A 461373-nucleotide genomic window follows, 5' to 3' on the forward strand; every position below is an offset into this window, starting at 1 on the left:
GCGTTGGTCGCAAGCGGAATGTAGGCTGCTTTGCCTGTCGGATTGTAATGGATCGCGCAGCTGTCGCCTGCGGCGAAAACGTCTTTGTGGCTGGTTTGCATGTATTTGTTCACGATGATTGCTCCGTTCGGAAGCATGTCGACTTGACCTTTCAGCAGTCCCGTATTTGGACGGAAGCCGATGCACAGAATGACCAGATCGGTTTCGATCTCTCCTTTGGACGTGATGACTTTGGTTACTTTGCCATTCTCGCCTTCAAATTTCTGTACCGTTTGGCCAAGAGCAAGCTTGATGCCGCGTCCAGTCAGCGTATCTTCGATGGCATCCGTGAATTCACGATCCAGGTATTTGTTCAGGATGCGGTCCACGCTGTCGATCAGTGTGACTTCTTTGCCGTTCATTTGGAAGGCCTCGACAAGCTCCACCCCGATGTAGCCTGCACCAACCACGGTAATGCGTTTGGCCTCTTTTGCCTTTTCAATGATCGTGTTCGAGTGGTTGTAGTTTTTGCAGAGCAGGATGTTATCCATCTCGATGCCGTCCAGCTTCGGAATGACTGGCCAAGAACCGGTCGTTACGATCAATTTATCGAACGTGTCTTCGAACTCTTCGCCGGTTTTCAGGTTTTTCGCCCGCAGCGTATGGTTGTCGGCATCCACCGCAGTCACTTCGTGCAACATTTTGGTGACCACGCCAAGGTCGGCCAGTTGGTCGGGCGAGGAATAGAACAAGCCGTCGGGATCTTTGACTACGCCGCCCACGTAAAGGGCAATGCCGCAGGATAAGAAAGAGATGTTGTCATTGCGTTCGTAAACCGTGATGGTAGCTTCCGGATACAATTTGGCTGTGTTGACGATGGCTGCGGTTCCTGCATGTGTACATCCGATGACTGCGATTTTCATGATGAATTCCTCCTTGAGAGTTGGGCATATGATTAAAAACAGCGGATAAATAAACGATAATTAGATATGTGAAATCATTCACTTTGTAGCGTACGTCCTTTTGTGATTAATTTCACTTTATGCCCTTATTATAATGTGACATTTTTCACATTGCAATAGGTTCTACAAAAAAATTGTACAAATTTAAAGTTTCCTCTCTCGGCTGTGGTTCGCCTTCCCCTTTACTGACATTACATTTTCCCCTGCTTTAAGACAATTTATGCTTTGCCACGCTTGGGTTTGAGACAGGTTTCTTTTCCGCAGATTTTTCTTTCGAACGCCCCCTTCGAGGCATTTGAAAAATTGTCACAAATTTATAACAGGGTGTCATTTTTATGATGGCAAACGCTTACAATCATTAATATAGATGATCCTTATAATGGATTAACTATAATTAAACTCCCAATATTCCCAACAAGGAGGCTTATCTTTTGAAAAAAAGTTCACGGTCCGCCCTGCTTCGATTCATCCCGGCTGCCACCTCCATTGCCATGGTCACTGCAAGTGCTCTGGCCGTTTCGCCGGTTAACGCCGACTCTGCACCGGTTACGATTAAGACCGAGATCATCTCCGCCACTGCGCCTGTGGGGGCGGATGTATCCTCCATTTTGCAGAGGTTCAGGGATTACAGCGCTTTTGCAACGGGAGATCTGGCTAAGGACACGGCCTATGCGCTCAATATCGTTTCGTGGCAGATGCCTCATGGCGGCTTTTTCAAAGCGATGGAAGAAAAATACAAAGCCCGTTGGGATGGCAAAACCGCGCGCTCGGATTGGAAGGACCCGAATGGCGTTGAGCTGGGCACGTTCGATAATGATGCAACCGTCACGGAAATCCGTTTCCTGGCCCATATGTACGATCAAACGGGCAATCCGGTCTTCAAGGACAGTATCCGCAAAGCCGTCCATTTCATTCTGGTTTCGCAATATCCATCAGGAGGCTGGCCGCAAGTGTACCCCAAACGCGGAAACTACTCGGATGCCGTTACATACAACGACAACGCGATGGTGCGCACCATGGTCCTTATTGACGATATGATTGAACGGCGCGAAGGCTTCAATAACGACATTCTGAATGAACAGGATCGTGCACGATTGAAAAAGGCCCTGAACAAAGGCATCGACTACACGCTGAAAGCGCAAATCGTCAACAACGGCGTGCCTACCGTCTGGTGCGCCCAACACGATCCGGTAACCTTCGCCCCGCTGCCGGGGAGGGCTTATGAACTGGCCTCCAAATCGGGATCGGAATCGGTAGGTATTACCGCCTTCCTCATGTCCAGGCCGCAAACGCCCGAGATTAAAAAGGCCGCGCAAAGCGCGCTTCGTTGGTTCGATACCGTTCGGGAAAATGGAACCAAATACAACCGCCAGGGACCGGTGTATTTCGAGCCTGATCCGGGCAGCGTCATCTGGTACCGTTTCTATAACGTGGATGAGGATGTTCCTTTTTTTGCCGACCGGGACGGGTTGAAATACATGGACATTCTGGAGATCAGCGAGGAGCGCAGGCACGGCTATTCCTGGGCCGGAAACTATGCTCGCAATCTGCTTAAACTGGCCTCCGAGCAAGGATATTATACATTGAGGCAGCCGCTCCCCTAGGTCTGCTGCGGCATGACCCAATCCGCTTTGGTACGGCAATTTTGCCGAAAACTGCGAACCATTCCGCCACGTTCACAAAAAAACCTGTCACCGGGCACGTCCGGGGACAGGTTTTTGCGTAATATTCAGGTTTAACCCTTAACCGAGCAATTGCTCAATTTCGGCTGTCATCGCCTCAGGCGATTCCTTCGGCTCGTAACGTGCCACCACTTCACCGCTTCGATTCACGAGAAACTTTGTGAAGTTCCACTGAATCTCATTGCTCTCGCCCTCACCCGGCTGCTGCTTGCGAAGATATTGGAACAACGGGTCCGCGCCTTCGCCGTTCACTTCCACTTTAGCGAATACCGGGAAATTCACGCCGTAGTTCAGCTGGCAGAACGATGCTGCCTCCTCGCTGCTCCCCGGTTCTTGGCCACCGAACTGATTGCAGGGAAACCCGAGCACGACAAGGCCCTGATCGCGGTAACGATCATATAGCTTTTGCAATTCGCCGTATTGCGGCGTCAGCCCGCATTGGCTGGCCGTGTTGGCGATGAGCAGCACTTTGCCTTTATATTGATCGAGCGACACGTCTTGATTGGCGGTAGTTACCGCTTTGTACGAATATACGGACATGACCGATTCCTCCCATGCTTTTGTAGGTTTCAAAGGCTGTGCCTCCCGCAAGGTTCACGAACGATGCGCTGGCGATACAGCCGATATTTCCATTATAAACCTGTCCCTGCCCAATACCAAATCTGCGAAAACGGTACCCTTATTACTTATTCGCCGCGAGGATCGCTTCGTAACGTTCCTGCCGCTCCGCCTTGCTCAGCTTCGGACAGGTGTAGCAATAATCCTGTCCGTCATAGACGACATGATGCAAACAGCAGGCGGGCTTCATCAGCAGGGTCTGCCCGGGCTGGTAGGGATTCGCAACCTCCACCGGCTTGAAGGACAGGAGGTTTCTTTTCAGCCCCAACACGTCCGGAGGCATGCTGATCACATGCTCGTATCCTTCGATGACCGCTTCGCGTTCCGCCTGTTCAATGGGCATCTGCTGCACCGCCGTTGTGAACCATCTCAGAATGCCCGCCAGCTGCGACCACATTTGGCCCGGTTTGGCCCCTCCGGCTGCTGCCACTCCCTCAATCATCGGACGCAGCTGCTCGCCGTAGTATGCCGTAAGCACCTCGTTTCGCCATGAGGACTGGGCACATGCTCGATTCCGGGGTTCATCTCCCTCGGCTGCCTGTTGAACATGCGGACGCTCTGTCGCATCCCTAAGGAGGAAACTTGCTGCCACACGGTCGTTCTTCACTTCAAGCTGCAATTCGATATTGTCCAGCGAAATGTCGAGCCGCGCATCGCATACGGCTGTCATGTAGTGGATCCCAAGCACAAGCCCCCGCAGCGAATGCGTGAAATAAACGGCCGCCGAACGCAGCGAGTCGGCACGAAGGTGTTTGTTGAACTCGGCCAGCATTTGCCTGGCTTGAACAGGATCTTTCAACGCGGCCAGGGGCATGCTCCAGACTGGCTGCTCCAACGATGTCACTGCAATTTGGCCATACTGCTGCAGCCAATCGTAATTGATCGCTCCCATGATCGAAAACCCTCCCATACGAAATTATGTATCGCTGTAGATCCAGAATTAACAAGTTACTTGTTTCAAACGTACATATCCGACATACCCTGATGCCAGCTCTCTAGAAATGTACGCTGGCGAACCCTAATCCTGTATAACGCGAAAATGAGCCGTGTGCATGCAGCACAACGGCCCTTATTATGATTCGCCCATTACAGGCGTTGAAATGTCTAACTTCCCGCAGCGGTGCGAATGCGCTGTTCCGTTCTTCCTGCTACATGCAGCATCGATTCATTCGCAACCGGCTGTTCGAATACTTGTTGACGTGCTCCGGCAAGCGCGTACGGCAAGCACAACGGAACGCCCGAGCGCGGGTCTATAACGATATCTGCTTCAATGTTGAACACTTCGCGCAGCACGTCGGGGTTCATGACTTCAACAGGCGAGCCTGTAGCCACCGCTTTGCCTTTCTTGATGCCAATCATGTGATGGGCATAACGGGAGGCATGGTTCAGATCATGTACGACCATGACGATGGTACGATTGGCGGTCGTATTCAGCATCTCCAGCAATTGAAGCACCTCCAGCTGGTGGGCCATATCAAGGAATGTCGTCGGTTCGTCAAGGAACAGGATATCCGTTTCCTGAGCAAGAGCCATCGCAATCCATGCACGTTGGCGCTGTCCTCCGGACAACTGATCGATCGGGCGATCATGAAATTCGTTCATGCCCGTCACTTCGATGGCCCATTCGATCATGCGCTTGTCCTCGGGACGCATCGATCCGAAACCTTTTTGATACGGGAAGCGGCCATAAGAAACAAGCTCGGTTACGGTCAGCCCTTCCGGTGCAGTAGGGTTTTGCGGCAAGATCGCAAGCTGTTTGGCTACCTCGCGCGTAGATTGCTTATGAATGGACTTTCCGTCGAGCAGCACCTGTCCGCCCTTGGGATTCATGATGCGTGCCATCGTTTTCAGGATTGTCGATTTCCCCGAGCCGTTGGCTCCGACAAGGGCCGTGATCTGGCCTTGGGGGATTTGAATATTCAGGTCCTCAACAATCAGTCTTTCTTCATAAGCGATATCCAGCTTGGACGTCTCCAGACGAAACATGCGATCATCCCTCTCTCATTTATCCGGGTATGTACTTCCGGTTATGGCAACAATAACGTATTGGTTGTATGAAAAGATTACCGACTCAGCAAGTTCAAAAAGTTCCTATATCTAAAGATACTGATAATCATTATCATTTGTCAACACCATTTCGCAAATTCATTGGGTATGGAATGCAGTATTTTGCAAGATGGACATATTTCGAAAGGAAATACATCGCATTGGAAGACCGTATTTCAGTAAATTGCACAAGAGATGCCTGCTGATGAATGCTGCTGCGCCAGCTTCCCAAGACCGTACCGCGCCGGATACATCTCCAATCAGATCGCTGCAACGACATTATATATGCTTCTCAGGCCATTACGAATTCATGGAATTTCGGCCAAACCTACGAAAAAAAAGGCGAGAGTCCATACACTGGCTTCTCTCACCCTTGTTTTGTTGATATGCTTTTCCCTGAAATGGGTCTGTTACCGAGCTACAACTTAGGTTCAGGGATCAGGTTAATCACAAGCGCGCCGCTTTGCACGCTGGCAATGTTCGCTGCCTCGATTCCCTCGGGAATGCGCACCTTCTGGCCGAACGGATAAAGCCGATCCATGTCCGCTTCCGTCAGGTTCTCCAAAGAGGGGGCACTCGATCCCGTTGAACCGTCTATTGCCGACTGCTGATCTGACGTGCCATTCGTTGAACCTGTGCCAGCACTCGTTCCGTTTTCTCCAGCCTGTCCGTCTGTCCCACGCGACGATGCGTCAGGAGACTGGGTTGAAGACGAATCGGGCGATGAGGCACCATTCTCTTCTCCTTGACTCAGATCTGGTGCAGAGCTCTCACTCTGTACACCGCTGCCTTCATTGGTCGATCCTTCGGAACTGTCATGGGTATCGTCATTCCCGGATGGGTCAACTGAAGAACCAGCCGCACCGTCGCCTGCAGTTGAACCCTCTGGCTGCCCTTCCGTGGTTAGGCTCTCCCACGCTCCGGCAGCATCAAGTTCCTCTACGCTGCCATCCTTCATGTTCAACTCCAGCGAATCGGACTGCAGCGTATCCCCGCCTGTCTCCGTGCGGAAACGGATCACCAATTGCGACGAGGCTTCCGCACTCCCGCCGGAGCCGCCCGGAATAACATAGGCCACCTGCTCGGGCAGCTGCACTTCCGGCTCGCTCGTAACATCGGGCTCCTGCACGGACGGCGGAGAAGCCGCCGGCGCTTCCGAATCTTTGCCCATCCATGCCAAGGCTGCTCCCGCAATGCCGGCAACCAGAATGACGATGAACGATGCCAGGAACAGGTTCTTTCTCTTGCCTGTCAGTATGCGAACCAGCGGTGAGGCGAGCTCCGATTTGGCCCGGTCATACGTGGGTTTCATGGTCCTGTCTGCCCTTGCATAATACGGCTTGAAGGCAGATTTCGATTTGAAGGCATCCCGATCATGGGTTTTGAAATAATCCACGACCGCATCCGAGTAGGCCTTGGCTGCTTGCTGCCCTCGCATGAAGAGCCGCTGGCGTCCCGACCATTCCATGAATTGGTATAACACGTCCTTGCTGCCGACATGGCTGCGGACGAAATCCAGCAGTCCGGCATAGTCCAGCCTGCTTCCGTTCCCTCCCCGATAAAAGGCAAGGGGCAGCGCCTCAAAGGACTTGCTTCCCGGCTGCTGCCGCATTTCGGCGGCCAACCAGCCGCGCGTCCAACGCTGCATTTCGTTCCGCTCCGCCAAAGAGAGGGACTCCAGCCTCGCCTCGTCCTGATCCTCTCCGCTTAGCCAAGCTCTCGCGGCCAGCATGACATTGATGCGGGCCGTTACGTCGGCTCCCTGTCTCGCAGCCCAATCCCGCACTTCGTTCTCGTGCAGCAGAATATCAATGCTCAGCAGCTGCTCCCTGGCGACCCGGCCCAAATCGAGATCCTGAATGAGGAAAAGATTAATGACATAAGCCAGCTTATCTGCCAACCGGGTCAATTGCTCCTGATAATCGGGCGGCGCTGCTCGTTCGGACAAGCTGCCCCGACTTGCAAATCCTTGGGTCCGCGCCTCGGATTGACCGATTTTGGCGGTGATGGCTGAACCGGCTGCGGCCTTTGGCATGCGGTCCAGCAAACTGACCTGCTTCAGCGCTTCATTTGCAGCCTCGACCGGATCAGGTGCCGAAAACAGACGCTCACGCAGTTCCTCGGCAGTCCGCTCCAGCAAGAAGCCGTCGTGAACGGCTGCAGGGTGCTCTGTTACCCAGCGCTGGAAGACCTTTGTAGTATCTGCAGCCGTCTCGGCCCGTTTCAACTGTTGTTCCAAATAGGGCTCGAACAACAGCTTCGATAGCGACGGATTACCCAGCACCTTCCCGAAAAAAGCCATATGCAGACCCGGTTCACGATCCAGCAAGGCATATAGCTCTTGGACGGCGCGCATACGTTTGCGCCCACGGGCGTTGTTGATGCCGTATACGAAATAGTCGACGATGCGCGACTGGACCGCTTGAGAAGCAATGCTGAAATATTCGCCGATCCCCGCAGCGACCGCTTCCTCGGGAACCTGTTCCCGTTTGACGCCGTCCAGCTCGCGGCCGAGAAGCGCCAGAAACAGTTCATTGAGCCGCGCACGCTGCAACGTCCCGCCTTCAGGTTTCAGATACGTGAGCAACCCGCCCAGCACGCCGCTCTTGTTATCCAGCACATCCAGGGAATCGATGCCCTGTTCAAGCCGGTAAAATTGCGCTAATTCGCCATAAGCCTCAATCGACAGCTCGCGGCCAGGCTCCATGTTGGCGAGCATTTCGTCCGCGAACGTATAAAAGCCTTCCGCGGCTGCTCTCCCTTCCGGCTGGAGCAATGACCAAGCATAGGTCATGTACGGCAGTTGGGCTGTCGACAGGTCGGCATGGGTCACCCTGCCGGACATCAAATCGAACGTAAAGTCCTTCTCCGTATTGCGATCCTTCGGACGAAGCGTGCCCCGTTCCACGAACTGCAGATGGATGCCTTTCTTCGCCTGTGGTTCCTTCGCGTACGTCATGAATCCCAGCTGCCTGCGGTAAGCATACGGCAAAGCGGCATACAGCAAACGCAGCAGCTTCCGGGCGCCGTCCGTTATCTCTTCGGCAGGCAAATCCAGTGCTACGTATACTTTGCGGCGCGTCGCCACCGCCTGCATGACGGCGTACAGCATACGCTTGAACAGCGCTTCGCTCATCTTGAGCGACTCCAGAACCGCTTCAGGAGACGGAGAGCCCTCTTCGGCAGACAATGACGGGGCTGCAGGCAAAGCGTCCAGCGAAGGCAATATTGTGCCTTGCTCGATGTCATATGACGTGGCGAAGGCAGTGTCCAGCCAACCGCCCTGTTTCATCTGCTGCTCCGCGCGGACGGCAGGCAGGACATAGTTATGGGCAAAAAAAGCGCTGCGCAGGCCGGTAAAATCGGCAGCCTGGTAGACGTTCTGCCCGAGGAGCGTCTCACCGTTCTCCAGGCGGACCAGGTGGATGGACGGCGGAAACTTGCTGCCGTCCTTCTCTCCCCGGCCCGTCAGTTCAGCGGGAGCATCGTAGACGCAGTAAGGATGAAGCACTTTTTTGATGTAAGCAGGGTCCAATCCCGGCGATGCCGCAACCGTATCGAATCCTTCCGTGGTGCGAAACACCCCTCTCCGCTCCCTCGTGTACATCTGCTGTTCGATCGGCGGGGTTTGGGAAGAAGGCATCATTCCACTCTCCCCTCAATATACTTCAGCTTGTACAACAGCCACAGGAACGGCTCGTCCACGCGGATCGGACTGACGACGCCCTGCAGTTTCATGTTGACCGGATTGCTGCCCAATGCGGAAACGGCGAAATAGGCTGTATTTTTGAAATACACGTCCATCGTGCCTTTGAACGGCCGGTCCACCTTCTCCACGAAGCGGCGGATCTCTCCGTCGATGTTCTCGAACTCGGTCAGGTTGAAATAGTCGCGGTGCACCATGTTGCGGAACACGTTGCTGTTCGATTTGATATAATCGCCATCCTCGTCCTTGAGGGAATGCAGCATATCGCTTTTGGTCAACACGACGGCCGTCGGGATATCGGTTTTGGCCTTGTCCTGGTACGCGATGAAATCACCGAACAGCGTCAGCACCACGTCGCGCGGCTCGTCGTATCTTGGCGTCCATTCGCCCGGCTCGTTGCCGAGATTAATGCGGATTTTGTCCCGGATGGAACGAATCTGAAGCGGATCTACCATGAACAGGATGCCAGCGGAATTTTTGATGTGCTGCCCGTGCAAACCGAGATAGTCCTGCTCCACCATGCCTTCGCCAGCCACGTCGAAGAATACCAGCGTCAGCGGAGCCTTGTCCTCGTCCTTGAAGACGAATTGGAAAATGAACGGCTCCTGCAGCTTCTCCTTCTGCGTCGAATCAAGCAGGTCCCCGCGTTCAAACAACGGCTCTTCGTAGTCGGCGCGGAACCTGCGGCTGATCTCCGCATTCAGCGGCATGCACGCGGCATCGAAATGGTCTGCCGTGTAGTGCTGGAGCGTATGGATCAGTGACGTCATGTAGACCGACTTGCCGACCTGCGACGCGCCGATAATGGAAATAATGTTGCTTGGCGCTTTGCCTGCCGTCACCGGCAGCTCATTGTGACACTGCGGGCATAGCCTGCGTCTCGTTACCACGCCGTAACGATCATTCAAGCCCATGATGATGTTGTCCGAGTAAATGCGATGCTCTTCCGGCACGTCATGGGGGGCCAATACGGCCTCCATTTCGAATACGGTATCCAATCCAAAACGTTCGCGGTAGCGATTCAGCTTGGCGTCTTCCCCAAGCGCATAATCTTCATCGTCGTCGCGATGATGCGCGGCCCGGAACACGACCTCTTCCGGCGAAAATTTGCTGAAGCAATACGGACAGACGATATCGTAAAACAACGGACGTTCCTCCGGCTGCTGCCTTTTCAAAAACCGGCTAAAAAAACTCATAGTCTCTCCCCCTTCCCTGATCAGCGCAAAAAGATGATGCCTATTGCTTGAAACGTCAAAATGGTAAAAATTCATTCCGATGTATATAAGTTCGGCCGAAAGTGCTGATTACATCAACCTCGAATGCGTCCCAAACCGCTCTCTTCTTCGAAACATGCAATGCTAATCGGATATAAGCCGGTACACCGCACCGTACTTCGGACCGTCCGTAAAAAACAAGCGGACGTAATCGTCCTTGGCCACCTCGACGGCCGGCAATTCGGTTCGTCCCGGCGCAAAGTCGCTGAGGAACGGGTACACCGTCCCGTCCTCCTTGTTCAACGGCACGCCGCCTGGCTTTCGCACATAGCAGAGCGCCTCCTTCGGCACGGGGACCTCGGCCGTAACGGTCATCCACACGCTTTTCCGTTTCTGGAACAAGCCTTTTTTATATCGGATCGAAAAGCGGATATCCGCCTTGCGGCTGCTTGCGAGCACGGTATTGTCTCCATCCTGCTGACGGAGCAGCACCGGGCCGTCCTCGTCCATGCCGCAGGCATGGACCGTGTAGCGAATAGCGCCGAACCCCGTGATCCGATCCACGTATCCGTTGCTTGCTTTATATTCCTCTCTTGTGTACAGCTTGAGCTTACCCTGCGTCGTTTCACCCCCGACATGGTCTTTGCTGACCAGCTCCAGCTCCGATCTTTCAACATACACGGCTTCGATGCCTTCCGGCCACAACCAGCGAAGCGTGCAATGGTCTTCGTCCATCGCAAGGGTCAACTTGCGAATGGCCGGTCCCGATGCGTCCGTATCCATAACTCGCATGATCCGATGACCTCCCGATGTTTAAAATCCCTTGCTGCGCGTATCTCGCGGTCTTTGCGCGAAGCCCTCTGCGGCGTTGTTTCGCCCGCCGCCGTCCGAACGGCCGCGCGTCTTGCGCACCGTGTTCTCCCTGACCGGAATGATCCAGGTAAACAAGGTGAGCACGCCGGACAGGATGAGCAGCGCCGCAAAACGCGTAAGCGGATCGCCAATGGCCGAACCGTCGATGCCCCATTCCAGCAGCAGGCCGGCAAGCAGGCCGGACACGGCCCCGCCAATCCCGAAATTCATGGCCAGGTGGCGGTTATCGAACACAAGCCCGAGCGAAACGCCCAGCGCTGCCCCGATCAGCAGCAATGCCGCCACGCGGAAAATGGCCAAATACGTGCTATGCTGCATCATGCCCGTTCGCTCTGTTACCAGCGTCCGTTCGTCGATCGTATCGTAGATCTGCTGGAATGCCAGCTGCAATCCGCCCGCATCTGGAACATCGTAGTACAAGCCGCCAGTCTGCTGAGCGATGCTCCTCAGAAGATCGGTCCCTGACGGGTCGACCAGGCTCAGTCCGACCGTATTCACGGCAATCTGCTCCTGCACGTAGTCCGCCAGAACGCCTGACTGATTTACTTCGCTGAAACCGTCGGACAACAGGATGGCTACCGTTCCCCGGCTTGGGTCCTGCTTGCTGCGCACTTGCTCCATCGCCTCGGTTAACGCCGCCTCGAAGTTGGTCCCGCCCGAGGTGGTCACGATGCCATCGATCTTGTCGTACACTTCGTTTTTGGCGGCTTCGCTATCCATCTGAATGAAAGGCTGCAGTAACTGAGGCTCGTCGTCGAACGTGATGACGGCAACCTGTTTGTCGCTGTCCATCTGCGCAATCAACGTTTTCGCCGCTTCGAAACGCCCGTTGTTCGGGTCCGTGTCCGACATGCTGCCCGAGTTGTCGATCATCAGCACGATATCCTTGACTTGCTTGGCCCCGCCCGGATTGATCTGGTACAGCAATTGCAGTACCAGGCCGACGACGAACAGCAGAGCCAGCGTAGCCGGAACGAGCAATTTCCAGGACAGGCTCATGTATCTCAGTTTCCACGATGCTCCGTTCAGCCTTGGCGAGATCATCTCGGCCAGCAGGCAGAACAGCCCAACGCTGAGCGCCAGTACGCCAAAGTACAGACCCATCAGCAGCAGGCGGGGCATCTCCCCAAGCCACTCGTGAAGCATGAGTTCCCCTGCCGCAAATCCGACAGCCCCGCCAATGAGGCTGAACAGAACCAGGAGAAGATTGATTTTTCGCTGCATGTTCACATGCATCCTTTCCGATACCGGCCCTGAGGACCGGAAAATTGACGATGGCCGCTTGAACCGGCTGTGTGCATGTTTCCGCGCGATCCGTTCTGCTCACCATCGATGACGGCTGCGGACAGGCAAGCCGAAGGCTTCAATGAAGAGGCTCCAACTTATCGGCCAAACCGTCCGGATGAAGCTCGTACCCGTTTGCTGCATAGGAATCGTAGTAGACCCTCGCATTGCGGTAGACCATCAGGTCCTCCAAATGAAATCCGCCCATCAGGTTCAGCTTTTCCACGCCGCTGCTGCGTTCTTCATACACCACGCCCAGCTTGTAAATGCGGGACGTTTCTTCGGCATGAGCCGCGTAGTCCATAAAGGCGCTGTTCGAATCACCGAAGAAATACTTCTCTTCGTACCGATGCTCCTGCGTGTAATCGAACACGCGCACCCGGATCACGGCCTGATCCTCCAGCGTGCGATACAACTTGAGGAACAAGTCGTCGCGGGTCAGCACGTTTTTGTCCCCGTAGGCAATCGTGACGTTGGCCCGCTGCAGCAGCTCCTCTTCGAACGGCATGCGCAAAGGCTCTGCCGCAAGCAGCAGCGTACGGCATACCGCCATCAGCCGCTCCAAAACCGCTTCATTGCCTTCCGCAGCAAGTTTGTTCATGTCGCCCATATAGCGATCTTCAAACCAAATGTCCCGCCCCCGGCTTGCTTCCAGCTCGGCGACGAGGGCTTCCGTTACTTTGCCGTAGTATTCCATAACGTTCTGGCCGATGTAATCGTCGGCCGCGGCTGCACTTTCCTCGGCTGCATCCCGCAGCCCTGCTTCCAGCTGCGCCAGTCGTTCCGTCACGCTGCGGCTGAACGCATGCAGATGCTCCATCTCCGCGTCGTACATCCGCAAAAGCTGCAGCTCGCTTTCCAGCCGCAGAAGCTCGATCTTGGGAAGATACACCTTCTCCAGCAAGCAATCGATCAGATTGCGGACATTCTGCTTGTCGCGGAAAAGAGCCCGTTTGAACGGCTGATCTTCGACGCGCTCCTGTTGTCGCTGCTCCAGCAAGGCTCTGGCCGCATCCAATTGCAGCGACTTGTCCCGGATCAGCGCCAGCAGCGCTTCGCGAACGCTGCCTTCGCCGCTTCCGCTCCAGGACGCCCACTGGAAGTACCCGATGTCCGGATGTTCGGACCGGGACGCTTCGGCCTGGCGAAGCAGGGAGCCTTCCTTGCCCCGCTGCCGCACCCGTTCCTCGGCGGGCCTCTCCACGTTTTCCCGGAAGTACGCCTCCGCTCCCTGACCATAAAGCGCCTTTTCCGCCTCGCGGAGGGAGAGCGGCTTCAGGTCCGAGAAACCGACATTATGGGTCATGATGCCGCTCATGCCTTCGATCAGGTCTTCCCCCGGCAGCATGCCGAGCGTTTTGCGTTCCAGCGCCGCCGCATCCGCGCCGAAGAAAGCCAGCTTTTCCTTCATGCTCCAATCCGGCTCCTGCCGCATACGGCCGAGCAGATAGCGGTACAAGTGATACAGCACCGCTAAAGCAATCGGTTTGTTCGGCCGCCGCACTTCGGCGAAACCCGCGCTCGCATAGCCGTGGCGGGCGGTCGCGGTGCGGATGTTGTTTTTGAAAGACGTGTTATTGTAAGCATTCTTTCCGCCAGGGTTGTCTGCATCCTGCTTCCGGTTTTTCAACAGGCAGATGCGGCAGATCATCTCTGCGTTGTCGATCCACCCGCCCGGCACGCCGGTGCCGCGCTCGTTTTTGTCCGACAGCACATACACCAGGTCGAATAACGGCGAAGCGGGATGAACGACTGGTATCGATATGCCGTCCTCCGTGACCAGAAGGTTGCCGCTGTACGCAAATTCGGACGACTGCATGTAATCCAGTTCACGCAAAAAGGCGAGGCTTGCCGCGCTGGCGTAGCCGTAGGATTCGACCTGTTCCATTTCGCTCACCAACACGTGCAGATCGGTCTGCACGGACTTGAACGACTGGCCCAGAATCGTCTCCGTCAGCTTCACCAACTCGGGCAGCAGCACGTTCAGCGGGTCGTCCGCCCGCGTAATGACCGTCACGTAGATCCGATCGAACGAAGAGTACAGCCTGCCGAACTCGGCAATCCGGTTGCTAACCTTTCGCAGCGTCCGGTTAAGCCCGGCGAGCGCCCCGTTCGATGCATGGAACGCGCGATGCACATCCCGGCGCAGCGTTTTGGAGGATTGCCCGGTATTCACGTTCAAAGGCAGAGCATAACGGATGACCTGGCCATCCTCGAAGACTTCGGACTTGCCCAACTCTCCGAAACCAGCACCACCGGCATCATACCGCTCATGGGCCCCATATACCCCAGGTTCATGTTCCTCTTGCTTGCCGCCAGCATCCGTCCCGCCCTGATGGTCTGTACCGACCTGCAAATACGCAACGCCGTCGCCGTTGTCCCATTTGACGCGATTGATGGCTCTCACCGCAGGCAACGCAGGTGAAACGGAATCGCCCACGAACAGGAACAGGGCCGGGTAATGAATGCTGCTGCGGCCATCGGCCAGACTGCCCTGCCGCTCCTGCTCCGCTGCATATGAAGCAGCGAATTGTTCAAGCTTGCGTTTGATCACGGCCGCCATCTTACTTCAGCCTTCTGCGGATGTCGTTCAGCTTGGACGACATCGTTCTGTAGAATTGGTAGAGTTCCTCCCCGTTGGCCAGCTCCACCCGCTCGTACTCGAGCTGATCGCGGGCTTCCATATACAATGTGGCCAGATCGTCCAACTTCGCAAGCAATGGGGCGATGTCTTCGGACGCGGTCAATTCGTTGTCGCGGCGGGACGCTTTGCGCAGCAGCGTGTTCCGGTCCTTCTCCGACAAGGCGCGGAAGTTGCCGAACACCTCGTATTCCGCATAGTTGCGGCTCTTCATCAGGTTGGCGAACGGCTCCCACGCATCTTCCTCGGGATCGCGGTCGTATACGTACAGCGCGCCTTTTTTGACGATCGTATCCGTGTAGAGCGCCTCAATGAAGCGGTCATACCACTGTTCCTCGTCCTGATGCTGGGAAAGGATGCTTTCCAGTTCGGCGACTTTGGCCGAGATGGCCTCCATCTTCGCCAGCTCCTCGCGCACGCGAACAATGAGCTGCGGCGAGCGGACCAGATTTTCTTTCGCCATCTCTTCGTTGATGCTGCCGAAAATGTCCTTCGTGCCAACGCGCGGCAATCCTTCTGCAAGCAGGCGCTTCAGATCGGTCGAAGCCCGCTTTACCTCGCCCAGATTTGGCGCAGAGGACGTCAAACGCATGTCGTAACCGGCCAGCTTCGCATTCAAGTCGAACGGTTCTGTGGTCACCACGGCATAACGGCTGCTGGTGTTCTCATCTTGCGTTTTGGCCGTGATGATCCGGTACCCGAGCGCTTGGTCGAACTCGGCGCGAACGCGGGCGTTGTACTGTTTAACGCGGGCATTCTCATACACATCGCCCCACGATTTCTCCGGAATCGGCGATGGCAGGTAGGTCCAGTTGTTTTTCTCGGTCTGCACCAGATGGCGACCGATTCCCTCTTTGTCCAGAATCGTGCGCTCGTAGCTCTCTTCGTAAACTTTCAATGGCGTGTAGACGAAGAGCGGTACCCCGTTCCGGGTGTTGAGCCAGAAGATCCGGTTACGTACCTCGCTCTCCTTGACGGTAAAGTGGGATTTGCCGACCGCGTTGTTCTGATAGTTGCGAATCCCTTTGAGAATACCGGGCGCCTGCGCAGGCACCGACACGAAGCCCCAGGATGGGAAATGCAGGCTGCCCGTGCTGTTGCTCAGATTGAATACCGGCACGGCCTCATCATCCAGCTTGCCTGCGATGTGGCGTTCCACAAACTTCTCGACCGACTCGTCCTTGCCGTATTTGATGACCAGGAAGTCTTCCATGGAACGGGTGATCAGGTCGCCGAATTTCTCGGTCAGGAAGTCGGAGATGGAGCTGACGATGTCGATTTCGTTCTCCTGCACCCACTGGCTTGAATTGTCCAGCAGCTCGCGCGAGAAGTCGCGGATCAGGTCATCGGTATCGCGCTTGTCCAGCATGCTGTCCACGAGGCTCACGATATCCGGCACGCTAACAACGTTCCAATAATACGTTTTGTTGCCTTTGTGGTCGATCTGTTCCTCGCCGCGCGTGAGAATATCGCCGTTCTTGGCAAAGATCGAACTGAGGGCATTGAGCGTTTCGGTGAACACGTTGTAAATCCGGGAGTTCTCGCGGTTCAGCAATTCGTACAGATCTTCGTAGAATTCGATCAACTGATCGTTGCGCTCCACATCGGCGTGCAGCCAGTACTCATGGATTTTTGCTTCGATATACGCATTCTTTTTCTTTTCTTTCGATACAAAAGCGCTCTTGGCGTCACCCAGCTTCTCTTCGCATTGCTCCTGCGCCGCCTCGATATCGCGCGGGATGCGGAAGGCATTCTCGCGCAGCGTTTCGATGTAGGACTGGATCATCTTCAGCACGCAGAAACCTTTCTCGGTATAGATCAGGCGGGATACATAGAAAGGCCCCTGTTCCGGATGCAAAAACATGCGGCGGATCTGGTCGGTAAATTGTCCCACGATTTCGCCGGGCAGCTGCTTCTTCGCTTTGATGTATTCCTCGCGTGCACGCGACAGGAAGTTCTGCTCCAGCTCGGTGTCCATGTTGACCACCTGATGTTTGATTACATTGTTATAGGACAGGCGCTCGCTGTTCTGATACCCCGGCAGCGGTTCGGGCACGCGCGATTCAAATGCTTTAACGACGCTTTCGAGATCGATGCCCAGCTTGCGGGCAAACTTCTCGGTATCCTCCTGGTTCGGAGCCTTCGAGAACATGGTGCTCATTTTATCGAACATGCGATAGGCCAGATACGTCGTCATCTCTTCGATCGGCAATACGGCCGAAGAAGCGCCGATGATGTTGTAATCATAGTTGGCCGGGTACACTTTGTTCATCTGCGCGATGTTGGTGCGAATGTTGCTGATATAGTCATGGATCGCGAATTCTTCCCCAGACTGTTTCTCCTCGCTCGCCATGAAGTTGGTGATGTTCTCTGCGGTCACGTTCATGCAGTAGTCGTACGCGTTTTCCAGCAGCTTGCCCTCCGTGTTCGTAGCCGAGATCAGATGGCATAGATTAAAAGGCGGAAGCGGCGAATTGACCGTCAAAATGTTGCCGTACTTTTGCGTGAACCGCTCGCCGCGGCTGTCCACGTTCATCCAGTAATCCAGTTCCTTCAGCGCAGCGTAGCCGTTCTTGCGGATATACTCTCTCGTATGTTCGCTGAGGCTTTTGTTGGACAAGTTCACGTCAGGGGTGAACAGGTAGCCCAGCGTATTGACGCGGTCGATGCCCGCCGAACCGTGGTCGCGCTCGATAATGCCGCGCACGATGTAGGAGATGTCCAGAAAACATCCGCTGCCTGTTCCGCCAGACAGCCCTGTCAGCAGAAACACCATCAGCTTTTTGTTCGTGCCCACGGACAACGTTTTGATTTTTTTGTCGATCGCCTGCACGACCTGGTTGATCTTGGTGAACAGCAGCAGCCGGCCGGCCTGGCGAACGCCTGCGGCCCCGTTCATGCCGTCCGTAATGCTGAGCTCCGGCGACAACCAGTCCGTAATGTACGGCTCCAGCACGCTGCGGTTCTGCAGCAATCCGCCGATCTCGGCATTGGACAGCAGCACGAATTCGTTGATCGGGTCCAGCCCGATTCCTTTGTACCGTTTGGCGCGGTCCTGCTCGTTCGTTTCAAAAGCCAAAAATTCAACATTGGCCGGCTTTTCCATTTTCTTTTTGGATACCGGGTCCTGCGGCAGCTTGAACCTGCGGTTAATCTGATATTTCAAACGCAGCAGCGCATCGATTCCCGTACCGCCAAGACCGATGATCAGAATCGGGTTGTCGATCGTATCGACCCTGATCTTTTCGCTGACGATTCCCCCGCCAAGCGATACGTCCAATTGCTGGATATGCTCTCTCACGATTGGTTTCATTTCATGTCCTCCCTATGCATGGGCATCATGGATGCCGGATGATGGATGATGATCACACCAAATATTCGATCAAAATCGTTTTGTCCGCCTGTTGCAGCGGGATGCTCAGCCGGTCGCCGTTCTTCAGTTCAACGCCTGAGCTTGCATCGACGGCGCGTCCGGATTTCTCCAGCGTGCCTCCTGCCGTATTGCGCAAAATGATGCGGTCCCCGTTGCCAGGGGTGAATATATATTTCTCCGTTTCTTTCAATTCGGGGTCGAGCTGCAGCAGTTGATGCAGGTGGAACCGCCCCCGGAAAGTCATCAGCTTTTTGTATTGCGGGTAAGATTTGTCCCCGGTGTTCTCATCGCGGATCTCGATGACCATCTGGCCGACGAAGCCGCGGTTTTTGCGTTTCAGCCAGCCCATCAGGAACCAGCCCCCGACCGCAACGGCAATCAGCGCCAATGCACCGATGATAACGGGTATCCATGGAAAAGGCTTGTCTGTTTCGGGACTCGAAGTCGTCGGCTGTTTTCCCCCGCTTGCGCCCGTTCCCCCGGCATTGATAACGATCGGGTCACTTTCCCGATAGAAGCTGTCTTCTTCGGCACGGATCACCAGCTCATAATTATGGTTGTCCGGCACTTCGAATGTCCCGGCGAACCCGCTGCCCGTATTTTCAAGCGGCTGCTCTGTCGTTTTCCCCGTATTCGTATCCTTGACGACCAACGTCGCCGTCATGTCGGCATAAAGATCGTTGTCCTGCAAAGGCTGTCCGCCGTTTTCCAATCTAGCAGCCAATTCGACGGTGTCGCCCTTGGCATAGGACTTGGTCTTAATCGGGTCCGCGACGAGCTGCAGATCGTAGTTGAACAGCAGGTTGATGTCGATGCTGTCCTTCGGCGCGCCTTTGACGCGCAGCTTCCAGTCTCCTTCCTGCGGTTTGAGCAGTTTCAACAAAGAATAACTCTTCGACGTGGACATCTTGGCTTCATCTGAATTCAAATCCACGGCTTTGCCCGAAGGATCGGCCAATTGAATTTCGACAGGCTTGGACGACATGATGGAAACGTTGGCCTCCAGCACGCTGTCATTCGGGACGTTAACGGTAACATCCTGATAACTGCCGTTTCCCGTCACCGATGGCAGCTTGACCACGTTCAGCTTGGCATGGTCCGCAAAAATTTCGCTTAAAATCTGCGGCAGATCATCCGGCGTATCGGTAATGAACGACTTGCCTCCGGTCTGCTTGGCCAAATCGGCGAGAGCTGCCCGGTTGAGCTTGCCGTCGGCATTCAGTCCGATCGTGTAAACCGGAATGCCTTTGTTCTGCGCTTCCTTAACGGCAGCGGCCAGGTCGGCATCCGACTGCGACTGCGTGCGGCTGCCGGATTTGTTGAAATCGTTGTTGCCATCGGCCAGCAATACGATCATCGGCGAGTGGCTCGCATCCGCGCCATGTTCCAGAATGTTGACGGCTTCGCCCATGCCGACGGAAATATCCGTGTAAGGCCCTCGTCCCAGCTGGTCGATGAACGTTTTCAGGCTGTCTTTGTCCGCATCGGACTGAATTTCAAGCAAGGCTTTCTCCCGCTCGATCTGATCCGTATATGCAACAATTCCTACCTTGTCTCCCTGAGCCGGGAGCATATCGATAAACATTTTCATGGCTTCATTGCTGATTTTGTCGCGATCGCTCGTATTCATCGAGTTGCTTACGTCGGCTACAAGCACCGCGTCGATTCCGCTCGTCTGCGCCTGGGCAGCGGCCGCTTGGGGCAGCAGTGCCTGAGGCAGCAGCAGCGTGATGATGACCAGCAGGGCAACTGCTCCGCCGAGCCAACGCATTTTGCTTTTCTGCACCATGGGTGTACTCCTTCACGTTTGAGATTGAAATGGGAATAGTTTATTATAGGCCTCAAGCCTTAAGGAAATCTTAACAGCATGCTAATAAATTCTGAAAAGCCCCCCTATACTGAGTTACAATTTTGTCATGATTGGCAAAAATCGACAAGAACAAGCACTTTTTTTCGGGAAGTAAAGCCCAACTATGGAAATATGATATAGTTATTCCCGTCGGTTCGCAATGATTGCTGTGCTTGTTATAATCACATCAAACCTTGAAAGGGACGGATTATGGTTACATACGTATGCCTCGCCATATTGTTTCTTTTTGTCCTGATCCGCTGGGTCAAGCTGTTGGTGCATCGCCGCAAACCGGTGACCCGGGAAGATTCGGACCGCACTCTTTATACTATTTTGAACGGTGAGCGTGATTGAGCATGGGTACCAAACAAGTGGTTTCGATCAGACCTTTTATACGAACGACGTATGCCTTTGAAAAGTTGCGCGTATGCAAGCGCTGCGGGACGTATACCTGCCTCTGGGAAAACGAATGCTCCTCCTGCGGACGCAGTGCACTCGTATCCGTACAGCAGCGGGCCGCTTCCAAAGTGAAACGCCGCATCGCTCGCGACATCGTGCTTGTAGCGTTGCTCGGCGCCGCCGCCGTTTATTTGGGCGAATCGTTGGATCAATCGATGCTCGCAGCCTCGGTAACGCTGCTGCTGCTCGGCTTGCTCGCTTTTATGCATAAACGCTCGTTCCTTACGGAGCAATTGCGCCAAATGAAACGAACGCTGCAGGGGGATCGCGAAGCGATCCGCCAAGGCATCAACCGCAATTGGGCGCTCGTGGCCGAAGCGCGCAAGGAGGACGAAGTCCTCGCATACGAAATGCTGCGCGAGATCGGCTCGCTCGTCTACAATGACCGCATTCGCCTGCAGCAGGTGGCGCTCCTGCAATCGTTCGTGCTGCGCAGCGACATGGACCTGCAGCTGCGGCCGCTGCTGCTCGGCAGCTTCGAGCGCCTGCTCGCCGAATACATCGGCGAGATTGCCAGGCTGAAGCCGGAGCTGATCCGGGAAGACGCCATTCGTTATGTCGCGAACTACGAGGTCCAAATTTTGCAGCTGCACAACGGCATCCAAATATTGACCGCCGTCGTTGCCGCTGCCGTGCGCAAAAGCAAATACATCGAGCTGTTCCCAAGCCTCATTACCCGCTATGCCCGCTTCATTCCCAAGGATCGGTTCATGAGGCTGTACCAAACTCTCGAACGTTATCCCGGGAAAGCGCGCGGGGGCTTGGCCGAGTCTGTAGCCCGGGTCTATAACGAGAGATACCGTGAGCAGCCTGTCGATGCCTGGAGCTGATGGACTGATGGAGGCGCGACTGAGAGATAAGAGAATGAGGGATTGCTAGAATTCGACAAATAAAGTACTAGTAATTCTCCCTTGAGGCTCCCAAACATGATACAAATTGAAATCATTCAACCTTATATAGACGATGAAATGAATGTCTGCCCCTGCAACTGAGGCCGGAGACATCGTTTTCGTTTTGTGCGACTCAATTCATTTGGTTGTCAGCCTGCCATTTGTTAGCTGATTAAGCCATCCAAAAAGGCGCTCCTGGTCACGAGATGACCGAGAACGCCTTTTTTTCGTTTGATGCGGCATGGTTACATGCTGTTTATGCGAATGAGGGATAAGGATATAACAACGTTTGTTTGCCATATTATCCGCGGGAAGGCCGCGAGCGCCTCACTTGCCATTGCTTCTAACATAACTCTACTTATACTTTGCGACATATACTTTGCGCTCCACCCATCTTACTTTGGCCTCTGCGCTTGCTAGCCGCAACTATACTGATTCCGCACACCGCCTACATGAGAAGTTCTAACGAACATCGGACGCGTTATTGGGCCTCTTTTGAGTCCAGGGAAATTGTTACGAACTTCAGGCACGCTATTTGGCCTCCAAAGGCTCGTGCACCTACTTTTTCGATCAAATAACGTGGCTCATGTTCGTTAGAATTTGATGACCACGATTTAGGGCGATATAAGGCGTGTGAGGTTCGTTAGCGCGCGTGAACGCGAAAAACCGCAGCCCGGAAAGAGAGACCTCTCTACTCTTCCGGAATACGGTCTATATTCGTGCACGGTATATATCTGCGGACTGTTACCAGTTCGAGGCTTGTTCACGTGCTCTTCTGTAATTATGCCAGTAGGCTGGCATGACGTCTCCCTGTGTCCTGCGTCTTGGCGGAACCGGGGCTTTAACGCCCCCGGCGTCCCCCGCTACGACCGCCACGCGAGTCGCCGCGGGAGCCTTGGCCCGCACCGCGGCCGCTGCCACCGCGAGCATCGCTGCTGCGTCCGCCGCCATTGCGGCCGCCCGAACGGCCGTTCTCGCCACGGCCGCCTTGGCCCTGGCTCGCGCCACCGCCGCCGCTGCGGGCAGACCCGCGGCTTCCGCCACGCTCGTCGCGACGGCCGCCGCTGCGCCCGCTCTCGCCGCGGGAGCCGCGTCCGCGACCGCCTTCGGCACGGTCGCCCCGGCCCGAGCCGCGACGCGCGCTGCCCGTCCCGGCAGAACGTCCGCCTGAGCGCTCTTCCTCGCCCAGGCTGTGAACCGTGCGTCTCGCCGCGCCGGTGGACTCGACAGGCCCTTCGCTGGTCCAGATGATCCGGGACAGCTTCTGGCCGATGCCTTGCTCGATCCGGGCAAGCTCCGGCTTGTCGTGCTGCGCCGCAAACGTCACGGCGAGACCTTTGCCGCCCGCGCGTCCCGTACGGCCGATGCGGTGGATGTAACTCTCCGCATCATGCGGAATGTCGTAGTTGAAGACGTGGGTCACGCCTTCAACGTCCAAGCCGCGCGCTGCCACGTCGGTCGCGACCAGCAGCTGCAGCTTCGCGTCGCGGAACGCTTTCATGACGTTCTCGCGCTTCGCTTGCGACAGGTCGCCATGCAGCTCGTCGCTCATGTACCCTGCCTCGCGCAGCTCGGCGTTCAGCTTCGACGCGCGGCGCTTCGTGCGGCAGAAAATGATCGCCAAATACGGGCGATACGTATCGATCATGCCGCGAAGCGCGTTCAGTTTGCCCCGATCCGTGCATTCCAGCACCTGCTGGCGAATCTGCTTGATCGGGATGACGGACTGGGACGATACCTTGACGTCCACAGGGTCCTTCATGTAGTTTTTGCCCAAATGGCGAACGCCTTTCGGCATCGTGGCCGAAAACAGCATCGTTTGGCGTTTGTACGGCAGCGCTTTGATCAGTGTTTCCACTTCGTCCAGGAAGCCCATGTGCAGCATTTGGTCGGCCTCGTCCAGCACCAGCTTGCGCACGTTGTCCAGCTTCAGCGTGCCGCGGCGCAAGTGATCCAGCAGCCGCCCCGGCGTGCCGATCACGATCTGCGTGCCGTTCTCCAGTTTGCGCAGCTGTTTCTCCACATCCTGTCCGCCATATACGGCAAGCACATGAAGTTTATCGTCATTGGCGGTAAGCTTCTTCGCTTCCTCCGTAATTTGCAGCGCAAGCTCACGCGTCGGCGCGATGATCAGTGCCTGCGGCGAGCGGTCCGATACGTTGATTTTCTGAATAATCGGCAGCAGGAAAGCCAGCGTTTTGCCCGTGCCCGTCTGCGCCTCGGCAATGATATCGTTTCCGCCCAGCAATACCGGAATGGAGCGCTCCTGTACCGGCGTCGGCACAGTGATTCCCTGATGCTTCAGAATCTCGCACCATTCGGGCCTGATGCCCAGTTGTTCAAAATTAGCCAATCGTTACACCTCTGTCAGTTCATTTAGATTAAAAGCAATTTAGTCCGTCTGCTCTTCTCATCCATACCGTGTAGTTTACACGTTTGTCCAGCAAAACAAAAGGGTACCGCGCACTGGCGGCACCCTTTGCACTTATTTTACCATTCCACGTCGCGCGGATGGATATACTAATGGCCCTGAGAAAGGGCGAATCCGCTCTTTTCGAGCAAACGGCTGCTTTCCTCGTTCAGCCCGCGCAAATGCACGGTTTTGCCCAGCTTGGCGTATTTGAACTTCACCTTGCCAATCGCCACGACGGCCGTGTTATCCCAAATATGAGAACCGCTGAAATCGATCGTGATTTCATCCGGGTCAGCCTCGGCATGGAATTCATCCACGAACCGGGAGGAAGAACCGAAGAAAAACGGCCCATGCACGCGGTACACCTTGCGTCCTTGCTCTTCGCTCGATTGCACCCGAATCTTGGCTTGCTTCCAGCCGAAATGCAGCACGCTGAGCACAACGCCGACGAGCACACCGATCGACAAGTCGCTGGTAATGACTACGATCACCACGGTCACGACCATAACGAAGGCCTCTGCCCGCGGCACGCGGCCGATGTTTTTGAGCGAGCTCCAATCGAACGTGCCGATGCATACCATAAACATGACGCCGACCAGTGCACCGATCGGCACCTGCTTCACGACATCGCTGAGCAAGAGCAGCAAAATCGCCAGAAATGCACCTGCGGTAAAGGTCGACAAACGGCCGCGGCCGCCGGATTTCACGTTGATGACGGACTGGCCGATCATCGCGCATCCGCCCATGCCGCCAAAGAAACCATTCACGAAATTGGCGATCCCTTGGCCGCGAACCTCGCGGTTTTTGCTGCTGCGCGTCTCGGTCATTTCATCCACGATCGTCGCGGTCAGCAGCGATTCCAACAGACCAACAAGTGCCATCGTAAAGGAATACGGCAGCAGAATCATCAGTGTGTGGAAGGACCACTCAATGTTCGGCAGATGGAACATCGGCAGCGTGCTTGTCAGATTGCCCATCTGTCCGACCGTTTTGACGTCCAGATGAAAGACGAACGTGATGATCGTCATCACGATAATGGCAACGAGCGGCGCAGGAGCAGCCTTGAAAAAGCGCGGCAAAATGTAAATGATCGCCAGCGTGCCCGCTACCATTGCGTACATGATCCAGTTTGCACCCGTAAAATGCGTCAGCTGTGCCATGAAAATCAAAATCGCCAAGGCGTTCACGAATCCGGTCAATACCGAATGGGGCACAAACGTGATGAAACGCCCTACTTTGAAAATGCCCAAAATAAACTGGATGATGCCCGTCAGAATCGTTGCGGCGAACAAATACTCCACGCCGTAATCCTTGACGAGCCCAACCATCAGCACGGCCATCGCTCCGGTCGCCGCAGAGATCATGCCCGGCCTGCCGCCCGCAATCGAGATGACGATCGCGATCGTAATCGAAGCATAAAGCCCCACCATCGGGTCCACGCCCGCGATAATGGAGAAGGCAATGGCTTCCGGAATAAGCGCCAGCGCCACCGTAATGCCTGCGAGCACATCGCCGCGGATGTTGCCGAACCACTGTTGTTTTAACGTATTCATATGTCTAGTGCCGCTCCTCCTAATCCAACAAACCTTAATTCGTCTCTAGCCAAATGTGGCGGAACGGCGCACTCCGCTTCCAATCGGACGGCATGCCGAAACGAAACTACGGATTTGATCCGTAACCTAGCTTCTGACTGGACCTTGTAAAATTATGCATGCAAAATAACGGATGCACGCCCTTGCCCGCCATCGTGTTCATTGATTCGAATTTCCGTTTCCGTGTGCGTCCATGACTTATTCCGCGATCGGCTTAGACGTTGCTGCTTAAAACATGAACGGTCATCGCCCGTTCTGGCTTTCCCCTCTCAGAAAAACCGGGTCCGTTGTGTACTGACCTACTATTATAGAGAATAAGTTAAAGATGCACGAACGTTGATACAGGGCTTTAATCGCTTGTATTCATCCATTATCTTTTATTTTCACGCCAAATCCTTTGATTATCTCTTGATTTATTGAGCATAAATAGGGAACACAAATAACCCCTACTACTTGCGTAAGGGTTATTTGCCGTAAGTATAATGATCGCTTCCGCAGAATGCTCAGAACCTGCCTGACTTGAATATCGAATAGAGTAGAAACGCCACCATGAGAATCGCGACCAGAAATCCGATCTCGATCACAGGAATGTCCCATAACATCGTGGATTGGTGACTGATGGAAGAACCGATGATCAATCCGACCATAATGATGCAAAAGGCCAACAACACAATGCTGAACGATAGACGGTTGCTGATCTGGTCCAGCCTGCGAAGCAGCGTTTCCAGTTCAGGGACGCTGACTTCCAGGCGCAGCTTGCCCTTGCTGATGATGGATGAGAGCTGTCGCAGCTGCCCCGGCAATCCCATGACGCTTTCCGCCATGTCGGCCGCGCTGCGGAACAGCCTGTTTTTGATTTTCCCCGGGTTAAAACGATCCTTGAGCAGCTTGCGGCCAAAAGGCTCGGCCATGTCCACGATGCTCACGGTAGGGTCGAGATGTTCGATTACGCCTTCCAGCGTCAGCAGTGACTTGCCCATCAGAAGGATGTCCGGCGGCATAATGATCCTGTGACGCTGAGCAACGCCGAACAGATCATTCAATGCTTGACCTACGCTGATTTTCGAAAAAGAAATATCGTAATATTTGGCCCGCAGTTTGTCCAAATCGTTGTGGACCCCACGCTCGTCGATATCATCCGGCATCATGCCCAGCTTCTCGATGGCCCGGATCATGGCCTCGGTATCCTTGCGCATGAGCCCAATGACCAGCGACGCCAGATGCTTCCTCATTTCCTCGCTCAGGCTGCCCACCATGCCGAAGTCAATGAAGGCGATCCGCCCATCCTTAAGCACCATCAAGTTCCCCGGATGTGGATCGGCATGAAAAAAACCGTGCAGAAATATTTGGTTCAAGATCGCATCAACCAACCGCTGTGCGATATCCTTCACGTCATACCCGCGTTTCGCCAGTTCATCGGGGTCGTTCAGCTTGATGCCCTCAATATACTCCATCGTCAGGATGCGAGATGACGTTTGATCCCAATAAATTTCCGGAATCTTCGCCTGGCCGTCCCCTTCATACTGCAGCGCGATCTTTTCCGTATTGCGGCCTTCCACAGTGTAGTCCAGCTCGGCCAGCAAGGCCGCAGCGTACTCCTCGACCATTTGCGGAATTTGATACTGTCGGACCCAGTCCCACCGCTTCTCGGCCATGGCCGTCAACTCGCGCAGAATGTCCAGGTCTCGCTGCACGATGCGCGCAATGCCGGGCCTCTGGACCTTGATAGCCACGGCTTCCCCGCTCCGCAGCTTGCCCAAATGCACCTGACCGATGCTGGCCGCTGCTACGGGAGTATCCTCGAACCGGGAAAAGATCTCCTCGAGCGGCATATCCAATTCCTGTTCCAAAATCCCCCGCGCCGTGTCCGAAGAAAACGGCGGCACCTGATCCTGCAGTTTCACCAATTCCCGGATCACCGGATCGGGCAGCAAATCCGCCCGCGTGCTTGCCAGCTGCCCCAGTTTCACGAAAGCCGGTCCCAATTCCTGCAGCACCAGCCGAATCCGCTCGCTCAACGTTTTGCTTGCATGCTCCTCACGGGACATCCAACGCCGGGGCAGGGCCAGCAGCTGGAAAAGTCCCAGCTCCTCCACCATATACCCGAAGCCATGGCGCACCAGCGCCATGGCGATTTCGCGGTATCTGCCGACATGTTTGATGCGCACGGCCATCTACTCGTTCTCTTTAAGAGGAGGGACTTCGAGCGGCGCAGGTGCGGCAACCGGTTCAGCTTGCGGGGAGTGACCCAGTTCGGCCAGCTTGGCTTCAAGTGCTTCAATGCGTTGTTCCAGCCGAGCCACTTCGCCTTTGGTCGGCACGCCGACGTCCACAAGCGCACGCTGGACCTGTTCGTTGATCCATTTCTTGATCTGGCCTTGCTCTTCATTGCCGCGTTCCATCAACTTGTCGACCAAGTCCCTGGATTCTCCGGGCGCAAGCTTGCCCCGTTTGACCAGGTCGTCCACGGTTTTTTCGATTTTTTCCTTGCTTACAACGGTAAGACCGAGCCCTAACGAAATTGCCTTTTTGAACAAATCGCTCATTCCTGTCATCCTCCTCTTTGTTGATTTCTATATTATACCCCTAATGGACGGCAACCAAAAGAAACCCCAAATCGACGGACTGACCGTGGCCATCTTGCAAAAGGCAACCCCCGTACCTGATCTTGTCTGCGCCTAACCGTTACACGTAACGGGCAGCCCATTTCCCTGCTTGCAGCACCAGCTGACGATAGGTTTCATGGGCAAAAGAAGGCACGTGATGTCCGGGCATCAGATACACGATCCGTCCAAGACCGTATGTATGCGCCCACGCGGCCGGCTTCGGTCCTTCCTCGGACTGATACTCCAGAAGCACCGTCGTTTCGGTAAATGTGCCGAACTCAAACAGGTAGGCTTCCTCTTCCATTGCAAAATCAGAAATGCCTTCGGTTACGGGATGATTCGTCGCCGTGACCTTGAACTCCAGCGGAGCATAGGCCGGATGGTGCAAAAATTTTGCGCCCATCATCTGCGCCAGCTCATAGCGGTTTTGCAGGGAGATGCCGTTGTGGATGATGACGAGCCCTCCCCCATTGCTGACGTAAGACAGCAACCCCGCTGTCTGCTGCGGCGAAGCTTTGCCTCTCCAGTCGTCGAAATACGAGATGCACACATCGAATCCCGATATATTTTCCTGAAGCAGCATGTTGCGATTTTCGCTGCACTGTACGGTCATGATATCGTGGAAGATTCGACTGATCTCCACGTCCACGCCTTGCATCGGATGCCAGTCGGGATGAGTGTAATCGCCGAGCAGCAGTGCCTTTTTACGATGATCCATTATTCATAACTCCTTTCGGATTCAACTTCAGTCAGACGATTTGCATGAAAACAACCGGCACCTCATTCTTCGGATATGCTCGTGCAGCCATGTCCCCGCCGGCCAGACCGACCGGAAACGATATATCTTCTAGTATAGCCGCTTTGTTCGCAGGCATATCCGGGAAATGCTGAACGGGGTGTCCAATTATACTTCATTCCACGCTTCTCGGCAAAAACCTTTTCCCAATCCGCCGGAAAACCAACTTCGCGACCAAAGTCTCAGAAGCCGGTTATTTCGCAAGGTGATCATTTCGACTAAGACAAAATACCTTGCCAAACATGGGTTCAAGATTCTTTATGACCAGTTTGGCCTTTCAGCTTGTAATGGAGGCAGTGGGTTACCCATCTTTGCGCCGCAGCCGGATTCGATCCGAAGTGAACGTGCGTATAACCGGCCATCACGCTCCCTGCAGCATACCCCTCCTTCTTCATCCCTCGCAGTCCCTTGGTTTCATAGGCAAACGGAGTCTCGAAGCCTTCCTTATAAGTCATGGTGGAGTAATGGAACTCATGCCCTCTCACTCCTTCTCCTTGTTCCAACAAAAAAGTGCTCTTAACCGCATGGGCTTCACGGTAGCCCAGAGCGGCCCGCTTGGTCTGCATCTGCACATCGGCAGGCACGATGCCTGCCATCGCATGCGTTTCTCCCTGGCGATCGGTCAGCGTCTCGGCCAGTACCATATAACCCCCGCACTCGGCAAAGAGAGGCATGTCCTTCCGAACCGCCTCTCTCAAACCTGCAAGAAAACTGCGATTCGCGGCAATGTCGGCGGCAAACTCCTCGGGGAATCCACCTCCCAGATAGATGCCGTCCGCATCATCCGGAATGCCATCACCCGCCAGCGGACTGAAATATATCAGCCTGGCACCGGCTTTCTCTAATAGCTCCAGATTGTCGGGATAATAAAAATTGAATGCTGCATCTCGTGCTACCGCAATCGTAGGCCGCTGTTCAGCGGTCTGCTGAGTCTTCTGGTGTTCGGATGGGCGCGAAAATTCAGATGTATCTATACTCTCCCAAGCATCAAGCGGCGGCGCGCCAGCAGCAATCGCCATAATCGCATCCAGGTCGGTGCCTTCGAGCAGCACATCGGCTGCACGCTGGAACAATGGCTCCAGCTCGCCGCGTTCAATGGCCGGCACCAATCCCAAATGGCGCTCCGGTATCGAAAGCTCCTCATCGCGCTTCAGCCAGCCAACGACAGGAATGCCGCACATTTGCTCAATCGCTTTTTTGACGATACCGTAATGTCCGGCACTGCCGCAGCGGTTCACGATCACGCCCGCAATGTTCAGCTCGGGCTCCAGCTGTTGGAAGCCAAGCACGATGGCAGCCGCACTGCGGGCCATGCTGCGCACGTCCACGACCAGCAGGACGGGCGTTTGCGTCACGAGTGCAATTTCCGCCGTAGATCCCGTGTTGCTGAGCGGGTCCTTCCCATCGTAGAGACCCATGACGCCCTCAATGATGGAGATATCCTGCCCGACCGAGGCCTTGGCAAAAGCAGTGCGCACGTATTCCGGCGATGTCATCCATGCATCGAGATTGCGGGAAGCTCTGCCCGTAACGGCCGTATGATACGTCGGGTCAATGTAATCGGGTCCGCATTTAAAGCCCTGTACACGCAAGCCGCGGCCGGCAAGGGCCTTCATCAGGCCAAGGGTTACGGTCGTTTTGCCCGCGCCGCTGCCCGTGCCCGCGATAATCAATCGGGGCCTGTTCAAGTCTGTAAAATTCACTTCTTGATTCGAGGCCATGTTCGAATTCGTCATTCGTCGCTCCACCTTTCAAAAAAACCGCACCGAAAAATCGATGCGGTTCAATCCTGTTCGTTTAGATGCTGCGGGGAAATCAGGTTTACTTTAATTTCGTCGCAGTCTCTCATTCCTGCATTTTGCAAAATGATCAATCAAAATGGGATGCGGGCAACCGACAGCGTCAAATTGCCGCTTTTTTTCTTCTCCAGTAACCAGTGGTCCGCACCGGAAGAAAGCAGTGCCGCCGGTTCGCACACGCCGTAAGCTCCTGTGTACTTGAACACCGTTTCCGACGGGTTTGGCAGCTCGACCGCGTTCAACTCCGCCGGCGTATACGTGACCAGCTCCCAGCCGTACTTGGCGCAAAGCGCAAGCAGGCCCTCTTCGTCTTTTTTCAAGTCAATGGTAGCTACGTTGCGCACGCTTTTGACCGATAGGGACAGCTCCTCCAATGTGGCGAGCATTTCCCGCTCCAGCTCCTCCATGGCCGTACCGCGATTGCAGCCCATGCCAAGCACCAGGCTCTTCGGACGGTAGAGCACCCCGTTGCTGAGGAAACGCTCCTGCTCGGCCTTTGTCAGCAGGCGATCGCTGACGACCAATGCGGCATTGAAGTCGAACGATGCTGCGTCCTCCAGACGATCGAACACGCGAATGTGATCCGGGACGGGTTTGTCGTACTTCCACCAGTTCCGCTCCCCGGTTTCCCGGATCAAAGCCACAGGCTCCTCGTTCACGACGGCGGCGCTGACGGGCGTGGCCTTGTCGAAGCTGTCCACCGTCCAGCCCAGCTCGCGGCCGAACAGGTCAACAGGGATCGTGCCCTGCACGTCGGAAGCCGTCGTAATGACGGCGTGCGAACCAAGCACACTCGCCACTTGCCGGGTCAGCTCGTTTGCGCCGCCCAGATGCCCGGACAGCACGCTGATGACGTTCTCGCCGCGGTCATCGATGACGAGCACGGCCGGGTCCACTTTTTTGTCGACCAACAGCGGCGCGATCATACGCACCACCGCTCCGAGCGAAATGATGAGAATGATGCCGTTGTACTGTTTGAACAGGTCCGGCAAAATCAGCTTCACGGAACCCTCGAACATGCGATAGCCGAGTTCTTCTTCGTCTCCCCGCGCAAACTTGGTCATATAGTATACGTCGGTACCGGGGAATTGCCCGGCCAGCTCGCGTGCCATTTGCACGCCATGCTTTGTGATCGCCACGACCGCAAACGGGTTACTCACCGGCCTTCACCCCTTTGCGATAGCCGTGCGTGAAGGTTTTGTCGTACAGCTTGGAACGGTGGGCATCCCGGTTCACGAGGTCGGGGTCGAGCGCCCATCCGGCCAAAATCATCGCATGCATCGTAATGCCTGCGGCACGCAGGTCGGCTGGGAGGTTTGCCAGCGTCGTGCGCACGATCTTCTGATCAGGCCATGTCGCCCGCTGAACGACGGCCACCGGCGTATCCTCGCTCCAACCGGCCGCAAGGAATTCGTTTACGACCTTTTTCGCCAGCGTTGCGCTCAAGAATAATGCCACCGTGCAGTGATGCGAAGCCAGATCGCGCAGCTTCTCCCGCTCCGGCACGGGCGTACGGCCCTCGGCACGGGTCAAGATGACCGTCTGCGTCAGGTCCGGCACGGTCAATTCGGCGCCGAGCACTGCCGCCGAGGCAAATACCGAGCTGACGCCCGGAATGATCTCGTAAGCAACGCCCTGCTGCTTGAGCAGCACCATCTGTTCCAAAATGGCGCCGTACACGGCCGGATCGCCCGTATGTACGCGAGCTACGCTCCGCCCTGCGCGCACGGCCTCGCCCATCAGCTCGACCTGCCGCTCCAGGTCCATGCCCGAGCTTTGCAGCACTTCGGCTTCCGGCTTCGCCGTCGCGATCAATTCGTCATTGACGAGCGAATCGGTGTACAGCACCAGGTCGGCGCTGCGCAAAATGTTCGAACCTTTGACCGTGATCAGCTCGGGATCGCCGGGTCCGGCGCCGACGATGTATACTTTCGGTTCCAATGTTTTCATTTGCTCACCACCATCAGGGTCAAATATTCCAGCTCCTGCCCTTTCAGCTCGCGTGCGTCGCGCCAAACCAGCTCATACGGAGAAGTCACTTTCGTGACCACCGAAGCTTTGCCGCCGAGTCCCATTTCGTCCAGCAGCTCCAGCATCAGGTCAAGCACCTTGGCCACCTTGATGAACACGATCGTATCGTGGTTCTCGATCGCTTTCCGCATCGCCTCCTTGTCGGAAGTCGCCGGAACGATGCCCACCTGCTCATCGCCGTCCGCCAAATGCATGTCCAGCGCCGCCGCCGCACCCAGCACGGACGAAATGCCCGGAATCGATGAGATCGGCACTTCCGGATGAAGCTCGCGCATCAAACGCGCAAGGTGAATGAACGTGCTGTACAGGTTCGGATCGCCCTCGGTCACGAAAGCCACGTCCTTGCCTTCCTTCAGCGCCCCCCAGCATGCTTCCACCGTTTTGTTCCACTCGCGTTCCAGCACGACCGGGTCTTTCGTCATCGGAAAGATCAGGCCAAGCATTTCCTTTTCTTCGGGGTTCACGTACAGCTCCACGATTTCGTGGGCATACGATTTGCCGCCCTTCCGCTTCTTCGGATACGCAACGACCGGGCATTCCCGGATCATGCGATACGCTTTGACCGTAATCAGTTCCGGGTCTCCCGGACCGACGCCTACGCCATACAGCGTGCCTACTGCTGCCGTGCTCATGTTGTTTGCCCCTTTCTCTCTTCCGCTCCGCTCTCGCCGGCTAGCTCTTCCGTCTTGTGCCGACCTGTGATCACGTAGATCGGGTTCAGTCCGTCGAAACGCGTCATGTTCAGGATCGGTTTGCTGCGCGCCGTCTGCAGCAGCGTCACCGATGCATCCAGGCCTGCACCCTGCATGGCCTTCATGCTGTCATGCAGCGTTTCGATCGTCGCTGCATTGACCACGATGCGTCCCTCCGGACGCAGCCGGGACGCGCAGAGCGCGATCAGCTCGGCGAGCTCGCCGCCGCTGCCGCCGATGAAGACGGCGTCCGGGTCGGGCCAGCCGTCCAGCCCCGCAGGGGCCTTGGCATGCAGGACGGTGAAGTCCGTCCGGAATTTGATGCGATTGGCCTCGATGTTCGCGAGGTCGCCTTCATTTTTTTCGACGGCGAAGACTTGGCCCTTCGACGCAAGCCGCGTGCACTCCACGGCCACCGAGCCGGAGCCCGCTCCGATGTCCCACACGACGCTGTCTTCCCGCAAGCACAGCTCGGACAGGCTGAACACGCGCACTTCGCGCTTCGTGATCAAGCCCTTCTCCGGCTTCCGCTGGTGGAACTCCTCATCCGCAAAGCCGAACCCTCGGCGCGCCGGCGGCGCATCCTTGCGGCGCAGCAAAATGACGACGTTCAGCGGACTGCATTCCGTCTCTGCCAGCTCGTCCAGCGTGTAACGTCTTGTACGCTCATCCTTGCTGCCAAGGTTTTCGGCCACAAACGCATCGTATTCGGTCATTCCGAAATGCTGCAAATATGCGGCAATGGCGGCGGGGCTGTTTTTGTCGTCGGTCAGCAGCGCGATTTTGGCCTTACCGTCGATGCGCTGCGCCAGCCCTTGCAAGGGCCGACCGTGCACGCTCTCCAGCACGGCGTCCTGCCAGCTCTCGCCCAGCCGGGCAAATGCCAGCTGCAGCGAGCTGAGATTCGGCCGGATGTCCAGCACATCCGGGCCTAGCTTACGCGCCATGTACCCGGCTATGCCGTAAAACAGCGGGTCCCCTGAGGCAAGCACGACCACGTTTTGCGTGGCATGAAGCTCCTTTATTTTTGCGACCAGTTCGCCCAGTCCGCTTCGAATCGTTAATTTCTCGCCTGCAAACGCAGGAAAGAACTGCAGCAGCCTCTCGCCGCCAACCAGCACGTCCGCCTGCTCGATGCAAGCGAGGCTGTCCGCAGTCAAGCCTGCTGCACCCTCCTCGCCAATGCCGATCATGCGGATCTTTCGATCATTCGTTTCCGTTGATGCCGTCCAGTTCACTTACTTCCGCCCTCCCCAGTTCCATTCCTTTCATCGTGACAAGCACGACCTCTACCGTTAAACCGCCCCCGGCATGTTCCAGACAGTGCCTGCAGGCATATGTACACAATTTGTCGAAATATGGCAAAAATCCGGCCTCCGTCATCATATCTGCCACCTGCGTCGCCGTGTTGGCTTCCTCGATCGCCTGGGCCAATTCTTCTCCCGCCCCGGTTTCCCGAGCCACGGACGCAAGAAATCCAAAATCCACCGGCGCGCTCTTGGAATGGACCATCATGACGCCTTGAGCCACTTTGGCAAACTTGCCTGGCATACCCACCAGGCTGATGCGTTTCATGCCAAGACGTTTGCCGTGTTTAATGGCAAAGCCAACGAAGTCGCCCATCTGAATAAAGGCTTCCTCCGGCAGCTCGGGCATCATCTTCATGGCGTATTTCTCGCTGCTGCCCCCGGTCGTCAGCACGATGTGCTCGCAGCCCGAAGCCTGTGCGACCGATATGGCCTGCACCACGCTGGCCTTGTAGGCCGACGTGGAGAACGGCACGACCACACCCCGCGTGCCCAGGATGGAGATGCCGCCTATGATACCCAAGCGGGAATTCAGTGTTTTCTTGGCGATTTCCTCGCCGTCGGGCACACTGATGACTACCCGTACGCCGCGTGCCGCACCATGCTCGGCGAGCACCTGCGTGACCGCTTCGGTGATCATGCGCCGCGGCACGGGATTGATTGCCGCCTCGCCGACCGGCACCGGAAGCCCCGGTTTGGTCACCCGGCCGACGCCAATGCCTCCGTCCAGCTCGACGCCCGGCTCGTCCCGCCACGTGACGTGCGCGATGATCTTCGCCAGATGCGTGGCATCGGGATCGTCGCCGGCATCTTTGATCGTGGAGCAAGTCGCCACGCCTTCTTTCAATTCCTGCTCCTGCAGCTCGAACGAGTGGTCAAAACCTGCCGGCAGCGCTACGACGGCCCGATCCGGCACAATGCCGGTCAGAAGCAGCTGCGCGGCCCCTTTCGCCACGGCCGTTGCGCACGCCCCTGTCGTAAAGCCGGAACGCATCGGTTTATCCGGATCCGGGGCCTCTCCGCTTTTCATGCGTTTTTTTTCCATCATGGTCGTTGACCTCCCGTTCGTACTTGTTGCTTCGATATAGATTGCAATTATATAGGTTGAACAAATGATTATTACACGGGGCCACTACGTGGTCAGAACCATCTTCCGATCGCTCTTATCCCCGGATTTTTTTGATCCTTTTTTCAAGGGGAAAATTCGGGGATAAATACGAACGCTTCGCTTCTCCAGATTTTTTCTGCCCTCTCCGTTATCGTGTAAGTATGCAGTTCAACCTATATAACATAAGATTCTTTTATATCAACCCAGTTCCTCAGCTCCTGGGCGTACTTATAGAATGCTATAGCCATTAGGCTTTGGCCGCCATCAGGGAGATCGCGTTCAATGCAGCGACCACGATGGTGCTGCCGCCCTTGCGGCCGATGTTGGTGATAAACGGAATGTCGAGTTTGCGCAGCTCGTCCTTCGATTCCGCCGCAGACACAAAGCCGACCGGCATACCGATAATCAGGCCCGGCTTGGCTTCGCCTTCTTTGACCAGACGAATCAGCTCCAGCAAAGCGGTAGGCGCGTTCCCGATGGCATAAATGCCGCCCTCGTACGTTTTTACCGCTTTGCGCGTGGAAATGATCGCACGGGTTGTGTTCAGGCGTTTCGCCTCTTCAATGACGTCCGCATCGGAAATATGCACATGCACGTCCCCGCCGAAGCCGCGAATGCGGTCTTTGCTCACGCCGGCCTGGATCATCTGCACGTCCGCGATGACGGACTGGCCGGCACGAAGCGCTGCGATGCCTGCCGCAATCGCGTCCGGATGGAACACCATGCTGCGTCCGAGCTCAAAATCCGCGGAAGCGTGAATGACGCGTTGCACCACAGGATATTGTTCAGCCGTGAATGGATGCTCGCCGAGTTCCTCGGTAATCATTTCGAAGCTTTTTCCTTCAATTTCCTGCGGCTGTACGGTGAGCGGTTTAAATTCCGTTTTGAAATCCATGTGCCTGCACTCCTTCATTATTGAAAATGGTATTAACGGTCATGGCGTTCCCTGTTCTCGGCTTCTTTCTCACGAACCTGAGACACCTTATTCGGGTGTTTTCACACACTTCTTTAGGCTAACGAACATCAGCATCGTTATTGGCGGGAATCCGGACGAAAGTGACCTTTATACTGCCAAATAGCGTGCCTCAGGTTCGTTACAGTTCCAAGAAGCTTTTTTTCGCAAAATAAGGTGTCTGATGTTCGTTATATTTTCGGGCCCTGCTTAACTTGAATTTGAATGGTTCAAATTCCAACTAAATAATCAGGCTTAGCCGCTCCGGTTGTCCCCATGATTGTACGTGCTTTGTGTGCTTTGTGTGCTTTGTGTGCTTTGTTTACTTTGTTTACTTAGTGTTCTGTTTGTATTGCGCTCAACTGTACATTTCGCCGTTCATATGACGGTTAAACTGAACGTCTTCAAGCTCGCCTTAAATTGGCCCGGAATACGGTTCTCTTTAATTAATCCGGGTTGCTGCACCCATATTACTTATGAAAAATACGCCCTAACTCTTCCAATACGCCTTCGTAATGGTCAAACACCGTACCGAACTCGACCTCCGGTCTGGCGATCAGCACGACATGGATGCCCAGTTCCAGCGCCGCTTGCACCTTCTCGTCGACTGCGCCGGTTTTGCCGCTTTCCTTGGTGACCATCACTGTCGTGGCATAATGTTTATATAAGGCTTCATTCAGTTCGCGTGAAAAAGGTCCCTGCATCGCAATGATGTTGCGCTGCTCCACACCCAGCTCCCCGCATTTCTCCATGTTGTCGAGACGCGGCAGCATTCGCGCCACCAATCGAACGTCCGGATCGCCGAGCAGGTGCTTTGTGAAAATTTGCAGCGTTTTGCTGCCCGTGGTCAACATGACTGATCCTTTAAGCTCCTTGGCCTTGATCGCTGCTTCCTCGTAAGACGGCACGACATGAAGCAGCGGATGATCGTCATAGGCCAGTCCTGTCCGTTCATAACGGATATAGGGAATATCCGCCTGTTTAGCCGCTTCCATCGCATTGGCATGGGCTTCCTCCGCAAATGGATGGCTTGCATCGACAATGGCTTTGCTGCCTTGCTCGCGGGCCAGCTGCGCCATTGCTTCAGCGGTCATGCGGCCTGTCCGCACCTTTAACCCAGCTTCCGCCAGACTGTTCGCCGCACTCTCCGTTACCACCGACGTTAACACTTCAACACCGGTTTCGTGAATGCGTAACGCCAACTCCCGCGCATCGCTTGTTCCGCACAACATCAGGATCATGGACGGCCCACCTGCTCTCCCGCAGACGCCTCTTGCTTGTCCGAAACGTCATGTTCTCCCTTTCCGGGGGCGCGGTTATCCTGTTCTTCGTCCTTCTCGTGATGGGACAGAGGAATCTCCCCATCATGATCGTGATGAAAATCGCGTGATGATGCAAAATGATCATGCTCGTGATGATGGTGGTGACCGTGATCGTGGTGATGATTATGATCATGGTGGTGATCGTGATCATGGTGATGGTCATGGTCATGGTGATGGTCATGATGGTGATCGTGATGGTGATCGTGATCATGATGGTGATCGTGATCATGGTGGTGATCGTGATCATGGTGGTGGTCATGGTCATGATCGTGATGATGGTGGTGGTGTTTCATCGCTTCGATCCGATACTGGAACTCGTTCCAAGCTGCATCGACTCTGCCTTCCAATGCATCAAATGCACGCTGAGTCACCAGTTCCACCAGCTTGGGATGGAAACCGAAATAACCGCCCAGTTCAACCTGAATCTCCGGATGCTCGGCTGCGAATGCCGCCGTCATCTCGTCGATCCGTTTAATCAGCACACCCGTAAACAGGAAATACGGAAGAACGATAATCCGTTTGGCCCCAAGCGCCAGACAGCGCTGCAGCCCTTCCGGGAACAAAGGCTCGGTGACGCCGATAAAACAGCTTTCCGCCCATTTATAAGGAAGCTTCTCCCACAACATCCGCGTCATTTTGAAAAAGTCGCTGTTGGCATCCGGATCACTGCTTCCCCGGCCAAGAACCAGCACCGCCGTTTCCTCATCCCGGGCCGGAGCAGGCGGGGCAGCCACTGCGACTGCTCCGCGAGAGGCTCCTGCCGATACGGGCTTCGCCTCATGCAAGCGAGTCTGCAAAATCTCAATCACTTTGTCGTGTACGCCAATCGGGCGGCCATACACGAATTCAACCTGCGGATAACGTGCTTTTGCACGATCGATCGCATTCGGGATGTCTACTTTGGCATGTCCGGCCGCAAACAGAATAATCGGCACCAGCACAACACGTGTCGCTCCTCTGTTCACGCAGGCTGTAACACCCTCAGCGATGCTTGGACGCGTCAATTCCAAAAAGCAAGTTTCCACGATCGTAGCTTCCGGAGCCTGCTCTGCTACGGTACGCGCAAACTCCTTCAGTTCGTTGTTCCCCTCAGGGTCACGACTTCCGTGACCTACCAGCAATATGGCGTTCATGTGCGATTGCTTCCTCCCCATTCCCGGCCCCTCAGGACCGGGCTTCCTGATTGATATGTCCATGCATTGCTTATTGGTTCAAAGGTAAATCCGGGCTCCCGATCATCTAATCCCCACAAACCGGGTTTACTTCAACCGTGACCGGTGCATCCACATGGCGGAAGCCCTGAATCACGCCAACCCGTTTGAAAAATTTATGAAAACGCTCATTCGGATGTCCTTTTTCCTTGTACTCCGCAACGATCCGTTCCACGATGCCGCCAATTTCGTCGCCCGGAATGCCTTCCGCGACCGGTTGCGCGGGATGGGCGTTGCGCCCGAACTTTTTGCCGCCGAGGAACAGGTCGTAACCGCCTTTGCGGTACACGATGCCGATATCCTCCAACACCGCGCCGTAACATGCCATGCCGCAGCCGTTCAGGGCCACGCTCGTTTCCTTCGGCGCACTCACGCCGCCGATGACGGCCTGCAGGTGTTCTGCCATCGGTACGGCATCATCCTTCTCCATGTTGCAGAAGTCGCAGGCTTTCACCTTGATGACGTCCCCGATCGGCACCACGATGAACTTCGCGGCGCGCAGCTCGGCAACGAGCCGGTCCGGCTCGAAGGTTGGCACGCGCAATATGATCTGGTGCTCCGGCGTATACTCCAGCTCGCCGTCGTCACCCGCGCATTGCGCAAGCAGCGCCATCTGTGCGGCGCTGAACTTTTTGTTGCCGACGCCGGGCGATACGCCCACCTCGAAGAGCGGCGGCTTGCTGCCTGGCGCGGGCGCCGTGCGCTCCAGGGCCTGCGGCGCAGCGGCTCCAGGCCCGGCGTCCAGCCAGCGGCTGGCTGCTTCGACCGCGAGGGCCCCGCCTGCCGCGAGCCGACCGAGCGCCTCCGCGGCCAGCTCGGCTGCGCCGATGGACGCGGCTGCGGCGGCTGCGTGCGGCGCGGCAACCGCCGGCGCAGGCCGCTCGGCGACGAGCACAGCGATGGCTCCGCCGGCATCGCTGCCCGACGGGCTCGTCGCCGTTCCCGCAGGCGCAGCGCCGGCCGCGCCTTGGCCCGCTGCCGTACCGCTCGCGGCAGCACGGGCCTCCATCGCGCCGAGCGACCATGGCTCGGCTTCCGTGCGCAGCCGCTCATGCGGCCGGAGCGGCTGTTCCGTCGCGTTCAGCGTGTATTTCCGCTGATAGCCGCGCGGGGTCACCATGAGCCCTTCGTACATCATGGTGGACGAATTGCCGATGATCACGGTCGTCAGCATGCCGATGTCATGGTTCAGCATGTCCTCCAGCGTGGTGATGACCACATGCTGGCGGTCGCGGTACGCGCTTTTGACCAGCCCGACAGGGGTCTTGGGATCACGGTAACGCAGCAGAATCTCCTGCGTTTCTACGATCTGGCGGGTCCGCCTGCCGCTCCGCGGATTGTACAATGCAATGACGAAATCAGCGGAAGCCGCGGCCTCAACCCGGCGCTTAATGGTGTCCCACGGGGTCAGATGGTCGCTCAAACTGATCGTGCAAGCATCGTGCATGACAGGCGCTCCCAGCAAGGAAGCGCAGGACTGGATCGCCGAAACGCCCGGAACCACCTCCACTTCCACGCCGCTGTCCGGCTTCCATCCGCGCTCCATCAACACCTCGTATACGAGGCCGGCCATACCGTATACGCCCGCGTCGCCGCTGGAAATCACGGCCACGATTTTTCCCGCTTCCGCCTGTCTTACCGCTTCCTGCGCACGGCTGACTTCCTCGGTCATGCCCGTACGTACGATTTCCTGTCCGGTCAGCAGCGGCCGAATCAGGTCGACGTACGTGTTGTAGCCGATAATGACCTCGCTCTCTCTCAGTGCCTCAAGCGCCCGGTGGGTAATATGCTCCATGGCCCCTGGACCGAATCCGATAACAAGCAGCTTGCCTAGTCCTTGCATCTGTTTCTCCTCCTCCGATAACCTGTCCGACTTAAACAGTGAAGAAGGACGGCTAAGCCGGCCTTCTTCGCGCCTTATCGCATATTCAAAACTCTGAGAACGCCAATAAATCCCGTCCGCAATGCGGACGGGATACGAATGTACGTATGCTCAAGAACACAGCATCATTCCGTGGAAGAATGATCCTGCTGATGCATGGCCCGGAAGGGTCTGCCGGACGGACCTATGGTCCGCCCTTTTCCTGATCGTTCGTACACCGCTCCTTTCCGCGAAGGGTCCGGTGACACATTCAAGGTAGGTCTCCTGGCTCTGGTTCATCAGCTTCCTTTTCCGTCTTCCCCGGTGATCCGAGTGACTTATCAGCAGCAGCTCCAACGTCTGCGCAACCGATATTATTGAAAGGAGCCTCCCCATTACAGTGGCGGGACCGCTCGGGATTTGCACCCGATTCCCTGTTACCTCTTGCCTGAAAGCAAGAGCACCTTGTCTGTTTTCATGTGATGATATTGTCTTCATCATACCATCCGTCAGGAAATGATGTCCATGCCCATGAAGGCCTGCATTCATTTAATTTTCCCGCCCGGACGCAATCCTTTGCCTGCGAAACCAAAAAGGCCCTGATCCATGTATGGATCAAGGCCTCTTCTTATTAGCTTTTCCGTTCCTCTTCGGTTGACCAAAACCCGCACATCAGCATAGCGAAGGACTGCTCTCAGCCTTTTCGCCTTTTTATACCGTGCATCCTTTAAGCCTGATCTACCTTCAAAGCGGCGTAATAACGGCCCAGCTCCACGATGAGCGCCCCCATCTTTTCTTCCTCGGGGACAACGCGAACCTCGATGCCTTCCTCGCGCATGGCATTTGCCGTTACTTTGCCCACCGAAGCGGCCACCACGCCCTGCCTGAACGCCTCCTGCATCTGTTCCAGCTTGCCTTGCGAAGCTGCGTATTCCGTCAAAAAACGCACCTGCGGGCCGCTTGTAAAAGCAACGGCGTCAACCTCGTTCGCGATGATTTCGTTCAACAGCTGCGCCAGCTCCGCTTCTTCCGGCGGCACATGCCGATAAGGCAGCACCTGCCGCACCTGGGCGCCTTGCTGCTCCAGCCAACTCACCAGTTTCGGTGCCGTTTCGCCATGGAGCTGCAGCATCACTTTTTTCCCGGCAAGATCATGGGCAGCAAACTCGCGGATCAACCCTTCCGTGCTGCCATCATCGTCCCGAACGATGGGTGAAAGCCTGCGCTTGCGCAGTGCATTCACCGTTTTGTATCCTCTCGCCGCAATCGACGAAGCCGCAAGTACATCAAGCAGCGCTCCGGCAAGCTCCATATCCTCTGCCATATCAAAAATGGCATCGAGCCCCATGCCCGTCGTCAGCACCGCCCAGTCCGGCGGATTGGAAATCCAGGAGACCAGTCCGTCCCGAATGCTCCGGTCATCCAGAAACACCGTTCCCTGTGCAGGCCGTACCAGCGGAATTCCGCCCATTTTTTCAACCAGCAGGGACATCTCCCTCGACTTGCGCGGTCCCGTCAGAGCCACGCGTATGCCTGCCAAATGTTGCGCCATATCGTTCCCCCCAGTTGGATTCTGCCGAAAGTTCATCAGTCTGACTTCAGTATACAGGCAGAGCCCATGCAGGGGAACCTTGAATACCCTTTATTTTCGGGGTTTTCCTATAACGATTTTTTATAAAATCCATAAACCATGCACCTTCTTAAGAAGGTTGAAGTTTTCCGCCCTGCGGGCCGCTTCGCTTTCTTTCATCCTCCTGCCCGGATTTCTCCGCATGCTGCTCATGCTTGCCTGCCCGTTTCTTTTTGGGTCGAAGAAACAGAAACAACAGGATCGGAATCAAGACCTCAAACACTATGGCGATCCATGTCCATTCCCGCGTAAACCGGTAAAGCTGGACGGCGTTCCGGAAAAACCAAAACGCGCAAACAAACCCGAGCAGCGCAATCGGTCCGGTCAGCACTTTGCCGGATACCTTCGGAATCATCCGTTTGAGCCCCCAACATACAAAATACAGATCAAACGCGATTTTGGTAACCATGGCAGGCAGGGTCGCCGCGGCCAATGGCAAGTCAAACCGGTCCAGAAACTCGCTGATCTGCAATTGCCGTGCCAATTCGTAAGAAGGATACACCAACCGTGAGGCAATTTCCACGCCGATGGACGCAATCGTTTCAATAAGGATCAACATCATCAGCAAAACGGCCCATAACATTCCCCGAAAAGCAGGCTTGAATTTAAAGTCACTGCCTTTCATGACAAAGGGGAGCGCAACCATCTCGCCAAAAAAGGAAAACATGTACCAAGTGCCTCTCCCCACGCCTGCCGCATCAACGTCCAAATACGGCAGCAGATTGTTCAGGTCTACTTGCGGGGCAACCATAAACGGCACGATGACCGAATTGACCAGAAACAGCGTGACATACAGCTCTGACATTCCGATCAGTGATCCCAAACCGCCCCTCACGATAAAAACGGCCATCACGAGGATCGTTAGTGCAATGATCGAGATCGGGGTCGTTTCCAACAACGTTATGCTGACATAATCGCCGATCAAACGCAAATCCCTCGCGAAAATAAAGAGAAAAAACAGGATGTACAGCATACCTGTAACCCTTCCCCAAAAAGGATACCGTTCCACCAGGGATTGAAACAAGTCCTTATCGGGAAAGCGGCGCATCATCCGGCTGATCAGCCAGAAGGATATCCCCATCACGACAAATGCGGGGATATAGGACAAGTAGGCATGTTGTTTGGCATAATAGATGGCTTGCGCATGAGGCTGAATTAACGTGCCGGTCATACTCATCAACATGACAAGCAGAAACAGCTGCCTCGGTTTCACTTCCTGGTTCATGGTACTCCCTCCCGTCTTCCATATGGATGCCCGTGTCGTATCCGCTTTTTAAGGCAAAGGAAGCCAGTGCTGAATAAGGTGGGCGATCCATACAGATACAAAAAACGTTTTTTTGAGCTGGATGACGTATAACCATATGCCTGTCGTAACAGCGATCAAACCATAGGAAAGCCAGCGGTTTACCGCCGCCGCTTGCCGCAGATGTTTGAAATCCATAAAAAGAACGGCGACGACCATGGCCAAATAGGTAAACAACAGCGGCTTAATCATGGATGATATCCTCCTCGACTACGCCAATCGGCTTGTTGACGATACCGACATTTTCAATGATAATGTGCGGCTCGACCTCAACCGTAATGTCAGGGTAAATATCTCTCCATCGGTCTTTGAGCTTGTCCCATTCTTTCGGATATTTACGATAGATCGCACGGCCCACCCCCAAAATATCGGCCCGATATTTTTTTTGAAGCAGCTGCACGCCTTCTTCAATATCCGCTTTCACTTTTTGATGGATCGCTTTATTTAAACTCATGATCTCGTTTTCCCTAAGATCACCGTAATTGGACTCGTTGTCCACGATGACGCCCTTTGCATACATTTGAATCTTAACGCTGACCTTTCCGTTGACCACATGGGGCCGCAAGGAAGAATTATTCTCGTTTAACTTGATGAAAATATCCCCCTTCCCGCGTGGCGCCTTAACCATGATCTCGGGTTCGTTGGCCTCGCCCATGGCCAAAATAAGCGCGTCTGCCGGAGCTTTGTCTATCATGCCTACCAGTTTATCCTTAATAAATATGGCAATTCCGTCCAGCTTGATGTTTGTTTTTACATTCTTCCAATTTTCAGGGACATTCTCAGTCACGGAAGCGACTGGCAGAAACGGATCGATCCCCTCGGCCAAAATGGAGTCGATAAACGTTTTGAGCGAACGCGGGTGCCGCATGTTCAGCAGACACAGCTCCCGTACCATTTCGGAAGGGAACTTTTCGATAGGGGCATCGGCATCCAGCACTTTATAAGCCGGCCCCCTCGTTACGATCGGCAAGGCCGAGAAACGGTTTAATGGATAACGGGTCAGCAAATCAAGCATGGGGGCAACCCCTTCCTTGGCAAGCTCCTCGCCGATCAGCAATGTACGGCGGTGCGCATAGTACAGCCGTCTGGAAAGTGACTTCTGGCCTTCAAGCGACGTTCCGCGCAGCGTTTTGGCCGTATTGGACAGCATGAACCAGGACTTGTCACCGCTGGTGCCGCCTCCTCCCCCTTCGCTTCCCGTGGAACCGGCCTGGCCCGGAAGCGCAATCTGCAGGCTTGACCGATAGTTGTTATCCTCCCTGTCAATGGCTATGCCGATGACAAAAGCGATGTCGTTGATTTCCTCGCGATCCCAGCATCCCGAGAGGACAACGGTGAGCAGGAGCAACATTGCCATGGCACGCCGCTTATGCAAATTCAGCATGATCTCACCATCCTTCCTCCGACTCCGGCGACCCGTTGATATTTGGATTCATGCGCCTCTGATCGACATCAACCTTGGAAGGGCGACGAACCATTTTCCACCACGGCACACGCATCACGATATCCTTCGTATCCGATTTATGGTATGGGCTCAATCCGGACAAATACGGAACGCCAAAGGAAGTCATCTGCGTCAGATGCACGGAAATCAGCACAAGCCCGATAACGATGCCATATAGACCCAGCATACCTGCCAGCAGCATGATCGGAAACCGCAGCAAACGCACCGTGATCGCAAAGTTGAACCGGGGAATCGTAAATGACGCGATGCCCGTCATCGATACAATAATGACCATGGGCGCAGACACAATGCCGGCCTGAACCGCAGCCTGCCCGATCACGAGCGCGCCCAGGATGCTGACGGCCTGTCCCACCGTTTTGGGCAGCCTGACCCCCGCTTCGCGCAATGCTTCGAAGGATAGTTCCATAATTAGCGCCTCCACCAGTGCGGGAAAAGGAATGGCTTCCCGGGCAGCGGCGATGCTCAGAATGAGCGTGGTCGGCAGCATGTCCTGGTGAAACGTCGTGATCGCGATATACAGCGCCGGAAGGAAAAGCGCAATGGCCACGAAAAGGAATCGGATCCAGCGGATGAGATTCGAAATGAAGAAGCGTTCGTAATAATCCTCGCTGGCCTGAAGCATCTGCCACATCGTGACCGGCGCGATGAGCGCAAACGGCGTTCCGTCCACAAAGATGGCAAATCTCCCCTCCAACAGATTGCCGGCAACCGTGTCCGGACGCTCGGTATAGTGCATTTGCGGGAACGGAGAAAAGGGATGATCCTCGATCAGTTCTTCGATATATCCGCTTTCGAGGATGCCATCGATTTTGATTTTGTTTAACCTTTCCTTCACATCCTTGATCAGCTTGGGATCGGCAATGCCTTCCAAATAGGTCAGCACCACATTGGTTTTCGTTTCGGTGCCCATCGTCATGCTCAGCATTTTCAGCGAGGATGTTTTTAATTTGAAACGAAGCAAGGCCGTGTTCACGCGAAGCGTCTCCGTGAACCCTTCCCTCGGTCCCCTGATGACGGACTCCGTCTGCGGTTCTTCAACGCCGCGGCGAACGCCCCCCTTTACATTGAACAACCAGCCTTCCTTGCTGCCGTCCACAAGCAGCAACACCGATGACTCCAGAAGCCCGTCAGTGGCTTCCGCCCAGGAATCTACCTTTTTGATCTGGGTCAATGCGATTCGCGTGTCGTCCAGAGGCGCTTCCGGCTCATTGGTCCGATCTTCCACCAAGCCTCGAATGAGCGGACGCAGCATATGTTCCTGAATGTCCGAGGAATTGACAATGCCCTCGATGTATACCAGCAATCCTTGCACGTCGGGCGAAATCATGACGTTTCGGAAGACCACGTCCGAGGCATCCGAAAAGATCTCTTTAAGCGCCTCCAGATGGCTCTCATGGGTCGCACCGATGGGCTGCCGGACAAAAGGCGGGGCGGGCAATCCCAATGGAATGTGTTTTTTATTTTGAGAATTGGGGAAAGAAGGTCCTCCCTCCGTTTTGTTTCCAGCCATGTACCGTCCCTCCGTTCTCGAATCTATACACGGTAGCTTGTGCCAGCATAAACGGAATTATGTGTCAATTTTCAAAATGGTGAAATAACAATGCGGTCCATAGGATGTGAACCTGCAGCACAAATAAAGGCCACCCGAGTTTGTGTACTCGGATGACCTCTATGTAAAAACGGTGTAAAGGAAACCTTAATGGGTGGGTCTAAGACAATGGACTCATTGCACGTTGGCATCCACTTCCTTGATCATCTCTTGCAAAGATTCGAGCCCGCCGCCGGACAGATACCAGTAGTTTGGATCAAGGTATACGATATGACCTTCCTTGAAGGCATTTGTGTTTTTCACCAGATCGTTCTCGATGACCTGCTTGGCCGGAACGGCTTCTCCCTGGCCGGAAACGACCGCGCTGCGATCCACGACAAACAAATAATCCGGATTTTTCTCCATCACGTATTCAAAGGAAACGCTCTGTCCGTGCGTGGACACCTCAATATTTTCATCGGCAGGTTTGAAGCCGAAGACGTCATGAATTACGCCGAACCGGGAACCGGCGCCATATGCGCTCAATTTACCTTCGTTCGTCAGTACGACCAGCGCGTTTTTGCCTGAAGCCTTCACTTTATCGTTCAGCGCTTTAATCGAGGCTTCGATGGAGGAGATGGCTTCTTCAGCCTCTTTTTCCTTGCCGAAAATTTGACCAAGCGTCGTTACGTTCCCTTTCAGGCTGTTCATGTAATCGGCATTGTCCACGGCCATGTAGATGGTAGGGGCAATGTCGCTCAATTCCTCATACGAATCCTGCAAACGCCCCGAAATGATGATCAGGTCCGGTTTCAAGGCATTGACCGCCTCAAAGTCGGCCTCTTTCAGCCCGCCCACGTTGGCGTATTTGCTCTCATCGTTATATTTGGACAGATACGGGGGAACGCCCTCCTGGGGAACGCCCGCAACTTCAACGCCCAATTGGTCGAGGGAATCGAGAACTCCGTAATCGAAGACAACGACCTTTTGCGGATTTTTTTTCACGGTCGTCTCGCCCAGCATATGTTTGACCACGATCTCTCCATCCGTTTCAGCAGGTGTCGAAGCCTGGGTTTCCGTCCCGGACGCATTCCCCTGTCCCGCATTCTCGGCTGATTTCGCTCCACCACATGCCGCCATCACAACAGACAGCGCAAGCAACAACGTGAATAACCATACTTTTTTCATTCGTGAACACCTCTCGCCTTTCATTGTGAATTATGAAAAATAAACGCAAATTTTACGTCCGTCAATCCATTGCACGGGAATGTGCATATCGTAAACCTCTCTCAACACTTCCGTGTCAATGATGTCTTCGGTCCTGCCCTCCTGCACAACTCGCCCATCCTTAAGCGCGACGATATGATCCGAATAACAGGAAGCAAAGTTGATGTCGTGAATGACAATGACGACCGTTTTGCCCAGTTCATCGACCATCCTGCGAAGCACCTTCATAATTTGCACGGAGTGCTTCATGTCCAGATTGTTGAGCGGTTCATCCAGCAGCACGTATTCCGTGTTCTGAGCGATGACCATCGCAATGTAAGCACGCTGCCGCTGGCCGCCGCTCAGTTCATCCAGATACTTTTTCTGAAACGGCCCCAAATCCATATAATCGATCGCTTCCTGAATATGCAGCCTGTCTTCTGGCGTAAGCCTCCCTTGCGAGTACGGAAAGCGTCCAAAAGCAACCAGATCTTCTACGGTCAGCCGGATATTGATATGGTTGGATTGCTTCAGCACCGATATTTTTTTGGAAAGCTCCTTGCTTTTCCAGGTCCCGAGCTCGCGCCCCTCAATAAGCACCTGGCCGGAATCCTTCTCAATCAATCTCGTAATCATGGATAACAGCGTGCTTTTCCCCGCACCATTCGGGCCGATGAACGAAGTGATCTTGCCTTTGGCGATGTTTATGGAGACATCATCCACTACCCGGACTCCGCCGTATTGTTTTGTGACATTTCTGACTTCTATCACGACTTATTCTCCTTTAGCAGCAAATAGATGAAATAGACACCGCCGATAAAATTGATAATGACGCTCACTGTAGTGGCAAAGGTAAATACTCTTTCAACGATCAGCTGCCCGCCGACCAACGCTACGATCGAGATCATCACGGAGCCCCACAGCAGCACGATATGCCTATGGGTTCTGAATACTTGATGGGCCACGTTCGCCACAAGCAGGCCCAGGAACATGATCGGACCGACAAGCGCGGTAGAGATGGATACCAGCACCATGACAACCAGCAGCAGACGTTTGACGATCCGAGCATAGTCCACGCCCAAGTTCACTGCATGATCTTTGCCGAGCGACAAGACGTCGAGGTATTTGTTGAATCGTCTAGCATAAAGTAGAATCAGCACGATCGCCGCCATGGAAATAATCAGCAGATCGGTATTGACGTTATTGAAGCTGGCAAACATTTTGCCCTGCAGCACCAAAAACTCATTGGGATCGATCAAGACTTCCATGAATGTGGACATGCTCTGAAACAACGTGCCGAGAATCAAACCTACCAACAGCAGCAGGTAGATGTTTCGCCCTCTCTCCCTGCGGAACATGAACTGATGCAGCAGCAGGGAGAACAGCACCATCAGTGCAACCGATACGGCAAAGTTGATATTTTGGTTGATGAAGCTGATATGTGCACTGCCAAACACAAATACCGCAAAGGTTTGGAACAGCATATACAGCGAGTCCAGGCCCATAATGCCCGGCGTAAGAATGCGATTGTTCGTGATCGTCTGAAAGATGACCGTGGAGTAGGCAATGCACGCCCCGGTGAGCGCGATCGCCAATATTTTTTTCCCTCTCCGAGGCAAGATGTAATCCCAGTTCCCGCCTGCCTGGATGGTCATAAACACCGCAACCAGAATGACTGCTGCCGCGACCAGCAAAATAAACTTCCACGTGTTAGCCGTAAATTTCATGTTCATGATGCATACGCCTTTCTTCGAAGCAGCAAATACAGGAACAATACGCTGCCGACCACGCCTACCGTCAGACTGATGGACAGCTGATACGGATAAATGACGAGTTGTCCCAGAATGTCGCAGACCAGCACAAAAATGGCGCCAAGCACCGCCGTATGCGGCAAAGTACTGCGGAGATTGTCCCCCTTGTACAGGGTGACGATGTTCGGCACGACCAGCCCCAAAAACGGAATCGTTCCTACCGTGATGATCACGACAGCCGACACCATCGCAACCAGAATGAGTCCGATATTCACAACTCTCCGATAAGCAAGCCCCAGATTGGTGGCGAAATCTTCTCCCATGCCCGCCAGCGTAAACCGGTTGGCAAACAGGTAGACGATCACCAGCAGCGGGATGCTGATATAAATCAACTCATACCGGCCTTTCATGATGGTCGAGAAATCTCCCTGCAGCCAAGAGGAGATATTCTGGATGAGATCATTTTTATAAGCAAAAAACGTCGTGATCGAGCTCATGATATTCCCGAACATCAGGCCCAGAAGCGCAATGTAGACGGTATCCTTGAATTTGACCCGCTCCAGAATACGCATGAAAATGAAGGTGCCCGCCAAGGCAAAAACAAAGGCCACCAACATTTTTTGCAAAGGCGAAGCGCCCGGGAACCACATCAACGTGACGAGAATGCCGAGCCGTGCCGAATCCATCGTTCCCGCCGTCGTAGGCGAGACGAACCGGTTCCGTGTGAGCTGCTGCATAATCAGTCCGATGACGCTCATGCTGACCCCGGCGACAAGGATGCTGATCAGGCGCGGAATCCGACTGACCTGCAGCACTTGCAGCTGTACAGCATTCAGGTCAAATAAATCCCAAGGCGCAATATCTGAATTGCCGATAAATATGTACGCGAAAGACAAAACCAGCAGTATGACCAGCATGTACCTCAACTTCATCTCTCTTACAGACCCCTCGCTTATAGCCGTAAAACGGAAGTACCCCTTCTTGCAGCCAATTTTCATCTGTTTGATTCTTATGATAATGATATTCATTATCGACATTGTCCATTATATTAGTTTTTATTAAATTGATTGTCAACCCACTTCATCGTCCTGAACAGGTTGGAAATTGCGCAAAAAAAGAAAACAACCTGCCGAAGCAGGTTGTTTTCTGCCATATCCTGTACGTTTCACTCCATATGCCCTTCAAACTAAAACATCAACGGTGTCCTGAACCGGACTGCCTTGAGAAAAGCTGGTCCAGCGCAAGAAATCGGCTGCCTGTGAATAACAAGGCAAGCGAACTTGCCAGCAGCGTATATTCCAGCTCCGTTCCGCCCAGAAACGGCGCATCCGCCTTGGCCATGATCAATGCTCCGGCCGTTACGGCAATGAACAGCGCAGCAAATACGCGGGTGCCCAGGCCTAGAATCACGGCTGCTCCGCCTGCGAGTTCAATGATGGCCACAACGGAGGCAAGGTATCCAGGAACGCCAAGACTTTCGAAGAAGCCTACCGTATTGCTGATACCGCCTTCGAACTTGCTCCAGCCATGCAATGCAAAGACCGCTCCTATGGCGATCCTCAGAAAAAACAATCCGATTTCCACACTTCTACTATTCAAGTTTCATCTTCCTCCTTCCATTCGGGGTGGGCTGAACCGGAAATGGTCAGCCAATCGACCACACAAACAGGACAGATAACATAAGAATGGCGGTCGCGGACACCAGTACCGCAAATCGCGGCAGCGTTAGCGCGACCTCCTGTTCGGGATCGAGCAGCCTCGAAATTCGAACGTTCACCGATACATCGGCAAACGACGATTGTACCGACATGTCTCTGACTCGCCATGACTCGGGACAGGCACGTATCAATTTGAGCAGCGCGCTCCCAATGCCGGCAACGTTCCCGGTGCGCCTGATCGCTTCGTTATCCGCCAGTATTTCCCGGACGATGCCGTAATGTTTCGCGACATGCTTCAAAACGGGAAGATAAGGCATCATGCTGGCAAATACGGTCAGCAGCGTCGTTTTGAGCGGGTCGCGATGCCAGAGATGATGAAGCTCATGATAAACGACTGCCTCCTCTTCATCGTTATCCAGCATGTTCAGAAGGCCTGTCGACAAAACGATGCGCGGCCTCCACAGCCCGATAGTGAACGCGAGCGGAGCCTTTTCGGCCACTACGATAAATCCGGTCTGCCCCACATGTTCGTATTTGGTTTGCAGGCTGCGTGACCATCCTTTATCCTCGATCCTCCACAACTTTTTCATCGCTGCCCGTGTCTTCATCAACCGATGAACCAAAAGCCACCCCGTGCCCGCAAATGTTATGATCGCCAATCCGACGAGCACATGGCCCACCCATGTCCAACCCATTCGGCTCATCCAATGATTGCACAGCCAGAGCAGGTTAAACGGCATGTCCCATCCAAACATTTTGTACAGCAGGTACATCGACATCTGAAGGAACACAAGCAGTGGAATGCCGAGCCCAACGGCGAACAGCAGCTTCGAACGCGCCGCCCACATGTCAGTTGTTCTCCTTTTTCCACTCTTTGATCTTCTGTTCCAGCCGTTCGATCAAGCTTGCATCCACATCCTCCAACGCATCCAGCATATGGTTTACGGCCAAGGCCCCGAACTCGTCGACCAGTTCATGCGAAAGCTCCTTCGATTGGTCATTCATGAACTGTTCCTTGCTCTGCACCGGATGGTACAGCGAAGTTCTGCCTTTCTGCGATTTGCTGAGCAATCCCTTGTCCACAAGCCGGTTCATCACCGTCATGACCGTGTTGAAGTTGACGTCCCGATCCTGTTCAAGCGCCGTTTGCACCTCACGGATACTGCTGCCAGGGCGACTCCACAGCACATCCATGATTTTGGCCTCCAGTGGACCAAAGAAACGATTCAATCCACGTTCTCCCACTTTGAAATTGAGTATTTTCATGATCCGACACCCCTCACACTACCCATTGTAGTTTCGTATAGCAGGAAGTCAACCTTTATATCACGAGTTCGTTGTGATTATTTTGAAAAATGCAGTAATTCCTTCCATTCCTCTGGCGCAAAAAATACGGCGCTCAGTTCGTAAGATCAAAAAAAGCAAATGCCGCCTTTTAAAGCGGCATTTGCTTCATTCCATCCCCTTTAGGGATCGTGATCATTACAGGTAGGCTCGATTAATCTTGTTGCCCTGTCGGCATATGGGCAGAAATATCTACGCCAAGCCCATGGGCAAGTCGACCACCCAATTGCGCGTCCGCCCGGAAGAAATGACACAGTGCACGCATCTGGATCTGCACAGGAACTCCCTTAAGGTCATTTACAAGATTGCTCAAGAGATTCTGTTGCTCTTGTGGCGTATACGAACGGAACAGCTCGCCAGCTTGTGTGTAATCATCCGTCTTTTCAATCCGTTCCCGAGTCACGTTCCCTTGCAGCGGCGCCTCGCTATCCCGATACGCCGGATCTTCCTTCGGAGTATCTTCATAGCTGTTCGGCTCGTAGTTTACCGGAGACGGGTTCTGGTTCACGTTCATCAGACCGTCGCGCTGGTAATTGCGAACCGGAGCGTAGGGGCAATTCACCGGAATTTGCATATAATTCGGTCCCAATCTGTGCCGCTGCGTATCCGGATAAGAAAACAGGCGGCCCTGCAGCAATTTGTCTTCGGAAGGTTCGATTCCCGGAACCACCACGCTTGGAGAAAATGCAGCCTGCTCCACTTCGGCAAAGAAATTTTGCGGATTGCGATTCAAGGTCATCGTTCCTACGGGGCGGAACGGGATGACATCCTCCGGCCATGTTTTAGTCGGGTCCAACGGGTCAAAGGCGAAATCGTCCATCTGCTCCGGCGTCAACAGCTGCACCATGAGCCTCCACTGAGGGAAGTCGCCATTTTTGATGTGATCGTACAGGTCGCGGGTCGCATGGTTGAAATCCTGCCCCTGCACTTGCGCGGCCTCTTCACGGGAGAACGTGCGAACGCCTTGCAACGACTCCCATTTGTATTTGACATAATGAACCTTGCCCTCTGCGTTGATCCATTTGAAGGCATGCACGCTGAATCCGTCCATTTGCCGGTAGTTGGCTGGCGTGCCGAGATCGGAGAATAACCAGGTAAGCATATGCGTGGATTCGGGCGATAGCGTCATGAAGTCCCAATACCGGGACGGGTCCTGGATGTTCGTATCCGGGGCCGGCTTAAGCGAATGGACCATATCGGGGAACTTTATCGCATCCCGGATGAAGAACACCGGCAAGTGATTGCCCACGATGTCGTAGTTCCCTTCCTTCGTATACAACTTCACGGCAAAACCGCGCGGGTCACGCGCCGTCTCCGGCGAACCCGTGCCATGGATGACCGTGGAGAAACGAACCAGCACCGGTGTCTCGGTACCCGGCTCCTGCAGGAAATCCGCCTTCGTGAATTCCTTCATGCTCTCTTCCAGCCTGAATACGCCATGGGCTCCTGCACCTCTGGCATGCACGACGCGTTCCGGAATCCGCTCCCGGTCAAAGTGAGCAATTTTCTCGATCAGGTGGTAATCCTCCAACAATGTGGGGCCCCTTCTCCCTGCGGTGCGCGAGTTTTGGTTGTCTCCTACCGGTGCGCCTTGGTTGGTGGTCAAACGTTCTGTCATATCATGCTCCTCCTTATTCAGTCATTATCATGTGGGGTATGCCACGCCATGGGTGTATATCAAATTCATATGCAAATGGGTCGCATTTGAATGTACATTTAGACTAGATCTAACTGTTAAATCGATTCTAACATGTACCCTATCGGCTTGCATGAGATTCGCATGATTTTACGATGAGATTTGGGCGTTCTTCATGAATGAAACATGAGCATGGATATGGGCAAAAAAAAGAGCGGACTAATCCGCCAGGCGGTAGCCCACTCCTCTTACCGTTACGATATATTGCGGGGAAGCCGCGTTATCCCCCAGCTTTTTGCGCAAGCTTTTGATATGCACATCCACCACGTTGCTTCCTCCGGTAAAGTCCGTTTCCCAAATGTCGCTGAGCATTTCCTCGCGAGAGATGACCGCGCCTTTGGCATCGATGAGCTTCAGCAGCAAATCGTACTCCGTTTTCGTCAAATGAATGCGGGTGTTATCCCGCTGCACGCTCATCTTCTCTCGATCCAGCCATAAATCCTTGAAGCCGATGCGATGATCCTCCTCCGGCAAAAACGCGCGTTTGGGCAATACCGGACTATTGCCGATCATGCGCTGTACGCGGTAAAGCGCCTCCTGCGGACGGGCCGGCCAGACCAGCAATTCCTCCTGCAGCATTGGCCCGCTGGCGTTGCCGATCATATTTTCCCCAACCAGGTACAAACATGGCGTAACATGTTCCGCCTCGCGGTTCAAGCGGCTGCTGATGCCGGCAAAAGCATCGATGGTTCCAGCCACGGACAGATCGTAGATCAACAGGTCAAATACAAGACGTTCATGCAGATCCGGTTCCCACCGGTGAAATACCAGCACATCAAAGCAGCTGTCGGTCAGTGCTTTGACGAGTTCATGCACCTGGCCCGGCATCGGGCTAATCAGAATGACGCGCCGCGTAACGGGGCATGCCTCTACCATAGGCACTTGTTCGGACAAAGCCGGCTTGACCCGCAGCGGCAAACGGCGACCGGACAGCTTTATTTTCACTTGCCCCGTTTGTTCCTGCATTCTTCGCAGACACCTCCAAAGACCACGTGAGCATGGTCGATTGCATACCCGGTTTCGTCGGCCACCTGCTTCAACCATTCGGGTGGAACCACGGTCATGACTTCATCCACTTTGCCGCACATTTCGCACATAATATGTTGGTGGTCATCCATCCGGGCATCGTAGCGGCTTGCCGCTTCTCCCAGCTTCAGCTCGCGAATCAGTTCCTTCTCGGTCAAATACCGCAGCGAGTTATACACCGTGCCGTAAGCAAGGTTATATCCCTGCTCCACCAATCGGTTCATGACGTCCGCCGCAGTCGGATGATCTTCCGAGTGGCGAACCACATCGTAAACAGCCTGTCGTTGTATCGTCAAATTTAACGTTCTCACAGCCATTCTCCTTTACTCTATCCATTCAAACCGCCCAAAGTTCACATAACTTCAAGCGGCCATTATATTGTTTTGAATCATCATAATCAATTTCAATTTAGATTAAGTATAAATCTTTATATACAAAAAAGTCAACAAAGCCTCCGTTTTCGGTAATCCCTGCCCTTTTTCAACGTTTTTCACCACCATCCGCCTCTATATCGCGGGATAATATGGTTCGCCACCAGCCCTTTTTTCATATAGAATAAAAGAATGTGCGCTGAGAGGAGGAGAGTTTGTTGATAAGCACTTTTTTCGTAAATGTCTGTGTCATGATCACCTTTATGTACATATCGGGAATCCTTGCTAAATTTTATGGTATTCGCATTTCCGAGCCTTCGATCCGTACTCAGCTCATCGGAGGCCTATTGTTCGGAATCTATGGCACGGTGCTTATGAACTACTCTTTCCCTTTGAACGAAACGACCATCGTTGATCTGCGCCATCTTGCCGTCGTTACCGCTGCCGTATATGTCGGCGGCATGGCTTCAGTTGTGTCCGGGCTTGTCATTGCCTTGCTGCGCATCGTCTTGTTTGGCGTGTCCTCTTCTGCCATCGACTCGGCTTTTGTCTTGACGATCATCGGACTGACGGGCGTATATTTCCATTATGCCTCCTGGGCCAGATTAACCAAAATCATAACCATGAACCTGCTGGGCTTGTCGCTCATCTTTATTATCCTGATCATGAACACGTCAAGCATAAATTCGTTGATGAAAGTGTATCCGCTGCAGATGGCCATCTCCTTTATCGGGGGATTGTTCATTTATGTCATCGCGGAATTTATCAATAAATCGAATGAACTGCTGTTCCAATTGGAACGGCGGGCCTCCACGGACCATCTGACCAACCTGGGCAACCGCAGGCAGTTCGAAAAATCGCTGGAACTCCAGCTTCAGCAAGCCAGGCAGCATAACCAATATCTCTCGCTTCTCGCCATCGACATCGACCGTTTCAAAAAAATAAACGACAGCTACGGCCATAGTTCAGGGGACGCCGTATTGAAGCAAATCGGGCAATTGCTCCTGAACCAGGCGAGGCCGACCGACCTCGTTTCACGAAACGGCGGCGAGGAATTCGCCGTATTGTTGATAGACTGCAATGCACATCAGGCCATGGCCATTGCAGAGCGCATCAGGCATGCCGTCGAAAAATACGTATTCGCCCTGCCTGACGGCAGCACCGTTCGCCTCACCGTGTCCATAGGCGTTGCCGTCTTTCCGGATCATTGCGACGAATACGATGACAACGACCTCTTCGAACACGCGGACCGTGCATTGTATGAGGCCAAAAATACCGGCCGGAACAGAGTATGCTCCATTCCGAAGCCGATCGAACTGCAAACCGGCGAGTGCTGACCCGCCCGACTGAAACAAATATGAAGGGATACCCCGAGACTGGCGCTCGGGGTATCCCTTTTTCGATCGTTTAGAGGCCGATCACGCCTTTATGCGCAAATCAGGCCAAAATGCGTTCAATTTCGCCGATGATTTCCGCGTCCAGTTTGATGCCTGAAGCTGCCGCGTTTTCTTTGACCTGTTCAGGACGGCTTGCTCCCACGAGCGCGCTGGACACGTTACTTTGGCGCAAAATCCAGGCCAAGGCCAGCTGCCCCACTTTGATCTCCAGTTTGTTCGCAACCTCGATGAGCCGATTCACTTTGGCGATCTTGTCGGCATTGATTTTGCCTTCGTCCCAACCCAGTTTCGCAGCCCGGCTGTTCTCCGGAATGTCGGATACGGATGTGTATTTGCCCGTCAGCAAGCCTTGAGCCAACGGCGAATATACTACTTGTCCGATGCCTTTGCGCTCGCCGAGCGGAATGATCTCTTTCTCAATGTAACGATCAAACATGTTGTATACGGGTTGGTTCACAACGATATGATCCAGCAGCAAACGATCTGCCGTGCCCAGCGCGGCCTCCATCTGCGCTGCCGTCCACTGGCTGACGCCCACGTACAGCACTTTGCCATGACGCACGAGATCATCGAGTGCACGCAGCGTTTCTTCGATCGGCGTCTCCTCGTGATAGCGGTGGCAATAATATATATCTACATATTCAGTTCCTAACCGTCTCAGGCTGGCCTCGCACTGCTCCATGATGTGCTTCCGGGACAAGCCCTGGTCATTGGGGCCGTCGCCCATTTTGCCGAACACCTTGGTGGCCAGAACGTATGAATCGCGTGGACGTGCTTTTAGCGTCTGTCCAAGCAGCTCCTCTGCCGCTCCGCGCTCATACACATTCGCTGTATCGAAAAAGTTAATGCCCTCATCGAATGCGGTTTCAATGGAGCGAACCGCGTTCTCGCGTTCCACATACCCGCCATATGTCAGCCAGCTGCCAAGGCTGATCTCGCTTACTTTAAGTCCGCTTTTGCCCAGTCTGCGATATTCCATTGATTCTACATCCTCCTCATGCAATAGGTTATGGATAAAGTTCCCTTTCCATTTTACCGCACATTGCGCAAATAAACAGTCCAAAGTTGTCCATGAACCCAATAGGATCATGTCCCTGGGCGGCATCCATCTTCAAATTCGAAATTTTTTTATCCGTGCAGCGATGGGGAATACGGCTCCCGAGGGCGAGACAGTGTGATCATCCTCACACCCAAAAAGCCTATATATAGTTTATAAATAGGTAATGTTCATCTATATCTAGTATTCAACGACATAACTTTATAGATCAATGGATTATGGGAGGAATTTTGATATGAGTACGCTTGAACGCGTTGCCCCGCCGTCCCCGGACCTGCTGTCCGATCTCGGGCGGCGAATCATCGGTGCGGAGGATGCGGATACACTTCGGGAAAATGCCAACCTCAATGGCGATTCCTTCAGCGGAAAAATGAGCAGGCTCGGTTCGGAAACGGCGAAATGGCATGCCATGCGCCACGTACTGCCCCGGGAGCTGTCCGAAGCGGTGGAGAACGGCGATCTGTACGTGCACGATCTGGACCAATACGCGCTTGGAACGACGAACTGCATATTCATTCCGTTTGACCGGCTGCTCGCTTCCGGTTTCAACACGGGCAACGGCTCGGTGCGTACTCCGCAAACGATCATGTCGGCCATGGCGCTGGTTGCGATCATTTTCCAGTCCCAGCAAAACAGCCAATACGGCGGCGTCTCGGCCAACAAAATCGACTGGGACCTGGCGCCTTACGTACAGCGCTCCTTCCGCAAGCATTACCGCAAAGGACAGCGGCTGTTCGGGGAACAGGCCGCGATCGGGGACGAGCAGCTGCATCTGGATAGCGAGCAGGCACAGCGCGCCTGCCCGAAAGCCTATGCGTTCGCCTGCGAAGAAACGGAGCAGGAGACGGGACAGGCCGCCGAGTCGCTGATCCACAATCTGAACACGATGAGCAGCCGGGCCGGCGGGCAGATTCCGTTCACGTCGCTCAACTACGGGCTGTGCACGTCCGCCGAGGGCCGCCTCGTTTCCCGGTCGCTGCTGGAAGCGACCATCCGCGGGCTGGGGAACGGCGAGACGCCTGTGTTCCCGCAGCATATTTTCCAGTGCAAGCAAGGCATCAACCAGGCCGAAGGAGAGCCGAATTACGATCTGTTCCGGCTCGCGATCACCTGCTCGTCACGGCGGATGTATCCCAATTTCGTCAATGTCGATGCCTCCTTCAACTTGCCGTATTACCGGCCGGAGGACCCCGATACGATCATTGCAACCATGGGCTGCCGGACGCGCACGCTGGCCGATCGTTTCGGGCGCAACCGCCAGAGCGGCAAAGGCAACCTGTCCTTTAATACGATCAATCTCGTTAAATTGGGCATTCGCTTCGGCATTTGCCAGGGCACTCGGGCCGTCGCCGACCGCAGCGGATTCTATGAGGCGCTCGACTCCGTTATGCGCAATGCGGTTCGCGGGCTGCTGCACCGTTACCGCATTCAGACCGGCCAGCCCGCCAAAGCGTCGGACTTCATGATGCGGGAAGGCGTATGGGAAGGCGGCGAACGCCTTGCGCCGGATGAACCGGTGGCCGACCTGCTGAAGCACGGTACGTTGTCCGTCGGTTTCATCGGGCTTGCGGAATGCATGACGGCGATGTATGGCCGCCATCATGGACAGGACCCGAGCATCCACCAGGAAGCGCTGAACGTCATCCGCACGATGCGGGAGTTCTGTGATCGCATGAGCGACGCCCATAACCTGAATATTACGTTGTTCGCAACACCTGCGGAGGGCCTTTCCGGCAAATTCACCAAAATCGACCGGGCCAACTATGGCCTGATCGAAGGCATCAACGATCGCGAATACTACACCAACTCGTTCCACGTTCCGGTCTACCACGCGTTGCCGGCCTATCGCAAAATCGAACTGGAGGCTCCGTTCCATGCGTTATGCAATGCCGGAGCGATCTCCTATATCGAGTTGGACGGCAATGTACGTGCCAACACGACCGCGTTTCAACGCATCGTGCAATTTGCCCTTGCCCAGGATATCGGCTACTTCTCCATCAACCACCCGATTGACCGCTGCACAGGATGCGGTTATGAGGGGGTCATCGGCGCAGTTTGCCCAGGCTGCCAGGCCCATGAGGATCAGGTACATATCCAGCGCTTGCGCCGGGTGACCGGTTACCTGACCGGGGACTATAAAGTGCGCTTCAATGCCGCGAAGCAGGCCGAGGTCCGGGATCGGGTGAAGCATAAATGAACCTGTTCGGCTATATCCCCGAATCGGTCAATGAGGGACCGGGTCTAAGGGCCGTACTGTTCATCAGCGGATGCCGCCATGCCTGCCCGGGCTGCTTCAGCCCGGACTCGTGGAGCTTTCGGGCAGGAGAGCCTTTTACGGCAGAGCGGCAGCGGCAGATTTTGCAGGAAATCGCGGACCATCCGCTGCTGGAAGGAGTTACGTTATGCGGCGGCGATCCTTTTTTCTCCGCAGCGGAATGCAGCGCATGGGTACGTGAGCTTCGTACTGTCAGGCCGGACCTTAGCGTGTGGGCGTATACCGGATTCGTCTACGATGAACTGATCGCCGACCCGGCAAGAGCCGAGCTTGCCCGGCTGTGCGATGCGATCATCGACGGCCCTTATCTGGCCGCAGAACGGGACATTTCGCTGCCTTACCGCGGCAGCCGAAATCAACGGATCATTGACGTAAAAGCCACCTTGGCCAGCAATCACATCGTTATAATGCAGACGGATGCATTGTAACGGTGTTTTTTTGTTTAATTATTGCATTGGCATAGCACCATTGATCCGCCCTGAACGAAACCAACCCCGACAGCTGAAACATTTTGGGCAAAAGACTGGTTACGCCGGAGGAACGGTAAGGACGGCAAAAAGGCAGAGCCCCTGACTGCAGGAGCTGCTGCCTTTTTGCCTCGGCATATGACGCCTTGATGATGAATAACTAAAAATTCGGTTATCGGATTTCGAAATAACTGATCCGCACACCGGCGGACAGCACAATGTATACATCGCGTTGGCCGGAAGCTCCTTGAAGCTCTGCCTTCAAGGTAGACCATTGCTGCGCTCCGCCCTTGGAAGCCTCCGCGCGTCCGGCAAGCGGGCCGTCCGGAGCATCCAGACGAACTTCGATTGCCGCATGGTCCAGCTCTGCCGATACGCGTGCTTCGAATGCGGCCGCACCGCTGCCCAGATCGGCATCTTTGAAGGCAATCCATCCCTGCTCGCCCGTAACACGTACGGCAGTGCCGCCTTCCTTGCTTTCATCGAGATCCACGCCGGCATATGCATCGTAATTTTCCGCACGGGTTGCTGCAGCCAGGTTGCGCGGAGGAATCGTTTCTCCATCCACGCTCAGATCGGCAACCAGCTGAATATCGGATGAGGATTTACCTACCATAATGGAGTAAGTCCCCGCCTCTACTACATAACGGTCCCGGGTTACATCCCAAATGGCAAGTTCCTGAACAGGCAGCGTGAAGCTGACTTTCACGGTAGCTCCAGCTTCGATATGAAGACGACGGAAGCCTTTGAGCGTTTTGAGCGGGCGTTTCACGCGCGATTGTCCGGCACGAACATACAGCTGCACCACTTCGTCGCTCGCCACGGACCCGGTATTCGTCACGTCCACCGTAACGGTTACGTTCTCTTCCGTTCCCGCACTTGCCGGGCTCAGCGCCAGGTTACTGTATTTAAACGGAGCATACGTCAAACCATGACCGAACGGATACAACACGTCTCCCTCGAAATACTGGTACGTTCTTCCGGATTGGATGATATCGTAATCTTTGATGTCGGTCAGTTGGTCGGCGGATTTCACCCACGTCATGTTCAGGCGGCCTGCCGGCGCATAGTCGCCATACAGCACGTCAGCGACGGCGTTGCCCAACTCCTGTCCGGCATGGGATGTGTACAGCACCGCTGGAATGTTCTCCTGTACCCAGTTCGAAGTGAACGGATAACTGCCCACAATGATCACGATGGTGTTTGGATTTGCCGCATGTACAGCCTCGACAAGGCGCTGCTGGGATTCTGCAAGATCCAGGCCGGGACGATCAATCTCTTCCTTGCCGTTCACGAGCGGATTGTTGCCCACGAACACGATAGCCGTTTCGGCTTCTTTCGCGGCGGCGACCGCTTCCTCCAAACCGTTCACGACGATCTCTTTCTTAAACGTTTGTTCCGCACCAAACGTCTTGATTTCTTCCGACACGGCGAAGGCATCCTGGCCGCCGTTCGGCGCAGTGACCGTTTTGCCGTTCCATGTCGTGAGGCCAACGCTGCCATCCTCTTGAGGCAACAGATGGAATACCTCTTTGACGAACCAGCCGTAAACTTCGTCCGCAGAAGCGGTTACTGTCTCTTCGTCCGTGGTGAGGTATTTGCCGTTGCTCTCCGCCTGCAGCGTATAGCTGCCAAAGCCCCAATCGGTAAGCTTGAACGTTTCCGCTTGGCCGGAAGCGATGACAGGCGTTTTTTCCCCGTCTGCCAATCCTACGGCCTTGCCGTTTGCAGTCGATGTCAGCGTGATCCGGTCGTCCCCGTCTTTGTACGTAACGTTGTCGATGCCGATTTTGCCCTGGATGGCTTCAAGCGGGGATACGCTGTAAGGCATCGTTCCTGCATACCAGTCGCGGTAAACCGTTCCGCCAAGCTGTCCGATGACGGCAACCTTGCCGGACTTGGTTTTGTCCAGCGGCAGCGTGCCGTTATCGTTTTTGAGCAATACCACTTGTTCTCTTGCCGCTCTGAGCGTCAATGCTTTGGCTTGCTCGGTCATCATGGCTTCTTCGCCGATGGAAGCGTACGGATTGCCTTCGGCCGGATCGAACTCGCCCAGGCGGAAACGAACGCGGAACGTGTTGAACAACGCACGGTCGATATCTTCCATAGTCAGCAAACCTTGCTCAAGCCCTTCGCGCAGCGCTTGTTTGGACAAATCCGCATCATCGGTAATGCTGTCGATGCCTGCCTTTACGGACTCCACCGTACCCGGTGTGTGGGAATCATAGTATTTATGATCGTTCTTGATGCCCATAACGTCCCCTGCATCACTGACGATAAAACCGTCCATGCCCCATTCGCCTTTGACGATCTCGTTCACGAACGGATGGAGCAGCGCCGGCGTGCCGTTAATGGAGTTGTACGCCGTCATCATCGACTGTGCGCCGCCCTCCTTGAACGGCTTCTCAAATGCTTTCAAGTAATATTCGCGCATATTGCGCGGATCAATGCTGGAGGAACCGCTGCCGCGATCCACCTCATTGTTGTTGGCCAAAAAATGCTTCAGCGTGGCAACCGCTTTATAATACTTCGGGTGGTCGCCCTGAATCCCTTTGACTAACGCTGTCGTCAGTTCCGCCGTCAGTTCAGGGTCTTCGCCGTAAGCTTCTTCGTTGCGTCCCCAGCGCGGATCGCGTTCCATGTCGACGGTAGGCGCCCACAGCGTCAAGCCGTTTACCGCCGGGTTGCGTTTGTAAAATACGCGTGCCTCATCGCCGATCACCGAACCGATCTCTTTCATCAGGTCGGTATCCCATGTGCAGGCCAAGCCTACCGGCTGCGGGAAGGAAGTCGCTTCGCCGAGCCATGCCAAGCCGTGGGCCGCTTCTGTCCCATGTTTGTACGCAGCGATGCCGAGGCGTTCGACGGCAGGCTGATACTGCAGCATGGATTCGATTTTCTCGTCGTCGGTGAGACGGGATACCAGGTCTTTAACCCGTACATCCAGTTCAAGCGTCGTATCCTGGAAAGGATATTTGGTCTGGTTGGTCATATCGGAAATCTCCTTTTAAATAGCCATAGTTAATCAAGCCATGATAGCGAATACATTAACAATCTCCAATGAAGCTGTTACCACTCTGTTTTTTTGGTTTATAAAAATGGAGAATACCCCCTATTTACAAGGGATATCGTCTTCCCAGCTTTATAAGAACCTATTTACTAAAACGGTTTCGGTATTCCTATCATAAAACATGTTCGTTAAAAAAAACAGGGGGCGACTCCAGGAAAATGTGAACATTACCCACAGGATATCCGCTTTGATCGTTTTTTTCCTAAATCGAATGGCAATCATGAATAAATGTGAGACCAGAATTACCACACAGGAGGAAACCGAATGAACAGCAAACAGCATCCCCCTACCAGACTGCCTGAATTTCCCAACTCGCTCTGGAGAAGCACGCATACATTCCCGACCTTTCCGACGCTTGAAGAGGATGCAACCGCAGACGTTGCGATCATCGGCGCAGGAATTGCCGGCATAACGACCGCCTATTTGTTGGCCCAGTCGGGACTGAGCGTCATTGTGCTCGAAGCAGGCAAAGTACTGGACGGGACGACGGGACATACGACCGCCAAGGTGACGGCGCAGCATGGAGTGGTCTATAACGAGCTGCTGCAGCACTTCGGACATGAACAGGCACGCATGTATTACGACGGCAATACGGAGGCCATCCGTTGGATGCGAGCCTTGGTCCAGGAGAAACAAATCGATTGCCAATGGGCTGAAGAAGATGCTTATGTGTACATTCAATCCGAGGACAATTTGAAAAAGATGGAGTTTGAGCTGACCGCCTACGACAAGCTGGGGATTTCCGGCGATTGGGTCTCCTCCCTTCCCGTATCGGTCCAATCCAGGGCCGGCATACGCATGCCCGGGCAAGCGCGCTTCGATCCGCTGGCGTACTTGCATTATTTGCTCGATGAAGCCGTGCAAAATGGCGTCCGCTTCTACGAAAAAACCACGGCAACGGACGTGGAGGAAGATGCGTCCCTGCATGTGCGGACTTACAACGGTTCGTCCGTCACCGCCCAGCATATCGTCGTGGCATCCCATTTTCCCGTATATGATCCGGGCTTTTATTTCACACGCCTGCATGCCGAGCGCTCCTATGCCATTGCAGTCGAGCCCGGGAAGCCATACCCCGGAGGCATGTACATTTCGGACGACGAACCCAGACGTTCGCTTCGTGCGGTCATGCATGAAGGCAAGGAGCTCATCGTGTTCGGGGGAGAAAACCACAAAACGGGCCAAGGCATCTGCACCTTCGGCCATTATGAAAATCTGGAACGTTTCGCGGAGGATACGTTCGGCATCGTCAGCATTCCTTTTCGCTGGTCGGCCCAGGACCTGATCTCGATCGACAAGGTACCTTACATCGGCCCGATTACAGGGCGACATGAGCGCGTATACGTCGCTACCGGGTTTGCCAAATGGGGCATGACGACCGGTACGATGGCTGGCCATATCCTTGCCGACCGCATCACCGGACGGGACAATCCCCATGCGGCCATATTCGATCCCGCACGGTTCAAGGCCGATCCCGGATTGAAAAACATCGTGGTCGAAAATGCCAACGTCGCCAAAGAGCTGATCTCCGGCAAGGTTGGCCTGACACATGCCACCGCAGACCAGTTGGGGACTGACGAAGGATCCGTCGTCCGTCACCAAGGCAAACGCGCCGGAGCTTACAAGGACCACAGCGGCAAGCTGTTCCTTGTAGATACGACCTGTACCCACCTTGGCTGCGAGGTGGAATGGAATGAAGGCGAACGTACATGGGATTGCCCGTGCCATGGTTCGCGATTTGATTACACCGGCAAAGTCATCGAAGGCCCTGCCACACAGGACCTGCCCGCACTTGAAACACCGCAATAACGTTTGAATACGGCATCGGCTTTAAGGACCTGGATCGAAATCCGTCTCAGGGCGGAGGTTATCGATTCAGGTTTGCCGTATGCTGTTTTAGGGGGAACCCGCACTGCCTCTCAAAAGACGTTTACATGCGTAAAATCATGTTCCAGAGCCCATTTTAATTCACTATCTTGCATTATACAGTACCTGATGGTATCATTGTTTCTGTACTACTGAACATTACACAATAGTAAAAAAACATCGAATTCAAGGAGGGACCTGCGTGAACGTGAACATCCAGTTCAAAAAGGGAGTTCTGGAACTGTGCGTCCTGGTGCTGATTCATCGGCAGGACCGTTACGGCTACGAACTGGCACAGGCGGTCTCCAGACATATTGAAGTAGCTGAAGGCGCGTTATACCCGCTATTGCGCAGACTCGTCAACGAAGGCTACTGCACCACTTATCTGCAGGAATCGAGTGAAGGTCCGCCCCGGAAATATTATAAGCTGTCCGATGCAGGACGCGACTACATGAGGACGCTCTCGAGCGAATGGAACGAATTCGTGCGCAATGTGTCAAATCTATTGGAAGAAGGGAACCTGAATGAATAGACAACAATTTATGCAGGCGATGGAGTTTCATTTAAGGCCGATGGATCCGTCGGAACGCAATGAGCTGTTATCGGACTATGACCAGCATTTCGAGCAGGGGCTTCAGGAAGGAAAAGCCGAAGAAACGATCGTGTTCGAACTCGGTCAGCCCGAGGAACTCGCGCGTGAGGCGCTGGGCGACCGTTATGCGGCCGCGCCGTCAGCGCCAGGCTATGATCATTTTGACTATCCGCCCCCGCCTTACGGATCGCCGGCCCGACATCAGAGCAGCAGCGCGGCACGCACCCTTTTTACAGGCATCGGACTGATTTTTCTGAATCTCATTCTCGGCATTCCTCTCGGCGCCACCCTTTGGTCCATCTGGCTGGCCATTGCCAGCCTGTCACTGCTTATGCTGGCTCCCATCGCTGCAGCAGTCGACTTCGTTTATTTCAATCATCTGGAGATGGCCGAAATTTTCGTAGCCGTTGGCGTATGCGGCATAGGCATGTTGTTTGCGCTGGCAGCCAAATGGTTGTTCAACGGATTTGCCGCCACAACAGCCGGGTACATCCGCTGGAACCTTAAAACATGGAAAGGAGGGGCTTAATCCATGACGGTCAAAAAATGGGTTACTGCTGCGCTTGTATTCATCCTCATCGGAATCATCGGTACCTCGGTATACGGGTTTCAGTTCGGAGATCAGCGGGAAGCATACTCGAAACGCTGGGAATTTCAGAACGACCAGCTGCAGCGCCTGATCCTGGATGCCCATTTTGACGGGGGTATCCGGTTTATCGAAAGCCCCGATGCAAACGGCTATATCGAAGTTAATGGAAAATGGGATCCAGCCACCGTCGAAAGCTTCAAGAAGGCTGCATTATCGAATGGGACCTTCGTTCTTTCCGATACGGAGCAGGCAAGTTTCCAATTTTTCAACCTCTACTGGGAGGATTTGAAATCAACGATGACCGTTGCCCTGCCTGCGGGACACCATTTAAGCGAAGTCAAAATCAGCTCTTCCTCCAGCGATATCGAATTGCAAGGGCTAAACGCCCAAACGCTTGAGCTGGACAATACGTCAGGAAGCGTCGGCCTCAAGGACATCCATGCGCCGAACATTCGGCTCGACCTGACCTCGGGAGATATCAAGGCATCCGGGATCCAGGGCGACGTGGACGTATCCCAGACATCGGGCAGTTTGCGGATTGAAGGTTTGACCGGCGATCTGCATAGCTCCATCCAATCCGGCGACACCCGTGTAACCGATCTCCATGGGACGGCTAACGTTCAATTCACTTCAGGCAACGTCGACATTGAACAGGCGACGGCAGGGTCGATCGACGTATCGGGCCAATCCGGCGACGTCCGCATTCAGGCCGCAGCCGATTTTGCCGGCGTATACGACACTCGGGCCACCTCGGGGGACATCACCACGCCCGACTCGCCAATGACGAGCAGCGACGTAATTAAGGTTCGTACGACCTCAGGCAATATCAAAATTACCCAATAAGGCTTCTCCGAATGGAATTGGGCTGGTGACGAAGCGAATTTCCGATCCTTGGGTAATATAGTATAATCAAAGGCCAGTCCAATTTTAAAGGAGGATTCCTGCATGGAATTGAAAAACAAAACAGCTATCATCACCGGCGCAGGCAAAGGCATCGGACGCGCCATCGCGGAGTCTCTAGCCAAAGAAGGCGTTCACCTCGGGCTCATCGCCCGCACGGCATCCGACCTGGAAGCTCTGCAGAAATCCTTGAGCGAGACGCATGGCGTGAAGGTCATCATCGCGGTGGCCGACATTTCCGATCGCACGCAAGCCGAGGCGGCCGTTGCTGCCATCGAAACCGAGCTTGGCGCCGTGGACATCCTGATCAACAATGCGGGCATCGCCAGCTTCGGCACGCTGCTCGATATGGATCCTGAAGAGTGGGAACGCATCCTGCACGTCAACGTGATGGGTACATACTACGTTACACGCGCAGCTTTGCCTAGCATGATCAAGCAAAGCAGCGGAAGCATCATCAATATCGCTTCCACTGCGGGCGAACGCGGCTTCGCAACAGGTTCGGCCTATTGCGCATCCAAATTCGCGCTGCTCGGCATGACCGAATCGCTGATGCAGGAAGTCCGCAAATCGAACATCCGGGTAACCGCCCTGACGCCAAGCACGGTGAATACCGAGCTGGCCAGCAATGCAGGGTTGAAAATCGGCGACGAAGACCGCATGATGCAGCCGGAGGACGTAGCCGAGCTGGCCTTGGCCACCCTCAAGCTGTCGGATCGCGTTTTCGTCAAAGCGGCCGGCATCTGGACGACCAACCCGCAATAAGCGGCAGTTCCGGTCATTTCTGGACGTTGCATTGTCGGAGGAAGAATTGCTCCCGATATCATTTGGATAACACAAAAACCACGGGTACGCGGTACCTGTGGTTTTTGTGTTTGACGTTGATGCGCAAAACCGGCTGGCAAGAGTAGTGAACTGCCCGCTACGCCACAAAGCATCGTTTGGAGGCTGCATATCAGCGCTTCACGCGCTCCTTCCTTAATGCTCTCCGAGCCGATCCAGATCCAGTTCCTTGGACACGGCGATCAGGATCACCGCAGTCTCTGCACCAATATTCGTGACTTCATGCGGCACGACCGCATTCCAGCTGAACGAATCGCCCGCCTCCAGCGTTTCCTCGTCTTCTCCCTGCTCGGCACGAATCGTGCCCTGCAGCACGAGATGACTTTCTTCCCCCGCATGCTTGCTCACCCCGGTCGAGGCTCCCGGCGGCAGCTCCACGAGGGACATGCGCATCGCTCCTTTGGCCGTCAGGTGCTGCACTTTGACTTGCCCGTCCCCCGCAGTCGTCTCTTTTCGCTCGTTTTTCCGCACCACGTTCATCCGCTGCTCGGGCGTGAGCAGCAAATACGGCAGCGGCACGTCCAGATAATCCGCAATGCTCTCAAGCGTTGCTATGGACGGCGAGGTTTTGTTGTTTTCCACGTTGCTGATGAAACCTTTGGATAACCCTGTTCCTTCGCACAGCTGCATGATCGTGATTTGCTTCTGCTTGCGGATCGTACGAATCGTTTTGCCAATATCCATGTCGCTGCTTGTTCCTCCCTACTTTCAGTGCCTGACTCGCTTACCCGTTATCCTGCTGATAGAAAACAATCCGGTTGCCGGATGGATCAATCACTTCCATTTCCCTGAGGCCCCAAGGCGTCTCCGTAATACCCGGTCTGGAATGCTTGTGCTCCTGCCGGTTCAAAGACTCGCATAACCCATCCAGATCTGTCGTTTCGATGCGCAAGGCAGCTCCTGGGGTGCAATCTCCATAATGCCCGGACAAATGAAGCACGATGCCATCCAGCGATACCTGCATGTACAACGGCAGATCCTCTTCGAAGCGATGTTCCCAATCCACCTTGAAACCTAAATACTCTACATAGAACGATCTGGCCTGCTCCTCATCGAATATACGAAGGATGGGCACTATTCCTTTCAGCATTCGCTTCACTCCTCTGATCAAGATGGCGATACAGAGCTGGATCGAGCCAGCCGGCTTTATTATTGGCATAAGGATTAAGGATTCCCTATACGTAACATATTTTCATAATACAAAAAATATGTTGACCCAACAATGCAATCATGCTACATTTCGTTCATAAATAAAGATATTTGTTTTCTATTGGTGAACTTTATGAAGGTACGAAAGGACTGAATGCACGATGATGCCTTCCTTGTTTATCGCCCATGGCGCGCCTTCCCTTGCGCTGGAGGACAACGCATATACCGAATTTCTGCAAGGCCTTGCCGGACAACTCTCCAAGCCCAAAGCCATCGTGCTCTTCTCGGCACACTGGGAATCCGGAACACAACTTGTATCTTCAGTAGCCCGGCATGACACGATCTATGATTTCGGCGGTTTCCAGCCCGAACTGTACCAGATCAAATATCCGGCCCAAGGACATGCCGAAACGACCAAAGATGTCCTGCATTTATTTGCCAAAGCAGGCATCGAAGCGAAAACAGATGAAATCCGTGGACTTGATCATGGTGCCTGGGTCGTGCTCCGCCTGCTCTATCCGGATGCCGACATTCCGGTCGTGGCCCTGTCGGTGAACCGATACTTGTCCAATGAAGAGCAATACAAAATCGGCCAGGCGCTGGGTGCGCTCCGTGAGCAGGACGTGCTCGTGATCGGCAGCGGCGGCACCGTACACAACCTTCGCCGATTGAACTGGGAAAGCAACGGCGTGGACCCATGGGCCATGGAATTCGATGACTGGCTGCAAGAAAACGTCTCCGCTTGGAACACCGGTACGCTCTTTGCCTATGACACGCTGGCTCCATCCGCTCATGCGGCGGTACCTACGCCGGAGCATTTCGTGCCGCTCCTGCTGGCGATGGGTGCAGGAGATCGCAACCGACAGGCTTCTCTGCTGTTCAGAGCATACCAATATGGAAATCTAAGCCTTTCCTGCTGGAAATTCGACTAAACTTGTTTGTTTCAGAGACAGCTCATTTAGTGTATTGATGGTTAGCAGATCGGTCGGATATGACCTTTTTTGCATAATGCTGCCTTAAGTAAAGCACGCTATAATAACATTTAGTGGAAATGCACATGCTTTAACCAAGCGCACTGCCTTTTGCCATCTAATACATTATTGGGAGGAACATTCAACGTGGTTGAACAACCGAAATCGGAGAGCCTGATGTCTCTCGTCAAAAAAGGAAACACCTCCTCGGCGACGGCGATGGCAGGTAATGCGGTGCTTGCCCTCTGCAAAGGAGGAGCGTTCCTGCTCAGCGGAAGCGGAGCGATGTTTGCGTCGGCCATGCACTCGCTTGCAGACGCCATTAACCAAGGGTTCGTGTTTGTCGGGAGCGTATTGTCCGAGAAACAGCCGACGCGCCGCTTCCCGACCGGATTCGGGCGGGTCATCAACATTTTCTGCATGATCGCCGTCATCGTGGTGACCATTATGGCGTACGAGACCATCCATGAGGGCATTCATCTGCTGCAGCACCCGGCAGGCCACTCGGGCGGACTGTGGATCAACATCGGCGTGCTTCTGCTCAACATCCTGATCGATGGAGCCATTCTCATCAAAGCGATGAAAGAGATTCTGGTGGAAGCACGCGCGCCGAAAACCAGCGGTCTCGGACTCGTTCCCGCAGCGATCAAAAACGTGGGACGCGCCGCCCCGCCTACTCGCCTTGTATTTTATGAGGACGTGGTAGCCGTTTTGGGCGCAACGCTGGCGCTCATCTCGGTGGTAGTTATTGCACTGACGAATTTCGCCTTGCTCGACGGCATCGTCACGACGCTGATCGGCTGCCTTATGATTGCCGTGGCCTTCCGCGTCGGATTTGACAACATGATCGGGCTCATCGGCGTGGCCGCCCCGCAAGACGTTGAGGACAAAGTAACCCGGACGATCCTGGCCGATTCCCATGTTGCGGATATTCAAATGATGCGCATCATTCAGGAAGGCCGCTACTATCATGTCGAAGGTTTGATCGAGCTGACCAAAGGTCTGACACTGGCCGATGCCGACGACATCAAATTCCGCATTCAGGAGAAGCTGATGACCGATCCCGATATCGCGGATGCGGCCATCTCGATCATCGAAGATGACGGCGTGAACACCTGGGGCAAAAAGCAAGCCGAGATCGTAGAGCCTTAACACAAAATTAAATGCGGCAGGCATACAAGATGAACGAAGAACCTAGACTTTGGTCTAGGTTCATTTTAACTCCACAGACCGAGGATCGCATTTTCCAGCTCATGGTATGCTGTATGTAATGAAACAGAGGAATCCGTGACCAACCAGATCATTGATCCCACGATGCAGAGGAGAGATCGTATGTCTAAACGCGCTATTCTGGCGCCCGTGCTGATTTTGCTGGGCGTCTACCTGATGCTTAATCAGGGAGGTTCCCTCGGCCCAGGCACCATTTTCGCCACCTTCTGGCCCACCTTGTTTGTTATCCCGCTAGGACTGTTCTTTCACTGGCTCTACTTTTCCATGATCGGCAGGGGGGTCGGCCTGCTCGTTCCGGGCGGGATTCTGTTAACCGCGGGCATCGTCAGCCAGATCGCCATGCTGTTCGGCAACTGGGGCACGATGTGGCCGGGTTTCATCCTGGCCGCTGCAGTCGGTCTGTTCGAGCTGTACTGGTTCGGCGGCCGCAATCGCTGGCTGCTTATTCCGATCAACATCCTGCTGGTGCTGTCCTTGCTGTTCTTTGCAGTGATGTCGCTAGGCAATATGCTCAGCAGTCTGTCCTTCATTCAGCCATTCGTGGCAATCGGACTTATCGTGCTGGGTTCATGGTTTATTCTCGGCCGCAGCAAAAAACGGATGTAAAAGGTACGGAGAGCGTGCCATGGCTGCGTGCGATAGATGCACGAACGGCTATTGCAACGCAAAAACCCCCGTTTGCCCAGGCACGTCATGTGCCCGGCAAACGGGGGTTTTTCATGGCATAAGGTGCGATTTGACCGCGAAGCGGGCAACGCGCCTTTATTTGCTGTGCATTTTAAACTCAAGGAACAAGTCGTTGTAGTGGGACAGCATTTTTTTGCCCAGATTATCGTATACTTCCAGCTTGCCCGTCAGCGTCTCGTCCGGATAGAAGCGCTCATCCCCGGAAATATCCTCTGGCAGCAGCTTCAAGGCCTCGGCATTCGGCGTGGAATAACCGACATACTCGGCGTTGCGGGCCGCATTCTCGGGATCGAGCATAAAGTTGATGAACTGGTGTGCCCCGTCGATGTTGCGGGCTGTCTTCGGAATAACCATGTTGTCGAACCACAAGTTCGAGCCTTCTTCAGGCACCACGTAATCCAGCTTGTCGTTTTCGTCCATGATTTCGGAAGCGTCTCCCGACCACACGAGGCCTACGGCCGCCTCTTCATTGGCAAGCAGCATTTTGATCTCGTCTCCGACAATCGCCCGCACGTTCGGCGTTAAGGTGGACAATTTGGCCAGAGCCTGCTGCAAGTGGTCCTCATTGGTGTCGTTCAAGGAGTACCCCAGGCTGTTCAAGCCCATGCCGATGACTTCACGAGCGCCGTCGAGCAGCAAAATCTGGTTTTTGAGCCGGGAATCCCACAGATCGTTCCAGCTGTTAAACGTCAGCCCATCGACCAACTCGGGATTGTACACGATGCCGACCGTTCCCCAGAAGTACGGGATGGAATAGCGATTATCCTCATCGAACGACAGGTTAAGGAACCGGGGATCGATGAAGTTGAGATTGGGCAGCTTGTTATGATCGAGTGGGACAAGCAGGTTTTCTTCCTTCATTTTGCTGATCGCGTATTCGGAAGGGATCGCCACGTCGAACGTGGTTCCTCCCTGCTCGATCTTCGTCAGCATCGCCTCATTGGAATCGAAGGTCTGGTAGATGACCTTGATGCCCGTTTCCTCTTCAAATTCGGTCAACAGATCGGGATCGATATAATCGCCCCAGTTATAGATCGTCAACGTGTTGCCGCCGGAATACCCCTGGCTTCGGTTCAAGTAAGATGCCAGGATCATCAAGGCAAAGGCCGCAATGAATACCAGCGCAAACGTCCGTACCAGCTGTTTCATGGGCGCAGCCCCCTTCCGGCAGGCGTTTTCGCGGCGCGGCGGTTAATGAAGTAATACCCGATCACCAGCAGCACCGTCAGCAGGAACAGCAATGTGGACAGCGCATTGATGGATAGGGATACCCCTTGTCTCGCCCTGGAGTAAATCTCCACCGAAAGCGTGGAATAACCGTTGCCCGTCACAAAGAACGTAACCGCAAAGTCATCCAGCGAGTAAGTCAGCGCCATGAAAAATCCGGCGAAAATGCCTGGTTTCACGTAAGGCAGCACCACTCGCGTCAGCACCTGCCACGAGCCTGCGCCGAGGTCGCGTGCCGCGTCCATCAGCGTTGGGCTCATCTCCTGCAGCTTCGGCAGTACCATGATGACCACGATCGGCACGCTGAACGCAATGTGCGAGAGCAGGACCGAAGTGAATCCCAGCTTGATGCCGATCATGGTGAACAGGATCAGGAACGATGCGCCGATAATGACGTCCGGACTAACGATCAGCACGTTGTTCAGCGAGAGCAACGTATTTTTCGTCCGTTTGCGACGTACATGATAGATCGCCAGCGCTCCGGCAATGCCGAGAATCGTTGAAATCGCCGAGGACAACAACGCGATGATGAACGTGTTCAGCACGATGATCAGCAGCCGCGTATCCGCGAACACTTCCCGGTACCACTCCAGGGTGAAACCCTCGAAGTTCCGCATATGCCCGCCGCTGTTGAATGAATAGAAAATCAGATATGCAATCGGTGCGTACAAAATCAGAAACACGATCGTCAAATACAGGTTAGACAGCTTTCCGTTTCTTCCCACCGCGCACCTCCTTCCTGCCAGATCCGGTCAGAAACATGATGACTGCCATCGCAATGATCAAAAAGACGGCAATCGTCGAACCCATGCCCCAATCCTGGGTGACGAGAAAATGCTGCTCGATCGCCGTCCCCAGCGTAATAACCCGATTCCCCGCGATCAGACGAGTGATCATAAACAGGGACAAAGCTGGAATGAAGACGGCTTGGCAGCCGGATTTCACGCCGCTCAGCGTCAGGGGAAAGATGACCCGGCGGAACGTCAGCCAGGACGAAGCCCCCAGATCGCGGGCCGCATAGATCAGCGACGGATTCATTTCTTCCAGCGCATTGAAGATCGGCAAAATCATGAACGGAATAAAAATGTAGACCGACACGAATATGAAACTGAAGTCGGTAAACAAAATTTGCTGTGTGCCGATGCCGACCACTTCAAGCAGGGAATTGGTCAGCCCGTATGTTCCGAACAGGCCGATAAAGGCATATGCCTTGAGCAGCAGGTTGATCCAGCTCGGCAGAATGATCAGCAGCAGCCATAACTGCTTGTGCTTGGTCCGTGTCAGCAGGTAAGCCGTCGGATAGGATACCAGCAAAGAGAACACGGTGATCAAAAACGCGTACCAGAACGAGCTGAGCGTCATCTTCATGTACACTGGCGTAAAAAATTCGGCATAGTTGCCGAGCGTAAAATTCCCTTCAACGTCGAAGAACGAGTAATACACCACGAGCAGCACCGGGGCAACGACGAACAATACCATCCATATGACATAGGGAATCAGATACGCATTGCGCGTGCTCGCCTTAGTCTGCATGGGTTGCCTCCTGGTAGGATTCCAGGCGTTTGTCGAACTCTTCTTCCGTCTCGTTCAGGCGCATGACGTGAATGGCCTCCGGATCAAAATACAATCCGATTCGTTCTCCCACCGTAGCCTTTTTCGTCGAATGCACAAGCCACTCGTTGCCGGCGTCGTCATAGCTGGAAATTTCGTAATGCACGCCGCGGAACAGCTGCGAATCCACGCGCACCTTCAGCTTGCCCTGTTCCTCGGTCGTAATCTCCAGATCTTCCGGACGAATGACGATTTCGACAGGTTCGTCCGGCTGCAGCCCTTGGTCAACGCATTCATACTGTGCGCCCGCAAATTCAACCACGAAGTCCTGTTTCATCCGGCCAGCCACGATATTCGACTCCCCGATGAAGTCGGCCACGAAGCGATTGATCGGCTCGTCGTAAATGTCGTTCGGCGTGCCGCTCTGCTGGATGAGTCCCCCGTTCAGGACAAAAATCTCGTCCGACATCGCCAGCGCCTCTTCCTGATCATGCGTGACGAAAATGAACGTGATCCCGAGCCGCTGCTGCAGCTCGCGCAGTTCGTACTGCATCTCGGTGCGCAGCTTCAGGTCCAATGCCGAAAGCGGCTCGTCCAGCAGCAAAATTTCCGGCTCGTTCACGATCGCGCGGGCGATGGCCACGCGCTGGCGCTGACCGCCCGACATTTCTCCGATCTCCCGGTTCTCATAACCGGACAGGTTGACGAATTTCAAAGCTTCCAACACTTTGCTGCGAATTTCAGCCGTTTTCATTTTTTTGATGCGCAAGCCAAAGGCTACGTTCTCGAATACGTTCAGATGCGGAAATAACGCATAATCCTGAAAAACGGTATTCACCTGTCGCTGATGCGCAGGGATATGGTTGATCAAGGCACCATTGAAGTAAATATTGCCCTGCGTCGGTTGCGCAAAGCCCGCAATCAGCCTTAGAATCGTCGTTTTGCCGCAGCCCGAAGGGCCGAGCAGCGTATAGAATTTACCCCGTTCGATCTCGAAGCTGACTCCCTTCAATACGGCATCATCGTCGTCGTACTGTTGAGTCACCCGTTCGAACCGGATAATCGGTTGTTGTTCTGACATGTCTCGCATCGCCCCCTTAATCTTGAGGTTTACCCTAAGAAACCTTATCCATTATACACGACTTTGGTTCAGCCATGTTTCGAATAAGGTTAATTTACCCCATTTTCTTAGGATTGGAAAGGCATTCCGGCACGGGCTGCCCCTGATGGGCCGGACTCACATACAGACCATAGGAATTCCAAAAATAATTCCAAAAATCGAATCGAACACACGTTCCCAAAAGGTATAATATGGTATAATGGATGGGACGAAGCATCCGGTGGTACTACGTCACGGCGAAGATGCCCTGAGAGGGGGTGACGCTGTGTCGCTTGATCTTTTGGTGAAAATGCTGGACGTGCTGCTCAAACTGGTCGGTATTTCGGCCGGTTTGCAAACGTTAATCGGTCCGCGGAAGAAAACACGCAAAGTCAAGAAAAACCACCGGCAATAGGTTGGAGCCCCACCCGGTGGTTTTTCAGTGAAGTGTCGAAATCTCGCCGTGGTTGCCCACCGGCCGACTTTGTCAACATCCGCGATGTTCCCGCATCGCGGATGTTTTATGCTGCTACGGTTCTTATAGCACCAGTATACCACAATCGAAACGATGGGAACCATTCAAAACCGATCTCGACCGCGCCGTTGATGCCAGTATTCTGATTTGGCCGATTGACGCATATGATGTCGGGGATATGTAAATATGTGTGCAAGGAAACGGTCTGAACGCATGGAGTGAATTTCCGTACTGCGGAAAGGAGGCACCTATGGATCTTCGCCGTAATTTGCCGTTATTAATCGTGGTCTGTTTTCTCAGCCAGATGGGAGGATTCATGATTCTCCCCCTGTTTCCGCTGTTTATTGATGGATTGGGGTTGTCCAGCTGGACGATGGGAATCATCTTTGCCATGTTTTATGTCGGGAAAGTCATCGGAGGCATGCCCGCTGCCGGGTTGTATCGAAAAACGGGTGGCAAAACGTCGCTCATCCTCATGCTGCTGATGCTCGCGCTCTGCATGGCCGGCTTCGCCATGGCCTCCTCGGCCCTGCTGCTCGGCCTGCTGCGGCTGCTGCAAGGGCTTGCTTCTACCGGGCTTACCGTCACGGTGCGTTCGATCATCGGTGATGGCGGCAGCGAGCACAATCGCGGGCTGTACAATGGCTATATCAGCAGCAGCGAGGGTGGCGGCATGGTGCTCGGCCCGGTCGTCAGCGGCTGGCTGGCGCTGCATTTCCCGCCTTCCGTGCCCTTTTGGCTGGTCACGGTTTGCTGCCTGGTCGCCATGCTTGCGGCCATGGCTATACGCAACACAACAACAAGTTCTAAGGCTGACGGCGGATCATCGTCCAAAGAGGACGCTGCCATGCAATCCGCCGCCGCTTCCCCGTCCCCTGCCTCCTTTACGGAAGCCGATGAAAGTGCCAACCGGGCTGGACTCCGCGGCGAGCTTACACCCGGCCAGCAGGTGTTCGGTTATAGCCTGGTGCATTTTCTGGAAATGAGCGCATATGCCGTCTTCTTGACCTATTTTGCACTCTATGCGACCCATATCATGCAATGGAACTCCTTCTCCATCAGCCTGGCCTTTACGGTCGTAGGCATTTCAACCTTGGCCGCAGCGCCGCTGGCAGGTTATCTCTCGGATCGCATGGGAGACCGCCTGCTGCTCTGCATGCTGGGCATGCTGTTCATCGGGGTGGAGGTCGCTGTGTTCCTGACGACATCGTCGTATGTCTGGGTATATCTCGGCATGCTGATCGGCGGAGTCGGCGGGGCATGTTATATGGACTCCTTTTTCGCGCACATCGGCGATCATATTCCGGAGACTGGCCGCAGTGAAGCCATCGGCAAAATCGTCTCGGCCGCAGAGATCGGCTCCATCGTCTCTCCGTTGATTGCAGCGCTGCTGGCGGAAGCTGGATCGCTGTACGCCGTCTTTTGGTTCAACCTCGCACTCATAGGTGCGGCGATCACCGTGCAAGCCTTCATGCGCAAGCAGCATCGCACCGAACGTTTGTCGTCCGAGAATGCACGCAGCAAACAATAAAATTTGACTCAAAGGAGACCAAAATCCGTCCTTCTTGAATGGATCATCAGCCATTTTGAATGAGCGCGGCGATTTGTCCTGCGTGCTCGGCTATTTTGCTGCGCAGAAAGGGATCTGTCTTCTCAGGCAAAGCCGACGGATGGAAAAACATCGCTTCGAGAACTTCCACCCCATCCGGCCTTAGCTCACCCTCGTATTCGGTGCAGACGTAGCCGATCACCACATTGGAGTACACGTGGCCGTTCCGCAGCTTGGTATATAAATCTTTGCCCGAAAACACGCCGTACAACCGCAGCCGCCCTAGCTCGATCCCCAATTCTTCCCTGACTTCGCGCATGGCGCATTCCTCGGCGGATTCGTCCAGTTCCATGCATCCCCCCAGCACGCCCCAAGTATCATCGACATGGCGCACCAGCAAAATTTCCCCGGCCGGATTGAGGATCAGCACACTTGGCCTTACCAGAATGAGCGGCGCATTGCCGATTCGTTCACGCAAAGACTCGACATATCCCATTTTCGGACATCTCCTTATTATGTGAAGTTATGGAGTAAGTATAGTTCCGGAAAATCACCCAATAAAGAGAAAAGAATAGAGAATACATTTCCTATTTTCAGTAAAAAAAAGCCCGTTCGCATCACCTTAGTGGGCAAACGGGCATTTCATCGGGGCGTCGCCAAAAGCTGCAGCTTGGCAGGAATACGCCTTCTCCTGATAAAAAAAATTGGGCTTCACGAGTTTGTTGCGATACGGCTTATGGAAAATATGCGTCGTTGCAGGCGACACAGGCGGAATAAGCCAAGTCCAGTCGCCGGTCAGCTCGCGCCCCGCCTGGGATTCCCGCTGCTCGAACAAGGCAAACTGCGAAGCCGCCGTGTGATGGTCCACGATGCTGACGCCCGCCTTCTTGAACGAATGCAGCACGGCTGCATTGAGCTCCACCAGTGCCCGATCCTTCCACAGCGTCGTTTCGCTCGACGTGTCCATGCCAAGCGCCTTCGCGACTTCAGGCAGCTTGTTGTACCGGAATGGATCGGCGAGATTGCGCGCGCCGATCTCCGTTCCCATGTACCACCCGTTGAACGGTGCCGCCGGATAGGAAATGCCCCCGATTTCCAGACGCATGTCGGCAATCATCGGCACGCCGTACCAGCGCAAGCCCAAATGGGCCATCTCTGGCCGGTCCGGATGCTCGATGCGCACTTCCACGATATCCTCCCCCGGCACCTCGAACCATTCGGGGTCCTGTCCATCCGATTGAATAATGATCGGCAACACATCATATGGGGTGCCCGCCCCTTGCCAACCCAGGGACATCGCCACTTCAGTCATCTCCACCGAAGCCTGGTCGCCCACGATGCCATTCTCCGTTTCGTATCCGGCATACCGGATCAACTGATGATTCCAGATCCGCAAGGGAGCGCCTTGAGGCCCTTCCGGCGCCATAACCGTGATCATCGGAATGACCTTGCCGCCATTCGATGCCGTCCGGATATGGTGAAGGATGGCCTCGGCTGCTTGAGCGGCCGTCTCGATCTCGCGCGCATCCACGATGCGCAGCTTGTCCCAGAACAGGCGGCCGATGCAGCGGTTGCTGTTCCGCCATGCCATTTTGCAGCCATGCTCCAGCTCTTCCTTCGTGTGCGTGTACATGCCTGTGGCCGCGATGTCGCCCAGCACGACAACAAGCCGGGCCTCCGCGACTTCGCGCGTGTGGCCCAGCTCTTCATAACATGTATATATAAACCGTTCCGCTTCCAGTTTCAGCTCTTCCGGGTCTGTCCGCATTGTCCATAACCACCCATCCATACGACTTGAATGCCATCATTATACGGCAAGCCCACCGGATTTGTAAGCGAACGGGCATTTTGTTCACGGACTCTACATATCGTTGTCAGGATGCAGGCAACCTTGATTATTTGCCCAGAAAAGCATTCAGCATCCAGATTTCTTTTTCCAGTCCAGCCGTGAAGCCGATCAGCATATCTTCGGTTGCGTTATCCACGGCTTCGCCTGCAGCTTCAATGCCTTCGTGAATGACCGACACCATGGTCCGGAGATCAGCAACGACGGCCTCCACCATTTGCTCTGCGGTTGGTTGTCCAACCGCTTCTTCGATTGGCGAAAGGCTCAACTGCTCACTGAGCGTAGCTACGGGGCTGCCGCCAATCGCCAGCAAACGCTCGGCAACTTCGTCCATGTTGGCGGTCGCCAGGTTGTACAATTCTTCGAATTTGCCATGCAGGGTGAAGAAATGAGGACCTTTCACATACCAGTGAAAGTTGTGCAGTTTGGTGTACAATACGGACCAGCCTGCGATTTGGCGGTTCAGTACGTTGTGAAGTTCGGTCATGCGTGCGTTGAATGTGTTGGTAGTTTGGATTGTGCTCATGGATTATATCCCCTTTCGGAATGTAGAATTTAAGTGTTTATATAAGTTGATTCGTTCGTTACACCCGGTTACTCCGATTGCATCCCATCTCCAGAATGGTTCTGCATTCTCCGTTAATGTGTAACATATTCAATCAATTTATATTCATTTTTAACTTCTTTAATTTAGACTTAATCTAAATCTTGTTTTAATTATATCATCGGATATTCACTTTGAAAAGACCTATGGCACTTCTTTCAAATGAAGATTCCATGAAGCGGCCTTCATCTTCTGACCTTATATAACGAAATTAGACAAATGCACCATAAGACATGGACTGCATCATTATAACGGTTCCTACACGAAGTATTTTGAGCACGATCTCAAGAAAAAAAGGATATGTATAAGGACAACAAATATGATAATAATATTAATCATTCGCTTTCTGTTTTCTTTCACTTTGTTGACAAACTGAACATACATTTATAATATGGGGGTGAGAGGTGAGATGATAATGCGTCCAACCGTAATTGAAAGAAGTATCTTAACCGGACCGAGTGCTCACAGTTATTTACAAAATATGATCGAGTTCGACTTGCCAACCACAGCAGCACTCATTAAAAACTTATTGTTTACAGTGAAAGGGGCAGAACGTTACGTTAAACTGTGGGACGAGGAACAACTGTCCGACAAAGCAATGGTTATGGAGTATGCTTTAGCCTTGTTACAACACATTTCGGAGGAAGCTGCTCGAGAACAAGTTAGTGTAAACTTCTCAACTACAGAAGTTGCTAAGTACCTGGGCGTTTCACCGCAAACAATTAACACCTGGATTCGTCAGGGGAAAATAATTGGTGCTGAAAAAGAAGGACAGAAGTGGTCCAAAATTTCGGAAGATGCTGAAGTTATTTTTGCGAATGGTAATCGCGTCTCCGTTGCAGTATTGAAAGCGAATTGGGAAGCTGAAAACCAAAATCCAGAAGTCGATGAAATAACTTACTTACAAAAATCCATTAAAGAGTTTGAACAAAACTACGGTGGCACATTCGAAGAAGTTTTTGGCGACAAGACAATCAAAGAGCTCACAGCAGAGGACACAGATGCTTCGGTATGGTGGTCATACAAAGCGAGGTTAGCTAGTGCGCAAGTTTCTCAACGTTAAAAAGACAGTTTTCAGTAACCTTGATCATGTCTACCCGGAAATTTTTTCGGCAAGACCTATTGAGACGCCAAGAGAAGAACTCGACCACAAAAAGGGTCGAGAAATTAATGTGAATATAAAATTCCATGATTATGATGGATATCTTCAATGCAAAGAGATCTTTGAAGGTGACGAACTAATCGAATATTATTATGACTGGTATGCCGGTAACAAGGAGATTCTTCAAAAATTTCATGCCCACTATCACCGTGATGAAACTCCACACGAATTTAAAAAGTTTGATCCATGGCATTTCCATGTTCCTATGAACTTGGAAGACAAAGATGGTCAACGAATTGAAGGTGTTCCAGGGTATACAATACATGATGTTCTTAGTAATCATATTATTCCATATATTTTAAAAACGAGACGTTCTCAGAGACAGCGTAGAAATTAATCGTGAGTCCTCCTATTAAGGAGGACTTTTTGGTGCGATAAGTGCAGGTCCTTCGTGTACTAAAAGGCTTATCTATTTTGTAGCTACTACACTAAAGCACGCGTACAGGGGACACCGCCTTTGCCAATATTCGTCCAATTTCTTCATAGCTATGGGCTACGTAATGCGCCTGATGATCGGATTCCGGTTCGGCCTGGCGATGATTGAACCAGATCACCTGCCAACCGGCATCGACTGCGCCCACGACATCGTTCCGCCAAGAGTCTCCGATATAGAAGCTGTTGCGTGCCTCGGTCCCCGTCTGTTTGCTCACATGCTCGAACAAACGGCGGTCCGGCTTGGCATAGCCGATCGTCCCCGAGATGAAAATACGCTCTCTCGGAATCACGTCTCGCACCTTCAGTGCCTCAAGCTTGCGCTCCTGATGCGCACCTTCGCCGTTGGTAATCAAACCGACAAAATGGCCTTCCTCCATCAATTCATGCATCAGTGCATACGCTCCATCAAACGGTTGAATGTGGAACTGGCGGCCCAAATACCGCTCCTGGAGTGCAGCAGCCTGTTCAGGTTCTATCGCAATCCCGAACTCTTTCAGCATCAGCTCAAAACGCCGACGACGCATGCGCTCCACCGCTTCCGGCTCCGGCACGGCGGATAGCCCTTCCTGATCGGAAAGCCAGTCGCTGTAATAACGAAAACGGTGGTATGCCTCCGCATAAGGAAAATCGTCAGGCAGCCCGATGACTTCCTGCAGCGCTCCCCGCAGCGGCTGTAAATGATCGTACAGTGTATCGTCCACGTCGAAAAAGATCGCTTTTTTCTCTGGTTCCATTAACGTCATCTCCCTCCCACTTCTCATCCACGAAATGTAGCTATGATACCATATCCGCACAAGGATGTTGATATCTCACTCCAACCAACGCTTGAAACTCCTATGGCAAATGCCCTGATATCCTTGCTGTTCCTCTCCAAACAAAACATAAAAAAGACATACGCACTCTCTCCAAAAGAGAATGCATATGCCTGCTCCATTAATCCACGATCAACGGTACAACTTTGCCCGCATTAACATCGATCAAGCCATGATCCGTGATCTTGAGCGCCGGGCTTACCGCCAGCGAATGCGTGCTTAGCGACATGATCGGATTATAGTGTACATACCCGAGCGAGAGCATCGCTGCGCGCAGCTCCTTCACTTGATGTGATACAACAGCGAGTGGTTCCTCGGTCAGGATGCCACCCACCGGCAGTTCCAGATGGGACAATACTTTGCCGTCTTCCACTACACAGAAACCACCCTGGCTCGAAATCACCGTGTTAGCTGCCAGAATCATATCTTCGCGATTACGTCCTACAACCAGAAGGTTGTGATTGTCATGCGAATATGTCGTTGCAATGGCACCGCGTTTGATCGTATCCCCGCCAATCAGGCCATACGCCCGATTGCCGTTCACGGCATAACGCTCGAACGTCGCGATTTGACCGTATTCGCTGTTTTCCCATTGCAATTCACCGTTCAACGCTTCGATCGGCGCGATCAGCTCTTCCACAAAGGTCGAACCGTCTTTCACCATCATTACCCGGCAGTTATGCAGGCCATCGGACAACTGGGTAACCGAACCTGCCGAACTCGCCTCCGCCTTTGCTCCCAGCATGCTTCCGTTCACTTTGGGATCGTCCAGCCGGATGGAGAAATCGCTGGCTGCCAACGGATTCAGTTTCACGCTGCTATAGAAGTGTGACGGAAATTGCGGGGCTGTCCGTGTCTGCTCATACGGTTCGTAATCGTCATAAGCTTTCTTCCCGTTTTTATATACCTGTTCAATCGAAAGTTTATCCAGATCCGCTACAAGCGAGTAGTCGGCGATTTTACCCGGCGCGATGCTGCCGCGATCGGTCATCTTCATCCGTGCCGCAGGCGTCGACGTTGCCGCATAGATGGCGTCTTCGGGGCGCATGCCCATGCCGATGGCCTTGCGCACGATATGGTCAAGGTGTCCGCGGGCCACGAGCGAATCCGGCATGACGTCATCCGTGACGAAGCAGAAATGCTGCGACACATCATGCCTGATCAAGTAATCGATCACTTCCGGCGTCATCGATTTTTCCTGAATCTCGATGAACATGCCTGCCGCGATGCGGGCCTGAAGGCCTTCGATGCTTTGATGGGTATGATCGGAATCCACCCCGGCATAGATCAGGCGATGCAGATCCAGTCCCAGCAGCTTCGGTGTATGTCCTTCAATGACAAGATCGGGATAGTTTTTGCGGATATGGCGCAAAATCTGGTTGGTTTTGCATTCCGGATCGCGAATGACGTCAACGTAGTTCATGATTTCGCCCAGACAGATGATCTCCCCGGTCGCAAGCAGCGCATCCATATCCTCGATTTCGATTGATCCGCCCGTTGTTTCCATCGGCGTGGCCGGCACGGAGCTCGGGATGCCGTAGAACATGTCCACCGTCGTCTCCCGGCTCGCGGCCATCATTTCCTGCACGCCTTCCAGGCCGAACACGTTTGCCATCTCATGCGGTTCCGCCACGATGGAGGTAACTCCGCATCGGATCAGCCCGTGGGAAAAGGTCGCGGGGGTCACCATCGTGCTTTCGATGTGCAGATGGATGTCGATGAGGCCGGGAATCATGTACCGTCCCCGGGCATCGATCACCTCGCACGCTTCGAACCGATCCGTCCCGCCAGGTCCGATGTATAGAAATCTGCCGTCCAGCACGGCAACGTTATTCTCTTCGAATCGTTTATAGTAGCTGTTGTACACCCGTACATTGACAATCAGTTGATCGACACGCATGGGGCATCATCTCCTTTTTCTCGGTGTCAAGCATATGGAATGATGCCATAGGCTTCCATCCATGCTTCCTGCTTCTATTCCACAAGTACAAGCTTGTCCTGCGGGAAAATGAGGCTGACCCGCTGTCCGCTGAGATAAGGCGTCTCCATCTCCTGATTGGCGGTGAAGTCTCCCAGCTCCGTCTCGATCACGTATTGGTAACTGCGTCCCAAATACGTGCTGACCTTCACGATGCCCGGCAATGCGTTCAACTGTTCCGAAGTGTCGCCGCTCACGATCAGGTCGTCGGGACGAATCGCGCCTTTGCGCGCGCCCGGTCTTGCCGTCCCCGGATGTGCCGTCGCGGTGAACTGCCTTCCGCCGGCTTTCAAGGTAATCGTATCGCCCGCATCGCTGCGGTCCGCGAACTCGATGAAGTTGTGGAACCCGATGAACCGGGCCACGAATTCCGTCGCCGGATATTTGAAAATCGTTTCCGGGCGGTCGAGCTGCTCGACCACGCCTTTGTTCATGATCGCCACCTGGTCGGAAATGGAGAAGCACTCCTCCTGATCATGCGAGACGTACAATGTCGTAATTCCCAGCTCCTGCTGGATTCGGCGGATCTCCACGCGCATGTTCACCCGCAGGTTGGCATCGAGGTTGCTGAGCGGCTCGTCGAAGAGCAGCAGATCCGGCTCGATGACCAGCGCGCGGGCAATCGCCACGCGCTGCCGCTGACCGCCGGACAGCTCCTGCGGGAACCTTTTTTCGAAACCGTTCAGGTTCACCACTTCGAGAATGCGCATGACGCGCGCCCCGATATCTTTATCCTTCACTTTGCGCATCCGCAGGCCGAAGGCTACGTTATCGTAAACCGACAAGTGCGGGAACAGCGCATAGCTCTGAAACACAAATCCGAAATTCCGTTTGTTCACCGGAACCTTCGTATAGTCCTTGCCGCCGAACATGAACTTGCCTTGCTGTGCTTCCAGGAATCCGGCGATGAGACGCAGTGTCGTTGTTTTGCCGCAGCCGCTCGGTCCAAGGAGGGAGAGCAGCTTGCCTTTTTCCAGCTCCAATCGAAAATCCTTCAGGATCGTCTGGTTGTCATAAGCCACCGATACCTGGTCCAAAGTCAGCAATGCCATACGCTTTAGCGCCTCCAATTAACGTTTAGTAAAATAAGAAAGTCCACCCATTACACGTTCGATCACAAACATGAGCAAGCCGGTCAGCACCATGAGCAGCACCGAAATCGCCGCGATGGTCGGATCGAAATAATTTTCCACGTACGTCAGCATCTGTATCGGCAATGTGCTTACCCCCGGTCCGGTCATGAACACGGAAATGTCGACATTGTTGAACGACTCCAGGAAAGCAATGAGCACCGCAGCCAGAATACCCGACCGAATGTTGGGCAGCACCACCTGGAAGAACGTTCTGATCCGTCCCGCTCCCAGACTCAGCGCAGCCTCTTCCACGGCAAAGTCAAAGCTCGACAAGCTCGACGCGATGACCCGAATGATAAATGGAAGCATAATTACCGTGTGGCCGATCAAAAGCCCGAGGTACATCGGCAGATGATAGATCACGATCAAGTATCTCATCAGCGTGAAACCAAGCACGATCCCCGGGATGAGCACCGGAGACAGGAAGATTGCATTCAAAAGCGATTTTCCTTTGAAATCAAAACGGCTCAGCGCATAAGCGGCAGGAATCCCGAGCACCAGCGCGAGCAGATTTCCCAGCAGGGAAATGACGATCGACGTCTGGAACGTGCGCACGAAACCGCCTGCGTTGAATATATTTTCGTACCAGCGGAGGGAGAAGCCCTCCGGCGGAAATTTCAGTACCGTTCCCGGCTCGAACGACGTGACCGAGATGATCAGAAGCGGGCCCAGCAGAAAGATAAAGACCAGCAGACTGAACAGGCCCAGCCCGATATGTTTCTCCCGCATAATTTTACCCCTTCGGATTTAAAGTTTTGGCCAATTTGTTCATGATGCCAACGACGACAAACGTAATGACAATCATGATCGCCGCAATGACCGAGGCCAGATACCAGTCATTCAGCGTCATCGCGTTCTGATACAGGAACGTTGCGATGACCCGCTGCTTACCGCCGAGCAGGGCCGGCGTTGTATATGCCGTGAGGCTGCCCACGAAGACAAGCACGGCACCAATGACGAGACCGGGCACCGCCAGCGGGAAGACTACCCGGCGGAATGCCGTGAAACGGGAGGCTCCCAAGCTCTGAGCCGCTTTGAGCAGATCGCCGTCAATGTTCTCCAGCACGCCGACCAGGGAAATGATCATGAGCGGCAGGAACAGATGCGTCAGACCGATCATCATCGCGGCTGGCGTATACATGATATCCAGCGGTTTGTCGATGATGCCGAGACCGACCAGCGTATTGTTGACGAGCCCTTTGCGGCCGAGAATGATCATCCAGCTGAACGAACGCACGACCGGGCTCGTCAGCAACGGAAAGATGGCGAGGGCAAGCAGAATGCCCTTGCGCCGAGGCGCTTTTTGCGAAATATAATATGCCGTCGGGAATCCGAGCACCACGCATACCAAGGTGGTGACCACGCTGACCTGCAGCGTCGTAAGCAGAATTTTCAAAAAGTAGGGGTCTCTGAAAAATTGCATATACCCTTCAAACGTAAATCGGTTTTCCTGAAAGAAGGTCGAGCCGATCGTCAGGACAATCGGTATGACCATAAAGGCTGCCAGAAAAACGAGACCAGGCAGCAGCAGCCAGTACATAACTGATTTTTTCATCACGATGCTCCTGACATAAGGAATGGATTGGGATCGAAATGATACAGAATCGATTTCGACCCCTTTACGATATAGCTACGCATTAAGTGCGCCGATAAACAGTTCCAGGAACGCTTCGGCGTCAACGGCTTCACACACCAACGTGTTCGGCTTTTGACCGAGACGGTTCTGGAAGTCGCAGACCATTTGGCCATCGCACAGACGGCTCGCCGTTTCCACGTCCACGTAGTACGACTTGCGTTCCACAAGCTCCGGTGCGAGCGCCACGCCCACCGCCAGAGGATCATGAAGGGCGCATGCGCGTATGCCGTTCATTTGCTCATAACGCCGGATATATATTTCGGTGCTCTGCGCCACATAACTGCGCAGTACCGGATCGGTCAACCGCCCAATCGCTTCTTCATTCAGCAGCGTCTGGCGCGTAACGTCCAGTCCGACCTGCGTCAGCTTCTCGAATCCTGCATGCAGCACGATGCGTGCCGCTTCAGGATCAGCGTACGTGTTGTACTCGGCCGTCGGGGTAATGTTTCCGTGTCCGCGCACCACGCCGCCCATAAAGATGACTTCCTTGACGAGGGACGACAGCTCCGGGCATTTGGCCAGCGCAAGGGCCAGATTCGTCAGCGGCGCCGTCATAATCAGCGTCACTTCGCCAGGGTACCGTTTCACCTGTTCAATGATAAAATCCGGTCCAAAGCCTTCTTCTGCACGCTTCGAGCGCGCCGGATCGGGCAAAGCTCCGCCAAGCCCGTCCTGGCCGTGCACGCGATGTTCGTAATGAGACTGGCGGGTCAATGGACCCGCAGCCCCGGGGATGACCGGAATATCCGTTCCATCCACCAGCTCCAGCACTTTGCACGTATTCTCCGTGGCCTGCGCAAGCGATACGTTCCCACAGACCGTTGTGATGCCGAGCATATCGAAGCGGCGGCTTTTGACTGCCAGCAAAATGGCAAGGGCGTCGTCGATGCCGGTGTCCACGTCCAAAATCATGCGTTTTGTCGTTTCATTCATGGCTTAGTCCCCCACTTATTGCGCGATTTCGCGATTCCAGCGATCTGTCCATGTTTTTGCCTGTTTGTTGACGAATTCCATATCCAGCTTGTTCAGCTTCTCTACGACGTCCGCGCCGTATGTTACGCCTTCCGCTTCTTCCGCCGTCAACTCGACCTTGGTGTTTACCGGGGAATCGACTTTGGCTTTGGCCGATTTGGCCTGCACGTCTTGGCTGAGCTGCCAGTTGATGAACTCTTCGGCGAGCTCTTTGTTTTTGCTGCCTTTGACCACGTTGATCGTATTCATAACGGCATATCCGCCTTCGCTAGGCGTTACGAATTTCGCGTTTGGCACGGCTGCTTTCAGATCTTTGAAGTACATTTCCATGATCGGTCCGCCGGCGATTTCTTCTTGCGAGAACATGTTCACGAACTCCGACGTTTGGGTGTAGAACTTAACTACATTTCCGCTCAGTTCTTTCAGTTTGGCGAATGCCGCATCTTCATTGAACGTTTGGTTGCCTGCAATGCGGGATGCCGCATCCAGCACCATCGGTCCGGCCGTTGCCGTAATGTTCGGGATCGTCACGTTGTTTGCGAATGCCGGGTCCCACAGATCGTTCCAAGACGTGACTTCTTTGGATACCAGGTCCGGGTTGTAGGCGATGCCCAATTGTCCGATCGTGTAGGCAGGGCCGTAATCTTCGCCAAGCGGTGCTTTGGCTATATCGTAAATATCGTTAATGTTCGGAATTTTGGAACGGTCGATTTTTTCGAACAAACCTTCGTCAATCCCTTGCTGCGCATAGTAGTCCGACAAGTAGATCACGTCGACATCCGATGTGCCCTGGCGAATTTTGTTCAAGCGTTCGGCATTGTTGCCGACTTCCAACACGATGTCCACATTGTGCTCTTTTTCGAATGGACCGAATACTTCTTCATTAAAGAAATCTTCCGAAAATCCCCACGTGGAGATCACGAGCTTGGTCGGCGCCGCGCCGCCATTGCTTGAGCCTTCCGCGTTATCCGCGTTGCTTCCGCATCCTGCCAGCAATACCGATGTCATCGCTGCTGCTACCAAACCGCTTACCCATGTTTTCCTCATGTTCCTGATTCCTCCTAGAAATGTGTGTTGGTAAAAAAACAAAAAGAAAAGCATTCTTGTATTCAACAAGAACACTTTTCTTCGTAAACAAAGGAAAGCGACACCCGTTACCGGTTCATTCGAGGTTTCCGCTTCAGAATCAATCCGAAGCAAGACGCCATCGTGCTATGAAATTGTGTAGGACCCGATTCATGCGGTGGAGCGGTTCAATGCACGTTGCTTGCCGACAAGTCGGTCAGCCCTATGCTTGCTCCAGAATCACGTTCGTGATGGCCCACTGCGTGGACGCATCATAATCCCTGAGTACAGCTTCAATTGGCAACCCCATCTGCTGCTCCAACTTGTCCCTGAATTTTTTCTTATATAAAACAGACATACGGAAGTCCACTTCCAGCTTCAAGCCGGGGGCCTCCCCTTCCAGGGCGTCGGAGCGCGGCGAACGTCGGTGTTTGGCATAGAAGGTCACGATGTTCTGATCGATCGTCACTCTCAGGAGAGTCGTCCCGAATCCGAACAGTTCCTTCGAAATTTCATTGTAGAACTGGCACATTTTTTTCTTGCTTTCATTGCTGTCCAGTCGTTCCATTGAACTCACCCACATCATTTACTACCGTACATTCGACGTGTTAACACGATTGATTATACATAAATGTCCGGGTTTGGGCAACCCAAAAGATCAATATAACCAACATTGCACCTACAAAAAGCGAACATTTAACATTATATGATCAGTATTTGTCACATTTTCACGATTATAGGAAACCGTAACTTCCTACCGTAAATCATACCCTCTCGGCACCTAATCTATCCAAAGGCATGAATATTGATATGGCGACCGCTACTGCGGACGATCCGTCGGTGATTACCCCAAAAGCATGGACAAACTTCTGCAACTACCGTTAAAATGGGACAAAATGTATGCCTATTATCTAAAATATGGAATCGGAGGTTTGAATCATGAAATGCCCTGTTTGCAATCATGAAAACGCAAATGCACGCTTTTGTGAAAAGTGCGGCTCCAACCTTGCTCCAGGCGAGCCTTTGACTGAAACAAGGAAGATGGATGAAAGATTGGAGCCTGCGGCTGCGGCAGAATCCGGGTACACGCATTGGTCCAGTACGCAGGAGCCATTTTCCGCGTCCCCCTCGTCGTCTCCATCCGTCTCGGCACAGCCTTCCGCATCCGGTGACAAGGACAACAATCAATGGAGCAATGTACTGCAGAATGAAAAAGTTCAACAAGCCAAAGAAGTAAGCAAGCAATACCTGTCTTATTTTCTGAGTGTGATGGCCCGCCCTTATCAGACGATGAAAACGGTCGGTGAACAACATGCCCTGAACGGACTTTTAACCATGGCACTTGTCATCCTGCTGGTCTCCTTATTCTTTTTGCAAACCTTCAGTGCCTACAATTTTTCGAGCTTGTTCTTGGGCGGATTCGTTCGTCCGTTGATCTTTACCGCCGTAACGCTGGCTGCTGCGCTCGTTTTGATCTACGCCGTGTTGAAAATGGAAAAGCTCGCTTTTCATGCGAAGACCCTCGTCGCCCAATTTGGCAGTTTGCTTGTCCCTGCTGCAGCCTCGCTCATTGTAGCCAACGTGTTTGTGTTTATTTCATTTTCCATCGCATTCTATTTATTTGTTGTTTCTTATATTATTATTTTTGTGGCGCTGAATGCGGTGCTGTTTCATTATCCGCTCAATCGTTCTGCGGCCGCAATGGACAGCCTTTACAGTGTATTGATTGCAAACGTCGTGCTGTTCTATATCATGTACCGTTTGCTCGCTGCAACCATTTTCGGCATGATCGGCATGTTGTTCTAGCCTTTTGTACGCTATATAAGTACATATTGTTTAAGAAGTTCTCACCGCATGTTCTATCATGCGGATGGAGGACTTCTTTCGTCTACGGGATTGCGCTTTCCGTACCATTTACACTACAATATGTAGTGTTCAATCCTATTATAGAAAGCCGAGGACTCCCATGGACCATAACATGAATGACATGCAAATGATGCAGATGAACCATGAAGCCGCCGCCATCTCCTACCTGTGGCTGATGATCGGGGGCATGGCCTTGCTGCTGGCTATCGCAGCCTACGTTTGGGCGTTTCGAATCAAAGGCTCCGTAATGGCGCATTCCAAGAAACAGGAGCGGGCAGCGATTAAGAAAAAAAGCCGTTCCATCCGACTGGCAGCCCATATTACACTGGCGGCATCGCTAATTTTGATGGGGGTATACGCTCTTCAAGGAGCGAATACGAAATACGACGTTTCCGATCTGGACGCAAACGCCGATATCGAAGTCACTAACGATGCTTATTATGGCGCAAAGCATACGGAAGATCCTATTTCATACGAGATGAACATACCCACTTCGGGACCGCACAATCCTCATGACATCAAGTTTGGATTCTATACCGATTTTCCGGGGTATCCTTATCTCGTCCATAATCTGGAGCATGGGGATATCATTATTTATTACCGTGAAGACGCAAGCGAGATGATCAAGGAACATCTCAAATATTTCGCCAACTTCCGCAAGGCTGGTTCCGGCATTCTCGCCGTGCCCAACCAAGATATTCCGGAAGGGAGCGAGTTCGTCGTCACCGCCTGGACCAAAACGATGAACTTGCCCGCATATGACGAAGCCAAAATCGGCACGTTCATTAACCGCTATATCAACCAGGGACCGGAGAAAATCCCCCCTTCCGTTCGGCAAGGCGGCGGAACCATGTAATACGGCAGCAAGCGCAGACCGACTCAATTTTAAAAAAAGCCGCAAACAGCACCGGAATAAAACTCCGGTCTGTAGCGGCTTTCTTTTATGAATGTCACGACATGGTGCGCTGTGGCAGCGCAGTAATTAATAACGCTGCGGAGCAGCCTTTTTGCCCAGGTCGGTCATGTATGTGAAGAATGCTTCAGGGTCCGTGTCATAGACGAGCTGTACCGGACGTCCGTCCGCTTGCTCTACCGTACGGCCTTGGCTCGGACCATCCGGAATCACGACGCAGTTGACCGTTTTTTTCTTCACGATATCTTCGCGTCCCACGGAAGCCGTTGTTAACACGTCCCACAGATAGTACGTGGAGTTCGTCTCGCTGTACACAAGCGGCGGACATCCTGCATAACAGTTGCCGATGAAATCCACGCCTTCATAGCGGCGTTCGGAAGCCCAGCGTTTGCGCACGGCTGGCGTCAGCGGCACTTTGTTCGTGCTTTCCAGTGCCACCAGGTCGATCTGGATGCTGCTCTCCCATACGCGGTAAGCTGCCTCCGGATCCCAGAAGACGTTCCATTCCGCGGTGCCGTCGTGTTCAGGCTCCTCGACGTTCCCTTTTTCGAATGTGCCGCCCATCCATACGAGCTTCTCGATTTTCTCTTCGATGTCCGGTGCTTCATCCAAAGCGCGTGCCAGGTCGGTCAGCGGGCCGGTAAAGAGCAGGAGCGTCTTGCCTTCCGTATTGCGTACTTTTTCAATCAAATGTTTATGGGCAGGAATGGTGGACAGCGGTGCTTCCATCTTTCCGGATTCGTTCAGAATCGGCAATGCATCTACATAAAATGAGTGCAATCTCCACGCCGCAGGGAACGGGTTTTTCCCTCTGGAATTGGATTTCGAAACTTCGATCTCATACGAACCGAAACGGTCGATGATTTTGCGGCTCGCATCGGTCGCCGGCTCCAGATATCCGTCTGCCGGAATTACCGATACCCCGGTTACGTGTACATTGTCCATTTGCAAAAGCATAAACAACGAAACGAGGTCGTCCACGCCGCCGTCATGGTTAAAGTAAACATTCAACTTGTTGGTCATTGCTTGTTTTTCATCCTTCCTCTGGTATCCCATTGATGTTGAACAGGTCCGTCCGCCCTAGCCGACGTTACCTCTATTATGTCCCAAAACCCATGCGCGCGTAAACCTTAGACGGACTCGGTCTGCTTCTCGCGTGTTTTCTCGGGTACGGGAACGTACCTGCCGGGCCAGAAGGACCATTTGCCGAGCAGCGTCGTAATCGCAGGGACCAGGAAAGGCCTTACGAGGAACGTATCCAGCAGCACGCCCGCTGCGGTAATGATGCCGAACTGCACCAGCACCTGAATCGGAAGCGTTGCAAGCACGGCAAACGTGCCGGCCAGAATAAGCCCGGCGGACGTGATCACTGACCCGGTCTCTCCCACGCCTTCCTTGATCGCCTGGCGAAGAGGCATCGTTTTGCGTTTTTGCCAGATGCTCGAAATCATGAAAATGTTGTAGTCCTCGCCGAGCGCCACCAGGAAAACGAACGAATACAGCGGGATTGCGCCCTGAATGGCATCTGCGCCTAGGCCGTAATGAATGATTAGCCAGCCCAGCCCCAGGGCCGAGAAATAGGACAGAACCACCGTCAGGATCAGGTACGCCGTAGCCACGACTGAACGCAGGTATAACAGCAGCAACAGCGTAATCATGCCGATGACGACCGGAATGATGATGCGTGCATCGCGTTCACCGGCCGTTTCGATGTCATATTGCTCTGCCGTCTGGCCGTGGATCCATACGCGGCTGGACGAACCGTCGACTCCGGCGTCGGTCAGTGCCTGTTCCGCAGTTGCCCGGAGATCCGGAATATGCTGCATGGCTTCCATCGAATACGGATTCAGATTGAATTCGACGTCGTACCCCGTCATGTTGGCGTTCTCGGCCCCTTGCTGCGGTTCGCCAACCTTGCTCACGTAATCAAGGGCCTCCAGCCGCTGCTTCAATTCCGTATTTTTGCCTCCGGCATCGACGATCACCTTCGCCGGAGCAAGCTCCCCTTGCGAAAATTGTTCGCCGATGATCGTAAAACCTTCGCGGGAAGGCACGTCTTCCGGGAAGGAGGACAACAAGTCATACGTGAATTTGATTTGACTGGAGAAGGATGCAAGCCCCCCCAGGAGCACCAGTGTGACGATCAGAACCGTCCAAGGCTTCGTGATCACTGTGCGGCCGATCCAGCTTTCCCGGATTTTGCGCGGTGCTGGAGCCGGTTTGCCTTTTTTGCGGGCCCGTTCGGCCTCCATCTCATGCGTGCGCGGAACGAACGGATAGAACGAACCCCGCCCAAAGATGGCCAGCAGCGCCGGTACCAGCATCAGGCTTGCGATAAACATAATGAAGATGGACAGACTGAAAGGAACGGCAAAACGTTGGTATGCCCCGTATTCGGCCAACAGCAGCACCAGCAGCGCCGCCACAACCGTGAACCCGCTCATCGCAATCGCGCCGGAAGAACCGGTGATGGCTTGGAAGAGTGCTTTTCGTTTGTCTGGTTCATGGTACAGGATTTGGCGGAACCTTGAAATAAGGAACAGACAATAATCCGTACCTGCGCCGAACAGCAGCACGGTCATGATCGAGATGGACTGCGCGTCCACCGTAATCCAGCCTTTGTCGGCCATGAAGCCCAAAATCGGGCTGGTTACCATATAGGCGAAACCTACCGCAATAATCGGAATGATCGCGAGCACTGGCGAACGGTAGATCAGAAGCAGCAGCACGAGCACAAGAAGTACCGTAGCGATGAGCAGCGACACGTCCGCCGACGCAAACAGGCCGCTCGCATCGATCGAGATGCCAACCGGGCCGGTCACGCGTGCACTCAGCGTTCCATTCGAATCGTCAACGGCCACCGTGAATGGGTTGCTGCCGAAAATATCCTCGGTTTTCCGTTCCAGCCCTTTAATGCCTTCCTTGAGCTGACCGGAGTCTGCCGTCTCATTGAAAAACAGCGGCATTACGAGTGTGCTGCCGTCTTCAGACAACTGCCCTTTGATCGCCTGCGGCGGCAGTTGATACAGCGGAACGACGGTTTGCTGCTGTTCCACCGGGTCCTGGTCCAGCCGCTCGGTCAATGCCTGAATCTGTTCAATCTGCCGATCCGTCAGGCCGCCGGCTTGATGCCACACAATCAATGCGGGCAGTCCTTGCCCGCCCGGAAATTCCCGCCCGGCAACGGCAGCTGCCTGCACCGAAGGCTTCGATTCGTCCAGATCCTGTGCGTTGTTTGTTTCACGATCGCCTACTGCCGGCCATATAACCCCTAGCAGCACAGCTACAACAATCCATACCACCAAGGTGATCCATTTACTTCGTTTGCCCGCAACAAAACGGCCGTAGCCTGAACCTTCCTGCATGTTTGTTTCATCTCCTTTATTTCAGCAGCGTATGACCGTATGTGTGAAAAATCATAGAAATGAACCGTCGGTCATCGTACAATCGAATTAATTATATATACCGGAAGGTTAATTATGCAATTGATATTTTTGTGAACGCCGTTGCCTATACTTTACCGTCCGGAACATGTACAATCTAATGATGCATAATCCCATGGAAAGAGGTATCTCCATGAGCAAAAAATCAAATCCTGCCCGTACGCCGGGCAGGCCAAAGGCAAATGCGGAACAGGCATCTGCCCGCACGAAAATATTGGCGACTGCGTCCCGGTTGTTTATGGAATACGGCTATGAACCGGTCTCTTTACAACAGATCGCATCCTTATGCGGCGTGACGAAAGCGTCGATCTATTACCATTTCTCCAGCAAACCCGGCCTGTTCACCGTGGCCATCACCCATATGATGGCCATGGGCATGGAGCAGACCGCCCTTCGACTGGATGCTCCCGGTACGCTGCGTGAACGGCTGGAAAGCATCGCTGAAGCCAAAATGCAGCGCTCCCATGTCGATACGGAAACGATGATGCGAGAGGCGGAAACGTACCTCGATCCGGACCAACTGCAGCAAATCCGCGAGGCCGAAACGCGCATTTTCCAAGTGCTGGCCACCCACTTTGAGCGGGAAATGCAGATCGGTTATTTGCGCCGGAGCAATCCGCTGCTGCTGGCACAGGCTTTTACCTCCCTGCTGATGCTGGCCAACCGCGAGGACGTTCGCAGCATGCACGAGAATATTGCCGACCTGGCACGGGAGCTGGTGAACCTGTTTCTGGAGGGAGCCGCTCAACAAGCGTGAATCCCTCCCCAGCCCTTCGCCCGTGTCGTTATCCCTGGCACACCCCGCTCGATACTAATCCGGGGAGACTTATAATGCACTCTTTTCCTGTCGATCAACTTCTTCTGTAGAAGATGAACAAAACGCTATATTTTCAAATGTATAACAATAGTCTATAATCGGTGTTACCCGAATCAAACCGAACCTTGCATAGTGGAGGGGATCAGCAATGACCGATACAAAACCAACGAAAGCGCGCATTCCACGTCTGCTTGAGACGGAGCGCATCTATCTGCGTCCATTTGAACCGACCGATGTGGATGCGTATTTCCCTAGTCTGTTCGACGAGGAAATGCGCAGGCTGACCGGCACGCAGGGCAGCTTTACCCATCAGCAGGTGGAACGATTCGTGGAGGAGGCTTCGCAGGACAGCTCCCGAATCATGCTTCTCATCTGCCTGCAGGGTACCGACGAAATGATCGGCGAGATCGCCTTGATGGATATGCATGCCAAAAACCGGAGCGGCCACATCCGCATCGCCATCGACAGTGCGGCGCATCAGGGCAAAGGCTACGGAACCGAAGCCATGAAGCTCCTGCTGGACTACGGCTTCGGCATCTGCAATCTGCACCGGATCGAGCTTGAAGTTTATGCGTTCAACGATCGGGCTATTCGTACGTATGAGAAGCTCGGTTTTAAGCGCGAGGGCGTGAGAAGGGATGTGCTGTTCTACAATCATCGGTATCACGACGCCATTCTGATGAGCATGTTGGAAGAAGAGTTCCGCGAACGCTATGTACGTGCCTGATATGTACTTCCATCGAACTCTGAAAAAGAAAAAAACCGAGATCGGCGTAATTCCGACCTCGGTTTTTTTGATGTTGCTTGCAGTGTATGCCTGGCTCTACACCGCTTGCGGTTGTTCCTCCGCAAACTGGCTGTTGTACAGATCGGCGTAGAAGCCCTGTTTTTCCATCAACGCTTCGTGGTTGCCCTGCTCGATCACGTTCCCGTGGTCCATCACCAGAATCAGGTCCGCTCCGCGAATCGTAGACAAACGGTGGGCAATGACAAAGCTGGTGCGGTCCTTCATCAGATCGTTCATCGCTTTCTGGATGAATACCTCGGTGCGCGTATCGACGCTGCTCGTTGCTTCGTCCAGAATCAGGATGGACGGATTCGCGAGAATCGCTCTTGCAATGGTCAGCAGCTGCTTCTGCCCTTGGGAGATGTTCGATGCGTCCTCGTTCAGCACCGTGTCATATCCATCCGGCAGCGTGCGGATAAAGTGGTCGGCATGCGCGGCAACCGCGGCACGCACAATATCGTCTTCCGTGGCCCCCTCTTTGCCGTAGGCAATGTTGTCACGGATCGTGCCGTTGAACAGCCACGTATCCTGAAGCACCATGCCGAACATGCTGCGCAGCTGGCCGCGTTCCATGTCGCGAATGTCCACGCCGTCAATAGCGATGCGCCCATCCTGGATTTCGTAGAAACGCATCAGGAGATTGATCAGCGTCGTTTTCCCGGCGCCGGTCGGTCCCACGATGGCCACCGTCTGCCCTGGCGCGACATCGATGTTCATGTTGCGGATGAGCGGCGCATCGGCTTTGTAGCCGAAGTTCACGCCCTGGAACGTGACCGCGCCTCTAGGCTGTTTCAGCTGCGCAGGTTGGCTGGTTTCCGGAACCTCTTCCTCTTCGTCCAACAGCTCGAACACCCGCTCTGCCGAAGCAATCGTGGATTGGATGATGTTCGAGATGTTCGCGATCTGGTTGATCGGCTGCGTGAATTGTCGCGAATATTGCGTAAAGGCCAAAATGTCCCCGATGGAAATCGAACCGCGGGTGACGAAAATGCCGCCCACCACACAGATCAATACATATCCCAGGTTACCTACAAAACTCATGAGCGGCATGATGATACCCGAAATGAACTGAGCCTTCCAACCGGAAGCGTACAATTCTTCATTGATTTTTTCGAACTGCGCCACAGACTGCTCTTCCCGTCCGAACGCTTTGACGACTTTGTGGCCTGTGTACATTTCCTCCACATGACCATTCAATTCGCCGAGCGATTTTTGCTGGCCGGCAAAGTGTTTCTGGGAACGGGATGCCACCGCAACGACGACGATCATGCTCAGCGGCAGCGTCAGTACCGTGATCAACGTCATCCATGGGCTGATCGTCAGCATCATGATAATGACGCCGACCACCGTCACAACCGATGTAATGAACTGGGCCAAACTTTGTTGAAGCGTATTACTGATGTTGTCCACGTCATTGGTTGCACGGCTCAACGTTTCCCCATGCGTGCGGGAGTCGAAGTATTTGAGCGGCAAACGGCCGATCTTTGCACTAATCTGTTCGCGCATATCGTACACCACACGTTGAGCGACGCCAGCCATCAGATATTGTTGAACATACATAAAGGCTGCACTGAACAGATACAAACCAAGCAGCAAATACAACACTTTCATCAAGGCAGGAAAATCAACGCCACCGCCCTGAATTCCTGTCATAATCGCAATCGCGCCCTGGGCCAAAATATCCGTTCCTTCCGCCATGACCTTCGGGCTGATGATGCCGAACACGGTGCTCAGAATCGCTGTAACGAGCACGCCAAGAAGCCGGTAGCGATGAGGTTTAAGATATTGGATCAGCCGACGCATCGTACCCTTGAAGTCTTTGGCCTTTTCACCCGGAGGACGCATGCCCATGCCGGGACCCGGGCCGGGGTGCCTCGGTCCTGCCGCAGGACGTGCATTGTTCGATGGACGTTCACTCATGCGATCTCCTCCTCTGTCAGCTGGGAAGATACAATTTCACGGTACACTTCATTGTTCTCCAGCAGTTCCTGATGCGTTCCTGAACCTACGATTTTACCTTCGTCCATGACGAGGATGCGGTCTGCATCCATCACGGTGCTTACGCGTTGGGCCACGATAATGACCGCAGCCTCTTTCGTCTCTGATTTCAAGGCTGCGCGAAGCCGGGCATCCGTTTTGAAATCAAGCGCCGAGAAGCTGTCGTCGAAAATGTAAATTTCCGGACGACGTACAAGTGCGCGAGCGATGGACAAACGCTGCTTTTGTCCCCCCGAAACGTTATTCCCGCCTTGGGCAATCAGGCTTTCGTAGCCATCCTTCATTTCGGAAATAAAGTTCTCGGCCTGGGCGATCCGGGCTGCATGCTCCACTTCCTCCATCGAAGCGTCCTCTTTGCCGTGACGGATGTTTTCCGCAATCGTTCCGGTAAACAGAACCGCCTTTTGCGGAACAAAGCCGATTTTGGATCTCAGCTGCTCCTGCGTGAGTTCGCGCACATCCGTGCCATTCACACGGACATGCCCCTCTGTCACATCATAAAACCGGGGAATGAGACTGAGCAGCGTCGTTTTGCCTGACCCGGTACCACCGATAATCGCCGTTGTTTCACCTGGACGAGCCGTAAACGAAATGCCCGACAATGCCGCATTCTCTGCTCCCGGATAACGGAAGGTCACGTTGTCAAACTCGATGGTGCCCTGCTCTGAGCCCATGCTGCGCGGCTGCGACGGATCTTCCAATTCCGGCTGCATTTCCAATACCTCGTTGATCCGCTCTGCGGAAGCCGAAGCCCGCGGAATCATGACGAAAATGATGGATACCATAATCAGCGAGAACATAATCTGCATCGCGTATTGGACAAAGGCAATCAACGAACCGATATCCATGCTTCCGCTGTCGATGCGCTGCCCGCCAAAGAACAAGATGGCAATCATGGAGAAATTCATGACCAGCATCATGACAGGCATCAGCGTAGCCATCAAGACGTTTACCTTAATGGAGATGTCTCTCAGATCGGTATTTGCGTTGTTGAAACGTTGGCGTTCATGTTCCCCGCGGTTAAAGGAACGTACGACCCGGATGCCGGTTAACTGCTCCCGCAGCACCAGGTTCAACCGATCCAGCTTTTTCTGGATTTGCTTGAACAGCGGCAATCCCTTGGCACCGATCAGCGCGATGGCTCCGGCCAGCACGGGCAACACGACCAGGAAGATCGTAGACAGCTTGGCATCCTGGGAAATGGCCATGAAAATGCCGCCGATGCTCATGAGCGGCGCCATGATCATCATGCGCAGCATCATGGTCAACACGTTCTGCACCTGCGTGATGTCATTGGTGGTACGGGTAATGAGCGATGCCGTACCCAACTTGTCGAATTCCTGCAGCGAGAAGTTCTCGACATGGCGGAACACCCTGCTGCGCAGCTGTTTGGCAAAGCCGCCAGCCGTCTTGGAGGAAAGGTAGCTCGCCGTTACGGAGGCTGCGGTTCCACCGATGGCAATGACCAGCATCCAGCCTCCGATTTTCCAGATATAAGGCACGTCGCCTTTGACGATACCATCGTTCACAATGTCCGCCATCAGGGTCGGCAGGTACAGTTCAGCAAGCGACTGCAGCAGCACCAACCCGACGATAAAAAATATGGGGATCCGATACGGCTTCAGCATGCGAAACAATTTCATCATGACTTATCATCTCCTTGGTCGTTGGACTGTTCCGTCTGAACGGACTTCAATGTATCGAAAAAGCTGTACACCTTGGTCAACAATTCGGCCAATTGCAAGCTGTCTTCCTCCCCCAAATGTGCGACGAGTTTGTTGAAAATCTCCATTCGTTCTTCATGCGCCGCCTGGATAATCTTACGACCCGCTTCCGTGATCGTGATGCGTACGGCGCGCCGATCCTCCTCATCCATCGTCCGCTCAACCAGTCCTTCGTCTTCCAAGCCGCGAATCACCGGCGTGATCGTAGGCGACTTCACGCGAAGCAGCGCACTGATTTCCGACACCTTCAGTCCGCGCGGATTAGGTTCGGGACCGCTGTCGAAATCAGGCGGATTGTCTCTCCAATCGATGCGTTCACCGGGATGCGCCCCGTGCAGCAAACAAGCCAGCACCATGATTTCGTTGTGATTTCGCCCGTGAGGCTTGTGCTGCCGCCATTTGCCTTTGTTGAATTGCATGATGGAATACAGCAGTTTGCGGGCAACCGGATCCAGACCCGTCATATGTTCTCCCTCCTTCTTAGGGCATCTATTAAATAGATCACATAATAAATAGCCATCAAATTAATTAGGTGTACTAAGTATATTATCATGAAGTCCGAATGTCAAACGATCGTTTAGCGGTCGTATTCATAAGGAATAATCTACATACCTGGGCTGCTGTGATAACCTTTAATCAGATTTAAAATTCCCATTTTTGTGCTATGCAAAGATACCAGTCTAATTAAAGAAGAGCTTACAGAAAGGACCTAGCTATGCTGAAAAACATCATTTTACTTCTGATCGCTTATGTAATCTCGCGCGTACTGTTTCTCCATCTCACCGCCAACTTATCAAGCGCCTTATATAAAAATACGTTGGAATTCATCATTTTTGCCGTGATTTATGCGGCCTTTCTGTTCATCTTTTCTCCTCGCAGAAAGTATGCCAAGCAGTGAATGGCTTGCTAAGCAGCCGTTTCAAAATAAAAACCGCCCCATTCTGCGAGATGTCTGCATACAATCTCCGCAAAGGGGCGGTTTTTTAAGTTCCTTTAGGATTAGCGCGAAGCCGTTATCGTTTCGCGAGCCGAGGAGAACGGGAAGTATTGCTCGGCATTGTTATGGGCAATGCCTTGCACCATCCGTCCGAGCAGCTCCATATCATGCGGGGCTTCGCCCTGCTCGGCCCACTCGCCGATCAGGTTACAGACGAGACGGCGGAAATACTCATGCCGCGTGTAGGACAAGAAACTGCGCGAATCGGTCAGCATGCCGACGAAACGGCTGAGCAGACCCACGTTCGCCAGCGCTCGCATCTGGGCGAGCATGCCGTCTTTGGTGTCGTTGAACCACCATGCGGCACCCAGCTGAATTTTGCCCGGAACGCCGTCGCCCTGGAAGCTGCCGACGATGGCTGCAAGCACCTCGTTGTCGCGCGGATTCAGGGAATACAGAATCGTCTTCGGCAGCGCGTTCTGCTGGTCGAGCGCATCGAGCAGTCCGATCACGGCCGCAGATAACGGCGCATCGTTTACGGAGTCGTAGCCCGTATCCGGTCCCAACCGTTCGAACATGCGCCGGTTGTTGTTGCGTGCCGCGTTGATATGGAACTGCATGACCCAGCCGCGCTCGGCGTAAAGTTTGCCCAGGAAGGTCAGCGTCACCGTTTTGTATTTGTCCTCGTCTTCCCGGCTGACCTTATGGCCTGCAAGCGCCTTGGCAAAGATCGCTGCGGCTTCCTCTCGGGTCGCCACACCGTAAGGCACATAATCCAAGGCATGGTCGGATACGCGTCCCCCCACGGAGTGGAAGAACTCTACCCGCGATTCCAGGGCGGACAAGAACGAATCGTAATCGGAAATGGCCGTGCCGGAGGCTTGCGAAAGTTTGCCTACCCAGTCTACGAACGTGTCGCGGTTAAGCTCAAGCCCTTTATCCGGACGAAACGAAGGCAGCACCTTTGTATTGAAGCCCTCGATCTCCTTGATTTGCAGATGGTACTCCAACGAATCGCACGGATCGTCCGTGGTGCATACTACGGAGACGTTCGATTTCGTGATCAGGTCACGCGCGCCGAATCCGGGACCGTTCAGTTTGGCGTTGACCTTTTCCCAGATCGCCGGGGCGCTCTGCTCATTCAAAATTTCGTATACGCCGAAATAACGCTGCAGCTCCAGATGCGACCAGGCATAGAGCGGATTGCCGATCATCATCGGCACGGTCCGGGCATACGCGAGAAAACGATCGTAATCGGTCACGCCTTCTCCACCCGTCACGTATTTCTCCTCGATGCCGTTCGCTCGCATGAGCCGCCATTTATAATGATCGCCGTACAACCACGCTTCAGTAATGTTGGCAAACGTTTTGTTTTCGTAGATTTCCTGCGGGCTGAGATGGCAGTGGTAGTCGATGATCGGCATATCCTTGGCATAATCCTCGTATAACCTTACCGCGGTTTCGTTGTGCAGCAAAAACTGTTCATCCAAAAAAGATTTCATTCGCCTCGCACGCTCCCTTTGGGTGAGTTTACGTTCACATGGGTTCATTCCCATTTTTACGCTACACTGTTTGCCCCGAAAGTTCAATACAAAATGATAACGATTTCAAAAAAGGTTGATTTAGGCACACCACCGAAAGACAAGGTATACTGAATTTATCCTGTTTATGCCGTTTTGAAGATTCATATCCAGAGGAGATGATCAAGGGTTATGACACAGATGAAGGTTACGTTTCTCGGCACGGGGGACATGTTTAGCTTCGAGCAGCACCACAACAGCATGCTGGCCGAATTCGGCGGCACGCATCTCGTCATCGATTTTCCCGAATCGAACGCCAGGGCGCTGAAAGAATACGGCTTTCCTTTAACCGATATCGAAAATGTGTTTATCACGCACCTGCATGAGGACCATATCAACGGCGTCCAGCTGCTCGGTTATTATTCCCAAATCGTAAGCGGACGCAAACCGCGCCTGTACATCCACGAAGCATTGGTAGACCCGTTATGGAGCATCTTGTCTCCCGGCATGCGTCATACGACGGATGGGGAGCGTACGCTGCATGATTATTACGACATCGTTCCGCTGCCGGACGGCGGCACGTTCGAGCTGGGCGGAGTCACCTTCGAAACGTTCCGGACAGCGCATGTGCCGGGCATGATAAGCAACGGCCTGCTGGCCCGCGGATACTTTGATTACAGCGGCGACAGCACATTGGATCAGGACAGGCTGATTGCGACGGCCGATGAAGTGCAGCTGATTTTCCACGAATGCCACATGCACGATCTGGTGATTAAATCCCATACCTCGCTGCAGGATCTGCAGCAGCTGCCAGCCGAGATCCGGCAGAAAACGGTGCTGATGCATTACCATGACGAATATGCGGATGCCGGCAAAAGGGCAGCATTCAATCAGGCGCATGACCTGCAAATGGCCGGACAGCTTCAAAGCTTTGTACTGAGAGGGTAAAGCGCCCTTCTGAAACGGGTAACACGCAACGGCGCGCCAAAGCGGTTCTCATACGTCTCTTGAGCGGGAACGGAAGGGAACCGCTGTTAGCCGTTGCCGGCCGGCAGCGTGTATCCTTCCGATTGACCTGTTTGAAACCTATCCGCTGCTTGGCGATCAACTGCTCCAGATCAAGCTCTCGGAGTTCAGGGCATACGAGTCGCTGCGTACTTTTAAAGGATCAACCCTGTCTTCTTTCACGCCACATTTCATATGAAATATCCAACTGCTCTCGAATCATCTCGTAATTTTCCCACGTGTCCGGCACATGGTAGACCGATTCTGCGTCATCATGGTTCACGAAAAAGAGGTAGTCGCTCAGATAACTTTCATACCCACGCTCGGCAAAAGCATTCCCTTCATCGTTCAACATATCTGCCGCAAGTACACCCCCCGTTTTTCGGCACAGCTGCGAGCTCAGGAGCTTTCTGGCTTTGAATGCCTCCACATCGGTGCGGTATTTATCCAAGAACTCGTTGCTGCACAGTCCCTGATCGACCAACCACCCCAGGAAAAAACCAATATGCACATAAGCCTGATCATGGGACAATTCCGCCGGAAAGTCACCGTCATAATGGTATTTTGCTTTGTCGTATACTGTCATTGTTCTGTCTCCTTTTCTCCCTAATCGTCATTTTAAAACCTAAATAACACCCATGGGAAGACCGATTAGAATCGATCCGAAATGCCCCCCACTGACATAGTCATATTATCGGCTTGGGCGGCTCTGTAATTTGCCTTGTTTAATCCAAAAAGGCACCGTCCCAGACCGACTCAGTCAGGAAACAGTGCCCGCTTGCTTTGTATTAGGAATTAAGACGAAGACTGACCCGCAGCCGCGTCGGGCAGTGCCCACACGGACAGCCCACCACCGTTAACGGGGAAACTGGCCCATCCGTCCTGACCGATCTTAATCTGTTCTTTTCGGCTCAGTGTCAGATCGGTCCACGTTTCGCCGGCATGGTGCTGCCCTACGCACATGCGTTTTTCGCCATCGTCCCCGTTGGAGATAACCACCGCGCAGCCGGAGCCCTCGAACTCCTTCGCTCCCCTTCTTACCCAGCCGATGGTGTTCGGATGATCGAAATAATCGACCTGCTCCCCGTACGCTTTGTTGGTTCGTGCATACAGCAAACGATCCAGAATGTCCTTTTTGCCTTTCACCGGTTCAGGACCGCCAATCCCGTAATAGTCGCCATAAAACACAACCGGATATCCATCCTTACGCAGCAGGATCAGTGCATAAGCGCTCGGTTTGAACCAGTCCGCCACCCACGATTCCAGCGCTTCGTGAGGCTGGGAATCATGGTTGTCCACGAACGTAACGGCATGGGTAGGATGCGTCTGCACCAGCGTATCGTTAAAAATGGAGGATAAATTGAAGTTGCGGCCCTGAAGGGACGCCTCATGCAGCTTGTAGTGCAGCGATACGTCGAACAGGTCGATCCGGTAATCGACAGTATCCAGAAATTTGCGGCAGGCATCCAGACTCGGGTGCCAGAACTCGCCGACAATATAAAAATCCTGCCCGCGTTTGCGGATCATCTCTCCGGCAAATTCCCGGATGAATTCATGGTTGATATGTTTGATGGCGTCCAGCCGGAAGCCGTCGCACTGAATCGTGTCGATCAGCCAATGGCCCCAGTTCAGCATTTCACGCCGGACGTCGGGATGGTTGTAGTCGATGTTCGCAAACATTAAATAATCGTAGTTGCCGAACTCCCGATCGACGTTTTTGTTCCAGGTTTTGTTCTCCCCGGCAATGCGGAACACCCCGCTTCGTCTCCCTTTGGCATCGTAATCGGTGCCGTTGAAATGCTCGTAGTTCCATTTGAAAGAGGAATACGTGTCCCCGCGCCCCGGAAAAGTGAACTTGGTCCACCCCTCAATCTCGAACGGCTTGGAAATTTCCTTCGTCCGGTCGTTCGGATCGACCTCGATCACTTTGAACACTTCCGTTTCGTCCGCTCCTGCCTTGTGGTTCATGACCAGGTCGACATAAACGGCGATGCCGTTCTTTTGGCACTCCGCGATGGCATCAACCAGCTCCTGCTTGCTGCCGTATTTCGTGCGCACGCTTCCCTTCTGGTCGAATTCGCCAAGATCGTACAGGTCGTATACGCCGTATCCCGTGTCCGTATTGGATATGGCTTTGGTCACGGGCGGAATCCACACCGTGTCGATTCCCTTCGCCTTCAGCTCGGGGGCCAGCTCGGCCAACCTTTTCCAGTGGTTTCCGTCTGCGGACAGATGCCATTCGAAAAACTGCATCATCGTATGATTTCTCTTCATAAACCAACCTCCCTGGGATTGCTTCAGAAGCCGACCGCAAAACGGCTCGCTCGGTAGTTCTACGTGTTGTCAACTAACCAAGTAATACCCTTTTCGGCCCATGGTTTAATCATTGGAAGAGAAATTAGTTGCAGAAGGGGCTATGCGCGTGAAATGCTGCCACTCCTCCGGAAGCAGGGAACGGTAAGGCTCCTGCGTAAACCGGTCATCGATGAGAACCAGTACGCCGGTGTCTTCCTCCGTACGGATCAGCCTGCCGCCAGCCTGCAGCACCTTGTTCATGCCAGGGAAAATATAGGCGTAATTAAAGCCATTGCGTCCCGTTTCATTAAAATAATCGCGAAGCACGTTGTTTTCCAGTCCGATCTGCGGCAAACCCGCACCCACTACAACGACGCCGTTCAAGCGGTCGCCCGGCAGATCGACGCCTTCGGAAAAAACACCGCCTTGAACGGCGAAGCCGATGCGGGTACGTTCCGGATCAGGCTGGAAAGCATTCAGGAACTGGTCACGCTCCTCCTCGCTCATGCCCTGCCGCTGCATGGTGACGTCGACATTGCCCGGTTGTTCCATGAACGTGTCGTACACTTCGCGCATGTACGGATAGGAAGGAAAGAACACGAGTAAATTGCCCCGCGGCCATTCCGCGGCCAGCTGTCGCAGCATTCCCGCAATCGGTCTTCGGGAGCGCTCCCGGTCCTTATAGCGCACGGACAGCGGCATCAGCCTGACGTCGAGCTGTTCCGGCCGGAAAGGCGAAGGTACCCGCAGCGTGTAGTCGTCCTCGCCCGCGCCCAGCATGTCGCGGTAATACCCCATCGGCGACAGCGTGGCCGAGAAATGAACGACCGAGCGAAAACCTTTGGCCGTCTGACGCAGCAGCACCGAAGGGTCCAGGCAGAACAGCCTGATTCGCACCTCGCTGCGCTCGCATTCGGCATACGTGATGAATCGCTCATCATACAACTTGCCGATCCGCAGGAAGTTTTGCGACGCAAAATATGCGTCCAGCAGCAGCGCCTGAGCCTCTTCGTCCTGCGCTCCACCCTCAAGCAGGCACTGCTCCGCTGCCATGACGAAGGGTTCCAGCAGGTCGAACAGCTCTTCGGGAGGCTCCTTTTTCAGCAGTTCGCCCGCGTTTTCGCCGTGCGAGCGAATCGTACCCATGTATTTGTCCACCGCACCCGCCGTGCTGGCGATGCCTTTCGCTGCAGGCAAGCTGCCCTCAAGCGCTTTGAACGTGCTCTGGGTATCAAAGAACGCGGACTTCGCCAGTTCGGCCGAAAACATCATCCTGCCGCGGTCCACCAGATTGTGGGCCTCGTCCACGAGCAGAACCGTCTTGCGTTTCTGCTCTTCCAGCATGCGTTTCAGGGAAATCCGGGGGTCGAAAATATAGTTGTAGTCGCAAATCACCGCATCGGCCGCATACGCGGCATCCAGCGAGAATTCGAACGGGCATACCCGATGTTTGCGGGCATACTGCTCGATCACCGGGCGCGTCATCAACGTCTCGTGTTCCAGCATGTCCAGCACCGCACCGTTGATCCGGTCATAATAGCCTTCGCACATCCCGCATTGCCCGGCGTCGCATGCTTCCTCTTCCTTGAAGCAAATTTTATCCTTGGCGGTCAGGCTGATGACATGCATGTGAAGACCCTGTGCCTGCATGCGCGCAAACGCCTCTTCCGCAGTAGCACGCGTCGTCGTTCTGGCGGTCAAATAAAACAGCCTGCCTGCCTCGCCTTCCCCGATCGCCTTGACCGTCGGGAAGAGGACGGACATCGTTTTGCCGATCCCTGTGGGAGCCTTGGCCATCAACCCCTTGCCCTCGCGAATCGTCTGGTATACCGCCCCGGCCAGCTTTCGCTGTCCCTCCCGATACTTTTGAAAAGGAAAACCAAGCCCGCGAACCGTCTCATCCCGTTTCTGCTCATGGGCAACCATCATTTCCGCATACGGCGCGTAACCCGCGATGACCTCGGCAGCGAACTGCTCCAGCTCTTCCCGCTCCAGCATGCGCCGCATGCGGCGCTCCTCGTTGCTCATCGAATGCACGTAAGTAAGCTGTACCTGCATACGCGGCTCATCCTGCTGGACGGCTATCATGTAAGCGTACATGATGGCTTGAGCCCAATGCACGGGAGCACCCTCCCCCAGATCGTCCAGATTGCCTGCCGTTGATTTGATCTCATCCACGGTCAGCTGCCCATCCAGGCGGATCAAGCCGTCGCAGCGCCCTTCGATGACGTAGACCAAATCGCCGTATTGCAGCTTCGCCTCCAGGAACACCTCCTTCAGGTCTTCCTCCGCATAATCCTTCTGCACCCGCTGGTGAATGCGCGTTCCTTCATGCATCGAGGCATTGGTACGAAAGCCGGGACGAATGCTTCCGCTCCGGTATACATATTCCACCAACGGTCTTACCGGTATTCGAATTTCAGTTGTCATGCGATCACCCGTTCCGTATATAGTCCCTATACTTTACCATGAAATACTGGCTGATTTCATGTTTACGGACATATTTAAATGCAGCACCCATGTCCGCCAGGAGCCATCAAACCGGGTTTGGATCAGCGTTACCATAAGCTATCTTGAGTAGTAAACCATAAAGAAATGCACAATAAGGGGGAGAAGCTCATGTACCTCTATTCAATACCTGGTCGTTTCCTGACCAACCCCGCAAAGATGGGTCGTTTCGATTCGTTTCAGGATGATGCTTGGTGCTTTTTGACACGGCTCGCCTGAACATAGCATAATAATTGTAAATGAAACAACGGAAGGGAAGGCGGTATTTTGTCACGCAGCTCACTCGGCCGGTTTCTAAGCGGACCGTTCATCTTATTCACCGTGATCATGATGATCAAGAGCTCTCTCGCCTGGATCGTGATCTTCGACGATATTCCGGTATGGAAGCCCTTGTTGACCGAATTGCCGCTCATCTGGATCTGCTTCTGCCTGATCGAATGGTTTGCGGCTAAACGGCGCATGTGGGCGTACCTCGGATTGGATTTGCTCCTGTCCGGCATTTTTTTTGCAGCCATTATGTATTACAAATATTACGGGGTCATCGTCAATTACCATGCCCTGGCGCAAGTCAACCAGGTCACTGCGGTGAAGAGCAGCATGTTCTCCCTGCTTGATCCGTATTATCTGTTTATTTTCACCGATATTATCGTCATCGGAGGCATCCTGATCCGTCGTCGCATCCGGCATGGAGGCCTTGAACTCCCCGGGCGCATTCCGCTTGAGAAGCGTACCCGGAGACGGATTGCGTCCGTCATTCTCGTGCTCTCCTTAGTCGTTTGCTTGCTCAACATTTATCCCAATCGGGCTAGCATGAACGAGCTTATCCAGGCTGAACAGATGGGTATTCTCGGGTATGAGGCATTTACGATTCTGGCGGATCGGCCGAAAAAACCCGTCCCGCTGGAGGCGATCGACCAGAACGCCGTGAACGAGCTCAAGCAGACAACGAGCGTGCCTGCCGTCGTGGAAGCCGGCGCAGCCAAAGGTCGTAATGTCATCGTGCTGCAGTTGGAGTCATTCCAGAACTTCCTGATCGGACTGGAAGTGGATGGGCAGGAAGTGACTCCGAATTTGAACGAATTGGCACGGAAAAGCCTGTATTTCCCGAATTTCTACCAACAGGTGGGACAGGGAAATACGTCGGATGCCGAATTTGTGGTGAATACGTCGTTTTATATTCCCCCAAACGGAGCCGCTTCAACAGTCTATGCCAGTAAAGAACTGCCCAGCCTGCCCAGACTGATGGGGGCAAACGGTTACCAGACGGCGACGTTCCACACCAATGACGTTCATTTCTGGAACCGGGATCAGCTGTATCAAGCGCTAGGATTCGACCATTATTATGATTTGAAATATTTCGGAACGGAGGACACGGTTGCTTTCTCCGCATCAGATGAGGTGTTATACGCCAAAACGCTGGATAAACTGGAAGAAATGCAAGCGTCAGGATCTCCTTTTTACGCACAGGTCATCTCTATGTCGGCGCACCATCCTTATGAATTGCCTGAACGAAAGGTCGATATGACCCTTCCCGAACGATTCAAAAATACGCTGCCCGGCAACTACCTGGTGTCCCAGCATTATGCAGACAAGGCTGTGGGGACTTTCATCGAGGGACTGAAGCAGCGCGGATTGTGGGATAACAGCCTGCTCGTCGTATACGGCGATCACCTCGGCCTTCCGATCTACTCGCTCGACAAAGACGACAAAGCGCTCATGAAAGAGATCTACGGCCGCGAATATACGTCTGCGGACATGATCAACATTCCGCTGATCATCTCTTCGCCGGGCGTGGCGCCGGGAACACAGCTCGGACAGATCGGCGGCCAGGTCGACATTCTGCCAACGATCGCCGGACTGACGGGTTTGTCCTTGGAGAATCAGCTGCACTTCGGGCAAGATCTGCTGAGGGAAGGCGGCAACCTGCTGCCGGAGCGTTATTATTTGCCTTCCGGATCGGTGCTGAACGATGCGTCATTGTTTATTCCGAAAACCGGGTATGGGGACGGCACCCATTATTCTTTGGAAGAAGCTGCGGCGAGAAACATGCTTGCGCTGAAACCGGCCGCGGATGACTCCGCACAAGATGAAGCCACTCCGGCGATGGTGAATGGCAATGCTGAGGAAGGTAACACTAAAGACGTTCATGCTGCTGATACCGTAAAAGCGGAGGATCAAACAGAGGGACAACAGGCAGAGACTGCTCAGGACGAGAACTCATCGGCAGCTTCCACGCCGTACATCACCAAAGAACAATATGAACGGGCACTGGAACTCATTCATTTGTCCAATAGTTATCTGAGCCAGCTCCCGGACCGAAATCAAGATCAATAACGCCATTATTCAATCTATATAAACCGCACTAATCATTCACACTAGGGCACTGCGAGTGCAGTACCATCTTCCGATCGCTGTTATCCCCAAATTTTTTGGATTCCCCTTTTCTAAGGGGAAAATCCGGTGATAAGCCTATGCTTCCGATGCAGCTTTCTTTCAGAAAGCTTTTAGAACGCTTTGCTTCTCCAGATTGGTTCTGCCTCTTCGTTAACGTGTGTTTGTTTTTTGCGGTTTATATATTCATGAAATGTCGAAAGCCCGCAGACGCGGGTCCGGTGACGGACTGCTCTGCGGGCTATTTTGTGTTAAGAACGGTTACTCTATGTTGCTCATCGTCTCATACAATGAATTACAACGGCAGCAGGGACACCGTATCCCGTTCCGACAGCTTGGCCGCCATGTCCAGCCATTCCTGCGGTTTGTTCGGCAGTACGGCATAGTACCGGTTCAGGAAATCGTACACCAGGCTAGCCGGGAGCTCGGCCAGCTCCTCGTCGCCAGGCATGAAGCATAGATCCAATCCTCCCACCGCTTCGCCGTCTCCCTGCCAGGACGGATGAACATACGGAAAGTCGATCCGTTTGTATCCGAGGTGCGACAGCACCTCGCGGCGTACGTAAGGGTCCATCGGTTTAATGCCGCCGAACGAATGATCCTGGCTCAGGTACGGGTTGTAGATTTCGGCAAACATGCCGAACAGCTCTTTGCCGTTCGCTGCAGCGAGTGCCTGCAGGTCACGCTTCCGGTGGTTGGCCAGAAATGCGCCAATGCCAAGTCCTTCGCGGCCGATGATCGTGAAGTCGGTCATGGCCACGTTCCAGTCCTCGTAATAGCGATATTCGGTCGCACCTACAACCTGTCCTTCATGAACCGCCACGAATACGCGGATGCCCGGGTCTTCCAGCGGTTCCTTCCACAGCGGGAAGTCCAGCACTTCCTCAGGCGGGAAAATCTCCTTCATCAGGTTGTGCATCTGGGCGAACAGCGGGTCTTCAATCGATGTAATTCGTTGATATTCCATGATGACGGCCTCCTTATCATTTGCATGATTTTGAATGAATGATTGTTAAACGGAGCCACTGCTTGGTCAGAAACATCTTCCGATCGTTATCGTATAAATGTCCAATTCAACCAAGAATCGTTGACTTAAAAGTACTTTGCCGCACGTTACTTGAACGGATTGCGCCACTCCATCAGGGCGGCATAGTTGCAGGACTCCTCGTCGTCCAAATAGTCCGCCGCAACGCCTACGGGCATTCGCCCGCAGCGCAAAAGGAACGAGACGACCGGATCGCGAAGCTCTCCCGCGGTTACGCTCTCCAGGTACGCTTCTGCCGACATCTGTCCGGCAACGAGATGATACCCCGGCATCCGGCCTGCGCCCAGCAAGCGGTCCATCCCTTGAGCGATCACCAGATGGTACATCGCCTGCATCATAAGCTGGGCCAGCCCCCATTTGCGATACTTGGGACGAACGCACAGATCGACGATATATAACGTATTGCCATCCGGCTGATGATTGCGAATATAACCGTCATCCGTCACTTCGGCCCAGGTATGCTCCGCCGGGTGATCAGGGTCCCAGTTCATGCGCAGCGACGTCATTGATCCTGCCAGCTCGCCATCCACTTCGATACATATGGCTCCGTGAGGATAATGCGCAATGTGGCTGGTGAGCTGCTCATGGTTCCACAGCAGCTCCTCCGGGTATGGCGGCGGGAAACTCTCCGCCTGAATGCGGATCAGCTCGTCGAAGTCGGCTGCGGCATAGCTGCGAATGACGGCCTTGGCCAGTCTGCCGTTCCGATCCGGGCCGGCAATGTACATCTCTTTCCGATACAAGCCATGCTGAGCCATCGCTGAACCCCCTTTCTGCCATAATCGAAGCACGTTTATTTCCAATCGGTGTACAGATCGGTACGACGGTCGCGCCATGTGGTAACCGAACCGCGTTCGCGCACCTCATACAGCAGATCCAAATCAAGGTCAGCCGTTACGAGCATGTCGTCATTGATTTCCCCTTCGGCCAAAATGCCGCGCGGCGGAAACGGCACGTCGTTCGGCGTAATAATCGCGGCTTGACCATAATTGGCCCGCATGAAGTCAACCGTTTTCAGGCTGCCCACCGTTCCGGTGAGTACAACATAGACCTGGTTCTCCACCGCACGCGCGTGGCTCGTATAACGGACGCGATAGAAGCCATGACGGTCATCCGTGCAGGATGGGCAGAAAATGACGTCAGCCCCTTTCGCCTTCGCCATGCGTACGATTTCCGGAAATTCAATATCATAACAAGTCAGCATCGCAATCCGGCCTTTATCCGTGTCGAACACCTCAAGCCCTTCGCCAGGCGCCATGTTCCATTCATCCACTTCCGTAGGTGTAATGTGGATTTTGGCTTGGCGCGCGATGCGGCCGTCCGGATAGAACAGGTGAGCCGTGTTGTACAGCTTGCCTTCACGGCGGATGACATGTGTTCCCCCGATGAGGTGCATGCCATACTTCGCCGCCAGCGACGTAAACAACTGTTCATACTGGTCCGTGAAATCCGGCAAGTCCTCAATGGTCAGTGCGTTCCCCTGCTCATCCCCGATGGACATTAACTGCGTGGTAAAAAACTCGGGAAACAGCACGAATTCAGTGCCGAATTCGCTGGCTGCCCGTATGTAATGCTCGGACTGAGCAGCAAATTGCTCGAACGAGCCGATCGTTTCCAAATGGTATTGCACAGCGGATACCCGCAGTTTCATCGAACAAACACCTCCACCATAGTCTGATTTCATTTTACCAATGAAACCGTGATATTCCTAATCATTTCAGCTTCGACTGCGTAAACGAAATCCACTCCCTCGCGGCAAACGAAAGATAACGATCTTTGCGCCAGATCATGCCCAGCTGCCAAGGAATGACGGGCTCTTCCACGGACATGATCCGCACGCGCATATGGTCCACCTCGCGGCAGATCGTTTCCGGCAGCAGCGCCACGCCCAAATTGGCAGCCACCATCGAACTAAGCAGGTCCCACTGCGAGCTCTCATAGACGACGCGCGGCTGGAATCCCGCTCCCTGGCAGGCAGCGATAATCCGGTCGTGCAGCGCGAAGTCCTCCCTGAACAGCACGAAAGCATCATGCTCCAGTTCGCGCAGCGCAACCGTCCCCTTGTCGGCAAGCGGATGGGAAGGATGTACGAGCAGGTTCAGCTTTTCCTCCACGAATACGAAGTGATCGAGCACCTCGTCCACCGTGGGCAGCACCGCCACGCCGATATCCAGCGCACCGCTGATCACGTCGGCCTCCACTTTTTTCGCGCCATCTTCGAACAGCTCGATGGTCACTTGGGGAAATGCCTTGTGGAACTCGCCAATAATCATCGGGAAAAAGCTGGATCCCACCATCGGTGGCAGACCGATGCGCAAATGTCCCTTCTTCAGGTTCATCAGATCGTCCAATTCCGACGACAAGCTGCGGAACGACTTTTCGATTTCCTGCGCCTGACGAAAAAACACATGGCCCGCATCGGTCAACTCCACCCTTTTGCCGTAACGATCGAACAAGGTCACGCCGAGCTCGTCCTCCAGGCTTTTTACCGTTTTGCTGATCGTGGGCTGTGTGATGAACAGCACTTCTGCCGCCTTGGTGAAGCTCTGCTGTCTCGCTACCTCGAGAAAATATTGCAAATGGCGAATATCCATCGTAATATGCCCACCCCTTCCATAGATAAATGGAATGATAAATATTCTTAATATGCATTTTACTCATGAAAGATGTCGCTGTAAAATTTGAAATGACAAAGCTTTATTACTTTCATTTTTCATAACAAACATGTTCTTCATTCACATATTCAAAGGAGGGTTTACCGTGAAAAAATGGGGCATTGGCATCGTGCAGGTTGCGCTGCTCATGGTGTTCTCGCTCGGGATGGACCAATTGGCCCGAGTTCTCCATCTGCCCGTCCCGGGATCGATCCTCGGCATGGTGATCCTGTTCCTTCTGCTCCAGGCCGGCGTCGTGAAGCTGCGCTGGATCGAGGTTGGCGCGGGCTGGCTCCTGGGCGAGCTGCTGCTGTTTTTCATTCCGTCGGCCGTAGGCATCATGAATTACGTGCCGATGCTGGAACAGGACGGATTGCAAATTTTGTTCATCGTGCTGTTAAGCACGTTTCTGGTGATGGCCTGCACGGGTCTCGTCGCCAGCCGAATCGCCAAAAGAAAGGAGCGTCATACGGGATGATCGGATTTCTTTGCTTGCTGCTCACGGTCGGCATTTACTGGATCGCCAAACGCATGTACCGCAGTCTGCCCAAAGTATATTTGTCACCGCTGCTCATCACACCGTTGATTGTCACGCTGGTGCTCATCGCTACAGGCACCAATTATGAAACGTACAGCATGGGCGGCAAATGGCTGAGCCTTTTGCTTCAACCGGCTACCGTTGCCTTCGCCGTTCCGTTATATACGTTTTTCCATGTGCTCAAAAAACACGTCTCGGAGATCGTCTTCAGCGTCATGACGGGCTCCGTGGTCGCGGTGTTGTCCTCGGCCCTGCTGGCCAAGCTGCTGCACCTCGACGCCGGGCTTGTGCACAGCCTGATTCCGAGATCGATCACCACGCCGATTGCGATGAACGTCTCGGCCACCATCGGCGGCATTCCGGCCGTTACGGCCGTATTTGTCATCATGACCGGCTTGCTCGGCGCCACCATCGGCCCGTCCATCGTAAAAATGCTGCGCATCGAAGGCGAAATTGCCCGCGGCACGCTGCTTGGGACCGGGGCCCACGGCACAGGAACGTCCAAAGCGTTCGAATTCAGCTCGCTGACGGGCACCATCTCCAGCATCTCCATGGTGCTCGCCGCCTTATTCACCTTGGCAGTGGCCCCCCTGCTCTCCAAGCTTATTTTTCCGTAATATAATAGATGGAATTATCCCTTTTTTTTGAAATATAATTGTTGTAATAAAGCCCTTTCTTCCTTACAATAAGGACAGGTTTTCAAAGTTAATATTGCGGGGGAGATGCGATGAAAAGAACCGGAATGAAGAGATCTCTGGACCGCCTTGGACGAATTGTCCTTCCCAAAGAAATGCGGGATACGATGGAAATCCATATCGGCGATCCTCTTGAATTTTTCATTGAAGGGAAAGAGTTGATTTTAAGAAAGTACAAATCGACATTGTGTGTGTTTTGCGGAAACCTGGATACAGAAATGTATTTCAAAGAGCAATTCATCTGCCGGACCTGTGCAACTCAATTAAAACACCCGGAAGACACTCCCGAATGGTTCGTTCCTCAACCGAAAAAATCTCCTGCATCCGCGGAGCGTCCTGCTTCCGAATCCGCCCGAGCCGCTTCATCCGATTCGGACGAGAAAGCCGGCAACGAGTATCCGGACCTGCGGCCCAAAACGGCCCGCATGCTGCAGCAAATGAGAGAAATCGTTGAACAGCATCCCGGCCTGGCCCAGCAGCAAATTGCAGAGAAGCTTGGCATCAGCCAAGGACGCGTCTCCCAATTAAAGAAACTGCTATAATCGCGACATCAAAAACATATGGAGACTTCCGGGTGACCGGAATCCCGTTGCAAGAGAACCCTGAATAACATGCGGGTTCTTCTTTTTTTGCATCAAGCCAAAAAAAGAGGATTGCCGCGGATTCGGGCGTTCCTCTTTTTCAGTGTAAAGTCATATTATGAGATCGCCTGAAAAGCGTCGAGCTCCTCTTCCTCCATTTGGCGCATTCCGATCAGCAGCACAATGATATTCGCCACAAGCAGAATTGCAGGGAACCCTAAGGCCGCATATTGGCCATATATCAGATGGGTGCCCACAGCCCCAATCAGGATAAAAGTCAACAAACCGGCCGCAACCATGCGTGTACGCGGGATAAGCAGGCCCACGGCGCTCAGCAGCTCGACTGCACCGATGAGATACATCGTCCAAGCCGGATATGAAAATCCTTCGAAGGTCTGCACCATCATCTCCGATCCGCTTACCTTGTTGAACCCCGTCATCACGAACACCCCTGCCAAAATAACCAGCGCAGTATAACCCAACATTTTCATTTCCATTCACTCCTGACGCATTATATTTGAATGTTCGAAAGCATCCTGCCAACGAAATGCATATTAAAAAGAATCTATGTAATAGCTGAGCAAACAGCTTTATTTTTAAAACGAATTTCTAGTATCGATAGTTTAGTTGGTATTATTTAATACATTGTTATATTTTTATTATTTACTTACTTTTATGAAGCGAGTATATAATAATAACATTATTTAATCAAGTAATTTTTTGCGGAATGGTGTATAATACATACAAAAGGTATGTTACAGTAATAATTGTAGTAACTCTTTATTGACTTGCTTGTCCCCTTACCACGGTTCGAGTGACAGAAAGCCAAGCTCTTTATATATACAAATATGGATATGTCTTTACCGGAATTGAGGTGAATAGATTGAAGCTGAGAAAAAAAGCGCCGCCCAGCCCTTGCCTGATCACTCAGGCCATGGATATTATCGGCAAAAAGTGGGTGCTGCTGATCATGTATCAACTACTGTCCGGCCCGAAACGGTTTACCGAATTGGAAGCCGAGATGGCCATCAGCGGCCGACTATTATCCGAACGCCTGAAGGAAATGGAGATGGAGGGCATCGTCTCGCGGCACATGTATCCGGAGATTCCTCCCCGCGTCGAATATGAACTGACCCCAAAAGGCAAAGCCATCGAACCTGTCATCAATCAAATTTATGGCTGGTCATCGGAGTGGCTCAAGAAATAGGCTTTATGGCTGCCTGCCGACAAAAACAACATGCTTTAACACAAAACGCCTGATTCTGGCTGACCCTTGCGGGTCGGTTCAGAATCAGGCGTTTTCGTTTATCGAATGGAGAGTTAGCGGACGTGGAGCTTTACAGGCAGGCCGGACTCGAGCGAAACCTGCGCCGCCACAGTGATTTCCTGCGTCCGATAAGCGTCTTCGTAGTCGGACAAAATGCGTGAGCGGTCGCCGGTGCGAAGCGCATGAATGAACGCTTCATTTTCCCGTTCGTACGGATTGGCTCCCGCCGGAATCTCATGGCCGGCCATCGGATGCGGCGCCGCAACGGGCAGCAGAAGCCGATCAGGCGTCCAGTCCCACACGCCGCTAGCCGTGTAGAATTGCAGCCCCGCTCCGCCTTCTCCGTCCGGGAGCAGGCAGGTGTTCGCAATGCTTGCGATGGCGCCGCTTTGCAATTGGAGCGTGACATTGGCCACATCGTCCACGGTGACATTTTCGTGAGTCTCGTGCATGACTCGCTGCGCAGCGGCCGCGTATACCTCTGTCACCTCGCCCGCGCAGAAGCGCAGCAGGTCCACGATATGGGTAGTCTGCTCCACGAACTGACCACCCGATCCATCCTGGCGACGCCACCAGGCTACTCCCGGCATGCCGCCCATCCAGCGGCCAAGGGCCATGCCCACTTTTTGATTCTGCATCGCTTCCCGCAGCACCTGTGCAGCCCCTTGGTAACGGAAATGGTATCCCACCGATGTCAACATATTCGTCTTTCTGATTTCGCCAAGCACCTGCTGCGGCACATCCAATCCCGTGCTCAGCGGTTTCTCGACCAGGAACGGGATGCCGCGGCGAATCAATTCCAATTCAATCGCACCGTGGGACATCGGAGGCACGCAAATATAGACCGCATCCAGCTTCTGTCCATCCAACATATGTCCCAACTCTTCATACCCGCCAGCATCGTAGACGTTGGCCATGGCTTCCGCCTTTTCCAGTGATGTGCCAAGAACGGCAGCCACGCGCACACCCTCCATCCGGGTCAATATATCTGCATGCACCTTGCTGAACCAGCCTGTGCCGATTATGCCAATCTGTAAAGTCATCGCTGCAGTCCCCTCTCCATGTTATACGCTTACATGTTCCATTCGACCCCCATTCGCTAAATCCTTCCTTAACGCCGAAACGAAACATCGGACAACAATCGGTCCAATTCTTCGCCGTAATGCGAGGCCTGTTCTTCCGTCCATTGCAACGCTTGGCTCATGTATGCGGCGACAGCGCCCTTCCATTGGCGAACTTCCCCGATCCGGAAAAAGAGAGCCCCTGTGCGCCGTACCCAGAAGTCCGCCGGCGTCGCTGCCATCTCTTCCTCCATGGCATAGCTTGCCATCAAGAAAAGTTCGATCGGCATGCCGTGCACCTCTGATCTGCCCCGCAGACCAGACAAACGTGCATAAAGCCGATCCACGTTGGAGCCATAGGTGCGGACCAGCCTTTCCGCGACGGCTCGCTCCAGCCCCAACGCTACGCCGTCTTTGATTTTGCGCTCCGCATAAACAGCATATCCTGCCGACCCGCCGACGTCTCCGCCGGAAATGGGCAGCCGCTTCGTAATGCACGGGCCTGCGGACCGGCCTGTTTCCTCTTCCAGTTGGCGGGCCGCCAGATCAACGACCATTTCGGCCATTTTCCGATAACCGGTAAGCTTGCCGCCTGCAATCGTAATCAATCCCGAGCGGGACACCCACACTTCGTCTTTGCGGGAAATCTCGGAGGGACCCTTTCCTTCCTCATGAATCAGCGGGCGCACGCCTGCCCAGGCCGACTCCACGTCTTCCGCCGTAACACGCACGTCCGGAAACATGTTCCGGATCGCCTCCAACACATACTCCCGGTCGGAATCGTCGATGAGCGGATGAGCCGGGTCATCCTTATATACCGTGTCCGTCGTTCCTACATAGGTTTTCCCATCCCGCGGGACGGCAAAAACCATGCGCCCGTCGGGCGTATCGAAATATACCGCCTGCCTGAGCGGAAAACGCTTGCCGTCAAACACCAGATGAATGCCCTTGGTGAGCTGCAGCGTCTTCCCTTGGCGGGAACCGTCCAACTCGCGCAGACGGTCCACCCATGGTCCCGAAGCGTTTATCACCTTGTCGGCATGCAGCATGCAGGTTCGTCCATCCAACTGATCGGTCGCCTGAATGCCAACGACTTTGCCGTCCTTCTTAATGAAGCCATCGGCCTTCACATAGTTGATGGCTTGAGCTCCGCGGCTCACCGCCTCTTTCATCACTTCGATCGTAAGGCGGGCATCGTCCGTCCGATATTCCACGTATAGGCCGCCGCCCAGAAGCTCCTGCCTACGAAGCAGCGGCTCCATATCCGAGACGGCACGGGCATTCAGCATACGGCGGCGTTCGCTGTACTTCACGCCCGCCAGGCGGTCGTAAACCATCAAACCGATGGAGGTGCTCAGCCGACCGAACGTTCCGGTTTTATAAATGGGCAGAAGCATGGGTTCCGGCGTCGTCACATGGGGTCCGTTTTCATAAACGACGGCTCGCTCACGCCCGACTTCGGCAACCATTTTTACTTCGAATTGCTTTAAATAACGAAGTCCGCCATGAATCAGCTTGGTCGAGCGGCTGGAGGTTCCGGCAGCGAAATCCTGCATCTCCACCAAAGCCGTCTTCAGTCCGCGCGATGCGGCATCCAGCGCGATGCCGGCTCCGGTGATGCCTCCTCCGATAATCAGTATGTCAAAATGTGCATTCGCCATTTCATGTAATACATCGGTTCGTTTTCCGGCCGAGAACGTTGCAGTCATCCGAATCGCCTCCACTGATTTCCATTCATTTTCTCCGCAAAAGGACAAAAAAAAGACCACGTCATGCGCCGCAGCGATAGCTGAGCGTTACGTGGTCTCTCCCGATCTCCAGACATCATTTTTTAACTTGTGCCTTAATCCTACCACACAATTTGGGCGGCGTGAAGGCCTGAAATGACACATTATTCAAAAAATTTTTGAATCCACCTTTTGCTATAGGGTGTAATTTCAATATGACCCACATACCCTTTTATTTCCCTTATTATGGTTACCCCAATTCTGCGGACCAGGAAAATTAAACCTGCCTCTTTTGAATGATTTTCCACCATTTAATCACAGCTATTGTATATCTTTGTCGATAAAGTACAAATATCCACAACAAGGCCCGCCGGGTCTATTTAAACGCCATTGCCGCCCGGACTGCCCGCTGCCAACCCTTGTATAACTCCGTTCTTCTTTCCTCCGGCATGCTCGGACGGAACAAACGCTCCGTATTTTCATGATTGCTCAGCTCGGTTCTGCTCTTCCAGTAACCAACCGCAAGACCGGCAAGATAAGCCGCTCCCAATGCCGTCGTTTCGTTCACTGCAGGACGCTCTACCGGCATGCCCAGAATGTCGCTCTGGAACTGCATGAGAAAATCGTTGGCCGCTGCCCCGCCGTCCACGCGCAAGGCCCCCACCTCGATACCCGAGTCCGATTCCATAGCCTCAAGGACATCCCGGGTCTGGTAGGCCAGCGCCTCCAGCGTCGCCCGTATGAAATGCTCCTTGGTCGTGCCGCGCGTCAGGCCGAATACCGCACCTTTGACCTCGCTGTCCCAATATGGACTTCCGAGCCCCACAAAAGCCGGCACCATGTACACGCCATCCGTCGATGGGACGCGTGCTGCGTAGTCCTCGCTGTCACGCGACGAACGCAGCATCCGCAAGCCGTCCCGGAGCCATTGAATCGCCGAGCCTGCAACGAAGATGCTGCCCTCGAGCGCATACTCCACTCCGCCGTCGATGCCCCAGGCAATCGTGGTAATCAGCCCATGCTCCGATTGAACCGGCTCTTTGCCCGTATTCATCAGCATGAAGCAGCCGGTTCCGTACGTATTTTTCATGCTCCCCCGCGTATAGCAGCCTTGACCGAACAATGCGGCTTGCTGGTCTCCGGCCGCGCCCGCGATCGGAACCCGGTGGCCGAAGAAATGATATTCCGTCGTCTGGGCATATACTTCGGAGGATCCCCTCACTTCCGGCAGCATCGCTTGCGGAATATCGAGAATGGCCAGCAGCTCTTCGTCCCATTTCAACTCGTAAATGTTGTACATCAGCGTACGGGAAGCATTGGACATATCGGTCACATGCGTCCCCCCGCTTAGCTTCCAGATCAGCCAGCTGTCGATCGTACCGAACAGCAATTCTCCGCGCTCGGCGCGTTCCCGCGCACCTTCCACATGATCCAGGATCCAACGTACTTTCGTTCCCGAAAAATAAGGATCTATGAGCAGCCCTGTTTTGCGATGGAATACGTCGTCCAGCCCTTTGGACTTAAGCTCCTCGCAAATTCCCGCCGTTTGGCGCGACTGCCAGACGACGGCATTGTAGATGGGACGCCCGCTTTCCTTGTCCCAGACCACCACGGTTTCGCGCTGATTGGTAATGCCGATGCCGGCAATTTGCGCCGGCTTAACGCCGCTCTCCGCCAGGCAGGAAGCCATGACGGCCAGAATGGAGCTCCAGATTTCGTTGGCATTCTGCTCCACCCACCCCGGCTTTGGAAAATACTGCGGAAATTCCTGCTGTGCCGTGTGCACGATCTCCCCGTTTCGATTAAACAAAATTGCCCTTGAGCTGGTGGTCCCTTGGTCAAGGGCCATAATATATTGATCCATCCTTGCATCCCCTCCTGCACGCATTCGTTATGTTCACAGCACTGTTCATTGCGATTTCACGCCGGGTTACTTTGTAAGCGTTTTCCCATAGTGTCGGATCAGATCGTCATTGGACGTCGTTACCGCTTGAGCTCCGGCATGAAGAGCCTGCTCGACCTCCTGTACGGAACGGATCAAACCGCCCGCTATAATCGGTATCCCTGTGTGTTCATACACCTCGGTAATGATATGCGGAATGACGCCGGGCAGCACCTCGATGTAATCGGGCCGCGTTTTGTCGAGCAGCTGATAGCTTTTTTCCAGTGCATTCGTATCCAGCAGAAACACCCTCTGAATCGCAGTGATCCCTCTTTGCTTCGCTTTCTGAATCACGCTCGCCCGCGTCGAGATCAATCCTGCCGGACGGATCTGCTGACATAGGAACTCTGCCGCGAATTCATCGTTTTTGAGACCTTGCACCAGGTCGGCATGCAGCAGCATGTTTTTGTCCCGCCGCCGAGCCTCGTTCAAAATGCTCTGAAGCTGGCCGATATGGGTATCCAGCAGAATGCTGTATCGGTACGGCCCTGCGATGATCGCTTCGAACTGCTTCATGTTTTTGGCCGCCGGTAACATGCATTGTCCCTCAAATGGCATGGAGCTCCCCCTTACATGATTCGGATGGTTCCATTGTATAATTGACAACTGTCGGTCAGCAAGATTTTCGAATACGAGAAATTATTTCAAATTTTAAGTATTCCGTGCATGAAGAAAGAACCAGTCAATTCGTGACTGGCTCCCCATTGTTGTTTATACGAATAAATTCGCAGTCTATTCATCAGGCATCAGGCGGGTCGAACAAACAATGATCTGCGGCGAATGCTTCTTGGCTCTTTCGTTACGCCTGGGCATGCGGAAGAGAACTTGCTGCCACATCCCAAACATCACTTTCCGAAAGGTGGCCGGAACGATTGACCTTGGTTTGCAAATATTTCTCGTTATACGCCGAACGGTCCCCCCAAAGCGGAACACGTCCGCCAACGTTCAGTCCAGCCTCCTGCAAGGCAGCCAGCTTGCGAGGGTTGTTGGTGATCAGAGTAACCGGCTCTGGACGCAGTGCGCGCAGCACGGCGATGGCGTCATCGTAATTGCGTGCATCGTCCGTGAATCCAAGCTGAAGGTTGGCATCTACGGTGTCCATGCCTTCTTCCTGCAGCAGATAAGCCATGGCTTTGCTGAACAAACCGATGCCGCGGCCCTCATGGTTCGCCAAGTAGAACAAAGCTCCAGCGCCGTGAGCGGCAATCATCTTCATGGACTGCTCCAGTTGGAAGCCGCAGTCGCAGCGCTTGCTGCCAAAAATGTCGCCGGTATGGCAAATGCTGTGCATCCGAATGAGCGCTTCCGCGGCTTGGGCGAAATCGCCGTAAACAAGCACGCTGGATTGTTGACGTTCCGCCAGTTCAGCCGCCGCCAGTGATTCGATCAGTTCGCGGCTGTCCATCTCTTTCTCCGCCTTCATCCAGCTGTACCATTGGAAGGTGCGTGTTTCGCCATCCAGATTCACCGGAAGCTTGATGGGGCCGACCAAGTATATAAATTCTTTTCCACTTGGAATAGTCTGTATTTTCGGGGCGAGCAATTGTATAGTATGCGAATTTATCATCGAAAGGTTCCTCCCGCTATGCGTTCTAAAGCTATTTTATGATTCGCGTCCGGGCAAGCGGACCACTTGAATAGGCATATGCAGTGATATATATCATTGTCATCATCATTAGTTACTTTATGTAAGCAAGTTTAAAATAAAAATTAGATGGTGTCAAGTAACTTTTGTTTTTAAAGTAACTGACAAATCTATAACTAAATCATGGACACAAATTTGTGATTCGTTTCAGGAATATTGGTTATGAGTTTAGAAACTGCTCATACAATGATGGTGTAGTCGGCAAAATCCACTTTACTTCACGTTGGCATCTTAACCTTAAGGGGGTAGTGCATATGATCCGCCGAAAAAGAGCTTGCTGGGTCGCCGCATTCATGGCATGCGTTCTGCTATTGGGCGGGTGTTCCATTTGGCCAGGGCAGGACGATTCAGCGACCAGCAAAAAGGTAGCGCTTACATTGTGGTATTGGAACCGTTCCATTGACGACAAGCTGTTAGCCAAGGCACAGGAGCAGTTCCCCAACATTCAACTAACGGCCCAAAAAATCGGGGGCGACTTCAAAGCCAAACTCAAAACCACGCTTGCAGCCCGTTCCGGCGAACCGGATATCGTTGCGTTGAACGACTGGATCATGGAGCTCTTTCCGAGTGAGGACCGTTTCTATAACCTGTATGATCTCGGCGCGGGAGACATTGAAGACCAATATCTGGAGTGGAAGTGGAAACAAGGCGTGACGCCAAGCGGACAAATGATCGGATTCCCGATGGATACGGGACCAACCGCCCTGTTCTATCGCGAAGACCTGTTCCGGGAAGCCGGACTGCCGTCCGATCCGGATGAAGTATCCCGTCAGATCAACAGCTGGGAAGCTTATGCAGCGGCCGGCGAGAAGCTCAAGAATGCGTTCGGAGGCAAAGTGTTTCTGACCGACAATATTGGTAGCGTTTACAATCAAGTGTTGTCTCAAGGCACGGACCGCTACTTCCAGCCGGACGGAACGTTCCTTGGCCTGGATTCGCCTCTGGTCAAGACGAGCTGGGATACCGCGATATCCTTCAAGGAAAAGGGACTGCTGGCCAATGCCGACGGGTGGACTCCCGGCTGGAACGCAGCCATGAACAACGGGGAAATCGCCTCCTTCGTGGGCGCTGTATGGATGAAGCAAGTGCTGCAGGAGGCCGCCCCGGATACGTCCGGCAAATGGAGGGTAGCCCGTGCGCCGGGCGGAGATGGCAACAATGGCGGATCCTTTTTGTCCATTCTTAAATCCAGCGAACATCCGCAGGAAGCTTTTGAACTGATTCGCTGGCTGCAAAATCCGGAAAACCAATTGGAACAATACCAGACGTTGAACCTGTTCCCGTCCGCGCCAAGCGTATTCGATTCGCCTTCCATGAAAGAGGAAGAGCCTTTCTTTGGCGGGCAAGCTACCGGAAGCGTATTTGCCGAATCGGCACAACACGTCCCGATTGCCTTCTTTGGCGAAAGGTATCCTTCCGTGCATGGCATCATTACGCGGCGCCTGAACGATATCGCCAAGCAGAATGCCAATCCGCAGCAAGTATGGAATGATACGGTGCAGCGCGTCGACCGCGAGCTGCAGCGTTAGGTTGTATGAATGGCACCGCCCATGCAAGGATGACCCGCAAAGGAGGAAATTCCCATGGCCGTAACTGAACCGCGCCTTACTCCGGATCAAGCCGGCGCACGCCCCGATCTGGATCGTCAGAAACCTCTCCTGTCCCGCATCTGGGAAAACCGCTCGTTATATGTAGCTATTTCGCCGTTTTATATTCTGTTTGCCGTCTTCGGACTCTTTCCGATCGGATTTTCATTATATCTTGCCTTCCACAAGTGGGATGGCATCGGCATCATGACCTATAACGGACTGAACAATTTCAAATACATGTTAACCGATGCCGAGTTCTGGCAGGCGGTGGGGAACACCTTTGCCATCTGGATCTACTCGACGATTCCGATGCTCTTCTTTGCCCTGATTATAGCCTTCCTGCTGCATGCACCGTTTGTGAAATTCCGTACCCTCTTCCGCGTCGGCTATTTCCTGCCCAACGTCACGTCCATCGTGGCCGTTGCCATTATTTTCGGGGCCTTGTTTGCCAACAATTACGGCTTCCTCAATTATTTGCTGCAATCGGTCGGCCTTCCGGTCGTGGAATGGCTGAATGCGCCATGGGGCATCAAGGTTGCGATTTCTTCCATGGTCGTCTGGCGCTGGACCGGGTATAATGCCGTCATTTACCTGGCCGGTCTCCAGAGCATTCCCCAAACGCTGTACGAAGCTGCCCGCATTGACGGGGCTTCGGGCGTGCAGTCCTTTTTCCGAATTACGATCCCGATGCTGCGGCCCGTCATTCTGTTCACAGTCATCACGTCGACCATCGGCGGCATGCAGCTGTTTACGGAACCGCAAATTCTGGTGGGCAATGACGGCGGATCAGGCGCTGCCGGAATGACGATCGTGCTTTATTTGTACCGGGAATCGTTCATCAACAACTATTTCGGATACGGCGCTGCCGTCGGGTGGGGCATGTTCCTGATCATCGCGCTGTTCTCGATCGTGAACTGGAAGCTCGTTCAAGGCAAGTCATCCTGATGTGACAAGGAGGAGCGCTCATGGCATCCAAACACCTCAAATCGTTCGTGCTTTATATCGGCTTGGCCGCAGGCATGATCATTTCGATGTTTCCGTTCTACTGGCTGGTCGTCATGTCTACCCGAACCACGTCCGACATTTATGCTTTTCCGCCCAGGCTCTGGTTCGGCGGGGAGCTATGGAACAACATCACCCGGGTGATGCAGCAAATCGACTTCTGGGGAGCTTTTGTAAACACGTTTCTCGTCGCAGCCACGGTCACGCTGCTGGTGCTGTTCTTCGATTCCCTTGCCGGTTTTGCCTTTGCAAAGTTTGAATTCCCCGGCAGAAAGTGGCTCTTCGTTGTGCTGCTCGCCACGATGATGGTACCTTCGCAGCTGTCGCTCGTTCCATCGTTCGTGTTGATGGCTACCTTCGGCTGGGTCGGCTCGTTCAAAGCATTGATCATTCCGGGCATGGTCAACGCCTTCGGCATATTCTGGATCCGGCAGTATGCGACCGAGTCGATTCCAAGCGACCTGCTCGACGCGGGTCGGATCGACGGATGCGGATTCTTCCGACTATACTGGAACGTTGCCCTGCCGATCTTGCGACCTGCCTTTGCTTTCCTCGGCGCCTTCACGTTCATCGGCGTATGGAACGACTATTTGTGGCCGCTTATCGTCCTGACCGACGAACGAAAGTACACGCTGCAGATTGCGTTATCCCAACTGAACGGGCTATACAACACGGACTATGCCATGGTTATCGCCGGCACGCTGCTGGCAGTCATTCCGCTCATCGTCATGTTCCTGTTCATCAGCCGCCAGTTCATCTCGGATATCGCAGCCGGGGCAGTAAAAGATTAATTTAAATTCCAGATACGGGTAATTTTGATCCGTCCCTGAATTCTGATATGCTTGATGGCAGAGTACCCACCAGACGTTTCAGAAAAGAGGGATAGCAACCATGGCTTCTTCACGTTATATGATCGGCGTGGATATCGGCACTACCTCCACCAAGGCCGTCCTGTTCGAACAAAACGGAACGATCGTGGCTCAGGGCAGTGTCGATTATCCGCTATACACGCCTACGCCTGCCATTGCGGAGCAGGATGCGGACGACATTTTCAACGCCGTCTTGGCTTCGGTCAAACAGGCCACCTCCACTGCAGGCATTCAGCCGGGCGAGGTCATGCTGGTGTCATTCAGTTCGGCGATGCACAGCATTTTGCCCGTAGATGAGCATGGCAAGCCGCTAATGCGAGCCATGACATGGGCGGACAACCGTAGCGCCGAATGGACGGAAGCGCTCAAAGCCGATATGAACGGCCACGAAATATATTTGCGGACCGGGACGCCGATTCACCCGATGTCGCCTTTGACCAAAATCATGTGGTTCACCCGGGAAGAGCCCGAGTCGTTCAAACGGACGCACAAACTGGTTTCCATGAAAGAATATGTATTCTACCAGCTGTTCTCCGACTACGTCATCGACCATTCCATGGCATCGGCTACCGGAATGATGAACCTGGAGAAGCTGGATTGGGACGAAGAAGCGCTCCATGTCGCGGGCATTACGCCTGAACACCTGTCCAAGCTCGTGCCGACAACCCATGTGATCAAACAAGGGTTGAATCCGGAACACGCCAAGGCGATGGGAATTGCCGAAACGACTCCTTTCGTGATCGGAGCAAGCGACGGCGTACTCTCCAATCTCGGGGTCAACGCCATCGATCCGGGCGTGGTCGCGGTCACGATCGGCACCAGCGGCGCCATCCGTACGGTCGTGGACAAACCCGTAACCGATCCGAAGGGACGCTTTTTCTGTTACGCACTCACCGAGAATGCATGGGTGATCGGCGGTCCGGTCAACAACGGCGGCGTGATCTTCCGCTGGATTCGCGACGAATTCGCCGCATCGGAGGTGGAGACGGCCAAACGGCTCGGCATCGATCCGTACGAAGTGCTTACCCGGGTTGCCGAAAACGTGCCTCTGGGTTCCGAAGGCTTGCTGTTCCACCCTTACATGACGGGAGAACGCGCCCCACTCTGGAATCCGAATGCGCGCGGCTCCTTCTTCGGCCTGACGCTGCATCACAAAAAGGAGCATATGATCCGCGCGGCGCTCGAAGGCGTGCTCTTCAACCTGTACACGGTGATGTTGGCCATCGAGGAAAAAATCGGACGCCCCGCCAAAATCCAGGCTACGGGCGGCTTTGCACGCTCCGAGCTGTGGCGGCAGATGATGGCCGACATCTTCGATCAGGATGTCATCATTCCGGAAAGCATCGAGAGCTCCTGCCTGGGCGCAGCCGTACTCGGCCTGTATGCGCTGGGCCGCATCGATTCGCTGAGCGCCGTATCGGGCATGATCGGTTCGACCCACCGGCACAAGCCGGACCCGGACAGCGTGCGTGTCTACCGCGAGCTGCTGCCGATCTTCATCCGCATCTCGCGCAAATTCGATGAAGAGTACGCGGACATCGCCGCTTTCCAGAACAAGGCTGCACGGCAATAAGCATCGCCTGATCACAGCAACGGCAGCGTTCCCGTGATCAGGGCGTAGAATCCGGCAGCCCTCCGGTATCGGGAGGGTTGTCGGTTTTCTTTTTTCTATGGTATCTCATCTCGCTTGGAGACCTTATTCTATATATGATGGGAGAATGGATTTCATGGACAAAAAAGCACTCAAAATATTGCAAAGTTTCTTCTGGGGAAACGGTGGATGGAAATCGCCGCAGACTCCTTTTACGGGGGAAGACTTCGAGTATGCCAGAAGCAAAGGCGTCATGTTCGACCCTCTCACCATTTCGCATGATGAAATCGTTCAGCGGCTGCACTCCATGCACCAGGAACACAACATCAAGGAACAGGCGGCCATCGCATTTCTGCACAGCCTGTCCACGCGAAAAGTACACCTTCGCAGCGCGCTCTCCAGTTGGGCCCTGACGGCGCCTTTGCCGCTGCATACCTACGGCGAGCGTCCGGCGCTTCACGCCAATTCCAGCGCATGTGGAGACTGCAACTTCCAACGGCTGCGTTCCGATCGCGAGTACGTCGCTCAGGACTTGAACGTCCTGAATTTTGAACGCATACGGTGGGGCGGGGTGCGCCATGATCTGCTGTTATACTGCCTGATGGATTTGGAGCTGCTGTTAACTGACGAAGATACCTATGAAGTAACCGATGCCGATATCGCCATCCTGCGCGGCATGCTGGAAACGATATATGCCTGTGAGCCTGGTGAGGGTGCTCGCAAGCTGGAGAAGCGGTGGAAAACCATCTTCCCGTCCAACCAATATGAGCGCGATGCCATTCTGGAAATTTGGAGCGCAGCCGGCATTTTAGCCGAGACAGATACACCGCGCATCGGAAGAGGTGGTTCAAGCGATTTCCGTTTTGCCTCGACCTGGCAAGGGAATGACCGGTACAGTGAAGAAGCTGTGAAATCGTATTTCGGAGCCTGGCTTTCCTGAACTTACCACGATGGCGACAAGAGCTTCCGGGCAATAATGACAATAATGACATCGACAGACTTCCTGCCGAACTCGTATAATAGGGGAAATATGGAGATGGGAGTGAAACAAGCAAAGTTATGTTATATTTAGCTGCATTTCTGTTGTCATTTGCTGTCGTGGTTCTGCTCATTCCTCCGCTTGGGCGTCTTGCCCACCGTCTTGATTTCGTGGACAAGCCCCGCGAGGACGTGGAGCGCAAACTCCACAGGCAGCCCATTCCGCTGACGGCAAGCTATGCGATATTTACAGGATTTTTTCTTACATATATTTTGTTCACCAAACAGTTGTCTATGGAAACGGCCGCCCTGTTCGTCGGCGGGATGCTGCTTCTGACGATCGGCACCATCGACGATTGGTATAAAACGAAGGGCAAGGACTTTCCAGCGCTGCCCAAAATGATTATCCAGATTTCCGCGGCGGTGCTCGTTTTTGCCTCAGGCATCGCTTTTACGGGATTCGTTAATCCGCTGACGTCCGAGTATATCATGCTCCCGGTCTGGCTGCAGTTCATCCTGACCATTCTATGGATTTTCGGCGTAACTACCGTCATTAACTTTTCCGACGGTATGGACGGGCTGGCTGGCGGACTTTCGGCCATTTCTGCGGTCACGCTGTTCGTCGTAGCGCTGGCGAAAGGACAGGCTGATTCAGCCCTGATGTCCATCGTACTGGTAGGCGTCACGGTTGGTTATCTGAAATACAACAAGCCGCCTGCGAAAGTCTTCATGGGTGATGCGGGTGCAACCTTCCTAGGTTTCATCCTGGCAGTCATCGCTCTTGACGGAGCATTCAAGCAAGCAACGATGCTGTCGCTCTTTATTCCGATCCTTGCGCTTGGCGTACCGATCTTTGACAACATCTTTGTCGTGGTCAAACGTTTCCTGCAAGGAAAAGCGATCTACCAGGCCGATGCCAGCCAAGCCCACTATCGTCTGCTTCGGGCAGGCTTGAGCCATAAACAGGTCGTAGGCGTGCTCTATCTGATCAGCACATGCCTTTGCCTTTCATCGATCATTCTGCTGCTCGTCGAGCGATAGAAGATGTCCATCCCGGCGTCTGCCAGACTTTGCAATATTCAGTCGATGTTAGAGCGTGTGGCTTGGCAACCTGAAGCATGCAGAAAGGAACGATTCCCGCAGGGAATCGTTCCTTTTGGCTTTCATATGAACTTGTCGCTGCACCCACCGCCTTCTTCAGTTTACATCAGGCCGTTTTGAATGACGTTGTTGCTGCCGCTGCGACCAGACCTTCCATACAGCCGCTGCACGGTTTCTACGAACAATTTCGTCGCACTGGATGCTTCGGCAAACGAAGGCAAGGCCAGGTCTACCTCACGGTAGATTTTAGGCTCCAGCTTAATGGCCTTCAGTCCTGCCGGCAGCCCGGCGAGCAGCATGGTCGGCAGCAATGCCACGCCGAGCCCCTCCTGAACCATGTTCAGGCAAGCGTTGACGTTATGGACCGTGAAACTGACGTTCAGTCCTGCCTTGCTGCGCCGGAAGATGTCATAGATCGGCACCTCGTAACCGCCGTTGCAGATAATGAAAGCCACGCCTTCAAGCTGGCGGATAGACAGTACGGTTTCGCTTGCCAGCGCATGGTCATCTCTGCACACAAGCTGCATCTCTTCTTCAAGCAGCGGAATGCTCTCGAATTCCCCCTGCTCCGATGCAATAATCAGGCCGACATCGATTTCGCGTTGGTCCAGCCACTCCCTAATGTCGTTTACCGTTCCTTCACGCAAGTCGAATTCAATGCCCGGGTAACGTTCGCGAATGTCGCGAATGACGCGTGGCAGCAGGTGCGTAGACGTCATTGGGAACGATCCGATGCGAATCTTGCCGATTTCCAACCCTTTCTCGGCAGCGACCAATTGTTCCATCTGTTCAAACTGCTTCAAAATGACGCGGCTCTGGACAAGCAGGCGGCTGCCGATATCGGTCAGCATCAGTCCTTGGCGGCGGTCGCGGATCATCAGCCTGACGCCCAGCTCGTTCTCCAATGCGGAGATGGACCGGCTGACGGCAGGTTGCGTGATGTTCAGCTTTTCCCCGGCCCGGGTGAAGCTGCCGGTTTCGGCTACTTGAACGAATAATTCCAATTGTGCTCTATTCATAACAATATGGTTATACTCCTTATGAATAACATGCATTTCAATCATGGGTGTTTATATTGTACCATGTAGTATACAGTATCATCCATCAGGACGATACATCGTGACTTCATGCGTCCGTGTCAGGTGCAATTAAGGAAAGGAGGGATTCACATGCAGCTTTCCCGTTTCAAAACGAACGTATATCTCGGCATTCTTGTCCTCCTGTGGGGCTGGAACTGGCCGCTCACGAAGTATGGGTTAATCTTTATGCCTCCGCTTCTGTTTGCAGGCTTCCGCCTGCTGATCGGGGGCGTCATTCTCGTGCTCATCGCCCTTCCGCGGCTGCGCATGCTGCGGCTAAAGGAGAACTGGCCCGTGTATGCCCTGTCCGCACTACTGAACATCGTGTTTTACTACGGTTTTCAGACCGTTGGTTTGGCCCATGCGCCGGCAGGCCTGTTCTCCTCCATCGTTTTCCTGCAGCCCGTGCTGATTGGCATTGGAGCCTGGCTATGGCTGGGCGAGTCGATGAATGCCATCAAAATCGTCGGACTGGTGCTCGGCTTCGCAGGGGTCGCCACGATCAGCATCGGAGGCATCACGGGCAACGTCTCGGCAGCGGGCATCGCGTTGGCGCTGGCCTCTGCCATTAGCTGGGCCCTCGGCGCGATTTATATGAAAAAAAATGCGGCTCGCGTCGACGGGCTATGGATGACGGCAACGTCGGTATTGGCCGGAGGCATCGTGTTGACGGCTACGGGAAGCATCACTGAGAGCTGGGCCTCGGTGCGCTGGACGATTCCGTTCATGCTGGACACATTGTTCATTGCACTGCTGGTCATCGCGCTGGGATGGTTGCTGTATTTCAAACTGCTCGGCTCCGGCGAAGCCAGCAAGGTCGGTTCGTTCACCTTCCTGATTCCGCTGGTCTCCATCCTGACCAGCGTGCTCATGTTCGGCGAGAGCGTCAGCCTGAATCTGATTGCCGGCCTGGTCCTGATTTTGTTCAGCATCGTGCTGGTTAATCGCCGCACAGCAGGACCGCAAACGGCTAAATCCTCAGCTTCATAAAAGCATCACCGCGTTGCTATAAAAAAATTTTTAGCCAAACTTGGGCTAAAAAGATAGGGATTCCCTCTCACATCTGGTATAATAGCAAAAAATTTCAGTAACTTGAGGGGATGACTATGGAATTTATTAGCACACGGGGAAATGTCGGCGGCATCGGTTTTGTGGACTCCATTTTGATGGGGCTTGCCGACGACGGCGGCCTGCTCGTACCGACGGCCATACCACAATTATCATCCGAAACACTTCAATCCTGGCAGTCGCTCAGCTATCAGGAGCTCGCTACGGAAGTGTTCTCGCTATACATTGGTGACGACATTCCGAAGGACGACCTTCGGAGACTGGTAGACGACAGCTATGGCACGTTCCGTCATCCGGAAGTAACGCCAGTGCGGCACTTGCAAGACAACGAATACGTGTTGGAACTGTTCCATGGGCCTACATTTGCCTTCAAGGACGTTGCTCTGCAATTCCTTGGCAACCTGTACGCTTACGTCTCCCGCAAACGCGACATCAAAGTCAACATACTCGGCGCTACTTCGGGTGATACCGGCGCTTCCGCCATTGAAGGCGTAAGCGGCAAGGAAGGCATCCGGATCTGTATCCTGCATCCGCACGGCAAAGTCAGCAAAGTGCAGGAGCTGCAAATGACGACCGTTCACAGCGACAATGTGCTCAACCTGTCCGTGGACGGCAACTTCGACGACTGCCAGCGCATTATCAAGGAACTGTTCGCAGACGTTGATTTCAAGCATCGTTATCACTTGCGTGCCATCAATTCCATTAACATCGCCCGTATTTTGGCACAAACCGTGTATTATTTCTACGCATACTTCCGTCTGAACAAGGCGAACGGAGCTACGATTAACTTTAGTGTGCCGACAGGCAATTTCGGCGACATTTTCGCGGGTTACCTGGCTAAACGGATGGGACTGCCGATCGGCAAACTCATCCTGGCTACGAATGAAAACAACATTCTGGAACGCTTCGTCAGCGAAGGCGTCTATCAGCCTGGCGCATTCCGCAGCACGCATAGCCCGTCGATGGACATTCAGGTGGCAAGCAACTTCGAGCGTTACCTGTACTATCTGTACCAAGAGGATGCCTCCGCGGTTGTTGCGCTGATGGACCAATTCAAAAACGAAGGCAAAGTGGTCATCCCTGAGGACAAACTGGCCATCGTTCAGCGCGATTTTGCGGCTTATGGCGTTAAAAATCAGGAGTGCCTCGATAAAATCGCCGAAATTCATGCCGGCACGGGCTACCTGCTTGACCCGCATACTTCTTGCGGCGTTGTGGCCGCCGAGCATTGCGGCAGCCGGGATGAAATCAACGTGACCTTGGCCACTGCTCATCCGGCTAAATTCAACGAATCGATTGCACTCGTGAACATCGAGCAGGAGTACCCTGAGCAGATTCAGGCCTTGTTCGAGAAGCCGCAGTATCAAACGACCGTTGGCAATTCCAATGAGGAAATCGCCCAACAATTGGAGAAGTTTTTCTGATTCGATCCCATTGCAAAAACAGGCCGGCGCGAATATCCCACCGTATTCGCTGATCCCGGTACAAGCAAAGCCCGCATTCCATAAAGGAAGCGGGCTTTGCTGCGTTTTTGCGTCATTAAAGGGACTTCAAGAAGGCTTCACAAAAAGGCTTCATGCAGATCATCGCTTATATCTTCCGATTGAAAAGCGGCTCGGGCTTTTGCCAGGTCTGTGCCCAAGGCTCCCGTTTAGCGTTTCCCGTCCATCCCGGTCGATCCAGTTCCACCAAGCGACGATATCGTTCTTCCTTCGCCAGCAGCTGTTCGTGAGAGCCCCGCATCGCAATTCGCCCGTTCTCCATAAAGATCAGCTCATCCATCTGTTCGGCGCCCATCAGGTGATGGGTCACCCAGATCATCGTTTTGCCCTGCATGCTTTCCAGCATCGTGCGCATCAGCGCGCGTTCCGTCATCGGATCAAGCCCTACCGTCGGTTCGTCGAGGATGACAACGGGCGTATCACGAAGCAGAACCCGCGCCAGCGCGATCCGTTGCCGCTCACCACCCGAGAATCGTTGGCCCGTCTCCAGCATCGGCGTTTCGTAACCCAGGGGCAGCGACTGAATGAGGTCGGCAAGCCCTACTTGGGCTGCAACGCGGCGCAGTTGTTCGTCTGTCGCGTCCGGACGGCCGATCCGCAAATTGTTCGCAACCGTCGTATCAAACAGATGCGGATGCTGGTTTAATATGGAAATCACCTCAGGCAGGCTCTCGCCGAGGGACTGTACAGGCTGTTCGTTGAATAACACTTTTCCGGCGGATGGTTCAAGCGCGCCTTGAATAAGTTTAAGCAGCGTCGATTTGCCGCCGCCGCTCCGCCCAAGGATCGCCAGTCGCTTGCCTTGCGGCAGATGAAGCGTGAGTTCATGCACCGCGTCCTCGTCATCCTGGCCGTAGCGAAAGCTGACGCGGTCCAGGCGGATATCCGCTTTGTGCTTCGGATGAATCCGGATGCGGATGCGATGGTTAGACAGCCGTTCCAGGCTTGGCTCGGCAGGATTCGGCGACATGCGCTCCAGGCGGGGCTCGGCTTCCTTCTGCTGCCCTTGTTCGCCCTCGGTACCTTCCAACCGCCGCAAGCGGTCCAGCGATTCCCGATACCTCGGGATATGCTGGACCGCTTCGGACACGGGCAGTACCGCTTCCGCAAGCGGAAACACGACCAGCGCAAAGGCCGCGATCATCACTGCCGGGACATGCCCGGCAAAGGCTTGTCCGCCTGCCCAGATGGTGACGGAGCAGACCGTCAGGCCGATAACGCACTGGGCAAGCAGGTCGCGCCAGCGCGTCCATTGCTGCAATTTGCCGCGAACCTCATCGGCCCGCCCTTCCTCCGCCTCCTGCTGCAGGACGAATTCGCGTACGCGTCCACTGGCCATCCAGTCGCCCAGTCCCAATACGCCGTCCGTTAAGCGGGTGTACAGGTTGGCGTTTTCCCGTTTCATCCGCACATGCAGCTTCCATGTCATCTTAAGGGACAAGGCGGGCAGGATGCCTACCAAAACCAGCAGATACAGACCGATCCAAAGCGCGAATCCCGGGTCCATGCTGCCAAACGCCGCCACGGCTGCCGCATAGAGAATCAGCGAGGTAACCGCCGGGAATACGGTGCGCAGGTAGATGTCCTGCAGCCGTTCCACATCATCCGCCAATGCGCCCAGTACATCCCCGGCCCGCATGCGGGAACGCAGGAACAAGGCTTGCGGTTCAAGGATGCGGTACAGTTTCACGCGTTGCTCGGCAAGCACGCGCAATACCGCATCATGACCGGCGAGACGTTCGGCATACCGGAATACCGCCCGAAAGATGCCGAATGCACGCACGCCTACAATCGGCACATACACCATCAAGATGTTTTCCGGACGAAGGGCAGACTTGGAGATCAGATAGCCGGAGGTGAACAGCAGCATAACCGCGCACAGCGCAGCAAGCGTGCCGAGCGCTATAACGAGCACGAAGCGCCAGCGATGCCGGAACGCATGGGGAGCAATCCAGCCACGCCGTGGCGCTTTGCCTTCCATTGCCTCCCCTTCATATCTACCTTGCATGTTACACCGCCTCCATCTGAGCCTGAACCATCTCATAATATACGCCTTTTTGGGCCAGCAATTGTTCATGCGTTCCCGTCTCGGCCACGGTGCCGTTCTCCATGACGATAATGCGATCCATATGCGGCATCCAATGCAGTCGGTGGGTCGCCAGAAACACCAGTTTTTCCTTGAACAATGGCAGCATTGTCGATTTCAGCTCGTATTCCGTCTCGACATCGAGATGTGCTGTTGGCTCATCCAGCAAAAGCACAGGGCGTTTGCTAATTAAAGCCCGTGCCAGCGCCACGCGCTGCTCCTGCCCGCCGCTAAGCTGTCTGCCCCCGGCTCCAATCAGCTCGTCGATTCCCCTTGGCAAGGTCGAAACCAGATGGCTTAATCCGGCAGCCTGAATGGCGCTCCACACCTCTTCATTTGAAGCGTCGGGCCTATAAAAACGCACGTTGTCTGCCAGACTGCCGCTGAAAATATGCGGATGCTGCGGAATGGCCGCCGTCTGCCGCCTCCAGGCCTCTGTCATCTCCAGAGACAACGGGCGGCCGTTGTACAGCATCTGCCCGGAAGTCGGCAGCACGAAACCTCCCAGCACGTCAACGAGGGTGGATTTGCCCGCCCCGCTCGCGCCGATGATTCCGACCTTGCCCATGCCGGTAACCTGGAAAGTCACGTCCTTCAAGGATGTTGGTCCACCGTCCTGATGGCTGACCTGTACATCCCTTAATGCCAACCTGCTGGCTGTATCCCATACCGGCAATGCCGCATCCCCTTCATCCATAGTGTCAGATGCCGGCTGATGGTTTAATGCGTAGATATAAGCCTCCTTCTGCTTCTGCTCGGCAGATTCCCCCTTCAAGATCATGTCGCGAATCGCTTCTCCGGCCTCTTTGCCGTCCAGCGTTGCATGATAATCCGCTCCCAGCATGCGCACAGGCAAAAAGTACTCGGGTGCCAAAATAAGCACCGTCAGCGCCGGAGCCAACAGTATGCTTCCTTCTGTCAGGCGCAGCCCAAGGCTGACCGCCACCGAAGCGACCGACAGCATCGTGAAGAAATCCAGCGCGAACGAAGACAGGAACGCCATCCGCAGCGTAGACATCGTCGCTTTGCGGTAGCGCTCGCTCACCCGCATGATCGTCCCGGCGTGCCTGCCGCTTTGTCCAAGCGTTTTAAGCGTCTCCAGGCCGCGGAGCGTATCCACGAAATGGTTTGCCAGCGCCTTGTAGGACTTGAACTGCAAGTCGATTTTCCGCTGCGCCGCCAAACCGAGCAGAATGAGAAAACCGATCAGGATGGGCAGCGTTACGGCCAGAATCATCCCGGACATCACATCCAGCTTGAACACATACAACAATATGACCAATGGAACAAGTCCCATGCCCAGCATGCGGGGGATAAACAGCTCCAAATACGTTTTGTACTGCGTTGTCCCTTCCCGCGCCAGCGTGACCAAATGGCCCGTTCCTTCCGTCTTGGCAAAACGCGGCCCGAGCCGGAACCATTGCTCCACCATCTGCCTGCGCAAGTCGGTTCCCGTCTTCTCTGCATATCGCGACACGATCAACTGCAACCAGAAGGAGATCGCGTAACGGGCGGCAAATGCGGCCAGGAACAGCAGCAGTACAGGATACTGCGACGATACGGCAGCACCTTCAAATAAAGCGGTGATGGCCTGGGCCAGCCATTTGGCCTGCATGATGATGGCCATGGCCTGCAGCAGCACCAACGCCGATGCTAGTGCCAGCACAGGGCGCACGCCCGGCAGCTTCAGCAACCCCCTTCCCATCTCAGTACTCCAGGTGATGCTGCTCGTTCAAGCGTTTGCGGAAAATGTAATAGCTCCAGATCTGATATCCCAGCACAAACGGCAGCAGCGTGCAGGCAACGATGGTCATGACCTTCAAGGAATAAGCGCCCGACGATGCATTATGTACCGTGAGGTTGAACGCTTCTCCTAACGAACTGATCATGACTCTAGGGAACAATCCGACAAACACGGAGGCAAACAAAATCGCAATGACGGCACCCGTCATGCCGAAAGCCCATCCCTCGCGCTGCTGCCGCACAAAATAGGCAGCGGCGGCGAGGGCAGCGGCACCAAGCGCCACCAGAATCCAAAGCGCCCATCCGCGGACGTCAAACATGTCCGTCATGAAATAGGTCAATGCGGCATAAAGCGCAAGAACGACTGCCAGCGGCAGCATCAGTTTGCGGGCCATGTGCAGCGCGCGTTCCCGGAGCGGTCCGACCGTGCGGAGCGAAGCAAACAACAGACCGTGCACCAGGCATAGCATCGTTACGGCAAGTCCGCCTACCACGGTGTACGGGTTTACGATATCCAGGAAACCTGCCCGAAGCTGCATGTCACCGTCAATCGGCAATCCCTTCATCAGCGTTGCGAATACTACGCCGAACAGGAACGGCAGCAGGGCGCTGGAGACAACAATGATAATGTCCCATGTCTTGCGCCAGCGCTGGTGTTTCATCTTGCTGCGGAATTCAAACGCCACTCCCCGTCCGATCAGGGCAAGCAGCACCACGACCAGCGGCAGGTAAAATCCGCTGAACAAGGTCGCATACCAGTGCGGGAAAGCGGCAAACATCGCACCGCCCGCCGTCAGCAGCCACACCTCGTTCCCATCCCAGAACGGTCCGATCGAATTGATCATCGTCCGTCGTTCCCGGTCTGTCCGCGCGATCAGTCCTGTCGACATGCCCACGCCGAAATCAAAGCCTTCCAGAAAGAAAAAGCCGATAAACAACACGGCAATCAGCACAAACCACAGTTCACTTAGTGACAACTGAATAACCCCCATCCATGCCGAACGGATCGGCCGATTCATCCTGTTCCTCCGATTGGTCGACCGCGTAAGGCCCTGCTTTGATTTTGCGAACGAACAGGTAGACCATCACGATGCCGAGAATCGTATAGGCTGCCGTAAAAGCAATCGTCGAGAACAAAATCTGTCCTGCCGTCACATTGGGCGATACCCCGGCTTCCGTCGTCATGTAACCGAAGACCGTCCACGGCTGCCGGCCCACCTCGGTCATGATCCAGCCGGCCGTGTTGGCGATAAACGGCAACGAAATCGCAAAAATCATCGATTTCATGAACCAAGGGCGGGCACCTTCCAGTTTCCGGCGAAGTGCCAGGTAACAGCCGTACAGCGCAAGCAGGATCATCAACCCGCCTGCAGCAATCATGATGCGGAAGCTCCAGAACGTCGTGCGCACAGGCGGAATGTAATCGCCAGGTCCGTACTTCTGTTCATACTCGGCCTGCAGCTCCTTCATACCCGTTACGCTGCCGGAAAACTTGCTGTAAGACAGGTAACTCAGCAGCCCGGGAATTTTGAGTTCGCCCGAGTTTTCCTGCTTGTCCGGATCGATAAAGGCAACCACTGTCCATGGGGCAGGATCATCCGTCGTCGTCCACGTTCCTTCGCTGGCAGCCATCTTCATCGGCTGTGTTTCGACCAGGTACTGCGCCTGGAAGTGACCGGAGAATGCTACCCCGATCGAAGAAACCAGCGCCACGACGATGCCGATATGGAACGATCTGCGGAACACGTCCACATCCTGCTTTTTCATCAGCTTAAACGCACTGATCCCGGTCACGACAAAAGCTCCTGTCATCAAAGCCCCGAAGATCGTATGCGGGAATTCGACCAGCAGCTGCCCATTGGTAATCAAGGCGAAGAAATCGTTCATCTCGGCCCGGCCGTTGTTGATCGTGAATCCGACAGGATGCTGCATGAAGGAATTCGCCGCCAAAATCCACAGCGCGGACAGGAACGTACCGGTAAACACCAGCCAGATGCAGGCCAGATGCACCTTTTTGGACAAGCGCTCCCACCCGAAAATCCATAATCCGATAAACGTCGATTCCATGAAAAATGCCAGCAATGCTTCAATGGCGAGCGGTGCGCCGAACACGTCGCCCACAAAGCGGGAATACTCGGACCAGTTCATGCCGAACTGGAATTCCTGCAGAATGCCCGTAACTACCCCGACGGCGAAATTGATCAGGAACAGCTTGCCCCAAAATTTGGCCATCGTCTTGTAAATTTCCTTGCCTTTGACGACGTACAACGTCTCCATGATTGCGACCAGCAGCACCAAACCGATGGACAGCGGCACAAAGAAAAAGTGGAAGATCGTCGTAAGCGCATATTGGATACGCGATAGCATAATCGGATCCATAACTTACCCCTTCTTTCTGTTCACATGCAAAATTTTCGCGTTTGGCATCGGTTTGTCTCCTTTGCCTCACCCTGCCAAACACGTCCTAATGAACGTTATTGTGCCAGATCGCTAAATTTGCACATGTGACAATTATCACAAACTTTGGCATGTCCACAAAAAAAAGTGATGGCGGTCACACAATTTATAAAAATTTAATCTTGGATATCAGGAAATCGAACCGGCTGATTACCCGTTGCACCCCATAACAGTCGCTGCAGCACAACCCCAACCAACCCAATGAGAAACGTTGCTGCCCCAATGTAGACAAAGGTCAAACCAGGGCCGGCAGCCTGAATCAGAACACCTCCTGCAAGCGGGGCAGCGACTAGCACGATGCTCGACATGGAATTCTGAATGCCGAATACTCTGCCCACCATGTCCGGCGGGCTTTCCTTTTGCAGCAAATAATTCATGGTCACCATGGACAAGCCGTTGCCGAGACCGATGCATATTCCCCAGAAGATGATCCACCCTTCATGCGTAGACGGTTCCAGCCAGCCAAGTCCGGCGATCCCCGCACCGATCAACAGAAAACCTCCCCCAAGCCCCCAACCGTAACTAATGCGTGACAAACGATTGAGCACCATGATGATGGCTACGGCACCTGCGCCTGCGGAAGCTCCGAGCCAGCCGACCAGCACCTCGTTGTCCGGCTTGATGCTTCGAAAGAGGGTGGCGAATTGATAATCGATCATAAGAATGGCCAACAGTCCTGTGCAGCCAAACCAAATCGTCCGGAATACCGCCGGTTTGCTGCGCAAAAAAATCCATCCTTCCTTCCACTGCGTTATCCACGATGCCTGCCGTGTTTGATCGTTCCCAGCCGCTTGGTCGACATCCGTAGACTTCTCCTCCTCCGTCAAACGCCTTAACGGCCACAAGACCATCCCTGAAAGCAGGCGGCTGCAGGCATTGACGACAATGCAGGTTTGCGGCGAAAATGCCGCCAAAATCACGGCACCGAGCAATGGCCCTGCCACCTTGGAGCATTGGGCAACAAAGCCGTTCATCGAGGTGGCCTGCAGCAGGTGTTTTTCCGGTACGACTTGGCGTGTCAATGCCTGCTGTGCAGGAATGTGGAACACGCCCATCATCGCTCTCGCACCGAGCAATGGGAGCAGCCAGCCCGGCCCTGGCGCGAACAGAATGCCCACGGTCAGCAGCACGTTCGCCGCATCGCAAATCAGCATGATGTTCACCTTCGGCCACCGGTCGGCCAGCGTGCCTGCAATCGAACCGAACAGGATGCCCGGAATGGCCATGCATACGGGAACCAGAGCAATAATCAGCGGATCTGCTCCCCAGCGGTAAGCAATCATGACCTGGATGGCGAGTGCGTCGAACCAGTCGCCGAACGTGGCCAGTGCGTAGGCCAGGAACAACCGCACGAATCGTATATTTTTCCACAAGCTGCCTTGGGGTGCCGACGCCGATGAATGGGCGGCATGCTTTTCTTCAGGTATTGTTGTCATGTTAGTCTCCTCCTGATCCAGTCCAGCAGCCTGGACGGCTGCATCTCTTATAACTGTGATCATATAGGAGCAATATCAGAGGAATATCAGAGGCCTTGGCCCGGGGAAAAAGAGGATAAAAATGTGCGGACTTCATCCAGCATTTGTTGTCTATAGACCGGAACTTCATAGTGTTTGGCGATTTCTTCGGATACGATCTTGTATTTTCGCCGCAAACGGCCCTCAATGTGATGATGATCCATAAACAGCAGAATCTGCGAAGCCGAATTCAGGACCAACGGCGCATTCAGCGACATTTTCAACACGTCCAATCCGTCATCCAGCCTTGGCTCCGCCTCGCGCAGCCTGCCCTGTCTCAGCAACCAAAGGCCTTCCATGACCTGAAATCGTCCGACCTCTCGCAAATACGGAGCTTCCTTCAAACTGGCACGCAACGACGCAATCAACGGTTCCACGGCATCCTCACTCCCGCCCCACAGCTCGACATAGAGCCGTGCTAACGCAACCGGCAGCCTGAAGTTCACCAGGCCGTCCCGTTCCATCACTTCGTACGTTTCGACCAATTGCGATCTTGCGCGCCCATACAGTCCTGTTTCCGCATAAACTTCAACAATGTTGAGAATGCGCAGCTCCCGCTGCTGATCTGCCGACAAAGCATGTGAGTTTAATGCTTTTTCATATAGCCGTAGAGTTTCCTTGGGTTCCGTCAAGGCATGCATGAAGATAAGCAGCCAGTACAGGCGATCCTCAAACGGAATTTCCTTCGTGGTGATCAGCCATTCCAGATCCCCTTGCACAAAGCGGATATACAGCCGGTAGAACGGGTCGATTTGGATGCCGAGCACATCCTGCTGTTCGATCAGCGTCAACATGGATTTTCCCTGGCCGAACAGATGATATTTGCGAAACAGGCCATGAACGGCTTCGCGCAGCTCCTGATCCGCTTCGGAAGGATTGGCAGGCATGGCATGAACAGGCATACGGATCGTCAATCTGTAGCCGTAACCGCGCACGGTTTCGATCATCACCTCTTCCCAGTCCCTTAACCTTTTACGCAGGCGATAGACATGGTCGTCCACGGTGCGCTCCACTGGATACTCCAGCGGCCATACCCGGTCAAGCAGCTGGCTGCGCGTAAACGCCTTTTCCTTGTTTTCGTAGAGAAAGCGGAGCAGCGCAAACTCCTTGGCCAACAGGCGAATGGATTCGGTACGGCGCGTTACGGTATATGATCCTTCGTCAAATTGCAATGACATGCACAGCGCCTCCTAATATATGCCGTCATCCCATAGGGATTTTCATAAAATGTATACTCCATTATAGCCGTGCATCGCACAGTCTGCACAAAAACCCCTTTTGCAGAAATGCAAAAGGGGGAATCACCGCTGCAGCAGTGCTGCAATCGGCATCATTTTTGATTGTTGCGTTTTTGGGATTAACCCAGCACCACGCGGTCATCGGCCAGCGTTTTGCCGCTGATCCGCTCGAATTCGCCCAGCAGCTCGGGTACGGTCAGCGTGCGCTTGCGCTCTTCGCTTACATCCAGAATGATGCGGCCCTTATCCATCATGATCAGGCGGTTGCCAAGACGAATGGCCTGCTCCATGTTGTGGGTCACCATCAAGGTGGTCAGCCGCATCTCGCGCACCAGCGTTTCGGTCAGCTCCGTAATCAGTTCGGCACGGGCCGGGTCCAGAGCCGCCGTATGTTCATCCAGCAGCAAAATTTGCGGCTGGGTAAACGTCGCCATCAGCAGGCTGAGCGCTTGACGCTCGCCGCCGGACAACAGCCCTACTTTGGCGTTCGGGCGTTTGTCCAGACCGATGCCCAGCTTCACCAGCTGCGCGTTGAACAGCTCGCGTTTGGCCCGGGTGACGCCGAAGCTGAGTCCACGCCCTTTTCCCCGTTTATAGGCCATCGCCATGTTTTCCTCGATCGTCATATGCGGAGCGGTTCCTGCCATCGGGTCCTGGAACACCCGGCCGATCCAGCTGCTGCGACGATGCTCCGGCAAATGTTTGATGGAGCGTTCGTTGATTCGCACATCTCCCGTATCGGGCTTCATGACACCCGAGATGATATTCATCAAGGTCGATTTCCCTGCGCCGTTACTGCCGATCACCGTGACGAAATCGCCGGGTTTCATCGTCAGGTTCACGCCAACCAGCGCGGTCTTCTCGTCGGTCGTACCCGGATTGAACAGCTTCGTTACTTGTGAAATCTCCAGCATGTCACATGCCCCCCTTCATCTGCTGACCGGATCCCTGCATCAGTTCTTGGGTACGCATGCGGGCGAGCCGCTTTTGCTTCATTGAACGGCGCATCGTCGGAATGACCAATGCGATGATCACGATGACGGCGGTGATCAGCTTCAGATCGGACGTATCGAACCAATCGACCTGCAGCGCCAAGGCAACCACGACGCGATAAATAATCGAGCCCACAACCGCGGCAAGGGTAGCCCAGAAAATAGTGCGCGCCCCCAGGATCGCTTCACCGATAATGACCGAGGCCAAGCCGATGACGATCATGCCAATTCCCATCGTAATGTCGGCAAAACCGGATTGCTGCGCGATAAACGCTCCGGACAGCGCAACCAGCCCATTGGACAAGCTGACGCCAATGATCGTTGTCACGTCGGTGTTTGCGCCAAAGCTGCGAATCATGCGTTTATTGTCGCCGGTTGCCCGCAGTGCGAGTCCGATGTCCGTTTTCATGAACAAGTCCAGCATGATCTTGAATACCAAAACGACAATGATGATAATGACCATGACATGCTCGCCCGAAAACGGATTGTCGATGCCCATGATGGATTTGTTCGGGGCACCGCCCAAAATGCGCATATTGATGGAATACAGGGCAATCATCATCAAAATCCCCGATAACAATCCGTTAATCTTGCCCTTGGTATGCAGCAAGCCCGTGCAGGCCCCGGCAATCATTCCGCAAACCATAGCCACCAGGCAAGCCACCCATGACGAATAGCCATTGGAAATCATCACGGCCGCCACGGCCCCTCCTGTCGTGAAGCTGCCGTCTACCGTAAGATCGGGAAAATCAAGAATCCGAAAGGTAATGTATACGCCAAGCGCCATAAGCGAGTATAACAACCCGAGCTCAATCGCCCCTTCAATGGAACCCCAGCTGATACTGAACATATTGCTTCCTCCCATCTGTAACCGAAACATCTGTCAATGCAAATTTCACCCAACTTAGCGTTGTCACCGAATGGCAATTACCGATTCCGGATACTCGGCTCTACCGTTGTTTCCCTGTGAAACTTGTCGAAAAAAGGGAGGCGAACCCGTCTGAGCGTCCGCCTCGTATCTGACCCTCCGGAGCAAGTTCCGTCCGGTTATTGAATGATGTTTGCTGCCTGGTCCTTCACTTCGGCTTTCATTTCGTCCGTTACCGTGATGCCTTGCGCTTCAGCCGCTTTCAGATTCAGGATCAGGTCCAGTTTGTCCGGCACGGTTACTTTCATTTCGCCCGGGTTGGTACCGTTCTTCAGAATGTCGGCAGCCATCTCGCCAACCTGGTAGCCGTGATCGTAGTATTTGAAACCAACGGTGGCAAATGCGCCTTTTTCGACCGTATCGCGGTCACTGGAGAAGAACGGAATTTTGTTCTGGTTTGCGGTTTGGATCATCGTATCCACCGCACTAACGACGGAGTTGTCCAGCGTGATGTAGAACGCATCCACTTTGCCCACGAGCGAATCGGTAGCTTGTTTAACCTCGGACGTGTTTGTTACGGCCGCCTTCACCAGCTTGATGCCGTGCTTGGACAACGCCTTCTCCGCATTGTTTGCCATAACGACGGCGTTGGGTTCCCCTTCGTTGATGACCAAACCTACCGTTTTGATGTCAGTCATGTATTTCGCGATGAAATCGGCCAATTGCACGATCGCTTCCGGGTTCGTGTCGGAAGCGCCTGTCACGTTGCTGCCCGGCTTGTCCAGATCCGTGACCAGTTTGGCTCCCAGCGGATCGGTTACCGCAGCAAACAGCAGCGGTTTATCTTTGACTTGTTGGGCCAATGCCAATGCAGACGGCGTGGCGATCCCCAGCACGAGATCATTTTTCGAGTCGCCGGCAATCTTCTGCGCGATGGACAGGTTGTTGGTGGAGTCACCCTGCGCGTTATTGTAATCGATCGTCAGGTTTTTGTTCTCTTCGATTCCCGCGTCCTTCAATGCAGCGATGAATCCTTCACGAGTCGCGTCGAGCGACGGATGCTCCACGATTTGCGAAATGGCGATGCGGTACGATTTCTCGGTGCTTCCTTCGCTGGCATTGCCCGTTCCCTCGGAAGCGGTATTCGAACTACTGCCATTGTTGCCGCAGCCTGCGGCGACGATCATGGTTGCAGCCATCATCAGAGACATCCAGAACTTTTTTTTCATGTGATAACCCCTCTCTACCTTCTCAAATTTGTGAGCCTTGTCGCGATCAACCGAGTGATGCGACAAGGCGGGACAAAACGAACGCTTCAACGCATTGTTGCTTTGATCGACAAAAGTAGACAAATGCAGACTTTTCGCATGCGACTGAAGTCCATGGCCCGTGTGTGAATTTTGTGTTTCCCTAATATTAAGGTGAGTCCTCTTTCCCGTCAATGGTTGATGCGCTTCCAATTTTGTTTTTTCGCTCACACGTGAGAGGAAACATGACACACCAAAAAGCCATCCGTACAAATCTACGGACAGCTAAATACATCATTTAGTGCATGTAAAGAGATTGATGGGCTCTCTCCCCCTCCCCCTAACGAACCTCAGACACCTTATTGTAGGCAACATGAGAGATATAGACGACACGATGGTGAATAGCGTGCCTGAGATTCGTAACCAAAAACTAGCGAAATTCACCCGAAATAAGACGCCTCAGGTTCGTTACAGCTAAATTGCAAACGCTTGGCCGATTAACAGGAAGCTGCCCGCAAGTTTCAATCCCCATAAGGGCCACGCTCCGTCCATACAAAAAGGACTGCATTCCGGCAGCACCCCCTCTATGTGAAAGCCAGTTCTACACGGCTTACTACAAGAGGGGAACGCCCCGGACAAAAACAGTCCCCGTTGTTCGTTTTATTCTCCCGACGCCTCACGTACCCGATAGGTGCATTTCTTGCCGCCGTCGGCGTAGCATTCCGTTCGTTCCACATCCGCTTGCAGCAGCGAACGGAACAGCTCCAGCTCGCAGCGGCAGGCCTGCTTGTGCACGCTGGCCACCTGTACGATCGGGCAGTTCAATTCGGTGATAACGTACGTGCCGTCTTCTTCCGCAGAAGAATCGGCCATATAACCGTTTGCGTTTTGAATGCGCGCCAGTTCCTCGACTCGTCCGGCCAGGTCCCGGCCTTCCATCTGCGGCATCCCGCTGCGCAGCAGCTTGTCGCGCCGGTTCTCGAACAGCGTGCCGATGATATCGCCGCCAACCGATTCGTTCAGCTCTTCCAGCAATTCCAGCGTAAGCGCCGGGTAGGATTTCGGAAAAAAACCGTCGCCTCGCGTCGTCAAATGGTACACGGAGGAAGGACGGCCAGCCGTCGCCCTCGCTTCGCGCACCTCGATCAGGCCGTCCTGCTCAAGCGCCGACAGATGGCGGCGAATCGCCATGCCGGTCAAACCCAGCTCCGCCGTCATTTCCCTGGCGGTTAACGTGCCTTGCCGTTTCAGCATGAACAAAATCCGTTCACGCGTCGTCATTTCATTTTCATGCTTCACGTGCAGCACCTGCTCTCAGGCTTATGCGTGTACGGGCGCTGCCTCCCGGCAGGCATCCGAGCAAAAGCGGTTATGCGTCTCTTCGCAATCCTCGCAGCATACGTGCTGCAGATTGCAGGTTGGACAGTTGATATATCGGTCATGCGTCGTTCCGCAGTGGTAACAGCTTGCGATAACGATATCTTCATCCGTACGGTTAATCGGCACGGAGATGCGTTCGTCGAACACATAGCATTTGCCATCGAACAGACGGCCCTGCACCTCAGGGTCCTTACCATAGGTTACGATACCGCCCTCCAGCTGTGCCACGTCCTGGAACCCTTCGTTGATCATGAAGCCGGTCAGCTTCTCGCAGCGAATGCCGCCAGTGCAGTACGTAATGATCTTTTTGTCTTTCATGTCGCCCAGATTCTCCCGAATCCACTCCGGAAATTCGCGGAACGACTCGACATCGGGACGGATGGCACCGCGGAAATGGCCGATTTCGTATTCGTAGTCATTGCGGCCATCGATGACGATGACGTCATCGCGCTGCAAATGCTCGTAGAATTCCTTCGGCGAGAGGCGTTTGCCGCTGATTTCGTTCGGGTCCAGCTCTTGGTCCACGCGGAAAGTCACCAGCTCCGCCTTGTGGCGAACAAAGATTTTTTTGAACGCATGCTCTTCGACTTCATCGATCTTGAACACCATGTCGCTGAACAGCGGATTGGCATGCATGTCCTTCATGTATTGCTCGGTTTGTTCCCATGTTCCGGACACGGTGCCGTTGATGCCTTCGGAGGCAATCAGGATGCGGCCCTTGACGCCCAGATCCTTGCAGTATTGCAGATGTTCCTGTGTCAACGCCTCGGCGTCATCGATCTTCACGAACTTATAATATAAAAGCACGCGGTACGCGCTCTTGCACATGTGTATCACCTGTTCCTGTTTTTATATGATGAAAAAGAAAAAGAAACAGCCGCCCGAAACCATGTCTCGAACTGCTGTCCTTAGCTTCGACCTGTATTCCTGCCCTTTAGTTTATCGGAGCGCAATACCTTAGTCAATATTAATGTATAGAAAGGGATGCAAGTTATGGAAGTGACAAATACGATTCGATGGGGTCTCTTCATTTGATTCGCTGCAACCGATAAATATATCAGAGATGGAATAATTAAAATTTCATTCATTTTTGAGGGCGAATTCATTACACTGAACTCAAAACAAGAGAGCCCAATGGTTTCGCAGCACCGAATATTTGCATTAGTCAGTCAGGATTAACACATTCATCGAGAAAATGGAGTGAACTTTTGTGATCGCACAACGAATCAAAAGAGCGGGCATGCTGTCGCTTGTCTTTCTGCTTTCCATAAGCGGGCTTTCATCGGTCCTTCCCGTCACCCCTCGTGCCCACGCGGCGGCAGCAGAACCTCTTCTTGGAGAAATCAGGCTGTTCCCCTACGATGCTGCGCCTAACGGATGGGTGCCTGCCGAAGGCCAACTACTTCCAATTTCCTCCAACCACGATTTGTTTTCATTGCTGGGAGCCAATTACGGCGCGGGTGACAATCAGACATTTGTTTTACCAAATTTGTCCGAACACGCTCCGGGAGGGACCAGATATTATATCGCCACAACCGGCACTTTTCCATACAGAGAAGAAGGAAGCGGCATAGCCAATGCCGTTCTGGGCGAAGTTCGCCTGTTCCCTTACTATTATTCGCCTTCCGGCTGGCTGACGGCAGAAGGGCAGACCTTAGAAATTGCTAGTTTCCCATCGCTCTATTCCCTGATCGGCAAGAAATACGGCGGAGATGGAGAAACTACGTTCCAGCTTCCTAATTTGCCGAACAATGAGCAACCCCCGCTTCATTATGCGATTTTCACAAATAGTACCTACTCCCCTTTAACCGGCGGAACAGGGGACGAATATATGGGCGAAATCATTCCGATGCCCGTGCAAGTGAGCAATTCGGAATGGCTTCAAGCCGATGGAACGCAGTTGACGATCGATGCGAATCGGGCTCTATTCGACCTGCTCGGAAACCGGTACGGCGGGGATGGAATGACTGGGTTCAATATTCCCGACCTCACCGGCGACCCGTCAGGCATCATTTATTATATTTCGAAGGTGGGCGCTTCCCCGATCGGTAATCGGGCGTTGGCCAATAACGACCAATACGTAACCAATGAGGGCACGACTCTAACCGTAGCGTCACCAGGGATTCTGGCCAACGATATCAACGTTTCAACGGCAAGACTGCACGAATCCCCAACGAACGGGACCATTACATTCGATTCGAACGGAGCATTTATATATACGCCGAATGCCGGTTTTTCCGGCAGTGACCGTTTCCAGTATATTGGCAGCGGCAGCATAGGCGACAGCAACGCGGCAACAGTCACGATCACCGTTACCGCGACAAATAAACCGGTCATTAGCGGAGTGAATGACCAAACGACTTACAACGGTCCGGTTGCGCCTGCGTTTGACGGCGGCACCGCACTGTTAAACGGTTCTCCTTTTACAAGCGGTACCTCCATCACCGGTGAGGGCAGCTACACCTTGACGGTCACCAACAATGCCGGCACCACAACCGTGCATTTTGTCATCGACAGCACCCCTCCTGTCGTCATAGGGGTTGCTGATGATGCCGTCTATGAGACAGCGCCAACCATTGCCTTTAACGAGGGGACTGCCACGCTGGACGGTTCTCCATTTGCCAGCGGTGGAACGGTAAGCCGTGAAGGAACACATGTCCTGGTCGTAACCGACGCCGCAGGTAACACAACGACAGTCGCGTTCAAATACTATGCGCCGCGAACCGTCACCTTTGTCAGCAGCGGGGGTACAAGTACCCCTGCCCAAAGCGTTCGCTATGCGAGCAGGTTGGCGGAGCCCGACGCGCCTTCCCGAAACGGGTATACCTTTGCCGGTTGGTTCACCGATTCGGAACTGACGCAGGCGTTTGATTTCGACAATATGTCGATCACCGATAACCTTACGCTGTACGCCAAATGGACAATCCGCTCCTTCAACGTGCAGTTCAACACCAACGGCGGCTCGGCGGTCGACGGACAGCAGGTCGATTACAACGACTTGGCTCATCGACCCGACGCGCCTTCCCGCACCGGGTACACCTTTGCCGGTTGGTTCACCGATTCGGAACTGACGCAGGCGTTTGATTTTGACAATATGCCGATTACCAGCGACCTGACGCTGTACGCCAAATGGACAGTCCGCTCCTTCAACGTGCAGTTCAACACCAACGGCGGCTCGGCGGTCGACGGACAGCAGGTCGATTACAACGCATTGGCTCATCGACCCGACGCGCCTTCCCGCACTGGGTACACCTTTGCCGGTTGGTTCACCGATTCGGAACTGACGCAGGCGTTTGATTTCGACAATATGCCGATCACCGACAACCTGACGTTGTACGCCAAATGGACAGTCCGCTCCTTCAACGTGCAGTTCAACACCAACGGCGGCTCGGCGGTCGGCGGACAGCAGGTCGATTACAACGACTTGGCTCATCGACCCGACGCGCCTTCCCGCACCGGGTATACCTTTTCTGGTTGGTTCACCGATTCGGAACTGACGCAGGCGTTTGACTTCGACAATATGCCGATCACCGACAACCTGACGCTGTACGCCAAATGGGCAGCAATTCCCGCGGAAAATACTGGCGGGGGGTCCGGTGGAGGATCTGAAGGCGGAGGCAGCAGCGGTTCCGGCGGTTCCGGCAGTTCTGGCGGTTCGGGCAATTCGGACAGTTCTGGCGGTTTCGGCGGTTCGAGCAGTTCGGGTAGTTCGGGCAGCTCCGGCTCCGTTTCCACCCAAAGTTCCTCCGACGCAGCCGTCTCCACCGATGGACGCCTGACTCTTGCCGCAGGGCAGCCAGGGCGGATCAGCCTCGGACCAGCAATAACGATGAATATTCCCAAAGGTGCCTCGCCGCAGGCAATGGTCATATCCATCAACAAGCTTGCCGATCCGGAGGCTTTGCTGACCAATCAGAAGCGTTTGCTGAGTCCCGTGTACGAACTTCTGAAGGACTCCCCCGATCATTTCGGCGTGCCCGTAAACCTGGACATGGCATTCGACACCGCTTTGCTGGCAAGCAATGAACGGGCAGAAATCATGTATTTCGACGAACGGCAGAAGATATGGACGCCTGCGGGAGCTTCAAGCACTCAGGGCTCGCGCATTCAGGTCAATGTGGATCATTTCACCAAATTCGCTGTATTTGCCGTCGCCCAGCCCGAACAACCAGAACCCGCATCGTTCCGGGATATCAAGGGACATTGGGCAGAAAATATCATCATTCAAGCCGTGCGCGAAGGAATCGTCATGGGTTACAGCGATGGCAGCTTCAAACCCGGAAAGGCCGTGACCCGGGCGGAATTCGTCGTTATGCTGATGAACCGTCTACAGCTCCAATCTGATGACGCCACGGCACATTTCACGGATAACGAGGAGATTGGGTCGTGGGCGCAATCTGCCGTAGCACAAGCCGGAAGCCTGGGCTACATCCAAGGCGACGCAAGCGGCGCGTTCCGCCCGCAAGACCCGATCACTCGGGCTGAGATGGCCGTAATTGTGACCAATGTATTGGGCGCCGAAACGTCAGGGAATACAGCGACTACGTTCGCGGACGATGCAAGCATCCCGGCATGGGCAAGGACGGCCGTTGCCTCCATGCAACGAGACGGCCTCCTGTCAGGCAGAAGTAATAACGAATTTGCCCCGGTGGCAAACGCCACTCGGGCAGAAGCGCTGAACGTATTGATGCAGATCAATCTCCCATAACGGGCTGATGCCCCAAACCGGAAAAGAGCCTCGTGTTTCGATGTCAATCCAATCGAAACACAAGGCTCTTCTGCATGGGCCGCCCAATCACTCCGAAATCGTAATGATCGAGGTGACGAAACGGTACGAATCATTTTCGAGCACGGACTGAGACAGCAGAATCCGATTGCCCTCCGGACTCCAGCTCAGCGGATCGGAGACGTTGTCCATGTCGGCGGAAATCTGGAATTGCTCTCCGGATTCCGTGTTGGACACGAACAGTCCTTTCTCGTTGTCGTTGTCCGAATTGATCGTATAGGCGATCTTCGAATCATCGCCGGACCAGCTTGTGCCGAAAATTTGTGTGCCGCGCGCAAGCGTAGCCTTCTCATTGCCTTCCAGGTCAGTAAGCACCAGCGCCCGTTTCGTGTCGGCGGTTTTTTTCACGATGGCGAGCCTTGAGCCATCCGTGGACGGGATCACCCATTCCACGCTTTTCAGCAGCTGCTTCACTTCACCCGTCGCCGTATCCACCGAATTCAACTGGCCATCCTCACCCGTAATGTAATACACGAGGCTGCCCGAAGCCGCAATGCTGCGTGTATTGAAGCTTCCCGTCTCCACCAGCACTTTGGTATCCCCGTTCACGCTCGCCGAAATCAGCTGGCCCTTCATGTTCGGAAATACGACGTGATCGTTGTCCAGCCACGCTCCTTCGCCTACAAAACCTTCATCATCCCCTGTTGGCACCGTCTCTCCGCTGTGCAGGTTCAAAATGAACCCTTTGCCTGTCGCCTCCTGAGGCTCACGGTAGAATACATGCTGACTGTCCGGCGACACCAGCGGTGCACCCAAGCTCACTTCGCTTTCTTTCACCGGCGTATCGCTGGCCTTCGCCAAATCGTACATGTACAGATTGTGCGGATAACGCTGCTGCCCTTCGACGTTGACCGGTTTTAAGGATTTGTTCTCTTTATCCGTCAAAATCAGTTCATTGTTCAGCCACGCCACCCCGCGCATATTTTGCAGCTTGTCGATCTTCTCCAGTTTGAAGCTCTGATATACCGATGTATTCGTATTGTCTTTAACCGTAATGTCCGTTCCCGAGCCAACATTCGTGCTGCCGCCCGACGTTCCCGCCCCGCATGCCGTTGCCGACAACAGCGCCATCGCCCCAAGCGTGCCCAAGGCCGCCTTCTTCCAATCCATGATGTCCCCCCCTGATTTGCTTTTCTAGGACCAAGCATACCTGTCCGATACTTCGAAAGTTAATCCGAGTTGTTTCCAACTTGTAAACTTGCGTCCGCCAACGGAAAAACCAATTCAAAGGTCGTCCCTTCCTCGTTCTGGTCGCCATTCGGCAACAGCCGGATCGCACCGCCCTGCTTCTCGACAAACTGTTTGACGAGGGATAGCCCGAGCCCTGTGCCCCCGGATTGCCTTGCCCTGTCTTTGTTGACCGTATAAAACGGCTCGAAAATTTTCTCGCGCGCCTCCTCCGGAATGGGGGCTCCCGAGTTGAAAATGCGAATGACCGCCTCACGTTTCTTGATTCGCGGCCCGCCGTCGATCCGGATTACCCCGCCGGGCTCGTTATATTTGATCGCATTATCCAGCAGATTGATGAAAATGTGCATCAGGCTCTCCCGATCGCTGCGGATCGTTGCAGGCTGTACGTCCAGCTCCATGCGCAAGACGAACTTCTCCGCCTTGCCGCGCATCCGGCCGCAGGCATCTTCAAGCAGTGCACGAATTTCCACATCTTCTGCCTGGTTCTCGAAATCGTATTTTTCGAGCGCGGACAGGTGCAGCACCTTTTCCACCATTTCGTACAACCGCTCGGTTTCTTTGCCGATGTTGTTCGTTGCGTCGTCCAACAGTTGGGGATCGTCCTTGTACATATCCAACAGCTCGACATACGCCTTAATGGAGGTTAGCGGCGTCTTGAACTCATGGCTGATGTTGCCGATATACTGCTTCTGCTGCTGTTCCAGCGCCTGCAGCTTCTCGATGGCCAGCTTGAGCTTGCGTTGCTCCTCGTCCATATCCGCGATATTTTGCTGGATGGACGTGCTCATGTAATAGATCCCCTGGCCCAGATCCCCCAATTCGTCCTTGCGATTCACCGGCGATGCGGAGATATAGTTCCCTTCCCGAATGGAATCGGCTGACGACTTCAGCCTTGTGATCGCTACGGCGAACCGGTTGTAGAACAAGTAACCCAAGCCGAAGCTGAGCGCCACGACCACGATTCCTGCCCATATGAACAACTGCCGGATTCGGGCGTAGAACTCATGGTAGCTTGCGACGGAATACTGGATCTGCACGGCGCCCATCTGGCCTTCCGGGCCGTCGAGCGGCGCTACGTACAGCATCGTATCTCCCTGCTCGTGATAAGCGATTTTATTGTTCAAAGCATAGCTCAACAGTTCCCCGGCATCTGCGCGATCCCCGGCCATGATGGATGAACCGACTTGCCGCGCATTCAGGTCATATAGGGTAATGGGCAGCCCGGTTGAATTGGCCAGCTCCTGGGCGAGCCTGCGGCCGCTCTGCTGCAGAAAAGCCGACGGCTCCATCCGGACCGCTTCCGTATAATAAGATTGCCTTACGTTCAAATTGACCAAACGCGTCTGCTGCGACAAAATGCCCTCGATCTGGGCCTGCTGATTACGCTCGATGCCGCGCAGCACCAGATAACTCAGCACAACTACCGTCAAGATCAGAAGCACGGCCAGAAAACCGCTAAACTTCAGCTTGATGCCGGCTCTCATGATGCTCCGCCCGCTTCCGGTGCGGACGCCTTGTATCCGATGCCGTAGACGGTTTGCAGCTTGCGTTGATCCGTATCGCCGATCTTTTTGCGCAGCCGCTGGATATGGATGTCCACCGTCCGGGTTCCGCCCGCGTACTCCATTCCCCACACCTGGTCAAGCAGGTCGTCCCGCGTATAAACGCGTTCCGGATGGGACATCAGGATGGCGAGCAGATCGAATTCCTTCGGCGTGAGCTCTACCCGTTCCCCACCCAGCGTCACGGTGCGATGCGCCACGTGAATGCGCAGGTTGCCGTTAATAAGAACCTGTTTTGCATCCTCTGCCGGAGCAGGAGCGGCACTCTTCTCCACACGACGCATCAACGCCTTCACGCGGGCAAGCAATTCCCGAATTTCGAACGGCTTGGTCATATAATCGTCGGCGCCCATCTCCAGACCGACGATCTTGTCGACGATGTCGTTTTTGACAGTAAGCAGGATGATGCCGATATCCTCCCGATCCTCCAGCCTGCGGCATACGCCATACCCGTCCAGTTTGGGCATCATCACGTCCAGAATCATGACCCGCGGGTGGAATGAAGCGACTTTAAGGAGCGCCTCTTCCCCGTCATTTGCCGTTTCCACCTCATACCCTTCGCGCCGCAGCGCATAAGAAATGGCACTGACGATGCTGGATTCATCATCGACCACAAGCACTCTTTTGTTCATATCCATATCATCCTTTGCTGCGATGTCATCAAACGCTTTCTGCATCTATGTTAACAAGGAGCTGCGGATTCGCCAACAATACCGGTCGTTCCTCCCCGAAAAGGGATTTTCCATTTTGCGGGACAATGGTCGACGCCGCGGGCAGTAAGGACCTGCTTGTAATTTACGTTGATCCTCCCATTTCTAATCATTGGCATGGAAAAAGAGCCTCTCCGATACTCGGAAAGACTCTGAATAAGCAGATAAACCGATGCCGCGCTGCGTTCGACGTAAAGGACTTCATGACCCTCGTTGCAACCGAATGCCCGCATGTATTGCATACATGTACGAATTCTATCCCTATTCCTCAAAAGACAAATTCGTCGGTTCATCCAGCATCTCGTACTCCATACTCATGTGCGTAAGCGGTGTGCTCGGATCGACCTCCTCGAAGCGGAAGCTGTCCACCCATACCTTGCCCGGGCCGCTCAGAATCACGCCAAACGATATGACGGCGCTGCCTTCGGGCACGTCCAGCACGATGCAATACTGGTTCCATGGCTGCGTGCCGAGAATCGCACGATCATGCATGTTATCGAACTGCAGCACATCCTGCGCATGATTGTCCACGCGCATCCACAGGCTCGCAAATCCCTCTACCTTCTCGGTCCTCACGAAGCCCGTAAGCTTCATCCGCTTGCCGATGTACTTGTCCGCCTTGAACTGCTGCATCATCGTGGCAAATTCACCATCCCCCATCGGTGTCACCGCTTTTAAATATCCCGACGATGTTCCCTGGTGGACTACGGTCGGATCGATGCCCATCTCGTAATTTTGCGGATTGCTGCCTGTCAGTATCCAGCCTTTTACCTTCGTTGATTGGTTCATGCTTATTTCTCCTCCTCTGGTTCTGAATTTGAACAATTTCAGATCGAACAGCTTGCGAAATCGCCCTGGCGGCATGCCGTATATCTTTTTGAACGCACGGGTGAACGCTTCCTGACTCTCGAATCCGCACTCGAACGAAATGTCCAGAATGCCCATGTCGGTACTTCTCAGCAGCGTGGACGCCTGGCTCATTCGGCGATGGCGAATGTAATCCGTTACCGTCATGCCTACTTCCTTCCGGAATACACGGTGATAATGGTACGGCGACAGCCCCGCTTCAGCGGCAATCTCCTCAAGCCCGAGCGGCTCATGCAGCCGGGTTTCGATCAAATACAGACTTTGTCCGATCATGGTGCTATAACGGCTCAAGCTTGTAACAGCCCCCTTACATATCCTTACTATACGGGAAGGCACGTTTCACGTTTTGATCATTTTTGCGGAAAATGAAACAAGGAACAGGGCTCCACCCTCAACAAAAAACCGACCAAAGGAACGTTATTCCCTTGATCGGTGATGGTTGATCGCTAACTATCGCAGCGTCCGCTGTCCTAAACGGCAGGAACGGTCTGCGGAACATTTTCATCCTCGTCATGGTCCACAAGTCCATGCTTCTCCCATTTGCGGCTTTTCCAGCGGAAAAACATGATGAAGGCTCGCGTCCACTCGTCTGCGGCAATCGCCAGCCAGATCCCCGCAAGGCCCATGTTAAGCTGGAATACGAGCAGGTAACCGAGCGGCAAGCTCAGGCACACCATGGAGACCAGACCGATGTACACCGGAAACTTTGCATCCCCGGCAGCCCGCAGCGAGTTAATGATGACGATATTGGTCGTGCGCCCGGTTTCCAGCACAATGCTCAGCAGGATCACCTGCGCCGCAATGCGGATGACCTCCGGATTGTCCGTGAATATGCCCACGAGCGGCACACGGAAGGTGATGACCACCAAGTCGACCGCGATGGTGGCGATCATTGCCCATTTTACGCTTTTCCAAACGCGTTGGTAGGCACTCTCATGATCCTTTGCCCCGACGAACCGGCCGACCATGATCGCCGTACCCATGCCAATCGCCATGCTGAACAGGTAAATGTACGATGAAATGTTCGACGCATATTGGCGGGAAGCCAGCGCTTCCGCACCCAGAAACGTGGCGTAAAACAGGAAAACGAGCTGGCAAGAATGGTACATGATCTGCTCTACGGCAGAAGGAATGCCGATTTTCAAAATTTTCGCCACATAGTTTTTCGTGAATTGCAGGTAGAACTTGAATTCAACCCGTACTTCGGTAACCCGGTACAGCAGCCAGAAGAACAGGAGCAGGCACGTAAAACGGCTGATGACCGTCGAGATGGCCGCGCCCTCTACGCCCAGCGCCGGAGCGCCGAAATGGCCGAAGATCAGGATGTAGTTCAGAATGACGTGCATTACGTTCATCAGAACGGATACGTACATCGTTTCTTTCGTAAACCCGTACGTACGAATGATAGCGGCAAGCGAGTTGATCAATGCCTGCAGGAAAATAGCCCCCCCGACGATGTGCATGTACGACTTGGCGTACACAAGCACCTCGCCCTGCACGTTCATCTTTTCGAGCAGCAGTCCGCCAAACAGCAGGAACGCTCCGCTCAGCACTAAACCGATCAGAAGGTTAAGCGTAATCGCCATGCCCGTAATTTTGGACGCTTCAAGAAATTTCTTCGAACCGATATATTGGGCAACAACAATCGCTGCTCCGTTACCGATCACTTCGAGAATCAGGATGGCGATCGAGATAATCTGGTTGGACGCCCCGATCCCCGACACCGCATTGTCCGACACTGAACTGATCATTAGCGTATCGACCGTGCCCATCAGCATAAACAAAAATACTTCCAAAAAAATCGGCCAGGTCAACGCAAACAGATTCATTGATTTGCCTTGCTGCGGTGTCCCGGTCTCCGTAACGGCTGCACTCATGATGTCACCTCTTTAATTCCGTTGAAATGTTGGTCTTTCACTAATGACGACGCTGCAACAGTTAAAGATACTTATACAAACAAGGGGTATATTAGCACAACCTTTCTGAAAAAGCATCCGCTTTTACGAAAATAAATATTTTTATTTCAATAATATTGAAAATGTTTGAAAAAGCGCAGAAAAAGCCTGGACACATCTCATCCAGGCTTGCTTTGACAGCGTCGGTTTTTCCCAACGACGCCTATATATTTATTTTACAGACCCTTGCGTAACCCCGGTGATGATCCATTTCTGCGCGAACAGATAGATGATGATCATCGGCAGCAGCGCCAGCAGGTATGACGCAAACGCCAGGTTAAAGTCGGTGTTGAACTGTCCTTGGAACACGTATTGCACGAGCGGCAGCGTATATTGCTTGGGATCGCTGATAATGATCAGCGGCAGCAGGAAGTCGTTGTACGTCGACAGGCAGGTCAGAATGCCCACCGTTGCGCTGATCGGCGCCATGAGCGGAAAGATGATCCGCCAGAACGTGCCCCAGGTGGTCGCACCGTCCACGAATGCCGCTTCCTCCAAAGCCACCGGAATGGACTTAATGTAACCGACATATACGAACACGTTGAATGCCAGTCCATAAACCGTGTGCAGGAAGGTCAGGCCCACCAGGTTTGTCATATCCAGCGAGGACGTCAGTTTGACGATCGGCAGCATGATAATCGGAAACGGAATGAACATCGCGCTGACGAAGTAGTAATACAGCCCTTTGAAAAATTTTCGTTTCTCCATGTTCCGCGCGATGGCGTAAGCCACCATCGAGTTCGTAAGCAGCGTGAGAATGACGGTGGATGCCGTCACCATGGCACTGTTGCGGAACGCTTGGAAGAAGTTCGTCATGTCGATGGCGCTGGCGAAGTTCTCCCAGTGCAGCTCCGTCGGAAACGCAAAGACCGATTGGGCCATTTGCTCCGGATTTTTGAGCGCAATGGTCACCGTCATATAGAGCGGAAAGAGAATAAACAGCGTGCAGACAGCCACGATCAGCATGACCGGCCAGTTGGTGCGATTGCGGGTTCTCATCACAGATCCATCTCCCTTCTTTGCAGGAACCGGATTTGCAGAATCGAGATCACCGCAATGACGATGAAATAAATGACCGAGTTCGCTGACTGATATGCGTATTCGCCGCCTTCGAATCCTCCCGTATAGATCAGGTGCGAGATCGACTGCGTCGCCCGGCCTGGTCCGCCGTTCGTGAGCGCGACGATCTGGTCGAACACCATGAGCGAGTTTTTCATCGCCAGCACCATATTGATCGTGAAGAACGGGGCAATCAGCGGGAAGGTGATGCTCCAGAATTCGCGCCATTTCCCGGCACCGTCAAGGTTGGACGCCTCATATAGCGTACTCGGGATCGTCTGCAGTCCGGCTAAATACAGAATCGTGTTGAGCGCGACCGATTGCCATACCGCCACGATGACGATCCCGATCCAAGCCATGCTTTCGCTGCCCAGAATATTCGTCGATAATGCGTTGATGCCCAGGTTCTGGCCCCAGATCGGGAACACGTTCGAAAACAGGTAATTGAATATGTAACCTACGATCAGCACGCTCAGAATGTTCGGCAGAAAGTAGATGCCCCGGAAAAAGTTGCGGAACTTGATCTTTGCATTCAGGCCGAGGGCAATCAGCAGGCTGAGGACGTTCGTCAGGATCGTGACCACGATCGCGAACTTAAACGTGAACCAGTATGCATGGCCCACATTGTCGTCCTGGAAAAGATAGAAATAATTTTTGAATCCGACGAAATCGTAGCTTTTGCCGAATCCGTTATAGTTCGTGAAGGAATAATAGATCCCCTGGAGGGCCGGCAGCGTCATGAACACAAAAAACAATACCACCGCCGGGACCGTCATCCAGTAAAAGGGTGCGATACGTCTGTTCATACTCCATCCTCCTTACGCAGCGTATCCCGGCTTAACGCCGGTTCGCCACCTTGTCCCATTCTTTGTCGAGTGTGTCGAGATATCGGTCGATGTCTTGGTTCTGCAAAAAGGACTGCACGATGGAATTCAGCTGCACCGCAGCCGGAATGTAGTGGTCCGCAAAATCGATGACCTTGCCCTGCTCGATGTATGGCATGAGCTCCTGCACGGCCGGATCGTCCTGCTTGACGCCCTTTACGGCGGAGAAGAGCGTTTGCTCGTCAATGTATTTGCCGATGTTTTCCGGTTTCAGCAGAAAAGCAATAAATTGCTCGGCCTGCTCCTTATGCGGCGTATCCGCCGAAATCGTGAACAGGGAATCGATGCCGTTCACCAGCTTGATTTGGCTCGGATCATTGCCCGTCGGGAAGGGGAAGAAACCGATGTCGACGTTGGGATTGGCTTTGCGGATCTCGGAAATCGCCCAGGTTCCCTGGATGTACATATAAGCCTCGCCGTTCGCGAATGCCCTGTTTCCGTCGGAATACCCCTTGCCGAAGTTGTCGCCATGGCCGTAATTCATCAGCCTCAGCTGCTTCTCGGCCACCTCCTGGTACTTTTCCTTAAAGGTCACCTTGTTCTCCCGGCGTTCCAGGAAAAAATCGATGCCCACCAGGTTCGGCGCCAGGGCGTTGAACGGCAGGTTCGTTTGCCAGTCGTCTTTATACGTAAAGTAAAACGGGATCTTTCCTGCATCCTTGATCTTTTGCGCGGTCGCGATCAGCTCGTCCCACGTTTTGGGAACGTCCAATCCCGTTTCTTTGAAGAGTGTCTTGTTGTACATGATGCCGTTGGCGTTGGTTGCGTAAGGGATGCCTGTCACCTTGTCCATACCCGTGACGTCCTTAAGCATTTGTATGTAATTCGGATCGATCGTTTCCAGCAGCGGGCTGTTCGTCAGGTCGGCGAATATGCCGCTTTGGGCCAAAATCGAGTACGTGTCCGTCGCACCCATCGCCATAATGTCGGGCACGTCGTTTTTGACGACCCGCGTCTTCAGCACCGTTTCTGCATCCGGCGGATTGATCTGGGTAACCTGAATATCGGGATGCGCCTCGTTAAACGCATTGATCAATTCGTCGAAGGTGCCCTTCGCTTCCGGTTTGTTCTGGAAAAACTCAAGCTGCACCTTGCCGCCGGCGGACTCCCCGCTTGATGTGCAGGCAGACAATAACGCAGCCAAGACGCCGCATAGCAGCATGATTCCGAGCGATTTGGTTAGCGTCTTTCTCATGTTGTACCTCCCTCGCCTTGTTGATATATGTACAGATATACCCACTCCGTACGTGAAATAACCATACCCTTAATCCAAGCAGGCACTCCAAGCATGGTGGTCCTTTACTTTTTATCTAAAACGGTTTCGATCCGTTTGAACCAAATGGCATGGAGCCCTGTCCAGGATTCGGCAGCGTATTATGCCTTACGAGGGCGACCTTTCACGCATAACAAAAAACCGCGTCCCGTGAAAGAAGGTTTAATCCCTCATCCACGAAACACGGTATTTGTTTGAACAGCTTCTATGCAAAAGCAAACCTCACACGCTGCGGGAGCAGCCCCTCGCAGCGTTTTGATCCATTAAAATTTCGGCAGCGAGTTGCGCAAACGCTTCTCGCGGTAATTGCGGAAAGCGCGAACGAGCATGCCCAACACCAGCAGCACCACGCCAACGTTGATCGCAACGTCCGCCAGATTGAGAATGCCGCGTCCGGAAGGAAAGACGAGAAAATCCGTCACCTTCCCATATACGAAGCGGTCGATGGCATTGCCCAGCGCGCCGCCAACCATGAACCCGGCCCCCGCATTCATCAGCAGGCCGCGAATTTCTCTCTTTTTCCGGTAATACAGCACACCTGCCACGAACAGAATGGCAATGATGCCGAACAATCTGGCATTCCCCTGAAACATGCTGCCTGCCATGCCGCTATTCTCGTAATGGTGCAGCTGCATGCCGGAGTTCCCCAGCCGCATGTTCTCGCCAACCTCCATGTACATCCGCACCGCCAATTTGGTGCCCTGATCCACCAGAGTGACCAGCAGCGTTATAAAATAAAAAAGCATCGTCATGTTCCTCCTGCCATACTATCGCTATACTCAGCCATATATCCAACCGTCTCAATGTATCGTTAACAGCCGTACGTGTGCCTCTACTGTACCACAGCACCAAGCCTGAAACCAAACGGATTCTCCCTCAAAAAAGGAAAACCTACCCGAATGCCGCAGCATTGGATAGGTTCTTCTGCTTTTGTTATTTTATTGCGGAAAGCACGTCCAGCAGCATGGACTTGAATTTCGGCCGATCGATCGCCTCGCAGACGCGCACGTTCGGCTCTTTGCCGAAACGCCCGTTGATGTCCACGACGCTGTATCCGCGCGTCAACTCGCCTGCCGCTTCCACGTCGACGTAGTACTTGCCGGACTTCGTCATCACCGATTCGTCGGCAGCGACAGCCATGAGCAGCGTATCGGGATGCGTCGTTCCATTCAGCTTATGTACCGCCTTGTTGAATTGCATGACCACCTTGTTGATGGCCGTGAAAAATTGGCTGCCTGCCGTATCCAGCGCCGCGATTTCGGCATGATCATCGTCATCCATGACGGAATATTCGGTGCACATTTCCCAGCCGACCATCGTCATGGGAATGCCGGAATGCAGCACGATTTTGGCCGCTTCGGGATCCACGTAGAAGTTGTATTCCGCCGCCGGCGTAATGTTGCCGAGCGCATTGTTCGTGCCGCCCATGATGTACAGGTGGGCGATCTCCGGTACGATGGTCGGGTCCTTCTGGATCGCCATCGCGATGTTCGTCAGCGGCGCAATGGCCAGCAGCGAAATTTCGCCCGGGTTCGCGTGCACCTTCTCGATGATGAAATCGACCGCATGGCCGGTCTCGGGACGCTGCACCGCTTTCGGGAAATGAGCGCCGCCCATGCCGTCGTCCCCATGGACGTCCTCTACCGTGCGATGTTGGGCTTTGCCGTATGCCAGCATCGGCCGTTCATGGCCTTTGTAGACCGGAACTTTGCCCCCTTTTCCTGCAACCTGCACGGTGTAAAGCGCATTTTCGACTTCCTGGTCGAACTGCACGTTGCCGCCGGTAATCGTAATGCCCTCCACCTGAAAATGATGCAATGCCGTCAGGATCGCAATCGTGTCGTCTCCTGCCGTATCCGTATCAATGATGACTTTTCTCATGCTGAATCTTCCTTTCCTTGATGTTCAACCATACCTTTTCTGGTTCATTTTACATCAAAAAAGTGCCAATGACGATGGAAACGCCGATGATGATCGAACGCAGCAGCTGAGCCACGGCCATATTGCCCTTGGCAATTTCGTCGCATACGCGCATTTTCGGAGTCAGGAAATCGAATATAATATAAACCAAGCACAGAATAATAATTCCCAATACCGACCAGATCAACATATCCAGCCAGGAATGCGTGGAGAAGGACACCATGCCCACGATAATGCACAGCCCGAGCAGCTTGCTTCCCATGTACATTCCCGCCGCCTCATTGCCTTTAGCGATCTCCTCGCTGTCGTTATAACGGGTCAGTCTGCTGAACGCAAAATACCCGCACACCAGCACCACCAGCAAAATGCCGATGCCTATCGCCACGTTCAGCAGGTTCACTCCCAAATTTTCCATTGCCGTTCATCCTCCTCATCATTCATCCGTTCATTTCACCAAGCTTACCGAAGCGGCGCAATAATAGGCCATATCCCCGGTCACCTTCTCGCCGATCCGCGGCAGCACGCCGGCAAACCGTCCGCCGATCACAAATACGCCTGTCAGCAGATAACCGCTGTACCGCCCGTCTTCGGTCGCCATTTGCGCCCGTTCCATCGGGGCTAATTGCTGATAGATCTTGGGCTGGTTATCATAATACGCCGCGATTTCCGCATCGTCTTCATCCGCGGCATCCCCTTTGCTTGCAATGCACTCCTGCTGACGTTCCTGCAAGAAAGGGATGTGTTCTGTTCCGCGATTGGCACTTCCCGATGCAGGCTCCTCTCCGATCAACGAGGTGCCCCGCCCCTCGCGGCCCCAATAACTTTTGGCCACGTACGGGATCGATTGCAGCTCAAAAGGCCCGGATTCGAAATACGTCGGCAGCAGGTATTTTGAGATCACGGCCAGCTCCGCATCGTCGAACAGCCTGAAGCCGCAATACTCCGGCGTCTGCTCATTGCGTTCGTAGAGCGACCAGATCGCCGCCATGAATCCCTTGCTCTGCATCAGCACATGCTGGGCAGGGTTCATCAGGCCGAGGCGACCCTCCTGCACCAGCTCCAGCAAAGCTGCGCCGATGTCCACACCCGTTTCTTCGTCGCGATCATCGATCAGATATTCCAGCGGATAAAGCCGGTACAACAGGTCGATCCGGCGGCCCTGATGATAGAGCGCCTCGCCAGGAACGATCTCCAGCTCTTCCAGCGGCGCGTAATGCACGTCGTACCCGGCCTCCCGGCACCTGTCCATCAGATATTGCGTGTTGGTGCGATCCTCCAGGTGGTCGCCGAACGACGTAAACGTTACCGTTCCCGTTAGCCCGCGTCGCGCGTACTCCTCCAGCCAGCTGCGGAAGCAAAGGCGGATGCATTCGTCCATATCTGCGGAAGGCGAGGCCAGAGCGGCGCTGCCGTCCGCCATGCCGACCAGAATGCCCTCAAGCACGGCGGCTTCCGGAATGCCGGTAGGCGTATCCGTATTGTTTTCGATACATTTGAAGCCAGCCTCGCCGATAATCCAGTCCTGACGGGTAATTCCCCCAAGCACCATCTCCATGCGGGCGGCCGGCACAAGCCCGGGATGGATACCCAACTGCTGCACCAGAAAGCTGTCCGGCATGTAGCGCTGGATGAAGCGCAGCACTTTGCCGTAAATACCTTGTACAGCCTCGGCAGCAACGCGCAGCTCCCGCAGCTCGTCTTCGTTGTACACCGTCAGCGCAGGCACGCAATATTGCTTGCCGTACATGCGATGGTACGGAATGTGGCGCCCCGCTTCGCCTGCAAATACCTCCTCATGGCTGAAGGGCAGCTCATGAATCTGCCTCATGCCGCTTATCCCCCCGAACCGCCAAAGAAGCTGCCGAAGCCGCTCGATTTGGACTTGGAGCTTGAGCTGGATTTGCTGTAGCCGCTCGATTTGCTGGTGCTGGAGGAAGATCCTCCATAATAATAATGCCCGCTGCTGGAGTCGTATTCGCAACCCGTGTCATATTCGGGATCGCATTCGTCGTCGCTGCTGCAGCCGGACAATGCGGCCGGGACGGCCAGCATCAGCGAGAAGGCGATCAGCTTCGCGCGCGATCCGGCTTTGGGTGCATCGCTTCGACCTTCGTCTGCCATTACAGATCAACCTCCTTTACGAAAATAACGACTTTCCTGCGATCCGTATCCAATACCGAATACACGATCTCATAGGTAACGCCTTGGCGAACCAAGTAATGGTCCAGCAGCGCTTCCGCCAGTTCCATCGTGTACGACACGTTGGTACCGGGATCGAACTCCTGAAAAGCCCTTCCATCCCAGCGCATGTATTCCGCACCGTACGTGGAGGACACCCTGCACATGGCAAGGGCAGCGTCCGCAATCGCCGCACCATACTCCTCAGGTTTCTGGCTCTCGTAGTCCGCGACGTAGACGGCATGCTCCCGACCATCCTCGCATTCATTGGAGAGATGCGCCCACAGCCTGTTCTTCATCAGCGTAGCGTCGACCAGCTTGTGCACGAACAGCTCGTCGCGGGATAGCGACAACTGTTCCAATACGCCCGTTTCCATCCGCTTCTCATCCGACCAGTTCCGATAAGTCAATGCGTAATAAATAATGAGTCCTTCCCTTCTGTAAGCCCTGATGGAGCCGTTTCAAAATAATTACAAACGTATTTAACGCATGAGCAAGAAAAAAGTTACACACTTCTCCATGGAACTCAAAAAATCCCACCCTTGCGATAGACAAGGAAAATGCCGATCCAAGCCTGTTTAAAGAAATCACAATATCATTTAGCGAAATTTTTTGATTATATTATCGCTCGGAATGTCCTGTACATTAGAATCCGTCCACTGCATACAAAAAGCGATGGCGACGCCATCGCTTTCCAGTCATTTCGCTGCCGATGGCAGCATCGGACCTGTCTACAACTCGGCCCAACGCGCCAGCAGCTCATTGTGCTCGGAAGAACAGCGCTCCCGCTCGCTCCAAAGTCGGGCGAGCTCCTCGGTATCCGCAAGGGATTCCATCTGCCGGTCGAATTCCTGCATCTCCGCCTCCAGCGCGGCGATCTGCCGTTCCAGCTGCTCGGCCGTCATTTCGGGCTTTCCGCTGCGCGATGAAGCTGCGCCAGAACCGGCATCCAAGCGGGATGCGGAGGGAGAGGCAGCGGTCCGCTCCGCATTACGGGCGGTTTTCCCCGGTCGCGCACCAACGTCTTTGCCTGAATGCTCCGCTTCTGCCCGGCGGTGCAGCTGCTCCGCCTTTTTCGTGCGGTAAGCTTCAAAGTCGCCGAGGTAGGCCGTCATCCGCCCGTTCTCCAGCTCCCATACGCGCGATGCCAGACGATTGACGAAATAACGGTCATGCGAGATCGCCAGCACGGTCCCATCGTAATCGGCGAGCGAATCTTCCAACGCTTCCCGGGACGCGATGTCCAGATGGTTGGTCGGTTCGTCCAGCAGCAGCACGTTCGGCTTCCGCTGCACAAGCAGAGCGAGCCGCAGCCGCGTCCATTCGCCGCCGGAGAGCTGCCCTACCGAACGGAAGACATCCGCTCCGTAGAACAGGTATCGCGCCAGAATGCCTCTTGCCTCCCCTTCCTCGACGCCTGCCTCCAACCGGAAATGCTCCAGCACGGTGAGCTTCGGATCGGCCGGCTCTTCCTGCTGGGCTAGGTATCCGACGTCCACTCGCGCCCCCCACTCCAGCTTGCCGGCACTAGGCTGCTCCTCGCCGAGCAGCAGCTTGAACAGCGTCGTTTTGCCGGAACCGTTGCGGCCGATCAAGGCGATTTTGTCGCCGTATTCAAGCAATCCGGACACGCCGTTCAAGATGCTGCGGCTGCCATAACATTTCTGCACGTCATCCAGCACGGCTACCCGCCGCCCTGTCCGATCTTCCGTGCGCATGTCGAAGTCGGCGTTGCGGCGCTCCAGCACGGGACGTTTCACCTTCTCCATCCGCTCCAGCGCTTTGCGCATGGAAGCCGCGCGGCGGAAAAATTTCTCGTTGCCGCCGATCCGGCCCCATTCTTCGAGCTGGCGGATCGTCTCCTTCATCTTTTTGATCACCTTCTGCTGTTCCTTGAATTCCTCGAACTGCTGCAGCAATCGACGCTCCTTGTCCTGCATGTAATCCGTATAACCGCCTGCCGACGCATGCGCTTCCCCGTCTTCCAACTCAATGGTGCGCGTCACCACCCGGTCGAGGAAATAACGGTCATGGGAGATCAGAACGATGGTTCCGTCGTACTCCTTGAGGAATTCCTCAAGCCACTCGACCCGCTCCAGATCCAGATGGTTGGTCGGCTCATCCAGCAGCAGCAGGTCCGGCCTGACGATCAGCTGGGAAGCCAGCACGACGCGGGTCTGCTCCCCGCCGGACAAGTCGCCGAATGTCCAGCCGTAATGCTCCTTCGCAATGTCCAGCCCGTCTGCAATCTGGTCGATTCGCGCATCCATCTCGTATCCGCCTTGCCGCTCGAACTGCTCCTGCAGCGAGGCGTACCGTTTCAACAGCTTCTCCAGCTGGTCGGCATCCCCCGCGCAATCGGGGTCGGACATTTGCTGCTCCAGTTCCTTCATGCGGGCACGGCAGTCCGTCAGCTCGCGGAATCCGAGGCTCAGCACATCGAGCACCGTGTAATCGTCCAGTCCCTCAGGGATTTGGGCCACGTAGCCGATCTTCGTATCCCTTTTTATGGTCAGTTGTCCCTCATCGGGCTGTGCCAGCCGGGCAAGCAGCCGCATCAAGGTCGTCTTGCCGCTGCCGTTGCGGCCGACCAGGGCAACCTTGTCTCCTTCCATGATTTCAAACGTAATGCCGTCCAGCACCAGATGTGCTCCGTAATATTGGGTCAATTGTTGCGCGCTAATCATCATCATTGTTAGGTTCCTCCTATGGTATGGAAGAGCCCGACCGCAACACAAAAAGAGCCGCAGGAGGTTAGCTCCGCGGCCCTTCAGAATTCAAGCGCAAATTATCGCTTATCGTCCGAATGAGGTCAAGGCAGGCATCTTCTCGCTATGGTTAACTTCCGTATATTCAAAAATGGACAGACTTCTCCCGTTGTACGGAAAAGTATGAACAATGCCAGCCATAGCGATCGGCAGCTGGCTAATACGGTTGTTGACCATCTCGTGATTCACCTGTCTTCACCTCCTTGTCATAATTATTGCCAATATATCATAGCATCATGGCGAACTGCAAGCCCGATTTTTTCAGCGACCTGTTCTGCGCCGATGCGTTACAACCAGCGCAATCACCACGGACACGAAGGAAAGCAGTCCCGAAGCCAGAATGGACATGCCCATCAAACCGTATCCAAGCCCGCTCCAGCCGCCGATGCGCGCACTGATCAGAATGATGGTACCCCCGCCCACGATCACGAATCCGGGCAAAACAAACTGAACCCACGTCAGCTTCCGACCCTGTAAACGATAGATGCTCCATCCGATCAGCAGTTGCACCGCGACCATCAGCAGCGTCCATAAGATCAGCACTCCCATACGTACTCCTCCTTGTTCGCGATCCTGCCTTAAACCGGTACCGCGGGGCCCGCTTGGCTAGTTCAGCCATTGCGAGAAAAACGCCTGATACCCCTCTTTCATGGTCGTGCGCGAGAACGCGCCGAACGCATACTCCCGGTTATCCTCCGATACCTTGCGCGGCGAGGCTGCCGCCATATTGACCAGCTCGAACCAATTGGCTTCGTTGCCTGCAAAGGCATGCGGGCCGCGAATGTGGCCGTAGCAGGCGTGCTCCGGTTTCACAACCAGCTTGCCCATGGCCATCGCTTCGGTCAGCGGCATCGCGAACGTATCGAAGGTCGAGCAGCTCCAATATACCTTGGCCGTGTTCATCAGGGTGAACACCTCGGCCTGCGTCAACGCAAACTTCAGCTTCACGTTGAGCGGAATGTCATACTTTTTCATGCTCTCCTCATAACGGCGGCCGCCGAATACCATGTATACGTCCTTGTCCGGGTTCTGCCGGGCATAGTCCAATACGAGGTCGGGACGCCGGTTGGCCTCGTCGCGGCCGATCCAGAGCACCCGGTTATGGACGACCTGATCCGGGTCGTAATGCCGGCGTGCAAGCTCTTCGTCGAAGCCGATCGGAATGACGTTGACGTCATGTACGCCGAATTGGCGATCCAGCTCTCTTTTTAGAAAATCGGTCTGCACAATCGCCTTGTCCACCATCGTGTAAAATGGTTTCATCATTTCGTATCCGGTCAGCGCCGGGTCGGGGAAACTGTGCGGGAACAGCACGCTTTTGGGCAAAAACATGTTCAGGAAGGTAAAACCGGACACGGTATAAATGACATGCTCGATATGTTGACTGTAAATTTGGTCGAGCACGACGTCATAGTTCACCAAGTCGCCCTTCTCATGCTCATAGCCCGGAAGCCAGTCATATCCGCTCACATGCCGCTCCGGCGAAATGAAGACGATCTCCACGCCCAGCTCCTGTCCGATCTGTTTCAGCCGCTCTGCAAACACGCGCGGGCCCTGTGCCTCCGCGAATTGGATTTTACGCATGATCAGTCCTACTTTATGCATACCTCATCCCCCTCATTCTATTCGCGTTCCGGACGTTCATGCGGGCCCGTAGTTTGGCCAAATAACGCTGCCGCACATTGGTTCAACGCTGCCGCCGTCTCCCGCCATTGATTCCGCAGCTGGTCCTCCGGCCAAACGCAGTGCTCCCGCCGCAAATCGCCTTCGATCAGCCTTAACATCCAAATGGAAAATACGAAGGCATACGCATGATACCACTGTACGAAAGAAGACCGCTTCACCCGCTCTGCCCGCTCGCCATGCCGCTCACGTCCATCCAGATACGCTTCCAGCACACGCTCCCGCAGTTCGGGCGACACCCTGCGCGGAAAAAGCGGATGCGCCAAGTCGATCAGATGGTAGACATCCCATAACGGGTTGTTCAAATGGGCATGCTCCCAGTCGATGATGACGGTCCGCCCCTCTGAAGCGGCAATGTTGCCTGGATGAAGGTCTCCATGGCAAAGGACGGGCGATAATGCTGCCGATGACAAACGAATCCAGACCGGGATGCGTTTCCATTGATCCACAGTCAGGTGAATGCCCAGATTCGCCAGCATCTCGTTAACCGTTTGCCCTTGCTCCAACAACTCGTCCAGCATGCGATCCATTGGAGGCTTATGTCCATGGCGCGGAAGCCCGGCCCACTGCGCTGCAGGCAGCGAATGCCATCGGGCTATCTGCGCCGCAGCCGCAATCATTGTCTCCTCGCTGGAGTCATGCACCAGCCTGCCCAAGTCTTCATAGACGATCCAGCTTCGTTCAGGTGCGGTACCGGGCGAAGATGCCGCGATCAAGCGCGGGTAGATCGGCGGCAACGCGGGCAGCACATGTTCGGCCACCCACTGCTCTTTCCCATATTGGTCAGGATGGGTCAACGGTTTGAAAATATAACTGCATCCATCCGCACCGATGAACCGTTCGACGCATCGTCCGTTCCATCCCTGGTACAGCGTTTCCCGGCCCTTGACATGCCGCTCGTCCAGCTCCCCTTCGGTTGTAACCCATTGCTTCACTCGCAAATGTTCGTTCATCCGACACACCTTCCGTTCATATTCCGATCTGTCCTGCCATAGTTGTAATCATCATACTTTGAGCGCCTACCTGTCTGCAAGAATAAGCCAACCATCTTAACCCTTGCATTTTGGTTAGCGATCACTTACTATACAGCCATGACAAACAAACCTCATGCTGACAGCAAAAAGAAAGATATTCTGAGAGCGGCTATGCGGCTCTTTGCGACCAAAGGCGTTGACGGCATTTCCGTCAAAGAGATCGGAGACGCTGCCGGGGTGACCGACGCGGCGATCTATAAACATTTCAAAAACAAGGATGCCGTCGCGCTCGAAGCGTTCACTCAATATTGCGCTGAGTATACCGCCTTGATTGACGGATATGTCCGGCAGGAAGGGCCGGTTATGATGCGTTTCACCCAACTCATCACCGACGTGCTGCGGCTTCACGATGAAGACCCTTACGGGTTGCTGCTGATATCCCAGAACCACGAAATCTTTGCCGACATGGGCAGCAGCGACGATTACCGCCAGCCGCTCGACGCGCTCGCCGATTTGATCGAAGCAGGCATGCAGACCGGCGAGTTGCCGGAGCAGAACGCAAGGTTCACCGCCGTGCTCTTGATCGGTGCCGTAACCAGCATGGCTACGGCCAGCATGCAAGGCGAGCTGCCCCAGCAGCTTGCCCCATACGCAGCTGAAGCGGCGCAGCGATTGGGAGCCATGCTGACGGCCCAACCGAATTTCGGATGATAACCAAAAGAACAGGTCATTCATGGCCTTTTCTTATGCCTATAAGGTTAGTAAACATTAACTAAAATAATGGAACGGGAAGTGTTTGCCCATGAAAAACGTATTGATCATCGAGTCCAACCCGGTCACGAACAGTTTTAACGGCACGCTGGCGGAAGCCTATCGCAAAGGCGCCTTGGCAGCCGGGGCCGACGTGCGCGTCATTCATCTCAACGAAATGCGGTTTGACCCCAACCTTTCGGGAGGTTACCGTGACAAAATGCCGCTTGAACCCGATCTCCTGGAAGCGCAGGAGCTCATCAAGTGGGCAGAACACATCGTGTTTGTCTATCCGATCTGGTGGGGAGGTCCACCCGCGCTGCTGAAAGGGTTTCTGGACCGGATATTGCAGCCGGGATTCGGCTTCAAATATAAAAAGGGGAGCCCCTTGCCCGAACAGCTGCTTAAAGGCCGCACGGCCCGCCTGATTACAACGATGGACGGACCGCACTGGTACTTCAAGTTCATCCAAGGCCAGCCGGGCCACAACATGATGAAAAACTCCATTCTCCGCTTCTGCGGCATCAAACCGATCGGCATCACCGCCGTGGGCCAAGTGGGCAAGCTCTCGGCGGAACGCCGGCAGTCCTGGGCCGGGAAAATAGAACGGCTCGGGCAGCGGCTGAAGTAGCCTCTCCGGCTCCGCCGCCGCTTTTTTATTTTTTCATCATCAGACGGACGGCACTCGCCCCATGCAAAAAATGCGGCCCCACAAAGGCCGCATTTCTCATTTTAGTTTGGCATGCGCTATCTTCTATAACTGAAGGAAAGCTTTTAGCGTCCGGTCGGATAGTCCAGGCAAGTATTCGTGCCCGTATTCGGGATACACCAGCAGCTCTTTCTCCGCAGCTATGCGGTTGTATGCCGCAAACTGGGTGGATGGCGGACAGACCGGATCGGCCAGCCCCGTGACGAACAGCACCCTTGCGCGAATACGGTCGGCCAGATTGGATATGTCGATGTACCCCAGCCTGCGAAACACCTCTTCCTCCCGCAGATGGTTCGGGTCGAACCAGCGGAAATAGTAGACGAGCTCCTCATAGGCTGATGTGGATGCCCCCAGCTCCCAGGCGCGCTTGTAGTCGGAGAGAAAGGGATAGACGGACACCGCCAGCTTCACGCGCGGTTCCAGTGCGGCACAGGCCGCGGCCAGCGCGCCTCCCTGCGAGCATCCGTATACGCCCACGCGGCCTTCATCCACGCCAGGCATCGCCATCAGAATGCGCACCGTCTGTACGGTATCGAGGAAAACCTGGCGGTAGTACAGCTTATCCGGGTCCGGATCGTCCAGGCCGCGAATGATCTGCCCGCGAATGGTCGTCCCCTTCACGGACTGGTTATCCTCCGACAGGCCGCCCTGCCCCCGGCAATCCAGCGCCAGCACCGTCATGCCGTGGGCCGCATACGCGACCTTGTCGAACCAGTCGCCGCTGTCGCACGAGTATCCGTGAAACATCGCCATCGCCGGCCCTTGGTCGGCGGACGATCGGATCGGACGTGCCAGCTTGGCATGTACCCTTGCACCTCCCACCCCTGTAAAGTATAGGTGGAAGCATTCGGCCACCGGCGATTGGAATGATGCCGGCACCAGTTCATAGTCCAGCGGCTGTCGTTCCAGCTCCGCAAGCGCCCGCTCCCAATAGGCGTCGAAGTCCTCCGGCTTCGGACTGCTTCCGCTGTAGGCTTTTAGTTGTTCCAAAGGCATATCGCCCATGCTGCTCACCCCTTCATGGTCAATCATCCCTGCCCGTCTGGAACGGGAGCAAGAATCTCTCCCCCCGCATCCGTTCGGGAAATTACAGGCGTCCTTCCTCTGTATCCCCGGGAATCACTTCGTTGGTTTCGATCACGTAGTTCACGATCTCGCCGACCGTTGTATACGCAACGCCGACATACGTATCTGCAGCGCCATAATAGATCGCGATCCTGCCGGACTCCGCATCATGCAGCGTGGCGCACGGGAATACCACATTGTCCACAAAACCCTGCTCCTCATACCATTGCTCCGGGGTCAGCACAAAGTTGGCCGAACGGTACTTCACCTTCGACGGCTCATCCAGATCCAGGATGACGGCACCCATGCTGTACACGAAGCCGTTGCACGTGCCGGTAACGCCGTGGTAGAACATCAGCCAGCCCTCCGACGTTTCGATCGGAGCAGGCCCGCCTCCGATTTTGACCGATTGCCACCAGCCTTGGCCCCCCTTGCTCATCACATGGCGATGTTTGCCCCAATACACCAGATCCGGACTTTCACTGAGGAAAATGTCACCGAACGGCGTATGCCCGCTGTCGCTGGGCCTGGACAGCATGACATAGTTATCGTTGATTTTGCGCGGGAACAGCACGCCGTTGCGATTGAACGGCAGCATCGGATTTTCGAGCCGCACAAACGTTTTGAAATCGTCCGTCCGGGCCAGTCCGAGAGCAGCGCCATAAAAGTCGGTGCACCAAATGATGTAGTAGGCGTCCTCAACCTTCACCAGCCGCGGGTCGTACGCATAATTCGGCATGAAGGGCTCGCCTTGTTCGTCCACGAAGGCGATCCGTTCCTCCTCGATCGTCCAGCTCAACCCGTCTTCGCTTCTTCCCAGATGCAGGTGCGGACGGCCGTTGATCGTTTCGGCGCGGAACACGCCGATGAATTTGCCCTCGTATGGCACCACCGCGCTGTTGAAGACGCGGGCTACTCCCTTGGCCGGATTGCGCGGAATGACCGGATTGGCGGAATGACGCCACACCGGACCCTCGAAGCCCTCCGGTTTATCCTCCCATGGCATGTTGGACAAGGCCTCGCCGACGATGCGAATTTCTTTCTTTTCGATGACAGTCATCGTATTGATCTCCCTTCATGTGAAATGATTATCGATCCGACTATTTGACCGAACCTTGCGTGAAGCCGTTATAGATGTATTTCTGCAGCAGCAGGAAAATAATCATGGTAGGAATGATAGCGATCATGATGCCTGCGCTGATGACCTCCCATTGGGAGCCGAAAGGGCCCTTGAACTTGAAGAGAGCGGTCGAGATGACCTGCAAATCGGTTTTGGGCATGTACAGGAACGGCGTGTAGAAATCGTTATAGATGTTGACCCCTTTGACGATAATGACGGTCACGATGGCCGGCTTGAGCAGCGGCAAAATGATTCTCCAGTAAATGGTGAAGTAGGACGCCCCGTCCAGCATCGCCGACTCGTCCAGCGCCGTGGAGATCGAACCCAGAAATTGCAGGAAAATATATACGGCAATAATGTCGGTGCCCAGATACATGACGATGGCCGCCCAGCGCGTATTGAACAGCTCCAGCGCATTGATAATCTGGAAGGTGGCGACTTGCGTCGTTACGCTCGGAATGAGCGTCGCCAGCAGAAAGGCGGTCAGCATCACCTTTTTGCCCCGAAAGTTAAAACGGTCCAGAATGTAGGCGATCATGGAACCGGTGAGCGTTGCTCCAATGATGGAGATGACCAGAATGATCAGCGTGTTTTTGAAACCTGTAAGCATGTTGCCGTCCACGAACGCCTTCGTGTAATTGGCGAAGTTAAGCCAGTTCTCCGGCGGGGCCAGCGGGCTGCTCGTTGCGTATTCTCCGTTGGTTTTGAAGGAAGCGAACAGCACGACCACAATCGGGATCAAAGCGACCAATGCGGCGATGATGAGCGAGGCATACTTGAAAATGCCCGCGAGCGTATATTTGGCTTGTTGCATGTTCAGTCCTCCCCTTTAATGGCGATGCGCTGGATCATCGTTACTACGATGACGATCAGCAGCAGCACGACCGCCATAGCCGAAGCCAGCCCCAGCTTGCCGTATTTGAAGGCCAAATGTACCGTCTGGATCACAAACGTCATGCTTCCGTTGGAGCCGTCGGTCATGATATATGGAATATCGAACGCGCTAATGGCGCCGCTGATGGCCAAAATTAGATTAAGCTGCAAAATCTTGACGATGCTCGGCAGGATGATATGCCGGAACTGCTGCCAGCGATTGGCTCCGTCAATATCAGCCGCTTCGTACACATCTTTTTGAATGGAGGAGATCGCTCCAAGGAAAATAATGAAGTTGAAGCCCATATATCTCCACACCGACGCACTCGCCAGCGAAACGTTGATGATGTTCGGATTTCCGAGCCACAGCTGCGTATATTGACCGAGGCCAAGTGCGTTCAGCAATGTATCCAGCGTGCCGTCCGGCTTGAAGAAAAACAGGAAGATGAATCCGATCGCCACCCCGTTCAGCAGGTACGGGAAAAAGAGCACGCCCTTGAACAAATTTTTGCCTCGCAAATTGAAGCTCAGAATGGTGGCAAAATATAGAGCCAGCCCCATCTGCACAAACGTAGCCACGAAATAATAGGCACTGACGATGAATACTTTGAAATACTCCGGATCACTGAAGATGCGCGCGTAATTTTCGAAGCCGACATAGTCCATGCGCTTGCTGTATCCGTTCCAATCGGTGAAGCTGTACTTGAACATGTTGAACACGGGCAAGTAGGCGAAGGTAAACAAAAGTGCCAACGGCACGATGGAAAAAAGGATAATAATCAGTTTGCGTTGAGCCGAATAGCCCCAATCGGAAACCTTCAAGTATTTCATGCTCTCCACACCTCCCAGCGGATATCTCCGCTATTTGCAAAAACGTCGATTGAACGGCGTTCGGGAACATGCCGCCCGCCGCACGACTCCTGATCCAGACTGAAACGGCTTGCGATCCGGGTGTACGCTACCCGGCAAACGGAACCCGGCAGGCCCCGTTTCCCAGACAACTCCTTTTCTCTCTCACCGGATCGCAACGCCGACGGATGATTTACTTTGCGACTTCGGCACGCGCTTTGACCCACTTGTCGTTCAGGTCTTTCATGATGTCATCATAGGTTTCGCTGCGATTGCCGATGGCGGCTTCGATGATGCGTTTCTTGAAGTCCGGCTGCCAAAGGCCGATTTCGCCTTCGTTGTCGATTTTGTCGATCAATCCTTCCTGCCCTTCCTTCGCCGGCGTCAGCGTCGAAAATTTCACGTCGCTGTATTGCTTCAGAATCGGAGGCAGTTCCGCGCTCTTGTCGGCGCTCATGCCGCCGCCCTGCTCGACGGCATAATTGGATTTGGCCAGGAACCAGTCGATCCATGCCTTGGCGGCCGGTTTGTTCTCGCTGTTTACGTTCATGCCGATGTTGTAGTCCGCGGAGAGCGGCACGATGACCTCGCTTGCATTGGTCGGGAACGGCAGAAATCCGATGTCGTCCGGTTTGTCGGTAAGATCCTGAATCTGCGTGATGGCCCAAGAGCCAAGCGCCATCGTCGCGATTTTCCCATTCGCCAGATCCGCCTTGGAGCTCTCCCAATCGGTTGTTGTCGGATCTTTCTCGATCAGACCGTTCTTGGCGGCATCATACAGCACCTTGTACAGCTCGTAATGCGGCTGACCTGGCACGAAGTTATCGTCGGTGTTCGGCTGTTCTACATTCACGTAATCGATGCTGCCGGCCACGGTAGGCAAATCCGATTCCCATTGGGTCAATGCCCAGCCTGATGCATAGTTCGTATAGAGCGGGATCGCATCGGTGTTGTTTTTGATGACTTGCAGAGCGGCCTGAAATTGCTCCGGCGTTTTCGGCAATTCGGCAATGCCCGCATCCTTGAAGACCTGTTTGTTATAAATGATGCCGGAGAACGTAATCACCGTCGGAATGCCGTACACCTTGCCGTCCACCATGCGTTCTTCGATGGCGGTGTATTTGTCCTTCAGCTCGTCGTACGTGCCAAGCGGCTCGAAGAAATCAGGAATATCCGCAATCGGCACACTGGTCGGAATCATGAGCACATCACCGTAATCCTTCGTGCTCATGCGGATCTTCACCTGACCCTCATAATCGGCCAATGCCTGAAAGTTGACCTTTACATCCGGATACTCCTTGTTGAATTCTGCGGCGTACTCCTTGAATACGGTGTCCACGATATCCGTCCGCTGCGTCAATACCGTAATTTCGCCTTTGATGTCGGCCGGGTCCGTGCTGATTTCTTCGCCTGCCGAAGTCCCGCCTCCCGACGAACATGCTGCAAGCAATGAAGTAATGAGCAGCATGGTGAGCAGCAGCATCCAACCTTTTGGTTTCTTCATGAAGCTTCGACCCCTTTCGAGTTATAAATTAAGTTATCGTTTAGGTTACAAAATGAATTCTATATTGGTAACGCTTACGTGTCAATACAGAGAAACATTGCTTCTTTTCGATGGAATGCATAACGGCTCATTGACATCCAACCTTCTCCCCCATAATATAATAAACTAAGGTTACCGATTACTTTATTTTATGTTTTAATTAAAATACGTTCATACCAAATCTGAAGGAGCGCTCATTCATGATCGAGGCAGCACAACTCAAACACGAAATCAAAGCGCACTGGGAAGAGAAAATTTTGCCTTTCTGGTCCGCCCTTAAGGATGACAAGCACGGCGGATACTACGGCTGGGTCGACAACGGCCTGCGCGTGAATCAGGATGCCCCCAAAGGCGGGATTGCAACCGCGCGCCAGCTATGGTCCTTTGCAGCCGCATATCGCGTGACGGGCGAAGCGAAATGGCGCGAGCATGCGGAGCACGCCTACCGATTTCTCGTCAATCATCTGCTCGATGCCGAGCACGGCGGGCTGTACTGGATGGTAGAGGCCGACGGAAAAGCCCTCGACACCAGCAAACATGTATATGCGCAAGCATTCGGGGTTTACTCGCTCAGCGAGTATTACCGAGCGACAGCAGACACCTCGGCGCTGGGGTTGGCTCGGGCCCTGTTCGACCTGATCGAGGACAAAGGTCTGAACAAGGAGCTGCCTGCCTACAAGGAGCAGTTCGACCGTCACTGGAACGAACAGCCCAATGAAATGTTAAGCGAAAACGGGGTCATCGCGGACTATACGATGAATACGCACATACATGTGCTGGAGGCGTACACCACCCTGTACCGCGTCTGGCCGGATGCCAGGGTGAAGGCTGCACTGGAGCGTTTGCTCGCCATTTTGCATGAACATGTGTACAACCCGGACACCGCATTTCTGGGGGTGTTTTTTGATAAACAGTGGAATTCCATCATTGACCTGCAATCCTACGGACATGACATCGAGGCGAGCTGGCTGATCGACGATACCCTTCGTGTGCTTGGACTGGATCAGCATCCCCAATATTCTTCGATGGTGAAGGATATTGCCTACAACATTGCCGCCGAAGCGATCCAGCCGGACGGTTCGCTCGCCAACGAGCGGGAAGACGGCCGCGTGGACGACACGAGAATCTGGTGGGTTCAGGCCGAAGCGATGGTCGGTTTCTACAATGCATATCAGCGCACTGGGGATACTTCGTTTCTGGAGAAGGTAAGCGGATTGTGGAAATACACGAAGGAGCATATCGTCGATTCGCGTCCGGGCGGGGAATGGTTCTGGTCGGTCGCCGCGGACGGCACGCCAAGCCTTCACGAAATGGCCGGGCCATGGAAATGCCCTTACCATAACAGCCGATTTTGCATCGAACTAATCGAGAGGATGGGATAACGATGATACACCCGAAATATTATGACATGCTCGAACAACAAGAACTGCTGCTGAACCGTCCGAATGAGAAATGCGATTCTTTCTACAACGGCATATACGATCGATACCGCTATCCTGTCGTTACGCGCCATCACGTACCGCTGCACTGGAGATTCGATCTGAATGAGCAGACCAATCCGCATTTCATGGAACGGCTCGGCATCAATGCCACTTTGAATCCGGGCGCGATCTATCACGAGGGAAAATATATCTTGGTGGTACGAACCGAAGGATTGGACCGGAAATCCATCTTTGCGCTTGCCGAGAGCGATAACGGCATCGACGGATTCCGTTTCACGGGAGCCCCGCTGGTCTGGAACGACATTGATGCGGACGAAACCAATCAGTACGACATGCGGCTCGTCAAGCATGAAGACGGCTGGATCTACGGCATTTACTGTTCGGAGCGCAAGGACCCTGACGTGCCCGCATCGGACACGTCCAGCGCCGTAGCCCAGGCAGGACTTGTACGGACGCGGGATCTCGCCACATGGGAGCGCCTGCCGAACATTCAAACGAAATCGCCGCAGCAGCGCAACGTGGTGCTGCACCCGGAATTCGTGGACGGCAAATACGCGTTCTATACCCGACCGCAGGACGGATTCATCTCTACAGGCACCGGCGGCGGTATCGCATTCGGATTGTGCGATGACATCCTTAATCCGAAGATCGACGAAGAGCGCGTCATGGACGAACGCCGCTACCACACGGTTTATGAGGTGAAAAACGGTCAAGGGCCCGCTCCGCTCAAAACCGACCGCGGTTGGATCCATATCGCTCACGGGGTGCGCAATACGGCCGCAGGCCTGCGTTACGTGCTGTACACGTTCGCGACGGCCCTGGAGGACCCAGCGCGAGTGATCGCCAAACCCGGCGGGCATTTCATCGCACCTTATGACGATGAGCGCGTAGGCGACGTATCCAACGTCATCTTCTGCAACGGCGCCGTAGTCAACGAGAAGGACGAGGTATTCATTTATTACGCATCCAGCGATACCCGCTGCCATGTGGCCACGACGACGTTGGATAAGCTGGTCGATTACACCTTCAATACGCCAGCCGATCCATATCGCTCCCTGGATTGCGCCATTCAGCGCGGCGAGCTTATCGCGCAGAACGAAAAACTGCTGCAGCTCCAAACAACCTGAAGCGCATCCGAAGAGACCGATCCTTCCGCTGGCCAGGAACGGCCTTCTTTACCCTCGAATTTCTTTATTCCGCGCAAGTAACGATGTATACTGATATGGATTGTTACTATGCATAACGAAATGAAGAAAACCGGTAATTGGAGGACTGCACACTGGACCTATACCGGCTTGAAGGGGGCGACCAAAGCTGAAGAACAACATCACCATGCGGGATATCGCCGACAGGCTCGGGGTCAGCAGTGTGACCGTCTCGAAAGCACTTAACGATAAGGAAGGCGTCAGCGACGAGTTGAAGGAGAAGATCAAGGCGCTGGCCGTGGAAATGGGCTACCGCTTCAACGCTGCCGCAAGGTCGATGAAGGAAGGCCTGACGCACAACATCGGCGTCATTATTCCCGAGCGCTTCACCGGGCCCGACCAATCGTTCTATGTCCGTGTCTTCCAACGGATTACGAAGCATCTGGAGGATCAGGGCTACTACGGTATCCTCCATATTTTGAACGAACACGACGAAAAAGCATTGACGCTTCCACGGCTGTACAGCGAGAGCAAGGTGGATGGGTTCATCGTGCTGGGTCAGATCAGCAAAGAATACATCGAGCTGGTGCAGTCGATGGAAGCGCCGAAAATATTTTTGGATTTTTACGACGAACATGCGGATATCGACTCGGTGGTCACGGACAATTTCTATGCCGCATACGAGCTGACCAACTACCTCGTTCAGCAGGGCCATCGCCAAATCGCCTATGTCGGCAATCTGTATTCGACCAGCAGCATTCAGGACCGCTTCCTCGGCTATTACAAATCCTTGCTGGAGCACCGGCTTCCGCTAAACCAGGAACTGGTGCTCAACGATCGGGACGAAAGGGGAACCTTTGTCGAGATCGAACTGCCCGAGGAACTGCCTACCGCTTTTGTCTGCAACTGCGATCAGGTAGCGCACCTGCTGGTGCAGAAGCTGACCTCCATGGGGGTTCGGGTACCGGATCAATGTTCCGTGGTCGGCTTCGATAACGATATTTACGCTATGCTGTCCGATCCAAAGCTCACCACAGTGGAAGTGGATGTCGAACATATGGCGCGAACCGCCGTACAATCCATTTTGAAAAAAATCGAGCAGCCTAACCGCAGCTTCGGACGCGTGCAGGTCAAGGGGAACATTATCTACCGCGATTCCGTCAGCACGCCGCCCGCTAATGCGGAGCATCCGCTATAAGAACTGTACCGCCCACCCGTTCCTCGGGATGCCTCAATCGCGGCTGCCCAAAGCGTCAGCCTACGCAGTTTGCTCGATCGTTCAAGCCCCGAATGGGTTTGAGCGCAGGCACAGTTTTGCACGTCGGTTCAACCGAATACAAACACCCCGCGAACGCGAACGTTCCCGGGGTGTTTTGGCGTTGACTCGGCAAAGCAAAGTGCCGTTCAACTTCACCGTTTCTCAGCCATGTCTGGCAAACCGTTCTCGCCAGGCTCTTTTGCCGTTTAGTAGGCGACCTTCAACCAATTCTCCTTAGACCACGAAAGCTTGCCGGCACCGGCTCCGTTCGAACCGGAGAGCCGCGCGTTCAGCGTGGATGGATCGTCCACCGAATAGCTGTAAGGCAGAGACGAGAAGCCGTTCCACGAAAACGCCTTAATAGCTGCGGGGACAGGGCCAAGCGGGCTGCCCGAGGCATCGCTGTCGCCCCGGAACGAACTTCCGTCCAGCGAATAGATCGTGTCGGCAACCCGAATTTTGCCCGTATACGCTGCATCGGACGGATCGGTTTGATTGTTGCGGACCGGGTATACCACGTCCTTGATGACTGATTTTTCCACCAGCACGGCACCGCTTTCCGTCGAAATCGCTCCATTGCTGGTGACGTCGAACTTATACCCTTTGGACGAAATGGCCGAGGCCATGGCTGACGTAATTTTGCCCTTGGCCGCACGCGCTCCGCTTGCATCCATAATGATGTTGTACGCGTGCACATTGCCGCCGCGCAGGCGCGGCATGCGGTCCTGGATGTCTTTGTACAGGTTATGGTGCAGCGTCATGGACAGATTTGCGTTGGCCGCCTCAAGGCTGGTCGAGCCCACAAGATGCCCTTTTTTCTGCGAGGAAGCGACGGCGATAATGTCCGCTTTGCTCAGGCCCACGGTACTGCTGCGAAGATAGTTGTACATCGGGTAGGCGGATTTGTTTGCCTCGAGCTCGTTGATCTGCTGCGTAACCCAGCTATTCGAGCTGCCGTCGTCGCCTTTGAACAGAGACCAGGAAATGGTCACGCCGCTCGTTCCTTTTTTGGAATCCACGAGACCGTCATACGCTTTGTTGAATGTACAGTGATCGATCCAGACGCCGCTGCTTTCTTCCAGCGTAATGTAATCCCAGTCGTTTTTGTCGTAATCGCCCTTGGTCGACTCGTCCCACTCCCATAATTCATCGAATTCCAGATTGCGAATGACCACATTGGAGCTGCGTTTGATCGAGAATGCTGCATGTTTGATCTTGGACCCGTTGGCCGAAAAAATAGTTAGACCGTTAAAGCCGTCGATCGTCACCTTGCTGACGCCGGTCTGCTTCAACACGGGATGGGTCAGCGCATCGTTATGTTTGGCAAACGGGGATGTCTGCGCTGCGCTCGGAATTTCGTTCCAACCCAGATGGAGATCGTTCATGATCTCGACCACCTTGACGCCAGACCCTTTCTTGAGCGCTGCCTGCAGATCGGTCGCCGTATACACCTTCCGGTATTTGGCGGTATCCGATTCGCTCACGATGCCTCCGCCTGCATTGCCTTGGGAGAAGCCCGTCAGATTATAGTCGGCGTTTCCCGCCGCCTTCACATCCGACCCGCCTGCACCCAGAAGCGTGAAACCCAATGCAAGCGCCAGGGCTCCGCTGCACAACGTACGAATCTTGTTTTTCATAGAACGATGCCTCCCGATTCATAATGGAATGTGTTCGTTCGCCAGCCCTTTCCGGACCGCACGGACATGCTCCCAATGTAATTCGGGAAACCGGTTACGACAATAATCTCTGGATCACATTCATGTTTTTGAGGCGGAAAAGCGGCTGTGATCCACCTAAAGCAACCTCCCATCCTTCATGTTTAACCCTGCCTTGATCTAGTCTGAAATGCCTTCAGCATCAACAAGGTAAACCACCATCCTAATTTCCACCTCATTCAACCGCCATCTTCCAATTCCAACCTTTCCAGAATTCACGCGCTTAGTCGTAACGAGCCCTTATCCTGTTAGGGATGGGGATGCAAACGCTTATGGTCTTTGCACACCTTATACATGAATTTTGGGGTTTGGGCCTCTACACGATTTATGCATCCCAGGAACGCGAATGAGGGCGAAGCAAAGCATACATGCGCCATTCTTATGAACATAGCGCGAGTACGCTTCGCATCTCCCCCTGGAATCGTCAGATTTCCGCCAAATAAGACACCCCGGATTCGTGGTTCGTTGATTGTTGAGCTTTACCGCTTAATGGAACGCGTCCAGAATCCGCCATGGAACTGTTTCGGTTCCACTGTGATGACAAACGCCTTCGGATCGAGTGCCAAAATGGTCTGGTAGAGCAGCTTCTGGTTTTTGCGTTTAGCCAAAATCTCCATCACCAGCCGGTCCCCGTCCCTGCCGCTGCCAACCCATGAGGTTACTCCGTATCCCTTATCTCTTAACGCATTCGCCAGGCTTCCGTCCATCTGGTTGCAGATCACCTTCACCGTGACGTAGCCCAATGCAATCTTCTCCTCGATCCATGCCCCCAAGAGCACGCCAAGTCCATACCCCACCGCATAGACGATCAACGCCGCAGGCTGCTTCAAATAACTGAGCACGAGATTGAGCCCCAACACGTAAATGACGATTTCGCCCATGCTGATCAGAGCTGCGATGTACTTTTGACCTTTCAGCGTCAGGATCATCCGCAGCGTATATGCCGACACGTACACGATCTGTATCGCGAAAATGAACAACAATATTTTAAACAATCGCACATCCCTCTCTTTTCCGAACCTGGCGGGCAGCATGCGAGAAAGTACAACCTCGCTCCAACTCCGATTCGTTCTCTCGCCTGCATCTTCGTTCGACGCACCTTATCTTCATCATTGGACGTAAAGCACGAATTTTAAACGGGATGGACGAAATCTGCCCGGAAGGCATGAAAGTGCCGCAATGCGCGCGGCAGATTATGGACGTTCAGCGCCAAGAGGGAGGTTCAAGCTGCCGTCCGGAAGCCATCCCGGAGCTTGGCCGATAAAGCACCGTCCACAGCACAACATTGGCTACAAGCAATATGGCGAGATAGATCCAAATGCCTGCAGGCAAAGTACGCACCCATGCGTGCAGTCCCCACAGCAGGCCAATGACAGGCAAATACGCGAGAATGATCCATCCATCACTTTGCTGCGCCATGCTGAAGGACTGGGAGAATGGAGGCTGCTTCAGCAGCAGCTTGCCGGACGGCGGAATCAGCGCCAACGCGGTGAGCAGGATGACTATGAGATCAGGGACGATTCTCCACCCGAACGTCCAGCCGAACACGACGGCGTTAAGCAGATACATGGGCAGGAACATGTTGGTGGCGAACGCCTTCAGCGCCGCGCTGTACAATACCCCGTCATGTGCCAGCGGGGCTGCACGGAAGCTCCAGAATGCCTTGTAGTTCCCCGAAAATTTGAGCATGAGCACGACGGACATAATTAGAAACAACATGATATACATCGTATAGAACATCGAACTTTGCCTTAGCTCGCCCCACGACTCCGACTGCAAATAGGTGAGCCAGAACACGTAAGGCAGCACAAAGGATAAGCCGATGGAAGGATATACTTTGAGCTTGAATTCCCGTTCGTTCCGCATCATGTTCGCTGACAAGCGGAAGCAAGCCTGTTCTTCCCTAGAGCGGCACAACAATTGCGCGATGCGCCGATCCCAACGGCCACGCTTGCGCTTCGACGTTTGCCCGGAATGGGCCATTTTCTCCAGATAAAGCTCAAAGGACGGCATAAGCTTCACGTATGCAAACATGCCGATCATCGGGACAAGAACGCCCAGCGCGGTGAAGACGTAAATCCAAGCATTCCCGCCACCGCCTAACAACCATTCAAACGCAGACGCATACCACACCGGAGGGAGAAACATCTGCCACCAGTCTGGGGTATACACCATGTCTGTGTCGATGATGGAGAACGAGCGAATGACGAGCTGATATCCTACCGCGATGCTGATGGACAATGCGATTTGAACCGTGTTAATCATGTCCCTGAGCCTTTCCCCGTCCAGGAATCGCATCATGAACAAATAGACCAGGGATGTGCTTACGAGCACAAGCGATACCATCAGAATGAGCTCAACCAGAAAGATGACAAAAAAGATGATGCCATGTTTGACAAACGCAGCAACGAGCGGAGCGGCCGTCAAGGAACCGGTCAGGAGCAGCAAATACACGCCTGCATGGATGGCTCTTGCCAAGCCCACGGTTCGGGCGTTTACCGGTTTGGTCAAAATGATGTTGCGATCCCGGATATCCAGCAGCACCGCGGAAAAATCGGAAACCATCGACGTCATGATGATGAACATCAGCATCGCCGTCACGATGCTCATGGACAGGATGTAGGGGCCCATATCCCAGATCATGAAAGGCACCATAATGATGCCCATCAACGCATAGAACCACAGGGAACGAATGTACATATTGCCGTCCTTGTTTTCCTTGGCTGCCCTGGACCCCGACAAAATGGTCGGCACCCTGCGTCCATCCATCTGGAACTTCACCTGCAAAATCAGACGCAGCATGTCGTAATCGGCTCCCGTGCGTTCGACCAGGCCGCGAAATCGGTCCAAGATCTGCAACGAGCGAAAGTCCGGTCTCTCCACCATTCAGCCCACCTCCTGTACAATGGACACGAAACGCTCCGCAATCGTCTTATGTTCATTGAAACCCGTCAGCTGGTTGAATACTTCCTCCAGACTGCCCTCCTTGGACTGCTGCTGCAGCTCTCTGAACGTGCCGTCCGCCATGACGCGGCCTTCCTGAATGAGCACGATGCGGCTGCTGATCTTCTCTACCACATCCATAATGTGCGAGGAGTAGAAGATCGTCGTACCCTTGGCCGAGAGCTGAGCCATAATCTCCTTGAATACCATGACGCTGTTGGCATCCAGCCCGCTGAGCGGTTCATCCAGAAACAGCAGATCCGGATCATGCAGCAGCGCCGAGATTAACAGCACCTTTTGCCGCATGCCTTTGGAGAAGGATGAGATGCGCGAATGATAGGATTTCTCCAGTCCAAAACAGTCCATCAGCCGCTTCGCCTTATAGTCGGCCTCCTCGTACGGAATGCCGTACAGCTCGCCGGTAAACGTCAAATATTCCGCTGGTGTCAATTGTTCATACAGATCGGCCACTTCCGGCACGTAACCGATTCTGCGTTTGTATTCCACGCTGCCATCCTCTATATCTTGGCCAAAGATGCGGACCTTGCCCGAAAACCCCTGAACCAAACCAAGCATGATTTTGACGGTGGTGCTTTTTCCCGCGCCGTTGGGACCGATATACCCGATCATTTCTCCCCGATTTACCTCAAGATCAATGCCATTCAACACGTAACGCCCGCCATATCTCATGCGCAATCCTTCCATGGAAAGCACTTGTTGTTTATTCATTCGGTATTCCTTCCCTTCCATTTGTTATCTGCAATCCCACTATTTTACCACATTTAAGTGTTCAAAAAATGATACATTGTTCGCAATTCGTTTTCCTCCGCAGTTTCTACGATCGACAATGTGCCCCATCCATGCTTTGCAGCGCCGGTAGAACAGCAAAAAGACGCTTCCCCGGAAGCGCCTCCTCTGTTCAGGCACAGCAATGCCTTTTATAGATAAAATTATATCGTTGGATTTAATCCTCATCATCGAAGTCCTGATCGAACTTCAACACTTTGCCCGTGTCGGCGTCGACATCGACGTCTGCCTCGCCCTGATCCGTTCTCAGCTCGACTTCGTACACATAGCGGCCGTCGTCATGGTCCAGCTCCACTTTGGTCACTTTGCCGCCGCCCACTTGTTTCAACGCGATGCTCGATGCTTGGGCTGCCGTCAGCTTTACTTCTTTGGAACCCGCAGCAACCGTGCCTGTTGTGTAATCGTCGTCATTGTCGTCATTAAGCACGGCAACAATTTTCCCGGTGTATGCATCCAAACGCACAACCGCATCGTTGCCTTTCCGGTCGATTTCGACCTCATAGAACGTTTGGCCGTTTCTGCGCTCCAAGTCCACATCGTCCACTTTCCCTTCAACCGCCTTCAAGGCTGCTGCTTTGGCCTGCGCTGCCGTCAACAGCGTTTCCGTGCCCGTTTGAGTCGTCACTTGCGAAGTCGGCTTCGACGCCTGCTGCGCGGATTGTCCACCGATGCCGCTGCTTGCCGCCGCTACGGCCGTTCCGCTCAACAATACTGCCGCCGATATCGTGCCAATCCAAAGTTTACGTTTGTTCATCATCATCCATCATCTCCTCATGTCATGTTCTGATCTCGTCTACAAATACAGCTTAACCCTTAAGGATGAGAGAGCATGGAGAACAAGATTAGAATTTGATGAGAAAACGACAAACCGGTTCGCGCCCCGCTCAATCGTCTTCCTTATCCCACGTAACCGAGCGGATGTCGCCGGAGATGGCGTTGACCTGCACCGTAGCTTCACGGCCGTCTTCCAGATCGATGTCTACCAAGTAATAAGCAATGCCGTCGTCGGTGCTGCGCAGTTCGATGTCATCGACCTCCCCAGGCACCCTCGCCAAAGCTTTGCGTTCGGCTTCCTTTTCGGTCAAAATGTGAGCCGCACTCTCCCCATCCGACTTCCGATCGGACGGCTGCAGTTTTTTCGAGGACAGCACCTTCCCTTCATAAGGGTCGATCGTCAATTCCGCACGACTGTTGTCTGCCGCTTGGACCACGGCCGTGTATACGGGGCTGCCATCCTTCTCGATCAGTTCCAGCGATTCCAATTGTCCCACGGTCTGATTCGATAGCTCCGTTTTGACCTGCTCCCGGCTTAACAGAGGTTTCTCCTCCGATCGCTCGCCGGCTTCCAATCGTTTGATGGCTTGCACGGTTCCCGTTACCGCATCCAGCTGAATGTCATACAGTCCCGTTTCGGAGCGAAGCTGTATCATATAGGTACGGTCTTTCAGCGTGGAGCTGACGATTTCCCCGGGGTACTGCTTCAGTACCGATTGCGCAGCTGCCTCGGCGGTCAACGTTGCCCGTCCGGATTCCCAAGGTCGCCACCACACAGCCGTCCATACAACAACTGCCGCCACAACGAGGCTCCCCACGATCCAGCCTAGAGCACGCAGCCCGACAGTGCCCTTACGTCCGCCAACCTGCGGGATCTGATCTTGCTTCTTCATCCGGGAATGCTGTGATAGATAACCGTTATGGCTATTATGATCGTTATGGCTGTTGTGGCTGTTGTGGCTGTTATAGCCGTTATGCCCGTCCTCCATTCCATGTCCTCCTTCCGTGCTCTATGGGTATTATAAAAGGGAAGAATGAGAAATTCATGAGAACGGGACCTCCCGAGCTGCAGCCGGCAAAACGATGGACGCCTCAGTGCCTCGGCCGACACGGCTTGCAAGCTCGATTCGTGCACCTACCGCCTCGGCGATATCTTTCGCCAGCGAAAGGCCCAGCCCTGATCCGCTAATGCCTTCGCTGCGGGTTCTGGACTGTTCGACGCGATAGAAGCGGTCAAATACCTTGTCCAATTCTTCTTCGCGGATGCCGATCCCCCGGTCCACGATTCGGATCACGCAATCCCTTTTGCTTGCTTCGAGCCGGACAGCAATGTCATCCTCGCTATATTTGCGGGCATTATCCAACAGGATGAACAAAAGCTGTTTCAGCTTGCTTTCATCCGTAACTGCCCAGACGTTGTCTGGAGCTTCGCATGTCACTTTACGATGGTATGCCTCCCGAAAAGCCATGGCCGATTCCTGCACCAGTCGGGAAACATTCACCTTGTCCAGCCGCACATTCCACTGTTCGGGCTGCTTGGCCAGCTGCAGCAGTTGTTCGGTCATTTCCCGCATGCGGACCGCCTCCGACAGGATGGCATCTACCGCTTCCTCGAACACCTCCGGCTGCTCTTTGCCTCTCCGCTGCAGCAGGCTGGCATAGCTCTCGATAATGGTAAGCGGGGTCTTCAACTCATGCGATGCATCGGAAACGAACCGTTCCTGCCGTTCAAAGTTCGATTCCAGCAAATCCATCATTCGGTTGAACGTCTGGCCCATCGTGTTCAGTTCATCCTTTGAACCCGCTCCCAGCACCAGGCGTTTAAACTGGCCGCTCGACTGAATATCGCTCATGGTGTTCGTCATCTGTTGAATCGGCCGGGTCATTCGGTTGGCCAGAATCCGGCTGGCTGCGATGGCCGGGATCAACGCCACAACCGTGACGACGATCAGTACCGTGCGCAGCACTGCAAGGCGACTCTCCGTATCCGCAATGCTCTCGGTAACCTGCACGTTGACCACTTTGCCGTCCGGCCAAATCAAGGGCACGGACACCCACACGTAACCGGTCTGGTCGACGCGGATATATTCGGATTTTTTGGCGCTTTCGTATTTGTAGGGCTGCTTGCTCAGCTCCTCCTCGTTAAACGTCGTAACCGGTGGAGAACTGGTGCCGTCCTCGTTCACGATTCGCAGCATGCCGTTCAGCGGCGCATAAGCCCGAAGCAGATCGTCCGGCGGAATCGCATCCGCCGACTGGCGAACCCCGGACACAATCGATTCGGCCTCGGCCTCGATTCGTTTGATTTCATTATCCATGGACATCCATTCAAACACATAATAGATCGACAAATTCGCGGCGATTAGCAGCACGGCGAACAGGACGGAAGAGTACCCGTATATTTTGCTGCGCAGGCTCATATCGTTTCCTTGAGCACGTAACCCACGCCACGCACGGTATGGATCAAAGGCTGCGCGAAGCCGTTATCCACCTTTTTGCGCACATAGCGGATATAGACGTCCACCACGTTGGTATCGCCGTAATAGTCAAACCCCCAAACGGACTGTACGATCTGCTCGCGCGTCAGCACCTGGCGCTGGTTGCGCAGCAAATATACGAGCAGGTCGAACTCCCGCGGCGTCAATTCGATCGGCTTGCCGTTACGCAGCACTTCACGGGTTCCTTCGTTCAGCTTCAGGTCTGCCGCAGATAACCATCCGCTCTCCGGCTCCGCCATTCCGGCATCTGACACCTGACCGCCGTTTCCCGCCTCATTTGGTCCGCCCATCGAAGAAACCGCCGCCGCCGATGCCGCCGCGGCGCTTAACCTCAATGCCGCACGTACTCTCGCAAGCAATTCCTCAATGCGGAACGGCTTCGTAATATAATCGTTTGCCCCCAGGTCAAGGCCGGAAACCTTGTCTTCCACCGAATCCTTGGCGGTCAGCAGCAAGATTGGAATCGATGCATCCTTTGCCCGGATGCGCCGCAAAACCTCGATGCCGCTCAAACCAGGCAGCATAATGTCCAGCAGAATCAAATCCCACTGACCGCCTGCATATTTCTCCAACCCTTCCGTTCCGCTGCCAGCCTTTCCTACGCGGTATCCCTCATATTGCAGCTCAATTTCCAGCAGGCGCGCAATTTTCGGCTCGTCTTCAATGACCAGCACGGCTTCATCCATGCAGCTTTCCCCCTTAATCCACTTTCCAGCTCCCATATCCGATATGCGTGCTACAGCTTGCCCAATGCATCCTCAATGGCATCGTTTCCGGCCACAAGATCGAATGCCCTGCGATACGTCTTCTCTTCCTGCAAAGATGCCGCGATAACGCGGGCAACATCCTCGCGCGGGATGCTTCCCGGCTTCAAGTCCGTGCCAACGGCCACTTTGCCGGTGCCCGGCTCATTCTTTAATCCGCCCGGGCGAATGATCGTGTAGTTTAGTTCACTGTCCAACAACGCCCGATCCGCATAGTGCTTTGCCACATAATAGGGCTTGATGGCCTGGGACCATTTTTCCCGCTGATCCGCACCAAATGCGCTGACCATAATATATCGTTTGATTCCGCGTTCTTTCGCCGCTTCCATCGTTTTCACCGCTCCGTCCAGGTCGATCAGCAGCGTTTTGTCCGCTCCCGTGGAACCGCCAGAACCTGCCGTAAATACGACTGCATCGTGATCCTTCATCGCTTCGGCAAGCTCTTCCACGCTCCCCTCCAAATCGCCAATGACGACATGGGCGCCAAGCTGTTTCAACGATTCCGCTTGTTCAGCTTTTCGAACCATGGCGGTAACCCGGTGTGCTGCTTCTTTGGCCAGCAGTTCTACCAACAGTTTTCCGATCTGTCCGTTTGCTCCGATAACCAATATGTTCATCATAATACGCTCCTTCCGGTTATGGTGATATACGCCTTAATATACCATAACCAACCGTGGCTTTTATAACCGCTGAACAGCGCCCACTTTCTACTTGAACCAACGACGAAATAATCAAAAAGGCGCTCCCGAGGAGAGCGCCCTGTTGCATTGCTACGGTTATTAGTACGCCAGTGCGAACAAACCGTGAATATGGGACAAGTAACGGATGTTACTTGCTTCTTTCATCATTGTTGCAGGCAGGCCTTTCAGGCGAGTCTGGTTGCCGCCGATCATGCCGACAGCGTCTTTGCGACCCAAGCTTCCCAGTGTTCCGGAGAATACCGGCGTGAAGCTTTCCATTGCGCCACCTTTGAACATTACGCCCAGGTTGTGACCGATGGTTTCACCCATTTGCCAAGCCAGTTGTGCTGTTGGAGGGTAAGGACGAGCACCTTCGCTAGGGAAGACCACTGCGCTGTCGCCGGCAACAAACACGTCTTTGTGGGATGTGGATTGCAGAACTTCCGTAACTTTCGCACGGCCGCGATCCACTTCGATTCCGCTGTTGGCAACAACTGCATTACCTTGGACTCCGCCTGTCCATACAAGCGTATTCGTAGGAATGGAGCTGCCGTCTTTCAGCATTACTTCGTTTTCTTTCATTTCGGTGATCGCAACGCCGATAATGAAGTTTACGCCGCGTTTTTCCAAGCTTGTTTTTGCACGCTCAACCAGCTCTGGCGGGAAACCGGCCAGAATGGAAGGACCTGCTTCGACCGTGTAGAGGGAGATATCTTTGAAATCGATACCTTTCTCTTGGCATACGCCTGGCAGAAGGTCAGCGAATTCGCCGACAAGCTCGATACCCGTCAAGCCGCCGCCACCGATAACAAACGTAGCGTCTGCTTTGTTGCCGGATTGTTTGTAAGCATCCAGACGCGCTTCAACGTGTGCACGGATGCGGTTTGCGTCGTCAACGGATTTGAGCGTGAAGCTGTGCTCTTGCAATCCAGGAATTCCGAAGAATGCCGTTTCGCTGCCCAGGGCAACGACGAGTGCATCGTAAGAGTATGTGGAACCGCTAGCCATCAGCACTTTTTTCTCGTCAGGTTTGATGCTGTCCACCGTATCGATTTTCAGGTTCACGTCTTTGCCGCGCAGCAATTTCTCCAATGGAAGGGCAACCGCCTTTTCGGCGATGCTTCCGGCCGCAAGACGGTGCAGCTCCGTAATGATTTGGTGCGTAGGGAAACGGTTAACGACCGTAATAGTCGCTTCTTCCGGGGTCAAGTATTTGCGCGCAGTCAGCGCAGTCAACAAACCGCCGTAGCCGCCGCCCAAGATCAAGATTTGCTTCGACATATCCATCCTCCGTTCTTTCTAATCTTAACGCTGTTGTTGACGCTCGTTCAGAACACTCAGGAAAGCTTGAGCGAAACGAAGCGATTTTTGTACGTTTGGATCTTTCAGCATTTTAAGCATACCGAACAGACCGACCGTCGATTGGTCGACTTGTGCACGATCTCCTGCTTCGATGGCAGCGGAAGCTACACCTTTTGCAGTGTTCACTACAGGCTTGGCGAATTCGCCCATTGCGCTCATCGTATCGCTGATCAGAACCTTGTCCGTGGCGATGCTTTGTGCGAAATCGTAAGCTTTGGTCATTACCGTAACCATTTCAGCCAGTTTAGGCAGGTTCTCTACCAGTACGGTAAGGGACTCCTGTACCTCAGGCTTCATCAGTTGATCCAGCACGTCCAGGGACTGTTGCTGGTCGGCGCCTTCTGTTACCGGCACCTCTTGTTGAGTAGGCGATTGTGACATAAGAGAAAGTCCTCCTTTACTTTGGGATAGAAGTCCGCGACTTTCATGATGCCTGTCAATCAGAGCCGAACCAGGAATACAAACGATACAATACCAATGTACCAAATTTCACACAATAGAAAGAGCGCAGCCCTTTGGCCACTCTCACATTATGCATTGTATTTAGGTCAGCATTTTGCATCCTTTCTCTCCAAACGTGGATGGACGCAAAATACATAGGTCTATTGCGGACAACAAGTGTTGACACACAAAACGACAAGCAGGCCGAAATCGAACTCTATATCCTTATATTACACCTCTTGCACATGAACATGAAAAAGAAATTTTTTACACTTGTGAAGATATTGTGAACATTGTAACAAATCCGATTTTTTTGTCAAGTATTGCGGCTCGCCGGGCGGTCCATTTACTTCCATATGCTGCCTTTCACCCTACCATATATGGTATTAGGACAAGCTCCTACATGACCATATGTACGAAGCATCACATCGGTCACGATTTTTTTTAGCCTGATAAGAAGCCCTTCTTCCAAAATCATGGTTTTTCATGCAACGAAATGCGTCACTGTGGTTATTATGCAGCGCGCCTTGCCCGCTTATTCTTCGAAGTTTCCAACAACGTCTCTCCAGGCAGAAATAAGGAATGACACGGCGTGCAATCCTTATGCCAATGAAATGAATAATCGAGGTCCCTGCGTCAGCTGTTTCGCCCGCCATTCCGCCACCATGTTCTCCAATACAGCGATGGCGGACCTTTCAAGCGCCTCAACCTGGTCAAGCAGCCTCATCGCCTGATTCGCGTTCATTTCGTCATTCGGGCGTCCGCCCTCAGGAAAAGGAAACAGGCTTGCAAGCCCATCCAGCCTGTCGGTCATCGTGCGGTAGATTCCCTCTGCATCCAGGCAGAGGGCACTGAAGTCGGCATATTCTGGTTCACTCGCCCACTTTTCGGATAGCGTTTTGAGATATTCAGCCGCATAATACCGCGCATCCTGCAGAACGGCCAGATTATAGGCATTGCCATTGGGTTCGATCCGCCCGCAGCGAAAAGCGTTCCGCCAGGCTTCATAAGCCTCCAGACCGCTAACCGTATCCTGCAAAGCATAAGGGTCCTCTCCGCGGTAGTGAGCCAATGCAGCTTCCAGGGCCCCGCCTACGTCCAAAATTCCATTCGAGCCCGCGGCATCGGCCGCCAGCACGAAAATTTCCTGGTTCAATCCACGCCCCAAATGGTCGACCGGATAAATGCCAGCACGAATGTAATCCGCGCCATATAAAGTATGATTTGAACTGTTATATCCATAGATGAGCCCGAACTCCGGAATATTCAAATCCCAGACAACGGCTGGAACACCACGGTCAATCGAGTAGTGGATCAAGGAAACGGCACTGGCCAACCGCTGGTCCAGGGGCCTTTTTTCCTTCGCTTTGCCTTCGCGCAGCGCCGGATCAAGCAGGTTGGCATTGAGTCCCGCTCCGGTTCCCACCCCCTCGACGGAATGTGAAGGAAACCCCATGAAGCGTAAGGCTCGCGATAGCACTTCTTTGAAATTATATGCGGTTGGACCGGCGATATGGATATCCTGCGGGAAAAGTGTCAATCGAAATGCCAGTCCGCTCATCCCCATCACCGTGGGCAAGGACAAGGCTGAGCCGGTGTACAGCAGCATTTCATGCAGCGTTTCAGCGGCTGAGCTCCAGGATTGCGGGCTGCGAAAGAACCCAGGCTCACGCAAAATGACCTGTTTGCTGCCATAAGGCGCCCGTTCGGCCAGTACATCGTTTAACGAAAGACGGATATGGCGCTGAGCCAGCTTTTTGCGCCCCCGGGACAACAGCTGATACGTGTTGGCGAGAGTGAGGTCCAACGCGGCAGCAATCTCTTGCGGTGAACGCTCCTCCATAAGATAAGCATGCATGACGCCGCGTTCCTTGCCGCTCAGTCCATGAAGCAGTTCGTGAAACCGTCTGAGCTGCTCGCGCTCTGCAAGCCTTTGCTCCGGGTCGGCATCGCCGCTGGTGATGACAAACGAATCGCAATTCGCCCCGTCCCCCCTCCCGTTCCTGTTCCAACAGTGCGGGGGAGCGCCCTCATTGGGCAGGAAGGCCTCCGTTAATGCCGACAAACTGTACTCCTTCTGCCGATCCTGCCGCCGCATCCGGGAGTACGCCTGATTTCGCACGATGCGCTGTACCCAGGCCGAGAACCGTTCCGCATCCTGAAGCTGCTCCAGATAGACAAAAGCCCGAATCAACGACTCCTGCAAAATATCCTCAGCGAGATATGCATCCCTCACCAGGGAACGCGCATAGCCGAATAGCCGGACCCGGTAACGTCGCACCAGCTCTTCGAATGCAGCCGAATCGCCAGATTTCGCCTGCTTGATGAGAACAATATCCTCAAGCACGGATAATTCTGTACACTGCGCATGCGCTTCCCTGTCCAAATGATCCATGGATCGCTTCAGCGTAGATTTGTTCACGTCGATTCTCTCCTTCCCAAGATGCATGTTTCAGACTGGATACAGCAAGGCTACAGCTGAAGCAGAGCCTCTTCGATGGCAGCCTCCGTCTCGGCCAGTGCTTCCATCGCATCTGCCGCCGCTTGCCAGTGACGGGCAGCAAGGCGGGATTGACACTCGCCAAACTGTCGGGATTGTTTGTACTTCAAGCCCGATAGCTGACCATGATTATTTTTGAAAAAGGAGCCGTAATCATGGGCCCGCCGCGCACCGACAGGCAGGGCAAAATATACGTAATGACTCCATTCGTCCATATCAATCGCGCCATCACGGATCTGGTTTGCCTTATGCAGTATTGCCTGTTTTCCTGTCCGCCCGGATTCCGCGGCCTTGGTCTGATACTGATTTTGCATCGTTTCCCTGAACCAGCTCAGCACGCGCTGATGCAGTTCCTTGACGTCAAGTTGCTCAACCCGCTCAGGGCCTGACCAAAAACGATAGGCACCCGGACTCCAAGGAAATACGCCTCCCTTCCATGCCTCGTTCAGCTGTTCCAGTGTCAGGCAGACATAAGGAAAGCCTGCGGGGTCATGGAGCCAGACTTCATGCTCTCGTATCTCCAGCGCCAGCACATAATGGTCGCACCCGCCAAGATTGTTATGGTTCGGGTTATACACCAGTTTGCCCATATCCAGAGGCCCAAGCATAACCGGGCCTTGATCCAGCGCCTCCCTTAGCTCATACAGAGGTAGTGCAGTGCCCTCCTCCTGTACCCGATGCTGCACGCGGAAGCCCAGCAGTTCCATCGCCCTCGTGATGCCCGAATCCGGAGTTTCGGAGCAATTGTCAAAAAAGAGCAATCCACTGGGTATCAGATGCGCTCCCAGCGAGAAACCACTGGCCACTTCGAGCAGTCCCGGCTCAATGGTCTCTCCCTTGGCCGCCAGCATCATGGCTGCCGAGTTGGCGTAGCAGTACGCTCCATTTCCGATATATGCATTCATATCATACCATCCTCCCTTGAAGTTGAAGAAGCACCGCCATTCAGTGCCTATACTTGATTGACTCCGGAAGGGATCGATTTCTGACAGCTTTCTCAACAAAAAGACGTACGAAGTGAAGAAAGGTTTCCACGCTCGGCGTTTAAAACATGCGCATCCCGGTTAATAAAGGACTACACTTCCGATGAAGGAGATGATCGACATGAGCAATTCGGCTAGCGACAAGATCAAGGCAGGCGTGAACAAAGCCAAGGGCGAGATCAAGGACCAGGTCGGCAATGCAACGGATGACAAATCCCTTCAGGCAGAAGGCAAGATGGACAAAGCCAAAGGGGCGGTCCAAGACAAAATTGCCGATGTAAAAAAACATCACTAACCGTTCGCCAAGAGGGCGATATCTAATCGTTGCGATTCATCCAACAACAGGATGAGGGCATCCCGGTCCGTTACTACACGTTTTTCGTCCGTAAGTACGGTGCGGACACGTTAAAAAGCCAAGGAAGGCGTTCGGATCCATCGACCCTTCCCTGGCTTTTTTGCTTTTGTCAGACGGCAACAACTCCGTATCTCGCCATATCCACAAGAAAATCGCGGTTCTCTCTGGAGCAACCATACTGCTTTGCGAACTGTCGCACCCAATCCTTATGTGTTTCATACCAAACGAATGTCCGCTCGAGACCTTCTTCAAGCGTCGTTTGCGGCTCCCAGCCCAGTTCGGCACGCAGCTTGCCGGAATCGATAACCAGGCTTGACCCTCGGGAATTGGTCGGCTCTTCTTCAGACAGGTTTACCCGTCCTGACGGTTTCAAATTTTGAAGTTCCCGTCCGATCTCTTGCATGGTTGTGCCCACGCCCGAAGAAATATTGTAGACATGGCGCTCCCGCCCATGATGGAGAATCAATTCGATGGCACGCAGCGCATCTTCTATATACAGGAAATCCCGGACGGCAGAACCCTGTATATCCAAAGGAAGGCCGGCGATCATTCTGGCCATGTTGCGGGGCACGACCCGGTCAGGCAATTGCCACGGCCCGTAGAGGTTGGTGAGTCGAAAGACTTTTACGGAAAGCCCGTAACATTGGGCATAGGATTGAGCCAGCATTTCGCAGGCTACCTTGGAGGCGGAATAAGGGGATACCGGCGCATACTCATCCGATTCGCGATATACCTTCCCATGCTGCCCGCCATACACTTCAACGGAAGAAGCAAGGATAACCGGAATGCGATGATCGGCTGCGTGCTGCAGAACGGACTGAGTGCTTGCCGTATTGTTTTGAAACACTTCAACGGGCCGGTGGTACGAGTAATCGACATGAGGCATTGCCGCAAGATGAATGATGCAATCTGTGTTTTCAGGCCATTTCAAACCGCCGCTTATCAGATTATGAGCGATAAGATGCATCGTTGAACTGTTCGATCCCATGGAGAATCGCTGGCAATAATCATCGAGATCGATCAAAGTAAGGCCATGTCCCCGCTCCGCCAAATAACGAGCGAGATTGAATCCAACAAATCCAGAAGCACCTGTAATGACAATGTTCACCAGTTCATCCCTCCTAGGCCATCATTGTATGCTTGAATCGTACATGCAATGATTATACCTCAAAATGATACAATTCGTATCGTTTTTTCATGCGTTTTCAGGGTTCTTTGTCCGCAGCGTCGGGAATGGGTAATACTTAGTGAGGTGATGCATACATGAACTCAAAAGAGGCTGACGTGGATACCCTGTATCTCAAGGATGACGGGATCATTCCAAACAATCCCATTTTGCCTGTTCTGCTGTACCGGCATGTTTGGGCAGCCCAACCGGTTGAAGCCGAACATCTCCTGAACAGGAACGGTTGGGGAAATAGCTGGACCAACGGCGTATTTGATTTTCACCACTACCATAGCAATACGCACGAAGCGCTTGCGGTCATCCAAGGATCGGCAAAGCTCTTGCTCGGCGGAGAGCATGGGCAGCCCGTTTGGGTTGAAGCAGGGGATGTCATCGTGCTGCCTGCCGGAACAGGCCACAAACGCATGGAAAAAAGCCCTGACTTTCGCATCGTCGGGGCTTATCCGGAAGGAATGAACTACAATCTTAAGACTGGCGAACGATCTGAACGACCAGCGGTGCTGCATGAAATTCGGGAAGTGCCCTTGCCTCTTACCGACCCCGTGTACGGCAGTGGGGGCCCGCTGGTAGAGCATTGGGGCAAATTGCGGGGATAGAGGCCGCAAGCAGCCGGCATGGCGCGCGACCTCCATTGTTTAGGGGATATCCCCTCAGGAGGAAATCGACTCGCCTGCCGGTGGATCCAGCTTGCTTACATCCTCGCGTTCGGAAGAACGGGTAAAGTGGCGTTCCAGCTTGCGGCTGGCCCACAGCGAAATCGCAATGAACAGCAGTACGCCCAGCCAGCGCACGGGATGCTCAAGGAACTGTTCCACGTTTGAACCGATATATGTCACGCAGAAGATCATGATCGCTTTCCCCAGCCCGACTGCCACCAAAAAAGAGGCCAGTCTCATTCTTGCGATACCTGCAGCCACATTAATGATGACAAACGGACCCACCGGGAAGATGCTTAGCAAAAACACATATCCCATGGCATTGCGCCGGATCCATACCATGCTTCGCTGTACGCGCGGTTTGTTGGACCAGCGTTCCACGAACCTGGATTTGCCGACTTCCCTGACCAGCAGGAACGTCACCGTGCAGCCCAGCACGATTCCGATCCATGAATACAGGAATCCGGCCCACAATCCGTACACGGCTCCGTTTATCCCCACGATCAGCAAGGTCGGCAACGGCGGCACGAACGACTTCATAAATGTCAGCAAAATGCCCGGCAATGGTCCGAGCGAGCGAAACTTCTCCATCCAGAACCGGATGTTCTCTTCCGTGATGTACGACATGATGTCCAAGGTCGTCAGAGTCATGCTCTCCCTCCATCCGTCAGTATTCAAACCTTTATTCGAAGGCGTTGATTCTCATAAATGCGCTCACCCAAGTATAACGTAGAAGCCAGTCCCGAATGGATGTTAATTTGATGAAATTTTAGCTTCTCGGCGTGTTTACGCCCGGCATTAGCGAACCGTTTTTTTATGTACTTGCTGTTTAGACAAAAAAAGAGCCTAATGGCCCTTTTCTCATTCCATGATCACATTCATTTCTTCCTCTATCGTGTTCATCTCATCCTGTATCGCGTTCATCTCTTCCTGATGGGCTGCATTCCATTCGGGTATGCCGGAGCGCATGAACTCGTCCGCATCCATCGCCGCCTTGGACTGGTTGCACAGATTGCAGGCGCACACGCAGTTCATCGGCGTGGTATGACCGCCCTTGGCCCGAGGGAGAAGGTGATCGATCGTGTCTCCATAGGAACCACAGAAATAACAGGTATATCTGTCACGATTCAGAATATATCGCTTGAAGTCCTTGTTGCTGAACAATCGGCGAATCGTATATCGATTGACAACGACGGCGGCCTTCTCCTTCACGAGCGTTACCGCAAGCTCCATCTCGACTTCCTGATGCCAGCGCCGCCCCTTGTCCGTCTTGCCGCGCATGCGTACCAAGCCCTGCCTGTTCGTACGCAAAAACGAAGGGTCTTCCGGGTCCAATACCGAAGGTTTCGCCGCAGCATGGCGACGCGGACGACCATCCGCGACGGCACTTCGGTTGCGATTGGCATGGGCAGCTGCCGGACGTTTGACGTCACTCGCATCTGCCGATTCCTTTCGTGCGGGGGATGCTTCTTGACGCCCGCTCTCCGCCCGGACCAACGGGCGTGTGCCTGCCTCATCCCCTGCAGACTGTTCGGCTATCGCCTGCAGTTCCGGACGTTTGCTTTTGCGTTTGCGCCTTCTCCGCTTTCGTTTGACGGTTGCGGAATCAGCAGCAACAGCAGCTGCAGGTATGCTTGCCGTCCCGGAATCGGGTTCGGTTGCGAGACCTTCCGTGATAACCGGCGATCGTGCAGGCTTCGGAGATGCAGCTGTTGCACTGTCGAAAGCTGCGGTTTTGGCACGTTTTTTTCGCGGTTTGCCGATGCCGGACGCGCCCGATAAATCCTTGGTCTCAGATGAAGCTCGCCCTTCGTCTCGAGCCTGAATCGCTGCGGCATCCACACTTCTCTGCCCTGACCATGCCGGTCCGCTTGCCAGCCCGGCCATCGGCTCACCCTTATTCGCGCCAAGTTGGCGACAATTGCGGCAGGCCCCGCGTCTGGAGCCGGCACCAGCCCTTTTTCCGGTTCTGCGCCGAAAAGCGGACAACGGGTAGGTATGTCCGCAATATGTACATGTTTTCGTCTGTCTGGCCTCATGTTCTGTCATGCTGTTCCGGAAAGGGGCTGTGCCCATCTCCATGATGTCACCTCGATTCCGTATGAATCCGGTTTCTTTCCATTGTATCACATCCGATAAGAAAACCTCTAACGGAGGCATTCAGGGAGTCAGACTGCTTTTCGAAGACGGATCGGATTAAGATTGCATCGTTAAGCCCTGCCGAACGGTCTAATTCCGGCAATCCTTATACCAGCACTCCTGTGCGATTTCCGGACCGTTCTCCGTTCCGTTTCCCTGCGCTCGTCCGCATTCGCGCAATATATGTTCCACATACTCAAGTATATCTTCGACTGCTTTTCCGCATTGTTCGCATGTCTTCATTCGAATCACCTTATTTCCAAAATTGGTTTCATGTCCACACCCTTCTTACCCATTATACACCAGAACGAAACACCTGTTCTCATTTTTTTCAAAAAAGGCTGTACAAAGCGTAAACAAAAAAACCGTATCCCTAACCCTAAGGTCGACAAGGATACGGTTTATTATTCCATGCAGGATAGACGTTAACGAACGTCCACCTGTCCCGGATTGCTTTGAGGTACCAAACGCGGTTTGGGCTTCGGCAGATTTCCGAAAATGACCCAAGCGAACGGGATGAACCTCGCTGTCAGGGCTACCACGATCCACGAGGCAACGAGTGCGATGCCGAAACCTCCCGCATACCACAGATGCACCAGCCAAGATGTTCCCGTTTGCGGCGGAAACTCGCGATAGACCAGCAGGAAGAACGGATGAATCAGGTAGATGCCGAACGACAAAGCCCCAAGCGAGCTCAGCGGCTTCACGAGGAATTTCGGACCCTTGCGGTACAGCAGGTAAGAAATCTGGATGAGCACCAGCGCGCAGGCAAAGGTGTGCACATTCCACAACAGCTCATAATACAGCGTATTGTACGTAGCTATTTTCATGCGAAGCAGATAGTAGATGTATACATGGCCAAGACCTGCCCCGATCCATACAATCCATAAGGCAATCCATGAAGCTACGCGGCCTGTGGTCGCATTTTCGCGGCTAACGATAAACCACTGCTTGATCTTCGGAAAATACACCCCGATGAATGCTCCTAGCATGAAGTAGGAGAAGTAAGAGAATGCCCAGCTTCCTTTGTTCGGTACCTGGAATCCGTATTTGTTGCTTACGATGAAGGCCCATTGAATAAGCAGCCCGATCGGCACGGACCATTTAACGACGGCGGGATATTTCTTGAGCAGCCATAATACCAACGGAAAGAGCAGGTAAAACTGCATGTTGATAAACACGAAGTACAAGTGCGTGTAAGCTTTGCCCGTAAACAACTTGCTGATGAAGCTGATGGCCGATTCCCCGAACGGACGCCCCTGATAATGCGTAACGTGAAGAATCACGAAGTAGAACAGGGAGAACAGGAAATAAGGCAGCAAGATATACACGAACCGTTTCTTGTAGAAGTTACCGATCAACTTCTTGTCGAGCGGACGGGAATAATAGTTATAGAACAGCACAAAGCTGCTCAGAAAAATAAAAGAAGGCGTACCATACTTCATGAAAATGTTAATGAAATTGTACAACCAGTAGTATCCCGATTCCGTCATGTCAACAGTGGCATATGAAGTCGAGTGCACGCACAGAACGCCGATAATGGCCATGGCGCGGACCAGATTCAACTCCGGTATTCGTTCTCTTTTGATCGTTTCTGTCATGTTTTGCGTTTCTCCTTAATTATTTCGTCAATAACGTATTGCGATAATCTCAATCTCTATTAAAAGGCATATAGCTTAATAAGGGTAGTCCAACTTCTTAAAAATTCCTGAATTTTCAACTTTTTTGCCATCATTAAACTTCACCAAATGCAAAAAAGACCGCAACGACGCGGTCTGGAGGAATAAAGCGGAATCAACCTGTATGCCAAAAAAATTATTGGCTGACGGGGATGAATATGGAAAACTCAGGTTCAGGATCGTACGGGTCCTGATCCATCGGGTACACCTCATAATGGGTAAACGGCTCGTTCAACGCTTTGAAGCCTTGTTGCTCGATCCAGGCATAAATATGGTTGTAGGATGCCTCGATGCTCTGTCCTTTGACATGACTGCATCTGGCATAGGTCTGTGCAGGTACATCCATGCGCAGCATGCCTTCGGGAACCGAAGCCTCTTGTTCCGCTTCAACCTCGACAGCGACAAGATGCGAAAAATGAGTTTCCGTCATATGATAGGACAGACCTAGCAGTTCCTTTGGATGGAGAACACCTTCAATTTCCGGCAATCGCCGTTTGAATTCCAGCTGCACAGCTCGAATGCCACCGGCACCCGCCTCCGCAAATGTTCCCTCCCACTTCAATCCGATGACTACCGCGGCATCCTTATGCAGAAGCATCGCTTCGTTGACCTGATTCATCGTTCTCCTCACCCTTTCAACATTGGTTCTTGTTCACGCATGCTGTCTTTGTTGTCGCTAGTCTGACTCTATTTTATACTAATATAATGACAAATTCTGTCACAATAAAAAACATTTCTTCTTAAGGAGCGACCGGTATCATGACCAAAACCCAGCGCTTGATCGAACTGATGATGCGGGTATATGAGAAACGAACCTTTACCGTGGAAGACATGGCCTCCGAGTTCGGCGTATCCTATCGGACTATGCTGCGGTATTTGCACGAGCTCAGCGGCATGGGGGTACCTTTGTATGCAGAAGCCGGCAGGGCCGGAGGGTATTCCTTGCTGCCCTCTGCTGCACGAAAAGTAATCATGACCGATTCCATACAGCCGGCCGCCGATCCATTCCGGCGCGTATTACGTCCCGAGATCCACATTGTCGGCATCGAGTTCCAAGCCCCCTTCACAGCCGTGTATATGGCAAAGGTCATGATCCCCAGGTTATGGTCGGAACTGGAGCGCAGGCGGCATGAAATCGTTCGTCAAAAGCAAGCAGGGAACAGTACGGGCGTTACGCTGAGCCGTTCAAAGATATATCGTTACGTGGCCGGGGTGGAGGTGTCGCACCTTCACGAAATACCGCAGGGTATGGTCGGCTTGACCCTTCCTGCGTGCGAATATGCCGTTTACACCCACCAGGGCGGCTCCGACCGGGCTGAAACCGATCAAACCTTCTTATGGTTGGCAGAAAAGCTGAGGCAACGCGGGTTGGAGCCGAACATGACAGCTTACTCGTTGGAATCAAGGCATTACGGCGATGCGCAGACCATGGACATTTACATCCCCTTACTCGATAACGCTGCAGAAGGCGTAAGCCCATAATCCGTTCATAAACCTCGTTAGCTCCCTGCCGCGAAGTCTAAGGTTCATATAAAATACAAAAACCACAGGATTCTCCCGGCATTCCGTCGGAGCATCGCTGCGGCTTTTGACATGCTGTCGTTCTAATCGGAATCAGGCGTGGCCTTCCACGACCCGACCGAGCTTCTGTACAATTCCAGTCCAGCCCTGAGACATTTTCTCTCGTACGATGGCGTGAGCCTGCCCAAACTCGGTCAGCTTGTCCGCATCCCAGCCGTCGTGAATCAACGTGAAGTCCGTGTTCTCCCCATGCGCTTCAAGCTCGAAGGTCAGCGTCCAATCTTTCCCCCAACGAAAAGAGAGCTTATGCAGCGGCTGCACTTCGGTGACCTCACAAGGGGATTGGCCAAATGGTCCTGCCTCCAAAATGAACTTGTGGCCCACCACAGGCTCCAAGTTGCTGGGCATGAACCAGGAAGCCATGCCTTCGGACGTGGACACGATATTCCATACCTTCTCCGCAGGGGCCTGCAGCGTGAGTTGTTGCCGGATTGCCGGCAATGCACTTGATGATTCCATATCTTCGCCTCCTTGGCAAGGTTATTGTTCTCTGTACACTTTGTTTCAAACGTTGCTCCTACCACTATATCCGGGGATCGTGCAAATATGCAAATAAGCCGGTGCATGGCATCTCCATGCATCGGCCCGGCCTCAATCAGTATCCACGCGTATATTGCTGCGCAATGGCTGCCTGCTTGACGTCCGCACCCAACTTCAGTGCGGCATGGTTGGCCCAATACGGATCACGCAGCATGCCTCTGCCTACCGCCACGAGGTCGGCATCGCCGTTGCCGATCACAGCTTGAGCAAGGGAGGCGTCATCCAGCAAACCCACGGCAATGACCGGGACGCCGAGTTCATCTCGGAAACGGCGGGCAAACGGAACCTGGTACCCGGGATAATTGCCCGGCTTCCGCGTTCCAGACGGGCCCTCGCCGCCGGAACTGATGTGGAACATGTCGACGCCCGCTTCCTTATATGTCCGTGAAATGTCGAGGGTATGTTCGATATCGTAGCCTCCGTCGGCGTATTCCACGGCGGAAATGCGCATAATAAGCGGCATGGTATCCGGCATCACCTTTTTAGCCGCACGAATGATTTCGCAGCCGAAGCGCGACAAATCTTTACCGTATTCGTCCTCGCGATGATTCATCAGCTTGGAATGGAATTGGTGGATCAGGTATCCGTGCGCCCCGTGAAGCTCAATCGCGTCTACACCCGCTTGAACTGCTCGCCGTACGCCGTCCGCGAATTTTTGCACCATGGCCTGAACCTCTTCCATGCTCAGCGCACGTGGAGTCTTGAAGTTTTCGCCAGGGAACGTCACTACGGAAGGAGCCACCGGCTGTTTGGCATCCTCTGCTTTTCGCCCTGCATGCGCGATCTGGATCGCCACTTTGGAGCCATATGCATGCATTCCATTCACAAGCTTGGCAAAAGCGGGAATATGCTCATCGGACCAAATGCCCAGGTCATTGTCGGTAATGCGCCCGTCCGGTTCCACATCGGTCATCTCAATGACGATCAGGCCGGTTCCCCCAACCGCCCGGCTCACGTAGTGAACGTGGTGCCAATCGTTGGGAATGCCGTCTTTCGCCGTTACGGAGTACTGGCACATCGGTGCCATGACCACGCGATTATTCAACTCGAGCCCCTTAAAGCGATATGGCGAAAACAAAGATTCTGTCATTTTCTCATCATCTCCTAAGTAAATCGTTATTTATTTCAATGTCCTGAAACACGATCGGAAAACAACCCATTCGTCATTCAATATCTTATTATGAGCCTGATCAGCATAATTACAAGTACGGACATTTTTTACCGCTCTACTCTTTTTATACTTAACCCGGCCCGCGCGAACCCCATCCAAAACATGGTATGATATTTGCAAACCGTTCTGAAGGAGTGATACGGATGAAAGATATTTTAATCCAAAGACTGACCACCTATGCCCAAATGGACACCCAATCCGACGAAAATAGCGAAACCTGCCCTTCCACGCCAGGCCAATTGGAGCTCGGCAAACATCTGGTCGAAGAATGCAAAGCCATCGGTCTGCAAGACGTCACCATGGACGAGAACGGTTATGTCATGGCAACGCTGCCTTCCAACACGGATAAGGACATCCCGGTCATCGGCTTTCTCGCCCACCTGGACACCGCAACTGACTTTACGGGCAAAAACGTCAAACCGCAAATCCTTGAAAATTACGATGGACAAGACATCGTCCTTAATGAAGAATTGGACGTTGTTCTGTCCGTCGCCGAGTTCCCTGAGCTGCATGAATACAAGGGGCATACATTGATGACGACGGACGGCACCACGCTGCTCGGCGCGGATAACAAAGCAGGCATCGCCGAAATCATGACGGCCATGGCTTATCTGATCGAGCATCCGGAGATCAAACACGGGAAGATCCGCGTTGCCTTCACGCCGGACGAGGAGATCGGTCGGGGACCGCACCGCTTCGATGTGGCAGCATTCGGGGCCAAGTACGCATATACGGTCGACGGCGGTCCGCTTGGAGAATTGGAGTACGAGAGCTTTAACGCCGCAGCCGCCAAAATTACGATTCGCGGCACCAACGTGCACCCCGGAACGGCAAAAGGCAAGATGGTGAACTCGGCCAAAATCGCGATGGAGCTGAACAGCCGTCTGCCGATCAAAGAGGCCCCCGAGTTTACGGAAGGCTACGAAGGTTTCTATCATTTGTTATCGATTGAAGGAGACGTGGAGCAGACCCGAATGAGTTACATTATCCGGGACTTTGACCGCAACAGCTTTGAAGCCCGCAAATCCACGATGCAAACGATTGTGGCCGAACTGAAAACCAAATATGGCGAAAAGATTGTCAATCTCGAACTCAAGGACCAGTATTTCAATATGCGGGAAAAGATCGAGCCTGTGAAGCATATCGTGGATATTGCCCATGAAGCGATGACGCGGCTGGACATCGAACCCGTCATTCGTCCGATTCGTGGCGGAACGGACGGATCGCAGCTCTCCTATATGGGCATGCCTACGCCGAACATCTTTACCGGGGGAGAGAACTATCACGGCAAATTCGAATACATCTCGGTCGACAATATGGTTAAAGCAACGAAGGTTATTATTGAAATAGCGAAGCTGTTCGAGGAACAAGACGCGAAGTAAACAACGTCCTTCACTTTCTCGGCAGTGCACGCCTCACGCCGCATGCCAGCTAGCAAGTCAACGCAACCTGCAAAGAGCACCCTCAGCAACGATCGGGGGTGCTTTTATGCATGGGCATCGCTCACGTTGCTCCCGTTTATCCGTTTCGGACCATTATTCGTACATGTTCCCCCCGGCGATTTCCCGCAGCTGCTCAACATCCCGAACCACGATCTTTTTCTGTTCTTTGCGGATGATGTCCCGCTCGCACAGATCCGAAATGACGCGGTTTAAATGTCTGTAGCTCGTACCTAACAGATCGGCAAGCTCCGTCAAACGGGAGGTCTGGATCTCCTCATTGACTTGTCCCCCTTGCTCCATCGTGGATAACATGTAACTGGCAAAGCGGCTTTCTACCGGATATAACAAGTTCAGGCTCGAAAAATTGGAGAACGTATAAAGCTTGTGGGTTATATGGCCAAGCATGAAATGGAGAAATTTTGGATTGCTGGCATACGTGCTTTGCAGGAAATGGTAGCTTATACCAAGCAGCAAGCTTTTGCTCACCGTTTGCACCGTGTTTTTGGCCTCCTTGCCATTAACGAGCTCCAGATCGCCCACCAAAGCAGGCGGAGTGGAGAAACGAAGCAGCAACGATTTCCCGTTAGGCGACGTCGTATAAATCTTAAGCTTGCCTTCGACGAGAAAATACAGACGATCGGGACGTTCGCCTTTGGAACAAATGATTTCTCCCTTGGAAGCTTCCAACAGCCTTAACTCGCCAAGGGCAGCTTCATTCAACACCTGATCCAGACCATGCTCTCTCGCAAGCCGACGAACCTGTTGAAAGTCCAATATTTCTTTCATACCGAATAACCTCCTGCGTCATCTTTTGAAGGCCAGTCATGGACACATGTCCTGTTTTTGATATATGTACATAGGAATATATTGATATAAAAATAGTTACTATTAGAACTTATATCCAGCACCACGATATAAATGGATGTTTCACTGAAAATATTACGTTAAACATTCACAAATTTATCTAAAATACAGTTAATGATAGCGCACTCTTATCCGATGATATATACAGTTTGTTCACCTTTTGTAGACATCACTCCAGCCAGGAAAGGAACATCAGCCATGAATATTATAGAAGCTCTTACGAAATCCCTGCCTTACATCAGCCGAATTCTTAGAGAACCCGTCGGCCTTTCATTATATGATCATGAAAAGGTAGTCGACGTGATCACCAACGAGAAGTTCAGCCTTGGTTTCAAGCCGGGCGAGCCGCTCCTCGATAACTTCAAAAACTTCTCCGCTTTGGTGAATGGTCGGGAAGCCTCGCTTACCAAAGTGCCGGCAGAAGTGTACGGATTCGAAATGGACGTGCTCAGCATCCCGATTTTTGACGACGAAAATAAGGTCGTTGCCGTGTTCTCCGCATCCTACGATCAGTCCAATCAAAATCATCTTGAAGCCATTATCCAAGAAAACCAAGCGATTAACAGCCATCTGGTGGACATGGTGCAGCACGTTGCCGCTCATGCCGAAGAATTGCAAGCGACCAGCGAGCAAATTCTCGAGAACACACGCCTGGCCGTGCAAAATTCGAGTCAGATCAACAAAGTCGCCGGCTTTATTCGAGAGATTTCGGAGCAGACCAACCTGCTTGGCTTGAACGCCGCCATCGAAGCCGCCCGCGTGGGTGAAGCAGGTGCAGGATTCGGCGTTGTGGCGTCCGAAGTCCGCAAGCTCTCGATCGATTCCAAACAAGCCACGACGGATATCGATGCCAGCCTGAAAGACGTGCAGCATGTCATCAAACAAATGGAGGTTGAGGTATCGCAGATCGCGGCTTCTTCCCAAGAACAAGCAACGCTTGTACAGTCTTTCACGGATGTGATCGAAAAGTTGAACGCAACCGGGGAGCGCATGAAACTGCTCGCAGACCAACTCATCAGCTACACGGTTGAAGCCAAGTAATCCGTTATGCAAACAGGACTTCCAGGAAAACTACGTAAGTAGGATCTCCTGGAAGTCTTGTTTACTTTATTTCAATTTATAGAAAACGCATGAATCAACCACGCTAGGCCACTACGAGCGCAGTACCATCTTCCGATCACTGTTGTCCGCAGATGGCGATTCCGGCTCCCAACATTCAACCTCGCCCGGAATGCGGATGCGGTCGCGGGTGAAGACCGGGTCCCGCCCTTCTGCCTTTTGCCTCTTGTAATCCTTCAACGCTTCAAACGTTACTTTAGACAGCATCAGGATTGCGATCAAATTCACCACAACCATCAGCCCCATGAACAAGTCGGCCAAATCCCATACCAGCTGCACCTTGGCAACGGCACCAAACACGACCATCGCAATGACGCAAACGCGGTATAACCAGAGCCATCCTTTATTGGACTTCAGGAATTCGATGTTCGTCTCCCCGTAATAATAATTGCCGATAAGCGTACTGAAAGCAAACAGAAACACCATAACAGCCAAAAAACCGGAAGCCCATGATCCGATATGCACGCTTAATGCCGCCTGGGTAAGCTCAATTCCGCCCAAATTCGATCCTTCGTACAATCCGGACATCAAGATGATCATGGCCGTGCTTGTGCAAATGATGAGTGTGTCGGTCAATACGCCAAACGCCTGAATGAGCCCCTGCTTGACGGGGTGCGAAGTATCGGCCGTTGCCGCAGCGTTCGGCGCGCTCCCCATCCCCGCTTCATTCGAGAACAAACCGCGTTTGACGCCATTCATGAGGGCAGCACCGAGCGTCCCCCCCGCCACTTGCTCGAACCCGAAGGCATTTTTGACGATCAACGCAATCATTGCAGGCAGTTCCGTGACGTTCGACAGCACCACGAAGGCAGCCACGCCGATGTAGAGCACGGCAAGCACGATGACGATGTATTCGGAAGCTTTGGCGATGCGTTTGACCCCGCCCCAGATGATCGCGGCGAATATTACCGCCATGATGATGCCCACCGTCAGACGATCCGTGCCAAACGAATTTTGAAAGGCAACGGTGATCGTGTTGGACTGCACCGCATTAAACACCAGACCGAACGAGAGAATGATCAGGACGGCAAACAGCGCACCCATCCAGCGTTTTCCCAACCCCCGTTCCATGTAATAAGCCGGTCCTCCCCGGAAACCGCCGTTGTCCCGGACTTTATAGATTTGGGCCAGCGTGCTCTCCACAAAACTGGAAGCCGCACCGATGATGGCGATGATCCACATCCAGAACACCGCCCCCGGACCACCCAAAGCGATGGCCAACGCAATGCCCGTAATATTGCCCGTGCCCACGCGCGCAGCCATGCTGATGCAAAACGCCTGAAACGGCGATATGGTGCCCGGCTTCTTGCTCTTCGGCTCGGTAAGCACCTTCACCATGTCTCCAATCATGCGAAACTGCATGAATCTCGTTCTCGTGGTAAAATAGACCCCGCACACGACCAACAAAATAATCAATAACTTGGACCATAGAAAATCGTTGAAAAACATGACGATATCTTGTATTGTTTGCTCCATCAGCACTGCCCCTTATCTTCTATAATTCATTCGAATCGGCGATCTGCCCGGCTCTCGGGCTTTCATATACACATCCTGCACTGCCGTTTGCATCATTTCGCATATGCTTAAAGTAACGATGTTACTTATAGTACGGGAACATCTACCGAAATCGACATTTATCTACGTGTGATGGGCAAAATTTTTGTTATAAAGTGATATTCGGCCATATGTTGTGACTTTACTTGACACGATGAGGATGATAGGCGCAATGACCGCCACTCATCAGAAATGTATGCATGTTTCTGAGACACACCGCCAAAACGGGGCATACTGTGGGCAAAGATAGGATGGGAAGACATCGGATTTTGTGCAAGCCGTTCGCAAATAGGTCGCTTGTGATCAAGAAAGGAGGAAGAAGGTTGAGGTATTTTATCGTGGATGACGATCAAGGAATCCGTTCCATGCTCGGTGATATTATAGAGGATGAAGGACTGGGTGAAATTGCCGGCGAATCCGAAGACGGGATGCACGTACACGCGGAGCTGCTTGAGCTGAACAAAGTGGACATCCTGCTGATCGATCTGCTTATGCCGCAGCGTGATGGCATTCAGACGATCCGCGCGCTTGGAAACCGTTTCGGCGGGAAAATCGTCATGATTTCGCAAATCGAATCCAAAAGCATGATCGGGGAAGCTTACTCGCTTGGCATTGAATACTATATTACTAAACCGCTCAACCGCCTGGAGATCGTATCGGTACTCCGCCTTGTCAACGAGCGGTTGAGAATGCAGCAGTCGATTCAGGAAATCCAGCGCACGCTTCAAGGATTGACAGGGATTCAAGGGTCTGAGCGCCAAAGCGGACAGGCCGCCGAAAAAAACATTACGACCGCGGGACATCATCTGTTATCGGAAATGGGCATGGTGGGGGAAGCGGGCAGCAAAGACCTGCTCGACATGCTGGAGTTTCTGGAGGAAACCGAAACGGAAGAGCATAAGCTATCCCCGTACATGTTCCCTTAAGGATGTTTTCCATAACGTTGCCTTGCGCAAACTGGGAGCAGACGCGTCTCCCGCTGAGATCAACAAGGAGATCAAGGCTGCCGAACAACGCGTTCGCCGCGCCATTTTCCAAACGCTCAGCCATGTTGTTTCGCTCGGGCTTACAGACTATACCCATCCCAAGTTCGAAAACTACGCATCAAAGTTTTTTGATTTTACCGAAATCCGCAAAAAAATGCTGGAGCTGCAAAACAACGTCGAGCCATCCTTGTCCCAAACAAGGATCAACACCAAAAAATTCGTTCAAGTGCTGTACCTTGAAGCGAAACGCCTTCTGCAGCATTGACCGCCACATCCACAAACAATGCGGACATGTCCTGACCGGAAGTGCACAGCGCTATCGCTGCCTGCTGCTCCCGGCCATTTGCATGTCCGCATGGGGATAAAGCTATATGAAAAAGAAGATTAGCATGAGAAATTAAATCGGCCTGACCCCAGCCTTGCTTCCATGTTTTCGATGATATTCGTTGATCAGCTCGTCCAATGCCATGGACTGCCGAATGACATCCGGATGCCCTAGCCCACCTTTGTTATGTTCCACCAGCATGTGCAGGTTATGTCTCGCTTTTTCGATTTGACTTTTCAGATCCAAACTCATTACCATCACCCGAGACCTCCTTAATACTGTGATATAGTTTAGGTTTTGCTGTCAATCTTCAGTTGGATTAACATATGGCATCATCGGCTCGGGTGCGGCTGCATCACCCATTTTTTGAGATTCTTTACGGATATAGTAACACATTAAGGCACAATTTGACTCTATAATATCAAAAAATAATGACGAAAAACCCCAAATCCCCCCTCATTCATAGCCATATATGGGATCACATCGTTAATAGCCGTCTATATATTGTGTTCTAGTACAACATGAATCGAATGCTGCAAAATACTAGAAATGGAGTAATAACCCGATGGATTACGATCACAAATTCCAATGTGACTATACTGTGAATATTACCCACTTGTCGCTTTTTATGACATCACATTTGCAAGAAAAATGAATTTCTTGTCCATGTAGACCAAAAAGCACCCCTCTGTCGAGATTCGACCCGCATGGGCCGACCCAGATTGCAGAGAGGTGCTTCTCCTCATTTGCCAACCGATCAATTCGTTATCGCTTTGTGATCTGGATTATTCAAGGTCTGACGGTTACCTTCAAGACATCACTCTTTACCGATCCACTTTCATTGATCCATTCCACAACATACTCATATTCCCCCGGAGCTCTGTCCGAGATCGTCACCTTCGCCTCTTGGGCATTAGGCGTGGCTGCCGTCAGCGTCTGTGCATCGATCTCTGCTCCGTTCTCATACAGGCGATATGAGGTAGCATTGGTGCCCCACCACATATTGATGGTAATGATGTAATTGCCGTCGCCATCCCAATTGTCGGATGAAAGCACAGGTTGGCCTGGCGATGCATCCGTAACCGTCACGGTGAGCGGCGCACATTCGGTCGTCCCTTTGGCATTTATCAGCTCACACGTGTAAACATATGTGCCGTTGACTCGTCCTGAAATGTCCGTGACCGCCTTCTGGGCCGATGGCGTCGACGCAGCAAGCTGCTGGGTATCGATCAGCTCGCCGTTCTCATACAATTTGTATTCGGTACCGTTGTTTCCCCACCACATGTTCATCGTGATCGTATAACTTCCATCAGCGAGGCCATCTCCATGCGTGTTATTATCGGACAACACCGGCATTCCCGGTGCCCCGTCTGCCTGATCCGCAGTCACGACCGTCACTTCGACCGACAATTCGGTGGCCAGACCGGCTCCATTCACCGCTCGTGCAGTGAACTTGTGTTTGCCGACCAGACCCTTCAGACTGATTTCGTCACCCTGTTTCACCAGCTCCCCATCCCAGGTCAGCACCAGTTGGGTAATGCCCGATTCGGGATCTTCGGCTTGGACGTCCACCTTCAATACTTCATCTTCCTTCATTTTCTCTGCAGGCAGTCCGGAAATGACCGGAGGGGTTGTATCCTCGGGGGCTTGCGGTTCACCGACATAGCGAATGCTCGGTGCTGCAGGCTGTTCCATGCCTACGCCAAGATGAAAACCCGTATGCGGCGGTTGGTTATAGGCAACATTTTGCCATGCTACGCCAAGACGATACACCGGATCATGCATCAGCGTGCGAATTCTCACGTCCGTCTCATCCGTTGTCGTGTAGATGCGGAGCTCCGAGCTGTCCTCGCTGCGCCACATCACTTCCTCGCGCCAATCGCCGAACAGGTCAGCCTGCAAGCTCGGATTGGCTTTGGTGCCGTTATTGGAGGCTGATCCCGCAGCCGTGAGCAGGTTCACCGTGGTTTGATTTTCGTAGTCCCATTTGTCGACTCGAATGCCGTCCTGCAGCTCGCGCAACAGGTCCCCGTCCCACCAGATGCCGAAATTCGTGGAAGAAGGAATGTTCGCGGAGATCAGTTCCCCCTGCGCACTGTACAGACCGGTAATCGGGATATGCTGTTCATTCGTAATGGTTGCAGCCCATACTTCCGATCCCGGATAATTCGGATCGATGTCTGCCGCCATACCGCGTCCGGTATCCATGCCGGTGAATACGCCCCAAAGCACTTCTCCTGTCGCTGCATCGCGCATTTCCATTCCGTACTGCGAGCTTTTGTTCTCGTGCACGCCGAACACTTCCAATCCCGAACGCGTCGGATCCAGATCGCTTAAATGCATGGCATCCCCGTGGCCGAGCTTGGTGTTGTACAACGGTTTGCCGTCATCATCGATCGCCATGGCACCAAACGTAATTTCGTCCTTGCCATCTCCGTCGACGTCGGCAACCGACAAATTATGATTGCCTTGACCGGCATACTCCGCGTGCCCGTCATCATTGGAATCGAAACGCCATACCTGGCTGAGTTTGCCGTCGCGGAAGTTATAGGTTGCAAGCACGGTGCGCGTATAATAACCGCGGCTGAACATGGCGCTTGGACGTTCCCCGTCCACATAAGCTACCGCTGCCAGGAAGCGGTCTACGCGATTGCCGTATCCGTCTCCCCATGAAGCCACGTCCCCACGCGGCGGATCATAGTCCACCGTATCGAGAGCAGCTCCGGTCTTGCCGTCAAACACGGTGAGGAACTCGTCGCCGAGCAAAACATACCCCGAGCTGTTGCGGTGGTCGGCATCGGCGTCGCCAATCACCTTGCCCTGCCCGTCGACGGTGCAGTCGGCAGTACGCATCATCAGCTCTGCCCGGCCATCGCCGTCAAAGTCGTATACCAAGAACGGAGAGTAGTGAGCCCCTGCGCGAATATTCCGCCCCATGTCGATGCGCCACAGCCTGGTTCCGTCCAGCTTGTAAGCGTCCATGTACACGATGCCCGTGTATCCGGCCTGGGAGTTGTCTTTAGCGTTAGATGGATACCACATCAGCACGATCTCGTACTCTCCGTCACCGTCCAGGTCACCCACGCTGGCATCGCCAGCATGGTACGTATATGGCTGACCATCTTTCGTATAGGCATCCGCTGGCTTCTGCAGCGGTATCGGCAAATACTGCTCCTGCCATACGCCGAACTCCTTGGTCGCCGCTTTTTCAATGCCATTCAACACACTTGTAATGCGGTATTTGGAATTCTCCGTTCCTTCCGCATCGGTATAGTTCGTGCTATTCGCGATCGGCTCCTCATTCAGCTTTTCTCCGTCGCGATATACGTTGAATGCAATGGATTCAGGGTCGAGGCCCAGCATGCGCCAGCCGAGATAGTTGCCGTTATCCGTCCGAACCGCTACCGGTGCGCGATCCAAATACTCCATCTCGCGTTCCAGCTTCGTTGCGACAGGCGTCTCAAGGACGGCCGACAGCTCCGATACGCCGCCCGCATTGACGGAAGCGACTTTGTAGTAATAAGGAATCGTGCTCAGAATCGTGGAATCCGTATATGTCGTTTCTTTGGTTCGACCGATCAGGTCGTAAGGTCCGTCTGCCTTGGCCGCGCGATAAATCTGATATGAACGTGCGCCTGCAGCTTCATTCCAGCCGATGGTGGCATCGTTCTTGTTAATGTTCTGCAACGTTAAGCCGGAAGGCACTTCGGCTTTGTCGACGGTGGAATCAATGGTCGATACGGACAAGGCATTGGAAGTTACCGATTCCGTCCCTGTGCTGTCCACGGCTGTAACCGTGTATACATATTCTCCGCCCAGCTCCACTTCGTTGTCCACGTAGACGGTCTCTGCCGTCGTAACCAGCAGCTCGGCCTTGGAGGCTCCGCGGGATTGGCGATACACCTTGTACTCGGCCGCATCCGCCGCCGCTTCCCATGAAAGGGCAGCCGTAATCGGATCGGCGTCGAGGTTCAATTCATCCAGCTTCAGGTTTGCGGGAGCCGTCAATACGGGCGTGATCTCGATTCCGTTCAAATGCGCCGTTTGTCCGCTGAACACCAGATTCATCTGTCCATCCTGAACCGTGACTTGGTTGAACACCTTTTCGGCAATATTTTGGGCGCCGGAGGAGACGGTACCATAATCTTTGCCTTCGATGTTGACGTTCGTTCTGGCCGATCCGATCCAGTCGCCCGTATACGTCTTCACCGAGTACGTTCCGTTCGGCAAATCCACCTTGAATTCGTACGACCCGCCGAAATAAATGACGAAATCGCGGCGCAGGTCATCGGTGGCGCTGCCACGGTCCCGATCAGCCATATTGGCTGAAGAGGTCAGGCCGTAACCCCGTTCCGGCGTATAAATCGTATTCCGATTGACCTCGGTGTACCCTGCAGCTACCGGCGAGCCAACCGGGCCGAAATCATAACGGTAATTGGCCGATTTGGTCGTAAAGCCGACTTCATCCGAAGCTTCCGATTCGCCGCGTCCGTTCACGGCAGTAACTCGAACGGTGTAGGATTGTCCTTCGGCCAATCCGCTAAGCGTAAGCGTAGGCACGGTGGCCGTTCCTGCCAGCTTGTAGGCTGATTCCGGCTCGGATGCCAGTTTCCGGTACACTTTGTAAATATCAGCGGCGTCATCAGCCGTCCATTTCAACACAGCCCCTGCGTTGCTGATGCTGCCTGCTCTAAGATCCTGCGGTTTGGCCGGCACTTCGGCCGGAACCTGCGCATCCTTGACGGCGGCGGACAACGGAAGGTCCAGCTCACGGATGGCATTGGCAACAAGCCTAGCGATCTGGATCGCTCCGTATTCCTGGAAGTGGGTATTATCCGTTGCGCCGTTCGGGAAGGCCTGGTAGATACCCGCCGGCACATGAAGGAATACCGACAAGGTCGCCTCCGGCCCGATGGAATCGTAATATGCGATGCTAAGCGCGCTGAGATCGATCAATTTCACGTTTTTCTCGGCCGCGACTTCCTTCATCGCCTGCACGTATTCAGGGAAGGACACATTAAATTTGCCCGTATCCGCGTTGAAATCGCGGCGTCCCATCGGCGTCACCAGAATTGGCGTAGCACCCCGCTGCTCCACCCCGTCTATGTAAGTTTTCAGGTAGTTTTTGTAATCGGCGGGTGAGGCGTAGCGATCGGGAACGCTGATCGTTGCGTCGTTATGCCCGAATTGAACCAGGAGGTAATCGCCCGGACGAATGGCGCGCAAAATTTCATCCAGCCTGCCTTGGAAAATAAATGACTTGGAGCTGCGTCCGCCGATGGAATGGTTTTTGATCTCCACGGCATCACTGAAGAACGATGGCAGCATCTGGCCGTATCCGGCTTGAGGTTTCCAGTACGGGTCATACGTCTGCATGGTGGAATCGCCCGCAAGGTACAGCACCGGTTTGCTCCCAGCCTCCCGCTCAGGCAACCTTTCAATCGTAAGCGCATTCAATTTGGCGGCCGTTCCGGCGAACTCAAAGTTCATCTGCCCGTCCACCAGCGCAATGTCGAAGCTCATCTCCAAAAATTCACCAGCCGCTTTGGCCGTGGGCAGCACCTTATCCATGCTCTCCACCTTGATGGCAATGTCCGTATTCCCTTGCGGGTCGCCCGCCACCAGGGAAACGGTGTAATCGCCATTCGGCAAATCAACCTTGAAGCCTGCCCCTTCGGCCAGCAAGGCAAAGTCCGATTTGATCGGATCTTCCGTGCCCCGATCCTGTACCGTAACTTTAGACAGATCCGTGAAGCCGTAACCCGCCCCGGCAGAATAAGCAGCGCTCGCGTCAACCGCCGTATATCCGTCTGCCGTCCCTCCCGAACCGAAGTCGTATTTATGAAAGATTGCATCGGCAGCATTCCCTTCGGAAGCAGCCGCACTTACCGTTGTCATGCCAAACATCGTCCCCCAGCCCATGCTGGAGATGGTAAACACCCATATGAGCAAGATCAAGCCGATTCGTCGCGTCTTCGCGATCATCAATACCCATCCTTTCGTCATCTCATGATTGAATGATTACAGACAAATTGATGAAACCACTAAACAAGTAAGCGCTTGCAATACGTCGTATCCAACGTTTTTCTTCTCTGATTTATGTCATTTCCGGGCCCCGCATCGGCCCGCCCGCTTCCCTCCCCATACCAAAAGTAAATTACTTTCTAGATACTATCCTTTCTCCCAGGGAATGAACATGTAATTTTCCGTCTTCTTCCATTAAAAAACCGATTTTTTGATGTATTACTCTTGCTCAAAACCGTTTCAGTGGATCAGCACCGCCATAGCGATAAATGTCCTTTTCAATCATCAACCATTCAGTTACAATAGGGCAATGTGTGTCCGGACCCGGCGGATACAAAATTAAACCATTCAAGGATGTATGCTTCGCACCATCCGATTTGAACCATTGGAGGCTTATCAACAACTATGCAAACCGATTCACGCACTCAAGTCAAAATCATAAACGCCGATCCCAGCGCGATGGGATTATTCGGGCTGGCCATCGTCACTTTGGTCGCCTCTTCCCAAAAGCTCGGCATCACGGAAGGGCTTAGCTACGCGATCCCATGGGCGATTTTCCTCGGCGCGTTCGCGCAATTGTTCGCTTGCATTCAAGATTCGAAAAGAAATAACACCTTCGGTACAACGGCCTTTGGCGCATACGCATTTTTCTGGTTTGCGATGGGGGCAAACTGGCTGATCAAAATGGGCGTGTTCGGCTCCACTCTTGCGGAACAAACCGATGGCAAGCAGCTCGGATTCGCTTTTGCCGGATATTTGATCTTCACCCTGTTCATGACGCTGGGCGCCGTGGAAGCGAACAAGGTATTGCTGATCATTTTCATTCTGATCGATTTCCTGTTCCTGGGCCTTACCTTCGACGCCTTCGGCATTGCCCCGCATATTTTCCATACCATTGCAGCCTATGCCGAGCTGTGCATCGGAATCGTATCATTGTACGGTACGGGAGCTTCGGTGCTGAACGCCCACTTCGGGCGAACGTTCCTGCCCGTTGGTGGACCATCCGGCATTTTCAAAGCCAAGGCTTAATAATATAGAAACCGCATAAATAAACCACACCAGGCTACTGCGATTGCAGTACTATTTTCCGATCGCTGTTATCCTTTTCGAAGGGGTGTCCCTCAGTCATCATCGATGACTGAGGGACGCCCCTCTTTTGTTCAATGCTCGAACATTTCCCCATTTCATTCAAGCACTTTTCCTTTTCAAGCATCGGGAAGATGAAGGTATTGTCGAACGAAGAAGAACGAATTAGAATTTGAGAATGTGCAGCTGACGTCACATCGAAGCTAAAAGACCGCTAACAATCAAAATGTAAGCACTTACAGATTGAAAGGAAACGTGAACCTCATGATCGATTCCCGTAATTTAAACACACTTCGCAATCAAATTTTTATCGGGTCCCTATTTGTCATGATGCTTGTTCTCGGCTCCATTGCTTTTATTCTGTATCAGCAGGTTTCCGTTCTGCTTAGAAACAATGCGGAAAGCCACATTGAGCAGACCGCTATTCAGACAACAGGCAAGCTGGAGGCTTTAGTGAGCCAAATTGATACCTGGACCTCTCAAGTCGCGACGGATCCTTCTGTCCAGCTTTACTTGGCTCAGGAGTCCGCAGGCAGGACACTCAGCTTTACAGAGAGACAAAACCTGCAGGAAGAGGTGCGCAAGCTGGAAGCTTACGCAGCCTCCATCCGCTCCATCGAAATTTACACGAAGGAATACCGTAGACTTCTGCCGCTGGATGATGTGCAGCTGGATCAGCGCGTAGAACACGGACTAGTGGATGAAGCAGATCGAGCACAGGGCAGACTGGTCTGGTTCGGCATTGATCCGCGGGATTCTCACAGTGTCGTTGCGATCCGCAACATCAGACTGATCAACCAGTCGTTTGAGGCAGCCGGTTATTTGGTCGTACGTATCGATAAAAGCTACTTTCAGCTCACCGATACCCAATCCAACAGCAATCGGCCGCTGGAGTACATGAATCTGTTCGACGGAGCCGGCAAGCCTATTTCGATCGCTCCCATGCCAGGCATCAGCGCGAATATTCAAGCGCACCAGCTTCAATCTTCCATTCAGCTGGACGGTAAATCGTATATCACGGTGACGAAGCCTTCGGAAAAGACAGGCTGGAACCTGGTCATTTTATCCCCGGCAGATTACAAGGCAGAGGGCATCAGCCTGCTTCAAACCGTCATTATCGTTTCAGGCATTGGAGGCGCCCTGCTGTTCATCATCCTGTCCTTTTTTCTATCTACAATGATTACGAAGCCCATTCTGAACTTGATTAAGGTGATGCGGAATTCCAAATTCGGGACGTTAAAGCCAAGTACAGTTACCTCTGCCACACTTGAAATACGGGAACTGAACAACACATACAATCAGATGGTGGACAGAATGAATGAGCTCGTAGAGGTCGTGTATCAAAAAGAAATTTTGCAAAGCCGTACAGAGCTTAAAGCGCTTCAGTCTCAGATCAACCCCCATTTCTTGTTTAACACGCTGGATGCCTTCTACTGGGCGCTCGACGAAAAAGGAGAGGATGAGCTGGCTGAGAGTGTCATTGCGATGTCCGGTCTGTTTCGCTATGTCATTAACCGGGGGGATGAGGACGAGTGGGTGGCTATAGATCATGAGCTGACGCATGCTGAGCGTTACTTGACGATTATGAATATCCGGATGGGAGACAGGCTCTCCTGGAGTATCACATGCGATCCTTCATTACGATCTGTTCCTATACCCAAGCTGCTGATTCAGCCCCTTGTCGAAAATGCCATTCTACATGGAATTGAACAGCAAGTCGGCCCAGGGAGCATTGAGCTGACGGTTTCTCCATCAGAACGTCCGGGATATACGCAGATTATAGTCAAAGACAGCGGACCGGGAATGGACGACGAGAAGATTCAATCCCTATACACGGCCATGAAAGAAGGACGTTCGGCTTCTTCAAAAGGAAAGGGCATCGGCATTGCCAACATCTACGGAAGATTAAAGCTTAGCTACAGCACCAAGGAACCTGAAATGCGTATAACGAGCCAAGCAGGAAAAGGAACCGTCATTGCACTTACGATACCAAATGAACCGGGAGGGTCTTTTTATCATGAAGACAATACTCATTGTGGATGATGAACCAAGAACCAGAGAAGGCATACGGAAAACGCTAGAATCTTGGTCATCCGGACAGCACACGATCCATATTTTATCGAGTGCAGTAGAAGCGTTGGCATGGCTGCAGGTGAATCATGCCCATCTTGTCATTACCGATATTCGCATGCCGGAAATCAGCGGGCTCGATTTGATTGAACAAATCCATTCGTCCCCCTCCCCTCCTGTCGTTATTGTCATTTCAGGGCATGCCGAGTTTGATTACGCCCAAAGAGCGCTGAAATACGGTGTAGTCGAATATTTACTCAAGCCGATCGACAAGAAGAAGCTCGTTGCGGCGGCGGAGCTGGCTCTTAAGCGTTATGAGGACCGGAACCAAGTAGAGCAGATGAAAAAGCTGGTCGATCCAAAATTGATGGAGACCGCTCAAGAGGATCGTATGTACAGCACATCGATTCGGGAAGCGATGGATTACCTTGATCAGCATCTGAACGAGCCGGTATCCCTGCGTGATCTGTCCCGGGTGCTTCATATGAATACAAGCTATCTTAGTTCCTTGTTCAAGGAGCAAACCGGCCTTACCTTCAGCGATTATATGACTCGCAAGAGACTCCAACGCGCCAAGGAGCTCCTCGTGAATACGAGACTTTCCATTAACGAGATTTCGGAGCTCGTCGGATACCAGACTCCGAAATATTTTGTGAAAGTGTTTCGAACAGCGGAGAATGTAAGCCCGGGCAGGTATAGAGCGAATCTGCAAACCAGCTCGGAGGAGAAAATCCAATAAAAGTGGTATTACACCCAAAGCCTGTTACGTTATGCGCTTACAAAAGCTTTGCTACAATTCAACTAGAGTCGATAAAGCGGTTTCACAACCGACCAAGATCAATAAGCAAAGGGGATGTAAACGTGTTCAAATCTAGTAAAAAGTGGACGTTTATGATCATGACGCTATGCTTCGCCATCGCGCTTGCCGGCTGTGGCAGCAGCGGCAGCAATGGCAGCGCAAATGGAGATGAAGGTGTCTCGGACGGCGATAAAACAACAATCAGCTTTATGCATCTGTGGCCTGAGGGTGTATCTGCCGGACAAAATAAAATCGTAAATCAAATTATTCAAGATTACCAGACAGAAAACCCGAATGTAACGATCAAGACAGAAGTGCTGGACAACGAACAGTATAAAAACAAGCTGAAGGTACTCTCTGCTTCCAATGAATTGCCTGATGTCGGTATTACCTGGGCTGCAGGCTTTATGGCCCCTTATGTAGAAGGCGGACTGTTCACTCCGTTAGATGATCTGCTGGACGGTGATTTAAGCGGAAAATTTGTAGAAGGAACAACGGAAGCCTTCAATATTGATGGCAAGACATACGGTCTGCCGCTGGAGTTTAACATTACCCCTGTTTTCTACAACAAGGCTATTTTTGAACAGTATGGACTGGAAACACCGCAATCGTATGATGAATTGAAACAGGTTATTACTACTCTTACCGACAACGGTGTTGCTCCCATTGCGCTCGGCAATAAGGACCGCTGGACAGGATCTCTCATTTACATGTTCCTTGCTGAACGCTTTGGCGGACAAGAGGCGCTTGCTAAAGCGATTAACGGCGAAGGCTCCTTCTCCGATGAAGGCTTGCTCAAAGCGGCAGCTGAAGTACAGTCACTCGTAGACAGCAACGCTTTTATTAAAGGCTTTAACGGGCTTTCCAATGAAGAAGCCAAATCCGAGTTCCTGAATGGAAACGCAGCAATGTACATCATGAGTACTTGGGAGCTTCCTAACTTTACAACGAACGAGGAAATCCCTCAGGAATTCCGCGACAGCGTCGGTTTCTTTAAATTCCCTGCAGTCGAAGGCGGCAAAGGAAGCGTTGACAGCTGGGTAGGCGGACCCGGCGTAGGATTGTTCGTATCTGAGAATTCCAAAGTCAAAGAAGAAGCAAAGAAATTCGTAGAGTATTTTGTAGCTAAATGGGGTGAGCAATCTGTTACCGGCGCAGGTGTGATCCCGGCAACTAAAGTAGACACTGCTTCACTTGAGCTCCCTCAGCTGTATATTGACTTGTTCAACGAAATGAACAAAGCAACCAGCATTACTTTGTATGCCGATGTGCAGATGCAGGCATCAGCGGCTGAAACCCATCTGAATCAAATTCAGGCATTGTTTGGCAAAGCGGTGACTCCTGAAAACTTCGCTGCCGAGCATGACAAGGCTATTTCCGGGAAGTAACCAACAAGAATAACTATCAAAATCAGGTGAGCTGGCCCGGTTCTTGCACCGGGTCAGCTTATTATGCAGAACGGAAAGGAGTTTGACTCAAATGGATAAGGTAATGTCTAACAAGAAGATGATCGCACTCTACGTCCTTCCATCCCTGCTGTTAATTTTGGTGCTCGTTTATATCCCGATTCTGTTAACTGGATATTACGGCCTGCATGAATGGAACGGAATAGGCGCCATGAAATTTATCGGATTGGATCACTATAAGGAGCTGCTGCAGGACAGCGTATTTTGGAGCAGCGCTTGGCACTCCCTCTTGCTCGCTTTCTTCTCAGGCTTAAGCTTGATTATATATCTGGCTGTGGCTATGGTTGTAGCGGGTCGCATTAAGGGAGCTAATCTGTTCCGCAAAATCTATCTCGTCCCCATGCTGCTGTCCTCTGTTGCTATTGCACAGCTGTGGCTTCGGATGTACCATCCGACAAACGGGGTTATTAACAGCTTTCTGACGTCCATCGGCTTCGAGGACCCTCCTGCATGGCTGGCAGACCCTTCACTTGTACTGATTGCGCTCTTTATTCCCATCCTATGGCAGTATGCAGGTTTCTATATTCTGATCTACTACTCTGCACTGAAGAACATCCCGACATCGCTTGAAGAAGCGGCAAAAATCGACGGCGCTACAGGCATACAGATTGCCCTTAGAATCAAGCTTCCGCTTATTATGGAAGTCATTAAGGTTACCATCGTGCTATCCCTTGTGGGTTCGCTTAAATATTTTGACTTGATCTACGTCATGACAGGCGGCGGGCCAAACGGCTCAAGTGAAGTTATGGCCTCCTATATGTACAGCGAGGCATTTAAATCCTACGACTTCGGATACGGCAGCGCCATCGGCTTTTTCCTGCTCATTATCTGTCTTGTCGTGACCTGGATCATTCGTAAATTAACAGCGACCAAAGATACGATTCAATACTCATAAGGAGGTAACACATCATGATGGAAAGCACTGCCCGGCTTGGCGGATCTGCGCAATCCGGTTCCGGTATACTAAAAAAGACCGGATATTCGCTTCTATACATTATATTGATCGGGGTTGCAGCATTCCAGCTGTTTCCACTCGTATGGCTGCTGCTCTTCTCGCTCAAAAATAACCAGGAGGTATTTAACCTGCCTCCGCTGTCTCTACCGGCAAATCCGAAGTGGGAAAACTATGCAAAGGTATGGAACTCAGGCAATATTGATGTTTACTTTTTCAACAGTGTTTGGATAACCGTGGCAGCAACAATCATCACCGTGGTGCTTGGAAGCCTAGTGACCTTTGCCATCACCCGGATGAAATGGAAGGGCAGCTCTCTTGTCCTCGGCCTGTTTATGGTCGCGATGATGATTCCTGTCCATTCCACATTAATTCCGTTGTTCAGCATGTTTAACAAGATCGGCCTGACGGATCATCCGCTTTCACTGGTGCTCTCCTATGTCGCCTTTAATATGCCGATTACGATTATGATCCTGCTGGGCTTCTATTATGCGCTTCCTAAAGAGGTCGAAGAAGCGGCCGTAATCGACGGGTGCAGCGTTAACCGAATGTTTTTCCGCATCGTTCTTCCGATGACAAGCTCTGTTATTGCCACAACAGGAATCATCAACATGATTTATAACTGGAATGAATTCATCTTCGTAAATACGTTTATCAGCTCCGATCAATATAAAACACTGACCGTTGGCGTCCAGAACTTTATCGGCCAGTACACAACCGACTGGGGCGCCATCGGTGCGACGCTGATGATCAGTATTCTGCCGATTCTCGTTGCCTACATGTTCCTCAGCGACCGGATTGTTGAGGGAATGGCGGCCGGAGCCGTAAAAGGCTGATGTAGAACAGGCTGTTTATGCGATTAATACAAGAAGCTCCGAACCTCTTGCGCAGGATTAATCCTTTGCGGAGAGACTCGGAGCTTTTTTAACACATGTTTAGATTACGCTTCGTTGCTCTTGTAGATGAAGTAATCAAAATCGGCAGGCAGGCTTTGGCCTGATGTGTCTTGAGAACGCATGCCCACAAATGCGCCGGTGAAGAAGCCGCCGCCTTGAATGTAATCATCCGACAGCTTGTGAGATTGGAACTGCACTGGAATAGTCGACCAATTCCGGCCATCCCAAGAATAAGAATACTCGTAAATGTCGTACTTCACATCGACACGCAGGTATACGTACTCCGCTTCGTCCGGGATAACAATCTCCTGCCCCTGCAGAGGCTGGGAGAACGTGAAGTTATCACATACTGCAAGCTCCAGCACCCTTCCCTTTTCCTCATTCCAGGTAATCTGGCAGGAGGTCCAGTTCTGGGTATTGTAGTAGTTTGCAAGTCCTGCCGATTGCTGGAAAGTCGTTGGATTAAACGCAACTTTCGTCTCTGCTGTAAAGCGGAAATGCTGCCAGCGTCTTGCGATGAAGGCCTGCGTAAACTTGGACGAGAAGGACTCTTTGCCGTACAATCTCAAATGCCCCGGGCGATCCGTCAATGAGAGAACCGAGCTGCCAAGCGGAATACGCAGGCTTTGGAAATGCAGATTCAGCTCTTCGCTGTCAAAATCGTCTTTTTCCGGGAAGTCAGGATCCCACTTGACCTCTTCCATATTCGGGCCTTCGATCTGAAGGGAAGGCTGGTTGCCGCCGACGACGTAAGGCCATCCGTCTCTCCATTCAAGGCGTTGAATCGCTGTTTCACGTCCGAGCGGACAGTATCCTCTCGGATCAAGGAGCGGATGTCCTTCTCTCGAAAGAGGTCTTCCTGTCAAATGGACAAGGAACCACTCGTCGGTGTGCGTATGCACGATGGAAGAGTGCCCCGCCTTTTGCAGCGGATTCCTCGGATGTGCAAAGGACGAAATGAGTGGATTCTCCGGATGCACTTCATAAGGTCCGCGTAGATCTCGGGAACGGGCCAGCGTGGAGCAATGATCATACTTCGTTCCGCCTTCCGCAGTGAGCAGGAAGTAAACACCGTCAATTTTGTACAAATGCGGAGCTTCTGTCAGCTTGATACTGGTTCCTTTAAAGATAATCTCTGCTTTGCCCACCAGCTTCTGCTGCACCGGGTCAAATTCCTGCAGAGCAATTCCGTAGAAAGGGTGATTTCCAACACGCTGATCCCAAACCATATTGACAAGGTACTTTCTGCCGTCCTCGTCGTGGAACAGGGAGGGATCAAAGCCTGAGCTGTTCAAATAAATCGGTTCAGACCATTCTCCGTCAACGGTGTCACAGGTAACCAGGTAGTTATGAGAATCTTTCCACTGTCCCTCCGTCACTTTAACATCCGTGTAAATAAGCCAGAACTTCCCGTCACGGTAAGACAATGCTGGCGCCCAAATGCCTCCTGAATCGGGATTTCCCATCATATTCAGCTGGCTTAGACGATTTAAAGGCCTTGATACGAGCCTCCAGTTCTTCAGGTCTCTTGAATGATAGATTCCTACACCCGGAAACCATTCAAATGTCGATACTGCAATATAGTAGTCCTCCCCGGCACGGCAAATGCTTGGATCCGGATTGAACCCAGTCAAGATCGGATTCTGAATAACAGCCATCGTTTTGCTCCTTTGCATTACGGATAATCCTGTCTGCTGGCACTATATTTACCCTTCTTCTTCAACAGGCAGAAATCCGTGAAAATTTAGTAGTATACTGTAATCATAGCAAAGTTATTTATACTTACCCATATCCAGAAGAAGTCACTATTTACCCAAATCAAGCAAAAGTTTGCTGACCTATTGGAAGGTGCATCGATTATGGAACGCAGAGAAAATGTGATAAGAGATCATAGGGGGAACAAAGAGGAATATAAAGGAACTGAGTTTATGCTGCCTGATATGAATTCAACCTTCCGTGTCTTTGCTGCCCATTACCGCACCGTAGATCATCATTGGAGCTATCCTGTTCACTCCCATCCCTTCTTCGAGGTAAACCTCGTTTTATCCGGTACTCAAGAGATGAAAGTGAATGGGCAGCATTTTACACAACAGCCAGGCGACCTGCTGCTCCTTATCCCGGGAGAGGAACACGAAAGCTATGCGGCCGCTCACCGAGGCATGACTTATTACTGCATTCATTTTGATGTAGATGAACCGGATTTCAGAGAGCTGCTATGTGCCAGGGTCAGTCCTTTCTCAGCCTCAGACAGCGAGCTTAGCAACGCGATTCGTCCCGCACTGGACAAACTGATTATGCTTACGCTGGAGGGAGCCGGCGTGAGCGTCCAGTCCCGCATGATAATCCTGTCCGCCTTGTTTGAGCTGTTCGGAACACTCAGCCATGTCCTGTCTCAGGAAGGGCACGGCATCTCGTCGCAAATATCCCCCACCGCTTCCTATGTTGCCTCCAGGCTGGAGCAGATCGTCGGCGACATGGACAGTGAGGAGGGGGAAATTCGAACCCATGAAACGATTGAGTCCATAGCACAAGACGTCGGATACAGCACATCTTCAGTCAATCGCATGTTTACCCGTTCATTCGGCTTATCGCCGAGACAGTACATGTCTATGCTGATGCTCAAAAAGGCCAAGTTGCTGCTCATGAATCCCGAGACGTCCATCAAGGAAATTTCCTCTAGACTGGGCTATAAAAATATCGCTCATTTCAGCAGGCAGTATAAACGCTGGACCGGGGAATCTCCAAGCCAATTCCGCGACAGATTCCACAAATAATGGACCGCTTACGCAAATGGCGAAGACAGGATAGACTAATTCCGGAAGACCGAGGCATTCGGCAGCTTCAGCGGTCGACATCCTGTTTCCGATCGATCGTCGGACTCGGTAATGCTGGGATCTGTTCGCAACCTGGACGGGCCGGAGTTCGATGAAAATATTCGTGTAGGTGATTCGCGAGGATCTGAAGACAGGGGAAAAGAAAATCGCCGCAACGGCCTTTCTTACCTTTGTGGCTTTGACGAAAATAAACGCAAGCTGATCGTACCCAGGATCAATCCGGAAACGGAAGAGGAGAAAAAACGATATGAAACCGCTCCTGTACGGGCAGTCATGAGAAGGCAGCGGCGGGAAGAGAGCAACAAATTTGCCGACTTCCTGACCGTTAGCTGCCCTTGGGAATAATGCTTCCTATGTGGTCGAAGCCGGATATGTGGACAGCGTTCTGCGATCCGGCAGCTCCCCGCCCATAGCCAGGCACCACTGCCGATAAATGCGGTATGCCGATCCATCCTCAAGCAAGCCCTGACATGTATAAATGCCTTCCTCGATGGAACTGACGCGTCCCATCGCATACAGGCGAAAGCCTCCATTAAGCGCAACCTGGTTGATAAAAGCAACATGCGCTTCACCGCTCAATACCGCTTCGGCAACCTCCAGCTGCTTCTTCGCCGTCCACGCCAGCTCGGGTGCAGGGATATCCAAATCGTACGCCGCTGGGTCCACGAGCTCCAGCTGCATCTCCCCGTTTTCCACGCCGTATACCCGCGTAGGCCGATCAATATACAAGTCCTCGGAGCCTTCCATGCCCTGAACGACATAAGCGCGGCGGTACCGGAATCGGGTAAGAAGCTTGGCGATCCGGTCCAGGAACGTATTATGGAACACGCCGAACACGAGATAAGGGGAGTGGTTGAAATCAATCAGCTTCTCCGCCGTATTGAACACCGTACGGAAACCCAATTCCTCCCGGAGCGGTCTAAGCTTACGCAGCGGCGCGCACCAGTCCTCGGACGATACATACATGACCCCGGTCCGCAGCGCAGCTTCCCTTGCATCCTCGCGATCCATCTGCCGCGGATCAATCCCGGCTTCCCGCAGCAGTACCGGCAAAGTCACCCCCCACTTGGGAGGCAAAGGCTCGCTGCCGTGCAGCGTGACCCGTGCCCCTGAAGCGGCAAGCACAAAGGCGGTCGGATACGTCGCCATGAACGATTTGGTTCGGCCGTCATACGGACCTGCGCAATCCAGCCCGTCTTCGAAGACGGCCATTCGCTCCGCGCCGTTACGGCAGGCATGCACAAACGCCTCCAACTCTTCCACGTTCTCCATTTTCATGCGCTCGGCCATCAGGAAGGCGGCTGTCTGCACCGGAGATACTTCCCCATTCAAAATTTTACCCGCAACCGCAAACGCTTCTTCGTAGTTCAAATCGCGCGCACCCCGTTTGCCCCGTCCAACCTCTCTAAGTATGGCAGACATATCCACAATGAATCCCCCTTCCGAATTAAGACTGAAGCAACTGATGGGCCTTCACGATTGCCTTAGCCACATCCACCATCCGTTTCCGTTCATCCATCGCTTTCCTGCGCAATTGATCATAGGCTTCCGATTCGGAGATATGCCTCATCTCACACAGAATGGCTTTGGCCATATCGATCCATTTCCGGTCCTCCAGCCTGGAATGGAGCTGCTGGCGTTCCCGTTCCCACTGCTTGCGTTCCATATAATGCCTGGCAGCAAAGTGGAGCGTCCAATGAATCTCCGCCCCCGCCATGGAAGGGGTGAGCATTCCATCGAAGGCAACACCGACCTCGCAAACCTCAGCGGATGTCGAAACCGTATCGGGTGCACACCACCAGAGCAGCGGTGTTCCCGTTTTGCCCTTTCCCAAGCAATCAGCCCAATGTTCTGCCTCGGTCAGAGGTAAATGTAGAACAGAAGCATCCACTTCGCCGGCCAACTTGAGAGCATCTTGCTCATTGCTCGTAACCTGAACATGATACCCGTTAGCCCCCAGCAACTTCTCCGGTGTCGGAGGGATCATGTCGGATGAGGCGAATGGAGGCGGCGACACACGGATGACCAATATAGAACGCATGGCGGATCAATCCCTCCCACTACTTAATCGGAAATTTGCACAAAATCGCAATGTAAGCGTTTCAATCGTTAATTTATGTCACATCGAATGACACTTTTCACTTCAATCGCCTTCATGTAATTCGAGACGAGCTTTTCGTTCAACGACCGATTCTGACGCCTAGGCAGCTCGCTTCATAGAAGCAAACGACCGACTGATACACCCAATGTAAACATAATTAACTTCAAATTTCAATTACTTTTTTGTGTTAACTATGTTGACATATTGAGATGGATATTCTATAGTTAGCCATAACAACACCATATGATATCGATCACAGTTACAACGGCGTAGCTGGTGAAAACGGCAAAGAAGCCTGTTTTGCAATCTCGGAGTCAAGGGATGCGCATGTATGCGCACTCCTCCGGGGCATGACAGGCTTTTTCTATTTCAGGCAAGGCTGCAGGAATCACGCAGAATGGACCAAGGGGGTTATCGACATGAGTACAATGAAAAAACTGGTGCTGGTCGGCAATGGCATGGCGGGCATCCGCACAATTGAACATATCCTCAAGCTTGCACCGCACGCTTACGAAATTACCGTTTTTGGCGCGGAGCCGCATCCCAATTACAACCGGATCATGCTCTCCTCCGTACTGGCCGGCGGAACGAGCATTGAAGATATCGTCATCAACGACTGGAGCTGGTACGAAGAACATGGCATCCGCGTCTATCCAGGCGACCCTGTCATTCACATCGATGCCGATCGCAAGGAAGTGTTATCCCAAGCCGGCGTGCGGGCGAGTTATGACGAACTGATTCTGGCAACCGGTTCCCAAGCATTCATCCTGCCCATCCCGGGCTCCGACAAAGAAGGCGTCATCGGCTTCCGTGACATCAAGGATTGCGAAACGATGATGCAAGCGTCTCAAAGCTACCGCAAAGCTGCCGTCATTGGCGGCGGACTATTGGGCCTGGAAGCGGCGCGCGGATTGCTGAATCTCGGGATGGACGTTACCGTGATTCATATCAACGGTCATTTGATGGACCGGAACCTCGACCTTCCGGCAGGATTGATGCTGCAGCGGGAGCTGGAAGCACAAGGCATGAAGTTCCTGTTAAACAAACAGACCGAGGAAATTACGGGCAAAAAACGGGTTAAAGCGCTGCGTTTCACTGACCAATCGGTCCTCGAAGCCGATCTTGTAGTCATGGCCGTCGGCATTCGGCCGCAGATCGATCTTGCCCGCAAAGCAGGAATCGAGGTGAATCGCGGCGTCATCGTCGACGATTACATGAACACCAGCATCCCGGGCATCTCGGCTGTAGGCGAATGCGCAGAACACCGGGGCATCGCCTATGGACTTGTCGCTCCCTTATACGAACAAGGGACGGTGCTCGCGAAGCGGCTTGCCGGCGCGGCAACCCAGGGTTACGAAGGGTCGGTGACCTCCACCAAGCTGAAGGTGTCCGGCGTCGATGTGTTCTCGGCAGGTCAATTCAAGGATTCGGCCGATACCCGCAGCATCCGGATCCAGGACGACGTGGACAATGTCTACAAAAAGATGGTGATCAAGGATGGCCGGCTGATCGGAGCCGTACTGTTCGGCGATACGACCGACGGCGCCTCCCTCTTCTCCCTCATCAAAAGCGGGGAGAACATCGGCGGCCGCGAGAAGGAAATTCTGCTCGGCGTGCCTGCTGGAGGCGGATCAGGCAGTGGCCCGTCCGCAGCCGAGCGCATGGCGGCCATGCCGGATGACGAGATCGTCTGCGGATGCAACGGAGTCACCAAAGCGGCCATTGGCGATGCCGTGCTGAACAAAGGCTGCAATACACTTGGCGCAATCAAATCGTGTACCAAAGCCTCCGCTTCCTGCGGTGGGTGTAAGCCCATCGTGGAATCGCTGCTCGTACACTTTGCAGGTGATGCCGTCGGTGAACAGGTGAAAGAAGGCATCTGCGGATGCACCTCCCTCGATCGTGACGAGATTGTCGCAAGCATCAAGGAGATGGGCCTCAAGAGTGTCAAAGAGGTCATGAACGTGCTCGGCTGGAACGAGCCTGAAGGCTGTTCCAAATGCCGTCCGTCCCTCAATTATTACCTCGGCATGATCTGGCCGGGCGAATATGAAGACGAGCGGGTATCGAAATTCACGAACGAGCGGTACCATGCCAACATTCAAAAGGACGGCACATACTCCGTCATCCCACGTATCTATGGCGGCGTCACCTCTCCTGCAGAGCTGATTAAAATTGCCACCGTAGCCGAGAAATACGACGTTCCGATGGTCAAATTCACGGGCGGGCAGCGTCTCGACCTGCTCGGCGTGCAAAAGGAAAACCTGCCGAAAATATGGGAGGAACTCGATATGCCTTCCGGCTTCGGTTACGGTAAAGCGCTGCGGACGGTCAAAACATGCGTAGGCTCCACCTTCTGCCGTTTCGGGACGCAGGATTCCATCGAAATGGGCATCCGCCTGGAGAAGAAACTCGACAAAATGGTGGCTCCGGCCAAAGTTAAACTGGCCGTATCCGGCTGCCCGCGAAACTGCGCGGAAGCCACGATCAAGGATCTCGGCGTCGTGGCGATCGATGGCGCATGGGAAATCCATGTCGGCGGCAATGGCGGCGTCAAGGTTCGCGCGGCCGAACTGTTATGTACGGTGAAGACCGATCTGGAAGTGGAAGAATGGACGTATGCCTACTTGCAATATTACCGCGAGAACGCTCGCTGGAACGAAAGAACGGCAGCCTGGATCGAGCGGGTCGGACTGGACCACGTGAAGGAAGCGCTGGCGGACCGGGACGTGCGGCTGGCCTTGATCGAAAGACTGGAGCTGACACTGGGACATACCGTTGATCCTTGGAAGGAAATTATCGAGAATGACGAGCTGCGCAAAAACTTCACGCCGCTGGCCAACGTGCAGCCTGCAGCCCACTAGACAAGGAGGAACAGCAATGGATCGATTGCGAATTGGACATCTGGCGGACATCGAGGAAAAGGGAGCTCGCACCTTCATGATCCGCGATACGGAAATCGCCGTATTCAAGCTAAGCGATGGCAGTCTGCATGCGGTGGAGAATCGGTGCCCCCATAAAGGCGGAAGGTTATCGGAAGGCATGGTATGCGGCACGGCCGTTCACTGCCCGCTGCATGACTGGAAAATCGACCTGCGGAGCGGCAAAGTATATGAACCGGACGATGGGTGCCTGAACACGTACAAAACCGAAGTGGATAGCAGCAGCGGCGATATTTACATTACGATTGCAGGATAAGCGACAGCATGGTCGGAAGTAATGGCCGACATTTCATCAAGGAGGAATGGCTCATGAACCAAAGCAACCGAGGCTCCCGGGGGATCGTCAGCATCATCGGGGCAGGCCCTGGCGATCCTGATCTGATTACGGTCAAAGCGCTGAAATGCATTCAAAGGGCCGATGTCATCCTGTATGACCGTTTGGTAAATGACCGGCTTCTCGCCGAAGCGCCGGACGATGCCTTGCGCATCTACTGCGGCAAAGCTCCCGGCTTGCACTCCATGACTCAGGAGATGATCGGGCGCATGCTGGTAACCCATGCCCTTGAAGGAAAAAGGGTCGTGCGCCTCAAGGGAGGCGATCCGTTTGTCTTTGGCCGCGGCGGCGAAGAGGCTCTGGCGCTCGCCCAAGCCGGCATCGATTACGAGATCGTGCCCGGCATCACTTCGGCGACGGGCAGCTCCGCGTCCTCCCAAATCCCGCTCACCCATCGCGGACTCTCCTCTTCGTTTGCCTGCATCACCGGAACGGGCAGCGATGGCAGAGCTTCTTCCGTCCGATGGGACCTGCTCGCGCACGGCGTCGATACGCTGGCGATCTATATGGGAATAAGCCAGCTGCCCCATATTCAGCAGGAACTGCTTCGGCACGGCAAAAGCGGCTCCACTCCGGCCGCGTTGATCGAACGAGGCACCACGTCAGCCGAACGTGTCATTACCGGTACGCTGGCCGACCTGCATATGCTGGCCGTATCCGAAAAGATCAGCAACCCGGCGCTGATCGTCATCGGCGAAGTCGTGAAGGTTCGCGAACAATTGCTGCATCTGCAGTCTTCCGCGGAGTCCTCCATGACAGGTTAAGGTATAGCCCTCACTCCCCTCGTGCTCATTAATCCGACAATATGCGCTCGTGAATCGTCCGACCCTTCTGCCCTGGCTCGATCAGCAGACGGGTCGGTTTGATGTTGATCAGAGCCGTCAATTGTTCTCCCATATAGTGCGCCGAATATTTGAATCCCGTCTCCGCCCAGTGCATGATGACGCCCACAGTAGCCGAAACGAGATAGCTCAACATGATGTCATAGTTGATCGTCTGCTCGCTATCCTCGGTCACCAGCACGAAATCCTTGGTCAGATACGTTCTGAACATGCTGCACAGTCGCGAATTCATGTCGTTATGCATCGTCATGAGCGCCCGAAAGATGTCCTGATGGGCCTCGATATATTCAAATACAGGCATGGTGGAAGGCAGCATAGCCGTCATGTCCACCTCTTTCAAGTTCATATACGGTTCGGCATATGCCCTCCCCACGCCTTGCATGAAATCCTCCAACATAAACTCAAGCAGCTCGGGTTTGCCCGGAAAATGCAAATAAAACGTGCCGCGATTATAATCTGCGCGTTCCGTAATATCGCGAATCGTTACCGCATCTACCCCTTTTTCCAAAATCAAAGACACGGCCGCAGCGATAATTGCATCCTGCGTCCTGCGTGCCCTCCGATCCTGAGGATGGTGTATAATCAACATTTTCGCCTCCTTTGTCCATTATTGCAGCCTAAATGAACACCGCTTACATGAATGTACGATAGCGGACATTTTCATCGTCAATGATTATTGTCACAACTTTGTGTATATCTTAACATTAAGACAGGAAGTACAGATGACCATTTGTACCATTCATCAATAGGCTCACCAACCATTTTATACACAAGGAGAGATTTAATCATGAGCACATCCTATACACAAACAGCCGTCATCACAGGAGCAGCCGGAGGCATCGGCAAAGAATTGGCACGTCGTCTCGCCGAACGCAAAATCAATCTGGTTCTCGTCGACTTGAACGAAGAAGCCATCCAACAAACGATTGAAGAACTTCAACTCGACAAAGAACATGTCATCGCGGTCAAAGCGAACGTATCCCAAGAAGAAGACGTTAAAAACTACGTGAAACAGGCGGTTGACAAGTTCGGACGCATCGACTACTTTGCCAACAATGCAGGCATCGAAGGCCCTACAGGCCTGATCGAAGACCTGAGCGTCGAAGCGCTCGACCTCGTGTACAACGTGAACGTACGCGGCGTGTTCCTTGGACTGCAGCATGTCATTCCGGTCATGAAACAACAAAAATCCGGCGCGATCCTGAACACGTCTTCCCTCGCCGGCCTGATGGGCGCACCGGCAGTATCGCCATACATCATGTCCAAACATGCGGTCATCGGATTGACTCGTACGGCAGCCAATGAGCTTGCATCGTTTGGAATCCGTGTCAACGCCGTTCTGCCGGGTACAATCAACACACGCATGATGCGCCAAATCGAAGCCAATTCCGGCGACGTGGAAGGTTATCAAGATGCGACAGTAGCCAGCATTCCGATGGGACGTTACGGCGAACCGGAAGAAGTGGCTGCCGTCATGAACTTCCTTCTGTCCGAAGAAGCTTCTTATGTAACGGCCTCGTTGTACACCGTCGATGGCGGGATGATGGGGCAATAAAATAATAAGATAGATCTGCTTGCCTGGAATCCCTCAAACCAAAAGACCTGTATCAGCATCGCCCGCGCGGTGGTGATCCAGGTCTTTCGTTTTCTTTTGGGCATGTGACGACGGCCTCAACACGCCAATTCCTCACAGCTCCTTAATCCACGTATCCGGCGTGTCCTTTCTCGATCAGGTAATCCATTTCGGCATCGAGAATGCTCTCCACCGTCAATTCGTCCAGTTTGACATCCTTGCGGCCCACAATGTAGTCGGCCAAATCGTCGCCGTCAATGTCCACGTCGCCTTTGGCGTTCTGATGGGCGCGGTTGATATATTCCTGCTCATGCTTCAGGACAAGCGCGATATCCGCTTGGCCGGCCTTCGTTTTGTCTGCGATATATTGCATCATTTCCTGCTCGTTGATTGCATTTGATTCTGACATGTTATGTTGTCCACTCCCTCGGTTCTTTTCCTTCTGTTATTGTAGCATAGCCATGCCCCAAGCAGGCATGCATTATGCCTGCTTCGCCAATTTTGCCGCCATGGTGCTGCTTATTGCGGCAACCGGACATAGAAAGTAGCGCCTTCGCCCACAACGCTTCGGGCAAAGATTTCGCCCCGATGCTGTTCTACGATGGAACGCGCAATGGCCAGTCCGAGTCCATGGCCACCATGCTTTCGAGCCCTGGAAGCATCTGTCCGATAGAAGCGGTCGAAGATTCGCTCCAGATGTTCTGGCGCGATCCCCTCACCGGTATTGGACACGGCAAGCTGAACGCCGTGATTATGGTATTTTTTCAGCGTCAGATTCACCGCCCCCCGGGGACCGGAGTATTTCACGGCATTATCGAGCAGAATGAGAATGACCTGCTGGATCTGCTCGCTGTTGCCATTCACCATGAGTTCAGGCTCGACGCTGTAATCAAGGGATATGTTTTTTTCGAAAATAACGGCCTCCATCGTCAAAATCACGGTCTCCACCACCTCGCTCAGATTAAAGCGGGCATGGATCATGCTTGCTCGGCTATCATCCATTTCGGTCAGGTACAGCAGGTTGCTCGTCAACCCGGCCATCCGTTCCGTTTCCGATTTGATGTAATGCAGCCATTTCGATTGGTTGGCAATCGTATCTTCGCTGTTGGCCAGCAGTACGTCGGTATTGGTATTAATGATGGCCAGCGGCGTTTTCAACTCATGGGATGCATCGGCAATGAACTGCTTCTGTTTATCGAAAGCTTCTCTTACAGGGGCAATTGACCGGTTCGCAAAATAACGACTCAGGAAAAAAATGACGATTAACATCACCAATCCTACAATGGCAAATGTATAAACCAGGTTCGTCAGAATGCCTTGCTGCGCCGTAACGTCCATAAATACGATCATGTTGCTTGCACTGCCGGAATCGACGACGTACGCCCACTCCGTTCCGTTCAGCGAAAACTGTCCGACTGCCCGGCTCGACCGTTCGGAACGGTCGACTTTCGCGAGCGCCTCTTCATAGAAGCTGTCTTCCGCCTCGAATCTGGACTGCTTCTCCGTCATGTTCCACTGGCTGTCCGTCTTTACCATGAACGACAAGGAACGCGAAGGCGGAGAATTGGGGTCGTCCATGGGGCCTCCCCCGAACCCCGGCGAACGCATGTCTCCCAAGCTGCTGTTTCCCTGTCCGTTATGCGACATTTTGGGCGCATGATAGAAGTCGGATACTTTGTACAGCTCCATGTTCGTATCCCGCTGCACGTTCTGATACGTGATCACATAGATGGTCGCGAAAGCAACCAGCATCATGATGGAGATGGATACCAGATTGACGACCAGGAATCGGTTCCGAAGCTGCCGGAACATCAGGAAGTCTCCTCAAGCACATAACCTACGCCCCGAATCGTATTGATCCGAACTTCAGAGTGCAGAAACGTCAATTTTTTGCGCAAAAAGGAGATGTACACTTCCACATTGTTATATTCCACGTCGGAGTCGAAGCCCCACAGCTTTTCGATGATCTGCTCCTTGGACGTAATCGCCTGCTTCCGGGTAATCAGCAGTTCGAGCAGCTCGTTTTCCTTCAGGTTCAGCTTGATCTCTTTGCCTTGTACCTTCAGCTTCAGCTGCGCGGTGTTCAGTTCGATGTCCCCAAACTTCAACGCATCCTCGGGTACTACCTCGCCCTTCCGCCTCAGCGCCGCCCGAATTCGGGCCAGCAGCTCCTCTGTCGCAAACGGCTTGGCGATATAATCGTCTGCGCCGTGATCCAGTCCGGCGACCTTGTCCGAAATTTCCCCTTTGGCCGTCAGCAAAATGACCGGAGTATGATTTCCTTCTGCACGCAGCTTCTTAAGTACGGTAATGCCATCCATTTCCGGCATCATGATGTCCAGCAGCAGCAGATCGTAAATGCCGCTGAGCGCATTATCCAAACCCGATCTTCCATCATGTACGATATCCACGGAGTAATTGTGTTTTTTCAATATTTGCGACACGGCTTCTGCCAGGTGAACCTCATCTTCCGCAATTAATATTCTCATCGTCTTTCCATCCCTCTGCATGTGAATTGGTTTCCTATGTTTTCTTCTATTATACCTGCTCATTGTATCCTTCCAACCTTGAATCAACCTTAATTCGGAGACTCTTCCCCCCTTATCAATAACCGGGTTTGGCCCTTGTTCCAAATTTTTTTCACACAACTATTATAGGAAGGTAAAGAAATGTTAACGGAATGTAAAACCATTTAAGATTCATTCAAGGTTGGCGCTCTAAGATACAGACATAACAGCAAGACACGATGCACCACAACATACAAAACACAGCGAAAGGAATGACATGAAATGGCGATTGAAGTATTCAACCGGTACGAGAGCAAATATCTCCTGACGGATGAGCAATACGAAGCCTTCTACAACGACTTGCTGCACTATATGGAACTGGACGAGTACAACAAAAAACACGAGTTCTACTCCATAAGCAACCTCTACTTCGACACGCCGCAGGATTCGCTGATCCGTGCCAGCCTCTCCAAACCGAAATACAAAGAGAAGCTGAGGCTGCGGGCTTACGGCGTACCCGAACAGAATGCCAAGGTATATCTGGAGATCAAAAAGAAAGTGTTCGGCCTGGTGAACAAACGGCGCACCGCGTTGAAGCTGGACGAGGCTTATGAATTCGTCCGCACCGGACAGGCGCCTGACCTGACTGATTACATGAACAAACAAGTCGTTGAAGAAATCAAATATTTCCTCCGCCTGTACGACCTGGAGCCTAAAGTTTATCTGGCTTATGAACGCAAGGCGCTGTTTGACAAAAACAGCCGCGATCTCCGGATCACCTTTGATACCAACATCCGCAGCCGCCGATATGACCTGAAACTGGAGCAAGGAGATTACGGCGAACCGCTTGTCGAGGATGGGCGATGGCTGATGGAGGTCAAAGCGGAAAAAACCGTTCCGTTCTGGCTGTCGCAGCTGCTGTCCGAGCACGGCTTGTACCGTGTCGGGTTCTCCAAATACGGCAATGAGTTCAAACGACTGGCGAGAACCACCAACTTGAATTACCAAGGCGAGCGCATGCTCGTACCAGGCACGGACTTCAATCCGGCCATGCAACCAAATCAAAAGATCAGAGAAAGAGAGAGTGTAGTATATGCTTGATTCCATTTTCAGTTCCGCCCTGACCGATACCACGCTGACATTCAGCAGCGCCGTACTTACGATTGGCCTGGCCATCCTGATGGGGGCCATCATCAGCCTCACATACATGAAGACCAACGCTAACACATACTCGCAAAGCTTCACCTTGACCATGGTCGTGCTGCCCGTCATCGTCGCCATCATCATCCTGCTCATCGGCAGCAACGTAGCCCGCGCCTTCAGCTTGGCCGGCGCCTTCTCCATCATCCGGTTCCGAAGTGCGCCCGGCGACCCGAAAGACATTGCTTACGTCCTGTTCACCATGGCTTCCGGTCTTGCTTGCGGCGTAGGCGCATTCGGATATGCAGTCCTGTTCACCATCATCTTGTGTGTATTGATGTTTGTCCTGAGCCACTTCAAATTCGGCGCCAAGAAGAGCCAGCAAAAATTGCTTAAAGTCACCATTCCCGAAAATCTGAGCTATGAAGAAGCTTTTGACGAAGTCTTCAAACAATTCAATGTGCAGTATCAGTTGAACAAAGTGAGAACGACCGAACTTGGCAGCTTGTACGAACTGGTTTACCTCGTCCACATCGGCCAAAACGTCAATCAAAAGGAATTCCTCGACGCCGTTCGTACACGCAACGGCAACCTGGACATCTCCCTGAACATGGCCCCGACGCCAGAATATTAAGCACCACACATTTCTAATAATGAAGGGAACGATATTGTATGAATAAGAAAACATGGATTGCAGGAAGCAAATTATGGTCCGTCGTCATGATTGCCGCCATTGCTACGGCATGCGGCGCCCCCGCAGCAACCAATACCAGCGCCAGCGCGGCAACCACATCAACTGCGGTGACAGCTTCCAAATCGGTTACCGCCAATGAGCAAACTTCCGTTAAATTCGCCGACCTCGTCTCATTGGATGCGGATGACACCAATGTAAGCTGGAGCGAATCCGATGCTACAACCATCAAACTGAACGGCACGACGGCAGCCATTACCGGTTCGGGTGCCAAGGCAGCGAACGGATCGGTGACGATCTCCGAAGCCGGAACTTATGTACTGAGCGGCAAACTGACAGACGGCCAGATCATCGTCAATGTGACCGACAAGGAGACCGTGCACATCGTGTTGAACGGCGTAACGATCCATGACAACGACAGCTCTGCCATCTACATTCAGGAAGCGAAGGGCAAAGCCGTCATTACGCTGCAGGAAGGCACCGTGAACACCTTGTCCGACGGCAAAGAGTATGTATATGCCGACGACGCCACGGATGAGCCTGATGCAGCCGTCTACAGCAAAGGCGACCTGACCTTTAACGGAACGGGCACGCTGAATGTCACAGGCAATTACAACGAAGGCATTACGAGCAAAGACGATCTGAAAATCGTCAGCGGCACATTTAACGTTAAATCGGTAGGGAGCGGCATCAAAGGTAAGGACATGCTGGCTATCAAAGACGGCAATATTACCGTGGATGCCGGCGGGGACGGTATTAAGTCCAACAATGACACGGATGCGGACAAAGGATTCGTAGCCATTGCAGGCGGTACATTCAACATCACCAGCGCCAACGACGGCATTCAAGCAGAGACGATGCTTGTCACGGATGGCGGTACATTCAATATCGTCACCGGCGGCGGCAGCGCCAATGCACCCGAGAAAGTGGAAGAAGGCCCTGGCGGGGGCGGCTTTGGTGGAGGACGGTTCGGCGACGGCATGACCCCTCCGGATAGACCTTCGGGCGATGGCAGCTCGACTTACGGAACACCTTCATCGGGATCGGCTTCTACCAGCTCCAGCGGTTCGGCAACGGCAGTCCCAACAGCGCCGCCAACCAGCCAAAGCACAATGAAAACGGACACCACTGGCAGCTCCACCGATGCGAGCACGACGGAAACGACGGATACCACCGAAACCGAAAGTACAAGCGCCAAGGCGCTCAAAGCAGGAACCAACATTGTCGTGAATGGCGGTACGTTCACCATCGACGCGATGGATGATTCCGTACACAGTAACGGCAACGTCACCGTGAACGATGGCAAACTATCCATCCTCACTGGCGATGACGGGCTCCATGCCGACCTTACCCTTACCATTAACGGCGGTACAATCGACATCGACAAGAGTTATGAAGGCCTTGAAGGCAGCATCATTAACATGAATGGCGGCGACGTCGATCTGATCGCTTCGGATGACGGCGTGAATGCATCTGGCGATGGAGCCGTTGCTACAGCGACAACGGACGCCGCGACAGATACTTCTACAGACACAAGCACGGATGACGCTGCTTCCACAGAAGCAACAGACAGCACAACAACAGCAGATTCCGCAACAGACAACGGCGCTCCACAAGGCTTCGGCGGTCCTGGCGGCGGCGGAAACAGCAATAACGAGCTGAACATCACCGGCGGTACACTGACTCTTGATGCTGGCGGCGACGGGCTGGATTCGAACGGTTCGATCACGATGACGGGCGGCACAGTTATCGTGAACGGCCCGACAACGGACGGTAATGGGCCACTCGACTATGACGGTACCTTCGAAATGACGGGCGGATTCCTCATCGCTGCAGGCAGCGCAGGCATGGCTCAAGCTCCTGGCGACACATCGAGCCAGTATTCTATCGGGATGACATTTACCGATACGCAAGAAGCAGGCACGCTCGTTCATCTGGAAGACAGTGAAGGCAATACGATCATGACCTTTGCACCAAGCAAATCCTATCGCTCCGTCGTCATCAGCTCTCCGGATCTGAAAGAAAACGGAACGTACACGTTCTATACGGGCGGTACATCGACAGGAACCGAAACAGACGGCCTGTACACCGACGGCACTTACTCGGGCGGTACCAAAGTAGTTGAATTCCAAACGTCCAGTGTCATTACCTGGGTCAATGAATCCGGCGTAACGACTGCTCCATCGGGCATGGGCTTTGGCGGTGGCGGTCGCGGCATGGGCAGACCGGGAAGCAGCACCCAAACTCAAGGCGGAACGACGGAAACGACGGGAACCGTCGTGGATAACAGCGCGACAAGCTCCGAGAAGTAAGCACACCTCCCGGCAGCACAGGATAAAAAACAACCTAAGTCCACCAATATGGGCTTAGGTTGTTTCGTTGTCGGATCGTTGTGCGGCCATGTTGTGGCCAATATCAGCCCGAACAAACCTTTTAAAATACATACACGTATACCTTGGTGCGCTGCACATCCCTGCACGTAATCGTACGCAGCGGCTTCTTGCCCGGCAGCGCAAAACAGACGCTGATCACCCGCGCTCCCGGAGGAAGCTCCTTGCTGAACTTGTCCATCAGCCGTTCCATCGCGCCAGGGAACAAATAACAAATAACCCCGTCGGCATGCTCGTAGGAACTGCTGTAGATATCTCCCCGCAGGAAACGGAGGCGCCCTTCCAGCGACTGGCGCTGGCCAAGCATTCGGCGCAGCCGGATACTCAGAAATGCCAGCAATCGGGACGACCATAGCGGCACAAGCGAGTTTTCGATGCCCAATAACCGTTTGCCCGGACAATGCCGAACGACGTCAAGGCTTAGCGTCCCCCAGCCGGAGCCTGCCTCAATCAAATCGCCGTAACCCGGAATGCGATTGACCTCCCGGATGACCGCCCTTCGGACCACCCCGGACGTCGGCATGGGCGAAATGCCGTTTTTCCAACTATAAAGTACGATGGATATGACCGTGAGCAACACGATAACAGCCATAATCCACGGGAGAAAATGAATGGCCAAAGGAAACCCTCCCCGGCATGTATTCCTATTCCGTCAGCCGATCGCATTTTGAACATGCGATTTCATGTACACGCCTTTTTTGTACACCGACTTGATCGTGAAATGCTCTCCCAGCTTCCGGTTCGTCCGGTAAATGAGCGAGTTGATCTCGTCGATCCCCACCGGATCGCTCTCGACGATGCTTCGCTCGGGCCATACTTGGCTGACGATCTGCTCCCGGGTCACAAAATGATCGAGCTGGCTGTACAGCAGCTTGAACAACTGGAATTCCTTTTTGGACAGCGGAATCTCCAGCGTGCCCACCTGCACCGTCTGCAAATGATCGTGTACCCGCACACCCTCGCCGAACAAATCCGCGATCCGGTATTCTCTCGTTTCCTCGATGTCGCTCTCGGCGCGAAGCTGGATGAGCCCGTTCACGAGCGTGATGCTGTCCCCTTCGGCAAACGGATATTTCTCGAAAGGAACGAGCCGCTGCCCGTTCAGCTCGGTTCCGTTTTTACTGTCCAAATCCTCAATCCACAACTGATGCAGCCCATCGTAATGAATCCGGCAGTGCAATTTCGATATCAATTGATTGTATACGGATAGGTCCGATTCGCCGCTACCCGTGTATCGCCCCACCGTAATGGATCGGTTCTTGGCAACGTAAGCGAAAGAACCGTCGCTCTCCTGGCCGGGCGTGCGAATGACGATTTTGGCCGTCTCCCGCATGACTGATTCCCCCTTTGAATAGGGCTTTTCCTCTGCCTGGCTTGTCCAATGACAGCTTCATCAGATTTGTTCCATTGTTTGCACGCATTGCGATATTTATAGTGTATACAGGCACCCTTCAGGCCTTTTCCATTTTGGCATTCGCAAACTCAAGCATATCCACCAGAGAGGTACCCCAAATGAAAAAAAAGAACGTTTTGATCTATGTGCTGCTGGCATTTGCCTTGTCCATCACGTTAACGGTATTGTCCCACATGAACGGAGATGACGGCGAGTCGCTCCAAATCACTCCGGCTGCCGAAACGTCCTGGATCAAGTAACCCGTCCATCGGCGCATTGGCGTCAAACCAGCCCAGATGCTTTCATTCCATTCTATTATAACGCGAAAAGCGCAAAAAGCGTTTCATTAATGTCATGGAAACGAAACAGGCCCCATCGACTGCCATACGGCAGCCAGGGGACCCGAATCATGTCATTCCGCCATTTCGTTTGATAACTTACGAGGCACGGCCTGCCTGAAGAAACTAAGGAGCAATTCCCCCGTCGCGATCAGACGGCCCCTGCGCAGCATCCCCATCAGGCTTTGCTTTGTTCGGCTGGGCCTCTTCCATTCGGCTCGACACTTTCTGATACAGGTAGGAAATGCCGAGCAATAACACTCCAAAGCTGAAATAGGCGATGATTTTGCTGCCTGCAGTCAACAGGCTAACATCGTAGAACACCATTTTCCCGGTAGACAGCAAGGTTAACCCCAGCCCCAAACGGCGAATCATCACGTATCTTCTGCGGAAACCGTAGGCAATGTACAGAATAGCCAGCAGCAGGTAGACTAGGCTGAACAGCAGGCCCACATCCCCCCACTGGAATTGTACTGTCAAAAATACCGTAATGATGCCCAGCAAGTACACCCCGGCAATCACGGGATACCACTCTATGCTTTTGAACTGTCCGCGTATTCCCGATATCAGCAGATCCCTTCCTGCAAAAAAGACACCTGTATTGAAAATGATGAGCACGATCAATCCCACGATTTCCGCTGCCGTGTGGTGCTGCGTATCCGGCTGAAGCGCCGGCATCGTCAACGTCACCGCCAGGGCCATAAAGCAGCCTACAATGTGTAAAAAGTTCCTATAATACCGCACCCAGCGATCCTGCAGCAGCTTCACTTTGTTCAATCCGTAAGCAAGGGCAATCGTCAGGGCGGCCAACAGGATCAGCTTGTAGAACATGTATAACACGAACGACGCATCCACCGCACGCACATATAGCTCATTCGATTCGTACAGAACATAGAACCAAAGGTTTACAAGCGAGGCATATTTGAATGCAGCCAGCGCCCCGGCTTCGAAAGCGCCGTAGCGCCTTTTTTCCCGAGAGAACGCCCCACGATCTGCCAGCGCGTAATACACCGTGATCCATATCGCCCCCAGCGTGACGCACGAATATTTCAGCATGAAATAGGACCTGTCACCGATAATGAACTGTGCCAGTACGTCATAGTACACAAACGTAAAGATACACAGCAATGTCACGCCCCAACCGGCCCGTTCCACGGCTCTGAACCGTTTCAGATGTCCGAACGTCACGAGCAGGACACCTTCGATGAGCCAGCCCATGGACAACCATTTGGCTCCAAACTGGAACGGAATGATCAGAATGGCAAAGGTTAACGAGGTCACGTAAAACAGCAGCGTAGTCTGTTTCTCTTGAACCATGCTGCGCTGCACGAATCGGGCCAGCCCGAAGTAAACGAGACAAAATACAAGTGCCAGCACACCATGAGCGTCTTCCCAGCCTTGCGCGCCGAAAAGCAGGTACAGCATCAGACAACTGATGCTCGTATTCAGGGCCAGCAAAGCAAAATCCCACCAGGTCAATTTCACCTTGTGTTTGAACGGGTAGGCCAGCGTGATGCCCAGATACAGGGCAAACGTCAAGATGGAATAGCCCATGGCCATGATATGGCTTGGCGAGAGCCACAACAGAATCAGCATGCATGGCGTATTGAACAAAAAGCTGATGTAATGCACGACGGGCCACCGTTTACCGAACGATACCCATGCAATAATGCCGTTTAACAGCAGCAAATAAACCATCGCTGCATACACCGCGTTCCCGTGAAATCCGAAATAGCCCAAATACGAGAAAAACGGCAAATATCCGCCCACCAGGCCGAGCGAACAAATCGTTCTGGATTGGTACCTCAGCGATAACAGCACTGCTGCGGCCGATACCAGCACGGATAGTCCAAGTGCCGGGTACAGCCCTATGATGCTCAACAGGAAATAGCTGTAGAAGATCGAACCAAACAGCACCGAAATACCTCCACCGAGCAAGCCCATGGCAAAGGTTTGCCGTTTGCGCCGGAACAACCACTCGCCGCCCCCAAGCATGAGCAGCCCAAGCAAAAAGAAGGCAGCCCCCTTCATGTGGTCGTTAAACCATGTGGCATACGAGTATCGGAATGCGGCCCCTACACCAAGGATGATGAGCAGGATGGCTACCTTGTTGATCCAGCTCAGCCCGATTCGCATCTCCATCCGATTTTGGCGAATCCGCCGCTGAATCGTTTCTTCGCTCAGTTCTTCCTCCGCCATATGCTCGTATCCCCGTACCATCTGCTGCCGTACCGCTTCCTCCCTTTCCAGCAACGTTTGCCTGCGCGCATCGATACGTCTCTTCACCTCTGCAGCGAGATAAGCGATTCGCTCCGTGAGTTCGCCCGCTTCTTCCTGCAGCTCCCGCTCCGCGTGATGATACAGCCCGTTTAATTGCGCCCTGGTTCGGTGTTCGTGAGCGTCCAGACGATCGCGGTGCACGGCCGTCCTGCCGTGAAAATACGTCTCCATCTTCTCACGGGATACCCGGATCAGGTTGAGCTTCTCATCCAACATTTGCTCCGACAACGCCATCCGCAAGCGGGCGTTCTCTTCCTCCATGCTCCGCATTCTGGCTTCCAGTTGTTCTAACCTAAGCCTGTTGGCTTCATCCTTCTCCCTCAACTGTTCGTTTTGCAGAATCAAATCATCGGACTCATACTCCTGCAGCAGGGCGTTATACTCCCTTACCAGCTGCTTCTGTTGTTCATGGACGTGATGAAGCCGATCCTTAAATTCCCTCATGGACTTCCTCCATTGTTTGTCAAATGATGTTTTCCTTTATTTTACTATATCCATGTCAAAAAATGAGGTTTTAATGCTAACTTTCCATCCCATAGACATGGAGAGCCCACACAACTAATAGACGGATTATCATATAAAAAAGCATCAGCACTCCAGGTTTTTGAAATAACAAACGCCAGGAATATGCTGATGCTTACTTATTTAATCAATGTTGATTTATATAGAACTTATCTTTTCATTCAACAGCTTTAGTGAGCCGCTTTAGGGATAGGTTTTTTCAAGAATACCCCGTAGGATAGTGCACCCAAGAGCAGCAGACCTGCGCCCAGTAAAAATACATTATTAAAGCTGCCTGTCGTATCCAAAATGTATCCGGTTACAATCGGTGCAAGCGCAGCTCCCAGGAATCCGCCAAAGTTCTGGATCGCACCCAAGGAGGCTACTTGTTCACCAGGAGCAATGTCTGCGGCCAGCGTCCAAATCACGCCGGATGGCAGCTGCGAAGCAAAGTAACCCACGGATAACAATACGATGCTCACCACCGTACTATCGATGAACGGTATAGGTGCTACCGAAGCTGCGGCCAGAATGGCTCCGCCAACAATCGGAACCTTGCGTGAGGTGACAGCATTGACCCCTTTACGAATGAAAAAGTCCGAGATCAACCCGCCCAGCAGAACTCCGATAATTCCGGCTACGAACGGAATGGATGCAATCCAGCCGGTTTCTTTCAACGTAAAGCCCTGCTCCTTCTCCAGATAGCTCGGAAGCCATGTCAGGTATACCCAGATGGTAAACATAATACCAAAGTTTCCGACAATCATAAACCAGGTACTTTTATGTTTGAATAATGAACCCCAGTTTGCTTTGGGAGCTTCAACAGCGGCTTTGCCCTCTGTACCCGGGTTCTCGTCTGCAACAGCTTCCGGCCCTTTGATCATCTGCTTCTCGGCAAATGTCGGATCACGGTATACCTTGAGCCAGATCAGCATGATAATCAGACCAATGACGCCGACAAAAATGAACATACCTCTCCATGTCATGGTTAACATCAGAACAGTCAACAGCGGCGGTGCGATTGCGTTGGCGATCTGTGAACCGGTATTAATAATAGAAGTAGGCAGTCCCCGCTCACTTTTGGCAAACCAACGCTCGGTCACCTTCAGGCCGGAAGTGAAAAAAGGAGATTCGGATACACCAAGCAGCATCCGCATCGCGTATAACAGGGAATAGGTGTTGGTGAAAGCACTAAGTATGGTAGCAGTAGACCACAGTCCCGATGCCCATGCAAACATCTTTTTGGGGCCAAACTTGTCCACCAGCCAGCCGGCAGGCAAATTCGCCAATGCATAAGGCCATAGAAAGGCGGACAACAGCAAACCCATCTGAGTGGAAGACAGCCCGAATTCTGCTGCAATGGTTGTATTAGCAATGCTAAGGTTGGATCTGTCCAAATAATTTACAACTGCACCCAGCAGCAATAACAGAATAATTCCCCATCTCAAACCCACTTTCGGAGCTTGAGGTACCGAGGCAGGGGATGGCGATGTTTTTAACGTTGCCATTGAACTCACTCTCCTCAACTTATAAATATCAAATAACTTAAATTATATATAATGAATAAATATGGGAATAAAGGATTATAGCTAAGCCTTACTGCTCTCCAAAAATACGCAGCAGCCATTGAAGTATGCGTTTTCATAACAGTGTTAAAACTTTCGTTAATTCCAGCATTGCTTGCATTCCGTACCTATGCGTTCACAACGGTCAGCATGATTTCTGCCCTGATCGTTGTGAACCTCATTCGCACGGTAATGTATTTGCTTGAAGTTAATTAACGCGCGGCCGCTACTGCCTGCAGAAACTCTTCAGCCGCCTTCGTTACTCGCCCGTAATCACCGGAATCCTTGGCGGCTTTGGTGATATAACTACCCACACCAACACCAACACAACCGGCAGCGATCCATTCATGGACATTTTGCGGTGTTACTCCGCCAGTAGGGGCAATCGCGGCTTGAGGCAACGGCGCAGATATCGCTTTTACATATTGCGGCCCTACAGCTTCTGCCGGGAACAGCTTGACGATATCTGCACCTGCTTCAAGAGTCTCCACGATCTCCTTGGCCGTGAACGCACCACTGACCGTGACCGCCTGGTAACGATTAGCTATCTTGATCATGTCGGGATTAAGCTGAGGACTGACCAGCATCTCTGCCCCTGCCAATATGGCAGCTCGCGCCGTTTCACCATCCAAAATGGTACCTGCACCGATCAGAATACCTTTGGAACAATATTTTCGTGATAAAACCTTGATCACATCCAAAGCTCCCGGCACACTCATCGTAATTTCCAGTGCCCGAATGCCTCCTGCAATTGCCGCCTCTGCAACAGATAGCGCTTCTTCCTCATTGTCCGATCGAATGATCAGTACAATTCCGGTTTCGGCAATTGTGTTCATATTCTTCAGCTTTCGCCACATATCTGTGCCCTCCTCATTCCATATGTCTATTGGTAATACCATGTGTATATTGGGTTTTGGGTTCGCTTCGACCTACTCTTGTGTTCGCGGATATAACCGATCACCGCTGTAACCCAGTTGAGCTGAAAGCTTCCATGCCGCTTCTTTGACCAGCTTTACAATGTTTGCTTCACGTTCCGCGGTCATGGTGGAATACATGCTGGCCACACTGATTGCAGCTACAGGTTCGTCCCACTGATCATAGACAGCAGAGCCAATGCAATACATCTCAAGATGATCCTCCCGGTCATCGATAGAATAACCACGCTCGCGAATCTCCTGCATGTCCTGCAAAATATCGGGAATGGTTACTTTGGAGTAGGATGTACGCGAAGGGATCTCTCCTTCTCCCAAAATCTCCAAAACCTTGCTTGTCGGGAGGGCCGCAAGCAGCGCTTTGCCCAGACCCGTAGTATGCATATATCGGCGGGAGCCCAGCTTGGCTGTCGGCCGCATCACCGAATAACTCTCCGCTTTGTCCAGGTAGACAATCCGTCCCTTATCCTCAATGCCAAGAAAGGCCGTGCTGCCCGTCTGACGATTCAGCTCTTGAAGCAAAGGTCTGGCCATGTGAGGAACACCCATGTTGGACAAATAAGCCATGCCTGTCTCAAACACCGCTATACCTAGGCGGTATGTTTTGAGACGCGCATCATCCATTTCAATAAATCCTTTGTGCAGCAAGGTTTGCACCAATTCGAACCCGCTGCTTTTGGGCATGTTCATCTGTTTGCAAATTTCATTCAGTGTTAGCGGAGTACCACTCTTGGCAAATAAAACGAGTAAATCTGCAACACGCTCCGCAGATTTATTCATGCGAATATTGTCCATGTTATCTCCTTCAAATTCTTCGACGTCGAAGTTCGCATATGTGAACTTATTTCACATCACCGAACGATGCCCTCATTATAGATCAGCCCCTCGGAAAATTTCAACCGCTTTCTTAAAACTTTTTTTGTTTATCCTTTTTCCTCAAAAGGGATTGTATTTCCGAGAAAAACAGTATACTCTAGAAGCGAATGTTCACCAACGCGAATCAGGTTCGCATATACGAACCAAAAAAACACAAAAAACACCCATGATCTAAATGGTCTGGGTATATCTTTTTAGGGGGGAACCTCATGAAACCTGTTCTGATTTTTCTGATCGGCTCCGCTGGCTCGGGCAAATCCACGATCGGCAAAAAACTTGCCGCCGAGCACCATTTTTGTTATCTGGATAAAGATGTGGTGTGCAACACTTTCACAGGAAAGCTTCTGGAAGCACACGGCTACTCCCCTCACGAGCGCGACGGCAACACCTATTACCGGGATACTGTTATGGATCTGGAGTATGAAACGTTATTAAACGTGGCGAACGACAATCTGCAATTAGGCAGATCGGTCATTCTTGACGCGCCTTTTGTTGGATATTTTCATAAAAGCGATTACATTGATGGATTAATCTCCAAGTATGGCTGGGAAGAGGTTATTCCTGTCGTGTTACGAGTTGATGTGAATGCAGATGTTCTTCAGCAGCGGATCAGAAGCCGTGGCCTGGAGCGAGACAAGTGGAAACTGGAACACTGGGATACCTTTGTCCAAGGAATACAGGCGAATATATGTATGTGGGAAAATATTGATCTCATCGCCGTAGATAACAGCTCAGAGGATTTTGATCTGAGGCATCTGGCTTCTCAGCTGCCTTTATCTGTCGTGCCATCTTGATGTCATAACGAAAAAGTACACGGAACGCGTTAGGCTTCCGTGTACTTCCCTATTTTCATAATGTAAATAATGAAGAGCTTGTTGCTTCTTACGTTCTAGCTCTTATCCGTCGCGCCGGTTTCATCCGTTGATTCCGGTTCAATGACGGTTTCAGCATTCGGGTCCAACCAGCTGGCAATCATGCCTCTCGCATACTCCAGATCACTCTCCGACAGGTCATAGTACCATGTACCGCTTCGCATTGCCCCGTCGCCTTTCAGCATATAATTGCTGATGGCAGGAATGCTGTCCTTCATGTACAACATCTCGGCAAAATCGATGATAAAGTCCGAATTCATGTTGGTCGTAAAATTGCTTCCGGCAATTTTGATGACGTCCGGGATTTTGGTCAAATTTTTGACTTCAAGCGCACGATTCATGAATGCACTCAGAAATATGCGCTGCCGCATCGTCCGGTTGAAATCCGAATCCTCGCGATAACGGACGTACCCGAGCGCCTCTTCCCCGTTATAGATCGGTTTGTTCGCCGCCACAAATAACTTCTCGTGGGACTTTAACTTGTTTTCAATGTCTTTTTTGATCGGCAGCTCCACGCCACCTACGGCATCCACGATATCCTTGAGACCGTTGAAATTGATCGCGGCATAGAAATCGACCTTGTTTTGCAGCAGCTGCTCCACCGTGTCTATCGCCATTTTGGCTTCACCGTGGGCATATGCCGAGTTGATCTTCGATTTCACGTCCCGGCCGACGATTTCCGTATAAGAGTCTCGCGGAATGGATAACAACAACACCTTATTGTCTTCCGGGCGCACGACAGAATAAATGATGGTATCCGAACGGCTTGGTTCATTATCCCTCTGATCGATGCCTAAAAGCAGCAAGGAAAATGGGTCGGTATGTTTCACCACAGGCTCTTCTTCCGCATCTCCCACAGGTTTGAAGGACTCGTCCAGCACATCTTTAACGGTATCAGATGCGAACAGTTTAAACCCCAGCAGGACCAGATCTTTCCTAAACACGAATCCGAGGCCCCCCAATAAAATCAAAACGCTGAACGCGATCAGCAAGGGTTTCTTCCATGACTTCTTCGGTTTTTGCGGCTTCTTTTTGCGGTCCATCCGGCTTAGACTTGCGATACTGTTTTCCATCATATCTCCTTTGTATACGCGTTAATAGAATCATTTAACTACAATAGTAACGTGTTTTCAACAAAATAAGTTATAATCGGCTATACAACCGTTGACATAAAAAGGAGCGATACCCATGCAATATCGACGTCTCGGAAACAGCGGCCTGCGCGTATCGGCCATCGGGCTGGGCACCAATGCCTTCGGCAAACGGTCGGACGAGCAGACCTCCATTCGCATTATTCATGCCGCACTGGATCGCGGCATCAATTTCGTGGATACCGCCAACATCTATGCCGGAACCGAATCGGAACGCATCATCGGACTGGCGCTGGAAGGCCGCAGAGAGCAAACCGTGCTCGCGACCAAAGCGGGCTTGCCTCGGCATGACGGCCCCCATGGACGCGGCTCTTCCCGTCTCCACCTCCAGCAGGAGCTTGAACAAAGCCTGCGCCGCCTGAAAACCGATTATGTAGACCTCTACCAGATCCATACGTTTGATCCATATACGCCTTTGGATGAAACGCTGCGTACGCTGGACGACATGGTTACTTCCGGCAAAGTGCGCTACATCGGGGCTTCAAACTACGCGGCCTGGGAGCTGATGAAAGCTCTGGCCACGAGCGAATCGAAGGGATACGTACGCTATATTTCCACGCAAACCAGCTATTCGCTGGCAGACCGGACGCCGGAAGTGGAACTCGTTCCCCTTTGCCTGGATCAGGGCGTAGGCATTATTCCGTACTTCCCGCTGGCCGGTGGTATCCTGACCGGCAAATATAATTCCGAATCCGGCGTGCCGGTCGGTTCAAGGGCGGATACGGACCCTTCCTTTAACCGCTTTTTGCAGGAACGGAACATCACGCTCGGCCAGCAGGTCAGCGAAAAGGCCGCCGAATACGGATGCTCGCCAAGCGTCCTTTCCCTGGCCTGGCTGCTGAACCGCCCGGCCGTATCCACCGTCATCGTCGGGGCTACGCGTACCGAGCAGCTAGAGCATAACCTGAGCAGCCTGGAATTGGAACTCACCGATGAAATGATGGACGGGCTGGATCAACTCAGCCAGTCTTTCCGCCATGGCGAACCGTTCGCGACCTATCGCATCGATGGATGACACTTGGCAACCCGAAAAACCCCTTCTGGCTCATTTCAGGCCAGAAGGGGTTTTTCACTATAAGGAAACCCGGATATGCAACCACGCGTCATTAATGATTGAGCCGATCAGTTATTCGGAGGATTCGGTGAACGATGAATGATTGATGAATTGCTGCAACGTTTTCATGAACTCTTTCCTGCGCTCGCCCACCCGACCAAAAAATTCCCGATCCGCGGCCTCTACGACCTGAATTGCCTCAAGCGCCAGCTTCGCTCCCGCCTCTGTCGTGTGAATAATGTTGGCACGCGTATCGGTATGGTGGCGTGACCGCGTGATCAGCCCTCTTTTTTCAAGCGTACGCAGTACTTGCGAGGTTACGTTAACATCCACATTGGCAAATTGGGCAATCTGAACCTGTGTGACTCCCTTTTCTTCGTGATCCCGTTCATTGAGCCATGAAACGGCATGCAGCAATACAAATTGGGGCTGCGTCAGGTTCATGGGCTCCAGCACCCTGCGAATTTCCTTTTGCCACATCGTCGTCACTTGCCACAGCAGGTGTCCGGGACTTTCTTGTGCATTTTTAAACTGTGAGCCTGTCATCTCATCTTCCTCCATCATTGAAACTTGGGGCCTGACCGCCATCGCTGTTCGCGTATCAAAACATCACCATGAAAACATGCTTTCAGCATCATTCGTGCCATCCTTCGGCACATAGACTAGGGCGCAGAAGCCTTGGCGATTGGATCCGGGTCCATGTAGTGTAATAACGCCTGGATATTGAAATCCGTTGCAAACCGTATGCGTATTCATCATTTCCTAACGCGAAGGAATGAACTGCTTCACCCATTGCCCGAATCCTTGAGGATTTCGGCTCTGGATCAGGACGATACCTTCTCCGCGGAATCGGCATACAAGGCCTTCCCCGCTGGTTACGCTGGAGAACCACCCTTGCGAAGCTTTTTCAATCCGGTAGTCCATGTACTGGGGCCACGCCACCAAATGGGCATTGTCCACGATCACTTCCTCACCCGCCGCCAATGGAAGGGCATGAATGGCCCCGTATGACGACAGAAATACCGTGCCCCGGCCGCTGATCTCGACGATAAAGAAGCCCTCGCCCGAAAATAGCCCCTTTTTCAGGTTTTGCATCTTGCTGTGGACTTGAATGCCCTCCGTGCCTGCGAGAAAGCCGTCTTTCTGCACATATAGGGAATACGAGCCGTCCAGTTCGACCGCTTCCACGCTTCCTATGCTGGAGGGCGAAAGCAAAATTTCGGCGGGACCGCCGACTGCAGTTAATTCCTGAAAGAAAAACTTCTCTCCGCTAAGCATCCGGCCAAAACCGGCGAGCATGCCGCCTTCCGCAGAACCTTTCAATTCGACCGTCGGCGTCATGGATACCATAGCGCCGCTTTCCGCCTTGAATCGTTCCCCGCGCTGCAGACGAACGCGAAGCATCGCAAACGCACCCTCATGCAAAATTTCGTAATTCATCGTTCCTCAGCTCCTTGGATGAAATGCATTAGAATCGGTTCCAACAATCATATAACGTCGGTGGAATAAGTACCGAAAGAATAATTCATAATAGCATCTGCAGGGAACAAAAATCCACTGAACGAAAACCTGCGGTCTGTACCCTAGTCTCTTCCAATGTTATATAAACTTTAATTTCGTATTTTACTATATTATAATATATTGAGTCCAATTCAATCTATATAGATTCAATCGGATCATATTTAAATTATTCATCCATATCCCTTTGTTTAGGGTTGGATATATCAATCCAGAGGAGGTCATTCCATGACAGCACAACATCTACAATCGACGGTAACCTTACATAATGGCGTTCGTATGCCTTGGTTCGGCCTGGGCGTATTTCAGGTAAACGAGGGCTCCGAATTGATTGCAGCGGTCAAAAAGGCCATCGAGCACGGCTACCGCAGCGTGGATACGGCCGCCATCTATGGCAACGAAGCCGGCGTCGGCCAGGCGATTGCCGAAGCGATGAAAGAATACAACGTGAAGCGTGAGGAATTATTCATTACGTCCAAAGTATGGACGGCTGATCTCGGATATGAGGAAACGCTCGCTGCCTTTGACGCAACCATGAGCAAGCTGGGGTTGGAATATCTGGATCTGTACCTGATCCACTGGCCAAAAGCTGGCAAATATAAAGGTGCCTGGAAAGCGATGGAGGAGCTGTACAAAGCCGGCCGCATCAAAGCCATCGGCGTCAGCAACTTCCAGATTCATCATTTGGAGGACTTGCTGCAGGATGCGGAAATCAAACCGATGGTCAATCAGGTCGAATACCATCCCCGACTGACCCAGGTAGAACTCAAAGCCTTCTGCGACCAACACGGCATTCAGCTTGAGGCCTGGTCCCCGCTCATGCAGGGACAACTGCTGGATAACCCGGTCCTGACCGAGATTGCGGCCGCCAAAGGAAAAAGCGTGGCCCAGATCATTCTGCGCTGGGATCTGCAAAACGGCGTCGTCACCATTCCGAAGTCCACCAAGGAACACCGCATTATCGAAAATGCGTCCATCTTCGACTTCGAATTGACGAAGGAAGAAATGGATCGCATCTCCGGGTTGAACGAAAATGTTCGCGTCGGTCCCGACCCGGATAACTTCAACTTCTAAACCACGACAGATGTTGTATCCGAGCTAATCAATCACACCAAGCAGCTAGACCAAACAAGCCAATGGATTGCCCGCTTTTCGGGAAGTCCATTGGCTTGTTTGGCGCATCAACCCATATCGCAGTGAAAGAACCCGCACCCCGGCCTTCTGCATCCGTCGATAACCGAATTACCGAGCAAAGGGCCGCCAATGATCCTCTCCTGCCACAACCAAGGCATCTGCATATTCTGCCGCCTCTTCGTCGCTCAGCACTTTGGCCCAGGGCACACGCTCTCCGGCCTCGGCTGCTCCGGGTCCGCTGCTTTGATATTCGGCGTAGAGCACGGTAGACTCGGCCTCGCTTTTGTTCCAATTATGCCATCCTTCACGCCTTAGATGCGGGCCCATCCAGCAGTGAAGAAAACATGTTTTGGCATCGTTGCGCCATGGCCGACCCAAATAAACGGATCGGGGCGGAGCGTCGCCGGTAAGGCGGCAATTGCTGAACACATAGCCGTACCGGACTCCCTCCGGCGTGGAAGCCGCCGTGATCCAACCGTTCACTTCCCCCTGCGGCATCTCTTGGCCCGAAAACCTGTTCTTGGAGAAGATTTCACACCCTTGAAACAACGCCGTCGCCGAACCGAAAATGAAATCAACGTCCCCTTCGATGTAACAATCCTCGTAATATTGACGAAGCTTGCGCCGCTCCAGCCCATCGCGAGGTCCGCCGAAAAAACTGCGATCCATCGGCTGCTCCGGCAGCGGTCCGGTAAAGAGCGTATCCTGATGTCCGATGAAATGACAGCGCCTGAACGCGGCCCGGTCTCCATCGACGTAAGCGGCGATGGCCTGACCGACCTGCTTGCCCGGGCCAGCCGCGTTCACGAACGAAATGCCTTCTGCGATAAAATCGTCCGCGGCAATCAAAACGGTATATGAATGGAACGTATGGTAGAGCTCGCCGTTCGGAAAACGTTTAAGCGCATAGTCATCATAAGTAATGACCGTGTTATCCGCCCCTTCGCCGACAAGGCGAACGCCCTCCCTGTCGATGGTCAGCTTCTCTTTGTACACCCCGGCTCTAATGGATATGACCGCCTCCCCGGAAACATCGGCCGGAATGGCATTTAACGCCGACTGAATAGTGCGATAATCTCCGCTTCCGTCCATGGCCACCGTGCAGCGGTATGCCGTCTTCCCTGATCCGTCCATCGGCTGAAACGTCGCCATCCGTTCATCCTCCTTCATTTCATTTCTACGCCATGTTCCTGAAAGTGAAGCCTCATCCCAGGCATGGCCCCACCGAGCTGCGATGGTACAGCCTGGGCTGGATCACGACCGGAACATCCACCTCTTCGTCCCGGATCAACGCTACGATCAACTCCGCTGCTTGCACAGCCAGTTCATCCAGCGGAGGGCCGATCGTGGTCAGCGCCACTTCCGCATACTGCATGTCCGGCAGATCGTCATAACCAATAAGAGAAACGTCCCCCGGAACGCTATAGCCCGCTTCGAGCAGCGCGCGCAGCGCCCCCCGAGTCACCAGGTTGTTCAGACCGATGAAAGCCGTTGGCGAATTCGAATCGAACGCATGCTTGCGGATCGCAAAGTACCCGTCTTCCCAGGAAGAGTGGGCTGGCAGCACATGGCCCGGATTGAACGCCAGACCGGTGCGCTGCATGGCCTCGCGATACCCCTCCAGCTTGATATGCTGGGAGTTTCCGATAAATCCGATGCGCTGGTGCCCCAATCCCTTCAAATGTTCCACCGCGCGGAAAATGCCCTCTTTGCGATCAATTTTAATGTAGGGGGAATTGGGGGTCTCATCCGTGCCCAGCACGAAGCAAGGCATGTTCAGGGAAGCAAAACCTTTCCAGAACGTCTCCCGGTTGTTCAGTGCAAAATCCCACAGAATGCATCCATCCACACGAAGCTGGCTGAAGATGTCCAGACCGTCGTCGGCTACGACGAGAATCATCTGATACCCCCGCTTTTTCAGCTCCGCATGCAGATTCCCCGAGATTGTAGAGAACAAAGGATTGCTAAGTTCGTCCAATACAAAGCCGATAATGCTGCTCCTGCCTGTCGAAAGCTGGCTCGCAAGCATGTTTTTGCGGTAATGATGCTTCTCCGCGATAGCGAGCACTTTCTGTCTCGTCTCATGTTTGATACGGGGGTCGCCATTCAGCGCCTTGGATACGGTGCTGTAGCTCACCCCCGCCAATTTGGCAATGTCCTTGATCGTTATCAAACGTCCTACACCTCAAAAGGGTTATTTTTGTGCGGCCATGTAGCGGTCATATTGGGCCTGCCTTCCGGCAATGACCTGCTCGACGTTCATGTTTTTCAACGTTTCGATGTAACTGTCGAACTGATCCAGCCCCAGCTCACCGCTGATGAATTTGAAATTCATCTCTTGTACATACGTAGTAATGTCAGGCATGGTTGTGCTTTCAATTGAGGCTTCGTCCGGCAGCGCGTACACAAACGGGAACGGTTCATGCACGTACTTCTCCAGTTCTTTGTCCAAGCTGGAGTGCCACTCCGGCACAACCGCATCGGCTGAGTCGGTGGACTGAATGTTCGGCAGATTCACCGGACCGATGCCCAGCTTCTGAATGTATTCGTTGTCCTTGCCTTTGTCCGTGAATTTCTTCTCGCCATTCTCTTCCGTATACGTATCGTCTTTGATGCCCCAGGTATACATGGTCTGGGCTTCCTCGCTGACCCCGTAATCGAGGAATTTGAAGGCGAGATCCGGATTTTTGCTGTTTTTCGAAATGCCGAAGATGCCGCTCACCGGCGTGCGCCCAATGTAGAACTGATCCCCGTGCGGTCCCTTCAGCGGCGCGATGCCTTTGAATACAGGCTCTTTGGGATCATAATCCTTGAACAGCGGGCTGTATACCATCGACTGGTACCAACTGAAGTTGAACGTCACCCCGGTCACGTCCTGCGAAATGCGGGAAGTCACCTGATCGCCCGTCGTGCTGGCATAATCAACCGTCAGCAGTCCTTCTTTATAAAGACCGTTCAGATACGCCAAATACTCCTTGTATGCCGGCTCGTAATAGCTGAAATGCACCTTGCCTTGATCATCGGCATAGAAGTTGTTGGACAGATCGAGGCCAAAGGCCGGCCCAAACGCCATCGGAATAAACTTGGATTCCATGGAAAGCGGAATTTCATCGGCTTTGCCGTTTCCATTCGGGTCCCCAGCCTTGAACGCGCGCAGCATGGCGGTAAATTCGTCCAACGTCGTTGGCTCCTGCAGGTTCAGCTTGCCCAGCCACCGCTGGTTGATCATGAATAATGGCATATAGTTCCGGGTCAGCGTTTGCTGCGGCACATAATACATTTTACCATCCGGCGTGGTCAGACTTGCCTTAATGGACGGTGATTTTTCATAAATTTTCTTCAAATTGACGCCGTATTTCTCGTACAGCTCATCCAGCGGGAGAAAAAGGCCGCTATTGATATACTTCATTAATTGGTCCTGATCCGGCAAATAAACGATATCCGGCAGGTCCGATCCGGCCGCCAGCCGCGGGCTGACCGCGTCGGCGTAGTTTTGCGGCGGAATGAGGTCCCAATCGACCGTGACGCCGGCATTTCCTTCGATCTTTTTGACGATTTCAGCTGTGGAAAGGTCCACGTTCGTTGTCCAGGCATTGGTCGCCAGAATCGACAGCCTGGCATCCGGCGTGTCGGTCACCGGGCCGGCTCCCGTGTAGTTATAGCTCGACTCTGCTTCCGCCGAAGCTCCTCCATCAGCGCTTCCTCCCGTCCCCCCGCTGCTGCAGCCTGCCAAACTGATCGCCAGCCATGCAGATAATGCGATTTTGCTTGCCCCTTTGAATTTCATCCGTCGACTCCTCCCTTTTCATGAACAACACATGATTAGATATGGCTTGCGGGTAAAGCTATCCTTTCACGGCTCCAAGGGTGATGCCCTTGACGAAATACCGTTGGATAAAAGGGTAGATCATGACGATGGGAACGATGCTGACCACAATGGATACATAACGCACTTGGATGGTGGATACCGCCAGTGCATTGCTGGTCATCGCGCCGCCCATTTTCTGCATGACCTCGGGGGAGGCCATGACAAGCACCCTGCGCAGAAACATCTGGAGCGGCTGCATATCCTGTTTCCCCAAATAAAGCAATGCGGTAAAAAAATTGTTCCAGTGAAACACGGCATAATACAGTGCCAGCACGGCCAACGTAGGCTTGATGATGGGCACGGCCAGCCGGTACAGCATCGTAATCTCATTGGCCCCGTCAATACTCGCGCTTTCGAATATTTCATTCGGAATGCCTTCCAGTGCGGAGCGGCAGATCATAACGTTAAAAGTAATGACCAACACGGGCAGTACCATCACCCAACGGGTGTTATACAGGCCCAGCGAGTTAATCAGCATGTATGCCGGAATCAGGCCACCGGAGAAATACATCGTGAATGCGATGAAAAAGTTAAGTTTCCTGCGCAGAAAAAATTGCGGCCGGGATAACGGAAATGCAGCCAGACATGTGGCCACTACATTAAGCAGCGTGCCCACCACGGTATACCAGACCGTATTGTAGAAGGACACCCACAGTTCACGGTATTGCAGCACCATCTTGTATCCGGACAGCGTAAATTCAACGGGGAACAGAAACACCTTCTGTTTGTCGATGGCATCGACGGAACTGAACGAAATGCTGATCACATAGAGAAAAGGATACAGGGTGACCACCACGGCAAGAATGGTCAAAATGTGAACCAGAACGTAAAATAACCGGTCGCTTGCGGAAATCTTCATGTTTCGCCTCCTTTGAAGTTAGAAACTGCGACGAAATCAAGTACCGCTAAGTTTCTCGCAGCTTCTTAATGATGGGCTTACCATAAGGACATCTTGGTCAATCGTCGCGTCAGCGTATTGGCTGCCAGGACGAGAATAAACGTCACGATGGAGTTGAAGAGGCCGACGGCGGTCGCAAATCCGTAGTTTTGTCCGATAATTCCCATACGGTAAACATAAGTGGAGAGAACATCAGCGGTATCGTATGTAGCGGGATTGTAGAGCAGGTACACCTTTTCGAAGCCTACATTCATGATGCCGCCCAACGACAGCAATAACAGGATCACAATCGTGGGTTTGATGCTCGGCAGCGTCAGGTGCCACAGCTCCTGAAATTTGTTGACACCGTCGATTTTGCCGGAATCGTACATTTCGGAGTCGATGCCCATGATGGCAGCGATATAGATGATTGAGCTGAAGCCGAAGCTCTGCCAGATGTCCGAGCTGGTGAAAATGGTACGGAACCACCCCGGCTCCATCATGAAATTGACGGGATCCATGCCAAGCTTCATGATCAGCGTGTTGACGATGCCATCGGTCGGAGAGAGAAAGTTGATGATCATGCCGGCGACAACCACGGTCGAGATGAAATGGGGAAGATACGTCACGGTCTGCGCGAAACGTTTGAACACCCGGTTTTTGATTTCTACAATGCAAATCGCGAACAGGATCGGAATCGAAAACCCGAAGAGAAGCGGGAGAAAAGCAAGCAGGAACGTATTCCGCAGCAGCCTCCAGAAATAGATGGAATGCACGAATTGATCAAACCACTTCAGACCCACCCATTCTCCGCTGAACACGCCCTGACCCGGCATAAAATTCCGGAAGGCCAGCAGAACCCCGGGCATTGGAACATACATAAACACGACGTAATACAGAAAGATGGGCGAGAACATCAGCAGCAGGTATTTGTCGCGTTGCATCAGCTTGAACAGCGCCTCCCACCGTCTTTTCACCTTGAATCAGCTCCTTCTCTTCACAAATTACAACGTTTGAAATTTCGAACAAATGTATAGATAAACCAGATGGAATATCTCATAATTAATAGGATACGTACAAAAATTATGCTGGATGTTTATAATTACAACGTTGTAATTTTGCCTTAAATGAATACGCTTACATAACATTTTACCCATCATAGCAGAGCCTCCACAATTTAGCAATAAACAAATCCGTCGGAAGCCACTATTTTTTTGTACAACTAGCCCCTTCAAATCACAAAAAACGTAATGCCTTACGCTCCTTCTACAGAGCAGGCATTACGTCTGACGCCGGTATTCGGTGGGTGTTAAACCCTTGAGCCGCAGAAAGGCCCGATAAAATTGGTCGATGCTTGAGAATCCGCACTGCGCACAAATATCCGTCACTTTTGCCTGCGTTCGGCGCAATAACATCGAAGCCTGTTCCACCCGCAGCCTCAACACATATTGATGCGGGGTCGATCCGGTCATCGCTTTGAACGAACGCATGAAATGATACCTGCTCTGATGCGCAACGGCAGCCATCGAATCAATGTCCATTGCACCGGATGTATAACTGTCGTGAATATATTCAAGCACCCGGGTCAAATGTGTGTCTGCGGTCCCCAGGAAAAAACCGTTCACTCGCGCAGGCTTAGCCGAAAGCAATCCTTCTTCCCGGGGGGAATGCTCCCGCCCCTTCAACAAATCGTCCAGATACCTTTGCACCTTGAATTCAAGCTCCTGCATTTGAAGCGGTTCCGGTGCATCCTCCAGCAGAATGGCGCTACAGCTTCTGAACAACGTGTTGATCTCCCGCGTATCGAATACATGCAGGCTCTTCACCTCCTGCTGCCGATGTTCCCGTTCTCCATCCTTCCCACCGGCCGCAGGAAGGCTGCGAAATTTGATGACGATAACGCTCGTATCCGAATCCATCTGAAAAAAGTGCTCGGTTTGGGGATGCGCCACAATGGCCTTTCCGGCAATGAGCTGATAGGCACGGCGTTCCTGAACGAAATCGCATATTCCGCTCACGGGCATCGTGACCTGATACCAGTCGTCATGGACATGCGGTTCATTGGCAAAACGGCCCGAAGCTTTCCATAGCTCCAGATCGTTCATCATTATGTTCAATTCCATATTGTTCTCACCTGCTGACATTATAGCAAAAAGTGCGTACTTTCCCAGCACTTTTCGCAAAGACAAACCGTTTGCGATCTTCTATGATGAGTAGAAAAATCTCCGAGGTGATTTCCATGGCCCAGACGGCCTACATGAAATTGCAAGTGAACCACGCCGCAAACTGGGCACTGGCCGGCGTAAGCTTCGCTCATCTGCTCAACGACGCGATGCAGACGGTCGTTCCGGCATCGTTCCCGCTCTTCCAGCAAACGCTGCAGCTGAGCTTTGCGCAAATGGGATGGATCGCGTTTATGCTGAACATTACCGCATCCGTTCTGCAGCCGTTGATCGGCTATATGTCGGATCGCAAACCGATGCCGATTCTGCTGCCTGGGGGCATGCTCTGCTCGCTGCTCGGCATGCTGGGATTCGCGCTATCCACCGAACTGTGGATGCTGCTTGTGTCGGCAGCCCTGCTGGGCGTAGGCTCTTCCGTGCTCCATCCGGAATCTTCCCGTGTTGCGCACATGGCAGCAGGCAAAGGACGCGGGCTGGCCCAGTCGATTTTTCAGGTTGGAGGCAATACCGGGCAAGCTTTGGCGCCACTGGTCGTTGCTTACCTGATCCTGCCGCGCGGGCAGCACAGCTTCCTGTGGCTTATTGGTCTGGCCCTGGCGGGCATGCTGATTCAGACCTATGTCAGCCGGTGGTACAAAGACAGGCTGGCCCTGCAGCAGGCGAGCTTTGAAGCGAAGCGGTCCGTTAAGCGCCAGGAACAGGCCGGAGGCTCTGCAGTATACAGCAAAACGTTCATTGCCTTTACGCTGGGCATTCTGATCCTGCTCCTCTTCTCCAAGTTCGTCTATTTGGCAGGAATGACGGGATATTATTCGTTTTATTATGCCGACCATTACGGCGTATCGTTGTCCCAGGCGCAGATTTGCCTGTTTATCCTTCAATTTGCGGGCATGGTCGGCACTCTGATTGGCGGTCCTTTGGCCGACCGATTCGGACGTAAGCCGATGATCTGGTTTTCCATTGCAGGCACGGCCCCTTTCTCGATCCTGCTCCCCTATGCGGGTCCGATCTGGGCCATGGTGCTTTGCGCATGCATCGGCATCATCCTGATGTCCGGATTTAGCGTAATTATCGTCTACGCGCAAGAACTGCTGCCAAATCACATCGGTACGGTATCCGGCCTGTTTTTTGGACTTTCCTTCGGCATGGCGGGACTGGGGTCCGTCGTGCTGGGCTCCCTGATGGATGCCACCAGCGTCGCTTGGGTCATCCAGTTGTGTTCTTTCCTGCCGCTGCTGGGCGTATTCGCCATCTTTCTGCCCAAAGGAAAGCAGGCAACCGCCTGATTGCGGTTGAACATTGGCGCGCATTCGGTCTACAATGTACAAAAGCTGACATATAAGCATGGATCGCAAAGACGGCATTTTTCAGGATATCGAGGAATAGGTCAATGGAAAGAAGGGTAACTGACATGATGATTGATGTGCAGCATGTAACGTGGAAAAGAGGGGCGCTCACCTTGCTGAACGATGTGACCTGGCAGGTGGGCGATGGCGAGCACTGGGCCCTGCTTGGCCTCAACGGGTCGGGCAAAACAACGCTACTCAACATGATTACCGGTTATTTGTGGCCGACCGAAGGCAGCATCTCGGTGCTGGGGCACACGTATGGAGACGTCGACTTGCGTCAACTACGAAAGTCCATCGGCTGGGTCAGCTCCTCCCTGCAGGAGAAGCTGCACGGAACCGATCGTACGCAATACGTCGTGATCAGCGGCAAACACGCCACGATCGGGCTGTACGACAAGTTGGATGATAATGACCTCGATCAAGCCAAGCATTGGATGAACACGCTCGGCTGCGGGCATCTCTGGGACCGCGAATACCGCACCTGTTCGCAGGGAGAGAAGCAGAAGCTGCTTATCGCCCGCGCGCTGATGGCCAATCCGCGCATTCTGATTCTCGACGAACCGTGCAACGGCCTCGATCTGTTCTCCAGGGAACAGCTGTTGAACAGCATCAGTGCATTGGCTGCCAGGGAAGATACGCCTTCGCTTATTTATGTCACCCATCATACGGAAGAGATTCTGCCGGCTTTTCGGCACAGCCTGCTGCTGCGCAGGGGCGAGGTGGTGGAGCGCGGACTCACCAAAGACCTGATGGACGTGGATGTGCTGACCCGTTTTTTCGAAGCTCCGGTAGAAGTCGACTGGCACGGCGAACGCGTGTATGTGCGTGCCGCGCAGCCATCGTAACCCAAGCCATTTATCCATACGATGTGTACAACCTGTGCAGAAACGCCTTTGTTATGCCCCGAATGATTTATCCACATGTGGATAGATATCGGGGCTGTTCCCTTTTCAACGGTTATCCCCACAAATTGTGCATACCTCTCCCGTAAATGTGCAAAACGTCGCGCAGTATGGTACGCCTAACGCAAAAAGACCGTCCCCGGAACCAACCGGAAAACAGTCCTTTACGTGTAACAAGCGACATCAGCCAAAGCGCTGGGTTTTGTACCACTTTGTTTCCCTGCGGAGAATTTTGTCCCCGATCAGGGAGATAAATGCCTTCACGGAGATGATCAGGAATAACTGAGCGTACGTGAAGTAGGATATACATGCCACGATAAAATTCCGTGTGTTCAACTGCCCGATATCGGCCGAAAGCGCCAGCGTGATTTGCAGAACATAAATGTAATACATAAGTGCCCAGGCAATCACGAGATATACGTACACGTCTCCGGCAAACTGGAACGGCGAGACGACATCAGGTTTGAATAACGCAACAATCTGATAGATGATGTTGGATACAAAAATGATGTCCGATACGAGAATGGCGATCATGAACCAAAAATAGCTTGCCGCATAATAAAGCACGTGCAGCTTGATTCTCCAACTGGTACGGTCAAACAGGTGTTTCACATTATCGATGACCACCTGGTAGTTGCCTTTGGACCAACGCTGTCTCTGTTTCATGTAAACCTGCAACTGCTCCGGCTCCTGCTGATAAGCCTCGGCACGCGGAGCCAGCGCGATAAGCTGCCCACGCGTGAGCACATCGAAGGAAACCGCCGTATCCTCCGTAATCGCGTCCGGGTCCCAGCCTCCGATTTCCCTGATCAACTGGGATTTGATGATATAGTTGGTTCCGGGAATCGTACCCAGCTTGAACAGTTCCCACAATCCGGTATGGTGGACGCGCTGCACGGTCACAAGCTCGAGATTGATACAATGGGAGAGAAAGTTCTGTCCACGATTGCGGGCTTTGTTCCGGCCAAAAACAGCGCCGTGCTTCTCCGGGTTTTCGAGCGCTTTTTGCACCAGAAATAACAATGCGTTGCGTTCAGGCGCGGCATCGGCATCATATACGCAAATCCATTCGCCCGTGGACATTTGAAGAGCGTCATTCAACGCTCCGGATTTGCCGCCCGCGCCGGTTCGCTCAAGAATCGTGAAATCCCGCTCGGCATAGCTCGTATTGGCCTTCAGTTTTTTCAAGCGTTCGGCCGTATCGTCCGTGCAATTGTCAGCAATGACAATGACCTGCACCTTATGCTCAGGATAATTCAAACGTAGAATATGCTCCACGGTAGACACAATGACAAGCCCTTCGTTATGGGCGGGCACCAACACCGACACCGTTGGAAAGTGATCCATATTCACGGGAATTTCGATGGGTTGTTTTTCCTGGCGATGAATGAATCGAATGGCCCCGGCCATGATGATAATGGCTTCGGTCACTGAGATCCAGATGCTGAGAATGGACAGCAGTAACACGGTATCAGCCATTCATTCTCCTCCGATCATATTTTCTGTTGATCCGTTCCCGGAAACGCAGCGTAGCCACGGTCAGTATAAGGATCGAGATGATAAAAAAACTGCTTACCGCAATGCAAAGCGGGATAAACCAGGATACATAATCCATGGATGATCCTCCCCTTCAGTCTAGATGTATTCTCCAATAAGGTCCGTTTCCGTATTGCGCTCAAGAGCGGCGATTACCGCATCGACATGTTCGTACTTGTCAAACTGCTCTTTTTGGAACACCAATGCCCCGGACTTGATCACGGTTTGCAGCTCGTTTCCTTTTTTGTCGATAAACTGGAGGTTCATCATGGCATCTCTGATTCGCTTTGTCATCTCCGGCAAAAAGTCCGCATTGGTCATCGGACATAAAATAACGAAACGTCCGCGATCCACATAAAACTTATAATCCTCATACCGGATCTGCTTCTGAATCGTATTCGATAGTTCCTGCAAAAATTGGGCATAACGGACGGAGCCGAGCGATTCCTGTACCAGCGACAAAAACTCGATTTTGAACATGGCCATGCTGAAGCCGTATTGGTCCGAGTAACGCTTTGCCAAATTGCTCTGTTTGATGACCGTATCGGCAAAAGCTTCGCGATTTCCCAGCGACGTATCGAGGTCAACCTCGGGATTGCGGTCCTGCAGCTCCTGCAATCGCTCCATCACGCGTGCGCTGCGTACGAGCCCTACCTTGATAAAGGCTGCCACAGCCACGTTAGCCGGAATGAGCAGCCACCAGGAAAACGAGATGACGTTCACATCGGCATACGTTACAAGCCATACAAAATAAGACACCAAATAAATAAATCCAATGACGACAGAGACGCCTACCGGTATGACGAAACCAACGACCAGCGCGCCAAGGGCAGCGATGCTGAATACAACATCAATCAGAGTGTAGCTTTGATTGAGATACAGCTTGAGATAAACGAGCAGCTGTTGAATGACCGCTAACCCGATCAAAATGGCATAACCCCAAGCCATGCGAAGGATGGGCGCTTTGTTTCTCATGGTTCCCTTCTTTCCAGACGTTTTTCCAAACGTTATTTCGCTAATTTATGACACCGTTTGACAATTATATACTAGCATAAACAATCGTAATTGAAATGAAAATTTTTATATACTATTTTCATATACTATTTCAAGAAATGATACATTTTCGTCTCCCCGAGCAAAGCGACAAGGTTATCAAACATATGCGTATTCCCGCCCGAAACGTATCCTCCCGGATAGCGGGAGTCTTGATCCCGCAATTTCACCATCTGTTTGTACAGCTGCTTCGCCCACTTGGGATCGTCTGCCCGAATGGCTAGCTCGATGGCAAGACCGTAAACGGCAGGCGACTCATAAGTAACGGAAGGCGTGCGCTGGGTACGGTTGTATTGGCCCGGAAGGTAGTGCAGCCGGTTCATTTCCTTTTTCAGAAAAGTGATCAGTTTGTCGGGTTTGCGCGGGGTCTCCATCAAATGGTTGGCAATGATCAATTGGTCAATCAAATTTACCGTATCGCTATATGCAAATTGTTTGGTCGATGGATCAAAGGTTTTGGCATAAAACACGCCATCATCAGGCATGCTTTGAAGCAGGCTTTTGTATTTGCCATAGGTCCCCGGCTGCAGCATTTCATGCGACTCCATCGCTTTCAGGGCAGGCAGATCCACATAGACCAGGCTTAATAGATCCGACGAATAACCATTGGAGAAATCATGGAAATCGACATAGTATCCATGCTGCTGCACGGATTCCGTCAACACCCGAGAGATGGCGGCTGCCGTTTGCAGCTTGTCCTCTCTCCCGTCGGCCCACTGGTCGGCTGCGGCCAACAAGGCATTCACGATGCGGAAATCATCGCCAAGCGCATTGGTCGTCACATGCGATGTTCCATCCGCATCCAGCTTCCAGGCTATGTACTTTTGCGGCATGAGAAAATACGTTTTTAACAATGTATAACTCTGCTCAAACATGGCCTGATCATTTTTGGCCACCGCATATTGCATCCACAGGCCGATCGACTCGGACAGTGCTTCACGTCCTGCGACGATATCGGGATTCTCCGAACGCGCGTCCTGCAAATAAGAGGCCAACGTGCCATTGGGATTGGTCATATGATTTTGGATAAACGATGCCGTGGGGGAGTTTTCGTTCATCACGAATCTTTCCTTTAACATAAAAATCACCGCCACCAGCACAACGGTTGCCACCACCAATGCTGGAATCCAGATTCGCCATGTACGTTTCATACTTTCCTCCTGATTCTGAATCTCGTGTGCCGCCTTCTGATCACGAGCATCCCCGAAACAAGTTCGGCGCACGCCCAAGGGATGTAATTCAGCATGTGTAGGCTTCATTCGGTGGAATCCATGTAGGCTCTTCGGCCGCCTTTCTTGACGAACTTCCAATCCACTTCAATATTGTGGCGCATCCGGCGCAGCAATCGGACCGCTGTTTCGATCTCTTCAGGCGTAAATCCGGCAAGCGTAACCTGGTCCGAATGCACGCCTTCCCGGCGAATGAATTCCCAAGCTTCCAGTCCCGCCTCGGTGGGATAAAGCAGCTTGTTCTTTTTATTGCCCTGCTGAGGCTTCTTGACGATAAAACCGTCCGACTCCAGTTTACTGATGGCCCGGGCAGCCGTCGTCCGGTCAACCTTGATCAGCTCGGCCAGCTGATTGGGGATAATGCCGGGATTTTCGCAGATGCGATAAAGATAAAGGTACTGCCCCCGGGACAGGTTCAGGTGCTGAAACTCGATGTTGCTGATGGAATCGAGACAGCGGGCAATCATGCCGATTTCGCGCAAGACCTCTTTCAAGCTCATTCACGCCCTTCTATGCTTTTTGTTGCATTCGCAACATAGTTGGTGTTATAACTAAAACATCTGATTGATGCAACTCACAGGAGACAGACCACGTTTAGCGGTTGTTTTACTTGCAATATCAGGATGCTTTAGCTCCGATGTCGATTCTCGCTGATATTATAACTAAACATCTGATTGATGCAACTCACAGGAGACAGACCACGTTTAGCGGTTGTTTTACTTGCAATATCAGGATGCATAAGCTCCGATGTCGATTCTTGCTGATATTATAACTAAACATCCGATTGATGCAACTCACAGGAGACAGACCACGTTTAGCGGTTGTTTTACTTGCAATATCAGGATGCATACGCTCCGATGTCGATTCTTGCTGATATTTCAGGACAAGTTCAGTGTACCATGCCGAAAAGGGTTATTACCGACCAAAGGGGACATTTTCATGAATACTACGGTGACAGAAGTTCAAAATCAGGAACAATTGGAAGCCTGCTTTGCCATTCGCAAAGCCATTTTCGTTGAAGAACAAGGGGTGCCGGCAGAAGACGAGTTCGACCAGTACGATGCGCTTCATACGGAAGCCCGTCACATCCTTGTACATGTCGATGGGGAGCCTGCCGCCTCGGCCAGACTGCGCGTTGTCGAGCAAACGGCCAAGCTGGAGCGAATCTGTGTTATGATGGAATATCGCAAGCACGGTCTTGGAAGAGTGCTTATCGACAAGCTGGAACAGATGTCCTTGGATCAAGGGCTGGCCAAAGCGAAACTTCACGCTCAGGTACAGGCCTCCGGCTTCTACGAACGACTTGGATACGCCCCGGCTTCGGACGTTTTTCTGGAGGATGGCATTCCGCACTTGCTCATGACCAAAACATTGAATTAGGGCTGTTCGCGAGCGAAATCGCCACAATACGCCCAAAGATAACGCAAAAACGCCTATGCACCTACTTCTACAAAGTGGAGTGCATAGGCGTTTTATTCGCTTTAGTGCCTTTGCAGTAAGCCCGCAGTCACAGCTTCATTGGCATGCGCCCAGACACTACTGCCCCAGCGCCAGTTGACCCGGCTGCTGTTTTTTCATCTGTTTGCTGCGCAGCTGTCCGCAAGCGGCGTCGATATCTGTGCCGTGCTCCATACGCACCGTTGCATTGATGTTGTTTTTCTTCAGCGTATCATAGAATCCGAGAATCGATTCCTCCGTACTTCGCTGATACTGGCTGTGTTCATCGACCGGGTTGTACGGGATCAAGTTCACGCTCACCATGCTCTTCCGGCTGGAAAGCAATTCGGCCAGCTCGGCCGCATGCTCGCGTTGATCATTGACATCGCGCAGCAAAATATATTCGAACATGATGCGTTTGTTCGTCGTTTGCAGGTAATAATCCACGGCGTCCATCAGCTGCTCAATCGGGAACGCACGGTTGATCTTCATGATCCGTGTCCGCAGCTCGTTGTTCGGCGCATGCAATGAAATCGCCAGATTCACCTGCAGGCTGCTGTCGGCAAACTCCTTGATTTTGTCCGGCAGTCCGCTTGTGGAAACGGTAATGCGTTTCGCCGCAAGCGCAAGACCCTTCCGATCCTTGATCACTTCGATAAAATCGGACATGTTCTGGAAGTTGTCGAACGGCTCGCCGATGCCCATCACCACGATATTGGTGACGCGTTCGCCTTTGCCGGCCGCATCCAGATGACGCTGCACGTGCATGACCTGTTCAACGATCTCTCCGGCAGACAAGTCCCGGCTTTTCTTGATCAGGCCGCTCGCGCAGAAGCTGCAGCCGATGTTACAACCCACCTGCGTGGTTACGCAGACGGTCAAGCCGTATTTTTGCCGCATCAAGACCGTTTCAATCAGATTGCCGTCATAAAGGCGGAGCAGAAATTTGACCGTGCCGTCGGCCGACTCCTGCTTCACGTGTTCGCTGACCGAATTCATCGTAAAATGCTCGGCCAGCACGTCAAGACACTCCTGGCGCACATCGGTCATATCCGTAAAATCGCGAGAGCGCTCCTGATATAGATGTTCCCAGATCCGGGAAGCACGGGATTTCTTCTGTCCATGCTCCGGCAGCCAGGAACGCAATTGATCTAAAGTTAATCCATAGATGGATGGTTTGTTCATTATGCTATCCTCTTTTCGCAAAAGCATATGGTCTATTGATGAACCGCAAGCCAAACGTCTTTCGATAAACTTCCTAATATGGAGACAGACTGCGCTTCGCTCAAAAAACCTCTACACCTTATTGTCCCAAAATTGCAAAGGGAACACAAGGCCTTTCGCTTTTCTTCCAAGAGGTTTTATGGTTGGTAAAACTGAACAATACATGTCCAGGGTGCGGGCGAATTGCCCGCCCTTGGTTTTAAAAATGAATGATGCCTGACGTATGCAGCAATACCAGGAACACAAGAACGGGCGCTACATACCGGAGCATGAACAGCCATACTTTGAACCAGCCGGCGTTCAGGCCGGAGGCTTCGGCTGCATTTTTCCAGAAGTAACCCGCAAAAATGGTCACCAGCAATCCGCCAATGGGCAGCAGGATGTTGGAAGCAACGAAGTCCATCCAGCTGAACACGTCCGTGCCATTGATTTTCAGCTCCGGCATAAGTCCCATCGACAATGCGGCCGGAATGCCTACGATAAAGACAGCGAGGGAAAGCACCCAAACGGAGCGGCTGCGGCTCCACGACAGTCTTTCCATAAAGTATTTGACCGGCACCTCCAGCAGCGATACAGCCGAAGTCAACGCCGCAATGGCCAGCAGCACGAAGAACAGTCCGCCGAACAAGAAACCCAGCGGCATCGCCGAGAAAGCCGCAGGCAAAGCGATGAAGATGAGCGATGGCCCTTGGTCAGGCGCAATGCCGAACGAAAACGTCGTCGGGAAGATAATCAGCCCTGCAATGAAGGCATATAACAAGTCACCCGCGCCGACGGCGACGGTAGCCGCTCCAAGGGATTGATTCTTGTCTACATAAGAGCCGTATGTGACCAGGATCCCCATCCCCAGCGACAGGGAGAAGAAGGCATGTCCGAGTGCCACAAGCGCCGATTCGGTCGTTAATTGCGAGAAGTCGGGGTTCAGGAAGAACGATGCTCCCGCTCCTGCTCCAGGCAATGTCAATGCGCGAACCATCAGCACGAGCAACAATACCAGCATCGCCGGAATCAATACTTTGTTGAATTTCTCGATCCCGCCGGATACCCCTTTGGCAACGATCAAACCGGTAATGAGAACAGACACGAGCTGCCAAACGATCGGCAAGTATCCGCCCATAAAGGAACTGAATTGCCCGGCAAAGTCCTGATTGTTGTACAAGGCTCCGCTAAAGGATGTTACCGCGTAATGCAGGGTCCAACCTGCAATGATGAGATAAAACGACAAGATGATGAACGGCGTCAGCACCTGCAGCAATCCTGCAGCCAGCCATCCCTTGCCTCCGCCTGCCTTGATGAAAGCCGTAGCGGCGCTTCCGCGGCCGCTGCGTCCAATCGCAAGCTCAGCCAGCAGAACGGGCAGACCGATCAACAGAAGACAGACGATAAAGAGCAGGAAAAATGCCGCTCCCCCGTTTTCCCCCGTGATATAAGGGAACTTCCACATATTTCCCAAACCCACCGAGCTGCCGATCGCAGCCAGGATGAAACCTGCGCGTGAGAAGCGTTCTCCCTTGCCGGAGCTGTTTGGATCCAAATTGGAATGACCTAAATTCATGTATCTACTCCACCTGTCCTAAATTTATTTCGTTATTATATACTACTCTCCGTGTCAGGTCATTCAAAAAATCGAAATAAGTCAAAATGTTATTTTATTACAATGACTTGGCACAAAAATATGCTGCCTTGCCCTCTATTCAGATTAACCAAATTTGGCCATGATGCGCTTTTTGCGACTCATTTTCTTTTCCACATGGTCAAATACAATCCGTTTCCTCCGGGATCGTGTTTCGTTCTCGGAGAGCAATATGGAGTCTCGTTATGTTCCCTCTTCAAAAGCAGTGTGGGTCAATGTCCTTGCCTTTAAACAACAAGTTGCCGCGAATGTAACCAAACCACAATAAAGAAGGGGCGAACAACCAAAGAGATGGTCGTTTGCCCCCAAGAAGTCAGGTCATACCGTTTTGATTTCAAGCAGCTCGTATTTGATGATGCCCATCGGCGCATTGACGTGAATGACGCTTCCCACTTCTTTGCCCATTAATTCCTTCCCGAGCGGGCTTTCATAGGAAATTTTGTTGTCCGCCACGTCCGCTTCTGCCGGACCGACCAGTTGGTACTCCAGTTTTTCCTTAAACTCGATGTCATTTAATACCACGGTAGAACCGATGCCCACCCGGTCCGAATTCAGGTTGTCGGCCGAAACCACCCGCGCCTTGGTCAGCATCTTCTCCAACTGCAAAATCCGAGTTTCCATAAATGCCTGATCGTCTTTGGCTGAATGATACTCACTATTCTCCTTCAGGTCACCGTAACTGATCGCAAGCTTCAGACGCTCAGCCAATTCCTTGCGCTTGACCGTCTTCAATTCCCTCAGCTCGTCCTCCAGCTTTTGCAAACCTTCCTGCGTCAAAATAACTTCATCATTAGCCATATTTCACATCTCCTAATCGTGCATTCTTCTTCTATTCTAACCTATATCCATTCCAAACGGGTAAAATACCCGTGAAAAAGAATTTAGGCCGTGTAAAACGGAAGGCATTTCCTTAAAGGAAAGCCGCTTCCGTATGCCGAATACAACCGTTAGGTGATGACATATGACAATGACGATGAACATGCATATTCTCTCTGTCCCAGCGGTACTAAACGAAGAACATTGGAACCTGCTTCTCTCTCAAGTCTCTTCCGAACGCCGGGAAAAAGCGGCCCGCTTCGTGCATCGGGTCGATGCGTACCGCTCAGTACTCGGGGAAGTACTCGCAAGGGTCACGCTGGGACAAAAGCTTGGGCTGCGACCGGATGAATTGTCCTTCACGCAGAATGCCTACGGCAAACCGTCCCTGCTGACCCGCGATCCGGATGGCGATGTGCCGTTCAACCTTTCCCATTCCGGCAGCTGGATCGCACTTATCTCAGGCGGCCGGGCTCCGCTTGGCGTGGATGTAGAGCAAATCGCGCCGATCGACATGCACATTGCGGAACGTTTTTTCTCTAAAGAAGAGAACGGCTATTTGGCCACATTGCCTGCAGCGGCTCGGCTGGAAGCCTTTTACCGGTTATGGACGCTTAAAGAAAGCTACATCAAAGCCGTTGGCACAGGGTTGTCCATGCCGCTGGAGTCGTTCTCCATCCTGCCCGACGGAGCCGGGCATTGGCATTGTCCCCAAACCAGGGCGTATCGCTTCTTCAGCCAGCGTCTGGATGACAATCACATGCTGGCAGCCTGCTCGACCGCGGGAGAGCTTCCGCAACAACCGGAGATTGTAACGATGGAAGAAATCCTTGAGGGACTGGTGCGTTGATATGCGCATCGTTCCCCTGGTTCATATTGAACTTCAAATCGTTCCATTGCCGATAGCGAATCAAATTCCTCGTGGCGCGCTTCTCAATTCGCACCCTCGTGTACCATACCAGGCGCGCCCTGTTCGTCACATAGGCTAAGCGGCTTCAGATCGGTCCACTGCTCGGCGATATAGTCCAGGCAAACCCGCCGTTTGGCCTTGCCCAGCATCATCGTCCAGCCCGCCGGAATCTCAATGGATGCCGGCCAGAGCGAATACTGGCCCTCGTCATTCATCAATACCACGTAGTTGCCATCCTCCCGTTCAAACGGGTTCGTCATAGGTGTATCCCCCTTTAAAGCGTATAAAAGCAAATGGATCGGATTCAAAACGCAAGGCTTTGCCCCGCCCGTCCAAGGGGCGAGCGGAGATCCGCTTCGGCTGAACTTAGCCGTCGCTGCGTTTGCCCAGTGCATCGAGTTTGGCCGCGAGTGTGCGGCATATCTCCGTAAGCGGCCCGGGCTGGCACAGGTCCTTGTGCCTGCAATCGATATCGTGGCGCTCCATGCCGCCGCCGACATATTCGTTCCACATCTCGGGATCGATGAGGTCGAACCAATCGGGAATGATGGTGGAACGGAAGAAAAGCAGCTCGCCATCGAAGCGCGACGGCTTGTATTCGCCCAGGATGCGCACGGAATTTTCGTATGTCCTGCGCAGCTTCATGATCGTTTCCTCGTCGAGGCTGGCCAGCGCACTGCCCTCGCTGCGCAATATGCGCATCGCCGTAGACATGTCCAGCGGCGCATCGCCGATGCTGTCCGGATCGTATCCGCCCAGTGCCAGCAAGGCGGTCAGCGCCTCTTCCTCGTCCGGTTCGCCCCGGATCGGCAAGTAATGGCTCGGATACGAATCGAGCATGGCCAGCAGCTCGACTTCCTCTCCCTCGGCCTGCAGCTGCACGGCCATGGCGTGGGCGACATTGCCGCCCAGCGACCAGCCCAACAGGCGATATGGCCCTTGCGGCTGGATGGAACGAACGTGGCGGATGTAATCCGCCGTCATCGCATCCAGCGTGGCCGGCAGGTCTTCGGCTTGGGCGATGCCGCGGGCCTGTAACCCGTAAATCGGAACATCCATGCCAAGATGCTTCATCAACCCGGCATAACACCAGCTAAGTCCCCCGGCAGGATGGATGCAGAACAATGGCGACTGCTCCCCATGTGGTCTGAGCGGCAGCAGCACTTGAAGCGAACCTGTGCCCGATTCGCCATCCATTTTCAGCCGCTCCGCCAAACCTGCCACGGTCGCCGTTTCGAACAGGATGCCGATGCCCGGCTCCTTGCCGAGCGCTTCCCGAATTCGGCTCATAAGACGCACGGCCAGCAGGGAATGCCCGCCCAGTTCGAAGAAGCTGTCGTCGATGCTTACACCGCGAAGGCCCAATACCTCGGCGAACAGGTCGCAAAGAATCTCCTCCTGCGGATTACGCGGTACCCTGCCGCCCGCGGCGAGCTGCATCTCCGGCATCGGCAGGGCTTTGCGGTCCAGCTTGCCGTTCGGCGTCAGCGGGATCGCCTGCATGACAACCACTGCCGACGGCACCATGTAGTCCGGCAAACTTGCCGATGCATGGCGACGCAGCGCAGCCCACTCCGGCGGCGATGCGTTGTCCGCTGCGGGCACGACATACGCGACGAGGCGCTTGTCTCCAGGCTGATCCTCCCGCACGACGACCGCTGCCTGAGCAACGCTCGCATGACGGGCCAGTACAGCCTCAATTTCGCCCAGTTCGATCCGGAAACCGCGAATTTTCACCTGCTGATCCGCGCGGCCCAAATAATCGAGCGAACCGTCATGCAGGCGTTTCGCCAGATCGCCCGTCCGGTACATCCGGGTTCCCGGCGGTCCGTACGGATCCGCGATGAATCGCCCTGCAGTCAACTCGGGCCGGTTCCAATATCCGCGCGCAAGGCCGGCTCCGGCTACATACATCTCACCCGCGACTCCGGTCGGCACCGGTTGCAGCCGCTCATCCAGCACGTACACCCGCAGATCGGGAATCGCACAACCGATCCAGCTGCTTGCCCCTTCGTCCGCGCTGCCCCGATGCAGTTCCTTGTAGCTCACATGTACTGTCGTTTCGGTAATGCCGTACATGTTGATCAGCTTCGGCGCATCGTCGGCATGGCGTGCGTACCAATCGTCCAGCCGTCCCAGTTCCAGCGCCTCGCCGCCGAAAATGACGTAACGCAGCGACAGCTCCCTTCCGATGGCAGGCTCCTCGCGATCCGCCTGCATCAGCTGATAGAAAGCGGACGGCGTCTGGTTCAACACCGTTACCCGCTCTTCGGCGAGCAAACGAAGGAATGCTGCGGGCGAGCGGCTGATTTCGTGCGGAACAACGACAAGGCGTCCGCCGTGCAACAAAGGCCCCCAGATTTCCCAAACGGAGAAATCAAAAGCATAGGAGTGGAACAGGGTCCACGTATCGCTTGCATCGAATTGATACCAATGCTGCGTGGCATCCAACAGCCGAATGACATTGTGCTGGGGTATGACCACGCCTTTTGGTTTGCCTGTCGATCCCGACGTATAAATCATGTAGGCCGGGCTGAACGGCGACATGCGGCCGTTACGCTCGTCGTCAGACACATTACGAGCTGGTTGGGCGTTCAATCGTTCAACAGTTTCCTCATCGTCCATGAGAATGCAGGACACCGACTCGACGTTCGGAAGCAGCGCCCTTACCCCGCCGATGGCAATCAGGACGCGGGGATTCGCGTCGGTCAGCATGTGAATCAGCCGGTCTTCCGGATAATTCGGATCAAGGGGGAGGTACGCGCCCCCTGCCTTCAGAACGGCGAGAATGCCGACCACCATATGGATGGACCGCGGCAGCGCGAGCGCAACCATCTGCTCGGGAGCGACGCCCTCGGCGATCAAAAGCCTCGCGAGCCGGTTGGCACGATCGTTCAGCTCCTGGTATGAGATGTGCTGCTCCCCATGAATCAGCGCGACATGGTCCGGATGAGCGGCCGCCTGCACCTCGAAACGTTCGGCAATGGTCGCTTTTGCTTGCTCCGTTTCATCGATTTGGCTCACCCATTCTTGCTGGAGCGCAGCCCTCTCCTTCGGTGTGATCACCGGGAAGGAGCCGATGGCCGCATCCGCGTGCCATGCGGCATGATCCAGCACTTGCCGCAACCGTACAGCTATTTCTTCTGCCGTGGAGCGGCGGAACAGGTCGGTGCTATACTCCAGCACGCCCGATATGCCAGCTGGCGAGCCGTCATGCCCGCGCTGCTCCGTCAATTCGACCGTCAGATCGAACTTGGATGCGCCAACGCCATGCACCAGCGTTTCTGCCGTAACTCCCGGCAGATCAAGCGGGGTGTCCGGCGTATTTTGGAGCACCAGCATGATTTGGAACAACGGATGTTTGGCGCGGGAACGCGGAGGATTGATTACTTCCACCAGCCGCTCGAACGGCAGATCCTGATGCTCGTATGCCCCCAGATCCACGGTACGCACGCGTTCCAGCAATTCGCGGAACGTTGGGTCACCCAGAGTGCTGGTACGCAGGACAAGTGTGTTGATGAACATGCCGACCACCTCGTCGAGGGCATCGTCGTTCCTGCCGGCGATTGGCGTTCCGATCACGATATCCGTGCCTGCACCCATGCGGGTCAGCAGCACGTTCAAGGCGGCATGCAGCACCATGAACAGGCTGACCTTATTCTCGCGTGCCAATGCCATGAGCTGGCCGTGAAGCTCAGGGCCGATGGCAAACGGAACCGTATCGCCCTCATAGCTGGATACGACCGGACGGGCATAATCGGTAGGCAGCGTCACCTGCTCCGGCAGACCGTCAAGATGATGTTTCCAGTAGTCCAGCTGCCTCGCGATCAGGCTGTCCGCACGCTGTTCGTCGCCAAGCAGCCTGCCCTGCCATGCCGCATAATCGGCATATTGAATGCGCAGCGGGCTCCATGCCGGCGCATGTCCCAGCAGCCTTGCCCGATATGCTTCGGATACGTCCCGCAAGAGCGGCGATAGCGACCAGCCGTCGCCTGCGATATGGTGCAACAGCAGCAGCAGCACATGCTCCTTTGGAGCGATCTTGAATAGCGTTGCGCGGAGGCAGGTTTCCTCCGACAGCTCGAAGCTGTAACGCGAGGCTTGCAGCAGTAAACCTGGCAGCATATCCTCCTTGGCCGAAACGGTCTCAAATCGAATGCGGGTACGCTCGTCGGTTTTCGGCAAAATGCTTTGGCTCGCTGCGCCCAGTTGTCGCGGATATAGCGTTCGCAGCGGCTCATGCCGATCGATGACGTCCTGCAGCGACGCACGCAGGACGGCTTCATTCAGAACGCCCAACAACCGCGCCACAAGCGGGATATTGTAGGTCGGGCTGGGGCCTTCCAGGCAATACATGAACCACAACCTTTGCTGCGCAAAAGACAGCGGAATGCTGCCCTTCCGGGAAATCGGCTGAATGGATGGCCGTGCCGTCTGGGCATGATCTAGCCTTCTTGCCAGGGCGGCCGCCGTCGGAGACTCGAACAGGACGCCGATGTTCAGCTCGACGCCGAATATATCACGCACGCGTGCCGTCACTCTTCCCGCAAGCAGGGAGTGGCCGCCAAGCGCGAAGAAATCGTCGTCGATGCCGACTCGGGCAACGCCAAGCACTTCCGCGAACAGGCTGCAGATCATCTGCTCCTGCGGCGTCCGCGCGTCCCTGCCTTGGGATGGGGACAGGACGGATGGAATTGGCAGGCGTTTGCGGTCGATCTTTTTATTTGGCGTCAGCGGCATTTCAGGCAGCTGCATCCATGCAGCCGGTACCATGTAGTCAGGCAATGCCTCGGCCACGCGGCTGCGCAGCTCGGTCAGTTCCACATGCCCGGAGGCCTCGTCCGCAACGACATAGGCAGCCAGCCGTCGCTGCCCGGGCTGATCCTCTCTCGCCATGACCGTGACCTGGGCGATGCCCGGAATCCTTGCGATCACCGACTCGATCTCGCCAAGCTCGATGCGAAAGCCGCGAATTTTAATCTGATGATCCGCGCGTCCCAAATAATCGATCTGTCCATCGGGAAGCCATCTGGCCAGGTCCCCCGTACGGTACATCCGGCTGCCCGGCAATCCGTACGGATCGGCAACGAAGCGTTCGGCCGTCAGGTCCGGTCTGCCCAGATAACCGCGAGCAAGTCCATCTCCGGCGATGTACAATTCACCGGCTACGCCCGGCGCCACTGGCTGCAGCCCCTGATCCAGCACGTAAAGGCGGGTATTCCCGACCGGACCGCCGATCGACGGTTTGCCGGAATGCTCCGGCTTCATGCGTCCTGCCGTGGAGTAGATCGTCGTTTCGGTTGGGCCGTACTGGTTGTTAACCTGGCAGCCCATCTCCTCCAACGCTTGCTTCAGCTCGGCCGTCAACGCCTCGCCGCCGGTAATGACCGTCAATCCGTCAAATCGTCCGGGACGGCTGTTCACCAGCGACTGCCATAACGTCGGGGTTGCCTGCATGATGGTCGTTCCCTTCTCCCTCATTTGCCGGGCAAGGGCAGCCGGGTCAAGAATCGTTTCCTTTTGCGCCAAATCGAGCCGCGCGCCTGTAACCAGCGGCAGGAACACCTCCATGACCGAGATGTCGAACGCAATCGTGGTAACGCCCATCCAGCGATCATGAGGACCTACCTTCAGGCGAACACGCATGTCCTGAAGCAGGTTGGACAACCCCCGATGGGTCACGGCTACGCCTTTCGGCTTGCCGGTGGAACCGGAGGTATAAATGATGTATGCCGGATTCTCCAACGATGCCGGAGCTGTCCGATCCTCCTGCTCGGGATTACAGTCGGGCTGCTCTTCCAGCTCGGCCTGAACGGCGGGATCATCCAATCGCATGACAGACACTTGCATATCGCGCAAACGGTCTGGCATACTGTGCTCCACCGTGATCAGGCATGCCGGTTCGGCATCGGACAACATGTAGTTCAGCCGATCTATCGGATAATCCGGGTCAAGCGGAAGATAAGCTGCCCCTGTTTTATGAACCGCCAGGATTGCTACGACCACATTCAGCGATCGGGGAAGGGCAATAGCCACGATTTTCTCCGGACCAGCCCCGAAACGGCGGATCAGCGCATGTGCGAGACGGTTGGCCTGTTCGTTCAATTCGGCATACGTCAGCGTATGGCCCTCGCAGGTTACGGCCTCCGCGGAAGGCGTCCGGCGAACCTGCTGCTCGACCATGGCTGCCGAATGCAGCTGGGGAACGCCCTGATCGGTCGCATTCCACCCTTCGAGCACTTGTTTCCGCTCTGCCGGAAGCAGTACATTCAGATTGCCGACCGGCTGGTCTGCGGCGTTTTCTTGAACAATGGTGTCGAGCAAGCGTAAATATCGGAGCTGATGCGACCGCAGCTCCTGCTTGCCATAGATCAACGGATTGGCATCCATATCAACGCGCAGTCCATGACCATGCCCCTGATCCACCACATGGATGGCCAGATCGTCTACGGGCCCTGTCGATAGATTGTGGATCATGCCGGGCTGCCCGGCAAAGTTCAGCTCATGATGGAAAGGCATCACGTTGATCATCGGGCCGAACAATCTGCGATGTTCTCCGAGAAGTCCCAGGTCCCTGCGCAGGTCCTGATGACGATATCGCTGATGCTTGCGCACGTTGCGGATCTCCTGCACGATCTGCTTCAAGAGACTGTCCAGCCGTTGTTCCGGCTCCACGTTCAGGCGAAGCGGCAGCACGTTCATCACCATGCCGGGCACCCGCAAAGCTGACGTTCCCAAACGGCTCATGACAGGCAGCGCCAGAACGACGTCTTGCGTCCCGGTCATGCGGTGTACGTAGACGGCGGCCGCGGCTACGAGCAGATCCGGCCAGGTTACGCCGTACCGCGAAGCCGCGGACTGCAACCGTTCGCGATCCGCGTGGGACAACACGGCACTCTCGCGCAGGAAGCTGTCGGCCGTTCGCGGCGCGCCTTCGCCGAGACTCACGATGTCCGGCGCATCGGCGAACCGTTCCAACCAGAACTGCCGGTCCGGCTCCCTGGCTTCGGATGAATGATAGGCGGCATCCTCGTCCAGAACGGAGCATAGCGGGCCAAAAGAAATTCCAGTCTGCACGGCTTCATCGTTTGCCCTGCCGTCCACCATTGCCGTGTACAGCTGGGCCACCCGCCGTGCAAGGAGCGAGACGCCATAACCGTCGATCGCGATATGGTGCACGCGCTGATACCAGTAATAACAGTCGTCCGAGATGCGAAAGAGCGCCTCCCCGAAAAGCGGACCGACGGCGAGATTGACGGTCTGTTCCATATCCCGTTTCATCCAAGACCATGCCGCCTCGTTCGGTTCCGGTTCGTTCCGTACGTCGATGACATGGAATGGCCATTCCTCTGAGCCGCCGTTTGGCGCCTGCCAGGGTCCCTGCTCATTTTCGCCAAACACCATGTTCAGCGATTCGGCCTCGGCAACCGCCTGACGCAAGCTTGCCTCGAAACAAGCGGCATCCACATGCCCTTGAATCACGACGTATTCGCCGGTGTTGTACATCGGATTATCCGGGTGCAATTGCTGCGCATACCAGATGCCGGCTTGGGCGGAGGACAACGGCATCATGGCATTGCGGCGGGGAGAGAGCTTCGCAGCCCGGCTCAAAAGTAGTCTCCGTTCGGCAGTACTTTATGCGGCGCTCCCGCATTCATCAGGCTTGCCCATGCTGCCAGCGTCGGGGTTTCCGCCAAATCCACGAAGCTCACGTCTCTGCCCGCCATGCGGAAGCGCTCGGCCAGGCTCATCATTCGAATCGAATCCAATCCCCACACCTGGATCAGGTCGTCTTGGTCGCCAAGGTGCTCCGGCTGCTCCTGCAGCATTTCCGCTACCTGGCTCCGCAGTTCATGCAGCGTCGCCGATGCGGCCGCATGTACGTCCAGAACCTCGGCGTTCGCAATGGGCGGCTCGCCTGCCAGTCCGCTCTGTCCGCTACCCTTGCTCGCCCCGGTACCGTAAACCGTGCCGGCGGATGAGCCCAGCGCAGCGGCCGCTTGCTGCGTGGTCAGCGTGACCGCGCAGCGCTCGGCAGCATACGTCAGTGCCATGCGATGCTTCTCCGCGGAAAAATCGGCGACCGCATCCGCCACCAGAAACGCCTGGATATCTTTCATGAATGCCTCGCAGGACGTCATCAGGCAGCCGATATGGGCATATATGCCGCAGATGATCAACTGATCGCGCCCCTGCTCCTGCATCCATTCCAGCAAGTCGGTCTTCTGGAAAGCGCTATAACGCCACTTGGTCATCAGCGTATCCTGCGGAGCAGGCGCCAGCTGTTCGATGACCTGCTTTTGCACCGGACCGCCGTCGATGCCCGCCCCCCAGAAATCGAGCTGCAAGCCGCGCTGCTCCGCCGTCTGTCCGCCAGGCTGGGCCGAATACACGACAGGGATGCCGAGCTCGTGACACTTCGAGCGAAGCTGTGTTATATGCTCGATCAATTCGGTAACGGGAGAAGCCCCGGCCGTAAAAGCATCCACGAAATATTGCTGCATGTCATGAATCAGCAGCACTGCGCGTTTCGCATCCGGCGTCCAGGCCACCTTGTTGACAGGAAGCTCCGATTCAGTAGGCATGGCATATGGCTTAATCACTGGTAGTCCCATGAATATCCCTCTTTTCAGCATAAATTTGGATTCATCCATCCATGATCGCATGACCAACGTTTAGGATTGGACAAAGGAAGATGGGTGCAATAACCGCTCGCGCAGCGCCTTTTTGCTGACTTTGCCTACGCCCGTCTTGGGGAAAGACTTCACGAATTCGAAGCGGTCGGGAATTTTGTAGGCAGCCAGCCCGCGTTCACGCAAGAATGAACGTAATTCTATCGCTGTCGGCATGGCCCCATCTTCTCCGTTCGGAACGATAAAAGCGCACGAGCGCTCGCCCAGATAATCGTCAGGCATGGCTACCAAGGCAGCGTCGTGAACCCCTCCATGCGCCAGCAGGTGATTTTCCACTTCCTCCGCAGCCACTTTGTCGCCGCCACGGTTGATCTGGTCCTTCGCGCGTCCCTCGACCACGAGATATCCATCCTTCGTAAAGCTGGCAATATCCCCGGTCCGGTAGAATCCGTCCGCCGTAAAAGAACGGGCATTATGATCCTCGGCTTTGTAATATCCGCGTATCGTGTAAGCTCCCCGTGCCAACAAATGCCCGGATTGCCCCTGTTCTACCTCAACGTCCTCGTCATCCACGATTTTCACCTCGTCGTACGGCGACATCGGTTTGCCCTGGGTATGGATAATGACGTCCTCGGGATCGTCGAGCCGCGTATAATTTACCAGCCCTTCGGCCATGCCGAACACTTGCTGCAAGGTACATCCCAGCACCGGTTTCACACGTCCTGCCACTTCAGCGCTGAACTTGGCTCCGCCCACCTGCAGTACTTGCAGCGAAGGGAATCTCTTCCCTCTCGCGGACGCGGCGTTAAGCCATACGAGCGCCAAGGGAGGCACGAGGGCGGTGATCGTCACTTGGTGCCTGTCAATCAGCGGAAAAGCCTCGTCCGGACTGGAGCCGCGGGACAGCACGATCCGGCCTCCGGCATAGATCGTACCCAGAATACCCGGCGAGCTGAGCGGATAATTGTGGGCGACCGGCAGTACGGCCAAATACACGCTGTCCGGGCTCAAACCGCACACCTCCACGCTTCTGCGCAGACTGTAGATGTAATCGTCGTGCGTGCGAGGGATCATCTTGGGCAAACCCGTACTGCCGCCCGACAACTGCAGGAAGGCCACATCGGAACTGAGCGGCCGCTCCGCTTCCGGCAAAGCGACCGGTTCAACGTACAGATCGGATAGCGCCGTGTATGGACCGGCCTCTCCGGCAACGATGACATGCCGAAGCCCGGGTACCTCCGTCTGAACCTCTCCGGCCAGCCCGCGGTAATCATAACCGCTGTCGATGTCCGGAATGACATATGCCTCCGCTTCGGCAAAGCGGGCAAAATATGCGATTTCGCTTTTCCGATGCAATGGAAGAGCAAATACGGGCAATGCTCCCAACCGAAACAACGCAAATATCACTTCAATAAAAGCCGTGATGTTGGGAAGCTGCACGATGACCCGATCCTGCTTTCGAATACCCATCGCATGAAACCCTGCGGCGAGCCGATTCACCCGTTCATTCAACCCTTCATAAGTTAACGCTCCATCGTCGCCAATAACGGCTACCCGATTGCCATATAATGCCGCGCGCTGATGCAGCATCTCGCCAAACGTGATGCCTTCCCAGCAACCCGCCTGGCGATACTGTTCCGCGAGTTCCTCCGGCCAACCCTGAAATCCTGGCAGCATGCTCATTCCTCCCTTGTAGCTCCTGCTGATTGCAATCCCATCGCACGCAGCATCGTGCCAAATTTCGCCGCAGTCTCCGCAAGTTCTGCTTCCGGCGTGGAGCCAGGGACAATTCCAGCTCCTGCATACAGCCGGAGCTGATAACCTTGCACTTCGGCACACCTGATCGCAACGGCCCATTCGCCATCGCCCCTGCTGTCGCACCAGCCGACCATTCCGGTGAACAGCCCCCGGTCAAACGGCTCTTGTGCCTGAATTTCAGCGCGGGCATCTTCCACGGGCGTGCCGCAAATGGCCGGCGTCGGATGAAGGACAAAAGCCAGCTCCAACGATGTTGTGGCCGCATCGGCAAGCTCTCCGTAAATATCCGTGGAGAGGTGCCACATGGTACTCGTCTGAATGAGCGATGGCTCCTCAGGCACGGTCAGCTCTTTGCACAGCGGGCGCAATGCAGCCGCAACCGCATCAATGACGACGGCATGCTCGTGACGATCCTTGGCTGACGCCAGCAAAGCTTCAGCACGGCGTCGATCTTCTTCCGGGTCACCACTGCGTGCAGCCGAACCCGCCAAGGGATTGACTCTCACCCGCGTTCCGGTCCGGGTGACCAGAAGCTCCGGACTTGCTCCGAGAAACGTCCGTGGCTTGTCTTTATCGCTCACACTATTGACGCGATTATCCGTTGTTACTATACTTTTTAGTAATTGCGATTTACGCATCGGGACGGCAAATGTGTAACCATGCGCATTATCCCTAAAGAGGTTACGCAGCAGTTGATGCGTATCCACCTGCGTCTCCGACGTCACGCACAGGGTGCGTGCCAGAACGATTTTGCTCAGTTCTCCTGCATTCAGACGGGTCAGGACGCTCCGTACGCTTTGTTCATAGACCGCCGCGGCCGGCTCTTCTTCAATGCTGCAATTCCCTGCTGCCGGCAGCCTCTCGCGCATGCGGTCCGAGTCTGCAGGCGGCTCCGCCCACTGCACGCTTTCGGGAACATACAGTTCCACGTCAGCACGCCGCGGATTGAAAGGGATGGCTCCAACCGCAACCGGGTTTACTCCCCCTGCCTGCTTCGCCTCGTTCAGCAGCCCCTGAATCCGATGCAACAGACCTTGAATCGGCTCGTCATACCGCAAGCCGGGATTGGGCTGTTCATCCGTATCCAGAGCATTGCCCCCTATTGACGAAGAAGGCGCATCAGACAACCTTTTCCATTCTCCTTGAGCCAGCATCGTATGCAGCGGCGATGACCAGAAAAAGGATTTTCCTTCTTCGTATTGCTCCAACAGGCGAAGCGCGGAAGTCGCAGCAACAGCACTTGCTTTGGACATTCTCATCATCTCCTTGGATTTGGTTTCAAGCACCAAGTGTGGCGCCTCCATCGATGCGCATGTCATGCATCGTGATATGTCTGGCCTGGTCGGATGAGAGGAAAAGCACCGCATCGGCAATATCCGCCGGATCGGCCAGCCTGTTCAGCGGAATGCCTAATCGATACGCATCCAGCGAGCCGGCAATGGCCGCTTCTGCGCCATGCTCGTCCTTCCACAATAAACGCTGCATCTCGGTATCGGTCGAGCCGGGCGACACCACATTGCAGCGGATATGGTCCCGTGCATGTTCCAACGCAAGGCACTTGGTAAACTGGGTGGATGCCGCTTTCGAAGCCGCATACGCCGACATGTGCATTCGCGGTACGGCAGCGGCGTTGGACCCGACAGTGACGATGCTCCCGCCCCGCCTTGCAGCCATTCTGGCCACAACGGCGCGCGATACGTAAAATACGCCATGCGTATTCACCTCAAAGGTTCGCAACCACTCCTCATCGCTAAGTTGGCCCACTCTGCCCATGTGCAAAATCCCCGCCGCATTCACCAACATGCCAATCGGCCCGAGCTCCTCTTCAATGCAAGCAACGCCATTCTCCACAGCCATACGATCGGAGATATCCATTGGATAAGCGGCTGCCCGGCAGCCTTGAGCACGCAGGTCGGTAACCGACAGCTCAAGCCGTCCTGCCTGAAGGTCAACCGCCGCCACGACTGCTCCCTGTGCAGCGAACGCCTTGGCTACGGCCTCACCGATGCCTTGGGCTGCTCCGGTAACCAATACCACTTTGCCCTCGATTCCCGTATAACTCACCAGACATCCTCCATTTCTCTGTATCGATTCAGCTTCCCGCTCTGATTTGCAGCCCTTATCCCTGCTCGTGTTCCCTCTTCATATCGGTTCCTTCATTTGCGTGTATCCCTCCGCCACTCTCCATCCGCCGCAATTCTCACCTCTCCGGGCTGCAGGCAAAACGGATCGTACGGCTAATCAGAAACGGAAGCACCGAAACATGGTTTTCATCCTCGAACTCGGTATATCTAATCTCCAGCCCCGTAAGCTTTAACGAGGATAAGCGGTCGGCAAGGCTGGCGGCCTTGTCGTTGTTTCGCGCGGGATGGGTTTTCTCATGCTCCCCCATGCCGATCCAGACCCTCGCGTCGACCGGCTCCTCCTTCATTCGTTCAACGAACCTTCGCTCTTCCGACTGCATCACCTCTTGGTTCCAATGGAGCGATGGACTGCCTGCAATGTAGTACCGAAACGCACCCGGCCTCGTAAACAACGCATGGATCACGAAAAGCCCGCCAAGCGAATGGCCGAAAATGGCCTGCCTGTTGCGATCGATCCGGTACTGCTGCTCAATGTCCGGCTTCAGCTCCTGCTCGATAAAATTCAGAAACGCATCCGCGCCCCCCTGTTCCGGAATGGGCGTCCCATCCGACTTGTGGGTGTACGCCGTCGTCGCCTGCGGCGTGAAGTCGTAGTACCGATGCGGAGAAAACGGACCTGCCGTCTCGTAGCCGATGCCTACGACGATCGCAGGAAGGGCTCCGGTCTTTTCCGGCCTGCGGCCTTGGATGCGTACCGCTTCAACCATCGTGCCGAACACGGAGTTGGCATCAAGCAAATAAATGACCGGATAACCATTTGGCGGCGGCGGTTCTGCCGGTTGGTGCACCATGATTCGGTAGGCATGCCTGCCGGATTGCGATGTCATGGTCCATTGTTCGGAACGCGGTACGAGTATGGTACTGCGGGCAATCGGATTAAGGGTTCCGGTAAGGGAAGAGTCGGGTTGAAACGTCATTGCAGGTGGTTCCTCCTTGTGATTCGGCTTATATAAGACAACGATCGTTTATATGAGATTGATTCTCATTACCAATTATAAGAGAGTCATGCAGGAGCTCCCATGGACGATATCCAGAAATGATTTTGACTATCTCCATATCTTGATCCGATCGATTCAAATGCGTGCCTTTTACTTGCATGAAAAAAAGCCCGGCCACAGGCAGACAGAACGGAAAATGCCTTCGTTCCCTCTGCTGTGGGGGCCATTGGTTGTATACCTTGCGATGCTAAGGTCCACGAGATCTCTTGGACCAATCCGAACTTAAGCTCTCCTGATGGTTACTGCTGTGTGACTGCTTTCAACGTGTCGTCAATGACGTGACCGTACGCAATCAGCCCGCTGCCAAGCCATGGCGCAGGATCCACGTTGTACACCTTTCCATCTTTGACTGCAGGCATGCTCTTCCAGACGGCGGTATCGGTCATTTCCTTCATGCTGCCCACGCCTTGTTCCACGGTGAAAATGTAGTCGGCATCGATTTCCGGCAGCACTTCCGTCGATACAATCGCGCTGTTCTCCGTTTCGATCAAAGCAGGCTTACCCAGACCAAGCTGCTGATATACAACGTAGCCGCTGAAATAGTTTCCGCCCATCATGCTGATGCCGCGCGGAGCAAACCGAATGATCGCCGCCTTTTTACCTTCGGCCACTTTGGCGATCTCGGCTTTGGCTGCATTCACCTTGGCATGGTACGTTTCGATGGCCTGCTTGGCTTCAGCCGTCTTGCCCAGCAGGTCACCAATGATCTCCAGCGATTTTTCCACATCGCCCGATGCATTGTTGAACACGTAGGTCGGCGCGATTTTGGAATAGCTCTCATAAACGCCGTTCTCCGCATAGTTGGCCGTATGCAAAATGATGAAATCCGGATTGTACGCCATGAGCGCTTCCGGCGAAGGCAATCCGCTGGAGAAATCGAGGGTTGGCACCCCGCTTAACTGGTCCTGCAAATAAACGTGCCCCTGCGTACCTGCCGCCCATTGGGCTACCGGTTTGACGCCGAGCGTCAGCAGCGAGTCTTCAAGATAGGGGGCAAACACACGCTCCACCTTGGCAGGTACTACGACATCATGTCCCAGTTCATCCTGCACCGTTCGTTCGCTGGCCTTTTCTGCCGGCTGTTCTTCCTCCACAACCGTCTCCGTCGATGCCGGGGTGGTTGCTTCCGCGGTCTGCTGCTCCTTTCGGTTCTCGTCCGACTCGGAACCCGAACCGCAAGCAGCAAGCAATCCTGTCATTAAAATCAACACCAGCGACATCAGGATTCGGGTGCTGCAGAAGGTGCGAGCACCCGACCGATGAACGGATTTTTTTCTCTGTTGAAACATTGGACATCCCCCTTGATAAACATTCTCATTTAGATAGAAGGATTATATGTCATGTCGCCCGGGAATCGCCATGGACGGTATCCAGATGCCGATTTGGACAATATCCCGTAAACATCAGCAGAGCTTCTTCCAGCATACGCATCACCCCGACCGCAGAATAATCAAGCCAGGGGTCGCCTGCGATCAGGTGTACTTTATACTGACGCACAGCCTTGAGCCCGCGCCATGCAGGAGCATGCTGCAAACTGAGCCAATGTGCACGTGAAGCCGCCTCGGGGCACACCATCACCATAATCCGGTCCGGATTCAGCTCTGCCAGCTGCTCTAGCGTCAAAGGGGCGTTTGCCCTTACGTCAGGGAATGTATCTAAACAAAGATCGTGGTACAGCACCTCTCGGATGCCGGGATTGCTATAGAAATATAAATACTGTCCGTAAACACGGATGACGGCGACCTTTTCGCGGCCTACCTCCTTTTGTACGGCTTCGCGTGCCTGGCCCACCCTGCAATCATAAAGTTCAATCCATTGCTTGGCCTGTTCCTCCCGCTCAAGGAACGAGGCAATCGTGCGTAGTTCGCCGCGCCAATCCGGGTTGTTTCTGTGCACGATGCAGCATGGCGCAATTTTCCTCAATTTGTCCTGATCGGCCGCGCTGATCTGGTCCGTGCCGATAATAGCATCCGGACGAATGTGGACCAACCTTTCGACATTGGCATCGAACCGCCAGCTCGTATACGGGTCTGTCAGCTTAAGATGGCACTCGATGTCTGTGCGATGCGCATTATAATAATAAGCCGTCCACTTGGGATCAATGGGTGCGGCGACAGGCATGATTTGCAGGGCAAGCAGTTGTCCCGTCACGCAGGAGGAGCAGATTGCTATCCGTTTGCGAGCCGTCTTGGCATAATCGGAAGGAGACACGCCCACTTCTTTCTTGAACTTCCGGCTGAAATAGAACTCGTCGCTATACCCTACCTTGAGCGCAATGTCCCGCAGCTTGTGGCCTGATTCCTTCAAATAACGTTTGGCCCGGTTGATCCGGAGATCCGTCAAATACTCCATTGCACTCTGCCCGTACGTCTTTTTGAACAGATCCACGAAATATTTCGGGCTGATGCTGGCTTCCTGCGCCAGATCGGCAATCGTCAGCGGTCGGTCGAAGTGCTCATCCATATATGCTTTCACCTTGGCAAGATCCGTCTTGGGGCTGCGGCCGGCAGCAGGCACGGAACCGTCTGACCGCGAACCATCCTCCAGTAACATGTGGCCACTCCTTTCGATCTGCTTGATGAGTATGAAGATTCGATAAAACTGTGATATCATTCATAACGAAAATGATAATCATTATCAATAAAATTATCATATTCTTTTCATCTCAGTCAATCCATATATGGAAAAAATAACACACCTGATGGCATCAGCATCAGAAGCTTACAGGAAAGGGGGACGCGCTGATTTCATCCTCCATGGCTTCATTGTTCTGTGAATTTTGTATTGAATACATATTAATCCATACAGTAAACTCCAAGGTGAACGTTTGTTGAATTCGCCATTAAAGGAGAATCCCTTTAATAATCTCAGCTATTAATGCCAGTAATATGGAAATGAATGAAGGAAAAAGGTTAGAGTTTACTTTGATGACTGGAGGAGAAAGCGATGTCCACGATTAAAGAAATTTCGGAGAAAACCGGAATTACCCCATATACTCTTCGATTTTATGAACGGGAAGGAATTCTGCCATACGTCAAGCGCGATTCGAGTGGCAATCGATTGTATGACGAAGAGAGTATGGAATGGCTGAATTTTATTTTGGCGCTGCGAGCGACGGGCATGCCGCTTGCCGAGATCAGGAAATACGTGGATTTATACCAAGAAGGCGAGAGCACCCTTGAGATACGTAAACAAATGATGCTTATGCACAAGGAAAAAGTGGAGAAGGACCTCTCGGAAACCATTAAATATTTGGAGCAAATCAATTACAAACTGGCACTTTATGACATGCAGGAAAAAGGATTGGCCAAGATGCTGCCCTAGATGTTGGTTTGCAGCATTTCACTCTAAAATGGAGCGCGTTTCCCCGATGGGGACGCGTCTTTTTTGGTGCTTATATTAGAGTAAGCTCTAATATATTTTGCGCTTTTATCCCCTTAAAATTTCCATTTTATGTCCTGTATCATCAAAAATACCACGAATTTATGGGAATTCCGCCTATTCAAATTATTTAATATTCGAGACTTGACTTATATTAAACTCTAATTGATAACCTTGAAGCAAGCCAACGATGAGTGGCTAAACCAAGAACAAAGGAGAAGTACATATGAACACAAAAGTAGCAATCATTACAGGTGCAAGCAGCGGAATGGGAGCGGCCACGGCGAAACTTCTCGCTCAACACAACATTAAAGTCATGCTTGCCGCTCGCCGGGAAGACCGATTGCAGCAGCTGCAAGAAGAAATCCGTAACGCTGGAGGTGAAGCCAGCTACAAGGTGACTGACGTCACTTCGCGTGTTGATCTGGAAGCATTGGCGGATGAAACGATTAAAGTCTATGGACAAATTGACATTTTGATTAATAATGCGGGGATCATGCCTCTTTCGTTCTTCAAAAATTTGAAAGTCGACGAATGGGAGAGAATGATCGATGTGAACATTAAGGGCGTCCTCTATGGCATGGCGGCAGTGTACAAACATATGGAAGAACGTAATGAGGGACATATCATTAATTTCTCGTCCATTGCGGGACATATCATCTTCCCTTCAAGCTCTATTTATAGTGCGACCAAGCACGCTGTAAGGATTTTAACAGAAGGTATGCGAACCGAATTGGGATCCACACAAAATATTCGGACAACACTCATCTCCCCCGGTGCGGTGGAGACCGAGCTCTACGGTACCATTACCGATAACTCCATTTATCCGGCATTGGAGAAATTGGGCAGCCAGGAATGGAGCCAACTTGACCCAAGCGACATTGCGAGAACGATACTATTTGCAATCCAGCAGCCGACTAACGTAACCATTAATGAACTGATTGTCCGCCCCACATCTCAAAGCTTATAACTTTGTGACCGCCAAAAGGGCAAGTAGTTTAAGCTTGCCCGGGAAGGACTTTGTACTAAAAACCTGGTAAGATTTTTGAAAACTGATCCCCGTCTATGAGACTGGGATCAAAACACCTTGCAAGTTAAAGCAGCCAGTCGTCGATAATCAATCGGGGGTATCATGTCAGTAGGGAATCTGGATCCCAAACAACCCCAAAATACAAAGCTAAAGAAATACATAATTACGATTCCAGCGGTAGCCGCGAACATGTCATTTCATAGGATAAAGAGTCAAAATTCACGCTAATTTCAATTTTTGCGACAAAAATTTCAAAATAGTGGTTAACTTCCCTGATTTAAAGTGGTACTATAGGGGTATGAGGAAGAAATTGGGCACTATGACACATGTCTTTTTATCAACTTCGTTCATTTGAACTAACCAGGTTGGCCCTCTTTTTCATACTGAACGCTGTGAAAAGCGCGCATATCGGTCGTTCAGTGATAGTTTTTCAGATTTCCCATCCATTCGACAACAATTGGAAGACCCATTAGAACGAATGTAGTAGTACCATAGATTTACCATAGCAATGCCACATTCCCTTAGCAAGCAAGATTTAAGTTTCAATATAGCCATCCATGTAGCACGAATCAGAGGGACAGATAGCTATCGAATCCAGATCATGTAGCCTGATAACGAGAAGTGGGAATTTATAGCGTTAGAATTCTAGAAATAAGCAAGCAGTCGTCATCAGCCCGGCAGAAGCCAGGGCTTTTTGTCGTGCCTGTATAACCTGGACCACTCCGGCACAGAATCGGAGGTATCGTGGTTCTTTCTGGCGGGTTTATAATATGGCAAGATACCATTAAGGGAGTGATGGGATGTATTCCGATCTGCAGTTGACGGATGACCGCCCTGTATATATACAAGTCAAGGATTACATGAAACGGTTGATGCTCAAAGGCGGCCTGCAGGCGAAGCAAAAGCTTCCCTCCACCCGTGAACTAAGCACCCTCATGAAAGTGAGCCGCAGCACCGTCCTGCTCGCCTATGCCGAGTTGGAGGAAGAAGGGCTGATCTATGCGGTCAAAGGAAAGGGCAACTACGTCAGTCCTTCCATCGGGACCCCGGAAACGGAGACGCCGCCCTGGGAACCGGACTGGTCTGACCGTGTCAGCGACTACGCCGTTCAAGCTGAACAGCTGGACCTGATGAAGCATGGATCCGGGGCGGAGCGAGGCGAAATTTCCTTTACCAGCATCGCCCCGGACGAGAAGCTGTTCGACCTGCATAACGTGAAACGGGCCTTTCTCGACCGCATGTCGCTGGAAGGGGAAGTTCTGCTTAATTACGGGTATGCCAAAGGCTATCGCCCTCTGATGCAATATTTGCTCAGGTACATGGAAAACAAAGGCGTCGATTTGGAAGGCAAAGATATTTTGATCACCAACGGGTTCACCGAGGGTTTTGACCTTGTGCTGAGCGCTTTGCGCAAACGAAGCGGCCGGGCATTATGCGAAAATCCGACGCACCATACGGCCATCAAAAATCTCAGGCTCCATCAGTTTGAGCTCACAGGCGTCGATATGGAATCCGATGGGCTGAATTTAAAGCAATTGGAAAACAAGCTGGCTTCGGATGCGTACGATCTGGCTTATCTCGTCCCGTCCTATCACAATCCGACCGGCATCGTGACCTCACCGGCCAAGCGGGCCGAGATTATCCGGCTTATGAACCAGTACAAGGTGCCGGTCATCGAAGACGGGTTCAACGAAGAACTGCGCTATTCCGGATCGCACGTTTCCCCGCTGATTACAAGTGTTGGCAAAGGCTCTGGACTGATCTACCTGGGCAGCTTCTCGAAGGTGCTGTTTCCGGGGCTGCGAGTAGGCTGGATAATCGCTGATCAAGCATTAATCGACTTTTTGGAAAGCATGAAGCGTGCGCGAAGCATCCATACCTCGACGCTGGATCAATCATTGCTTTATCAATATTTAAGCAATGGCCATTTCGAGAAATACCTGAAACGGGCACGCACCGAATACAAACGCAAATACGAGCTGGTCGTGCGCTGTCTTAAGCAGCATCTGCCCATGTGCAGAATATCCGGGGAAGGCGGACTTCACTTGTTCGTTCAGTTCCCTGAGGCGTTCAGCACGCGAGAACTGCTGGAAGCATGCAAGGCAAAAGGGGTTACCTTTATGCCGGGCGATACTTTTTACTTGGAGGAAGGCCAGGGACAGAACACCATGCGTCTCGGCTTCTCCAGGGTGAGCGACGAAAACATACGCAAAGGCATTCGCATTATCGGTGAAATAGCGGCCAAATGGCGCTGATCCGACATGGGTGCAGAACGTGCACCCGAAATCATAAGGGAGGGCATTACATGAAAGTGGGCGTGATTATGGGCGGAACATCTTCGGAGCGGGATATTTCCCTGCTGACCGGAAAGGAGATGATTGCCCATCTCGACAGGCAAAAATACGAGGTCGTCCCGGTGGAGATTAACAGCAAACGCGATCTCATTGACAAAGCAGCCGGTTTGGATGTGGCCTTGCTTGCTCTCCATGGAAAATACGGGGAGGACGGCACCGTACAAGGCACGCTCGAATCGCTCGGCGTACCCTATACGGGATGCGGCGTGCTCGCGAGCAGCCTATGCATGGACAAAGACTTGTCCAAACGTATTATCCAACATGCGGGCGTAACCACCGGAGCATGGCTGCAAGTGAGCAGCCTGGATGAACTGTCCGGGCCTTCGGTACAACAGCTGTCGTACCCGGTCGTCGTCAAACCCAATTCGGGCGGCTCCAGCATCGGCACGCAGATCGTGCGTGAAGAAGCAGGACTGCGCTCTGCGGTAGAAGCAGCTCTGGCTTGGGACGAAACGGTGATGATCGAGCAATATATCGAGGGCGACGAGATCACCTGCTCCATTCTTGACGGCCGTATGCTTCCGGTCCTGTCCATTCGCACGAACGCAACGTTCTTCGATTATGAAGCCAAATACAGCGACGGCGGGGCCGTCGAACAGGTTATCGAACTTCCGGCCGATCTGCATCAGCGCGTGGAAGCGGCGGCTCTAGCCTGTTACCGGGCCTTAAAATGCAGCGTCTATGCACGCGTCGATATGCTGATTAGGGACGGCATCCCTTATGTGCTTGAAGTGAATACCCTCCCTGGCCTTACCAGCAACAGTTTGCTTCCCAAAAGCGCGGCAGCGGCCGGTTTATCGTTTGCGGGTTTGCTAGATTCCATTATTGATTTATCGTTGAAACAACGGGCGAAGGAGGCTGCATTGGCATGAGTCTGGATGTCAGCATACGGCACAGTACGGAAAACGATATACAGGACATGGTTATTCTCATGGATCAACTTGGTTATCCAACCACCTATGCCGAAATGAGCGAGCGTTACCGCCATCTTGCGTCAGACGCCAACTTTACGACACTGATCGCCGAAGTGCGGGGACGCGCCATTGGGCTGATCGGCCTGCAAACCTCATATATGTATGAAAAAAACGGACGCCATTGCCGCATCATGGCACTGATCGTGCATGATCAGTTCAGAGGTTCGGGCATCGGCACCCGGTTGATTCAAGCCGCTGAGCAATGGGCAGCGGAGCAGGGTGTATTCTCCCTGTCCCTGAACAGCGCCAACCGCGAGGAGCGCCAGGCTGCGCACCGGTTTTATCGCGTGATGGGATACACGGACGGCAGTACCGGCTTCAGCAAAACACTGCGAGTTCCGCAGCACGTTTAACAAATGGATCTTATCCTATTGAAAAGCCCGCTCCCGGACATCATGCCGGAAACGGGCTTCTTTTTTTAATCGTTTTTTTCGCCCGATTTGCATCTTTCATAAGCCGCCAGCAAATCCTCCACAGCTACCCCGTCGATCTTCATGCCTTTCACGCTGCATCCGTCCAGCTGCACGCCGGACAGATCGCAATCCCGAAATACAGTACCGGCAAGGTCGCAGCGCTCCCACTGCATGGGCCTTCTCTCTGCGCCAAGATGCGTATCGCGAAAATGGATGCCATCCAGCGCACCCCATTCCACCACGCTTCCGCTTAAACGCAAATCTGCTAGCAGCATGTCGGTCATGTTCAAATTCGTAAACCGGCTGCCGCTCAAATTGCAATCCGTGACGCGCAGGCGGGACAGATTGCTGCTGCTGATTCTTCCCTCTTCCAAATGGGCCTGTATCCATTCGACGGAGCCTTCATCCAACATGGGTTTCGGAACAGACCGATGCAAACGTTTCTCATACCCATACTCATCCTTGGAGCTATATAACCGCTCATACCCCATCTTCTCGTAAAAGTGGTGATTGTTCGGTTGCCGCCCGTACGTCTCCAACCTCCATACCGCAACCTCGGGATATGCGGCCTCAATAAGTCTCACGACCTGAGCCCCGACTCCCCGGCTCTGCCACGCGGGATCGATAAAGATTTTGTCGAGCCGCGCATAAGCACGCCCCAACACCTGTACGCTCACTCCCCCGATCAGGCAATCGCCCAGTTCGACCGTAAAGTAATCCCACTCGCGAATGACGTAACGATGCATGTGTACCGACGAATAGCCGGGCGGACACAGGTTGGGGTCCAGATCATCCGGCCCTTTGGACCATTCTTTCATTGCTTGGTCAAATGCACGGGTACAAGTCTCCGTCAGCATGGCTGCGTCTTCCATCTGCGCTCGGCGCAGACGTACCCGTGCTGGCGGTTGATCATTGCCTGTCTGGCCTGATTCCTTGCCGATCAGTTCAAAATAATCATAATCCGCTCCATCGGCCAGCCTTCGGCGTGAAACCAATCGAAAGCCCGCGTGCTCCAGCACCTTGCGGGAGGCCATGTTAAATGGTTTGACGATGCCTACGATTCGTTCCAAACTCGTATGCTCGAACAGATGTCGGCTGATGGCACGAACCGCCTCGGTCATGTATCCCTTTCTCCGATGATCACGGGAAATCGCATACGCGACTTCACGGTCGGAAGCGTCCAGCATGTCGTTGGGAAATACGCCGCACCAGCCGATCACGCGTTGATCCACATTGTGAATCACTGCCAGCATTACACGCACATCTCCCGGATCGAATTGCTCGTAACTCCCAATCACAAACTGCAGGAAGCCTTTCAGTTGCTCGACAGTCATCTTCCACTCGGGCAAAACATTCGTAATCTCCGGTTGGGCAATCAGGCACAACAGCTCGGCTTGATCTTCCATGGTAAAAGGACGAAGCGAAATATGGTTGCTCTGGATAAACAAATGATGGTTCATATACAAACACCTCTGGGGATTATTTTGGTGATGACGCAAAAAAGGCACCTCCAATCGAGGTGCCCCCTTCGTTTCATCGTTTCAGAAACGCCGAGGTTCCTCGTAACGGGTAAAAAAGGACACACGTATCCCGTAGACCAATCCACGGAATTTTTTAAATGTGCACTTCATCGCCATTACAAGAAATCCGGCATATTCCGAAATCCCCTTTCATGAACATCATTTCAAATGAAATCAAATCTTACTTGCGTTCGATCCAAAGCCAACCTGCATCGTCCTCCGTCACTGTTGCGCCAAGCGATTCGGCTGCAAACTGGAGCGGCACATAGGTTTTACCATCTCTGCCTACAAAGGCAGATCCCGTCATTCTCACTTCTTTCCCCGCTACGGTTGCCTGATCCGAATTCAGAGTCAAGATAACCTCATTCCCGGTAATGTCGTCGATGACGACGATTCGATCCGATCCTTTGGTCCACTTCACTTCGGCATCCAACTGCTCGGACAGGTAACGAACGGGAACAAACGTGACTCCGTCAACGTCGACTGCACCCGAATATTCGTCATCCGTTTGGAGCATAACCGTTTTGCTTGTAATACCTGCTTCGTTTTTGAGCAAGTCATAGATGACGGAATCCGACTCGAAGTTGCGCAGGAATTGGCCTGGCGTAATGCCCGAATCTTCCACATCGATCACGCCGTTCGTTGTATCGACCGCATTGACCGCAACCGCTCCGCCAATGTTCCACATCTCGCTCACGCTCGACAATGTCGCGGATTTAATCGGCAGGAACTCGGAAGCCGGCAGCGCCACTTTCAAGTCAAGGCTTTGCTTGCGGATGTTCTGCGCACTGTCCAGATAGAGGTCCAGCTTCAGTACGGTGTCTTTGCCAAGCACCGTCTTCAGTTCAGGCGTGTCCGCGAGAAGCTGCTTCAGCCCCTCATCGTAACTTGCGAGCAATTCATCCAAGCCTGCTTTTACCATGCCGTACATTGCCGTTACTGCCGCATCGCGGGATTCGGGCACGATCGCAGCAAAAGCGTCATCTCCGGCGCCCTCCACCGTATTCACGGCTTTAATCACCGGATAGAATACGTCATACAGGTCGCCAATCAGACTCTTGAGTCCTTCTTCATCCTTCGCCACACTGGTGAGGAACGGCTTAACCAGCGCCAGCAGTTCTTCGCCGTTAATCTCCACGTGCAGTTTGGAAAGGCTGAGCGATTCCCCGTGAACCTTTTCCTGTACAGAATTCACGGAAATGTTTGTTGGATTGGACAGATGTTTCAGCATAAATGCCAGCATTTTCGGAGAGAGCTCCTCGATTTGCTTCTCGAACGCAGCCGTATCCAAACCGAGCAGGGCATCATTGCCTGCAAGCGATATGTAGAGCGGCTTTTTCGCGCCATCTACATCAAACACGATGGCCGACTCGTCCATCGACAGATGGAAAGGCAGCTTTTTGTCCTGAATGCTCAGCGCGCCCTCAATGGAGGCCGTCTTGGAATCTTTCAATTTGGCATCCGTAATATTCAGGGATAACGAATTAATCAGTTCTATCATCTCAAGGTCATCGTCCGAATCGATCCATTCGGATGCCGGTTCGAGCTTTATGTTCAGCGTTTGATTGGATTCAGCGGATTTCACTGTTGCATTGTTCTCAATGGCTTTACCAACGTCAACCCCACCTACGGCTTGGCACCCCGTAAGCGTAACCATAATCAAAATGAGCGGTATGGCGATCCATTGCGCAAATTTGCGGTTAATAATACGATCTCCTCCTTTTTCATGGGCGAAATGTCGTTCATTTCTATTATGGAGGCAGAGGTAATTGTTGTAAATGATATTGATGCAAAAATTCCAAAAAAAGTTAAACATCCGGCGATCATGTGAACGAATCGGGATAATACGCAATGGATCAGATCCATTCATCAGGGATCTCCCATTTAACACAGACGTCAAAGTACTGCATGTGTCGGAAGATACCGCATCCATTGCAGCTCATTGACGGCAGGACGTTCATCCGCCTCGGGATAGAGGGTGGACCACAATGTGGTTTGTTCGACCACAAGTCCCGCTTCGTTCATTCCGCCCTTCATACAGGCGCATTGACTTATGGAAACATCTGTATGAGAATCTAAATAGTCCAACCTTTTCAACCTAGCCTATAAAAGGAGAATGCATATGATGTCATCCCCCAACATTCCATTAAGCACCGGGCAGAACACAGCCATTCCGTCAGCCGCCCAACTGCAAGTAACGATCCAATGCGATTCGGGGCCATCAACGCTCGATGTCAGTTGTTTCATGGTCAACGAGCGGGGCCATGTTCCTTCCGACGACTACTTTGTATTTTACAACCAGACCTCGGACCCTCATCGCAGCGTAGAGCTGCAACAGATGGAGGCGCGCAAAACTACTTTTGTAATCGACACTGACAGACTTCGCCAGGCCCCCGTCGAAAAGTGCGTTTTCACCGCTACCCTGGATGAAGGCGGCACTTTCGCTCAGGTCCGCAACTGCCGGGCCATTGTACAAGCAGGGCAACAGCAAATTACATATGAGATTACCCAGGCAACCGCCGAAACGGCATTGATTTTCATCGAAGTTTACAAACATAACGGCGAATTCAAGGTACGCGCCATTGGACGCGGCTTCTTCGGGGGACTTAAACCACTGGCCGAATCGTTCGGCGTGGAAGTTGAGGGCAACCCCGGACAAGAGGTGGCTGCTGCCACAGAGACTCCTGTACCGCCTGCTGCCGAACCTGAGCCAGCCCCGTTAAACCTGACCAAAATCGATTTGCTTAAACGAAAAGTGAATTTGTCCCTGCAGAAGAAGCAGTCCGAACCGATCCGGGCACGCGTAGCGGTTGTATTCGACGCCTCCGGCTCCATGTACCACCTGTATCGCAACGGAACCGTGCAAGAAGCGTTCGAACGCATTCTGGCCATTGCTGCAGCCTTTGACGATAACGGCGAACTGGATGTTTGGTTTTTTGCCAAAGACTTCTTGCGTGCACCGAGCGTAACCGCGCAGGATTATGAAAACTACATCAATCGCGCATATACTTTGGGAAGCAAGGGTGGAACCAACAATGAGCCTCCTGTAATGGAAGACGTCATCCGCAAATATACGGTGGAGGAACCCAATGTGCAGATCCCAACGTATATTATCTTTTTCAGCGATGGGGGCGTAGGCAACAAAGGAAAAATCACACGGTTGATCACCGAAAGCTCTACCAAAAATCTGTTCTGGCAATTCGTTGGCTTGGGGCGAGCCAATTACGGCATTCTTCAGAAGCTGGACGACATGCCCGGCCGATTCATCGATAATGCCAACTTTTTCGAATTGGACGATATCTCACGGATCAGCGATGAAGAATTGTATGACCGCCTGCTGGGCGAATTCCCTGCCTGGATTAAGGAAGCTCGTGCCAAAGGCATTCTGGCTTAAAGATGGAGCCTTGCAACATAGGTATTGCCCCTAAGCCCTTTTCAAATTCGATATCACCAAATATAACTGCAAAAAAGACGCTATCCATGGAGTAACCACGGTTAGCGTCTTTTGGCGTTTATGTTAAGCTCGGGCTTGCTCCGCTTCCCAACGTGCGATTTCGGTCCGTACTTTCGGCGCAACTTCTTTGCCGAGCAGTTCGATCGCTCTCATGACATCGGCATGAGGCATCGTGCCGAGCGGGGTATGCAGCATGAAACGGGTAATGCCCACTTGTTTGCGCAAATAAATGATTTTTTCGGCTACGGTATCGACATCTCCGACATACAACGCGCCTTCAAGCGAACGAGCGGCGTCAAAGGTCGCCCGACTGTAATGTCCCCAACCGCGCTCGCGTCCAAGAACGTTCATGACGGCTTGCGCTGGCGGGAAAAACTTCTCTACTGCCTCTTCCGTCGTATCGGCAATGAAACCATGCGAGTGCGAGGCGACCGTCAGCTTGGATGCGTCATGTCCGGCATGTTCCGCCGCTTTCTTGTACAGCTGCACCAGTGGCGCGAATTGGGTTGGGCGACCGCCAATGATGGCCAGCACAAGCGGCAATCCGAGCAAACCTGCGCGCACGACCGACTCCTGGTTGCCGCCGCTGCCGATCCAGACTGGCAGTTTTTCTTGTACCGGGCGCGGATAGATGCCCAGGTTGTTGAAGGAAGGACGATGTTTGCCTTCCCAGGTTACTTTTTCGGAGTCCCGCAGTTTCAGGAGCAAATCCAACTTCTCGTCGAACAGTTCATCATAGTCGTTCAGGTCATAACCAAACAGCGGGAACGATTCGATGAACGAACCACGTCCGGCCATAATTTCCGCGCGCCCGTTCGAAATGCCGTCCAGTGTGGCAAAATCCTGATACACCCTCACAGGGTCATCCGAGGACAATACCGTCACTGCACTTGTCAGGCGAATACGTTTCGTTTGGGATGCTGCCGCTGCCAAAATAACGGCTGGAGAAGATGCCGCATAGTCCACGCGATGATGCTCGCCTACTCCGTATACGTCCAAGCCTACCTCATCCGCAAGAACGATCTCTTCCACGACTTCGCGAATGCGCTGCGCATGGCTGATCACCTCTCCCGTTTTGACGTCCGGCGATGTTTCTACAAAGGTACTGATTCCGATTTCCATGCCTAATTCCTCCCTTATGATTAATGTTCCGTATTTACTGCTCATCTATTTCTAACGTATTGTAAGCTAATAACATTTCGTTAATAACTACTCTAAACGATTTGAGATAAAAAAACAAGTGCCCTCTGCTCAGGTACGCAGAGGGCTTTGCAAGGATCTACCACGCAGATTGTTTAGCTGCTGATCCTGCCTAGATTTTTTTCACAAACTCCGACTTCAGCTTCATTGCGCCGAGGCTGTCGATCTTGCAGTCGATGTCATGGTCGCCTTCGATCAGGCGGATGTTTTTAACTTTCGTCCCCATTTTGACGACGAGCGAGCTGCCTTTCACCTTTAGTTCCTTAATGACGGATACGGTATCCCCGTCCTGAAGCACATTGCCGTTCGCGTCGCGGACGACCTTTTCCTCCTTCCCGGCCGTTTGTTCGGATTCCGGATTCCATTCATGTGCGCATTCGGGACATACCAGCATGAAACCATCCTCGTACGTATACTCGGATTTGCATTGCGGGCAATTTGGCAAATTGGACATATGTATTTAGCTCTCCATTTCTATGATGGCTTCCTCGCAAGTATACGGGAATATGCGCCGTTGTTCTACCTCTGGATCGAAGGTTAATGGAAAGAAGGAGTGTTTGCCATCCGGGAACAAGACCATCTGGCTCATCGTTTAAACTAAATTTAAGGTTGGCACGTTCCTTGATTTAAGGTAAACCGCTTATGATGGAGATCCGGAACAACTTTCCATGTTAATATTGTAAGCATGCAGTCAGAACATATATGATTTTTTCAGAAAAAGGAGCTTCCCTGTATGACACCCTATGTGTTTCCCGTTAAAACCGCTTTTTTCATTTTTCTTATCGCTGCCATGTTTTTGTTGATTCCTTGGCTCATTTACGGTTATCGCAAGGACGGTTTTTTTAGCTGGTCCCGCTTTGCGATCAGTTTTTCGTTTGTTTTCTATATGCTTGCCGCCTACTGCCTCGTTATTCTGCCGATGCCCGAAACCCGCAACAATTGCGCACAGCAGGCGGCGGACGCCGTTTATTACAACCTGATCCCGTTCACCTTTATCAGCGACATGTTCAAAGAAACGCCGATGAACTGGTCGCAGCCGTCCAGTTATATGGCAATGATCCGCAGCAAAGCTTTTTTGCAGGCCCTTTTCAACGTATTTCTGCTCATGCCGCTCGGAGTATATATCCGTTATTTCATGCAGCAACGATCCCACTGGAAAAAGGCGCTGATCGCCGGATTCGGGCTCTCCCTATTTTTCGAACTCACGCAAATTACGGGTCTGTATGGCTACTTTGCCTGCCCTTATCGGCTGTTCGATATCGATGACCTGATGCTGAATTCGTCCGGCGCCGTGCTTGGTTTCCTGATTGCGCCTATTTTGCTGGCCATGTTCCCTTCCAGGGCGCGCCTTCAAGCCAAAACCGAGCAGATTGTCGAGCAGAATAAAGTATTTCCGGTAGCACAGCTGCTTGCGTTAATGATCGATGCGGCAGTCATCGCGCTGTTATCCAACCTGTTTTCCATATTCAATTTGGCTTCAGGCAGCAATGTTGTCACCGGGGCCGTCAACACAACGCTAGCCATGATGATCCTGCTCTTTTTCGTTCCAATGGCACGGGGTGGCAAAACGCCAGGATCCGCATTTATGCGCTTCCGTTACGTCAATATCAGCACAGGGCAGCCTTCCTTCAAAACGTTGTTCAAAAGATGGCTGGCACTGTATATTCCCTGGCTCATTCTTAGCGCGATCCGAATCATGAACGAGTATGCAGTCATCCAAAATGCATATATCCCCGAAACCTATCAGGTGTGGATATCGGTCGGCATATATGGCCTGTACATGCTTGCCTGCATCGTTCTGGCTTTCCATCTCATACTCGTCCTCTTCTCGCGGGGTAAACGCAACTTCTATTTTGATGAAGTGTCCGGCACGAAACCTTCGCGTAAATAGTGTACTTGAGTAAAAAACGCCTCCGTCGTAAAGACGTGAGGCGTTTTGCGCATTTACTCCATGCTAATCATACTTTATTTGATTTGCGGCTATATGAGGACAAGAGCGATCGAAAGATGATTCTGACCACGTAGTGACCTATTGTGATTGATTAGAGCGTTTTCTAAAGATCAAATCACCTACACACCCAACCGTTTGCGTTTCTCCGCTTCCGGATCGTGTTCGAGCTTGATCTCGTGATTAAAGATCATCGTTGCACGATCCTGTTCATACGTCGGCCATTCCATGCCGGCTACTTGAGGCTGACCCGTTTTGGCAAAAGCAATCCATGCATCCTGCACCCGAAGCGCGAGCGCGGCGGCAGCCGCGTCCGGCTCGGCCTTCATGAATTTCAATGCATGCAGCGTATTGAAGACAAAGAACATTTCGATGCTGTGAATCGCTTTTTTAAGAAGCGGGTGCTCCGGCATGACCCAATCAAAACGATACATCCACACCGATGCATGCTTCTGCTGGGCAGCAGCATATTGGAGCGATGAACGCCAGAAGAACATATCGGTCATGGCCTGTGCCTGTCCGTCCGCCGTTTTGGGATAGCTGTCAGCAATAGCCTTGCGATCGGCAAGGTCCGGCGCCATGAAGTCGACTCCGCGCACCATGTCGATCTGCTCGGAAAATGGCGTATCGGGCTGGATAAACAGCGAACCTTCATCGAGCGTCGTACCGATCAGCACCGAAATATCCCGGGCTGACCCTGCGGCAACGGCCTGAAGCGGAGGTTGCGGAAGCGTATCGCCATCCAGCACCGGCTGAAACAGCAAGGCCATTCCTACACCGCTTTGCTCTTTGAACCTCTCGGCAGCTTCGACGATCCGTTCTGCCGGGATGTCCTGCAGCTTGTGCAGCTCGTCCGCACCGATGCCAAGCATCTTCAGCACGCCTTCACGCACCGCGTTAGCCTGCTCGGCAGGCATGAACTGCGATGCGCCGCTTTCCATAATAGCGCGCCGGAACAGGCCCTTGGCCGCAGGCATCGCCATCAGGGCAGCAATGCTCATGCTGCCCGCCGATTCACCGAATACGGTAACGTTGGCCGGGTCCCCTCCGAAAGCGGAAATGTTATCCTGCACCCATTGCAGCGCAGCGACCTGATCCAGCAATCCCGCATTGGTGGCGTACGATTCGCCGAGCGGCGACATATGCAAAAATCCGAGCGCCCCAAGACGATAATTGATCGTGACCACGATCAAATCGCCTCGTACGGCCAAGGACGTGCCGTCATATACGGGCAAGCTGCCCGATCCGGTAACGAAGGCACCGCCATGAATCCACACCATGACCGGGAGGGGATGATCGCTTTCTTTTTCCGGAGCCCAAACGTTCAGATACAGGCTATCCTCGGATTCCCGAATCGCTCCCTCAGCTTCTTTCAGGTGAGAACTGCGCGGCTGAATGTTTTCCGGCCCGTAAAACCGGGCTTCGCGCACGCCTTCCCATGATTCCGGAGGAACCGGGGCTTTGAAACGCAGTTCATTCACCGGCGGCTTGGCATAAGGAATGCCTTTCCATGCGTTCGCTCCATGCGAATTTTTGCCCTCCACAATCCCGTAGCTGGTCATCACTTGAAGTTTTCTCATTCCGCGTCTACATCCTCTCTATCGAGTAGTGTTCCGACATGTATCGGTACGATCAACTTGCAGCAATCCATGGAAAATTTTATCTACCTTTTGAGTATAGAACGCATATGTACCCTTTTACAACTTTCCCCAATTCACGCTTCATCCAACGTTTCACGTGGAACTTTTTATGACACCGGCCCTTCGTGCGCACGATTCCATGTGATCCAAATGATGATCACGAGCGATTTTTGTTCAAAGTCTGCTGTCCCTCAAATAGTTCACCGTAAAATCAGCGCCCTCAATCCAGCTCCCTTTCACGAAGTCCCTGCCCTTCACGACGACGCGATCCGCATAAACCTCCACATGCAGCCCTTGGCTTCCTTTCAAATGTTCATCATCGTCCGTCCACAAATAGGCGACAGAGGAGGCGTTGAACATCGTTGGCATGTGATCGCCGCCTTAATAAAACGAGATTTTTTATCCTGTTTTTCTTGCTGACGTATAACTTCGATGATCCGAAAGGCTTATTCCGAGTTTTGGCGCTCCATCATTTTGAGCCGGGATCGGCATGCTCCTGATCTTTACGCGGTCTATAATCCCGCAGCAGCCCCTCATAGATCAACTCCAGCCGCTCGTTTTGACGAAAATCATCCGGCGTCACCAATGCAGGCAGCTTGTTCCACAGCTTGATCCCCGATCGCTGCAAAATTTCAGCCACAAACTGCGAGCAGAAATACGAGTTGCTGAACTCCACCGGTTCTTTAAGCGTGATGCCAATGACGCCGAGCAGATTGTACATGAACTTCTGGCGGCTGCGGATGAAGATGTGCAGCACGCGTTTCATTTTTTCCACCTCGCGCTCGGTCACCTTCAGCTCATAAATGACACAAGTCGTGTCCGGAAATTTGCTGAACGTGCCCTTCTGGATATCTTCTTTCACAAAGCCGCCGCTGAGCGGATTGTTTGGATGTTTGCGCCCAAAGCTGTATAACTCGGAAAGTTCCCGATTGAATGAAATGGACGCATGATTATAGGGTGCGCGCGTGTAAGTCTGAATCATTTTGGTAAACAAAGTACCTGTATTAGTCAACAAAATATAAACCGAACGATCCGGTGTCATCGCAAAATTACCCCTTATCAAGTGTCGAGTATTCCTTCATAATAACATAGGAACCCTATAATGGAATCTCACATCCCGACAAGCAGGTGATATCGCCAAGTGAATAGCACGCTTTTTACGCTTACGCTCATCTTTTCAGCATTACTACTCGTACATATCGGTTATAAAACCGTGTCCCGACTTCAACCGGACAAGGATTACTCGGGCATCGGCAATAAAATCAAAACCTGGTGGGGCATGTTCGTTATTTTTTGTCTCGCCACATTGTTCAACCCCATTGTCTCCCTAATATCGCTCATGGTGCTGGCGTTTTTTGCGCTCAAGGAGTATTTCTCCATGATTCGCACGCGCAAAGCGGACCGCCGATTGTTTCTATGGGCATACCTGGCCATACCGGTGCAATTTTACTGGATCTACATCGGATGGTACGGCATGTTTATCGTATTTATTCCGCTGTATGTCTTTCTCGTGCTGCCGCTGCCAAGGCTGATCAACAAAGGCACGGTCGGTTTCCTTCGCAGCGTAAGCTCGACCCAGTGGGGCCTCATGCTGATGGTGTTCGGGTTAAGTCATCTTGCGTACTTTCCCTTTGCCACGCCGGAATACGGCTCCAAGCTCGTATTGTTTCTGGTTGTGTTGACGCAGCTGAACGATGTGGTGCATTATTTGGCTTCTCTCTATTTGGGCAAACGCAAAGTGGTGCCTACCGCCAATCCTTTTTTGACCTGGGAAGGGTTCCTCTGCTCCTTCGTTGTGACCACGGCCGCATCTTACTTTATTCACCCATATATGACACCGTTTAATTGGGAGTTCTCCATTTTTATCGGTATACTGATCGCGCTCGCAGGATTTTTCGGCAGCTTGACGGTATCCGTGTTGAAAAGGGACCTGTTGATCGGCGACGACACCAAATTCGACGCATTGAAAAAGAGTTACCTTAGCCGGGTCGACAGCTTGACCTATACGTCCCCGGTCATGTTCCATGTCGTTCGTTATTTCTTTGACTTCATGTAGCGTTGTGAAATCATATCTCGTTTATCAGCAACGTTCGGACTTGATGATAAAAGCAAAAGCAGCCCGCCGGGCTGCTTTTTGCATGCGCTTTTCGGTACAATCTCGAAGCTTTTTGGCCTCCCTGACCGCCTTGAATGTGCCGACAGCGACCGTCTTTTGGCACGACCGAACGATGCACATCACACACTGGCAATCATCTGAATAAGGCTCCCGCCGTTAAAGAGGCAATGCCACTTCGGTTTCGACCCGGACCTCATCGCTGCCTTGACCATCCGTATAAACCAGGGTCACTTTTCCGCTCTCCCCTTTCATTTCGCCCGTGTATCGGAAGCCTGAGATCTGACGCTTCTCGTCAATATAAAAACCCTCTTTGCCGCTTTTGGCGTGCTGAACCGCTTGTCCGTAATTATCGATGACCGTAATCTGGTTGGATGTCCAACGCAGTTCGGATAGTGTATACCCTTCAGGCACCTGTCTGACCGTGAATTCGAAACGCTTGTGTTTGGCCAGTTCGTCCGTCTGATGAAGTTCAATGGACATCAACGAGCCGACTCCTTCCGAATCGTTGGCCTTGGCAGACAGCCGTCCTTCTTCAACCGCTTCCGGGTTCTTGTTTTTGGCAGCCGCATTCGGAACCGAGTTTGGACCCGCTTGCTCGATGGGCTGTTTCGATTGGGGATACGCGTGTTCCTGCACCGACTCCTTATTGTTTATGGCGCCGCATCCGCTGACCAGCAACGTCGATCCCAGAATCAGCGCGCCAAGTGCGTTGATGTTGAACCTGCTTTTATTCATCTAAAGCTCCTCCATCCTGTCTGTAATCCTTTCGTCGTGGCAACAAGCCAAACGTTCCCTATATTCATTCAATACCCATATCATTCCTCATGAAGCTCCTTGATATGTAAGCAGAAGAGACATAAGCTTTTCCGCGCAAAAAAACCGGCTATCCGGCAAAATGGCGATGATGCTCCATCTTTCGGATAACCAGTAGTATATTTGGACTATATGTAAGTTTATTGCTCATGCTGTTTCGATCAGGGTAACGTCAGAACTTGTCCAACCTGAATGGAGCTGGAAACCAGTTCATTGTATGCTTTGATTTCTTCAATGTAATCTCGCGTATCCATATCATCCGGCTTATACTTCACTGCAATATTCCAGAGCGTGTCGCCCTGAGATACGACGAGTTTGCCTCCAAGTGCCAGACGGTCCTCTTTGCCTCCAGCAAATACATTCAATACCGTGCTGCATCCGATGAGGATGATCAAAAAAACGATCAAGCTTTTTATCAAAACTGTGGGCATTTTCATACGCGGCCATTTCTTTTTGAAATCGCCTATGCCAGATTGGGCCGTTTCCGGGTTTACCGATTCGTAAATGCTCTGATACGTGGAATATCTCATCATCCAACCAACCTCCAAACCTTTGTTTCACAATGGCGTTAATAAACGTGGATCGAATCCCCAAGGGCACATGGACCTAACCATTTTCTTTTTATAGGTCTATAATACCATCTGCATCTCAACAAATTCTAAACAACGACAGGAAGCGTCAAATCGCTCGACAAAAAATCCGTGCCTGAATTTCGGCGATGCAAAAATCATATTTGGGTATAATCGAGATACAAACTTCCCGGTAAGGACGTGAAAGCCCGATGCTCGACTTCGAAAAGAAAAAAATTTATTATCAGGCCCTGCTGGCCAAGGATACGGAATACGAAGGACTGTTCTATGTTGGCGTCAAAACGACGGGCGTGTTCTGCCGTCCCACTTGTCCGGCTCGCAAACCCAAGTTCGAGAACTGCGAATTTTTCGATACTGCGCAGCAAGCGTTGTTGGCCTCATATCGCCCATGCCAGCGTTGTCGTCCGTTATCCCATCCCAACCAGGTGTCGGACATTGTCCGCCTGCTGGTGGAAGCGGTCGAGAACAATCCGGAGAAACGTTGGAAAACCGAGGATTTCAGACAACTATCCATAGATGAATCCACGGCAAGGCGACAGTTCAAGAAGCGGTTCGGCATGACTTTCGTGGAATATGCTCGCGCCCGCCGTATGGGGCTTGCCCTGAAAAACATTCGTTCAGGGCGACCCGTGATCGATGCGCAGCTGTCCACGGGTTACGAATCGAGCAGCGGCTTTCGGGATGCCTTTTCCCGAATCATGGGCGCACCACCCACACAAATCGATGACGAGCATGTATTAAAGGCGGCCTGGCTGGATACCCGGCTTGGTCCCATGATGGCGATTGCCGATGACGATGCCTTAGTTCTGCTGGAGTTCGTGGATCGCCGGGGATTGGAACGGGAAGTGGAGCGATTGCGGCTGCGAACGAAACGCGCCATCGTTCCCGGCGTTACCGGCCCCATTATGTCGATCGAGAAAGAGCTCGAAGAGTATTTTGAAGGTACCCGCACCGAGTTCCACACCCCGTTGTCCTGTTTAGGAACACCATTTCAAAAAAGCGTATGGGAGCAGCTGGTCGCAATTCCATCAGGAGAAACACGTTCCTATCAGGATATTGCCGTCATGTTGGGCAAACCGTCCGCATGCAGAGCCGTCGCCCAAGCCAATGGAGCCAACCAGCTGGCCATCGTCATTCCATGCCATCGCGTGATTAACGCCAGCGGCGATTTGGGTGGATACGGGGGCGGGCTGAATCGTAAAAGCTGGCTGCTCCAACATGAAAAACGGATGGAAGAAACGATCCGAGGAATAGATCGGGGACAAGCATAATCCAACGTAAAACACACTACTCCAAAAAACGCAGCATCAAAGGAGAGAACACATTTATGAATTCCGCCGCAGAGCAAGCATTGTCATTTCGCAGCATGCACGTCAAAGGAGATCCGCTTATCCTGGTCAATGTATGGGATGCCGGAAGCGCGGTCGCCATTCAATCAGCCGGAGCCAAGGCTATAGCCACCGGCAGTTGGTCTGTTGCAGCAGCTCATGGCTCGCAGGATGGTGAAGCACTGCCTTTCGAACTGGTCATTGCCAACCTGAAGAGGATCGCGGCAAGCGTAGATCTGCCTGTTACGATCGATATTGAGGGAGGGTATGGAAGGTTTGTGTCAGAAATTAGCGAAAATGTGCAGCATACGGTCGAATCCGGTGCCATCGGCATTAACCTGGAAGATCAAATTCCGGGTGGGGAGGGCCTATATACAATACAAGAGCAGCATCTGCGATTAAAGGCAGCCCGGGACGGTGCCGATCAAACCGGTGTGCCCCTGTTCATCAATGCCCGCACGGATGTCTTTCTCCAAGCTCCCCCGGCTAGTCATCGTGAATGGGTCGCAGACGCCATAGAGCGGGCTTACGCTTATGAACAAGCCGGGGCGGACGGATTGTTCGTGCCCGGACTGCAAGATCCGGATTGCATCAGGAAGCTGTGCGAGCAGTGTGCCCTGCCCGTCAATATAATGCTGACTTCACGCAAGCCAACACCTGCTCAACTTGGTGAATTAGGCGTTGCCCGCGTCAGCTACGGGCCTTATCCTTACCAACACATGATGGAGGAACTTTCAAGGTTTGGACAAGAACTTTTATTGCACCGCTAAAGTCGGATATCCCGTCCTCCATGTGCAAATCAAGCGAAAATAAGCAGCCCGGTAGGGACTGCTTTATTTCCATTTATATTTTATGAATCCAATGTTTATCTAACGGCAATTTCCTGCATTCGTTTTATACGTCCCATTTACCAGTGTCAGCTTTTACGCCCCTTCATCACAAGCGGAGCATTCTTCATCATGGGATAGGTCGCGAGCATCAGCCCTAGACCCAAAACGCCGCTCACGATGAACAATACCGTTTTATTGGCTTTCATGATCCATTCCACAAATAAGCTCCAATCCACCTGCGTAAGTACAAGCGTTAAGACCACACTCAGTCCAAAGAACAAAATCAGAAAATTGCGCATCCCCAATCGGAGCCAGCCTACAGTTATAAATAACGATAATCCCAGCAGGAAAAATCCAACCATTAGATCAGTCCACAAGTATGGAAAGAAGTGAAAATCTTTTACGTACAGAGCCCCAGCACTATAAAAGGTGACGCCCAACGAGCCGTATTGATGAAGCAGATCCATAATCAGATAGATCAGGTTTAACGTCGTAATGGCGACAACAACCATCCAGACCGAGATCAAGTAGAACGACTTAAGAAATTGAGTCCGCGTGCTCCCCATGCCAATCGCAACCGGGTACACGTTAACGATCCCCACGATGGCAAATGCAATGATTCCTCCATACATCGGGCCGAAAAGCGTCGTCGGGAAAGCAGCACCGAAAATATATCCTATCGCAAGATAGATGGCCGTCAGCGCAAGCGTGATGTACGCAAACATTTTATAATGCCACACCATGTCTTCCATGATCATGCGATTTGTGCCTTTTGCAACATTCATGGACGAACCTCCTCATGCTTTCTGGTTACGTTAACCAGGTAATCCTGTATTGCCGCCTTTTCGATGGTTACCCCATATTCGCTGGCTTTTTCTTTCCAGGCTCCAGAGTACACTGCGTCGATCATGACTTTGTGCGTGCTGCCCAGCCGGGATGATTCCAGGATAGGGGAGCCCGCTGCAACTCGTTCAATAGCGCTAATATCCCCTGTTAGAAGAATACCTCTCTCGCGCATTTCCTCCATGGATTGATGCAGCAATATGTTGCCCCCATGAAGAACGATCAAGGATTCGCATAAAGGCTGAATTTCCTCAATATGATGGGACGACAGCAGCATCAATCGCGGCTGATCCTCGTACGTTTCCAGCAAAGCGCGATAGAAAAACTTCCGCTTCTCAGCGTCCAAGCCATTGGTGGGCTCGTCAAGAATCGTAATATTTGCGCGGCTGGATAATCCAAGAATGATCTGGGCAGCTGTTTTCATGCCTTTGGAAAATTTAGCAATTTTCCGCTTCAGCGGCAGTTCAAACATATCCACCAGTCGCTCTGCCAGCTCCTGATCCCACTCGGGATGAAAATACTGGCCGTATCGCATCAAATCAACCATGCTCCAGTTTCTCCCGAAAGGATGATTCTCCTGGACATAACACAGATTCTCCTGTGCAGCCAAATTGTCGTACGGCTCATGGCCCATGATCCGAATCGTTCCCTGCTCCGGCCGCTGATGGCCTGCAAGCAAACTCATCAGCGTCGTTTTCCCTGCGCCGTTCCTCCCCCACAATGCACTGATGACCGGTTCGTCTTCCCGCAGCGTGAGGTTCTTCAAAACAGGCGTTCCCTGGTAACCGTACTCCACTTGTTCCACGTGTATCATGACTCACTCTCCTTATCGCTCTTGCCTTTGATCAGGTCGATGATTGCTTCTTCACTCATGTGAATGCGTTTGGCTTCCTCAAGCAAAGGTTGAATGTATTCCTCGTAAAAATGCTGCCTTCGTTCTTGAAGCAAAGTATCCCGCGCTCCTTTTGCGACGAACATGCCCAGTCCCCGCTGTTTGTAGATAATGCCTTTGTCCGCTAACGCCTGCAGCCCTTTCCGCGCCGTAGCAGGGTTGATATTGTAAAACCGCGACAGCTCATTGGTGGAAGGAACCTGTTCCTCAGCCTTTAAGCGGCCTTCTACGATGTCATCCATAATCATCAGGGCGATCTGATGAAAAATGGGCTGTGATTCGTCCAGATTCGATTTCATGCAAATCCAACTTTCATCATTGAATTATTGATTCAGGCCAAGTTAATCGGTTAGTTACTCATGTAACTAACCATACTACAAAGAAGCCACGATGTAAATAGTCCTTTTTCTTAAACGCGCCCATTTCTTTCGCTACGTCTGCGGTTTATGGATTGGACTTTTTTTCGTGGCACGATAATATTTATTCATCAGCTCGTCCAGCACTATAGACTGCCTTATCACTTCCGGATGCTGGAAACTCCCGTACTCCCGTTCCTTCACGTACAGCAGTTCCCTGGCAAGTTCAATCTCCAATTTCAATTCCGTACAATCCATAACCTCCTCCTTCTGTCACATTTTAACGGAATCTGTCGATCGCAAGATTGTACGGGATATCGCATACTTATTCTTCCAACAAAAGAAAAAAACGTCCCCTGGCAAGCTGAGGACGTTTTCTGCCGGCATACGTTTTTTACGATCCGAATCCATGGTCTGCGGTGCGCATAATATCCGGATTGGACGTCGTCAGACCTCGATCAGGACCATCAGATTGAGCACCAGGAGCTACAATGGCAATAACAATGCTAAACATGACTATCAGCGAAGCAAACTTCCTCATCATTGAGTTTCTGCACCTCACTAATCAAATTTTTGTATTGCTGCATTGCTTCATCGGTCGCATAATCCCTATACTGTTCAAACAACCCGATACTTTTAAGCATACCCCGGCCATCATGAATTTCAAGAGCAAACTTCATACTATTCAAGGCATACTGTAAACCTTTGATAAAATCGTCCTTCCGTAAATAATATGAAGCTAATCCTCCCATTAGACGAACATAGCGATCATCGGTAACCTGTTTGCTCACTTTGCCGATCCGGTTGCTTTGCTCCTGATATGACAAATGTGATTTAAACTTTTCAAGCACGAAATCGATGTTCATATCGTAGCGGTTGGCGGCCGTCACAATGTCGCAAAGCGCCGGAAAGACTTCATTTTCCCTGTTGGAGATGTACCCTACATAATCGGGCAGCACCTCGAAACGGCCGGCCATCAATTGATATACATAGCGATTGCCCTCAGCCCATTCCTGGAATTGATGCATTACGATTCGTTCTTCCTCATCAGGCTGCTTCACCCAACTGCTGTCTGCGTAACGAGAAACGAAATCAAGCGCCCTGTCGTACTCCTTAAGATGATAGAACGCGCTTCCTGCAGCCAGATCGGAATATAAAATATAAAAAATAATCGGTTTTTTCGTTTCTTCCTGCTTGTTTCTCCCATTCAGTTCATAATGAACCTTAGCCTTCACCTTTAATTTTTCGGACAATTCCTGGACCTTCATCCAGCGGTGCAGCGCTCCGAACGCATTGATCAATTCGTTCAGCGCATCCAGTTGATAGCGTTCATCCAATCGATCGACGTAATACTCGAACCTGGAAGCGATAATGAGGTTCTTCTGGCGGTCTTTGCCCAGGCCCAGCTTAAATAGGCGATATTGGCAGAGTGCAAGCCGTTCCGAATGCTGCATTTTTTCACTTTCGGCAATCGTTTCGTACAAAAGAACGGCCGCTTTGAATTTTCCGCCACCGTAAAACTCCTCTGCGACTTCAAATAACAAAGGTATATAGGACAGATTATCCATCATCAACCGGATAACCTCTTCAATGCAATTCAATTTGTCCAACTCTGCACATCGATGGAGGAATGGACCAAGCCTGCGCCAGTCCGGCGTGGAGTGAACGAAACACTCTTCGATGTACAGTTCGTAATAGTAGCCCTCATCCAGCTGCATGGCCGCCGTAATACGGTCCAGCTGCTGCATCGAGATCGGGCGGTTTTTGTTTAATATGTTGCTAAGCGTGCCTGAATTGATGCCTGACAGCTCGGAAAACAGACTGATCGACATCCGTTCCCTTTTCAAGTATGATTCCAAATGATCGCGTATCGTGGTTGCCGACTCCAAACGAACACCACCCTCCAAAGTAAGCAAAACGCCTATTGACGTACATTTAAAGAAGACAGACCGCGACTTGCGGTTCTCATAAAAACCATAAACAGGATCAACGACATTTCAAAGTAATTATATGTAGGAATTGATCGAGGGTCAATAAGTTTCCTTTCAACTAATTTGTATTTATTACAATTTAATCCTTTTAAATATACAAATCTCTCATTCTATTTTATAGGCTGGAAACTACGGCAATCAATATCAAAACCAAATGAAAAACACGAGCAAAACATGCCCGTGCTTCCCATGTTATTCAAGTATTCTCCATCCACGAATCTCGCTTACGGCAAAATGTTGCCTGCTGCGCGATAAATGTCATACCATTCCTGACGGGTAAGATCGATCTCGCCGGCCTTGATGCAGTCTTGCAAACGGCTAACGGTCGTCGTTCCCGTCACCGGCTGCATTTTGGCCGGATGACGCAGCAGCCAGGCAATGGCAATCGTTGTATTGGTCACATCGTATTTCGCGGCAATTTCGTCGATCTTGGCATTCAGCTCCGGGAACTTCTCGTTGCCAAGGAATACGCCTTCGAAGAATCCGTATTGGAACGGGGACCATGGCTGAATCGTAATGTCGTGCAGACGGCAATAATCCAGCACGCTGCCATCGCGGTTGACGGCGGCGTCATTTTCCATATTCACGTTGATCCCGCTGGAGATCATCGTTGTATTCGTAATGCTCAATTGAAGCTGGTTGGCAACCAGCGGTTGTTTCACATATTTTTTCAACAGTTCGATCTGGTTCGGATTTTGGTTGGACACCCCGAAATGGCGCACTTTGCCTTCGCGCTCAAGCAGATCGAATGCTTCGGCCACTTCCTCCGGCTCCACCAGAGCATCGGGACGATGCAGCAGCAAAACATCGAGATATTCGGTTTTGAGACGTTTCAAAATACCGTCCACCGAATTCAGGATATGTTCTTTGGAGAAGTCGAACATGCCCTTGCGAATGCCGCATTTGGACTGGAGAATCAGATTTTCCCTCACTTGGGGATTCATCTGGACAGCTTCGGCAAAAATCTCTTCGCACGTCCCTGCCCCGTAGATGTCGGCATGATCAAAGAAGTTCGCGCCCGCTTCGATGGCCGAGTGGACGAAACGCTCCGCTTCCTTGCTGCTCAGTGCATTGATTCGCATGCAGCCCACGGCTACAACCGGCACCTCAAGCGAGCTGCTTCCAAGCTTTATCGTTCTCATGATGATTCCCCTCCATATCAAATCGTAATGATCCTATGAACTACCAGATGGCTTGCACAGATGATGTTCCTCTATGATTGTGACATATATGCGCAACCGTTTTCAATGGATTTATGGAAAACTTATATGGAATAATGGACGATTTACGGCGAATGAGGCCTGCAACGCATTTTTTTGCGGCAAGGTTCAAGAAGTGTGCAGGCAGGGGCTGGTTTCGTATAGAATAGAAATGTAGAAGACGGAACGCTTTTCGGGGCTGTTCCTTTTCCGTGGAGCCTGGTTAATAACTAAGAAGTGATTTTTACATAGACCTTGCGTGTTTGCTAAACGAATCTTGAATTCAGGCGGAGGGAGTTCATGCAATGAAAAGAATAGCTCTTTTATTTGTCATATTGATCCTCTCGATCGGAGGAGCCGGACAGGCGATGGCCTACCCCATGTCCGAGCAGAAGAATAGTATTGTGGAAGATTCCGCATTGGAAACCGGGCTCAAGCTCATTTTGAATAAACCCGTCGATGCCAGCCTGACCCCGTCCGATCTTCAGCAATTGACCGTAGTCGACCTGAGCAACATGGGGATCCAGAGTCTCGCCGGGCTTGAGTATGCAACGAATCTGACGCATCTGCGCTTGTACGGCAATGAATTGAGTGACCTCACGCCGGTTGCCCATCTGACGAAATTGCGGGAAATCGACGTGCGTAACAACTATATTACATCGATTGATGCTCTTGGCGAATTGCAGAACCTTGGACGGCTGTACATCAGCAACAATTCGGTGACTTCCATTGCCGTTGTTCGGGCTTTTCCGAGACTACATACATTCTTCGCCAGCGGAAACGGGATAACGAGCATTGCGCCGCTGGAACATGCGCATGATTTGAAACGGGTCGAGGTTGCCAACAATCAGCTCACAGACCTTTCGCCCATTAGCGGCCTTACCAAATTGCAATCCCTTAACGTTGCGAACAACCGGATTGGATCATCCGGCTCCTTGTCCGAGCTTCCGGAGTCGCTGCTCCAACTCAACGTCGCAGGCAATGATATCGTTGATGCCGAACCGCTCGCCCATTTGACCAACCTGCGGTCGCTGGACGTATCCAACAATCGGATCGAACAAATCGAGGCCTTCGGGGCATTGAACAGCCTGAAGGAGTTGAACGCGGAATCCAACCAGATTTATGATCTCCGACCGCTCGCAGCGCTGAAAAAATTGCAATCGTTGAAGCTTGCAGATAATCGAATATGGGATCTGAGCCCGATTGCGAAGCTGAATCTATCCCCTGGACTGACGAATGGCGTGCAGGATATTTCTGCCTCATCATCCGCCATAGGCTCTCTCGTCCCGATCAATGAAATCGAGTCTGCACCATTGACGATTCAGCATAACTACCTGGACATTTCCAGCGGCAGCCAAACCATGCAAATGCTGAACCAGCTTAACGTTCGCGAGCAGAAACGTTCTCCGCAGGGCAGTATTCAAAGGTTGACCGAAGGGTCGACCACGGCATACGTCGGAGAAAAACCCTATGCATTGGATGCTGCCCCTTTCATCGATAAAGGCAGGACTTACGTTCCACTGCGCTTTGTTTCCGAGCATCTGAACGCAAGCGTGGACTGGCATCCCGCCACAGAAGAGGTCATTATTTCTCAGGGCGATCAGGTCATTCAATGGGCGGCTGGCCACCGGCAAGTGAACGTGAACGGCAATACCATCGTAAATGATGCCCCATTGCTGATTCAAAACGGCAAAGCGTTCGTTCCGGTCCGGTTCATTTCCGAGCAGCTGGAAACGACGGTCGGTTATCTGGCCGACAGCAGAACCATTCTGATTTTCGCAAACAAACCACCGGCGCAGCAGCCGGCTTTGCAACCTTAATCATAGGCGCAGCCGCGTACCCGTTTATTTCAATATCAGTGAACTCCCTGCCAAGCTTCGTTTTGGCAGGGAGTTTGGTTATCCATCCAAAAGCATAACCGTGGATTTGGGTAAATTTCACGTGGTTTGGCACATCCTTTTTTGATCAGCTAACTGATATACTGACTGTATTGAAACATACTATGGTTCTCGCGAGGAGGAACTGGACATGTCCCTGAAGGTGCGCGCGTATTCGACGACGCCGGATACCCCGTGGAAGGAAAGTGTATTAAAACCAACAAATGAAAGCGCTAACTTGAAAGTGTCGGACGAACTTTACCAGGAGGTGGAGGGGTTTGGCGGATGTTTTAACGAGCTTGGGTATATAGCCTTGTTCCATCTGAACGAAGAGCAGCGGCACGAACTCTTCCACTCCCTGTTCCACCCTGACGGTGAACATAAATTCACGATTTGCCGACTGCCCATCGGTGCAAGCGATTACGCGGCAGAATGGTACAGCCATAACGAAACCGATGGCGATTTGGCCATGGAACATTTTTCGATCGAACGAGATTTCAAATATTTAATTCCTTATATCAAAGAGGCCTTATCCTACAATCCGAACCTGCAGCTATTCGCTTCTCCATGGAGTCCGCCGACCTGGATGAAAACGCCGAAAGCCTACAACTACGGCACGCTGCGCTGGGAAAAGGATATTTTGGATGCATATGCGCTGTATTTCGTGAAATTTGTGCAGGCGTACCAAGAAGCCGGGATAACCATCCATCAGGTCCATGTGCAAAACGAGGTTATCGCGGATCAGAAATTCCCTTCCTGCAAATGGACGGGCGAACAGCTGCGCGAATTCATTGCGGAGCACCTTGGGCCTGCATTCGAAAAGCACGGCCTGGACACGGAAATCTGGCTGGGCACGATCAATGCCCCCGATCCCTGGGAAGAGCTGATCCACAAAAAAACGAACGATTTCGACGAGTATGCCGGGCTTGTCCTTAGCGATCCCCAGGCATACTCCTACATTAAAGGCGTCGGTTATCAATGGGCGGGGAAACACGCCATACAACGCACGGTAGCGAGCTATCCCGAACTCCGGTACATGCAAACCGAAAACGAGTGCGGCGATGGAAACAACTCCTGGATGTACGCCAAGTACGTATTCAATCTGTTTCAGCACTATTTCGCCAACGGAGTGAATGCATATGTGTACTGGAACATGGTTCTTGAGCCCAAAGGTCGCAGCACATGGGGATGGGAGCAAAATTCCATGGTTACCGTCGATCCGGCAACCCAACGGCTGATCCGCAATCCGGAATACTACGTCATGAAGCATTATGCCCACCACATCGTTCCCGGTGCGCGCCGCGTCGGGCTATCCGGCCCCTGGAGCGGCAAAGCTACGGCTTTCCGCAACCCGGATGGGAGCCTGGTCGTTGTTATCAACAATCCGTTCAGCGATAACCGGGAGCTGCTGCTTGCCCATGCGGGCCAGACATTCCGAATTGAACTGGAAGCCGAGTCTTTTAATAGCATCGTCCTTTCGAATTCTTGATACGGCGCTGCCATATTCGGCAATAAAAAATGGAACCAAAAAACAACCATCATCGGCCCGAAAAGGCATCGAAATGGTTGTTTTGTATGGTTTCGATATTGACTCCGCTTGTCCCCAATGTCCTTTCGCATCATCAAAGTCCTGCGGACTCCAATTGACGGACCAGGACGCTTGGGGATGTTCCTCATTGGATTGCTATTTGCCAGCCCCTCCTCTCATGTTGTTATTTAGGGAATTCAACACTTTAATTCGAGGCCATGGAAAATAACAAAATTCTCCATATCGATTAATACTATATCATCGGCGCCTTGACAAAAAATAGACGAATATCGACAGTTTGCTGTTGTCGTTCTTTGGAGTAATGTGTAAATTGCGCAAGCGATTCAGCAGGAAACACAGCGATTTTTGTCGAAAGTAACACCCACTATGAAAAAATCAAACACGTCCACTCATCTCAAAATGAAATATATCTGGATCATCTTGATGACCTTTGCGGTATTAGTCGGCATGCGCTGGTTCTGGACCCATCAAATGTTCCCCGTTCTGCGGGATCATTCTCCTGTAAACGGCGAGCTTGATTTGCGAAATGTCGATTTGGACAGCGCACCGTTGATGTACCTGAACGGCGAATGGGATTTCTACCCTCATCAGCTGCTAACCCTTCAGGAAATCCGATCCGGAAAATACGATTCCATCCCTGTACAGGTGCCCGGAGACTGGGGAGATGCGCTTAACAACAGCGATAATACCTCTTACGGGTACGGTACTTACAGGCTGCAAATTCGGATGAACCCGATTCCGCAGCCCGTTTCATTTTGGTTCAAGAAACTCCAGGCATCGTCCGAAGTGGAAATCAACGGCGAAACCGTATCTGCACTAGGTACAATCGGCGATACCCCCGAGCAATACAAACCCAACAGTCTATCATTCACCCCTTCTTATGACGGGAACACAACGAAGATTGACTTGGTCGTTCGGATTGCCAACTTTGACAGCCCGCATAAAGGAGGGATCATGGTGCCTGCCTATTTCGGATCACAGGCGGCCATGGACTTTTCCCGCTGGTATTCGATCGGCTTTCAGCTCTTTATATTTCTCGTGTTGATGCTTCACGGGATCTACGCCGGCATCCTTTTCTTGATCAACCCGTGCGAAAAATCCTTATTATACGCCTTGTTGGTTACCGTATCGGTAGGTATAGCCATTTTGTCCGCACACGATAACATTCTGATGCTGTGGTTGCCGCTCAATTACACATGGGGACTGAAAGTTCACCTGATTGCTCTGTTAGCCCTAAGCATGTTCATTATTTTATTGTTCCGAAAATTCACGACGCGACGTTCACCCAGCCGCTGGACCCGCATATACCTTGCCATGCTGCTTGCCATGATGATCCTGACTACCGTTTCGCCGGCGTCCTTCATTTACGAAATCATCCATTATCGTATCTTTGATTGGCTGTATTGCACCGCATTCGTCTGGTTTATAACGCTCTCGGTCAAAATGGTCGGACAACAGCAGAACGACCAAGACATCATTTTCATACTGGTGTCTGCTTCCTGCATCATTTCCAACCTGTTATGGAGCTTTGCGGAACTGTCATTTAACGTTACGACGGTCTTCTATCCGTTTGATCTGATCATGGCCCTCGCGGGATTCTCGACGTATTGGTTCAAAAAATACTTCCGCAATGCCAGATTGAACGTCGAGCTGAATGAACAGCTGATCAAAGCGGACCGCATCAAGGATCAGTTTCTGGCGAATACGTCCCATGAGCTAAGAACTCCCTTGCACGGCATCATGAATATCGCCCACAATGTCGTCTCGCAAGAGAAAGGCCGGCTGCATCCCGGCAGCCTGCAGGACATGAATCTGCTGATCACGATCAGCCGCCGCATGTCGCATCTTATTGGCGATCTGCTCGATGTCGTCCGGCTCAAGGAGCACCGCATCAAGCTGCATCCCGAGCCGATCCGGGTTCAGTCCATTGTGCCCGGAGTCCTGTCCATGCTGCAGTTTATGACTGAACGCAAAACCATAACGTTGCATAACGACATTCCCGATTCGCTGCCCGCCGTCATGGCGGACGAGAAACGACTGGTGCAAATTTTGCACAATCTGATCCATAATGCATTGAAATTTACGGAGACCGGCATGGTGACTCTCTCTGCCGAGGTACGGGAAACAAAGGCGATCATCCATGTTTCGGACACGGGCATCGGCATGGACAAGGAGACCCTTTCGCGCGTTTTCTCCCCATACGAACAAGGCCTGTCCGGAGATGGCCATGAACAGGGCATTGGGCTCGGGCTGAGCATCTGCCAGCAGCTCGTTGAACTGCATGGCGGTACGCTGAGCGCTCGCTCCGAACCTTCCAAAGGTTCAACGTTTACGTTCAGTTTGCCGCTGGCCAATACGGATCTCAGCCAGGTACGACCGGGAATACGGATGGAACCGTGGGAAGAAGCATCCTCTCCCTCCACGAAGCTCTCTGCCGCGGCGAAATCAAGTTCAGAAACCAATGTGGCCGAATCGTCCGAGCAGAACACGAAGGCAGCTCACGCCTCACCTGCGGTTCTTCCTTTGCTGCAGGAAAGCCCGATTCACATTTTGGCCGTCGATGACGATCCGATCAACCTGAAGGTACTCGTCAGCATGCTTTCGTCTGAGCCTTATACCGTGACGACGGCCCATTCTGCCCGTGAAGCGTTGGAGCTGCTGGACACCCGACAATGGGACCTGCTGGTCACCGACGTGATGATGCCTCAGATGTCCGGATACGAGCTGACTCAAAGAGTACGTGAGCGCTACTCCGTCTCCGAGCTGCCCATCTTGTTGTTAACGGCTCGCAGCCAGCCTTCGGACATCTATACCGGTTTCTCGTCCGGAGCGAACGATTACGTGACGAAACCAGTGGATGCGCTGGAACTGAAATACCGGATTAAAGCGCTGATCGGGCTGAAACAGTCCATCAACGAACGGCTTCGGATTGAAGCTGCCTATCTGCAGGCCCAGATCCAGCCTCATTTTCTGTTCAATACGCTGAACTCGCTCATTGCATTAAGCGATATCGATACAGAGAAGATGCACAAATTCGGGGATGCGTTTGCCTCCTTTCTAAGAATCAGCTTCAACTATCTCAATACGGGAAAACTGGTGGAGCTCCCTCATGAGCTGGAGCTGGTTCAGGCCTATCTGTACATTGAACAGGAACGGTTCGGGGAACGATTGTCCATCATCTTGAATATAGAGCCTGGCCTGAACATCTTGCTGCCTCCGCTTTCCGTTCAACCCTTGGTCGAGAACGCCGTTCAGCATGGGTTGCTGGGCAGGGCGTCGGGCGGAACGCTAACCCTCACCATTGCCCGTGAGAAACAGAGTCAGGCCGTGCGGGTCGAGGTTCACGACAATGGCGTCGGCATGGACTCCCAATTGGTCAAGCAGCTGCTGGACGTTTCGATGCAAGGGAAACAGGGCATCGGGGTTGCCAATACGAACCGCAGGCTGATTCAGCTCTACGGACAGGGGCTGACCATTCGCAGCGAACCGGGTGCAGGTACATCCGTCTCGTTCGTTATCCCTTATCAACAGCCTGAATCCCATGAACATGCCAGGTCTTGACCATGACAAGACCGAAACCTGCCCCCTTCGTCAAGAAGGGGGTTTTTGCGCTCTCCAGCTGCCCTTGGGAAGGCGCTCTTCCCGCTGCAGCTCGCCCGAACCAGATTGAATTCACTCCGGCGAGGAATGTTCACTTGCCTATTTGGCCATTTTTTGTAAAATAATTGATGTAAGCGCTTTATTTCAAACTCTTGGGGAGGTGCTTGAGATGGGAAACAGGAAGACGGCTTGGATTCTGGCTTTCGCTTTGACTCTCACGCTGCTAGGCATGTATGCCGAACGAACGGAAGCGGCAAGTGCAACGATCACCAACGGTACCGATTGGCTTGATACCGCAGGCAACCCCATTCACGCCAACAGCGGCAACATTCTCAAAGTAGGCAGCACGTACTACTGGTACGGCGAACACGCCGTGAGCGGCAAGTTTGACAGTGTTAATGTATACACATCCACCGATCTGAAAAACTGGACGTTTCGGAACGCCATCCTGACCAAAGACTCGGCAACCGAACTGGCTTCCAGCAAAATCGAACGTCCCAAAGTGATCTACAATCCCTCGACGGGCCAGTATGTACTATGGGCACACTACGAAAACGGCACCGATTACAGCCTGGCCAGGGTTGCCGTAGCCACCAGCAGCACGCCGGACGGCAAATTTACGTATGAGGGCAGCTTCCGCCCCATGGATCTTGAATCCCGCGACATGACCGTATTCGTGGATACCGACGGCACGGGTTACCTCTTGTCGGCTTCTCGCAAAAACGGCGGGGCTAACGATACGATGGCCCTGTTCAAAATGAACGACAGTTATACGGGCGTGGATTCCTTCGAGGGCTGGCTGTTCGAGAACGCCTACCGCGAAGCCCCGGCAGTCGTCAAAAAAGGCAACCGCTATTACCTCTTCACCTCCCAAGCCTCCGGCTGGTACCCTAATCAGGGTGCATACGCCACAGCAACATCCATGTCCGGACCCTGGTCAACGCTTACGCCTTACGGAAATCCTTCTGCCTTCGGATCGCAAATCCATGATATTGCCACCATTACAGGGAGTACGACAACGACCTACATCTACATGGGTGACCGCTGGAATCCGCTCAATCTCGGCGAACACAAGCATATATGGTTGCCACTCACCTTGAATGATAACAATGGAACTGCCTCTCTGGAATGGAGCAAAGAATGGAGCATCGATGCGGCCAGCGGAGTCGTGACCCTGCCCAATCTAGTCAATCACGCCCAAGGCAAAACAGCCGCAGCCAGCTCCGTCGCTTCCGGCTCTTCTGCTTCAAATGCCAGCGATGGCAATTACCAGACTTCATGGGCGGCATCGTCCAATACGTGGCCAGCCTGGTGGCAGGTCGATTTCGGTTCACCCCGAACGATTACCGAAATTGACATCTCCTGGTTCATGTATAAAGGTTCCGAAGGATACTACAAATATAAAATCGAAATCAGCAACGATGGCATCAACTACTCCACCATTGACCGCACGACCAATACAACGTACGGCTTCACCACGGACGCAGTCCATTTTACGGCCCGTTATGTGCGTATCAGCATGGTTAATGCTGTTCTGTGGAACAACCCGAGCAACTGGTACACACCGACGCTGCACGAAGTGAAGATGCTGGGCCCATCCACGCCCGATGCCGTCAACTACAGCCGTTTCAGTTCCCAGAACTATCCTGACCGGACGATCCGCCATGCCGATTTTGCGGCCCGGATCGATGCAAACGTCTCGCCCGAACTCGACTCCCACTTCAGGGCAGTACCTGGGTTAGCCAGTTCCAGCGGCGTATCCCTGGAATCGATCAATTATCCGGGCTACTTCCTCAAGCGCAATAACAGCAACAAAATCGTGCTTGAAGTTTACAGCGATACCGCTGAATACAAAGGCGACGCCACCTTTCTCATCCGTCCGGGCTGGGCCGATCAAACGAAGGTATCGTTCCAATCCTACAGCCAGCCTGGCAGCTACATTCGGCATTACAATTACGTGCTGCAACTCGACACCGTGACCGCGTCCAGCAGCGCCACGTTAAAAAGCGATGCCACTTTCGCAAGAACGGACTTCTAGGACACCATATTCGCCACATAAATAAAAGGTCGCTTCCGACCCGGATTCAGGGGAAAGCGGCCTTTTATCCATGATTCCCATAAACTGTATGGATGGGCGGATAGTTGTGCTGTATAATTTTCCCCAAACCATAATGGAAGGAGATGTTGTATTTTCTAATGAAAACGAAAAGTTCCACACCGAGGAAAAGACGTTTACCTGCAATCCTTGCTTATAGCTTCGCCGTTCTTCTTTTAGTATCAGGCACGCTGGGAGCCTTTGGACCTTCCAACCTACCCAAGGCATACGCGGACGGCAATGTCACCACAGGATACTCCAAAGATCAGCTGGACGCGTTAAATTTTCTGAACGAGGTCCGCGCCAAGGTCGGCGTGCCGCCCGTTCGTTTGAATCCGTATGTCACCCGGGCAGCGGAAGCCCATGCTTCGTACTATAATAGGAACCATGCCCAGCATCCCAATCTGAGTGCCCACTCGGAGCAAGCGGGAATGCCTGGTTTTAAAGGCGTAAATATCAAGAACCGCATCGAGGCGGCCGGATTTGTCGCCCAAAATCGCGGATTTGCCTATGGCGAGGTCATGCATTACCATCAGAAAAGCAGTTCCCAAGCCGTGCAGGGATGGCTGGATACCGCTTATCACCGCAAAATCATACTCGATCCCAGTTATGACGAGGTTGGCATCGGTCTGGTCGACGGCACGGCCGTAATGGATTTTACGGGTTCCGGTTCCCAGCCGGACAATGGAAACATGTCAGTTTACCCCTACGACCGTCAAACCGATGTACCCGTTGGTTTCTATGGGTTGGAAAGTCCGAATCCACTACGGCAGTTCAATGTGGAATTCTCGGGCTACATTATTTCTGCGTCTACAGCGGCAACCATTAACCGTTACCAGGCAAAAATGACTGACCAACAAGGAAACGAGGTTCCTTTGCATGAAGAATTGTACGGGAGCACATTATTTCTGTATCCAAAATCCGTTTTGAAAGGAAACCACACCTACACCGTAACGCTTGAGCTTTTGAGCGGTAAATCAGCGGAAGCGCTGCGCAAAACGTGGTCATTCACTACCGGAAAAGGTCATAGCTTGACCGAACTTGGCCCATATATGAAGGAAGTCACTCTGAACCAGGGAGAGCAGCTTCAACTAAAATGGAGAAGTTTTTATGATGATGGATCATGGGAAGATGCAGAGACAGGAGTCAGCTACATAACGAGCAATCCCAAGGGGCTTAAAGCATCCGCAAATGGCATGATTCATGGCATATTGCCTGGCGAGTACACGCTGAAGGCTACGCTCGAAGGGAAGTCAGCGCAGGCTAAAATCAAAGTTTACCCCAAATGGAAGACTAAAACGTACAGCAAACCAATTAACAAGCTGCCTTCCGACATTCAGGGACATTCCCTTCAGGAAGCATTGGAGTGGGGATTGCGCTCAGGCATCGTGAGCGCTGATGGCCAGGGACAACTCAAGCCTGATTCAACCGTAAGCGAGTCGGAATTCTGGATCATGTTGCTTAAAACGTATAACGTCGACATCCAGTCTTATCAGAAGGGAAAAGAAAGCCTTGCCGACACTGCTTACCGAATCGCCAAAGACCGTAATTATCCGCTGCTGGGCCTCAAAACGGCTTCATTACGCGACAAACCGATCAATCGCCAGCGCATTGCCGAGATCGTGTCCGCTGCAGACGGCATGCATTTCATCGGCTCCAACGCGGTCAGGTACGTGCTAGCCAAGGACTACGTCCGCGGAGTCACGGAATTGTCTTACTCGGGATATGAGAGCGATAGCACGGTAACCCGAGCAGAAGCGTTGAACATTCTGAAACGCCTTCAGAGCTCCCTGGGCACATTGAAAGGCAGACCGGCGGAACCGACAGATCAATTGGCTCTGCCTAAATTGCCGGAAAAGGTAATGTATGTCAAACCGGCCGTTTTCGAGGAACAAAGCTTGTTTGCCCAATATGACAAAGGCGGAAAGCTGATTGTGGAAGGCCAGTTTTCACAATTGAAAGACAGAACGATCCTGTTCAAGGTTCAAGAACACACCGTTACCGGTTCCCAACATATTGAGGATGTGCAGGTTACCTTTGATAGCAAAGGATACTTCCATATCGAGCCTGGCACGTATTCTCCGGACCAGCTTAACCTTTACTTGTATGCACCGTCCGCCACCTTTTTTATATCTGTGAAAAAGGACACGATGAATCTGTCGCAATATTCTACGTCGGCAGTCAATTAAAAGGACAAAAGATGAGTTTGATCTGTTAAAATAAAGGAGCGAGTGAACCCGGCAAAAGTTTCTCGCCCAGAGTCGATTGGTCATACAATCGGCTTTTTTATTTGCTCTCCTGTCCTGTTATACTGATTAATTAATTCATCCAGTATGATCGATTGCTTGATTACAGCAGGATGCTGTAAATCTCCATATTTTTCCGCCATGACGTGAAGGCGATTCCTGGCACGTTCAATACGTAATTGCATGAGCATGCTTCTTTTCATTATAGAACCACATCTCCTTTGTTGATATTTTAGGGTTTGCTGTCAGATAGTAGAATCATCTTTTAACGGCACAAGAAAAAGAGCGGTTTCCCATTTTGAGCTAGGGATCGTCGGTTTATTATAGGCTTGGTTTGAACCAAGGCAAGGTTACAACCAGAGAAACAAAAAAAGGGTGCTCCCTATAATCAGGAACACCTTGCTGCTTTCACTCTATGTACCCCATCCATGCCCCATTGTAGTTAATGTTATTGGGGTAGAAACGACAATCATAACACTACAGAGAGTCAAGAAGAACAACACTTTTTTTAGCATTGAGTCGATGCACCTCGCTTGATAGTTTTTTATATTTCTCTTTTGCTCCGAGATCCGCAAAATCCCTGTATTGCTCAAAAAGGGTCATGCAAGTAATGATATTCTTACTACTATTAATTGTAATCGATAAATTCAAACCTTTTAGTACAAGTTTTACCGCAGTGGTAGCATCCTTGCTTTGATTGAAACGATACACCGCAAGATCACTGAGAAACTGAACATAGCTCTCTTTTAAAATAGCCGGCTTATACTCGCCAAACTCCGTTTTGTCCGATTGATAGGGTATATATGCTGCAAAACGCTCCAAAATGCTATCAACATTCAGTCCGTATAGATTTGCTGCTTGGACAATGTGCCGCACAGCAACGAATATTTCATCTTCTTGAGACGATATGTAATCCGCATACTCATTCAATACCTCTACTTCGCCGGACATTAAACGATAGAGATACGTGTTAGCAACACCCCACTCAGCAAATTGACCTAAAATATGCTTTGCTTCCTCATCCTTCTCCTGTACCCAATTTTCACCGCTGATATACAAATCTACAAATGTTAGTGCTCTGTCATAGTCTCCGCACTCTTCACTGGCTGTAGCTCGAGCCAGATAAGCATACAGAATATAATAGTACAAAGGTCGCTCCGACCGTTTCCAGCCCTCTTCTGCTCGTTCAGATCGGCATTGTAAATCATACTGAATCGTTGCGATTCGGTGCATTTCCTTGGCTAAAGCATCCACTTTCGCCCATTTGTGAACCATTCCGAAAACGTGCATCAGTTGCTTTAAAGCTTCAAGCTGATCGGCTTCATCGAGACGATTAACGTACAGCTCAAATTGAGTTGCCGCGCGCACATTCTCTTCCAGATCCTCGCCCAAATCAATCATAAACAAACGGTAATGACACAGCGCCAGCCTTTCAGAGTGCTGATACTTCTCCACTTCGCGCACACTTCTGTACAAAATCCCGGCAGCCAAACGTTTGTCATTGGCAAACAATTCTTCAGCCATATCAAAAAGTACAGATACGTAAGATATATCCTCCAGCAGACGATTCACGATCTGTTCAACACAATCTAACCGTTCTAATTCTGCACAACGAAATATAAATGGTCGTATTCGTCGCATGGAGATCAAAGAGGAAAAGCATTCCTCTATGTAATCTTCAAAAAAGTAATCCTCCGGTAACCCCATTCCAGCAGTAATAGCAACAAGTTGTGTCATGGATATGGGCTTGTTTCCCTTTAATATTCTACTTAGGGTACCCGAATTGATTCCGGATACTTCCGCAAATTGAGAATGTATAATATGATTTCTGTTCATGTACGCCAGTAGTTCTTCCCGGATAGAATTTACAGATTCCAATCAAAGACACCCCCTGCAACAAAAACCAAAATTTAGGATTAAAAACCTATATATAGTTGATACTAATTATGAATCAAACGATGGTCAATAACGTGTATGCGTCTTGAACAGACTTAAAATAGGAATACACCCCTACAAACAATAGTAAGAGCTTTCTCCACTTCACCCAGCAAAAGCTTCAAAAGTTGGAGAAAATCGGATTCACCTGATTATAACTGGAACACCACATAACACGTAATATATTATGTGAACTATAAAACGTGATGAAAATTTCGCATCTGCTCTATCATTTATATTAAAAAGGAGCTTTGGGCATTAATGAAGTTAAAGGAATCTCGGATAGCAGCAGGATTTACTCAAGAATCAACAGTCCTAAAAATAAACAACTATATGAAATGTTCTCTCCGAAATTACCAAAACATAGAGTATGGCATTGTCATTCCAAATATCACATTGGCGCTGCCAATTGGCCACTTATATGGCGTTGACCTCCGCGAAGTAGACGTATGGAACTTCCCTAACGAACATACAGATCTATGACCGCATCACGACTATCCGGCAGGAACATGTATAATAAACACAACCTGTAATGCTCTGGAGGAGATAAGATGACAACATTTCTGAACCTGATTGGACCCATTTTGGAAGGATAGCGCCTACCGGTCCACAAACTGCGTGTTTCCTTCATGAACGAAGGTGCCAAACTCATGATTCATCATCAAGTCATTCCCATGAAATACGACAATGCTGCCCAAATTAACGATATCGCTGCGCTGGAGCAGCAGTGCAAGCAGCTCGATTCCGCTTGCCTCAAGGCCGATCTGGAGCATCTGACCAAAGAAGACGGCGACCATGGGCTTTTGTGCTATCACAACGGTCAATTGGTCGGACTTCTAAGCTGGTATCTTTCAGAGGGCACGGTCGGATGCATCAACGCTGTGGTTCATCCGCAAAACCGACGACAAGGCGTCTTCCATAGCTTGCTTGAACGAGCGAGGGAGGACATGCGGCCTCTCGGCATCCACCGGCTAAGCTATCGCGTGCCGCAAAGCCATCCGGCTGGAATGGCTGCCGTTCAGGCGTTTGGCGCTGCATATGACCGTTCGGAGTATGCGATGAAGCTCCAGAATGATGCGTCTGCAAAACAAAGTCAAACGGTTTTCTCTTCCGGACTTGCTCTGACTGCCGCAGAACCGGAAGATCTGGAGTTCATGATCGCCTGTTCATCCGCTGCATTCGGCGATCCGGAAGATTGGACGCGCGACTATTTCAGGCACACCGATGAACCGAGCCGGCCCACGTATGTGATTCGCAAAGAAAATGAGCCCGTAGGACTGATCCGGGTCAACGTCATCAACGATTCGACGGGGTTCATTCACAACTTCTGCATCCTGCCTGCGCGTCAGGGAGAGAAGCTGGGACGCGCCGCGCTCACTTTGATGGTACACCGATTGCTGGAGCAAGGTTATACGGACATTCGGCTTTCCGTCGTAACGGAAAATGAACGTGCCCTAAGCTTGTACCGGAGCGTCGGATTCGACGTGACCACGGAATATAAATATTTCATCGGCCCGATCTGAACGGGCACGGAAAGGAGATGTTCCCCCGCTAAGGGAGGACATCTCCTTTTTCACAACGACCCGAAGTTTCCCGAAACGAAAGACGAGCTTCTCTCCGTCAAAACCGCTGAGCTGCCACGTTCTTTGGCGCCGGATTCGTGAACAGTTCCCATTTGCCGCGGAAACGGTCAAAGCTCATGGCCGCAGCCTGCTCCGCAATGCCCAATCCCCGGAATGGACGCAATACAAAAAACTCATGAACGAAGTAATCCGTACCTTTGGAGCAATGCGGCGGGGTGGCGATCAAAGTAAATCTGGCAGGGAGATCATCTACGGTAATGAGAAGCGGATAAAGGCAACCTTTTTTCTCCCACCACACGTTCTGAACGTCGTACTGATCCTGCAATGTTCTGTATTCATCGCCATTATGGTGGAATGATCGTGCCGGTTTATGCTTACAGCATGAATTGCTTGGTCATGTTTCCTTTTTGCCGTACACGATTTTGCGGATGCTATCGTCCGAAAGGCAAAACTGTCCGGCCAGGTCGGCCATGCTTGCACCGTCCGCAAATTGGGCGCGAATCTGCTCGTTTCGTCGTCGGACCAACGCCCTGGCGCCGGAGTTCTCGCCCCATTTTCGATGCATTTCCTTCGGTTTCGGAATATAGATCAACCCGCCCGGAAAATGCTGCTGCACCAGCTCCACAATTTCCGCAGGCAGTACGGTATGTGCATTCACGTATTTCAATTCGCTCCACTCCTTAAAATAAAGTTTTAAGGAAGCAGAGTCCTGAAATGAACGTTTGCCGCTAATCAGGCTTGGCGGTGGTGTTTATTAAGCTCCATGCAAAACAGCCGCCGCTGTTCATCCTGTGGACTCTGCATGGAGCGGCGATCCAATCTTCTTATGGGTTTTACCATGGTATCCCCCCCTTCTACAGATATTGGTTCAAACTGCTCGCGAGCAGTTCCTTGACGGCTTCCTTCAGCCCATCCGGGCGAATGACCTCTACCTCAGGACCGTAGGATAGCAGCCTGCGAGCCGTGTACGGCATCTCTTCATGCGGCACCCGTCCGCGCCACGTATTCCCTTCAACGGTTTGGAACAACGGATCGGACCCGGCCAAGCGTTGACCGAAATCGGTAAAACGAAGCACCACCTCTTCGCCAGAACGCCCATCTTCGGCTCGAAGCCATGCTTGCAAATGCGGAACCGTGTCATCCATCTGCTCAAGCACCCGGAGCGCCTTCATGCGATCCGTTCGGTACAGCAGCACCCGCTCGCGTCGCCGGGCCGGCATATACCAATACCCGTCATCGAAATAGATGCCGAGCGGGTACGCCTCGACTGTTTTCTCTCCGTTCCGGGAGTGATAGGTAAACGCAATGGCCCTCTTTTCCACCGCCGCTTGCAAAACGCCAGTCGTCACCGCTTCGGGCGCAACCGAGGGACGCTGCATAAATGTGATATGCCGCCTCATCCGTGCGATCAGTTCCTGCACGTCTTCGGGCAAACTGCCGAAATATTGCTCGGCCAGATGCTCACGAATGGAACCATAAGGGAAGTCCGGAACCCGTTCCAGATACTCCAGCATCATGAACAACCCGAGCGCCTCGGTTTGCGTCAATTGCAGCGGGGGCAGAATGCGGTTGGGGAGCACCCGGTACCCGCCATGAACGCCTACCTCGGCGTACAGGGGAAAGCCCAGCTCCTGCAGATCGTTCAGGTCGCGTTGAATCGTCCGGACGGACACTTGAAATCGCTCCGCGAGTTCGCGGGCGGTAAACTTTTTGCGCGAATCCATCAGACGCATGATGGCCAGTTGCCGATTATTCATTTTACCCCGCCTAACTACGTCATCTTATGTCGTAATTATAGTTTACCATAGTGTTATATCGAAAGGAGTGATCAATACTATGCCAAAACGTAAAACGATTCTGTACATTGCCGCAAGTCTCGATGGATACATCGCCAAACCGGACGGTTCGGTGGATTGGCTGCACGACGTAGAAGGAGATGGCGGGGATAACGGCTATGGGGCCTTTTACGCCAGGATCGGAACGGTGGTTATGGGGCGCAGCACCTATGAAGAGGTGCTCACGCTTACGGATGAATTCCCTTATGCGGGTAAACCGACATATGTCCTGTCCCGTACGCCTCAGCCTCCCGCTCCGCATGTGCAATTCACGGACGAAGACGTCGCGACCCTCATCCCGAAGCTGCAGCAAATCTCCGAAGGCGATGTCTGGATTGTCGGGGGCGGAAAGCTCGTACAGACGATATTGGAAAAAAGACTGCTGGACGAGATGGAAATTGCCATCATCCCGAAAATTTTGGGCAATGGCATCCCCTTGTTCCCTGTGGGTACCCTCCCCAACGACTGGACGATGGTCGGCACGCAAACGTTGGGACAGATCGTATCGGTCCGGTATCAATCGAAGGCAAACTAGGCGGGGAATCCCGCCTTTTCGTTGGGGAATACATCCGTGCCGCGCTACGTCCAATCCATCGATCTCGGGGGGCGCCAGATCAAAGGCTCGGATATTTATCCAGCTTAAGCCAATCGCCCATCTGTTTCCGGGTCAGCTTGCGCACAGGTTTAACCTTTTCGCTCTTAGCGTCATACCGGAACAAAATGAAGCGGTCAGACGGGTGCTCGCTAATAAAATCGAAGGCTTTCCCGTTCTTATGCCACAAAATCAGGCTTGTGCTGATATAGTTGGTCGTCCGTGGCAGCCGAAGTACGCTGTCTTTCGCGGCATCATAGATCGCAAGGGTGCTTTTGGACGGATCTCCATAGGAAAAGGCGATCTGCTCTCCCGTCGGGGACCATTGATATGCCGTAATGGTTTCGAGGGTTCCCTTCACCTCTTGTTGCAGGCGATCGTTCAAGACGACGCTTTCCCCCGTGTCCAGGTTAACCAGCAGCAATGATGCCCCGGCGCTGCGGCTTGCCTGAATGGCCACCCATCCCGTGGCAGGAGATTCGGCGACGCTCGCAAGGTCCAGCCAGGAATCGTCGTAATCGGCCGTGTCGAGCTCGTGCCGCACTGCGCCCTTCTGGATCACGATGGATTCGATGACGTTCTGTTCAAAGTCCGCTTTATCTTCCTTTACAACGGTATGCGCGGTTACGGTCAAGCCTTTGCCTGTCCAAACGATGCTTCCGGGTGCTGTTTTTTTGGCATATTGAGTTACGTTCTGGTACACCACTGACGAAGCAGCGCTGACCTGGGATACAGCCTGCTTTGACGTCTGCCCTTGCGCCGATGCCGCTAACGTTGAATTGGGGATTGTCCCCAACACCCCCGCCATAACGACAGCTCCGCACAATAACAGCACCGACGCCTTTCTGATCGCCACGTATTTCATTGGCCGACTTCCTTTCTCTACCGAAATTATAGGTTTAGATGATGCCTTCGAGATAATCGCTTAACGCTTCGGCCGCCCTGCGATGGGACGACTCCCCTGGATGGCTTCTGGCTCCCATCGTTGCTTGCGTCGTGTCGGGGAGCTGGAAAATGGATACCTTGCGGTCTCCCGTCCGGTGGACATAACGATCCACAGCACGGTAAATCGCCGGCATCATCGGCGAGCCGAGCATGCCGTAAGCCCATACGATCCAGGCCTTGGCATTGTTGTCGCGCAGCTTGCCGAGAAACCGTTCAGCCGCCCGTTCGAACGCGGCCAGATCATCTTCGTTAAAGGTGCCGTCGTCATTCAATCTTTGCTTATGCACCTGCCCGGTCACCGGGTCTTTCCATGCCGGCGTCCGAAATGCGCCGCCATCGTTGCTGCCCAAGTTGACCACAATGACATCGGGCTGCCATGACGAAAAATCGTGAAGATTGGCTGCGCCCAGTTCCCGGTTGGTCTCTCCTGTGAGCAAGCCGCATACTTGCTCATAGTAATCCGGGATGTTGCCGTGCGGATTGTTGTCCCAACTCGTCATCACGCCCCACCCGCTCTGGGAAATGACCCGATACTCCGCATCCAGCGCAGCTGCGGTCAGGAACGTGTAATTTTGTATTGCGCTGAACCACATCGGAATCCAGTCTTCTTCCTGCCTGGCACCGATGGCACCCTCTCCGGAAGTGATGCTGTCTCCAATGAATTCGATCTTGCGCGGGCGTTCGCGCACCGGCAGAAATTCGCCATCCGTTCGCACGGCATGCATTTGCAGTACGCAGCCGGGATCGGCACTCATGGCCTGCACCTCCTTGACGATCCGCACGTTTGTCGTTTTGAGCGGATTCATTCCCCGAAAGAGGCAGATCCAATTCCGACCTTCAGCCAGCATCTGCCTGCTGACCGGCACACCGTTCACCAGCACGCTGATCCAGGACTCGTATAGTTCATAACGCGACTCGACCTCAAGCCACAGCTCGCTTCCTTGCACATTCAATTCCAGTGCGCTTCCCGTCCAGAACAGGGTCAAGGGCGACAAATTTCCCGTCGTGCGGCCATGCACTTTGAGATGTTTCACTTCCTTCAGCTCGAAATGCTGCAAACGCTTATGGGCCTTCATGCTAAATCCTCCTGCCGATAGGGAATTTACTCTACCTTAGTAAACAACAAATATTATGATTCGTTGCCATTCGTTGATATATAACGCTGAAAAAGCAGCTTGTACTCTTCATACCAGTGCTGCCATTCCTCTGTTCGGGACCCTACCGTCCGCCCGTCAAGAAGCTCTTCAATGACGCGGAGGCAGACATGCCAGCCTGCAACATCTTTGGGCGTATGGCTTGTCACACGGCCGATCGATTCCAGCAGCAAGAGGCGGCAGCCTTCCGTTTCAGGGTATAGTTCAAATCTCACCAGATCCTCGCCCCATGTAAATTCGAGCACCGAGTTCGCCTGGACTTCCGTAATCTTCATTTCCTCAAACGTGCCGTCCTGCATGTCAAACCGGATGATACCGCCGGCATCCAGTTCCATGACCTCCAACTCGGGAAACCACCATTTTAGTTTGTCATTGTCCGTTAGATACGACCAAACGTTTTGCACCGAATGCTTCCATAGACGTTCGAATCGAACAACCACGCCCTCCGGAGTTTGCTGCACTTCCGCGATCATGATCGGCCTCCTTATTTGTATATTCGTATGGCATGTTCAACATTTGTTGAAATCGTACTTGCGAATGCATCCACCCGCCAATATCATCCATATATTGGTGGATTTTGTTTGTCCTGATTGTTGCACAGCCCTGGCGTAAAAGCAATACAGCGCTTTCGGCCTTTCCGGAGCTCGTGACACCCCGCGATCTGCCCTGCCTGCCCTATCTACTCCGAACCAAACGTATCGTGCATCTCAGATGACTTCAGCAGCTTCGCCTTCGGTATGCATACATCGAATTTGGCCCCCTGCTCCCCTTCCACACCGTCGCTGACCGTGATGCTCCCACCCAGGGACTGCACGATATCCCTCACATGGGATAGACCGATACCGGTGGCCGCAATGCCTGCCTCATTGAACTTTGTCGTGTAACCCGGCTCGAAAATGACTTCGCGTTTGGCAGCGGGAATTCCCTTTCCGGAATCCATGACGGTGACATGCAGGTTCTCCCCCCGCTCCAGCACGCGGATGTCGATGGTGCCGCTTTTGTCGACGGCCTCTACGGCGTTCGCCAACAGATTGTTCACTACCGTCAGCAGCGGTATGTAATAGGCCGTCTCGCAATCCATCTGCTGCTGTACGCGGATCTGAATCCGTTTGCCCAACATTTCGCCGTATTTCCGGTTTCCCCTTATCGCAAAATGAATAACCTCCGACACGCTCATATGGACGGCTTTCCCGTTATCGTACAGTTTCAACAACCCCGCCAGTATGCGTTGCGAATCCTTCTTGACCTCATGAATCTGCTGAGCAATTCCCAGCATGCGCTGGCTGTACTGCCCCAGCCCCTGCTCACGCAGATCGCGATAAAGCTCATAGCTGTCTGCGGCGATGCTTTCGATCGTTTTCATCGACTTCTTAAGGTAAAACACTTCACCATACAGGCCCGAGTCCACGCTGAGCATCTGCTCCATCCGCTTTTCCTGCTCCGCATGGAGAAGGCGCATCTGTCGTACGGTGATGCTGCTATACAGACCAATCACGAAGTAGCTTCGCAAGCAGGCTACCACAAGCAGATACAGCCATCCGCGGATGGAAAATATATCCGATCCCACCAGCACACCTCGAAAAAGAAGCTCCACGAGGTTGGAGGAAAAGTCGATGACGGCAATCATTCCTCCCAGCAGAAGCGGCTGCAGCTCGTTAAAGCGATACTTGAGCTTGCTCAGCATCCACGCGAATACGATGTAATACATGCCGGCCCCGATATTGTTCAGCACGCCTTCCAGAATGGACCAGTCATGCTTCTGGAGCAGCCAATCGCCCGTCTGGAATGCAAAGCTGGCAGCCCCCGTCATGATTCCGGTCTTCAGGTAAGGCAGATTGGGCAGAATCATCAGCAGCAGCAAAAAAATGCTGACGCCCAGACCGATGCGAAACACATCTTCCCGAAAAGGGTAAATTCTGAATTGTGCGCCGACTGCCGTAGCCAAGGCTACCGCGCTCATCTGCACATTTTCGTTTCTGAACCAATTGCGCATAAGATCCTCCGACGATTTCTTGTTCCGCGCCGCTGTTTAACGCAGCGACTATGAGATTACACCATCTAATATACAGCAGTCTTAGCATGATCAAGCAAAAAATAAGTGCCGCGCATCGTGTAATCGTTAGAAATTTTCCGAAAACCTTGTTATGCTGCACAGGAATCGGGCTTCTTTTGTCCAATATTTCTCAATATCTGGTTTGCCTTCCGATTTCCCAGGTCCAAAAGAGCGTGTATGATGAAGGTAGAAAGTTCAGTTCAGATTCTCGGCTTAACATGTCCAGTTACATAAGGGAGAGATGAAGATGGTGCATGAATCGATTACAGAAGGCGTTATGCGCACGCGCAGCAAGCTGCGGAAAGATTTGCTGGTTTCGGTTTTTAACGAGTTCGACGAAAGCATAATGCAACTGGACTCTCTTAAACGAGAGGAGAAGTACCGCAAAATGTCGCTGTCTCCGTTTTCTTTTTTCCGGGGAAGTGCCTACCTGTTCTATTTCGATGCCACGCGGCAGTATTTCCCCTATCACACGCGGGCGGACCGTCCAACCTGGATTCAGGGCGACCTGCACTTCGAGAACTTCGGCGCGTTCCATATTCAAGGCAGGCAGATCGTATACGACGTCAACGACTTTGATGAAGGGTACCTGGGCAGTTATCTGTATGACGTGCTCCGCATGTCCAGCAGCGTGGCTCTCGTAGGCAGGCAGTTCGGTTATGCCGAGGCGGAGCAAAAGGAACTGATTCAAACCTATCTCCGCGCCTACGCGAAACAGATTCGCCGTTTTGCCGCCGGAAAGGACGACCCCGCCACCTTTATGATGAACGTACAGACGGCGAAGGGTCCTGTACGCAAGCTGCTGCGCAAATTAGAAAAACGCAAGCAAGCCCATTTTCTCGAAAAGGTTACGGCACAGATGCAGGACGGCCGCGCATTCCTGGAAAATTCCGAGCTGGTCGTGCCGGAAGCATCGGAACAACGCCGGTTGGAGCAAGCTTGGACCGATTATCTGGATACGGTGGCGGAGCGGCATCCCGACGATGGCCATTATGCCATTAAAGATGTTGCGGTCAAACACGGCTCAGGCACGGCTTCCATCGGCCTTGATCGGTATTATCTGCTGATCGAGGGTGAGAAGGGCCATAACGATGAGGACGATACGATTCTGGAGGTCAAAGAGGTTCGCGTGCCGGTTCCCGCCTATTTCCTGCCCTATTCCGAGTCATTCTGGGCGCATTTCGGACATCAGGGCAAACGTGTGGTTACCACCCAACAGGCGATGCATCATCAGGCCGATGCTTATCTTGGCTATCTCACTGTCGAAGGCCGCGATTTCTATGTCCGGGAACGCTCGCCTTACAAAAAACGGCTCAAGCCGCAAAACATCCAGAGCATTCAGGATATGCGCCAGGTACTTCGAGCTATGGGCAAATTAACGGCCAAAATGCACGCCCGCGCCGACATCGATGTCGCGAGCGGCATTCTTTCTTACCATAGCGAGCAGGAAATCGCCCACGCCATAGGAAGCGATACAGATGCTTTTGCCCGCTATATCGCGGACTGGAGCTATCTGTACGCGAATCAAGCGGAGCGGGACTATGCCTTGTTTACCGAGTGGATTGAGGAACGGTTCGGCATTGCCAAAGAGGAGAAGCTTGTGCCTAACATGTAGGTTCTGTCATCTTCAAAAAAACAGTGGTTGCCTGTAGGAAGCGCTATGCCTCCCCGGCAACCACTGTTTTTTCATGATCATCCCGTATTTCCTAAGGCTCCGCAGGTCAATTCGGCAATTCGGGGCACCGGGACGTCAGCCCCATTCAGCACGGGAGGGTGCATTTACTGCAAAAGCATAATTATCACCACGGAAGCTCGTTATCCATATAGTAGAATCCGCCGGTAGGGCCGTCCGCAGGCAAGGTCGCGAGGCGAACCGCCGTTGTCGCCCCTTCCTCTGGCGACAATTCCGCTTTGTTCCCGCCCATCTGCGTTTTCACGAGGCCCGGATGTACAGAGTTGACCTTCACGTTGGTTTCTGCTGTTTTCTGAGCCCAGTAGGCAGTCAGCATGTTAAGCGCGGCTTTGGACGCTGCATAGGCCGGCGTGCCAATCCGCTGCACAAGCGCTTCCGTGGACATCATGCGGATGGAGCCGATGGCACTGCTCTGGTTGACGATTCTGCCCGCTTCGCTCTTGAGCAGCAAGGGGAGCAAGGCCTCCGTAATGTAATAGGGAGCGAACGCGTTGACTTCAAATGTATCCCGGAACGCATCCCCTGCGTAATCTGCATTTTCAAGCCATACCCCTGCATTGTTCACCAAAATATCGAGTCGGCCATACGTACTTGCGATATGCTCAGCCAGCGCTTCGATATGGGCAGCATTGGTGACTTCAAGCTCTACTCCGCTCGCCGCAATTCCTTCTTCCCGGAGCCTGGCTACGGTTTCGTCCGCCGCCGCTTGGGTTCGAGCCGCAACCAGTACCGTAATCCCTTGCTGTCCCAACTGTCTGGCCACCTCGTAGCCGATGCCTTTATTCGCTCCGGTAATTAATGCGATTTTATTTTCCATTTCAATCTCCTCCTCTATGGTTAACCACGTTTTATTTGTTGATGGTGATCAGACCGCCTGTTTGAACATGACGGACATGCTTCAGATGGCTTGCATAGGCGATTTGGCTTTCCTCGATCTGTTCGTCTGAAATGTGGTTGGCATTATGCACGGCAAAAGGCGGCAAATAATGTGCGCTCACATAGTTGGCCAGCGCCTCCATCGGCTTCGCGATATCGCGAATGGTGAACAGATTGTATCCTCCAGGCTGATATGAAGCCGCTGTGCCCGCCGTCGAGATGGCGATGCCGATTTCCTTGCCTTTCAAATGTTCTCCCTCCGGGCCAAAAGCCCACCCGTATGCCAGCACTTCGTCGAACCATTGCTTCAACAACGGTGGCGTGCTGTACCAAAACAACGGGTATTGGAAAATGATCCGGTCATGGCTGTCCAGCAGTTCCTGCTCACGTTCCACATCAATCTTGCCATCGGGATAAGCTGCATACAGATCGTGTACGACAATGTCCGTTTCTTTTTGTATGGCTTCAACCAAAGCGCGGTTGACGCGGGAATGCTGTAAGTTCGGATGGGCAACGACAATCAAGGTGTTCATGGTTATCTCTCCTTCACATTTTATTGGGAACGATCATTCTAATTAGGCGAAAAAAAATTGGTCTCTGCTTATTTCTCTAAAATTCGCATAGCCTGATTGGCAATCCGCTCAATCTTTTCCTTGGAAACCGAGGTCCGAACCATCACCCGAATGCCGGTCATGGCATTGTGCAACGATTCAGCGAGTTCCTTTGCTTCATAATCCGTGGTGAATTCGCCGTTTTGCTGGCCCCATGATACGATTTCGGTGAGCAGCCCTTCCGACTTTTCGAATGCGCACACGGCTTTGGCATCCACTTCGCCATCCCGCATCGCCAGCTCTGCCGCAGAATTCACGATCATGCAGCCGGGCGGGACGTCTTCTTCGCCGTAAATCATGAAATCAAACACGAACCGAACCGCTTCCTTCGCCGTCTTCGACCGCTTTACCCCAGCCGTTAATCTGGCGCTAATACGCTCGTCGAATCGATCGATGGCTCTCAGGAACAACGTGTGTTTGTCCGTAAACGTGTCGTATAGGCTCCTGCGGTGAATGCCCATATGTTCGACGAGATCGTTCATTGACGTTTTCTCGTACCCTTGTTCCCAGAAAAGCTTCATGGCCTTATCCAATACGGCTTGCTCTTCGAACTCTTTGCTTCTGGCCATTTCATTTCCCTCCAGTGATCTCATCTTAGCATATTGGGAACGACCAGTAAAGAATTATTTTTACTGATCGTTCTAATATTGCACTCTAGCCATTGGTGTCAGACTTTTACGTCTATATACGCCACACTAATTAATCACACAAGGCCACTGCGAGTGCAGTACCATCTTCCGAAGGGGAAAATCTGGTGATAAGCTATGCTTCCGATGCAGCTTTCTTTCAGAAAGCTTTTAGGCGAACGCTTCGCTTCTCCAGATTGGTTCTGCCTCTCCGTTAACGTGTGTTTTTTTGCAATTTATATAGCTTCGGCAAAACGGTGAGCAGTTCCCGCAAGTCATTGATCACAATGTCCGCTTGAGCCAACTCGTCTTCTTGGGCAAAGTCGAAGCTGCACCCAATGGCCGTCAGTCCGTTGTCTTTGGCGGCTCGGATATCCGATAAACGGTCGCCGACTACGGCCCCCTGATCGATCTCGTATTTTCGCAAGATACTGCCTACCAGATCCGACTTATTCTCGGAAAGAACCTACGGTTCCGCTTATGAAAAGAAACGCCCATTCCTAAGGAATGAGCGTTTTTACCGCGGCGCGGATTAATTCTTTTTCTGTACAGGTATCCAAATCTCGCTTCGATATTGCGGCGAAGTCACATCCGGGTGTTCATTCCACAGCATCTCCGGTCCCTCCGCCAATTCAAAATTCGATGAAGGAAGCCACTCCGCAAAGATTCGCCCCCATACCTCCTGAAGCGTATCGGGAAAAGGACCAACGGCAGTAAACACCGCCCACGTTGAAGCCGGCACCTCCAATGCTGCCAAACCCTCCGGAGCTTCCAACGTCGTGGCCGCTCCTATGAAATGATCCAGCTCGCCCTTCTCCTCCATCCTTCCCTCACCAAAGTGAGAAGAAGCACTGATGATGCCTGAAGGTTCAATATTGGACAATCCCTTGATCGTGCTGATCAGCTCCGGCGTCAAGCTCTGGTACATTGCAGCGATATCCGGGTTCACTCCATGAAACACGATAGGTACCCTTTTGCTGATGCCCACGATGCGAAATGCTTCCTTTTGCTCCACACGGTAATTCATTTCTCCGCCTCCCTGAATGGTCAATTGAAATGTCATCCGCGGGAAGGCTTTGAGCGATGAACCACGGCCCCTAGCCTCGGAGGGCGTAACCCCATGCACGGCCTGAAAAGCTCTCGCAAACGAATCCGGCGAAGCGTATCCGTATTTGATCGCAACGTCAATAACTTTGCTGCCGTCCCGGCTTAGATCGAATGCAGCCAGCGTCAACCGCCGGCGCCGGATATATTCGGATAACGTCATTCCGCTGAGAAAGGAAAACATGCGCGTGAAATGGTATTCGGAACAGCAGGCAATCCGAGCCACCTCTTTCATATCCAGCGTGCTGTCCAGATTCTTTTCCACGTACTTCAAAGCTTCGTTTAATCGAGCCAGCATATCCATGCCCTCACCTCCCCGTACATTCAGCATAACAAAGCCATTCGCTGCCGACCCGACATTCCCTGCACCATTTTGCAGGCTGCACCGCTTTTGTTGCCGACTCAAACGGTATGAATAAACCAGGCGGATACAGAAAGACAGGCAAAAGAGCAGCCTTGCAGCAACGCCCGAATGCCTGTTTTGCCTTCGCAATGATTTTTGACAAATCTCAAATCTCTCGCAATTTCATATCAAATACTCTGCCATGATCCGCTCAATTTCAAATGGTGTGATTCCTTGATCCACCGCATAGACGGTATCGGCCTGATCCGCTGCATCCACCAGTTCACCCCGGGCCTTGGCATGCATCATGAACAGCTGGTACAGGTCCGGCTTACGCAGTGACGTCATCGCTTTGCCGATCAGCACCATACCTTTCTGGTTGCCTTCGACGTTGTTGGAATACTGGGGTTGGCTCGTCAGCGCCAGATCGGTCCAAATGACCGTTCGCTCTACCAGATCGAGAATGACGGGGATCGCAATCTGGGTGTCGGCTGCGACGTCGATTTTGTTCGATACCGTCTTCGGCTCAAACGCCTCGCCGGAACCCGGCTTTTTGCGCATCATCCAGCCCACGAAGCACTCCGGCAGGTCGCAATACGGATGGCTGGTGTACGAGAGCAAACTCGCCACGACATAACGCCCGCCATACTGGACGATCGAAGGAATATGCAGATCGATGAACTCGCACGCGCCTTGTGGCGCAGTCACGATATCGCCGCTGTGGACCGCCTTGTACTTGGAGGAGCGCAGGTTCGTATATGAAATATGCTCGACGTAGTTCCACTGGTCGTCATACATTACCGCAGACAGGTCAATATCGACACGTCCGGTGTCCTGTCCATTGACCTTGCCTTCTTTCCACCAGCTGAAAAAACGGATGGTGTCCCCCTCAGCCATCGGCATCCGAGACCCGCGTACGACTGTGTGCAGTGCCTTGCTTGCGGATCTTTGAGAAAATGGCACAACATAATCATTCAGACGCGGATCAACATACGTCTTCCCAAGCGCAGGCAGGTCAGTGAATCGCCTGATCAGTGCCTGCTCGCACAACTCGACCACGTCCCGGCAGGTCTCCTCATCGATGACAGGCAGCTCATCCGGAATGGCAAACGCTTTGGCGACATTGCCTTTCGGGAAAAACACTCGTAAATCCTGCGGTTCATTCCTGCGCGCAAAATGCTCCTTCACCTGCAGCAATACAGGTGTCGATACCTGATGCACGACTTCACCAAACGCCAGCAGCACATACACCTTGTCTTCGGTTAACCGCAACAGCTGATCCAGTCTTCTCGCAAATTCGCCAGGGCGCTGCGACAGCAGGTCGATCAGGCTCCACACATTTTCATACTGGAACGCCAACTCCACACTACCGTTAAACGTGGTGAAAGGTTTATCGTTCCGCAGGACGTCAAAAGCCTCCTGACAGCGCGGATAACGATGCCTATACTCGGAAGGATGCAAAATCTCGCCGAGGCGAATCCAGCGTTCTTTATAACGAAGCATATCCTCGGTCATTGAACCGCATTGCTCCAGCAATCCAAGCAAAAAGCGCCGCTCACGGCGTTTGAATTTGCGAAAGCGCGAAGCCGAGGCAAGGCTCACGTCGCCATCCGACCAAGCAACGGCCAATCGCAGAACATCCGTGGCTGTTTTGAAATAACCCCCGACGAGGTCCATGCTTGCCTTTTCGTGTCTCAATAATGCTGCTACGACGAATCCGGCGTTTTCCTTGAACGGGATTTCGTCAGGCAATAACGCCTGCAGCTGTTCGGGACCGGCTTGCTCCAGCACCGCATCAATGTCTTTTTTGTCCGTTTCCGAGATGGAGCCCTTTGCTTCGATCAACTGGCGGATCAGGCCAATGAAATGATGCTCGCTTCCCAGGTCGATGACTTTCAAGTCCACACGTTCCAACAATGGCAGCGGCTCTCGTTTTGACACCTTCTGTTCCGGCAGGATATTCGTCAGATAATGAAGGATGGCATTCAGGTATAACTCGGCTTCGTCCGCCTCCATGACTTGTGCCGGAAATCCGGCATACATCGGTTTGTACTTCACATGCGCTCCGACCATAAGCTCCAAATCGACGACAAGCTGCTTAACCAATGCTTCGAATTGATCCTGGGAAAGCTGGCGAACAGCCTGGATTAACCGATCCGAGAAGGTGAAACCAAGCGACTCGATATTTTTCAGGGCAGTGGCCAGCATGTCGTTTGCTACCCGGTTCTCCTTGTTCGTTTGTTCTATATATGGTTCTACAATAAGTTTTTTCGCTCTTCTTACATAAATGGTATTCATCATGATAAAAGAGTCCAGGAAAGCCATGTCCCTATCAAACATAAAGGTTTTGGGTTAGAAGGAAGGAACATGATAGCCTGGACGCCTCCTCTCTGAAACAGAATCTTCAGGAGACCTGCAACCCTAAATCTCCAATGATGTAGAAGGAAGGATCGCAATAGCCTGAAGACCAAAGACCCGAAGCTCGTGGTCCGAACCTTTGATGAACCCATCTTCCCATATTCCTGCAATTCCCAACAGGGCAAAAGTATTACGACTCGAAATGGACGCTCATGGTTTGATGACGATGAGGGATTCATGTACACTTTTAGATGTGATTTCCAATGAATCTGGTAAGAATCGAGGATAAGAATCGATGCATATACAACATCTGTATCATAGTTATTTGAATATGAAATACAACCGGGCGCTGCCGTTACTGGAAACCCGACCATTCGAGTACGCTTTATGCGAAGACGGCGGGGCGGAACTGTTTTTCACCGATCACCCGGAAGAAACGTTTGCAGAGTGGCTGTCGGAGCTGCAGCCAAGAGATCCGAATTACGTTGCAAACCCGGATTGGAAGCCCATGCTTCATGAGCAATTTGCGCAACTGGACGTTTATGAGGAGCTGATTCTGTATTATCTGCTGTACACCATCAACGCCACAACGTCGATCGCCAGCCTGAATCCGTACAATGCCATGAACGACTTTATGAAAAACTATGCTTTCTTTCAACTCAACCCATTGACGGGCATAAGCAGACTCAGCGATGAGCAAAAAGGACAGTTAAGGGAATTTTTCTTCTTTTTCTATCTCTACGCCCATCCCGTAAACGAGGAGACGTTATACGCCTTTTCGTTCAAGGGGCATACACTCGTCCATAACAAGACTAATATCGAGGTAGAACGGTATATTTCCGCATTCCATGACCATTGCATCCACAACTTTGCGGATTTCGAAGACCGGCTGTCCATTCTCCCGTCCAACATCAAGGCGTGCAAACAACTCACGCTGGAATTGCTGCGATCCATTGAAGGCCATGCGCCCAAGCTGACCATGCCGCCGGAAGAGGGAATCGAGCCCATATTGCGCCTCATCAACGACGTCGATGAAATGCTGCGCATGCATTCGGAGAACAACGCCGAGTTGTTTGCGGTGATGCGTGATTTTATGGAGAACAACCCCGGCGCTTCAACTCCCTATTCCGAACACTGTTTCCGCATCCTGTTGCAAAACTATGTTTCGTACATCCTCTTTTTTAACTTCGATGCCATTCGTGATCTGGTGAAGTACTTCAAGGATGACCCGCTGTGGGGCAAAACGATCATCAACCATATGTTCACGGACGCGATTTTGATTCAAAAAATCATGCGGCAGCTCCGGATTGATCTTGCCTTCTACCCGGAGGTCACTGCATTGTTCGAGGAGCAGGCGCGCCGGATTTATTTGTGAGTCCGTCCTTATTCCTTAAAGCGCATTCCCTCCAAAAGACGTTTGAAAGGATGGCTCTTTATATGCAGGATTTTGGCTTATTATGTCGAAAAGCATGTGTACTATGAAACCATTAAAACGTATGCCCATCCCTAGATATGTAGTCTTGTCCATCCTGTTTCTAACCCTTTTGCTTGGATCCCGCTTCGTTTGGTCGGAAGGCTTCACCATGCCGCCATCGCCGCAGCCGGTGAATGGCACCCTGGATTTGCGCGGCTGGGATCTATCATCCGCATCGCCTGTTTCGTTGGACGGGGAGTGGATGTTTTACCCGAACGCCCTGTTTTCCCTCCAGAAATTACTCTCGTCCCCCAATCCACCCCGATCGATTACCGTGCCCGGCGATTGGCAGAGCGAGATGTCCACCTCATCTTCGTCGTTCGGGTATGGAACGTATCGGCTGCGCATCCTTATCGACTCTTCGGTGAAGGACGTCGCCCTCTGGGCCCAAAAAATCCAGGCCTCCTCCATCGTGGAAATCAACGGGAATACCATCGCCGGATTCGGCCGTCCTGCCGTCCGCGAGCAGGACTACAAACCCGAAAGAACAGCCTTCACGGCAACTTACGCCACGAACGGAGCCACGGAGCTTGAGCTTCTCGTGCAAGCGGCGAACTTCGATGATCCGTATAGCGGCGGTTTAACGCGCTCGCTCTATTTCGGCACCCCGGAGGCTATTGCCCGCGATCACGGTCTCTCGGTCGATTTGCAGAAAATCACGTTTGCCATTTTGCTCTTGCATAGCTTGTATGCCCTTGCCATGTTTTTTTTCAATCGCAAACAACGCGCATTGCTGACATTTTCCCTATTGACCTTTTCAGCGGCGCTTACTGTCGTATCCGACCATGACGGCTTATTGCTGAGCTGGCTGCCGCTTAATTTTACTTGGATGGTCAAGGCCAAGGCGCTTTCCTATCCGTTGTTTTCGTTTTTCATGCTGCTGCTGGCCAGAAGCTTTTCCAATAGCTCCAAAGCCATTTCGATATTTCGCATGTATGCTGGATTGCTTGGAACCCATTGTGCATTTTTGCTGGTTGCTCCGGTGCGCAGCATCTATTTCTGGCTCGAAACCGGAATATCCGATGTGCTATACCTGTTCCCGATCGCATGGTCGGTCGTTCTGTTCATGAAAATGGCTGCCGACAAACGGGATGACGCGACATTCCTTCTCTTTGCAGCGACAAGCAGTCTGTCCAGCGTGTTATGGGGAATGGTTAATTCGCATAACGAAATTACCAACGTCTACTATCCCATCGACGTCATGGCAGCCATATTCGGCTTTTCCGCGTACTGGTTCAAGAAGTATTTCCGAAACGCGTCGAAAATCCAACATTTATATGACCAGCTCAAAGAAGAAGACGCGCAAAAAGATCAGTTTTTGGCCAACACGGCCCACGAGCTCCGCACGCCGCTGCACGGCATGATCAACATTGCCGAAAGCATTGCCGGGGAGGAGAGGCGCCGTACCGGAAAAGCGCATTCGGAAGACATGAAATTGTTGATTACGATTGGCCGACGGATGTCGCAGCTGGTCGACGATTTGCTTGACGTTATTCGGCTCAGGGAGAAACGCATCGAGCTGCAGTATAAAGACGTGTCCCTTGCCTCAGTCGTTTCGGGCGTGGTCAGCATGTTCCGATATATGGCTGAGGGCAAGCCAGTCAACATCGTCATGGAAATTCCGGATACGCTGCCGCTTATTCAGGCAGACGAAAGAAGACTGGTTCAAATCCTGTACAACCTGCTGCACAATGCCCTCAAATTCACCGATGAAGGGACGATTACCGTTGCCGTCGAAGCAACGATGGGAGTACATGCAACCATGCGGGTCTCCGATACGGGCATCGGCATGAGCGAAGAGATGCAAAACAGGATATTCGACGCTTATGAACAAGGGACTTCCAGTGCCCGCCTGAGCGGAGGACTTGGATTAGGGTTGAGCATTTGCAAACAACTCGTTGAGCTGCACGGAGGGAGCATTGCGGTACATTCCGTTCTTGGACAAGGTTCTACCTTCGTCGTACATCTCCCATTGGGGCAACCGGCTGCTCAGATTATTCCACCGGGACAACGGCAAACGCCAATCCGCCATGAACCCACGGAGACCAGTAATCGTTTGGATGATGAAAACACATTTCCCCGGCCCCACCCTTTCAACGCAGAATCCCATGAAAGGGCGGCAGCTCGAATTCTCGTCGTCGACGATGACCCCGTCAATCTGCGTGTGCTCGTATCCATGTTATCGAGCGAGTCTTATCTGATCCAGCCTGCGGCCTCTGCGCGGCAGGCCCTCGAATGGTTAGAGGGAAAACATTGGGATTTGGTCATTGCCGACGTTATGATGCCGCAAATGTCGGGTTATGAACTGACGGAGAAGCTGAGGGGACGATTCTCGGCTTCAGAGCTTCCAATTCTGCTGTTAACGGCCCGAAACGAACCAGCCGATATTTATGCAGGCTTTCTGGCAGGAGCTACCGATTACGTGACCAAGCCGGTAGATGCCATGGAGCTGAAACATCGTATCCGATCGCTGGTCGATTTGAAACAGTCCGTCGATGAAAGGTTCCGGATGGAGGCCGCGTATTTGCAAGCCCAAATCCAGCCCCACTTCCTGTTCAATACGCTGAATTCCATCATGGCGCTGAGCGACCTGGATACGGAACGGATGCAGAAGCTTGGCGATGCTTTTATTTCATATTTGCAGACGAGCTTTGACTTCCTGAATGCCGAAAACCTGGTTCATATCCAGCATGAACTGGAACTTGTCCGGGCCTACCTGTACATCGAGAAGGAGCGCTTCCCTGACAGACTCAACATCGTATGGGACATACCGGATACCATTGACGTGCTCCTGCCCCCGTTAACGATCCAACCCCTCGTTGAAAATGCGGTGAGACACGGCGTTCTTAGCCAAGCAGAAGGCGGGACGCTTCGCATTCAAATGGAGGAGCAAAAGGACGGAATTCTCATTGAAATCCAAGATGACGGCGCAGGCATGGACGAGTCCCGGATTGCACAAGCACTTACTTGGCCCAAGCCAAGAACCGGGCAACCGGGCGGGATTGGATTAACCAACACGAATCGAAGGCTCAACCAGATTTATGGTCAAGGGCTTCATATCGTCAGCAAACCAGGGAAAGGTACGAAAGTTTCCTTCATCATTACGAATGGTTGAGATGTGCTCTCAACTTCAGATCATTTTAAAGCCTCAATGTCTGCTCCAATAAATACCGCTCAGGCGTTTTGCCGATCACAGTCTTGAAATCTTTGCTGAAATGCGCCTGATCATGATACCCCAGCTCCACGGATAAACGCGCGAGGTCGGTGACCTGTCCAAGGTCCATCGCCTCCGCTGCGTTCTGCAACCGAAACAGCCGAATCACCGACTTCGGGTTAACGCCAACGTATTTCGAGAATAGGCGCTGCAATTGCCGGAGGCTGATATCAAAGCACTGCCCCAGCTGCTCCACTTTCGTGATCTCCCGGTTTCCTTCCATATGGTCGATGATCTGGTTAACAAGCGTAATGTTCTCGTCATACCGCGGCACTTTGGCTGCGAAACAGTCATCCAACACCTTGACCATCCCCGCATCATTGGACTGTGCCAGTACCCTCTCTTCCAATTCAGAACCCTGGATTCCCAGTACAGCAACCACGTCGATGGGTTTAACGATACATTCCGACATCTCCCTTTTTATATACGGGTAAAGCCCTCCCGGTCTGAATTTGGCACCAAAAACGACTCCTCTCCCTTCCAAACGCTGGGTGTATCGCTCCTTTGCCGGCCCATAGAAACACGTTTTCCCTTTTTCCACCACCAGGTTGGCGCAAGGGTTGGGGACAACATCTTGAAGGTGAGGCTGCTCCCCCTCCAAGTTCCATTCGACGATCCAGTAATGCTTGATGAATGGGGATATCGGTCCCGTAGCGGGATAACGATCCAAACGGAATTTGCCCCCGGCTCCGTAAAGTCCAAGAACGCCCATACTCGGGCGGGATTTCGAAATGCCCATGCTTTCTTCGCTCCGTTCCGTCAAGATTGTGATCCTTCAGTAATAGGGACAAGTTTCTGTCGCGTTTTTACAATACGTCTGCGTAAGGGTCAATTTATAATGAGTGTACCACACAGCCTCTGACAAACGCAGAAGTTATCTATATAAACCGCATAAAACAAACACACGTTAACGGAGAGGCAGAACCAATCTGGAGAAGCGAAGCGTTCGTCTAAAAGCTTTCTGAAAGAAAGCTGCATCGGAAGCATAGGCCTATCACCGGATTTTCCCATTGAACAAGGGAATCGAAAAAATCTGGGGATAACAGCGATCGGAAGATGGTACTGCACTCGCAGTGCCTTAGTGTGAATGATTAGTGCGGTTTATATAAAAAAAGTTGCACACTTAAGGAGGAGCATGATTATGGAATTACAGTACATTTTTTATATCGGCGCAACGCCAGAAAACGTATGGAATACCCTGGTGAGTCCGGAGGGCACGCGCAGCACGTTTTTCGGCGCTGCCCTCAACACAACCCTGGAACCGGGAGCGGCTTTCCAGTATGTAGGCCCGGGCAACGACGGGGACGAGACGGTGCATGTCTACGGCACCATCCTGCAAGCCGTTCCCGGGAAGGTGCTCAGCTACCTTGAACATCCCGGAGCATCCTACCGTGACAACCACGCCGATCTTGAATCACGGGTAACTTTTACCTTGGAACCCGTAGGCGGCTGCACCAAACTGACATTGACCAATGACCAATGGACCCCTGGGCACCCGTCCTTTGCCAATGCAAAGGAGCATTGGTGGATGATACTTAGCAGCATTAAAACGTATGCCGAAACGGGAAAAACGTTGGACTTCGGCTGGTAACAGACGGGATCACACGTATTGACGCTGGACCTGCGTTGATTATGAATTAATACGCCAAAAAAGCCCCTATGTCCTGTCTAACAGAACAAAGGGGCTATATTCAATGCACAATGTTATGATTTCATAGCTTTTCGTTGAAGACCTAACCATGCTCCGATCAAAATCAGCCCCACACCCGCGAAATAAAACGGATATCTGCTTGCTTCGCCCGTTTGCGGAAGCGTCTTGATCGTAATTTCCGATGACGGTGTTTGTGGTATTGCAGTCTGCTGATCCGGTGTTTGCGGTTTCGCAGGCTGCTGATCCGGCGTTTTAGGTTCATTCGTCTGCGGTTCCGGCTCAATGCCGCCGCGCGGAATCTCACCCTCATCGATCTCGATGGTCGGTGTCTCCGGATCGTCCGTCGAAGGCGTTTCTGGTATCGACGGTTCACCTCTCGGGGTCTCTTCATCCGGTACGTCTACTTCATCAGTCGGCGTTCCTGGCGTTGATGGTGTCCCCGGATCCGGTGTATTTCCAGGAGTTCCCGGGTTAACCGGAGTACCTGGATCCGTTGGTGTGCCCGGATGGGTAGGATTCGTTGGATCCGTCGGGTTCGTCGGATCTGTCGGATCCGTTGGGTTCGTTGGATCTGTCGGATCCGTTGGGTCCGTCGGATCTGTTGGATCCGTTGGGTTCGTTGGATCTGTCGGATCCGTTGGGTCCGTCGGATCTGTTGGATCCGTTGGGTTCGTTGGATCTGTCGGATCCGTTGGGTCCGTCGGATCTGTTGGATCCGTTGGGTTCGTTGGATCTGTCGGATCCGTTGGGTCCGTTGGATCTGTTGGATCTGTTGGATCCGTCGGATCAACAGGCTCTTCTTTTTCGTTCGTTACAGTTAATTTCACGACATTGCCCTTACTCACGATACTGGAGTCAATCTTGACGTCCCAAGTTGATTGACCAATCTTATATCCTTCCGGAGCCGCAAGCTCCTCCAACACATAATCGTCATAGAGCAGTTTCGTAAACAGGATCTTTCCTTCTTCATCCGTCGTTTTCACCATTGGGGCGCGTTTGCCTGCTTTGTCGTAAAGCACGAATTTCGCTCCTGCCAACAATTTCGTATCGTCATCCTTATCCACCTTCGTCACTTCCAGGCTGCCTGTTACGCCGCCGCCGGAACCCGAACCCGAAGAGGTACGAACGATGATTTCTTTCGTCGTTTCCCGCATCTCCGTCTTCAGCTGGTCGCCTTCAAGTGCCACCTTATTTCGCACGGCTTCCTTGTCTGCGGCAATAATGAATGACTGATATTCCAGAATATAGGCTGAAGAGATATCGTTCTTGAATTTCAACTCGAATATTTCCTGATCGTCTTCAAGTCTCGTGAACGTTAACGTATAATCTTTTCCTTCAGTCAACTCTCCGGCTTTGACCGCTTCTCCATTCTTATTAACGGATGTTGCATACAAATGGAAAGAATCCTCGATCAAGATCTGATTTGCACTCGGCTCGTCAATGATCTTGGCGTTTGAAATATGGGATTGGCCTTCATTGATACGAATCGACCAATCGATCTTATTTCCATTTTGGGCACCGCTTTTTGTTACATACTCACCGCCGTGAGGAACAGATACCTTAGCATTCCAGGTAGCGGCTTTGTCGCCACCATTCCACAGTTCGGCCGTGTTATTCATGTCTTTGGTGATCACTGTGCCTTGCAGCGACGTTTTGAACTCGATCCAATACGCCGAGGAGGTTGGACCCTTGAAATGAACGGACAACTCGTTGCCATTCGTTTCGGTAGGTTCGGTCACTTCATACTCGGAAGCCGGTACCTCGGCGCCTTTCGAAACACCGTTCCACCACCCCAGCAGCTTCATCTCGTATACTTTGACCGAGTTCGGGACAAGCTTTTGCCCATCCTTCAGAACATCCTTCACAATCGCATCATTCAGCGTGTTGAGGTTGTAGTTCATCTTGATGTTCCATGTGATTTCCTTGTCGACAGGATTGTAGCTGCCATCTTTCCCGCCGTTGTTTTTGGTATATCCGTCGGAGGCAAAGCTCGCATCCCTTTGAATGGGTCCTTTATCCACTCCGTTTTCGCTCCAAGTCATTGAAGCCCGGTTCATGTAATCCAAATTGCTTTTCGTCAACCATTCAATATTAAACTTGGTTTTGTATTCAATGGTATATGTGGTCTTTATGGTATTGAGGAACTTAATGACAAAACCCTGACGAGCATTATCATACGCGACCTCATATTCACGATCGGAAACCTTGGTCCCATCCGCCTTAACGATCACCGAATCGGGAATAAATTCAAGACCGCCCTGCGGGAACGTATCTTTAATGACTACGTTTTCCATATGGTATTTGCTGCCGTCCGGTTTGCTGTCGCTGTTAACCGTAATCATCCATGTTGCCGTTTTGCTGGCAAAATCGATGTTCCATGTTCCTTTCGTCAGCGCACGGCTGCCTTGAGCCGGAACCGTCACTTCTTTAATCGAATCGCCGGAGGTGACTTTATTTCTGACCTCTTTGCCGTCGGCAGTCGAACGATCGACCGGTTGGGTTTGGTAAACGATGGTGTATGCGGAATCAACATCATTATTAAATTGAAGTTTGAATCCGTTCGTTCCCACGGGCACGGCTTTATATTCCGTCGATGCCAACAAATTCTTCGCGTCGGTAGAATTGCCGTTATACACTTTCAGCGAATCGGCAACCCATTCATGAACGTTGCTGAACTGATCCGTGATGACCGCCTGTTCTTGTGGAACGTGCTTTCCATTGAAATTATATTTGACCGTCCAAGTGATAACCCCTGTGTCGTTATTTTGCTTATATGTCTTATCCAGGAATTTCCCCAAATCCACCGTTACCGTTGCGGTCGCTTGGGCATCCTCGATGCCTTCGCCGGACAATACGGCCTTATTCTCAAAGCGGGCCTGTTCGCCGATTCGATTCGTCGTAAAACGAATTTCATACGCCTTGTTGATCGATTCGTCCTGGAATGCCAGTTCCAGCTTGGTGCCGCCGTTCGATTCAACCGTGTACTTTCCGGCGTCTACTTTGCCCCCTAGGACGGTCGACCCGTCACCATTCACCTGCAATTGATACACCTCGACAGTGTCGGGTGCAAGCTCCAGACCTTCAGGCATGACGTCGGTAACAACCGCATGGTTGATCTTATTCAACGATTTGTTGATTTGAATAGTCCAATCAATGCGATCTTTACCAACCGCTTTCCCCTGTTTCTCGATCAATTTGCCGCCTTGCGGCTTCAGGTTCACGATAATCGTCTGAACTCCGCTTCTGACCGGAATAGCGATAACGACCTCCGTGCTCCCTGTAAGAACTTCTTTTTTGAATTCCGTGCGGATTTCCAGTTTGCCGCTGATGTTGGAATGACTCTCGACGTATTCATTGAAAGTCATCACTACTTTGCCGCTCCGGTCCACCGTGAATCGGCCGACTTCGCCTTGGTCAGCAACGAGCGGTTCGTCGATCTCCGTGTAAATTTCGAACTGCTGCGGCAGATCAAACGTAAACGTACTGCCATTCTTATACCCGTGTCCGTTCGGGAGTTCCCATTCGTAACTCAGGTTTACCGCTGCGCCAATGTCCAAAGTGCTGTCTGGATTATATACTGCATCAATGACGGTACCGTTAATATCGGTTAGTACCAGTTTGGTTAAAATATCGTCTGAAACCGGAATTGTCGTATCGTCGTTGTTACCAGCTTCCGGTTTCTTGATTTCTTCATCTACCGCCTCGTCCGTATCACTGCCCGGTTCTGCGGCATCCACAGATCCCTCAGTGCCCTTGCTCGGATCTTCTGTTTCATCTACCGACTCATCGGTGCCCGTACTCGGGTCTTGAACTTCGTCTACCGATTCATCCGTACTGCTACCGGGTTCCTGATCATTGTCAACCGATGGTTGGACGCCTCCCGGTACTTGATCGCCATTTTCCAATTGCTGGGCCCCGACATCCGTTCCCTGCCCCTGCACGTTTTCCGCTGCACTGGCGATCCCAACAGATGCGCCAAACAGCGTTTGGATCATAAGCAGCAGTACCATTACGATTCCACTTACTTTTTTCTTCATAATCTCTCCCTCGGACTCGTCATTACCCTCGTTTTTTCGGTTCCAATCTCGCTTTTGGTGCGCAATTCGAGACATGTATCCAGTGAACTACATGCCTATAAGGGACGTCTGAGTCCATCACCTCCACCTCGTTCAATTGGCGCACGATTCAAATGGTGTCTATATTTTCGTTCAGAACCAAATGGGCTTCCTGCATTATAACGCCATCGCATAGACATTTTCTTAACAAACCCGAAAAAGCCTTGGACATGTGCGTCCAAAGCTTATATTCACGAGAATATTAGTAAATTTTCGATGCTGTGTAGTGCGAAGCGTCTTTAATCATTTTGAACGAAGTACCTTGCGTTTTCCAAGCGGCATCGACGGTAGTATCGATGGTGATCCACTGCCCGTTGAGGTAAACTTCATTCCATGCATGGTATACATCTACATAATCCGAAGTACCCATTACCAATTTGGTCGGTATATCGAGACTCCGCAGCATGGATGCAAGCAAGGAAGCATAATCGTAGCACATCCCTTTGAGATCCATGATCGTGCGGACGTTATCTGGAAGATAGTCCGTTAACTCTCTCGATGCAAGTACTTTGTCATAACGAATGTTACCGATCACATAGTCGTATACAGCTTGTACTTTTTCTTGGTCCGTTTTTGCAGACCGGGCTAACTTTTTAGCAAGCTGTGCAGCTTGTTCATTATCAGACCAATCAATATTCTGAATCGAGTTCAGATATACGTTGTTGCTGTCCTTCAGATGAAGCTTGACGGCTCCTTCTTGAACGACCTTGTATTTGGTGCCGCTGACTTGTTCCAACACAGTGATTGTATAGTCTCCGTTCCCCATTTGCAGCGGGAAAACGTCCCGAGACTTACCCGGCAGCAGCGTATATGTATATTTTTCCTGTCCTTTGGCGATCATAAGCTTAGTCTTTACATCGGATTTCACGTCATAATGGATGACAACTGCTCCGCGATCAAGCTGGTCCAAACCCAGCCAATCTTCAGACTGCGCAGCTTGTACAACCGGTGCGCATAAGAGTAAGACAAGTAGTCCTACCATGGCGAACACAGCGTTACGCATGCTGTAAACCCCCTTCGGTAGCCAGGCTGCCATTTGATCATGCATCAAGAAGGCCCTATAGCTTTGCGTCCCTGCCTTTCGACAGGTTTGCCATTATCGTTATTGAGTTTTACTGCGTTTTAGTGGATATTTGTCCAATAAAAAAACAAAAAAAGCACTTTCGTTCGGTAGCTGGCTGCCATTTGACAATATGTCAAGAAGACCCTGTAGCTTTGCGTCCTTGCCTTTCGACAAGTTTGCCGTTATCGTGATTTGCTTTTGGTGATTACATCATATCAAATACCGCCCCATTCGACAAGTAGAAATCTTCCAAGTCGCGCCGCTTTTGTCGAATAATCAAGGTTACATTTCGAACGTTCCCATCTCATAGACCAATGGTATGCTGCCAGGGAGGAATTGTTGGGAGATTCGAACCATTAATATAAAAAACAAAGAGCTAAGCGCGGCTTGAAACCGGCTTAGCTCTTTCCTTGTATATGCACTTCAACGACAACGGTTACCCGTTCATCACCGAACTGGAGCCCCTCTTCTCTGCCAGGCCTAGGGCTTTGGCGGTCGAAGCATGAATTCTGTTGAGCAATTCCACGTTCTCCACCAATGACTGGCCGTAGGAAGGGATCATCTCTTTGATCTTAGGCTCCCATGCGCTTATATGCTGCGGGAAGCAGCGCTGAAGGATTTCCAACATGACATGCACAGCAGTGGATGCCCCCGGAGAAGCCCCCAGCAAGGCAGCGATCGAACCATCCGACGCAGTCACTACTTCCGTACCGAATTGAAGCGTGCCTTTGCCGCCTTGAGCGGTATCCTTGATTACCTGCACGCGCTGGCCGGCAACGACCAAATCCCAGTCCTCGCTTTTGGCATCCGGTACAAAGTCACGCAATTCTTCCATGCGCTGCTCTTTGGACAGCATCAGCTGCTGGATCAGATACTTCGTCAGCGAAATCTCCTTCACGCCGGCTGCCAGCATGGTTAACAGGTTATGCAGTTTCACCGAGGTGATCAGGTCAGTCATTGAACCGGTCTTCAGGAACTTCGGCGAGAAACCTGCAAACGGCCCGAACAACAACGACTTTTGGTTATCGATGTAGCGGGTGTCCAGATGCGGCACCGACATTGGCGGGGCACCTACCGAGGCTTTGCCATATACCTTGGCATGGTGCTGCTCGACGACCTTCGGGTTTTTGCAAGCCATGAAAATACCGCTTACCGGAAATCCACCGATGTGTTTGCCTTCCGGAATACCCGACTTCTGCAGCAAATGCAAGCTGCCTCCGCCCGCTCCGATAAAGACGAACTTGGCCCTGTGGCGCTCGGTCGCCCCGCTCTTGAGGTTTTTCACCGTCAATTCCCATAAGCCATCGCTCGTACGTTTCATGTTTTTGACGCTATGCTGATAGTGGATGCCCACATTGCTTTTCTTCAATTGTTCCATCAGCATACGCGTTAAAGCACCAAAGTTAACGTCCGTACCCGAGTCAATTTTGGTCGCTGCAATCGGCTCGTTTCCGGTACGCCCTTTCATCATCAGAGGAATCCATTGCTTCAGCTTCGCCGGATCGTCCGAAAACTCCATGCCTTTGAACAAAGGATGGTTCGACAAGGCTTCATAACGTCTTTTCAGAAACTGGACGTTCTGCTCGCCATGCACGTAACTCAAGTGGGGAAGCGGCATGATGAAATCCTGCGGATTTCGAATCAGGCGGCTGTTGACGAGATAAGCCCAAAATTGCCGTGAAATCTGGAATTGTTCGTTAACCTTGATGGCTTTGCTTATATCTACGGAACCGTCCGGCCGTTCGACGGTATAATTGAGTTCACATAGCGCAGCATGCCCTGTTCCGGCGTTATTCCATTCGTTGGAGCTTTCTTCTCCCGCAGTGGCGAGCTTTTCAAATACCTTTATCTTCCAGTCGGGTGCCAATTCTTTCAGCAAGGTTCCCAATGTTGCACTCATAATTCCGGCACCAATCAAGATCACATCTGTACTCGTTTGTCCGTGGCTCATTATTAACCGTCCTTATACCCTAAGATTTGCCGAAAGGATGTAAGCGCTGTCGATATGGCATTGAAGCAAGCCGGTCTGTGGAGCTGGCTCACACCTTTTCTGTATAAATAATGCTCTACACATAGTGTATCAATATTATGGATAGAGTTAAATATGTAATTTGAAGATATTTGCTCTAATAGTTAGTATACTCTAATTTGTTCCCCTCCGCTAACCCGCTTATATCCCTGAAAGATTTCTTTTTTCAAATAAGCTTACTCATCAGCAATCCATACAGATTCGTTTGATTCCCAGGAGTTGGACAATATATTACAAAGCTCTACAAGTAAGTCCTTGGCCTCCGCATTCAAATGCTCGGTTTTTATTTCTTGTAGCTGTTTTAATACGATTTGTATATTTGGAATCTTCCATGGTTTTTCCCACCAAGGCTCTTCAACATGGTAATAATATGCCAAACCTGTCCACCCGTCTTGCTCCGGCTGTATTCCCCCCATTATTTCGTCAAAATAACCATCCCATATTCTTATTACATACTTATCTCCATTTGAGAGGGGCCTTATAAACTGTATTTCTCCTTCCCCCTCATAACCTTCATAATATTTCCTGTTTATTATTTCCACAACCCCATCTCCTTGTTACGGGAATTCTATCCGTTATGTTTACTTAAAATCAGCCGTACGAATCATTCGATACTGGGTGGGAGTCGAGACTAAAGCATAAAGCAACCAAAATACGGATGGATAGCCTATATTGTGGCTTGGCAAGTTGTTTGTACAAACTTTTGTTCGACTAAATACCTAATCTGTTTTTTATTATTTCTAATGAAGCATTAACTTTATTTTTATCTTCTGGGTGCTCTTCAAGATGTCTTGCACTAAAAATCATTAAATAGTTATAAAATTCATCATACTCCATTACTGCCATTACATCTTCGTCATAAGCTGGCGGTTCCCCAATAAAGCATACCTTCTTATCTCCAATGTAGTATTCCTCATCTGGCTCATGATAGGATGAAAATTGTAACTCTAGTGGACCTGATCCATACCCATGTCTCTCAACGTCCCCAAAATATTGCAGAGCTCTTAAGAAATCAACAACCCAGAAATAAGATTCAACCAGTTTATCAATTTCGTCTTTTTCTTTAAGTATTCTGTACATTTCTTTTTCTCCATCGATCGCTACGATTGTTTCGTTTATCCAATCTTCGAATAGTTCCGCATGTCCTTGATCCATGACGCCTCGGTGTCTTTTATATTGAACATTTCTCTTGGCCCACACAAGAATTATTCTCATGTATTCTACTGTATCAATAGTACACGTAGAATCTTCCACGCCTTCTTCAGCGAATATGTCTTCAAAAGTAGTGTACTTCGCATCAGAATGGATTAGGTTCACATTGCCACCGCCGCCATGAAAGGTTGCTTTCCCGGTAAACAGCTCGAGTAACCCTCTGATCTCTTCCTGAATAGCAGCAAAATCTCCAAAGATATCAGTCCCTAACGAATTAGTGATCAGATAACCATTTTTTAATGACTTATCCAAACTAAAATCGAGTATCACTTCGTTGAAATGCTCATTATATTCAATACTGTATATATATCTAATATTCATACTCCCCCCATAACCAAAACTCACCCTTTTAGTGCTTGTATTTTATAAAATAAAAAGTAAAACACGGGTAACTGACGCATCTCTAACTCTCGAATATTGGGCGCAATCTTTAGAATGTATAAGCTGCTGACCCTAATGGTATATCTTAGCGCTTTATTGATTCACCTAGACGTATGCCTACTATTTTTTTGTCAGTTGGTGAGCTAGTGAGATGGGTAAGGCTCCTGAGACCGTCCCGTCTTGTCACAAGCATATTCTGATACAACGAAAAATACAGGCCAATTCTTTGACGAATGGCCTGTAAATAACAAAATAATGCTTTCATCACAGCGGCTTTATCACCATAGACCACAGTCCCGTCGGCAGCCTTCACTTCTCAAGAGACTTCCGTATCGGATGAACCATCTCCCGCTGCAATCCATTTCAACTCCGCAAATTCAACTCGATTTCGTCCGTTATGCTTGGCTTGGTACAAGGCTTTGTCCACGGCGGCGAACAATTGAACCAAAAATCCTTCCGGACTGTCAGGCACTTGAACGGTTTGGAAATCCTCCACCGATAAAATTCCCATACTCACCGTTATGGAAACCGGTTCCTCGTCCTCCCCCAGTGCCATAGGATTTCTTTCCACCGATAATCTCACGCGTTCCGCGACCTGTTTGGCCAAATTGCTGCCTGCATGCGGAAGATAGATCATAAATTCCTCCCCGCCGTACCGGGCCAGAATATCGGTGCTGCGGATGGACTGTTTCACGATGAGCGCCATGCGATGGAGAACTTCGTCGCCGATGACGTGCCCGTGCTTATCATTAATCCCTTTGAAGAAATCAATATCAAAGAGAATCATTGAAAACGGGATTCTGTACTGCATGTTGGTGATCACTTCATGCGTCAACTGCTGGGTCAAGTAACGACGATTATAACTGTCCGTCAAACTGTCCGTAACGACCAGTTCTTCCAGCTTCTGATTAGCTTTGGACAACTCGCTGCTAATGCGGTCCAATGAATGGTTTCGTTCTTGAAGCACTATGTTCTGTCGATTCAATTCTTCAACGAGATAACGCTCCTGCGAAACATCCTGAAACGTAAGGATATGTCCGATAGGGACAAGGCGCGAATCAACGATTGGCGAGGATTGCAAAATAAACCGGCGAACAAAGTCCCTCTCCACGATGATTTCGATCTGGGACAAAATGTTTTCTTTTCGTTTGTAATGTTCCGCAAACTCGCGGACCTTGCCCTCCGCCCGCACGGATTCCAAAAATGCATCCAAATCAAACGTATCGCCCACGTTCATATCCATGAATGACCGCAGTGCCTTATTGACTTCAACAATGGTTTCGTTCTCGTCCAATACAAGAATTCCGTGAGGAATGGTGTTAATGACATCCTCGTGCGCAATGGAGACGAGATCAAACACGTTGTATTTTTTAATGACATAGACAAAGAACAGCCCGGACAGAAAGATTCCCAAGGAGGTCAGTCCCGGAATAATCGGCAACCATGGTCTGAATACGACGTTAAGCAAGGCATCCAAACCGGCAAATGCAGCCAGCACGAAGAGACCCCACAATGTGAAAACGACCTGCTTCTTGATCGCAGGCAGCGTCCGGGAAGAACGAAGCGCTCCGAACAAGACGGAGAGGGATGCCAGAAAGTAGCTCACGAGAATTGCAAGGATCACCCAAAACCATGGGCCGTAGGAACGTTCTGCATATCCGCCGCCCAGCGGCGTCACGAACCAGTTCCACGGATTCAGCACGACGCCTGTAGCTCCAATGACCGCAGGGACGAACAAAAAGACGGTTTTTCTTTTCCTATTCCTTAATCGATCTGTTTCGCCTGTCAGGAAATAGGTTAGCAACAACCACCCGCTTCCGAGCAGCGATACGGCAACAAAGGAAAGCGTCACGTAAAACCATTGCAAGCTGAGATTGCCCGTCAGGTCAATGGCAAACTGGCAGAACGGCCAGATCATCATCAAACCGTGAAAAAGAAAGTACACCTTATGTAAGTTCGTAATTCTAACGGTAACAAAAACATAGACATATAACGCAAACAAGAGGACGAATAGAAAGAGATCATACCACGCTGATGGGCTCACAAATCTTCTCCTTTGTCGATTCAACAACTACGATATCATGGAACAGTATACTCCTTGAATCTGAAATGAACCTTTAATAAGACTTCAATAGCCTTCAGAAAGGATTGCCTCACAGTTGTTATTGGTTAATTAAACCACATCTTATCACACCGCAAAGAGACTGAGTAGCCCACACAATGGCAGTCCAGCCAACCTCTGAGCATTTCTGAAATCAATTCCGTGAAGTTTTGACGGCTTTTGAACGTTTCAAACCAGGCTTGGCACAGCCACGGGAAATTCTGCGATTCATGGTCCTCCGTTACCGCGTATGGTCGTACAAATCGTCTTTCAGCGGTTCATTATCCGAGAACAGATCGGGATTTTCCCGCAGCATCCCTGTGATCACCTCTGCTACTTTTGCAGCATTACAAACCCTCACCACCGCATCGCCAAGTTTCCCTTTGTACATCGCCCCTTCTCGCTCCAGCACCTCGTCCACCTTCCAAAAGTGCTCTGACCAGGACAATCCGCAATGTCTGCGTGAAGGTACCTGTATCTTCGTTCCATCGGGCAGAACGGTGCATAACGGTTCATGTCCGTCCGTCAACCGACCTGGGATGTCCACCCACTCCTCAACGCCATGGATAAACGTATTCCGTTTCAGATCTACGCCCACCAAAATAATGGTCGCTTGCCGATCCAGCAGTTTGCCCCATGCCGAACCTCTCGCACAAGGCGTGTCGAACAGATGATCATCTTTCGTAAACGCTTCTGCATCCCGACCGAGAGCGGCTACCGAGTGCGTCGGATGCCATGAACGAACCACGCCAGGGCGTTTGCGGAAAAGCTCTGGCAAAATGCCGACGCAGCATGGCGATGATTCCACGTGGAACATTGGGTTACTCGCATTGATCGTGGACCACGTATGCGTGGGCAAAACGAGCAGTCCCTCTTTCATGTATTCGGTTAACGCATCAAGTACCGTGTCGGCTCCGCCCTCGACTTCACCTATGCTTTTCATGGAAGAATGCATGAGCAACGTGCCCTTGCCGTCGATGCCGAGCTGTTGGAGCTGCTGAAGGAAGCTTGCTTGGGTATGCATAACTATCAATACCTCCTTTTAAGTATTATAAAAGAAAACCGTTGACCGTTGTACAGTAGAAGGATAAATTATCCAACCACATAAGAAAGGGCCGGAGGGTTGCCTCCGGCCGCTTCATAAGAAATCGTATGCGTGAATGATGGCCAAATTACTTAATGACCACGTACTCCAAATTAACCAGTTTGGCATAGGTCACGATTTGATCTGTCGTCAAATTCAGGGATACCACGGTATGATGGCCGCCGCCATTTTCGATCCAGGCTTTGACCCCATCCTGGAAGTTCGGCTTCACGTTCCAAAGTACGCGGGCCACCGGCAGTTTTGGAGCCGGAACCGTCGGTTCGAAGGCAGAGACTTCGTTAATCAACAATTTGTAGTGTGTCCCGAAGTCAGCCATGGAAACAACTACGCCTTCGCCGGCTTTACCGTCAAATACGAGACGTGCCGGATCTTCGCGATCGCCAATCCCAAGTGGGGACACGATGATTTTCGGCTTGTTGCTCGCCAGCGTCGGATCAACTTCAAGCATGTGGGATTGCAGAATCGCTTCCTGACCTGCTGCCATCTCGTAGGTGTAGTCTTCCATGAAACCGGTGTTTTCGTTATGAGCCATCACTTTCAGCAAACGGTCAAGCGCAGCCGTTTTCCAGTCGCCTTCGCCGGCGAATCCGTAGCCTTGGGCCATCAAACGTTGAACGGCCAGACCCGGAAGCTGCTTCATGCCGTGCAGGTCTTCGAAGTTTGTCGTGAAAGCGGTGTATCCGCCATCATCCAAGAAACGTTTGATCGCGATCTCGTAGCTCGCTTGCACGCGCACGCTGGCTTCCCAATCTTCTTTACTGTACGTGCCGTAGTCGAATTCATACAGCTCTGCATACTCGCTCATCAGATCGTCGATCTCTTGCTCGGTCACAGCATTCACGTACTGCACGAGGTCGCCGATGCCGAAGTAGTCCACGGTCCAGCCGAACTGGATTTGGGCCTCCACTTTGTCGCCTTCCGTAACGCCCACGTTGCGCATGTTGTCGCCGAAACGAGCCACTTTAATGTTGAAGCTTTCGTTATAAGCAACGGCTACGTCCATCCAATCCGCGACTTGCTTCTGCACTTCAGGACGCTCCCAGTAGCCAACGACGATTTTGTTTTGTTTTTTCAGGCGGGCATTGATGAACCCATACTCGCGGTCGCCATGCGCCGCCTGGTTCAAGTTCATGAAGTCCATGTCGATCGTCGCCCAAGGGATGCTCTCATTGAATTGGGTTGCCAGATGGAGCAGCGGCTTTTGCAGCAATTTCGTGCCGCGGATCCACATTTTCGCCGGGGAGAACGTATGCATCCATGTGATTACGCCCGCCACCTCGTCGCGATAGTTGACTTCCTTCATGATGCTTGTGATTTTGTCCGCGCTGACGGCCAGATCCTGCAATACGAGCGGGTATGGCAGAACGCCGCTTGCGTTCAGGGCATCCGCGATTTTTTGCGCGTTCGCTTTAACCTCGCCCAGCGCTTCTTCCCCATACAGATGCTGCGAACCTACGACGAACCAAAATTCTTTAGCTGCTGTTGCTGTCATATCGATCATCCTCTTTTCCATGGTTTATGTTTTTCAAGCATTGATCCGCTTGTGCTGATGTCCGATTTATTTCTGCCCATAGTAGGCGTCTTTGCCGTGTTTGCGCAAATAGTGTTTATCCAGAATGCCTTGCGGCAGCTCCTTCGCAAAGTTGTTCAATTGGCGAGCGTACAGATTCATTTTGCACACTTCCTCCAGGACGACGCTGTTCACGACCGCCGACTTGGCATCTTTGCCCCAAGTAAACGGTGCATGGCCATGAAGCAGTACCGCCGGGATCGCCATAACGTCCAAACCGCGTTGTTCGAACGTTTCAATGATGACGCGGCCTGTTTCGGCTTCGTATCCGCGGTCGATTTCCTCCTGGTTCAAAAAGCGTGCGCAAGGCACGGGGCCATAGAACGTGTCCGCATGCGTCGTACCCATCACCGGCACATCCAGTCCGGCTTGCGCCCAGATCGTTGCCCATGTGGAGTGGGTGTGCACGATACCGCCGATCTCCGAGTAATGCTTATACAATACGGCATGCGTCGCCGTATCGGAGGAAGGTCTCATCTCGCCTTCCACCACGTTGCCGTCGAGATCGACAACGACCATGTCGCTTGGTTTCATTTTGTCATAGCTGACGCCGCTCGGTTTGATGACGAACAGACCGCTTTCCCGGTCGATCGCGCTGACATTGCCCCATGTGAATTTGACGAGGCCGTGCTTCGGCAATTCCAGGTTCGCCTCGTAGACTTCCTGTTTCAGTTGTTCCAACATGTTAGTCCCTCCCGTTCTCTACCAGATGGTCGACGGCGGCCTGCTCGATGGCCAATCCCTTCTGGTAGCGCTCGATAAATGCTTCGAATCCTTTGACGTCGGATGCATCCGGCGCAACTTCCTCTCCAGCAACGTCGCTGAACACTTTCTGCTCAAGGAAGACGTCCAGGCTCTCTTCTTGATCCTTGTTGATCAGGTAGGAAGCCAGGAGCGCCATGCCCCATGCTCCGCCTTCGCCTGCGGTGGACATGACCGATACCGGCACGTTCATGGCCGCAGCCACGATGCGTTGTCCGACGACAGGCGTTTTAAACAGCCCGCCATGGGCCAAAATGCTATCAATGGCTACATTCTCGTTCTTCGTCAAAATGTCCATCCCGATCTTCAGCGCGCCAAAGGCGGTAAAGAGGTGCGTGCGCATAAAATTCGCCAGGTTGAAGCGGCTTTCGGGCGAACGGACGAACAACGGACGGCCTTTGTCGATGCCCGTGATGTTCTCGCCGGAATAGTACCCGTAACTCAACAAACCGCCGCCATCCGGCTCTGCTTCAAGCGCCTTGTTGAACAGGACGCTGAACAGCTTGCCGGTATCGGCTTCGAATCCCATCGCTTCCGAAAATTCGCGGAACAAGCCGATCCATGCGTTGATGTCGCTCGAGCAGTTGTTGGCATGCACCATGCCCACAGGGCTGCCGTCCGGCGTCGTGACCATATCGATCTCGGGATATACTTTGGACAGCTCCTTCTCCAATACGATCATCGCAAATACGGACGTGCCGACCGAGATGTTACCCGTGCGCTTTCTCACGCTGTTCGTCGCAACCATGCCGGTTCCGGCATCGCCTTCCGGAGGACAGAGCGGAATGCCTGCCTGCAAATCCCCCGATGGATCGAGCAGCTTGGCGCCCTCCTCGGTCAAGTCGCCTGCACGTTCTCCGGCGAGATAAACTTTGGGAAGCAGATCCTCGACCTTCCATGGATATCCTTTGGCAGCAATCAGCTCGCTGAATTGCTTGATCATGGATGGATGATAGTCATGCGAGGCCTCGTCGATCGGGAAAATCCCCGAAGCATCGCCGATGCCGATCGCTTTGCTGCCCGTTAACAGCCAGTGGATGTATCCGGCAAGCGTGGTCAGGAAATCAATGCGAGGCACATGTTCTTCCCCGTTCAGGATGGCTTGGTACAAGTGGGCAATGCTCCAGCGTTCTGGAATGTTGAACTGGAACAGCTCGGTCAACTCTTTCGCTGCGGCGCCGGTCGTGGCGTTCCGCCATGTCCGGAACGGCACCAGCAGCTCGCCTTTGTTATCGAACGCCATATATCCGTGCATCATGGCGGAAAATCCGATGGAACCTACGGTCCGCAGGGTCACTCCATACTTTTGCTCGACCTCTTGCTTCATTTCGCGATAGGCCGTCTGCATGCCGGCGATGATATCTTCCTGGCTGTATGTCCAATATCCGTCTTTCAGGAGATTCTCCCATTCGTAGCTTCCGGACGCGACGGTTTCAAAACGCTCGTTGATCAACACGGCCTTGATCCGCGTAGATCCAAATTCGATCCCAAGCGAAGTCGCTCCCTTGGCAATCGCTTCTTTCATGTCCACATGACTCATGATCACGGTTGTCCCCTCTCTGATCGCAAGTTTTAAATCCGAAGGATGGCATCGCTAAAAAGCGCAAAAAATATATTGAATTCATGAATTCGTATCGAAAATAAGCGACCTTTTACTCGAAGAACTTTTTCGTCCCCTTCAAGAAGGCGCTTTCTCCAACTGACAGCCTTAGTATATTTTTTGTACGTACATTTGTCAATAAAATATAATAGTTATACCTACATAGTCCGTGAAAATTGCCGCTATAGTGGACTATTCTTACATTTACCAGGCTATACTGTTAAGTACACATCCCTGTTTCACCCGCAAATTGTACGGTTCATTTCAAAAATATGTACCTTTCGTTCCCATCCCGCCGCAATCATGATAAAATATGTACGTACAACTATTTCGATAACGACTTTTTATATATGAAACGACAATGAAAGAAGTGGATGACGTGAAGCCAAAGTATCAAATCATCATCGATGACATCAAAAGCGATATCCTCGCCGGGACATACAACGTGGGAGAACAAATCCCGACCGAGTCGGCGTTGCAGGAGAGCTATAACGTAAGCCGCCAGACCGTACGGAAAGCCATTTTGGAGCTGTCGAACGAAGGTTTTCTGCGAAGCGAAAAGGGCTCGGGGACCTATGTAAGCAACCAATACAGGCTGCGGTCCGGCGGCCACGCCTCGAAAAGAACGATCGGTGTCATCACGACTTATATCTCGGATTACATCTTTCCTTCCATCATCCGCGGCATTGAAAGCCGATTGAATGAAGACAACTATTCGCTGCTGCTTGCCAGCACCAACAATGATGTCGCCCAGGAGAAAAAGGCGCTTGAAATGATGCTGTCCTACGGCGTGGACGGTCTCATTGTCGAGCCTACCAAGAGCAATTTATACAACCCTAATATCGCGTATTATCTTTCTTTTAAAGAACAGGACGTGCCGTTTACGATGATTAATGCCTATTATGAGGAGCTGGAGGTGCCCTTCTTCTGTCTGGATGACGTGCAGTCCAGCTATCTCGCCACGCGGGAACTGATCGCCAAGGGCCACGCCCAGATCGGCATTATCGCGAAAATGGACGATTTGCAGGGGAAATACCGGATGAAGGGATATATCAAGGCCCTGGGAGAAGCCAAATTGCGTTTTCATCCCGAGCAGGTGCTTTCGTTCGATACCGCATCCAAACCGGATCTATCGACCAGCCTGGAAACGTACTTAAGCGAAAACAGGGACGTTCTGACCGCCATTGTCTGTTACAACGACGAAGTGGGGCTGGAGGTGGTTCATACTTGCCGCAAACTTGGCATTTCGATCCCTGACGAGCTTTCCATCATCGGCCAGGACAACTCGTATATCGCCAAAAACGCCAATATCAAGCTCACGACGCTGACCCATCCCCAAGAGCAGATGGGACGCGACGCTGCAGACTGGATCATCAAAACACTGCAAGGCAAGAAAGACTTGGCCGCCCATACCTATTATCAGCCTGTGCTGGTCGAAGGGGAAACCGTTAAGGAAATCGAAGTGGAGTAACGCAGTGGCAAACGCCAAGGCGGATGAGTGGCAGAAAGCATGCATGATTGGTTGCGATCTGCAAGGGTGTTATCCCGCACTGCATGATACATTGGGATTCAGAGGGAGGGAAGCGGAAGGCGAACATACCTTTCCGTATATGCTGTTCGCCCACAAAACCAACCAAAAAGGAGATCTCTGGGAGATCTCCTTTTTGGTTGGTTATGGGCGGCTCCCCTTTGCTGCAGGAAATTGAATCGTAACCGTGGTGCCACGCCCTTTCGCACTGTTATAGCGAATCTTTCCATCATATTTTTCCACGATGTTAAAACAGATCATCAATCCCAAGCCGGTTCCGCTGCTTTTCAACGAATAATAGGGCGTGCCCAGCGACCTTACCTCATCTTCGGACATTCCACTTCCTTCATCCATGACTTTAATCTCAATGAATTCATGCTCTCTCTTTGCCATCACCGCAACCGATTGTCCTGCATCGGAAGCTTCCAACGCATTTTTGATCACATTCATGAGCAGCTGCTTGAATTCGATTTCGTTGATGAAAATCAAGCAATCTTCCTCCGCTTGGATACGGAGGTGTTTGTCGGACAGCATCGCGTAGGAGCCGATCAGCCCCTCAACGCTCTCCACGACATCCTTTACATTTACCTCCTCCGGACGCTGGTCTACACTGGGCTTCGACAAGGTCAGAAATTGGGAAGTAATATGTTCCACCGTATTCAGTTCATCGATCATCAATTGAAATTTGTTCTTGGTTGACTCGGAGAATGAAGGGTCCTCTTTAAAAAACTGCAAGAACCCCCGGACTACCGTAACCGGGTTGCGAATTTCATGGGCAACGGCGGCCGTCAAATGCGCGACCATTTTCAGCCGCTCGGATTGTTGCAATTGTTCGTAATAGTGCTGCTGTTTCCGCATCCTCACGAAGGAGAGATGAAAGATCAGGAACATTAATAGTTGAATCGCCACGATGTTGATCAGATTGCCCACCACGTCCTGGTGCAAGTAGGCATAGGCATTGCGCTGATCCACCAAAAGGATGTACGAGAACGTGAAGGCGATTAAAATGCCGTTGACCGTGAACGAGAAATAGAACAGCTTGGAATCAAAAAACAGGATCGATAATGCGGGAAAGAGAGAAATGAAAATATACGTGGTCCACGTCTCCGGATACATAAAGAACAGGGTGTAGAAATAAGCAAACCCCGCCAGAATGATCACTTTTCGAAAAAAATGGGTCTCGCGCCTGGGATACATCCATAAACATGCCGATATTCCTGCTACGCACAACAAATGGATGATATATCCGAGGTTAATCTCCTCCAGCTCGGTCGTAGACAGAATCAATCCGCCGAACATCAGCACGATGACGACAGACATGATGATATAATATGTTTTGCGGTTCACTTGACTGTACAATTCCTTCATGAATTCACCACTTAACCCTTTTATTGATGTCCTTCCTTTGCAATGAATGAAAAGATCATCCATATAGCCCAGTTTCATCTTTGGTTGTGTACAATATAACAAGCTTTTTATTATTATGTAATTTTAATTTTTCCACAGCTGGGCAGGAAATACAGGGAGTTGCCATGAACCTCTTTATTATTACGAGTTGTCAGGAGGTTGTTACGTGCAAAAGGCATGGGGTTCAGTGTTATTTGAGCAAATATTCGGGGAAAACGTGAATCGGGAGGCCGGTCCATCCAAACTTGTGGAATTTGCCGAAACGATGCTGGCAAAAATAAAGCGGGAGTTGGCAAACGCATAGCGTATTGGTTTGCACCCCCGCTTCAAACTATGTTTCAATGCAGGTCCACCTTCGAGGAAAATGAAGTTGGTTCTATTTCGGGCGTGGATATCGACCGGGAAATCAGCTCGCGAAGCCGTTTTTTGTCTACCTTGTCAACGATCGTTCGAGGCAACGTATCCAGAATGATCAGATGTGCCGGCCACTTGTGGCGAGCAAGGCTTTTTTCGCAGAACGCATGCAATTGTTCCAGACTCAAGCTGTCCCTCTTTTTCTGCAATACTACGCAAGCGACGAGAGCCTCTCCCTCCAGAGGAAGCGGGATTCCCACCACTGCCACATCAGCCACTTGGGGGTGAGCTAAAATCGCCTGCTCCACTTCGGCGCTGTATACATTGGAGCCGCCAACGATCACCATATCCTTCAGCCGATCCAACACATAGAGATACCCTCCCTCATCCACATAGCCAAGATCGCCGGTACGGAGCCAGCCGTCGATCATCGCTTCACGGGTGGCCTCCGGCTGACGCCAATATCCGATCATCGTCTGCGCGCCTCGAACGACGATTTCGCCGGGTTCATTCACTTGCGCCTCCCGCCCATGCTCGTTCACGATGCGTACTTCGAAAGCCTGCTCGCCTTGAAGTCCCAAATCTGCAGGACGTCCTACCGATTGAAGCCGGATCGGATCATGCAGATGTTGAGCGGGAAACAGTCTGCTGATCGACATGCCGCATTCGGCCTGCGAGTAGTTGTTGACCATCAAGGCGCCAGGAAACTTCGCAACCGAATCCCGCAGCGTTTCCGGTGCGATTATAGATCCCCCGCAGCCGATCACCTTCAGGCTTCGCCTATCTCGATCGGTCGCGGAGAACTCACGATTGAGGTCACGGAGCAGTTGTCCCACCGTGCTTAGATGTGTAATCCGGTCGCGTTCCACCGCTTCCAGGATGCGGTGTACATTTGCCGGATATTCATCCAAAAAGATAAGACATCCTCCTGCAGCCATAGTGGCCCATATCTGAAACTGGCCCACCAAATGCGAAATGTTGAGTACCAGCACGCGGCGGCCAACGTCATATCCGAAACCGGCAGAAGGCGTGACCTGGTTCCAGGCAGCGATGCCGCGATGCGAATGCATGACCCCTTTCGGTCTGCCCGTCGTTCCCCCCGTATAGACCAATACGGCCACGTCGTCCTCACTTCGTCCGCAAGTGCTAACGGACGACGTTTCGATGCTGCTTTCGTTAAGGGAGTCCGCGAAAACAGCGACTGCTCCCTCCTCCGCGGTAATGAAGCGGGGCGGATTCGCCAGCAACGCTGCCGCCGATTTCGCAGCATCGGCATAGCGGCGATCGTGAATGACGATCTTTGGTTCGGCGTCCTTCAGAATGGCCGCAAGCTCTGGAGTCGTCAGTAAAGGGGATGGTACCAATGGGACGGCACCAATCCCTACAGCGGCATATAAGGCAATGACCAATTGAGGATCAGGGGTGCCCAACAAAGCGATGCGATCACCAGGCCGCACCCCCTCTGCATAGAGGACTTGGCCTACTTGTTCTGCATTTTGGTGAACTTCCCTATAATTCATAACTTTACCGTGCCTTAAAAGCGCTGGTTCCTCAGGGTATAGACTGGCTGCCAATGGCAGGCGTTCCGACAGAAGCATAGTACGGCCCTCCACGTATGGGATTGAATAACCGGATCAGGAAACTCGGTATTGCTCGAACATACCACACATAAGGAGTTTATAGGCATATATTGTTTTGATCGAATTGATTAGTAATTGAAATAAATGGTTTGGAATCCTATCTAGCACAGTGCTGAATAGCAGTCACGAGTGGAATTAGGTCCCTTCCCCTACGCTTTGTCCACTCCAAACCGTCATTTTACCCGCCATTTAATTGGACCAATTTTACATAAAGGTGAGCGATTTTCATACAAACATATACTTCCATCGGCAGATAAGCCTCTGTTGGCCCGTCCAGCCACAGCAACCCATTCACCGTGAGGTGGGTCGTCCAGAGAAATACATTTTTTGAAAAGTTCATCGTTTTCCCGTGCTGACATGTCTTGCATATGAACAAAATTTCAACGGGTTTCTGCCGCATACCGGAACAAAAAAGACAGAAGGGGGCGGTGAGGGTTGGAAAACACGGGAAATCAATACGTAGAAGATACGCCATTTTCGATCATGGATGAAGATGTTTTTTTCGAACGCTTAACCCGAGAACAGCACAAGTTGTATTCCGTCGCCTACAGCTACATGCGGAACGAAGCGGATGCGCTGGAGATCGTACAGGAAGTGGCCTGCCGGGCATGGATGAAACGAAAGAAGCTCAAAAACGAACAGTCGTTTACGCCATGGCTGATCCGAATCACGACGAATTGCTGTATGGACGAGCTTCGACGCCAAAAGCGGGTTTCCCCGACGGATACGATACATGAGGAGGCCACCCAGGAAATGAAGCATAACGACCAGATCGATTTGGAGCGGGCCTTCGTGAAATTAAAGCCTAAGCACCGTCACGTCGTGATGCTGAAGTACTACCAGGACATGACGACCGCACAGATCGCCAAAGTGCTCCAAAGGCCCGAAGGCACGATCAAAAGCTGGCTCCGGGAAGGGCTGAAGCAGCTTCGAAAATATCTGTAGAGACAGGAGGCGTGTCCATATGTCGGAAAAAGAACAGCGCATGCTGGCGCAAGATTCCAGGGACGTACATAGAAAGGCACAGATTGCGGAGATCAAACTATCGACGGCGATCCGCAAAGGAATAGCGGAAGGCAAGAGACGCGAAATGAAACGACGCAGGGTTGCATACGGAGCCGGGGTCATTGCAGCCGCTGCGGCAGCCTTGTTCTTCACGACTTCACCGCTGGGGGCTCCCTCGAGTGAAAAAACGTATGAAGTGGTCCAAACCACAACTACGCAGCAGCCGATCGATGTCGAGCTGTTCCGGCCGATGGCCAAACAGGATCAAGGCATTACAGCCGCGCTGGATCAAGGGCTTGTAAAGCCGATCAACCAAAGTGTGGAGAAAGACGGATTCCGCATCGATGTTGCGGGTGCGTTTACGGATGGACGTAAATCGTACATCATGTACAGCGCGCAAAACAATACCGATCATACAGCCTATCCCCTGATCGATTCGCTGGCCTTCGGCGGCGTCGAAGCCTCCTCCTTTAAAGCACAATCCATGCACGCCACGAGCAGCAGCGAGCTCCTTCCCGGCGAAACGGGTTACTACGTGTACACGGCCAACCTGGAACCTGCTGCTTCCTACAAGGAAGGTGCCACGATCGGCTTGAAAATTTGGGATGCCGTAAGCAACGAATACCGGAGCCGTTTGAAGTTCACGATCCCGCTTGAACCTGACCTGCTTGAGGAAAAGGATCGAATTTATCACCCAAGGAGCACACTGGTCGTGGATGGGCAAAAAATAAACGTGAGCCAGGTTCAATTCACTCCACTAAATACGTATGTCGATCTCGAATATGACGCAAGCAATGACCATCAAATTTTCAAGCTGCTGAACCCTGTCCTGGTCGGCGAAAAGGGGGAGGAACGGGAGAAGGTATATTACCCGGACACCATGTTTTCGGACGACTCCAAGGTCACGCTTGTATTCAGAAGCAACTCATTCGATCACATGGACGGCGTTTCATTGAAGGTATCCGGCATTGCCGCGCTGCCTAAAGAAGAGATGCACATCGCCATCGACCTGGGTCAAAAACGGATCGTTGCGGCGCCGGACCAATACGTTCAAATCATCGAACCCGAAGAACCGGCGGCAGATGGAGAGATTTTGCTGTATTTTAAACGTGAAAAAGCGATGGCTGCCCAAAGTTTCGGCATGTCGCTTGAGCATAACTTCACGGATGCGGAAGGTAACAAGCACGACATGCTATCACCGGAAACCATCAAGCAAGGCGGGCATTCCGTGTCCACTACAGCCGATAGTTCCATTGAAGACTACTATGCCGTAAATTTTGGAAAAGAGGCTTTGGATTATCCGCAACCACTAACGATTGCGATCGATCAATACTGGAATCCGATCATGGATTCGCAGTCTGTTGAACTGATTTCGAACTAAGAAAACATGCAACACAACAGAAAGGCATGATGGGGGGATTAATCTCTCATTCATGCCTTTTTCGGGTGCACCGATAAGCGGCTTCATTCCGATTTCTTTTCTAAAGGATCGTTTTTATATAACTTGCTCATATGTTCAAGATGAGTGGCGCCCCAATCATTTAATGCCTGCAACACGGAGCTTAAACCTCTGCCGTACTCGGAAATGGAATACTCCACCTTCGGAGGAATCTGATTGTACACCTCGCGATGCACGATATCGTTGTATTCCAGCTCTCTTAATTGCTGAGTGAGCATTTTTTTGTTGATATCCGGTATCGCCTTTTGCAGTTCGCTAAACCGCATGGTGCCTTTCGAAATAAGCTGCAGCAAAATGACCGGTTTCCACTTTCCCACCAAAATGTTCAATGCCGATTCGAATTTACAATATTCTTCCATGGAACGCTTCACCCCTTATGTTTCATAAGGTCACTTTTTGTTAACCAGGTTTAGATAAAGTGCCTACTTCCTGAGTCTTGTCGTTAGGATCTATTATACCTTGTGTAACGAATAAAGTGATCAGGAGGTCTATGTTCATGAATGTTGTATTATGGATAATTCAAGTGGCTGTGGCATTCGGCTTTGTTTACTCCGGGTGGTTGAAGGCGTTTCAGCATGAAAAAGCCAAAGCATCGTGGGGGTGGGTCAAAGACCTCCCCAAAGGTCTCGTCATCATGATCGGATTGGCCGAGTTATTAGGAGCGCTAGGCGTTATCCTGCCTCAGGCCACGAATATTTGGCCTGTTCTGACGCCAATCGCCGCGACTGCGCTGGCAATCATCGTTCTTTTGGGCGCTCTGCTGCACATTACACGCAAGGAATATCGGGAGATCGGCGTGAACGTCGTCTTTTTCGTCCTGGCTGCATGGGTTGCCATCGGTCGTTTTTTAGAATGATATGCCCTTCTGATGGCGAAAAGCATCGTATGAGCAGCGCTTTGATTGTTTTTTACTACGCTTTAATGGTAATCTGAACCATAGAGATGCAAACAAAGGAGCATATACCTTATCATGTGGACTACGCTGTAGAGATTACGAATTCAAAAGGATGCCTCGAATTATGGGTGAATACACTCGTTGATTTGGCATGCTTGGAATTCATCTTGCAGGGTATGCAGGAAAGGTGCATCATACACCCATTCTGCGGATACCTGACGGTATCTGCTTTTTATTTTTTGGGAAACCGCGTCTCTATGATTCTTGCCTGCTTATCCTCCAACCACGAAGGAGGAACTTGATTATGCAATCGAAATTAGTGCTCATCGAAGGGCTGCCTGGTTTCGGCAAAACGACGACGGCTGGGCTCGTCCATGAAATTTTAGCGGAAATGAACGTTGCATCCCGATTGTTTCTGGAAGGCAATTTGGATCATCCTGCCGATTATGATGGCGTTGCCTTTTTTATAGAGCATGAATTCATTGAATTACTGCGTTCATATGGACCATTTCAAGATCTATTGAGCGATCACGCTATTCGAGAGGGTCATCATTACTTTTTGGAATATCGAAAAATGCAAAATAAATTCGGTGAGAGCTTGCCCGATGAATGGATGAAATCCATTTTCAAACACGATATCTACGAGCTGCCATTTGAACAGAACAGAAAGCTGATCACGGATCGGTGGAAGAGGTTTGCCGAGAGCGCGTGGGCCGGCCCCGATCCCTTTGTGTTTGATTGCTGTTTCATCCAAAACCCTGTAACGATCGGGATGATTAAGCATCATGCAAAGAAAGAAGACGTAATGGGCTATGTTACGCAACTGGCGCACATCGTGGAACGTTTGAATCCATTATTGATTTACGTGGAACAGCAGGATTTGGGTTGTTCTTTCAAGAAGGCCATACAAGAACGGCCGCGGGAATGGTCCGAGGGGTTTATCGATTATTACACGAACCAAGGCTACGGCAAACGTCATAACCTCACAGGCCTGGAAGGCACGTTAGAGGTCCTTGAAGCACGGCGTGAACTGGAACAGGACATATTCGCCGGCTTACATATAGCCAAGAGAAAAGTCGACAACTCGTCCTATGACATGGAGGAATACAAACACGTTTTACGCGGGATTTTGGTGGAACATTTTCATGGATAAATGATGTTTCCGTACTTGATGTTGAGGCAAAACGTAGGGCCATCCTTTAGAGGATGGCTCTTTGTTTGAGAAGCGGATAATTTCATCGTCTCCTTGTTGTACGTATACTGCTTGAAGGAATATGGCAGGTAGGTTTGCATATGTAAAATGGTTATATATTTCCATGTAGTAACTGTCCTTTCTTCTGAATGCACTTCATTTTTCCGAAAAGCTTTTCCTCTCTCAGCCATCCACTGCTTTGCGCAAAGTTAAAATATTTTCCTCCAGAAACGTTCGATTTTTTTCGATCCCTCTGTTCTTACACCAAACCACTGCACTGAAAGCATCGTAAAAATCATAAAAGGGCAGCACCGTTTCCAGATCCAACATCGGTCGAATCGTTTGATAACCTTCGATGTACGACGCTTTTGTTCCCGGATTGACCTCCCAAATATACCGATTAACCTTCGTAAAATCGATTTCCGAGGATCCGCCGCGAGCGCTCTCGAAGTCGATCATGCCAGCAACGTCGCTACCGTTCACCAATATATTGGCGGGTCTGAAATCCATATGAACAATGCATGGTCCATCAGGATCGGGCAAAGCTGAGAAAACGCGATCAAAGTGCAGAACACTTCTTTCGTATAATTCGGGGTCAAGCATTTCTTGGCATGGCTCTTTCCACTTTTCAAAATTGTTTTGGATATGCAGCCGCCAATCATTTGGATCAAAAACTTTAAATCCATCGGTCACATGGCAGCCGTACCCTGGCATGCTGACTTCATGGAGCATGGCATGATGCATCCCGATCTGAAAGGAAAGTTTCTCGTCAATGTTTTCTGTACAGGGCATCCCTTGAATCGCCGAAAGCAGCAATGCTCCAGTCATATGTTCATCCCCGGACCAAAAGTCCAACACTTCTGGAACAGGCAGCACGTTCTTCAACGTCTCAAGCATCTGAAATTCACGAAACAGTTTATTTCGGTTAAACGGAATTTTGACATAAACATGTTCACCGCCAGCAAGCGTAAGTTTGTACACTTCTGAACTAAACGAATCCGGAACGCCGTCGATGCTTAACACGTTCAATTTCATCTTTTCAATGACGTTCATAATGGAACTCATGGGGCACCTCCTGTTTAAATATAGCCTCAAAACGGAAAAGCCCCTTCCGTCTCCAAAGGGGCTGAGTATCGGACTATCCCTCTTGCTCTTCGTCCTGACTAGGCGGAGCCATCAGGCTTTGGACGGCACCCATAAACGGCCGGATGGACTTGATCATGCCATACCCCATCTTTACGACCGGTACGAATCGTTGAATCATGCCAAACAGCCGCATGCCGTTGCCAAGTAAGCCTCCGGCCGAAGCCGCACCGCCAAGTCCTCCGAAACCGCCGAACAGCGAACCGATCATGGGCATAAAAGACGAAACCTGCGCGCGCTGTGCCTTGCGCGAATGGGTTGGCATCTTGCGCGTGCCGTTCACCCGTCCCCGGTTCTGCGAACGAGCGCCCTTGCTGCGTGAACCGGTCTTGCGCTTGGAAGAACGTGAACCCTCCCCTGTCGCCTTGTGCGGCAGCGTTCCCCCACCGGTAAGCACTACGCCTCCGTTATTAACGTCAGTGATATAACCGACGTATGTCTCGCCACTGTGAAGAGTGACGCAGACCGGCCGATTTTTGTACCGCTTAGCCTTTACGCGTATTGAGTTGGTTTTAGCCATGAAATCTCACCTCGCTCCACTGAAATCTAATTCAGTTTACGCGCTGGGTGGACTACTTGCCTGTGCGAATAGGACATCCGCATGCCGAAATGGCCGGGACAAGAGTAGTTCCGTCCTATCCAACATCATGTTCACAAGCCTCCAAGATATACCCTGCATAACGCAGCGTTTCCTGGTCCTCAACCCCGTCAAGCTTTTTTAAAATCACGGGAATAAACCCCGTCAAATCCTCGGTTTTACTGTACGCGTGCAGAATCCTTAAAGCTTCCAGAAAACCCCCATGCTCATCTGATTGCAATAGTCTCAAAAGATATTCTGAACCTGCACCAAAAGAAGTTTTGCAGATGAGCCGAATGGCTGTGGCGTGATTTTTGGAGCCTTGAGCCGCGATATTTTGCAAAAAACCAAGGGTTTCCTGAGAGACCTTCTTAAACTTGAACATTCCATCAAGCGCCTTAGCCTGGATTTCTTCGTTTGGAGCGGTTTCATAAATCCTGATCAACGCCTTCTCGTCACCCGGCATTCGGCTGCCAAACCACCCGATATCATAATCCAGAATAATTTCATCCAGCCAGCGCTCATACCAGTCCAGAAAGCTGTCCTCATAGACAAAGAAAAAGGGATGATCGGAATGGAAATCGGAAGTGTATACTACTTTCCCCCGGTGTTTTCCTTCAAGTACGAGATACATATCATATTCGCAGCCTTGTGTCCCTATGCACAGCATGCCGCCCAGCACCTTATTACGGGTATCGTCGTATTCCTCATCCGAGATGTCCTCATCCTTGGTCAGAGGTTCAATCAGATCGTTCCATTCCTCCTTAGCCATCCCGGGATACAGCACGGATTTTGCAAGGAGAGCCTGACTTTCGGTATAGGAAGTCGCCTTTTCGATCGAATAGATTCCATAATAGGGTCCGGCGCCTCCATTGCCGACTTCTGTCAAAAACGATGCGAAGGGCTCTGGCAGGTTGACCTGATTACGGGCTTGCCATTCAGCCAGCTCTTTTGCTGTAAGCCTATCCTTCACTCTGTACCGATGTGAGGATGCCCCAAACACGGAGAACGATGTGTCTTTGCACATGGCTTGATTCAGTTTGTCTTTTATGCGCTCCAGCTGCGTTTCTGTATTCCCCAATCCCATCGATCGGCCCCCCGTTAACTAGCCTGTTTTCGTATTCATTTTCCTTTTCCTCTTATTCATCCATTTTAGCATTTGGTTTGGAAACTTGTTTTTCCTTCCAATGTGGCCTGCAGGAATTTTTTCGACTTTTTCAACCGCTTCTGAATCTCTTCAATTTCTTTGATTTTCTGTTCAACCAGCTCTTTCTTTACCTCATACGATAGATTGAGTTGTTGATCGACTAGTGAACGTAACTCTTCTACAGAAAATCCTACGGATAAAAGGGCCTTCACATCCTCCAGAAACTCAACAATATTCTCCGAATAGATCCGATAATTATTTTCATCTCTCTTCAAAAATGTGTCCGGAATCAGGTTTTTACGTTCATAGAATCTCAATGTCGATATAGGCAGACCCGTTAATTTGGAAACATCATTGATTCTCATCCTATGGCCTCTCTTTATTGGTTTGCTATAAACCTAGGTTCATAGTCCATAATGCGAATATGATAACGAACGACATACTCAATGTCAAAAAAATTGGCCGTTATCCAAAGGAGAGATTTGATGTTTAACCACATTGTTAATAACGATTTCGCAAGTATAGTCAAGGGACGACGTTCTGTGCGTCATTATGATGAACATATTAAAATATCGAAAGAGGAGCTCAGCGAAATCATCTCGGAAGCTAGTTTGGCTCCATCGTCTGCAAATATGCAGCCATGGCGGATCGTTGTGGTTGAAACGCCGGAAGGAAAAGAGAAGCTACGACCTCTGATGCGTTTCAATACCTTACAAAACGATACTTCATCTGCCATGGTAATCATTTTCGGTGACACCCAGAGCTATTTACATGTTGAGGAAATTTACAATACAGCCGTGGAACAAGGAAAAATGCCAGCTGAAGTAAGAGACAGCCAACTTGAGACCATTCTATCGATGTATCCAACTCTCCCCCAACATATCAAAGTTGAAGTTGCAAAGATCGATAGCAGCCTCTTTGCTATGCAGCTCATGTTAGCAGCGCGCGCACATGGGTATGATACGAATCCAATGGCAGGCTTTGAAATGGATCAAGTCGCACAAGCCTTTGATTTGGATGGAGAACGCTATGTTCCCGTCATGGTTATTTCTATAGGTAAAGCCAAGGAGGAAGGGTATGAGTCCGTTCGATTAAGTTCCGACAAGATTACATTCTGGAGATAACGGGCTATTCTAAATCTATTCACTACTTTTTCTTCAAAACAACTCTTCTAAACAGGCTAATGGTGCCCAATCATCCTCTCTGAATCTCACATACATTGGAGCATCATATAAGAGGGGTTGATATTGTGGTACGTATCCTTGATAAAGCGGCAGTTCAGCCGCTTAGTCGCTTTAACCCGGCCAAATCGTTTACGATTCGACGTTCCCCGCAAAAATCCGGCATAGCAACGATCCCAATACGGATTCCGGCGAATTCCCAGCCGAACCGGGTAGATTTGGTAGCCTCCATTGGGGTGAGAGGTGTCAAAGGCATTGCTCAAGTTCGCTTTAGAGTCTTCCGCGGCAATAAAGAAATTTTCAACACACAGCAAGGGATCGAATCTACGGGTTCAGAGCAAAATTATATCGTTACTTTCCAGGCTGAGGATCGAAATGTCCCAGCAGGTACGCATGCGTACACAGTCACGGCCGAAAACCGTACTCCAAATACAAGAGTAGATGTCGTAGGACCCATATCATTTAGCGGATTAGCGGTTAAAACCAGAAACTAACACCGCCTCTGATCCTCGACCTAGCTCTCAATATCTTTCTGCTGCTTAAGATGGTTCGAGCAGGAAAAGCAAAAACAGTGCGCCTCAATAGAAGGTGCACTGTTTTCCTGCTTCTTGTGGTATGGTTCAGCTTAATCCAATTACCTCATACTAAACTCTTGGGAAAGTTCAAGCTCCCCTGAATGCTGGCTCCGATAATCGAATAACAGGCGCTGCATTTTTTCTACGGTGCCGTCTCGATGGGGAACATGAATGGAAACAGTCAAATTGGAATCGTTTAAATATTGAAACGAAACCATGTCAAAATTCAATGTCCCGAGATTCGGACATTGGAGTGCCTTTGGGGCATCGATGGCATCCAGGACCTCATAGGATTCCCAGAATTCCCGAAACTCGCTGCTGGCTTCGCACAGCGCCTCGAACTGCTCTGACCACCAAGGGTCATCTACGTGCCTGGCGTACCCGGCATGGAACTTGGCGGCGATCCTCCGGGCATGCAGCTCCCATTGGTCCCCCTTGATGTAGCGAAAACGGGGAGAAGTAAACGTCATCCAGACAAAATTCCGTTCCCGTTCAGACATCGCCGCAAGGTTCCCGTTCAGCGCGCAATAGGCTCCATTCCATGCAATAATGTTCATGCGCTCATCCATGACATTCGCCGGAGATACATTTTGGCTATCCAAAAAACGTTGAAGTTCCGGTGTTGCCTTAGAGATTTTCCATGTTTCGTTCAAAGGCAGCTGCTTGCGGGCAAGGTAAAACAGATGCCTGCGTTCCGATTCATTCAACCGCAGCACTTCGGCTATTCGATCAAGAACTTCAGCCGACACATTGATATGACGCCCTTGTTCCAAATAGGTATACCAATCCAAGCCCACATCTGCCAACATCGCCACTTCGCTGCGGCGAAGTCCGGGTGTCCGTCTGCGTCTGGTCTCCGGTAATCCAATCTGCTCCGGAGTAATCCGTTCCCGACGCATGCGCAAAAAGTGAGACAACTCCTCATAACGGTCCAAGCTGTACGTCATGATCCCTCTCCCCTCCTTCGAATTCATGAACGTAGGATTCCCCATCCTACGATAACCAGATCTCTTCCTGGCCTCTTCAGTTCCATTTATACTCAGTTTATGTCTTCCATAGAGAGAATAGCAAGAATGGAAAAGACAGCGTACATCGGCTATCTAGGCGAAAACTGCAAAGTCGAATATAACCAGAATTTGAGGAGGGAAAAGGATGTTTGAGCATATCGTGCTTTTGAAGTTTAAGCCGCATGTCTCCAACAGCGAGAAAGAAGAAGCGGTAAACCGCGCTCACGATTTCAAAGGAAACATTCCGGGGATCATAGATCTTAGCGCGGGGATTAATGTTACGGAGGAAACAGAGCACGTTCAGGGCTATACGCTGGGAATCAGAGTTACCTTTGAGAATCAGCAGGCCTGCCGGGATTATATTCAGCACCCCCTGCATCAACGTTTATTGCAGTCCATCGGACCGCTAGTTGAGGGCATCGTCGTTATGGATTACCCGGTTGCTTAGACCGAAGAAATGGAAAACAAGCGGCTGTCGCCTCTGAAGGGCAGCCGCTTGTTTTGATGGCTATTTGGATTTGGAAAAACCTCTCTTTGTAACTCGCTCTCTAGCGATACGGTTCACCGTAACGGGTCTCTCGACGAAATGGCCAGAGGAGCTGCGCCCGACAGCTCTTTTTTTAAATCGATCTGGTGTGCATATTGTCATTTTCTGACCTGTTTGCCCACTGGAATACTCTGAGCAAAACGAAACACATTATGGGGATCGTACTTTCGTTTCACCTGCTTCAATCTGCCAAAGTTCACGCCATAATATGCCTTGGGCCAATTCTTAATCTGCAGGTCGGGAAAATTCACATAGTCCCCTTTAACAAAGGGGCGCAACGCTCTACGGAACCTTTTTACCCACTGAATATTCCGCTTCTGCTCCTTGTCGTTTCTCCAGCGGGCTGACAGTTCGTAGATTGTCTCCGCCTTCCGATGAGGATAAGCTGTTGCAGTAGGCGATACTCGACTCACCGCGCTTCTTGCACCACCCAAGCTTTGACTCCACACGCTAGAATGCCTGTTAGGTGCTTTGGATAAAAAGTCCCGTATAATTCGTATTCCTTCAGGCGGCAAAGGTCGGAACCCGTAGGCCCCGGTTATTTTAAATTTCGGTTCCAAGTTCAGGTCAGATTCGGCAAAGAATTTGGTTGCTTCAATAAAAGGTACAGTCTTCACCATCACCTTCACCGGCGTGCCTGCTCGCAAGAGCGGCCTAATCCATCGACGCAGCTCCTCTGTACCGCCAAGCAATTGCCCGGTAGATACAATGGTTCCTACCTGCTTGGCAGCTACCTCAATGGTTGAGGTTAAGCGGTTTGTAACCGATGGCGCCCAGCGCTGCCAGGCCGGTAACACTTTCTCAAGATCACTCCATTTCCACGTAATGCTGTATATAGAAACCGATGAAATCGGTCTAACCCGAAATGTATATTCTGTGGCAACGCCAAAGTTCCCTCCCCCTCCGCCTCGTGATGCCCACAACAGATCGGAATGTTTCTTTCGGTTTGCCACAATCGTCTTTGCCCCATACCGCCCCGAAGCTACGACCATCTTCACTTGTTTCAAGTTATCGCACGTAAGTCCATATTTGCGGGAAAGCAGTCCAACGCCACCACCCAGGGTAAGCCCAGCTACGCCTACGTCGGGCGCGGTCCCCGCCGGAATTGTCACACGTTTATTCCACAGCTTTTTGTACACCCGGGCAAGTGGATTTCCCGTTTGCACAATGGCCACTCTACTTTTTCGATTAACCTTAACTTTATTCATCTCGCTCACATCGATAATAATACCGCCATTTACAGCTGAAAATCCTTCATAGCTATGGCGTCCGCTGCGCACTCGCAACCGTATGCCCCGCTCACGAGCCCATTTGACGGCGTTGACCACATCCTGAGTTCGCTGGCAAAAAACAATGACCCTTGGAAATTTGGAGAAGCGCCTATTGTACTCCATTCTGGCCGTATTGTATGACGGATTTCCCGGAAATACGATCCTTCCGGTTAATCGTGTACTTTTCTTTTTCAACTTTCGTGTCATCTACTTTACACCGTCCCTGCTCATGACATAAGCCTTCCTCATCAGCTTATTCCTATGTAGGGACACCTGTCCTAGTTACGGCAAACGCCCAGCTCCTTTCGCTTTAACATCAATCCACCCCTGTATGAACAGGAAGCAGGTTAATGTACGCATGGCTTTTCATTGATCCATCAGCGATTGAACACTTACCGCTAATCCATAGCAATAGGATAGCAACATTTCAACAACACTCCTATGTTAAAACTGTAGAGGAAAGAAGATAAGGAGCTGAGGACAGATGAGCAAATTGACAGGAAAAATAGCGTTAGTAACGGGGGCCAGCCGGGGGATCGGGCGCAGCATCGCTTTGCGTCTTGCGCAGGAGGGCGCTTTTATCGCCGTACATTACGGTCAACGCCGCAATGAAGCGGAAGCGGTCGTACAACAAATCGTCCAAAACGGAGGAAACGCCTGTGCGATTGGCGCCAATTTGAGCACGTCTGACGGCATTCGTGAGTTGATCGCAGCGCTGGACGAAGCAATTCGAGAGCATGGAGACGGCGGCGGATTCGATATTTTGGTCAACAATGCGGGAATCGGGCAAATTCTTACTTTTGAAGAAGCGACAGAAGCTACTTTTGATGAAGTGATGACGATTAATGTCAAAGCGCCGTTTTTTGTAACGCAACAGGCTTTGCCGCGGTTGAAGGACGGCGGGCGCATCATTAACATTTCTTCCCTCGTGACGCGGGCAGCTTCCCCGGGTGTCTTCACTTACAGCATGACAAAGGGAGCGATCAATACCTTTACGCTATTGCTGGCCAAACAATTGGGGAGCCGAAATATTACGGTCAACTCCATCTTACCCGGCATCATCAACACCGAGATGAATGAAGGAACGTTGAGCGATCCAGACGGACAGAAGTATGCGGCAGATCTATCCGTTTTCAACCGGTGGGGAGAACCCGGAGACGTTGCGGATATCGCCGCTTTCCTCACTTCTCCGGACAGTCGCTGGGTAACCGGTCAGTTGATCGATGCAAGCGGCGGTTCGCATCTGTAAAACACGGAAAACAACACGCGTGTATGTCACACTACGTGTTGTTTTCTTCGTTAGAATTGGACTACTCCAGTTGATCATATTGTTAGGCGCTTTCCACAATTAAACTCTTCGCTGTAACTTATGATACGGTTCCCCGTAACGGGTCGATCGGCCAAATTTTAGGGGGACCTGTTAAGCAGCAGAAATTCTGCCTTTACCTTCTCTACAGCCTCTTCGCGGCCACCTACCTGCAGTTTCAGGTAGATGGATGAGATATAATTCCGAATGGTTCCCTCCGATAGATGCAGTCTCTGCGCGATCTCCTTGTTACGAAGCCCTTCTGTCAGGCACCGGAGAACATCGATTTCCCGTTCAGTCAGCTCGTACGGATTCGGCGCTTTATCCCCCTTCTGGTTTTGGAATAATTGATGGGCTACATCTTGCGAGATAAACGTCCCCCCGCCGTATATGAGCCGTATGGTTGCTGCCAGCTCCTTAGGGTGTATGGATTTCAGCATATAGCCTTCCGCCCCGATTCGAAGCGCCTCCGACGCCAAAGAAATATCTTCAATCGTTGTGATCATAATGATCCGAATGTCCGGCCATGTCTCTTTAATGGACCTTGTTGCCGCGATGCCATCCATTTCCGGCATGTTGATGTCCATCAAAACAATGTCGGGACGATCTTTCCCGCATTGTGCAACGGCCTGCTTGCCGTCGCCAACAACCACGACTTCAAAATCCTTCTCTTCCCCTAACAGGAGCCTCAGGCTCTCACGGATCAACGGTTGGTCATCAGCCAACAGAATTTTGATCTTCTGTCCGCCTTCACGAGATGGATTGGGAATCGTGCAGGTGACCATCGTGCCCGCCTCCGCTTGCGAATGGATATAGAGTTGGCCTTGCAATGGGGCCAGTCGCTCCTTCATGCCTGTCAGACCAAATCCATATTGAAGGTTATCGTCGCCTTTGCCGTTATCCTGGACCTGCAGCATCACCTGCAGATGATCGTACTGAAGCAGGACTTGAATCGTGCTGGCTTGCCCATGACGGCTGGCATTGGTCAACGCTTCCTGGAGGCAGCGATACAAAACAAGCTTGGCTTGCTTCATGACAGGGTAAGGCTCGCCCATCGTACGAAATACAACTCGAATCCCGGTGTTCTCCTTGAATTCGTCCAGCATCTGAAGCAGCGATCGATCCAAAGGCAGCGCCTCCTCAACCGGATCCATCTGATGCACCTGATGGCGAATATCGTCCAGCCCCGTTCTCGCCAGCTTGAGCATGCCCTGCAGCTTGGCTTCTCCCTCATCCGAATGAATATGGGACTTCAATGTCTCCATCCCCAAAATCAAGGAAGTAAAGGTGTGTCCAATGATATCATGCAGCTCGCGAGCCATGCGGTAACGTTCCTCCAGCAGCGTCATTCTCTCGATCTGCGAGGAATATTGCTCCAAAATCGTATATTGTTCTTTGATTAACGCCAGCCTTTGCCTGATGGCATTGATCGCCAAAGCCCCCTTTTGCAGCGCATAACTGACACCGTAGAGGATCATCGCGTCGAATAAGCTTTGCCATATGACAGAGTGAGACAACGACGAAATGACGGAATTCCCCGCGCTCAGAACAAACAGCGCTACGGCTGCAGGCAGTGAGTACCAGTGAGCTCGCCTCCGGCTATAGAATGCAATCGTAAAGAGAGCAGGCGGGAACAACCTTATCAAACCAAGATCGTAAGCAAGAAATATGGATACTCCTCCAGCCAGCAAGCACTCCGCAATCAGATATTGGTGGTACTGGCCTTTCACAAAGAAAAAGGGGATAAGATTGCATAACAAAAGTGGAACAAACACCATCCAAAAAGGAAAGGCAGGCTGATCTTGATACATCAAAATGATCACGGCGACGACCCATAAGATGCGAATGGCAAGCATGGTCCAATCCTGCCATGACCACTGTTTTGGGATAAGAAAACGCATATGTACAACTCCGTTCACTCTTTTTGAATTGAGCGACAAACCGGCGGGAACAGGCCCGATTTTACTTGTCATTCGAGAGTATGACTCCTTGTCACTCGGCTTTATGACAGCTGTTCTGTTACGTTGAGGGCGGTTGAGATGAATCCCCTAGAATACGGAAAATTATATCTCATTCCAATTGCCAATAAAAGGAGCTGGTTGCATTGTCGCTGCTGCAAATTCGCGAACTCACAAAAAGGATAGGAAGCAAAGTCATTGTTGATCGGGTAACGCTGGGTATGGAAGAGGGGGAAATCGTGGGACTCCTCGGCCCGAACGGAGCAGGAAAAACGACGACGATTCGGATGATCGTGGGCCTCATGTCCAAATCGGGAGGTGAGGTTCTGATCAACGGTATGGATGCTCATACACATTTTGAACAAGCCATGAAACACGTTGGCGTCATCGTGGAAAATCCGGATTTATACAAATATCTATCAGGTTATGACAATTTGATTCACTTCTCCCGCATGACGCCGGGCGTGACAGAGGCAAGAATCCGGGAAGTCATCGCTCTTGTCGGGTTGGAGGTCAGCATTAATGATAAAGTGTCCACCTACTCTCTAGGCATGCGGCAGCGGTTAGGCCTTGCCATCGTTCTCGTCCATAAGCCTTCCCTGCTTGTCCTTGATGAACCAACTAACGGACTCGACCCGGCAGGGATCCGGGAGCTGAGAGGCCACTTGAAGCATCTCGCGCATAAAGAAGGCGTGGGCATTATGATCTCCAGCCACCTCATGTCCGAGATGGAAATGATGTGCGACCGGGTCGCGATTTTGCAAAAAGGGAAGCTGGCAGGCGTTTATCAAATATCGGATATGGCGGACGACGAACGAACCCAAGTCCGATTCGAGGTCGACCAGCCGGATTTAGCAGTACAGATCCTGCAAGCGATCATGGCAGGCGATGAAATAACGGCCGATCAACACCACATTCAAATCCGCATCGCCAAAGGGCATATCCCTGAGATTAGCCGAAAGCTGATGGAGGCCGGAATTAATGTGTATGGGGTGAGCACGATCAAGAAGACGCTGGAAGACAAGTTCATGGAGGTAACAGGAGGAGAACAACATTGATTCCACTTATTCGCAATGAAAACATGAAGATTTATAAACGAAAGCGTACGTGGGTGATGATTGCCATCGTTTTGTTATACGTGCTGCTTCAAATCGTAAATTTGAAGACAGCCGGAAACAGCGTGACAGGTGACAATTGGCGAGCACAGCTGGAACAAGAAAATGTGCAATACAGCCAGGAAGCTGCCAAGCCGGATGCGCTGAAGATTGAAATCAAACAGGCCGAGAAACATATCCTGCTGAATCAATACTATTTAGATCGCAACATCCCGCCTAGTACTAATGCCTGGAGCTTTGCAGTAGGCCAAGTGCAGAATATCATTTTTGCGGCTTCTTTAATTTCGGTCATTATTGCCGGCGAAATCGTTGCCGCCGAATTCGTATCCGGCACGATCAAGCTGCTGTTGACCCGTTCCGCCAGCCGCACCAAGATCTATCTGTCCAAGTACATCGCCGCCATTCTGTTCGCCCTGTTGTTATCTGCGGCCGGCATACTCTTGGCCACCATCTTAGGAGGTTTCATATTCGGTTTCGATGGATTAGCGGACAGCTATTTCTATGTCAAAGACCAAGCCGTAAGGGAAGTACCCACGCTGCAGATTTTGTTGGCTGGATATGTTCTTCATATTCCATTCTTGCTGATCGCAACTACGCTCTCTTTCATGATTTCCGCTGCTTTCCGCAGCACGACCTTCTCCATCGTGATTTCCCTGCTTGTTGCATTGGCTGGATTCGTAATCGCGATCGCGATGGACGGCTGGGCATGGACGAAATACTTCGTCTTCTCCCACACTGACCTAACACCGCTCCTGTACGGAAATCCTTCTGTTGATGGGGTAACGTTAGGATTCTCCCTTGTATTTATCGTGCTTCATCTCGCACTCATGCATTTGATATCATACCCCTTGTTTGTAAAGCGGGATGTAACCTAAGAGCAAACCTGTTTAAAAACCTCATTAAGAAAAGGGTGATATATATGAAAAGAACGAGATCAATCCAAGGCTTGATGATTTTAGCGGCATTATTGCTGCTGATAACAGCCTGCCAAGCAAAAGAAGAAGCGGAGAAAAAGACCCTGGAATTACCCGCAAACAATTTATCCAAGCTCGTCATTGACCATCGAAATGGGGAAATTCAGATTACAGGCAGCGCCGATTCGGATAAGATCGAAGTGATTGCTCTTGCTAAAGCAAAAGGAATAAGTATGGACAAATTGAAGTTTACACTGGAAGCGCAGCAAGAAAATGCTTATCTGGATGCTCGGTTTGGAGAGCAATTCCTTGCCATGGGGTCTGGAGCGGTCGATTTGGTCATCAACATTCCGGAACAACTCCAAGTGGACATTACTTCACATCGCGACGGAAATATTCACCTCTCGGATTTATCATCCAGCGCCAAGCTCGACAATATCAATGGCGATATTCACGTGTCGAACCTATCCGGGTCCCTTGAAATCGACAATCGCGACGGTAACCTGACCGTTCAAGATATCGGTTCAGATGTAATCATTCATAATATCAATGGACATATTCAGATCGATCGCGTAGATGGTTCAGCCGAGATACATGTCGGAGACGGCAGCCTGGATATGGATCACGTGATGAAAAATGCAACCATAAAGCAATCCGGTAACGGAAAAATCAACATCGGCGAGGTGAAAGGCGAGATCTTCCAAAATAAAGAATAGCAAATGAACCAATCTACTCCATATGTGGTTTATTTCCCGCCTGTAGAGGAAGGCGTCCTCATCACATAAAAAACAAATAAAAGGAGCTGCGTATGGCAGCTCCTTTTATTTGGATTCGAGATCAGTCATTCAGGGGTTTTCCTGATGAAAGCAAAAGCCCTCCGCCGTTTCGGGGGAAGGGCCTGTTCATATGTCCATCATGATCAAGGCGACGGGGCATTGCAAGACGAAGACTTTGTTTTTTCGGCCAGCCTGGAAATTGACTCGATGTCTTGCTCCGTTAATTGATCAAAAAAATGTCTGCGTATTGCCTTCGAGACGACAGGACGTGCATCATCAAGCGCTGATTTCCCTGCCGGAGTGATGGTGACTTGAACGCCACGATCCGTGTTCAGCGGTTTCCTCTTCACGAGTCCACGTTTCTCCATCCGCGTCAGATGATGTGACAATCGGCTCTTATCCCAGCCCATCGAGTCGGCTAAATCCTGCTGGCGAAGGCTGCCTTCCCCTAACAGGTCTAACCGGTCTAAGACTCCAAAGTCCCCTTCGGATAGCCCTGTATTCTCAGACATGTCTTTGATTACGCGGCCGAAGATGGTCTGGAAGGAACCCTTCCACATATGCCATATTCTCATTTCTTCTTCGTTCATCTCGTTCTTATCCATGAAAACATCATATCATGGTTGACGCATCAACCACAACATGTTACAGTGGATACCAGGTTGACATATCAACAATAACAAATTCTGATCATCAAGTTGATACATCAACCTTAAGAAATTTACTAAATACACACTTCGATACACAAAAAAGGAGACGATTACGATGCAAAATAAACCGGTCGCCCTGGTTACCGGGGCCAACAAAGGAATCGGTCTTCAAATTGCAAAGGATCTCGCGGGGCACGGCTTTACCGTGCTCGTCGGATCTCGCAATCTCGATAATGGAGAAACGGCGGCGAAGAGCATCGGAGCGGATGCCCGCGCCCTCCAACTCGACGTCACGAGTCAGGCCTCCATCGCAGCCACTGCAGAGCGCATCGGCAGCGAGCTCGGCCGTCTTGACGTGCTCGTCAACAATGCCGGCATCTCTCACGCGGGCAAGCCAGGCCGGACGCTTGAGGAGATCGGGAATTCAGGTCGGCCTAGCGCTGCGTCTCTGGACGAGGTGCGGGCAGTGTTCGAGACGAACGTGTTCGGGGTGATCGCCGTCACGCAAGCGATGCTGCCGCTCTTGCTTAAAGCACCGGCTGGGCGCATCGTCAACGTATCAAGCGGCGCAGGCTCGCTGACGTTGAACGCGGACCCGACCCATCCGCACCGCCCGATGTTCGGTGCCGTTTACAGCCCGTCCAAAACCGCTCTGAATGCGATCACGCTCGCTTTTGCCATCGAACTCGAGTCCACAGGCATCAAGGTCAACGCCGTATGCCCGGGCTTCACTTCCACGGACCTCAACAACTTCGAGGGTACGGGCAATGTCGAGCAGGCCGCCCGTCAACCCGTGCGCCTCGCACTCCTCGACGAGAACGGCCCGACGGGCACGTTTTCGAACGAGAGCGGCCTGCTCCCATGGTGATACAGCCTGGACGTTATGACTTAAAACCAATTTCTCTCCAAGAAAGGAATCTTATTTATGAATATCAACGTTAATACGCCTACTCCGGTCATTTCAATAAAACCGGTAGTTCTATCCGCCCCGGACCGGGGTGAGGATCTGCAAGTGCGGGTATCTGCACCCGCGACGGGACACAACCTGCCTATTGTGGTTTTCTCCCACGGCTTTGGCTCGTCGATGGACGGTTACGCCCCGTTGGCTGACTTCTGGGCCGCTCACGGCTTCGTGGTCATTCAACCCACCCACCTCGACTCCAGAACGCTGAATCTTCCTCCTGAAGATGCCCGAACACCACTGATCTGGCGCGTTCGAATCGATGATCTGAAACGCGTCCTCGACCAGCTTGACCAGATTGCGGCTTCTATTCCCGGCCTCAGCGGGCGCCTGGATCGAAGCCGCATCGCCGCAGCCGGCCACTCTTGGGGAGGCCAGACGGTAAGCACGCTGCTCGGCGCGCGGGTCCTCGATGCCGACGGCGAGCCGGGCGAAGACATGTCCGATCCGCGGATCAAGGCAGGCGTGCTGCTTGCCACGACGGGCAAAGGCGGAGCTGATTTGACCCCATTCGCAGCCGAGCATTTTCCTTTCATGAACCCGAGCTTCGAGGACATGAATACGCCGACCCTCGTGGTGGCAGGAGATAAGGACCAGTCCATGCTTTCCACTCGGGGACCGGACTGGTTCGCCGACCCGTACTTTCTGAGCCCAGGCAAGAAGAGCCTGCTTACCCTTTTCGGGGGAGAACACTCGCTTGGCGGAATCCCCGGGTACAGCGTCACGGAGACAACGGACGAGAGTCCCGAACGGGTCGCCCTGCTCCAACGAATCACATGGGCTTACCTGCGCAGTGCGCTGGGCATCGACGATTCCAGCTGGCAAGCAGCCCTGGCAGATCTTGAAGAGGACGACAATGCTCTGGGTCGCATCGAATCCAAGTAAGGGCCTGGCGGCGATACCGACTTTATGCAATGACCATGGAACATAGCAGATGCACCATTTCGAAGGTGCATCTGGCGAACTTTATATACCGTTTCCACGGGTACAAATCCAAAACAATACTCTTGAGCGGACACTCTTAAAGTGTTCGCTCTTTTATGCTTTTTCCTAATTGCTTTATCGCGCAGTCAAGCTTGAAGATGATTATCTACTAATAGCCGTTCCTCTTTTCTACCGTTCACATAGATTATAGGAAGATAGTAAACGATCATCACTGGTAAGGGGAGCGATAGGATGGGAACCCGTACAGGAAACACCATAAAACAGCAGGGAGTCTCTATTATTGCCTGCACGAAACGCCAAAGCTATATACGAAACTTGTTTAATAATTACTGCCGGCAGAACCATGCAAAGAAAGAGCTTATTATTATCGTCAACAATGATAAGATCCCACTTGAACCTTATCAGACGTTAGCCAAAAAGCATCAAAACGTACAAGTCTATCGGGTTCCGGAACGCTCCTCGCTCGGTGCTTGTCTGAACTTTGCCGTCAAGAAATCAAAGTACGGCTATGTGGCCAAATTCGACGATGACGATTATTACGCTCCCTACTATTTGACGGAAAGCCTTGAGGCCTTTCAAAGAACCAACGCCGATGTGATCGGAAAGCGGGCGCATTATATGTATTTGCGTGGATCAAATACCCTGGTCCTTCGTTTCCCGCAGGATGAAAATCGCCCCGTAACCAAGCTCCCTGGCGCAACGCTTGTCATTAAACGGAACGTTCTTAACAACGTTCGCTTCCCGGATCGAAATGTCGGCGAAGACGATCTTTTTTGCTTAAGAAGCAAGCGGAAGGGGTACAACGTTTATTCTGCTGGAAAGCATAATTTTGTCGCCATTCGCAGGAAAAACTCATCCAACCATACATGGATCATCAGCGATAAAAAGATCCTCGCTCACAGCAGAAAAATTCCGCCTGTAAAAAATTACGAAAAGTTTGTGCAGAAAAAGCCAAAGGGTGCATTATAATGCCAAACCCGGATATTTCCCGTGAGAAGAATGCGGTCTCCATCATTACGTGTACCAAAAGGCAGCAGTGCATGGATACCCTTTTTCATAACTACAGCAGACAAAATTATAAGAATAAAGAGCTGATCGTCATATTAAATCAACGTAATCTGAAGGTCAGCGAGTATATAAAGGCGGCAAATCAACATCCAAATGTGAGGATCTACAGCTTGCCGGAGCATGTATCGCTTGGCCATTGCCTTAATTACGGGGCCTCTTTAGCTAAATACGGGCTTATTGCCAAATTTGACGATGACGACTATTATGCTCCCGGCTATTTAACGGACAGTGTGCGAACCCTGTTAAAGACCAACGCCGATATTGTGGGAAAGCGGGCCCACTATATGTATTTGAGCGGCAAAAAACTCCTCCTGCTTCGCTACTATAACAGGGCCAATCAATATGTTTCCCTCGTTCAGGGAGCAACCCTTCTCGTCAAACGGCATGTGCTAAGCCAGGTTGGGTTTCCCGATCAAAATCGAGGGGAGTGCGTAAAGTTTTGTGCCGACTGCCTTGCAAAGGGGTACAAGATTTATTCGGGCAGCCCATCCAACTTCCTCGCGATTCGCAGCAGGAACGCCCAAGACCATACATGGATCGTAAGCGAAAAAGAGCTTTTATCCCGCAACGTTAAAATATTGAAAGCGAGAAACCCCAAAAAATTTGTATGTCAAAATTAAATTGATCGCCGTATTGGTGAAAAATACAAAAGGAGCTTGTCGCACCCGACAGCTCCTGAAAAAACGCTCCATGATCGATGTGAATATCTAGCTGTATAGTAACCGTATAGCCTCGGCTTTTTCCTGAATGTACGTTATCGCTTCGAGCGGCCCCTTTATTTTGACCTCACTGCCGAGATTCCAGATCAAGTCTACATAGAAATGCAAATCCTCCGTGGCGATCTGTACTGCTGCCGTTCCGCTTCCGTCTTCGTTGCGCTGTATGCCTGAAGCAAAACGAGGATTGGATTCAAGCAGCCATATCCCCTTCCGTGTCAGCTCCATATGAAGCGTCGTCTGATCCAGATGCCCTTTTTCCGGCTTATTCATTAAAGTCATCTTGCGGATGTCCTCCCGCGAAGGGACCGATTCGTTGAGTGATACAGAAAGGATCCGATCCGCCCTGAACTGGCGAATATCTTCCCGATGGAAACAATAAGCCGGGCAGTACCAATAACCCGAGCTTGTATAGAGACCAATGGGCTGAACATCCCTTAGGCCAACCCCGCTGCCGGAATTGTACTCCAGAGTGACCACGCTGCCAGTCATGATGGCCTGCAGCAGTGTTTGAAGAATCCCCGGGGCCATTGAACGGTACGGACTCCACAACATGATTCTCCCCTTCAGGCGGTCGATCTGTTCCTTAATATCGGCAGGCAGATAATGATAGAACTTGTGCAATGCAGACTCGGCCCCATCTCCAAAAGGCAGGGAACTGAAGAAATCCAATGACTGGCACGCAAAAAACATGGCGATGGCTTCGCTTTCAGAAAGGCTGATAGGCGGGAGCATTCTTTCTTGAAGCAGTTTATACCCTCCGCCTCTTCCTTGGATGGAATAGATCGGTATACCAAGTTCACTCAGTTCCTGCAAGTCCCGAGTAATGGTTCGGGTGGATCGCCCAAATTCATCGGCAAGTTCCTTCACGGTAAATGACTTTTTGGCATTGATCGCCATAATTAATTGAATGAGACGCTGGGGCTTGTGCATGGTCATCTCCTCCTCAAGGTTTTTCCATTATACCCTCCAAATAAGACATGAACTGTCTTATTTGTGTGATACGCTCTTCACGTAAAGCATTCTTAACCATTAACCTGCGAGGAGAGTTAACTCATATGCATAAGCACACAAATGAAGAAATCGGTTTTGTATTCGTCCATGGTGCGGGATTAGGGAGCCAAATATGGAGTAGCGTCGTGAAAGGACTGGATCATCCTGCTTTGCTTCTTGAGTTTCCTCTTAGAGAAAGCTCCGCGGATTCCAGGAGCAGTCTGACGCTAGAAGATTATGTGGTCCATATGAAAAAACAAGTGAATGAATGGAGCATTCCAAGGTTTGTTATCGTAGCCCATTCGCTTGGGGGAGTTCTTGCCCTGAGACTCGCATCGGAGTTCGCTGATCGAGTGGCGGGATTTGTTGCTATAGGGGCGGCTATCCCCAAGAACGGCGGTTCATTCGTATCTGTCCTTCCATTCCCGAAAAGAATGATCATGTCGGCCATAATGCGCAGATGGGGCACAAAACCTCCCGAATCCGTAATCCGCGCGGGATTATGCAATGACTTGTCCGAGGATCAGACAACGGAAATCGTAAAAGGGTTCATCCCCGAGGCCGTACGCGTATACACAGACCGGGTTGATGCAGGCGTCCCGCTTGTTCCCAAGCTGTACGTCAAGTTAACGGAGGATAAGGAATTCCATCCTTCCTTGCAAAATAAAATGATCGCAAACCTTTCCCCGCAATCTGTCCAGCATTTGCAGGCCGGGCACTTACCGATGATCAGCAGTCCGGATCATTTGAGGCAGCTATTGCGGTCTTTCCTGAACAGCCTGGATGAATCGCGCAGGCCCGCTGCCCAATCGTTCAATGCCCGTGAACAGCGAACGTAACCCTTTGCCCTGATCCGGAACCAACCGGCCTTATGCCTGCAACGGTCTTCCTGCTTTACGGGTGGTCCCTTCGGTAAGTATCGATGCTTTTGTACCCTTCGCCTAAAATCTTTTTCATTTCGGTTCGTCGTTTGGCCCGGGTTGACTCCTGTACGGCACTGTAGACATAACGGGCCCAATCCTTCCGGTATCCTGGAGTAAGGGATCGATAGAAAGCCAGTGCCTCAGGACGATCGCTCAAATCCTTTTCTATAGCAGGAATCAGCGCTGCATAATCTTCCACACGTTGACTTGGCTTAGAGGGTGCATCCTTCTTCTTCCGTGCCTCCGCTTTGAAACCGACAACGGTAAACACATCATTTAAGCCCACCATACGTGCAAACTTCAGGCTGCTCGTTCCAATGTAGCCGTCCTCATCGGCTCCCACCCCTTCAAAAAGACTGTCTCTATGAATATAGGTTGAGTACACTTTGTTCCCCTTCTTGGGGTAAGCTGCGTACAAATAGCCTCCTTGATTCAAGTTGTTCTGATCAATCACTTGATGGACGAGGTCCCGAAGCGATTCGATATTAAACACGTAAGCAAAAATAAGATCATAGGGTCCGCCCGTTAATTCAATATCATAGTCGGATAACCCCGATAAGCCGTGTTCACTCTCCGGTCTGTACAACACTGCAACCCTCTTGAATTTATGCAGATTCAACTTTTCCACAATCGTTTTTGTCATGTACAGAGCCCCCTTCGTAAATATCTTGATTATACGAGATAGAAAATATGCATTCCAGTTAACTACCCCGACCTTTCCTTCATGGCAATGAATAAGAAAGAAAATCCCCGTCTGGACGACCAGACGAGGAAATTATGCGAGACGAATTTTTGTATTATCGGCTACGCTTTACGGCTGAATTGATTCACTGCACTGAACAGGGCTTTTACGGATGAAGTCATGATATCAACGTCAATGCCGCAACCCCAATATACGCTGCCGTCGGAAGCCGTGACCCCGATATACGAGACCGCTTGGGATTTGGAGCCTGTTTCCAGAGCGTGCTCCGTATAGGTCAAATCGCTATAAGCCGTTCCTAGCTCGGTTTGCAGAGCATTGCTGATCGCATCAAGTCTTCCGTTTCCGGTACCTGTAATTTCCTTGATTTCATCGCCGACACGGATCGTAACGATCGTTTGAAACTCCTCATCGTCCGCAGAGCGGTATTTGACAAACTCCACCGGGGTTTTTATGTTTACATATTCCTTCAAGAAAATATCGTATATTTCATCAGGCATCAGTTCCTTCTGCTGCTGGTCCGATACGTTTTTAACAAAGTATCCGAAATTTTCGCGCATTTTCGCCGGGAGATCGAGCCCGTATTTCAGCTGCAGCACGTAACCGATCCCGCCTTTGCCGGACTGGCTGTTGATGCGAATAATGTCGCCTTCATACTCCCTGCCGATGTCCTTGGGATCAATCAGCAGATAAGGGACCGACCAATGCTGAGGCTCCTGTTCCTCGCGATGCTTCATTCCTTTGGCAATGGCGTCTTGATGAGAACCTGAGAAAGCGGTAAATACCAGCTCGCCTCCGTACGGGTGTCTCTCGCTTACTTTCATTTTGGTCAGCCGTTCATAAACGGAGATGATCGCAGGGATATTCTCAAAATTCAGCTTCGGGTCCACCCCGTGAGAGTACATGTTCAGAGCCAGCGTCACAATGTCCACGTTCCCTGTTCGTTCTCCGTTTCCGAACAACGTGCCTTCAACGCGCTGGGCTCCGGCCAGCATGCCCAGTTCCGCGTCTGCGACACCGGTTCCCCTGTCATTATGCGGATGGACCGACAAAATAACATGCTCACGGAAGTTCAGGTGCTCGCTCATATATTCGATCTGGCTCGCGTAGACATGCGGCATAGACATGGATACCGTCGCGGGAAGATTAATGATCACCGGGTTCTCCGCCGTCGGCTGCCATATGTCCAACACGCTGTTGCAGATGTCCAGCGCAAACTCAATTTCTGTGCCTGTAAAGCTTTCCGGCGAATACTGGAACTGGAAGTTTCCTTCCGTTTCCTCCGCGCACTGCTTCAACAGCTTGGCACCGTTCAATGCGATGTCGATGATTTCTTGTTTGGATTTGCGGAATACCTGTTCCCGCTGTGCCACGGATGTCGAGTTGTACAGATGTACTACGGCTTTTTTGGCGCCTTTCAGCGATTCAAAGGTTTTGCGGATAATATGTTCTCTCGATTGGGTAAGCACTTGGATCGTTACATCGTCCGGGATCAATTCCTGCTCAATCAATGTGCGCAAAAAAGCAAACTCCGTTTCCGATGCTGCCGGAAATCCGACTTCGATCTCCTTGAAGCCGATATCTACAAGCAATTTGAAGTACTCCAGCTTTTCCTCCAGATTCATCGGAACGATTAATGCCTGGTTTCCGTCACGAAGGTCGACGCTGCACCAAATCGGCGCCTCTGTAATATACTCCTTCCGAGTCCAATTCAAGCTTGTCTCCGGCGGCATAAAATACCCTCTGGCGTACTTGTTAACATTTTTCATGGATATCCTTCCCTTCATCGATTTTCGTGTGCTTACCCGCCTAAGATGGAACGCGCAAAAAAAGCCTTTCATCTCTTTAAACAGAGACGAAAGACTTTGACATCTTACGCGGTACCACTCCGAATTCATGCCATTACCGGCATGCACTCTACGGATCCGAGGCTGCATAAACGAACAAACCTTGGTTCCTCCTGATGATAACGGTCAGGCTCCGGCTCCACCTACTTAACGGGTTCAGTGAGCAACTCCAAGGCGAGTTCCGATTTCCTCCACGGCTGTTTCACACCATCCAACAGCTCTCTGTTCGCTTGGAAAACCGTACTATTCCTTTTCAACGTAGTTTAATTATTAGGAATATGCTATATCACCTATACTCTGGTGTCAAGTGTTAATTGACAACGATCGGTTAGCTGAGCGAATTTGGAATTGAAGTAAGCTTTGAAACCGCATCGATGATTATTCCCCAGTCATCCTCATGTAGCTCATGCCCTGCACCTTCCAGTGTCAATAAAACCGCGCCCGGAATTTCACTCGCTATATGTTTTCCATGTTCATAAGGGATAATGGGATCTTCCGTACCGTGTATAATCAGAGCGGGTACATTGATTTCACTCGTCCTAACCAGATAAGATTCTCCACCAGTCACCAAGCCGTGATTGCTCATGCTGGCCATATTGTCACTTCTTGCGAACTCTTTTCCGGCCAACATGCCCACTTTCTTCTCATTAAAAATATGCTTTGAACCAACCAGGATTCGGGAACGATCAATCGCAAATTTGATTACCGATTCGCTGTTAGTCCAATCGATCGCCCCCATATTCGAGAAAAAATCCATAACCCTTTCCTCCATCGGGGGGAGATGAGGCGCAAAATTGGACGTTGCCAGGAGCGTAATGGTTAGAACTCTCTCCGGATGCCGTAAAGCGATCATTTGAGTCAGCATACCGCCCATGGACATACCCATGATATGCGCTTGCTCAATCTTGTAAGCATCCAGTACTCTAACGGCGTCATCGGCCATATCTTCGAAAGAATAGCCCGGCTGACCCGGTTCGTAAGTGGTTGAACGGCCGACATCGCGGTTATCATAACGAATAACAAAGCGCCCTGTGTCTGCCAGACGTTGGCAAAACTCTTCTTCCCACCAAATCATTGACGATTGAGCACCCATAATCAGCAAAATAGCCGGATTACTTGGCTCTCCAAAACTGTCTGTACATATATGAATTCCATCTACCTTTACGAATCGTTCGTTCATATTCGAATCCTCCAATGATCAAAAAATAAAAAAACACAGGCAATTGGCCTGTGCATACTGTAATCGAATAGAGAATTTGAGAATGAACGCCATAAGATCATATCCCCCTCCGGAAGACCCGAAGTTCGGTCATGGGACAGATCGCGAAAGGCTGCATGACATGTTCTTCAAATTCAGTTTATATGACAAGAAGGAGGAATTATTCCCTACCTTCAATTACATATAACAATCCAGGTTACCGTAAGGCAAACCATTCTTCGATTACGATGCACACTAAATAGCCTTAAACCACCGTTTAATTCATTGTGCAAAGAATATCGAAGAATTAGTTCAACACACGTAACCCCTCCGTTCATATCGGTTAGGCTGATCCTAACATAGGATAAAGCCCTCTGTCAATACCTGGGAAACATCCCGAGATAACATAGTCTGCCCAAAAAGAAGCCTAAAAAAACGCGTCCTCCAAGGGAGAACGCGATATTAAAACAGCTTGTCGCCGGGTTTCAACATAGTCATTTGCGTTTTCGAGCGATCACCGCTAAACGGCCGTTTTCGGTCGAGTACTCACAGGTAGACAGTACAACAAGCTTGTCGCCATATTGGGCATTTACGCCCGTGTCATAAAGAGCGAGTTTTTTAATGTTCTGAACATACGAATCGAACTCGGCAGGCGTATTTACATTCTCAATCTGGTAGTATTTAAAAACGTCGTCCGATTTGCGATAAACTTGGGACAGAATAACGGCAACAATCTCATACTCTTCCTTTTCGTAAGGCGTTCTGAACTGGAACGCAGCATGCTCTTTATAGAAGCTTTCGTTCTTGTACTTCATTAAATCTTTAAACATCCAGCCGCTTTTCATGTGGTGTCCATGAATCAGCAATATGTCCGAATCGTTGACCCGGCTATGCTCGTCCAAAAAGGGGAGACCGCCTTTGTTCTCCTTTTTATCGAAATCATGATTGAGATAGTACCCCGCATCCTGCGGATTCTGCATAACCGGGTACTCAATTCGAGTGCCGTCAATCTTCAGCCAGCCGACAATGTCCGAGTTTCTCTCGTAAAGCGCTCGAAATTCGGGAAGCATGACCGGCTCATTCTCCGTATTGAACAAAAGGGAGGGGAATGCATCCCCTCCGCCTTTGTCAGACCCTTCCTCCCAAACCTTGGTCAACTCTTCGATTTTCTGTTTCTCCGCATAATCCCCCATAAAGGTTCTTGCCAGATTAACGAGGGAAAATACCAACACAAGGGAGGAAACGGCGATAAGAAATTTTTTGGTTTTGCTCATTTTCTTACCGCCTTTCCGGTCATTGGATGTGCTTTTTCTTCTTGTTGCCGAGTAGACAGAATCCGATGATCACCATGGACATCAGCGCCAAAACCATATAGAAAATTGGCGATACGCTGTTGTCTCCGGTTTGCGGAGCATCGTCCAGCTCGTTATTTGCATTGCCCGCACCCTTATCGGCCAAGTCGCCGACATTACCAACTCCGTTGTCATCGTGATCAGCCACGTCGTCGATGTTGTTAGTCCCATTGTTGACGTTACCAGGTTGGTCAGGAACAGGGCTGACAGGACCCGGATTCACCCGATCTGGTCCAGGGTCAACTGGGCCCGGATTCACCGGCTCTGGAGCAGGGTTGACAGGGCCTGGATTCACTGGCTCTGGTCCAGGGCTAACAGGGCCTGGGTTCACTGGCTCTGGAGCAGGGCTAACAGGGCCTGGATTCACTGGCTCTGGAGCAGGGCTAACAGGGCCTGGATTCACTGGCTCTGGAGCAGGGCTAACAGGGCCTGGATTTACCGGATCTGGTCCAGGGTTAACAGGGCCTGGTACGCCGCCGGTGTTTATCGGCTTCATTGGCACGTCTTTTCTGACAATGTCAAAATCGACAGAAATCGTTTCACTCTTGTACGTCTCGTATCCGTCTTTCGTTACGATCAGATAGTAATCCGCTTCAGGAAACACCATGTATGCATAGAAGCCATTTGCGTCGCTATCCTGCTCCGGACTTTTGTTGTCGTGCGGCGCAAAATTCGGAACCGGAGGAAGCGTTACTTTTGTATCCGGAGTACGGCCTTTATCTCTATTCCGCTGCGTATCCGCATAGTACAGGGTAACTGTGGCTCCTTCAATTTTCTTGCCAGTGATGGCATCTCCTGTCGTTTCATCATAAACCGTACCGTAAGGGTCGACCAATGCCTCGGAAATATTCAGCTCTCCGTTAGCCTTCACGTTCAGCTTCGTCACGTTGAAGAGAAGTTCCTCGCCGGTCTCAGCTTGATAGCGAACTTCCATGGTGTACTGCTGTTCGCTTAACCCTTCCACGGAGAAGGTTCCGTTCGGATCCATCGGAAATGCCTTAGGAAGATAATTGCCGTCCTTGTCCTTCAAATAGATACGCATCTGGCTGGTAAACGAATCATTGAATAGCTCTTTGGTTCCATCCAGCTGCTTGAACAGAACGATCCCTACCGCCGTAATGTCCGCCGGAACGGTCTCGTCCGTCACGCCGTTGTTCACGTTTCCTTTTTGGGTGAACTCGACAGGGACATCCTTCCCGCCGACGTGATACAACTTCGTATATGTGATCGTATAGTTGGTATCCGCTGCGGCTGGGACAAAATATTCACCATTCTCATTCGTCCGAATCGTTTGCTGTTCATCGGTCTTCTTGTTCGTCACAATGATTTCCACGTTCGGAATGACTTCGCCTGTGTTGTTGTCACGCAGCACGCCTTCCAGATATGGGCGGGTATTAACGAAGTGTGCTTCGGCCGCTTTTTTCTCCGGAATGGTGCCTGTGTGAATGAAACTTTCAGGATCGGTCACATAGCCGCCTTCCGAATAATCATTCTGGGTCACCTTATACTCGAGACCCGTCGGAAGTTCTTGCAAAGCGAGCGTCTCGCCATCGGTAAGCTCGAAGGTTTGGCCGCTTTCAATCACGCCCTTAGTGCCGTCCGACTTCACATAGGAGTAGATTTTGTTCGATCCCTCACCTGTGAAGGTGATCGTGTACTTGAACGGCTTTTTCTTGTCGTCGTCTTTGCCTTTAACCGTATTGCTTATGATTAGGCCACTAACTCTCACGTTCGTGAACGGGGCATATTCATCCGTGCCTTTCATAACTCCGGTATGGTGCCGTTCCTTAGGAGTAGTCACGTAATCATCGGCTGTGTAATCTTTCTGAGTGACTGTGTATTTCAGATCCTTAGGCAGATCCAAAATATCCAGTGTCTCTCCATCCTTGAGTGTGAAGGAGCCGCCAGACTTGATCGTGCCTTTGCTATTGTCCGACTTCTCGAAGGAGTAGCTTCCATCCTTGCCTGCATCCTCAAAGATGATGGTGTACTCGAATTCCTTCGTCTTGTCGCCTTCATTTCCCATAACCGTATTGCTAACGGTCAGATTGCTGACGGTTCGTTCATTAACGAAGTCGGCCTTATAGTCGCCTTTATTCTCGATTGTGCCGGTCAGCTCTCTCGTTTCCGGCGTAGTCGTGTAACCGTCAGCGGTCGTATAATCGGTCTCGGTTACAGTATAGACCAGACCCGCAGGCAATGTCGGGAGCGTCACAGCTTGCCCGTGCTTGAGGACAAACTTGCCTCCACTCTTAATCGTACCAAACGTATTATCCGGCTTCTTATAGGTGTACTCTCCATCCTTGCCTTCACCAGTGAAGGTCACCGTGTACTCGAACTCTTTGTTCGGATCGCTGCCGTTGCCTTCCACCTTATTGGTAATGGTCAGTTTCCCTTGGGCCGGCGTAGGTACGACCAACGGATCGCCAGAGGTTACTTTCACGCCGTCTACCCAGATGGGCTTCCCAGGCGTATTCCCCACATATACTTGATAAACTCTTGTAGTAGGCAGCCAAGTATTTGTGTCAATATAAGTTTCTTTCAGCTCGTAATAGCCTGGATCTGGGAATAGTAGATCGAGCTTGCCATCAACTTTGGTTTTGCCTTTGGCAATTTGTTTCCCGTCATCCTTTTTATAAAGCGTAAACTCTACGCCTTCAAGCGGATTGTCATCGGGATCTACCTTTTTCAGGGGCAGCAGGGCATTGGTGCTTGAACTGCCGGCGACGTCCGTACTGTCTAGCGTGCTTTCGCTTCTGGCACTGACAGATTTCAGATTGTCATCGCCCTCCAGCTTCACCTCGTTGCCCATTTTGTCTCCGGCTTTCGCTTTAGACGGATCAACCTCTGTTTGGTACACAAACTGATAAAACTTATTAGGGTCTTTCATTTTGAATTTTAGAACTGTGGTGCCTCCTGCGCCTGGTGCAGCTTCTACCTGAACTTCAGCATTCGGATCGCTAAGATCCAGTGCTGCACCCTCCCGTTCCAGAGCACCGCTGGCAGTGAGTTTGGCAGGATAGACTGCCATACTAGGCGCTGTCAGCACAAGCTTTCCGTTTTCTTCATAACGCAGATTCATGCCTGCACCTAGAGTATCCTGCAGGTAAACGTCCTGCTTCATGTTAAATGGCGGGGTATAGTTTACCGTCCATTCAAGCACCCCTGGAACTGGCTTCGTTACCGACTTGCCCAAGGTCTGAATAGGTAAGATAATCTTACGTTGTTCGGTAAGAACTTTCTCCACTCCGCCCCATGTCATATGAAGGTCGGCTTTGTTATACAGCACCTGCTTGTCTGTGCCGTTGGTCGTGTACTCGTCCAAATATTCCGCCAAAGCTTCATTCGAAGGTCTTGCCTTTACCAAAATGACATAAGGACCTTCCAATTTAGAGAAGGTGAAGGTGCCTTCGTTGCCGCTATGGGAGAAGTTTACGACATGAGCAGGGTCGTTCGGCTCGATGATTGAAACAGCGTTGTTTCGAACCCCATAACCGGTGCCGCTGCCATTATCCGAAAAACCTTTCCAAAGCTCAAATTCCTTCTCCTCGGAAAACGGAACGAACTCCCATCCTGCCGGCAAGGTGTCCACCAGCTTCACATCGGTGATGACCCGGCTTCCACCACTTTTCGCCATTTCAACCGTGTTGTAGCCCGGCATATTGACGCTTAGACGGAAGGTTACCGTCTTGGTTGTTCGGTCATAACCAGCCAAGGTGTATTCGTCGCCGCTTGATGAACCATCATAACCGATATAACGGTTAACGTTGTTCGGAGTATACCAAGTGTCGGCCGTCCCGTCCTTCTTAATAGGATAGGATGCCGTAAGCATATCCTTGTTCAGCATACGCAGATGAAGATTGGTATTGTTTTCCGCTTTTTTTACGGCTTCGCCGTCAAATAGCAAAGCCCGATTCCAGCGTGTTTTCTCTGTGTTGATATCCTGCCTGAAGAGGACATCCGGGTTGGTTTCAAGTGCACGGAAGCTGAAGGATGCAGCTTGGTCGGTGTATCCCGTCACCTTGATCAAATCTGCCACGACTTCTCCGTCCACCGTCAAAGGAATGGCTTTCATGGTCAAGCTGCTTGCATTGGTCACACCCTTCAAGGTTCCCGCATGATACTGCTTCCAAAGCTGAGCAGTATTCACGTTTGCCTTGATTTTCGCAATCGTTTCCGCGCTAACCTCGCCGGTTGCATCCACTGCGTTATCCAAGACGTTCAAATCCCCGCCATGTACCAGCACGTCGTACACCACCGCATTTGGCAGAGCATACTGTGGCGTTAGATTGACAGTCCATGTGATGGCGCCGAGGTTGTAATCCTCCGTCGAAATATATCCGCTTTTTGTAAAAGTATGCGCACCGATCGTCACGATTGCCTCGTCGGTTACTGCGGCAGGTCTTACACCAGTTTTCACATCATTGTTCTGAATACCGCCTGGTGTGTCCAAATTCCAGTTGGCACGCGGATCGATTCTGAAATCGGAGCCGCTTGTTACCTTACTCTTAATCACCAGTTCCACTTTACCGTTAATATCCCCAAAGGAATAAACGCTGTTCTCATCCGGTGTAATTGGTTTTACCTCAGATGCAACGCCATCCACCCATGTCTGCCATTCAGCTGATAAAAAATCCAGCCCAGCAGGTAATGCATTTGTGATGGTTAAGTCCTTTAACCCTTTTTTGTTATACTGGTTAACAGTGATTTTCCATGTGATTGTTTCATTAGGATTGTCATACGAGGCGCTGGCTTGAATCCAGTCGGGAGCAAAAACAATTTCCTGACTTTTATTCGCAAGCACATCATTGCCATCTTTCAGCTCCACTTTGCCATTCATGTTCACAGCACGACCAGGATCGCCCGATGGACTCCGATGCTCGTAATAGTAGCCTCCCTTTGGAATCCAGGTTTTATATTCAACCTTCGGATCTACACCCGTTCCCGGCGGGAAGACATAGCTTAGAGCGCCATTGGCATCGATGGTTGGTTCTACCACCTCATTATTTGCTTTGAATGAACCTGGCACATAGATACCACTGACTCGATACGAAGATGAAGGCGAATCCATATTATAGGATGCAGGGTTCGTATAGAACGTCTTCCCATCCAACGGTAGTTTAATTGTATTATCAAACTGATCGGAAGCAGACACAGTAGACTGCCAAGTAATCGCTCCCTCTACAAAGAAATCGGGGTTAATTATGCGATAAGCCCAAGAACTATTTCTCATTCCCGGTGAGGTCAATGTGAGATTGTATTTCGCTGTAACATCCGGGTTCTTTAGCTCATACGCTCCCCCGAAAATCGAGATAGGCTTTGAATCGCCGTATTCTATGCCATTCAAATCCGAATTGGCAGTGGTATCAAAGCCGAAGGTAACTGCTACTCCAATACCATTGAAAAACGAATCATCGCCATTAAATACAATCTTGATGCTGTCCGGAGTGAAATAGGCGGTGCCCAGCTGTTTCTGACCATAATCAGTTGTTGCCATCAAGGTTTTGGTAGCTGTCGGCAGCACCACTTCCTTGAAGTAGTCTTCTCTTTTCAGCTCGATTGAGTCGCCCTTCTGAATGTACTTGGTGGTGTCATTTTCATGCTCCGTATTGGCAAAATCGCCTCTCACCGGAACCTTGAGGCCCTCAGATTTGAGAGTAAATGCCTGTCGGCCCTGAATCGTACCGCCTGGGGCAATGTCAGTTCCCTGCGTCACCTTCAGCGGAAAGGTTGAATTAGCTTCCATAAACACCGCTGTTTTGTCCGTCGGAACGGCCGCCATCGCTACGAAGTTGTTCGGCGCATCGTGCACCGCCTTAGGTACTGACGGGGGTTCGTTTGCGCTCGGCGAGTCTGTTTCCGTTTCCGAATCGCTTGGCACCTTCCCCGCATCAGATCCGGACGACGGTTCATCCACGCTCGGCGCGTCTGTTTCCGTTCCGGAATCGTCTGGCGCACTCCCCGCATCAGATTCGGACGACGGTTCGTCCGCGCTCGGCGAGTCTGTTTCCGTTCCGGAATCGTTTAGCGCACTATCCGCGTCGGATCCCGACGACGGCTCGTCCGTGCTCAGCGAGGCAGATTCACTGACTGCTTCCGTTCCCGAATCGTTTGGCGCACTCTCCGCATATGCGCCGGCAGAAAACATCACTGTCTGCAAAACAAGCAAAATTGCCATAAATAAAGACAGCAACGGTTTACCTATACTGCGTTTTTGTTTCAATACCGAAACCTCCTCCATCCTCTAAATCTCTGAAACATATTTTGGTGACTGCAAGATCATCTACCCGATATAACGGCTCACGCGAATAAACATACGCTTTTTGCCTAGGTCCCCTTGACCATTTCCATCGACGAATTTCAAGGCGTTCGTATGAACGGATGAATGCCGGAGTATGCAGGCCGTTGACCTCGCCTTAGTACTTTTTTCCTCCTTTCCTTCAGCCATCTTCGCCACGTACATACTGTAGTGGGAAATACGACCAAATTACAAAGCGTGCCCTTCTATTATATGAAGAAGGACCTATACAAAAAATAGACACTGCTCGACAATAAAGCGTAAGATTCGGTATCCAACCTCAAAATCCGGTCAGATTCGACCTACAACCAAGAGCAAAACGAAAAAAAACCTTAATCCTGTCGTTTAATCAGCCAGACCACGCTTTTTTTAGGCATAAAGAATCATTTTAAAACAGTACTTAGAACCTATAAAAATTCATAATAATGAACAATAGTGAACCTCTAAAAGAAAGGATTCTGAAAAAGAAAAATAGGTGTTATGACAGAGGCTTGCCATTATTTCATTCGGGGATTTACACGCTAAATGAATTTAAAGAGAGGAAGGCATTCAAAATACAGCGCTCGGCTGAACGATGTGGAGTTGCGTAAGAGGCAATATCACAAGCGTTAAAAAGGCTCACTCCCTCTTCACAAGTGGAAAAAGCCCTCTAAATGGTGGTCAAGTTTTTTAATCAAACTTTGTATAGTGTAAACGTTGCAATGTGTACAGTGTACGACCCCAATCCTGGGCATATATTAATAGTCTAATAGACGGCCATCATCGTTCCATTGACCATACATTTTGTTTTCTCTCGTGTTGGATATAAATTTGTCTAATCTGCTCTTAAATAATTCCGGCTGCTTCTTATTGCTCTGTATCGTGTCGATCTGAACCCTTTTATAAAGATCTGGAAATGACAGAAAATTTTCATATACCTGCTTTTCCTCTCTTAGCCTGTGCTCTATAACCGGGTCGATGCGAAAAGAATCGTAATCCATCTCAGGTAGAACCTTTCTCCCTTCGTCTGTCATCAACCCCAACTTTTCGAGGCGGCGGACACGCTCTTTATTCAATTCAGTCCATGAGCTTTTTTTGCTTCGAGGGGACAGTCTCTGAGCCAGCTCCGTTTCGGATATTTTCTTCTTGACCCCATCAATCCATCCAAAACACAAAGCTTCCTCGACCGCATCCAAATACAAGAGCGTATCCGATTTGGGCTTCATACGAACCAAGACCCAACAAGACTTTTCCGTCTTACAATGGTTCTGCAGCCAAATCCTCAAGTCTTCTCGTGATTTTACCGGAATGATATGATCCATCTCCATATTTGAAAAAGAAGAATAGCTATTTTTCATAAATCGTGCCTCCGTCGGTGTAATATAAAAAATGGCCTTTAGTTACAAGACCATTTTTTAGAATGCGTTTATTTTTTATTTGAAATTACGCTATCCAGAAACTGATCTGCATCACGATTAAATTTCCAGCAGACTCCAAACTTATCTACCAGCATTCCAAAGCACGAAGACCAGGGAGTATTGGATAACGGCATGATGACATGGCCGCCAAGGGACAACCGGCTGAAGTATTGTTCCAATTTTTGCTTATCGTCGATAACCAGACTAATCAAGATATTATTCCCTTTCACCAGCTCGCCTGTTACCGCCTTCATCGAAGGCAAAATGTCCGACAACATGATTTTCCCGCCTGCGAATTCTATGGAAGACTCCATGATCATATTCAATTCATTTTCCGGCATGGGGTAGTTTGGATCTTGCGGGATATCCCCGAATTTCACTTTTTTGACTTCAGTTGCGTGTAAAGCCTCAGAATAAAATTCAATCGCTTGTTCTGCAGTTCCATCAAAATTTAAGTATGCAATAGCTGACATAAAGTAGTCCCTCCCTCTTCTGATGAATGTAGTATAATTCATGATAGGTGACATATGTATGGCACCATTCAACGACAAAGCAGAAAAATAAGGAGATCCTATGGAAAAGGCTGAGAGATTAATCTCGATCATCATGATTTTGCTGAAAAAAGATATCGTTTCCTCCAAAGAGCTCGCACAATTGTTCAACGTTTCTAAAAGAACCATTCTTCGCGATATGGAAACGCTGAGTCTATCAAATATCCCGATCTACTCTGTCAATGGAGTGCACGGCGGCTACGGTCTTATGGAGGAATATAAGGTCGATAAGCGTCTTCTGAACAGCTCTGACTTGGAGAATATACTAACGGCGCTCAGCGGATTGGAACAAATTCTAATTAGCGAAGAAGTTGGCGTGACGATCAAAAAAATAGAGGCAATGGTTAACCCACTTTCTCCGAAAGGTTCCATACAACTGTCTTTTTACGATTGGGAAGGTCGGTCCGAAATTCGCCAAACCTTGAAAATATGCCAGGAGGCCATAGCCAAGAGAAGATTGGTTTCATTTGACTATATGGATAAAAACGGCGCGAAAACACAAAGAATCATCGAGCCGGTTCAGCTTCATTTTAGTGAAATGAGTTGGTATTTAAAGGGGTTCTGCCTGCAGCGTATGCAATATAGGACCTTTAAATTGTCCAGGATCGATCATCTCGATTTGGATAAGAAAACCTTTAACCCTAGGGATGATTCATTAGAGCAAGAGCGCGAAGCCGATCATCCGCAACTAGTCGCTGTAAAAGCATTGATTTCGCCCAGCATAAAAGATCATTTCATAGAAAGGTATGGCCGAAAGAGCATTGAAGACTATAGTTCTGAACTTTTCTTGGCAACAATCGCTGTTCCTCAAAACAGTATTGGATTTCAATTTTTAGCCGGTTTCGGTACGAATCTGGAAATTGTGGAGCCCCAATCATATGTAAACGAATTTCGAGAGTATTTGCTTGAAATGGTAAATAAATATTCCTAGGAGGTCCCTTTAACAAAGCCGGCGGGCCCCCTACTCCAAACAATAACGATAACAGCCGCTCCGCTTGAAGGCTTCCGTACGGCAAGCTCTCATAAGAATTCGTCAATCTATATGCTGCGGTATTGAATCTCCTTCCACTTCTCCTTCAAGGCTTTCAAATCTTCTACGAAGAACCTGAGTAGATTGGGTCGTCTTCTTACTGCAAGCGGGTGATAAGTGAAGCTGATGGGCCTATCCTGCCACTCATACCAGCTGCCTCGTAACTCCTTAACAGTGGCACTCTCCATATCTGTGAATAATGTTTCCGATACGACATTGCCAAATCCAAATAATACAAGCGGCTGCTTCTGAAAGATCTGCATTTGTAGGTGAGGGAGACAAGCTGCTCTGGCCTCAGGTTTATTGTAGGCGCGCATCGGTCGGCATTTCAGTAAATAGGTGACATATACATCGTTTACATCGATCCCCGCTTCTCTCATGCCGAATTGGAGCGTTTCTCGGGTACCGCATAAAAACGAATTCCCTTCCCGGTCCTCTCGCGCTCCGGGGTTATCCAGAATCAACATAAGCGGGGCCTTCGGATTTCCTTCCCCCCAGACGACACGATTCCGCTGTTTGGATAGTTCGCAAATTTCACAGTGCTCTATACCATGGGGCGCTTGTTCTTCAGGTAAGATTACATAAGGATGATCCATTTCCTTGTCGTGGCGTCTCCTTCCTTTTACACGTAATGAACCTATTATGCCCACTCAAAACAAAAACTTGCCCTTATTGATGATACGGTTCAGATTAACGGACCTACCGGCACAAAAAACAACCACTGACGACTTCAGGTCATCAATGGTTGTTTGCATTGCTATATTCATGCACAAAAGGCCACCGATATACTGCCTCTATCTCATTAAGGCTTCGATACGGATACGAGAAGCTCGTTTCCCCCGGAGATGACCGTCACTTCAGGCGGTAGGATCAGGTCCTTCACGAAGCGCGTATCTCCGATTTCCATCGCACTGATGTCCAGTTCAACGGTAGACGGCAGGTCTTTCGGAAGGGCCTCTACTTCAACATAGGGATCCTGGATTTGCACAACGCCGGCCGACTTCGTTCCGATCGGAGTACCTACGAACTTCACCCCGAGCTTCGTACGTATGACCTCGCCTGTCTGAACGAACTGAAAGTCGACATGCACAAGCGCGCCGGTTACCGGGTCTCGCTGAAGATCCTCCATCAGCACCGTCATTGACCGCTCACCTTCCATCTGCAGCTCAATAAAGCCGGACGCCCCTTTTCTCAGCCATTTTTCAAATTGTTTAGCGGAAATATGAATGATTTCGTTATTAGCGTTTTTGCCGAACACAACCCCTGGCAAACGCCCCTTTTGACGTAAATTGCGTAGTCCCGAAGAATTCAATCGTGGACGTCTTTCTGTATGAATGCATGCATCCATGCTCTACCTCTCCTTTACATGAGTGATCTTAGCGCGCTACAGCCGCCGTCGAACCTCCCCTGCCGGGGATCAATAGAGAAACATAGCATCCAGACCTCCATCCTTTTAGATAGATAGCAATACACATTAAATGTAAAAACCCACAAATATAGACGAAGGCACCCCACTCCGAAGAGTGGAATGCCTAATGGGTTTCATCTACTATATCATAGATTGGCTTGTCAAACCATAGAGCTCCGCAATCGGCGTACGTCCCGGATCGGCGGCATTCCAAACATCCGTGCATATTCCCTGCTAAAATGCGATGGGCTCTCGTACCCCACCTGGAACGCTGCTTCCGCCGCATCGATCGATCCAGAGAGGAGCAGCCGGCGCGCCTCCTGCAATCGGATTTGCTTTTGGAACTGGATCGGGCTCATGCCCGTGACTTCCTTAAAATAATCGTACAAAGACGAAGCGCTCATACGGGCCTCCGCTGCCAATTCATCCACTCGGAGGGGTTGGGCAAACTCGCGATTAAGCTTCTCAACGACCCCCGCGATTCGCTGTGCATGGCTTCCGACAACTGCAAATTGCATCAGTGATGCGCTGTTTTCGTTCTGAAGCACCCGGTAAATGATTTCCCGCATAGCATAAGGCGCAAGCACCGGGATATCCCGCGGCGTTTCAACCAGTTTCAAAAGCCGCAGCACGGCATCCAGAAGCGTATCGCTCACCCGGCTTACCTTCAATCCCCGGCTGGTCTCATTGCCTGGTCGGATGGCATCGCCGGATGCCTGAATGACATCAAGAATTTGGCTCATATCAAAAAGGATCTGCAGGCTCAAGTACGGCGCTTCCTTCGAAGCCTCTACCACTTGCCCCGTAATCGGTAAATGTACCGAAGCGGTTAAATAGCTGCTCGGGTCATACCGATACACCTCTTGTGCTAGCATGACCACTTTGGAACCCTGCGCCACGACGCAAAGGGAAGGCTCATAGACAGAGTATACCGGCTCGGATAACCGGGAAGAACGAATCAAGCGCAACCCGGGAACTTCCGTATCATGCGTACCGTCTTCCGGTGTGAACTTCTCGATGATGCGCAGCATTTCTCTCCTTTGTTTCTCGAACCATTCCTCCATCCCTTTCTCCCCCTTTTATCCATAAGATTAACTTAAATTTATCCTCTTCTGGAGGATTAGGCAATCATTGCGTTTGATCCGGCTACCGACTTGCTTCCCGAAAGAACGATAATGAACATGTAAGACATGCGATACACCCGGCACGGAGGTCCTAACCGCAGGAAACGAGTGGCGGGCAGGATTCAGTTTAGCATCACAAATGGAAGGAGAATATTCAATGAGTACTCAAAACGAACAATCCCATCCCTATGTCGGCATGTGGGTGACCAAAGACGGTTATATCCGGCATGAGCTGCTGCCGAACGGGCGGTATGACGAAGCACGCGGAAAACAAAAGAGCGCTTACCAAGGCAGATACACCATCGTAGGTGACCATATCGAATATGTGGATGATACAGGGTTTACAGCGGACGGCGATTTCCGCGATTCGGTGCTCTACCACGCCGGCATGGTTCTCTATCGTGAAAAATGAATCAAATTTAAAAGGGGAAATGTGCAATGTCTGAAATCCATGGAAAAGTCATTTTGATTACAGGAGCAAGCAGCGGAATCGGCGAAGCAACGGCGAGGCTTCTCGCCAGCCAGGGGGCCCATGTCGTCATTGGAGCCAGACGCGTGGAAAGACTGGAAGCTCTGGCATCCCTCATTGAGGCCGAAGGAGGCTTGGTCGCTTATCAACAATTGGACGTTACAAATATCGATCAGATGCAGGCATTTGTCCACTTGGCGCAAAGTCGGTTTGGTCGTGTAGATGTGGTAGTGAACAATGCCGGCGTGATGCCTCTCTCTCCTTTAGAGGCCTTGAAAATCGACGAATGGAACCGGATGATCGACGTCAATATCCGAGGGGTTCTCCACGGCATTGCTGCAGGCCTCCCCGTGATGAAAGAGCAGCAATCCGGTCACATCATTAATGTGGCCTCCATCGGTGCCTACGCAGTCTCACCGACGGCAGCGGTATATTGTGCGACCAAATACGCCGTTCGCGCCATCACGGAAGGTTTGCGGCAGGAGGTTGGCAGCAGCATCCGGGTAACGCTGGTTTCTCCTGGCGTGACGGAGTCCGAGCTCGCGGAGAGCATTTCGGACGAAGAAGCGAAGGACCTCATGAAAACGTACCGACGCGACGCCCTCCCGGCTGCCGCCATAGCCCGTGCCATCGCTTATGCGATAGAACAGCCGGCAGACGTCGACGTGAACGAGCTGGTCGTTCGGCCTACAGCCCAGCTTGCCTGACGCTATCCATTGATCCCACTAACCTGCCGCTCCAAAGCGGTTGAGGTGGTTATATTTCGAAATTTAGAAAATACCTGCCGGAGCTGCCGTCCCTTGTGGTACGGTTCAGCCTTCGCGAATAAATCCCCTACTACGGATGTCTTCAAGGAAAAAGCCGCCATATCGGCGGCGGCTGCTCCGGTTATTTTCTAGAATTACTGACTTGCCTGAGTATAAGTGAATGAATACGAATCGATAAGAGTTAGACCCCGGGATTCAATAATGATGCAAGTTCCTCCTTCTTATCTTTCAGCTCCTGTTCAATCCGCTGCAGCTCACATTGCGCCTTCCGATAAGCACTCTCAGCTTGTTCAATCTGCTGTTCATACTCCTTCCTGCGCAATATGGGAATTAAGACACAGTCGTGGAACGATTCGTCTTCCCGTTCTCGAACCACCGCGTTTAGAAGAACGGGAAGTGTTCCGCCGCTGCCTGTTTTCATCATTAAATACATTTCATCCACGTGGCGATTCAGATTAATCAACGGCAAAAAGTAAATCCGAAAGAAAATTTGGCTGGACCGGGTGAGCAGGGATTCAAAGCTGGTGCCTATTACCCCTTGTTTTTCGTATTGTAACAAGTGACAAAAGGTCGCGTTGACGGCGCGGATCGTCCGATTTTGATCCATCGATAAGTAACCGCAGGGAGCATGATCCAACCGTTCGTCCATTTTAGGTATGCAGCTCGCTTTCCTGTCTCAATTCCATTGAGGCGAAATATTCACGGATGAGACGAATGGTTTCATCCGGATGGCTCAGGTGCGGACAATGCCCCGTTGCATCCATCAGTCGAAACTCGCTCCCCTTCATCTGCTGATGGACGTAAGCACCGGCTTCCAACGGAGCGATCATATCATCGGAGCATTGCAGGATCAACGAAGGCACCACGACCTTGCCGAGTTCCTTACGGTAATCAGAGAGAAAAGTGGCTTCCGCAAAATGGCGGGCTATCTTGGGATCGGTTGCGCAAAAGCTCGTTTCCAGCTCCTCGGATAGTTCCGGCCGGTCTGCATTTCCCATAATAACAGGTGCCAGATAATTCGCCCATCCTTGAAAGTTCAAATCCATCATATTCAATAAAGCCACCAAATCTTCCCGTTCAAACCCGCCGATGTAATCCGGCAGATCGTTCATATAACGCGCAGAAGGACCTATCAGAACAAGCCGCTCAAAGTAATCCGGCCTTTGAATAGATGCCAGCATACCGATCGTTGCACCGACGGAGTGACCTACCAGAATGGCATCCTGCAATTCTAGTGCTGAACAAATGTCCAAGATATCGTGGGCATAACCGTTCAGGTCATGATAACGAGATGGATCATAAGCTTGAATATCGGACCTTCCAGAACCCACGAAGTCAAACAATATCACCTTGTACTTCTCTTCGAAAGCAGGTGCGACAAAGCGCCACATATTCTGATCACAGCCAAAGCCGTGAGCAAATATAAGAGCCTTCGAACCATAGCCGGTTACCTTGACGTTGTTTCGGATGAGAATCTGCTGGCTATCCATTGTCTCTTCCTCCTAGTTGCGATGAACTCTAGCTCTAAAAGTACATTATACCACTATATCAAGATTTACAATTTAATGCTAAAGCCCTATCCGTTGCTTGGCTCCTCGCGTGTACCCATCCCAACTAGTTGAATAAACATGGCGGACTCCCGCATCTGCCTCAAAATATATTATGATTTTGCTTTAGTTCCGGCCGCAGCAAAACGTTGCCCCAGAAATCGAACGATCCATTTTCCCCATTAGCCGATGGAGGCGACTCACTTATGAGATGGTTTGCAAAATATGAACGATTTGCCCCTCAATATTGGAATCGTCGATCATCTTGAGGTATTCAGGTTTTATCAATTGATACTGCTTCATGCGGTAGAAATCCATAATTGCTTGTTTCAAGGTGATATCATACTGAATCGAAAATGATGGCTCGATAAAGCGCCGCAGCACAGCATCATCTTGAACCATAAACAGCACGGCATTCAATCTGTTGAAAATCTGCTGCTCCATTCCGGATTCAAAAAAAGCTTGTAAGTTTTTATTCCGATTTTGCAGGGCAGCTGACAGATTCTCAAAATGGTGGGGATAAAATTCCTTCAGATCTTGCAGGAACAAATCAGAGATATACATGGCACACATCAAAGATTGTAAAAACGTAATTTGAAACCGATCCAAAAAAGAGACGGACTCATCATTGGCCGTGGCGTCAGCTTTCTTCGAGTAATCAATGTAATAATCTACAACTTGTTCGATGATGTCATCTTTGGAGGCAAAATACTTATATAGCGTCACTTTGCTGATATCCATATATTTTGCGAGATCGTCGACTTTCAGTTGGCTGAATTTCGTTCTTCTAAGGACAGGTTTTATTTTTTCTATATATGTCTCCACACTCACGGCTTTTCTCACGAATACATGCCCCTTCCTGTGATACGTATCAAATGCATTATAACAAATTTGCCGTCTTATTATTTACACCAATAATTAAATGAATTAAGTTAACTAATTTAGTTAAATGAGTTTACTTAGTAAACTCGCTGTTGTATAATCGTTCCTGTACCTAATCATCCGCTTGCGGATTATACAAAGGGAGGACGATTCAAATGGAACGATCCAGTAAGGGCAAATTCTTCGGCAAAAAAGTCGTGATCACGGGAGGCAGCAGTGGAATCGGCCTCGCGTCAGCGAAGCTGCTCGTGGATGAAGGAGCACACGTGCTGATAACCGGACGTACTCAGGCGACGCTTGATGCGGCTCGTGAACAACTCGGCAACAACGCAATCGCGTTCTTGAGCGATGCCGCCTCATTGAAGGATATCGCCGCGTTAGCCGATCAAGTGAAGGTTGAATTCGGAACGATAGATGCCCTGTTCGTTAACGCAGGTGTCACCGGCTTTGTCCCGTTCGAGTCAACAACCGAGGAAACGTACGACGAGATTTTTACGGTCAACGCCAAAGGGTCGTACTTTACCGTACAAAAACTCTCTCCACTTCTAAGCACAGGAAGCGGGGTAGTACTGACTACTTCAATCGTAAACGTTGTGGGTCTCCCGATGCTCAGTGCGTATGCAGCTAGTAAAGCGGCGCTGCGCTCCATGACTCGAAGCCTGGCACGCGAGTTATTGCCTCGAAATATTCGCGTCAACGCAGTCAGTCCTGGCGTCATTGACACAGGTATCTTAGAGAAGGCGATGCCGAAAGAAGCTGCCGAACAGACAAAGGCACAGATGACACAGCAGATCCCGATGCTGCGTTTGGGCGATCCCGCCGAGGTTGCCAAAGTCGTAGCATTCCTAGCATTTGATGCTACCTATACCACCGGGGCTGAGTTCCCCGTCGACGGAGGCGGCTCCCAGATCTAAGGAATCCAGCATCTAACCCTGTGACCATGCGGCCGGTTCGCTTCCGTGACTACGGGGAACCGGCCGATGTCTTGCGTTTGGAGAGTTGGCAATCCCAGAACTAGGCCCGGGACGCATACGCTTGAGCGTATTTTGAAATATGAGGGGGGGACATCCATTGAATACGAATCAACGGGAACATATCGCATTGATTACAGGCACGAGCCAGGGAATCGGCTTGGCACTAGCCCGAAAACTTCTATCGCAGAACTGGCAGGTCATTACTTTGAACCGTTCCGATTTACCGGCGGACGATATGCTCATACAAAATGCCCTCAAGAACGGATGGCTCCGAGCCTATAAAGTGAAGGATCTCACCGATTATGGCAGCTTGAGACACACTTTGGAAGAAATCAAAAGCAAGGAGCAGCGGATAGATATGTTGTTCAACAACGCTGGAGGAGGCTTAAGTGAGCTGCGCTATTCGAAACAAGGCCGCGAAATGCATTATGAATTGTTGACGGTCGTTCCTTATATCATTCTGATGGAATTGAAGGAGCTTTTGAAAAAAGGCAGCTTAAATACGGTAATTAACACTTCATCGCAAGTGTTTAGATTTACGAAGGAGTTTTCGATCGAAAACTTGGAGCATCCCACAACCTTCCGCAAAATGTACGGCCCTTATGCAACTTCAAAGCTGGCTCTTTCGTTGTGGACCCAAGCCGTCGCACCACAACTTGCCAAGGAAGGCATCAAGATCCGCAGCGTTGATCCGGGAATTAATAACACGCTAAGAAAAGGGAAAGATTCCGGGCTGACCGGATCGTTTGGACTGTTTATGAAGCTCTTTGCCTCTCCGCCTACCCATGGCGCCAACCTGTTATTTGAAGCAGCCCTCGGTAAACACCGCAATGAAACCGGCGTGTTTTTGTTGAAAGATCGGGTGACCGACTTGAAGTTTACAGAGCACGCGCAGGGTGTGCTGGACAGAATCTCCGACATATATAGCCGTGAGTTTCTTGGTGGGAGCGTTCTTTAAGCCGAGCCGAGAAATATGCTCTGGCGCGTCTTCGAGGTAGAGGACAACAAGTCTCGGATCGTTAACTGGGAGAATGTCAATGACAGGGGCGAGGAGTTCGGAACGTTAGGGTGTTCATGCCACTTGAAAACTCGGGGACCGACGAACAGTTGGAAGAATTGCTAAAGTAAGTTCATGATCCCAAAACAACATTTCTTTGCTGCCGCAGTTTTCTGCATGAAGGCCCTATGTTATCGTGAATGAAAAAGTACCGCACATGCAAAAACCGCACAAATCCTGATCACGCTAGGTGGCCGGACTCGGGCGGTTTTCATTTTGAACAGCTAAATCTTCTTTTTTACCGGCCGTAACACTGCATAACCATATCCCTCTGGAAAATGCCGCTGGTAATCCTGTTTGATCTCCTCATCCCATTCATATCCCATTTCTTCGGGGTCGAATTTCGATGCAGCTTCTTCAACGGTTCTCATCACAGCACCATTATCCTTTAGGTAATCGAACGGCGGATGGAAAAAGACCAGGTACTCCGATTCCGGGATATCCCTGCATTCCATTCCTGCCGGAATGGGTCCATCGTACTCCGATGAAACAGGGATTCCATACAAGTATCCCTTCTGACCGTTCTGATAAAACCATCCTGCCGTCTGACCGAGCTGTCCGGGGAGGACGTGGTTCGACATACTCTCTAAAGTGCCACTGATTTCATCACAATTGTGGCCATTGTTCCAGAAATCTCCGTAGTTTTGTACACAAATGTCCCAGATGCCGATAAATTTGTGCGCCGGAATGAACTCGACTTTGATCCCAACCGGTTGCAAATGTACATTGCTCATCTTTTCGCGCTCCTTGATCCAATAATGATAAGGCGAGAATACCTCCTGACGAATAGCCAGCTTAATAGGCCTGGGCGCTTTTCGGTAGGCTGTCGGAGTAAGCTGAAAAGCCTTGCTGAATGCTCGTGTAAACGCTTCTTGCGATGAAAATCCGTACTTTACGGCAATATCCAGAATCCGCTGGTCCGTGTCACGGAGCTCCAAGGCGGCACGGCTGATTCTTCGGGTCCAGACGTAATCGCGTAATGTCATTCCAGTTAATTGGTTGAACTGCCTGGAACAATAATAGGGGGAATAGCCGAGCTGCTCCGACATATTTAAAAGAGACCTGCTTTCTGTTATGTAAGCCTCCACCCAATCCACCATAAGCTGCACCATTTCGTTCCATTCGTACATGGACGTCCTCCCTCCTTTCCCCTCAATCATATCACCAGCGATTGTGGCATATTTGATTCCAGTTGCATAACAAAAGCTTGTCTGTAACGGTTAAGTTTTTGGGCCCTCATTTGTGGTAACAGACCAAAAGCGAGAAATGGCGGAGCAGGGATGAACTCCCTGGCGCCGCCATTCCTTTAATTCTGCTGATTTTTTTATAAAGTGAACTGAACTCGAATCGCTGCTTTTTAAGCTCTGACAATTTCTTGGGATGTATTTCTTAGGCATTCTCCGCCGTAACGGGGTTAACTGCAAAGAGGGAATGAATGTTGCCTTCTGGATCTGCAAAGAAGCCCGTGGTGTGCCCCCAGGACATCACCTTCGGCGCTGTTATCCCTGTAGCCCCTTTTGAAACAAAATCATCATACATCACATAGACATCCTCAGGAGAATCACATTCGAAGTTAAGCTCAAAAGCTTGCCCTCTACGCTCTTCTACAAAAGAATGGTGGCCGTTTGTGTTATCCGCCATTAAGGGTGCCGCGAAAATGGCCAGACGAACACCATCATTCTCAAATTCAGTGTAATGTTCTTCTTCTACAAGAACCTTAAATCCCAGGACATCACGATAAAATCTAGTCAATCTAGGGACATCAAGCGCCAAAACAGTGATTCCTTCTAATTTTACTCCCATGCCCATACCTACACCCCTCCAGCATCAATTTAATCAAATTCTGTCATCGGATATCATTACTATGAAATATTATATATCATCCTCATCCACTCTTACATATTAAAGTATAATATACAAAGTCTTCCTCAACCTCCGGTACGGTTCTCCGTGCTGTCCAATCTCCCTCTCGGAATGGAATTCCTCCAGAATCAGATACCTGCCGGCTTAACGGGGTGTCGGCGAACCGCTTAAGTCGAGAAGCATTCTCCAAAGCATGTCGCGTAAAGGGAATGGTTACTACAATACTTAACGGTTGAAGGCAAAAATAAAAATGAGCCCGGTACAGTACCGAACTCATTTTGAGAAAGCTGCCTGATGAAATCACCGCGTCTAACTTTTGGGGGGCACTTCAATCATATGGCTTTTTATTTTTCAGCGACTTGGCCCAATCGTATATCAAAATTCCTACATTTAGAATTAGTTGTTTAATAATTTTGGTTGCTCATTTGCAGGCCCTACGATCGTGTTTCCGCCGAAACTGAGATGCTGACCATACTTCTCTACGATAAAGCTGTTAAACGATCCATCTGCATTCATTGTGGCAATGACTGTGGGAGCCCCTTTTTTGGTGAACGTCATTTGATCCTTGTCCCATGCATTTGTTCCTCTTGCTCCCTTATATCCTTTCAGATCCAGATTTAGCATCGTTTTTGCGTCTTTCACTGCATTCTTCATTAATGTATCCAACGTCAGATTCTTGATCTTTGCATCTTTTGCTTTTTCATCCTTTTGGAATTCTTCGTAATTATCTATGCTTTTACCATTACTATGATTTACGCCGGCTTGGAGCAGTTCCAGCGTTTGTTCTTCAATGGCAAAGCTCACATTCATCGTTTTTGATTTATACTTATATTGATACACATTCGGTTTGCCATCAAGGACAAACACACGATCCAACTTTTCTCCTTTCTTGACCTTACCATTGGTAAGCTTGGATAATACCTGAGCAGCCTTCTTCTGCACGCTTGCCGGGGCATCGTCAGGTGCATAATTTACGCCATGCAGCTCTCCGTTGTCTTCCATATAAACTTGTTTATTTTGTTTGGCATTCGATGAGATGGTACCCACATAGTAGGTTGACTCTGAGATATCCACATACTTTGGTGTTTCCCCTGGGAACAATGCTTCCCACGTTTCCTTCAGTTTGGTTTGATATTTCCCACCATTTAACTCTTCATAATTGATTTTAATACTGATATTTTCGAGCTTTCCATTCTTTTTATAAGAAATCGTATCATATTTGAAATTCTCTCTTTTAAAATTCACAAAATCTTTCATGGCTGTTCCCTGAACTAACTTATAGGTATTTCCTGTTAGCTCTTTCAGTTTATCCTGAGCCTGCTGCATAAGCTTTTGATCCACCTTAACATCCTGTGAAGCATTGATATTTACCTTGTTAGGCGAATCTGCCTGAACAGGTGTTTGGCACCCCAGCAAACTTCCTGATAATAAGGCTACTCCGAGTAAAGGGAAAATTTTCTTTTTGTTCATATCAATGAACTCCTTTCTTTTGCTACCTCATGGTTATACTGAAATATAAGTGCATCTCCAAGCCGCTTTTCAATACATATCAGTCAATTAACAATTTGAGTTCTTCATTTGGGGGACCTACGATGGTCATTCCGTAAAAATCGATTTCCTGATTATACTTATCAATGGTAAAGCTGCTAAACGATCCGTCTTTATTAAATCTGGCAGTAACTGAAGGCGCCCCTTCTTTGGTGAACGTCATATAATCTTCATCCCATGCATCTGCACTTCTTTCTCCCTTATATCCTTTCAAATCCAGACCCAGCATCGTTTTTGCGTCTTTCATTGCGTTCTTCATCAAAGTGTCCAGTGTCAACTTCTTCATCTCTGTACTCTTTTCTTTTTCTCGTTCCTGGAATTCTTCATAACTATCTACACCTTTACCATCAGTATGGTATACATCGACTTGGAGCAGTTCCAGCGTTTGTTCTTCAATGGCAAAGCTCACATTCATCGTTTTTGATTTATACTTATATTGATACACATTCGGTTTGCCATCGAGGACATACATACGATCCAACTTGGCCCCCTGCTCGACATTTCCATCGGTAAGCTTGGAGAATACCTGATCAGCCTTCTTCTGCACGCTTGCCGGGGCATTGTCAGGAGCATAATTTACGCCATAAACGTCGCCATTCTCTTGCATATAAATTTGCTTGTTTTGCATAGCATTCGATGAGATTGTACCCTCATAGTAGATTGACTCTGAGATATTCACATATTTCGGTTCTTCCCCTGGGAACAAAGCTTTCCACGTTTCCTTCAGTTTGGTTTGATATTTTCCACCGTTTAAATCTTCATAATTGATTTTAATACTGAACGTTTCGAGCTTTCCATTCATGTTATAAGCAATAATATCGTCTTTGAAGTTCTCTCTTTTAAAATGGATAGCATCTTTCGTAGCCGTTCCTTGAATTAATGTATACGTATTTCCTGTCAATTCTTTAAGTTTATCCTGAGCCTTTTGCATAGGGGTTTGCTCTGATTTAGCACCTTGTTCGATGTTTGAATTTACGTTGTTATATGCATTTGATTGATTCGACGTATCAAATCCAAGCAAACTCCCTGATAATAAGGCTGCTCCGATGATAGGAAAAATTATTTTTTTGTTCATATGAATAAACTCCTTTATTTTTTATTTACTTACATACAGTTTTTAATGGAACGCTTCAGCCACGTTGAAATAAATCTATGAAGTCAGCAGTCACCACCCCCTCTCATTGCATTGATTAGTCCGTTCCTTTTTCAGATAACTGCTTTAGCTCAATTTTAATTGAATAGATCGTTCCTTTAGAGGTGAATAGCGCAGTCACGTCTGGAGAACCCGCTTTTGTGAACGTTAATGTATCAAACCTTGATTCAAGTTTGGATACGTTATAATCAGCCAAGTCCAAATTCATCCAGGCTTTAGCCTGTTTCACGGTTTCCTCATGAATCATGTCCAGCTCAATTGCTTTTGTTTTCTCAACTAAATCATGATATTTATTTTTATCATCCAATTGATTAAGTTGATCCGACAGCGGAAAAGCTACAATCCTTGTGATCTGATTCGTATTTTTTTGTACATCAATGAGGATCGAACCCTCGTGTGTATGATACACGAACTTATACACCGGATTCTGATCGGGTCTTAAGACCATTTGACTTACTGACCGTTCACTCTCTTTAAAATCCCCAACTTTATGAAAAGCTTGGTCCGCTGCATCTTTTGCAGCATCTGGAACCTGCTCCTCTCCAATCGTTTGCTGCGCATAATACCATTTACCTTGGTCAAATTCGATGGATCTGTTTTCGTTTCGCGCCTCTATGTGAAATGTGTCCGGTTTATATTCGTACATAACCACATCATTAATTCCTTCTCCTTGGGGAAAAATCTCATTCCATACCTTTTGAAGCTGACTTTTAAACTCTTGATCCTCAATGTCATCAAAGCGAATCATCCCCGAATGAAATTTCTTATTCCCATCCGAGCCTTTTACATAAATTGTATCGGCCTTCTCATTTGGATTTACTTTCATTTCTTTGGCGAACGGATTAATATATTCAAGCAAGGATAGCCGCTCTATGGCTTGAGCCATGACAGGAGTTAGAGACACACAAAAAGCAACCAATGCCGCTGCGATAACTCCCACTCTTCTTGTGAAGATCGGTTTTTGTGGTGGCACGCTTTTGGATTCAAGTTTTTCGACAATCTGTTGACTCATGCTGTGCTCTGGCGTCTCCGTATCCCGAATCATTTGCTCCACCTGGTGAATACTAACGGTTTTAGATGGATTTGGTGATCGACGCATTCACTGTTCCTCCTTCACTAACTTCCTTCGTCTGCAGTTTTTTGCGAAGGCGTTCATACTTTTTGCGCACGGTTGCCGGCTTCATATTCATGATTTCACTAATCTCGTTAAAGTGATATCGATGAATCGCCCGGAGAACTAATATATGTCTCTCTTCGGTAGTCAGTAAATTTAGAAGATCCTTCAGTGTCGTTTGACTGTCTATTTGCTGAGTCGAAGTTTCAGGCTGATCATATTTATAACGATCGATAAAACGAAACCACCTTTTTCTGCTCCTGATTTGATTCAGACTGTAGTTGTAGGCAATTTTGTACAGCCATGCCGAGAAAGTCATATTTGGACGATACTTATGTATCTGTTCATACACTCTGATAAATATTTCTTGTAGAGCATCCTCGACTTCTTCTTTGTTTTTGAGCATATGGTAACAATAGATATACATTGGTTTTTCAAAGATTTTAATAATAGAAGCGAAAGCTTCCTTATCCCCAAGTTTAGTCCTTTCGACCAGCATCTCAATTTCTTCTGGGTTTGATTCATACTCTCTGTAGTCTCTATCCAAAAGTCATACCCCCTCCTGCCTACACTCTTAAAACACCAATGCAGCTCATTTTGTGACAGCAGCATCAAAAATAATACTTGGTCACATTATCAAGGCAAGTTTTAGAGCCATCCCTAATGGGATGGCTCGGGCGTTCTTTGCATCAATTACACTTTACGTACCGTAAACCAGATGCGTTCAGATCTGGACGCTGCCGAAATTTCCGGTTCCTTGCAAAAATTCATGAACCTCACCGATTCTGTGCTCCCCACTCGCACAGCTGCTCCAACACAGGCAGCAGCGTCTGCCCTCTCGGTGTCAGCGAATACTCCACTTTGGGCGGAATCTGCGGATACTCCACGCGCTTAACCAGCCCGTCGGCCTCCAATTCCTTAAGCTGCGCGCTGAGAACTTTGTACGTCACCGCTCCGAGCTGTCTCTGCATTTCGTTGAATCGAATCGGCTGCTTGGCGGACACCAGATACAGAATTGCCATCTTCCACTTCCCGCCGATCACTGACATCGTATAACCGAACGGTGTGTCTTGGATTACCGTTTCCTTGCCCTTCAAATCGGAAATGCCCATGTTCACACTATCCTTTCGGATAGTAGCCCACTTCTTTGTGCGTACTATCCTTTTATTTTCGCCCAGTCTATACTAGCCTTACTTTAAAGTAAAGGGGCTAAAACAATGACGACCATTCAAACATACAACCATAATCTCTGGGATCACGGAATTTCGCAGGGGTACCTTGTCGACAGCACGCTGTATATCTCGGGACAGTTCTCCCATAACGCCGAGGGCGAGTTCGTCGGAGCAGGCGATATTCGGGCACAGATGAAGCAGACGCTGGAGAATTTGGATGCCGTGTTACGAGAGTTCGGAGCGACGAAGCATAATCTGGCTTACGTGGAGCTGTATCTGACGAATGCGCAGGAGCACGGGGAAACCGCAATCGAACTGTTCAAAAAGTATGTCGGAGAGCATCGGCCGGCGGGGAGTATGATCGGGGTGACTTACCTGGCATTTCCGGAACAGTGGGTAGAGGTTCGGGCTGTGGCGCATGTAGGCTAAGAAAAAAGAGAGGAGCTTCGCTTGGAGCTCCTCTCTTCGAATATTCGATTGTTCTTCCCGAAATCGTCTAAGCTTGTGGCGTATGCTAGAGCGCAGACAGCTGCTTGATCCATCCTTCCAGCTCGTCGACCAATCCTTTTGCAAGTTCGAAATCGGTATCTTTCAAGGCCAATTCGATTTGCATTTCGACCGACTTTTTCTTTTGCTCCGTTTCCAAGTAGTCTTTATCGAAATGACTGGCATAGATCATCTGTCTGAATTTTTTCATACTCATTTTTCGAATGGTCTTATTGTCAACGATCAGCACATAATCCATCCCGTTTACGACGGAATAGAAATCGTGCGAGACCATAACGATCGCACCTTTGTAGTCGATGATGGCTTTTTCCAGCGCGATCTGTGTATAGATGTCCAAATGGCTCGTCGGTTCGTCAAGCAGCAGCAGGTTGGCTTGACTGGCCGCGACTTTAGCCAATTGGAGCATGTTCTTTTCTCCGCCGGACAACGATTCGATCTTCTGCTCAAGGATCTCTTCTTCGAAGCCGTAGTTCGCCAGATACGCTCTGACCTCGTCATAAGTTTTGAATCCGGCGTCGATGAATTCATGCAGGATCGTATTCGAATCTTGCAGCGTTTCGCCTTGAAGCTGAGATAAGTACGCCACTTTCGTATCCGCATGGACTCCGATCGAGTCGTGATGGTTTCGGAAGATGTCCCGCAGCAAAGTCGTTTTCCCGGTGCCGTTCGGACCGATGATCGCGACTTTATCCGTGGATTTGATCTCGAAGTTTACGTTTTCCAACAGCAGCTCGTCGAAGGACGCGCTATAATGGTCGACTTTTACGACAACTGCGTCTTCCATTTCATGCTCGATCCCGAAGCGGATATCCGGCTGCTTGATCTCGACGAACGGCGCTTTGATTCTGCGCGCTTCCAGTCTTTCTTGGAACTTGACTCTGGCTTTTAACGCTCGGCCTCTGGATGCTTCTGAATTATAAGTCGCGATCGCTCTGAGGTTGTCGATGATGTGATCGTATCGCTCGATCTCTTCTGCCTCAGCGACAGCGATCTCCTGCAGCTCGATTTTGGTCTGAAGCAGCGAGAAATGATATTCGACATAGCTTCCGTCAAACTCTTGAATTTCCGTATTTTCCAGGTGAATGATTTTGTTGAAGCAATGGTTTAGAAGATAGCGGTTGTGCGTAACGACCAGCAGCATGCCTTTGTGGGAGTTGATCAATTTTTTGAGCGCGTTCAGATTTTCGAAGTCCAAAAATACATCGGGTTCGTCCATGATCATCAAGTCCGGATTCGTTAGCATTTCCTTCATGACTTGAATGAGTTTGAATTCCCCGCCGCTTAAGGAGGTTACGCTAACATCTTTTACCTTCGCGAGATTGGCCAGATTCAGCTTCTTATGAATGCGGCTCTCGAAATCGTCCCCGCCCATCGATTCCAACGCGTCCAGAGTGAGTTGATATTTCTCCATCATCGAATCCATATCCGATGTCGTCGCCATTTCGGCATAGATCACGTTGAGCTTCTCCTGAATCTTGGTAAATTCTTCACTAATATATTCAAAAACGGTCATTTCTTTCGCCGGGTCCACCTGAGAGAACTGACTGACGTAACCGATTCGGCAGTTCGGATCGATCTCCAGCTTGCCATCGAACAAATGCTTTTCCGGGTCCATCAGAATCTCGATCAGGGTGCTTTTCCCGCTGCCGCTTGTTCCGATAAAGGCGCAGTGCTGCCCTTCTTCGAGTGTGAACGAAATGTCGGTATACAGTTCTTTTTGCGGGAACGAGAAGGATAAGTGTTCAACTTTGATCATTGTGTTACCTTTCTTGGTAGCTGAAATGGGGTTGATTAGAGGTACTGCAGAACATGAATACGGAGTCTGCCGCACCTCAGATTAACACTGTTTACTGCCAAATTCAATGCTTAGACCAAGCCATGAACGCAGCCATCGAAGCCACGTTAACGATGACTCCATCCTTTCTGCTCAGCATATCGGGGTATGGCTCTGGGCTATGGCAGGCTAATCTAGATCTGACAAACTCTCAGCAAATTGCTGAAGTGGTGGAACGTGCATTTTTAGAACTGGGCACGATCGATGTGTTTGTCAATAATGCAGCCTATGGCTTGTATGGCGCAGTGGAAGAAGCAAGCGACAGGCAAATTGAGCATCAGTTTATGACCAATGTGCTTGGCTCCCTACGTGCAGCGCGTGCAGTCCTGCCCTTTTTCCGTAAGCAGGGCGGCGGTCACATGGTACAGATTTCGAGTATGGCGGGTCATTATTCTATTCCGGGTATGGGGCTGTATTGCTCTTCGAAATGGGCGGTCGAAGGAGCCTTTGAAGCGCTGGCTAAGGAAGTGGCTCCGTTCAATATTAAGACCACTATGGTGGAGCCCGGCGGAATCCGAACGAATTTCATTACAAGCAACGCCATATTCGGCGAGCGGATGGACGAATACCGGGATACGGAGGCAGGCCAATTCGTTAGCCTGATGAAGGGAGAACTGCCGGGTATAGATATGAGCATGTTCAATCAAATGGTTGTCGGCGATCCGGATAAAATGGCGCAGCAGATTATCCGTCGTGTCGACCAGGGAGAGGGCCCGATACGTATGGCGTTGGGCAGTGACGCCTATGAGCAAATCCGGGCAGCCCTGCTGGACAGACTGGCCGCTCTGGAAGCACAGAAAGAGCTGGCTTACTCCACTGATTCAGATGATGTGGTAAAACCATTTTAAAGGATACCAAAGCATTCGACATTCACGGCAACTGATATGCTCCTCTGAAGTAGCCGGGTTATTTATTAATCCTGTCTACTTAAAGGGGAGCTTGTTTAAAACTTGCCCTTATTTATGATACGGTTCACTGTATCATTTTAAAAACGAAATCAAAGGCACCCAACCGGGTGCCTTCTTTGCATAAATTTCTATGTCCATTAGAGCCTGCGGCTTTTCGGACGCAACGCCCAGGAGGCAATGCCAAGCGCGGCATAGAAAAGCGGAAGGATGAGATTGAATCCGTAATCGCCGTAATCATTAGCGAACGCATGAGCTAAAGCCGCTCCGGTCATTAGAAAAAAAATACCGCTATACGCCCATTCCTTAAGCCGAGGCAAGCCTGGTATTACGATCGCAATGACTCCAAGCAACTTCCAAACTCCAAGAATATTTGTGATATATAACGGGAAACCAATACCGGTCACTAGATCGACATTACCTCCATATCGCATCAGTTGCCCGATACCGCTTAATGTAATTGAGAATGCGAGTATAATTGTGACCGTCCAATAGGCGGCCAACCTTCCAACAGGGCGGGATGCTACTTTCGCGTTTTTTTCATGTGCCGTAGTAGTACTCATTTTCATTCCTCCTTTGATCTTGTTTTATTTTTTAACAACAGAAATCAGTCTTTATCCTGTTCCACTATCCGCCAAAAGCTTTCCTTCTCCTTGTTCATTCCGGCATAATCCTGGGTCTTTTTCTTCAAGGGCGTAAGCTGCCATCATAAAAACTCCTTTTTTTAATTTGGTTAATGTTTTTCCTATTTGATGTGTTTATAATAAACATTAATCATTTCAAATTGTGATACCGTTTAGGAAACTAATTACATTTTAACTACGACCCCTAACGCTCAACATGAAGAAAAATGAACCTCATTATGTTGCCATGTAAGGAAGTATTTCGATGGACGTCTTACTGATCCATGAGAAATACGGCAGGCATAGGGATTAAAGAGCTCGTACACGAATTAGGTCTTCATATAGCGTAAATGCATTTTAAGGGGAATTTCTTATGTCCAAATTCATCGACGTCCAGCCTCATCTTTGTACAACGCACGCTGTAAGGATCTGAGTAGAAGATTGCTCTCTGTACCATAAATTTACGAACCATATTATTTGGGCGATAGACTGAAAGATGGATAGAGAAGAAAGATACTTTTATCTGTCACTACTTCAAAGTTAGTGCTTAAAGTTTGGATCTACTCTAAAGGAAGGGGTTGTCCCACGCCCAGAAGACGCGGGCTATGAGGCTGTGCACGGGAAAAAATAGCTTTAATTTACTCGGTATGTACCCCCGGAATGCACCTGGGACTTCTCTAAGTTAAATAAGAACTCTACTTAAAGCGCTAAAATTGGACGGGCGGTTTGTTCTCCTATTCCTTTATCACCTGCCTCAATCCCTAGCAGATTCAACATCACGCCGACCCCAAAAGCCCGTCGGTTGGTGCCATCTCCTTACTCGGATTCTCCACTTGGTTTGACAGTGTAAAATGCAAGACAAGACAAATACCCCTTCTTGTGAAAAGGGGTAAGTTATCGTCATAAAAACCACCGGATGCTGTTACAAGCCAGTGCTCAGAAAGTTTCAGTTCAGGATTACTCCCTGTTCGCTATTTGCTCCTGAGCGAGACGGACCAATTCCCTAACCATGGAACCGCCAATTTTGCCACCGACATGGCCTGCTGATTCTGTTGTTAGTTGACCATTGTTTCCTCGGTGCAGAGGCACACCAAGCTCCTTCGCCACTTCGTATTTTACATCGTCTGGTTGATTCGGATTTACGGTATATCCTTCGCGCTTCATTACATCTGCTTTGAACGCTTGCATTCCCTGTTCGACCCCTGGCACCGCATATTTTCTCCTTCTTCTTGCCATCATACAGCACTCCCCTCGATGTTATTCCATAACATGCCCGGAAGCACAAAATTTCATCCCTATTCCCTAAAATTTATGAGTTAAATCATCATCTCCTCTTAATCTCCCGATCAAAGTACTTTTGATTCATTTACAAAAGACGAAGAAGCTGTTTTTGCACTTCTCACTTGCTGAAGAATCTGAAGCGACTGGATCAGTCGCCAAATTCAGCAGGCTATGAAACAATTGTTTTATTGACAATAGTCATTCGTAACGCATAATGCCTCAAACAGACGTTTTTTAAAGATCTCAAGGCCAGGAAACAGCAGTTTTCGCCCTACTTATGATACGGTTCAGCCCGCTAACTATTACGGCAGGTTTGATAAGCCATCATTCCAGAATAAATTTGGCAGATTTAGAGTAAAACCCTGTGTTCCATTATATTTTTCAAACTGATATGAGACTTTGAGGGACCCAGCTTTAAAAGGGAATCTTGAAATTCGGCAAGTTCCTCAATCGATGCCGTTTGTACCTTGATAAGATAATTATATTCTCCGCTTATTCGATATAAATCCGTTACTTCCCTAGCCATTTCACAAAAATCAACGATCATCTGGCAATGTTCTGTTTTGACTAGTATAAACGTAGTCATGCCCCGATTCAGATTCTTTAAATTTAATTCTGTGGAATACCCGGAAATTATCTTCTTATCTTCAAGTTTCAAAATCCTCTCTTTAACTGAAGGTTGGGACATACTGACTTCTTTACTGATTTGAGAGATAGACATTCGTGCATTGTGTTGAAGCAGCTGCAAGATCTTTTTATCCATATCATCGATTAGATGATCCATCCCCATCACTCCCTTGAATTGAATTTTAAAAAACTAAGCCATATCCATTAAAATAGCTTATATTTAATTACCATCCTTTCATTATATCCTCATATAACATATGTAATTCAACAAGTTAGTAGCTGTATACTATAAACAACATTCAAAATATACACAAGGAGAAATCAAGAATGAGCATAAACGGTCTTTCACATGTGGCGATCCAAGCCAAAAACTATAAAGCTACTATTACATTTTATATTGAAGTTCTAGGGTTCAAGGTTGGTCATCATTGGTCTCTGCCATCCTTTCAAATCAAAGAAGCCTCCATGCTAGTTTCACCTGACCAAAGAACCTGTATTGAGATCTTTGATAACGACGCTGTCATCCCTGCTCAAGGGAAGAAAGCATCGTCTGAAGAAGATATAACTTACGGAGCGTTATTACATTTAGCCTTCTACGTGAATAATGTGGATGAAATGTATCAAAAAGCCCTTGCTCATGGAGCAAAGGCTTTTATAGAACCGGATTACCTTTCACTTGGCGAACCCCCACTTGTAGTCAAGAATGCTGTCATTCACAGTCCCAACGGAGAAGTTATCGAATTTATTGAAGAGGTTGATTTTGATATGTCTACCAAGACTCATGCAAATTAAGCTTTATAACGAAAACTTGCCCTTATTTGTGATACGGTTCACCTCAACGGGTCTATCGGCGAAAAATGCGAAAAGGAGCTGTCGCGGCCAGCTCCCTTGTACTGTAATCAATCCAATTCGGCGCGAGAGAATAAATCCCTGATTGCTCTTGTTTGACATACGACCCGCTATAAAAATGAAACTATTGTCGCAGCTATAGCTCTTTTTTGTCTTATCCCAAGCAAATCAGGGCAAAAACATCCTGGTTACGGAAAATCCAGCTCATCATCGATGACACGGAATATCTCCCTATTCCGCACCGGATACCGGGCATCCAGTTCCTCCCACTGCCGCTTCGGTAAAATCAAAAAGTCGAATTTCGTATTTGTCCCGGATCAGCTCCTGAAAGCCGCGAATCGTGATATAGCGATCATTTCCGGTAAAGGTAAGCGCAATCGAATGCAGTTGTCCATTGTAGGTAACGTCCAGTCCTTTGTCCGTAGACGTCACCTCGACCGTTTCATCTGGAAGCCGTTTACCGAACAATCGGACGATCTCCTCGTCATCCTCTCCCCAATCTACAGTGACGCTGTATACGAAAGCCCATAAATATACACAGAAAGCCACCGAAGTAATCGGCAGCCTTATTATCGATGATTCAACTATCGTTCCGTTAGAACTATGGAGCCATTTAACGAAACGATACCAAAAACTTTATTCAAGTTTTTTCCAACTCTGTGTGGTGGCTGATCTACCATCATCATCTTCATCATTGACTCTTCCAAGTTGTTCAAGGGGCTTTTTGTGTTCCTAGCAAAATAGTTCGTAGTAAGTAGAAGATTATGATAGCAATCTAATTTTTTATATCGTATGATTCTTCACATACAATAAGATTTTGCAATAATAAGCTTCATAATATATATCTTATTACACTTTAGGGGAATAAGGCGTACTGCGGATTATTTATATTTTCCGTACGGGAGTTTTTTCGGAATGGAGAGACTATGAAAAAAAATATTGTCTTTATGATTGCATTACTTATACTGTTCACCGGCTTCGCAACACCAAGTTATGCATTATCAGACTCGCAATCTGATTCAATACAAACCTTGTTGGATGATGCAAGCCGTATATCAGGTGTACCGGGAATGTCAATCTCCATACTTGCGAACAATGAAGTACTCTACTTTTCTTCCGGGTATGCAGATCGTGAAAAGGGACTGCCGGCAAGTGAAAATACTCTATATGAGCTGGCTTCGGTAAGTAAAGCTTTTACCGGCATGGGTATTCTGCTGATGGAAGAACAAGGACTGCTGTCAATGTCAGACCCTATCCAGAAATATTTGCCTTGGTTTACGTTAAAGTATCAGGGGAAACACGTTGATATGCAAAGTATGACACTCAATAACTTTTTACACCATACTAGCGGCTTAACAAATGGCAGTCACAGTCAAAACATTCCACAAGGCAATACGCCGGATATGTTGCAAAAAACCGTAGAAATGCTCGTAGATTCTGAATTGTCGTTCTATCCCGGTGAGCAGTATAATTACGGAACTGTTAATTATGACGTATTAGGTCTGGTTATTGAGATTGTGTCGGGACAAAGCTATGAAGACTTTATGAAGGAACAGGTATTTCAGCCGTTGGGTCTTCACCAGACGTATGTTTATAAAGAAGATGCTCAAGCCACCGGACAGTTGGCACAGGGCTACCGTTCTTCCTTTTTTATGACAACCCCATATAACGCGCCGGATTTTTCCGGGAATAAACCCGCAGGCTACATCATTTCTTGTACAAAAGATATGGCGCGTTGGATGGGCATACAGATGGGTATTGTGCAGGACATACCCGAAATATTCCATACGGTTATCGAAAAATCACATCAGGGTGATAGGTCTGTTCCGGCTGTCAACGAAATGTATTATGCGGCGGGCTGGTCGGTAAACGCCAACCAAACGATTATAGAGCACCCCGGGGGCAATCCCAATTTCGGAACCGAAGTGGTCATACTGCCAAATGAACGAACAGCCATCAGCTTGCTGACCAACGGCGAAAATATCAATAGAAGCATGGTACTAAAAGTTAAAGATATATTAGATGGCAATCTGACGCAGTCATATGGAATAAGCGGCACACAGCTTTTGGACATCATTTTGTCGTCTGGCACAATTATTCTTTGCCTATTGGCTGTTCTGTTCTTTCTCTTAGGATTACGCAGAAGGAAAACGAATGAGCGGCAGCCAATGACAAAAAGGCGAATAATCGTAACAGCTATTTTGCTAATTGCTACGATTGTCCAGTGTATAATATGCTATGCATTAGATTGGTCAGAGATACTTATTTGGCGAACATATAGTGTTCTTACAGCTTTGATTTCGGCGGCCTTATTAACAGCAAGCATTACATGGTTTGTATACACTCACCGATATAATGCCTCGCTCCGAAAATAAGCATTTCATTCGTTCGCCTTATTGAAAAAACGCGAAGATTTCTTTTAATGAGAGAACAATATCAGCTTAGAAGGAAGTGTCAGGCACCCCCTATTTTTCGCCGTCACTTATGGTAGGGTTCACCGCGGTTAATCTTTACCGCCCGATAAATTTGCTCCACCAGCACCAGACGCATCAGCTGGTGCGGCAAGGTCATGCGCCCAAAGCTCAAACGCTGCTTCGCGCGGCGCAGCACCTCATCGGAGAGCCCATGGCTCCCTCCGATGACAAACACGACATGGCTCGTCCAGTACGTGCCGAGCTTGTCGATTTCCGCGGCCAGCTCTTCCGAGCTCCAGAGCTGGCCATCAATGGCGAGCGCGACGACATGCGCCTCGCTCTTCACATGCGCGAGGATGCGTTCGCCCTCGCGCTCTTTTACCGCCCGTACCTCTGCTTCGCTCAGGGTATCGGGCGCTTTCTCATCCGCGACCTCGATCATCTGAAATTTGATGTACGGGGCGAGTCGCTTGGCATATTCCTGAATGCCCAGCGTCAAATATTTATCCTTCAGCTTGCCCACGCCAATAATCTGAATCAACATAAAACCATTTCCTCCATATCTTCAATCTCGGTATGTATCCATTTATGAGCGATGCCTCGACACACCGTATATCCTCTAACGAACCTCACACACCTTATTCAGCCTCATTTACACATTTTGCGCGCCTAATGAACTTCAGCCACGCTAATATGCAGCATTTAAGCCATATGCACATCATTCCGGGCAAATAGCGTGGCTACGGTTCGTTAGCGCAAACATCGACCCAATTTACTCCGAATAAGACGTCTGAGTTCCTTAGCGTGATTGACTCCCCCTGCTCGACCTCCCCACAAACAGCACAAGACAGCACACCACGCCAATGCGCAAACTCCCCCACAAAACGCAAAAAGAGCGCTCTGACACGCTCTCTTTTGCTTCTTGCCTGTGATGTTCATACCGGATGGAAGGCAGGCCGGGGACACCCTATCATACAGTGCCTGCGGCCGTTCGTTCCTACAGTACGCTAAACGACGAGGAATTCCGCGTGCTGTTCGCATTCGGAACATTTGGCAGGCGGGTCCCAGTCGGCAAATTCCGTCTCCTTCAGATCAACGATATCCGGAGCGTCCTCATACTCATCGACGAACTTGTCAATGGCGATGTCCACGTGTTCTTTGCATACAACGTACATCCGTTCAAGCATCCTTTCTGTAACCAGCTATGCTCCCGATTCACAACCGCTTATCCATACAGGATAGCCACTTCTCTGTTCTATCACACCTCAGGCTGAAAAGAAACCCCTAACTCCCATTTATCGTGCCCAACTTCCAGGAAACCTCTCCATTCGCCACGAGCAAACGGCAAAAAAGCGCCCTCTCCGGGCGCTGTATCATACATATATTCGGTTAGGCAGCTCCATTTACTCCAACCCGGATTGCGCCTTCGTCAGCAGCTTGCCGCCCTGGAATGCCAATACCGCATTGGCCCCCGTATCGCCAACCCCTTTGTAGTTATAAACCACCATATTTTCTGCTTCGCTCAAGGCTTCTCCCTCACCGCCCAGGATGTCGATTACTTCGTCAAACGTCATGCCCACTTCAATTTTCTCGTACTGTGCAAACGTAATAACTACGCTATCGCCCCTGCCTGCGGAACCGTTATTGCCTAGTCCGGCAGATGAGCTGCCTCCGCCCTGGCTTGCAGCAGCGACGCTTGCGCTCAGCTCATCCAGCTTTTTTTTCAGATCCGTAATTGTAATGTTCTGTTCTTCCAGCTTGCCGGACTGTTCCTCCAGCTTTTTCTCCAACGCGGCTACGCGGTCCTCCTGCCAGGAAGCATCGCCGCCGGATGCAGTATTCGTTTCTGTCTTGCTTCCGCATGCCGACAATACGGATAACAGCATCATAAGCGAAGTTCCGCCAAGCAGCAGCTTTCTAGCGTATTTCATAGTCCCAGGGCCCCCTATATTCATATCTGCTTCCATTCATCCGTCCAATACAACAACTCAGGCGCAGCACCAACGCCAACCCTCGACCATCGTCTCATGTCCTATAAGGCATAGTACTCACATGCTAACCAGTGTATCATAGCAGAAAACTTCTGTAACTGAGACTTTCGCTCTGGGCCCATCCGCTTAATCGGATAAACAAAAATCCCCTATATTCGCCAAACTGCGAGCCATGCCTGCATCAGACAAATGACAACGCCGTTCCCGAACAGGGGATACTCGCAATAATGTGCAACTGATAAACGGAGTGACTCCGTGCCTTGATCGAACAAGCAACAAGGCGGGACGATCTCCGCTTCGTTTTACTCCGGTTTATCTGCCAGCGTTACGCTGACCTTTTCCACTTTGCCATCGCGGTAGAACGTCACTTCCAGCGTATCGCCGATTTTCTTTTTGTCGTACAAGTACTTCCGCAGATCCAGCGTAGAGGTAATCGGTTGCCCGTCAAATTCCGTAATGACGTCGTTCAGCTTCAGGCCGGCTTCGGCAGCCGGACCGGATGCCTCCAGCACAACCACCCCGCTGTCTACATGCGAAGGCAGCTTCAAATCCTTGCGCTGCTCATCGTCGAGCGGAGCGTACGGGTTGCTAAGATCAACGGTGTACACGCCCAAATATGGACGCGTTACCTTGCCGTGCAGCAGGAGGGCATCCACCGTTTTCATCACTTCATTCATCGGGATCGCAAATCCAAGCCCCTCTACGCCCGTATCCGAAATTTTCATCGTATTGATGCCGACGACCTTGCCGTTCAGGTCCACCAGCGCACCGCCGCTGTTCCCTTCATTGATCGCCGCATCCGTCTGAATGACGTTTTGCTCCCAATCGTACACGCCATCCTGGTTGATCGACACCGGCAGAATGCGATCCGTGTAACTGACGATGCCGGAGGTCAACGTACCTCCCAGTCCGAGCGGATTACCGATGGCCAGCACCGTTTGCCCGCGCTGCAGCTTGCTCGAATCGCCGATCTCGGCTGCCGGGCCAAGCCCTTCCGCATCCGCAGACAGCACGGCAATATCGCTCACCCTGTCCTGACCGACCAGTTTGGCTTTGTGCGTTTCGCCATCTACCGTCACAATTTCCAAGTCGCTGGAACCTTCAATAACGTGATGGTTGGTCATGATGAAGGCTTTGCCGTCTTCCTTCTTGAAGATAACCCCGGAACCGAGCGCGGACTCCTCCATCGACAGACTGCTGCCCGTTTTGTGATTGACGATGCTGACGACGGAAGGACGGACCTTCGCAGCCGCCTGGATAATCCGGTCATACGGATCGGCTGCTTGCGCCGCTTGAACCGAGCCTCCGCTTCCGCTGCCAATGACGTTGGACAACGGGACTGCTGTCGGCTGCGAAATGAAGCTGTAAAGCATCACCGTCACGACCGAGCTAATCACCGAACTGATGACAGCCACTTTGACGGTCGAACCGAATCCGGAGCGGGAACGCGATCTGCGCGGGTTCTGCCAGCGATCGCGCCCACCGGGGCGGAGAATCTGAAGCTTGCCTTTCTGTACAGGCTCGGCGCGTCTTGATACCTTGGTTGAATAAAAGTCGTCTCCAAACAATCCCATCGTGATCCTCTCCCCTTCGTTGTCACGCATCAAGACCTTGACTGCCGCCTGCCCTAATGTTCGTCGCGAACATGAACCGTCGCGCATCCCCGCATCGTTCACGCAAGCGACGGACAAAATTTCCGATCACTATTCCTTAAGCATGCTGCATCCATCATATTGGCGCTTGCCCGTTTTGCTACTTCATGCTCATTTTCGGAAATCTTTCATATCGTTACATTTTCGAAGGCAGCGGATGCCATCGACTATGTATAACAACATCGCTTCCATCCCGGTTCGCCATGCTGTTTGCAGCCTGATATTTATGCATAAAGCTTCTCGATTCCACACGAACTTATGGCCTTTAATCCAGCCCTCTATATACTAAACACGAAATATTCCAAAAAGTTGCATAATCATGAAGATGATCGTAAATTCTCTGCATTTTTTCTGTCTTCCGCACCCTGCGGCTAATTAGTCACACTATCTATCACCACAAAAACAGCCCTGCTAACCGCCTATTTCCGGCGTAAATAAAATAATTTCCAGTCCTGCCGAGCCGTCCCTTTCAGCATACACGCCATTCCAGCCAATTTGTAGAGGGAAAAAGAGGAATGTTTTCCACGTCCTCTGACTACAATAATAGTAAAAGATATTCGAAGCTTCATAGAAGGAGGGTTAATGTTGAATCGCACACGCACACTCACAGCTATGGAAGAGGTTCATATGGCATCCAAACTGGCCGACCTGAAGGAAGAGCATTATCGCAACACGCTTGCGCTCAGTACGATGATCGAACTGCTGGTGGACAAAGGCATACTCACCCGCGAAGAGGTGGAACGCAAGGCTGCCGAACTCGACAGCTTTATGGCTGACCCACCCTATCCCATGGCGTAGGTCGGTCGTAATACGTGTCGCACAGCCTGAACTCATGGTCCTTATAAAAGCAACCGCGGCTCTCCATGGCATCGCGCACCGACATTCTGGCCAAATCGATCATATTATGGTCCAAGCTAAGGTGCGCCAGATAGGTGCGCTTGAGGCGCCCGTTCATCAGCTCGCTGAGCGCCGCTCCTGCCGCCTCGTTCGAGAGGTGCCCGATATCGCTCAGAATGCGACGCTTCGTATTCCACGGATAACGTCCCATGCGCAGCAGCTCCACGTCGTGATTCGCCTCCAGAACGAGCACATCCGAATCTGCAATCGCGTCGCGCACCTTATCGCTCATATAGCCGAGGTCGGTCGCCACCGCCAGCTTCTCGCTGCCGTCATCGAACGTATAGCCGACCGGCTCTGCGGCATCATGGGAGATGCCGAACGATTCGACGCGCAAGGAACCGAAATCCTTGTTCTCCCCCGTCTCGAAAATACGCCGGTTTTCCTCCGGAATGGCTCCGACCGATTTCTCCAGCGCTTTCCACGTGTTCGTGTTCGCATAGATTGGTAAATTATATTTGCGGGAGATCGCGCCTAGTCCTTTAATATGATCCGAATGTTCGTGCGTGACCAAAATTCCGTCCAGCTCCGCTCCCGAAATCTCCCGTTCCAGAAACAGTGCCTCCAGCCGCTTCGCACTGAGCCCAGCATCGATCATCAACGAGGTTCCCCCATGTTGGATGACTGTTGCATTTCCCGTCGAACCGCTGGACAACACGGTAAAATATATCCCCATAACGCATTACTCCTCTAGTTTGTCTGTCTTGGGACTGAATACATCCCCGCTGATACCCTGCACGTACAGAATCTCGCCGCTTTCCAGCACGAACCGCCATGCCGGCATCGCCACTTGCATATCCGAGTTGAATAACTGACCATAATATCCCAATTGAATATCCTTCACGATGGCATCATTGGGCAAAAAGTTCTCGATCAGCGTTCCCAGCGCCTTCGACGCCGGGAGCACCTGCTGCTCGCTGTCCTCCGTTGTCGTGATCCGCACCGGCGTCTGACGGTAACCCGTAATTTTCTGATCGCTGTAGAACAGCTCCAGGCTGACGTTGAAGAGCGGCCATTTCCCGTCCACCAACGGATGAAGAACGAAGGCCCCATCTTCGGCCATCAGTTGATCAAGTCGATAACTGCCGATTTGTACAATTTCATCTTTTAGCGCATTTTCCAACTCGCCCTGTGCAAAGATCAGCTTGCTGTCGATCGGTTGATCGAGATTGACTTCAAGGCCCGCCTTATCCTCTTCAATGAACTCATAGGACAGTTTCGGCAGCTTCGGCGTTTCACTCGGGATGGGGGCAAGCACTTGAATGCCCTTTTCCTCCATCGCCAGCTGGGTATTGTCCGCCAGGGAGGTGAAGTCCAGATTGGCTCCGGCCGTCTCCCGGGCATCCACCCAGATCTGATAACCAAGCACCAGGTTAAGCAGCAAAAAGGCGTAGATCAACACATTTTTCGCGCGTCCCCAATCCAACAACCTCACCTCCGCTATGACATGATTCAAAAGAAAACCGTTACACTAGGCCATTCCTATGACACCGTGGTCTCTTCTCCGTTCGTGAAACGGATGACCCATACGGGGATCAGCTTCAAGCCATCCTCCGTCGCAGACGGGCGGTATGCCGGATATACGTCCTCTACCTGACGAGTGGAGCCGGTCACCTTTTCGATCAGTGCCTTCAGCTTGTCCCCTCCCGAGAGCTTGACCGCCTTTTTGGTCTCCGAGCCTTCGTTCAGGTACTCCAGCGAACGTTCATAACTCGACACCGTTTCCTGCTGCATTTCCATGCTGATCGTACCGAAACGGAATTGCGCCAGATCGAGAATCGGAAAACTGCCATAGTACTGCTGGAATTGGAGACTGGTCCGGTTATCGCTGGATTCGATCATCATGCGGGACCTGCCCTTCCACCCGCCATGCTGGTTGACGAAATCCACCGCAGACAGCGCATCCTTGGCCGGGTCGCTCTGACCCGCCGGCGGTGCCGCAGGATCGGTATACGTCATCCAGCGCTGCTCCTGTTTGATTTGCAGACTGCGCTTGCTGTCCGTATAAATCTCCGATCCGTCCTTTTCCCGAATGTTTCGGGTCATGCTTGGATCGAAGAACAGGCTGCGCTGCATCTGCTCGACCGTGAATTGGCCTGTCGGCACCTCGGCTTCGATCGTTTCCAGCGCCGCCCTTGGAATGTAATATCCGCCTTCCATCAACGTATACGGCGTCCAATTGCTGCCGAAATCCACATGCTGCTGCACGTCCTGCACGGTCAGGTCGGCCTGTGCAGCTTCGTATACCACATCGCCTTTGGCACTAAAGAACAGCGCATGCACCTTGGAGTCGTTTTTGGCCGTATAAATGGAAATCCGGTTGATCGTCTCTCCCTGGAACAGCGAGTCCGTGCCAAGCCGCATTACCCGCTGCAGCAATTGCACGGGAATGCCTTCTTTGAAAGACAGCTCAAAGCCTTGATTCTCCTTGCGAATCTTCTCCCAATTGACGGATTGCACGTTTCGGCGCTGGAAATCCTCAAACGTCCGGCCCTGAATCCGCGAATAGATCAACTGATAAAAGGTATTGCCCGGATAGAACACGGTATGTTTATCCCCACCCAAATGAATAATCATCTGATCGGGGAAGATCAATTCCTCAATATTGCGCTCCTGGCCCATATTCTCGGTTTTGACATAGTTTGTCTCGGAGGTGACTACCGAATCGCCGCCGCCAGGCAGACGATAAATCAAGAAATAGCTCTGCACGAGGCTCGCAGCTACCAGCGAAGCAAGCACGAGTGACTTAATGCGTTCCTTCACTGTGCTCACCTCCTTCGCTCCGCATCGGCAGCTTAAACGTAACCGTTGTGCCGACGTCCAGCTCCGATTCGAGCGAGATGCTGCCGTCATGCGCTTTTACGATTTCCCGGGCAATGGACAGCCCGAGCCCTGTGCCGCCCATGCTGCGGGATCTGGCCTTGTCTACCCGGTAAAACCGCTCAAAAATGCGGTCCAGGTCCCGCTGCGGAATACCCACCCCGGTATCGCTCACCGAAACGGCCAGCGTATTCCCGCCTTCGCGCCTTGCCGAAATCGTAATCGTGCCGCCCTCCAGCGTGTATTTCAGCGCATTGGACACCACGTTGTCCAGCACCTGGTCAATCTGGTCGCGATCCAGCGGAACAAGCGGCATCCCGTTTTCCACCGACAATACGGACTGAATATCCTTCTGATGCATCTGGAAGGAGAAACGGTCCGTCACTTCCTCCAGCATTTCCAGCACATCGGTGGGCTGTTTGCGGAGTCGCGCCTCTTTGGAATCGAGCCGCGACAGATGCAGCAAATCGGTAACCAGCCGAATCATACGCTCCGTCTCGTTTTGGATGACGCCCACGAAACGGCCCGCCAGCTGCGGATCTTCCAGTGCGCCGTCATCAAGCGCTTCGGCATAACTCTTGATGGTTGTGAGCGGCGTGCGCAGCTCATGGGAGACGTTGGCGACGAACTCCCTTCGCGACGCTTCCAGTTCTTCTTGCTCCGTGACGTCCTGCAGCACGGCAATCGTCCCCGTAATGCCCAGGTCGCGCCGATGCACAGGCGTGAATGTCATGCGGATGACGACAGGCTCCTCCTGCCCGGCTGGCGCAATCTGCAGCAACGTCGATCCGGTGAATCCGCTCGCCAGCGCCTCGGCATCCTCCGGATCTATGCCGAGCAGCACGGCAAAATGCCTGCCCTCGATATCCGCAGGACGCATGCCCAGAATGCTGCTGGCGCGGCGGTTCACCAGTATGACTTTGCCATATTCATCGGTTGCCACCACGCCGTCGCTCATATTGGTCAGAATCGAAGTCAGCTTTTCCTTCTCTTCTTCGTTCTGGGAGAGAGCGTCGCGCAGCCTGCTCGTCATATAGTTAAAGGCCCGGCTGAGCTGTCCGATCTCATCCGTGCCGAATACGGGCGTCTGCTGGTCGAAGTTGCCTTCGGCCACCGCCGTGGCCCGCCGCGTGACTTCTTTGATTGGCTGGGTGATCGTATGCGACAGGATCACGCCAAGCACTGCCGTTAGCACCAGGGCGATCAGAATGCCCGAAATGAAAATTTTGTTGATGCCTTCCATGGTGGCGTACAACTCGCTCATCGAAGCGGCGATGTACACTGCGCCGATAATTTTGCCGCCGGACATGACCGGCTTGGCGACGACTTTTTTGCGCACATTATCTTCGTCGACAATGTACTCTTCATTATCCCGAATGCCTTGCAAGGCACGACTAACTACGGTTTGCGTGTTTTTCCGCCCCACGTAATCGGAGTGCGAGCTTAAAGAGGTCGTCAGCACCTTCCCGCTGGCATCGAGAACCTGAATCTCCGCACCGTTGATATTGAACAGATTGTTCACCAACACGCGCAGGTTTTCCGTACGGTCTTCACCAGCCTCCGGGTCGCCGCCAGCCAGCGTTTCGCCCACCAGCACAGACAACATTTCAGCCCGGGCCTGCAAATCCTCCGTAAAATTGCTCGTTAACGAATTCTTCATCGCGCTGACGAAATAAACCCCGATCAATTGCATCGCAATCAGGATTAGCAGCACATAGATAATAATCAGCTTGGCTTGAATCGTGCGAAAGAATGAAAACTTCAAGAAGCGGCTCATTACAGACCTACGCTTTTGGGGCTGCGCACCAGATAACCGAGACCGCGCCGGGTCAAGATCGTTTCCGGCTTGCTCGGATTCTCCTCAATCTTCTCGCGCAGGCGGCGAATCGTCACGTCGACGGTCCGCACATCCCCGAAGTATTCGTAACCCCATACTGCCTGCAGCAGATGTTCGCGCGTCATCACCTTGCCCGAATTTTTCGCCATATAATAGAGAAGCTCATACTCGCGATGAGTCAGGTCGAGCGGTTCGCCTCCTTTGTACGCTGTATACATGTCCATATCGAACGCCAGGTCGAACAAACGCAGCACTTGCTTCTCATCATCCTCTGGTGCCTCCGTTGACGCTGCAGCGATGACCGGCTTCTGCCGCCTGCGCATCTGTGCCTTTACCCGGGCAAGCAGCTCGCGCGTACTGAACGGTTTCGTGACGTAATCATCCGCGCCCAGCTCCAGCCCGAGTACCTTGTCGATCTCGCCATCCTTGGCGGTCAGCATGATAATGGGCATCTCCAAATGAGCGCGAACTTCACGGCATACGTCCATGCCGTCTTTGCCCGGCAGCATCAAATCCAGCAGCATCAGGTCCGGCTTCTCGGATAGCGCCAGCTCAACCGCACGAATGCCGTCAAAGGCACAAATGACCTCATACCCTTCTTTCTCCAGATTAAACTTCAGAATGTCCGCGATAGGCTGCTCGTCGTCAACCACCAGAATCTTTCCCTGCATCTGCTGTATTCACCCCTATATCCTGCATGATCCGCCGCAGCGGTCTATTTCTCTTTTCTATATAAGCAACGCTTCGCTTCTCCAGATTGGTTCTGCCTCTCCGTTAGCGTGTAAAAATTGAGTTCAGCCTATATGCATGCTCATTCTCTATATAACGCACAAACGATGCTGCTATTTCCCGGTGGCGAAGCTTGTCTCCCCATTTCGGGAAATCATACATGTTTGTCCTACATTGGATGGATTATAATCAATAGTTTAACATACCTTGAGCGGCGTAACATCCCGAACCGGCGTCTCAATACTCAGAAATTGAAAGTTTTTTACATATTGATGATCATCGCAATAACATGTCCGAGAACCCGCCTGACCTCAGTCCCTGATCGGTCCAACGGTGCCTCTATCTTCCAGAACCAGAAAACCGAAGTCCTGCCATCACAAAAAGGCCAGCCTAAGCTGACCCATAGATATAGCGGTTCGCACAGCAGCATTCGCAGCCACCACAATCCGCCTTATATTCAGTTCTAATTCAAATAAGTGAGCGGGTTCTCCACCGTTCCGTTGTTATGGATCTCAAAATGAAGATGGGTTCCGGTAGAGCGTCCCGTATTGCCCATAACGCCGATGCTTTCGCCTTTTTCGACGACTTGTCCTACCTTGACGCCGATGCTGTCCAGATGACCGTATAACGTTTCGTATCCGTTGCGATGGTTGATGATGATCACATTACCATAACCGGTCTTCTGGCCTGCAAACGTCACTACGCCTTCGTCGGACGCCTTCACGTCCCGATTGCCGACCAGGTCGATGCCTTTATGCTGGCGGCCCCAGCGTTGTCCGTAGCTGCTGGATATGGAAGCGCTCGATACCGGCCAGGCAAACGCGCCAGTCCCTTCGCCCACGACCTTGGTTCCTTTCAGAACCACTTCCGTTACGGCAGCCTTCACGACTTCCTGACCCAGCCATTCTTCCTTAACGACCTCACCATTCTCCTTGGTGACGCGGTACTGCATGTTTTTCAGGCCGCTCTGCCCCGGGCGGACCACTTTGGTCGTGCCAGCTTTCAGATCGGCGCTTTTGCGCACCTCGACTTGCGGTTTAATCTCGATTTGTTCCACGATCTGTTCGACCGACTTGACGGTCACGGCCGGTTTCGGCACCGTCAGCGTCAGTTTATCGCCGATTTGCATCGACGTTTCCTTGATTCCGGGATTGTTCTTGCGAATCTCCGCCTGCGTAATCTCGAATCTCGCTGCGATGGAGGAAATCGTGTCTCCTTCCTGCACAACGTAAGTTACCGGCGAGTCCTTGCCTACGGTCAAAGCCTTGACCGCTTCGGACACGTCCCAAATTTTGTTGGGGTCGGCTTTTACGGCGTCGGTGGAAACCTCCTCCTGGATGTCGACCGACTTCAGCGTGGTGCTGGGTCCATCTGCCTTGGAGGAAGAATTCGCCGATACCGACTTCGTCTTGAGCGGGCTGCTCACGGCCGCTGCCGATATGTATTTGCTCTGCACCTGTTCAAGTACCTTGTTCGCCGTTTCCTCGTCTTTCACGATGCCGATGACTTCACCGTCCACCTTGATTTCGACGCCTTTGGCGTAAGCTGTCAGCATATCGCTCAACTTATCCAACGTACCCTGACTGTCCACTTGAGGCTTGTAGGATTTCGCCGTTTCCGTCGTAATGCCTTCGGTATTCAGGACCATCTCTGCGTCCGGATATTTATTTTGGTATTCCTGCGTTTTGTCTGCGAATAGTTGTTGCAATTGTGCCTCGTCCGCGATGCTTCCGACAGGATTGCCTTTAACCAATACGTTGTAATACGTAAGCGTGTTGGCCGCTATGTATTGCTTGGCTGCGAATCCGATCGAAGCTGCGATGAATATCCCGCATGATGCGGCGATGATCCATTTGCGCGAGGTCCAGGCGCGCGCTTTCGTTACACTGAAGTTGGACATGCTCATGCTGTTCTTGTCTTCGGCCTTCGGGTGTTTTCCGGATGGTTCGTGTTTCCGGATTTTTTTGCCCGGTTGGCTTATGCCTTTGAAACCTTTCATGATTCTCTCCTTTTCAGCACTTCTAAAACCGCATTCTGTCAAGACATTACCCGTCGTGTCTGTCTTATGCCTGTCAATGGTTATATTGGGTGTCCGCAAAAATCAGGACTTTAGCTGCGTTTGTAAAAGTGTCAAAATTTTAACCTTTCATCACACCCGTTTACTTTAACACAGGTTTTACAGGCATTTCAACTACAGCGATCACGGCGCAAATGTGCGCTCCCAGGCCGTTTTCCTTATTTATGCATAATGTGGAAGACCATCACCGTCTGTGGCAATGCATTTTTTCCAAACTGGATTCACCCAAAAGCAAAGCCATTAGGAGTAGGTTCTAAGACCCAGTTTAACATCTTGATGATGCGCATTCACACCTTGCCTGGCTTGGGGTTTCACCTTCTATGAAAGAGCCGACCATCCTGTACGGCCGACCTCTTCATAGCGGAATTTCGATCCGTTCATCCGATTGCGTCCCAAGTTTTAGCGAATGTTCCAATGTAGTTTTGATCGTCCGGCAACCACGTATACAGTGAATTATTTTCCAGCGGAGAATGCCTGCGATGAATCGGCCACAGGATCTCAAAGATGTAATTGCGCTAATTCCCTCCCAGCTCCCGAGAGCCAAAAAAGCCACCGGGAAGGGGATAATCCCGTTCCGATGGCTTCTATTACATGTCCTGACCAGCATGCGTACATAAGTCTCTATTCCGGCCCTAGGCCTTGAAAATACCTAGCTATTTTAACCTCTTCATTCCGCCTGCAGTACTTCCATTAAGCTGTCGTATTCTTCGCTCGTTAAATACTTGGAAATGACCTGCTCAATCTCTCGCAATTCTTCTTCCGTCAATCCGCCCTCCATGGCGCTCGATATTTGCTGCATCTCCTGTTGCGGCAGCTTGTTCATGAGCAGACTGAAGATCTTCTCTTTCTCCGCCTGCGGCAAGCTGTCTTTTTTGTTCGTAATATCGTCCGGTGATACAACGACCGCTCCGGTCTCTGCGGAAGCTTTGCCTTCCTCCGTTCCATTGGACGCGTCTGTGGTACCAGCGGTTCCATTGGACGTCCCTGCTGTACCAGCGCCAGCATTTGCACCGGTTCCCGATCCTGTTTCAGAATTGGCTCCTAAATTCGATTTTTCATTTAAGTTGCCCTGGCCTGAATCCGGGTTGCCCTGCGATGCATCCTGCGAGGCTTTTTCCTCACTCTTCGTGCTCCCGTCACCTTCGTTCCCCATCACTGAAATGGCACCCTCGGGCACCTTCTCCTCCTCGGCCCCGACGGGTTTATCGGTCGGTTCCGACTCAGGCTCACTCTTCTTTTCGTTGGTTTTGCTCCCGCCCAGAGCACCCTGAAACATGGAGGTTAATCCAAGCGATGACCCTTCCCATTCAATATTGAAGCTTGCCAGCAGCGATTTTACGTACGATTGCACTATCAGTCCGGTTGTCAGCAGCGTCAATGAGCTGACCAGCACAACCGTGAGCAGCATTTTTACAAACCATTGCAGCAGTTTCATTTCTCTTCACTCCCTCCGATGATCCGTCCTCCAGCCTGTCCGGGTGACGGCTAAGCCAAATCCGCTGTTAACCAGTATTGACGGAAAATCGGGGTTTCATATCAGATCAAATGCGAAAAAGCCCCAAGCGACGCCAGATAGGCAGTACTTGGGGCTTACTTATTTATAATGATGGATCAGACGTAGATCGGCATAACCTGATTCGTCTGTTCACGGTTACGGCCTACCGAGAAGATGGCAATCGGAATGCCTGTCAGCTCGGATACGCGTTTGATGTAGTTTTGCGTGTTCACTGGCAGATCTTCCAGCTTTTTCGCTCCCGTGATATCTTCACTCCAGCCTGGCAGCTCCTCGTAAACCGCCTCGCACTCCGCCAGCATTTTCAAGCTAGCCGGATAATGAGTGATGATCTCGCCTTTGTATTTGTATCCGGTACAGATTTTCACGGTTTCCAATCCTGTCATCACGTCCAGCGAGTTCAGGGACAGGCCAGTGATACCGCTCACGCGACGGGCGTGACGAACAACGACGCTGTCGAACCAGCCAACGCGGCGAGGACGTCCGGTAACCGTACCGTACTCATGACCCGTTTCGCGGATCTGGTCGCCAACAGCATCAAACAGTTCCGTTGGGAATGGACCATCGCCTACGCGTGTTGTATACGCCTTAGCCACGCCGATGACCTGCTGAATGCGTGCCGGGCCAACGCCGGAACCGATACATACGCCGCCTGCGGATGGGTTCGAAGACGTTACGAACGGGTAGGTACCTTGGTCGATGTCGAGCATAACGCCTTGCGCGCCTTCAAACAGCACCTTTTTGTTCTCGTCGATGAACTCGTTCAGGACGACGGAAGTATCGCGCACGTATGGACGAAGAACCTCGGCATACTCCAGGTAATCCTTCAGGATTTGCTCTACATCCACCGGCTCGCCATCGTATACTTGCTCAATGACGCGATTTTTCTCCTGCACCAGATGGCGCAGCTTCAGTTCGAACTCTTCGGCATCCATCAGGTCCGCCATGCGGATTCCGATACGGGCTGCTTTGTCCATGTAACAAGGACCGATCCCTTTGCCTGTCGTACCGATTTTGTTCGGTCCTTTACGCTCTTCTTCCAGCGCATCCAGTACCATGTGATATGGCAGAATGATATGTGCCCGGTCGCTGATCGTCAGGTTTTTCGTTGTAAAGCCATTGTCATGAATATAATTAATCTCTTCAATAAGTGCCTTCGGGTTAATGACCATGCCGTTGCCGATGACGCAAGCTTTGTCAGTGTTGAAAATCCCCGATGGAATCATCGTCAGCTTATATTTTTTGTTATCGATCAAAATCGTATGGCCGGCATTGTTACCTCCTTGGTAACGAGCGACCACGTCCGCGCTTTCCGCGAGATAATCCGTGATTTTGCCTTTTCCTTCGTCTCCCCATTGCGTTCCCACTACAACTACCGTTGACATGTGCATTCCTCCGTGGGTGCCTTGCGCACCTTTTATTGATCTGTCCGTCCTCTATCTCGGCAGGCAAATGAATGTGAAAACACCGGCGGAGAAGCGTGCTAACGGACAGTGAAAACTCCTTCGTTACATTGGAAGGAAGGTTTTCGCTGCTTTAACGCAGCAGTAATAGTGTACCAGTCCCCATTTTCAAAGTCAAATCAATAAACGAACTAATCATATATTTTTCGTTGTTAATGTTCGGAAATACACCTAAGTTGCGGCTGAATGTATCCATTATTGTTCCAAAAGCACGCAAAGAAAACCGGCTATGCCTGCGCCCTGGAAGCAGGATGGCATGCCGATTTCTTATGGCAACACGGAATTGCGCAAAACGGCGCAACTCCATCATTGCATATAATGCTTTACGCATCAGAGGTCTGTACTACATCGCGAATGCATCGTTATGCGCCCGCTCGTAGTTGACGAATTTGTTGAACTGCTTCAGGAAGACCAACTCTACCGTACCTACCGGACCGTTACGCTGTTTGGCGATAATGATCTCGATAATGTTCTTCTTCTCGGTCTCCTGGTTGTAATAATCATCCCGGTACAAAAACGCCACGATATCGGCATCCTGCTCGATCGAACCCGATTCCCGCAAGTCACTCATCATTGGACGCTTGTCCTGCCGCTGCTCCACGCCCCGGCTGAGCTGGGACAACGCGATAACCGGAACTTCAAGCTCACGGCCGATCTGCTTCAGCGTACGGGAAATCTCGGAGACCTCCTGCTGGCGGTTCTCCCCTGCTTTGCCGCGGCCGCTGATGAGCTGCAGGTAATCGATCAGGATCATGCCAAGCCCCTTCTCTTTTTTGAGACGGCGACATTTGGCCCGAATGTCGGCTACCGTGATCCCGGGTGTATCGTCAATATAGACTTCCGCTTCCGACAATGCAGCAATGCCCATCGTCAGCTTCTGCCAGTCCTCGTCGCCCTTGAAATCCCCGTTACGCATGACACCCGCATCCAGGTTCGCCTCAGCGCAGATCATCCGCTGCACAAGCTGTGCCGCCGACATCTCCAGACTGAAGATGGCTACCGTCTCCTGCGCACGAATGGCCACGTTCTGGGCGATATTCAGCGCAAAGGCGGTCTTACCTACGGAAGGACGTGCCGCTACAATGATCAAGTCACTGCGCTGAAAACCTGCGGTCATCTTGTCCAAATCGATAAATCCGGACGGAATGCCTGTTGTTGTTCCCCTGTTCTGATGCAGCGTCTCGACACGGTCGAACACTTCCATCAGAACGTCGCGGATGGCAATAAAGCCGCTGCTGGAGCGACGATTGGAAATTTCCAGGATGCGCCGTTCGGCTTCCCCGAGCATGGCCGATACATCCTCTCCGCCTGCATAACCTTCGCTCACAATCTGCGTGGCGGTACGGATGAGTCGCCGCAGCATCGATTTTTCTTCGATGATCTGGGCGTAATAATCGACATTGGCTGCCGTAGGCACGCCATGGGCCAGCTTCGCAAGATAGCTGACGCCGCCGGCCTCCTCCAGCTCGCCTTTGTCCTTCAAACGCGAAGTCAGCGTGACAAGGTCAATCGGCTGATTTTCCTCGCCAAGCTGAATCATCGTTTCATAGATGAGTTGATGCGGCTTGTCATAGAAATCCTCGGTTTGCACCCGTTCCATCGCTGTAATCAGGGCCTCTCCCTGAAGCAGGATTGCACCCAGCACGGCCTGCTCGGCTTCCAGGTTCTGCGGGGGAATCCGGTCGAATAACATTTCGCCGCCCATCTTACTCCTCCGTTACCTGTACCTTGATAGTCGCTTTGACTTCAGGATGAACCTTCACCGTTACTTGTGTTACGCCGAGTGTACGGATTGGATCGTCCAGTTCGATTTTGCGTTTATCGATTTTCAAGCCTTTGGCTGCAAGCGCCTCGGCGATTTGTTTGCTTGTGATGGCCCCGAACAGGCGACCGCCTTCACCCGCTTTGGCTTTCAGTTCGGTGACTTCAGCCTCCAGCTTTTTGCCGAGCACTTCCGCTTCCGCTTTTTCTTCTTGTTTGCGGCGCTCTTCGGCTGCATTCTGGTTCTCCAGCGTTTTCATGTTTCCGTCGGTAGCCAGACGCACCAGCCCGCGCGGCAGAAGGAAATTCTGTGCATATCCTTCCGATACTTCCTTCACTTGTCCTTTTTTCCCCTGACCTTTAACATCTTTTATAAAAATGACTTTCATTCGAACAGCCCCTCTTCCTTTTCGATTTCAGCCAGTACGTTCATCAGCCGTTTTTCTGCCTCTCCCAGCGATCCTTCCAGCTGAACAGCCGCATTGGTCAAATGCCCGCCGCCGCCGAGCCGTTCCATGACGACCTGTACGTTCATGCGGCCGAGCGATCTTGCACTGATTCCGATCAGCCCGTCCGGACGCTCGCTGATCACAAATGAAGCGACGACGTCGTTCATGTTCAGCAAGGTGTCCGCCACTTGGGCGATCATCATTTGCGGGAGCTTGCTGCCGCGTTCAGTGACCGCAAGCGCAATGTTCCCATATACCATTTTAGCATGCTTTATGATTTCTGCCTTAGCAATATATTCTGACAGATTTTCTTTCATTAGCCGTTGGATCATGATGGTATCTGCACCACTTCTGCGCAGGAAGCCGGCCGCCTCGAACGTTCTTGACCCGGTATGCAGCGCGAAATGCTTCGTATCCACCGTAATTCCCGCGAGCAGCGCCGTCGCTTCCAGCGGCGTGAACTGTACCTTGTCATGGATATATTGCAACAGCTCGGTAACAAGCTCGGCAGCCGATGAAGCGTAAGGCTCAAGATAAATCAGCACAGCGTCGTTAATGAATTCCTCGCCGCGGCGGTGGTGGTCCACCACGACTACGCGCGTAGCGGCCTGTACCAGCTTGGGCTCCATCGTCATGGAGGCTTTGTGGGTATCGACAACGACGAGCAGCGTGTGCTCGGTCATGACCTGGGTTGCCTGTTCGGGCGAAATAAAGGCTTTGGCCAACTTTTCGTCCTTGTTCACCAGCTCCATCATTCGCTCAATGGACGGATTTACCCCATCCAGGACGATGCGTGCCTCCACATTGTACAGGCTGGCCGCTTTCCACACCCCGATGGAAGCGCCGATCGCATCCATATCGGGCATTTTATGCCCCATAATAATGACCCGATCGCTCTCCTGCATAAGATCCCGCAAAGCATGCGCAATGACCCGGGCGCGAACCCGCGTCCGTTTCTCGACGGCATTGGACTTGCCGCCATAGAAGGACAGCCGCTGTCCCGATTTGACGGCAGCCTGGTCGCCGCCGCGCCCTAGCGCCATATCGAGACTGGACTGAGCAAGCTCTCCCAGCTCGCTAATGCTATCCGAACCAAAGGCCAGCCCGATGCTAAGCGTCATCGGCACCTTGAGATCGGCGGTCATTTCCCGTACCTCGTCCAGAATGACAAACCGGCTCTGCTCCAGTTCCTGCAGCGCCTTGTGGTTCAGCATCATCAGGTAGCGGTCGGACGACAAACGGCGCAAATACACTTCGTACCGCTTCGCCCAAGCCGTGATTTCGCTGGTTACGCGGGCAATCAGCGAGGTGCGCTGCTGGTCGTCCATGCCTTGTGCCGCCTCGTCCAGATTGTCGAGCACCAGAATGCCCAGCGCGATTCGTTCATTTTCGTACTTATCCCGGAGAACAGCCAACTCGGTAATTTCATACACGTACACGTACCGTTCCAGCGGGTTATGGATGACGCCGTAATATCGGTCATCGAGTTGGAACTCGTCGTGCAGTTCCTTGGATGCCGCGTCTTTCGATCCGTCCTTCTTTTCTTTCGGCTGCGGCAGCTTTGGAAACAGATGGCTTAGCGTGCTGCCCACCATCGTTTTCTCCTGAAACATATCCGCCACAAAGCGGTTATGCCATTCTACCGTACGGTCTTCGCTGTACAGCACAATGCCGAAGGGAAGCATGTTTACCGCTTCCCCCTCCATCCGTTTGATGCGTATGGATAATCCGTTAATGTAATCATTCAATTCCCGGCGAAAGGCAAGCTCCGCTTTGATCATGACAATGCCGAGCGCCGAAGCGAGTATCAGGCTGATCAAACCAAGCGTCCAGTTGTAAATGGTCACGAACATGACCAGCAGGAGCAATAGAATAAACGCCCATACGGTATAGTAGCCGTGCCAGCGCTTCTTCAGAAATTTAGGCATGACTCATCACCCTATCGTTTTGGTTTCGAAATTGCCTCTCGAAGCGGGAACGCCAGATCAATGATCCCGATAATCCGAAGCGGCCCAATGAAAAAGACGGCGGCGGCCAGCAGATAGGGGATTACCGGATTCCATTTCCTCAAATGGGACAAGAAAAAGAAAAAACCGATAGCTTGAATCATGAAGCCCAAATTGATTAGCGGCGACAGATTGGCCGCGATCATCGTCCAATACGTCCCGTCGCTTTGTCTTGACACGACCTCGAAGATCAATGCAAGGAAGTAGTACCAGATCAACGCGCGTGGCATTCTCCATTCGCGTGCAGGCGGCAATTTGGACACCGTCACGCCCATAACACTCAGGATGGGACGAGCGACTGCATGCGTGATAAGAGCCATCACCATAGAGGTGACAACCAGTGCAAACGGAATCATGAGCTGCGTCTGTCTCGCCACGTCCTGCGTCATTTCCGGCGTCCATACAAAACCGTTAACCATCTGTGTGGATGATCCGGTTAATGGTTCGACCGTCAGTTGAACCACATCGGTAATATAGCCGGACAGGTCGAACTGGAAAAATACGGTGCCTAAAAGCAAAAGGAACAAATATTCCCCCAGCATCGCACCCATTCCTGACATCAAAGCAAACAGAGCCGATTTCCTTTTCTTATAAGCATTACCCATAATTATAGCAGGAATCGTGAAAATCACGAGCAATAACAAATATATGGGACTGATCATCAACAAAATGACGGCTACCGGCACGAGATGCCATACAAAGGACTTCACCGATAAGGACGCGTACAATACGACTCCCGGAACCAGCACGAAAAAGATCGCGAGCACCGATAGAGGCGTTGGCAGCGAAAGCAACAAGAGCAAATACACGACGCTCCAAACGGCCGTTTTAAAGCTAAATTTCAACAATTTCACCTCTTACGCATATGATCTTCGAGCGCGGATATATCCTGGTACCAGTCTTCCAACTGGTGACCTTCCGATTTGTGCTTTTTCAGTTTCTCTACTAGCAGTGCATCCAGATCCTTGAACGGAATACCAAGCCTGCGGCCCAATATGTACACGCTCATCATCAGACTGGCGAGACTGTCCCCGATTCGGGAGGTGCTGCCTTCCCATAACGCTTTGAACAATCGGGACACCTGGTCAAGCACTTCGGTCTTCAGCCATTCAATCACTTTAGCGCGTTTGGCTACATCCAGTTCTTTAGGCATATTAGCGAAAGTCACTCTCCCCGGAAAAAGCTTTATTCTCCATTATAGCATAAAAAGGGGGGTGTAAAAATGTTCCC

At 51.9% G+C, this 461373-nt stretch carries 396 protein-coding genes, 4 pseudogenes, 3 riboswitches and 1 other annotated feature (1 of these 404 cut by a window edge); of the genes and pseudogenes, 123 read left to right on the forward strand and 277 right to left on the reverse strand.

All coding sequences use genetic code 11. The features are described from left to right. Positions 1 to 902 carry the 5' portion of an FAD-dependent oxidoreductase gene (locus tag SNR34_RS28855; protein ID WP_486180717.1) on the reverse strand. The gene continues 460 nt to the left of window position 1, outside the view, so 902 of the gene's 1362 nt are visible here — the first part of the coding sequence; the start codon lies at positions 900 to 902; its stop codon lies beyond the left edge, outside the window. Between the two features lie 470 nt (positions 903 to 1372). Here SNR34_RS28855 and pelA point away from each other — a divergent pair, with 470 nt between their 5' ends. Then, positions 1373 to 2545: a pectate lyase gene (gene pelA, locus SNR34_RS28860; protein WP_486180718.1), complete on the forward strand. Its 1173-nt coding sequence runs from the start codon at positions 1373 to 1375 to the stop codon at positions 2543 to 2545. A 138-nt stretch (positions 2546 to 2683) separates the two neighbouring features. Here pelA and SNR34_RS28865 read toward each other — a convergent pair whose 3' ends face one another. The 10 genes from SNR34_RS28865 to SNR34_RS28910 form a co-directional block, all read right to left on the reverse strand. Beyond that, the gene (locus SNR34_RS28865; protein WP_486182528.1) at positions 2684 to 3163 is read right to left on the reverse strand and encodes a glutathione peroxidase; all 480 of its coding nucleotides are present in this window, start codon (positions 3161 to 3163) and stop codon (positions 2684 to 2686) included. 142 nt (positions 3164 to 3305) lie between these two features. Beyond that, complete coding sequence (locus SNR34_RS28870; protein WP_486180719.1) at positions 3306 to 4133, reverse strand: IucA/IucC family C-terminal-domain containing protein; 828 nt, start codon at positions 4131 to 4133, stop codon at positions 3306 to 3308. Between the two features lie 212 nt (positions 4134 to 4345). Next, the gene (locus tag SNR34_RS28875) at positions 4346 to 5227 is read right to left on the reverse strand and encodes an ABC transporter ATP-binding protein (protein WP_236413130.1); all 882 of its coding nucleotides are present in this window, start codon (positions 5225 to 5227) and stop codon (positions 4346 to 4348) included. Between the two features lie 478 nt (positions 5228 to 5705). Further along, complete coding sequence (locus SNR34_RS28880; protein ID WP_486180720.1) at positions 5706 to 8933, reverse strand: GAP1-N2 domain-containing protein; 3228 nt, start codon at positions 8931 to 8933, stop codon at positions 5706 to 5708. Then, positions 8930 to 10189 carry a TRAFAC clade GTPase domain-containing protein gene (locus SNR34_RS28885; protein ID WP_236413133.1) on the reverse strand — a complete coding sequence of 420 codons (1260 nt, stop codon included), beginning with the start codon at positions 10187 to 10189 and terminating at the stop codon, positions 8930 to 8932. Before SNR34_RS28885 ends, SNR34_RS28880 begins: the two co-directional genes overlap by 4 nt. 162 nt (positions 10190 to 10351) lie before the next feature. Further along, entirely contained in the window at positions 10352 to 10999 is a 648-nt protein-coding gene (locus SNR34_RS28890) for a beta-mannanase (RefSeq protein ID WP_339275032.1), read from the reverse strand. Between the two features lie 21 nt (positions 11000 to 11020). Further along, complete coding sequence (locus SNR34_RS28895) at positions 11021 to 12304, reverse strand: vWA domain-containing protein (protein WP_486180721.1); 1284 nt, start codon at positions 12302 to 12304, stop codon at positions 11021 to 11023. 139 nt (positions 12305 to 12443) lie between these two features. After that, positions 12444 to 14927 carry a transcription initiation factor TFIID gene (locus tag SNR34_RS28900; RefSeq protein ID WP_486180722.1) on the reverse strand — a complete coding sequence of 828 codons (2484 nt, stop codon included), beginning with the start codon at positions 14925 to 14927 and terminating at the stop codon, positions 12444 to 12446. A 1-nt stretch (position 14928) separates the two neighbouring features. Continuing rightward, positions 14929 to 18318: a tubulin-like doman-containing protein gene (locus SNR34_RS28905; protein ID WP_486180723.1), complete on the reverse strand. Its 3390-nt coding sequence runs from the start codon at positions 18316 to 18318 to the stop codon at positions 14929 to 14931. A 52-nt stretch (positions 18319 to 18370) separates the two neighbouring features. After that, complete coding sequence (locus SNR34_RS28910; RefSeq protein WP_486180724.1) at positions 18371 to 20167, reverse strand: vWA domain-containing protein; 1797 nt, start codon at positions 20165 to 20167, stop codon at positions 18371 to 18373. Between the two features lie 270 nt (positions 20168 to 20437). Between SNR34_RS28910 and SNR34_RS28915 the strand changes: the two genes are divergently transcribed. Continuing rightward, positions 20438 to 20581, forward strand: a complete 144-nt coding sequence (locus tag SNR34_RS28915; protein WP_236413145.1) for a hypothetical protein — start codon at positions 20438 to 20440, stop codon at positions 20579 to 20581. Positions 20582 to 20583: 2 nt separating this feature from the next. After that, positions 20584 to 21516, forward strand: a complete 933-nt coding sequence (locus SNR34_RS28920; RefSeq protein WP_486180725.1) for a hypothetical protein — start codon at positions 20584 to 20586, stop codon at positions 21514 to 21516. A 901-nt stretch (positions 21517 to 22417) separates the two neighbouring features. Here SNR34_RS28920 and SNR34_RS28925 read toward each other — a convergent pair. From SNR34_RS28925 to SNR34_RS29075, 31 genes are all read right to left on the reverse strand, one after another. Next, a complete protein-coding gene (locus SNR34_RS28925; RefSeq protein ID WP_486180726.1) occupies positions 22418 to 23929 on the reverse strand; it encodes a DEAD/DEAH box helicase in 1512 nt (503 codons plus the stop codon). 167 nt (positions 23930 to 24096) lie between these two features. Beyond that, positions 24097 to 25542, reverse strand: coding sequence for a SulP family inorganic anion transporter (locus SNR34_RS28930; RefSeq protein WP_486180727.1), 1446 nt, complete (start codon positions 25540 to 25542; stop codon positions 24097 to 24099). A gap of 542 nt (positions 25543 to 26084) precedes the next feature. Then, entirely contained in the window at positions 26085 to 27755 is a 1671-nt protein-coding gene (locus tag SNR34_RS28935) for an ABC1 kinase family protein (protein WP_486180728.1), read from the reverse strand. Continuing rightward, positions 27756 to 28127, reverse strand: a complete 372-nt coding sequence (locus SNR34_RS28940) for a phasin family protein (protein ID WP_486180729.1) — start codon at positions 28125 to 28127, stop codon at positions 27756 to 27758. A gap of 139 nt (positions 28128 to 28266) precedes the next feature. After that, entirely contained in the window at positions 28267 to 28905 is a 639-nt protein-coding gene (locus tag SNR34_RS28945) for a ThuA domain-containing protein (protein ID WP_236413156.1), read from the reverse strand. A 31-nt stretch (positions 28906 to 28936) separates the two neighbouring features. Next, complete coding sequence (locus tag SNR34_RS28950; RefSeq protein WP_486180730.1) at positions 28937 to 29062, reverse strand: hypothetical protein; 126 nt, start codon at positions 29060 to 29062, stop codon at positions 28937 to 28939. Between the two features lie 169 nt (positions 29063 to 29231). Beyond that, complete coding sequence (locus tag SNR34_RS28955) at positions 29232 to 30719, reverse strand: cobyrinic acid a,c-diamide synthase CobB (RefSeq protein WP_486180731.1); 1488 nt, start codon at positions 30717 to 30719, stop codon at positions 29232 to 29234. A gap of 137 nt (positions 30720 to 30856) precedes the next feature. After that, positions 30857 to 31942 (reverse strand): cobalt-precorrin 5A hydrolase, encoded by a 1086-nt coding sequence (locus tag SNR34_RS28960; protein ID WP_236413158.1) that lies wholly within the window; start codon positions 31940 to 31942, stop codon positions 30857 to 30859. Further along, the gene (gene cobM, locus SNR34_RS28965; RefSeq protein WP_343261849.1) at positions 31935 to 32732 is read right to left on the reverse strand and encodes a precorrin-4 C(11)-methyltransferase; all 798 of its coding nucleotides are present in this window, start codon (positions 32730 to 32732) and stop codon (positions 31935 to 31937) included. The genes SNR34_RS28960 and cobM overlap by 8 nt, the downstream gene beginning before the upstream one ends. Beyond that, complete coding sequence (gene cobI, locus SNR34_RS28970) at positions 32729 to 33445, reverse strand: precorrin-2 C(20)-methyltransferase (protein WP_236413160.1); 717 nt, start codon at positions 33443 to 33445, stop codon at positions 32729 to 32731. Before cobI ends, cobM begins: the two co-directional genes overlap by 4 nt. After that, positions 33442 to 34698 carry a precorrin-6y C5,15-methyltransferase (decarboxylating) subunit CbiE gene (gene cbiE / locus SNR34_RS28975; protein ID WP_486182529.1) on the reverse strand — a complete coding sequence of 419 codons (1257 nt, stop codon included), beginning with the start codon at positions 34696 to 34698 and terminating at the stop codon, positions 33442 to 33444. Before cbiE ends, cobI begins: the two co-directional genes overlap by 4 nt. Before the next feature lie 13 nt (positions 34699 to 34711). Then, the gene (locus SNR34_RS28980) at positions 34712 to 35860 is read right to left on the reverse strand and encodes a cobalt-precorrin-5B (C(1))-methyltransferase (protein WP_486180732.1); all 1149 of its coding nucleotides are present in this window, start codon (positions 35858 to 35860) and stop codon (positions 34712 to 34714) included. A gap of 307 nt (positions 35861 to 36167) precedes the next feature. Further along, the gene (locus SNR34_RS28985; RefSeq protein ID WP_236413162.1) at positions 36168 to 36815 is read right to left on the reverse strand and encodes a precorrin-8X methylmutase; all 648 of its coding nucleotides are present in this window, start codon (positions 36813 to 36815) and stop codon (positions 36168 to 36170) included. Positions 36816 to 37342: 527 nt separating this feature from the next. After that, a complete protein-coding gene (cobK, locus tag SNR34_RS28990; RefSeq protein WP_236413165.1) occupies positions 37343 to 38113 on the reverse strand; it encodes a precorrin-6A reductase in 771 nt (256 codons plus the stop codon). Continuing rightward, positions 38110 to 39327, reverse strand: a complete 1218-nt coding sequence (locus tag SNR34_RS28995) for a sirohydrochlorin chelatase (RefSeq protein ID WP_486180733.1) — start codon at positions 39325 to 39327, stop codon at positions 38110 to 38112. Before SNR34_RS28995 ends, cobK begins: the two co-directional genes overlap by 4 nt. Positions 39328 to 39433: 106 nt before the next feature. Beyond that, positions 39434 to 41248, reverse strand: coding sequence for a precorrin-3B C(17)-methyltransferase (gene cobJ, locus SNR34_RS29000; protein WP_486180734.1), 1815 nt, complete (start codon positions 41246 to 41248; stop codon positions 39434 to 39436). 276 nt (positions 41249 to 41524) lie between these two features. Next, positions 41525 to 41749: riboswitch (cobalamin riboswitch) on the reverse strand. A gap of 244 nt (positions 41750 to 41993) precedes the next feature. After that, positions 41994 to 42818, reverse strand: a complete 825-nt coding sequence (locus tag SNR34_RS29005; RefSeq protein ID WP_236413172.1) for a uroporphyrinogen-III synthase — start codon at positions 42816 to 42818, stop codon at positions 41994 to 41996. Between the two features lie 148 nt (positions 42819 to 42966). Further along, on the reverse strand, positions 42967 to 44121 hold the full coding sequence (locus SNR34_RS29010; RefSeq protein WP_486180735.1) for a GerAB/ArcD/ProY family transporter: 1155 nt from the start codon (positions 44119 to 44121) through the stop codon (positions 42967 to 42969). Between the two features lie 48 nt (positions 44122 to 44169). Further along, complete coding sequence (locus SNR34_RS29015) at positions 44170 to 44391, reverse strand: hypothetical protein (RefSeq protein ID WP_236413175.1); 222 nt, start codon at positions 44389 to 44391, stop codon at positions 44170 to 44172. Then, positions 44384 to 45583, reverse strand: a complete 1200-nt coding sequence (locus SNR34_RS29020; protein WP_236413178.1) for a Ger(x)C family spore germination protein — start codon at positions 45581 to 45583, stop codon at positions 44384 to 44386. The genes SNR34_RS29015 and SNR34_RS29020 overlap by 8 nt, the downstream gene beginning before the upstream one ends. A gap of 4 nt (positions 45584 to 45587) precedes the next feature. Then, on the reverse strand, positions 45588 to 47174 hold the full coding sequence (locus tag SNR34_RS29025; protein WP_236413179.1) for a spore germination protein: 1587 nt from the start codon (positions 47172 to 47174) through the stop codon (positions 45588 to 45590). A 213-nt stretch (positions 47175 to 47387) separates the two neighbouring features. Further along, a complete protein-coding gene (locus SNR34_RS29030; RefSeq protein WP_343261847.1) occupies positions 47388 to 48380 on the reverse strand; it encodes a siderophore ABC transporter substrate-binding protein in 993 nt (330 codons plus the stop codon). A 30-nt stretch (positions 48381 to 48410) separates the two neighbouring features. Next, positions 48411 to 49169, reverse strand: coding sequence for an iron ABC transporter ATP-binding protein (locus tag SNR34_RS29035; protein ID WP_343261846.1), 759 nt, complete (start codon positions 49167 to 49169; stop codon positions 48411 to 48413). Continuing rightward, on the reverse strand, positions 49166 to 50125 hold the full coding sequence (locus SNR34_RS29040; RefSeq protein WP_236413724.1) for an iron chelate uptake ABC transporter family permease subunit: 960 nt from the start codon (positions 50123 to 50125) through the stop codon (positions 49166 to 49168). The genes SNR34_RS29035 and SNR34_RS29040 overlap by 4 nt, the downstream gene beginning before the upstream one ends. 2 nt (positions 50126 to 50127) lie before the next feature. Next, the gene (locus SNR34_RS29045; protein ID WP_236413185.1) at positions 50128 to 51081 is read right to left on the reverse strand and encodes an ABC transporter permease; all 954 of its coding nucleotides are present in this window, start codon (positions 51079 to 51081) and stop codon (positions 50128 to 50130) included. Positions 51082 to 51343: 262 nt separating this feature from the next. Further along, a complete protein-coding gene (locus tag SNR34_RS29050; protein ID WP_236413187.1) occupies positions 51344 to 51748 on the reverse strand; it encodes a DoxX family protein in 405 nt (134 codons plus the stop codon). Between the two features lie 46 nt (positions 51749 to 51794). After that, positions 51795 to 52655: a M56 family metallopeptidase gene (locus SNR34_RS29055; RefSeq protein WP_343261845.1), complete on the reverse strand. Its 861-nt coding sequence runs from the start codon at positions 52653 to 52655 to the stop codon at positions 51795 to 51797. A gap of 1 nt (position 52656) precedes the next feature. Further along, a complete protein-coding gene (locus SNR34_RS29060) occupies positions 52657 to 53073 on the reverse strand; it encodes a BlaI/MecI/CopY family transcriptional regulator (protein WP_236413190.1) in 417 nt (138 codons plus the stop codon). A 232-nt stretch (positions 53074 to 53305) separates the two neighbouring features. Then, a complete protein-coding gene (locus tag SNR34_RS29065) occupies positions 53306 to 54769 on the reverse strand; it encodes a catalase (RefSeq protein ID WP_339275064.1) in 1464 nt (487 codons plus the stop codon). A gap of 237 nt (positions 54770 to 55006) precedes the next feature. Further along, entirely contained in the window at positions 55007 to 55813 is an 807-nt protein-coding gene (locus tag SNR34_RS29070) for a winged helix-turn-helix domain-containing protein (protein ID WP_486180736.1), read from the reverse strand. Further along, entirely contained in the window at positions 55789 to 56184 is a 396-nt protein-coding gene (locus SNR34_RS29075) for a Fur family transcriptional regulator (RefSeq protein WP_236413193.1), read from the reverse strand. Before SNR34_RS29075 ends, SNR34_RS29070 begins: the two co-directional genes overlap by 25 nt. Before the next feature lie 278 nt (positions 56185 to 56462). Here SNR34_RS29075 and SNR34_RS29080 point away from each other — a divergent pair, with 278 nt between their 5' ends. Then, complete coding sequence (locus SNR34_RS29080) at positions 56463 to 57581, forward strand: GGDEF domain-containing protein (RefSeq protein ID WP_486180737.1); 1119 nt, start codon at positions 56463 to 56465, stop codon at positions 57579 to 57581. 100 nt (positions 57582 to 57681) lie between these two features. Here the strand turns inward: SNR34_RS29080 and SNR34_RS29085 are convergent, their stop codons facing one another. Beyond that, the gene (locus SNR34_RS29085; protein WP_343261842.1) at positions 57682 to 58620 is read right to left on the reverse strand and encodes an aldo/keto reductase family protein; all 939 of its coding nucleotides are present in this window, start codon (positions 58618 to 58620) and stop codon (positions 57682 to 57684) included. A 313-nt stretch (positions 58621 to 58933) separates the two neighbouring features. On the opposite strand from SNR34_RS29085, the gene SNR34_RS29090 reads away from it, so the two are divergent. Both SNR34_RS29090 and nrdG read left to right on the forward strand, forming a co-directional pair. After that, entirely contained in the window at positions 58934 to 60895 is a 1962-nt protein-coding gene (locus SNR34_RS29090) for an anaerobic ribonucleoside triphosphate reductase (protein ID WP_236413196.1), read from the forward strand. Further along, a complete protein-coding gene (nrdG, locus tag SNR34_RS29095) occupies positions 60892 to 61401 on the forward strand; it encodes an anaerobic ribonucleoside-triphosphate reductase activating protein (protein WP_236413197.1) in 510 nt (169 codons plus the stop codon). The genes SNR34_RS29090 and nrdG overlap by 4 nt, the downstream gene beginning before the upstream one ends. Before the next feature lie 211 nt (positions 61402 to 61612). Here the strand turns inward: nrdG and SNR34_RS29100 are convergent, their stop codons facing one another. Then, positions 61613 to 64432 carry a glycoside hydrolase family 3 C-terminal domain-containing protein gene (locus SNR34_RS29100; protein ID WP_486180738.1) on the reverse strand — a complete coding sequence of 940 codons (2820 nt, stop codon included), beginning with the start codon at positions 64430 to 64432 and terminating at the stop codon, positions 61613 to 61615. Between the two features lie 342 nt (positions 64433 to 64774). Between SNR34_RS29100 and SNR34_RS29105 the strand changes: the two genes are divergently transcribed. The 5 genes from SNR34_RS29105 to SNR34_RS29125 all read left to right on the forward strand — a co-directional run bounded on the left by SNR34_RS29105 (position 64775) and on the right by SNR34_RS29125 (position 69219). Continuing rightward, positions 64775 to 66316: an FAD-dependent oxidoreductase gene (locus tag SNR34_RS29105; RefSeq protein ID WP_486180739.1), complete on the forward strand. Its 1542-nt coding sequence runs from the start codon at positions 64775 to 64777 to the stop codon at positions 66314 to 66316. Positions 66317 to 66575: 259 nt separating this feature from the next. After that, complete coding sequence (locus SNR34_RS29110) at positions 66576 to 66905, forward strand: PadR family transcriptional regulator (protein WP_339275072.1); 330 nt, start codon at positions 66576 to 66578, stop codon at positions 66903 to 66905. Continuing rightward, on the forward strand, positions 66898 to 67494 hold the full coding sequence (locus SNR34_RS29115) for a DUF1700 domain-containing protein (protein ID WP_236413204.1): 597 nt from the start codon (positions 66898 to 66900) through the stop codon (positions 67492 to 67494). The genes SNR34_RS29110 and SNR34_RS29115 overlap by 8 nt, the downstream gene beginning before the upstream one ends. Positions 67495 to 67497: 3 nt before the next feature. Next, positions 67498 to 68397: a DUF4097 family beta strand repeat-containing protein gene (locus tag SNR34_RS29120; RefSeq protein WP_486180740.1), complete on the forward strand. Its 900-nt coding sequence runs from the start codon at positions 67498 to 67500 to the stop codon at positions 68395 to 68397. 102 nt (positions 68398 to 68499) lie between these two features. Next, on the forward strand, positions 68500 to 69219 hold the full coding sequence (locus SNR34_RS29125) for a 3-ketoacyl-ACP reductase (RefSeq protein ID WP_236413208.1): 720 nt from the start codon (positions 68500 to 68502) through the stop codon (positions 69217 to 69219). A 213-nt stretch (positions 69220 to 69432) separates the two neighbouring features. Here SNR34_RS29125 and SNR34_RS29130 read toward each other — a convergent pair whose 3' ends face one another. Both SNR34_RS29130 and SNR34_RS29135 read right to left on the reverse strand, forming a co-directional pair. Next, positions 69433 to 69981 (reverse strand): helix-turn-helix domain-containing protein, encoded by a 549-nt coding sequence (locus SNR34_RS29130; RefSeq protein WP_486180741.1) that lies wholly within the window; start codon positions 69979 to 69981, stop codon positions 69433 to 69435. 40 nt (positions 69982 to 70021) lie between these two features. After that, on the reverse strand, positions 70022 to 70387 hold the full coding sequence (locus SNR34_RS29135) for a glyoxalase superfamily protein (protein WP_486180742.1): 366 nt from the start codon (positions 70385 to 70387) through the stop codon (positions 70022 to 70024). 220 nt (positions 70388 to 70607) lie between these two features. On the opposite strand from SNR34_RS29135, the gene SNR34_RS29140 reads away from it, so the two are divergent. From SNR34_RS29140 to SNR34_RS29150, 3 genes are all read left to right on the forward strand, one after another. Further along, entirely contained in the window at positions 70608 to 71378 is a 771-nt protein-coding gene (locus tag SNR34_RS29140; RefSeq protein ID WP_486180743.1) for a DODA-type extradiol aromatic ring-opening family dioxygenase, read from the forward strand. A gap of 216 nt (positions 71379 to 71594) precedes the next feature. Further along, positions 71595 to 72569, forward strand: a complete 975-nt coding sequence (locus tag SNR34_RS29145) for a cation diffusion facilitator family transporter (RefSeq protein WP_438286872.1) — start codon at positions 71595 to 71597, stop codon at positions 72567 to 72569. Positions 72570 to 72749: 180 nt separating this feature from the next. After that, positions 72750 to 73253, forward strand: coding sequence for an NfeD family protein (locus SNR34_RS29150; protein ID WP_236413213.1), 504 nt, complete (start codon positions 72750 to 72752; stop codon positions 73251 to 73253). A 156-nt stretch (positions 73254 to 73409) separates the two neighbouring features. On the opposite strand, the gene SNR34_RS29155 is transcribed toward SNR34_RS29150, so the two are convergent. Genes SNR34_RS29155 through SNR34_RS29170 form a run of 4 tightly spaced genes read right to left on the reverse strand, consistent with a single transcriptional unit; the run spans position 73410 to position 77193 of the window. After that, entirely contained in the window at positions 73410 to 74483 is a 1074-nt protein-coding gene (locus tag SNR34_RS29155) for an ABC transporter substrate-binding protein (protein ID WP_486180744.1), read from the reverse strand. Continuing rightward, a complete protein-coding gene (locus SNR34_RS29160; RefSeq protein WP_236413215.1) occupies positions 74480 to 75286 on the reverse strand; it encodes an ABC transporter permease in 807 nt (268 codons plus the stop codon). The genes SNR34_RS29155 and SNR34_RS29160 overlap by 4 nt, the downstream gene beginning before the upstream one ends. Continuing rightward, positions 75261 to 76094 carry an ABC transporter permease gene (locus tag SNR34_RS29165; protein ID WP_236413216.1) on the reverse strand — a complete coding sequence of 278 codons (834 nt, stop codon included), beginning with the start codon at positions 76092 to 76094 and terminating at the stop codon, positions 75261 to 75263. The genes SNR34_RS29160 and SNR34_RS29165 overlap by 26 nt, the downstream gene beginning before the upstream one ends. Then, positions 76084 to 77193 carry an ABC transporter ATP-binding protein gene (locus SNR34_RS29170; protein ID WP_236413218.1) on the reverse strand — a complete coding sequence of 370 codons (1110 nt, stop codon included), beginning with the start codon at positions 77191 to 77193 and terminating at the stop codon, positions 76084 to 76086. The genes SNR34_RS29165 and SNR34_RS29170 overlap by 11 nt, the downstream gene beginning before the upstream one ends. Positions 77194 to 77497: 304 nt before the next feature. On the opposite strand from SNR34_RS29170, the gene SNR34_RS29175 reads away from it, so the two are divergent. Beyond that, complete coding sequence (locus tag SNR34_RS29175; RefSeq protein ID WP_290371416.1) at positions 77498 to 77626, forward strand: hypothetical protein; 129 nt, start codon at positions 77498 to 77500, stop codon at positions 77624 to 77626. Positions 77627 to 77936: 310 nt separating this feature from the next. Then, on the forward strand, positions 77937 to 79217 hold the full coding sequence (locus SNR34_RS29180; protein ID WP_486180745.1) for an MFS transporter: 1281 nt from the start codon (positions 77937 to 77939) through the stop codon (positions 79215 to 79217). 46 nt (positions 79218 to 79263) lie between these two features. Here SNR34_RS29180 and SNR34_RS29185 read toward each other — a convergent pair whose 3' ends face one another. The 3 genes from SNR34_RS29185 to SNR34_RS29195 all read right to left on the reverse strand — a co-directional run bounded on the left by SNR34_RS29185 (position 79264) and on the right by SNR34_RS29195 (position 81607). Beyond that, complete coding sequence (locus SNR34_RS29185) at positions 79264 to 79731, reverse strand: NUDIX domain-containing protein (RefSeq protein WP_486180746.1); 468 nt, start codon at positions 79729 to 79731, stop codon at positions 79264 to 79266. Between the two features lie 126 nt (positions 79732 to 79857). After that, on the reverse strand, positions 79858 to 81003 hold the full coding sequence (locus SNR34_RS29190; RefSeq protein ID WP_486180747.1) for a nitric oxide synthase oxygenase: 1146 nt from the start codon (positions 81001 to 81003) through the stop codon (positions 79858 to 79860). 127 nt (positions 81004 to 81130) lie between these two features. Then, positions 81131 to 81607, reverse strand: a complete 477-nt coding sequence (locus tag SNR34_RS29195; RefSeq protein ID WP_343261832.1) for a Dps family protein — start codon at positions 81605 to 81607, stop codon at positions 81131 to 81133. Between the two features lie 493 nt (positions 81608 to 82100). On the opposite strand from SNR34_RS29195, the gene SNR34_RS29200 reads away from it, so the two are divergent. Next, entirely contained in the window at positions 82101 to 82748 is a 648-nt protein-coding gene (locus SNR34_RS29200; protein ID WP_339275091.1) for a helix-turn-helix domain-containing protein, read from the forward strand. Continuing rightward, positions 82726 to 83184, forward strand: a complete 459-nt coding sequence (locus SNR34_RS29205; protein ID WP_339275093.1) for a hypothetical protein — start codon at positions 82726 to 82728, stop codon at positions 83182 to 83184. Before SNR34_RS29200 ends, SNR34_RS29205 begins: the two co-directional genes overlap by 23 nt. Before the next feature lie 91 nt (positions 83185 to 83275). Here the strand turns inward: SNR34_RS29205 and SNR34_RS29210 are convergent, their stop codons facing one another. The 8 genes from SNR34_RS29210 to SNR34_RS29245 all read right to left on the reverse strand — a co-directional run bounded on the left by SNR34_RS29210 (position 83276) and on the right by SNR34_RS29245 (position 91446). After that, entirely contained in the window at positions 83276 to 84016 is a 741-nt protein-coding gene (locus SNR34_RS29210; RefSeq protein WP_486180748.1) for an HAD family hydrolase, read from the reverse strand. A gap of 199 nt (positions 84017 to 84215) precedes the next feature. After that, on the reverse strand, positions 84216 to 85994 hold the full coding sequence (locus SNR34_RS29215; RefSeq protein ID WP_486180749.1) for an adenine deaminase C-terminal domain-containing protein: 1779 nt from the start codon (positions 85992 to 85994) through the stop codon (positions 84216 to 84218). Between the two features lie 74 nt (positions 85995 to 86068). Beyond that, positions 86069 to 87124 (reverse strand): ABC transporter ATP-binding protein, encoded by a 1056-nt coding sequence (locus SNR34_RS29220; RefSeq protein ID WP_236413231.1) that lies wholly within the window; start codon positions 87122 to 87124, stop codon positions 86069 to 86071. An 18-nt stretch (positions 87125 to 87142) separates the two neighbouring features. After that, positions 87143 to 87934: an ABC transporter permease gene (locus SNR34_RS29225; protein WP_236413232.1), complete on the reverse strand. Its 792-nt coding sequence runs from the start codon at positions 87932 to 87934 to the stop codon at positions 87143 to 87145. A 4-nt stretch (positions 87935 to 87938) separates the two neighbouring features. After that, the gene (locus tag SNR34_RS29230; RefSeq protein WP_236413233.1) at positions 87939 to 88760 is read right to left on the reverse strand and encodes an ABC transporter permease; all 822 of its coding nucleotides are present in this window, start codon (positions 88758 to 88760) and stop codon (positions 87939 to 87941) included. 75 nt (positions 88761 to 88835) lie between these two features. Further along, the gene (locus SNR34_RS29235) at positions 88836 to 89774 is read right to left on the reverse strand and encodes a nucleoside hydrolase (protein WP_236413234.1); all 939 of its coding nucleotides are present in this window, start codon (positions 89772 to 89774) and stop codon (positions 88836 to 88838) included. A 15-nt stretch (positions 89775 to 89789) separates the two neighbouring features. Next, positions 89790 to 90860: an ABC transporter substrate-binding protein gene (locus SNR34_RS29240; protein ID WP_486180750.1), complete on the reverse strand. Its 1071-nt coding sequence runs from the start codon at positions 90858 to 90860 to the stop codon at positions 89790 to 89792. Between the two features lie 241 nt (positions 90861 to 91101). After that, positions 91102 to 91446 (reverse strand): DUF2294 domain-containing protein, encoded by a 345-nt coding sequence (locus SNR34_RS29245; protein ID WP_236413236.1) that lies wholly within the window; start codon positions 91444 to 91446, stop codon positions 91102 to 91104. Between the two features lie 473 nt (positions 91447 to 91919). Here SNR34_RS29245 and SNR34_RS29250 point away from each other — a divergent pair, with 473 nt between their 5' ends. After that, the gene (locus tag SNR34_RS29250) at positions 91920 to 92684 is read left to right on the forward strand and encodes a hypothetical protein (protein WP_486180751.1); all 765 of its coding nucleotides are present in this window, start codon (positions 91920 to 91922) and stop codon (positions 92682 to 92684) included. Positions 92685 to 92856: 172 nt separating this feature from the next. Then, complete coding sequence (locus SNR34_RS29255; RefSeq protein WP_486180752.1) at positions 92857 to 93600, forward strand: DUF3105 domain-containing protein; 744 nt, start codon at positions 92857 to 92859, stop codon at positions 93598 to 93600. A 126-nt stretch (positions 93601 to 93726) separates the two neighbouring features. Here SNR34_RS29255 and SNR34_RS29260 read toward each other — a convergent pair whose 3' ends face one another. Both SNR34_RS29260 and SNR34_RS29265 read right to left on the reverse strand, forming a co-directional pair. After that, entirely contained in the window at positions 93727 to 94680 is a 954-nt protein-coding gene (locus tag SNR34_RS29260) for a nucleoside hydrolase (RefSeq protein WP_236413240.1), read from the reverse strand. 107 nt (positions 94681 to 94787) lie between these two features. Continuing rightward, positions 94788 to 97022 (reverse strand): MMPL family transporter, encoded by a 2235-nt coding sequence (locus tag SNR34_RS29265; protein WP_486180753.1) that lies wholly within the window; start codon positions 97020 to 97022, stop codon positions 94788 to 94790. 211 nt (positions 97023 to 97233) lie between these two features. Here SNR34_RS29265 and SNR34_RS29270 point away from each other — a divergent pair, with 211 nt between their 5' ends. Together SNR34_RS29270 and SNR34_RS29275 are read left to right on the forward strand one after the other, a co-directional pair. After that, a complete protein-coding gene (locus tag SNR34_RS29270) occupies positions 97234 to 97857 on the forward strand; it encodes a TetR/AcrR family transcriptional regulator (protein ID WP_236413243.1) in 624 nt (207 codons plus the stop codon). A 208-nt stretch (positions 97858 to 98065) separates the two neighbouring features. Then, complete coding sequence (locus SNR34_RS29275) at positions 98066 to 98644, forward strand: GNAT family N-acetyltransferase (RefSeq protein WP_486180754.1); 579 nt, start codon at positions 98066 to 98068, stop codon at positions 98642 to 98644. Positions 98645 to 98740: 96 nt separating this feature from the next. Here SNR34_RS29275 and SNR34_RS29280 read toward each other — a convergent pair whose 3' ends face one another. From SNR34_RS29280 to SNR34_RS29290, 3 genes are read right to left on the reverse strand one after another with little or no spacing between them, the layout of a single operon-like run. Then, positions 98741 to 100624 (reverse strand): ABC transporter ATP-binding protein, encoded by a 1884-nt coding sequence (locus SNR34_RS29280; RefSeq protein ID WP_486180755.1) that lies wholly within the window; start codon positions 100622 to 100624, stop codon positions 98741 to 98743. Beyond that, positions 100621 to 102348 carry an ABC transporter ATP-binding protein gene (locus SNR34_RS29285; protein WP_236413248.1) on the reverse strand — a complete coding sequence of 576 codons (1728 nt, stop codon included), beginning with the start codon at positions 102346 to 102348 and terminating at the stop codon, positions 100621 to 100623. The genes SNR34_RS29280 and SNR34_RS29285 overlap by 4 nt, the downstream gene beginning before the upstream one ends. Then, complete coding sequence (locus SNR34_RS29290; RefSeq protein ID WP_486180756.1) at positions 102345 to 102890, reverse strand: MarR family winged helix-turn-helix transcriptional regulator; 546 nt, start codon at positions 102888 to 102890, stop codon at positions 102345 to 102347. The genes SNR34_RS29285 and SNR34_RS29290 overlap by 4 nt, the downstream gene beginning before the upstream one ends. Before the next feature lie 251 nt (positions 102891 to 103141). On the opposite strand from SNR34_RS29290, the gene SNR34_RS29295 reads away from it, so the two are divergent. Continuing rightward, on the forward strand, positions 103142 to 103324 hold the full coding sequence (locus SNR34_RS29295) for a hypothetical protein (RefSeq protein ID WP_339275106.1): 183 nt from the start codon (positions 103142 to 103144) through the stop codon (positions 103322 to 103324). 101 nt (positions 103325 to 103425) lie between these two features. Here the strand turns inward: SNR34_RS29295 and uxaC are convergent, their stop codons facing one another. Continuing rightward, positions 103426 to 104865 carry a glucuronate isomerase gene (gene uxaC / locus SNR34_RS29300; protein WP_486180757.1) on the reverse strand — a complete coding sequence of 480 codons (1440 nt, stop codon included), beginning with the start codon at positions 104863 to 104865 and terminating at the stop codon, positions 103426 to 103428. Between the two features lie 210 nt (positions 104866 to 105075). Between uxaC and SNR34_RS29305 the strand changes: the two genes are divergently transcribed. Further along, positions 105076 to 105831, forward strand: coding sequence for an MBL fold metallo-hydrolase (locus tag SNR34_RS29305; RefSeq protein WP_486180758.1), 756 nt, complete (start codon positions 105076 to 105078; stop codon positions 105829 to 105831). 220 nt (positions 105832 to 106051) lie between these two features. On the opposite strand, the gene SNR34_RS29310 is transcribed toward SNR34_RS29305, so the two are convergent. The 3 genes from SNR34_RS29310 to SNR34_RS29320 form a co-directional block, all read right to left on the reverse strand. Beyond that, a complete protein-coding gene (locus tag SNR34_RS29310; RefSeq protein ID WP_486180759.1) occupies positions 106052 to 106474 on the reverse strand; it encodes a DUF7832 domain-containing protein in 423 nt (140 codons plus the stop codon). Between the two features lie 209 nt (positions 106475 to 106683). Continuing rightward, entirely contained in the window at positions 106684 to 108162 is a 1479-nt protein-coding gene (locus SNR34_RS29315; RefSeq protein ID WP_486180760.1) for an alpha-amylase, read from the reverse strand. Positions 108163 to 108267: 105 nt separating this feature from the next. Then, positions 108268 to 110613, reverse strand: coding sequence for a helicase C-terminal domain-containing protein (locus SNR34_RS29320; protein ID WP_486180761.1), 2346 nt, complete (start codon positions 110611 to 110613; stop codon positions 108268 to 108270). A 405-nt stretch (positions 110614 to 111018) separates the two neighbouring features. On the opposite strand from SNR34_RS29320, the gene SNR34_RS29325 reads away from it, so the two are divergent. Continuing rightward, positions 111019 to 113025, forward strand: a complete 2007-nt coding sequence (locus SNR34_RS29325; protein WP_486182530.1) for an LTA synthase family protein — start codon at positions 111019 to 111021, stop codon at positions 113023 to 113025. 352 nt (positions 113026 to 113377) lie between these two features. Here SNR34_RS29325 and SNR34_RS29330 read toward each other — a convergent pair whose 3' ends face one another. The 4 genes from SNR34_RS29330 to cidR form a co-directional block, all read right to left on the reverse strand. Continuing rightward, positions 113378 to 114049: a GNAT family N-acetyltransferase gene (locus SNR34_RS29330; protein WP_343261823.1), complete on the reverse strand. Its 672-nt coding sequence runs from the start codon at positions 114047 to 114049 to the stop codon at positions 113378 to 113380. Positions 114050 to 114195: 146 nt separating this feature from the next. After that, on the reverse strand, positions 114196 to 114885 hold the full coding sequence (locus SNR34_RS29335) for a GNAT family N-acetyltransferase (RefSeq protein WP_486180762.1): 690 nt from the start codon (positions 114883 to 114885) through the stop codon (positions 114196 to 114198). Positions 114886 to 114920: 35 nt separating this feature from the next. Further along, positions 114921 to 115778 carry a carbon-nitrogen hydrolase family protein gene (locus tag SNR34_RS29340; protein WP_236413264.1) on the reverse strand — a complete coding sequence of 286 codons (858 nt, stop codon included), beginning with the start codon at positions 115776 to 115778 and terminating at the stop codon, positions 114921 to 114923. Positions 115779 to 115839: 61 nt separating this feature from the next. After that, positions 115840 to 116721 (reverse strand): cidABC operon transcriptional activator CidR, encoded by an 882-nt coding sequence (gene cidR / locus SNR34_RS29345; protein WP_339275119.1) that lies wholly within the window; start codon positions 116719 to 116721, stop codon positions 115840 to 115842. Between the two features lie 166 nt (positions 116722 to 116887). On the opposite strand from cidR, the gene SNR34_RS29350 reads away from it, so the two are divergent. From SNR34_RS29350 to SNR34_RS29360, 3 genes are all read left to right on the forward strand, one after another. Then, complete coding sequence (locus tag SNR34_RS29350) at positions 116888 to 117259, forward strand: CidA/LrgA family protein (RefSeq protein WP_236413266.1); 372 nt, start codon at positions 116888 to 116890, stop codon at positions 117257 to 117259. Continuing rightward, positions 117256 to 117936, forward strand: a complete 681-nt coding sequence (locus tag SNR34_RS29355; protein ID WP_236413267.1) for a CidB/LrgB family autolysis modulator — start codon at positions 117256 to 117258, stop codon at positions 117934 to 117936. Before SNR34_RS29350 ends, SNR34_RS29355 begins: the two co-directional genes overlap by 4 nt. A 110-nt stretch (positions 117937 to 118046) precedes the next feature. After that, on the forward strand, positions 118047 to 118556 hold the full coding sequence (locus SNR34_RS29360) for an AbrB/MazE/SpoVT family DNA-binding domain-containing protein (RefSeq protein WP_339275120.1): 510 nt from the start codon (positions 118047 to 118049) through the stop codon (positions 118554 to 118556). A gap of 155 nt (positions 118557 to 118711) precedes the next feature. On the opposite strand, the gene SNR34_RS29365 is transcribed toward SNR34_RS29360, so the two are convergent. After that, positions 118712 to 119086, reverse strand: a complete 375-nt coding sequence (locus SNR34_RS29365) for a DoxX family protein (protein WP_486180763.1) — start codon at positions 119084 to 119086, stop codon at positions 118712 to 118714. 443 nt (positions 119087 to 119529) lie between these two features. Between SNR34_RS29365 and SNR34_RS29370 the strand changes: the two genes are divergently transcribed. After that, positions 119530 to 119802, forward strand: a complete 273-nt coding sequence (locus SNR34_RS29370) for a winged helix-turn-helix transcriptional regulator (protein WP_236413730.1) — start codon at positions 119530 to 119532, stop codon at positions 119800 to 119802. Between the two features lie 113 nt (positions 119803 to 119915). Here the strand turns inward: SNR34_RS29370 and SNR34_RS29375 are convergent, their stop codons facing one another. From SNR34_RS29375 to SNR34_RS29395, 5 genes are all read right to left on the reverse strand, one after another. Then, positions 119916 to 120905, reverse strand: a complete 990-nt coding sequence (locus SNR34_RS29375) for a Gfo/Idh/MocA family protein (protein WP_486180764.1) — start codon at positions 120903 to 120905, stop codon at positions 119916 to 119918. 68 nt (positions 120906 to 120973) lie between these two features. Next, positions 120974 to 122632, reverse strand: coding sequence for a glycerol-3-phosphate dehydrogenase/oxidase (locus SNR34_RS29380; protein WP_486180765.1), 1659 nt, complete (start codon positions 122630 to 122632; stop codon positions 120974 to 120976). 394 nt (positions 122633 to 123026) lie between these two features. Next, positions 123027 to 124514 (reverse strand): glycerol kinase GlpK, encoded by a 1488-nt coding sequence (gene glpK, locus SNR34_RS29385; RefSeq protein ID WP_486180766.1) that lies wholly within the window; start codon positions 124512 to 124514, stop codon positions 123027 to 123029. Positions 124515 to 124580: 66 nt separating this feature from the next. After that, positions 124581 to 125150 carry a glycerol-3-phosphate responsive antiterminator gene (locus tag SNR34_RS29390; RefSeq protein WP_486180767.1) on the reverse strand — a complete coding sequence of 190 codons (570 nt, stop codon included), beginning with the start codon at positions 125148 to 125150 and terminating at the stop codon, positions 124581 to 124583. 241 nt (positions 125151 to 125391) lie between these two features. After that, complete coding sequence (locus SNR34_RS29395; protein WP_486180768.1) at positions 125392 to 126159, reverse strand: GTP cyclohydrolase II; 768 nt, start codon at positions 126157 to 126159, stop codon at positions 125392 to 125394. 332 nt (positions 126160 to 126491) lie between these two features. Here SNR34_RS29395 and SNR34_RS29400 point away from each other — a divergent pair, with 332 nt between their 5' ends. The 6 genes from SNR34_RS29400 to SNR34_RS29425 all read left to right on the forward strand — a co-directional run bounded on the left by SNR34_RS29400 (position 126492) and on the right by SNR34_RS29425 (position 133307). Further along, entirely contained in the window at positions 126492 to 127766 is a 1275-nt protein-coding gene (locus SNR34_RS29400; RefSeq protein WP_339275130.1) for an ABC transporter substrate-binding protein, read from the forward strand. 54 nt (positions 127767 to 127820) lie between these two features. Next, entirely contained in the window at positions 127821 to 128771 is a 951-nt protein-coding gene (locus tag SNR34_RS29405) for a carbohydrate ABC transporter permease (RefSeq protein WP_236413282.1), read from the forward strand. A 20-nt stretch (positions 128772 to 128791) separates the two neighbouring features. Continuing rightward, positions 128792 to 129619, forward strand: coding sequence for a carbohydrate ABC transporter permease (locus SNR34_RS29410; RefSeq protein WP_339275131.1), 828 nt, complete (start codon positions 128792 to 128794; stop codon positions 129617 to 129619). Positions 129620 to 129719: 100 nt separating this feature from the next. Continuing rightward, positions 129720 to 131270: a gluconokinase gene (gene gntK, locus SNR34_RS29415; RefSeq protein WP_486180769.1), complete on the forward strand. Its 1551-nt coding sequence runs from the start codon at positions 129720 to 129722 to the stop codon at positions 131268 to 131270. 154 nt (positions 131271 to 131424) lie between these two features. After that, positions 131425 to 132228, forward strand: a complete 804-nt coding sequence (locus tag SNR34_RS29420) for a hypothetical protein (protein WP_486180770.1) — start codon at positions 131425 to 131427, stop codon at positions 132226 to 132228. A gap of 119 nt (positions 132229 to 132347) precedes the next feature. After that, positions 132348 to 133307 (forward strand): MraY family glycosyltransferase, encoded by a 960-nt coding sequence (locus SNR34_RS29425; RefSeq protein ID WP_343261817.1) that lies wholly within the window; start codon positions 132348 to 132350, stop codon positions 133305 to 133307. 161 nt (positions 133308 to 133468) lie between these two features. Here SNR34_RS29425 and SNR34_RS29430 read toward each other — a convergent pair whose 3' ends face one another. After that, entirely contained in the window at positions 133469 to 134386 is a 918-nt protein-coding gene (locus SNR34_RS29430) for a LysR family transcriptional regulator (RefSeq protein WP_486180771.1), read from the reverse strand. Positions 134387 to 134536: 150 nt separating this feature from the next. Here SNR34_RS29430 and SNR34_RS29435 point away from each other — a divergent pair, with 150 nt between their 5' ends. Together SNR34_RS29435 and thrC are read left to right on the forward strand one after the other, a co-directional pair. Beyond that, on the forward strand, positions 134537 to 135436 hold the full coding sequence (locus SNR34_RS29435) for a DMT family transporter (RefSeq protein WP_339275137.1): 900 nt from the start codon (positions 134537 to 134539) through the stop codon (positions 135434 to 135436). 116 nt (positions 135437 to 135552) lie between these two features. Further along, positions 135553 to 136938 carry a threonine synthase gene (gene thrC / locus SNR34_RS29440; RefSeq protein ID WP_486180772.1) on the forward strand — a complete coding sequence of 462 codons (1386 nt, stop codon included), beginning with the start codon at positions 135553 to 135555 and terminating at the stop codon, positions 136936 to 136938. A 166-nt stretch (positions 136939 to 137104) separates the two neighbouring features. Here the strand turns inward: thrC and cydC are convergent, their stop codons facing one another. The 11 genes from cydC to trhO form a co-directional block, all read right to left on the reverse strand. Further along, complete coding sequence (gene cydC / locus SNR34_RS29445; RefSeq protein ID WP_486180773.1) at positions 137105 to 139024, reverse strand: thiol reductant ABC exporter subunit CydC; 1920 nt, start codon at positions 139022 to 139024, stop codon at positions 137105 to 137107. A gap of 1 nt (position 139025) precedes the next feature. Further along, the gene (gene cydD, locus SNR34_RS29450) at positions 139026 to 140807 is read right to left on the reverse strand and encodes a thiol reductant ABC exporter subunit CydD (RefSeq protein WP_486180774.1); all 1782 of its coding nucleotides are present in this window, start codon (positions 140805 to 140807) and stop codon (positions 139026 to 139028) included. Between the two features lies 1 nt (position 140808). Next, positions 140809 to 141864 (reverse strand): cytochrome d ubiquinol oxidase subunit II, encoded by a 1056-nt coding sequence (gene cydB, locus SNR34_RS29455; RefSeq protein WP_339275142.1) that lies wholly within the window; start codon positions 141862 to 141864, stop codon positions 140809 to 140811. Then, positions 141809 to 143224 carry a cytochrome ubiquinol oxidase subunit I gene (locus SNR34_RS29460; RefSeq protein WP_486180775.1) on the reverse strand — a complete coding sequence of 472 codons (1416 nt, stop codon included), beginning with the start codon at positions 143222 to 143224 and terminating at the stop codon, positions 141809 to 141811. Before SNR34_RS29460 ends, cydB begins: the two co-directional genes overlap by 56 nt. A 194-nt stretch (positions 143225 to 143418) precedes the next feature. Next, positions 143419 to 144738 carry an MFS transporter gene (locus tag SNR34_RS29465; protein WP_486180776.1) on the reverse strand — a complete coding sequence of 440 codons (1320 nt, stop codon included), beginning with the start codon at positions 144736 to 144738 and terminating at the stop codon, positions 143419 to 143421. A gap of 86 nt (positions 144739 to 144824) precedes the next feature. Beyond that, positions 144825 to 145994 carry a winged helix-turn-helix domain-containing protein gene (locus tag SNR34_RS29470; protein WP_486180777.1) on the reverse strand — a complete coding sequence of 390 codons (1170 nt, stop codon included), beginning with the start codon at positions 145992 to 145994 and terminating at the stop codon, positions 144825 to 144827. 179 nt (positions 145995 to 146173) lie between these two features. Beyond that, the gene (locus tag SNR34_RS29475) at positions 146174 to 146968 is read right to left on the reverse strand and encodes an ABC transporter ATP-binding protein (protein ID WP_236413305.1); all 795 of its coding nucleotides are present in this window, start codon (positions 146966 to 146968) and stop codon (positions 146174 to 146176) included. 1 nt (position 146969) lies between these two features. Next, positions 146970 to 147896 (reverse strand): ABC transporter permease, encoded by a 927-nt coding sequence (locus tag SNR34_RS29480; protein ID WP_486180778.1) that lies wholly within the window; start codon positions 147894 to 147896, stop codon positions 146970 to 146972. A gap of 197 nt (positions 147897 to 148093) precedes the next feature. Beyond that, positions 148094 to 149143, reverse strand: coding sequence for an ABC transporter substrate-binding protein (locus SNR34_RS29485; protein WP_486180779.1), 1050 nt, complete (start codon positions 149141 to 149143; stop codon positions 148094 to 148096). A 678-nt stretch (positions 149144 to 149821) separates the two neighbouring features. Further along, a complete protein-coding gene (locus SNR34_RS29490; RefSeq protein WP_339275148.1) occupies positions 149822 to 150460 on the reverse strand; it encodes a helix-turn-helix transcriptional regulator in 639 nt (212 codons plus the stop codon). A 21-nt stretch (positions 150461 to 150481) separates the two neighbouring features. Beyond that, on the reverse strand, positions 150482 to 151369 hold the full coding sequence (trhO, locus tag SNR34_RS29495) for an oxygen-dependent tRNA uridine(34) hydroxylase TrhO (RefSeq protein ID WP_486180780.1): 888 nt from the start codon (positions 151367 to 151369) through the stop codon (positions 150482 to 150484). 382 nt (positions 151370 to 151751) lie between these two features. On the opposite strand from trhO, the gene SNR34_RS29500 reads away from it, so the two are divergent. Then, positions 151752 to 155249, forward strand: coding sequence for an InlB B-repeat-containing protein (locus tag SNR34_RS29500; protein ID WP_486180781.1), 3498 nt, complete (start codon positions 151752 to 151754; stop codon positions 155247 to 155249). A gap of 87 nt (positions 155250 to 155336) precedes the next feature. On the opposite strand, the gene SNR34_RS29505 is transcribed toward SNR34_RS29500, so the two are convergent. From SNR34_RS29505 to SNR34_RS29595, 19 genes are all read right to left on the reverse strand, one after another. Further along, on the reverse strand, positions 155337 to 156437 hold the full coding sequence (locus SNR34_RS29505) for an LpqB family beta-propeller domain-containing protein (protein ID WP_486180782.1): 1101 nt from the start codon (positions 156435 to 156437) through the stop codon (positions 155337 to 155339). Between the two features lie 59 nt (positions 156438 to 156496). After that, entirely contained in the window at positions 156497 to 158002 is a 1506-nt protein-coding gene (locus SNR34_RS29510) for a sensor histidine kinase (RefSeq protein ID WP_486180783.1), read from the reverse strand. Then, positions 157999 to 158712, reverse strand: a complete 714-nt coding sequence (locus SNR34_RS29515; RefSeq protein ID WP_236413314.1) for a response regulator transcription factor — start codon at positions 158710 to 158712, stop codon at positions 157999 to 158001. The genes SNR34_RS29510 and SNR34_RS29515 overlap by 4 nt, the downstream gene beginning before the upstream one ends. A 339-nt stretch (positions 158713 to 159051) precedes the next feature. Beyond that, positions 159052 to 159930 (reverse strand): helix-turn-helix transcriptional regulator, encoded by an 879-nt coding sequence (locus SNR34_RS29520; RefSeq protein WP_486182531.1) that lies wholly within the window; start codon positions 159928 to 159930, stop codon positions 159052 to 159054. A 197-nt stretch (positions 159931 to 160127) separates the two neighbouring features. Beyond that, on the reverse strand, positions 160128 to 161534 hold the full coding sequence (locus tag SNR34_RS29525; protein ID WP_236413315.1) for an MATE family efflux transporter: 1407 nt from the start codon (positions 161532 to 161534) through the stop codon (positions 160128 to 160130). Between the two features lie 249 nt (positions 161535 to 161783). Continuing rightward, positions 161784 to 162611: a carbohydrate ABC transporter permease gene (locus tag SNR34_RS29530; RefSeq protein WP_339275157.1), complete on the reverse strand. Its 828-nt coding sequence runs from the start codon at positions 162609 to 162611 to the stop codon at positions 161784 to 161786. Next, positions 162611 to 163477: a carbohydrate ABC transporter permease gene (locus SNR34_RS29535; protein ID WP_236413319.1), complete on the reverse strand. Its 867-nt coding sequence runs from the start codon at positions 163475 to 163477 to the stop codon at positions 162611 to 162613. The genes SNR34_RS29530 and SNR34_RS29535 overlap by 1 nt, the downstream gene beginning before the upstream one ends. Positions 163478 to 163508: 31 nt before the next feature. Next, on the reverse strand, positions 163509 to 164750 hold the full coding sequence (locus tag SNR34_RS29540; protein WP_339275158.1) for an ABC transporter substrate-binding protein: 1242 nt from the start codon (positions 164748 to 164750) through the stop codon (positions 163509 to 163511). Positions 164751 to 165091: 341 nt separating this feature from the next. After that, positions 165092 to 165574, reverse strand: coding sequence for a signal peptidase II (gene lspA / locus SNR34_RS29545; RefSeq protein ID WP_486180784.1), 483 nt, complete (start codon positions 165572 to 165574; stop codon positions 165092 to 165094). 187 nt (positions 165575 to 165761) lie between these two features. Next, entirely contained in the window at positions 165762 to 166709 is a 948-nt protein-coding gene (locus SNR34_RS29550; RefSeq protein ID WP_236413326.1) for a nucleoside hydrolase, read from the reverse strand. A 49-nt stretch (positions 166710 to 166758) separates the two neighbouring features. Further along, on the reverse strand, positions 166759 to 167163 hold the full coding sequence (locus SNR34_RS29555) for a DUF350 domain-containing protein (protein ID WP_236413327.1): 405 nt from the start codon (positions 167161 to 167163) through the stop codon (positions 166759 to 166761). A gap of 30 nt (positions 167164 to 167193) precedes the next feature. After that, positions 167194 to 168576 (reverse strand): glutathionylspermidine synthase family protein, encoded by a 1383-nt coding sequence (locus SNR34_RS29560; RefSeq protein WP_486180785.1) that lies wholly within the window; start codon positions 168574 to 168576, stop codon positions 167194 to 167196. A gap of 5 nt (positions 168577 to 168581) precedes the next feature. Beyond that, on the reverse strand, positions 168582 to 168869 hold the full coding sequence (locus SNR34_RS29565; protein ID WP_236413329.1) for a hypothetical protein: 288 nt from the start codon (positions 168867 to 168869) through the stop codon (positions 168582 to 168584). Next, the gene (locus SNR34_RS29570; protein ID WP_486180786.1) at positions 168869 to 169336 is read right to left on the reverse strand and encodes a hypothetical protein; all 468 of its coding nucleotides are present in this window, start codon (positions 169334 to 169336) and stop codon (positions 168869 to 168871) included. Before SNR34_RS29570 ends, SNR34_RS29565 begins: the two co-directional genes overlap by 1 nt. 321 nt (positions 169337 to 169657) lie before the next feature. After that, positions 169658 to 171619, reverse strand: a complete 1962-nt coding sequence (abc-f, locus tag SNR34_RS29575; RefSeq protein ID WP_486180787.1) for a ribosomal protection-like ABC-F family protein — start codon at positions 171617 to 171619, stop codon at positions 169658 to 169660. A 102-nt stretch (positions 171620 to 171721) separates the two neighbouring features. Further along, entirely contained in the window at positions 171722 to 171883 is a 162-nt protein-coding gene (locus tag SNR34_RS29580) for a hypothetical protein (protein WP_236413332.1), read from the reverse strand. 72 nt (positions 171884 to 171955) lie between these two features. Next, the gene (locus SNR34_RS29585; RefSeq protein ID WP_236413333.1) at positions 171956 to 172243 is read right to left on the reverse strand and encodes a hypothetical protein; all 288 of its coding nucleotides are present in this window, start codon (positions 172241 to 172243) and stop codon (positions 171956 to 171958) included. A 57-nt stretch (positions 172244 to 172300) separates the two neighbouring features. Then, positions 172301 to 173299 carry a glycosyltransferase gene (locus SNR34_RS29590; protein ID WP_486180788.1) on the reverse strand — a complete coding sequence of 333 codons (999 nt, stop codon included), beginning with the start codon at positions 173297 to 173299 and terminating at the stop codon, positions 172301 to 172303. A gap of 17 nt (positions 173300 to 173316) precedes the next feature. Then, complete coding sequence (locus SNR34_RS29595; protein WP_486180789.1) at positions 173317 to 174330, reverse strand: phosphotransferase family protein; 1014 nt, start codon at positions 174328 to 174330, stop codon at positions 173317 to 173319. Between the two features lie 138 nt (positions 174331 to 174468). On the opposite strand from SNR34_RS29595, the gene SNR34_RS29600 reads away from it, so the two are divergent. Both SNR34_RS29600 and SNR34_RS29605 read left to right on the forward strand, forming a co-directional pair. Continuing rightward, complete coding sequence (locus SNR34_RS29600; protein WP_343261800.1) at positions 174469 to 175062, forward strand: TetR/AcrR family transcriptional regulator; 594 nt, start codon at positions 174469 to 174471, stop codon at positions 175060 to 175062. 91 nt (positions 175063 to 175153) lie between these two features. Next, on the forward strand, positions 175154 to 175732 hold the full coding sequence (locus tag SNR34_RS29605; protein ID WP_339275172.1) for an NAD(P)H-dependent oxidoreductase: 579 nt from the start codon (positions 175154 to 175156) through the stop codon (positions 175730 to 175732). A gap of 123 nt (positions 175733 to 175855) precedes the next feature. On the opposite strand, the gene SNR34_RS29610 is transcribed toward SNR34_RS29605, so the two are convergent. The 6 genes from SNR34_RS29610 to SNR34_RS29635 form a co-directional block, all read right to left on the reverse strand. Further along, positions 175856 to 176815 carry an acetylxylan esterase gene (locus tag SNR34_RS29610; protein ID WP_486180790.1) on the reverse strand — a complete coding sequence of 320 codons (960 nt, stop codon included), beginning with the start codon at positions 176813 to 176815 and terminating at the stop codon, positions 175856 to 175858. A gap of 82 nt (positions 176816 to 176897) precedes the next feature. Next, on the reverse strand, positions 176898 to 177935 hold the full coding sequence (locus tag SNR34_RS29615; protein ID WP_236413344.1) for a glycoside hydrolase family 130 protein: 1038 nt from the start codon (positions 177933 to 177935) through the stop codon (positions 176898 to 176900). A gap of 40 nt (positions 177936 to 177975) precedes the next feature. Next, on the reverse strand, positions 177976 to 178809 hold the full coding sequence (locus tag SNR34_RS29620; RefSeq protein ID WP_236413345.1) for a carbohydrate ABC transporter permease: 834 nt from the start codon (positions 178807 to 178809) through the stop codon (positions 177976 to 177978). A 2-nt stretch (positions 178810 to 178811) separates the two neighbouring features. Continuing rightward, positions 178812 to 179699: a carbohydrate ABC transporter permease gene (locus SNR34_RS29625; protein WP_339275177.1), complete on the reverse strand. Its 888-nt coding sequence runs from the start codon at positions 179697 to 179699 to the stop codon at positions 178812 to 178814. Beyond that, a complete protein-coding gene (locus tag SNR34_RS29630) occupies positions 179696 to 179869 on the reverse strand; it encodes a hypothetical protein (protein ID WP_236413347.1) in 174 nt (57 codons plus the stop codon). Before SNR34_RS29630 ends, SNR34_RS29625 begins: the two co-directional genes overlap by 4 nt. 41 nt (positions 179870 to 179910) lie before the next feature. After that, positions 179911 to 181221 carry an ABC transporter substrate-binding protein gene (locus tag SNR34_RS29635; RefSeq protein WP_236413348.1) on the reverse strand — a complete coding sequence of 437 codons (1311 nt, stop codon included), beginning with the start codon at positions 181219 to 181221 and terminating at the stop codon, positions 179911 to 179913. A gap of 239 nt (positions 181222 to 181460) precedes the next feature. Between SNR34_RS29635 and SNR34_RS29640 the strand changes: the two genes are divergently transcribed. The 3 genes from SNR34_RS29640 to SNR34_RS29650 all read left to right on the forward strand — a co-directional run bounded on the left by SNR34_RS29640 (position 181461) and on the right by SNR34_RS29650 (position 185045). Continuing rightward, positions 181461 to 182642: an AGE family epimerase/isomerase gene (locus tag SNR34_RS29640; protein WP_236413349.1), complete on the forward strand. Its 1182-nt coding sequence runs from the start codon at positions 181461 to 181463 to the stop codon at positions 182640 to 182642. A 2-nt stretch (positions 182643 to 182644) separates the two neighbouring features. Next, a complete protein-coding gene (locus SNR34_RS29645; protein WP_236413350.1) occupies positions 182645 to 183829 on the forward strand; it encodes a glycoside hydrolase family 130 protein in 1185 nt (394 codons plus the stop codon). Positions 183830 to 184016: 187 nt separating this feature from the next. Further along, positions 184017 to 185045 (forward strand): substrate-binding domain-containing protein, encoded by a 1029-nt coding sequence (locus SNR34_RS29650; protein ID WP_438286870.1) that lies wholly within the window; start codon positions 184017 to 184019, stop codon positions 185043 to 185045. A gap of 266 nt (positions 185046 to 185311) precedes the next feature. Here SNR34_RS29650 and SNR34_RS29655 read toward each other — a convergent pair whose 3' ends face one another. The 13 genes from SNR34_RS29655 to SNR34_RS29715 all read right to left on the reverse strand — a co-directional run bounded on the left by SNR34_RS29655 (position 185312) and on the right by SNR34_RS29715 (position 200494). Continuing rightward, the gene (locus SNR34_RS29655) at positions 185312 to 186742 is read right to left on the reverse strand and encodes a pectate lyase family protein (RefSeq protein ID WP_486180791.1); all 1431 of its coding nucleotides are present in this window, start codon (positions 186740 to 186742) and stop codon (positions 185312 to 185314) included. 557 nt (positions 186743 to 187299) lie between these two features. Further along, entirely contained in the window at positions 187300 to 187815 is a 516-nt protein-coding gene (locus SNR34_RS29660; RefSeq protein WP_236413354.1) for a DUF2179 domain-containing protein, read from the reverse strand. A gap of 208 nt (positions 187816 to 188023) precedes the next feature. Continuing rightward, the gene (locus SNR34_RS29665) at positions 188024 to 189706 is read right to left on the reverse strand and encodes a hypothetical protein (RefSeq protein ID WP_236413355.1); all 1683 of its coding nucleotides are present in this window, start codon (positions 189704 to 189706) and stop codon (positions 188024 to 188026) included. After that, positions 189707 to 190492, reverse strand: a complete 786-nt coding sequence (locus SNR34_RS29670) for an ABC transporter ATP-binding protein (protein ID WP_236413356.1) — start codon at positions 190490 to 190492, stop codon at positions 189707 to 189709. 235 nt (positions 190493 to 190727) lie between these two features. Then, the gene (locus tag SNR34_RS29675; RefSeq protein ID WP_486180792.1) at positions 190728 to 191324 is read right to left on the reverse strand and encodes a PepSY domain-containing protein; all 597 of its coding nucleotides are present in this window, start codon (positions 191322 to 191324) and stop codon (positions 190728 to 190730) included. Between the two features lie 130 nt (positions 191325 to 191454). Beyond that, positions 191455 to 192333: a PepSY domain-containing protein gene (locus SNR34_RS29680; RefSeq protein ID WP_486180793.1), complete on the reverse strand. Its 879-nt coding sequence runs from the start codon at positions 192331 to 192333 to the stop codon at positions 191455 to 191457. Positions 192334 to 192387: 54 nt separating this feature from the next. Then, complete coding sequence (locus tag SNR34_RS29685; RefSeq protein WP_236413359.1) at positions 192388 to 193764, reverse strand: sensor histidine kinase; 1377 nt, start codon at positions 193762 to 193764, stop codon at positions 192388 to 192390. After that, on the reverse strand, positions 193761 to 194528 hold the full coding sequence (locus SNR34_RS29690) for a response regulator transcription factor (protein WP_486180794.1): 768 nt from the start codon (positions 194526 to 194528) through the stop codon (positions 193761 to 193763). Before SNR34_RS29690 ends, SNR34_RS29685 begins: the two co-directional genes overlap by 4 nt. Positions 194529 to 194578: 50 nt before the next feature. Next, a complete protein-coding gene (locus SNR34_RS29695; protein ID WP_236413734.1) occupies positions 194579 to 195223 on the reverse strand; it encodes an SDR family oxidoreductase in 645 nt (214 codons plus the stop codon). 162 nt (positions 195224 to 195385) lie between these two features. Continuing rightward, positions 195386 to 196567, reverse strand: coding sequence for an NAD(P)/FAD-dependent oxidoreductase (locus SNR34_RS29700; RefSeq protein ID WP_236413361.1), 1182 nt, complete (start codon positions 196565 to 196567; stop codon positions 195386 to 195388). Positions 196568 to 196591: 24 nt separating this feature from the next. Further along, positions 196592 to 197029, reverse strand: coding sequence for a DUF1641 domain-containing protein (locus SNR34_RS29705; RefSeq protein ID WP_236413362.1), 438 nt, complete (start codon positions 197027 to 197029; stop codon positions 196592 to 196594). A gap of 661 nt (positions 197030 to 197690) precedes the next feature. Beyond that, on the reverse strand, positions 197691 to 199511 hold the full coding sequence (locus tag SNR34_RS29710) for an RNA polymerase sigma factor (protein WP_486180795.1): 1821 nt from the start codon (positions 199509 to 199511) through the stop codon (positions 197691 to 197693). A gap of 50 nt (positions 199512 to 199561) precedes the next feature. Continuing rightward, complete coding sequence (locus SNR34_RS29715) at positions 199562 to 200494, reverse strand: hypothetical protein (RefSeq protein WP_486180796.1); 933 nt, start codon at positions 200492 to 200494, stop codon at positions 199562 to 199564. 199 nt (positions 200495 to 200693) lie between these two features. On the opposite strand from SNR34_RS29715, the gene SNR34_RS29720 reads away from it, so the two are divergent. Next, positions 200694 to 200867 (forward strand): CsbD family protein, encoded by a 174-nt coding sequence (locus tag SNR34_RS29720; protein ID WP_486180797.1) that lies wholly within the window; start codon positions 200694 to 200696, stop codon positions 200865 to 200867. 169 nt (positions 200868 to 201036) lie between these two features. On the opposite strand, the gene SNR34_RS29725 is transcribed toward SNR34_RS29720, so the two are convergent. After that, a complete protein-coding gene (locus tag SNR34_RS29725) occupies positions 201037 to 202035 on the reverse strand; it encodes an NAD-dependent epimerase/dehydratase family protein (protein ID WP_236413368.1) in 999 nt (332 codons plus the stop codon). Between the two features lie 155 nt (positions 202036 to 202190). Here SNR34_RS29725 and SNR34_RS29730 point away from each other — a divergent pair, with 155 nt between their 5' ends. Next, positions 202191 to 202709 carry a cupin domain-containing protein gene (locus tag SNR34_RS29730; RefSeq protein ID WP_486180798.1) on the forward strand — a complete coding sequence of 173 codons (519 nt, stop codon included), beginning with the start codon at positions 202191 to 202193 and terminating at the stop codon, positions 202707 to 202709. Positions 202710 to 202763: 54 nt separating this feature from the next. On the opposite strand, the gene SNR34_RS29735 is transcribed toward SNR34_RS29730, so the two are convergent. The 4 genes from SNR34_RS29735 to SNR34_RS29750 form a co-directional block, all read right to left on the reverse strand. Continuing rightward, on the reverse strand, positions 202764 to 203420 hold the full coding sequence (locus SNR34_RS29735; protein WP_236413370.1) for a TVP38/TMEM64 family protein: 657 nt from the start codon (positions 203418 to 203420) through the stop codon (positions 202764 to 202766). Positions 203421 to 203630: 210 nt separating this feature from the next. Further along, positions 203631 to 204818 carry an HNH endonuclease gene (locus SNR34_RS29740; RefSeq protein ID WP_486180799.1) on the reverse strand — a complete coding sequence of 396 codons (1188 nt, stop codon included), beginning with the start codon at positions 204816 to 204818 and terminating at the stop codon, positions 203631 to 203633. 515 nt (positions 204819 to 205333) lie between these two features. Beyond that, positions 205334 to 206509, reverse strand: coding sequence for an acyltransferase (locus SNR34_RS29745; RefSeq protein WP_236413371.1), 1176 nt, complete (start codon positions 206507 to 206509; stop codon positions 205334 to 205336). Between the two features lie 214 nt (positions 206510 to 206723). Next, entirely contained in the window at positions 206724 to 207206 is a 483-nt protein-coding gene (locus SNR34_RS29750) for a GyrI-like domain-containing protein (RefSeq protein ID WP_486180800.1), read from the reverse strand. 140 nt (positions 207207 to 207346) lie between these two features. On the opposite strand from SNR34_RS29750, the gene SNR34_RS29755 reads away from it, so the two are divergent. After that, positions 207347 to 208069 carry a GyrI-like domain-containing protein gene (locus tag SNR34_RS29755; RefSeq protein ID WP_486180801.1) on the forward strand — a complete coding sequence of 241 codons (723 nt, stop codon included), beginning with the start codon at positions 207347 to 207349 and terminating at the stop codon, positions 208067 to 208069. A 132-nt stretch (positions 208070 to 208201) separates the two neighbouring features. Here SNR34_RS29755 and SNR34_RS29760 read toward each other — a convergent pair whose 3' ends face one another. Further along, complete coding sequence (locus SNR34_RS29760; protein WP_339275196.1) at positions 208202 to 208627, reverse strand: SRPBCC family protein; 426 nt, start codon at positions 208625 to 208627, stop codon at positions 208202 to 208204. A 136-nt stretch (positions 208628 to 208763) separates the two neighbouring features. Continuing rightward, positions 208764 to 209798 (reverse strand): NADH:flavin oxidoreductase/NADH oxidase, encoded by a 1035-nt coding sequence (locus SNR34_RS29765; protein ID WP_486180802.1) that lies wholly within the window; start codon positions 209796 to 209798, stop codon positions 208764 to 208766. Between the two features lie 224 nt (positions 209799 to 210022). On the opposite strand from SNR34_RS29765, the gene pepT reads away from it, so the two are divergent. Continuing rightward, on the forward strand, positions 210023 to 211261 hold the full coding sequence (pepT, locus tag SNR34_RS29770; protein WP_339275198.1) for a peptidase T: 1239 nt from the start codon (positions 210023 to 210025) through the stop codon (positions 211259 to 211261). A gap of 153 nt (positions 211262 to 211414) precedes the next feature. On the opposite strand, the gene SNR34_RS29775 is transcribed toward pepT, so the two are convergent. Then, positions 211415 to 212107: a Crp/Fnr family transcriptional regulator gene (locus SNR34_RS29775; RefSeq protein ID WP_236413378.1), complete on the reverse strand. Its 693-nt coding sequence runs from the start codon at positions 212105 to 212107 to the stop codon at positions 211415 to 211417. A gap of 276 nt (positions 212108 to 212383) precedes the next feature. Here SNR34_RS29775 and SNR34_RS29780 point away from each other — a divergent pair, with 276 nt between their 5' ends. Then, positions 212384 to 213226, forward strand: a complete 843-nt coding sequence (locus SNR34_RS29780; RefSeq protein WP_486180803.1) for a methyl-accepting chemotaxis protein — start codon at positions 212384 to 212386, stop codon at positions 213224 to 213226. A 111-nt stretch (positions 213227 to 213337) separates the two neighbouring features. Here SNR34_RS29780 and SNR34_RS29785 read toward each other — a convergent pair whose 3' ends face one another. Further along, positions 213338 to 214780: an alanine/glycine:cation symporter family protein gene (locus SNR34_RS29785; RefSeq protein ID WP_236413380.1), complete on the reverse strand. Its 1443-nt coding sequence runs from the start codon at positions 214778 to 214780 to the stop codon at positions 213338 to 213340. A 401-nt stretch (positions 214781 to 215181) separates the two neighbouring features. Here SNR34_RS29785 and SNR34_RS29790 point away from each other — a divergent pair. Then, positions 215182 to 216109: pseudogene (locus SNR34_RS29790) on the forward strand (response regulator). Between the two features lie 132 nt (positions 216110 to 216241). Here SNR34_RS29790 and SNR34_RS29795 read toward each other — a convergent pair. Both SNR34_RS29795 and SNR34_RS29800 read right to left on the reverse strand, forming a co-directional pair. Further along, on the reverse strand, positions 216242 to 216427 hold the full coding sequence (locus tag SNR34_RS29795) for an aspartyl-phosphate phosphatase Spo0E family protein (RefSeq protein ID WP_236413382.1): 186 nt from the start codon (positions 216425 to 216427) through the stop codon (positions 216242 to 216244). A gap of 531 nt (positions 216428 to 216958) precedes the next feature. Next, the gene (locus SNR34_RS29800) at positions 216959 to 222154 is read right to left on the reverse strand and encodes a rhamnogalacturonan lyase family protein (protein WP_486180804.1); all 5196 of its coding nucleotides are present in this window, start codon (positions 222152 to 222154) and stop codon (positions 216959 to 216961) included. Between the two features lie 444 nt (positions 222155 to 222598). On the opposite strand from SNR34_RS29800, the gene SNR34_RS29805 reads away from it, so the two are divergent. The 6 genes from SNR34_RS29805 to SNR34_RS29830 all read left to right on the forward strand — a co-directional run bounded on the left by SNR34_RS29805 (position 222599) and on the right by SNR34_RS29830 (position 229402). After that, on the forward strand, positions 222599 to 223222 hold the full coding sequence (locus SNR34_RS29805) for an acetate uptake transporter (protein ID WP_236413383.1): 624 nt from the start codon (positions 222599 to 222601) through the stop codon (positions 223220 to 223222). A gap of 321 nt (positions 223223 to 223543) precedes the next feature. Next, entirely contained in the window at positions 223544 to 225322 is a 1779-nt protein-coding gene (locus tag SNR34_RS29810; RefSeq protein WP_486180805.1) for a cache domain-containing sensor histidine kinase, read from the forward strand. Beyond that, the gene (locus SNR34_RS29815; protein WP_339275208.1) at positions 225297 to 226088 is read left to right on the forward strand and encodes a response regulator transcription factor; all 792 of its coding nucleotides are present in this window, start codon (positions 225297 to 225299) and stop codon (positions 226086 to 226088) included. Before SNR34_RS29810 ends, SNR34_RS29815 begins: the two co-directional genes overlap by 26 nt. Positions 226089 to 226210: 122 nt before the next feature. Then, positions 226211 to 227536 (forward strand): extracellular solute-binding protein, encoded by a 1326-nt coding sequence (locus tag SNR34_RS29820; RefSeq protein ID WP_339275210.1) that lies wholly within the window; start codon positions 226211 to 226213, stop codon positions 227534 to 227536. A gap of 91 nt (positions 227537 to 227627) precedes the next feature. After that, positions 227628 to 228509, forward strand: a complete 882-nt coding sequence (locus tag SNR34_RS29825; RefSeq protein WP_236413388.1) for a carbohydrate ABC transporter permease — start codon at positions 227628 to 227630, stop codon at positions 228507 to 228509. Positions 228510 to 228523: 14 nt separating this feature from the next. Further along, the gene (locus tag SNR34_RS29830) at positions 228524 to 229402 is read left to right on the forward strand and encodes a carbohydrate ABC transporter permease (RefSeq protein ID WP_339275212.1); all 879 of its coding nucleotides are present in this window, start codon (positions 228524 to 228526) and stop codon (positions 229400 to 229402) included. A 104-nt stretch (positions 229403 to 229506) separates the two neighbouring features. Here the strand turns inward: SNR34_RS29830 and SNR34_RS29835 are convergent, their stop codons facing one another. Continuing rightward, the gene (locus tag SNR34_RS29835; protein WP_343261270.1) at positions 229507 to 231120 is read right to left on the reverse strand and encodes a glycoside hydrolase family 43 protein; all 1614 of its coding nucleotides are present in this window, start codon (positions 231118 to 231120) and stop codon (positions 229507 to 229509) included. A gap of 270 nt (positions 231121 to 231390) precedes the next feature. Between SNR34_RS29835 and SNR34_RS29840 the strand changes: the two genes are divergently transcribed. Further along, entirely contained in the window at positions 231391 to 232236 is an 846-nt protein-coding gene (locus SNR34_RS29840) for an AraC family transcriptional regulator (protein WP_236413391.1), read from the forward strand. Positions 232237 to 232347: 111 nt separating this feature from the next. Next, on the forward strand, positions 232348 to 232641 hold the full coding sequence (locus SNR34_RS29845; protein ID WP_486180806.1) for a hypothetical protein: 294 nt from the start codon (positions 232348 to 232350) through the stop codon (positions 232639 to 232641). Between the two features lie 6 nt (positions 232642 to 232647). Here the strand turns inward: SNR34_RS29845 and SNR34_RS29850 are convergent, their stop codons facing one another. Together SNR34_RS29850 and SNR34_RS29855 are read right to left on the reverse strand one after the other, a co-directional pair. Further along, on the reverse strand, positions 232648 to 233724 hold the full coding sequence (locus SNR34_RS29850) for an anthranilate phosphoribosyltransferase (RefSeq protein ID WP_438286852.1): 1077 nt from the start codon (positions 233722 to 233724) through the stop codon (positions 232648 to 232650). A gap of 19 nt (positions 233725 to 233743) precedes the next feature. Next, complete coding sequence (locus SNR34_RS29855) at positions 233744 to 234337, reverse strand: ANTAR domain-containing response regulator (RefSeq protein ID WP_236413393.1); 594 nt, start codon at positions 234335 to 234337, stop codon at positions 233744 to 233746. A gap of 479 nt (positions 234338 to 234816) precedes the next feature. On the opposite strand from SNR34_RS29855, the gene nirB reads away from it, so the two are divergent. Genes nirB through cobA form a run of 3 tightly spaced genes read left to right on the forward strand, consistent with a single transcriptional unit; the run spans position 234817 to position 238437 of the window. Then, positions 234817 to 237261 carry a nitrite reductase large subunit NirB gene (gene nirB / locus SNR34_RS29860; protein ID WP_236413394.1) on the forward strand — a complete coding sequence of 815 codons (2445 nt, stop codon included), beginning with the start codon at positions 234817 to 234819 and terminating at the stop codon, positions 237259 to 237261. Positions 237262 to 237277: 16 nt separating this feature from the next. Then, complete coding sequence (nirD, locus tag SNR34_RS29865) at positions 237278 to 237595, forward strand: nitrite reductase small subunit NirD (RefSeq protein ID WP_236413395.1); 318 nt, start codon at positions 237278 to 237280, stop codon at positions 237593 to 237595. A gap of 53 nt (positions 237596 to 237648) precedes the next feature. After that, positions 237649 to 238437 carry a uroporphyrinogen-III C-methyltransferase gene (gene cobA, locus SNR34_RS29870; protein ID WP_486180807.1) on the forward strand — a complete coding sequence of 263 codons (789 nt, stop codon included), beginning with the start codon at positions 237649 to 237651 and terminating at the stop codon, positions 238435 to 238437. A 28-nt stretch (positions 238438 to 238465) separates the two neighbouring features. Here the strand turns inward: cobA and SNR34_RS29875 are convergent, their stop codons facing one another. Next, the gene (locus SNR34_RS29875) at positions 238466 to 239104 is read right to left on the reverse strand and encodes a TetR/AcrR family transcriptional regulator (RefSeq protein WP_343261274.1); all 639 of its coding nucleotides are present in this window, start codon (positions 239102 to 239104) and stop codon (positions 238466 to 238468) included. Positions 239105 to 239302: 198 nt separating this feature from the next. On the opposite strand from SNR34_RS29875, the gene SNR34_RS29880 reads away from it, so the two are divergent. Beyond that, positions 239303 to 240070, forward strand: coding sequence for an SDR family NAD(P)-dependent oxidoreductase (locus SNR34_RS29880; protein WP_236413400.1), 768 nt, complete (start codon positions 239303 to 239305; stop codon positions 240068 to 240070). A 142-nt stretch (positions 240071 to 240212) separates the two neighbouring features. Here the strand turns inward: SNR34_RS29880 and SNR34_RS29885 are convergent, their stop codons facing one another. From SNR34_RS29885 to SNR34_RS29895, 3 genes are all read right to left on the reverse strand, one after another. Next, complete coding sequence (locus SNR34_RS29885; protein WP_236413402.1) at positions 240213 to 240497, reverse strand: hypothetical protein; 285 nt, start codon at positions 240495 to 240497, stop codon at positions 240213 to 240215. A 110-nt stretch (positions 240498 to 240607) separates the two neighbouring features. Next, on the reverse strand, positions 240608 to 241900 hold the full coding sequence (locus SNR34_RS29890) for a sensor histidine kinase (protein ID WP_486180808.1): 1293 nt from the start codon (positions 241898 to 241900) through the stop codon (positions 240608 to 240610). Next, positions 241900 to 242577: a response regulator transcription factor gene (locus SNR34_RS29895; RefSeq protein ID WP_486180809.1), complete on the reverse strand. Its 678-nt coding sequence runs from the start codon at positions 242575 to 242577 to the stop codon at positions 241900 to 241902. The genes SNR34_RS29890 and SNR34_RS29895 overlap by 1 nt, the downstream gene beginning before the upstream one ends. A gap of 300 nt (positions 242578 to 242877) precedes the next feature. Between SNR34_RS29895 and SNR34_RS29900 the strand changes: the two genes are divergently transcribed. The 3 genes from SNR34_RS29900 to SNR34_RS29910 are packed head-to-tail and all read left to right on the forward strand — an operon-like array spanning position 242878 to position 246738. Next, the gene (locus tag SNR34_RS29900; RefSeq protein WP_486180810.1) at positions 242878 to 243696 is read left to right on the forward strand and encodes a VTC domain-containing protein; all 819 of its coding nucleotides are present in this window, start codon (positions 242878 to 242880) and stop codon (positions 243694 to 243696) included. Beyond that, positions 243689 to 244369, forward strand: a complete 681-nt coding sequence (locus SNR34_RS29905; RefSeq protein WP_343261277.1) for a DUF4956 domain-containing protein — start codon at positions 243689 to 243691, stop codon at positions 244367 to 244369. The genes SNR34_RS29900 and SNR34_RS29905 overlap by 8 nt, the downstream gene beginning before the upstream one ends. Before the next feature lie 38 nt (positions 244370 to 244407). Continuing rightward, positions 244408 to 246738, forward strand: a complete 2331-nt coding sequence (locus SNR34_RS29910) for a carbohydrate-binding domain-containing protein (RefSeq protein WP_486180811.1) — start codon at positions 244408 to 244410, stop codon at positions 246736 to 246738. Positions 246739 to 246859: 121 nt separating this feature from the next. On the opposite strand, the gene SNR34_RS29915 is transcribed toward SNR34_RS29910, so the two are convergent. Further along, positions 246860 to 247435: a class I SAM-dependent methyltransferase gene (locus tag SNR34_RS29915; RefSeq protein ID WP_486180812.1), complete on the reverse strand. Its 576-nt coding sequence runs from the start codon at positions 247433 to 247435 to the stop codon at positions 246860 to 246862. A gap of 33 nt (positions 247436 to 247468) precedes the next feature. Then, positions 247469 to 248149, reverse strand: coding sequence for an FHA domain-containing protein (locus SNR34_RS29920; RefSeq protein WP_236413410.1), 681 nt, complete (start codon positions 248147 to 248149; stop codon positions 247469 to 247471). Between the two features lie 179 nt (positions 248150 to 248328). Between SNR34_RS29920 and SNR34_RS29925 the strand changes: the two genes are divergently transcribed. Next, the gene (locus tag SNR34_RS29925) at positions 248329 to 248469 is read left to right on the forward strand and encodes a hypothetical protein (protein ID WP_236413411.1); all 141 of its coding nucleotides are present in this window, start codon (positions 248329 to 248331) and stop codon (positions 248467 to 248469) included. A 204-nt stretch (positions 248470 to 248673) separates the two neighbouring features. Here the strand turns inward: SNR34_RS29925 and SNR34_RS29930 are convergent, their stop codons facing one another. From SNR34_RS29930 to SNR34_RS29945, 4 genes are all read right to left on the reverse strand, one after another. Next, entirely contained in the window at positions 248674 to 251271 is a 2598-nt protein-coding gene (locus SNR34_RS29930; RefSeq protein ID WP_486180813.1) for a DUF2339 domain-containing protein, read from the reverse strand. Positions 251272 to 251519: 248 nt separating this feature from the next. Further along, positions 251520 to 252836: an MFS transporter gene (locus SNR34_RS29935; protein WP_236413413.1), complete on the reverse strand. Its 1317-nt coding sequence runs from the start codon at positions 252834 to 252836 to the stop codon at positions 251520 to 251522. A gap of 269 nt (positions 252837 to 253105) precedes the next feature. Next, complete coding sequence (locus SNR34_RS29940) at positions 253106 to 253750, reverse strand: bifunctional 2-keto-4-hydroxyglutarate aldolase/2-keto-3-deoxy-6-phosphogluconate aldolase (protein WP_486180814.1); 645 nt, start codon at positions 253748 to 253750, stop codon at positions 253106 to 253108. A gap of 72 nt (positions 253751 to 253822) precedes the next feature. Next, on the reverse strand, positions 253823 to 254620 hold the full coding sequence (locus SNR34_RS29945) for an IclR family transcriptional regulator (RefSeq protein ID WP_236413415.1): 798 nt from the start codon (positions 254618 to 254620) through the stop codon (positions 253823 to 253825). A 290-nt stretch (positions 254621 to 254910) separates the two neighbouring features. Between SNR34_RS29945 and SNR34_RS29950 the strand changes: the two genes are divergently transcribed. Then, entirely contained in the window at positions 254911 to 255495 is a 585-nt protein-coding gene (locus tag SNR34_RS29950; protein WP_236413416.1) for a P-loop nucleotide/nucleoside kinase family protein, read from the forward strand. A 95-nt stretch (positions 255496 to 255590) separates the two neighbouring features. Here SNR34_RS29950 and SNR34_RS29955 read toward each other — a convergent pair whose 3' ends face one another. Next, entirely contained in the window at positions 255591 to 256646 is a 1056-nt protein-coding gene (locus SNR34_RS29955; protein WP_236413742.1) for an LCP family protein, read from the reverse strand. A 115-nt stretch (positions 256647 to 256761) separates the two neighbouring features. On the opposite strand from SNR34_RS29955, the gene SNR34_RS29960 reads away from it, so the two are divergent. Next, positions 256762 to 257739 carry an aldo/keto reductase gene (locus tag SNR34_RS29960; RefSeq protein WP_236413417.1) on the forward strand — a complete coding sequence of 326 codons (978 nt, stop codon included), beginning with the start codon at positions 256762 to 256764 and terminating at the stop codon, positions 257737 to 257739. Positions 257740 to 257850: 111 nt separating this feature from the next. On the opposite strand, the gene SNR34_RS29965 is transcribed toward SNR34_RS29960, so the two are convergent. Together SNR34_RS29965 and SNR34_RS29970 are read right to left on the reverse strand one after the other, a co-directional pair. Then, positions 257851 to 258324: a MarR family winged helix-turn-helix transcriptional regulator gene (locus SNR34_RS29965; RefSeq protein WP_486180815.1), complete on the reverse strand. Its 474-nt coding sequence runs from the start codon at positions 258322 to 258324 to the stop codon at positions 257851 to 257853. A 216-nt stretch (positions 258325 to 258540) separates the two neighbouring features. Then, a complete protein-coding gene (locus SNR34_RS29970) occupies positions 258541 to 259218 on the reverse strand; it encodes a TIGR00266 family protein (RefSeq protein WP_236413421.1) in 678 nt (225 codons plus the stop codon). A 306-nt stretch (positions 259219 to 259524) separates the two neighbouring features. Here SNR34_RS29970 and SNR34_RS29975 point away from each other — a divergent pair, with 306 nt between their 5' ends. Continuing rightward, a complete protein-coding gene (locus tag SNR34_RS29975) occupies positions 259525 to 260370 on the forward strand; it encodes an aldo/keto reductase (protein WP_236413423.1) in 846 nt (281 codons plus the stop codon). 168 nt (positions 260371 to 260538) lie between these two features. Here SNR34_RS29975 and SNR34_RS29980 read toward each other — a convergent pair whose 3' ends face one another. The 6 genes from SNR34_RS29980 to SNR34_RS30005 form a co-directional block, all read right to left on the reverse strand. Beyond that, positions 260539 to 261582: a pectinesterase family protein gene (locus SNR34_RS29980; RefSeq protein WP_236413425.1), complete on the reverse strand. Its 1044-nt coding sequence runs from the start codon at positions 261580 to 261582 to the stop codon at positions 260539 to 260541. Positions 261583 to 261634: 52 nt separating this feature from the next. Continuing rightward, complete coding sequence (locus SNR34_RS29985; protein WP_343261285.1) at positions 261635 to 262603, reverse strand: LacI family DNA-binding transcriptional regulator; 969 nt, start codon at positions 262601 to 262603, stop codon at positions 261635 to 261637. A gap of 21 nt (positions 262604 to 262624) precedes the next feature. Beyond that, on the reverse strand, positions 262625 to 264217 hold the full coding sequence (locus SNR34_RS29990) for an extracellular solute-binding protein (RefSeq protein WP_486180816.1): 1593 nt from the start codon (positions 264215 to 264217) through the stop codon (positions 262625 to 262627). 58 nt (positions 264218 to 264275) lie between these two features. Continuing rightward, the gene (locus SNR34_RS29995) at positions 264276 to 265157 is read right to left on the reverse strand and encodes a carbohydrate ABC transporter permease (RefSeq protein WP_339275224.1); all 882 of its coding nucleotides are present in this window, start codon (positions 265155 to 265157) and stop codon (positions 264276 to 264278) included. Between the two features lie 77 nt (positions 265158 to 265234). Further along, complete coding sequence (locus SNR34_RS30000; RefSeq protein WP_486180817.1) at positions 265235 to 266152, reverse strand: ABC transporter permease; 918 nt, start codon at positions 266150 to 266152, stop codon at positions 265235 to 265237. A gap of 303 nt (positions 266153 to 266455) precedes the next feature. Continuing rightward, positions 266456 to 267298, reverse strand: coding sequence for a helix-turn-helix domain-containing protein (locus tag SNR34_RS30005; protein ID WP_486180818.1), 843 nt, complete (start codon positions 267296 to 267298; stop codon positions 266456 to 266458). A gap of 116 nt (positions 267299 to 267414) precedes the next feature. Between SNR34_RS30005 and SNR34_RS30010 the strand changes: the two genes are divergently transcribed. Both SNR34_RS30010 and SNR34_RS30015 read left to right on the forward strand, forming a co-directional pair. Next, positions 267415 to 268644, forward strand: coding sequence for an MFS transporter (locus tag SNR34_RS30010; RefSeq protein ID WP_343261287.1), 1230 nt, complete (start codon positions 267415 to 267417; stop codon positions 268642 to 268644). Between the two features lie 125 nt (positions 268645 to 268769). After that, positions 268770 to 269552, forward strand: a complete 783-nt coding sequence (locus SNR34_RS30015) for an ABC transporter ATP-binding protein (protein WP_486180819.1) — start codon at positions 268770 to 268772, stop codon at positions 269550 to 269552. 240 nt (positions 269553 to 269792) lie between these two features. On the opposite strand, the gene SNR34_RS30020 is transcribed toward SNR34_RS30015, so the two are convergent. The 5 genes from SNR34_RS30020 to SNR34_RS30040 all read right to left on the reverse strand — a co-directional run bounded on the left by SNR34_RS30020 (position 269793) and on the right by SNR34_RS30040 (position 273921). Further along, the gene (locus SNR34_RS30020) at positions 269793 to 271088 is read right to left on the reverse strand and encodes a glycosyltransferase family 2 protein (RefSeq protein WP_343261289.1); all 1296 of its coding nucleotides are present in this window, start codon (positions 271086 to 271088) and stop codon (positions 269793 to 269795) included. Beyond that, positions 271081 to 271224, reverse strand: coding sequence for a hypothetical protein (locus SNR34_RS30025; RefSeq protein WP_236413438.1), 144 nt, complete (start codon positions 271222 to 271224; stop codon positions 271081 to 271083). The genes SNR34_RS30020 and SNR34_RS30025 overlap by 8 nt, the downstream gene beginning before the upstream one ends. Positions 271225 to 271244: 20 nt before the next feature. Next, on the reverse strand, positions 271245 to 272120 hold the full coding sequence (locus SNR34_RS30030; protein WP_236413439.1) for a diguanylate cyclase domain-containing protein: 876 nt from the start codon (positions 272118 to 272120) through the stop codon (positions 271245 to 271247). Between the two features lie 125 nt (positions 272121 to 272245). Beyond that, a complete protein-coding gene (locus tag SNR34_RS30035) occupies positions 272246 to 273349 on the reverse strand; it encodes a glycosyl hydrolase family 8 (RefSeq protein ID WP_486180820.1) in 1104 nt (367 codons plus the stop codon). 104 nt (positions 273350 to 273453) lie between these two features. Further along, entirely contained in the window at positions 273454 to 273921 is a 468-nt protein-coding gene (locus SNR34_RS30040) for a MarR family winged helix-turn-helix transcriptional regulator (RefSeq protein WP_236413744.1), read from the reverse strand. 445 nt (positions 273922 to 274366) lie between these two features. Here SNR34_RS30040 and SNR34_RS30045 point away from each other — a divergent pair, with 445 nt between their 5' ends. Beyond that, the gene (locus SNR34_RS30045; protein ID WP_486180821.1) at positions 274367 to 274807 is read left to right on the forward strand and encodes a GNAT family N-acetyltransferase; all 441 of its coding nucleotides are present in this window, start codon (positions 274367 to 274369) and stop codon (positions 274805 to 274807) included. 156 nt (positions 274808 to 274963) lie between these two features. On the opposite strand, the gene rlmN is transcribed toward SNR34_RS30045, so the two are convergent. From rlmN to greA, 3 genes are all read right to left on the reverse strand, one after another. Next, positions 274964 to 276049: a dual-specificity RNA methyltransferase RlmN gene (rlmN, locus tag SNR34_RS30050; protein ID WP_343261292.1), complete on the reverse strand. Its 1086-nt coding sequence runs from the start codon at positions 276047 to 276049 to the stop codon at positions 274964 to 274966. A gap of 238 nt (positions 276050 to 276287) precedes the next feature. Continuing rightward, on the reverse strand, positions 276288 to 277643 hold the full coding sequence (locus SNR34_RS30055; RefSeq protein ID WP_236413443.1) for a sodium-dependent transporter: 1356 nt from the start codon (positions 277641 to 277643) through the stop codon (positions 276288 to 276290). 396 nt (positions 277644 to 278039) lie between these two features. Continuing rightward, positions 278040 to 278519, reverse strand: a complete 480-nt coding sequence (greA, locus tag SNR34_RS30060; RefSeq protein ID WP_236413444.1) for a transcription elongation factor GreA — start codon at positions 278517 to 278519, stop codon at positions 278040 to 278042. A 163-nt stretch (positions 278520 to 278682) separates the two neighbouring features. On the opposite strand from greA, the gene SNR34_RS30065 reads away from it, so the two are divergent. After that, positions 278683 to 279387: a 4'-phosphopantetheinyl transferase family protein gene (locus tag SNR34_RS30065; protein WP_236413445.1), complete on the forward strand. Its 705-nt coding sequence runs from the start codon at positions 278683 to 278685 to the stop codon at positions 279385 to 279387. A gap of 83 nt (positions 279388 to 279470) precedes the next feature. Here SNR34_RS30065 and SNR34_RS30070 read toward each other — a convergent pair whose 3' ends face one another. The 9 genes from SNR34_RS30070 to SNR34_RS30110 form a co-directional block, all read right to left on the reverse strand. Beyond that, positions 279471 to 279707, reverse strand: a complete 237-nt coding sequence (locus tag SNR34_RS30070; protein WP_236413446.1) for an MbtH family protein — start codon at positions 279705 to 279707, stop codon at positions 279471 to 279473. A 106-nt stretch (positions 279708 to 279813) separates the two neighbouring features. Then, positions 279814 to 287019, reverse strand: a complete 7206-nt coding sequence (locus SNR34_RS30075) for an amino acid adenylation domain-containing protein (RefSeq protein ID WP_486182532.1) — start codon at positions 287017 to 287019, stop codon at positions 279814 to 279816. 35 nt (positions 287020 to 287054) lie between these two features. Beyond that, a complete protein-coding gene (locus SNR34_RS30080) occupies positions 287055 to 288062 on the reverse strand; it encodes an isochorismatase family protein (RefSeq protein WP_486180822.1) in 1008 nt (335 codons plus the stop codon). Positions 288063 to 288122: 60 nt separating this feature from the next. Continuing rightward, positions 288123 to 289757 carry a (2,3-dihydroxybenzoyl)adenylate synthase gene (locus tag SNR34_RS30085; protein WP_486180823.1) on the reverse strand — a complete coding sequence of 545 codons (1635 nt, stop codon included), beginning with the start codon at positions 289755 to 289757 and terminating at the stop codon, positions 288123 to 288125. A gap of 2 nt (positions 289758 to 289759) precedes the next feature. Beyond that, the gene (gene dhbC, locus SNR34_RS30090; RefSeq protein ID WP_486180824.1) at positions 289760 to 291091 is read right to left on the reverse strand and encodes an isochorismate synthase DhbC; all 1332 of its coding nucleotides are present in this window, start codon (positions 291089 to 291091) and stop codon (positions 289760 to 289762) included. Between the two features lie 25 nt (positions 291092 to 291116). Continuing rightward, on the reverse strand, positions 291117 to 291902 hold the full coding sequence (locus SNR34_RS30095) for a 2,3-dihydro-2,3-dihydroxybenzoate dehydrogenase (RefSeq protein WP_339275234.1): 786 nt from the start codon (positions 291900 to 291902) through the stop codon (positions 291117 to 291119). A 136-nt stretch (positions 291903 to 292038) separates the two neighbouring features. Next, complete coding sequence (locus tag SNR34_RS30100) at positions 292039 to 292899, reverse strand: alpha/beta hydrolase (RefSeq protein ID WP_486180825.1); 861 nt, start codon at positions 292897 to 292899, stop codon at positions 292039 to 292041. Positions 292900 to 293219: 320 nt separating this feature from the next. Then, positions 293220 to 294269, reverse strand: a complete 1050-nt coding sequence (locus SNR34_RS30105) for an ABC transporter substrate-binding protein (protein ID WP_486180826.1) — start codon at positions 294267 to 294269, stop codon at positions 293220 to 293222. Positions 294270 to 294318: 49 nt separating this feature from the next. Continuing rightward, the gene (locus SNR34_RS30110) at positions 294319 to 295533 is read right to left on the reverse strand and encodes an AraC family transcriptional regulator (RefSeq protein ID WP_486180827.1); all 1215 of its coding nucleotides are present in this window, start codon (positions 295531 to 295533) and stop codon (positions 294319 to 294321) included. Between the two features lie 393 nt (positions 295534 to 295926). Between SNR34_RS30110 and SNR34_RS30115 the strand changes: the two genes are divergently transcribed. From SNR34_RS30115 to SNR34_RS30135, 5 genes are all read left to right on the forward strand, one after another. After that, complete coding sequence (locus SNR34_RS30115) at positions 295927 to 296304, forward strand: MerR family transcriptional regulator (protein ID WP_236413458.1); 378 nt, start codon at positions 295927 to 295929, stop codon at positions 296302 to 296304. A gap of 283 nt (positions 296305 to 296587) precedes the next feature. After that, entirely contained in the window at positions 296588 to 297331 is a 744-nt protein-coding gene (locus SNR34_RS30120; RefSeq protein WP_339275244.1) for an SDR family oxidoreductase, read from the forward strand. Positions 297332 to 298191: 860 nt separating this feature from the next. Continuing rightward, positions 298192 to 299646, forward strand: a complete 1455-nt coding sequence (pdxR, locus tag SNR34_RS30125) for a MocR-like pyridoxine biosynthesis transcription factor PdxR (protein WP_486180828.1) — start codon at positions 298192 to 298194, stop codon at positions 299644 to 299646. 50 nt (positions 299647 to 299696) lie between these two features. Then, positions 299697 to 300617, forward strand: coding sequence for a D-alanine--D-alanine ligase (locus tag SNR34_RS30130; protein WP_236413464.1), 921 nt, complete (start codon positions 299697 to 299699; stop codon positions 300615 to 300617). Further along, positions 300614 to 301072, forward strand: coding sequence for a GNAT family N-acetyltransferase (locus tag SNR34_RS30135; protein ID WP_486180829.1), 459 nt, complete (start codon positions 300614 to 300616; stop codon positions 301070 to 301072). Before SNR34_RS30130 ends, SNR34_RS30135 begins: the two co-directional genes overlap by 4 nt. A 65-nt stretch (positions 301073 to 301137) precedes the next feature. Here the strand turns inward: SNR34_RS30135 and SNR34_RS30140 are convergent, their stop codons facing one another. The 3 genes from SNR34_RS30140 to SNR34_RS30150 all read right to left on the reverse strand — a co-directional run bounded on the left by SNR34_RS30140 (position 301138) and on the right by SNR34_RS30150 (position 304677). Beyond that, positions 301138 to 302592, reverse strand: a complete 1455-nt coding sequence (locus tag SNR34_RS30140) for a GNAT family N-acetyltransferase (RefSeq protein ID WP_486180830.1) — start codon at positions 302590 to 302592, stop codon at positions 301138 to 301140. 241 nt (positions 302593 to 302833) lie between these two features. Continuing rightward, on the reverse strand, positions 302834 to 304522 hold the full coding sequence (locus SNR34_RS30145) for a copper amine oxidase N-terminal domain-containing protein (protein ID WP_486180831.1): 1689 nt from the start codon (positions 304520 to 304522) through the stop codon (positions 302834 to 302836). Positions 304523 to 304548: 26 nt separating this feature from the next. Continuing rightward, on the reverse strand, positions 304549 to 304677 hold the full coding sequence (locus SNR34_RS30150) for a hypothetical protein (protein ID WP_290371420.1): 129 nt from the start codon (positions 304675 to 304677) through the stop codon (positions 304549 to 304551). Positions 304678 to 304774: 97 nt separating this feature from the next. Here SNR34_RS30150 and SNR34_RS30155 point away from each other — a divergent pair, with 97 nt between their 5' ends. After that, complete coding sequence (locus tag SNR34_RS30155) at positions 304775 to 306046, forward strand: vWA domain-containing protein (RefSeq protein ID WP_486180832.1); 1272 nt, start codon at positions 304775 to 304777, stop codon at positions 306044 to 306046. Between the two features lie 123 nt (positions 306047 to 306169). On the opposite strand, the gene SNR34_RS30160 is transcribed toward SNR34_RS30155, so the two are convergent. Then, positions 306170 to 307228, reverse strand: coding sequence for an LLM class flavin-dependent oxidoreductase (locus SNR34_RS30160; protein ID WP_486180833.1), 1059 nt, complete (start codon positions 307226 to 307228; stop codon positions 306170 to 306172). A 190-nt stretch (positions 307229 to 307418) separates the two neighbouring features. Continuing rightward, positions 307419 to 307760, reverse strand: coding sequence for a zinc ribbon domain-containing protein YjdM (locus tag SNR34_RS30165; RefSeq protein WP_486180834.1), 342 nt, complete (start codon positions 307758 to 307760; stop codon positions 307419 to 307421). A gap of 279 nt (positions 307761 to 308039) precedes the next feature. On the opposite strand from SNR34_RS30165, the gene SNR34_RS30170 reads away from it, so the two are divergent. Beyond that, complete coding sequence (locus SNR34_RS30170) at positions 308040 to 309197, forward strand: VanZ family protein (RefSeq protein ID WP_486180835.1); 1158 nt, start codon at positions 308040 to 308042, stop codon at positions 309195 to 309197. Between the two features lie 179 nt (positions 309198 to 309376). On the opposite strand, the gene SNR34_RS30175 is transcribed toward SNR34_RS30170, so the two are convergent. The 3 genes and pseudogenes from SNR34_RS30175 to SNR34_RS30185 form a co-directional block, all read right to left on the reverse strand. Beyond that, positions 309377 to 310834, reverse strand: a complete 1458-nt coding sequence (locus SNR34_RS30175) for a carboxylesterase/lipase family protein (RefSeq protein WP_486180836.1) — start codon at positions 310832 to 310834, stop codon at positions 309377 to 309379. Positions 310835 to 311068: 234 nt separating this feature from the next. Further along, positions 311069 to 311275, reverse strand: a pseudogene (locus tag SNR34_RS30180) (hypothetical protein); the annotation flags it as partial. Between the two features lie 88 nt (positions 311276 to 311363). After that, positions 311364 to 311936, reverse strand: a complete 573-nt coding sequence (locus tag SNR34_RS30185) for a hypothetical protein (RefSeq protein WP_236413478.1) — start codon at positions 311934 to 311936, stop codon at positions 311364 to 311366. Between the two features lie 99 nt (positions 311937 to 312035). Here SNR34_RS30185 and SNR34_RS30190 point away from each other — a divergent pair, with 99 nt between their 5' ends. Continuing rightward, positions 312036 to 312950 carry a phosphatidate cytidylyltransferase gene (locus SNR34_RS30190; protein ID WP_236413480.1) on the forward strand — a complete coding sequence of 305 codons (915 nt, stop codon included), beginning with the start codon at positions 312036 to 312038 and terminating at the stop codon, positions 312948 to 312950. Positions 312951 to 313166: 216 nt separating this feature from the next. On the opposite strand, the gene SNR34_RS30195 is transcribed toward SNR34_RS30190, so the two are convergent. Beyond that, positions 313167 to 313745, reverse strand: a complete 579-nt coding sequence (locus SNR34_RS30195) for a hypothetical protein (protein WP_486180837.1) — start codon at positions 313743 to 313745, stop codon at positions 313167 to 313169. 239 nt (positions 313746 to 313984) lie between these two features. After that, complete coding sequence (locus SNR34_RS30200; RefSeq protein ID WP_236413484.1) at positions 313985 to 314356, reverse strand: LysM peptidoglycan-binding domain-containing protein; 372 nt, start codon at positions 314354 to 314356, stop codon at positions 313985 to 313987. Positions 314357 to 314604: 248 nt separating this feature from the next. Here SNR34_RS30200 and SNR34_RS30205 point away from each other — a divergent pair, with 248 nt between their 5' ends. Beyond that, the gene (locus SNR34_RS30205; RefSeq protein WP_236413486.1) at positions 314605 to 315684 is read left to right on the forward strand and encodes a bifunctional transcriptional activator/DNA repair enzyme AdaA; all 1080 of its coding nucleotides are present in this window, start codon (positions 314605 to 314607) and stop codon (positions 315682 to 315684) included. Between the two features lie 56 nt (positions 315685 to 315740). Next, on the forward strand, positions 315741 to 316511 hold the full coding sequence (locus SNR34_RS30210) for an isocitrate lyase/PEP mutase family protein (RefSeq protein ID WP_486180838.1): 771 nt from the start codon (positions 315741 to 315743) through the stop codon (positions 316509 to 316511). 146 nt (positions 316512 to 316657) lie between these two features. On the opposite strand, the gene SNR34_RS30215 is transcribed toward SNR34_RS30210, so the two are convergent. The 6 genes from SNR34_RS30215 to SNR34_RS30240 form a co-directional block, all read right to left on the reverse strand. Next, entirely contained in the window at positions 316658 to 317356 is a 699-nt protein-coding gene (locus SNR34_RS30215; protein ID WP_236413489.1) for a hypothetical protein, read from the reverse strand. Then, positions 317353 to 318228 (reverse strand): ATP-binding cassette domain-containing protein, encoded by an 876-nt coding sequence (locus SNR34_RS30220; protein WP_236413491.1) that lies wholly within the window; start codon positions 318226 to 318228, stop codon positions 317353 to 317355. The genes SNR34_RS30215 and SNR34_RS30220 overlap by 4 nt, the downstream gene beginning before the upstream one ends. Continuing rightward, positions 318225 to 318605, reverse strand: a complete 381-nt coding sequence (locus SNR34_RS30225; protein ID WP_486180839.1) for a GntR family transcriptional regulator — start codon at positions 318603 to 318605, stop codon at positions 318225 to 318227. The genes SNR34_RS30220 and SNR34_RS30225 overlap by 4 nt, the downstream gene beginning before the upstream one ends. 132 nt (positions 318606 to 318737) lie before the next feature. Then, positions 318738 to 318920, reverse strand: a complete 183-nt coding sequence (locus SNR34_RS30230; protein ID WP_236413493.1) for an aspartyl-phosphate phosphatase Spo0E family protein — start codon at positions 318918 to 318920, stop codon at positions 318738 to 318740. Between the two features lie 248 nt (positions 318921 to 319168). Continuing rightward, positions 319169 to 320509: a helix-turn-helix domain-containing protein gene (locus SNR34_RS30235; RefSeq protein WP_486180840.1), complete on the reverse strand. Its 1341-nt coding sequence runs from the start codon at positions 320507 to 320509 to the stop codon at positions 319169 to 319171. A 368-nt stretch (positions 320510 to 320877) separates the two neighbouring features. Then, positions 320878 to 321795, reverse strand: coding sequence for an aldo/keto reductase (locus tag SNR34_RS30240; RefSeq protein ID WP_486180841.1), 918 nt, complete (start codon positions 321793 to 321795; stop codon positions 320878 to 320880). Between the two features lie 362 nt (positions 321796 to 322157). On the opposite strand from SNR34_RS30240, the gene SNR34_RS30245 reads away from it, so the two are divergent. From SNR34_RS30245 to SNR34_RS30265, 5 genes are all read left to right on the forward strand, one after another. Next, positions 322158 to 323672, forward strand: a complete 1515-nt coding sequence (locus tag SNR34_RS30245) for a leucine-rich repeat domain-containing protein (RefSeq protein ID WP_486180842.1) — start codon at positions 322158 to 322160, stop codon at positions 323670 to 323672. A 208-nt stretch (positions 323673 to 323880) separates the two neighbouring features. Further along, positions 323881 to 325218: a glycoside hydrolase family 30 protein gene (locus SNR34_RS30250; protein ID WP_486180843.1), complete on the forward strand. Its 1338-nt coding sequence runs from the start codon at positions 323881 to 323883 to the stop codon at positions 325216 to 325218. Between the two features lie 426 nt (positions 325219 to 325644). Beyond that, entirely contained in the window at positions 325645 to 328839 is a 3195-nt protein-coding gene (locus SNR34_RS30255; RefSeq protein WP_486180844.1) for a hybrid sensor histidine kinase/response regulator, read from the forward strand. Between the two features lie 268 nt (positions 328840 to 329107). Beyond that, a complete protein-coding gene (locus tag SNR34_RS30260; RefSeq protein ID WP_486182533.1) occupies positions 329108 to 330916 on the forward strand; it encodes an AbfB domain-containing protein in 1809 nt (602 codons plus the stop codon). A 158-nt stretch (positions 330917 to 331074) separates the two neighbouring features. Beyond that, complete coding sequence (locus SNR34_RS30265) at positions 331075 to 333162, forward strand: CAP domain-containing protein (protein ID WP_486180845.1); 2088 nt, start codon at positions 331075 to 331077, stop codon at positions 333160 to 333162. Positions 333163 to 333242: 80 nt separating this feature from the next. Here the strand turns inward: SNR34_RS30265 and SNR34_RS30270 are convergent, their stop codons facing one another. Beyond that, complete coding sequence (locus SNR34_RS30270; protein WP_486180846.1) at positions 333243 to 333422, reverse strand: aspartyl-phosphate phosphatase Spo0E family protein; 180 nt, start codon at positions 333420 to 333422, stop codon at positions 333243 to 333245. 274 nt (positions 333423 to 333696) lie between these two features. Then, positions 333697 to 335097, reverse strand: a complete 1401-nt coding sequence (locus tag SNR34_RS30275; protein WP_486180847.1) for a helix-turn-helix domain-containing protein — start codon at positions 335095 to 335097, stop codon at positions 333697 to 333699. 707 nt (positions 335098 to 335804) lie between these two features. On the opposite strand from SNR34_RS30275, the gene SNR34_RS30280 reads away from it, so the two are divergent. Further along, the gene (locus SNR34_RS30280; RefSeq protein ID WP_486180848.1) at positions 335805 to 336677 is read left to right on the forward strand and encodes a GNAT family N-acetyltransferase; all 873 of its coding nucleotides are present in this window, start codon (positions 335805 to 335807) and stop codon (positions 336675 to 336677) included. Positions 336678 to 336774: 97 nt separating this feature from the next. Here SNR34_RS30280 and SNR34_RS30285 read toward each other — a convergent pair whose 3' ends face one another. The 3 genes from SNR34_RS30285 to SNR34_RS30295 all read right to left on the reverse strand — a co-directional run bounded on the left by SNR34_RS30285 (position 336775) and on the right by SNR34_RS30295 (position 338494). Next, positions 336775 to 337062, reverse strand: coding sequence for a hypothetical protein (locus SNR34_RS30285; RefSeq protein WP_339275278.1), 288 nt, complete (start codon positions 337060 to 337062; stop codon positions 336775 to 336777). Positions 337063 to 337131: 69 nt separating this feature from the next. Next, on the reverse strand, positions 337132 to 337395 hold the full coding sequence (locus SNR34_RS30290) for a CD3324 family protein (protein WP_339278503.1): 264 nt from the start codon (positions 337393 to 337395) through the stop codon (positions 337132 to 337134). Between the two features lie 196 nt (positions 337396 to 337591). Next, positions 337592 to 338494 carry a helix-turn-helix transcriptional regulator gene (locus SNR34_RS30295; RefSeq protein WP_486180849.1) on the reverse strand — a complete coding sequence of 301 codons (903 nt, stop codon included), beginning with the start codon at positions 338492 to 338494 and terminating at the stop codon, positions 337592 to 337594. A gap of 70 nt (positions 338495 to 338564) precedes the next feature. On the opposite strand from SNR34_RS30295, the gene SNR34_RS30300 reads away from it, so the two are divergent. Further along, positions 338565 to 339107, forward strand: coding sequence for a dihydrofolate reductase family protein (locus SNR34_RS30300; RefSeq protein WP_486182534.1), 543 nt, complete (start codon positions 338565 to 338567; stop codon positions 339105 to 339107). Positions 339108 to 339186: 79 nt separating this feature from the next. On the opposite strand, the gene SNR34_RS30305 is transcribed toward SNR34_RS30300, so the two are convergent. From SNR34_RS30305 to SNR34_RS30320, 4 genes are all read right to left on the reverse strand, one after another. Next, entirely contained in the window at positions 339187 to 340029 is an 843-nt protein-coding gene (locus SNR34_RS30305; RefSeq protein ID WP_343261323.1) for a TolB-like translocation protein, read from the reverse strand. Positions 340030 to 340063: 34 nt separating this feature from the next. Beyond that, the gene (locus SNR34_RS30310; RefSeq protein ID WP_486180850.1) at positions 340064 to 341185 is read right to left on the reverse strand and encodes an SGNH/GDSL hydrolase family protein; all 1122 of its coding nucleotides are present in this window, start codon (positions 341183 to 341185) and stop codon (positions 340064 to 340066) included. A gap of 53 nt (positions 341186 to 341238) precedes the next feature. Further along, positions 341239 to 341736 (reverse strand): SRPBCC family protein, encoded by a 498-nt coding sequence (locus SNR34_RS30315; RefSeq protein WP_486180851.1) that lies wholly within the window; start codon positions 341734 to 341736, stop codon positions 341239 to 341241. A gap of 206 nt (positions 341737 to 341942) precedes the next feature. Next, positions 341943 to 343256 (reverse strand): ATP-binding protein, encoded by a 1314-nt coding sequence (locus SNR34_RS30320; RefSeq protein WP_343261326.1) that lies wholly within the window; start codon positions 343254 to 343256, stop codon positions 341943 to 341945. 307 nt (positions 343257 to 343563) lie between these two features. Here SNR34_RS30320 and SNR34_RS30325 point away from each other — a divergent pair, with 307 nt between their 5' ends. After that, a complete protein-coding gene (locus SNR34_RS30325) occupies positions 343564 to 344931 on the forward strand; it encodes a DUF2252 domain-containing protein (RefSeq protein ID WP_486180852.1) in 1368 nt (455 codons plus the stop codon). Between the two features lie 184 nt (positions 344932 to 345115). Here SNR34_RS30325 and SNR34_RS30330 read toward each other — a convergent pair whose 3' ends face one another. The 6 genes and pseudogenes from SNR34_RS30330 to SNR34_RS30355 all read right to left on the reverse strand — a co-directional run bounded on the left by SNR34_RS30330 (position 345116) and on the right by SNR34_RS30355 (position 350870). After that, on the reverse strand, positions 345116 to 345826 hold the full coding sequence (locus SNR34_RS30330; RefSeq protein WP_486180853.1) for an SDR family oxidoreductase: 711 nt from the start codon (positions 345824 to 345826) through the stop codon (positions 345116 to 345118). A 31-nt stretch (positions 345827 to 345857) separates the two neighbouring features. Continuing rightward, entirely contained in the window at positions 345858 to 346418 is a 561-nt protein-coding gene (locus SNR34_RS30335; RefSeq protein ID WP_236413520.1) for an NAD(P)H-dependent oxidoreductase, read from the reverse strand. A 68-nt stretch (positions 346419 to 346486) separates the two neighbouring features. After that, on the reverse strand, positions 346487 to 347065 hold the full coding sequence (locus SNR34_RS30340; RefSeq protein ID WP_236413521.1) for a TetR/AcrR family transcriptional regulator: 579 nt from the start codon (positions 347063 to 347065) through the stop codon (positions 346487 to 346489). A 271-nt stretch (positions 347066 to 347336) separates the two neighbouring features. Then, a pseudogene (locus tag SNR34_RS30345) lies at positions 347337 to 347588 on the reverse strand (HAD hydrolase-like protein); the annotation flags it as partial. Between the two features lie 66 nt (positions 347589 to 347654). Next, a complete protein-coding gene (locus SNR34_RS30350) occupies positions 347655 to 348530 on the reverse strand; it encodes an AraC family transcriptional regulator (protein WP_486180854.1) in 876 nt (291 codons plus the stop codon). Positions 348531 to 348752: 222 nt separating this feature from the next. Further along, complete coding sequence (locus SNR34_RS30355) at positions 348753 to 350870, reverse strand: TerD family protein (protein ID WP_486180855.1); 2118 nt, start codon at positions 350868 to 350870, stop codon at positions 348753 to 348755. 388 nt (positions 350871 to 351258) lie between these two features. On the opposite strand from SNR34_RS30355, the gene SNR34_RS30360 reads away from it, so the two are divergent. Together SNR34_RS30360 and SNR34_RS30365 are read left to right on the forward strand one after the other, a co-directional pair. Then, positions 351259 to 352302, forward strand: coding sequence for a hypothetical protein (locus SNR34_RS30360; protein ID WP_486182535.1), 1044 nt, complete (start codon positions 351259 to 351261; stop codon positions 352300 to 352302). Between the two features lie 103 nt (positions 352303 to 352405). Continuing rightward, positions 352406 to 355516 (forward strand): hybrid sensor histidine kinase/response regulator, encoded by a 3111-nt coding sequence (locus tag SNR34_RS30365; RefSeq protein WP_486180856.1) that lies wholly within the window; start codon positions 352406 to 352408, stop codon positions 355514 to 355516. Positions 355517 to 355541: 25 nt separating this feature from the next. Here SNR34_RS30365 and SNR34_RS30370 read toward each other — a convergent pair whose 3' ends face one another. After that, positions 355542 to 356378: an AraC family transcriptional regulator gene (locus tag SNR34_RS30370; protein ID WP_236413528.1), complete on the reverse strand. Its 837-nt coding sequence runs from the start codon at positions 356376 to 356378 to the stop codon at positions 355542 to 355544. A gap of 378 nt (positions 356379 to 356756) precedes the next feature. Here SNR34_RS30370 and SNR34_RS30375 point away from each other — a divergent pair, with 378 nt between their 5' ends. Next, positions 356757 to 357206, forward strand: a complete 450-nt coding sequence (locus SNR34_RS30375) for an SRPBCC family protein (RefSeq protein WP_236413529.1) — start codon at positions 356757 to 356759, stop codon at positions 357204 to 357206. Positions 357207 to 357319: 113 nt separating this feature from the next. Here the strand turns inward: SNR34_RS30375 and SNR34_RS30380 are convergent, their stop codons facing one another. The 10 genes from SNR34_RS30380 to SNR34_RS30425 form a co-directional block, all read right to left on the reverse strand. Beyond that, positions 357320 to 361303 (reverse strand): collagen binding domain-containing protein, encoded by a 3984-nt coding sequence (locus SNR34_RS30380; RefSeq protein WP_486180857.1) that lies wholly within the window; start codon positions 361301 to 361303, stop codon positions 357320 to 357322. 280 nt (positions 361304 to 361583) lie between these two features. After that, positions 361584 to 362384 carry a transglutaminase-like domain-containing protein gene (locus SNR34_RS30385; RefSeq protein ID WP_486180858.1) on the reverse strand — a complete coding sequence of 267 codons (801 nt, stop codon included), beginning with the start codon at positions 362382 to 362384 and terminating at the stop codon, positions 361584 to 361586. 13 nt (positions 362385 to 362397) lie between these two features. Then, positions 362398 to 362486: riboswitch (cyclic di-GMP riboswitch) on the reverse strand. A 61-nt stretch (positions 362487 to 362547) separates the two neighbouring features. Beyond that, positions 362548 to 362635, reverse strand: a riboswitch (cyclic di-GMP riboswitch). A 245-nt stretch (positions 362636 to 362880) separates the two neighbouring features. Next, a complete protein-coding gene (locus SNR34_RS30390; protein WP_339275307.1) occupies positions 362881 to 364395 on the reverse strand; it encodes a malate:quinone oxidoreductase in 1515 nt (504 codons plus the stop codon). Positions 364396 to 364649: 254 nt separating this feature from the next. Continuing rightward, positions 364650 to 365015 carry a dihydroorotate dehydrogenase (quinone) gene (locus SNR34_RS30395; protein WP_486180859.1) on the reverse strand — a complete coding sequence of 122 codons (366 nt, stop codon included), beginning with the start codon at positions 365013 to 365015 and terminating at the stop codon, positions 364650 to 364652. A 169-nt stretch (positions 365016 to 365184) separates the two neighbouring features. Then, entirely contained in the window at positions 365185 to 366006 is an 822-nt protein-coding gene (gene cdiI, locus SNR34_RS30400; protein ID WP_486180860.1) for a ribonuclease toxin immunity protein CdiI, read from the reverse strand. Positions 366007 to 366382: 376 nt separating this feature from the next. After that, a complete protein-coding gene (locus SNR34_RS30405) occupies positions 366383 to 368110 on the reverse strand; it encodes a histidine kinase N-terminal 7TM domain-containing diguanylate cyclase (RefSeq protein ID WP_486180861.1) in 1728 nt (575 codons plus the stop codon). A gap of 298 nt (positions 368111 to 368408) precedes the next feature. After that, entirely contained in the window at positions 368409 to 369191 is a 783-nt protein-coding gene (locus tag SNR34_RS30410; RefSeq protein ID WP_486180862.1) for an AAC(3) family N-acetyltransferase, read from the reverse strand. Positions 369192 to 369339: 148 nt separating this feature from the next. Next, a complete protein-coding gene (gene araA, locus SNR34_RS30415; RefSeq protein WP_343261342.1) occupies positions 369340 to 370764 on the reverse strand; it encodes an L-arabinose isomerase in 1425 nt (474 codons plus the stop codon). Positions 370765 to 370830: 66 nt separating this feature from the next. Next, positions 370831 to 371526, reverse strand: coding sequence for an L-ribulose-5-phosphate 4-epimerase (locus SNR34_RS30420; RefSeq protein ID WP_236413539.1), 696 nt, complete (start codon positions 371524 to 371526; stop codon positions 370831 to 370833). Between the two features lies 1 nt (position 371527). Then, positions 371528 to 373144, reverse strand: coding sequence for a xylulokinase (locus SNR34_RS30425; RefSeq protein ID WP_486180863.1), 1617 nt, complete (start codon positions 373142 to 373144; stop codon positions 371528 to 371530). Positions 373145 to 373583: 439 nt separating this feature from the next. Here SNR34_RS30425 and SNR34_RS30430 point away from each other — a divergent pair, with 439 nt between their 5' ends. Further along, the gene (locus SNR34_RS30430) at positions 373584 to 374675 is read left to right on the forward strand and encodes a GntR family transcriptional regulator (RefSeq protein WP_236413541.1); all 1092 of its coding nucleotides are present in this window, start codon (positions 373584 to 373586) and stop codon (positions 374673 to 374675) included. Positions 374676 to 374876: 201 nt separating this feature from the next. On the opposite strand, the gene SNR34_RS30435 is transcribed toward SNR34_RS30430, so the two are convergent. Further along, positions 374877 to 376100, reverse strand: a complete 1224-nt coding sequence (locus tag SNR34_RS30435; protein ID WP_486180864.1) for an ATP-binding protein — start codon at positions 376098 to 376100, stop codon at positions 374877 to 374879. Between the two features lie 205 nt (positions 376101 to 376305). Here SNR34_RS30435 and SNR34_RS30440 point away from each other — a divergent pair, with 205 nt between their 5' ends. Next, the gene (locus SNR34_RS30440; protein WP_486180865.1) at positions 376306 to 376443 is read left to right on the forward strand and encodes a hypothetical protein; all 138 of its coding nucleotides are present in this window, start codon (positions 376306 to 376308) and stop codon (positions 376441 to 376443) included. 34 nt (positions 376444 to 376477) lie between these two features. On the opposite strand, the gene SNR34_RS30445 is transcribed toward SNR34_RS30440, so the two are convergent. Further along, positions 376478 to 378091 carry a class I adenylate-forming enzyme family protein gene (locus tag SNR34_RS30445; protein ID WP_486180866.1) on the reverse strand — a complete coding sequence of 538 codons (1614 nt, stop codon included), beginning with the start codon at positions 378089 to 378091 and terminating at the stop codon, positions 376478 to 376480. A 477-nt stretch (positions 378092 to 378568) separates the two neighbouring features. On the opposite strand from SNR34_RS30445, the gene SNR34_RS30450 reads away from it, so the two are divergent. Next, the gene (locus SNR34_RS30450) at positions 378569 to 379078 is read left to right on the forward strand and encodes a sigma-70 family RNA polymerase sigma factor (RefSeq protein WP_343261346.1); all 510 of its coding nucleotides are present in this window, start codon (positions 378569 to 378571) and stop codon (positions 379076 to 379078) included. A gap of 19 nt (positions 379079 to 379097) precedes the next feature. Beyond that, positions 379098 to 380519 carry a hypothetical protein gene (locus SNR34_RS30455; RefSeq protein WP_486180867.1) on the forward strand — a complete coding sequence of 474 codons (1422 nt, stop codon included), beginning with the start codon at positions 379098 to 379100 and terminating at the stop codon, positions 380517 to 380519. An 83-nt stretch (positions 380520 to 380602) separates the two neighbouring features. Here SNR34_RS30455 and SNR34_RS30460 read toward each other — a convergent pair whose 3' ends face one another. Next, positions 380603 to 380956 carry a winged helix-turn-helix transcriptional regulator gene (locus SNR34_RS30460; RefSeq protein WP_339275323.1) on the reverse strand — a complete coding sequence of 118 codons (354 nt, stop codon included), beginning with the start codon at positions 380954 to 380956 and terminating at the stop codon, positions 380603 to 380605. A 137-nt stretch (positions 380957 to 381093) separates the two neighbouring features. On the opposite strand from SNR34_RS30460, the gene SNR34_RS30465 reads away from it, so the two are divergent. Next, positions 381094 to 381453, forward strand: a complete 360-nt coding sequence (locus tag SNR34_RS30465) for a DoxX family protein (RefSeq protein WP_486180868.1) — start codon at positions 381094 to 381096, stop codon at positions 381451 to 381453. Between the two features lie 343 nt (positions 381454 to 381796). Continuing rightward, positions 381797 to 382645 carry a P-loop NTPase family protein gene (locus SNR34_RS30470; protein WP_486180869.1) on the forward strand — a complete coding sequence of 283 codons (849 nt, stop codon included), beginning with the start codon at positions 381797 to 381799 and terminating at the stop codon, positions 382643 to 382645. A gap of 222 nt (positions 382646 to 382867) precedes the next feature. Here SNR34_RS30470 and SNR34_RS30475 read toward each other — a convergent pair whose 3' ends face one another. The 4 genes from SNR34_RS30475 to SNR34_RS30490 all read right to left on the reverse strand — a co-directional run bounded on the left by SNR34_RS30475 (position 382868) and on the right by SNR34_RS30490 (position 385916). Then, on the reverse strand, positions 382868 to 383749 hold the full coding sequence (locus SNR34_RS30475) for a phosphotransferase family protein (protein ID WP_486180870.1): 882 nt from the start codon (positions 383747 to 383749) through the stop codon (positions 382868 to 382870). Between the two features lie 73 nt (positions 383750 to 383822). Further along, the gene (locus SNR34_RS30480; protein ID WP_236413550.1) at positions 383823 to 384347 is read right to left on the reverse strand and encodes a hypothetical protein; all 525 of its coding nucleotides are present in this window, start codon (positions 384345 to 384347) and stop codon (positions 383823 to 383825) included. A gap of 115 nt (positions 384348 to 384462) precedes the next feature. After that, a complete protein-coding gene (locus SNR34_RS30485; protein ID WP_486180871.1) occupies positions 384463 to 385491 on the reverse strand; it encodes an SMI1/KNR4 family protein in 1029 nt (342 codons plus the stop codon). 65 nt (positions 385492 to 385556) lie between these two features. Beyond that, the gene (locus tag SNR34_RS30490) at positions 385557 to 385916 is read right to left on the reverse strand and encodes a MerR family transcriptional regulator (protein ID WP_486180872.1); all 360 of its coding nucleotides are present in this window, start codon (positions 385914 to 385916) and stop codon (positions 385557 to 385559) included. 120 nt (positions 385917 to 386036) lie between these two features. On the opposite strand from SNR34_RS30490, the gene SNR34_RS30495 reads away from it, so the two are divergent. After that, the gene (locus SNR34_RS30495; RefSeq protein ID WP_236413553.1) at positions 386037 to 386675 is read left to right on the forward strand and encodes a nitroreductase family protein; all 639 of its coding nucleotides are present in this window, start codon (positions 386037 to 386039) and stop codon (positions 386673 to 386675) included. A gap of 125 nt (positions 386676 to 386800) precedes the next feature. Continuing rightward, complete coding sequence (locus tag SNR34_RS30500) at positions 386801 to 387226, forward strand: exosporium protein C (RefSeq protein ID WP_339275335.1); 426 nt, start codon at positions 386801 to 386803, stop codon at positions 387224 to 387226. Between the two features lie 140 nt (positions 387227 to 387366). On the opposite strand, the gene SNR34_RS30505 is transcribed toward SNR34_RS30500, so the two are convergent. After that, positions 387367 to 388254, reverse strand: a complete 888-nt coding sequence (locus SNR34_RS30505; protein ID WP_486180873.1) for a helix-turn-helix transcriptional regulator — start codon at positions 388252 to 388254, stop codon at positions 387367 to 387369. Between the two features lie 205 nt (positions 388255 to 388459). Here SNR34_RS30505 and SNR34_RS30510 point away from each other — a divergent pair, with 205 nt between their 5' ends. Further along, entirely contained in the window at positions 388460 to 388762 is a 303-nt protein-coding gene (locus SNR34_RS30510; RefSeq protein ID WP_486180874.1) for a Dabb family protein, read from the forward strand. Positions 388763 to 388959: 197 nt separating this feature from the next. Here the strand turns inward: SNR34_RS30510 and SNR34_RS30515 are convergent, their stop codons facing one another. Beyond that, positions 388960 to 390339 (reverse strand): FAD-binding oxidoreductase, encoded by a 1380-nt coding sequence (locus tag SNR34_RS30515; protein ID WP_486180875.1) that lies wholly within the window; start codon positions 390337 to 390339, stop codon positions 388960 to 388962. Positions 390340 to 390616: 277 nt separating this feature from the next. Here SNR34_RS30515 and SNR34_RS30520 point away from each other — a divergent pair, with 277 nt between their 5' ends. Then, positions 390617 to 391381 carry an SDR family oxidoreductase gene (locus tag SNR34_RS30520; RefSeq protein ID WP_486180876.1) on the forward strand — a complete coding sequence of 255 codons (765 nt, stop codon included), beginning with the start codon at positions 390617 to 390619 and terminating at the stop codon, positions 391379 to 391381. Positions 391382 to 391539: 158 nt separating this feature from the next. Here the strand turns inward: SNR34_RS30520 and SNR34_RS30525 are convergent, their stop codons facing one another. After that, positions 391540 to 393339 (reverse strand): response regulator, encoded by a 1800-nt coding sequence (locus SNR34_RS30525; protein WP_486182536.1) that lies wholly within the window; start codon positions 393337 to 393339, stop codon positions 391540 to 391542. A 203-nt stretch (positions 393340 to 393542) separates the two neighbouring features. Between SNR34_RS30525 and SNR34_RS30530 the strand changes: the two genes are divergently transcribed. From SNR34_RS30530 to SNR34_RS30540, 3 genes are read left to right on the forward strand one after another with little or no spacing between them, the layout of a single operon-like run. Continuing rightward, positions 393543 to 394454, forward strand: a complete 912-nt coding sequence (locus SNR34_RS30530; protein WP_486180877.1) for an ABC transporter ATP-binding protein — start codon at positions 393543 to 393545, stop codon at positions 394452 to 394454. Further along, on the forward strand, positions 394451 to 395386 hold the full coding sequence (locus SNR34_RS30535) for an ABC transporter permease (RefSeq protein ID WP_486180878.1): 936 nt from the start codon (positions 394451 to 394453) through the stop codon (positions 395384 to 395386). The genes SNR34_RS30530 and SNR34_RS30535 overlap by 4 nt, the downstream gene beginning before the upstream one ends. Positions 395387 to 395430: 44 nt before the next feature. Then, entirely contained in the window at positions 395431 to 396141 is a 711-nt protein-coding gene (locus SNR34_RS30540) for a DUF4097 domain-containing protein (RefSeq protein ID WP_236413561.1), read from the forward strand. 203 nt (positions 396142 to 396344) lie between these two features. On the opposite strand, the gene SNR34_RS30545 is transcribed toward SNR34_RS30540, so the two are convergent. Then, positions 396345 to 396806: a MarR family winged helix-turn-helix transcriptional regulator gene (locus SNR34_RS30545; RefSeq protein ID WP_486180879.1), complete on the reverse strand. Its 462-nt coding sequence runs from the start codon at positions 396804 to 396806 to the stop codon at positions 396345 to 396347. A gap of 160 nt (positions 396807 to 396966) precedes the next feature. Between SNR34_RS30545 and SNR34_RS30550 the strand changes: the two genes are divergently transcribed. From SNR34_RS30550 to SNR34_RS30565, 4 genes are all read left to right on the forward strand, one after another. After that, the gene (locus tag SNR34_RS30550) at positions 396967 to 397719 is read left to right on the forward strand and encodes an SDR family oxidoreductase (RefSeq protein WP_486180880.1); all 753 of its coding nucleotides are present in this window, start codon (positions 396967 to 396969) and stop codon (positions 397717 to 397719) included. Between the two features lie 57 nt (positions 397720 to 397776). Beyond that, positions 397777 to 398697 carry an alpha/beta hydrolase family protein gene (locus SNR34_RS30555; protein WP_343261355.1) on the forward strand — a complete coding sequence of 307 codons (921 nt, stop codon included), beginning with the start codon at positions 397777 to 397779 and terminating at the stop codon, positions 398695 to 398697. Positions 398698 to 398988: 291 nt separating this feature from the next. Beyond that, complete coding sequence (locus SNR34_RS30560) at positions 398989 to 399726, forward strand: glycosyltransferase family 2 protein (protein ID WP_486180881.1); 738 nt, start codon at positions 398989 to 398991, stop codon at positions 399724 to 399726. After that, positions 399726 to 400445 carry a glycosyltransferase family 2 protein gene (locus SNR34_RS30565; protein ID WP_236413567.1) on the forward strand — a complete coding sequence of 240 codons (720 nt, stop codon included), beginning with the start codon at positions 399726 to 399728 and terminating at the stop codon, positions 400443 to 400445. Before SNR34_RS30560 ends, SNR34_RS30565 begins: the two co-directional genes overlap by 1 nt. An 87-nt stretch (positions 400446 to 400532) precedes the next feature. Here the strand turns inward: SNR34_RS30565 and SNR34_RS30570 are convergent, their stop codons facing one another. Then, positions 400533 to 401474, reverse strand: a complete 942-nt coding sequence (locus SNR34_RS30570) for a helix-turn-helix transcriptional regulator (protein WP_236413569.1) — start codon at positions 401472 to 401474, stop codon at positions 400533 to 400535. Positions 401475 to 401599: 125 nt separating this feature from the next. On the opposite strand from SNR34_RS30570, the gene SNR34_RS30575 reads away from it, so the two are divergent. Next, the gene (locus SNR34_RS30575; RefSeq protein WP_486180882.1) at positions 401600 to 402373 is read left to right on the forward strand and encodes an alpha/beta fold hydrolase; all 774 of its coding nucleotides are present in this window, start codon (positions 401600 to 401602) and stop codon (positions 402371 to 402373) included. A 55-nt stretch (positions 402374 to 402428) separates the two neighbouring features. Here the strand turns inward: SNR34_RS30575 and SNR34_RS30580 are convergent, their stop codons facing one another. From SNR34_RS30580 to SNR34_RS30600, 5 genes are all read right to left on the reverse strand, one after another. Continuing rightward, positions 402429 to 403100, reverse strand: a complete 672-nt coding sequence (locus tag SNR34_RS30580) for a YdeI/OmpD-associated family protein (protein ID WP_486180883.1) — start codon at positions 403098 to 403100, stop codon at positions 402429 to 402431. Positions 403101 to 403261: 161 nt separating this feature from the next. Next, positions 403262 to 404926, reverse strand: a complete 1665-nt coding sequence (leuA, locus tag SNR34_RS30585) for a 2-isopropylmalate synthase (protein WP_486180884.1) — start codon at positions 404924 to 404926, stop codon at positions 403262 to 403264. Between the two features lie 79 nt (positions 404927 to 405005). After that, positions 405006 to 405270 (reverse strand) — a binding site (T-box leader). A 62-nt stretch (positions 405271 to 405332) separates the two neighbouring features. Then, a complete protein-coding gene (gene mle, locus SNR34_RS30590; RefSeq protein ID WP_486180885.1) occupies positions 405333 to 406184 on the reverse strand; it encodes an alpha/beta fold macrolide esterase in 852 nt (283 codons plus the stop codon). Positions 406185 to 406696: 512 nt separating this feature from the next. Further along, on the reverse strand, positions 406697 to 407476 hold the full coding sequence (locus tag SNR34_RS30595; RefSeq protein WP_486180886.1) for a sortase domain-containing protein: 780 nt from the start codon (positions 407474 to 407476) through the stop codon (positions 406697 to 406699). Positions 407477 to 407495: 19 nt separating this feature from the next. Beyond that, a complete protein-coding gene (locus SNR34_RS30600; RefSeq protein ID WP_486180887.1) occupies positions 407496 to 413300 on the reverse strand; it encodes a DUF7601 domain-containing protein in 5805 nt (1934 codons plus the stop codon). Between the two features lie 13 nt (positions 413301 to 413313). On the opposite strand from SNR34_RS30600, the gene SNR34_RS30605 reads away from it, so the two are divergent. Further along, complete coding sequence (locus SNR34_RS30605; protein WP_486180888.1) at positions 413314 to 413802, forward strand: hypothetical protein; 489 nt, start codon at positions 413314 to 413316, stop codon at positions 413800 to 413802. A gap of 787 nt (positions 413803 to 414589) precedes the next feature. On the opposite strand, the gene SNR34_RS30610 is transcribed toward SNR34_RS30605, so the two are convergent. Continuing rightward, positions 414590 to 415159, reverse strand: a complete 570-nt coding sequence (locus SNR34_RS30610; protein ID WP_486182537.1) for a YdeI/OmpD-associated family protein — start codon at positions 415157 to 415159, stop codon at positions 414590 to 414592. 98 nt (positions 415160 to 415257) lie between these two features. After that, entirely contained in the window at positions 415258 to 415722 is a 465-nt protein-coding gene (locus SNR34_RS30615; protein ID WP_486180889.1) for a VOC family protein, read from the reverse strand. 100 nt (positions 415723 to 415822) lie between these two features. Here SNR34_RS30615 and SNR34_RS30620 point away from each other — a divergent pair, with 100 nt between their 5' ends. After that, complete coding sequence (locus SNR34_RS30620; RefSeq protein WP_486180890.1) at positions 415823 to 416731, forward strand: helix-turn-helix transcriptional regulator; 909 nt, start codon at positions 415823 to 415825, stop codon at positions 416729 to 416731. A gap of 107 nt (positions 416732 to 416838) precedes the next feature. On the opposite strand, the gene SNR34_RS30625 is transcribed toward SNR34_RS30620, so the two are convergent. From SNR34_RS30625 to SNR34_RS30635, 3 genes are all read right to left on the reverse strand, one after another. After that, positions 416839 to 417426, reverse strand: coding sequence for a uracil-DNA glycosylase (locus tag SNR34_RS30625; protein WP_486180891.1), 588 nt, complete (start codon positions 417424 to 417426; stop codon positions 416839 to 416841). Positions 417427 to 417632: 206 nt separating this feature from the next. Further along, positions 417633 to 418178 (reverse strand): 50S ribosomal protein L25, encoded by a 546-nt coding sequence (locus tag SNR34_RS30630; RefSeq protein ID WP_486180892.1) that lies wholly within the window; start codon positions 418176 to 418178, stop codon positions 417633 to 417635. Between the two features lie 221 nt (positions 418179 to 418399). Further along, positions 418400 to 419302, reverse strand: coding sequence for an AraC family transcriptional regulator (locus SNR34_RS30635; RefSeq protein ID WP_339275376.1), 903 nt, complete (start codon positions 419300 to 419302; stop codon positions 418400 to 418402). Between the two features lie 217 nt (positions 419303 to 419519). Between SNR34_RS30635 and SNR34_RS30640 the strand changes: the two genes are divergently transcribed. After that, positions 419520 to 419774, forward strand: coding sequence for an Atu4866 domain-containing protein (locus tag SNR34_RS30640; RefSeq protein ID WP_236413585.1), 255 nt, complete (start codon positions 419520 to 419522; stop codon positions 419772 to 419774). A gap of 26 nt (positions 419775 to 419800) precedes the next feature. Then, complete coding sequence (locus SNR34_RS30645; RefSeq protein ID WP_486180893.1) at positions 419801 to 420538, forward strand: SDR family oxidoreductase; 738 nt, start codon at positions 419801 to 419803, stop codon at positions 420536 to 420538. Between the two features lie 241 nt (positions 420539 to 420779). On the opposite strand, the gene SNR34_RS30650 is transcribed toward SNR34_RS30645, so the two are convergent. The 3 genes from SNR34_RS30650 to SNR34_RS30660 form a co-directional block, all read right to left on the reverse strand. After that, entirely contained in the window at positions 420780 to 421247 is a 468-nt protein-coding gene (locus SNR34_RS30650; RefSeq protein WP_339275382.1) for a PAS domain S-box protein, read from the reverse strand. 1 nt (position 421248) lies between these two features. Further along, positions 421249 to 422088, reverse strand: coding sequence for an alpha/beta fold hydrolase (locus SNR34_RS30655; protein ID WP_486180894.1), 840 nt, complete (start codon positions 422086 to 422088; stop codon positions 421249 to 421251). A 261-nt stretch (positions 422089 to 422349) separates the two neighbouring features. After that, positions 422350 to 422988 (reverse strand): TetR/AcrR family transcriptional regulator, encoded by a 639-nt coding sequence (locus tag SNR34_RS30660; protein ID WP_236413589.1) that lies wholly within the window; start codon positions 422986 to 422988, stop codon positions 422350 to 422352. Between the two features lie 194 nt (positions 422989 to 423182). On the opposite strand from SNR34_RS30660, the gene SNR34_RS30665 reads away from it, so the two are divergent. Both SNR34_RS30665 and SNR34_RS30670 read left to right on the forward strand, forming a co-directional pair. Next, the gene (locus SNR34_RS30665; protein ID WP_486180895.1) at positions 423183 to 423941 is read left to right on the forward strand and encodes an SDR family oxidoreductase; all 759 of its coding nucleotides are present in this window, start codon (positions 423183 to 423185) and stop codon (positions 423939 to 423941) included. A gap of 157 nt (positions 423942 to 424098) precedes the next feature. Continuing rightward, positions 424099 to 424959 carry an SDR family NAD(P)-dependent oxidoreductase gene (locus tag SNR34_RS30670; protein WP_486180896.1) on the forward strand — a complete coding sequence of 287 codons (861 nt, stop codon included), beginning with the start codon at positions 424099 to 424101 and terminating at the stop codon, positions 424957 to 424959. Positions 424960 to 425282: 323 nt separating this feature from the next. Here SNR34_RS30670 and SNR34_RS30675 read toward each other — a convergent pair whose 3' ends face one another. Continuing rightward, entirely contained in the window at positions 425283 to 426188 is a 906-nt protein-coding gene (locus SNR34_RS30675) for a helix-turn-helix domain-containing protein (protein ID WP_486180897.1), read from the reverse strand. Positions 426189 to 426447: 259 nt separating this feature from the next. Beyond that, the gene (locus SNR34_RS30680) at positions 426448 to 426867 is read right to left on the reverse strand and encodes a VOC family protein (protein WP_236413594.1); all 420 of its coding nucleotides are present in this window, start codon (positions 426865 to 426867) and stop codon (positions 426448 to 426450) included. Positions 426868 to 427087: 220 nt separating this feature from the next. Here SNR34_RS30680 and SNR34_RS30685 point away from each other — a divergent pair. Beyond that, positions 427088 to 427216: pseudogene (locus SNR34_RS30685) on the forward strand (IS3 family transposase); the annotation flags it as partial. A gap of 101 nt (positions 427217 to 427317) precedes the next feature. On the opposite strand, the gene SNR34_RS30690 reads toward SNR34_RS30685, so the two are convergent. From SNR34_RS30690 to SNR34_RS30710, 5 genes are all read right to left on the reverse strand, one after another. Then, positions 427318 to 428391, reverse strand: coding sequence for a hypothetical protein (locus SNR34_RS30690; protein WP_486180898.1), 1074 nt, complete (start codon positions 428389 to 428391; stop codon positions 427318 to 427320). A 79-nt stretch (positions 428392 to 428470) separates the two neighbouring features. After that, positions 428471 to 429544: a hypothetical protein gene (locus SNR34_RS30695; protein WP_486180899.1), complete on the reverse strand. Its 1074-nt coding sequence runs from the start codon at positions 429542 to 429544 to the stop codon at positions 428471 to 428473. A gap of 115 nt (positions 429545 to 429659) precedes the next feature. After that, complete coding sequence (locus SNR34_RS30700; RefSeq protein ID WP_486180900.1) at positions 429660 to 430721, reverse strand: hypothetical protein; 1062 nt, start codon at positions 430719 to 430721, stop codon at positions 429660 to 429662. Continuing rightward, positions 430696 to 431283: an RNA polymerase sigma factor gene (locus SNR34_RS30705; RefSeq protein WP_236413600.1), complete on the reverse strand. Its 588-nt coding sequence runs from the start codon at positions 431281 to 431283 to the stop codon at positions 430696 to 430698. Before SNR34_RS30705 ends, SNR34_RS30700 begins: the two co-directional genes overlap by 26 nt. A gap of 229 nt (positions 431284 to 431512) precedes the next feature. Continuing rightward, positions 431513 to 431848 carry a winged helix-turn-helix transcriptional regulator gene (locus SNR34_RS30710; protein ID WP_236413601.1) on the reverse strand — a complete coding sequence of 112 codons (336 nt, stop codon included), beginning with the start codon at positions 431846 to 431848 and terminating at the stop codon, positions 431513 to 431515. 105 nt (positions 431849 to 431953) lie between these two features. Here SNR34_RS30710 and SNR34_RS30715 point away from each other — a divergent pair, with 105 nt between their 5' ends. Then, complete coding sequence (locus SNR34_RS30715; protein ID WP_236413602.1) at positions 431954 to 432337, forward strand: RidA family protein; 384 nt, start codon at positions 431954 to 431956, stop codon at positions 432335 to 432337. Positions 432338 to 432422: 85 nt separating this feature from the next. Here SNR34_RS30715 and SNR34_RS30720 read toward each other — a convergent pair whose 3' ends face one another. Next, on the reverse strand, positions 432423 to 434171 hold the full coding sequence (locus SNR34_RS30720) for an ABC-F family ATP-binding cassette domain-containing protein (protein WP_486180901.1): 1749 nt from the start codon (positions 434169 to 434171) through the stop codon (positions 432423 to 432425). 53 nt (positions 434172 to 434224) lie between these two features. Here SNR34_RS30720 and SNR34_RS30725 point away from each other — a divergent pair, with 53 nt between their 5' ends. After that, the gene (locus SNR34_RS30725) at positions 434225 to 435097 is read left to right on the forward strand and encodes an SDR family NAD(P)-dependent oxidoreductase (RefSeq protein WP_486180902.1); all 873 of its coding nucleotides are present in this window, start codon (positions 434225 to 434227) and stop codon (positions 435095 to 435097) included. 197 nt (positions 435098 to 435294) lie between these two features. On the opposite strand, the gene SNR34_RS30730 is transcribed toward SNR34_RS30725, so the two are convergent. The 3 genes from SNR34_RS30730 to SNR34_RS30740 form a co-directional block, all read right to left on the reverse strand. Next, positions 435295 to 435717, reverse strand: coding sequence for a DoxX family protein (locus SNR34_RS30730; RefSeq protein ID WP_486180903.1), 423 nt, complete (start codon positions 435715 to 435717; stop codon positions 435295 to 435297). A 1017-nt stretch (positions 435718 to 436734) separates the two neighbouring features. After that, positions 436735 to 437016, reverse strand: coding sequence for an alpha/beta-type small acid-soluble spore protein (locus SNR34_RS30735; protein WP_486180904.1), 282 nt, complete (start codon positions 437014 to 437016; stop codon positions 436735 to 436737). Between the two features lie 391 nt (positions 437017 to 437407). Then, a complete protein-coding gene (locus SNR34_RS30740) occupies positions 437408 to 437842 on the reverse strand; it encodes an Lrp/AsnC family transcriptional regulator (RefSeq protein WP_486180905.1) in 435 nt (144 codons plus the stop codon). 170 nt (positions 437843 to 438012) lie between these two features. On the opposite strand from SNR34_RS30740, the gene SNR34_RS30745 reads away from it, so the two are divergent. Continuing rightward, entirely contained in the window at positions 438013 to 438477 is a 465-nt protein-coding gene (locus tag SNR34_RS30745; RefSeq protein ID WP_236413614.1) for a VOC family protein, read from the forward strand. Positions 438478 to 438765: 288 nt separating this feature from the next. On the opposite strand, the gene SNR34_RS30750 is transcribed toward SNR34_RS30745, so the two are convergent. Next, positions 438766 to 439002 (reverse strand): hypothetical protein, encoded by a 237-nt coding sequence (locus SNR34_RS30750; protein ID WP_236413615.1) that lies wholly within the window; start codon positions 439000 to 439002, stop codon positions 438766 to 438768. Between the two features lie 458 nt (positions 439003 to 439460). On the opposite strand from SNR34_RS30750, the gene SNR34_RS30755 reads away from it, so the two are divergent. Then, complete coding sequence (locus SNR34_RS30755) at positions 439461 to 440909, forward strand: serine hydrolase domain-containing protein (RefSeq protein WP_486180906.1); 1449 nt, start codon at positions 439461 to 439463, stop codon at positions 440907 to 440909. A 103-nt stretch (positions 440910 to 441012) separates the two neighbouring features. Here SNR34_RS30755 and rlmH read toward each other — a convergent pair whose 3' ends face one another. The 4 genes from rlmH to SNR34_RS30775 form a co-directional block, all read right to left on the reverse strand. Then, entirely contained in the window at positions 441013 to 441492 is a 480-nt protein-coding gene (rlmH, locus tag SNR34_RS30760) for a 23S rRNA (pseudouridine(1915)-N(3))-methyltransferase RlmH (RefSeq protein WP_486180907.1), read from the reverse strand. 463 nt (positions 441493 to 441955) lie between these two features. Continuing rightward, complete coding sequence (locus tag SNR34_RS30765) at positions 441956 to 442123, reverse strand: CxxH/CxxC protein (protein WP_236413618.1); 168 nt, start codon at positions 442121 to 442123, stop codon at positions 441956 to 441958. A gap of 228 nt (positions 442124 to 442351) precedes the next feature. Then, entirely contained in the window at positions 442352 to 442879 is a 528-nt protein-coding gene (locus SNR34_RS30770; RefSeq protein ID WP_486180908.1) for a hypothetical protein, read from the reverse strand. A 362-nt stretch (positions 442880 to 443241) separates the two neighbouring features. Further along, complete coding sequence (locus SNR34_RS30775) at positions 443242 to 444513, reverse strand: S1C family serine protease (protein WP_236413620.1); 1272 nt, start codon at positions 444511 to 444513, stop codon at positions 443242 to 443244. Between the two features lie 660 nt (positions 444514 to 445173). Between SNR34_RS30775 and SNR34_RS30780 the strand changes: the two genes are divergently transcribed. Beyond that, on the forward strand, positions 445174 to 445389 hold the full coding sequence (locus SNR34_RS30780; RefSeq protein ID WP_339275410.1) for a hypothetical protein: 216 nt from the start codon (positions 445174 to 445176) through the stop codon (positions 445387 to 445389). Here the strand turns inward: SNR34_RS30780 and SNR34_RS30785 are convergent. The 14 genes from SNR34_RS30785 to SNR34_RS30850 all read right to left on the reverse strand — a co-directional run bounded on the left by SNR34_RS30785 (position 445358) and on the right by SNR34_RS30850 (position 461296). Beyond that, a complete protein-coding gene (locus SNR34_RS30785; RefSeq protein ID WP_339275411.1) occupies positions 445358 to 446164 on the reverse strand; it encodes an MBL fold metallo-hydrolase in 807 nt (268 codons plus the stop codon). The genes SNR34_RS30780 and SNR34_RS30785 overlap by 32 nt on opposite strands. A 6-nt stretch (positions 446165 to 446170) precedes the next feature. After that, on the reverse strand, positions 446171 to 446914 hold the full coding sequence (gene yycI / locus SNR34_RS30790) for a two-component system regulatory protein YycI (RefSeq protein ID WP_236413624.1): 744 nt from the start codon (positions 446912 to 446914) through the stop codon (positions 446171 to 446173). 56 nt (positions 446915 to 446970) lie between these two features. Then, positions 446971 to 448251: a YycH family regulatory protein gene (locus tag SNR34_RS30795; protein ID WP_236413626.1), complete on the reverse strand. Its 1281-nt coding sequence runs from the start codon at positions 448249 to 448251 to the stop codon at positions 446971 to 446973. Next, the gene (gene walK, locus SNR34_RS30800) at positions 448235 to 450085 is read right to left on the reverse strand and encodes a cell wall metabolism sensor histidine kinase WalK (RefSeq protein ID WP_236413628.1); all 1851 of its coding nucleotides are present in this window, start codon (positions 450083 to 450085) and stop codon (positions 448235 to 448237) included. The genes SNR34_RS30795 and walK overlap by 17 nt, the downstream gene beginning before the upstream one ends. Beyond that, positions 450085 to 450816: a response regulator YycF gene (gene yycF, locus SNR34_RS30805; protein WP_339275416.1), complete on the reverse strand. Its 732-nt coding sequence runs from the start codon at positions 450814 to 450816 to the stop codon at positions 450085 to 450087. The genes walK and yycF overlap by 1 nt, the downstream gene beginning before the upstream one ends. Before the next feature lie 521 nt (positions 450817 to 451337). After that, a complete protein-coding gene (locus SNR34_RS30810) occupies positions 451338 to 452873 on the reverse strand; it encodes a peptidoglycan DD-metalloendopeptidase family protein (RefSeq protein WP_486180909.1) in 1536 nt (511 codons plus the stop codon). A 745-nt stretch (positions 452874 to 453618) separates the two neighbouring features. Further along, positions 453619 to 454386: a hypothetical protein gene (locus tag SNR34_RS30815; RefSeq protein WP_486180910.1), complete on the reverse strand. Its 768-nt coding sequence runs from the start codon at positions 454384 to 454386 to the stop codon at positions 453619 to 453621. 176 nt (positions 454387 to 454562) lie between these two features. Further along, the gene (locus tag SNR34_RS30820) at positions 454563 to 455849 is read right to left on the reverse strand and encodes an adenylosuccinate synthase (RefSeq protein WP_236413636.1); all 1287 of its coding nucleotides are present in this window, start codon (positions 455847 to 455849) and stop codon (positions 454563 to 454565) included. Between the two features lie 151 nt (positions 455850 to 456000). Further along, positions 456001 to 456258, reverse strand: coding sequence for a hypothetical protein (locus SNR34_RS30825; protein ID WP_486180911.1), 258 nt, complete (start codon positions 456256 to 456258; stop codon positions 456001 to 456003). 12 nt (positions 456259 to 456270) lie between these two features. Next, positions 456271 to 457632 carry a replicative DNA helicase gene (gene dnaB / locus SNR34_RS30830; protein WP_236413638.1) on the reverse strand — a complete coding sequence of 454 codons (1362 nt, stop codon included), beginning with the start codon at positions 457630 to 457632 and terminating at the stop codon, positions 456271 to 456273. 1 nt (position 457633) lies between these two features. Next, entirely contained in the window at positions 457634 to 458077 is a 444-nt protein-coding gene (gene rplI, locus SNR34_RS30835) for a 50S ribosomal protein L9 (protein ID WP_236413640.1), read from the reverse strand. Further along, positions 458074 to 460065 (reverse strand): DHH family phosphoesterase, encoded by a 1992-nt coding sequence (locus SNR34_RS30840; protein ID WP_236413642.1) that lies wholly within the window; start codon positions 460063 to 460065, stop codon positions 458074 to 458076. Before SNR34_RS30840 ends, rplI begins: the two co-directional genes overlap by 4 nt. Before the next feature lie 11 nt (positions 460066 to 460076). Further along, positions 460077 to 460988, reverse strand: coding sequence for a DUF2232 domain-containing protein (locus SNR34_RS30845; RefSeq protein ID WP_486180912.1), 912 nt, complete (start codon positions 460986 to 460988; stop codon positions 460077 to 460079). A 5-nt stretch (positions 460989 to 460993) separates the two neighbouring features. After that, complete coding sequence (locus tag SNR34_RS30850) at positions 460994 to 461296, reverse strand: MazG-like family protein (protein WP_236413646.1); 303 nt, start codon at positions 461294 to 461296, stop codon at positions 460994 to 460996. Between the last annotated feature and the right edge of the window lie 77 nt (positions 461297 to 461373).

The sequence above is a fragment of the Paenibacillus sp. XP01 genome (assembly GCF_057364885.1).

Excerpts from the sequence above, each read along its gene's own strand:
- SNR34_RS28865 (WP_486182528.1), bottom strand. The coding sequence starts at position 3,163 with ATGTCCGTATATTCGTACAAAGCGGTAACTACCGCCAATCAAGACGTG.
- SNR34_RS28870 (WP_486180719.1), bottom strand. The coding sequence starts at position 4,133 with ATGGGAGCGATCAATTACGATTGGCTGCAGCAGTATGGCCAAATTGCA.
- SNR34_RS28875 (WP_236413130.1), bottom strand. The coding sequence starts at position 5,227 with ATGTTTCGTCTGGAGACGTCCAAGCTGGATATCGCTTATGAAGAAAGA.
- SNR34_RS28880 (WP_486180720.1), bottom strand. The coding sequence starts at position 8,933 with ATGATGCCTTCTTCCCAAACCCCGCCGATCGAACAGCAGATGTACACG.
- SNR34_RS28885 (WP_236413133.1), bottom strand. The coding sequence starts at position 10,189 with ATGAGTTTTTTTAGCCGGTTTTTGAAAAGGCAGCAGCCGGAGGAACGT.
- SNR34_RS28890 (WP_339275032.1), bottom strand. The coding sequence starts at position 10,999 with ATGCGAGTTATGGATACGGACGCATCGGGACCGGCCATTCGCAAGTTG.
- SNR34_RS28895 (WP_486180721.1), bottom strand. The coding sequence starts at position 12,304 with ATGCAGCGAAAAATCAATCTTCTCCTGGTTCTGTTCAGCCTCATTGGC.
- SNR34_RS28900 (WP_486180722.1), bottom strand. The coding sequence starts at position 14,927 with ATGGCGGCCGTGATCAAACGCAAGCTTGAACAATTCGCTGCTTCATAT.
- SNR34_RS28905 (WP_486180723.1), bottom strand. The coding sequence starts at position 18,318 with ATGAAACCAATCGTGAGAGAGCATATCCAGCAATTGGACGTATCGCTT.
- SNR34_RS28910 (WP_486180724.1), bottom strand. The coding sequence starts at position 20,167 with ATGGTGCAGAAAAGCAAAATGCGTTGGCTCGGCGGAGCAGTTGCCCTG.
- SNR34_RS28915 (WP_236413145.1), top strand. The coding sequence starts at position 20,438 with ATGGTTACATACGTATGCCTCGCCATATTGTTTCTTTTTGTCCTGATC.
- SNR34_RS28920 (WP_486180725.1), top strand. The coding sequence starts at position 20,584 with ATGGGTACCAAACAAGTGGTTTCGATCAGACCTTTTATACGAACGACG.
- SNR34_RS28930 (WP_486180727.1), bottom strand. The coding sequence starts at position 25,542 with ATGAATACGTTAAAACAACAGTGGTTCGGCAACATCCGCGGCGATGTG.
- SNR34_RS28935 (WP_486180728.1), bottom strand. The coding sequence starts at position 27,755 with ATGGCCGTGCGCATCAAACATGTCGGCAGATACCGCGAAATCGCCATG.
- SNR34_RS28940 (WP_486180729.1), bottom strand. The coding sequence starts at position 28,127 with ATGAGCGATTTGTTCAAAAAGGCAATTTCGTTAGGGCTCGGTCTTACC.
- SNR34_RS28945 (WP_236413156.1), bottom strand. The coding sequence starts at position 28,905 with ATGGATCATCGTAAAAAGGCACTGCTGCTCGGCGATTACACTCATCCC.
- SNR34_RS28950 (WP_486180730.1), bottom strand. The coding sequence starts at position 29,062 with ATGCCTGCGAACAAAGCGGCTATACTAGAAGATATATCGTTTCCGGTC.
- SNR34_RS28955 (WP_486180731.1), bottom strand. The coding sequence starts at position 30,719 with ATGACGAATTCGAACATGGCCTCGAATCAAGAAGTGAATTTTACAGAC.
- cobM (WP_343261849.1), bottom strand. The coding sequence starts at position 32,732 with ATGAAAACATTGGAACCGAAAGTATACATCGTCGGCGCCGGACCCGGC.
- cobI (WP_236413160.1), bottom strand. The coding sequence starts at position 33,445 with ATGAGCACGGCAGCAGTAGGCACGCTGTATGGCGTAGGCGTCGGTCCG.
- cbiE (WP_486182529.1), bottom strand. The coding sequence starts at position 34,698 with ATGATCGGCATTGGCGAGGAGGGTGCAGCAGGCTTGACTGCGGACAGC.
- SNR34_RS28980 (WP_486180732.1), bottom strand. The coding sequence starts at position 35,860 with ATGATGGAAAAAAAACGCATGAAAAGCGGAGAGGCCCCGGATCCGGAT.
- SNR34_RS28985 (WP_236413162.1), bottom strand. The coding sequence starts at position 36,815 with ATGGATTTCAAAACGGAATTTAAACCGCTCACCGTACAGCCGCAGGAA.
- cobK (WP_236413165.1), bottom strand. The coding sequence starts at position 38,113 with ATGATCCTGATGTTGTGCGGAACAAGCGATGCGCGGGAGTTGGCGTTA.
- SNR34_RS28995 (WP_486180733.1), bottom strand. The coding sequence starts at position 39,327 with ATGAACGCCATATTGCTGGTAGGTCACGGAAGTCGTGACCCTGAGGGG.
- cobJ (WP_486180734.1), bottom strand. The coding sequence starts at position 41,248 with ATGCAAGGACTAGGCAAGCTGCTTGTTATCGGATTCGGTCCAGGGGCC.
- SNR34_RS29005 (WP_236413172.1), bottom strand. The coding sequence starts at position 42,818 with ATGGCGCAACATTTGGCAGGCATACGCGTGGCTCTGACGGGACCGCGC.
- SNR34_RS29010 (WP_486180735.1), bottom strand. The coding sequence starts at position 44,121 with ATGAACCAGGAAGTGAAACCGAGGCAGCTGTTTCTGCTTGTCATGTTG.
- SNR34_RS29015 (WP_236413175.1), bottom strand. The coding sequence starts at position 44,391 with ATGATTAAGCCGCTGTTGTTTACCTATTTGGCCATGGTCGTCGCCGTT.
- SNR34_RS29020 (WP_236413178.1), bottom strand. The coding sequence starts at position 45,583 with ATGCTGAATTTGCATAAGCGGCGTGCCATGGCAATGTTGCTCCTGCTC.
- SNR34_RS29025 (WP_236413179.1), bottom strand. The coding sequence starts at position 47,174 with ATGGCTGGAAACAAAACGGAGGGAGGACCTTCTTTCCCCAATTCTCAA.
- SNR34_RS29030 (WP_343261847.1), bottom strand. The coding sequence starts at position 48,380 with ATGAAAAAAGTATGGTTATTCACGTTGTTGCTTGCGCTGTCTGTTGTG.
- SNR34_RS29040 (WP_236413724.1), bottom strand. The coding sequence starts at position 50,125 with ATGAAATTTACGGCTAACACGTGGAAGTTTATTTTGCTGGTCGCGGCA.
- SNR34_RS29045 (WP_236413185.1), bottom strand. The coding sequence starts at position 51,081 with ATGAAGTTGAGGTACATGCTGGTCATACTGCTGGTTTTGTCTTTCGCG.
- SNR34_RS29055 (WP_343261845.1), bottom strand. The coding sequence starts at position 52,655 with ATGTGGGCGGCGCGTTCGAAGCTGCTGTTCGCCGTTGGGCTCGGCATT.
- SNR34_RS29060 (WP_236413190.1), bottom strand. The coding sequence starts at position 53,073 with ATGAAAATACTCAATTTCAAAGTGGGAGAACGTGGATTGAATCGTTTC.
- SNR34_RS29065 (WP_339275064.1), bottom strand. The coding sequence starts at position 54,769 with ATGACAGAACGTTTGACCACCAACCAAGGCGCACCGGTAGGAGACAAC.
- SNR34_RS29070 (WP_486180736.1), bottom strand. The coding sequence starts at position 55,813 with ATGCAGGAACAAACGGGGCAAGTGAAAATAAAGCTGTCCGGTCGCCGT.
- SNR34_RS29085 (WP_343261842.1), bottom strand. The coding sequence starts at position 58,620 with ATGGAATATCGCAGACTGGGCAAAAGCGGACTTAAAGTAAGCGAGATC.
- SNR34_RS29090 (WP_236413196.1), top strand. The coding sequence starts at position 58,934 with ATGAGTACGCTTGAACGCGTTGCCCCGCCGTCCCCGGACCTGCTGTCC.
- nrdG (WP_236413197.1), top strand. The coding sequence starts at position 60,892 with ATGAACCTGTTCGGCTATATCCCCGAATCGGTCAATGAGGGACCGGGT.
- SNR34_RS29100 (WP_486180738.1), bottom strand. The coding sequence starts at position 64,432 with ATGACCAACCAGACCAAATATCCTTTCCAGGATACGACGCTTGAACTG.
- SNR34_RS29105 (WP_486180739.1), top strand. The coding sequence starts at position 64,775 with ATGAACAGCAAACAGCATCCCCCTACCAGACTGCCTGAATTTCCCAAC.
- SNR34_RS29115 (WP_236413204.1), top strand. The coding sequence starts at position 66,898 with ATGAATAGACAACAATTTATGCAGGCGATGGAGTTTCATTTAAGGCCG.
- SNR34_RS29120 (WP_486180740.1), top strand. The coding sequence starts at position 67,498 with ATGACGGTCAAAAAATGGGTTACTGCTGCGCTTGTATTCATCCTCATC.
- SNR34_RS29125 (WP_236413208.1), top strand. The coding sequence starts at position 68,500 with ATGGAATTGAAAAACAAAACAGCTATCATCACCGGCGCAGGCAAAGGC.
- SNR34_RS29130 (WP_486180741.1), bottom strand. The coding sequence starts at position 69,981 with ATGGATATTGGCAAAACGATTCGTACGATCCGCAAGCAGAAGCAAATC.
- SNR34_RS29135 (WP_486180742.1), bottom strand. The coding sequence starts at position 70,387 with ATGCTGAAAGGAATAGTGCCCATCCTTCGTATATTCGATGAGGAGCAG.
- SNR34_RS29140 (WP_486180743.1), top strand. The coding sequence starts at position 70,608 with ATGATGCCTTCCTTGTTTATCGCCCATGGCGCGCCTTCCCTTGCGCTG.
- SNR34_RS29145 (WP_438286872.1), top strand. The coding sequence starts at position 71,595 with ATGTCTCTCGTCAAAAAAGGAAACACCTCCTCGGCGACGGCGATGGCA.
- SNR34_RS29150 (WP_236413213.1), top strand. The coding sequence starts at position 72,750 with ATGTCTAAACGCGCTATTCTGGCGCCCGTGCTGATTTTGCTGGGCGTC.
- SNR34_RS29155 (WP_486180744.1), bottom strand. The coding sequence starts at position 74,483 with ATGAAACAGCTGGTACGGACGTTTGCGCTGGTATTCATTGCGGCCTTT.
- SNR34_RS29165 (WP_236413216.1), bottom strand. The coding sequence starts at position 76,094 with ATGCAGACTAAGGCGAGCACGCGCAATGCGTATCTGATTCCCTATGTC.
- SNR34_RS29170 (WP_236413218.1), bottom strand. The coding sequence starts at position 77,193 with ATGTCAGAACAACAACCGATTATCCGGTTCGAACGGGTGACTCAACAG.
- SNR34_RS29180 (WP_486180745.1), top strand. The coding sequence starts at position 77,937 with ATGGATCTTCGCCGTAATTTGCCGTTATTAATCGTGGTCTGTTTTCTC.
- SNR34_RS29185 (WP_486180746.1), bottom strand. The coding sequence starts at position 79,731 with ATGGGATATGTCGAGTCTTTGCGTGAACGAATCGGCAATGCGCCGCTC.
- SNR34_RS29190 (WP_486180747.1), bottom strand. The coding sequence starts at position 81,003 with ATGCGGACAGACCCGGAAGAGCTGAAACTGGAAGCGGAACGGTTTATA.
- SNR34_RS29195 (WP_343261832.1), bottom strand. The coding sequence starts at position 81,607 with ATGAGCACAATCCAAACTACCAACACATTCAACGCACGCATGACCGAA.
- SNR34_RS29200 (WP_339275091.1), top strand. The coding sequence starts at position 82,101 with ATGCGTCCAACCGTAATTGAAAGAAGTATCTTAACCGGACCGAGTGCT.
- SNR34_RS29210 (WP_486180748.1), bottom strand. The coding sequence starts at position 84,016 with ATGGAACCAGAGAAAAAAGCGATCTTTTTCGACGTGGACGATACACTG.
- SNR34_RS29215 (WP_486180749.1), bottom strand. The coding sequence starts at position 85,994 with ATGCGTGTCGATCAACTGATTGTCAATGTACGGGTGTACAACAGCTAC.
- SNR34_RS29220 (WP_236413231.1), bottom strand. The coding sequence starts at position 87,124 with ATGGCATTGCTGACTTTGGACCAGGTATCGGTGGCTTATGACAACCAG.
- SNR34_RS29225 (WP_236413232.1), bottom strand. The coding sequence starts at position 87,934 with ATGCGGGAGAAACATATCGGGCTGGGCCTGTTCAGTCTGCTGGTCTTT.
- SNR34_RS29230 (WP_236413233.1), bottom strand. The coding sequence starts at position 88,760 with ATGAAAAAATCAGTTATGTACTGGCTGCTGCTGCCTGGTCTCGTTTTT.
- SNR34_RS29235 (WP_236413234.1), bottom strand. The coding sequence starts at position 89,774 with ATGAATGAAACGACAAAACGCATGATTTTGGACGTGGACACCGGCATC.
- SNR34_RS29240 (WP_486180750.1), bottom strand. The coding sequence starts at position 90,860 with ATGAGGAAAACATGGGTAAGCGGTTTGGTAGCAGCAGCGATGACATCG.
- SNR34_RS29245 (WP_236413236.1), bottom strand. The coding sequence starts at position 91,446 with ATGGAACGACTGGACAGCAATGAAAGCAAGAAAAAAATGTGCCAGTTC.
- SNR34_RS29250 (WP_486180751.1), top strand. The coding sequence starts at position 91,920 with ATGGATGAAAGATTGGAGCCTGCGGCTGCGGCAGAATCCGGGTACACG.
- SNR34_RS29255 (WP_486180752.1), top strand. The coding sequence starts at position 92,857 with ATGAATGACATGCAAATGATGCAGATGAACCATGAAGCCGCCGCCATC.
- SNR34_RS29260 (WP_236413240.1), bottom strand. The coding sequence starts at position 94,680 with ATGACCAACAAGTTGAATGTTTACTTTAACCATGACGGCGGCGTGGAC.
- SNR34_RS29265 (WP_486180753.1), bottom strand. The coding sequence starts at position 97,022 with ATGCAGGAAGGTTCAGGCTACGGCCGTTTTGTTGCGGGCAAACGAAGT.
- SNR34_RS29270 (WP_236413243.1), top strand. The coding sequence starts at position 97,234 with ATGAGCAAAAAATCAAATCCTGCCCGTACGCCGGGCAGGCCAAAGGCA.
- SNR34_RS29275 (WP_486180754.1), top strand. The coding sequence starts at position 98,066 with ATGACCGATACAAAACCAACGAAAGCGCGCATTCCACGTCTGCTTGAG.
- SNR34_RS29280 (WP_486180755.1), bottom strand. The coding sequence starts at position 100,624 with ATGAGTGAACGTCCATCGAACAATGCACGTCCTGCGGCAGGACCGAGG.
- SNR34_RS29285 (WP_236413248.1), bottom strand. The coding sequence starts at position 102,348 with ATGATGAAATTGTTTCGCATGCTGAAGCCGTATCGGATCCCCATATTT.
- SNR34_RS29290 (WP_486180756.1), bottom strand. The coding sequence starts at position 102,890 with ATGACGGGTCTGGATCCGGTTGCCCGCAAACTGCTGTATTCCATCATG.
- SNR34_RS29295 (WP_339275106.1), top strand. The coding sequence starts at position 103,142 with ATGCTGAAAAACATCATTTTACTTCTGATCGCTTATGTAATCTCGCGC.
- uxaC (WP_486180757.1), bottom strand. The coding sequence starts at position 104,865 with ATGAAATCTTTTTTGGATGAACAGTTTTTGCTGCACAACGAAACCGCG.
- SNR34_RS29305 (WP_486180758.1), top strand. The coding sequence starts at position 105,076 with ATGACACAGATGAAGGTTACGTTTCTCGGCACGGGGGACATGTTTAGC.
- SNR34_RS29310 (WP_486180759.1), bottom strand. The coding sequence starts at position 106,474 with ATGACAGTATACGACAAAGCAAAATACCATTATGACGGTGACTTTCCG.
- SNR34_RS29315 (WP_486180760.1), bottom strand. The coding sequence starts at position 108,162 with ATGAAGAGAAATCATACGATGATGCAGTTTTTCGAATGGCATCTGTCC.
- SNR34_RS29320 (WP_486180761.1), bottom strand. The coding sequence starts at position 110,613 with ATGACAACTGAAATTCGAATACCGGTAAGACCGTTGGTGGAATATGTA.
- SNR34_RS29325 (WP_486182530.1), top strand. The coding sequence starts at position 111,019 with ATGATGATCAAGAGCTCTCTCGCCTGGATCGTGATCTTCGACGATATT.
- SNR34_RS29330 (WP_343261823.1), bottom strand. The coding sequence starts at position 114,049 with ATGGAATATCAACGAATTACATCGATTGAAGACCCGCTGTTCGCCCAG.
- SNR34_RS29335 (WP_486180762.1), bottom strand. The coding sequence starts at position 114,885 with ATGGCTCAGCATGGCTTGTATCGGAAAGAGATGTACATTGCCGGCCCG.
- SNR34_RS29340 (WP_236413264.1), bottom strand. The coding sequence starts at position 115,778 with ATGAAACTGCGGGTATCCGCTGTGCAATACCATTTGGAAACGATCGGC.
- cidR (WP_339275119.1), bottom strand. The coding sequence starts at position 116,721 with ATGGATATTCGCCATTTGCAATATTTTCTCGAGGTAGCGAGACAGCAG.
- SNR34_RS29355 (WP_236413267.1), top strand. The coding sequence starts at position 117,256 with ATGATCGGATTTCTTTGCTTGCTGCTCACGGTCGGCATTTACTGGATC.
- SNR34_RS29360 (WP_339275120.1), top strand. The coding sequence starts at position 118,047 with ATGAAAAGAACCGGAATGAAGAGATCTCTGGACCGCCTTGGACGAATT.
- SNR34_RS29365 (WP_486180763.1), bottom strand. The coding sequence starts at position 119,086 with ATGAAAATGTTGGGTTATACTGCGCTGGTTATTTTGGCAGGGGTGTTC.
- SNR34_RS29370 (WP_236413730.1), top strand. The coding sequence starts at position 119,530 with ATGGATATTATCGGCAAAAAGTGGGTGCTGCTGATCATGTATCAACTA.
- SNR34_RS29375 (WP_486180764.1), bottom strand. The coding sequence starts at position 120,905 with ATGACTTTACAGATTGGCATAATCGGCACAGGCTGGTTCAGCAAGGTG.
- SNR34_RS29380 (WP_486180765.1), bottom strand. The coding sequence starts at position 122,632 with ATGACTGCAACGTTCTCGGCCGGAAAACGAACCGATGTATTACATGAA.
- glpK (WP_486180766.1), bottom strand. The coding sequence starts at position 124,514 with ATGGATCAATATATTATGGCCCTTGACCAAGGGACCACCAGCTCAAGG.
- SNR34_RS29390 (WP_486180767.1), bottom strand. The coding sequence starts at position 125,150 with ATGCCATTTGAGGGACAATGCATGTTACCGGCGGCCAAAAACATGAAG.
- SNR34_RS29395 (WP_486180768.1), bottom strand. The coding sequence starts at position 126,159 with ATGATAAATTCGCATACTATACAATTGCTCGCCCCGAAAATACAGACT.
- SNR34_RS29400 (WP_339275130.1), top strand. The coding sequence starts at position 126,492 with ATGATCCGCCGAAAAAGAGCTTGCTGGGTCGCCGCATTCATGGCATGC.
- SNR34_RS29405 (WP_236413282.1), top strand. The coding sequence starts at position 127,821 with ATGGCCGTAACTGAACCGCGCCTTACTCCGGATCAAGCCGGCGCACGC.
- SNR34_RS29410 (WP_339275131.1), top strand. The coding sequence starts at position 128,792 with ATGGCATCCAAACACCTCAAATCGTTCGTGCTTTATATCGGCTTGGCC.
- gntK (WP_486180769.1), top strand. The coding sequence starts at position 129,720 with ATGGCTTCTTCACGTTATATGATCGGCGTGGATATCGGCACTACCTCC.
- SNR34_RS29420 (WP_486180770.1), top strand. The coding sequence starts at position 131,425 with ATGGACAAAAAAGCACTCAAAATATTGCAAAGTTTCTTCTGGGGAAAC.
- SNR34_RS29425 (WP_343261817.1), top strand. The coding sequence starts at position 132,348 with ATGTTATATTTAGCTGCATTTCTGTTGTCATTTGCTGTCGTGGTTCTG.
- SNR34_RS29430 (WP_486180771.1), bottom strand. The coding sequence starts at position 134,386 with ATGAATAGAGCACAATTGGAATTATTCGTTCAAGTAGCCGAAACCGGC.
- SNR34_RS29435 (WP_339275137.1), top strand. The coding sequence starts at position 134,537 with ATGCAGCTTTCCCGTTTCAAAACGAACGTATATCTCGGCATTCTTGTC.
- thrC (WP_486180772.1), top strand. The coding sequence starts at position 135,553 with ATGGAATTTATTAGCACACGGGGAAATGTCGGCGGCATCGGTTTTGTG.
- cydC (WP_486180773.1), bottom strand. The coding sequence starts at position 139,024 with ATGCAAGGTAGATATGAAGGGGAGGCAATGGAAGGCAAAGCGCCACGG.
- cydD (WP_486180774.1), bottom strand. The coding sequence starts at position 140,807 with ATGGGAAGGGGGTTGCTGAAGCTGCCGGGCGTGCGCCCTGTGCTGGCA.
- cydB (WP_339275142.1), bottom strand. The coding sequence starts at position 141,864 with ATGAATCGGCCGATCCGTTCGGCATGGATGGGGGTTATTCAGTTGTCA.
- SNR34_RS29460 (WP_486180775.1), bottom strand. The coding sequence starts at position 143,224 with ATGGATCCGATTATGCTATCGCGTATCCAATATGCGCTTACGACGATC.
- SNR34_RS29465 (WP_486180776.1), bottom strand. The coding sequence starts at position 144,738 with ATGACAACAATACCTGAAGAAAAGCATGCCGCCCATTCATCGGCGTCG.
- SNR34_RS29470 (WP_486180777.1), bottom strand. The coding sequence starts at position 145,994 with ATGTCATTGCAATTTGACGAAGGATCATATACCGTAACGCGCCGTACC.
- SNR34_RS29475 (WP_236413305.1), bottom strand. The coding sequence starts at position 146,968 with ATGCTGGAGATTTCACAAGTAACGAAGCTGTTCAATCCGGGTACGACC.
- SNR34_RS29480 (WP_486180778.1), bottom strand. The coding sequence starts at position 147,896 with ATGTTCAGTATCAGCTGGGGTTCCATTGAAGGGGCGATTGAGCTCGGG.
- SNR34_RS29485 (WP_486180779.1), bottom strand. The coding sequence starts at position 149,143 with ATGAAAAAAAAGTTCTGGATGTCTCTGATGATGGCTGCAACCATGATC.
- trhO (WP_486180780.1), bottom strand. The coding sequence starts at position 151,369 with ATGTGCAAGAGCGCGTACCGCGTGCTTTTATATTATAAGTTCGTGAAG.
- SNR34_RS29505 (WP_486180782.1), bottom strand. The coding sequence starts at position 156,437 with ATGGATTGGAAGAAGGCGGCCTTGGGCACGCTTGGGGCGATGGCGCTG.
- SNR34_RS29510 (WP_486180783.1), bottom strand. The coding sequence starts at position 158,002 with ATGAGAGCCGGCATCAAGCTGAAGTTTAGCGGTTTTCTGGCCGTGCTT.
- SNR34_RS29515 (WP_236413314.1), bottom strand. The coding sequence starts at position 158,712 with ATGAACAAAAGAGTGCTTGTGGTCGATGATGAATCCAGCATCGTCAGT.
- SNR34_RS29520 (WP_486182531.1), bottom strand. The coding sequence starts at position 159,930 with ATGATCGGACAAAGTCTGTATTTGATCGAAACCCGGCTGCATGAGCCG.
- SNR34_RS29525 (WP_236413315.1), bottom strand. The coding sequence starts at position 161,534 with ATGAGTGCAGCCGTTACGGAGACCGGGACACCGCAGCAAGGCAAATCA.
- SNR34_RS29530 (WP_339275157.1), bottom strand. The coding sequence starts at position 162,611 with ATGAGAACCCGCAATCGCACCAACTGGCCGGTCATGCTGATCGTGGCT.
- SNR34_RS29535 (WP_236413319.1), bottom strand. The coding sequence starts at position 163,477 with ATGAACAGACGTATCGCACCCTTTTACTGGATGACGGTCCCGGCGGTG.
- SNR34_RS29540 (WP_339275158.1), bottom strand. The coding sequence starts at position 164,750 with ATGAGAAAGACGCTAACCAAATCGCTCGGAATCATGCTGCTATGCGGC.
- lspA (WP_486180784.1), bottom strand. The coding sequence starts at position 165,574 with ATGCTTTTTTATTTTATAACGCTGCTGGTCACTCTGGTGGATCAGGGC.
- SNR34_RS29550 (WP_236413326.1), bottom strand. The coding sequence starts at position 166,709 with ATGAGAAAAGTCATCATTGATACGGATACGGCAGGAGACGACACGATT.
- SNR34_RS29555 (WP_236413327.1), bottom strand. The coding sequence starts at position 167,163 with ATGGAAAATTTGGGAGTGAACCTGCTGAACGTGGCGATAGGCATCGGC.
- SNR34_RS29560 (WP_486180785.1), bottom strand. The coding sequence starts at position 168,576 with ATGAGGCAGATTCATGAGCTGCCCTTCAGCCATGAGGAGGTATTTGCA.
- SNR34_RS29565 (WP_236413329.1), bottom strand. The coding sequence starts at position 168,869 with ATGGCAGACGAAGGTCGAAGCGATGCACCCAAAGCCGGATCGCGCGCG.
- abc-f (WP_486180787.1), bottom strand. The coding sequence starts at position 171,619 with ATGATGATGATTAGCGCGCAACAATTGACCCAATATTACGGAGCACAT.
- SNR34_RS29585 (WP_236413333.1), bottom strand. The coding sequence starts at position 172,243 with ATGGGAGTGCTGATCTTATGGACGCTGCTGATGGTCGCGGTGCAACTG.
- SNR34_RS29590 (WP_486180788.1), bottom strand. The coding sequence starts at position 173,299 with ATGCATAAAGTAGGACTGATCATGCGTAAAATCCAATTCGCGGAGGCA.
- SNR34_RS29595 (WP_486180789.1), bottom strand. The coding sequence starts at position 174,330 with ATGAACGAACATTTGCGAGTGAAGCAATGGGTTACAACCGAAGGGGAG.
- SNR34_RS29600 (WP_343261800.1), top strand. The coding sequence starts at position 174,469 with ATGACAAACAAACCTCATGCTGACAGCAAAAAGAAAGATATTCTGAGA.
- SNR34_RS29605 (WP_339275172.1), top strand. The coding sequence starts at position 175,154 with ATGAAAAACGTATTGATCATCGAGTCCAACCCGGTCACGAACAGTTTT.
- SNR34_RS29610 (WP_486180790.1), bottom strand. The coding sequence starts at position 176,815 with ATGGGCGATATGCCTTTGGAACAACTAAAAGCCTACAGCGGAAGCAGT.
- SNR34_RS29615 (WP_236413344.1), bottom strand. The coding sequence starts at position 177,935 with ATGACTGTCATCGAAAAGAAAGAAATTCGCATCGTCGGCGAGGCCTTG.
- SNR34_RS29620 (WP_236413345.1), bottom strand. The coding sequence starts at position 178,809 with ATGCAACAAGCCAAATATACGCTCGCGGGCATTTTCAAGTATGCCTCG.
- SNR34_RS29625 (WP_339275177.1), bottom strand. The coding sequence starts at position 179,699 with ATGAAATACTTGAAGGTTTCCGATTGGGGCTATTCGGCTCAACGCAAA.
- SNR34_RS29635 (WP_236413348.1), bottom strand. The coding sequence starts at position 181,221 with ATGAAGAAACCAAAAGGTTGGATGCTGCTGCTCACCATGCTGCTCATT.
- SNR34_RS29640 (WP_236413349.1), top strand. The coding sequence starts at position 181,461 with ATGATCGAGGCAGCACAACTCAAACACGAAATCAAAGCGCACTGGGAA.
- SNR34_RS29645 (WP_236413350.1), top strand. The coding sequence starts at position 182,645 with ATGATACACCCGAAATATTATGACATGCTCGAACAACAAGAACTGCTG.
- SNR34_RS29655 (WP_486180791.1), bottom strand. The coding sequence starts at position 186,742 with ATGAAAAACAAGATTCGTACGTTGTGCAGCGGAGCCCTGGCGCTTGCA.
- SNR34_RS29665 (WP_236413355.1), bottom strand. The coding sequence starts at position 189,706 with ATGGTGGAGAGACCGGACTTTCGCTCGTTGCAGATCTTGGACCGATTT.
- SNR34_RS29670 (WP_236413356.1), bottom strand. The coding sequence starts at position 190,492 with ATGAATAAACAACAAGTGCTTTCCATGGAAGGATTGCGCATGAGATAT.
- SNR34_RS29675 (WP_486180792.1), bottom strand. The coding sequence starts at position 191,324 with ATGAACAAACGTAAACTTTGGATTGGCACGATATCGGCGGCAGTATTG.
- SNR34_RS29680 (WP_486180793.1), bottom strand. The coding sequence starts at position 192,333 with ATGGAGGACGGGCATAACGGCTATAACAGCCACAACAGCCACAACAGC.
- SNR34_RS29685 (WP_236413359.1), bottom strand. The coding sequence starts at position 193,764 with ATGAGCCTGCGCAGCAAAATATACGGGTACTCTTCCGTCCTGTTCGCC.
- SNR34_RS29690 (WP_486180794.1), bottom strand. The coding sequence starts at position 194,528 with ATGGATGAAGCCGTGCTGGTCATTGAAGACGAGCCGAAAATTGCGCGC.
- SNR34_RS29695 (WP_236413734.1), bottom strand. The coding sequence starts at position 195,223 with ATGAACATATTGGTTATCGGAGCAAACGGACAGATCGGAAAACTGTTG.
- SNR34_RS29700 (WP_236413361.1), bottom strand. The coding sequence starts at position 196,567 with ATGTCGAAGCAAATCTTGATCTTGGGCGGCGGCTACGGCGGTTTGTTG.
- SNR34_RS29705 (WP_236413362.1), bottom strand. The coding sequence starts at position 197,029 with ATGTCACAATCGCCTACTCAACAAGAGGTGCCGGTAACAGAAGGCGCC.
- SNR34_RS29715 (WP_486180796.1), bottom strand. The coding sequence starts at position 200,494 with ATGAATGCATATATCGGAAATGGAGCGTACTGCTACGCCAACTCGGCA.
- SNR34_RS29720 (WP_486180797.1), top strand. The coding sequence starts at position 200,694 with ATGAGCAATTCGGCTAGCGACAAGATCAAGGCAGGCGTGAACAAAGCC.
- SNR34_RS29730 (WP_486180798.1), top strand. The coding sequence starts at position 202,191 with ATGAACTCAAAAGAGGCTGACGTGGATACCCTGTATCTCAAGGATGAC.
- SNR34_RS29735 (WP_236413370.1), bottom strand. The coding sequence starts at position 203,420 with ATGACTCTGACGACCTTGGACATCATGTCGTACATCACGGAAGAGAAC.
- SNR34_RS29740 (WP_486180799.1), bottom strand. The coding sequence starts at position 204,818 with ATGACAGAACATGAGGCCAGACAGACGAAAACATGTACATATTGCGGA.
- SNR34_RS29745 (WP_236413371.1), bottom strand. The coding sequence starts at position 206,509 with ATGACAGAAACGATCAAAAGAGAACGAATACCGGAGTTGAATCTGGTC.
- SNR34_RS29750 (WP_486180800.1), bottom strand. The coding sequence starts at position 207,206 with ATGAATCAGGTCAACGAAGCGATGCTTCTGCATAAGGATGCCGCGGTA.
- SNR34_RS29755 (WP_486180801.1), top strand. The coding sequence starts at position 207,347 with ATGACCAAAACCCAGCGCTTGATCGAACTGATGATGCGGGTATATGAG.
- SNR34_RS29760 (WP_339275196.1), bottom strand. The coding sequence starts at position 208,627 with ATGGAATCATCAAGTGCATTGCCGGCAATCCGGCAACAACTCACGCTG.
- SNR34_RS29765 (WP_486180802.1), bottom strand. The coding sequence starts at position 209,798 with ATGACAGAATCTTTGTTTTCGCCATATCGCTTTAAGGGGCTCGAGTTG.
- pepT (WP_339275198.1), top strand. The coding sequence starts at position 210,023 with ATGAAAGATATTTTAATCCAAAGACTGACCACCTATGCCCAAATGGAC.
- SNR34_RS29775 (WP_236413378.1), bottom strand. The coding sequence starts at position 212,107 with ATGAAAGAAATATTGGACTTTCAACAGGTTCGTCGGCTTGCGAGAGAG.
- SNR34_RS29780 (WP_486180803.1), top strand. The coding sequence starts at position 212,384 with ATGAATATTATAGAAGCTCTTACGAAATCCCTGCCTTACATCAGCCGA.
- SNR34_RS29785 (WP_236413380.1), bottom strand. The coding sequence starts at position 214,780 with ATGGAGCAAACAATACAAGATATCGTCATGTTTTTCAACGATTTTCTA.
- SNR34_RS29795 (WP_236413382.1), bottom strand. The coding sequence starts at position 216,427 with ATGGTAATGAGTTTGGATCTGAAAAGTCAAATCGAAAAAGCGAGACAT.
- SNR34_RS29800 (WP_486180804.1), bottom strand. The coding sequence starts at position 222,154 with ATGATCGCGAAGACGCGACGAATCGGCTTGATCTTGCTCATATGGGTG.
- SNR34_RS29805 (WP_236413383.1), top strand. The coding sequence starts at position 222,599 with ATGCAAACCGATTCACGCACTCAAGTCAAAATCATAAACGCCGATCCC.
- SNR34_RS29810 (WP_486180805.1), top strand. The coding sequence starts at position 223,544 with ATGATCGATTCCCGTAATTTAAACACACTTCGCAATCAAATTTTTATC.
- SNR34_RS29815 (WP_339275208.1), top strand. The coding sequence starts at position 225,297 with ATGAAGACAATACTCATTGTGGATGATGAACCAAGAACCAGAGAAGGC.
- SNR34_RS29825 (WP_236413388.1), top strand. The coding sequence starts at position 227,628 with ATGGATAAGGTAATGTCTAACAAGAAGATGATCGCACTCTACGTCCTT.
- SNR34_RS29830 (WP_339275212.1), top strand. The coding sequence starts at position 228,524 with ATGATGGAAAGCACTGCCCGGCTTGGCGGATCTGCGCAATCCGGTTCC.
- SNR34_RS29835 (WP_343261270.1), bottom strand. The coding sequence starts at position 231,120 with ATGGCTGTTATTCAGAATCCGATCTTGACTGGGTTCAATCCGGATCCA.
- SNR34_RS29840 (WP_236413391.1), top strand. The coding sequence starts at position 231,391 with ATGCTGCCTGATATGAATTCAACCTTCCGTGTCTTTGCTGCCCATTAC.
- SNR34_RS29845 (WP_486180806.1), top strand. The coding sequence starts at position 232,348 with ATGCTGGGATCTGTTCGCAACCTGGACGGGCCGGAGTTCGATGAAAAT.
- SNR34_RS29855 (WP_236413393.1), bottom strand. The coding sequence starts at position 234,337 with ATGCGTTCTATATTGGTCATCCGTGTGTCGCCGCCTCCATTCGCCTCA.
- nirB (WP_236413394.1), top strand. The coding sequence starts at position 234,817 with ATGAGTACAATGAAAAAACTGGTGCTGGTCGGCAATGGCATGGCGGGC.
- nirD (WP_236413395.1), top strand. The coding sequence starts at position 237,278 with ATGGATCGATTGCGAATTGGACATCTGGCGGACATCGAGGAAAAGGGA.
- cobA (WP_486180807.1), top strand. The coding sequence starts at position 237,649 with ATGAACCAAAGCAACCGAGGCTCCCGGGGGATCGTCAGCATCATCGGG.
- SNR34_RS29875 (WP_343261274.1), bottom strand. The coding sequence starts at position 239,104 with ATGTTGATTATACACCATCCTCAGGATCGGAGGGCACGCAGGACGCAG.
- SNR34_RS29880 (WP_236413400.1), top strand. The coding sequence starts at position 239,303 with ATGAGCACATCCTATACACAAACAGCCGTCATCACAGGAGCAGCCGGA.
- SNR34_RS29885 (WP_236413402.1), bottom strand. The coding sequence starts at position 240,497 with ATGTCAGAATCAAATGCAATCAACGAGCAGGAAATGATGCAATATATC.
- SNR34_RS29890 (WP_486180808.1), bottom strand. The coding sequence starts at position 241,900 with ATGTTCCGGCAGCTTCGGAACCGATTCCTGGTCGTCAATCTGGTATCC.
- SNR34_RS29895 (WP_486180809.1), bottom strand. The coding sequence starts at position 242,577 with ATGAGAATATTAATTGCGGAAGATGAGGTTCACCTGGCAGAAGCCGTG.
- SNR34_RS29900 (WP_486180810.1), top strand. The coding sequence starts at position 242,878 with ATGGCGATTGAAGTATTCAACCGGTACGAGAGCAAATATCTCCTGACG.
- SNR34_RS29905 (WP_343261277.1), top strand. The coding sequence starts at position 243,689 with ATGCTTGATTCCATTTTCAGTTCCGCCCTGACCGATACCACGCTGACA.
- SNR34_RS29910 (WP_486180811.1), top strand. The coding sequence starts at position 244,408 with ATGAATAAGAAAACATGGATTGCAGGAAGCAAATTATGGTCCGTCGTC.
- SNR34_RS29920 (WP_236413410.1), bottom strand. The coding sequence starts at position 248,149 with ATGCGGGAGACGGCCAAAATCGTCATTCGCACGCCCGGCCAGGAGAGC.
- SNR34_RS29925 (WP_236413411.1), top strand. The coding sequence starts at position 248,329 with ATGAAAAAAAAGAACGTTTTGATCTATGTGCTGCTGGCATTTGCCTTG.
- SNR34_RS29930 (WP_486180813.1), bottom strand. The coding sequence starts at position 251,271 with ATGAGGGAATTTAAGGATCGGCTTCATCACGTCCATGAACAACAGAAG.
- SNR34_RS29935 (WP_236413413.1), bottom strand. The coding sequence starts at position 252,836 with ATGGCAACGTTAAAAACATCGCCATCCCCTGCCTCGGTACCTCAAGCT.
- SNR34_RS29940 (WP_486180814.1), bottom strand. The coding sequence starts at position 253,750 with ATGTGGCGAAAGCTGAAGAATATGAACACAATTGCCGAAACCGGAATT.
- SNR34_RS29945 (WP_236413415.1), bottom strand. The coding sequence starts at position 254,620 with ATGGACAATATTCGCATGAATAAATCTGCGGAGCGTGTTGCAGATTTA.
- SNR34_RS29950 (WP_236413416.1), top strand. The coding sequence starts at position 254,911 with ATGAAACCTGTTCTGATTTTTCTGATCGGCTCCGCTGGCTCGGGCAAA.
- SNR34_RS29955 (WP_236413742.1), bottom strand. The coding sequence starts at position 256,646 with ATGGAAAACAGTATCGCAAGTCTAAGCCGGATGGACCGCAAAAAGAAG.
- SNR34_RS29960 (WP_236413417.1), top strand. The coding sequence starts at position 256,762 with ATGCAATATCGACGTCTCGGAAACAGCGGCCTGCGCGTATCGGCCATC.
- SNR34_RS29965 (WP_486180815.1), bottom strand. The coding sequence starts at position 258,324 with ATGACAGGCTCACAGTTTAAAAATGCACAAGAAAGTCCCGGACACCTG.
- SNR34_RS29970 (WP_236413421.1), bottom strand. The coding sequence starts at position 259,218 with ATGAATTACGAAATTTTGCATGAGGGTGCGTTTGCGATGCTTCGCGTT.
- SNR34_RS29975 (WP_236413423.1), top strand. The coding sequence starts at position 259,525 with ATGACAGCACAACATCTACAATCGACGGTAACCTTACATAATGGCGTT.
- SNR34_RS29980 (WP_236413425.1), bottom strand. The coding sequence starts at position 261,582 with ATGGCGACGTTTCAGCCGATGGACGGATCAGGGAAGACGGCATACCGC.
- SNR34_RS29990 (WP_486180816.1), bottom strand. The coding sequence starts at position 264,217 with ATGAAATTCAAAGGGGCAAGCAAAATCGCATTATCTGCATGGCTGGCG.
- SNR34_RS29995 (WP_339275224.1), bottom strand. The coding sequence starts at position 265,157 with ATGAAGATTTCCGCAAGCGACCGGTTATTTTACGTTCTGGTTCACATT.
- SNR34_RS30005 (WP_486180818.1), bottom strand. The coding sequence starts at position 267,298 with ATGGAATTGAACATAATGATGAACGATCTGGAGCTATGGAAAGCTTCG.
- SNR34_RS30010 (WP_343261287.1), top strand. The coding sequence starts at position 267,415 with ATGGCCCAGACGGCCTACATGAAATTGCAAGTGAACCACGCCGCAAAC.
- SNR34_RS30015 (WP_486180819.1), top strand. The coding sequence starts at position 268,770 with ATGATGATTGATGTGCAGCATGTAACGTGGAAAAGAGGGGCGCTCACC.
- SNR34_RS30020 (WP_343261289.1), bottom strand. The coding sequence starts at position 271,088 with ATGGCTGATACCGTGTTACTGCTGTCCATTCTCAGCATCTGGATCTCA.
- SNR34_RS30025 (WP_236413438.1), bottom strand. The coding sequence starts at position 271,224 with ATGGATTATGTATCCTGGTTTATCCCGCTTTGCATTGCGGTAAGCAGT.
- SNR34_RS30030 (WP_236413439.1), bottom strand. The coding sequence starts at position 272,120 with ATGAGAAACAAAGCGCCCATCCTTCGCATGGCTTGGGGTTATGCCATT.
- SNR34_RS30035 (WP_486180820.1), bottom strand. The coding sequence starts at position 273,349 with ATGAAACGTACATGGCGAATCTGGATTCCAGCATTGGTGGTGGCAACC.
- SNR34_RS30045 (WP_486180821.1), top strand. The coding sequence starts at position 274,367 with ATGAATACTACGGTGACAGAAGTTCAAAATCAGGAACAATTGGAAGCC.
- rlmN (WP_343261292.1), bottom strand. The coding sequence starts at position 276,049 with ATGAACAAACCATCCATCTATGGATTAACTTTAGATCAATTGCGTTCC.
- SNR34_RS30055 (WP_236413443.1), bottom strand. The coding sequence starts at position 277,643 with ATGAATTTAGGTCATTCCAATTTGGATCCAAACAGCTCCGGCAAGGGA.
- greA (WP_236413444.1), bottom strand. The coding sequence starts at position 278,519 with ATGGCTAATGATGAAGTTATTTTGACGCAGGAAGGTTTGCAAAAGCTG.
- SNR34_RS30065 (WP_236413445.1), top strand. The coding sequence starts at position 278,683 with ATGACAATGACGATGAACATGCATATTCTCTCTGTCCCAGCGGTACTA.
- SNR34_RS30070 (WP_236413446.1), bottom strand. The coding sequence starts at position 279,707 with ATGACGAACCCGTTTGAACGGGAGGATGGCAACTACGTGGTATTGATG.
- SNR34_RS30075 (WP_486182532.1), bottom strand. The coding sequence starts at position 287,019 with ATGATGCCGTTGTCCTCCGCCCAAGCCGGCATCTGGTATGCGCAGCAA.
- SNR34_RS30080 (WP_486180822.1), bottom strand. The coding sequence starts at position 288,062 with ATGGGACTACCAGTGATTAAGCCATATGCCATGCCTACTGAATCGGAG.
- SNR34_RS30085 (WP_486180823.1), bottom strand. The coding sequence starts at position 289,757 with ATGCTGCCAGGATTTCAGGGTTGGCCGGAGGAACTCGCGGAACAGTAT.
- dhbC (WP_486180824.1), bottom strand. The coding sequence starts at position 291,091 with ATGTCCAAAGCAAGTGCTGTTGCTGCGACTTCCGCGCTTCGCCTGTTG.
- SNR34_RS30100 (WP_486180825.1), bottom strand. The coding sequence starts at position 292,899 with ATGACGTTTCAACCCGACTCTTCCCTTACCGGAACCCTTAATCCGATT.
- SNR34_RS30105 (WP_486180826.1), bottom strand. The coding sequence starts at position 294,269 with ATGTTTCAACAGAGAAAAAAATCCGTTCATCGGTCGGGTGCTCGCACC.
- SNR34_RS30110 (WP_486180827.1), bottom strand. The coding sequence starts at position 295,533 with ATGTTACTGGAGGATGGTTCGCGGTCAGACGGTTCCGTGCCTGCTGCC.
- SNR34_RS30115 (WP_236413458.1), top strand. The coding sequence starts at position 295,927 with ATGTCCACGATTAAAGAAATTTCGGAGAAAACCGGAATTACCCCATAT.
- SNR34_RS30120 (WP_339275244.1), top strand. The coding sequence starts at position 296,588 with ATGAACACAAAAGTAGCAATCATTACAGGTGCAAGCAGCGGAATGGGA.
- pdxR (WP_486180828.1), top strand. The coding sequence starts at position 298,192 with ATGTATTCCGATCTGCAGTTGACGGATGACCGCCCTGTATATATACAA.
- SNR34_RS30130 (WP_236413464.1), top strand. The coding sequence starts at position 299,697 with ATGAAAGTGGGCGTGATTATGGGCGGAACATCTTCGGAGCGGGATATT.
- SNR34_RS30135 (WP_486180829.1), top strand. The coding sequence starts at position 300,614 with ATGAGTCTGGATGTCAGCATACGGCACAGTACGGAAAACGATATACAG.
- SNR34_RS30140 (WP_486180830.1), bottom strand. The coding sequence starts at position 302,592 with ATGAACCATCATTTGTTTATCCAGAGCAACCATATTTCGCTTCGTCCT.
- SNR34_RS30145 (WP_486180831.1), bottom strand. The coding sequence starts at position 304,522 with ATGAATGGATCTGATCCATTGCGTATTATCCCGATTCGTTCACATGAT.
- SNR34_RS30150 (WP_290371420.1), bottom strand. The coding sequence starts at position 304,677 with ATGAACGAAGCGGGACTTGTGGTCGAACAAACCACATTGTGGTCCACC.
- SNR34_RS30155 (WP_486180832.1), top strand. The coding sequence starts at position 304,775 with ATGATGTCATCCCCCAACATTCCATTAAGCACCGGGCAGAACACAGCC.
- SNR34_RS30160 (WP_486180833.1), bottom strand. The coding sequence starts at position 307,228 with ATGGAAATCGGAATCAGTACCTTTGTAGAAACATCGCCGGACGTCAAA.
- SNR34_RS30165 (WP_486180834.1), bottom strand. The coding sequence starts at position 307,760 with ATGTCCAATTTGCCAAATTGCCCGCAATGCAAATCCGAGTATACGTAC.
- SNR34_RS30170 (WP_486180835.1), top strand. The coding sequence starts at position 308,040 with ATGACACCCTATGTGTTTCCCGTTAAAACCGCTTTTTTCATTTTTCTT.
- SNR34_RS30175 (WP_486180836.1), bottom strand. The coding sequence starts at position 310,834 with ATGAGAAAACTTCAAGTGATGACCAGCTACGGGATTGTGGAGGGCAAA.
- SNR34_RS30185 (WP_236413478.1), bottom strand. The coding sequence starts at position 311,936 with ATGACACCGGATCGTTCGGTTTATATTTTGTTGACTAATACAGGTACT.
- SNR34_RS30195 (WP_486180837.1), bottom strand. The coding sequence starts at position 313,745 with ATGAATAAAAGCAGGTTCAACATCAACGCACTTGGCGCGCTGATTCTG.
- SNR34_RS30200 (WP_236413484.1), bottom strand. The coding sequence starts at position 314,356 with ATGATGAGATATTCCACGTATCAGAGCATTTACGAATCGGTAAACCCG.
- SNR34_RS30205 (WP_236413486.1), top strand. The coding sequence starts at position 314,605 with ATGCTCGACTTCGAAAAGAAAAAAATTTATTATCAGGCCCTGCTGGCC.
- SNR34_RS30210 (WP_486180838.1), top strand. The coding sequence starts at position 315,741 with ATGAATTCCGCCGCAGAGCAAGCATTGTCATTTCGCAGCATGCACGTC.
- SNR34_RS30215 (WP_236413489.1), bottom strand. The coding sequence starts at position 317,356 with ATGAATGTTGCAAAAGGCACAAATCGCATGATCATGGAAGACATGGTG.
- SNR34_RS30220 (WP_236413491.1), bottom strand. The coding sequence starts at position 318,228 with ATGATACACGTGGAACAAGTGGAGTACGGTTACCAGGGAACGCCTGTT.
- SNR34_RS30225 (WP_486180839.1), bottom strand. The coding sequence starts at position 318,605 with ATGAAATCGAATCTGGACGAATCACAGCCCATTTTTCATCAGATCGCC.
- SNR34_RS30230 (WP_236413493.1), bottom strand. The coding sequence starts at position 318,920 with ATGGATTGTACGGAATTGAAATTGGAGATTGAACTTGCCAGGGAACTG.
- SNR34_RS30240 (WP_486180841.1), bottom strand. The coding sequence starts at position 321,795 with ATGAGAACGATAAAGCTTGGAAGCAGCTCGCTTGAGGTGCCGGTTGTA.
- SNR34_RS30245 (WP_486180842.1), top strand. The coding sequence starts at position 322,158 with ATGAAAAGAATAGCTCTTTTATTTGTCATATTGATCCTCTCGATCGGA.
- SNR34_RS30250 (WP_486180843.1), top strand. The coding sequence starts at position 323,881 with ATGTCCCTGAAGGTGCGCGCGTATTCGACGACGCCGGATACCCCGTGG.
- SNR34_RS30255 (WP_486180844.1), top strand. The coding sequence starts at position 325,645 with ATGAAAAAATCAAACACGTCCACTCATCTCAAAATGAAATATATCTGG.
- SNR34_RS30260 (WP_486182533.1), top strand. The coding sequence starts at position 329,108 with ATGTATGCCGAACGAACGGAAGCGGCAAGTGCAACGATCACCAACGGT.
- SNR34_RS30265 (WP_486180845.1), top strand. The coding sequence starts at position 331,075 with ATGAAAACGAAAAGTTCCACACCGAGGAAAAGACGTTTACCTGCAATC.
- SNR34_RS30270 (WP_486180846.1), bottom strand. The coding sequence starts at position 333,422 with ATGAAAAGAAGCATGCTCATGCAATTACGTATTGAACGTGCCAGGAAT.
- SNR34_RS30280 (WP_486180848.1), top strand. The coding sequence starts at position 335,805 with ATGATTCATCATCAAGTCATTCCCATGAAATACGACAATGCTGCCCAA.
- SNR34_RS30295 (WP_486180849.1), bottom strand. The coding sequence starts at position 338,494 with ATGAATAATCGGCAACTGGCCATCATGCGTCTGATGGATTCGCGCAAA.
- SNR34_RS30305 (WP_343261323.1), bottom strand. The coding sequence starts at position 340,029 with ATGAAATACGTGGCGATCAGAAAGGCGTCGGTGCTGTTATTGTGCGGA.
- SNR34_RS30310 (WP_486180850.1), bottom strand. The coding sequence starts at position 341,185 with ATGAAGGCCCATAAGCGTTTGCAGCATTTCGAGCTGAAGGAAGTGAAA.
- SNR34_RS30315 (WP_486180851.1), bottom strand. The coding sequence starts at position 341,736 with ATGATCGCGGAAGTGCAGCAAACTCCGGAGGGCGTGGTTGTTCGATTC.
- SNR34_RS30320 (WP_343261326.1), bottom strand. The coding sequence starts at position 343,256 with ATGCGCAATTGGTTCAGAAACGAAAATGTGCAGATGAGCGCGGTAGCC.
- SNR34_RS30325 (WP_486180852.1), top strand. The coding sequence starts at position 343,564 with ATGGTGCATGAATCGATTACAGAAGGCGTTATGCGCACGCGCAGCAAG.
- SNR34_RS30330 (WP_486180853.1), bottom strand. The coding sequence starts at position 345,826 with ATGGAAAATAAAATCGCATTAATTACCGGAGCGAATAAAGGCATCGGC.
- SNR34_RS30335 (WP_236413520.1), bottom strand. The coding sequence starts at position 346,418 with ATGAACACCTTGATTGTCGTTGCCCATCCGAACTTACAGCATTCCCGC.
- SNR34_RS30340 (WP_236413521.1), bottom strand. The coding sequence starts at position 347,065 with ATGGCCAGAAGCAAAGAGTTCGAAGAGCAAGCCGTATTGGATAAGGCC.
- SNR34_RS30350 (WP_486180854.1), bottom strand. The coding sequence starts at position 348,530 with ATGGATATGCTGGCTCGATTAAACGAAGCTTTGAAGTACGTGGAAAAG.
- SNR34_RS30355 (WP_486180855.1), bottom strand. The coding sequence starts at position 350,870 with ATGATGAATACCATTTATGTAAGAAGAGCGAAAAAACTTATTGTAGAA.
- SNR34_RS30360 (WP_486182535.1), top strand. The coding sequence starts at position 351,259 with ATGAAATACAACCGGGCGCTGCCGTTACTGGAAACCCGACCATTCGAG.
- SNR34_RS30365 (WP_486180856.1), top strand. The coding sequence starts at position 352,406 with ATGAAACCATTAAAACGTATGCCCATCCCTAGATATGTAGTCTTGTCC.
- SNR34_RS30375 (WP_236413529.1), top strand. The coding sequence starts at position 356,757 with ATGGAATTACAGTACATTTTTTATATCGGCGCAACGCCAGAAAACGTA.
- SNR34_RS30380 (WP_486180857.1), bottom strand. The coding sequence starts at position 361,303 with ATGAAGAAAAAAGTAAGTGGAATCGTAATGGTACTGCTGCTTATGATC.
- SNR34_RS30385 (WP_486180858.1), bottom strand. The coding sequence starts at position 362,384 with ATGCGTAACGCTGTGTTCGCCATGGTAGGACTACTTGTCTTACTCTTA.
- SNR34_RS30390 (WP_339275307.1), bottom strand. The coding sequence starts at position 364,395 with ATGAGCCACGGACAAACGAGTACAGATGTGATCTTGATTGGTGCCGGA.
- cdiI (WP_486180860.1), bottom strand. The coding sequence starts at position 366,006 with ATGAATATTAGATATATATACAGTATTGAATATAATGAGCATTTCAAC.
- SNR34_RS30410 (WP_486180862.1), bottom strand. The coding sequence starts at position 369,191 with ATGCATACCCAAGCAAGCTTCCTTCAGCAGCTCCAACAGCTCGGCATC.
- araA (WP_343261342.1), bottom strand. The coding sequence starts at position 370,764 with ATGACAGCAACAGCAGCTAAAGAATTTTGGTTCGTCGTAGGTTCGCAG.
- SNR34_RS30420 (WP_236413539.1), bottom strand. The coding sequence starts at position 371,526 with ATGTTGGAACAACTGAAACAGGAAGTCTACGAGGCGAACCTGGAATTG.
- SNR34_RS30425 (WP_486180863.1), bottom strand. The coding sequence starts at position 373,144 with ATGAGTCATGTGGACATGAAAGAAGCGATTGCCAAGGGAGCGACTTCG.
- SNR34_RS30435 (WP_486180864.1), bottom strand. The coding sequence starts at position 376,100 with ATGAAGGAATTGTACAGTCAAGTGAACCGCAAAACATATTATATCATC.
- SNR34_RS30445 (WP_486180866.1), bottom strand. The coding sequence starts at position 378,091 with ATGCTTCTGTCGGAACGCCTGCCATTGGCAGCCAGTCTATACCCTGAG.
- SNR34_RS30455 (WP_486180867.1), top strand. The coding sequence starts at position 379,098 with ATGTCGGAAAAAGAACAGCGCATGCTGGCGCAAGATTCCAGGGACGTA.
- SNR34_RS30460 (WP_339275323.1), bottom strand. The coding sequence starts at position 380,956 with ATGGAAGAATATTGTAAATTCGAATCGGCATTGAACATTTTGGTGGGA.
- SNR34_RS30465 (WP_486180868.1), top strand. The coding sequence starts at position 381,094 with ATGAATGTTGTATTATGGATAATTCAAGTGGCTGTGGCATTCGGCTTT.
- SNR34_RS30470 (WP_486180869.1), top strand. The coding sequence starts at position 381,797 with ATGCAATCGAAATTAGTGCTCATCGAAGGGCTGCCTGGTTTCGGCAAA.
- SNR34_RS30475 (WP_486180870.1), bottom strand. The coding sequence starts at position 383,749 with ATGAGTTCCATTATGAACGTCATTGAAAAGATGAAATTGAACGTGTTA.
- SNR34_RS30480 (WP_236413550.1), bottom strand. The coding sequence starts at position 384,347 with ATGGCTAAAACCAACTCAATACGCGTAAAGGCTAAGCGGTACAAAAAT.
- SNR34_RS30485 (WP_486180871.1), bottom strand. The coding sequence starts at position 385,491 with ATGGGATTGGGGAATACAGAAACGCAGCTGGAGCGCATAAAAGACAAA.
- SNR34_RS30490 (WP_486180872.1), bottom strand. The coding sequence starts at position 385,916 with ATGAGAATCAATGATGTTTCCAAATTAACGGGTCTGCCTATATCGACA.
- SNR34_RS30495 (WP_236413553.1), top strand. The coding sequence starts at position 386,037 with ATGTTTAACCACATTGTTAATAACGATTTCGCAAGTATAGTCAAGGGA.
- SNR34_RS30505 (WP_486180873.1), bottom strand. The coding sequence starts at position 388,254 with ATGACGTACAGCTTGGACCGTTATGAGGAGTTGTCTCACTTTTTGCGC.
- SNR34_RS30510 (WP_486180874.1), top strand. The coding sequence starts at position 388,460 with ATGTTTGAGCATATCGTGCTTTTGAAGTTTAAGCCGCATGTCTCCAAC.
- SNR34_RS30515 (WP_486180875.1), bottom strand. The coding sequence starts at position 390,339 with ATGACACGAAAGTTGAAAAAGAAAAGTACACGATTAACCGGAAGGATC.
- SNR34_RS30520 (WP_486180876.1), top strand. The coding sequence starts at position 390,617 with ATGAGCAAATTGACAGGAAAAATAGCGTTAGTAACGGGGGCCAGCCGG.
- SNR34_RS30525 (WP_486182536.1), bottom strand. The coding sequence starts at position 393,339 with ATGCGTTTTCTTATCCCAAAACAGTGGTCATGGCAGGATTGGACCATG.
- SNR34_RS30540 (WP_236413561.1), top strand. The coding sequence starts at position 395,431 with ATGAAAAGAACGAGATCAATCCAAGGCTTGATGATTTTAGCGGCATTA.
- SNR34_RS30545 (WP_486180879.1), bottom strand. The coding sequence starts at position 396,806 with ATGGATAAGAACGAGATGAACGAAGAAGAAATGAGAATATGGCATATG.
- SNR34_RS30550 (WP_486180880.1), top strand. The coding sequence starts at position 396,967 with ATGCAAAATAAACCGGTCGCCCTGGTTACCGGGGCCAACAAAGGAATC.
- SNR34_RS30555 (WP_343261355.1), top strand. The coding sequence starts at position 397,777 with ATGAATATCAACGTTAATACGCCTACTCCGGTCATTTCAATAAAACCG.
- SNR34_RS30560 (WP_486180881.1), top strand. The coding sequence starts at position 398,989 with ATGGGAACCCGTACAGGAAACACCATAAAACAGCAGGGAGTCTCTATT.
- SNR34_RS30565 (WP_236413567.1), top strand. The coding sequence starts at position 399,726 with ATGCCAAACCCGGATATTTCCCGTGAGAAGAATGCGGTCTCCATCATT.
- SNR34_RS30570 (WP_236413569.1), bottom strand. The coding sequence starts at position 401,474 with ATGCACAAGCCCCAGCGTCTCATTCAATTAATTATGGCGATCAATGCC.
- SNR34_RS30575 (WP_486180882.1), top strand. The coding sequence starts at position 401,600 with ATGCATAAGCACACAAATGAAGAAATCGGTTTTGTATTCGTCCATGGT.
- SNR34_RS30580 (WP_486180883.1), bottom strand. The coding sequence starts at position 403,100 with ATGACAAAAACGATTGTGGAAAAGTTGAATCTGCATAAATTCAAGAGG.
- leuA (WP_486180884.1), bottom strand. The coding sequence starts at position 404,926 with ATGAAAAATGTTAACAAGTACGCCAGAGGGTATTTTATGCCGCCGGAG.
- mle (WP_486180885.1), bottom strand. The coding sequence starts at position 406,184 with ATGAACGAACGATTCGTAAAGGTAGATGGAATTCATATATGTACAGAC.
- SNR34_RS30595 (WP_486180886.1), bottom strand. The coding sequence starts at position 407,476 with ATGAGCAAAACCAAAAAATTTCTTATCGCCGTTTCCTCCCTTGTGTTG.
- SNR34_RS30600 (WP_486180887.1), bottom strand. The coding sequence starts at position 413,300 with ATGGAAGCTAATTCAACCTTTCCGCTGAAGGTGACGCAGGGAACTGAC.
- SNR34_RS30610 (WP_486182537.1), bottom strand. The coding sequence starts at position 415,159 with ATGGAGATGGATCATATCATTCCGGTAAAATCACGAGAAGACTTGAGG.
- SNR34_RS30615 (WP_486180889.1), bottom strand. The coding sequence starts at position 415,722 with ATGTCAGCTATTGCATACTTAAATTTTGATGGAACTGCAGAACAAGCG.
- SNR34_RS30620 (WP_486180890.1), top strand. The coding sequence starts at position 415,823 with ATGGAAAAGGCTGAGAGATTAATCTCGATCATCATGATTTTGCTGAAA.
- SNR34_RS30625 (WP_486180891.1), bottom strand. The coding sequence starts at position 417,426 with ATGGATCATCCTTATGTAATCTTACCTGAAGAACAAGCGCCCCATGGT.
- SNR34_RS30630 (WP_486180892.1), bottom strand. The coding sequence starts at position 418,178 with ATGGATGCATGCATTCATACAGAAAGACGTCCACGATTGAATTCTTCG.
- SNR34_RS30635 (WP_339275376.1), bottom strand. The coding sequence starts at position 419,302 with ATGGAGGAATGGTTCGAGAAACAAAGGAGAGAAATGCTGCGCATCATC.
- SNR34_RS30640 (WP_236413585.1), top strand. The coding sequence starts at position 419,520 with ATGAGTACTCAAAACGAACAATCCCATCCCTATGTCGGCATGTGGGTG.
- SNR34_RS30645 (WP_486180893.1), top strand. The coding sequence starts at position 419,801 with ATGTCTGAAATCCATGGAAAAGTCATTTTGATTACAGGAGCAAGCAGC.
- SNR34_RS30650 (WP_339275382.1), bottom strand. The coding sequence starts at position 421,247 with ATGGACGAACGGTTGGATCATGCTCCCTGCGGTTACTTATCGATGGAT.
- SNR34_RS30655 (WP_486180894.1), bottom strand. The coding sequence starts at position 422,088 with ATGGATAGCCAGCAGATTCTCATCCGAAACAACGTCAAGGTAACCGGC.
- SNR34_RS30665 (WP_486180895.1), top strand. The coding sequence starts at position 423,183 with ATGGAACGATCCAGTAAGGGCAAATTCTTCGGCAAAAAAGTCGTGATC.
- SNR34_RS30675 (WP_486180897.1), bottom strand. The coding sequence starts at position 426,188 with ATGTACGAATGGAACGAAATGGTGCAGCTTATGGTGGATTGGGTGGAG.
- SNR34_RS30680 (WP_236413594.1), bottom strand. The coding sequence starts at position 426,867 with ATGGGCATGGGAGTAAAATTAGAAGGAATCACTGTTTTGGCGCTTGAT.
- SNR34_RS30690 (WP_486180898.1), bottom strand. The coding sequence starts at position 428,391 with ATGAACAAAAAGAAAATTTTCCCTTTACTCGGAGTAGCCTTATTATCA.
- SNR34_RS30695 (WP_486180899.1), bottom strand. The coding sequence starts at position 429,544 with ATGAACAAAAAAATAATTTTTCCTATCATCGGAGCAGCCTTATTATCA.
- SNR34_RS30700 (WP_486180900.1), bottom strand. The coding sequence starts at position 430,721 with ATGCGTCGATCACCAAATCCATCTAAAACCGTTAGTATTCACCAGGTG.
- SNR34_RS30710 (WP_236413601.1), bottom strand. The coding sequence starts at position 431,848 with ATGGGCATTTCCGATTTGAAGGGCAAGGAAACGGTAATCCAAGACACA.
- SNR34_RS30715 (WP_236413602.1), top strand. The coding sequence starts at position 431,954 with ATGACGACCATTCAAACATACAACCATAATCTCTGGGATCACGGAATT.
- SNR34_RS30720 (WP_486180901.1), bottom strand. The coding sequence starts at position 434,171 with ATGATCAAAGTTGAACACTTATCCTTCTCGTTCCCGCAAAAAGAACTG.
- SNR34_RS30725 (WP_486180902.1), top strand. The coding sequence starts at position 434,225 with ATGAATACGGAGTCTGCCGCACCTCAGATTAACACTGTTTACTGCCAA.
- SNR34_RS30730 (WP_486180903.1), bottom strand. The coding sequence starts at position 435,717 with ATGAGTACTACTACGGCACATGAAAAAAACGCGAAAGTAGCATCCCGC.
- SNR34_RS30735 (WP_486180904.1), bottom strand. The coding sequence starts at position 437,016 with ATGATGGCAAGAAGAAGGAGAAAATATGCGGTGCCAGGGGTCGAACAG.
- SNR34_RS30740 (WP_486180905.1), bottom strand. The coding sequence starts at position 437,842 with ATGGATCATCTAATCGATGATATGGATAAAAAGATCTTGCAGCTGCTT.
- SNR34_RS30745 (WP_236413614.1), top strand. The coding sequence starts at position 438,013 with ATGAGCATAAACGGTCTTTCACATGTGGCGATCCAAGCCAAAAACTAT.
- SNR34_RS30755 (WP_486180906.1), top strand. The coding sequence starts at position 439,461 with ATGAAAAAAAATATTGTCTTTATGATTGCATTACTTATACTGTTCACC.
- rlmH (WP_486180907.1), bottom strand. The coding sequence starts at position 441,492 with ATGTTGATTCAGATTATTGGCGTGGGCAAGCTGAAGGATAAATATTTG.
- SNR34_RS30765 (WP_236413618.1), bottom strand. The coding sequence starts at position 442,123 with ATGTACGTTGTATGCAAAGAACACGTGGACATCGCCATTGACAAGTTC.
- SNR34_RS30770 (WP_486180908.1), bottom strand. The coding sequence starts at position 442,879 with ATGAAATACGCTAGAAAGCTGCTGCTTGGCGGAACTTCGCTTATGATG.
- SNR34_RS30775 (WP_236413620.1), bottom strand. The coding sequence starts at position 444,513 with ATGGGATTGTTTGGAGACGACTTTTATTCAACCAAGGTATCAAGACGC.
- SNR34_RS30780 (WP_339275410.1), top strand. The coding sequence starts at position 445,174 with ATGTTGAATCGCACACGCACACTCACAGCTATGGAAGAGGTTCATATG.
- SNR34_RS30785 (WP_339275411.1), bottom strand. The coding sequence starts at position 446,164 with ATGGGGATATATTTTACCGTGTTGTCCAGCGGTTCGACGGGAAATGCA.
- walK (WP_236413628.1), bottom strand. The coding sequence starts at position 450,085 with ATGAGCCGCTTCTTGAAGTTTTCATTCTTTCGCACGATTCAAGCCAAG.
- yycF (WP_339275416.1), bottom strand. The coding sequence starts at position 450,816 with ATGCAGGGAAAGATTCTGGTGGTTGACGACGAGCAGCCTATCGCGGAC.
- SNR34_RS30810 (WP_486180909.1), bottom strand. The coding sequence starts at position 452,873 with ATGAAAGGTTTCAAAGGCATAAGCCAACCGGGCAAAAAAATCCGGAAA.
- SNR34_RS30815 (WP_486180910.1), bottom strand. The coding sequence starts at position 454,386 with ATGAAACTGCTGCAATGGTTTGTAAAAATGCTGCTCACGGTTGTGCTG.
- SNR34_RS30820 (WP_236413636.1), bottom strand. The coding sequence starts at position 455,849 with ATGTCAACGGTAGTTGTAGTGGGAACGCAATGGGGAGACGAAGGAAAA.
- SNR34_RS30825 (WP_486180911.1), bottom strand. The coding sequence starts at position 456,258 with ATGCGTAAAGCATTATATGCAATGATGGAGTTGCGCCGTTTTGCGCAA.
- dnaB (WP_236413638.1), bottom strand. The coding sequence starts at position 457,632 with ATGGGCGGCGAAATGTTATTCGACCGGATTCCCCCGCAGAACCTGGAA.
- rplI (WP_236413640.1), bottom strand. The coding sequence starts at position 458,077 with ATGAAAGTCATTTTTATAAAAGATGTTAAAGGTCAGGGGAAAAAAGGA.
- SNR34_RS30840 (WP_236413642.1), bottom strand. The coding sequence starts at position 460,065 with ATGCCTAAATTTCTGAAGAAGCGCTGGCACGGCTACTATACCGTATGG.
- SNR34_RS30850 (WP_236413646.1), bottom strand. The coding sequence starts at position 461,296 with ATGCCTAAAGAACTGGATGTAGCCAAACGCGCTAAAGTGATTGAATGG.